Annotated in this window: 418 protein-coding genes and 14 pseudogenes (2 of these 432 cut by a window edge); 190 read left to right on the forward strand and 242 right to left on the reverse strand. The window is 71.0% G+C overall.

The window, feature by feature from the left end:
* From EDD90_RS12500 to EDD90_RS12510, 3 genes are all read right to left on the reverse strand, one after another.
* Positions 1-693 carry the 5' portion of an oxaloacetate decarboxylase gene (locus EDD90_RS12500; RefSeq protein WP_123973079.1) on the reverse strand. Its footprint begins 180 nt before the window's first position, so 693 of the gene's 873 nt are visible here — the first part of the coding sequence; it begins with the start codon at positions 691-693; its stop codon lies beyond the left edge, outside the window.
* A gap of 159 nt (positions 694-852) precedes the next feature.
* Positions 853-1503 (reverse strand): ThuA domain-containing protein, encoded by a 651-nt coding sequence (locus EDD90_RS12505; RefSeq protein ID WP_123973080.1) that lies wholly within the window; start codon positions 1501-1503, stop codon positions 853-855.
* Positions 1504-1534: 31 nt separating this feature from the next.
* Entirely contained in the window at positions 1535-2068 is a 534-nt protein-coding gene (locus EDD90_RS12510; protein WP_123973081.1) for a membrane lipoprotein, read from the reverse strand.
* A 156-nt stretch (positions 2069-2224) separates the two neighbouring features.
* Between EDD90_RS12510 and EDD90_RS12515 the strand changes: the two genes are divergently transcribed.
* Positions 2225-2620 (forward strand): VOC family protein, encoded by a 396-nt coding sequence (locus tag EDD90_RS12515; protein ID WP_123973082.1) that lies wholly within the window; start codon positions 2225-2227, stop codon positions 2618-2620.
* Here EDD90_RS12515 and EDD90_RS12520 read toward each other — a convergent pair.
* The gene (locus tag EDD90_RS12520; protein ID WP_123973083.1) at positions 2609-3274 is read right to left on the reverse strand and encodes a helix-turn-helix transcriptional regulator; all 666 of its coding nucleotides are present in this window, start codon (positions 3272-3274) and stop codon (positions 2609-2611) included. The genes EDD90_RS12515 and EDD90_RS12520 overlap by 12 nt on opposite strands.
* 32 nt (positions 3275-3306) lie before the next feature.
* Positions 3307-4236 (reverse strand): AraC family transcriptional regulator, encoded by a 930-nt coding sequence (locus EDD90_RS12525; RefSeq protein ID WP_123973084.1) that lies wholly within the window; start codon positions 4234-4236, stop codon positions 3307-3309.
* Between the two features lie 82 nt (positions 4237-4318).
* On the opposite strand from EDD90_RS12525, the gene EDD90_RS12530 reads away from it, so the two are divergent.
* Positions 4319-5188 (forward strand): NmrA family NAD(P)-binding protein, encoded by an 870-nt coding sequence (locus EDD90_RS12530; protein WP_123973085.1) that lies wholly within the window; start codon positions 4319-4321, stop codon positions 5186-5188.
* Between the two features lie 5 nt (positions 5189-5193).
* Here the strand turns inward: EDD90_RS12530 and EDD90_RS12535 are convergent, their stop codons facing one another.
* Entirely contained in the window at positions 5194-6336 is a 1143-nt protein-coding gene (locus tag EDD90_RS12535) for a YihY/virulence factor BrkB family protein (RefSeq protein WP_123973086.1), read from the reverse strand.
* A gap of 151 nt (positions 6337-6487) precedes the next feature.
* Between EDD90_RS12535 and EDD90_RS12540 the strand changes: the two genes are divergently transcribed.
* The 16 genes from EDD90_RS12540 to EDD90_RS12615 all read left to right on the forward strand — a co-directional run bounded on the left by EDD90_RS12540 (position 6488) and on the right by EDD90_RS12615 (position 22612).
* On the forward strand, positions 6488-8122 hold the full coding sequence (locus EDD90_RS12540) for an acyl-CoA dehydrogenase family protein (protein ID WP_123973087.1): 1635 nt from the start codon (positions 6488-6490) through the stop codon (positions 8120-8122).
* A gap of 346 nt (positions 8123-8468) precedes the next feature.
* Positions 8469-9746 carry a GAF domain-containing protein gene (locus EDD90_RS12545; protein ID WP_185149058.1) on the forward strand — a complete coding sequence of 426 codons (1278 nt, stop codon included), beginning with the start codon at positions 8469-8471 and terminating at the stop codon, positions 9744-9746.
* 209 nt (positions 9747-9955) lie between these two features.
* Positions 9956-11290 (forward strand): hypothetical protein, encoded by a 1335-nt coding sequence (locus EDD90_RS12550; protein WP_123973089.1) that lies wholly within the window; start codon positions 9956-9958, stop codon positions 11288-11290.
* 103 nt (positions 11291-11393) lie between these two features.
* Entirely contained in the window at positions 11394-11978 is a 585-nt protein-coding gene (locus EDD90_RS12555) for a GNAT family N-acetyltransferase (RefSeq protein ID WP_123973090.1), read from the forward strand.
* A 109-nt stretch (positions 11979-12087) separates the two neighbouring features.
* Positions 12088-12171 carry a putative leader peptide gene (locus tag EDD90_RS58555; RefSeq protein WP_309500612.1) on the forward strand — a complete coding sequence of 28 codons (84 nt, stop codon included), beginning with the start codon at positions 12088-12090 and terminating at the stop codon, positions 12169-12171.
* Positions 12172-12297: 126 nt separating this feature from the next.
* A complete protein-coding gene (locus tag EDD90_RS12560; RefSeq protein ID WP_123973091.1) occupies positions 12298-13995 on the forward strand; it encodes a nitrite/sulfite reductase in 1698 nt (565 codons plus the stop codon).
* Complete coding sequence (locus EDD90_RS12565) at positions 13992-14180, forward strand: hypothetical protein (protein ID WP_123973092.1); 189 nt, start codon at positions 13992-13994, stop codon at positions 14178-14180. Before EDD90_RS12560 ends, EDD90_RS12565 begins: the two co-directional genes overlap by 4 nt.
* A complete protein-coding gene (locus tag EDD90_RS12570; RefSeq protein ID WP_123973093.1) occupies positions 14177-14887 on the forward strand; it encodes a phosphoadenylyl-sulfate reductase in 711 nt (236 codons plus the stop codon). Before EDD90_RS12565 ends, EDD90_RS12570 begins: the two co-directional genes overlap by 4 nt.
* A 35-nt stretch (positions 14888-14922) precedes the next feature.
* Positions 14923-15459 carry an adenylyl-sulfate kinase gene (gene cysC / locus EDD90_RS12575; protein WP_123973094.1) on the forward strand — a complete coding sequence of 179 codons (537 nt, stop codon included), beginning with the start codon at positions 14923-14925 and terminating at the stop codon, positions 15457-15459.
* On the forward strand, positions 15456-16394 hold the full coding sequence (gene cysD / locus EDD90_RS12580; RefSeq protein ID WP_123973095.1) for a sulfate adenylyltransferase subunit CysD: 939 nt from the start codon (positions 15456-15458) through the stop codon (positions 16392-16394). The genes cysC (EDD90_RS12575) and cysD (EDD90_RS12580) overlap by 4 nt, the downstream gene beginning before the upstream one ends.
* Before the next feature lie 2 nt (positions 16395-16396).
* Positions 16397-17734, forward strand: a complete 1338-nt coding sequence (locus EDD90_RS12585; protein WP_123973096.1) for a sulfate adenylyltransferase subunit 1 — start codon at positions 16397-16399, stop codon at positions 17732-17734.
* Between the two features lie 231 nt (positions 17735-17965).
* Positions 17966-19078 (forward strand): aliphatic sulfonate ABC transporter substrate-binding protein, encoded by a 1113-nt coding sequence (locus EDD90_RS12595; RefSeq protein ID WP_123973098.1) that lies wholly within the window; start codon positions 17966-17968, stop codon positions 19076-19078.
* Between the two features lie 33 nt (positions 19079-19111).
* Positions 19112-19891, forward strand: coding sequence for an ABC transporter ATP-binding protein (locus EDD90_RS12600; protein ID WP_123973099.1), 780 nt, complete (start codon positions 19112-19114; stop codon positions 19889-19891).
* Positions 19878-20756 (forward strand): ABC transporter permease, encoded by an 879-nt coding sequence (locus tag EDD90_RS12605; RefSeq protein WP_123973100.1) that lies wholly within the window; start codon positions 19878-19880, stop codon positions 20754-20756. The genes EDD90_RS12600 and EDD90_RS12605 overlap by 14 nt, the downstream gene beginning before the upstream one ends.
* Before the next feature lie 5 nt (positions 20757-20761).
* Complete coding sequence (locus tag EDD90_RS12610; protein ID WP_123973101.1) at positions 20762-21511, forward strand: sirohydrochlorin chelatase; 750 nt, start codon at positions 20762-20764, stop codon at positions 21509-21511.
* A gap of 246 nt (positions 21512-21757) precedes the next feature.
* A complete protein-coding gene (locus EDD90_RS12615) occupies positions 21758-22612 on the forward strand; it encodes a transglutaminase-like domain-containing protein (protein WP_123973102.1) in 855 nt (284 codons plus the stop codon).
* On the opposite strand, the gene EDD90_RS12620 is transcribed toward EDD90_RS12615, so the two are convergent.
* Positions 22593-23144, reverse strand: coding sequence for a DUF1697 domain-containing protein (locus EDD90_RS12620; RefSeq protein WP_123973103.1), 552 nt, complete (start codon positions 23142-23144; stop codon positions 22593-22595). The genes EDD90_RS12615 and EDD90_RS12620 overlap by 20 nt on opposite strands.
* 382 nt (positions 23145-23526) lie before the next feature.
* On the opposite strand from EDD90_RS12620, the gene EDD90_RS12630 reads away from it, so the two are divergent.
* Positions 23527-25773, forward strand: a complete 2247-nt coding sequence (locus tag EDD90_RS12630; protein ID WP_123973104.1) for an MMPL family transporter — start codon at positions 23527-23529, stop codon at positions 25771-25773.
* 72 nt (positions 25774-25845) lie between these two features.
* Here the strand turns inward: EDD90_RS12630 and EDD90_RS12635 are convergent.
* Both EDD90_RS12635 and EDD90_RS12640 read right to left on the reverse strand, forming a co-directional pair.
* Positions 25846-26031: pseudogene (locus EDD90_RS12635) on the reverse strand (sugar ABC transporter substrate-binding protein); the annotation flags it as partial.
* A gap of 55 nt (positions 26032-26086) precedes the next feature.
* Positions 26087-27252, reverse strand: a pseudogene (locus EDD90_RS12640) (RNA-guided endonuclease InsQ/TnpB family protein).
* A 62-nt stretch (positions 27253-27314) separates the two neighbouring features.
* On the opposite strand from EDD90_RS12640, the gene tnpA reads away from it, so the two are divergent.
* Together tnpA and EDD90_RS12650 are read left to right on the forward strand one after the other, a co-directional pair.
* Positions 27315-27716, forward strand: a complete 402-nt coding sequence (gene tnpA / locus EDD90_RS12645; protein ID WP_123973105.1) for an IS200/IS605 family transposase — start codon at positions 27315-27317, stop codon at positions 27714-27716.
* Positions 27717-28008: 292 nt separating this feature from the next.
* On the forward strand, positions 28009-28872 hold the full coding sequence (locus EDD90_RS12650) for an aminoglycoside phosphotransferase family protein (protein WP_123973106.1): 864 nt from the start codon (positions 28009-28011) through the stop codon (positions 28870-28872).
* Between the two features lie 124 nt (positions 28873-28996).
* On the opposite strand, the gene EDD90_RS12655 is transcribed toward EDD90_RS12650, so the two are convergent.
* From EDD90_RS12655 to EDD90_RS12670, 4 genes are all read right to left on the reverse strand, one after another.
* Positions 28997-29716, reverse strand: a complete 720-nt coding sequence (locus tag EDD90_RS12655; RefSeq protein ID WP_123973107.1) for a 3'-5' exonuclease — start codon at positions 29714-29716, stop codon at positions 28997-28999.
* 102 nt (positions 29717-29818) lie between these two features.
* Positions 29819-31060, reverse strand: coding sequence for an SAV2148 family HEPN domain-containing protein (locus tag EDD90_RS12660; RefSeq protein WP_123973108.1), 1242 nt, complete (start codon positions 31058-31060; stop codon positions 29819-29821).
* 102 nt (positions 31061-31162) lie between these two features.
* Positions 31163-32503 carry a copper amine oxidase gene (locus tag EDD90_RS12665; RefSeq protein ID WP_123973109.1) on the reverse strand — a complete coding sequence of 447 codons (1341 nt, stop codon included), beginning with the start codon at positions 32501-32503 and terminating at the stop codon, positions 31163-31165.
* Positions 32504-32563: 60 nt separating this feature from the next.
* On the reverse strand, positions 32564-33379 hold the full coding sequence (locus EDD90_RS12670) for a Tat pathway signal sequence domain protein (protein WP_123973110.1): 816 nt from the start codon (positions 33377-33379) through the stop codon (positions 32564-32566).
* A 196-nt stretch (positions 33380-33575) separates the two neighbouring features.
* Here EDD90_RS12670 and glgX point away from each other — a divergent pair, with 196 nt between their 5' ends.
* The 3 genes from glgX (at position 33576) to EDD90_RS12685 (ending at position 39644) form a co-directional block, all read left to right on the forward strand.
* A complete protein-coding gene (gene glgX, locus EDD90_RS12675; RefSeq protein WP_123973111.1) occupies positions 33576-35684 on the forward strand; it encodes a glycogen debranching protein GlgX in 2109 nt (702 codons plus the stop codon).
* Between the two features lie 94 nt (positions 35685-35778).
* The gene (gene treY / locus EDD90_RS12680) at positions 35779-38157 is read left to right on the forward strand and encodes a malto-oligosyltrehalose synthase (RefSeq protein WP_123973112.1); all 2379 of its coding nucleotides are present in this window, start codon (positions 35779-35781) and stop codon (positions 38155-38157) included.
* Positions 38158-38393: 236 nt separating this feature from the next.
* Positions 38394-39644, forward strand: a complete 1251-nt coding sequence (locus tag EDD90_RS12685) for a M14 family zinc carboxypeptidase (RefSeq protein WP_123981197.1) — start codon at positions 38394-38396, stop codon at positions 39642-39644.
* Positions 39645-39696: 52 nt separating this feature from the next.
* On the opposite strand, the gene EDD90_RS12690 is transcribed toward EDD90_RS12685, so the two are convergent.
* The 3 genes from EDD90_RS12690 to EDD90_RS12700 form a co-directional block, all read right to left on the reverse strand.
* Positions 39697-40116 (reverse strand): SSI family serine proteinase inhibitor, encoded by a 420-nt coding sequence (locus tag EDD90_RS12690; protein ID WP_123973113.1) that lies wholly within the window; start codon positions 40114-40116, stop codon positions 39697-39699.
* Positions 40113-41480 (reverse strand): M14 family zinc carboxypeptidase, encoded by a 1368-nt coding sequence (locus EDD90_RS12695; RefSeq protein ID WP_123973114.1) that lies wholly within the window; start codon positions 41478-41480, stop codon positions 40113-40115. Before EDD90_RS12695 ends, EDD90_RS12690 begins: the two co-directional genes overlap by 4 nt.
* Positions 41481-41928: 448 nt before the next feature.
* Positions 41929-42480 (reverse strand): DUF1707 and FHA domain-containing protein, encoded by a 552-nt coding sequence (locus tag EDD90_RS12700; protein WP_123973115.1) that lies wholly within the window; start codon positions 42478-42480, stop codon positions 41929-41931.
* Positions 42481-42655: 175 nt separating this feature from the next.
* Between EDD90_RS12700 and treZ the strand changes: the two genes are divergently transcribed.
* On the forward strand, positions 42656-44401 hold the full coding sequence (gene treZ / locus EDD90_RS12705) for a malto-oligosyltrehalose trehalohydrolase (RefSeq protein ID WP_123973116.1): 1746 nt from the start codon (positions 42656-42658) through the stop codon (positions 44399-44401).
* 25 nt (positions 44402-44426) lie between these two features.
* Here the strand turns inward: treZ and EDD90_RS12710 are convergent, their stop codons facing one another.
* The 4 genes from EDD90_RS12710 to EDD90_RS12725 form a co-directional block, all read right to left on the reverse strand.
* Entirely contained in the window at positions 44427-45374 is a 948-nt protein-coding gene (locus EDD90_RS12710; RefSeq protein WP_123973117.1) for a phosphotransferase family protein, read from the reverse strand.
* A 63-nt stretch (positions 45375-45437) separates the two neighbouring features.
* Complete coding sequence (locus EDD90_RS12715) at positions 45438-46565, reverse strand: aminopeptidase P family protein (protein WP_123973118.1); 1128 nt, start codon at positions 46563-46565, stop codon at positions 45438-45440.
* 214 nt (positions 46566-46779) lie between these two features.
* Positions 46780-47352, reverse strand: a complete 573-nt coding sequence (locus EDD90_RS12720; RefSeq protein ID WP_123973119.1) for a PDZ domain-containing protein — start codon at positions 47350-47352, stop codon at positions 46780-46782.
* Positions 47353-47443: 91 nt separating this feature from the next.
* Positions 47444-48328 (reverse strand): LysR family transcriptional regulator, encoded by an 885-nt coding sequence (locus tag EDD90_RS12725; protein ID WP_123973120.1) that lies wholly within the window; start codon positions 48326-48328, stop codon positions 47444-47446.
* A gap of 87 nt (positions 48329-48415) precedes the next feature.
* On the opposite strand from EDD90_RS12725, the gene EDD90_RS12730 reads away from it, so the two are divergent.
* Positions 48416-49150, forward strand: a complete 735-nt coding sequence (locus tag EDD90_RS12730; protein WP_123973121.1) for a glutamine amidotransferase-related protein — start codon at positions 48416-48418, stop codon at positions 49148-49150.
* A gap of 41 nt (positions 49151-49191) precedes the next feature.
* On the opposite strand, the gene EDD90_RS57200 is transcribed toward EDD90_RS12730, so the two are convergent.
* Positions 49192-49320, reverse strand: a complete 129-nt coding sequence (locus tag EDD90_RS57200; RefSeq protein ID WP_260327830.1) for a hypothetical protein — start codon at positions 49318-49320, stop codon at positions 49192-49194.
* On the opposite strand from EDD90_RS57200, the gene EDD90_RS55340 reads away from it, so the two are divergent.
* The gene (locus tag EDD90_RS55340; protein WP_185149059.1) at positions 49319-49462 is read left to right on the forward strand and encodes a hypothetical protein; all 144 of its coding nucleotides are present in this window, start codon (positions 49319-49321) and stop codon (positions 49460-49462) included. The two genes, EDD90_RS57200 and EDD90_RS55340, sit on opposite strands and share 2 nt — an antisense overlap.
* A gap of 24 nt (positions 49463-49486) precedes the next feature.
* Here EDD90_RS55340 and cyc2 read toward each other — a convergent pair whose 3' ends face one another.
* Positions 49487-51649 (reverse strand): germacradienol/geosmin synthase Cyc2, encoded by a 2163-nt coding sequence (gene cyc2, locus EDD90_RS12740; protein ID WP_123973123.1) that lies wholly within the window; start codon positions 51647-51649, stop codon positions 49487-49489.
* Positions 51650-51867: 218 nt separating this feature from the next.
* Here cyc2 and EDD90_RS12745 point away from each other — a divergent pair, with 218 nt between their 5' ends.
* Entirely contained in the window at positions 51868-53133 is a 1266-nt protein-coding gene (locus EDD90_RS12745; protein ID WP_123973124.1) for a cytochrome P450, read from the forward strand.
* Here EDD90_RS12745 and EDD90_RS12750 read toward each other — a convergent pair.
* Together EDD90_RS12750 and EDD90_RS12755 are read right to left on the reverse strand one after the other, a co-directional pair.
* Positions 53105-54259 (reverse strand): damage-control phosphatase ARMT1 family protein, encoded by a 1155-nt coding sequence (locus tag EDD90_RS12750; RefSeq protein WP_123973125.1) that lies wholly within the window; start codon positions 54257-54259, stop codon positions 53105-53107. The genes EDD90_RS12745 and EDD90_RS12750 overlap by 29 nt on opposite strands.
* A gap of 52 nt (positions 54260-54311) precedes the next feature.
* Positions 54312-54959, reverse strand: coding sequence for a ScbR family autoregulator-binding transcription factor (locus EDD90_RS12755; RefSeq protein ID WP_123973126.1), 648 nt, complete (start codon positions 54957-54959; stop codon positions 54312-54314).
* A 441-nt stretch (positions 54960-55400) separates the two neighbouring features.
* On the opposite strand from EDD90_RS12755, the gene EDD90_RS12760 reads away from it, so the two are divergent.
* Entirely contained in the window at positions 55401-56336 is a 936-nt protein-coding gene (locus EDD90_RS12760) for a lytic polysaccharide monooxygenase (RefSeq protein WP_123973127.1), read from the forward strand.
* Positions 56337-56353: 17 nt separating this feature from the next.
* On the opposite strand, the gene EDD90_RS12765 is transcribed toward EDD90_RS12760, so the two are convergent.
* Positions 56354-56998, reverse strand: a complete 645-nt coding sequence (locus tag EDD90_RS12765) for a Tat pathway signal sequence domain protein (protein ID WP_123973128.1) — start codon at positions 56996-56998, stop codon at positions 56354-56356.
* A 607-nt stretch (positions 56999-57605) separates the two neighbouring features.
* Between EDD90_RS12765 and EDD90_RS12770 the strand changes: the two genes are divergently transcribed.
* The 3 genes from EDD90_RS12770 to EDD90_RS12780 all read left to right on the forward strand — a co-directional run bounded on the left by EDD90_RS12770 (position 57606) and on the right by EDD90_RS12780 (position 59918).
* Positions 57606-58304 carry a DUF6230 family protein gene (locus tag EDD90_RS12770; RefSeq protein WP_123973129.1) on the forward strand — a complete coding sequence of 233 codons (699 nt, stop codon included), beginning with the start codon at positions 57606-57608 and terminating at the stop codon, positions 58302-58304.
* Positions 58304-58756, forward strand: a complete 453-nt coding sequence (locus tag EDD90_RS12775; RefSeq protein ID WP_185149060.1) for a DUF6114 domain-containing protein — start codon at positions 58304-58306, stop codon at positions 58754-58756. The genes EDD90_RS12770 and EDD90_RS12775 overlap by 1 nt, the downstream gene beginning before the upstream one ends.
* 196 nt (positions 58757-58952) lie before the next feature.
* Positions 58953-59918: a sporulation protein gene (locus tag EDD90_RS12780; RefSeq protein ID WP_123973131.1), complete on the forward strand. Its 966-nt coding sequence runs from the start codon at positions 58953-58955 to the stop codon at positions 59916-59918.
* Positions 59919-59938: 20 nt separating this feature from the next.
* Here the strand turns inward: EDD90_RS12780 and tatA are convergent, their stop codons facing one another.
* The 3 genes from tatA to EDD90_RS12795 all read right to left on the reverse strand — a co-directional run bounded on the left by tatA (position 59939) and on the right by EDD90_RS12795 (position 63324).
* Positions 59939-60208, reverse strand: a complete 270-nt coding sequence (gene tatA / locus EDD90_RS12785; protein ID WP_123973132.1) for a Sec-independent protein translocase subunit TatA — start codon at positions 60206-60208, stop codon at positions 59939-59941.
* Positions 60209-60299: 91 nt separating this feature from the next.
* Positions 60300-62972 (reverse strand): HAD-IC family P-type ATPase, encoded by a 2673-nt coding sequence (locus EDD90_RS12790; RefSeq protein WP_123973133.1) that lies wholly within the window; start codon positions 62970-62972, stop codon positions 60300-60302.
* On the reverse strand, positions 62962-63324 hold the full coding sequence (locus EDD90_RS12795; protein WP_123973134.1) for a metalloregulator ArsR/SmtB family transcription factor: 363 nt from the start codon (positions 63322-63324) through the stop codon (positions 62962-62964). The genes EDD90_RS12790 and EDD90_RS12795 overlap by 11 nt, the downstream gene beginning before the upstream one ends.
* 150 nt (positions 63325-63474) lie before the next feature.
* Between EDD90_RS12795 and EDD90_RS12800 the strand changes: the two genes are divergently transcribed.
* Complete coding sequence (locus tag EDD90_RS12800; protein WP_123973135.1) at positions 63475-63930, forward strand: tellurite resistance TerB family protein; 456 nt, start codon at positions 63475-63477, stop codon at positions 63928-63930.
* A gap of 25 nt (positions 63931-63955) precedes the next feature.
* On the opposite strand, the gene EDD90_RS12805 is transcribed toward EDD90_RS12800, so the two are convergent.
* The 3 genes from EDD90_RS12805 to EDD90_RS12815 form a co-directional block, all read right to left on the reverse strand.
* Complete coding sequence (locus EDD90_RS12805; RefSeq protein WP_185149061.1) at positions 63956-64183, reverse strand: hypothetical protein; 228 nt, start codon at positions 64181-64183, stop codon at positions 63956-63958.
* Between the two features lie 97 nt (positions 64184-64280).
* Complete coding sequence (locus tag EDD90_RS12810; RefSeq protein WP_123973136.1) at positions 64281-65765, reverse strand: aromatic amino acid lyase; 1485 nt, start codon at positions 65763-65765, stop codon at positions 64281-64283.
* Positions 65766-65789: 24 nt separating this feature from the next.
* Positions 65790-66755, reverse strand: a complete 966-nt coding sequence (locus EDD90_RS12815) for an ABC transporter substrate-binding protein (protein WP_123973137.1) — start codon at positions 66753-66755, stop codon at positions 65790-65792.
* Positions 66756-67074: 319 nt separating this feature from the next.
* On the opposite strand from EDD90_RS12815, the gene EDD90_RS12820 reads away from it, so the two are divergent.
* From EDD90_RS12820 to EDD90_RS12835, 4 genes are read left to right on the forward strand one after another with little or no spacing between them, the layout of a single operon-like run.
* Positions 67075-69570 carry a sensor histidine kinase gene (locus EDD90_RS12820; protein ID WP_123973138.1) on the forward strand — a complete coding sequence of 832 codons (2496 nt, stop codon included), beginning with the start codon at positions 67075-67077 and terminating at the stop codon, positions 69568-69570.
* Entirely contained in the window at positions 69567-70043 is a 477-nt protein-coding gene (locus EDD90_RS12825) for a roadblock/LC7 domain-containing protein (RefSeq protein ID WP_123973139.1), read from the forward strand. The genes EDD90_RS12820 and EDD90_RS12825 overlap by 4 nt, the downstream gene beginning before the upstream one ends.
* 34 nt (positions 70044-70077) lie before the next feature.
* Positions 70078-70494, forward strand: coding sequence for a DUF742 domain-containing protein (locus EDD90_RS12830; RefSeq protein ID WP_123973140.1), 417 nt, complete (start codon positions 70078-70080; stop codon positions 70492-70494).
* On the forward strand, positions 70481-71077 hold the full coding sequence (locus tag EDD90_RS12835) for an ATP/GTP-binding protein (protein WP_123973141.1): 597 nt from the start codon (positions 70481-70483) through the stop codon (positions 71075-71077). The genes EDD90_RS12830 and EDD90_RS12835 overlap by 14 nt, the downstream gene beginning before the upstream one ends.
* A gap of 93 nt (positions 71078-71170) precedes the next feature.
* Here the strand turns inward: EDD90_RS12835 and EDD90_RS12840 are convergent, their stop codons facing one another.
* The 4 genes from EDD90_RS12840 to EDD90_RS12855 all read right to left on the reverse strand — a co-directional run bounded on the left by EDD90_RS12840 (position 71171) and on the right by EDD90_RS12855 (position 76412).
* A complete protein-coding gene (locus EDD90_RS12840; RefSeq protein ID WP_123973142.1) occupies positions 71171-71836 on the reverse strand; it encodes an ABC transporter permease in 666 nt (221 codons plus the stop codon).
* Positions 71833-72483: an ABC transporter permease gene (locus tag EDD90_RS12845; RefSeq protein ID WP_123973143.1), complete on the reverse strand. Its 651-nt coding sequence runs from the start codon at positions 72481-72483 to the stop codon at positions 71833-71835. Before EDD90_RS12845 ends, EDD90_RS12840 begins: the two co-directional genes overlap by 4 nt.
* Positions 72480-73610, reverse strand: coding sequence for an ABC transporter ATP-binding protein (locus EDD90_RS12850; RefSeq protein ID WP_185149062.1), 1131 nt, complete (start codon positions 73608-73610; stop codon positions 72480-72482). Before EDD90_RS12850 ends, EDD90_RS12845 begins: the two co-directional genes overlap by 4 nt.
* 153 nt (positions 73611-73763) lie before the next feature.
* Positions 73764-76412: an ATP/GTP-binding protein gene (locus EDD90_RS12855; protein ID WP_123973144.1), complete on the reverse strand. Its 2649-nt coding sequence runs from the start codon at positions 76410-76412 to the stop codon at positions 73764-73766.
* A 402-nt stretch (positions 76413-76814) separates the two neighbouring features.
* Here EDD90_RS12855 and EDD90_RS12860 point away from each other — a divergent pair, with 402 nt between their 5' ends.
* The gene (locus EDD90_RS12860; RefSeq protein ID WP_123973145.1) at positions 76815-77090 is read left to right on the forward strand and encodes a hypothetical protein; all 276 of its coding nucleotides are present in this window, start codon (positions 76815-76817) and stop codon (positions 77088-77090) included.
* Here EDD90_RS12860 and EDD90_RS12865 read toward each other — a convergent pair.
* Positions 77083-77841: a zeta toxin family protein gene (locus EDD90_RS12865; protein WP_123973146.1), complete on the reverse strand. Its 759-nt coding sequence runs from the start codon at positions 77839-77841 to the stop codon at positions 77083-77085. The two genes, EDD90_RS12860 and EDD90_RS12865, sit on opposite strands and share 8 nt — an antisense overlap.
* A 467-nt stretch (positions 77842-78308) precedes the next feature.
* Here EDD90_RS12865 and EDD90_RS58560 point away from each other — a divergent pair.
* The 3 genes and pseudogenes from EDD90_RS58560 to EDD90_RS12875 form a co-directional block, all read left to right on the forward strand.
* A pseudogene (locus EDD90_RS58560) lies at positions 78309-78704 on the forward strand (glycosyltransferase); the annotation flags it as partial.
* Between the two features lie 160 nt (positions 78705-78864).
* Positions 78865-79191: a hypothetical protein gene (locus tag EDD90_RS58565; protein ID WP_311737285.1), complete on the forward strand. Its 327-nt coding sequence runs from the start codon at positions 78865-78867 to the stop codon at positions 79189-79191.
* Positions 79188-81392: a glycosyltransferase family 39 protein gene (locus EDD90_RS12875; RefSeq protein WP_123973147.1), complete on the forward strand. Its 2205-nt coding sequence runs from the start codon at positions 79188-79190 to the stop codon at positions 81390-81392. The genes EDD90_RS58565 and EDD90_RS12875 overlap by 4 nt, the downstream gene beginning before the upstream one ends.
* Before the next feature lie 63 nt (positions 81393-81455).
* Here the strand turns inward: EDD90_RS12875 and EDD90_RS12880 are convergent, their stop codons facing one another.
* Genes EDD90_RS12880 through EDD90_RS12890 form a run of 3 tightly spaced genes read right to left on the reverse strand, consistent with a single transcriptional unit; the run spans position 81456 to position 84254 of the window.
* Positions 81456-82178, reverse strand: a complete 723-nt coding sequence (locus tag EDD90_RS12880; protein WP_123973148.1) for an FAD:protein FMN transferase — start codon at positions 82176-82178, stop codon at positions 81456-81458.
* Positions 82179-82180: 2 nt separating this feature from the next.
* Positions 82181-82906, reverse strand: coding sequence for an FMN-binding protein (locus tag EDD90_RS12885; RefSeq protein WP_123973149.1), 726 nt, complete (start codon positions 82904-82906; stop codon positions 82181-82183).
* Between the two features lie 10 nt (positions 82907-82916).
* A complete protein-coding gene (locus EDD90_RS12890; RefSeq protein WP_123973150.1) occupies positions 82917-84254 on the reverse strand; it encodes a ferric reductase-like transmembrane domain-containing protein in 1338 nt (445 codons plus the stop codon).
* Between the two features lie 151 nt (positions 84255-84405).
* Between EDD90_RS12890 and EDD90_RS12895 the strand changes: the two genes are divergently transcribed.
* Both EDD90_RS12895 and EDD90_RS12900 read left to right on the forward strand, forming a co-directional pair.
* Positions 84406-85101: a response regulator transcription factor gene (locus tag EDD90_RS12895; RefSeq protein WP_123973151.1), complete on the forward strand. Its 696-nt coding sequence runs from the start codon at positions 84406-84408 to the stop codon at positions 85099-85101.
* A complete protein-coding gene (locus tag EDD90_RS12900; RefSeq protein WP_123973152.1) occupies positions 85098-86543 on the forward strand; it encodes a cell wall metabolism sensor histidine kinase WalK in 1446 nt (481 codons plus the stop codon). The genes EDD90_RS12895 and EDD90_RS12900 overlap by 4 nt, the downstream gene beginning before the upstream one ends.
* A gap of 407 nt (positions 86544-86950) precedes the next feature.
* Here EDD90_RS12900 and EDD90_RS12905 read toward each other — a convergent pair whose 3' ends face one another.
* A complete protein-coding gene (locus EDD90_RS12905) occupies positions 86951-88261 on the reverse strand; it encodes a PP2C family protein-serine/threonine phosphatase (protein WP_123973153.1) in 1311 nt (436 codons plus the stop codon).
* 54 nt (positions 88262-88315) lie between these two features.
* Between EDD90_RS12905 and EDD90_RS12910 the strand changes: the two are divergent.
* Positions 88316-88714 (forward strand): annotated as a pseudogene (locus EDD90_RS12910) (MFS transporter); the annotation flags it as partial.
* A 116-nt stretch (positions 88715-88830) separates the two neighbouring features.
* Here EDD90_RS12910 and msrB read toward each other — a convergent pair.
* The 4 genes from msrB to EDD90_RS12930 all read right to left on the reverse strand — a co-directional run bounded on the left by msrB (position 88831) and on the right by EDD90_RS12930 (position 92395).
* Positions 88831-89238, reverse strand: coding sequence for a peptide-methionine (R)-S-oxide reductase MsrB (gene msrB, locus EDD90_RS12915; protein ID WP_123973154.1), 408 nt, complete (start codon positions 89236-89238; stop codon positions 88831-88833).
* A gap of 13 nt (positions 89239-89251) precedes the next feature.
* Positions 89252-90640, reverse strand: coding sequence for a UDP-N-acetylmuramate--L-alanine ligase (murC, locus tag EDD90_RS12920; protein ID WP_123973155.1), 1389 nt, complete (start codon positions 90638-90640; stop codon positions 89252-89254).
* Between the two features lie 209 nt (positions 90641-90849).
* Complete coding sequence (locus tag EDD90_RS12925; RefSeq protein ID WP_123973156.1) at positions 90850-91323, reverse strand: indole-3-glycerol phosphate synthase; 474 nt, start codon at positions 91321-91323, stop codon at positions 90850-90852.
* 154 nt (positions 91324-91477) lie between these two features.
* Positions 91478-92395, reverse strand: a complete 918-nt coding sequence (locus EDD90_RS12930; protein WP_260327832.1) for a pyrimidine reductase family protein — start codon at positions 92393-92395, stop codon at positions 91478-91480.
* A gap of 37 nt (positions 92396-92432) precedes the next feature.
* Between EDD90_RS12930 and zapE the strand changes: the two genes are divergently transcribed.
* The 7 genes from zapE to EDD90_RS12965 all read left to right on the forward strand — a co-directional run bounded on the left by zapE (position 92433) and on the right by EDD90_RS12965 (position 98411).
* Positions 92433-93539: a cell division protein ZapE gene (gene zapE, locus EDD90_RS12935; RefSeq protein WP_123973157.1), complete on the forward strand. Its 1107-nt coding sequence runs from the start codon at positions 92433-92435 to the stop codon at positions 93537-93539.
* Positions 93540-93733: 194 nt separating this feature from the next.
* The gene (locus EDD90_RS12940; RefSeq protein WP_123973158.1) at positions 93734-94129 is read left to right on the forward strand and encodes a hypothetical protein; all 396 of its coding nucleotides are present in this window, start codon (positions 93734-93736) and stop codon (positions 94127-94129) included.
* A 91-nt stretch (positions 94130-94220) separates the two neighbouring features.
* Positions 94221-94799 carry a carbonic anhydrase gene (locus tag EDD90_RS12945; protein WP_123973159.1) on the forward strand — a complete coding sequence of 193 codons (579 nt, stop codon included), beginning with the start codon at positions 94221-94223 and terminating at the stop codon, positions 94797-94799.
* Between the two features lie 8 nt (positions 94800-94807).
* The gene (locus EDD90_RS12950; RefSeq protein WP_123973160.1) at positions 94808-96307 is read left to right on the forward strand and encodes a SulP family inorganic anion transporter; all 1500 of its coding nucleotides are present in this window, start codon (positions 94808-94810) and stop codon (positions 96305-96307) included.
* 174 nt (positions 96308-96481) lie between these two features.
* Positions 96482-97312: a slipin family protein gene (locus EDD90_RS12955; RefSeq protein WP_123973161.1), complete on the forward strand. Its 831-nt coding sequence runs from the start codon at positions 96482-96484 to the stop codon at positions 97310-97312.
* 52 nt (positions 97313-97364) lie between these two features.
* Entirely contained in the window at positions 97365-98210 is an 846-nt protein-coding gene (locus EDD90_RS12960; protein WP_123973162.1) for a polysaccharide deacetylase family protein, read from the forward strand.
* A gap of 18 nt (positions 98211-98228) precedes the next feature.
* A complete protein-coding gene (locus EDD90_RS12965; protein ID WP_123973163.1) occupies positions 98229-98411 on the forward strand; it encodes a hypothetical protein in 183 nt (60 codons plus the stop codon).
* Here EDD90_RS12965 and EDD90_RS57205 read toward each other — a convergent pair.
* Both EDD90_RS57205 and EDD90_RS57210 read right to left on the reverse strand, forming a co-directional pair.
* Positions 98403-99074 (reverse strand): ABC transporter, encoded by a 672-nt coding sequence (locus tag EDD90_RS57205; protein ID WP_123973164.1) that lies wholly within the window; start codon positions 99072-99074, stop codon positions 98403-98405. The genes EDD90_RS12965 and EDD90_RS57205 overlap by 9 nt on opposite strands.
* Positions 99071-99943 carry an ATP-binding cassette domain-containing protein gene (locus EDD90_RS57210; RefSeq protein ID WP_123973165.1) on the reverse strand — a complete coding sequence of 291 codons (873 nt, stop codon included), beginning with the start codon at positions 99941-99943 and terminating at the stop codon, positions 99071-99073. Before EDD90_RS57210 ends, EDD90_RS57205 begins: the two co-directional genes overlap by 4 nt.
* A gap of 134 nt (positions 99944-100077) precedes the next feature.
* On the opposite strand from EDD90_RS57210, the gene EDD90_RS12980 reads away from it, so the two are divergent.
* From EDD90_RS12980 to EDD90_RS13005, 6 genes are all read left to right on the forward strand, one after another.
* Positions 100078-100770 (forward strand): peptidyl-tRNA hydrolase, encoded by a 693-nt coding sequence (locus EDD90_RS12980; RefSeq protein WP_123973166.1) that lies wholly within the window; start codon positions 100078-100080, stop codon positions 100768-100770.
* A gap of 105 nt (positions 100771-100875) precedes the next feature.
* Positions 100876-101667 (forward strand): DUF4142 domain-containing protein, encoded by a 792-nt coding sequence (locus tag EDD90_RS12985; protein WP_185149063.1) that lies wholly within the window; start codon positions 100876-100878, stop codon positions 101665-101667.
* A 136-nt stretch (positions 101668-101803) separates the two neighbouring features.
* On the forward strand, positions 101804-103081 hold the full coding sequence (locus tag EDD90_RS12990) for a DUF692 domain-containing protein (protein WP_123981205.1): 1278 nt from the start codon (positions 101804-101806) through the stop codon (positions 103079-103081).
* A gap of 395 nt (positions 103082-103476) precedes the next feature.
* Positions 103477-104280, forward strand: a complete 804-nt coding sequence (locus EDD90_RS12995; protein ID WP_123973167.1) for a DUF4142 domain-containing protein — start codon at positions 103477-103479, stop codon at positions 104278-104280.
* 96 nt (positions 104281-104376) lie between these two features.
* On the forward strand, positions 104377-105156 hold the full coding sequence (locus tag EDD90_RS13000; RefSeq protein ID WP_123973168.1) for a TIGR04222 domain-containing membrane protein: 780 nt from the start codon (positions 104377-104379) through the stop codon (positions 105154-105156).
* Between the two features lie 152 nt (positions 105157-105308).
* A complete protein-coding gene (locus EDD90_RS13005) occupies positions 105309-106952 on the forward strand; it encodes an alpha/beta hydrolase (protein ID WP_123973169.1) in 1644 nt (547 codons plus the stop codon).
* Between the two features lie 13 nt (positions 106953-106965).
* Here EDD90_RS13005 and hemQ read toward each other — a convergent pair whose 3' ends face one another.
* A complete protein-coding gene (gene hemQ / locus EDD90_RS13010; protein ID WP_123973170.1) occupies positions 106966-107697 on the reverse strand; it encodes a hydrogen peroxide-dependent heme synthase in 732 nt (243 codons plus the stop codon).
* Positions 107698-107702: 5 nt separating this feature from the next.
* Positions 107703-109154: a protoporphyrinogen oxidase gene (hemG, locus tag EDD90_RS13015; RefSeq protein WP_123973171.1), complete on the reverse strand. Its 1452-nt coding sequence runs from the start codon at positions 109152-109154 to the stop codon at positions 107703-107705.
* Positions 109155-109308: 154 nt separating this feature from the next.
* Between hemG and EDD90_RS13020 the strand changes: the two genes are divergently transcribed.
* Both EDD90_RS13020 and EDD90_RS13025 read left to right on the forward strand, forming a co-directional pair.
* A complete protein-coding gene (locus tag EDD90_RS13020; protein ID WP_123973172.1) occupies positions 109309-110205 on the forward strand; it encodes a DUF4349 domain-containing protein in 897 nt (298 codons plus the stop codon).
* A gap of 37 nt (positions 110206-110242) precedes the next feature.
* The gene (locus tag EDD90_RS13025) at positions 110243-111634 is read left to right on the forward strand and encodes an FAD-dependent oxidoreductase (RefSeq protein WP_123973173.1); all 1392 of its coding nucleotides are present in this window, start codon (positions 110243-110245) and stop codon (positions 111632-111634) included.
* An 84-nt stretch (positions 111635-111718) separates the two neighbouring features.
* Here EDD90_RS13025 and EDD90_RS13030 read toward each other — a convergent pair whose 3' ends face one another.
* Positions 111719-112021, reverse strand: coding sequence for a hypothetical protein (locus EDD90_RS13030; RefSeq protein WP_185149064.1), 303 nt, complete (start codon positions 112019-112021; stop codon positions 111719-111721).
* A 121-nt stretch (positions 112022-112142) separates the two neighbouring features.
* On the opposite strand from EDD90_RS13030, the gene EDD90_RS13035 reads away from it, so the two are divergent.
* Positions 112143-112967 (forward strand): rhomboid family intramembrane serine protease, encoded by an 825-nt coding sequence (locus EDD90_RS13035; RefSeq protein ID WP_123973175.1) that lies wholly within the window; start codon positions 112143-112145, stop codon positions 112965-112967.
* Between the two features lie 6 nt (positions 112968-112973).
* On the opposite strand, the gene hemE is transcribed toward EDD90_RS13035, so the two are convergent.
* Positions 112974-114041, reverse strand: coding sequence for a uroporphyrinogen decarboxylase (hemE, locus tag EDD90_RS13040; RefSeq protein WP_123973176.1), 1068 nt, complete (start codon positions 114039-114041; stop codon positions 112974-112976).
* Positions 114042-114161: 120 nt separating this feature from the next.
* Here hemE and EDD90_RS13045 point away from each other — a divergent pair, with 120 nt between their 5' ends.
* From EDD90_RS13045 to EDD90_RS13055, 3 genes are all read left to right on the forward strand, one after another.
* On the forward strand, positions 114162-114848 hold the full coding sequence (locus tag EDD90_RS13045) for a DUF3000 domain-containing protein (protein ID WP_123973177.1): 687 nt from the start codon (positions 114162-114164) through the stop codon (positions 114846-114848).
* Positions 114849-115157: 309 nt separating this feature from the next.
* Positions 115158-115820, forward strand: a complete 663-nt coding sequence (locus EDD90_RS13050; protein WP_123973178.1) for a response regulator transcription factor — start codon at positions 115158-115160, stop codon at positions 115818-115820.
* Between the two features lie 179 nt (positions 115821-115999).
* A complete protein-coding gene (locus EDD90_RS13055; protein ID WP_123973179.1) occupies positions 116000-117280 on the forward strand; it encodes a ribonuclease D in 1281 nt (426 codons plus the stop codon).
* 41 nt (positions 117281-117321) lie between these two features.
* Here the strand turns inward: EDD90_RS13055 and EDD90_RS13060 are convergent, their stop codons facing one another.
* Complete coding sequence (locus EDD90_RS13060; RefSeq protein ID WP_123973180.1) at positions 117322-118035, reverse strand: TetR/AcrR family transcriptional regulator; 714 nt, start codon at positions 118033-118035, stop codon at positions 117322-117324.
* 355 nt (positions 118036-118390) lie between these two features.
* Between EDD90_RS13060 and EDD90_RS13065 the strand changes: the two genes are divergently transcribed.
* Entirely contained in the window at positions 118391-119338 is a 948-nt protein-coding gene (locus EDD90_RS13065; protein WP_123973181.1) for a hypothetical protein, read from the forward strand.
* On the opposite strand, the pseudogene EDD90_RS13070 reads toward EDD90_RS13065, so the two are convergent.
* Positions 119305-119670, reverse strand: a pseudogene (locus tag EDD90_RS13070) (carbohydrate ABC transporter permease); the annotation flags it as partial. The gene EDD90_RS13065 and the pseudogene EDD90_RS13070 overlap by 34 nt on opposite strands.
* Here EDD90_RS13070 and EDD90_RS13075 point away from each other — a divergent pair.
* The 4 genes and pseudogenes from EDD90_RS13075 to EDD90_RS13090 all read left to right on the forward strand — a co-directional run.
* Positions 119669-121354, forward strand: a pseudogene (locus EDD90_RS13075) (glycoside hydrolase family 2 protein); the annotation flags it as partial. The pseudogenes EDD90_RS13070 and EDD90_RS13075 sit on opposite strands and share 2 nt — an antisense overlap.
* Positions 121351-122361: a LacI family DNA-binding transcriptional regulator gene (locus tag EDD90_RS13080; protein WP_123973182.1), complete on the forward strand. Its 1011-nt coding sequence runs from the start codon at positions 121351-121353 to the stop codon at positions 122359-122361. The pseudogene EDD90_RS13075 and the gene EDD90_RS13080, both read left to right, overlap by 4 nt.
* A 235-nt stretch (positions 122362-122596) precedes the next feature.
* Positions 122597-123814, forward strand: coding sequence for an acetyl-CoA C-acyltransferase (locus EDD90_RS13085; protein ID WP_123973183.1), 1218 nt, complete (start codon positions 122597-122599; stop codon positions 123812-123814).
* A complete protein-coding gene (locus EDD90_RS13090; RefSeq protein ID WP_123973184.1) occupies positions 123811-125940 on the forward strand; it encodes a 3-hydroxyacyl-CoA dehydrogenase NAD-binding domain-containing protein in 2130 nt (709 codons plus the stop codon). The genes EDD90_RS13085 and EDD90_RS13090 overlap by 4 nt, the downstream gene beginning before the upstream one ends.
* Before the next feature lie 189 nt (positions 125941-126129).
* Here EDD90_RS13090 and EDD90_RS13095 read toward each other — a convergent pair whose 3' ends face one another.
* The 5 genes from EDD90_RS13095 to EDD90_RS13115 all read right to left on the reverse strand — a co-directional run bounded on the left by EDD90_RS13095 (position 126130) and on the right by EDD90_RS13115 (position 135061).
* The gene (locus EDD90_RS13095) at positions 126130-128091 is read right to left on the reverse strand and encodes a PIG-L family deacetylase (RefSeq protein WP_185149065.1); all 1962 of its coding nucleotides are present in this window, start codon (positions 128089-128091) and stop codon (positions 126130-126132) included.
* 23 nt (positions 128092-128114) lie between these two features.
* A complete protein-coding gene (locus EDD90_RS13100; protein WP_123973186.1) occupies positions 128115-130985 on the reverse strand; it encodes a stealth conserved region 3 domain-containing protein in 2871 nt (956 codons plus the stop codon).
* A gap of 8 nt (positions 130986-130993) precedes the next feature.
* Positions 130994-131947 carry a hypothetical protein gene (locus EDD90_RS13105; protein WP_123973187.1) on the reverse strand — a complete coding sequence of 318 codons (954 nt, stop codon included), beginning with the start codon at positions 131945-131947 and terminating at the stop codon, positions 130994-130996.
* Positions 131944-133797, reverse strand: coding sequence for a stealth family protein (locus tag EDD90_RS13110; protein ID WP_123981207.1), 1854 nt, complete (start codon positions 133795-133797; stop codon positions 131944-131946). Before EDD90_RS13110 ends, EDD90_RS13105 begins: the two co-directional genes overlap by 4 nt.
* 151 nt (positions 133798-133948) lie before the next feature.
* A complete protein-coding gene (locus EDD90_RS13115) occupies positions 133949-135061 on the reverse strand; it encodes a hypothetical protein (RefSeq protein WP_185149066.1) in 1113 nt (370 codons plus the stop codon).
* Positions 135062-135341: 280 nt separating this feature from the next.
* On the opposite strand from EDD90_RS13115, the gene EDD90_RS13120 reads away from it, so the two are divergent.
* Positions 135342-136421: an LCP family protein gene (locus EDD90_RS13120; RefSeq protein WP_123973188.1), complete on the forward strand. Its 1080-nt coding sequence runs from the start codon at positions 135342-135344 to the stop codon at positions 136419-136421.
* A gap of 349 nt (positions 136422-136770) precedes the next feature.
* Here EDD90_RS13120 and EDD90_RS13125 read toward each other — a convergent pair whose 3' ends face one another.
* Positions 136771-137787, reverse strand: a complete 1017-nt coding sequence (locus tag EDD90_RS13125) for a hypothetical protein (RefSeq protein ID WP_123973189.1) — start codon at positions 137785-137787, stop codon at positions 136771-136773.
* 64 nt (positions 137788-137851) lie between these two features.
* Between EDD90_RS13125 and EDD90_RS13130 the strand changes: the two genes are divergently transcribed.
* The gene (locus tag EDD90_RS13130) at positions 137852-138223 is read left to right on the forward strand and encodes an NTP pyrophosphohydrolase (RefSeq protein WP_123973190.1); all 372 of its coding nucleotides are present in this window, start codon (positions 137852-137854) and stop codon (positions 138221-138223) included.
* Between the two features lies 1 nt (position 138224).
* On the opposite strand, the gene EDD90_RS13135 is transcribed toward EDD90_RS13130, so the two are convergent.
* The 10 genes from EDD90_RS13135 to ngcE form a co-directional block, all read right to left on the reverse strand.
* Entirely contained in the window at positions 138225-139673 is a 1449-nt protein-coding gene (locus EDD90_RS13135; protein ID WP_123973191.1) for a glycosyltransferase family 39 protein, read from the reverse strand.
* A gap of 72 nt (positions 139674-139745) precedes the next feature.
* A complete protein-coding gene (locus EDD90_RS13140) occupies positions 139746-141242 on the reverse strand; it encodes an amino acid permease (protein WP_123973192.1) in 1497 nt (498 codons plus the stop codon).
* A gap of 250 nt (positions 141243-141492) precedes the next feature.
* Positions 141493-143406, reverse strand: a complete 1914-nt coding sequence (gene dxs / locus EDD90_RS13145) for a 1-deoxy-D-xylulose-5-phosphate synthase (RefSeq protein WP_123973193.1) — start codon at positions 143404-143406, stop codon at positions 141493-141495.
* Between the two features lie 256 nt (positions 143407-143662).
* Positions 143663-145021, reverse strand: a complete 1359-nt coding sequence (locus EDD90_RS13150; protein ID WP_123973194.1) for a sugar ABC transporter permease — start codon at positions 145019-145021, stop codon at positions 143663-143665.
* Complete coding sequence (locus EDD90_RS13155; RefSeq protein WP_123981211.1) at positions 145018-145809, reverse strand: ATP-binding cassette domain-containing protein; 792 nt, start codon at positions 145807-145809, stop codon at positions 145018-145020. Before EDD90_RS13155 ends, EDD90_RS13150 begins: the two co-directional genes overlap by 4 nt.
* A gap of 327 nt (positions 145810-146136) precedes the next feature.
* Positions 146137-147231, reverse strand: a complete 1095-nt coding sequence (locus EDD90_RS13160; RefSeq protein WP_123973195.1) for a sugar ABC transporter substrate-binding protein — start codon at positions 147229-147231, stop codon at positions 146137-146139.
* Between the two features lie 134 nt (positions 147232-147365).
* The gene (locus EDD90_RS13165; RefSeq protein ID WP_123973196.1) at positions 147366-148565 is read right to left on the reverse strand and encodes an ROK family transcriptional regulator; all 1200 of its coding nucleotides are present in this window, start codon (positions 148563-148565) and stop codon (positions 147366-147368) included.
* A gap of 305 nt (positions 148566-148870) precedes the next feature.
* A complete protein-coding gene (locus tag EDD90_RS13170; RefSeq protein WP_123973197.1) occupies positions 148871-149770 on the reverse strand; it encodes a carbohydrate ABC transporter permease in 900 nt (299 codons plus the stop codon).
* Positions 149771-149774: 4 nt separating this feature from the next.
* A complete protein-coding gene (locus EDD90_RS13175) occupies positions 149775-150701 on the reverse strand; it encodes a carbohydrate ABC transporter permease (protein ID WP_123973198.1) in 927 nt (308 codons plus the stop codon).
* A 38-nt stretch (positions 150702-150739) separates the two neighbouring features.
* Positions 150740-152191, reverse strand: a complete 1452-nt coding sequence (gene ngcE, locus EDD90_RS13180; RefSeq protein WP_123973199.1) for an N-acetylglucosamine/diacetylchitobiose ABC transporter substrate-binding protein — start codon at positions 152189-152191, stop codon at positions 150740-150742.
* A gap of 423 nt (positions 152192-152614) precedes the next feature.
* Between ngcE and EDD90_RS13185 the strand changes: the two genes are divergently transcribed.
* A complete protein-coding gene (locus EDD90_RS13185; protein WP_123973200.1) occupies positions 152615-156358 on the forward strand; it encodes a GH92 family glycosyl hydrolase in 3744 nt (1247 codons plus the stop codon).
* Positions 156359-156436: 78 nt separating this feature from the next.
* On the opposite strand, the gene EDD90_RS13190 is transcribed toward EDD90_RS13185, so the two are convergent.
* Positions 156437-157534 carry a lytic polysaccharide monooxygenase gene (locus EDD90_RS13190; protein WP_123981221.1) on the reverse strand — a complete coding sequence of 366 codons (1098 nt, stop codon included), beginning with the start codon at positions 157532-157534 and terminating at the stop codon, positions 156437-156439.
* 283 nt (positions 157535-157817) lie between these two features.
* Here EDD90_RS13190 and EDD90_RS13195 point away from each other — a divergent pair, with 283 nt between their 5' ends.
* Positions 157818-158432 carry a Uma2 family endonuclease gene (locus tag EDD90_RS13195; protein ID WP_123973201.1) on the forward strand — a complete coding sequence of 205 codons (615 nt, stop codon included), beginning with the start codon at positions 157818-157820 and terminating at the stop codon, positions 158430-158432.
* Positions 158433-158516: 84 nt separating this feature from the next.
* Here the strand turns inward: EDD90_RS13195 and EDD90_RS13200 are convergent, their stop codons facing one another.
* Both EDD90_RS13200 and EDD90_RS13205 read right to left on the reverse strand, forming a co-directional pair.
* Positions 158517-160037, reverse strand: coding sequence for a HAMP domain-containing sensor histidine kinase (locus tag EDD90_RS13200; protein ID WP_123973202.1), 1521 nt, complete (start codon positions 160035-160037; stop codon positions 158517-158519).
* A complete protein-coding gene (locus tag EDD90_RS13205) occupies positions 160034-160759 on the reverse strand; it encodes a response regulator transcription factor (RefSeq protein ID WP_123973203.1) in 726 nt (241 codons plus the stop codon). The genes EDD90_RS13200 and EDD90_RS13205 overlap by 4 nt, the downstream gene beginning before the upstream one ends.
* 279 nt (positions 160760-161038) lie before the next feature.
* Between EDD90_RS13205 and EDD90_RS13210 the strand changes: the two genes are divergently transcribed.
* Positions 161039-164722 (forward strand): S8 family serine peptidase, encoded by a 3684-nt coding sequence (locus EDD90_RS13210; protein ID WP_123973204.1) that lies wholly within the window; start codon positions 161039-161041, stop codon positions 164720-164722.
* Positions 164723-164779: 57 nt separating this feature from the next.
* Positions 164780-165781: a response regulator transcription factor gene (locus EDD90_RS13215; protein WP_123973205.1), complete on the forward strand. Its 1002-nt coding sequence runs from the start codon at positions 164780-164782 to the stop codon at positions 165779-165781.
* 64 nt (positions 165782-165845) lie between these two features.
* Here EDD90_RS13215 and acnA read toward each other — a convergent pair whose 3' ends face one another.
* Positions 165846-168560, reverse strand: a complete 2715-nt coding sequence (acnA, locus tag EDD90_RS13220) for an aconitate hydratase AcnA (protein ID WP_123973206.1) — start codon at positions 168558-168560, stop codon at positions 165846-165848.
* A gap of 347 nt (positions 168561-168907) precedes the next feature.
* On the opposite strand from acnA, the gene EDD90_RS13225 reads away from it, so the two are divergent.
* Entirely contained in the window at positions 168908-170437 is a 1530-nt protein-coding gene (locus EDD90_RS13225) for a UDP-N-acetylglucosamine 1-carboxyvinyltransferase (protein WP_123973207.1), read from the forward strand.
* Between the two features lie 386 nt (positions 170438-170823).
* Here EDD90_RS13225 and EDD90_RS13230 read toward each other — a convergent pair whose 3' ends face one another.
* Entirely contained in the window at positions 170824-171288 is a 465-nt protein-coding gene (locus EDD90_RS13230; RefSeq protein WP_123973208.1) for a MarR family winged helix-turn-helix transcriptional regulator, read from the reverse strand.
* A gap of 217 nt (positions 171289-171505) precedes the next feature.
* On the opposite strand from EDD90_RS13230, the gene EDD90_RS13235 reads away from it, so the two are divergent.
* A complete protein-coding gene (locus tag EDD90_RS13235; RefSeq protein ID WP_123973209.1) occupies positions 171506-172132 on the forward strand; it encodes an isochorismatase family protein in 627 nt (208 codons plus the stop codon).
* A gap of 34 nt (positions 172133-172166) precedes the next feature.
* Here EDD90_RS13235 and EDD90_RS13240 read toward each other — a convergent pair whose 3' ends face one another.
* A complete protein-coding gene (locus EDD90_RS13240; RefSeq protein WP_123973210.1) occupies positions 172167-172961 on the reverse strand; it encodes a hypothetical protein in 795 nt (264 codons plus the stop codon).
* 354 nt (positions 172962-173315) lie between these two features.
* On the opposite strand from EDD90_RS13240, the gene EDD90_RS13245 reads away from it, so the two are divergent.
* The 3 genes from EDD90_RS13245 to EDD90_RS13255 all read left to right on the forward strand — a co-directional run bounded on the left by EDD90_RS13245 (position 173316) and on the right by EDD90_RS13255 (position 176134).
* Positions 173316-173984, forward strand: coding sequence for a DedA family protein (locus EDD90_RS13245; RefSeq protein WP_123973211.1), 669 nt, complete (start codon positions 173316-173318; stop codon positions 173982-173984).
* Between the two features lie 108 nt (positions 173985-174092).
* On the forward strand, positions 174093-174755 hold the full coding sequence (locus EDD90_RS13250; RefSeq protein WP_123973212.1) for a response regulator transcription factor: 663 nt from the start codon (positions 174093-174095) through the stop codon (positions 174753-174755).
* Positions 174752-176134 (forward strand): HAMP domain-containing sensor histidine kinase, encoded by a 1383-nt coding sequence (locus EDD90_RS13255; RefSeq protein WP_123973213.1) that lies wholly within the window; start codon positions 174752-174754, stop codon positions 176132-176134. Before EDD90_RS13250 ends, EDD90_RS13255 begins: the two co-directional genes overlap by 4 nt.
* A gap of 3 nt (positions 176135-176137) precedes the next feature.
* Here EDD90_RS13255 and EDD90_RS13260 read toward each other — a convergent pair whose 3' ends face one another.
* On the reverse strand, positions 176138-176998 hold the full coding sequence (locus EDD90_RS13260) for a hypothetical protein (protein WP_221305101.1): 861 nt from the start codon (positions 176996-176998) through the stop codon (positions 176138-176140).
* 255 nt (positions 176999-177253) lie between these two features.
* Between EDD90_RS13260 and EDD90_RS13265 the strand changes: the two genes are divergently transcribed.
* From EDD90_RS13265 to EDD90_RS13300, 8 genes are all read left to right on the forward strand, one after another.
* A complete protein-coding gene (locus tag EDD90_RS13265; protein WP_123973214.1) occupies positions 177254-177901 on the forward strand; it encodes an isochorismatase family cysteine hydrolase in 648 nt (215 codons plus the stop codon).
* A 465-nt stretch (positions 177902-178366) separates the two neighbouring features.
* A complete protein-coding gene (locus EDD90_RS13270) occupies positions 178367-182419 on the forward strand; it encodes a non-ribosomal peptide synthetase (RefSeq protein ID WP_221305102.1) in 4053 nt (1350 codons plus the stop codon).
* Positions 182416-191904, forward strand: coding sequence for a non-ribosomal peptide synthetase (locus tag EDD90_RS13275; protein ID WP_123973215.1), 9489 nt, complete (start codon positions 182416-182418; stop codon positions 191902-191904). The genes EDD90_RS13270 and EDD90_RS13275 overlap by 4 nt, the downstream gene beginning before the upstream one ends.
* A gap of 11 nt (positions 191905-191915) precedes the next feature.
* Positions 191916-193058, forward strand: coding sequence for a GSCFA domain-containing protein (locus EDD90_RS13280; protein ID WP_123973216.1), 1143 nt, complete (start codon positions 191916-191918; stop codon positions 193056-193058).
* Complete coding sequence (locus EDD90_RS13285) at positions 192997-193704, forward strand: hypothetical protein (RefSeq protein WP_185149067.1); 708 nt, start codon at positions 192997-192999, stop codon at positions 193702-193704. The genes EDD90_RS13280 and EDD90_RS13285 overlap by 62 nt, the downstream gene beginning before the upstream one ends.
* A 49-nt stretch (positions 193705-193753) precedes the next feature.
* The gene (locus tag EDD90_RS13290) at positions 193754-194632 is read left to right on the forward strand and encodes a TauD/TfdA family dioxygenase (RefSeq protein ID WP_123973217.1); all 879 of its coding nucleotides are present in this window, start codon (positions 193754-193756) and stop codon (positions 194630-194632) included.
* A 22-nt stretch (positions 194633-194654) separates the two neighbouring features.
* Positions 194655-195386 (forward strand): hypothetical protein, encoded by a 732-nt coding sequence (locus EDD90_RS13295; protein WP_260327835.1) that lies wholly within the window; start codon positions 194655-194657, stop codon positions 195384-195386.
* Positions 195387-195399: 13 nt separating this feature from the next.
* On the forward strand, positions 195400-196113 hold the full coding sequence (locus tag EDD90_RS13300; protein ID WP_260327836.1) for a hypothetical protein: 714 nt from the start codon (positions 195400-195402) through the stop codon (positions 196111-196113).
* A 4-nt stretch (positions 196114-196117) separates the two neighbouring features.
* On the opposite strand, the gene EDD90_RS13305 is transcribed toward EDD90_RS13300, so the two are convergent.
* From EDD90_RS13305 to EDD90_RS13315, 3 genes and pseudogenes are all read right to left on the reverse strand, one after another.
* Positions 196118-196327, reverse strand: a complete 210-nt coding sequence (locus tag EDD90_RS13305; protein ID WP_123973218.1) for a DUF397 domain-containing protein — start codon at positions 196325-196327, stop codon at positions 196118-196120.
* Positions 196309-197151 carry a helix-turn-helix transcriptional regulator gene (locus EDD90_RS13310; protein ID WP_123981230.1) on the reverse strand — a complete coding sequence of 281 codons (843 nt, stop codon included), beginning with the start codon at positions 197149-197151 and terminating at the stop codon, positions 196309-196311. The genes EDD90_RS13305 and EDD90_RS13310 overlap by 19 nt, the downstream gene beginning before the upstream one ends.
* A 42-nt stretch (positions 197152-197193) precedes the next feature.
* Positions 197194-198282 (reverse strand): annotated as a pseudogene (locus EDD90_RS13315) (CapA family protein); the annotation flags it as partial.
* 377 nt (positions 198283-198659) lie between these two features.
* Here EDD90_RS13315 and EDD90_RS13320 point away from each other — a divergent pair.
* Positions 198660-199664: a substrate-binding domain-containing protein gene (locus EDD90_RS13320; protein ID WP_123973219.1), complete on the forward strand. Its 1005-nt coding sequence runs from the start codon at positions 198660-198662 to the stop codon at positions 199662-199664.
* Between the two features lie 14 nt (positions 199665-199678).
* Here the strand turns inward: EDD90_RS13320 and EDD90_RS13325 are convergent, their stop codons facing one another.
* Positions 199679-200692 (reverse strand): LacI family DNA-binding transcriptional regulator, encoded by a 1014-nt coding sequence (locus EDD90_RS13325; protein ID WP_123973220.1) that lies wholly within the window; start codon positions 200690-200692, stop codon positions 199679-199681.
* A 219-nt stretch (positions 200693-200911) separates the two neighbouring features.
* Between EDD90_RS13325 and EDD90_RS57215 the strand changes: the two genes are divergently transcribed.
* Genes EDD90_RS57215 through EDD90_RS13340 form a run of 3 tightly spaced genes read left to right on the forward strand, consistent with a single transcriptional unit; the run spans position 200912 to position 203149 of the window.
* Positions 200912-201247 (forward strand): MFS transporter, encoded by a 336-nt coding sequence (locus EDD90_RS57215; RefSeq protein WP_123973221.1) that lies wholly within the window; start codon positions 200912-200914, stop codon positions 201245-201247.
* Positions 201248-201269: 22 nt separating this feature from the next.
* On the forward strand, positions 201270-202286 hold the full coding sequence (locus EDD90_RS13335) for a Gfo/Idh/MocA family oxidoreductase (protein ID WP_123973222.1): 1017 nt from the start codon (positions 201270-201272) through the stop codon (positions 202284-202286).
* On the forward strand, positions 202283-203149 hold the full coding sequence (locus EDD90_RS13340) for a sugar phosphate isomerase/epimerase (RefSeq protein ID WP_123973223.1): 867 nt from the start codon (positions 202283-202285) through the stop codon (positions 203147-203149). Before EDD90_RS13335 ends, EDD90_RS13340 begins: the two co-directional genes overlap by 4 nt.
* Here EDD90_RS13340 and EDD90_RS59015 read toward each other — a convergent pair.
* Positions 203127-205559 carry a BTAD domain-containing putative transcriptional regulator gene (locus tag EDD90_RS59015; protein ID WP_398924451.1) on the reverse strand — a complete coding sequence of 811 codons (2433 nt, stop codon included), beginning with the start codon at positions 205557-205559 and terminating at the stop codon, positions 203127-203129. The genes EDD90_RS13340 and EDD90_RS59015 overlap by 23 nt on opposite strands.
* 57 nt (positions 205560-205616) lie before the next feature.
* Here EDD90_RS59015 and EDD90_RS13350 point away from each other — a divergent pair, with 57 nt between their 5' ends.
* Positions 205617-206498 (forward strand): alpha/beta fold hydrolase, encoded by an 882-nt coding sequence (locus EDD90_RS13350; RefSeq protein ID WP_123973224.1) that lies wholly within the window; start codon positions 205617-205619, stop codon positions 206496-206498.
* Between the two features lie 52 nt (positions 206499-206550).
* On the opposite strand, the gene EDD90_RS13355 is transcribed toward EDD90_RS13350, so the two are convergent.
* Complete coding sequence (locus tag EDD90_RS13355) at positions 206551-208845, reverse strand: Dyp-type peroxidase (protein ID WP_123973225.1); 2295 nt, start codon at positions 208843-208845, stop codon at positions 206551-206553.
* A gap of 44 nt (positions 208846-208889) precedes the next feature.
* Positions 208890-210806, reverse strand: coding sequence for a galactose oxidase early set domain-containing protein (locus EDD90_RS13360; protein ID WP_123973226.1), 1917 nt, complete (start codon positions 210804-210806; stop codon positions 208890-208892).
* Between the two features lie 202 nt (positions 210807-211008).
* Here EDD90_RS13360 and EDD90_RS13365 point away from each other — a divergent pair, with 202 nt between their 5' ends.
* A complete protein-coding gene (locus EDD90_RS13365) occupies positions 211009-211455 on the forward strand; it encodes a hypothetical protein (protein ID WP_123973227.1) in 447 nt (148 codons plus the stop codon).
* Between the two features lie 64 nt (positions 211456-211519).
* Here the strand turns inward: EDD90_RS13365 and EDD90_RS13370 are convergent, their stop codons facing one another.
* Entirely contained in the window at positions 211520-211945 is a 426-nt protein-coding gene (locus EDD90_RS13370; RefSeq protein ID WP_123973228.1) for a DUF6299 family protein, read from the reverse strand.
* Between the two features lie 270 nt (positions 211946-212215).
* Between EDD90_RS13370 and EDD90_RS13375 the strand changes: the two genes are divergently transcribed.
* The 6 genes from EDD90_RS13375 (at position 212216) to EDD90_RS13405 (ending at position 217143) form a co-directional block, all read left to right on the forward strand.
* Complete coding sequence (locus tag EDD90_RS13375) at positions 212216-212410, forward strand: DUF5999 family protein (RefSeq protein ID WP_123973229.1); 195 nt, start codon at positions 212216-212218, stop codon at positions 212408-212410.
* A 356-nt stretch (positions 212411-212766) separates the two neighbouring features.
* On the forward strand, positions 212767-213579 hold the full coding sequence (locus EDD90_RS13385; protein ID WP_123973230.1) for a PaaX family transcriptional regulator C-terminal domain-containing protein: 813 nt from the start codon (positions 212767-212769) through the stop codon (positions 213577-213579).
* Between the two features lie 182 nt (positions 213580-213761).
* Positions 213762-214313, forward strand: a complete 552-nt coding sequence (gene cysC, locus EDD90_RS13390) for an adenylyl-sulfate kinase (protein WP_123973231.1) — start codon at positions 213762-213764, stop codon at positions 214311-214313.
* Positions 214310-215212 (forward strand): sulfate adenylyltransferase subunit CysD, encoded by a 903-nt coding sequence (gene cysD / locus EDD90_RS13395; protein ID WP_123973232.1) that lies wholly within the window; start codon positions 214310-214312, stop codon positions 215210-215212. The genes cysC (EDD90_RS13390) and cysD (EDD90_RS13395) overlap by 4 nt, the downstream gene beginning before the upstream one ends.
* A 2-nt stretch (positions 215213-215214) precedes the next feature.
* A complete protein-coding gene (locus EDD90_RS13400) occupies positions 215215-216423 on the forward strand; it encodes a sulfate adenylyltransferase subunit 1 (RefSeq protein ID WP_123973233.1) in 1209 nt (402 codons plus the stop codon).
* A gap of 267 nt (positions 216424-216690) precedes the next feature.
* Positions 216691-217143, forward strand: coding sequence for an ATP-binding protein (locus EDD90_RS13405; protein ID WP_123973234.1), 453 nt, complete (start codon positions 216691-216693; stop codon positions 217141-217143).
* Here EDD90_RS13405 and EDD90_RS13410 read toward each other — a convergent pair.
* The 6 genes and pseudogenes from EDD90_RS13410 to EDD90_RS13435 form a co-directional block, all read right to left on the reverse strand.
* Positions 217103-217261 (reverse strand): annotated as a pseudogene (locus tag EDD90_RS13410) (amino acid permease C-terminal domain-containing protein); the annotation flags it as partial. The gene EDD90_RS13405 and the pseudogene EDD90_RS13410 overlap by 41 nt on opposite strands.
* Before the next feature lie 349 nt (positions 217262-217610).
* Positions 217611-219575 carry an ATP-dependent zinc metalloprotease FtsH gene (gene ftsH / locus EDD90_RS13415; protein WP_123973236.1) on the reverse strand — a complete coding sequence of 655 codons (1965 nt, stop codon included), beginning with the start codon at positions 219573-219575 and terminating at the stop codon, positions 217611-217613.
* Between the two features lie 181 nt (positions 219576-219756).
* Positions 219757-219918 (reverse strand): hypothetical protein, encoded by a 162-nt coding sequence (locus EDD90_RS13420; RefSeq protein WP_185149068.1) that lies wholly within the window; start codon positions 219916-219918, stop codon positions 219757-219759.
* A 175-nt stretch (positions 219919-220093) separates the two neighbouring features.
* Positions 220094-220297, reverse strand: a pseudogene (locus tag EDD90_RS13425) (hypothetical protein); the annotation flags it as partial.
* Positions 220298-220414: 117 nt separating this feature from the next.
* Positions 220415-220861 (reverse strand): SPW repeat protein, encoded by a 447-nt coding sequence (locus EDD90_RS13430; protein WP_260327837.1) that lies wholly within the window; start codon positions 220859-220861, stop codon positions 220415-220417.
* Positions 220862-221115: 254 nt separating this feature from the next.
* Entirely contained in the window at positions 221116-221718 is a 603-nt protein-coding gene (locus EDD90_RS13435) for a hypothetical protein (protein ID WP_123973238.1), read from the reverse strand.
* 66 nt (positions 221719-221784) lie between these two features.
* On the opposite strand from EDD90_RS13435, the gene EDD90_RS13440 reads away from it, so the two are divergent.
* The gene (locus EDD90_RS13440) at positions 221785-222918 is read left to right on the forward strand and encodes a serine hydrolase (RefSeq protein WP_123973239.1); all 1134 of its coding nucleotides are present in this window, start codon (positions 221785-221787) and stop codon (positions 222916-222918) included.
* A gap of 305 nt (positions 222919-223223) precedes the next feature.
* Here EDD90_RS13440 and EDD90_RS57220 read toward each other — a convergent pair whose 3' ends face one another.
* The 3 genes from EDD90_RS57220 to EDD90_RS13450 are packed head-to-tail and all read right to left on the reverse strand — an operon-like array spanning position 223224 to position 225228.
* The gene (locus EDD90_RS57220; RefSeq protein WP_260327838.1) at positions 223224-223334 is read right to left on the reverse strand and encodes a universal stress protein; all 111 of its coding nucleotides are present in this window, start codon (positions 223332-223334) and stop codon (positions 223224-223226) included.
* Positions 223301-224128, reverse strand: a complete 828-nt coding sequence (locus EDD90_RS57225; protein ID WP_260327839.1) for a universal stress protein — start codon at positions 224126-224128, stop codon at positions 223301-223303. Before EDD90_RS57225 ends, EDD90_RS57220 begins: the two co-directional genes overlap by 34 nt.
* Complete coding sequence (locus EDD90_RS13450; RefSeq protein ID WP_123973241.1) at positions 224128-225228, reverse strand: hypothetical protein; 1101 nt, start codon at positions 225226-225228, stop codon at positions 224128-224130. The genes EDD90_RS57225 and EDD90_RS13450 overlap by 1 nt, the downstream gene beginning before the upstream one ends.
* A 300-nt stretch (positions 225229-225528) precedes the next feature.
* Between EDD90_RS13450 and EDD90_RS13455 the strand changes: the two are divergent.
* Positions 225529-225823, forward strand: a pseudogene (locus EDD90_RS13455) (histidine kinase); the annotation flags it as partial.
* A 322-nt stretch (positions 225824-226145) separates the two neighbouring features.
* Here EDD90_RS13455 and EDD90_RS13460 read toward each other — a convergent pair.
* Entirely contained in the window at positions 226146-226610 is a 465-nt protein-coding gene (locus EDD90_RS13460; protein ID WP_123973242.1) for a universal stress protein, read from the reverse strand.
* Between the two features lie 46 nt (positions 226611-226656).
* On the opposite strand from EDD90_RS13460, the gene EDD90_RS13465 reads away from it, so the two are divergent.
* On the forward strand, positions 226657-226935 hold the full coding sequence (locus EDD90_RS13465) for an Hsp20/alpha crystallin family protein (RefSeq protein ID WP_260327840.1): 279 nt from the start codon (positions 226657-226659) through the stop codon (positions 226933-226935).
* A gap of 148 nt (positions 226936-227083) precedes the next feature.
* On the opposite strand, the gene EDD90_RS13470 is transcribed toward EDD90_RS13465, so the two are convergent.
* Entirely contained in the window at positions 227084-227977 is an 894-nt protein-coding gene (locus EDD90_RS13470) for an N-acetyltransferase (RefSeq protein ID WP_260327841.1), read from the reverse strand.
* 787 nt (positions 227978-228764) lie between these two features.
* Between EDD90_RS13470 and EDD90_RS13475 the strand changes: the two genes are divergently transcribed.
* From EDD90_RS13475 to EDD90_RS13485, 4 genes are all read left to right on the forward strand, one after another.
* Positions 228765-229013 (forward strand): hypothetical protein, encoded by a 249-nt coding sequence (locus EDD90_RS13475; RefSeq protein ID WP_123973244.1) that lies wholly within the window; start codon positions 228765-228767, stop codon positions 229011-229013.
* Between the two features lie 25 nt (positions 229014-229038).
* The gene (locus tag EDD90_RS57230; protein ID WP_260327842.1) at positions 229039-229611 is read left to right on the forward strand and encodes a hypothetical protein; all 573 of its coding nucleotides are present in this window, start codon (positions 229039-229041) and stop codon (positions 229609-229611) included.
* Positions 229608-230255 carry a hypothetical protein gene (locus EDD90_RS57235; RefSeq protein WP_260327843.1) on the forward strand — a complete coding sequence of 216 codons (648 nt, stop codon included), beginning with the start codon at positions 229608-229610 and terminating at the stop codon, positions 230253-230255. Before EDD90_RS57230 ends, EDD90_RS57235 begins: the two co-directional genes overlap by 4 nt.
* Positions 230256-230355: 100 nt before the next feature.
* Positions 230356-230538 (forward strand): hypothetical protein, encoded by a 183-nt coding sequence (locus EDD90_RS13485; RefSeq protein ID WP_123973245.1) that lies wholly within the window; start codon positions 230356-230358, stop codon positions 230536-230538.
* A gap of 984 nt (positions 230539-231522) precedes the next feature.
* Here EDD90_RS13485 and EDD90_RS13495 read toward each other — a convergent pair.
* From EDD90_RS13495 to EDD90_RS13515, 5 genes and pseudogenes are all read right to left on the reverse strand, one after another.
* Positions 231523-231765 (reverse strand): hypothetical protein, encoded by a 243-nt coding sequence (locus EDD90_RS13495; protein ID WP_123973247.1) that lies wholly within the window; start codon positions 231763-231765, stop codon positions 231523-231525.
* A gap of 152 nt (positions 231766-231917) precedes the next feature.
* A pseudogene (locus EDD90_RS57240) lies at positions 231918-232283 on the reverse strand (hypothetical protein); the annotation flags it as partial.
* A 1002-nt stretch (positions 232284-233285) separates the two neighbouring features.
* Entirely contained in the window at positions 233286-234725 is a 1440-nt protein-coding gene (locus tag EDD90_RS13505; RefSeq protein WP_123973248.1) for an amino acid permease, read from the reverse strand.
* Positions 234726-234847: 122 nt separating this feature from the next.
* Positions 234848-235855 (reverse strand): ornithine carbamoyltransferase, encoded by a 1008-nt coding sequence (argF, locus tag EDD90_RS13510; protein ID WP_123973249.1) that lies wholly within the window; start codon positions 235853-235855, stop codon positions 234848-234850.
* 92 nt (positions 235856-235947) lie between these two features.
* Positions 235948-237171: an arginine deiminase gene (locus EDD90_RS13515; RefSeq protein WP_123973250.1), complete on the reverse strand. Its 1224-nt coding sequence runs from the start codon at positions 237169-237171 to the stop codon at positions 235948-235950.
* A 129-nt stretch (positions 237172-237300) separates the two neighbouring features.
* Here EDD90_RS13515 and EDD90_RS13520 point away from each other — a divergent pair, with 129 nt between their 5' ends.
* Positions 237301-238470: an SPFH domain-containing protein gene (locus EDD90_RS13520; protein ID WP_123973251.1), complete on the forward strand. Its 1170-nt coding sequence runs from the start codon at positions 237301-237303 to the stop codon at positions 238468-238470.
* Between the two features lie 97 nt (positions 238471-238567).
* Positions 238568-239461 carry an NAD(+)/NADH kinase gene (locus EDD90_RS13525; RefSeq protein ID WP_123973252.1) on the forward strand — a complete coding sequence of 298 codons (894 nt, stop codon included), beginning with the start codon at positions 238568-238570 and terminating at the stop codon, positions 239459-239461.
* A 2-nt stretch (positions 239462-239463) separates the two neighbouring features.
* Here EDD90_RS13525 and EDD90_RS13530 read toward each other — a convergent pair whose 3' ends face one another.
* From EDD90_RS13530 to EDD90_RS13545, 4 genes are all read right to left on the reverse strand, one after another.
* Positions 239464-242010: a polynucleotide kinase-phosphatase gene (locus tag EDD90_RS13530; protein WP_123973253.1), complete on the reverse strand. Its 2547-nt coding sequence runs from the start codon at positions 242008-242010 to the stop codon at positions 239464-239466.
* Positions 242007-243482, reverse strand: a complete 1476-nt coding sequence (locus tag EDD90_RS13535; RefSeq protein ID WP_123973254.1) for a 3' terminal RNA ribose 2'-O-methyltransferase Hen1 — start codon at positions 243480-243482, stop codon at positions 242007-242009. Before EDD90_RS13535 ends, EDD90_RS13530 begins: the two co-directional genes overlap by 4 nt.
* Positions 243483-243726: 244 nt before the next feature.
* Positions 243727-244656, reverse strand: coding sequence for a DUF4232 domain-containing protein (locus tag EDD90_RS13540; RefSeq protein ID WP_123973255.1), 930 nt, complete (start codon positions 244654-244656; stop codon positions 243727-243729).
* Positions 244657-244757: 101 nt separating this feature from the next.
* The gene (locus EDD90_RS13545; RefSeq protein WP_123973256.1) at positions 244758-245681 is read right to left on the reverse strand and encodes an LLM class F420-dependent oxidoreductase; all 924 of its coding nucleotides are present in this window, start codon (positions 245679-245681) and stop codon (positions 244758-244760) included.
* 242 nt (positions 245682-245923) lie between these two features.
* Here EDD90_RS13545 and EDD90_RS55365 point away from each other — a divergent pair, with 242 nt between their 5' ends.
* The gene (locus tag EDD90_RS55365) at positions 245924-246079 is read left to right on the forward strand and encodes a hypothetical protein (protein WP_185149070.1); all 156 of its coding nucleotides are present in this window, start codon (positions 245924-245926) and stop codon (positions 246077-246079) included.
* Here EDD90_RS55365 and EDD90_RS13550 read toward each other — a convergent pair.
* From EDD90_RS13550 to EDD90_RS13670, 25 genes are all read right to left on the reverse strand, one after another.
* On the reverse strand, positions 246076-246534 hold the full coding sequence (locus tag EDD90_RS13550) for a DUF6099 family protein (RefSeq protein ID WP_185149071.1): 459 nt from the start codon (positions 246532-246534) through the stop codon (positions 246076-246078). The two genes, EDD90_RS55365 and EDD90_RS13550, sit on opposite strands and share 4 nt — an antisense overlap.
* A 416-nt stretch (positions 246535-246950) precedes the next feature.
* The gene (locus tag EDD90_RS13555; RefSeq protein WP_123973257.1) at positions 246951-248321 is read right to left on the reverse strand and encodes a tyrosine-type recombinase/integrase; all 1371 of its coding nucleotides are present in this window, start codon (positions 248319-248321) and stop codon (positions 246951-246953) included.
* On the reverse strand, positions 248321-248494 hold the full coding sequence (locus EDD90_RS13560; protein ID WP_123981236.1) for an AlpA family transcriptional regulator: 174 nt from the start codon (positions 248492-248494) through the stop codon (positions 248321-248323). The genes EDD90_RS13555 and EDD90_RS13560 overlap by 1 nt, the downstream gene beginning before the upstream one ends.
* A gap of 149 nt (positions 248495-248643) precedes the next feature.
* Entirely contained in the window at positions 248644-249657 is a 1014-nt protein-coding gene (locus tag EDD90_RS13565; RefSeq protein WP_123973258.1) for an AAA family ATPase, read from the reverse strand.
* Entirely contained in the window at positions 249654-250532 is an 879-nt protein-coding gene (locus tag EDD90_RS13570) for a bifunctional DNA primase/polymerase (protein WP_123973259.1), read from the reverse strand. The genes EDD90_RS13565 and EDD90_RS13570 overlap by 4 nt, the downstream gene beginning before the upstream one ends.
* Positions 250533-250718: 186 nt before the next feature.
* Positions 250719-251192 (reverse strand): endonuclease domain-containing protein, encoded by a 474-nt coding sequence (locus tag EDD90_RS56345; RefSeq protein ID WP_123973260.1) that lies wholly within the window; start codon positions 251190-251192, stop codon positions 250719-250721.
* Entirely contained in the window at positions 251185-251442 is a 258-nt protein-coding gene (locus EDD90_RS13580; RefSeq protein WP_221305103.1) for an endonuclease domain-containing protein, read from the reverse strand. The genes EDD90_RS56345 and EDD90_RS13580 overlap by 8 nt, the downstream gene beginning before the upstream one ends.
* Positions 251443-251736: 294 nt before the next feature.
* Entirely contained in the window at positions 251737-252249 is a 513-nt protein-coding gene (locus tag EDD90_RS13585; protein WP_123973261.1) for a hypothetical protein, read from the reverse strand.
* 16 nt (positions 252250-252265) lie between these two features.
* A complete protein-coding gene (locus EDD90_RS13590) occupies positions 252266-252997 on the reverse strand; it encodes a hypothetical protein (RefSeq protein WP_123973262.1) in 732 nt (243 codons plus the stop codon).
* A complete protein-coding gene (locus EDD90_RS13595) occupies positions 252994-253335 on the reverse strand; it encodes a hypothetical protein (protein WP_123973263.1) in 342 nt (113 codons plus the stop codon). Before EDD90_RS13595 ends, EDD90_RS13590 begins: the two co-directional genes overlap by 4 nt.
* A 13-nt stretch (positions 253336-253348) precedes the next feature.
* Complete coding sequence (locus EDD90_RS13600) at positions 253349-253750, reverse strand: helix-turn-helix domain-containing protein (RefSeq protein WP_123973264.1); 402 nt, start codon at positions 253748-253750, stop codon at positions 253349-253351.
* An 18-nt stretch (positions 253751-253768) separates the two neighbouring features.
* Complete coding sequence (locus EDD90_RS13605; protein WP_123973265.1) at positions 253769-253972, reverse strand: hypothetical protein; 204 nt, start codon at positions 253970-253972, stop codon at positions 253769-253771.
* Positions 253969-254304, reverse strand: a complete 336-nt coding sequence (locus tag EDD90_RS13610; protein WP_123973266.1) for a hypothetical protein — start codon at positions 254302-254304, stop codon at positions 253969-253971. The genes EDD90_RS13605 and EDD90_RS13610 overlap by 4 nt, the downstream gene beginning before the upstream one ends.
* Complete coding sequence (locus tag EDD90_RS13615) at positions 254301-254570, reverse strand: WhiB family transcriptional regulator (RefSeq protein WP_260327844.1); 270 nt, start codon at positions 254568-254570, stop codon at positions 254301-254303. The genes EDD90_RS13610 and EDD90_RS13615 overlap by 4 nt, the downstream gene beginning before the upstream one ends.
* An 81-nt stretch (positions 254571-254651) precedes the next feature.
* Positions 254652-255668, reverse strand: a complete 1017-nt coding sequence (locus tag EDD90_RS13620; protein ID WP_123973267.1) for an AAA family ATPase — start codon at positions 255666-255668, stop codon at positions 254652-254654.
* Between the two features lie 79 nt (positions 255669-255747).
* Entirely contained in the window at positions 255748-256170 is a 423-nt protein-coding gene (locus EDD90_RS13625; protein WP_123973268.1) for a hypothetical protein, read from the reverse strand.
* A gap of 571 nt (positions 256171-256741) precedes the next feature.
* A complete protein-coding gene (locus EDD90_RS13630; protein ID WP_123973269.1) occupies positions 256742-257059 on the reverse strand; it encodes a DUF6087 family protein in 318 nt (105 codons plus the stop codon).
* 26 nt (positions 257060-257085) lie between these two features.
* Complete coding sequence (gene tgmC, locus EDD90_RS13635; RefSeq protein WP_123973270.1) at positions 257086-258210, reverse strand: ATP-grasp peptide maturase system methyltransferase; 1125 nt, start codon at positions 258208-258210, stop codon at positions 257086-257088.
* Positions 258207-259175, reverse strand: a complete 969-nt coding sequence (gene tgmB / locus EDD90_RS13640; RefSeq protein WP_123973271.1) for an ATP-grasp ribosomal peptide maturase — start codon at positions 259173-259175, stop codon at positions 258207-258209. Before tgmB ends, tgmC begins: the two co-directional genes overlap by 4 nt.
* A complete protein-coding gene (gene tgmA / locus EDD90_RS13645; protein ID WP_123973272.1) occupies positions 259175-259435 on the reverse strand; it encodes a putative ATP-grasp-modified RiPP in 261 nt (86 codons plus the stop codon). Before tgmA ends, tgmB begins: the two co-directional genes overlap by 1 nt.
* A gap of 251 nt (positions 259436-259686) precedes the next feature.
* Entirely contained in the window at positions 259687-260313 is a 627-nt protein-coding gene (locus tag EDD90_RS13650; RefSeq protein WP_185149072.1) for a JmjC domain-containing protein, read from the reverse strand.
* A gap of 29 nt (positions 260314-260342) precedes the next feature.
* Positions 260343-260684 (reverse strand): hypothetical protein, encoded by a 342-nt coding sequence (locus EDD90_RS13655; RefSeq protein WP_123973274.1) that lies wholly within the window; start codon positions 260682-260684, stop codon positions 260343-260345.
* A gap of 30 nt (positions 260685-260714) precedes the next feature.
* Positions 260715-261056: a hypothetical protein gene (locus EDD90_RS13660; protein WP_123973275.1), complete on the reverse strand. Its 342-nt coding sequence runs from the start codon at positions 261054-261056 to the stop codon at positions 260715-260717.
* Positions 261057-261175: 119 nt separating this feature from the next.
* Positions 261176-261601, reverse strand: coding sequence for a DUF6415 family natural product biosynthesis protein (locus tag EDD90_RS13665; RefSeq protein WP_123973276.1), 426 nt, complete (start codon positions 261599-261601; stop codon positions 261176-261178).
* Between the two features lie 49 nt (positions 261602-261650).
* Positions 261651-262145 carry a hypothetical protein gene (locus EDD90_RS13670; protein ID WP_123973277.1) on the reverse strand — a complete coding sequence of 165 codons (495 nt, stop codon included), beginning with the start codon at positions 262143-262145 and terminating at the stop codon, positions 261651-261653.
* Positions 262146-262670: 525 nt separating this feature from the next.
* Between EDD90_RS13670 and EDD90_RS13675 the strand changes: the two genes are divergently transcribed.
* Positions 262671-263942, forward strand: a complete 1272-nt coding sequence (locus tag EDD90_RS13675; protein WP_260327845.1) for a DNA-binding protein — start codon at positions 262671-262673, stop codon at positions 263940-263942.
* 1 nt (position 263943) lies between these two features.
* Here the strand turns inward: EDD90_RS13675 and EDD90_RS13680 are convergent, their stop codons facing one another.
* On the reverse strand, positions 263944-264960 hold the full coding sequence (locus EDD90_RS13680) for an NAD-dependent epimerase/dehydratase family protein (protein ID WP_123973278.1): 1017 nt from the start codon (positions 264958-264960) through the stop codon (positions 263944-263946).
* 96 nt (positions 264961-265056) lie between these two features.
* Between EDD90_RS13680 and EDD90_RS57245 the strand changes: the two genes are divergently transcribed.
* Complete coding sequence (locus EDD90_RS57245; protein ID WP_260327846.1) at positions 265057-265188, forward strand: hypothetical protein; 132 nt, start codon at positions 265057-265059, stop codon at positions 265186-265188.
* A gap of 66 nt (positions 265189-265254) precedes the next feature.
* Here EDD90_RS57245 and EDD90_RS13685 read toward each other — a convergent pair whose 3' ends face one another.
* Positions 265255-266403: a hypothetical protein gene (locus tag EDD90_RS13685; RefSeq protein WP_123973279.1), complete on the reverse strand. Its 1149-nt coding sequence runs from the start codon at positions 266401-266403 to the stop codon at positions 265255-265257.
* Positions 266404-266569: 166 nt separating this feature from the next.
* Between EDD90_RS13685 and EDD90_RS13690 the strand changes: the two genes are divergently transcribed.
* The 3 genes from EDD90_RS13690 to EDD90_RS13700 all read left to right on the forward strand — a co-directional run bounded on the left by EDD90_RS13690 (position 266570) and on the right by EDD90_RS13700 (position 269253).
* Positions 266570-266914, forward strand: coding sequence for a hypothetical protein (locus tag EDD90_RS13690; RefSeq protein WP_123973280.1), 345 nt, complete (start codon positions 266570-266572; stop codon positions 266912-266914).
* Between the two features lie 4 nt (positions 266915-266918).
* Entirely contained in the window at positions 266919-268097 is a 1179-nt protein-coding gene (locus tag EDD90_RS13695) for an integrase (RefSeq protein WP_123973281.1), read from the forward strand.
* Positions 268098-268350: 253 nt separating this feature from the next.
* Positions 268351-269253 (forward strand): ETEC_3214 domain-containing protein, encoded by a 903-nt coding sequence (locus tag EDD90_RS13700; RefSeq protein ID WP_123973282.1) that lies wholly within the window; start codon positions 268351-268353, stop codon positions 269251-269253.
* Positions 269254-269626: 373 nt separating this feature from the next.
* Here EDD90_RS13700 and EDD90_RS13705 read toward each other — a convergent pair whose 3' ends face one another.
* Positions 269627-270382, reverse strand: coding sequence for a hypothetical protein (locus EDD90_RS13705; protein WP_123973283.1), 756 nt, complete (start codon positions 270380-270382; stop codon positions 269627-269629).
* A gap of 341 nt (positions 270383-270723) precedes the next feature.
* On the opposite strand from EDD90_RS13705, the gene EDD90_RS13710 reads away from it, so the two are divergent.
* The 4 genes from EDD90_RS13710 to EDD90_RS13720 all read left to right on the forward strand — a co-directional run bounded on the left by EDD90_RS13710 (position 270724) and on the right by EDD90_RS13720 (position 273425).
* Positions 270724-270924: a hypothetical protein gene (locus tag EDD90_RS13710; RefSeq protein WP_123973284.1), complete on the forward strand. Its 201-nt coding sequence runs from the start codon at positions 270724-270726 to the stop codon at positions 270922-270924.
* A gap of 68 nt (positions 270925-270992) precedes the next feature.
* Complete coding sequence (locus EDD90_RS55375; protein WP_185149073.1) at positions 270993-271514, forward strand: hypothetical protein; 522 nt, start codon at positions 270993-270995, stop codon at positions 271512-271514.
* 16 nt (positions 271515-271530) lie between these two features.
* A complete protein-coding gene (locus tag EDD90_RS13715) occupies positions 271531-272097 on the forward strand; it encodes a GIY-YIG nuclease family protein (RefSeq protein ID WP_185149074.1) in 567 nt (188 codons plus the stop codon).
* 338 nt (positions 272098-272435) lie between these two features.
* On the forward strand, positions 272436-273425 hold the full coding sequence (locus EDD90_RS13720; RefSeq protein ID WP_123973286.1) for a hypothetical protein: 990 nt from the start codon (positions 272436-272438) through the stop codon (positions 273423-273425).
* A 450-nt stretch (positions 273426-273875) separates the two neighbouring features.
* Here the strand turns inward: EDD90_RS13720 and phoU are convergent, their stop codons facing one another.
* Positions 273876-274550, reverse strand: coding sequence for a phosphate signaling complex protein PhoU (phoU, locus tag EDD90_RS13725; protein WP_123973287.1), 675 nt, complete (start codon positions 274548-274550; stop codon positions 273876-273878).
* 352 nt (positions 274551-274902) lie between these two features.
* On the opposite strand from phoU, the gene EDD90_RS55380 reads away from it, so the two are divergent.
* A complete protein-coding gene (locus EDD90_RS55380) occupies positions 274903-275040 on the forward strand; it encodes a hypothetical protein (protein ID WP_185149075.1) in 138 nt (45 codons plus the stop codon).
* 151 nt (positions 275041-275191) lie between these two features.
* Here EDD90_RS55380 and EDD90_RS13730 read toward each other — a convergent pair whose 3' ends face one another.
* Positions 275192-276298, reverse strand: coding sequence for a PP2C family protein-serine/threonine phosphatase (locus EDD90_RS13730; RefSeq protein WP_260328724.1), 1107 nt, complete (start codon positions 276296-276298; stop codon positions 275192-275194).
* Positions 276299-276936: 638 nt separating this feature from the next.
* On the opposite strand from EDD90_RS13730, the gene EDD90_RS13740 reads away from it, so the two are divergent.
* A complete protein-coding gene (locus EDD90_RS13740; RefSeq protein WP_123973288.1) occupies positions 276937-277140 on the forward strand; it encodes a hypothetical protein in 204 nt (67 codons plus the stop codon).
* Between the two features lie 130 nt (positions 277141-277270).
* Here EDD90_RS13740 and EDD90_RS13745 read toward each other — a convergent pair whose 3' ends face one another.
* Entirely contained in the window at positions 277271-278152 is an 882-nt protein-coding gene (locus EDD90_RS13745; protein WP_123973289.1) for a glycoside hydrolase family 25 protein, read from the reverse strand.
* The gene (locus tag EDD90_RS13750) at positions 278149-278571 is read right to left on the reverse strand and encodes a hypothetical protein (RefSeq protein ID WP_221305104.1); all 423 of its coding nucleotides are present in this window, start codon (positions 278569-278571) and stop codon (positions 278149-278151) included. Before EDD90_RS13750 ends, EDD90_RS13745 begins: the two co-directional genes overlap by 4 nt.
* Positions 278572-278714: 143 nt before the next feature.
* On the opposite strand from EDD90_RS13750, the gene EDD90_RS13755 reads away from it, so the two are divergent.
* Positions 278715-279542 (forward strand): DUF559 domain-containing protein, encoded by an 828-nt coding sequence (locus tag EDD90_RS13755; protein ID WP_185149076.1) that lies wholly within the window; start codon positions 278715-278717, stop codon positions 279540-279542.
* Here the strand turns inward: EDD90_RS13755 and EDD90_RS13760 are convergent.
* From EDD90_RS13760 to EDD90_RS13960, 42 genes are all read right to left on the reverse strand, one after another.
* Positions 279526-280005: a hypothetical protein gene (locus EDD90_RS13760; protein ID WP_123973292.1), complete on the reverse strand. Its 480-nt coding sequence runs from the start codon at positions 280003-280005 to the stop codon at positions 279526-279528. The genes EDD90_RS13755 and EDD90_RS13760 overlap by 17 nt on opposite strands.
* A gap of 104 nt (positions 280006-280109) precedes the next feature.
* On the reverse strand, positions 280110-280385 hold the full coding sequence (locus EDD90_RS13765) for a hypothetical protein (RefSeq protein WP_123973293.1): 276 nt from the start codon (positions 280383-280385) through the stop codon (positions 280110-280112).
* A complete protein-coding gene (locus tag EDD90_RS13770; protein ID WP_123973294.1) occupies positions 280385-281206 on the reverse strand; it encodes a hypothetical protein in 822 nt (273 codons plus the stop codon). Before EDD90_RS13770 ends, EDD90_RS13765 begins: the two co-directional genes overlap by 1 nt.
* A 76-nt stretch (positions 281207-281282) precedes the next feature.
* Positions 281283-281609 carry a hypothetical protein gene (locus tag EDD90_RS13775; protein ID WP_123973295.1) on the reverse strand — a complete coding sequence of 109 codons (327 nt, stop codon included), beginning with the start codon at positions 281607-281609 and terminating at the stop codon, positions 281283-281285.
* Positions 281610-281618: 9 nt separating this feature from the next.
* Positions 281619-284141, reverse strand: coding sequence for a glycosyl hydrolase family 28-related protein (locus EDD90_RS13780; protein WP_123973296.1), 2523 nt, complete (start codon positions 284139-284141; stop codon positions 281619-281621).
* Complete coding sequence (locus EDD90_RS13785; protein WP_123973297.1) at positions 284138-284443, reverse strand: hypothetical protein; 306 nt, start codon at positions 284441-284443, stop codon at positions 284138-284140. The genes EDD90_RS13780 and EDD90_RS13785 overlap by 4 nt, the downstream gene beginning before the upstream one ends.
* 17 nt (positions 284444-284460) lie before the next feature.
* Complete coding sequence (locus tag EDD90_RS13790) at positions 284461-285669, reverse strand: hypothetical protein (protein WP_123973298.1); 1209 nt, start codon at positions 285667-285669, stop codon at positions 284461-284463.
* Positions 285666-286748, reverse strand: a complete 1083-nt coding sequence (locus tag EDD90_RS13795) for a hypothetical protein (RefSeq protein ID WP_123973299.1) — start codon at positions 286746-286748, stop codon at positions 285666-285668. Before EDD90_RS13795 ends, EDD90_RS13790 begins: the two co-directional genes overlap by 4 nt.
* Positions 286749-286757: 9 nt before the next feature.
* On the reverse strand, positions 286758-288032 hold the full coding sequence (locus tag EDD90_RS13800) for a phage distal tail protein (protein WP_123973300.1): 1275 nt from the start codon (positions 288030-288032) through the stop codon (positions 286758-286760).
* 75 nt (positions 288033-288107) lie between these two features.
* Positions 288108-292394, reverse strand: a complete 4287-nt coding sequence (locus EDD90_RS57250) for a transglycosylase SLT domain-containing protein (RefSeq protein ID WP_123973301.1) — start codon at positions 292392-292394, stop codon at positions 288108-288110.
* 33 nt (positions 292395-292427) lie between these two features.
* A complete protein-coding gene (locus EDD90_RS13810) occupies positions 292428-292691 on the reverse strand; it encodes a hypothetical protein (protein ID WP_123973302.1) in 264 nt (87 codons plus the stop codon).
* 59 nt (positions 292692-292750) lie between these two features.
* Entirely contained in the window at positions 292751-293152 is a 402-nt protein-coding gene (locus tag EDD90_RS13815) for a hypothetical protein (protein WP_123973303.1), read from the reverse strand.
* Positions 293153-293232: 80 nt separating this feature from the next.
* A complete protein-coding gene (locus tag EDD90_RS13820) occupies positions 293233-293823 on the reverse strand; it encodes a hypothetical protein (protein ID WP_123973304.1) in 591 nt (196 codons plus the stop codon).
* Between the two features lie 89 nt (positions 293824-293912).
* On the reverse strand, positions 293913-294281 hold the full coding sequence (locus tag EDD90_RS13825; protein WP_123973305.1) for a hypothetical protein: 369 nt from the start codon (positions 294279-294281) through the stop codon (positions 293913-293915).
* Positions 294281-294448: a hypothetical protein gene (locus EDD90_RS55385; protein WP_185149077.1), complete on the reverse strand. Its 168-nt coding sequence runs from the start codon at positions 294446-294448 to the stop codon at positions 294281-294283. The genes EDD90_RS13825 and EDD90_RS55385 overlap by 1 nt, the downstream gene beginning before the upstream one ends.
* Positions 294449-294467: 19 nt before the next feature.
* Complete coding sequence (locus EDD90_RS13830; RefSeq protein ID WP_123973306.1) at positions 294468-294959, reverse strand: hypothetical protein; 492 nt, start codon at positions 294957-294959, stop codon at positions 294468-294470.
* A complete protein-coding gene (locus EDD90_RS13835) occupies positions 294956-295351 on the reverse strand; it encodes an HK97 gp10 family phage protein (protein WP_123973307.1) in 396 nt (131 codons plus the stop codon). The genes EDD90_RS13830 and EDD90_RS13835 overlap by 4 nt, the downstream gene beginning before the upstream one ends.
* Positions 295352-295367: 16 nt before the next feature.
* Complete coding sequence (locus EDD90_RS13840) at positions 295368-295775, reverse strand: hypothetical protein (protein WP_123973308.1); 408 nt, start codon at positions 295773-295775, stop codon at positions 295368-295370.
* On the reverse strand, positions 295775-296695 hold the full coding sequence (locus EDD90_RS13845; protein ID WP_123973309.1) for a hypothetical protein: 921 nt from the start codon (positions 296693-296695) through the stop codon (positions 295775-295777). The genes EDD90_RS13840 and EDD90_RS13845 overlap by 1 nt, the downstream gene beginning before the upstream one ends.
* Positions 296696-296715: 20 nt before the next feature.
* Positions 296716-297078, reverse strand: coding sequence for a hypothetical protein (locus tag EDD90_RS13850; protein ID WP_123973310.1), 363 nt, complete (start codon positions 297076-297078; stop codon positions 296716-296718).
* Positions 297079-297159: 81 nt separating this feature from the next.
* Positions 297160-298656 carry a hypothetical protein gene (locus EDD90_RS55390; protein WP_185149078.1) on the reverse strand — a complete coding sequence of 499 codons (1497 nt, stop codon included), beginning with the start codon at positions 298654-298656 and terminating at the stop codon, positions 297160-297162.
* 86 nt (positions 298657-298742) lie between these two features.
* Positions 298743-300317 carry a hypothetical protein gene (locus EDD90_RS13860; protein WP_123973311.1) on the reverse strand — a complete coding sequence of 525 codons (1575 nt, stop codon included), beginning with the start codon at positions 300315-300317 and terminating at the stop codon, positions 298743-298745.
* Positions 300317-300688 carry an XkdF-like putative serine protease domain-containing protein gene (locus EDD90_RS55395; protein ID WP_185149079.1) on the reverse strand — a complete coding sequence of 124 codons (372 nt, stop codon included), beginning with the start codon at positions 300686-300688 and terminating at the stop codon, positions 300317-300319. Before EDD90_RS55395 ends, EDD90_RS13860 begins: the two co-directional genes overlap by 1 nt.
* 11 nt (positions 300689-300699) lie before the next feature.
* Positions 300700-303681 carry a phage portal protein gene (locus EDD90_RS55400; RefSeq protein WP_185149080.1) on the reverse strand — a complete coding sequence of 994 codons (2982 nt, stop codon included), beginning with the start codon at positions 303679-303681 and terminating at the stop codon, positions 300700-300702.
* Positions 303682-303696: 15 nt separating this feature from the next.
* The gene (terL, locus tag EDD90_RS13875) at positions 303697-305145 is read right to left on the reverse strand and encodes a phage terminase large subunit (protein ID WP_311737273.1); all 1449 of its coding nucleotides are present in this window, start codon (positions 305143-305145) and stop codon (positions 303697-303699) included.
* 199 nt (positions 305146-305344) lie between these two features.
* Positions 305345-305812: a hypothetical protein gene (locus EDD90_RS13880; RefSeq protein WP_123973313.1), complete on the reverse strand. Its 468-nt coding sequence runs from the start codon at positions 305810-305812 to the stop codon at positions 305345-305347.
* Positions 305813-305835: 23 nt separating this feature from the next.
* Positions 305836-306426 carry a hypothetical protein gene (locus EDD90_RS13885; RefSeq protein ID WP_260327848.1) on the reverse strand — a complete coding sequence of 197 codons (591 nt, stop codon included), beginning with the start codon at positions 306424-306426 and terminating at the stop codon, positions 305836-305838.
* Positions 306423-306752 (reverse strand): hypothetical protein, encoded by a 330-nt coding sequence (locus EDD90_RS13890; RefSeq protein ID WP_123973314.1) that lies wholly within the window; start codon positions 306750-306752, stop codon positions 306423-306425. Before EDD90_RS13890 ends, EDD90_RS13885 begins: the two co-directional genes overlap by 4 nt.
* A gap of 12 nt (positions 306753-306764) precedes the next feature.
* Positions 306765-307361, reverse strand: a complete 597-nt coding sequence (gene folE / locus EDD90_RS13895) for a GTP cyclohydrolase I (RefSeq protein ID WP_123973315.1) — start codon at positions 307359-307361, stop codon at positions 306765-306767.
* Positions 307358-308068 carry a 7-carboxy-7-deazaguanine synthase QueE gene (locus EDD90_RS13900; protein ID WP_123973316.1) on the reverse strand — a complete coding sequence of 237 codons (711 nt, stop codon included), beginning with the start codon at positions 308066-308068 and terminating at the stop codon, positions 307358-307360. Before EDD90_RS13900 ends, folE begins: the two co-directional genes overlap by 4 nt.
* Complete coding sequence (locus EDD90_RS13905; RefSeq protein ID WP_123973317.1) at positions 308065-308493, reverse strand: 6-carboxytetrahydropterin synthase; 429 nt, start codon at positions 308491-308493, stop codon at positions 308065-308067. The genes EDD90_RS13900 and EDD90_RS13905 overlap by 4 nt, the downstream gene beginning before the upstream one ends.
* Positions 308494-308524: 31 nt before the next feature.
* Positions 308525-309196 carry a 7-cyano-7-deazaguanine synthase QueC gene (queC, locus tag EDD90_RS13910; protein WP_123973318.1) on the reverse strand — a complete coding sequence of 224 codons (672 nt, stop codon included), beginning with the start codon at positions 309194-309196 and terminating at the stop codon, positions 308525-308527.
* Complete coding sequence (locus tag EDD90_RS13915; RefSeq protein ID WP_123973319.1) at positions 309193-310233, reverse strand: hypothetical protein; 1041 nt, start codon at positions 310231-310233, stop codon at positions 309193-309195. Before EDD90_RS13915 ends, queC begins: the two co-directional genes overlap by 4 nt.
* Entirely contained in the window at positions 310230-311132 is a 903-nt protein-coding gene (locus tag EDD90_RS13920) for a hypothetical protein (RefSeq protein WP_123973320.1), read from the reverse strand. Before EDD90_RS13920 ends, EDD90_RS13915 begins: the two co-directional genes overlap by 4 nt.
* Positions 311129-311722 (reverse strand): ParB N-terminal domain-containing protein, encoded by a 594-nt coding sequence (locus EDD90_RS13925; RefSeq protein ID WP_123973321.1) that lies wholly within the window; start codon positions 311720-311722, stop codon positions 311129-311131. Before EDD90_RS13925 ends, EDD90_RS13920 begins: the two co-directional genes overlap by 4 nt.
* An 83-nt stretch (positions 311723-311805) precedes the next feature.
* Positions 311806-312531, reverse strand: coding sequence for an endonuclease VII domain-containing protein (locus EDD90_RS57255; protein ID WP_123973322.1), 726 nt, complete (start codon positions 312529-312531; stop codon positions 311806-311808).
* 116 nt (positions 312532-312647) lie between these two features.
* Entirely contained in the window at positions 312648-313016 is a 369-nt protein-coding gene (locus tag EDD90_RS13935) for a hypothetical protein (RefSeq protein ID WP_123973323.1), read from the reverse strand.
* Positions 313017-313050: 34 nt separating this feature from the next.
* A complete protein-coding gene (locus EDD90_RS13940; protein ID WP_123973324.1) occupies positions 313051-313230 on the reverse strand; it encodes a hypothetical protein in 180 nt (59 codons plus the stop codon).
* 10 nt (positions 313231-313240) lie between these two features.
* Positions 313241-313435: a hypothetical protein gene (locus EDD90_RS13945; protein ID WP_123973325.1), complete on the reverse strand. Its 195-nt coding sequence runs from the start codon at positions 313433-313435 to the stop codon at positions 313241-313243.
* A gap of 124 nt (positions 313436-313559) precedes the next feature.
* Positions 313560-313757, reverse strand: coding sequence for a DNA-binding protein (locus tag EDD90_RS13950; protein ID WP_123973326.1), 198 nt, complete (start codon positions 313755-313757; stop codon positions 313560-313562).
* A gap of 88 nt (positions 313758-313845) precedes the next feature.
* A complete protein-coding gene (locus EDD90_RS13955; RefSeq protein WP_123973327.1) occupies positions 313846-314523 on the reverse strand; it encodes a hypothetical protein in 678 nt (225 codons plus the stop codon).
* A gap of 48 nt (positions 314524-314571) precedes the next feature.
* Positions 314572-315078: a 3-oxoacyl-[acyl-carrier-protein] synthase III C-terminal domain-containing protein gene (locus EDD90_RS13960; RefSeq protein WP_311737208.1), complete on the reverse strand. Its 507-nt coding sequence runs from the start codon at positions 315076-315078 to the stop codon at positions 314572-314574.
* Between the two features lie 115 nt (positions 315079-315193).
* Here EDD90_RS13960 and EDD90_RS13965 point away from each other — a divergent pair, with 115 nt between their 5' ends.
* Complete coding sequence (locus EDD90_RS13965) at positions 315194-316471, forward strand: IS701 family transposase (protein WP_123973329.1); 1278 nt, start codon at positions 315194-315196, stop codon at positions 316469-316471.
* Between the two features lie 85 nt (positions 316472-316556).
* Here the strand turns inward: EDD90_RS13965 and EDD90_RS13970 are convergent, their stop codons facing one another.
* From EDD90_RS13970 to EDD90_RS14000, 7 genes are all read right to left on the reverse strand, one after another.
* A complete protein-coding gene (locus tag EDD90_RS13970; RefSeq protein ID WP_185149081.1) occupies positions 316557-317054 on the reverse strand; it encodes a hypothetical protein in 498 nt (165 codons plus the stop codon).
* 122 nt (positions 317055-317176) lie between these two features.
* The gene (locus EDD90_RS13975; RefSeq protein ID WP_185149082.1) at positions 317177-317992 is read right to left on the reverse strand and encodes a helix-turn-helix domain-containing protein; all 816 of its coding nucleotides are present in this window, start codon (positions 317990-317992) and stop codon (positions 317177-317179) included.
* Between the two features lie 440 nt (positions 317993-318432).
* Positions 318433-318879: a hypothetical protein gene (locus EDD90_RS13980; protein ID WP_123973332.1), complete on the reverse strand. Its 447-nt coding sequence runs from the start codon at positions 318877-318879 to the stop codon at positions 318433-318435.
* Complete coding sequence (locus EDD90_RS13985) at positions 318876-320819, reverse strand: FtsK/SpoIIIE domain-containing protein (protein WP_123973333.1); 1944 nt, start codon at positions 320817-320819, stop codon at positions 318876-318878. Before EDD90_RS13985 ends, EDD90_RS13980 begins: the two co-directional genes overlap by 4 nt.
* Positions 320820-320821: 2 nt before the next feature.
* A complete protein-coding gene (locus tag EDD90_RS13990; protein WP_123973334.1) occupies positions 320822-321166 on the reverse strand; it encodes a hypothetical protein in 345 nt (114 codons plus the stop codon).
* 32 nt (positions 321167-321198) lie between these two features.
* The gene (locus tag EDD90_RS13995; RefSeq protein ID WP_123973335.1) at positions 321199-322296 is read right to left on the reverse strand and encodes a DUF2637 domain-containing protein; all 1098 of its coding nucleotides are present in this window, start codon (positions 322294-322296) and stop codon (positions 321199-321201) included.
* 163 nt (positions 322297-322459) lie between these two features.
* Positions 322460-322720: a MarR family transcriptional regulator gene (locus EDD90_RS14000; protein ID WP_123973336.1), complete on the reverse strand. Its 261-nt coding sequence runs from the start codon at positions 322718-322720 to the stop codon at positions 322460-322462.
* Positions 322721-323003: 283 nt separating this feature from the next.
* On the opposite strand from EDD90_RS14000, the gene EDD90_RS14005 reads away from it, so the two are divergent.
* Together EDD90_RS14005 and EDD90_RS14010 are read left to right on the forward strand one after the other, a co-directional pair.
* A complete protein-coding gene (locus EDD90_RS14005) occupies positions 323004-323696 on the forward strand; it encodes an endonuclease domain-containing protein (RefSeq protein ID WP_123973337.1) in 693 nt (230 codons plus the stop codon).
* Complete coding sequence (locus EDD90_RS14010) at positions 323693-324895, forward strand: hypothetical protein (RefSeq protein ID WP_123973338.1); 1203 nt, start codon at positions 323693-323695, stop codon at positions 324893-324895. Before EDD90_RS14005 ends, EDD90_RS14010 begins: the two co-directional genes overlap by 4 nt.
* 17 nt (positions 324896-324912) lie before the next feature.
* Here the strand turns inward: EDD90_RS14010 and EDD90_RS14015 are convergent, their stop codons facing one another.
* On the reverse strand, positions 324913-325524 hold the full coding sequence (locus EDD90_RS14015; RefSeq protein ID WP_260327850.1) for a restriction endonuclease: 612 nt from the start codon (positions 325522-325524) through the stop codon (positions 324913-324915).
* 177 nt (positions 325525-325701) lie between these two features.
* A complete protein-coding gene (locus EDD90_RS14020) occupies positions 325702-326349 on the reverse strand; it encodes a hypothetical protein (RefSeq protein ID WP_123973340.1) in 648 nt (215 codons plus the stop codon).
* Positions 326350-326489: 140 nt separating this feature from the next.
* On the opposite strand from EDD90_RS14020, the gene EDD90_RS14025 reads away from it, so the two are divergent.
* From EDD90_RS14025 to EDD90_RS14055, 7 genes are all read left to right on the forward strand, one after another.
* Complete coding sequence (locus tag EDD90_RS14025; RefSeq protein ID WP_123973341.1) at positions 326490-327182, forward strand: hypothetical protein; 693 nt, start codon at positions 326490-326492, stop codon at positions 327180-327182.
* A gap of 80 nt (positions 327183-327262) precedes the next feature.
* A complete protein-coding gene (locus tag EDD90_RS14030; protein WP_123973342.1) occupies positions 327263-327871 on the forward strand; it encodes a hypothetical protein in 609 nt (202 codons plus the stop codon).
* Between the two features lie 151 nt (positions 327872-328022).
* Positions 328023-328721 carry a hypothetical protein gene (locus EDD90_RS14035; RefSeq protein ID WP_123973343.1) on the forward strand — a complete coding sequence of 233 codons (699 nt, stop codon included), beginning with the start codon at positions 328023-328025 and terminating at the stop codon, positions 328719-328721.
* A 91-nt stretch (positions 328722-328812) separates the two neighbouring features.
* On the forward strand, positions 328813-329421 hold the full coding sequence (locus tag EDD90_RS14040) for a hypothetical protein (protein ID WP_123973344.1): 609 nt from the start codon (positions 328813-328815) through the stop codon (positions 329419-329421).
* A gap of 170 nt (positions 329422-329591) precedes the next feature.
* Positions 329592-329849, forward strand: coding sequence for a hypothetical protein (locus EDD90_RS14045; RefSeq protein ID WP_123973345.1), 258 nt, complete (start codon positions 329592-329594; stop codon positions 329847-329849).
* 188 nt (positions 329850-330037) lie between these two features.
* Positions 330038-330232 (forward strand): hypothetical protein, encoded by a 195-nt coding sequence (locus EDD90_RS14050; RefSeq protein WP_123973346.1) that lies wholly within the window; start codon positions 330038-330040, stop codon positions 330230-330232.
* 72 nt (positions 330233-330304) lie between these two features.
* Positions 330305-330751: a hypothetical protein gene (locus EDD90_RS14055; protein ID WP_123973347.1), complete on the forward strand. Its 447-nt coding sequence runs from the start codon at positions 330305-330307 to the stop codon at positions 330749-330751.
* A gap of 147 nt (positions 330752-330898) precedes the next feature.
* Here the strand turns inward: EDD90_RS14055 and EDD90_RS14060 are convergent, their stop codons facing one another.
* Positions 330899-332104 (reverse strand): IS110 family transposase, encoded by a 1206-nt coding sequence (locus EDD90_RS14060; protein ID WP_123971457.1) that lies wholly within the window; start codon positions 332102-332104, stop codon positions 330899-330901.
* A 269-nt stretch (positions 332105-332373) separates the two neighbouring features.
* Between EDD90_RS14060 and EDD90_RS14070 the strand changes: the two genes are divergently transcribed.
* The 7 genes from EDD90_RS14070 (at position 332374) to EDD90_RS57260 (ending at position 335186) form a co-directional block, all read left to right on the forward strand.
* Complete coding sequence (locus EDD90_RS14070; protein WP_123973349.1) at positions 332374-332721, forward strand: hypothetical protein; 348 nt, start codon at positions 332374-332376, stop codon at positions 332719-332721.
* Between the two features lie 91 nt (positions 332722-332812).
* Positions 332813-333022: a hypothetical protein gene (locus EDD90_RS14075; protein ID WP_123973350.1), complete on the forward strand. Its 210-nt coding sequence runs from the start codon at positions 332813-332815 to the stop codon at positions 333020-333022.
* Positions 333023-333106: 84 nt separating this feature from the next.
* Positions 333107-333379, forward strand: a complete 273-nt coding sequence (locus EDD90_RS14080; RefSeq protein WP_123973351.1) for a hypothetical protein — start codon at positions 333107-333109, stop codon at positions 333377-333379.
* Between the two features lie 104 nt (positions 333380-333483).
* Entirely contained in the window at positions 333484-333864 is a 381-nt protein-coding gene (locus EDD90_RS14085) for a hypothetical protein (protein WP_123973352.1), read from the forward strand.
* 86 nt (positions 333865-333950) lie between these two features.
* Positions 333951-334385, forward strand: coding sequence for a hypothetical protein (locus EDD90_RS14090; protein WP_123973353.1), 435 nt, complete (start codon positions 333951-333953; stop codon positions 334383-334385).
* A 95-nt stretch (positions 334386-334480) separates the two neighbouring features.
* Positions 334481-334978: a hypothetical protein gene (locus tag EDD90_RS14095; protein ID WP_123973354.1), complete on the forward strand. Its 498-nt coding sequence runs from the start codon at positions 334481-334483 to the stop codon at positions 334976-334978.
* A 73-nt stretch (positions 334979-335051) separates the two neighbouring features.
* The gene (locus EDD90_RS57260) at positions 335052-335186 is read left to right on the forward strand and encodes a hypothetical protein (RefSeq protein WP_260327851.1); all 135 of its coding nucleotides are present in this window, start codon (positions 335052-335054) and stop codon (positions 335184-335186) included.
* 54 nt (positions 335187-335240) lie between these two features.
* On the opposite strand, the gene EDD90_RS14100 is transcribed toward EDD90_RS57260, so the two are convergent.
* Positions 335241-336227, reverse strand: coding sequence for a PIN domain-containing protein (locus tag EDD90_RS14100; RefSeq protein ID WP_123973355.1), 987 nt, complete (start codon positions 336225-336227; stop codon positions 335241-335243).
* 224 nt (positions 336228-336451) lie between these two features.
* On the opposite strand from EDD90_RS14100, the gene EDD90_RS14105 reads away from it, so the two are divergent.
* The 5 genes from EDD90_RS14105 to EDD90_RS14125 all read left to right on the forward strand — a co-directional run bounded on the left by EDD90_RS14105 (position 336452) and on the right by EDD90_RS14125 (position 340318).
* Entirely contained in the window at positions 336452-337264 is an 813-nt protein-coding gene (locus EDD90_RS14105) for a hypothetical protein (protein ID WP_123973356.1), read from the forward strand.
* A gap of 101 nt (positions 337265-337365) precedes the next feature.
* Positions 337366-337731 carry a hypothetical protein gene (locus tag EDD90_RS14110; protein ID WP_123973357.1) on the forward strand — a complete coding sequence of 122 codons (366 nt, stop codon included), beginning with the start codon at positions 337366-337368 and terminating at the stop codon, positions 337729-337731.
* Positions 337732-337914: 183 nt separating this feature from the next.
* On the forward strand, positions 337915-338253 hold the full coding sequence (locus tag EDD90_RS14115; RefSeq protein WP_123973358.1) for a PadR family transcriptional regulator: 339 nt from the start codon (positions 337915-337917) through the stop codon (positions 338251-338253).
* A 5-nt stretch (positions 338254-338258) separates the two neighbouring features.
* Positions 338259-338924: a hypothetical protein gene (locus EDD90_RS14120; RefSeq protein WP_123973359.1), complete on the forward strand. Its 666-nt coding sequence runs from the start codon at positions 338259-338261 to the stop codon at positions 338922-338924.
* A gap of 206 nt (positions 338925-339130) precedes the next feature.
* Positions 339131-340318: a pentapeptide repeat-containing protein gene (locus tag EDD90_RS14125; RefSeq protein WP_123973360.1), complete on the forward strand. Its 1188-nt coding sequence runs from the start codon at positions 339131-339133 to the stop codon at positions 340316-340318.
* 6 nt (positions 340319-340324) lie between these two features.
* On the opposite strand, the gene EDD90_RS14130 is transcribed toward EDD90_RS14125, so the two are convergent.
* The 21 genes and pseudogenes from EDD90_RS14130 to EDD90_RS14225 form a co-directional block, all read right to left on the reverse strand.
* Entirely contained in the window at positions 340325-340822 is a 498-nt protein-coding gene (locus tag EDD90_RS14130; RefSeq protein WP_185149083.1) for a hypothetical protein, read from the reverse strand.
* Between the two features lie 228 nt (positions 340823-341050).
* On the reverse strand, positions 341051-341239 hold the full coding sequence (locus tag EDD90_RS14135; protein ID WP_123973361.1) for a hypothetical protein: 189 nt from the start codon (positions 341237-341239) through the stop codon (positions 341051-341053).
* On the reverse strand, positions 341236-341400 hold the full coding sequence (locus tag EDD90_RS55405; protein ID WP_185149084.1) for a hypothetical protein: 165 nt from the start codon (positions 341398-341400) through the stop codon (positions 341236-341238). The genes EDD90_RS14135 and EDD90_RS55405 overlap by 4 nt, the downstream gene beginning before the upstream one ends.
* Positions 341400-341948 (reverse strand): single-stranded DNA-binding protein, encoded by a 549-nt coding sequence (locus EDD90_RS14140; RefSeq protein ID WP_123973362.1) that lies wholly within the window; start codon positions 341946-341948, stop codon positions 341400-341402. Before EDD90_RS14140 ends, EDD90_RS55405 begins: the two co-directional genes overlap by 1 nt.
* A 21-nt stretch (positions 341949-341969) precedes the next feature.
* The gene (locus EDD90_RS14145) at positions 341970-342206 is read right to left on the reverse strand and encodes a hypothetical protein (protein ID WP_123973363.1); all 237 of its coding nucleotides are present in this window, start codon (positions 342204-342206) and stop codon (positions 341970-341972) included.
* Complete coding sequence (locus tag EDD90_RS14150) at positions 342203-343057, reverse strand: hypothetical protein (RefSeq protein WP_123973364.1); 855 nt, start codon at positions 343055-343057, stop codon at positions 342203-342205. The genes EDD90_RS14145 and EDD90_RS14150 overlap by 4 nt, the downstream gene beginning before the upstream one ends.
* The gene (locus EDD90_RS14155; protein ID WP_123973365.1) at positions 343054-343533 is read right to left on the reverse strand and encodes a hypothetical protein; all 480 of its coding nucleotides are present in this window, start codon (positions 343531-343533) and stop codon (positions 343054-343056) included. The genes EDD90_RS14150 and EDD90_RS14155 overlap by 4 nt, the downstream gene beginning before the upstream one ends.
* Positions 343530-344354, reverse strand: a complete 825-nt coding sequence (locus EDD90_RS14160) for a RusA family crossover junction endodeoxyribonuclease (protein ID WP_123973366.1) — start codon at positions 344352-344354, stop codon at positions 343530-343532. The genes EDD90_RS14155 and EDD90_RS14160 overlap by 4 nt, the downstream gene beginning before the upstream one ends.
* 19 nt (positions 344355-344373) lie before the next feature.
* Complete coding sequence (locus tag EDD90_RS14165; protein WP_123973367.1) at positions 344374-344793, reverse strand: hypothetical protein; 420 nt, start codon at positions 344791-344793, stop codon at positions 344374-344376.
* The gene (locus tag EDD90_RS14170) at positions 344790-345320 is read right to left on the reverse strand and encodes a hypothetical protein (RefSeq protein ID WP_123973368.1); all 531 of its coding nucleotides are present in this window, start codon (positions 345318-345320) and stop codon (positions 344790-344792) included. Before EDD90_RS14170 ends, EDD90_RS14165 begins: the two co-directional genes overlap by 4 nt.
* Positions 345321-345390: 70 nt before the next feature.
* Positions 345391-346284: a hypothetical protein gene (locus EDD90_RS14175; protein WP_123973369.1), complete on the reverse strand. Its 894-nt coding sequence runs from the start codon at positions 346282-346284 to the stop codon at positions 345391-345393.
* A 25-nt stretch (positions 346285-346309) separates the two neighbouring features.
* Entirely contained in the window at positions 346310-346738 is a 429-nt protein-coding gene (locus tag EDD90_RS14180) for a hypothetical protein (protein ID WP_123973370.1), read from the reverse strand.
* A gap of 111 nt (positions 346739-346849) precedes the next feature.
* On the reverse strand, positions 346850-347236 hold the full coding sequence (locus tag EDD90_RS14185; RefSeq protein ID WP_123973371.1) for a hypothetical protein: 387 nt from the start codon (positions 347234-347236) through the stop codon (positions 346850-346852).
* Positions 347237-347447: 211 nt separating this feature from the next.
* Positions 347448-347726, reverse strand: a complete 279-nt coding sequence (locus EDD90_RS14190; RefSeq protein WP_123973372.1) for a hypothetical protein — start codon at positions 347724-347726, stop codon at positions 347448-347450.
* A gap of 38 nt (positions 347727-347764) precedes the next feature.
* Entirely contained in the window at positions 347765-348325 is a 561-nt protein-coding gene (locus EDD90_RS14195; RefSeq protein ID WP_123973373.1) for a hypothetical protein, read from the reverse strand.
* Positions 348326-348623: 298 nt separating this feature from the next.
* A complete protein-coding gene (locus EDD90_RS14200; protein WP_123973374.1) occupies positions 348624-349004 on the reverse strand; it encodes a hypothetical protein in 381 nt (126 codons plus the stop codon).
* 1058 nt (positions 349005-350062) lie between these two features.
* The gene (locus EDD90_RS14205) at positions 350063-350368 is read right to left on the reverse strand and encodes a hypothetical protein (RefSeq protein WP_123973375.1); all 306 of its coding nucleotides are present in this window, start codon (positions 350366-350368) and stop codon (positions 350063-350065) included.
* Positions 350369-350669: 301 nt separating this feature from the next.
* Positions 350670-350879 (reverse strand): annotated as a pseudogene (locus EDD90_RS14210) (DUF6099 family protein); the annotation flags it as partial.
* 177 nt (positions 350880-351056) lie between these two features.
* Positions 351057-351386, reverse strand: a complete 330-nt coding sequence (locus EDD90_RS14215) for a nucleotide pyrophosphohydrolase (protein WP_123973376.1) — start codon at positions 351384-351386, stop codon at positions 351057-351059.
* A complete protein-coding gene (locus EDD90_RS14220; RefSeq protein WP_398924500.1) occupies positions 351383-352417 on the reverse strand; it encodes an ATP-binding protein in 1035 nt (344 codons plus the stop codon). Before EDD90_RS14220 ends, EDD90_RS14215 begins: the two co-directional genes overlap by 4 nt.
* Before the next feature lie 1203 nt (positions 352418-353620).
* On the reverse strand, positions 353621-354010 hold the full coding sequence (locus EDD90_RS14225; protein WP_123973377.1) for a cell division protein SepF: 390 nt from the start codon (positions 354008-354010) through the stop codon (positions 353621-353623).
* A 241-nt stretch (positions 354011-354251) separates the two neighbouring features.
* Here EDD90_RS14225 and EDD90_RS14230 point away from each other — a divergent pair, with 241 nt between their 5' ends.
* The gene (locus EDD90_RS14230; protein WP_398924502.1) at positions 354252-356003 is read left to right on the forward strand and encodes a hypothetical protein; all 1752 of its coding nucleotides are present in this window, start codon (positions 354252-354254) and stop codon (positions 356001-356003) included.
* A 44-nt stretch (positions 356004-356047) separates the two neighbouring features.
* On the opposite strand, the gene EDD90_RS14235 is transcribed toward EDD90_RS14230, so the two are convergent.
* The gene (locus EDD90_RS14235; RefSeq protein ID WP_123973378.1) at positions 356048-356563 is read right to left on the reverse strand and encodes a YceI family protein; all 516 of its coding nucleotides are present in this window, start codon (positions 356561-356563) and stop codon (positions 356048-356050) included.
* An 89-nt stretch (positions 356564-356652) separates the two neighbouring features.
* On the opposite strand from EDD90_RS14235, the gene EDD90_RS14240 reads away from it, so the two are divergent.
* From EDD90_RS14240 to meaB, 4 genes are all read left to right on the forward strand, one after another.
* A complete protein-coding gene (locus tag EDD90_RS14240) occupies positions 356653-357150 on the forward strand; it encodes a MarR family winged helix-turn-helix transcriptional regulator (protein ID WP_123973379.1) in 498 nt (165 codons plus the stop codon).
* Between the two features lie 113 nt (positions 357151-357263).
* Positions 357264-359069, forward strand: a complete 1806-nt coding sequence (locus EDD90_RS14245) for a methylmalonyl-CoA mutase family protein (RefSeq protein ID WP_123973380.1) — start codon at positions 357264-357266, stop codon at positions 359067-359069.
* Complete coding sequence (gene scpA / locus EDD90_RS14250) at positions 359069-361228, forward strand: methylmalonyl-CoA mutase (protein ID WP_123973381.1); 2160 nt, start codon at positions 359069-359071, stop codon at positions 361226-361228. Before EDD90_RS14245 ends, scpA begins: the two co-directional genes overlap by 1 nt.
* A complete protein-coding gene (gene meaB / locus EDD90_RS14255) occupies positions 361225-362223 on the forward strand; it encodes a methylmalonyl Co-A mutase-associated GTPase MeaB (protein ID WP_123973382.1) in 999 nt (332 codons plus the stop codon). Before scpA ends, meaB begins: the two co-directional genes overlap by 4 nt.
* Here meaB and EDD90_RS14260 read toward each other — a convergent pair.
* The 7 genes from EDD90_RS14260 to EDD90_RS14285 form a co-directional block, all read right to left on the reverse strand.
* A complete protein-coding gene (locus EDD90_RS14260; RefSeq protein ID WP_123973383.1) occupies positions 362211-362786 on the reverse strand; it encodes a sigma-70 family RNA polymerase sigma factor in 576 nt (191 codons plus the stop codon). The two genes, meaB and EDD90_RS14260, sit on opposite strands and share 13 nt — an antisense overlap.
* Positions 362783-362905: a hypothetical protein gene (locus tag EDD90_RS57265; protein WP_260327852.1), complete on the reverse strand. Its 123-nt coding sequence runs from the start codon at positions 362903-362905 to the stop codon at positions 362783-362785. Before EDD90_RS57265 ends, EDD90_RS14260 begins: the two co-directional genes overlap by 4 nt.
* 9 nt (positions 362906-362914) lie before the next feature.
* Positions 362915-363562, reverse strand: coding sequence for a hypothetical protein (locus EDD90_RS14265; protein ID WP_123973384.1), 648 nt, complete (start codon positions 363560-363562; stop codon positions 362915-362917).
* A 185-nt stretch (positions 363563-363747) separates the two neighbouring features.
* On the reverse strand, positions 363748-364503 hold the full coding sequence (locus EDD90_RS14270) for a hypothetical protein (RefSeq protein WP_123973385.1): 756 nt from the start codon (positions 364501-364503) through the stop codon (positions 363748-363750).
* 115 nt (positions 364504-364618) lie between these two features.
* On the reverse strand, positions 364619-365350 hold the full coding sequence (locus EDD90_RS14275) for an alpha/beta fold hydrolase (protein WP_123973386.1): 732 nt from the start codon (positions 365348-365350) through the stop codon (positions 364619-364621).
* Between the two features lie 42 nt (positions 365351-365392).
* Complete coding sequence (locus EDD90_RS14280) at positions 365393-365623, reverse strand: hypothetical protein (RefSeq protein ID WP_123973387.1); 231 nt, start codon at positions 365621-365623, stop codon at positions 365393-365395.
* Positions 365624-365636: 13 nt separating this feature from the next.
* Complete coding sequence (locus tag EDD90_RS14285; protein WP_123973388.1) at positions 365637-366608, reverse strand: alpha/beta hydrolase; 972 nt, start codon at positions 366606-366608, stop codon at positions 365637-365639.
* A 589-nt stretch (positions 366609-367197) separates the two neighbouring features.
* On the opposite strand from EDD90_RS14285, the gene EDD90_RS14290 reads away from it, so the two are divergent.
* From EDD90_RS14290 to EDD90_RS14310, 5 genes are all read left to right on the forward strand, one after another.
* Positions 367198-369069, forward strand: coding sequence for an amidohydrolase (locus EDD90_RS14290; RefSeq protein WP_260328726.1), 1872 nt, complete (start codon positions 367198-367200; stop codon positions 369067-369069).
* A 98-nt stretch (positions 369070-369167) separates the two neighbouring features.
* Positions 369168-369830, forward strand: coding sequence for a hydrolase (locus tag EDD90_RS14295; RefSeq protein WP_123973390.1), 663 nt, complete (start codon positions 369168-369170; stop codon positions 369828-369830).
* A gap of 57 nt (positions 369831-369887) precedes the next feature.
* Positions 369888-370412, forward strand: a complete 525-nt coding sequence (locus EDD90_RS14300; RefSeq protein WP_123973391.1) for a DoxX family protein — start codon at positions 369888-369890, stop codon at positions 370410-370412.
* Complete coding sequence (locus EDD90_RS14305; protein ID WP_123973392.1) at positions 370393-371133, forward strand: YoaK family protein; 741 nt, start codon at positions 370393-370395, stop codon at positions 371131-371133. Before EDD90_RS14300 ends, EDD90_RS14305 begins: the two co-directional genes overlap by 20 nt.
* A complete protein-coding gene (locus tag EDD90_RS14310) occupies positions 371130-372737 on the forward strand; it encodes an MFS transporter (RefSeq protein ID WP_123973393.1) in 1608 nt (535 codons plus the stop codon). Before EDD90_RS14305 ends, EDD90_RS14310 begins: the two co-directional genes overlap by 4 nt.
* Before the next feature lie 4 nt (positions 372738-372741).
* Here the strand turns inward: EDD90_RS14310 and EDD90_RS14315 are convergent, their stop codons facing one another.
* On the reverse strand, positions 372742-374484 hold the full coding sequence (locus EDD90_RS14315; RefSeq protein WP_123973394.1) for a pyruvate dehydrogenase: 1743 nt from the start codon (positions 374482-374484) through the stop codon (positions 372742-372744).
* A 121-nt stretch (positions 374485-374605) separates the two neighbouring features.
* Positions 374606-374944 (reverse strand): GNAT family N-acetyltransferase, encoded by a 339-nt coding sequence (locus EDD90_RS14320; protein WP_123973395.1) that lies wholly within the window; start codon positions 374942-374944, stop codon positions 374606-374608.
* A gap of 213 nt (positions 374945-375157) precedes the next feature.
* Here EDD90_RS14320 and EDD90_RS14325 point away from each other — a divergent pair, with 213 nt between their 5' ends.
* Entirely contained in the window at positions 375158-376390 is a 1233-nt protein-coding gene (locus tag EDD90_RS14325; RefSeq protein ID WP_260327853.1) for an MFS transporter, read from the forward strand.
* On the opposite strand, the gene EDD90_RS14330 is transcribed toward EDD90_RS14325, so the two are convergent.
* Positions 376382-377743, reverse strand: coding sequence for an NAD(P)/FAD-dependent oxidoreductase (locus EDD90_RS14330; protein WP_123973396.1), 1362 nt, complete (start codon positions 377741-377743; stop codon positions 376382-376384). The two genes, EDD90_RS14325 and EDD90_RS14330, sit on opposite strands and share 9 nt — an antisense overlap.
* Before the next feature lie 211 nt (positions 377744-377954).
* Here EDD90_RS14330 and EDD90_RS14335 point away from each other — a divergent pair, with 211 nt between their 5' ends.
* Together EDD90_RS14335 and EDD90_RS14340 are read left to right on the forward strand one after the other, a co-directional pair.
* Positions 377955-378542, forward strand: coding sequence for a Dps family protein (locus tag EDD90_RS14335; RefSeq protein ID WP_123973397.1), 588 nt, complete (start codon positions 377955-377957; stop codon positions 378540-378542).
* Between the two features lie 33 nt (positions 378543-378575).
* A complete protein-coding gene (locus tag EDD90_RS14340; RefSeq protein ID WP_260327854.1) occupies positions 378576-379490 on the forward strand; it encodes a LysR family transcriptional regulator in 915 nt (304 codons plus the stop codon).
* A 9-nt stretch (positions 379491-379499) separates the two neighbouring features.
* Here EDD90_RS14340 and EDD90_RS14345 read toward each other — a convergent pair whose 3' ends face one another.
* The 8 genes from EDD90_RS14345 to EDD90_RS14375 form a co-directional block, all read right to left on the reverse strand.
* Positions 379500-380147, reverse strand: a complete 648-nt coding sequence (locus EDD90_RS14345) for an FMN reductase (RefSeq protein ID WP_123973398.1) — start codon at positions 380145-380147, stop codon at positions 379500-379502.
* Entirely contained in the window at positions 380144-381232 is a 1089-nt protein-coding gene (locus EDD90_RS14350; RefSeq protein ID WP_123973399.1) for an LLM class flavin-dependent oxidoreductase, read from the reverse strand. Before EDD90_RS14350 ends, EDD90_RS14345 begins: the two co-directional genes overlap by 4 nt.
* Positions 381233-381570: 338 nt before the next feature.
* Positions 381571-382035 carry a DUF5709 domain-containing protein gene (locus EDD90_RS14355; protein WP_123973400.1) on the reverse strand — a complete coding sequence of 155 codons (465 nt, stop codon included), beginning with the start codon at positions 382033-382035 and terminating at the stop codon, positions 381571-381573.
* Positions 382032-382208 carry a hypothetical protein gene (locus EDD90_RS55410; protein WP_185149085.1) on the reverse strand — a complete coding sequence of 59 codons (177 nt, stop codon included), beginning with the start codon at positions 382206-382208 and terminating at the stop codon, positions 382032-382034. The genes EDD90_RS14355 and EDD90_RS55410 overlap by 4 nt, the downstream gene beginning before the upstream one ends.
* Positions 382209-382318: 110 nt before the next feature.
* On the reverse strand, positions 382319-383287 hold the full coding sequence (locus tag EDD90_RS14360) for a helix-turn-helix domain-containing protein (RefSeq protein WP_123973401.1): 969 nt from the start codon (positions 383285-383287) through the stop codon (positions 382319-382321).
* Positions 383281-384309 (reverse strand): helix-turn-helix domain-containing protein, encoded by a 1029-nt coding sequence (locus EDD90_RS14365; protein WP_123973402.1) that lies wholly within the window; start codon positions 384307-384309, stop codon positions 383281-383283. Before EDD90_RS14365 ends, EDD90_RS14360 begins: the two co-directional genes overlap by 7 nt.
* Positions 384310-384382: 73 nt before the next feature.
* A complete protein-coding gene (locus EDD90_RS14370) occupies positions 384383-385348 on the reverse strand; it encodes an alpha/beta hydrolase (protein WP_123973403.1) in 966 nt (321 codons plus the stop codon).
* A 31-nt stretch (positions 385349-385379) separates the two neighbouring features.
* Entirely contained in the window at positions 385380-388163 is a 2784-nt protein-coding gene (locus EDD90_RS14375) for a helix-turn-helix transcriptional regulator (protein ID WP_260327855.1), read from the reverse strand.
* Between the two features lie 163 nt (positions 388164-388326).
* Here EDD90_RS14375 and EDD90_RS14380 point away from each other — a divergent pair, with 163 nt between their 5' ends.
* Entirely contained in the window at positions 388327-391101 is a 2775-nt protein-coding gene (locus EDD90_RS14380; protein WP_123973404.1) for a helix-turn-helix transcriptional regulator, read from the forward strand.
* Here the strand turns inward: EDD90_RS14380 and EDD90_RS57270 are convergent.
* Positions 391076-391261 (reverse strand): annotated as a pseudogene (locus EDD90_RS57270) (AraC family transcriptional regulator); the annotation flags it as partial. The gene EDD90_RS14380 and the pseudogene EDD90_RS57270 overlap by 26 nt on opposite strands.
* Before the next feature lie 10 nt (positions 391262-391271).
* Between EDD90_RS57270 and EDD90_RS14390 the strand changes: the two are divergent.
* The 3 genes from EDD90_RS14390 to EDD90_RS14400 all read left to right on the forward strand — a co-directional run bounded on the left by EDD90_RS14390 (position 391272) and on the right by EDD90_RS14400 (position 392461).
* Entirely contained in the window at positions 391272-391631 is a 360-nt protein-coding gene (locus EDD90_RS14390) for an amidase family protein (protein ID WP_123973405.1), read from the forward strand.
* Positions 391632-391718: 87 nt separating this feature from the next.
* Entirely contained in the window at positions 391719-392123 is a 405-nt protein-coding gene (locus tag EDD90_RS14395; protein WP_260327856.1) for an amidohydrolase family protein, read from the forward strand.
* A complete protein-coding gene (locus tag EDD90_RS14400; protein ID WP_185149086.1) occupies positions 392045-392461 on the forward strand; it encodes a PhzF family phenazine biosynthesis protein in 417 nt (138 codons plus the stop codon). The genes EDD90_RS14395 and EDD90_RS14400 overlap by 79 nt, the downstream gene beginning before the upstream one ends.
* On the opposite strand, the gene EDD90_RS57275 is transcribed toward EDD90_RS14400, so the two are convergent.
* The 6 genes and pseudogenes from EDD90_RS57275 to EDD90_RS14420 form a co-directional block, all read right to left on the reverse strand.
* Positions 392451-392912: a hypothetical protein gene (locus tag EDD90_RS57275; protein WP_260327857.1), complete on the reverse strand. Its 462-nt coding sequence runs from the start codon at positions 392910-392912 to the stop codon at positions 392451-392453. The two genes, EDD90_RS14400 and EDD90_RS57275, sit on opposite strands and share 11 nt — an antisense overlap.
* Entirely contained in the window at positions 392870-393652 is a 783-nt protein-coding gene (locus EDD90_RS14405) for a hypothetical protein (protein ID WP_260327858.1), read from the reverse strand. Before EDD90_RS14405 ends, EDD90_RS57275 begins: the two co-directional genes overlap by 43 nt.
* 85 nt (positions 393653-393737) lie before the next feature.
* Positions 393738-393974, reverse strand: coding sequence for a hypothetical protein (locus EDD90_RS56360; RefSeq protein ID WP_221305105.1), 237 nt, complete (start codon positions 393972-393974; stop codon positions 393738-393740).
* Between the two features lie 118 nt (positions 393975-394092).
* Positions 394093-395979 (reverse strand): FtsX-like permease family protein, encoded by a 1887-nt coding sequence (locus tag EDD90_RS14410; RefSeq protein ID WP_221305106.1) that lies wholly within the window; start codon positions 395977-395979, stop codon positions 394093-394095.
* A pseudogene (locus EDD90_RS14415) lies at positions 395976-396664 on the reverse strand (ABC transporter ATP-binding protein). The gene EDD90_RS14410 and the pseudogene EDD90_RS14415 overlap by 4 nt, the downstream one beginning before the upstream one ends.
* Positions 396661-397185 (reverse strand): PadR family transcriptional regulator, encoded by a 525-nt coding sequence (locus EDD90_RS14420; protein ID WP_123973406.1) that lies wholly within the window; start codon positions 397183-397185, stop codon positions 396661-396663. The pseudogene EDD90_RS14415 and the gene EDD90_RS14420 overlap by 4 nt, the downstream one beginning before the upstream one ends.
* A 529-nt stretch (positions 397186-397714) precedes the next feature.
* On the opposite strand from EDD90_RS14420, the gene EDD90_RS14425 reads away from it, so the two are divergent.
* From EDD90_RS14425 to EDD90_RS14440, 4 genes are all read left to right on the forward strand, one after another.
* A complete protein-coding gene (locus EDD90_RS14425; RefSeq protein WP_185149087.1) occupies positions 397715-398992 on the forward strand; it encodes an extracellular solute-binding protein in 1278 nt (425 codons plus the stop codon).
* 95 nt (positions 398993-399087) lie between these two features.
* A complete protein-coding gene (locus EDD90_RS14430; protein ID WP_123981255.1) occupies positions 399088-399939 on the forward strand; it encodes a carbohydrate ABC transporter permease in 852 nt (283 codons plus the stop codon).
* Positions 399936-400766 carry a carbohydrate ABC transporter permease gene (locus EDD90_RS14435; RefSeq protein WP_123973408.1) on the forward strand — a complete coding sequence of 277 codons (831 nt, stop codon included), beginning with the start codon at positions 399936-399938 and terminating at the stop codon, positions 400764-400766. The genes EDD90_RS14430 and EDD90_RS14435 overlap by 4 nt, the downstream gene beginning before the upstream one ends.
* Before the next feature lie 85 nt (positions 400767-400851).
* Positions 400852-403200: a glycoside hydrolase family 3 N-terminal domain-containing protein gene (locus EDD90_RS14440; protein ID WP_123973409.1), complete on the forward strand. Its 2349-nt coding sequence runs from the start codon at positions 400852-400854 to the stop codon at positions 403198-403200.
* On the opposite strand, the gene EDD90_RS14445 is transcribed toward EDD90_RS14440, so the two are convergent.
* The 3 genes from EDD90_RS14445 to EDD90_RS14455 all read right to left on the reverse strand — a co-directional run bounded on the left by EDD90_RS14445 (position 403157) and on the right by EDD90_RS14455 (position 407299).
* Positions 403157-404206: a LacI family DNA-binding transcriptional regulator gene (locus EDD90_RS14445; RefSeq protein WP_123973410.1), complete on the reverse strand. Its 1050-nt coding sequence runs from the start codon at positions 404204-404206 to the stop codon at positions 403157-403159. The two genes, EDD90_RS14440 and EDD90_RS14445, sit on opposite strands and share 44 nt — an antisense overlap.
* An 89-nt stretch (positions 404207-404295) precedes the next feature.
* Entirely contained in the window at positions 404296-406485 is a 2190-nt protein-coding gene (locus tag EDD90_RS14450; RefSeq protein WP_123973411.1) for an RICIN domain-containing protein, read from the reverse strand.
* A 367-nt stretch (positions 406486-406852) separates the two neighbouring features.
* Positions 406853-407299 (reverse strand): MarR family winged helix-turn-helix transcriptional regulator, encoded by a 447-nt coding sequence (locus EDD90_RS14455; protein WP_123973412.1) that lies wholly within the window; start codon positions 407297-407299, stop codon positions 406853-406855.
* Positions 407300-407409: 110 nt separating this feature from the next.
* Here EDD90_RS14455 and EDD90_RS14460 point away from each other — a divergent pair, with 110 nt between their 5' ends.
* The 3 genes from EDD90_RS14460 (at position 407410) to EDD90_RS14470 (ending at position 412071) form a co-directional block, all read left to right on the forward strand.
* Entirely contained in the window at positions 407410-408456 is a 1047-nt protein-coding gene (locus EDD90_RS14460; RefSeq protein WP_123973413.1) for an aldo/keto reductase, read from the forward strand.
* Positions 408457-408461: 5 nt separating this feature from the next.
* Complete coding sequence (locus tag EDD90_RS14465; protein WP_123973414.1) at positions 408462-409586, forward strand: Gfo/Idh/MocA family protein; 1125 nt, start codon at positions 408462-408464, stop codon at positions 409584-409586.
* Between the two features lie 100 nt (positions 409587-409686).
* Complete coding sequence (locus tag EDD90_RS14470; RefSeq protein ID WP_123973415.1) at positions 409687-412071, forward strand: SpoIIE family protein phosphatase; 2385 nt, start codon at positions 409687-409689, stop codon at positions 412069-412071.
* On the opposite strand, the gene EDD90_RS14475 is transcribed toward EDD90_RS14470, so the two are convergent.
* Complete coding sequence (locus EDD90_RS14475) at positions 412068-413306, reverse strand: serine hydrolase (RefSeq protein ID WP_123973416.1); 1239 nt, start codon at positions 413304-413306, stop codon at positions 412068-412070. The two genes, EDD90_RS14470 and EDD90_RS14475, sit on opposite strands and share 4 nt — an antisense overlap.
* A gap of 319 nt (positions 413307-413625) precedes the next feature.
* A complete protein-coding gene (locus EDD90_RS14480; RefSeq protein ID WP_260327859.1) occupies positions 413626-414696 on the reverse strand; it encodes a LacI family DNA-binding transcriptional regulator in 1071 nt (356 codons plus the stop codon).
* A gap of 140 nt (positions 414697-414836) precedes the next feature.
* Between EDD90_RS14480 and EDD90_RS14485 the strand changes: the two genes are divergently transcribed.
* From EDD90_RS14485 to EDD90_RS14515, 7 genes are all read left to right on the forward strand, one after another.
* A complete protein-coding gene (locus EDD90_RS14485; RefSeq protein WP_185149088.1) occupies positions 414837-415112 on the forward strand; it encodes a Gfo/Idh/MocA family oxidoreductase in 276 nt (91 codons plus the stop codon).
* Positions 415109-415963, forward strand: a complete 855-nt coding sequence (locus EDD90_RS14490) for a TIM barrel protein (RefSeq protein WP_123973417.1) — start codon at positions 415109-415111, stop codon at positions 415961-415963. The genes EDD90_RS14485 and EDD90_RS14490 overlap by 4 nt, the downstream gene beginning before the upstream one ends.
* A 324-nt stretch (positions 415964-416287) precedes the next feature.
* The gene (iolC, locus tag EDD90_RS14495; RefSeq protein ID WP_123973418.1) at positions 416288-417241 is read left to right on the forward strand and encodes a 5-dehydro-2-deoxygluconokinase; all 954 of its coding nucleotides are present in this window, start codon (positions 416288-416290) and stop codon (positions 417239-417241) included.
* Entirely contained in the window at positions 417231-418103 is an 873-nt protein-coding gene (locus EDD90_RS14500; RefSeq protein WP_123973419.1) for an aldolase, read from the forward strand. The genes iolC and EDD90_RS14500 overlap by 11 nt, the downstream gene beginning before the upstream one ends.
* Entirely contained in the window at positions 418100-418987 is an 888-nt protein-coding gene (gene iolB, locus EDD90_RS14505) for a 5-deoxy-glucuronate isomerase (protein WP_123973420.1), read from the forward strand. Before EDD90_RS14500 ends, iolB begins: the two co-directional genes overlap by 4 nt.
* Entirely contained in the window at positions 418984-420867 is a 1884-nt protein-coding gene (gene iolD, locus EDD90_RS14510; RefSeq protein ID WP_123973421.1) for a 3D-(3,5/4)-trihydroxycyclohexane-1,2-dione acylhydrolase (decyclizing), read from the forward strand. Before iolB ends, iolD begins: the two co-directional genes overlap by 4 nt.
* A 13-nt stretch (positions 420868-420880) precedes the next feature.
* A complete protein-coding gene (locus tag EDD90_RS14515; protein ID WP_123973422.1) occupies positions 420881-422371 on the forward strand; it encodes a CoA-acylating methylmalonate-semialdehyde dehydrogenase in 1491 nt (496 codons plus the stop codon).
* 79 nt (positions 422372-422450) lie between these two features.
* Here EDD90_RS14515 and EDD90_RS14520 read toward each other — a convergent pair whose 3' ends face one another.
* On the reverse strand, positions 422451-423917 hold the full coding sequence (locus tag EDD90_RS14520; protein WP_123973423.1) for a WGR domain-containing protein: 1467 nt from the start codon (positions 423915-423917) through the stop codon (positions 422451-422453).
* A 90-nt stretch (positions 423918-424007) separates the two neighbouring features.
* On the opposite strand from EDD90_RS14520, the gene EDD90_RS57280 reads away from it, so the two are divergent.
* The 3 genes from EDD90_RS57280 (at position 424008) to EDD90_RS14535 (ending at position 426610) form a co-directional block, all read left to right on the forward strand.
* Positions 424008-424271 carry a DUF2255 family protein gene (locus tag EDD90_RS57280; protein WP_260328828.1) on the forward strand — a complete coding sequence of 88 codons (264 nt, stop codon included), beginning with the start codon at positions 424008-424010 and terminating at the stop codon, positions 424269-424271.
* A gap of 209 nt (positions 424272-424480) precedes the next feature.
* Positions 424481-425269, forward strand: a complete 789-nt coding sequence (locus EDD90_RS14530) for an SAM-dependent methyltransferase (RefSeq protein ID WP_123973424.1) — start codon at positions 424481-424483, stop codon at positions 425267-425269.
* A gap of 120 nt (positions 425270-425389) precedes the next feature.
* A complete protein-coding gene (locus EDD90_RS14535; RefSeq protein ID WP_123973425.1) occupies positions 425390-426610 on the forward strand; it encodes a metallophosphoesterase in 1221 nt (406 codons plus the stop codon).
* A gap of 71 nt (positions 426611-426681) precedes the next feature.
* Here the strand turns inward: EDD90_RS14535 and EDD90_RS14540 are convergent, their stop codons facing one another.
* Positions 426682-427260: a TetR/AcrR family transcriptional regulator gene (locus EDD90_RS14540; protein ID WP_123973426.1), complete on the reverse strand. Its 579-nt coding sequence runs from the start codon at positions 427258-427260 to the stop codon at positions 426682-426684.
* 91 nt (positions 427261-427351) lie between these two features.
* Here EDD90_RS14540 and EDD90_RS14545 point away from each other — a divergent pair, with 91 nt between their 5' ends.
* From EDD90_RS14545 to EDD90_RS14605, 13 genes are all read left to right on the forward strand, one after another.
* The gene (locus EDD90_RS14545; RefSeq protein WP_123973427.1) at positions 427352-427798 is read left to right on the forward strand and encodes a DUF1772 domain-containing protein; all 447 of its coding nucleotides are present in this window, start codon (positions 427352-427354) and stop codon (positions 427796-427798) included.
* A gap of 304 nt (positions 427799-428102) precedes the next feature.
* Positions 428103-432092: a type VII secretion protein EccCa gene (eccCa, locus tag EDD90_RS14550; protein ID WP_123973428.1), complete on the forward strand. Its 3990-nt coding sequence runs from the start codon at positions 428103-428105 to the stop codon at positions 432090-432092.
* A gap of 94 nt (positions 432093-432186) precedes the next feature.
* Positions 432187-433581 (forward strand): type VII secretion integral membrane protein EccD, encoded by a 1395-nt coding sequence (gene eccD, locus EDD90_RS14555; protein WP_123973429.1) that lies wholly within the window; start codon positions 432187-432189, stop codon positions 433579-433581.
* A 12-nt stretch (positions 433582-433593) separates the two neighbouring features.
* Positions 433594-435135, forward strand: coding sequence for a type VII secretion protein EccB (gene eccB / locus EDD90_RS14560; protein WP_123973430.1), 1542 nt, complete (start codon positions 433594-433596; stop codon positions 435133-435135).
* Between the two features lie 4 nt (positions 435136-435139).
* On the forward strand, positions 435140-438628 hold the full coding sequence (locus EDD90_RS14565; RefSeq protein ID WP_123973431.1) for a hypothetical protein: 3489 nt from the start codon (positions 435140-435142) through the stop codon (positions 438626-438628).
* Complete coding sequence (locus EDD90_RS14570; RefSeq protein WP_123973432.1) at positions 438625-442104, forward strand: right-handed parallel beta-helix repeat-containing protein; 3480 nt, start codon at positions 438625-438627, stop codon at positions 442102-442104. Before EDD90_RS14565 ends, EDD90_RS14570 begins: the two co-directional genes overlap by 4 nt.
* Before the next feature lie 157 nt (positions 442105-442261).
* Positions 442262-442603 (forward strand): WXG100 family type VII secretion target, encoded by a 342-nt coding sequence (locus EDD90_RS14575; RefSeq protein WP_185149089.1) that lies wholly within the window; start codon positions 442262-442264, stop codon positions 442601-442603.
* A gap of 54 nt (positions 442604-442657) precedes the next feature.
* Positions 442658-442945 carry a WXG100 family type VII secretion target gene (locus EDD90_RS14580; protein ID WP_123973434.1) on the forward strand — a complete coding sequence of 96 codons (288 nt, stop codon included), beginning with the start codon at positions 442658-442660 and terminating at the stop codon, positions 442943-442945.
* Between the two features lie 6 nt (positions 442946-442951).
* Positions 442952-443512, forward strand: a complete 561-nt coding sequence (locus EDD90_RS14585; protein ID WP_123973435.1) for a hypothetical protein — start codon at positions 442952-442954, stop codon at positions 443510-443512.
* An 89-nt stretch (positions 443513-443601) separates the two neighbouring features.
* Positions 443602-446769 (forward strand): WXG100 family type VII secretion target, encoded by a 3168-nt coding sequence (locus EDD90_RS14590; protein ID WP_123973436.1) that lies wholly within the window; start codon positions 443602-443604, stop codon positions 446767-446769.
* 61 nt (positions 446770-446830) lie between these two features.
* Positions 446831-447271, forward strand: a complete 441-nt coding sequence (locus tag EDD90_RS14595; protein WP_123973437.1) for a YbaB/EbfC family nucleoid-associated protein — start codon at positions 446831-446833, stop codon at positions 447269-447271.
* Positions 447272-447319: 48 nt separating this feature from the next.
* On the forward strand, positions 447320-447685 hold the full coding sequence (locus tag EDD90_RS14600; protein ID WP_123973438.1) for a WXG100 family type VII secretion target: 366 nt from the start codon (positions 447320-447322) through the stop codon (positions 447683-447685).
* A protein-coding gene (locus tag EDD90_RS14605) for a hypothetical protein (RefSeq protein WP_123973439.1) crosses the window boundary here: on the forward strand, positions 447682-461373 show its 5' portion. The gene runs 4755 nt beyond the window's last position; 13692 of the gene's 18447 nt are visible here — the first part of the coding sequence; it begins with the start codon at positions 447682-447684; the stop codon falls past the right edge of the window. Before EDD90_RS14600 ends, EDD90_RS14605 begins: the two co-directional genes overlap by 4 nt.

Genomic DNA, 461373 nt, shown 5'->3' on the forward strand with positions numbered 1-461373 from the left:
ACAGGGCGTGGAGTAGATCGCGACGTCGACGCCGAGATCGTCCAGTTCCGTGAGGGAGAGCCTGGGCGACTTGCCGCCGGCGATCTGGTTGAACAGCAGCGGCTTGTCGCCGACGACCTTGCGGATGCGGCGGATCCACTCCTCGCTGCGCACCCCGTCGACGAGGACAACGTCGGCGTCGGTGGCGGCGAGCCGCTCCGCGCGGTGCAGGATGTCGTGCTCGTCGGTGGCGTCCGTACGGGCCACGACGACCAGGTCCGTGCGGGTCTCCAGGACCTTCTCCAGCTTCTCCAGGTACTCGTCCAGCGGCAGCACCTGCTTGCCGTCGGCGTGCCCGCAGCGTCGGGGCCGCTTCTGGTCCTCCAGAATCACCCCGGAGGCGCCGATCCGTTCCAGCCCCTCCACGACATGGCAGGCGACCTCGGGGTCGACGTACCCGTCGTCGATGTCGACCAGCAGATGGTGGTGCGGGAACGCGCCCCGCAGCCGCTGGACGAAGGCCACCATGTCGGGCCAGGCGATGAATCCGATGTCCGGCAGGCCGTAGTACGACGCGGCGAAGCCGAAGCCGGAGACGAACATCCCGTCGTAGTGCTTGGCCGCGATCGATGCCGAGTACATGTCGTACACGCCGATCAGCGGGGTGGTCCCCGGCCCGGCGATCTGTTCGCGCAGCTTCTTCCCGTAAGTCAAGGTCCGGCTCCTCCGGTGGGTGGGTGGCGCGAGGTCCTGGTGGATCTCCGCGTCTCGACGCCCTTTGCCAAGACAAGAGCATCTCTAGATACGCACGTGACCATCTCCGTGCGCGACCTTTACTCACTCCAATGGCGGATGCGGTTCACCGGAGAAACGTCACTGGTCGAGCCGGGCGGCCCAGCCGATACCGCCGTACAGGTGGGCCAGGAAGCGGGGATCCCGGTAGGCCTCGCGGGCGTGCCCCAGGGCCGTGTAGAACACCCGTCCGGCCCCTTGCTCACGGCACCAGGCCAGCGGATGGTCGTCGCCCATCCCGCCCCCGTCGTACGACGTCTCGTCGGCGCGCAGCAGTACCCGCGCCCGGCCCCGCGGGTTGTCGCGGAAGTCGTACCACTCGTCGGTGAAGTCCCAGACGGCGGGCAGCTGCCGGGTCGCCGGATGGCCGTGGTCCTCGACGAGCGCCCTGCCGGGCTGGTACCGGGGGTGGCGGTCGAAGCGGGCGCCGAGGAGTTCGCCGTAGTACGGCCATGCGTACTCGGTGTCGGCCGCCGCGTGGACACCGGCGAAGCCGCCGCCCGCCTCGACGTAGGCGGCCAGCCCGGCACGCCCTGCCTGGGTCAGGATCTCGCCGCTGGTGGAGAGGAAGACGACGGCCGCGTACCCGTCCAGCGTCTGTTCGAGCGCGGCCGGGTCCTCGGTGGCGTCCACCTCGAACCCGGTGAACTCCCGTACGGCGGCGATGCCGTCGGGTATCGAGTCGTGGCGGTAGCCGGTGGTGCGGGTGAGCAGGAGCAGTCGAAGGGGCATGCCCGCATGGTCGCCCACCGGCCGGGAGGGCTCAAAGGCCCGGTGTCGGCACGCTGTTGTCGGGTGCGCCGTCCCCGTTGGACGGCAGGTCGCCGCGCTGTACGGGTTCGGAGTCGGTGAAGGCCGGGTCGGGCGTGGGCAGCAGGGTGTCGAGCTCGGCGGCCGAGGGACGGTGGACCCCGCGCAGCGCCTTGCCCAGCGCGGCGTCGGAGGCCCCGCCCTCACCCTCCAGCCACACCACACAGTCCTTCTTCGCCACCTGGTACTTGTGGTGTCCCGCGTTGCGCGGGTGGTCGGTGTAGAGGTGGATGACGGCGCCCGTGCTGTCCGTGTAGGCGGCGGAGAAACCGTCGTCGCCCTGTACGCCGACGGACTGCTGGGCGAGGGTGAACCCCGGTGCCTCGGTGACGTAGACCAGCTCGGGCGCCATGCCCAACGCCTTGACCCGGGCGTCGAGTTCGGCCTGGCTCGCGGGCGAACCGGAGCCCGCCTTCTCGGTGCCGCATCCGGTGAGCAGGACGGAGGCGAACAGCAAGGGCGGCAGCACGCGCAGGGCACGGATCATGCGCCCATCGTGCCGCACAGGCGTTCCACAGGCACGGGGGTTTCCCGGCGGCCGCGGTTGCCGGCCCGGGGCTACGACGCCGGCACCCCGCATCCCCTTCGGCTGGAGGTCCGATTCGTTCAAGACCGACGACCGGCCCCCGCCTACGGTGACGCCATGACTCCACGATTCGCCGTGATCGGTCTCGTCGCCTCCGACCTGACCGCGTCCCTCGCCTTCTACCGTCGCCTCGGCCTGGACTTCCCGCCCGGCGCCGAGGAACAGCCGCATGTCGAGGCCGAGTTGCCCGGCGGCCTCACCCTCGCCCTGGACACGGAGGAGACGATCCGCTCCTTCCACCCGGCCTGGCACCCGCCGGCCGGCGGCGGCCGGGTGTCACTCGCCTTCCGCTGCGCGTCGCCCGCCGAGGTGGACACGGTGTACGAGGACCTGGTCGTCGCCGGCCACCACGGCGAGCTGAAGCCCTGGGACGCCTTCTGGGGCCAGCGTTACGCCACGGTCCACGACCCCGACGGCAACGGCGTCGACCTGTTCGCCCCGCTACCGCAGTAGTCCGGTCAGCGGCACGCCCGCCAACTCCCTGACGTCACGGGAGAGGTGTGACTGATCCGCATACCCGGCCCGAACGGCCGTCTCCGCGAGCGGCACCCCGGCCCGGGCGAGCGAGAGCGCCCGCTGCATCCGGAGCACCCGGGCGAGGGTCTTGGGTCCGTAGCCGAAGGACGCCAGCGACCGCCGATGCAACTGACGTGCACCGAGGCCGAGTTCACCGGCGATGGCCGCCACCGGGCACCCCGCGCCCAGCGCTTCGACGAGTCGCGACGGCAACGGGTCCGCAGGCAGGGCCCGTTCGAGCACGATCTCTTCGAGCGCGGCGGCCGGATCGCCGGCGCGGACGACGCGGGCGCACAGCCGCCGTACGACGGAGGCCGGCCACAGGTCACTCAACTCGACGCGCTGATCGAGGAGTTCGTGAGCCGGTACGCCGAGGAAGGCGGGCGCGGTCCCGGGGTAGAAGCGCAGGCCGGCCCATACACCCGGGAAGCCTTCGGTGACGTACGCACGCGTGTCGGGCCCGGCGACCAGCAGCCGCCCCTCGTGCCAGAGCAGATCCATACACCCGTCGGGCAGCACACGCCCCGCCCCGGCCACGGTGTTCTCCCACACGACCGCGCCGGCGAGCCGAGACGCCCTTTCCCTGTACACATGGCCCAGCGTAGACGCGCCCCCTCAGGGGCCTAAGCCACCCGATGTTCCTGCGGGCTCACTCCGTACACCCTCTTGAACGCACTCGACAGCGCGAACGCGCTCCCGTACCCCACCCGCCGAGCGATCGCCTCCAGCGTGTCGTCCGTGTCCCGCAGCGCGTCCGCCGCCAGGGCCAGCCGCCATCCGGTCAGATACGTCATCGGCGGCTCCCCCACCAGTTCGGCGAACCGCCGTGCCAGCGCCGCCCGGGACACCCCCGCCTTCGCCGCCAGCGAGGCGACCGTCCACGGATGGGCGGGGTCGTCCTGAACCAGCCGCAGCACCCGCCCGACCACCGGGTCCGCCAGCGCCCGGTACCAGCCGGCCGCCTCCCCCTCCGGCCGGGAGAACCACGCCCGGAGCGCGGCGATGACCAGCAGGTCGAGCAGCCGGTCGAGGACGACCTCCTGCCCGGGTTCGTCGCGGACGATCTCCGCCATCAGCAGCGGGGTGAGCGGACACTCCCACACGTCGGCGCCGAGCGTCAGCAACGGCGGCAGCACGTCCAGCAGCCGCCCGCCCATCTCGCCCCGCATCAGATACGTGCCGATGAACAGCACCGTGCCACTGGCCGGGCTGTCGCCCCAGGTGCGGACGCCCAGGTCCATGGAGCCGTTGAGCGGCCGCCCGTCGGGGTAGGCGCACTCGGCGCCGGGCAGGATCAGCGCCTGCGGGGCCGTACCGGGATCGTCGGCGCAGGTGTACGCGTCGGGGCCGCGGGCGATGGCGAGGTCGCCGGCCCGCAGCCGTACCGGATCTCCCGCGTCCGGCAGGACCCAGGCGTCGCCGCGGACCATGAGCATCACGGTGAGCGGGGCGCGGTCCTCGACCCGCACGCTCCACGGCGGGTCGAAACACGCGCGGATCATGAAGGCGCCACGCGCGCGAGGGCCCTCCAGCAGGCCTGCGAGAGCGTCCATGGGGCCAGCGTAGACGCGCGCTTATGGGAATGAGCCGTTCCGTGATGGGCGCCCGCGGCGGCCCGGCGGTTCACTGGCTGACATGACCTCGAATGCACAGGACAAGGCGCAGGACACAGCGCGGAACACGCGGGGCATGACGGTGGTGGTGACCGGTGCGACCGGTCGTACGGGGAGCCGGGTCGCCGAGGCGGCGCGGGCCGCGGGTCTGACCGTGCGGCCGGCCTCGCGGGCGCAGGGCTTCGACTGGCGGGACCGGTCGACATGGGCTGGCACCCTGCGCGGCGCCGACGCGGCGTACCTGGTGTATCCGACGGACGTCGGCTCGCCGGAGGCGACGCACGCGGTGGGGCTGCTGGCGCATGAGGCGGTCTCGCTCGGTGTGCGCCGGCTCGTGCTGCTCTCCTCGCGGGGCGAGGTGCAGGCGCGGCCGACGGAGGAGGCGCTGCGGGAGTCGGGGGCGCAGTGGACGGTCGTCCGGGCGTCGTGGTTCGCGCATAACTTCAGCGAGGGCCCGCTGGTCGCGGGGTTGCGGGAGAGCGGGGAGCTGGTGTTCCCGGGCGGTGCGGTGCGGGAGCCGTTCGTCGACCTCCGGGACGTCGCGGAGGTGGTGGTGGCGGTCCTGACGGGCGGCGACCGGTACGCCGGTCGGGCCCTGGCCGTCTCCGGGCCGCGGCTGCTCACCTTCGGCGAGGCGGTCGCGGAGATCTCGGCGGCGACGGGCCGGGAGCTGGCCTACCGGGCGGTGACGGCCCGGGAGTACGGCTCGGACCTGGCCGCCTTCGGGGTGCCGGCGGAGGAGGCCGAGTTCCTGGTGGAGCTGTTCGAGTCCCTGCTGGACGGCCGGAACTCCTACCTCTCGGACGGGGTACAGGAGGTACTGGGCCGGGCGCCCCGGGACTTCGCGGACTTCGCCCGGGAGACAGCGGCGACCGGCGTCTGGCAACCCTGACGGCCTCAAGTGCCCTTGCTCTCCGGCTTGTGTGGCGGATGGCTGCTCTTCACGTGGGTGCGCAGGCGGGCCGTGACGTCCTCGGGGGGCAGGAAGCGGGACCAGCGCTCCGGGAACTCGGAGGGCATGTCGGGGTCGTCGGGGTCGGCCTCGCGGGCCGCGGCGGCGCGGGCGACGTACTCGACGACCTGGGCCTCGCGCAGCCGTTCGTTGGCGGCGCGGGCCGCGGCCGTGGCCGCGGCCGGCCAGACGCGGTCGATCGCGGCGTTCACGGCGGCGCCGACCAGCACGGCGAAGGCCGACACGCCGATCCACAGGAGCACGGCGACGGACGCGGCGAGCGAGCCGTAGATCGTGGCGCCCTCGATGGTGTGGGTGAGGTAGATGCGCAGCAGGAAGCTGCCGAGGACCCACATGGCGAGGGCGACCAGGGCCCCGGGCACGTCCTCGATCCACGGGGAGCGGACGGGCACGGACACGTGGTACAGCGTGGTCAGGAAGACGATGGACAGGACGATCACGACCGGCCAGTACAGGACCTGTACGAGCGTCTCCGACCAGGGCACGACCCGGACCACCGCGTCCGGCCCGGCGACCATCAGCGGCAGCGCGATCGAGCCGATCAGCAGCGCGGCGATGAAGAGCAGGAAGGAGACGATCCGGGTCTTCACGATGCCCCGGACGCCGTCGAGGCCGTACATCACGGTGATCGTGTCGATGAAGACGTTCACCGCGCGGGAGCCCGACCACAGGGCGAACAGGAAGCCGATGGAGATGACGTCGGGGCGGCCGCCGCGGACCACGTCGTGCAGGATCGGCTGCGCGATCTCCTTCACGCCCTTGTCGGACAGGACCGTACGGGAGGCGTCCAGGAGGTTGGCCTGGAGACTGGCGATGGTGTGGGCGCCGGTCCAGTCGTCGACGTAGGCGAGCAGTCCGATGAGGCTGAGCAGCAGCGGCGGCACGGACAGCAGGGTGAAGAAGGCGGCTTCGGCGGCGAGGCCGAGGATGCGGTACTCCATGCAGGAATTGACGGTGTCCTTGAGCAGCAGCCAGGCCGTCCTGCGCTTGGAGACGTTCCGGTAGAGGGCTCTGGCCCGGTGGAGCCGGCCGGAGGGCCGCTCGGGGGTATCGCTTGCTGGCTGCACGCCCTAACGGTATCCGCCGTCCGGGGCCGTGCTCATCTCCCGGGGTCCCGTCCGTGATCTTCCGGAACCGCGCGGGATCTTGCCGCGCGACCGGCGGGGCCGCTGTGTCAGGCTGGGGACCACCGCCGTCGCCCCGGGTAGGTTCGCAGACATGGCAGGCAACTCCACCCATACCGTGACCAACCAGCCGCCCCCGCTGGTCGGATACGACCTCTTCGCCGCCGACCGGGCCCTCGTCGAGGCCGTCGAGCGGCACACCGCCCCGGAGCTGCTCGACGAGGTACGCGCCGAGCTGTCGGGCATCGGCACCTCGGCGGGCTCGACCCAGGTGCAGGAGTGGGGGGTGCAGGCGAACGAGAACCCGCCGAGGCTGCGCACCCACGACCGCTACGGCCACCGCGTCGACGAGGTCGAGTTCCACCCGGCCTGGCACCGGATGCTCGGCAAGGGCGTGGGCGCGGGCCTGACCACCGGGTGGGTACGGCCGTCCGGGCACGTCCGGCGCGCGGCCGCGTTCCTGGTCTGGACCCAGGTCGAGGCCGGCAACTGCTGCCCGCTGTCGATGACGAACGCGGCGGTGCCCGTGCTGCGCACGGACCCGGAGCTGGCCGCCGTCTGGGAGCCGCTGCTGACGTCCACGATCTACGACCGTGAGCTGCGGCCCGCCGCGGCGAAGGCCGGTGCTCTGTTCGGCATGGGCATGACGGAGAAGCAGGGCGGCAGCGACGTACGCGCGAACACCACCGCCGCCGTCCCGCTCGCCGAGTCCGGGACGTACGCGCTCACCGGCCACAAGTGGTTCTGCTCGGCGCCGATGTCGGACGGCTTCCTGGTGCTGGCCCAGGCGCCCGCCGGGCTCACCTGCTTCCTCGTCCCCCGGGTACTGGAGGACGGCACCCGCAACGTCTTCCTCCTCCAGCGTCTCAAGGACAAGCTCGGCAACCGGTCCAACGCGTCGGGCGAGGTCGAGTTCGACGGGACCTGGGCGCGGCGCGTGGGCGAGGAGGGGCGCGGGGTGCGGACCATCATCGAGATGGTCGCCGCGACCCGGCTGGACTGTGTGCTGGGCTCGGCGGGGCTGATGCGGCAGGCGGTGGCACAGGCCGTGCACCACTGCACGCACCGCGAGGCGTTCGACGGGAAGCTGGCCGACAAGCCGCTGATGCGCAACGTGCTGGCGGACCTCGCGATCGAGTCGGAGGCCGCGACGGTGCTCGCACTCCGGCTGGCCGCCGCCTACGACGACGGGAGCGAGGCCGAACAGGCGCTGCTGCGGCTGGCGTTGCCGGCCGCCAAGTACTGGGTGACCAAGCGCTGTACGCCGGTGACGGTGGAGGCGGCCGAATGCCTGGGCGGCAACGGCTACGTGGAGGAGTCGGGCCTGCCCCGGCTGGTCCGCGAGTCCCCCCTCAACTCGGTCTGGGAGGGCGCCGGCAACATCCAGGCCCTGGACGTCCTGCGGGCGCTGCAACGCGAACCGGGCGCCCTGGACGCCTACCTCCAGGAGATCGGCCGGGCCCATGGCGCGGACCACCGCCTGGACCGGGCGGTCAAGGACCTCTTCTCCGAACTGGCCGACCTGGGGGGCATGGAGGGCCGGGCACGACGGCTGGTGGAACGCCTGGCGACGGTCCTGCAGGGCTCACTGCTGGTCCGCTTCGCACCGACGGAGATCGCGGACGCCTTCTGCGCATCGAGGCTCGGCAACGACTGGGGTTCGTCCTTCGGCACCCTGCCGGCGACCCTGGACCTGGCGGCGGTGGTGGAGCGGGCCCGAGCTTGCTGAAGAGGCCCACCTCAACTCCCCAGGGGCGCACGGCCAAGGCGCCGCAGGCAGGGGTGGTGCTGCGCCGACACGGCACCACCCCCGCCTCGTGGCCCGTTCGAGGCCACTGACGGCGCCCTGCGAGGCGACATCGGCTCAATTTTCGGCCACCCCCGGTCCGATCACCAGGGTTGCAAGGGGTTGCAACATATCGGTGACTGTGTGCGGACTGTGTGCCTCCGCCAACGGAAAACGGCAGTATGAGACACGCAGTCGGACCGGAAACCGCCGCCCGAACGGCTTGACAGCAGTCTTTTGATGCCTTTTCCGAGGCCTATCCGGGAGGACCTCAGTGGGGAACCCGCCGATGGACGTGGCGCGACTCGCCGCGAAGGACGCGGCGCAGGCGGCGCGGGTACTGAACGAGGTGCGCGAGGCCAGACTCGCCGGACAGCGTGGGCGGCTCTCGCCCCGGCCGGTGATCGAGCAGTCCTGGGGGCGGATGCTGCGCAGCGGCGTCGACCCCGAGCACGACTTCCGTTCCGGGCTGCTGTCCGCGGACGAAGTCCGGCGCAGACGTGAGGAGTCACCGCTCAGGGACGTACTGCCGGTACTGCGCGAGGGGTTGCTTTCGGTCGCGGACATCACCCGGCACATCATGGTGGTGGCCGACGCCGACGGCCGGGTGCTGTGGCGGGAGGGTTCCTCGCCGGTGCTGCGCAAGGCGGACGGGCTGGGCTTCGAACTCGGCGCCGACTGGCGCGAAGACGTCGTCGGCACCAACGGGATCGGCACCCCGGCGGTGGTGCGCCGGCCCGTGCAGGTCTTCGCGGCCGAGCACTTCGTCCGCTCGCACGCCTCCTGGACCTGCTCCGGCGCCCCGATCACCGACCCCAGGGACGGCAGTCTCCTTGGCGTGGTGGACGTCAGCGGCCCGCTGGAGACCATGCACCCGGCGACCCTGGCCTGGGTGAACTCGGTGGCGAAGCTCGCCGAGGCCCGGCTGCGGGAGGTGCACCTGGACGCGCTGGAACGGCTGCGCGCGGTCGCCGCGCCGGTGTTGGCCCGGCTGACCGGGCAGGCACTGGTGGTGGACGCCGACGGCTGGACGGCCGCGGTCACCGGCATTCCGTATCCGCGGCGGCTCGCGCTGCCCAAGTCCCTTACACCGGGCCGCCGGTGGCTGCCCGCGCTCGGGCTGTGCTCGGTGGAGCCGCTGGCCGGGGGCTGGTTGCTGCGGGCGGTGGACGAACCGGCGCCGGCCGGCGGGGGCCGGCTCGTGCTCGACCTGGCCCGGCCGCGCCGGCCCGCGGTGACGGTGGGCGGCGGCGCGGGCTCCTGGTCCCGTGAACTGAGCCCCCGGCACGCCGAATTGCTGTATCTGCTGGCGATGCGGCGCGCCGGGCGCAGCGCGGCCGGGCTGGCCGAGGACGTGTTCGGGGACGCCTCCCGGACGGTGACCGTACGCGCCGAGATGTCCAGGATCCGGCGGTATCTGGGGGCGCTCCTCGAACACCGGCCGTACCGCTTTTGCGAGGACGCGGAGATCGAGGTGCTGCTCCCCGACGACCCGCGCGACCTGCTGCCGCAGTCGACCGCCCCGGCGGTGACGGCGGGCAGAAGGCCGGACCTCGGGCACGGGTGAGCACCCGGCCCTCCGGCGCCGTCGAACACCCCGTCCCTGGTGCCCATTCAGCACATCCAGGGCATCAGGGGAGATATGTTCCGTGTATTTGCGGGGTCTTCGAGGTACGGCGGCCCCGACTGCCGTAGCATCCCGGTACGGGCCTCCCCACCTGCTCCTCGGTCAACGTACGGACCATCAGGCGCAGTTGGCCCGCCTCGGGAGGACATATGAAGCATCGCGGCAGACACCGACGACGCAGGCGGGGTGCGGCACTGCGCGCGGCACTGGCCGGGACCGCGCTGGCGCTCACCGCGGCCGCCACGATCGTCAGCGCCTCGCAGGCCACGGTCGCCGCGGACCCCGGCGCGCTGAAGCCGCTCACCTCCACCGCCGACACCGCGCGACTGCAGCTCCAGGAGCACCTGATACCGCGCCGCTCGCTGGACCGGCTCGCCTCGGCGATGGGCGGCACGGTCGGTGTGGCCGACGTCCTGACGAGCGCCGACCACAACCTGCGCAAGGCGGCCGAATGCGACTCCGACGACCAGGATTCGCTGCCTGTCACGCCGGCGGCCGACGAGGCGTACTGCTGGGACCCCACCGACACCCTCACCGACGACTGGCGGCCGGCCTCGGTGACCACCTCCTCCGAGGCGGACGACGACGGCCTGTGGGGCGCCAACCGCGTCGTCCTCGCCGGCTGGACGCACAGCACCTCCACCGGCCCCGCCGCCTCCCGGGGTCTGGCCCGGGTCGCCGTCATCAACGGGAACGGCTCCGCCCACCCGTCCTACGCCTGGGTCCTGCTGACCGTGCCCAGCACCGACGGCACCACCTACCGGGGCCTGACCTCGCAGATCTCCGGAATGGTCTGGTACGAGGACAAGCTGCTGGTCACCACCACACTCGGCAGCGCCGACGCGCTCTACGTCTACGACCTGAACCGCATCCAGCGCACCTCGGTGATGACCCAGGCGATCGGCCGGGTGCGGGACGGCTGGTCGGCCGCCGGCTTCCGGTACGTGATGCCGGCCGTGGGCTCGTACCGCTTCACCGCCGGAGCCTGCTCGCGCAGCGGCGCACCCTGTCCGAGCGCGCTCTCCGTGGACCGCGGCACGGCCCCGGACAGCCTGGTCCTCGGCGAGTGGACCCCCGCCGACAGCGATCAGCACGCCCGGCTGTGGCGGTACGTGTTCGACGAGAGCCCGGAGCGTGCCGGGCTGCTCGCCACGGACACCTTCGGCCGGGCGGACGCGGTCGAGGCGTACCGGACCGGGGCGTCCGAGATCCGGGGCGTCCTGTCGTACCGCCCGCCGGGTGCGACGGACTCCGAGTGGTACGTCGGCCACCTGCCCGGCGCCATGGACGGGCACGGCAGCCTGTGGCGCCAGGACCTGAAGGGCGCGCGGGCGGCCGACTGCGGTTCGGACGCCTCGCACCGCTGCTGGGCCGCGGCCACCGGCTCGCTCTCCTACGCGCCGGACACGGGCGAGGTGTGGTCGGTCACGGACAGCATGCTGTTCTCGGTGCCGCTGCGCTCGATCGACGCGTCACTCGGATAGCCGGCCGCACAGCGTCGGCGCCCGGGCAACGGATCGCATACCGTCGGCGCCCGGGGACGGCCACTGTCGACACGTCCGGGGCCGGGATGATTGCCTGGCCCCCATGAGCACCATCGTCGTGACCACCTGGTCCCTGGAACAGACCTCCCCGGCCGACCTCCTCCCGGCCGCCGCGCCGGAGGGCGACGCGGTCAGGGTCGTCCGCTCCGAGGTCCCCTCCCCCGAGTTCAGCCGCTTCCTGTACGCCTCCGTCGGCGGCGACATCCGCTGGACCGACCGGCTGAGCTGGAGCTACGACCGCTGGCAGGGGTACCTGGAGCGGCCGGGTACGGAGACCTGGGTCGCGTACGACCGGGGCACTCCGGCGGGCTATGTCGAGCTCGACCCCCAGGACGACGGAGTGGTGGAGATCGCCTACTTCGGTCTGATCCCATCCTTCCGCGGCCGCCGCATCGGCGGGCACCTGCTCTCCTACGGCGCCGCCCGCGCCTGGGACCTGGCGGAGCGGTGGGACGGGCGGCCGCCGACCAAGCGGGTGTGGCTGCACACCTGCAGCCTGGACGGCGAGCACGCGATGGCGAACTACCAGCGGCGGGGCTTCAGGCTCTTCGACACGAAGGTCGAGGAGGAATCGGATATATCGGCGCCCGGGCCGTGGCCCGGGTCCGCTTCCGACACCCGCCCCTAAACTCGCCCGGGGCGTGACACACAACACTCTGTCTCACCATTCAGAATAGATCCGTCCGAATCGCGGACGATGGTGGACTGGCCAGAGATCCCCATGACACGCTTCCGTCATGTCTGGAACTGGGATTGCCTTGGTGAGTCGGCGGCACGTCGACCTCGGCCGCATGTCCAGCGCCATCTGTCCGGCGGGCTGAGAGCACAGCACCGCCGCGTTCCCCTGTCCGGACCTCCCCTCGCGCAATGTTGCGCAGACATGCCCCCGTGCGCCCGCACGCGCAGGTCAGAGCCGCTTCCCACCTGTCCGAAGGACGTATATAGCCATGGCCGCCACCCCACAGAATCCTGCCGCCTCCGCGCCCCGCCGCAAGGTGAGCCGTCACCGTGGCGAGGGTCAGTGGGCCATGGGCCACCACACCCCGCTCAACGGCAACGAGCAGTTCAAGAAGGACGACGACGGTCTCAATGTGCGGACACGCATTGAGACGATCTACTCCAAGCGCGGCTTCGACTCGATCGACCCCAACGACCTGCGCGGCCGTATGCGCTGGTGGGGCCTGTACACCCAGCGCAAGCCCGGCATCGACGGCGGCAAGACCGCCATCCTGGAGCCGGAGGAGCTGGACGACAAGTACTTCATGCTGCGGGTGCGGATCGACGGCGGCCGCCTCACCACCCAGCAGCTGCGGGTGATCGGCGAGATCTCGCAGGAGTTCGCCCGGGGCAGCGCGGACATCACCGACCGGCAGAACATCCAGCTGCACTGGATCCGCATCGAGGACGTTCCCGAGATCTGGAACCGTCTCGAAGCCGTCGGGCTGTCCACCACCGAGGCGTGTGGTGACTGCCCGCGTGTCGTGATCGGCTCGCCGGTCGCCGGTATCGCCGAGGACGAGATCATCGACGGCAGCTGGGCGATCGACGAGATCGAGCGGCGGTACATCGGCAGCAAGGAGTTCTCCAACCTGCCCCGCAAGTTCAAGTCCGCGATCTCCGGCTCGCCGCTGCTGGACGTGGTGCACGAGATCAACGACATCGCCTTCGTCGGCGTCGAGCACCCCGAGCACGGCCCCGGCTTCGACCTGTGGGTCGGCGGCGGCCTGTCCACCAACCCGAAGATCGGCGTCCGGCTCGGCGCCTGGGTGCCGCTGGACGAGGTCCCGGACGTCTGGGCCGGCGTGATCGGCATCTTCCGGGACTACGGCTACCGGCGGCTGCGCACCCGCGCCCGTCTGAAGTTCCTGGTCGCCGACTGGGGCGCGGAGAAGTTCCGCCAGGTGCTGGAGGACGAGTACCTCAAGCGCGCGCTCGTCGACGGCCCGGCGCCGGCCCAGCCGCTGCAGCGCTGGCGTGACCACGTCGGTGTGCACCGGCAGCAGGACGGCAACTTCTACGTCGGCTTCGCCCCGCGCGTCGGCCGCGTCGACGGCGCCACCCTGGCGAAGATCGCCGACCTCGCCGAGGCGCACGGCTCGGGCCGGGTGCGGACCACCGTCGAGCAGAAGATGATCATCCTCGATGTCACCGAGGAGCAGGTCGAGTCGCTGGTCGAGGCCCTGGAGGCGCTGGACCTGACCGCCAAGCCGTCCCCGTTCCGGCGCGGCACCATGGCCTGCACCGGCATCGAGTACTGCAAGCTCGCCATCGTCGAGACCAAGCAGCGCGGCAGCTCGCTCATCGACGAGCTGGAGCGCCGTCTGCCGGACTTCGACGAGCCGCTGACCATCAACCTCAACGGCTGCCCGAACGCCTGCGCCCGTATCCAGGTCGCGGACATCGGTCTCAAGGGCCAGCTGGTCCTGAACGGCGCGGGCGAGCAGGTCGAGGGCTACCAGGTGCACCTGGGCGGCGCCCTGGGCCTGGAGGCCGGCTTCGGCCGCAAGGTCCGCGGTCTCAAGGTGACCTCGGAGGAGCTGCCGGACTACGTCGAGCGGGTGCTCAAGCGTTTCCAGGCGGAGCGCGAGGACGGCGAGCGGTTCGCCACCTGGGCGGCGCGCGCCAGTGAGGAGGCCCTGTCATGAGCGAGCGGGCCGCCCCCTTCTACTGCCCCTACTGCGGTGACGAGGACCTCCGGCCGAGCGAGGCCGCCGAGGGCCGTCACGGCGCCTGGGAATGCGGGGCCTGCAACCGCGCATTCCAGCTGAAGTTCCTCGGGCTGCTCGCCCGTGGACTGAAGCACTCCGAAGCTGGAGGGGAACAGATATGACCACCGCTCAGCAAGAGCGAACGAGCGAGGAGTTGAAGGCGCTGGCCGCACAGGCCGGCCGCGATCTCGAAGACGCCTCCGCCCTGGAGATCCTCCAGTGGGCGGTCGACACCTTCGGCAAGGGCTTCTGCGTGACCTCCTCCATGGAGGACGCGGTGGTGGCCCATCTGGCGTCGCGCGTCCAGAAGGGCGTGGACGTCGTCTTCCTCGACACCGGCTACCACTTCCCGGAGACCATCGGCACCCGGGACGCGGTCGAGGCCGTGATGGACGTCAACGTCATCACGCTCACCCCGCGCCAGACGGTCGCCGAGCAGGACGCGGAGTACGGCCCGAAGCTGCACGACCGCGACCCCGACCTGTGCTGCAAGCTCCGCAAGGTCCAGCCGCTGGAGCGGGGCCTGACCAAGTACACCGCCTGGGCGACCGGGCTGCGCCGCGACGAGTCCGAGACCCGGGCCAACACCCCGGTGGTCGGCTGGGACGAGAAGCGGCAGAAGGTCAAGATCTCCCCGATCGCGCGCTGGACCCAGGACGACGTCGACGACTACGTCGCCGAGCACGGCGTACTGACCAACCCCCTGCTGATGGACGGCTACACCTCCGTCGGCTGCGCCCCCTGCACCCGCCGGGTCCTGGAGGGCGAGGACGCGCGCGCCGGCCGCTGGGCGGGGCGGGCCAAGACCGAGTGCGGGCTGCACGAATGACGACCACCGGGCCTTCGACGAACCAGGAGAACAACGTGACGACCGGAGCCACCGTCTGGCTCACGGGTCTGCCGAGTGCCGGCAAGACCACCATCGCGTACGAGCTGGCCGGCCGGCTGCGCGCGGAGGGCGAGCGCGTCGAGGTGCTCGACGGCGACGAGATCCGCGAGTTCATCTCGGCGGGCCTCGGCTTCAGCCGCGAGGACCGGCACACCAACGTGCAGCGCATCGGCTTCGTCGCCGAACTCCTGGCCCGTAACGGCGTCAAGGCGCTCGTCCCGGTGATCGCCCCCTACGCGGACAGCCGTGACGCGGTGCGCAAGCGGCACGAGGAGAACGGCACCGCCTACGTCGAGGTGCATGTGGCCACCCCGGTCGACGTGTGCTCCGTACGCGATGTGAAGGGTCTGTACGCCAAGCAGGCCGCCGGTGAACTGACCGGGCTGACGGGCGTCGACGACCCGTACGAGGAGCCCGAGACGCCCGATCTGCGGATCGAGTCGCAGCACCAGACCGTGCAGGAGTCCGCGGCGTCGGTGCACGCCCTGCTGACCGAGAAGGGACTGGCATGACGACGACCGTGGCGACCCACGAAGAGGGCACGGGCACCCCGTACACCCTGTCCCACCTGGACACGCTGGAGTCCGAGGCGGTCCACATCTTCCGTGAGGTGGCGGGCGAGTTCGAGCGGCCGGTGATCCTGTTCTCCGGCGGCAAGGACTCCATCGTCATGCTGCACCTGGCTCTGAAGGCCTTCGCCCCGGCGGCCGTCCCGTTCTCGCTGCTGCACGTGGACACCGGGCACAACTTCCCCGAGGTCCTCGCCTACCGGGACCGCACGGTCGAGCAGCACGGACTGCGGCTGCACGTGGCCTCCGTGCAGGACTACATCGACCGGGGTGTGCTCAAGGAGCGCCCGGACGGCGTCCGCAACCCGCTGCAGACGCTGCCGCTGACGGAGAAGATCCAGAGCGAGAGGTTCGACGCGGTCTTCGGCGGCGGCCGGCGCGACGAGGAGAAGGCCCGCGCCAAGGAGCGGGTGTTCTCGCTGCGCGACGAGTTCTCCCAGTGGGACCCGCGCCGCCAGCGCCCCGAGCTGTGGAACCTCTACAACGGCCGGCACGCCCCCGGCGAGCACGTCCGGGTCTTCCCGCTGTCCAACTGGACCGAACTCGACGTCTGGCAGTACATCGCCCGCGAGGGCATCGAGCTGCCGCAGATCTACTTCGCGCACGAGCGTGAGGTGTTCCAGCGCAACGGGATGTGGCTGACCGCGGGCGAGTGGGGCGGCCCGAAGGGCGGCGAGAGCGTCGAGAAGCGCCAGGTGCGCTACCGGACCGTCGGCGACATGTCCTGCACGGGTGCCGTCGACTCCGACGCCGATTCGCTGGACGCCGTGATCGCCGAGATCGCCGCCTCCCGGCTCACCGAGCGCGGCGCCACGCGTGCCGACGACAAGCTCTCCGAGGCCGCGATGGAAGACCGCAAGCGCGAGGGGTACTTCTAACCATGACCACCAGCTCCACGGAACTCGGCCTCGCCGAGACCACCCTGCTGCGGTTCGCGACCGCCGGTTCGGTCGACGACGGCAAGTCCACCCTCGTCGGACGGCTGCTGCACGACTCCAAGTCGGTCCTCACCGACCAGCTGGAGGCCGTCGAGCGCGCCTCCGCCTCGCGCGGCCAGGACGCACCCGACCTCGCCCTCCTCACCGACGGCCTGCGCGCCGAGCGCGAGCAGGGCATCACGATCGACGTGGCGTACCGTTACTTCGCCACGCCCCAGCGGCGGTTCATCCTCGCCGACACGCCCGGCCATGTGCAGTACACCCGCAACATGGTGACGGGTGCCTCCACCGCCGAGCTGACCGTGATCCTGGTCGACGCCCGCAACGGCGTGGTCGAGCAGACCCGCCGGCACGCCGCGATCGCCGCGCTGCTGCGCGTCCCGCACGTCGTCCTCGCCGTCAACAAGATGGACCTGGTCGGCTACCAGGAGTCGATCTTCGCCGGGATCGCCGAGGAGTTCACGGCGTACGCGACCGAGCTGGGCGTCCCGGAGGTCACCGCGATCCCGATCTCGGCGCTCGTCGGCGACAACGTCGTGGAACCGTCCGCGAACATGGACTGGTACGGCGGCCCGACCGTCCTGGAGCACCTGGAGACCGTCCCGGTCACCCACGACCTGGCGCACTGCCACGCCCGGCTGCCCGTGCAGTACGTGATCCGCCCGCAGACCGCCGACCACCCGGACTACCGGGGCTACGCCGGCCAGATCGCGGCCGGCTCGTTCCACGTGGGCGAGGCCGTCACGGTCCTGCCGTCCGGCCGTACGACGACGATCTCGGGCATCGACCTGCTGGGCAAGCCGGTCGACACGGCCTGGACGACCCAGTCGGTGACCGTGCTGCTCACGGACGACATCGACGTCTCGCGCGGCGACCTGATCGTCCCGACGAAGGACGCCCCGGCGACCACCCAGGACGTCGAGGCGACCGTCTGCCACGTGGCCGACCAGCCGCTGACCGTCGGGCACCGGGTGCTGCTCAAGCACGGCACCCGCACGGTCAAGGCGATCGTCAAGGACATCCCGTCCCGGCTCACGCTCGACGACCTGTCCCTGCACCCGCACCCGGGACAGCTCGTCGCCAACGACATCGGCCGGGTGAAGATCCGTACCGCCGAGCCGCTGCCGGTCGACTCCTACTCCGACTCGCGCCGCACCGGCTCGTTCATCCTGATCGACCCGGCCGACGGCACCACGCTCACCGCGGGCATGGTCGGCGAGTCATTCGCGTCCCCCGAGCCGGTCAAGGACGAGACCGACGACGACGGCTGGGACTTCTGACATGACGATGACCGACGTCTACTCGACGTTCGCGAAGGAGGGCGGCCGCGTCGGCAGCGGTGCCCTCGGCAGCGGGCAGGGCGGGGTGGCGCGATGTGCGCGATGACGTACGCGCACTGCCTGCGCGCCCTGGCCCCCCACCCGACGTCCCGGATGCGACGAAGACCTGCCGACCTCCCGGCCACGGCCTGAAAGACCGTGACCGCCGGGCCAACGAGAGGAAAGCCTCCCGTGCCTGCCAACCGCTCACAGCTCCTTCGCCGCGGCATAGCCGTGGTAGCCGCGCTCCCGCTTCTCACACTCGCCGCCTGCGGCTACGGGTCGAAGTCGACCACCGACAACGCCAAGGAAAAGGTCTCCGCCGGATCCTCGAAGATCGACGGCCTCGACTCGGTCAAGATCGGCTACTTCGGCAACCTGACCCACGGCACCGCGCTCGTCGCCCGTCAGCAGGGCTACTTCCAGAAGCAGCTGGGCGCCACCAAGGCGGCGTACCAGATCTTCAACGCCGGCCCCTCGGAGATCGAGGCGCTGAACTCCGGCTCCATCGACATCGGCTGGATCGGTCCCTCCCCGTCGATCAACGGCTACGTCAAGTCGAACGGCAAGAGCCTGAAGATCATCGGCGGTTCGGCCTCCGGCGGTGTGAAGCTCGTCGTGAACCCGAAGACGATCAAGTCCCTGAAGGACGTCAAGGGCAAGAAGATCGCGACGCCGCAGCTGGGCAACACGCAGGACGTGGCATTCCTCAACTGGATCGCGGACCAGGGCTGGAAGGTCGACGCGAACACCGGCAAGGGCGATGTCTCGGTGGTCCGCACCGACAACAAGATCACCCCGGACGCCTACAAGTCCGGTGCCATCGACGGCGCCTGGGTGCCGGAGCCGACCGCGTCCAAGCTGGTCGCCGAGGGCGGCAAGGTGCTGCTCGACGAGTCGAGCCTGTGGCCGGACAAGAAGTTCGTGATCACGAACATCATCGTGCGGCAGCAGTTCCTCAAGGACCACCCGAAGGCCGTCGAGGCGGTGCTGAAGGCCTCGGTCGAGGCCAACAAGTGGATCAACGCCAACCCCGACCAGGCCAAGGCGGTGGCGAACAAGCAGCTTGAGGCCGACTCCGGCAAGGCGCTCAAGGCGAACGTCCTGGACCCGGCGTGGAAGTCCATCCAGTTCACCGACGACCCGCTGGCCGCCACCCTCAACACCGAGGCGGAGCACGCGGTCAAGGCCGGTCTGCTGGAGAAGCCCGACCTGAAGGGGATCTACGACCTGACGATCCTCAACAAGGTCCTGAAGGCCGAGGGCGAGGCCACCGTCTCCGACGCCGGTCTCGGCAGCAGCTGACGGACCCCGACGAGATCCCAGGAGGTGACGACCATGGCCACGACCCTCGCCAAGGCCGACGAGACCGTCGAGTACGCGGCGCGGCTCGAGCACGTCTCGAAGTCCTTCGCCCAGCCGGGTGGACAGCAGCTCGTCCTGGACGACATCAGCCTCGATGTCGCGCCGGGTGAGTTCGTCACCCTCCTGGGGGCCTCGGGCTGCGGCAAGTCCACGCTGCTGAACCTGGTGGCCGGCCTGGACGCGCCGACCGCCGGTTCCATCGCGACGGACGGCCGCCCGGCCCTGATGTTCCAGGAGCACGCCCTCTTCCCGTGGCTGACCGCGGGCAAGAACATCGAACTCGCTCTCCGGCTCCGGGGAGTCCCGAAGAACGACCGGCGCGACAAGGCCGAGGAACTGCTCGAACTGGTCCGGCTGAAGGGCGCGTACGGCAAGCGCGTGCACGAGCTGTCGGGCGGTATGCGGCAGCGGGTGGCGCTGGCCCGCGCGCTCGGCCAGGAGAGCAACCTGCTGCTGATGGACGAGCCGTTCGCGGCCCTCGACGCCATCACGCGGGACGTGCTGCACGACGAGCTGACGCGGATCTGGGCGGAGACCGGCCTGTCCGTCCTCTTCGTCACACACAACGTGCGCGAGGCGGTCCGGCTCGCCCAGCGTGTCATCCTGCTGTCGTCCCGTCCGGGCCGGATCGCGCGCGAGTGGACGGTCGGCATCCCGCAGCCGCGGCGCATCGAGGACGCGCCCGTGGCCGAACTGTCCCTTGAGATCACCGACGTACTGCGGGGGGAGATCCGCCGTCATGGCCAGCACTGAGACCACGCCGACCCAGGATGCCGGAAGCGTCGAGGCAGGCCTCGACGCGCTGGAGACCTCGGTCGCCGGGCGGACGCCCTTCAGCCAGACCTTCAAGAACAAGATCCTGCCGCCCATCATCGCCGTCGCGGTGGTGCTGGTCGCCTGGACCCTGCTCTACCCGGTCGTGAACGATCCGTCGAAGCTGCCCTCCCCCTCGGACGTCTGGAGCGCGGTCGAGGACCAGTGGCTGAAGGGAACCCTCCTCCAGTACATCTGGGGCAGCGTCTCCCGCGGTCTGCTGGGCTTCCTGCTCGCGCTGGTGATCGGCACACCGCTGGGCCTGCTGGTGGCACGGGTGAAGTTCGTCCGTGCCGCGTTCGGCCCGATCCTCTCCGGGCTCCAGTCGCTGCCCTCGGTCGCCTGGGTGGCGCCGGCGGTCATCTGGCTGGGCCTGAACAACTCGGTGATGTTCACGGTGATCCTGCTCGGCGCCGTGCCGTCGATCGCCAACGGCCTGGTGTCGGGCGTCGACCAGGTGCCCCCGCTGTTCCTTCGGGCGGGCCGCACCCTGGGTGCGACGGGCCTGCGCGGCACCTGGCACATCGTGATGCCGGCGGCGCTGCCCGGCTACGTGGCCGGTCTGAAGCAGGGCTGGGCGTTCTCCTGGCGTTCGCTGATGGCCGCCGAGATCATCGCCCAGTCCCCGGACATGGGCATGGGGCTGGGCCAGCTGCTGGAGGTGGGCCGTACCAACAGCGACATGGCGACGGTCTTCCTGGCCATCCTGCTCATCCTGTTCGTCGGTATCGCGATCGACCTGCTGATCTTCAGCCCGCTGGAGCGGTGGGTGCTGCGCAGCCGCGGTCTGCTGGTGAAGAGCTGAGGTCCATGTACAACAAGCCCGTTCGCCCCGTCCTCGTGGTCATCGCCCACGGCAGCCGTGATCCACGGCACGCGGCGACCGTGCACGCCCTGGTGCGGCGGGTACGGTCGCTGCGGCCCGGGCTGCGCGTGGAGACGGGCTTCCTGGACTTCAACATCCCGTCCGTGCACGGGGTGCTGGAGTCGCTGGCGGCAGAGGGCGTCCGGGACGTCGTCGCCCTCCCCCTCCTGCTCACCCGCGCCTTCCACGCGAAGGCGGACATCCCCGCCGTCCTGCGGGACGCGCCACCGCAGCTCCGTATCCGTCAGGCGGAGGTGCTCGGCCCGTCCCCGCTGCTGCTCTCGGCCCTGGAACGGCGGTTGTACGAGGCGGGGCTGACCCCCGCCGACAAGTCCTCGACCGGGGTCGTGCTGGCCTCGGCGGGGTCCTCCGACCCGGAGGCGATCGCAGTGATCGCAGAAATCGCGCGGGAGTGGCGGCACACCGGCTGGTGCGCCGTGCGGCCTGCGTTCGCCTCCGCATCCCTCCCCCGCACCGAGGACGCGGTACGCGAACTCCGGGACCTCGGCTGCGCCCGGGTGGCGGTGGCACCGTACGTCCTCGCCCCCGGCTTCCTGCCGGACCGGATCGCGCGGGGCGCGGCGGAGGCGGACGTGCTGGCCGAGGTGCTCGGCCCGGCGCCGGAGGTGGCACGGCTGCTGCTGGAGCGGTACGACGCGGCACGCACCCCTGCCCTGACGGCCGTGGGGGCCTGAACACTCTGGCTCTGGTCGGTGTTCGCGGTCCGGCGCTCCCCTGTGGCGTCGGACCGCGAACGGTCGGTCCACGGCAGGGCTCTCGCGAGCCTTCCTGCCGTGACCGGCTCTTACTTCAGCGTCGGCCGCGGTGAAGGTGTCACACCTGGGGCTTTACCGGTTCGGTTTCCCAACGAGTTGTCCCTATTGGGTAGTTGAGTGCGCCCCCCTTGACCCTGCCCCTGGGACAAGGCCGAGGGTCAGGGCATGGACAACCACCTGAAGCAGACGCCGTACAGCGATCCGGGCGACCTCGACACCGGGGGCCTGCCCCGCGATCCGCGCGCGCTCACCCGGATCGCCCGTGGGCTGATCGTCCACCGGATGGAGGGCGAACGGCTCGGGTACGACATCCCCGAGGAGCGTCTGCACCACGACGGCGAGTCCCGCTACGTCCGGGAGATCCTGCGCATCCTGCGTGAGCGCAAGGACGCCCCGCTGACCGAGCACCGCTCCTGCGACCAGCGGTTCGTCGGCACCTGCCGGGACTTCTCCCTGCTGCTGTGCGCGCTGCTGCGGGCGACCGGGACCCCGGCCCGCCTCCGGGCCGGCTACGGCACCTACTTCGTCGAGGGCTTCCACGACGACCACTGGGTGACCGAGTACCGGGCGGCGGACGGCAGTTGGCGGCTGGCGGACGCGCAGGTCTCCGCCGGCCTCTACGACGTGCCCTTCGATCCGCTGGACGTGCCCCGGGACCGGTTCGTGGTGGCGGGGCAGGCCTGGCGGGCCTGCCGGGCGGGCGAGGCCGACCCCGGGACGTTCGGGGTCTGGGCCGAACCCGGACTGCGGGGCCTGTGGCTGGTGCGCCGCAACGTGGTCCTGGACCTCGCCGCCCGGCACGGCACCGAACCACTGCCCTGGGACGGCTGGGGCCTGGCCACCCTGGCGGACGGCCCGCTCACGGGGGACGAACAGGCGCTGATCGACGCCGTGGCGGCCACCGACGACCCGGCCGGACTGGACCGCCTCCACCGGGACCCGCGGCTCGCCGTACCGCGCGAGATCCTGTCACTGTCCCCCTTCCTCGGCCTGCGGAAGGTCACGCTCCCGGGGCGGTGAGCTCCACCAGCTTGACCACCGTGTTCCAGTTCCGGGTCGTGGCGATCAGTCGCTTGTTGACCCGGGGCCGGGACAGCGCCTCCGCCAGTTTGGAGCGGCCGAGGCCGTCCGGGGCGTACAGGTACAGCGCGCGGTCGCCCAGCCGGAACTCCTCCGGGAGGTGGGCCGCTGGGTCGATGTCCGCGAAGCGCTCCGGGGTGACCGGCGCGGAGAAGTAGGTGACGTGCAGCTGCTTGGCCTCCAGCTCGGCGGCCGGGAACGGGCAGGCCTCGGCGATCGCCTTGAGGTAGGCGTGGTCGCGGACGAGCGCGTCGACCGGGAAGCCGAACCGCTCCTCGATCGCCTCGGCCAGCTCCGCGGCCAGGGACTCGGCGTCCCCGTGGCCGGAGGCGAAGACGGCCTGCCCGCTCTGCAGATAGGTCTGGACGGATTCGTACCCGAGCCCGGTCATCAGACCGCGCAGCTCGGCCATCGGAAGCTTCTTCTTGCCGCCCACGTTGATCCCGCGCAGCAGCGCCGCATACGTCGTCACTCGAACACCTTAGAACGGCCGTCGTGCCCCGTGGGGGTGGGCACGAAGGCCGCGCCGGGCAACCCGGACTGCCCGAAACTCTGGCCGATCGGACCGGTCCGGATCAACTCCTACACGCACCTGTGACTTGTTCAACAAGGTTCTGTAATCACAAAGAGGACCCACGTCATCGGAAGGGACAGCCCTGATGATCACCCCCGAGACAGGGCGATAGGTGTAGGGGCCCGACATCCTCCTCGGCGACGAGAGCCGGCCGTCGTACTTCACCGGGCAGCACGACGAGTCCGGCTTGTCCGGCCCATACCTTCGAATCGAACGAAGAAAGTCGTGAAGAAACCGTGGCGGCCGGGGCCGCCACCGCACACGAGGGGGCAATCCCGTCATGGGGAACGGAGACACGCGGGTGCGGGGGCTGGCCGCCCGGGCCGGCGGCTGGAGCGCCCGGCACCGCTGGGCCGCCGTCGGTATATGGGTGCTGTTCGTGGTCCTGGCGATGGGACTCGGCTCGGCGGCCGGCCGGGTCGACGTCGACGAGAACGACCAGCTCAAGGGCGAGACCCACACCGCCGCGAGGATCATCGACGATGCGGGTATCAAGCGGCCGGCGAGTGAGACGGTTCTGGTCCAGGCGAGGGACGGCTCGGTCAGGGCGACGGACGCCGGATTCAAGGCAGCGGTCGCGGACGTCGTGAAGGCCGTCGACGGCACCGGCAAGGTCACGGACGTCACCTCGCCGTACGACACGGGGACGATCTCGAAGGACGGGCGCAGCGCGCTGGTGCAGTTCGACATGCGCGGCGACTCGGAGACGGCCGCCGACCGGGTCGGGCCGGTGCTCGACGCGGTGGCCGGGGTGCAGAAGGCGCACGGCACGCTGCGGATCGAGGAGATCGGCGGCGCCAGCATGAGCAAGCAGTACAAGGACGCCTTCGGCAACGACTTCCAGCAGGCCGAGTACTCCGCGGTCCCGGTGGCCTTCGGCATCCTGCTGATCGCCTTCGGCGCGCTGGTGGCCGCACTGCTGCCGGTCGGGCTCGCCATCACCGCGATCATGGCGACGATGGGCCTGATGGGCGTGGTCAGCCATCTGCAGCCGATGAGCGACACCGCCAACTCCGTGATGCTGCTGGTCGGTATGGCCGTCGGTGTGGACTACTGCCTGTTCTATCTGCGCCGGGAGCGCGAGGAGCGGGAGGCCGGCCGGTCGGCGGGCGCCGCGCTGCGCATCGCAGCCGCCACCAGCGGCCGGGCGATCATCGTCTCCGGTGTCACGGTGTGCGTGGCGATGGCGGGCATGCTGTTCACCGGGCTCCCCGAGTTCGAGGCGATGGGCCTGGCCTCGCTGATGGTGGTCGCGGTCGCCATGGTCGGCTCCGTGACCGTGCTGCCCGCGCTGCTCTCCCTGCTCGGCGAGCGGGTCGAGAAGGGCCGTATCCCCTTCCTGCGCCGTCGCAAGAGCAACCACGGCCCCTCCGAGAGCCGGTTCTGGACGGCCGTCCTGCGCGGTGTGCTCGCCAGGCCGCTGGTCTCCGTGGTCGTCGCGGTCGGTGCGCTGCTCGCGGTCGCCGCCCCCGCCCTCGGTATGAAGACCTCGCAGCTCACTCTGGACCAGGAGTTCGGCGACTCGCTGCCGATCGTGCAGACCTACGACCGGGTCAACCAGGCCTTCCCGGGCGGCTCCGAGCCCGCCGAGGTGGTCGTCAAGGCGAAGGACATCAACGCCCCCGAGGTCAGGCAGGCGTTGACCAACTTCAGGGAGCGGGCGATCAGTTCGGGGGCCTCGCGCGGGCCGGTCGACATCAAGCTGCACGACGCCCAGAACGTCGCCCTGATATCTGTGCCGCTGGTCGGCGGCTCCGACATGGACAAGGCCGGCCGGAGCCTGGAGAAGCTGCGCGACGAGGTGCGGCCGGCCACGCTCGGCAAGGTCGACGGCGTACAGGCCCCGGTGACCGGGAACGTCGCGGGCAACGAAGACTTCAACGACCAGCTGATGGGCTCGGTCGTCCCGGTCTTCGCCTTCGTGGTCGTGTTCGCCTTCCTCCTCATGCTGCTGTCGTTCCGCTCGCTGACGGTCGCGATCACCTCGATCGTCCTCAACCTGCTCTCGGTGGGCGCGGCCTACGGCGTCCTGGTCGCCGTCTTCCAGCACGGCTGGGGCGCCTCGCTGGTGGGTGCCCAGGGTGTCGGCGCGATCGTCACCTGGCTGCCGCTGTTCCTCTTCGTGATCCTGTTCGGCCTGTCGATGGACTACCACGTGTTCGTGGTCTCCCGGATCCGCGAGGCCCGGCTGCGCGGCCGGTCCACGAAGGACGCGATCCAGCACGGGGTGGTCACCACGGCGGGAGTCGTCACCAGCGCCGCCGTCATCATGGTCGCCGTGTTCGCGATCTTCGGCACCCTGTCCATGCAGTCCATGAAGCAGATGGGTGTGGGTCTGGCGGCCGCGGTCCTCATCGACGCGACGGTCATCCGGGGCGTGCTGCTTCCGGCGGTGATGGCCCTGCTCGGCGAGCGCAACTGGTACCTGCCCAGCTGGCTGCGGTGGCTGCCGGACATGACGCACGACGAGTCGCCGGAGCCGGTGGCGCGGGTGACGCGGGACGAGCCGGACCGGCTGCGCGTCTGAGCAACGCCCTCTGACACAGGGCCCGTCGGTCTCCGGGGGAGCCGACGGGCCCTGTTCTGTGCGTACTGCCGCTCAGCGCTGGTAGCGGGCCAGGACCAGGTTGCCGTCCTTCTCCAGCCGGTGGCGGAGTTCGTCGATCCCGATGGCGCCGCTGTAGTACTCCTGGAGGGCCGGGGTGGCCACCTTGTCCTTCCACTCCGGGTAACCGCGGACCGTCTGGGCGGGGGCCGGGCTGAGGTGCCCGGCCAGGGCCGTGCCTGGACGATCTGCTGGCGTTGAAGTGTTCTCCCTCGCGAACGAGGAAGATTCCTGCCTACCTTGCGGTGGCGGGCTTGACGCCACGGGGACGCCTGACGACTGCCCTCCCGGCAGCCGGGGTGAGCGCGTGGCCCATCCGGTACAGGTGCAGGATGTTCCGGGCTGCGTTCCAGTCGGCGTTGCCGGACCATCCGCAGTCGGGGTTTTTGCACACGAACGTGGCCTGCTCTTCCCGACTGCCTGGTGTGGTGAAACCACAGGCTGAGCAGCGCAGGGAGGTGCCGGGGGCAGGGACCTTGTGCAGGGCGCCGCCGTGGCGGGCGGTCCTGTACGTCAGCATCGTCACGGTGCGGCCCCATGCCTCCTGACTGATGGAGCGGTTCAGTTGAGCTGTTCGACCACGACAGTGCCGTACCGCTTGGCAATGTTGGTAGTGGTCTTGTGCTGCCAGTCAACGGCGCGGCGCGTGGCTTTTGCGCGGAGCTGCTTGATCTGGTCGTAGGTGTGCCGCAGGCGGTGGGAGGCCTTCTCCCCACGCCTGCGGTGCTGTTTACGCTGGGCGGCGCGTTGCTCCAGGCCAAGCAGCTTGGCCTTCTCCCGCGGGTTCAGCCACTTGTCCCGGTCGGCTGTCCCGTCGGGGAGGCGGGACAGGCGTCCGTGCTGGTGGTCGCCGTCGGAGAGGGCGAGGGGCAGGTTCACCCCGGCATCGATGGCGACCTCGGCTCCCTGGTGGGGCCTGGGCTCGGCTTCGAGGGTCTGAACGCGGAAGGCGATGTGCCAGCCGAGCGCGTCCTTGACCAGCCGCGCCCCGGTGATCCGGTTCTCCTTGTCGGCGCGCTTGCCCGCGGGAAGGTCCTTGGTCCAGCGGAACCGGACCCGCCCGATCTTGGGGATGTTGGCCATGCCCCAACGGCGGTGCACACGGGTGATGTTCAGGTCCCGCCCCTGCGGGATGTCTACGGACATCACCGTGCGGATGCGAGCCTTGAAGTTCGGCGCGGCGGCGCGGCCGTCCCAGCAGTTCTTCCATGCCTGGAAGTACATCTTCAGTACCGCCTGCGCGGCCTGGGCAGGTAGGAATGCGAGCCAGTCGATCTCGCCTCGGGCCTGGCGGATCGCCGTGTCCGCCGCGGCCAGAGAACGCTTGTCCTTGGGCAGCATCGTCCACCAGTCGTGCAGCACGTTCCACAGAGCGCGGGCCGCGTGCGCCTGGTCGTCCATGAGCCGGATCTGCGCGGGGGTCAGCGCGAGTCGGGCACGATGCCCGAACTGCCTCTTCCTCCATACACGCTCCGTGCTCACACGTCGTCTGTAACCTGCATGTCCATTTGGTTTTTCTCACTAAGTATCGGCGCAAGGCCATGACGGACACCATGCTGACCAGGTGCGAGGAGATCATGCGGGAGGTCTGCCGGGACTTCGAGGCCGAGCTGATGCAGTTCAACGGAGAGGAGGACCACGTGCATCTCCTGGTGCACTATCCGCCCAAGGTCCAGCTCTCCAGACTGGTCAACTCCCTCAAAGGCGTCTCCTCCCGCTACCTGCGCAAGGAGTACGACGCGCACGTACGCCGGTACCTGTGGGGCGGACATTTCTGGTCCGGCTCGGACTTCGCCGGAAGCTGCGGCGGGGCATCGCTCACCGTCGTACACCAATACATCGAAAACCAGCAGCGCCCCGCATGACCTGACCAAGGGCAACAGCGCAGAACCTCACCCAAAAGCCGAGGGCAGAACAATATTGGGATGCCCTTCGCCTTGGCCGTGAACGGGAGAGCACTGCGCAAGGCCAAAGGAAGATGCCGTCGCCGAAGGTCGCCGTCTATCAACTGCGCTGCGATACGCCCGTCAAGGCACCGCGCACCGCGGCCGACCTCCGTGGATGCGAGACTGACCGCCGGACGGCGGGAACAGGACGCCGTGTGCACCCGCACACGGCGGGCGCGTGGGCGCTGGGAATGGAGACCGGAGGCGGACGATGGACGAGGCAAGGGCACGGGACGTACTGGCCGCGGCGGGTGTGCTGCCCGGTGCGGCGGCCGACGCCTCGCTCCTCGCCCTGGGCGAGAACGCGGTGTTCGCCGCCGGGGACCTGGTGGTGAAGGTGGGCCGGGACGCCGAGCTCCTCGACCGGGCCCGGCGCGAGCTGGAGATCGCCGGGTGGCTGGCGGAGGCCGGCGTACCTGCCGTACGGGCCGCCGAGCCGGAGGCGTGGCTCGTCGAGGGGCACCCGGTGACCGTGTGGCACCGGCTGGCCGACCCGGTACGCCCCGCCGAGCCGCGCGATCTGGCCGAACTGCTGCTGATCGTGCACGCACTGCCCTCACCTCCCTTCGGATTGCCGCCCCGCGAGCTGCTGGGCGGTGTGGAGCGCTGGCTGCGGCTCGCCGGCGAGGCGATCGACCCCGGGGACGCGGCGTATCTGCGGGAGCGCCGGGACGGCTTCGCGGCGGCCGCGGCCGCGCTGACGCCGCATCTGGCGCCGGGGCCGATCCACGGGGACGCGCTGCCCCGCAATGTGCACATCGGACCGGAGGGTCCGGTGCTGGTCGACCTGGAGACCTTCTCGTCGGACCTGCGCGAGCACGACCTGGTCGTCATGGCGCTGTCCCGGGACCGGTACGGGATGCCCGCCGAGGCGTACGCCTCGTTCACCGAGGCCTACGGGTGGGATGTGCGCGAGTGGGAGGGGTGCGGAGTGCTGCGCGGGGCCCGGGAGACGGCCAGCTGCGCATGGGTCGCCCAGCACGCACCGAGCAACCCGAAGGCACTGGCGGAGTTCGAACGCCGAGTGGCGTCGCTACGGGAGGGCGACGAGTCGGTGCGGTGGTACCCCTTCTGAGCAGTAGCGCCCCCTAGAGGCGCTGGGGGTACCCCCGGCCGAAGGCTGGGGGAGGAACTGCGCGACCAGCCACGACGAAGCCGCAGACGACCGACGGCGCATCTCCGCACTTGGAGCGGAACGCTCAAACCGCTTCGGCCAGCTCCCGCAGGGGCCACGCCCCGTCCACCACCGCGTCGGCCTCTCCCTTGCGGCGCAGGAAGCTCTGGAAGTCCGCCGCCCACTCCGCGTACCACTCCACCTGGCGGCGGTGCAGCTCCGCCGGGCCCAGCGCCGCGATCTTCGGGTGGCGCTCGGCTATCGCGTGGGCCAGGCGGGCCGCGGCGAGGGCGTCGGCGGAGGCGTTGTGGGCGGAGGTGAGGGTGATGCCGTACTCGGCGCAGACCGCTTCGAGGTTGCGCTTGCCGCGGCGGTAGCGGTCGACCCGGCGGTCGATGGTGTACGGGTCGACGACCGGCGCGGGGTCGAGGCCGCCCAGGCGGTCGGAGAGGGACGGGAGTCCGTGGCGGCGCAGCTCCGCCGTGAGGAGTGTGAGGTCGAAGGCCGCGTTGTAGGCGACGACCGGGACGCCCGTCTTCCAGTAGCCGGTGAGGACCTCCGCGAGGGCGTCGGCGACCTGGTCGGCCGGTCTGCCGTCGGCCGCCGCCCGCTCGTTGCTGATGCCGTGCACCGCCACCGCGTCCGCCGGGATCTCGACGCCCGGATCCGCCAGCCATTCGCGGCGGCCCAGTTCCTGCCCGGCCCTGACCTCGATCACGGCGCCCGTGACGATCCGCGCCTCGCGCGGATCCGTACCCGTCGTCTCCAGGTCGAAGCCGATCAGGAGCTCCTGGTGCCAGCCCATGGGCGGCCCCCCTTCTTGGTGGTGCTTTCCCCCAGTGGTCTCCACCCTCGCATGCGCCACTGACAATCAGAGGACCGCGTTCCGCTTACCGCCGTCCCCGTGTCAGGACACCGGCCGCGAATCCGCCCAAGCCATCTCGAACTCCTCGCGGTACGTCGGGAAGAGTCCTGTTTCCACCACGTCGTCGGACTTGACCACCTTGTTGCCGTTGCGCAGCACCAGCACCGGTGACTCCATGCCCCGCGCCCCGCGGAGATAGGACTGGATGATCGCGACGCCGTCGGCGCCGTCGCCGTCCACCAGGTAGGCGGAGAAGCGCGGGGTGTCGTCGTACACCTGGATCTCGAAGGCGCCCGGGTCGCGCAGCCGGGAGCGGACCCGGCGCATGTGGAGGATGTTCATCTCGACCGAACGGCCGAGTTCGCCCCGTTTCATCCCGAGTTCGCGCTCGCGGCGCTTGACCGCGCTGGAGGCGGGGTTGAGGAAGAGGAGCCGGACCCGGCAGCCGGTCTCGGCGAGGCGGACCAGGCGGCGGCCGGAGAAGTTCTGCACGAGCAGGTTGAGGCCGATGCCGATGGCGTCCAGGCGGCGGGCGCCGCCGAAGAGGTCCTCGGCGGGGAACTGGCGCATGAGCCGGACCCGGTCGGGATGGACGGCGACGACGTCCGCGTAGCGGTCGCCGACGAGGTCCTCGACGGCGTCCACGGGGAGCCGGCGCGCGGAGGGCACGTCGCCGCCCGCGCCGAGCATCTCCAGGAGCCGGGCGGAGGCGCGCTCGGCCTGGTTGAGCACGGCCTCGGAGAGCGCCCGGTTGCGGGAGACGACGTTGCGGGTCACCTCCAGCTCGTCCAGGGCGAGTTCGACGTCGCGGCGCTCGTCGAAGTACGGCTCGAAGCAGGGCCAGTGCTGCACCATCAGCTCGCGCAGCTGGGGCAGGGTGAGGAAGCTGAGCACATTGTCGTCGGCCGGGTCGAGCAGATAGCCCTTGCGGCGGCTGACCTCGCGGACCGCGGCCGCCCGCTGGACCCACTCCTGACCGGCGGGCCCGGCGGCGGCGACCACCCACTCGTCGCCGTGGACGGGTTCGTAGATGGGCCGCAGCACGGCGGCCACGACGGTGCGCAGCCGCTGCTCGACCAGGTTGAGCCAGATGTAGGCCCGGCCGGCCCGCTGGGCGCGCGTACGCACCTCAAGCCAGGCGTCGGCGTCCCACTCCAGCTCCGGCCCGATGGAGCCCGTGGCGTCCATCGGCCGGGCCAAGGACACCGCGCCGGGCGGGACGTCTGTGGAGTTTCCCTCGTGACCCTCGTCACCAGGGGGCAGCTCCAGGCCTCCCGAGCCCACCCGTGCACCGCCTTCCGCTCCCCCGAGCTCTCCCTGTGCCAACGATCAAGGAAGGGTACTCCGGGAGCGGTCGGCGGTGCAGCCGGATGGACAGGTCGTTTCTCAACTACCGTTTCCGGGCTGTCCGTTCTGATCGGCGAGCTCGGCCGGAGTGAGCGGATTCATAGCAGTGACATCACGCGGGGCGATGGAGAAGCCCTGCCAGTGGACCGGCATGGGCTGCTGGTCCTCGTCGCGCGCGATGTGGTGGAAACCGACGTTCACCCAGACCACGGGGTTGGTGAGGGTCTGCCCGTTGACCCACTGGTCGACGGTCTTGGGGTGACCGGTGGCGCAGCCGGGGTTGTTGCTGGCGAACTGCTCGCACTTGTCGTACTGGGTGAAGTAGACGTCGTGCTTGGTGAAACCGTGACCCGGGTACTTGTTGGTGGCGCCCTGGACGATCTCGTACGAACGGGCGTGCCCGTCCTTGTTCTTGCCCGCCGTGCTGACCACACGCCACCAGCGCATGTTCTTGGAGTCGCCGGCGAGTTCCTTGGTGACGTTCGTGCGGGTGGTCTTGTTGCTCGGCGCCTCCTGGCCGCGGGCCGGCGGGCTGACCACCGAGTCGTACTGCTCGATGCGGCTCTTGGAGGAGCCGTCGAGGTCGAAGTCCAGCTTCCAGAACACGTTGTGGCTGTGGCTGGTGGCGTAGGCGTGGGCGCCCTTGCCGATCGGCCAGCCGCGGCCGTCCCCGGCGTCGTAGTCGCCCGGTGAAAGGCTGCCGGTGGCGCCGACGTTCATGTTGATCGTGCCGTCGTCCTGGAACCGCCACTCGGTCATGTACTCGTACCAGCCGACCTTGTTGACGGTGTAGATCAGCAGGTCCTTGCCCTGCTGCTGGAACACCCGGTTGCCGGTGTCGGCCTGCATCCGGTACGCGTGGCCGCGCGAACGGGTGGTGGTGCAGAGGCCGTTGACGTTGGGGTGGGCCGGGTCCCAGGCGTCGGGGACCTTGATGCTCTTGATGGTGCCGCCGGGGCACTCGGCCGCGTCGAGCGGCACCAGGCCCTGCGCGAAGCCGAAGCCGGTCAGGTCGTCGTACTCGACACTGCCGTCGTCGTAGGGGACGTCGATCTGGGCGAGGCGCGCGCTGGAGAGGACCTTGATGGGGGCGGACTCGCCCTTGGGCTGGTAGGAGATGTGCTCCAGCACCAGTCCGGCCTTGCTGTCGTAGCGCCAGCACATCCGCCAGGTGGTGCCGGTGGAGAGCTTCTGCTCGATGCGGTAGGCGGCGGAGCAGTCGGCGGCGGCCGCGGCGGCCCGCTTGGGCTGGGCGGCGGCGGGTCCGGCGGCCGTGGTCGCACCGGCCGCCAGCGCGGCCACGGACAGGCCCACGGCGGCCGTCCTGCGGGCACGGCTGATTCTGTGCACGCGCGTGGTCGCGCGCTCGTTCACGTGCATGACGAAACGACTCCTCGTACGGGAGGTGTGAGATGAGGGAGATGCGCGAACGGAGCCGGCTCAGCGGCCGAGCTTCACGACCTTGCGCGCGCTCAGGTCGACGATGAGCGACCTGGCGTCGATCCACGGCCCGTTCTTGACCTTCGGGAAGAGCCGCACGCAGCGGTGTTCGCCGCACTTGTCGAGCGCGGCCGGCTGGGCGCCCGGGGTGGCGCGGTAGACCGCGCTGTTGAGCAGCAACTGCTGCTCCGGATCGGTCAGTTCCTTGCCCGTGGCGTCCTTGAAGTCCGCCTTGAGGCCGGCGCCAAGCGGATCGCCGATCAGCAGCTTGAGCGCCTGGACGTTCTCGTCGTGGCTGAGCGGCGGCTGGACGCCCTGCCGGCTGGTGGTCTGCTCGACCTTGCCGGTGTCGAGATTGACCGTCCGGGTGACGAGGGTGTCGTTGCGGTAGTCGTAGAACGTGACGTCCGCGCGGCGCGGCGCGTTCGCGTCGTCCAGTTCCTTCGCGTCCGGATCGGCGAGATCGACGCTGAGCCGCTCGGGGCCGCGGCGGCCCTCGGCGTTCTCCCCGGCGTTGAACATCTGCTTGGTCAGAGCGAGTTGTTCGACACGCTTGGTCTCGTCGTCGGTCAGCGGGTCACTGCCCGTGCCCTTCTTCCCCTCGGCCGGGGCCTCTTCCACCACTCCCGGCTTGACGGCGCCCGACCCCTGGCCCGCGCCCTGCGCGGCTGCCGTGCCGTTCCCGTTGGTTCCTCCCGACTCGTCCGCCCCCGCCGTACCCGGCAGGGTTATCCCGACCATCACGGCGGTCCCCGCCACCGCCAGTCCCGCACCGGCCACCACCTTGCCCAGATGGCGGTGCACTATCTTGCGCACATCTTCCCCCTACTCCGCCTTTGTCACAGGGAGTACGTGTCTGCCCCACCGATTCGGCACACTTCGCCACATGGGTCGCTGTGTGCACTGGTCGCGGGGTAAGAGGGGCGTAAGTCACCTGGGGTTCCATTACTTTCGGGCAGACTCATGACCAAGGCGCCCCCGGGCGTAAGGCACACCTGGAAGAGTCGACTTCATGCAGGTCTGGCCTGGAGAGGCATATCCGCTCGGCGCCACGTACGACGGCGCCGGGACCAACTTCGCGGTGTACACGGAGGCCGCGGACCGAGTGGAGCTGTGTCTGCTGCACGACGACGGCTCGGAGACGGCGGTGGAGCTGCGGGAGAGCGACGCCTTCGTCCGGCACGCCTACCTGCCGGGCGTGATGCCCGGGCAGCGCTACGGCTTCAGGGTGCACGGCCCGTACGACCCCGGCCGCGGCCTGCGCTGCAACTCGGCGAAGCTGCTGCTCGACCCGTACGCGAAGGCAGTCAGCGGGTCGGTGCACTGGGGCGAGGAGGTGTACGGCTACCGCTTCGGCGACCCCGACAGCCGCAACGACCTGGACTCGGCGCCGCACACCATGACGTCGGTGGTGATCAACCCGTACTTCGACTGGGGCGACGACCGGCGGCCGCGCACCGAGTACCACCACACGGTGATCTACGAGGCCCATGTGAAGGGCCTGACCATGCGCCACCCGGGCCTGCCCGAGGAGCTCCGCGGCACCTACGCGGGTCTGGCGCACCCGGCGGTCATCGAGCACCTCACCGAGCTGGGCGTCACGGCGCTGGAGCTGATGCCGGTCCACCAGTTCGTGAACGACCACCGGCTGGTCGACATGGGACTGAACAACTACTGGGGCTACAACACCATCGGTTTCTTCGCCCCGCACAACTCGTACGCCTCCTGGGGCGACCGCGGTCAGCAGGTCCTGGAGTTCAAGTCGGCGGTCCGGGCGCTGCACGAGGCCGGGATCGAGGTGATCCTGGACGTGGTCTACAACCACACCGCCGAGGGCAACCACCTGGGCCCGACCCTGTCCTTCCGCGGCCTGGACAACCAGTCCTACTACCGCCTGACGGACGACCCGCGCTACTACATGGACACGACGGGCACGGGCAACTCCCTGCTGATGCGCTCGCCCCACGTCCTCCAGATGATCATGGACTCGCTGCGCTACTGGGTCACCGAGATGCACGTCGACGGCTTCCGCTTCGACCTCGCGGCGACCCTGGCCCGGCAGTTCCACGAGGTGGACCGGCTGTCGTCGTTCTTCGACCTGGTGCAGCAGGACCCGGTGGTCTCCCAGGTGAAGCTGATCGCCGAGCCGTGGGACGTGGGCGAGGGCGGCTACCAGGTGGGCAACTTCCCGCCGCTGTGGACCGAGTGGAACGGCAAGTACCGCGACACCGTGCGCGACCTGTGGCGGGGCGAACCGCGCGCGCTCGCCGAGTTCGCGTCCCGGCTGACGGGCTCCTCCGACCTCTACCAGGACGACGGCCGCCGCCCGCTGGCCTCCATCAACTTCGTGACCTGTCACGACGGCTTCACGCTGCACGACCTGGTGGCGTACAACGACAAGCACAACGAGGCCAACGGCGAGGACAACCGGGACGGCGAGAGCCACAACCGCTCGTGGAACTGCGGGGTCGAGGGACACACCGACGACCCCGCGATCCTCGAACTGCGCGACCGCCAGATGCGGAACTTCGCCGCCACGCTGATGCTGTCCCAGGGCGTGCCGATGATCGGCCACGGCGACGAGTTCGCGCGTACACAGCAGGGCAACAACAACGCGTACTGCCAGGACAACGAGGTGTCCTGGGTGGACTGGCCGTCCCCCGACGACGACAGCGGCCTGCTGTCCTTCACGCGCGCGATGGCAAAGCTGCGCAAGGAGCACCCGGTCTTCCGGCGCCGCCGCTTCTTCCACGGCCGCCCGGTGGAGGGTACCCACGACGAGCTCTCCGACATCGCCTGGTTCACCCCCGGGGGCCGCGAGATGACCCAGCAGGACTGGGACTCGGCACAGGCGTCGGCCCTGACGGTGTTCCTCAACGGCAACGCGATCTCGGAACCGGGCCCGCGCGGAGAACGCATCGCCGACGACTCGTTCCTCCTGATGTTCAACGCGTCACCGGACCCGCTGGACTTCGTGGTGCCGGTCAACCACGGCCGCCAGTGGGAGCCGGTGGTCGACACGGCCCTCACAGAGGGGGTGCCACCGGGATCGAAGGTGGACGCGGGGGCACGGCTGACGCTGGTGGGCAGAAGCCTGACTGTTCTGAAAAGGCCGGCATGAACGCGCCCCTGTAGAGGCGCGGGGAACTGCGCGACCAGCCCCCACCGCCCCGCACTGTGACACAGAACCCAACCAGATGGGTACAAACATCCGTATGACAGCCGAGCAAACCGCCCCCACCGTCCCGACGGCCACCTACCGACTGCAGCTCCAGCCCGGCTTCCCCTTCTCGGCGGCCTCCGCATCCGTGCCGTACCTCGCCTCGCTCGGCGTCTCCCACCTCCACCTCTCCCCCGTCCTGGAGGCAGTCCCCGGCTCCGCCCACGGCTACGACGTGGTGGACCACGCGCGCGTGCGCGAGGAACTCGGCGGCGAGGACGGACTGCGCGCGCTCGCCCACACCGCGCGAGCCCACGGTCTCGGCTTGATCGTCGACATCGTGCCGAACCACATGGCCATGTCCCCCCGCCACAACCACGCCCTGTGGGAGGTCCTCCGGGAGGGCCCGAAGTCGCCGTACGCGCGCTGGTTCGACGTCGACTGGGAGGCGCAGGGCGGGCAGCTGCTGCTGCCGGTGCTCGGCGGACCGGTCGGCGACGTGCTCGGGCAGCTCGTGGTCGACGGGGACGTGCTGCGCTATCACGAGCACGCCTTCCCGCTCCGGGAGGGCACCGCGGAGCTGCCGCTGCCGCAGCTGCTGGACGCCCAGTGGTACCGCCCGGTGTGGTGGCGGCTGGCCCGCACCGAGCTGAACTACCGGCGGTTCTTCAGCATCTCCGAGCTGATCGGGGTGCGGGTGGAGGACCCGGAGGTGTTCGAGGCCACCCATGCCAAGATCCTCCAGCTGCTGCACGAGGGCGTGGTGGACGGGCTGCGCGTCGACCATCCCGACGGGCTCGCCGACCCCGACGGCTATCTCGCCCGGCTGCACGAGGCGACCGGCGGGCGCTGGACGGTCGTGGAGAAGATCCTGGCCGACGGCGAGCACCTGCCGGCCGGCTGGCCGGTCGCCGGCACCACCGGGTACGACGCGCTGCGGCACGTGGACGGCCTGTTCACGGATCCCCCGGGGGCCGGTGAACTGCTCGGCCAGTACCGGCGGTTCGCGGCTCCGCAGACGGACCGGGGCGGTGACTGGGCGGCGACGGTGCGGCGGGCGGCGTACAAGGTGCTCACGCACGAGCTGGCGGCCGAGACGGACCGGCTGACGCGGGTGGCCACGCGCGTGTGCGCGACGTCCCCGGACCCCGCGCTGCGCGACCGGGCGCCCTGGGCGTTGCGCACCGCGCTGCAGGAGCTGCTGGTGCGGATGCGGGTGTACCGGCCGTACGCCTCCGGTGACGTGGCCACCGTCGTCACCGAGCAGGCCGCGGAGGAGGCCCGGCAGGCCTTCCTGGTGCCCGAGGAGGCCGGGGCGGTGGATGTGGTGCGCGGGCTGCTGGTGGGCGGGGACGGACCGGGACCCGCGGAGTTCCGGGTGCGGTTCGCGCAGACCGCCTCGGCGCTGCGTGCCAAATCCGTCGAGGACACGGCGTTCTACCGCTATGTGCCGCTGCTGTCGGCGACCGAGGTGGGCGGTGATCCCGGCAGTCCGGGGGTGTCCCCGGACGCCTTCCACGCGTACTGCGCGCGCGTGCAGCGCGACTGGCCGCTCACCGGGACGGTGGTGACGACGCACGACACCAAGCGCAGCGCCGACGTGCGTGCGGCGCTGGCCGTGCTGACGGAGTGTCCTGAGCGGTGGGCGGACGTGCTGACGGAGGTGACCCGGGACGGGGAGGGCGTGCCGGACGCGCAGCTGGCCTGGGCGGCCTGGCAGACCGTCTTCGGGCTGGGCCCGGCGGCCGCCTGGCGGGTGCAGGGGGCGCTGCTGAAGCATGTGCGGGAGGCGGGCCTGTACACGAGCTGGACGGAGCAGGAGCCGCCGTACGAGGAGGCGGTGGCCTCGTTCGTCGCGGCGGGGCCGTGCGGGGCGCCGGGCGAGCGTGTGACGGCCTTCCGTGCCTCCCTGGGGCCGCATGTCCGGGCGAACGTCCTCGGCACGGCTCTGGTCCATCTGACGATGCCGGGCGTGCCGGACGTCTACCAGGGCACGGAGGGCGAGTACCGGGCGCTGGTGGACCCGGACAACCGGCGGCCGGTCTCCTTCCCGCCCGGACAACCGGGCGAGAAGGACGCGCTGACTGCGGCGGCGTTGCGGCTGCGGGCCCGGCGTCCGGACGTCTTCGGCGACACGGCGACGTACGCGCCGCTGACCGCCGAGGGGCCGGCCGCGGCGCACTGTCTGGCGTTCGCGCGCTCCGGGGAGGTGGTCACGGCGGTGACCCGGCTGTCGCTGCGGCTGACCGCGGCGGGCGGCTGGCGGGACACGGTGCTGCCGCTGCCGCCGGGGCGGTGGGCGGACGTACTGGCGCCGCGGCGGGAGTTCACGGGGCACGCGCGCGTGGCCGAGCTCTTCGAGGGGCCGCCGGTGGTGCTGCTGGAGCGAGTGGGAGACGGGGACCGAGCCCCCCACATTCACCCGTACGAGTGAATGTGGGGCCGGTTCGGGAGGTTGCCGAAACTCGCTGGGCGCGGCCGGCGTCCGTAACGGGGCACGGAACCGTTCCGCGCCCCGTAATGACTTTGCACCCCCATCGGCGCCAACCGCCCTGCCGGCCTGCCGCACATGCCCCTGGGCGCCCCCTGGAGCCTCCCCCAGGAGGTTCTTGACAGTTCACCTATGCCGTGCGGGACTGGGAAATGCGAAGCCGGGCGGACAAGTCGGGGGTGAGTCTCCTGCCGGAGCTGCGCTACCCCAGTGTTCCCGAACTGATCGCGACCGCCCGGGCATTGGCCGCTCACCGGCCCGGCCTGTGCACATTGCGGCAGATCGGCGTCTCTCGCGCGGGCAGACCGCTGCACCTGCTGTCCGTGGGGCACTCCCGGCGGGCGGTACTGGTGGTCGCGGGCGCCCACGCCAACGAACCGACCGGGGGCGGCACGCTCCAGGTCCTGGCCGAGCGGGTGCTGACCGAGCGGGAGTTGCGGGCGGAGACGTCCTGGCACTTCCTGCTGTGCGCGGACCCGGACGGGGCGAGCCTGCACGTCACCCCGGCCCCGCGCAGCCTGCTCGACTACCACCTCGGCTTCTACCGTCCGGCGGGCCCCGAGCAGCCGGAGTGGTCGCCGTCGGTGCTGCCGCCGGACCAGCTGCCGCCGGAGACCGTGGCACTGCTCGGGGTGATCGACGAACTGCGCCCCTACCTCCAGGTGACCCTGCACGGCACCGATCTGGGCGGCAGCTGGGTGCAGCTGACGAAAGACGTGCCGGGGCTCGCCGAGCCGTTCGCCAAGTCGGCCGCGGAGCTGCACATCCCGGTGGAGACGGGCGCCTCGGACGCCGCGGGCTGGCCCGCCTCCGGGCCGGGCGTCCGGGTGATGCCCGGCCCGGACTCGGGGGTGGCCTACCCGAGCATGCCGGACGACGCACGGCACAGCACCTGGTACCACGCACACCGCTACGGCGGCCTGACGGCGGTGGTCGAGGTTCCGATGTGGGCCAGCGACCTGGTCGACGACCCGGCACCGCACCCGGCGCCGGCGGCGGCGATGCGGCGGCTGGCACGCCGGCTGCTGCAGGACTCGCGGGAGGTGGAGCGGGTGCTGACCGAGACACTGCCCCGGCTGGACGGCCTGGACGGGCCGCTGCTGCGGGCCGCCCGCTGGGCGCTGGGGCTGATCCCCGGGCTGGCCGAGGACTGGATCCAGCGGCAGCCGATCGACACCACGATGGCGTACGTCGGCAGCGTGGACGCCTTCGGGCGGCGGCTGCCGTTGCGGGCGGCGTCGATGCTGCTGCGGGTACTGCGGGAGGCGGACGACCGCGCGGCGCCGCGCCTGGAGGAGCTGGTGGCCTCCTGGTGCGACGCCTACGCGGAGCGTTTCCGGGCCCGCTGGGTGCCGGTGGAGCGCCAGGTGGAGCACCAGGCCCGGACGGTGCTGGCGGCCGCGCAGCACGCGCGTGAGCGGGCGGCGTGAGGGCTCGGGGCCGGTACCGGGGACCGGGGTGGACCGCACGCCGCCCCGGGGGTCAGCCGTCGAGGGCGAATACCGGGCCGGTGCGGGCCGCCATCACGCAGGAGTTGGAGAAGGTCTCGCGGTACTCGATCGGCCGGCCGTTCCACTCGCCGCGCGCCTGGGCGGTGACCGGGGCGTAGATCATCGAACAGATCGCGCCCTTGGTCGGGGTGATGCGCGTGATGTCACCGCCCACCGCGGCGAGTTCGGCACAGGCCTCGGCCGCGCGGGAGTGCCCCTGGGGCGGGTCGCACAGCAGCAGCGTGCCGCGCGTGCCGCCGGCCCGGCCGTCCCCCTCCTTGGTGACGGTCAGGTTGAGGTAGTCGCCGTCGCGCGTGTCGCCGGGTGCGGCCTGCGCCGGGGCGGTGACGAGGAGGGCGGCGGCCGCCAGCAGGGCACCGCCGGCCGCTGTCGCTCTGATCAGATGGGTCATTCCCGGTGCATCGGCACGGCGGCCTCGGCGCCCCAGTCCGGCTCACCCGAACGAGCAAGTACGCGCGCGTGGCGATGCGCCAGTTCGAACGTGCTCAGGACCACGCGTGTCTGGTATTCGGCCTGCCGTGCGACCGGGATCCAGCGGGCGGCGAGGTTCTCGTGGTAGTCCGCGCACCAGGTGTCGATCAGCCGGTCCAGGTCGGGCAGGGCGCCGGCGGGGTCGTGGCCGGTGCTGCGCAGGAGCTGGTGCAGCAGCCCTGCGGTGCGCAGGACCAGCCGGCGCCCCGCGATGCGCAGGGCGACCAGGTGGGCGGTGCTGAGCGGGGGCAGCGGGCGGGTGCTGCCGGCATCGGTGTCGGGGTCCCAGGCGTCGGCGAGGCCCGGGCGGACGAGCAGGAAGTCGTCGACCGGCGGGAGCAGGCGGGCCGCGTCCGGTGCCGCGGACAGCTGGGGCCGGACCCGGACGAGGATGTCGTCCAGGAGGCGCGTGTCCTCGCGCAGGGCCCTGCTGGCGGCACGCAGCACCGCGTCGCGGTCCGCGGGCGGTGTGCCGTCCTGGACGGCGGTGACGCCCCACATGGGCGCCTCGACGATGGCGGTGACCGTGCCGTGCCGGTATGGGTGGAACCAGGTGGACTCGACGGCCGCCTCGGTGATGGCGGCGGCCAGATCGCCCCGGCGGGGCGGCGGCACACGGTAGACGGCCGGGCCCAGCGTGGGCCAGTACAGGGTGTCGTTGGCGCCGAGTTCGAGGGGGATGCCCAACCGGTTCGCGGTGTGCGCGAGGCGCTGGGCGAGGCCCGGCAGGTCGCGGGTCAGCTCGACGAAGCCGCCGCCGACGTCGACGCCGTGCAGCGAGCACTGGAGGAAGGGCCGCAGCTCGTCCTGGACGTCGAGGAGCGCACGGGTCTCGGGGAGCGCCACGGCGTCGGCCCCCTCGGGCAGCCACTCGGGCTGCTCCAGGAAGCCGGGCCGGAAGAAGTTCCGGAAGTAGCGGCCCAGGGTGTACGGCCCGGCGAGCCAGCCCTCGTTGCGGCGCGAGCCGTCCGGATCCAGGCACAGCAGCAGGTTCCAGGTGACGTCGGCGTCCTCGGTGAGCCGTGGGTCGGCGAGGACCCGGTCGGCCAGCCGTAGCACGGTGGCGCCGCCGACGGGTTCGTTGGCGTGCGGGCCCGCGACGACGAGGGCGTGCCGGCTGCCGTGGCCGATGGAAAGCAGCCACATCGGCGTGCCCGCGCGGGAGGTCCCGACCCTGCGCAGCCGGGCGTCCCGCGGACGGTCGGCAACCAGCGCCGCCGCCCGGGAGGCGAGCTCGTCAACGGACGGGTAGCGGAGGAGTGGCGGCAGAACACACCTCCACAATGCGGTGCCGTCGGTTCACATGATGTACATGACGTACGCACAGTGAGTCACGACTTGGGAGGTACGTCAACACTCCGACGGACAAACACTTTTCGGCCACCGCGCGGGAGGCGTTCGGACGAGAGCGGGGGAAAAGCCCAGCGGAGCGGTGCGTGTTCAGCCGGCTGTGAGCAGGAAGCCCATCGGCAGGGTGTGCATTCAGCCGACTGAGCGGGGGCCCTCCCACACGGGCCACATCGGCGCGGCTGACGGCGGAAAACCTGCACACGCACAACGCCTCCGGCCACCCACGAGCGAGAAGCCGCACCACACGAGGCACACCCGCGGAGCCACCCCGCGCGGGACGCCTGCCGCCGGTCGCGAGCCGACGGCAAGTCCGGGCCGGACTGTTCAGCCGGTCATGAGCAGGCGGCACGGCCGAGTCGACGGCACGGTCGAGCCGGATCCTTCAGCCGGTTGCGAGGCGGAAGTGCATGCGGCCGAAGCCCACCTGGTCGCCCTCGCGGACGACGGCGGCGCCGGTCACCCGGCGGCCGTTCACCGTCGTGCCGTTGGTGGAGCCAAGGTCCCTGAGGACCCACAGGCCCCCCTGATGCCGGAGTTCGGCGTGCACCCGGGAGACTGTGTCATGGCTGAGCCGCAGTCCGTTGGCGGGGTCGCGGCCGATCCGCAGCGGGTGCCCGGCGCCCGGGTGCGGCAGCAGCAGCTTGGGCAGCCGCTCGGCCTGCCAGGCCCGGCGCAGCCGTACCGTGAACCCGGAGACGGCCTCGACGGTGCCGAAGAACACGCGCGCGAAGCGGTTCTCCTGGGGCAGGTCGGCGGTGAGCGCGGCGAGTTCGTCCACGCGGCGGGCGGCGAGCGCCAGCTCCATGCGGCGTACGAAGGTGTCGTGCGACAGCCGTCCCATGACGACGCCGTCACGCAGCACGCTCAGCGCCTTCTCGCGCTCCGCGTCGGACAGCCGCGCGGGATAGGTGTTGAACTCGAAGGACGACGTCACGGTGCTGATTCTGGGTCAGTGAACCCCGGGTGTCCAGAAAACGGAGAAACGGCCGTCACGCGCGCGTACGTACGGCGACACCCGCCGGGAAAGCCGGGATTCAAAGCGGACTGATCGCCTTTCGCGGCACGATGGACGTACTACCTCACGATGAGCCAGACGAAGGGGACCGTCCGTGCAGTTCGAGGTGTGGGCACCGCAGGCAGACCGTGTGACGCTCCATTGCGACGGCGCCACGCGCGCGTTGGACCGCGACCCGCGGCGCCCGGGCTGGTGGGCCGGGGAGGCGGACGCCGAGGACGGCACTCGGTACGGGTTCGCGCTGGACGACGGACCGGTGCTGCCCGACCCGCGCTCGTGCCGCCAGCCGGACGGCCCGGACGGACTGAGCGCGGTCGTCGACCACACCCGGTACGAGTGGCGGGCCGCATGGCCGGGGCGCGCGTTGCCGGGCGCGGTGCTCTACGAGCTGCACGTGGGCACGTACACCCGGGAAGGCACCCTGGACGCGGCCGCCGCCTGTCTGGACCACCTGGTGGAACTGGGCGTCACCCATGTGGAGTTGATGCCGCTCTGCCCGTTCCCCGGCCGGCACGGCTGGGGGTACGAGGGGGTCTCGCTGTGGGCGGTGCACGAGCCGTACGGCGGACCCGAGGCGCTGAAACGGTTTGTCGACCGGGCGCACGAACTCGGACTCGGCGTCGTCCTGGACGTCGTCCACAACCACCTCGGTCCGTCGGGCAACTACCTCCCCGCGTTCGGACCGTATTTCACGGAGACGCACCACACGCCCTGGGGCGCGGCGGTCAACCTGGACGCGCCCGGTTCCGACGAGGTGCGCGCGTATCTGCTGGGCAGCGCGCTGGCCTGGCTTCGGGACTACCGGATCGACGGGCTGCGTCTGGACGCGGTGCACGCGCTGCGCGACACGCGCGCGTGCCACTTCCTGGAGGAGCTGTCTTCGGCCGTGGCCGCCCTGGCGGGCGAGTCGGGCCGGCCGTTGTTCCTCGTCGGCGAGTCCGACCTGAACGACCCTCGCGTCATCACCGCCCGCGCGGAGCACGGGCTCGGCCTGGACGCGCAGTGGAACGACGACTTCCACCACGCCCTGCACACCGCCCTGACCGGCGAGTCCCAGGGCTACTACGCCGACTTCGCGCGTGACTCCTTCGGTGCCCTCGCCAAGACGCTCACCGGCGGCTACTTCCACGACGGCACGTACTCCAGCTTCCGCGGCCGGCACCACGGCCGCCCGCTGGACCGCGCGCGGGTGGCGGGGCACCGGCTGCTCGGCTACACGCAGACGCACGACCAGGTCGGCAACCGCGCCCAGGGCGACCGGCTTTCGGCCACCCTCTCGCCCGGCCTGCTGGCCTGCGCGGCCACCCTGACCCTGACCGCGCCCTTCACCCCGATGCTGTTCATGGGCGAGGAGTGGGCGGCCGGCACCCCCTGGCAGTTCTTCACCGACCACACGGACCCGGACCTGGCGGAGGCGGTACGGCGGGGCAGGCGGCGGGAGTTCGCGGCGCACGGGTGGGCCGAGGAGGACGTGCCGGACCCGCAGGACCCGGCGACCCGGGAGCGGTCCTGCCTGGACTGGTCGGAGCCGCAACGCGAGCCGCACGCGCGCGTGCTGGCCTGGTACCGCAGGCTGATCGCCCTGCGCCGCGAGCAGCCGGACCTCACCGATCCCGACCTGGCCGACACCAAGGTGGCCTACGACGACGAGGCGCGCTGGCTGGCGTTCCGGCGCGGGGACGTACGGGTGGCGGTGAACCTGGGCAAGGAGCCGGCGGCGATCCCGCTCGGCAGCGGCAAGGTGGAGCTGCTGGCCGCGTGGGACACCCTGGCGGCACCGGACGCCGACGGGGTGCTGCGGGTGCCGGGCGAGTCGTGCGTGGTGCTGACCCAGGCGTGAGCACCGGCCCGGCTGAAGATCCCGGCTAGACCTCTTCGTCGTCCTCGGTGTCCTCGCGCGGCTCCGTCACCCGCTCCAGCAGGATCGTCTCCCAGGCCCGCCCGAGTCGGGTACGCAGCAGCTGCAGGGGGCTGTCGTCGCGGCCTTCCAGGCGGTCGGTGAGACGGATGACGGTGTCGCAGCGGGCGAGCCACAGACCGCGCAGGCAGGGGCGGGCGCCGTAGCCGGCGAGGGTGGCGGCGCGGACGGCCGCGCCGGAGCCGACCGCGAGGGCGAGCCCGGCGATGTCCTCGGCGGGGTCGCCCACGGCCGTGCCGGTCCAGTCGAGGACACCGCGGACCCTGCCGTCGGCGCTGACCACCAGGTGCTCGCCCTTGAGGTCGTGGTGGGCCAGCACGGCGGCACCGGGCTGTGCGGCCAGCTGGGCCGCGCCCGGCGGGGTGAGCTGGTGCAGCCGGGCGGGGTCGAACTCGTCGGCGGCGGCGAGGCGTTCGGCGGCGGCGACGGCCATCCGGCGCAGCGCCTCCAGGGAGCGCGGCGGGGTGCGCGGCACGCCGAGCGTCTCGGCCTGCCGTACCGGCACCTCGCGCAGCCCGGTGAGCAGCCCGGCCAGATCGGCCTCGCCGACGGCGGAGACGTCATGTTCCTCGGCCGTACCCCCGGGGATCGCGATGTCGAGGGTGTACGTCAGCCCCGGCGCCCACTCGCCGTGCGCGACGCTGGTCGGGACGGCGACCGGCAAGTGCGGGCGCACCAGGTCGCGCAGGCGCAGTTCGCGGCGCTGGCGCAGCGAGGCCTCACGGTCGGGGGCGAGGCGCAGCACATGGCGGGTGCCGACCCACCAGGTGGAGTGCTCGCCGCCCTCGGTGACGGGCCGGACATCCGGTCCCGGGGTTCCGTTCGCGCTCTCCTTGAGCAGCGAACGGACCAGTCGGCGGACGGTGTCCGCGGTGGGTGTCGGTGCCTGGGTCATGGATCGCGCCGTTGCCGTTCGGGGTGGGGTAGGGGCGAGCAGGTGTTCCCGGAGCCGGGTCGGTCAGCCCACTATGACCATCTCGCGGGTGGTGTCGTTGAAACGACGCCCGCCCTCCTCGGTCACCGTGACGATGTCCTCGATCCGCACCCCGAAGCGGCCGGGCAGATAGATGCCGGGTTCCACGGAGAAGCACATCCCGGGCACGAGCGGCTGCTCCTCGCCCTCGATCATGTACGGCGGTTCGTGCGTGGTGACACCGATGCCGTGGCCGGTGCGGTGGATGAAGAACTCGCCGTACCCGGCGTCGGTGATGACCGCGCGGGCTGCCCGGTCGACCTCCTGGCAGGCGACGCCGGGGCGTACGGCCCGGAAGCCGGCCTCCTGGGCGGCGCGCACGATGTCGTGCACCTCGCGCTCCTCGGCGGTCGGCGGGCCCACGTGCACGGTGCGGGTGGTGTCGGAGCCGTAGCCGTCCTTGAGGCCGCCGAAGTCGAGGACGACCATGTCGCCGTCCTGGATGACCCGGTCGCCGACCTCGTGGTGCGGGTTGGCGCCGTTGGGGCCGGAGCCGACGATGGTGAAGTCGACCTGTTCGTGGCCGAAGCGGCGCAGCAGGTCGGCGAGGTCATGGCCGACGTCGGACTCGCGGCGGCCGGCGAAGGGAACCTTGCGGATCTCCTCGAACGTTGCATCGGCAGCCGCTCCGGCGGCCGCGAGGAGTTCGAGTTCGGCCGCGTCCTTCACGGCGCGGAGCATGGGCAGCGCGTCGGTGAGGGAGGCGTATGAGGTGTCCGGGAGTGTCTTCTGCAGGCCCAGCAGGTGCATGGCCCAGGTGTTGTCGCTGATACCGAACCGGCCGTCCTTCGCGAGCAGGTCGGCGGTCACGGCGTAGGGGTCCTTGCCGTCGGTCCAGTCCCGCAGGGTCAGGGCGGCCGAGCCGTCGGACTTCGCGGCGTCGGGGGCCTCCAGGGTCGGGACGACCAGGACGGGGTCCCGGTCGGGGGTCAGGACGAGAAGGGTGAGCCGTTCGGTGACCGCGGTGGGGGTGTAGCCGGTGAGCCACACCATGTCGGGGCCGGGGGCGATCAGGAGACCCGCGAGGCCGGCGTCCGCGGCGGTCCGCGCTGCGCGCGTCATACGGGACCTGTAGTCGCCGGCGGTGAAGGGCGCGGGCTTGCTGCCGGTCATCCGGGCCTCCCTGTGCGAGTGAGGGGACTGTAGGGCCCCGGCATGCATCCTGCCCGGAGAGGAGGGGGCGCGCGAGCCGGTTTGCGCGGAAACGCCGTTGTGTGTCTCGGCCGTACGGCGAATGCGGCTGCGTCGCGGCTGGTCGCGCCCGCGCGGCGGAGCCGCATAGCGATACAGCCCCGCGCCCCTGCGGGGCGCGTCCCTGCGGGCGTTCTCAAGTGACGACGCCCGGCACCACGGTCAGCTGCTGGTACCCGCCGCTCTCGTGTCGCACCGTGAGTTTGGCCTCCTTCCCCGGGCGGGCCTCGGCCACCGCGCGGGCCAGGTCGGCGGCGCTGTCGATCCGGTTGTCACCGAGCTGGAGCAGGACGTCGCCTCGCACCAGGCCCGCCGCGTAGCCCGGGCCGGGCACATGGACGCCCACCACCACGGCTCCCACCTTCTCGGCGTCCACCACCTCCACGCCCAGCGTCGCGCCGACCGTCCACGACGGGCTCGGGGTGAGGGACGGGGCAGGGCTGGACATCGATGGCGGGGCCTGGTGTTTCAGTTCGGCCAGTCTGTTCATGCCGATCACCGTGGCGCCCACCGTGCCGATGCCGACCCCGGACAGCACCAGGACCGTGCCCACGAACGATCCGAAGACCAGGGCCCTGATCCGGCCGGCGCGGCGGCGCGCGGCGTGTGGTCGCCGGGCCGGGTCGGCCGGGGGATCGTCCCCTCGTTCCTGTCGTTCCTGTCGTTCCTGACCGGGGATCGGCTTGGGACGCAAAGCGGTCTGTTCCATGGTTCGCCTCCAGCCCGAGCTCTACCCGGCGCACGCGGGCGCGACGAGACACGAACGAGTGAGACTGACCCTGGGTCAGAGGCGGGAAGCCTTAGCCCTCGCCTGTGTCCCGCGCGCCGTCGAGAAGGCTTGCCACCAGGTCCGCCGCCGCTCCCACGGGCGTCCCGCCGTACACCAGTTCCACCCGGTGGACGACCCGGGGTGCGGTGACGGGGACGGCGACCGTGCCGGGGACGCCGGTGGCCGTGCGCCGGGGCAGCAGCGTGAGGCCGTGCCCGGTGGCGGTGAGAGTGGTCAGGGTGCGGACGTCGGAGCCGTCGTAGCGCAGGGAGGAGCGGAAGACGCCGCCGCCGGTCGCGGCGCGCAGCTGGGCGAGGGGCAGGGCCGCGTCGGGTGCGTCCAGCCAGCGGGCGTCGGCGAGGTCGGCGAGGCGCAGGCCCGGGCGGTCGGCGAGGGGGTGTCCGGCGGGGAGCAGGACGGCGACGGGTTCCTCACCGACGCCGCGTGTGGTCAGGGGTGCCACGTCGGGCAGGCGCAGGGGGTCGCTGGGGGCAGCCAGTCCGTCGAGCAGACCCAGGTCGGCGGTGCCGGTGGCGACGGCGGCCGGGATCTCGTCGCGGGGCAGGACACGCAGGGTGACGCCCGCGGCGGGGAGCGCGGCGAGCACGGCGGGGCCGAGCGCGGTCGGGGTGGCGGCGAGCGTCAGGCCGGGCGCGGGTGCGGCGGCCATCCGTACGACGTCCGCGCGGGCCGCCGCCAGGCGCAGCAGCAGCGGGCCCGCGTGCTCCAGGAGCCGTTCGCCGGCTGCCGTGGGGCTCACCGGGCGGCGGGTGAGCAGCGGCGCGCCGAGGTCCTGTTCGAGGGCGGCGATGTGCTGGGAGACCGCGGACTGGGTGTAGCCCAGTTCACGGGCGGCCTCCGAGAAGGAGGCCAGGCGGGCCACGGTGACATAGGTGCGCAGGAGGTGCGGGTCCATGCCGTACAGGATCGCATCAGCAACGCTTATCGAGAGTGCGTGAATCATCGTTGGACGTGAACCACGCTGGGCGCCCACGATGAGGGCATGACGAACTCAGCAGCTCGGACCGCCACGATCGCCCTGGTCGGGGACCGCTCCCCCAACGTCGTGTCGCACACCCGGATCCCGCTCCTTCTCGACGCGCTCGCCGAGCGCGACCGGCTGGTCCTCGACGCGTACTGGATCCCGTCCAAGGACGCCGAGGCCGAGGACGCGGTCCGCGGCTTCGACGCGGTGTGGGTGCTGCCGGGCAGCCCGTACCGCAGCGAGGCGGGTGTGGTGCGGGCGATCCGTACCGCCCGGGAGGAGGGCATCCCCTTCCTGGGCACCTGCGGGGGTTTCCAGCACGCGCTCCTGGAGTACGCCCGCAACGTGTGCGGCCTGACCCGGGTCGCGCACGCGGAGAACGACCCCGACGCCGAGGATCTCCTCATCGCGCCGCTGGCCTGCTCGCTGGTGGGCCACGAGGCGGCGGTGACCGTCGAGCCGGGCTCTCTGGCCGAGTCGGCGATCGGCTCGGGGCGCACGGTCGAGCGGTACTTCTGCGCGTACGGCCCCTCCCGCCACCTCGACACCCTGCGCGCCCACGGGCTGCGGCTGTCGGGCCACGACGAGGACGGCCATGTCCGTGTCGCCGAACTGCCGGGCCATCCCTTCTTCCTGGCCACGCTCTTCCAGCCGGAGCTGTCGGGTGACGGCTCGCGTCCGCATCCGGTGGTGCGGGCGCTGGCGCGGGCGGCCGTCGCGCACGCCTCGGAGCGGGTGCGCGCGTCGGTATGAGCCGGGGGGGCGGCACTCCCGGTCGCGGCCGGAGGCCGTTGTCAGTGGCGGCTGTTACGTTCTGTGACATGACCGATCACTGCCTCCGGCTGCTCCGGCAGCACCGCCGCCTGGCCGAACTGGCGGCGTTCCCCTTCAACTTCGACCTGGGCCGGGCCGCCGACGGCCATGTCGAGCCGGTCCGTCTCGCCTCCGGCGGCCCAGGACCTCGATCTGTCGCCGTTGCTCATACTGACCGAGGAGTTCGACCGGCTGGGCGACTTGCAGCAGGCAGAGCGCGCCCAGCACCTGTACACCGCCCTCCTCCGATGACGACGGAAGTCCTGCGGCGGCCCGTCAGCCGACGCCGAGGCTCGGCGCGAGCGGCGGCCGGTCCGGCAGGAAGCCGTGGGAGCGGCGGGCGAGGTGGTCCGGCTTGTAGCGGTCGACCCGCCGGTGCCAGTTGAGGACACCGGCCATCCAGTTCTGCAGGTCATGGACGTAGGTCCGCATGGCCTCCCGCGCCTCGGCCGACAGCTCGAAGTCGTCGTACACAACCGGAAGTTCGTTGGCCACGACGTGTTCGAACTGCCGCATCCGCTGGGTCATCAGGTCGTGCACGACCCGCAGTGCGGTCGGGTAGTCGACGCCGAAGAAGTTCTGGACGACGAGGATCGCGTTGTGGAGCTCGCCCTCGTACTGGATCTCCTTCTGGTAGGAGAAGACGTCGTTGACGAGCATGCCGTAGTCGATGGCGGCGTTCTCCAGGGAGCGGACCGGGCCGCTGCGGTAGACCTCCGGCGGCACCGCGGGGGCGTGGCCGCGGCGGGCCAGGCTCAGGGTGAGGTCGGAGCCGAAGGTGGCCCTGCGCATCTCCAGGTAGTCGACGGGGTCGGGGACGCGGTGCTGGAGCTGGTTGGACAGCTCCCAGAGCCAGCTCTCGGTCATCGTGTCGACGGACTGCCTGAGGAAGAGCCGGTCGTCGGCGCTCATGCCGGCGGTCGTGCGGGCCCACAGGTCGATCAGGCCGCGTTCCATGCCGGAGACCGGGACGGGGACGGGTTCACCGGCGAGCGGCATGCAGGCGGACAGGCGGGCCGTGGCGTGCCGGGCGCCGGCCAGGTCGCGCCGGGAGCCGAACACGAGGGGGTAGTAGTCGTCGGCGTAGGTGCCCCAGGCCAGCCACTGGGCGCTGAGGTCGAGTTCGCCGGCGGTGCCGTCGGGGTCGAGGCCGGCGGAGCAGAGCGCGAGGTCGTTGGCGGTGAGCTTGTCCTCGTCCCAGACCCCCTCGGAGAGCATGCCGGTGCCGCGCATCCAGGCGGTCAGCCGGAGGCGGGCGGCGTCGAGATGCGGGTTGAGTTCGACCTCGTACGGCATGCGGAAGTCGGGCAGCAGGGACGGGCCGACCTGCTGGAAGGGGACGTGGGAGTAGGCGCGCAGGCGCTCCGAGGCGGCCGAGGCGAGCAGGGCGCCGATGTCGGCTGCCGAGGTGCCGGGGCCGGTGAGGTGGTGCCAGGGGGAGGTGGGGGTCGCGCCCTGGTTCATGTAGCGGCTGGAGCGCAGGTGCCATTCGTGGCCGCCGGACTGCCAGTCCTGCAGACCCTTGGTGTAGGCGGCGATCGCGGCGGCCTCGCCCTGGGTGAGGCCCTTCTCGGCGGCGAGGGCGGGCACTTCGGTGAGCGCGGTGTGCTCGAACTGGTGGAGGCGGGAGGTGAGGATGTCGTTGACCGTGTCGGCGGCCTCCTGGGTGGAGCAGTCGAAGAAGGTCTCCAGGACCAGCACGCCGTTGCTGTTCTCGCCCTCGTCCTCGACCTCCCGCTGGTAGGAGAACAGGTCGTTGCGCAGATGGACGGCGTCGGCGAAGGTCTCCATCAGCACCCTGAGCGGTCGCGAGCCGGCGACGGCCGCGGGCACCTCGGCCGTGGCGTACTCGACGAGCCCCGCCGACCAGGGGGCGCCGCCGACCTTGCGGCGCATCTCGATGTACTCGACGGGGTTGGCGATCCGCCCCTCGTTGATGTTGGACAGCTCCCACATCGACTCGTTCAGCAGGTGCTCGGTGGCGACCGAGAACCGGCGGCGCCAGTCGACCGACATCGACGGCACGGTGCGCGCCCACAGGTCGGCGAGGCCCGCCTCGACCGGGTTCTGCAGCTCCGGCACGGGCGTTGAGAGGTCGAGCGGCATGAACAGCGGGAGCCGGTCGAGATGGGCCTTGCCGGCGGCGCGGTCCTGGGTGCGCTTGTACATGTCGAGGAAGTGGTCGTCGAAGAAGAACACCCACACGTACCAGTCGGTGATCAGCGAGAGGGCGGGGCCGTCGCAGTCGGGGTGGGTGTAACTGCACAGCAGGCCGTAGTCGTGGGCCTCCAGGTCGGCCTGGGTCCAGATCCCGGACCCCTCCAGCATGCCCGTCTCGCGGGCCCACTCGGTGGAATGGGCCCTTGCCTCCTCCAGATGCGGGTTGAGCCGCGCGGGATACGGCATGTAGAAGTGCGGGAGTTCGAACGGCTGCGTCATGGCCGGGGCTCTACCCGGGCGCGTCGACGGCCATCCGCGGCGCGACACATGATCACACCATCGCGTGAACCGGGCCGGAATCCGGGAACTTCGGCCTGCTCCTGTGGCGCTCGACGGCCCCGCTTCCTCCCGCGCCTCCGTGCTCAACCAGCGTCAGTGCCGACCCACTTGCGCAGCTGTTCCTTGCCTTTGCATTTCACCGGGGCCACCGTGGTCCCATGACCGCCTCCGCCGGCAGCGGCGCCGCGCCGCCCGTGCCCGACGTCTTCGATCCGCGCCGGTACGCCGCCACCGTGCCGTACGCCGACTACCGCGTCCTGCGCGACCACCACCCCGTGTCCTGGCAGCGGGAGCCGGAGGTACTGGGCTGGCCGGCCGGTCCGGGGTTCTGGGCGGTGGCACGCCACGCGGATGTGGTGCGGGTGCTCAAGGACCCGGGGACGTACTCCTCGTGCCTGGGCGCGACCCAGATCCGGGATCCGGACCCGGCGGATCTGCCGTTCATCCGGCGCATGATGCTCAATCAGGATCCGCCGGAACACGGACGGTTGCGGCGGACGGTGAGCCGGGCCTTCACGCCGGGGCGGATCGAGCGGTTCGAGGCGGTGGTACGGCAGCGGGCGCGGACACTGTTCGACCGGGCGCTGGAGACGGCCCGGGAGGGTGACGGCACGGTCGACCTGGTCGCCGCCGTCACCGACGAGTACGCCCTGCTCAACCTCGCCGACCTGCTGGGTGTCCCGGACGGCGACCGCGGCCTGCTGCTGCACTGGACACAGCGGGTGATCGGCTACCAGGACCCGGACGAGGCCGGTCCCCGGACGGTCGACGAGCAGGGCCGGCCGGTCGATCCCCGCTCCCCGGCGATGCTGCGGGACATGTTCGGGTACGCCCGGGAACTGGCCGCGTACAAACGCCGGAACCCGGCGGACGACGTCATGACGGCCCTCGCCCGGGACGGGGAACTCGCCGACGGAGAGCTGGAGATGTTCTTCTTCCTGCTCACCGTCGCCGGTAACGACACTGTACGTTCGGCCGCCCCCGGTGGACTGCTGGCGCTGGCCGAACATCCCGGGGCCTACGACCTGTTGCGCGCCGGGAAGGTACGAGCGGACACCGCTGTCGACGAGTTGCTGCGCTGGCATCCCCCGGTGCTGACCTTCCGCCGCACCGCCGCGCGGGACACCGAGCTGGGCGGGCAGCGCATCGGGAAGGGCGACAAGGTGGTCGTCCTGCATGCCTCGGCCAACCGTGACGAGCGGGCCTTCGCCGAACCCGACCGGCTCGACCTCGCCCGCACGCCGAACCCGCACATGTCCTTCGGGGACGGGCCGCATGTCTGTCTGGGCGCCCACTTCGCCAGGCTCCAGCTGCGCACCCTCTACACCGAGGCACCGCCCTCGCTACGACCCGCCGGACCCGCCAGACGGCTCGTCTCGAACTTCATCAACGGGCTCAAGTCGCTACCGACGGCCGTGGGTTGACCTGGATGAGGGCGTGGGTGCCGGCTGTGCGCCAGCGTTGCCCCTCCGCCGCGTCCAGGGCCGCCTCGGTGTCCGCGGACAGGCCGGTGACGACGTCGGACTTGAGGGTGCGCAGGGCGGCCACCGGGCCGGGGAACCATGCGGTGACATCGGCGAAGGGCGTGGTCGGCGACCAGAGGCGATCGCCCACCAGACGGCGGTAGTTGAGGTCGCCCTTGAAGACCGTCAGCGCGGCGGCGGCGAACTCGGCGCGCAGGTCGCCGGGCATCTCGGCGTACGGCAGCGGGGCGCAGGAGAAGGGGTGGGCCCGCACGGTGAGGCGGCCGTCCGCCATCGCGGACCAGAGGGTACGGCCGTGGCGGGCGGCGGCGCCCGGGGCCGCGGTGAGCCGGCGCAGTGCGTCGACGACATCGGCGGTGGTGGCGTCGGAGACGTAGTACGGATACGGCTTGATGTGCAGGACCGCGCGTGCGATGCGCCCCGTGTCCAGGAGGTGGGCGATCAGCAGCAGGTCGGGGACGAGTTCGCGGCCGGCGTTGTCGGCGACGAGGCAGAGCGTGCCGCCGTCGAGCAGGGGCCACAGGGCGGCGCTGTCGTCGGCGACGAGCGCGGCGACGGCCTCGCCCGAATCGGCGGCGGAGAGGCGGAAGCCCAGGTCGGCGCGGTTGCCCCAGAGGGAGCCGTGCAGCAGGGACCGGTCCGGGTCGTCGCCGAGGGCGTCGAGGGCGGCGAGTTCCTCGTCGGTCTCCTTGGCGTCGAGTTCGGCGAGCTTGAACGGGCGGAAGGGGTCGACGCCCTGCCAGGGACCGGGGCCGAAGTAGCCGACGGCGTCGAGGAGTCTGCGGTAGAAGTAGCTCTCGGACCACAGCCACGGCACGTCGAACCAGGACTGTCCGACGTAGGTGTCCAGGCCCCAGTCGTGCCACCGGTCGGGGGCCGGGAGGGGTTCGATCACGCCCTCGGTGCAGTTGTGCAGCAACTCGTCGAGGGCGTGGTGCTGCTCGGGGCCGTAGGGGAAGGCGTCCCGCACCTGGCGGATGATCGCGGGGTGCCGTTCGGCCAGCACGCTGTGCGGGAACGGGCCGGTGGTGCCGAGGATCACGGGTGCGGCGGCGGAGTCGGGCATGGTCGCCACGCTATCGCGCGGGGTGTCCGGCTCCGCCGATCCACGGCGCCGGTCACGCCGTTCTGATCTCGCGCTCCAACTGCGTGGCGAGGGTCATGTACCGGGCGCGCCGGTGCACCGGGACCAGGCCGCGGATCATCAGGTACCACATTTCGGCGACCCTGCGCGGCAGTCGTGCCACCGGTTCCAGGTTGCGGCCGGCGACCCGGGTGCCCACGAAGAAGCAGACCAGGGAGTGGGCGACCGCGCCGATGTCGATGTCCGGGTGCACGTCGGACTCCTTGACCGCGCCCATGAGTTTGCGCGTGGCGAACTCCAGCCATTCCGTGAACGGATGCCTGAGCGGCGCCCGCACGGTGACGTCCGCGGTGGCGAGCCGCAGGCCGGCGCGCGGGATCGGGCCGTCGACGGCGAGCCGGGCGATGGCGAACGTGGTGCGCATCAGGGCCTCCAGCGAGGAGTAGCCCCTGCTCTCCATCTCCCTCACCAACTGGCTGGAGGTGCGGGACTGGAGCTCCATGATGGCGTGCGCGAGATCCTCCTTGGCGGCGAAGTGGAAGTAGAGCGCCCCCTTGGTGACCTTCGCGTGTTCGACGATCTCGCTCAGGCTGGTGGATTCATAGCCGTGCCGGTCGAAAAGGTCCGCGGCGGCCGTGATGATGGTGGCGCGGGTCTGCTCCGCGCGTAACTGCCTCGCCATCGACCCAACGCTCCTTCACGGCTTCACGGCTTTCAAACCGACGGGACATGCGGTTTGTTTTTTACCCCGTGCACACGATAGCTCACCGTGCGGCAGCGGGAGGCGACTGTGCGGACCCGGTGACGGACAGACGCAAGTCGCGCGCACCGCCTCGCGATCGGCGTGCACACTGCACAAACGGACGAGACCAGAACGCGCTCCTCCTTCGTGTTCGTGCCGGTTTCCGGAAGCGGTGCGGGCGACCGGGCGCACATCGGTGATCGCCACGATACGATCCGGACGGTTGGTTCTCAATGGCGCTCGGGAAGTCCGTAAAACGGACGAGTCGGTCGGCGCACCACACATCGCCCGGCGCTGTGATCAACCGCACTGAACAGTGCGCGCCCGATTCCCGTACTCACCTCAGCAGACCTTGTACCCGCGCCTGCCGAGGAGTCCCGGATGACCCGGACGACCGTCCACCTGAGAGTCACGGGAACCGCCGTGGCGGCTCCGCTTCTGCTCCTGTCGTGGGCGGCGGGGTCCGCCCAGGCGCACGGCGCGCCCACGGATCCCGTCAGCCGGGTGTACGCCTGCTCCCCCAGTGGCGGCAGCGCCGGGACGGCGGCCTGCAAGGCGGCGATCGCGGCGAGCGGGCAGAACTTCGTCGAGTGGGACAACCTGCGGGTGGCGGGTGTCGACGGACGTGACCGGCAGGTGATTCCGGACGGCAAGCTGTGCAGCGGCAACCTGCCGGCGTACAAGGGGCTCGACCTGGCGCGCACGGACTGGCCCGCGACCGAACTGACCCCCGGCGCACGGATGACGATGACGTACGCCTCGACGATCGCGCACGCCGGCACGTTCAAGCTGTATCTGACGAAGCCGGGCTACGACCCGTCGAAGCCGCTGAAGTGGTCCGATCTGCCCACGCAGCCGTTCGCCGAGGTCAAGGACCCACCGCTGACGAACGGGGCGTACCACTTCGGCGCGACGCTGCCCGCCGGCCGGACGGGCCGTCAGATGCTGTACACGATCTGGCAGAACAGCAGCACGCCGGACACCTACTACTCGTGTTCCGACGTGGTGTTCACGGCGAAGAAGGACGCGGGGACGAGCTCGAAGGACGCGGGTGAGGCGGGCGCGTCGACGGCGAGCTCCACGCCGCGGACAAGTGCCGCTCCCGGCACCGCGGGGAGCACCGGCTCCCCGGCGCGGCAGACGGCGGCGGCGACCCCGGTCGCCCCAACGACCGGAACCGCCGCCGACAGCACTCCCGTGGCCTCCGACACGAGCTCCGGTTCGGGCCCGTCGGCGCCACTGATGGCGGGCGGCGCCGCCGCGGTGCTGGTACTCACCGGGGGCGCCGCCCTCGCGTTGCGTCTGCGTCGACGCTAACGGCCTTTGTAACAAGGTTAGTTGACGAAGACGGAGGCGCCGCTGTCGGTGACCGGGGCGTACTTCGCGGTGAAGTAGCCCGCGGACGGGCAGAGGATGGAGCCGGAGCTCTTCGTGAACGCCTGGTTGCTGAAGTTGACGCTGTTGTCGCTGTTGTCGGTCGTGCCGGTCAGGCTGGGGGCCTGGTAGACACAGGTGATGCTGCCCAGCAGGGTGGTCAGCTTGACCGTGGTCTGGATGGTCGAGCCGCTCGCCGGGGTGACCGTGAGCGCACCGCCCGAGGCGACCGCGTTGGTGTACGGCAGGTTGTTGACCGTGATGCTGGAGACGCCGGTCACGCCGGTCACGTTGCTGGTGCAGCTGCCGAAGGTCTGCCCGGTGACCGACTCGGTGGCGGTGCCGGATGCGGCCGGGTTGTCGGTGACCGACGCGGTGAACGTCGAGGCCGAGCAGGAGATGCCGCTGGTGCTGGTGGCGCTGGAGTAGAGGGTGGCGGTGGTGCCGCTGGCCAGCGACGCGGTGAGGGTGTCACCGACCGCGACGGCGGTGCCGCCGGCGCTGCCCGTGGTGAGCACGGCACCGTCGGCGGAGGCGGGAACGGCGACCGCGAGCGAGAGGGCGGCGACGGTTCCGGCGATGGTGAGAATGGATCGCGTACGCATGCGGGATTGCCTCTTTCTTTGGGGGACTTGCGTGAGGTGGGGGGCTTCGGGGGGCGCGTATACGACGCCAGCCGTTGCCGGCCCGTGACGCCTTCTCCGTACGTGACGGACCGGCAACGGCAGCCGAGCCGGTCACCGGCCGAAAGCCTGGGGGGGTTAGGCCTCCGGCCGGGCCGGTTGAGGGCGATCGGGCACGGCCCCTGGGGGGAAGCGACCGTGCCGCCGCCGTTGATGCCGAGCGGACATCGAGGAGGCCGGGAAGCGGCCGATGCCGCTCGGCGGATCCGGCGCCACGGATCCGAATGAAACCAGGGAGAGTTGTAGACCTGATCAACCGTCAACGTCAAGGCTGATCAAGGGAGTTGGGAAACCGATCAAGGGAATACAAGGTCGGAACACAACTGACGCATATTCAACACCCTTTTTTCACAACTGTCTTGACCCTGAAAAGTAACCGCCGGTAACTTTCGGCGTGGCTACTGCTGCGTAACGAGAAAGCCCTTGCGTCCGCCGGGAGTTGTGAGGAGGCGTGCGCGGCAGCCGCTGTCCGCGCCAGGACAACGGGCCACTGAAGCCCAACCCGCGTGACTAATGCATGGGAGCAGACATGGCCTCGTCCCCGGACGTTCCGTCCGCCGACAACACGCCAGAGAACCCGGGAAGCGGTTCTCTTTCCGACACATCAGAGACCACCGGAACCACCGGGGGGCAGCAGAGACGAGGACGGGTCCGGGCCCGCCGGGCCGCCGTCATGGCCGTGCCGGCCACGCTGGGCCTCGCCGGCCTCGCGATCCTGACCGCCCAGGGGGCGCTGGGGGTGTCGTTCTCCATCTCCGGCATGCCCTTCACGGTCACCGCCAAGTCGCTCGACGGCACCGGCTTCGAGCAGTTCGGCGCGCTCGACTCCATGGCCGACAACAGCCCGAACGCCGGTGACACCGGCGGTCAGGTGCTGGTCGTCACCTCCGCGATCAAGAACGCGACCCTGGACAGCCTGTGCCAGAGCGTCGACCTCGGCGGCACCAACCTGCTCATCAAGGCGGGCAGCGGCTCGTCGAAGGTGCAGGCGACCGACCTGACCACCGACTCGACCGAGCTGACGGGCGACGCGTCCTTCAACAACATCGAGATCGGCAACGACGCGAGCACCCTCACCAAGGCCGGGGTCAAGGGACCTCTGGGCGTCTTCAGCCAGCAGGCCGACACCGTGCACATCGACAACCTGCGGCAGACCAACTACGCCACCACCGCCGGTGTGTTCAAGCTTCCCGGCCTGAAACTGAGCTTCAGCAGCTCGGGTTGCTGATGTCCGGCACAGACACTCCACATGAGGGGTGGCGGCCCGCCTTCCGCGGTTGGCGGGCCCGTCGGCCGTTCGTGGGCGGGCTGCTGCTGACCCTGGGCGGCACGTGGATCCTGCTCACGGAGAAGGCCTCGCTGAAGGTCGTCATCCATATCGGTATGACGGGTCTGGTGGGCTATCTGCTGCCGGTGGTCATGGTGGTGTGCGGCCTGCTGACCCTCTTCAGCCCTTCGCAGCGCCTCTTCTACTCCATCCTCGGCGTCCTCTGCTCGCTGGGCTCCTGGGTCACCTCCAACCTGGGCGGTTTCTTCATCGGCCTCGCCCTCGGGGCCGTCGGCAGCTGCATGATCTTCGGCTGGCTGCCGGACCAGGAGCCCCGCGTGAGCCGCCGGCAACGCCGCAAGGCCGCGCGGGTAAGCGCGCAGGGCATCGGGGACGGTGCGGAAGCAGTCTGAGGCCACGGATGAGGCGGACCGATGTGATTCGGTCCGCCTCTTCTGTATGTGCGGGGGCCTGCACGGCGCCGGGCGCGGGTACGTCGAACAGGTGACTTGGGAACTTCTTTGCCGTTGTGGTGAGTTCATCGGGCAGTCGGGTGGCGTGGTGCCGTCCGGGTGTGAGTGATGAGTGCGGCGAAGGAGCGGCGGCTTCATGGTGTTCAAACGGCTGCTGGGGGCGATCGGGATCGGTGGGCCCTCGGTGGACACGGTGCTGGACGGCGGTCCGGTGGTGCCCGGCGGGTCGGTGTCGGGGCGGGTGCGGTTGACGGGCGGCTCGGCTGCGGTGGAGGTCGAGCACATCGGCCTGGAACTGCTCGCGCGTGTGGAGGCGGAGCACGAGGAGGGGGAGAGCGAAGGCGCGGTCGTCTTCGAGCGGTTCACCCTGGGCGGCGGGTTCCGGCTCGGGGCGGAGGAAGAGCGGGAGGTCCCGTTCAGTGTGCCGCTGCCGTGGGAGACGCCGGTCACCGAACTTTACGGCCAGCCGCTGGGCATCGTGCTCGGTGTACGCACGGAGGTCGGGGTGGCCGGCGCCCGGGACAAGGGCGACCTGGACCCGCTCACCGTCGCACCGCTGCCGGTCCAGGAGGCGATCCTCGAAGCCCTGGGCCGGCTGGGCTTCGGCTTCCGCTCGGCGGATCTGGAGTACGGCCGGATCGGCGGCACGGGTCAGCAGCTGCCGTTCTACCAGGAGGTCGAGCTGACCCCGGCGCCGCAGTACGCACCCGCGGTCGGCGAGATCGAGCTGACTTTCCTCGCCTCCCCCGCCGGCCTGGAGGTCGTCCTGGAGGCGGACAAGCGCGGCGGCCCGTCCTCCTCCGGGCATGACACGCTGACCCGCTTCACGGTGCGCCACGAGGACGCCCACGCCCTCGACTGGAGCGCCGAGGTCGACGGCTGGATCCACCAGCTGATCGCCCACCGCGAGGCCTACGGCGCCCATGCGACCTACGGTCACGGCCACGGCGGACACCATGACGACCAGCACGACTCCGGTCCGGGCCTGGGCACGGCGGTCGCCGCGGGTGCGGCCGGCCTGGCGCTGGGCGTGGTCGGCGGGATGGTGGCAGCCGAGGTGGTCGACGAGATCGGGGACTTCTTCGAGGGGGACGAGGACTAGGAGCTGTCCGGCGCCCGGTGTCAGCCGGCGGTGGCCGTCGGCTCGGCGGCCGGCCTGGGCTGCGGCTGCACCGGGGTCGCGGTCGGCTCCCCCGCCATCTGTACCGACGTCGGCTCCACCGGCGCCCCGGGCGCCTTGTCGGACTTCATGGCCTTCGCCTCGCTCTTGAGGACGCGCAGCGACCTGCCCAGGGCCCGGGCGGTGTCGGGCAGCTTCCGGGAACCGAAGAGCACGATGAGGACGAGCGCGACGATCAGCAGGTGCCAGGGTTCGAGTCCGTTGCGGAGCATGACCGCCCCCCTCCGTTTCTCACGTTGTCCGGTACTTGCGCGACTGTACAACCCGGGTGGGAAACGGTGCCTGAACACTGGGCCACGGCTGTCAGCGCTGACGGCGGCCGTGTCGTGCCCGCAGCGCCCGCAGCGCCAGGGTGTACAGCCCCAGGACGGCGGCAAGCAGCAGATGACAGGCGGGCGGCAGCCCGGTCATGCCCAGGGCCGCGCCCAGCGGGCTGGGCGGGAGCAGCAGGCCGACGGCGGCAAGTGCGGTGGCGGCCCGGCCGATGGGGCCTGGGCGGGTGCCGCCGCGCAGCAGGAACATCACCAGGGCCTGGGTGAGAAGGTTCTCGGTGAACCAGGCCGAGTGGAAGACGGCCTCGTCGTTCAGGGCGTCCGGGCCGTGCAGCGCCAGGGCGAGGACGCCGAAGGTCGCGAGGTCGGCGATCGCGTTGAGTACGCCGAAGCCGGTGATGAATCGCAGGAAGGCGCGTGGCCGCAGCACGGTCGGGCGGCGCAGTGCCGCCGGGCCGGGGCGGTCGTGGGCGAAGGCGAGTTGGGCGGCGTCGAAGCAGAGGTTCTGGGTGAGCACCTGGGCCGGCAGCATCGGCAGAAAGGGCAGGAGCAGGCCGGCGGAGAGCATCGCGAGGATGTTGCCGAGGTTGGAGGAGAGCGTGACGCGGAGATAGGTGGCGATGTTGGCGCTGCTGCGCCGGCCGGCCGTGACGGCGTGCCCGATCGCGCCGAGGTCCTTCTCGGCGAGCACGACGTCGGCGGTCTCACGGGCGAGGTCCACGGCGGTGCGGGGGGCGATGCCCACGTCGGCCGCGCGCAACGCGGGAATGTCGTTGACCCCGTCACCGAGGAACCCGACGGTGTGCCCGGCGGCACGCAGCCCGGCGACGATCCGGGCCTTGTCCTCGGGAGTGCACCGGGCGACGACGGTGGGCACCTGGACCGGGCCGACGCCCTCCGGCCCGGCGCCCTCCAACCCCGACACGCTTCCGGCCCGCCCGGCACCGCCCAACCCGGCACCGGCCCACCTGGCGTCGGCCCGCCCGGCACCAGCGCCCGCACCGGCACCCGCACCCGCCGCCTCTTCCACCCCCCGCCGCAGCACGTCCGCCGCCGTCTCCACCTCGACGGTCCCCAACCCCAGATCGCGGCAGGCCCGTGCGGCCGTGGCCGGGTGGTCGCCGGTCAGGATCCGGACGGTGATGCCGAGGTCGGTCAGGCCGCGCAGCGCCTCGGCGGCGCCGGGAGCGAGGGCGTCGCGGAAGGTGAGCAGACCTCGGAAGGTGAGGCCGTGCTCGTCGGCGGCGGTGTAGGGGCGGGTGCGGGCGGGGCGTTCGGCGGTGGCGACGGCGAGGACGCGCAGGCCGGCGTCGGCCTCGCGGGCGGCGAGGGCGAGCAGGCGCTCGCGTTCGGCGGGGTCCAGGTCGCAGCGGTCGAGTACGTCCTCGGCTGCGCCCTTGGTGACCAGTGCATGGGTGCCGAGGGCCGTGCCGGTGACGACGGCGGTCGCGGTGCGCCGCTCGGGGTCGAAGGGAACGGCGCCGACGCCGTCGTACTCCTCCCCCACCGGCCCGGCCGCCGCGAGCAGGGCCTCGTCGAGGGCGTCGGGAGCGGGCAGTTCGGCGAGCTGGAGGGTCCACCAGGCGCCGACGGCTGCCCAGCGCAGCACCTCGGGATCGTCCTCGCCGTCGGGTCCGAGCGCGCGTTCGACGACGGGGCGGTCCTGGGTGAGGGTGCCGGTCTTGTCGAGGCAGAGCACATCGGCCGCGCCCAGGTCGTGCAGCGCGGGCAGCCGTCGTACGACGACCCGGTGGGCGCGAGCCAGCAGGGCGGCGCCCCGTGCCAGGCAGGTGGTGACGATCACCGGGAGCATCTCGGGGGTGAGCCCGACGGCGACCGCGACCGCGAACGGCAGCGTCTCCAGGCCGCGGCCGCGCAGGGCGGCGTTGGACATCAGGACCAGCGGCGGGGTGAGCAGCATGAACCGGATGAGCACCCAGGAGATGCCGTGCACGGACCGGTCGAAGGCACTCGCCTCCCGCCGCCCGCCCGACTCGCCCTGTACGGCGGCGAACCGGGTCCGCTCCCCCGTCGCCACCACGACCGCCGTGGCACTGCCCGAGGCCACCCCGCTGCCCTGGAAGCAGAGGTACGGCTCGTCGAAGGGGCCGCGGTCCGCGGGTTCGGGAACTTCGGAAACCTCGGGAACATCGACGGCTGCCTTGGCCACGGGCGCCGACTCACCGGTGAGCACGGCCTGGTGCACGGTCAGCCCACGGGCGCGCAGGAGTCGTACGTCGGCCGGGACCAGGTCGCCGGGGCCCAGCCGTACGACATCGCCCGGGACCAGCTCGCCGACCGGGACCTCACGGGCCTGCGGCTCCGCGTCCTCCTGGCCGCGGCGCAGCACGGTGGCGGTGCCGGCGACCAGTTCGCGCAGGGCCGCCAGCGAGCGGTCGGCGCGGTGTTCACCGGCGGCGCGCAGCCCGCAGCTGACCGCGACCAGGGCGAGGATCACGACAGCCGTGCCCCAGGAGGCGACGAGGGCGGAGACCAGGCCCAGGGCGAGAAGGACGGCGGTGAAGGGGTCGCGCAGGGCGCGGGCACAGCGACGCGGCCAGGAGGCGTTGTGCGGGTGGGGCGCGGTGTTCTCGCCGGCGTCGGCGAGCCGGGCCGCGGCCTCGGACTCGGTCAGCCCGCGCGGTCCCGTGTCCAGCCGGCGCAGCACCTGCAGCGAGGTGGCGGCCCCCCGCTCAGAGGCCACGGAGCCGGCGGGGGGCCGGAAGCTCGGCGCCGGTGGTACGGGCGGCGAGGCGGTCGACGAGAAGTCGTACGACGTCGACGACGTCCGGGTCGTCCACCAGGTACACCTGGCGGCGGCCCTCCCGGCGGGAGCGGACGAGGCCGGCGAGTTTGAGCTTGGTGAGGTGCTGGCTGACGGCGGGCAGCGCGCCGCCGACCCGCTCGGCGAGGCCGGTGACATCGCTCTCGCCCTGAGCCAGGGCCCAGACAATATGCAGCCGGGCGGGCGAGGCGAGCAGTCCGAAGGACGCGGCCGCTTCCGTGAGTACGTCCACGGAGGGGTCCTCGTAGCCGCTGCCGGGCCCTGTCGCCACCGTCGTACTCCTCCTGTCCCCACGTCCGAGGGACCCGTCCCGATCGAAGGCACCAGTCTAGGGCGCGGGAACTTATCGGCCGCCGCATCAGTTTCTACGTTGTTGTAGAAGTTGTTTTCTGGCAAGCACAGATGAGATCGAGGAGTTCGCATGGCCCTGTGGGACCGCATCAAGGATTCCGCGACGCAGATGCAGACCCAGCTCGTGGCAAAGAAGAACGACCTGAAGAGCGGTGCGTTCCGCGACGCGAGCATGGCGATGTGCGCGCTCGTGGCGGCCGCCGACGGCAGCATCGACCCGGCGGAGCGGCAGCGGGTCGCCCAGCTCATCGCCACCAACGAGGTGTTGCAGAACTTCCCGGCGGACGACCTGCGCCGCCGTTTCGAGGAGAACCTGAACAAACTGACCACCGATTTCGCCTTCGGCAAGGTGAGCGTGCTCCAGGAGATCGCCAAGGCGAAGAAGAAGCCGGCCGAGGCGCGTGCCGTCATCCAGATCGGCATCGTGATCGGCGGCGCGGACGGCGACTTCGACAAGACGGAGCAGGCCGTGGTGCGCGAGGCGTGCTACACGCTGGACCTGCCGCCGCACGAGTTCGACCTCTGACCGGCGCCACCGGGACGAGGACGTCTCACATCCGTCGGCCGTCCGGGTAGGTACTGCCCAGGACGGCCACGCCCAGTGTCGCCCCCAGTTGCTGTACGGCGTTCAGCGCTCCCGCCGCCGAGCCGGCCTCCTGGGGGCGCAACGGCTTCAGGACCAGGCCGTACGGCATCATGCGGCGCCGGGCACCGCGCCGGCCCGACAGCCAGGACGACACCGCGAGCCCGATCGACCACGGTGTGTGTGACGGAATCACACGCGTTGAGTGGTGGCTGCGGGTGAGTGGGGGCTGGTCGCGCCCACGCGGCGGAGCCGCATATCGATAGAGCCCCGCGCCCCTTGCGGGGCGCTGTTCACAGGTCGGCCAGGAGTGGCAGCAACTCCACCGCCGTCGCCACGTCCCCCGTCAAGGCCCGGTCCTCCATGTCCGTCGGCAGCGCGGCCGCCGCCGCCTCGAAAGCCGGGATCCTCGGCCGCACCGGTGCCAGTCTCAACGCCCGTACCGCCACCACCAGTTCGCACGCCAGGACCACGCCGTACGCCTCGGTCGCCCGTTCCGTCTGGCTTGCCGCCTGGCCCGCGAAGCTTGCCGCTTCCTCCAGGCCGTGGGAGAGGACGGTGTGGCCGGCCGATGCCGGGGTTGCGCTCGAACGGATCTCGGCCAGAGCCGAGTTGGCCGTGTACTCCAGGATCATCGTGCCCGAGCTGCTCGCTGGGCCCGCGGTCAGGAAGGGCGGGAGGCCCGTGAGGTCGGCGCGGCTCAGGGCCTGGAGGCGGGCCACGGAGAGCTGGGCGGTCTGGAGGACGGCGAGGTCGAGGCCGTCCAGGGCCAGTGCGAGCGGTGCCGCGAAGAAGCCGCCGTGGTGGTAGACGTTGCCGTCGGGGGCCAGCACGGGGTTCTCCGTGGGGCAGTTGATCTCCGTCTCGATGATGTGGCGCAGGGCGTCGGCCGCTTCGAGGGTTGCCCCGTGGACCTGCGGGAAGGCACGGAAGCCGTAGGGGTCCTGGATGCGGCGGCCGGTGGTGAGGGGCCGGTCGGGGATCGCGAGCAGGCGTCGTATCTCCGCCGCCACCCGGGCCGGGCCGGGGTACGGGCGCAGGGCGTGCACCTCGGCTGCGTAGGCCTCGGGGGATCCGGAGACGGCGGCCAGGGAGAGTGCGGCCACCGCGTGCGTCGCCCGCAGGAGGACGTCCAGGTCGTGGCAGGCCAGTGCGGCCCGGCCCAGTACCAGGGCGTTGCTGCTCAGCAACGCCAGCGAGTCGCCGGGGCGGAGGGCAACGGGGGTGGGCAGTTCGGCGTCGGGGGACGCCGTGAGCCAGGGGCGTTCGCCGATCAGGGTCAGTCCGGTCTGGGCCAGGGCCGTCAGATCGCCGGTGCCCACACCGCCGTACGCGTTGACCGCGGGGTGCACACCGAGGCGGAGGGCTTCGGCGAGCGCCGTGACGAAGGACGGATGGATGCCGGAGCCGGCGGCGAGGAGCTGGTTGGCCCGGACCGCCATCAACGCGCGGGCCTGGCGGGGCGGGAGCAGGGGGCCGGCACCGCCGGCGTGGCTGCGCAGCAGGCGCAGAGTGTGGCCGGCCGCGTCGGACGGGTCGACGGTGACGGAGCGGTGGGCGCCGACGCCCGTGCCGCGGCCGTACCAATGCCCCTGTGAGGCGATGTCGTTGGCGGTCTCATGGGCGCGACGGACCCGGTCGAGCGCCTCGGGCGGTACGACCGGGTCGGCAACAGCGTCGGCGAGCCGGACGAGTCCGGTCAGGCCGAGGCCGTTGCCGTCGAGTACGACCGAGGAGTGCGGGGGCACCTGTCTCGGTACGTCGGTGGCGCTGTCCAAGGGAGAAGGGGAGCCAGACGCCGGTCAGCTGCTGAGGCCGACCTTCTTCAGCCAGGCCTGGGCGACGTCCAGCGGGTCCTTGTTGCCCGACTGCACCTGGGTGTCCAGGTCCAGCAGGGCCGCCGTGTCCAGCTTGGCGGAGACGGCGTTGAGGGCGTCGGTGGCCGTCTGGTTCAGGGCGCTCTTGTAGACCAGGGGCTGGACGTTCTCGAAGCCGAAGAGGTTCTCCGGGTCCTGGAGGACGACGAACTTCTCCTTGGTGATGGTCGGGTCCGTGCTGAAGATGTCGGCGGCCTGCACCGCGTTCTTCGTCAGCGCGGCCTCGGTGAGCGCGCCGCCCGCGTCCAGCGCCTTGAAGGACTTGAAGTCCAGGCCGTACACGGACTTGAGGCCGACCAGGCCCTGCTGGCGGGTCTGGAACTCCGGCGAGGCGCCGATGGCCAGGTCCTTGGCGATGCTCTTGAGGTCGGCGATGGAGGACTTCTCGGTGAGCTTGTACTTGGCCGCGGTCGCCGCGTTGACCGTCACCGTGTCCTTGTCCTGCGCGGCCGCCGGGTCGAGCAGCGTCAGCTTGGAGTCGAGCTTGGCCTCGACGGCCTTGGTGGTCTCCTCGACGCTCTTCGGGGTGGCCTTGGGGTCGAGGTAGGCGAGCAGGGCGCCGTTGTACTCCGGCAGGACCGAGATCGTGCCGTTCTTGAGCAGCCCGTAGGTGGTCTCGCGGCTGCCGATGTTCGGCTTGTAAGTGACCTTGATCCCCTTGGCCTTGAGTGCTTCGCCGTAGATGTCGGCGATCAGGTTGCTCTCGGCGAAGTTGTTGGAGCCGACGACGACGGTGTCGCCGCTCGCCTTGCCGCCCGACAGCGGATCGGACTTGCTGTTGTCGGAGGATGAGGAACAGCCCGCCAGCAGGGCCGTCGTCGCGGCGAGCGCGACGGCCGTCACGCCTCGGTATGTCCGGATTGACCTGCTGGGAAGGGTGTTGGAAGTCACGGTTGCCGTTCCGGGAGCTGAGGGAAGGGTGGGGGTGTTGCAAACCAGTCCCGACGATCCAATCCAGCCCGTTCTTGGTCAGTCAAGTGTCGCCGGGTCACCGATTGGCTTCGATCCGTGGCCAGTTGTGGACTCTGCAGGGTCTTTTTGTAACGGATTCTTGATAAACACCGAGCGGAATCGCGCTTCAAGAACGCTGTAGTCTCACCGCAGTTGATATCGGTCACAGCGGTGCACGGGGCCCGCTACTCGGTGTCGTTCCGCAACAGCTAGGGGTGAAGACGCCCCCCAGACCAGACACCCTCATGAAGGAGGCCCGGTGTCCACGAACCAGGTGGACGCGCCCGTCCGGTCCGCCCCCGCACGGGGCGGGATACGGGCATTCGCCGACCGTTGGCCCTTCCGGCGCAAGCTCAACCTGCTGGTCGGTGTGCCGCTCGCCGTCATCGCCGTACTGCTGGCGTATGTCTTCACCGACCTGTTGCAGCAGTCCAGCAGCGCCGAGTCCGCGGCGCAGATGGTCCGGGACAGCACGCAGGTGGCGCGGCTGGTGGACAAGGTGGAGCAGGAGCACCAGCAGGCGATCCTGTTGTCCGCGCGGTACGAGTCCGGGTACTCCAAGCCCTCACAGCAGGCCTACCGCGCGGCGCAGGAAGTGGTGAACTCGCAGGCCCAGGCGGTGCGTGACGCATTCGGCGACCGACTGCCGGACACCGAGGCGGCCGCCCTGCGGCAGATCGAGGGCCTGTCCAGCCTGCGAGAGTCCGTCGAGCAGTCCTATCTGCCGGCCGACAACATCGACCCGGCGTACGCCAACGCTGCCAACGACCTGATCGACGGCCTCGGCCTGGACCGCAACTCCAACCTCGCCTCCACCTTCATCGGCAGCCTGCTGGACTCGCTGCTGCGCGCGGACGCGGCCCACGGCGCCTTCGAGACCAACGTGCTCGCGGCCAGCACCGGGGACACCAACGCGCTGATCGAGTTCACCAACGCGGTCGGCGCCTACGACCTCTACCAGCACCAGGCCGCCCGCTTCGCGCGGTTCGCGACCGAGGCACAGGCGCAGGAGCTGGAAGGGATCGAGCACACCACGGCGCAGGTCGACATCGAGACGTCCTACGCCGAGTTGCAGGTCGACCCCGGCAAGCTGGAGGCCGGCAGCAAGGACGAGATCCGGCAGGCGGTCAAGGACGCGCTGTCCGACTACCCCGACTACCCTCAGCAGGCCGCCGACCGGCTGCAGATCACCACCTCGCTGATCGGCCAGATCTCCGACCAGGCCGACGCCGCCGACCGGGCCGCCGAGTCGCGGGCGATCCTGCTGCTCAGCGGTGCGCTGCTCGGCTTCGTCCTGTGGATCGCCCTCTCGGTGCTGGTGCGCCGCTCCGTGATCCGCCCGGTGCAGGCCATGACCGGGGTCGCGCACGAGGTCGCCGAGGTGGCGGGCCGCGAACTCGCCCGGGTCGCCGACGACGACACCGAGGACGACAGCCCGCCCCGGCTGCGGGAGATGCCGGTCACCGCCCGCGACGAGATCGGCGACCTCGCCGAGGCGTTCAACCAGGTGCAGACCACGGCCGCGGCGCTCCTGGAACGCCAGGTGCTCAGCCGTCGCAACACCGCCGAGATGTTCGGCAACGTCGGCCGCCGCGTCAGCAACCTGACTACCCGTCAGCTCGCCTTCATCGACGCGGTGGAGCGGGCCGAGACCGACCCGGCGCTCCTGGAACGCCTCTACTCCATCGACCACATCGCCGTCCGCCTGCGCCGCAACGCCGACAGCCTGATGCTGCTGGCCGGCATCCGCGAGACCGTGCTGGCCGCCGGCCCGACGCCGGTGTCCAACGTGGTCCGGGCCGCGCTCGGCCAGATCGAGGGCTACCAGCGGGTACGGCTGTACGCCGGCACGGACGCCATGATCGAGCCGGACATCATCGGCGACCTCACCCTGATGGTGGCCGAACTCCTCGAGAACGCGGTGTCGTTCTCGCCGGCGGGCAGCCCCGTCGAGGTGACCGTGCGGTCCAGCGACGCGGGTGCGCACATCGTTGTCACCGACCACGGTCTGGGCATGAGCGCGGAGCGGCTGGCCGAGGAGAACGCCCGGCTGATCCGCCGTGAGCGCCTCGACCTGGTGCCGACCAAGGTGCTCGGTCTGTTCGTGGTGGGTGCGCTGGCCCGGCGGTGGGAGATCGGCGTCGAGCTGACCCGGACCCCGGGCGGCGGCGTGACCGTCGAAGTGACGCTGCCCACCCGGCTGTTGCTGACGATGAGCGCGGTGGCCGACACCGCCGGCACCCCGCTCGCCGTGGAGCCGACGGCAGTGGCGGCGCTGGCAGCGCCCGCCGAGAAGGCCGAGCAGGCCGGGCGGACCGGGCCGACCTGGGCCACCTCGGTGCAGCCCGCCGACGAGCCCGACGGTCCGCTCCCACGCAGGCTGCCGCGCCGCGATCCGGCCGTCGAGACCGAGGATCCGACCGAGGAGACGGCCGCGCTGATCCCGGCCGCCCGCTCCGGCGAACCCCCGGCCGGTCCCCTGGACTCCGACTCCGCCGACGGGACCCGCCCGCTGCGGCGCCGGGTACGCGGCGCGACCCTTCGCACCACCGTCGGCGCCGCCCAGGCCCTTTCCCAGGCGCCTCGCACCCGCGACGCCGAGGCCGAGCGGGACGCGCTGGACGAGTTCGAGGCAGCGGTGGAGCGTGCCAGGCGCGACAGCGACACCGGAAGCCACGAGCGGCCTCGGCCGCGCATCGACTCCCTGCACCCCCCGCAGGACCAGAACCACCTTCCGGAAGGAGCCGAGCAGTGAGCACGTCGACAGGTGACACCCCGACGGGCGGCGTCACGCCGACCGACCTGCAGGCGGCCGCAGCCGACTTCACCTGGCTGCTGAACCGCTTCGCGACCGAGACCGCCGGTGTGGTCGACGCGATCGCCGTGTCCTCCGACGGTCTGTTGATCGCCGTGTCGGAACTGCGTGAGCGCGCCCACTCCGAACGGCTGGCCGCGATCGTCTCCGGCATCACCAGCCTGGCTGCCGGCGCCTCCGGCAACTACGGCCTGGGCGGCCTCAACAAGGTCATCATCGACCTGGAGGGCGGCCATGTGATCGTCTCCGCGATCGGCAACGGCGCCGTGCTCGGCGTGGTCGCCGACAACGAGGCCAAGCTCGGCAACATCGCCTACGAGATGACGCTGTTCGCCAACCGCGCCGGTACGGCTCTCAGCCCGCAGCTCGTGCTGGAACTGAAGAACAGCGTCGGCGTCCCGCAGACGCGCTGACCGGCGGCGCCGGTCGAGAGAGGAAGACACAGCCATGGCGGACGGCTTCCCGCCCCCGGGCCCGGACCCGGTCGGCCCCGCCCCCGCCGTACGGCCGTTCCTGGTCACCGCCGGCCGGGTGGCGGACAGCGCCTCCGGCCCGGCGATGCCCGTCGAGACCCAGGTGGTGGCCACCACCGCCGGGCTCGCCGTGCTGGACCGGCTCTCCTTCGAGCAGCACGACATCGTCGCCGCGTGCCGGATTCCGCAGTCGCTCGCGGAACTGGCCGCCCGGCTGCGGCTGCACCTGAACGTGGTCCGGGTACTGGCCGAAGACCTGCGCGAGGCGGGGCAGTTGACCGTGCACGTGCCCGACTTCGAGGCCACCCACGACTCGTCCGTCCTGCGCAGGGTTATCGATGGCCTGCGGGCCATCCCCGACTCCCGAGGGGTACTCCGTGACACCGACTGACTCGCTGACCCGGGGCACCGGGCGTACGGCCGTACGGCCGCCGCTGCCGGTGAAGATGGTCATCGCGGGCGGTTTCGGCGTGGGCAAGACCACCGCCGTCGGCTCGATCTCGGAGATCGAGCCGCTGACCACCGAGGCCTCGATCACCGAGGTCGCGGCGGGGGTGGACGACCTCTCGCTCACCCCGCGCAAGACGACCACGACCGTGGCGATGGACTTCGGCTGCATCACCATCGACCCGACGCTGAAGCTGTACCTGTTCGGCACACCCGGGCAGGAACGGTTCGGCTTCATGTGGGACGACATCGTCGAAGGGGCGCTCGGCGGTCTGGTGATCGTTGACACGCGTCGCCTGGACGACTGCTACGCCGCGGTCGACTACTTCGAGCACAAGGGGATTCCGTTCGCCGTCGCGATCAATGCGTTCGACGGGAAGGTCGAGCACACACTGGACGAGGTCCGGTGGGCGCTGGACGTTGCCGAGGGGACGCCGCTGGTCGTCTTCGACGCGCGTGAACGGGGTTCTGTGCGGGATGCGCTGCTTGTCGTGCTGGAACTGGCGCTGGCGCGTAATGGGGGGTAGTTCGGCGGGTGGGGAACGGTCCGCCGCGTGAGGCTGGTCGCACCCACGCGGCGGAGCCGCATATCGATACAGCCCCGCGCCCCTGACGGGACGCTATCCCCCGCGTACTCCGGGGGAGACCGTCAGTCTCTGTACCACCCAGAAGATCCCCAGGGTGGCCAGGGCCATGGCCGCCACCAGCGTGGCGCCGCCCACCACCTTCTCGTAGTTCTTCTGGTAGAGGCCGTCGATGATGTAGCGGCCCAGGCCGCCCAGGCTGACGTATGCCGCGATCGTCGCCGTCGACACGATCTGGATGGCCGCCGAGCGCAGGCCGCTGAGGATCAGTGGGAGCGCTACCGGGAGTTCCACCTGGAAGAGGACGCGTGACTCCGGCATGCCCATGCCCCGCGCCGCGTCCACCGGGGACGGGTCGACCGAGCGCATTGCCTCGTACGTCGTGACCAGGATCGGCGGTACGGCGAGGATCACCAGCGGGATCATCACCGGCAGCATGCCGAAGCCGAGCCAGATGAACATCAGGACCAGCAGGCCGAAGCTGGGCAGGGCCCGGCCGGCCGTGGCGATCAGGGCGAGGGTGTTGCCGCCGCGGCCGTAGTGACCGGTGATCAGCCCGATGGGCAGACCGATGAGAGCCGCGTAGGCGAGGGCTTTCAGGGAGTACTGGATGTGCTCCCAGACCCTGGTGGGGATGCCGTCGTAGCCGTGCCAGTGGGAACTGTCGCTGAAGAAGGCGTGGATGAAGTTGAGGACGTTCACCGGGTGCTCTCCTTCGGCATCCAGGGCGTCAGCACACGGCGTACGAGAACGAGGAGGGCGTCGGCCAGGATCGCCAACACGGCTGTGGTCACGACCGAGTTCACGGCCAGCTCTGGGCGGTGGTAGATGTTCGCGTCGTTGAGCAGGTTGCCGAGGGCGCCCTGGTTGCCGATCAGCATGCCGACGCTGACCAGCGAGATGCTGGAGACGGTGGCCACGCGCAGACCCGCGATGATGGCGGGGACGGCGATCGGCAACTGGACCTGGAAGTAACGGCGTACGGGGCTGAGGCCCATCGCGGTCGCGGCGGCGAGGGTCGCCGCCGGGACCGAGCGGACGCCGTCCACGATGGCCGGGACCAGCACCACGAGGCTGTAGACCGCGAGCGGGATCATCACCGTCGTCTCGGTCTGGCCCGTGTAGTCGATGAGGACCACGAAGAAGGCCAGGGACGGGATGGCGTAGAGGATCGTGGTCACGCCGAGCACCGGAGGGTAGAGCCAGCGGAAGCGCACGCAGAGCTGGGCGATGGGGAGCGAGACCAGAAGGCCGGCCAGTACGGGGATGAGGGCCTCGCGGAGGTGGAGGCCGATCAGTCCGAAGTAGGTGTTCTGGAGGTCGCTCGGGATGTCGAAGAAGCCGCTCATCCCCCGACCTTCGCGTCGTCGCGGCCCTCGGCGTGGGCGGTGCGGATCGCGGCGCCGATGACCTGCTGCGATACGACACCGATCGCGCGGCCCTCGCCGTCCACGGCCACCGCCCAGCCGGTCGGCGAGAGCACCGAGCCGTCGAGGGCGGCACGCAGCGAGTCCTTGCCGGGCACGAAGGGGCGCCCGTACGGGAGCAGTTGCGCCGGATCGATCGAACCGGCGGTCAGGGCACGCGGCTCGCCCCAGCCGAGGGGCCTGCCGTCCAGGTCCGTCACGAGGAGATAGGGAGCGTCGGCGGAGGTGCGGGCGCCGAGCTTGGCGGCGTCCGCGTCGACCGGGACGATCGGGGACCGCTGCAACTCCAGTGCGGTGGACGGGAAGAAGGAGAGCCGCCGGATGCCGCGGTCGGCGCCGAGGAAGTCCTCGACGAAGGCGTCGGCGGGGTCGGTGAGCAGTTCGGCGGGCGGGGCGTACTGGGCGAGGTGACCGCCGGTGCGCATCACGGCGACCATCGTGCCGAGCTTGATCGCCTCGTCGATGTCATGGGTGACGAAGACGATCGTCTTGCCCAACTCGCCTTGAATGCGCAGGAGTTCGTCCTGGAGGCCCTTGCGGACCACGGGGTCGACGGCGGAGAACGGCTCGTCCATCAGAAGCACCGGCGGGTCGGCGGCGAGCGCCCGGGCCACGCCGACGCGCTGCTGCTGGCCACCGGAGAGCTGGTAGGGGTAGCGCTTGGCGAGGGACGAGTCGAGCCCCACCCGCTCCATCAGCTCGGCCGCCCTGGAGCGCGCCTTCTGCTTGCTCCAGCCGAGCAGCCTGGGCACGGTGGCGATGTTGTCGATGATCGTGCGGTGCTGGAAGAGACCGGCGTTCTGGATGACGTAACCCATGGACCGGCGCAGCGTGTTGACCGGCTGGGCGTGGATGTCGGCGCCGTCGAGGAGGATGCGGCCCTCGGTGGGCTCGACCATCCGGTTGATCATCCGAAGGGTCGTCGTCTTGCCGCAGCCGGAGGGGCCGACGAAGACGGTGATCGAGCGATCCGGTATCTCCAGGGAGAGCCGGTCGACGGCGACCGTACCGTCCGGGTACCGCTTGGTGACTGAATCTATCCGTATCAAAACGCCGAATACCCTTCGGGTTTGGCATAAAGTGCCCAGTTTTCGACCACGGTCGCCGTGGTACAGGCTGTTGCGGGGAGAGTCTAGACCGGAAGTGTTTCAGCGCTTTGGCGGCTGACTGATCCTCTTCAGTTTGTGATCTACCGGCCGCCGTCAGCCGCGCCGGACCGTGGCCAGGGTGCGCCAGCGGGTCCGGGTGACGTCCTCTCCGTCCACCCACCGCGCCCTGCCGTGGGAAGGGGCGGGCGGTTCGAGGCCCGCCATGAAGCACACCAGGTCCGGATAGTAGGCGTAGTCCGGGCCCGGGCTGAGGTCCCGCAGCCGTGCGACGGCCGCTTGGGCCTGCACCCGCTCGTCCAGGACCGCGTGGTGGAACCCGAGGGCGAGTTCGAGGGTGAGCCGGGCGGCGGTGATGCCTGCGACCCCGGCCTCGGCGCGCAGCACGTCGGCGCGGTCGGCCACCTCGGCGCCCGGGGTACCGGCGACCCGGACGAGGGCGGCGATACGTGCGGTGAGCCGGGTGGCACGCAGATCGAGGCCGGCCAGCAACTGCTGGGCCAGATCCAACTCGTCCGCGGCGGCCGCCGGGTCTGCGAAGGCCAGCACGAAGGCCCGCTGGGTCTGGGCGGTGGCGCGTTCGCCGGCCACGGCGTGCCGCTCGGCCTCGTCCCGCGCCGCCGCGTACGCCGCGGCGGCCCGCGCCATGTCGCCCTGCACCCACCAGACGTCACCGAGCACCCGGTGGTGCCGTCCGGCCCAGCCCAGGGTGGCGGCGGCGCTCAGCGCGGTCGGGAAGTCCCCGGCCAGCCGGGCCAGATGGGCGAGGCCCCGCCGGGCGGCCGGGGCGAGCCGGCCGCCGCCCTCGGCGACGGCCCGCATACCGCTGCGCGAGTCCTGCGAACGGCCCAGGTCGCGCTCGGCCTTGGCCCGGTAGTACACGGCCATGTCCCGTAACTCAGGAGGCAGCAGACCCGATTCGACGACCGCCGTGAGCCTGGCCACGGTGCGCTCCCGGTGCTCGTGCTGACGGCGGGCGAGCGTGCTCAGGGTCTCCACCAGGGCGTCGGCCGCCGTACGCAGCGGGGCCGGCGGGCCCCCGGCCGGAGCGGGCGGGGCGAGCGGCTCCCACACGGAGTCCCCGACGTAGCTCCAGGCCGCGTCGGCCAGCCAGCCGAGCCCGAGGCCGAAGTCGCGGGCGAGGCGCAGTCCCTGGCGCAGACAGTTGACGAGCCGGTCGCGGTCCCCCGCGGGAGCCGCCGCCCAGCGTTCCCCGACGGACTCGAAGGCCCGCTCGGCGGCCCGTCGCCAGTCCCGAGCCGACCAGCGGTCGTCCGCCTGGTCGTCCGCCGTTCGGATGGTGGAACGGATCACCTCGTGCAGATGGTACGGCCAGACGGCGTGCGGATCCGTGTGGACGAACGGCCGCTCGACCAGACGCAGGGCGGCCGCCTCGTAGGTCATCCCGGCGGCGCTGGCGGCCAGGGCGACGTCGAAGTTGTCGAGGAGCGAGACCGAGCGCAGCACATGCCGTTCGTCCGGTGTGAGGTCGCTGAGGGTGCGGCTGATGAGGGCCGGGAAGGCGACGTCGAAGTCAGCGGGGCGGGGGTCGCGCCCGGTACGGCGGATGGCGAGGAACCGCTGGACGGCCAGGTCGAGATGGAGCGGCAGTCCGTGCGACCGGGCGGTCATCACCGCCCTGATCTCCGGTGCGAGGACCGGGCGGCCGTCGCGGGTCAGGCGCCGGGCCAGGTAGCCGTCGCAGTCCTCGGGCGAGAAGTCCCCGATCAGGACCTGCCGGGCGGGCCCGTGACCGGGTCCGCTGGGCTCGGCGAGGCCCGGCCAGGCGGCGGGGCCGGTCCAGTCGAGCTGGCCGTGCAGTGCCTCCTCGGCCCACTGGAGGCGGCTGCGTCCGGTGATGACGAAGAAGGCGTTGGGCATCAGCCAGACGACCCGTTGCAGCAGCCGTTCCAGATCGCGGTGGACGCGGTCGCCGACGTCCTCGAACGTGTCGAGCAGGATCACCGGCAGCACCGCCCGGCCCGGTGGCAGCCGGGCGATCTCCCAGGCCAGCAGGTGCGCGTAGTAGGAGAGGGCGTCCAGGTCCGGCTCGGCCTCCAGCAGGTCGGCGAGCCGGGCACAGCCCGCGAGGGCGCGTACGGCGGCCCGGTGGTCGCGCAGGGCGCGGATCAGGATGCTGGAGACCTGCCCTACCACCGCGCCGACCGTGCCCGGCAGCAGCAGGGCCTGGGCGACGTCGTTGAGCGCGGACTGCATCTGCTCCGGGACCGCCTTGCCGAACCGCCGGCCGAGGCCGCCGCGGCGCAGGAACTCCTCCAGCGGCTCGCCCGGGTGGACCTGCTCCCAGTAGCGGCGCAGCGCCAGGTCGAAGGCGGGCAGCGGGCGGCCCAGTTCGGCGAGGGCGAGACGGATGGTGAGGATCACCCGTTCGAAGTCCGTGCCCGCCGAACGGGCGAGGTCGATACGGACGGGGAGGACCCGGGCGTTCACCCGGACGGGCTCGCCCCACTGGGCGGGCCGGTGCTCGGCGTGTGCGAGGGCGGCCTCGACCGTCCGGGACAGCGTGGACTTCCCGATGCCTCCGATGCCGTGGAAGACGAGGACGTTGTCGCGGGGTGCCTCCAGGTCCTCCACGTCGAAGCCGGGTGCCGCGAGGGCGCGCGCGTGCGCGGCAAGGGCGGCGGTGACGGCCGCCCACTGCTCCTGGCGGTTGGTGAAGTGTTCCTCGACCTGGATTCCCCGATCGTTCGAACCGAACAGCGCACGAAGATCCCGTCCGCCCACGACACCCCCCGGATATACCAGAAGGTTAGGTAAAGGCGCGCAGGGTGACCATTGCGGAATCAGCCATTCCATGAGAATCCCGCGTGTTCCCGAAGGTCTACGAGTGTCCCTCGCGATCCATGCCCCCTAAGCTGGGCAACCACGGAACGGGGGCGCAGCACAGGCCTCTCCATGCCCCGGCTCCCCCACCTTCGGACAGGGAGAGAAACGGTGTGGTCGACCACCAGGCATGCGGGCCGGCAGTTCGGCGGGAGTGACGCCGAGCGAAGTCCCACGCCGTTCCGTCATCTGTGGAACGCCGCATTCGGAACGCTGCGGAAACGCCGGACCGCGGAGGTCGGGAAAGCGGACGTCCATAGAACGGCCCTGTCGTCCGATGCGGAAATCCGGCAGCGCACGGCCGTGAACGATACCTACAACCCCGACGCCCTCGGGCATGCGGCGGCCCTGGAATGCGTACGACTGGTCATCGCCTGGTACAACAGGGCGATCCATCTCGAAAGATACGCCCTGCCGCCCGACCCCATGCGGCTGGGCGAGCTGTTGACGGAACGCCAGAAGTGCCTGGCCGAACGGAAATACCTCGACGAGGCCACCCCTGAGCAGGCCGACCGCATGGCACAGGACTACAGCGCTCTGTTCCGGGAGCTGACCCGCCGGAATCCGGAACTCAGTTGACCGATGTGATCAGCGGTGCGGCCAGTCCGGCGATCTCGCGCCACTCCTCGGCGTACTGGGGCAGCTGCCGGTGCAGCAGTCCCTGGTTCGCGACGAAACGCGCCGCCTCCTCGGTGCTGTAAGGCCGCCGCCACTCGCCCTCCATGGTCGCGACGGCCCCGCCCGCCGGCCGCCCCGCGTCGCCGCGCTCGCTGCGGTGGAGCACCGTACCGTCGCGTCGTACCACCCGGAGTGCGTGCACCGCCGACTCCCGCTCAACCGCCGCCACGACCTCGGGGAGCGCCTCGAAGCACGCATCGTGCCCGGCGGTCTCGGTGAACCGGGCATGCGTCGGATTCTTGCGGAGCACCCGCGCATAGCGCAGCCCGATGCCCTGCCGGCTGTCCGCCTCGCGTACGGCGAGCACCACGAGTTCCACCCGGTAGTGCGCGGCACGGAAAGCGGCGACCTCCCCGAGGAAACACCGGATGGGGAACCTCGGGCTGATCTCGATCACGAGATGGCCCGCCATCTCGCGTATCCCGGCGACCACCCGCGCCTGCCACTCCTGGTAGACGGACCGGACCAGGGTGCCGGCGGTGCGCGGATTGTCCTTCAGGGCCGGCAGATAACGGGGATCGTTGATCTTGAAGTCGTCGCCCGAGATCCGCGTCGCCTTCTCCAGGCCGTCCGACACCAGGTGGCGGTTCTCGGATTTCCCGGCCCCGGGCTGCCCCATGACATAGACCACGACGGGAGCCGCCTGCGACACGACGTGTTCGTAACAGGGCCAGATGAGTTGGGTGAAAATCCACTCTCTGTCGTCCTGCGACAGATCGTCGAGAGTCAAGGGCGTCCCGATCTGTGACTCATGGGCGGAGCGGCGAGGCGCACCATCAGGCTATCCGTCTTTCACCTGATCCCCAGCAGCCTCAGGAACATCTTGCGATGCGCACAGCCAGGACCGCAATGGTTGTCGTGAGTCATTCGCATACGGAACATCGACGCGCACTACCCGAGCGAGTGAACAAGAATCACCATTTCCGCTCGGAAAGCGAATTGAGTGTGTCTCAGATCGCTTCCACCAGCGCGCGACCGCCCGGCTGCGGCTCGGTTCCGGCCCGGTACCTGGGACTCCGTCCGGTGCCCACTGTGCGGAACCTGTGAGTTCCCTGATTCTCATTCTTCGCTCAGTGAAGCCTCACGACCGCCCCAGACAGGGGTCCGATCGTCATGGTCATGAACGAAACGAACGCGGGAGGCGTCCGGCGACGGTCGGTCGAGATCGTGGTGCCGGTCTACAACGAGGCACACGTCCTCGCCGACAGCATCGGCCGTCTCCACTCATACCTCGAAGAGTCCTTCCCGTTCCCGTTCCGCATCACGATCGCGGACAACGCGAGCACGGACGCCACCTGGACGGTGGCGACCGGCCTGACCCTGCGCCTGCCGCACGTGCACGCACGGCGGCTGGAGCGGAAGGGCCGGGGCCGCGCCCTGAAGCACGTGTGGAGCCGCTCCACCGCGGACGTCGTCGCCTATATGGACGTCGACCTCTCGACGGGTCTCGAAGGCTTCCTGCCCCTGGTCGCGCCTCTCCTGTCCGGGCACAGCGACCTCGCCATCGGCAGCCGGCTGCACCGGCAGTCGGCCGTGGTGCGCGGCCCGAAGCGGGAGTTCATCTCACGCTCCTACAACCTGCTCCTCAAGGCAGGGCTCGGGGCCCTCCCCCACTCTCGGCTGCGCTCGAGCGGGGGGGACCCCCACCTCGGACGCGCAGTGCGGCTTCAAGGCCGTGCGCACCGAGGTCTTCCGCGCCCTCGCCCCGCACATCGAGGACACCGCCTGGTTCTTCGACACCGAACTGCTCGTGCTCTCCCAGCGCAACGGGCTGCGCGTCCACGAGGTCCCGGTCGACTGGGTCGACGACCCCGACAGCCGGGTCGACATCGTCCACACGGCCGTCGACGACCTCAAGGGCATCGGCCGCATGTTCCGGGCCACCGTCACCGGCCGCACCCGCATCAACGCCGTACCCCGCCGCACCACCGTCCCCCAGAACGTCACGGCCCTGCCCACCGCGGCAGCCACCGCCGTCGAGCCCATGGAGTACGCGTCATGACGACCCTCGCCCCGCCGCCCGCCCCGGCCCAGGAAGGCCGGCACCGGGCCGGCGCCCCGCCGGTCTCCCGCGCCAGAAGGCTGTTCATGGGCGCCCCCGAGGACCCGCGCTGGGCCCGCCCGGCCCTGTGGGCGATCCTGCTCCTGGCCACCGCCCTGTACGCCTGGAACCTCTCCTCCCTCACCGGCAACACCTTCTACGACGCGGCGGTCTACTCCGGCACCAAGAGCTGGAAGGCGTTCTTCTTCGGCGCCCTGGACTCCGGCAGCTTCATCACCGTGGACAAGCCCCCCTTCGCACTGTGGGTGATGGGCCTGTCCGCCCGCGCCTTCGGCTACGGCACCTGGCAGTTGATGCTGCCGATGGTGGCCGTCGGTACCGGCTCGGTCGCCCTGCTGTACCGCCTCGTCAAGCGGGACTTCGGGGTCGTCGCGGGCACGATCGCCGCGCTGGTGCTGACGCTCACGCCCATCACGGTCGCCATCAACCGGGACACCAACCCCGACCCGATCCTGGTCTTCCTGATGCTGCTCGGCGCGGCCGCGCTGCTGAAGGCCGTGCGCACGGGCAGGTTGCTGCCGCTGGTCTGGTCGGCGGTCGCGATCGGGTTCGCGTTCAACACCAAGATGATGCAGGCGTACGTCGTGCTGCCCGCGTTCTTCCTGGTCTACCTGTGGGCCACGGACCTGTCGCTGGGCAGGCGCATCCGCAACCTCGCCGTCGGCACGGCCGCCCTCGTCGTGAGCAGTGCCTGGTGGATGGTGGTCGTCGACCTGATCCCGGCCTCCTCGCGGCCCTACATCGGCGGCTCCACCGACAACACCGTGTGGGACCTGGTCATCGGCTACAACGGCTTCGGCCGGATCTTCGGTGCGAGTTCCTCGGTGGGCTCGGCCGGCAACGGCGCCAGCTTCGGCGGCAGCGCGGGCCTGTACCGGATGTTCAACGACATCATGGGCGGCCAGATCTCCTGGCTGATCCCGTTCGCCGCGATCGCCCTCGCCGGCGGACTGGTGCTGCGCGGCCGGGCGCCGCGCACCGACGCCAGGCGGGCCGCGCTGATGCTGTGGGGCGGCTGGTTCGTCCTGCACTTCCTGACCTTCTCCCTTGCCGAGGGCACCTTCCACCCGTACTACGTCACCGCCATGGCGCCGGGGATCGCCGCCCTGGCCGGCGCGGGCGGGGTCATGCTGTACAAGGCCTTCCGGGAAGGCTCCGCCGCCATGGGGGTCCCCCCGCGCGAGCGTATTCGAGCGTGCGGGAGGAGCTGGGCGCTCCCGGCGGCCGTCGCGGCCAGCACGGTCTGGGCGGTCGTCCTGCTCCAGCGGGTCTCCGGCTCCGGCACGGTGTACACGGTCGCCGAGGTGGTGACCGGTCTGGCCGGTGCGCTCGCGGTGACCGGGCTGCTGGTCGGGCGGTTCATGAAGCGGCAGAAGCTGATGGGCTTCGCGGCGCTGGCGGCGATCGTCGCCCTGCTGGCCGGCCCGGCCGCCTACTCCGTCTCGGCGGCCACGACCGCGAGCACCAACGGCACCAACCCGACGGCCGGGCCCAGCACCGGCGGCGGCATGGGCGGTATGGGCGGCGGCGGCCAGCGCCCGAGCGGCAGCGCGCCGAACGGGACCAAGAGCGGCAGCGGGAGCGCCCCGAGCGGCGGCTTCCCCGGCGGCTCCAGCTCCAGCTCCAGCGGTCAGTCGATGGGCCAGCCGCCGTCCGGCACCAGTTCCCCCTCGTCCGGCAAGTCCACGAGCGACGCCGGTCAGATGGGCGGAGGCGGCGGCATGGGCGGCGGTTCCCAGGTCACCTCCGAGATGATCACGTACCTCAAGAAGCACCAGGACGGCGCCACCTGGCTGGTTGCCGTGGCCACCGACCAGACGGCCTCCTCGATCATCCTGGAGTCCGGCCGGCCCGTCATCTCCATGGGCGGCTGGTCCGGCAGCGACAACGCGATGACCCTCGCCAAGCTCAAGAGCCTGGTGAAGGCCGGCAAGCTGCACTACATCATCGTCAGCAGCGACGGCGGCCAGGGCACCAACTCGGAGATCGCCGCCTGGGTCAAGAAGCACGGCACGGCGGTCAAGTCCTCGGCATACAGCAGCAGTTCGAGCTCGTCGACCTCGACGTCATCGACCTCGACCTCGGCCTCGGCCTCGACCAGCAGCGGCCTGTACCGCCTGGACGCCTCCGACGTCAGCTGATCCCCGTCCCGAACGAGAAGGCGGGCCGCCAGGAGCGGCCCGCCTTCTCATGCGTTTGCGAGGTCACGCGGCGACCGGCAACCCCGCCGTCCGCAGTACGGCCCGCTCCGCGTCCACCACGAACACCTCGCAGCCCGGGCGGGCCGCCGCCCATGCGGCGCCCTCCGTGCCCATCGCGAAGGCGGCCGTCGCCGCGGAGTCTGCCTCCGTCAGGGTCGGGGCGACGACGGTGACGCTGAGCAGGCCGGTCGCCGGGCGGCCGGTGCGGCCGTCGACGATGTGGTCCCCCCGCTCGTAGCGGCCGGAGGTCGCGACCGCCCCGTCCGTGATCTCCAGCACCAGGCACAGCTGATCGGCCTGTTCGGGGTGGCGTACCCCCACCCGCCAGGGTCCGCCGGCCACGACCACGTCGCCCCCGGCGTTCAGGCAGAACCGCTTCGCCCCGGCCGCCGACAGCAGTTCCGCCGCCCGCTGCACCGACCAGCCCTTGACCACCGCGCACGGATCGAGCCCCCGGCCCGGCAGCCGTACGTCGAACGCGCCACCGGTCGCCAGCCGGTACTCCTCGCACAGCGCGAGCACCTCGGTGAGGTCCGGGCTCAGCTCGGACTCGGAGAGTTCACCCCGGTCCAGCCGGGAGACCTCGCTGTCCGGCCGGAAGGGGCTGAACCGCTCGTCCACCTCACGCAGCCATGCGAAGGCGGTGTCCGCGGCCTCCTCGAAGTCCCCCTCGTCGTCGATACGGAGCGAGACCGGGAAGCCCATGACGTGTTCGACTCGGTGCATGATCAGCCCTTCGCGTCGATCGCGGCCTGGAGGGACTCCTTGTAGCCGTCACTGGTGATCGTCGCGCCGGACACGGTGTCGATGTCCGCGCTCTGTGCCTTCAGTGTCGCAGCGATGAGCACGGGCACGGCGGCCGTGGTCTGCGGGTGGTCCGGCTGCTGGAGCATCTTCACCGCGGTGATCTTGTCACCGGAGAAGGTCACCTGGACCTGGACACGGCCCTTGTCGGTGTTCACCGTCGAACCGGCGACCACCTTCGAGGCGGCGGAAGCCGAGGCAGAAGCCGAGGCAGAAGCCGAGGCAGAAGCAGAAGGTGACGCGGACGCCGACTTCGCGTTGTTGTCCATCGCCGCCTGGAGCGACTTCTTGTACGCATCGCTGGTGATCGTCGCACCCGACACCGTGTCGATGTCCGCGCTCTGCGCCTTCAGCGTCTCCGAGATCAGCACCGGCACGGCGGCCGTCGTCTGCGGGTGGTTCGGCTGCTGGAGCATCTTCACCGCGGTGATCTTGTCACCGGAGAAGGTCACCTGGACCTGGACGGGACCCTTGTCCGTGGTGATGGTCGTGCCCTTGACGACCGTGCCCGAGGCGGCGGTCGTGGAGGCGGAGGGGGTCGTGGCCGGCTCGGCCGTGGAGGACGTCGTACCGCCGATCGACGGCTCGTAGCGCCAGACGGGGATGAGGCCCGCGATGCTCAGGGCGACGACAGGTATGGCTCGCTTCACGGTGTCTCTCTCATCCCGCCAGGCTGAAACGCTCGAAGTGGATCTGCGGCTTGGACACGCCCAGGTCTCCCAGGGTGCGCAGCACCGCGTTCATCATCGGGGGCGGTCCGCAGAGGAAGACGTCCCGGTCGGCGATGTCCGGCACCAGCTGGACCAGTTCGCGGGGGCCCAGCCTGTCGGGGACCGGCGGGCCGGTGACCAGGTGCAGCTCGGCGCCCTTGGCGACGGCGAGGTCGCGGAGTTCGCCGTAGAGGACGGCGTCGCGGTCCGTGCCGACGCGGTAGATGACGACCGTGTGGCCTTCGATGTCCTCCAGGAGCGCGCGGATCGGGGTGACACCGACGCCGCCCGCGATCAGCAGGGACTCGGTCTTCTGCCGGTGCAGGGTGGTGAAGGCGCCGTAGGGGCCCTCGGCGAAGACCCGGGTGCCGACCTTCAGGTGCCGCAGGGCGGCGCTGCCGTCACCGGCCGCCTTGGCGGTCAGGCGCAGGGTGCGGCCGTCGGGGGCGGCGGAGAGGGAGAAGGGGTTGGCCTGCCACCAGCGGTCCTTCGTCAGGAACCGCCAGAGGAAGAACTGACCGGCCTGCGCGCCCAGCTTGTCGAGGTCGCGGCCGGTGACATGGACCGAGACCACGTTGTCCGACTCGGGGACGACGGCGGAGACGCGGAACTGGTGGCGGTAGTTGCGCCACAGCGGGAGCACGGCACGGCCGAGGACCACCGAGCCGAGGGCGACCGCCCACACCGCGTACCAGTAGGCCGTCGCGGACGACGAGGCGGTGAAGGTCGTACCGACCGCGACCTGGTGGCTGAAGGCGAGTACCACGGCCACGTAGGTGTACAGGTGGATGAAGTGCCAGGTCTCGTAGGCGAGACGGCGGCGGGCGTAGCGGGCGGAGACGGCGCCGACCACGATGATGATGCCGAGGGCGACGGTCGCGCGGAGCACGCCCTCCGTCGTCTCGGCGAGGTCGACCAGCTCGCCGACCGGGCCGACGCCCGCGCCGTCGGCATAGCCGAAGCTGATGAAGACGGCGTGCGCGAGCAGCGTCCACAGCAGGGCGAAGCCGGTCCAGCGGTGCCAGGAGGTCAGCCGGTCCATGCCGATCCGGCGGTCGAGCCACGGCAGCCGGGCCACCAGCACCAGCTGGAAGGCCATGACGAGAGCGCCGTAGAGGCCGAAGAAGCGGCCGATGACGATCAGGGCGTTGGAGGCGAAGCCCGCCTGGGCGAAGAAGTAGGCGACCACAGCCGCGTTCACGGCGAGCACGGCGTACAGGCCCGTGCGGGCCACCACCCTGGGGCGTATCGCCGTGGGGGGCGCAGGGGGTGCTTGGACGGTCGTCACGGGTCGGCAGCTCCTTGATCGGGTCCTGGGAGTCGAGCTTCACCCGCGGCTGCTGTCGTTTTCCTGTCGGACTGCTTTCAACTGGTTATCGATGTGTTCTCTGTGTGAGCACGGGTCTGGCGTCCACGACCGGGTGGCGCAATATGAGCGGGTGGAAAAAGTACGACTCCTCGTCGTGGACGACGACCCGCCGATCGCCGACCTGGTCGCGACGGTCGCACGGTACGAGGGCTGGGAGGCGGTCACCGCGTACTCCGGTGAGGACGCCCTGGCCAGGGTCGCCGAGTTCCGGCCGGACATCGTCGTGCTCGACCTGATGCTGCCGGACCTGGACGGTTTCGGCGTCCTGGACCGGCTGCGGCAGTCGGGGGCGATGGTGCCGGTGGTGTTCCTCACGGCGCGCGACGGGGTCGCCGACCGGGTCGCGGGGCTGACCCGGGGCGGGGACGACTACCTGGTCAAACCGTTCGCGGTGGAGGAGCTGATGGCGCGGCTGCGTACGGTGCTGCGGCGCAGCGCCGGACCCGGCTTCCAGCGCTCGGTGCTCCAGGTCGCCGACCTGACGATGGACGAGGACACCCGGGAGGTGCGGCGCGGCACCTGGCTGCTGTCCCTCACCCCCACCGAGTTCGAGGTGCTGCGCTATCTGATGCGCAAGTCACCGACGGTACTCACCAAGGCGCAGATCCTCGACCATGTGTGGGAGTACGGCTTCGGCGGCCGTTCCAACGTCGTCGAGCTGGTCGTCAGCCGGCTGCGCCGCAAGATGGACGAGGCCGGCGGGGAGTCGCTGATCCACACCGTGCGCGGCTTCGGGTACGTGATCCGGCAGCAGGCGGCGGAGTGATAGGCCGGCTGCTGCGCTCGTACCGGAGCACCCGGCTGGGCACCCGGCTCGCGCTGGGGCTGGGGGCGCTGGCCCTGGTGGTCTTCGCGGTCGTCGGCACGGCCCTGACCACCTATATGCGGGACTACCTGTCGGCCCAGCTCGACGACCAGCTCGGGCTCGCCCAGACCGCCCAGTCGAAGAGCATCGAGCAGAACGGCACCCTCCAGGGCAAGAAGTACTACCGCTGGTACTACGCCGTGTACGACGTCTCGGACGGCACCCCGGTGCTGCGCAAGCCCGAGGAGACCGGTGATCTGCCCCAGGACATCGGCGACCTCACTTCGGTGGCGAAGGCGCAGATAGCCGCGGGCACGGAGGTGCTGCGCACCGAGAACCTGACCGGCGAAGGCGAGTACCGGCTGCGCGGCTGCGAGGTGGAGCCGGGGGTGGTGCTGGTCAGCGGGGCGCCGATGGACAGCATCGACGACACGGTACGACGGCTGGTCACGGTCCAGGTGGTGGCCTTCGGGCTGGCCCTGCTGGCGCTGGTGGTGATCGGCCGCCGGCTGCTGCGCAACGGCCTGCGGCCGCTGAGCGACATGGCGCACACCGCGCACGGGATCGCCTCGCACAATCTGACGGAGTCGGCGGCCCGGCTGCCGCTGCGCGCGGACAAGCGGGGCGGCGGCGCGGAGGTGGAGGAGCTGCGCACCGCGTTCAACACGATGCTGGAGCACATCGACCACTCGCTGGCGGTCCGTGCCGAGGCGGAGCAGCGGCTGCGCCGGTTCGTCGCGGACGCCTCGCACGAGCTGCGCACCCCGCTGATGTCGGTCCGCGGCTACGCCGACCTCTTCCAGTACGCGGCCGCCAACCAGCCCGAGGAACGCGACAAGCACCTGGCCCGGCTGCGCGCCGAGGCGGCCCGGATGGGCGTCCTCCTCGACGACCTGCTGCTCCTCGCCCGCCTGGACGCGGCCGAGGTGGAGACGCCGCTGCGCCCCGAGGACACCGACCTGGCGGAGCTGGTCCGGGAGGCCGCCGACGCCTTCCGCGCGGCCCGTCCCGACCATCCCCTGACGGTGTCCGTCGGCCCGGAACCGGTGCCGGTCCGCCTGGACCCGGTCCGGATCCGCCAGGTCCTGGACAACCTCCTCACCAACGCGGCGGTGCACACACCGACGGGTACACCGGTCGCCGTGACGGTCACCGTCGCCTCCGACTCGGCGTCGGTGGCCGTGACCGACCAGGGTCCCGGCATCCCGCCGGCCGACCGCGCCCGGGTCTTCGACCGCTTCTACCGCGTCGACAAGGCCCGCAGCCGCGATCGCGGCGGCAGCGGCCTGGGCCTGTCGGTGGCACGGGCGCTGGTGGAGGCACACGGCGGAACCATCGCGCTCGGCGACGCCTCGACGGACACGACGGCCTTCACCCTGACCCTGCCCCGGCTGAGCGGGTGAGCACGGACCGCTGCGCATCCTCGCCCTCGTACCCCGCAGACGCCCCGTACCCCGCAGACGGCGGACGCCCGCCTCGGCGCGGGCGTATCCGCCGCTGAGCGGGGAGCCGGACAGGGCGGCCCCGCCGGCCGTGGTGACGACCACGCTGCCCGGCGTCGAGGACGAGCGGACCCGGCCGGTACACGCGGACGACGCCCTCCGCCACCGCTTCGTCGGTGGCGTCGGCGGCGACGTGCGTGACACCGTCCTCGGCGAGCAGGCCGGTGGCGACCGCGGCCGGAGAATCCGTCGCCGCTCCCTCGGAAAGTCCCTCGGAAAGCCTCTCGCGAAGTCCATCGAAAAGCCCGTCAGAAAGCCCTTCAGGAAGCCCTTCAGGAAGCCCCTCGGGAAGCCCCTCGGCGGAGAATTCAGGCCACCTCCATGTCCTCGTCGCCCTCCTCCTGCTCGGCCGGGCCCTGCCGGGCGTGCGGGCGGGCCGCCAGGACCGCGACGTCGTCCTCGGCGTTGCGGACGTCGAGGCGGGTGAGGATGGATTCGAGGAGGGCGTCGACGCCGACGGCGGGGCTGAAGTGGAGGTCGGCGAGCCGGCGCAGGGAGCGGTCGATGTCCTCGCCCCGGTGCTCGACGAGGCCGTCCGTGAAGAGGACCAGGGCCTGGCCGGGTTCGAGCTGGTGGGTGGTCGCCTCGTAGCCGCCGAAGCCGGTGCCCAGGGGTGGGCCGACAGGGACCGGCAGGAGGGAGGTCCGGCCGTCCCAGGCGACCAGGGCGGGCGGGAGATGGCCGGCGCTGGCCAGGGTGACCTGGCCTCGGCTGGGGTCGACTCGCACGAGCAGGCACGTGGCGGGTCTTCGGTCCGCCTCGGCGGCGGCGATGTCGTCCATCTGGCGCAGCACCCGGTGCGGAGGCAGTTCGGAGGAGGCGATGTAGCGGAGCAGGGAGCGGTAGGCGTTCATGTCGACCGCGGCTTCGAGACCGTGGCCCATCACATCGCCGACGACGAGCAGCGTGCGTCCGAAATGCAGCCGTACGGTCTCGCACCAGTCGCCGCCGACCAGCACCCGCCGGCCGGCCGGAAGGTAGCGGATCGCCACGTCCAGGTTCGGGTGCGGCCGGCCGGGTTCGGCGAGCAGGGCGCGCTGCAGGTCACCGGCGGTGCGGTTGACCTGCTCGTACTCCCGGGCGTGCCGGATGTGGGACGCGGCCCGTTCGGCGAGGAGGGCCAGCAGCTCGGCCTCCGCACGGGCGAAGGCGATCCCCTCGCGGGCGCACACCAGGACGCCGTACTGCTCGGATCCGCTGGTCAGGGGTACGCACAGGGCCGGGCGGGTACGGTCGGCGACCGGGCGGGACAGCCAGGGGTCCGCCCAGTGGTCGGCCGCCGGGGTTCCCGCGTCCCGGGCCACCGCCGTCGCCCAGCGGGCGTCGGGCAGCAGGTCGGTGTCGCCGGTGATCGCCTCGTAGCCGGAGACTTTCTCACCGACGCGCCGGATCACGGCCGCGCCGCCACCGGCGAGCCGTACCACCGCCCGGGTCAGTTCCGCGCAGGTCGTGGGCTCGTCGAGGGTGGTGCCGACACCGGCCGCCGCCGTCCGCAGCGCCTTGAGTGACGCGGCGGGACGGGCGCCCGCAGCGGCCCCGCCGCGTCCGCCCCGCCCGCCCGGGCCGTCGGCGGACGCGGGTCCCCTACGGGACTGGAACCATCGCGCGACACCCGACACCCTCACAGAATCTCAAACAGCGCCGAGACGGGCACCAGCCGCCCGCACCTGCACCCGCCGCCGCCCCTCACCGTCTTCGTGGTCGAGACGGTGCTGCTCGCCACCGCGGTCCTCGCCGCGCTGCGCATGCCGGTACGCCGCCCGGCCGCCCCCGCCGAGGGGGCCTGGATCCGTGTACCGGGCGTCCCGCACGGCGACGGCCGCCGGCTCGCCCTCGGCATCGCCGTGTTCGGGCCCGGCATCACCGCGAGGTCGTTCGTGCTCTCGCTCGGCCCGTCGCTGTTGTCCGGTCTGCTCGGTACGGCCGACCGGATCGTCGCCGGGTCCATGGCGTTCGTGATGTTCCTGACCGCGACCGGCGTGCAGTTCGCGGTGCGACGGCTGTCGAGGGGCATGATTCTCATCGCCGGAGCGGTCGCCACCGCGCTCGGTATGGTCGCGCTCGCCCTGGCCGCCGTCGGCGGCCTGACCGTCGTCGTCTCCCGGCGCAAGGTGGCCGATCTCGCGTGACCGGCCGACGCCGGGCCGGGCGCTCCCGCCCGGCCCGGCGCTCCTTGCCGCGCCTGCGGTCAGCTCTCGTCCTCGGTCAGCCGCAGCGAGATCGAGTTGATGCAGTACCGCTGGTCGGTCGGGGTCGCATACCCCTCGCCCTCGAAGACATGCCCGAGGTGCGAGCCGCAGCGGGCGCAGCGCGCCTCGGTGCGGACCATCCCGTGGGTGCGGTCCTCGACCAGTTCGACCGCGTCCGTGTCCTTCGGGTCGTAGAAGGACGGCCAGCCGCAGTGGGACTCGAACTTGGTGGTGGAGGTGAACAGTTCGGCACCGCAGGCGCGACAGGAGTAGACGCCCTTGGTCTTGGTGTCGGTGTACTCACCCCTGAAGGCCGGCTCGGTCGCCGCCTGACGCAGCACGGCGTACTCGGCCGGCGTCAGCTCCGCCCGCCACTGCTCGTCCGGCTTCTCGACGTCGTACGACATGACTCTCAGCCCCTCACTTCGCCAGGCGTTCCAGGATCCTCGGGCCCAGGTCGGTCACATCGCCCGCGCCCATGGTGAGAACCAGATCGCCCGGCTTCGACATTCCCGCGATCACGGTGGGGACCTCGTCCTTGTCGTGGACGGCGGTGACGTCGGCGCCGGCGGCCCGTGCCGCCTCGATGATCAGCTCGCTGGTGATCCCGGGGATCGGGTCCTCGCGGGCCGGGTAGATGTCGAGGACGACCGAGGCGTCCGCGAGGGCCAGCGCGTCGCCCATCTCCTTGCCCAGTTCCTGGGTGCGGGAGAAGAGGTGCGGCTGGAAGACGACCAGGATGCGGCTGTCACCGGCGGCGCCGCGCATCGCCTCCAGGTCGGCGGTCATCTCGGTCGGGTGGTGGGCGTAGGAGTCGATCACCTGGACGCCCGCCGCCTCGCCCTTGAGCTGGAGGCGCCGCTTCACGCCGGTGTACGCGGCCAGGGCGGGTGCGAGTTCGGCGGCCGGGACCCCGAGGGCCACGCCCGCGGCCAGCGCGGCGACCGCGTTGTGCGCGTAGTGCCGGCCGGGGACGGAGACCGTGAAGGTCAGCTCGGTGCCGTCCAGCAGGACCGTGACCTGGCTCTTCAGGCCCTGCGGTACGACCGACAGCACGCGTACGTCGGCGTCGGCGGCCTCGCCGTACGTCACCGTGCGCACCTTGCCGGCGACCCGCCGGGTCAGCTCCCGGGCGCCCTCGTGGTCGGCGTTGACCACCAGCGTGCCGCCGGGCACGATCCGGCCCGCGAAGGTCTCGAAGGACTCGTAGATCTCGTCCATCGAGGCGTAGTTGGCGTGGTGGTCGAGCTCCACGTTGAGGACGATGGCGACCTCGGGCGCGTACTTGTGGAAGCTGCGGTCCGATTCGTCCGCCTCGGCGACGAAGATCTCACCCTCGCCGTGCAGGGCGTTGGAGCCGGGGGCGTCCAGGTCGCCGCCGATGGCGTACGACGGCTCACGGCCCAGCCCGGTCAGCGACACGGCCAGCATCGAGGTGGTCGTGGTCTTGCCGTGGGTGCCCGCGACCGCGACCGGCCGCAGACCGTCCATCAGGGCGGCCAGCGCGTCCGACCGGTGCACCACGGGGATGCCCAGCTCGGCCGCGCGCGCCAGCTCGGGGTTGTCCTCGCGGATCGCCGACGACACGACGACGCAGCTGGCGTCGTCCGCGAGGTGCTCCGCCGCGTGCCCGATGTGCACGGTGACACCCAGTGCGCGCAGCGCCTCGGCGGTGGCCGACTCCTTGGCATCACTGCCGGCCACCGCGGCCCCGCGCTGGGCGAGGATCTTGGCGATCCCCGACATCCCGGCGCCGCCGATGCCGATGAAGTGCGGTCGGTCCATGGCGGAAGGAAGGCCGGGTGCCATGTAGTTCTCCCCAGAGACGGTACGTGCGAAAGCGTGCCTAGCCTATGCGCTCGGACCGCGGGAGCTTTGCAAGGGGCGCAGGCATCAGCGCCCCGTCAGGGGCGCTGGGGGTACCCCCGGCCGAAGGCTGGGGGAGGAACTGCGCGACAAGCCACGACGAAGCCGCACCCGCCGACGCACCGCACCCCTACGGCGCCCGGCGCGAACCCCTAGGCCTTGCTGTGCGAGAACAACTTGAGCACCGGCACCCCCACCTTGTGCCGCGCCCGGGACGCCCAGTCCCGGTGGAAGAACTCCTCCACATAGTGCGGATCCGTCAGCACGATCACCTCGTCCGCGCCGACCTCTTCCACCAGCTTCTTCAGCGCGTCCAGCGGATGGTCCTCGACCAGCCGCCCCTCCGCCGCGCTCCCCGCCGTCCGCAGAGCCGTCAGGGACACGTCCAGCGCCTGCTCGGCGGGCTCCTTCGCCGCGTCCCCCTCCGGCGTCTCCCGCTCGCGCGCGGCCTCGTCCAGTTCGCCGAGCGCGATGTCGTCGATGGCCCGCAGCAGACGGTCCGCCTGGTCGCCGCGGGGCTGGAGCAGCACATGGAAGGAGACCTGCTCGTCCCCGTGCAAGGTGGTGACGAACTCCACGTCGGCGGACGTCAGGGCCTTCTCGATCATCAGAACGCTTGTGAACACCAGGCGCCTCTTCTCCTTAGAGGGCCGCTTCGACCCTCTGTCCTCCGTGGGGCCCAGCACCCCTGCGGAAACCATCCTGCCCCGTGATCGCACGGGTAGTGCCGGACTTAGTGTGCCCGTCCGAAGCTAAGCGGAACGACTGATTCCGCTGATTTCAGGACCGGCGGTAGCGACCGAACAGGAATCCGGCCTCTTCCAGCAGGGACACTAGTTCGAAGCGGTGGGGCACGGCCACGCGGGGTCCCCCGGAGATCCGCTGGGCGTCCCCCGCCGTGAGCATCGGGGAGATCGTCAGGCAGAGCTCGTCGAGGACGTCCGCGGCGACGAACTGCCCGAGCAGCCGGGGACCGCCCTCGGTGAGCAGCCGGGTGTGGCCGAGGCCGGCGAGTGCGCGTACCGCGCGGGCGGGGTCGACACCCTTGCCGTCACCGGCGATCACCACCCGGGCCCCGGACTGTTCGGCGGCCGCGACCCGGTCGGGGGCCGCCGCCGCGCCGGTGAGGACCAGCGTGGGCACGAGGGGCGAGGTGAACAGCGGGACCGAGAAGTCGAGGTCCAGGCTCGCGCTCACGACGGCGACCGCGGCGGCCTGACCCTGCCCCGCCGCGGCCCGGGCCGCGGCGAACTCCGCACGCGCGCGTACCGGCCGGTACCCCTCCTGCCGTACCGTTTCCGCGCCCACCAGGACGACATCCGCGAGCGCCCGCAGGGTGCCGAAGATCCGCATGTCGGCCGCGCCGGAGATGGGCTGCGACCGCCCGTCGTGCTGACCGGCCCCGTCGAGCGTGGACACCATGTTGGCCCGCAGCCAGACCTCCCGCCCGGCGGACTCCGGGTAGGAGTAGGCGAGGGCCAGCTCGGCGAGGCTCCACTCCCGGTCGACGAGATCGGCACCGACCGCCGCGGCCGTCACCGCGGATCCGCCGCCGGCGGATCCCGGCCCCTCGGCGCCGGCCCCGGAGCCGCGCCCGGGCCTCTCCCCCGGAGCCGCGGCCCCCTCCGCCACTGCCGAACCGTCAAAGGCCCCGGCCCGGGCTGCTGTCTCTTCGGTCACAGGGAACAGGCGTCGCATGCCGTGCAGTGTGGCACGGCAACTAGCATGGGTAACCGTGTCCTCTTCTCCCGCCACATCCGAGGTCAGCCCCATAGCCGACACGGGCCCGCTGGCCCTGTGCGCCCGCTCGCCGCACGTTCCCGCGGACCGGCTGGTCGCCGAGATGGTGCCGCCACCCCGCTTCGACTCGGTCCGCTTCGCCACCTACCTCCCGGACCCGAAACAGCCGAGCCAGACCGAGGCCGTACGGGTCCTGGAAGGCTTCGCCGGCGGTCTCGGCGGGGCGCACGCGGCGGCCGGCGGCAAGCGCGGCTTCTTCGGCTTCGGCAAGGCCAGGGCCCCGAAGACCCCGGCCGGTCCCCGCGGGGTCTACCTCGACGGCGGGTACGGCGTCGGCAAGACCCATCTGCTCGCCTCCCTCTGGCACGCCACCCCGGCCGAGCCCGCCCTGAAGGCGTTCGGCACCTTCGTGGAGCTGACCAACCTGGTCGGCGCCCTCGGCTTCCAGCAGACCGTGCAGACCCTCTCCGGCCACCGGCTGCTGTGCATCGACGAGTTCGAGCTGGACGACCCCGGCGACACGGTCCTCGTCTCCACCCTGCTCGGCCGGCTCGTCGACGCCGGGGTCGCGCTCGCCGCCACCTCCAACACCCTGCCGGGCAAGCTCGGCGAGGGCCGGTTCGCGGCCGCCGACTTCCTGCGCGAGATCCAGGGCCTGTCCGCCCACTTCCGCGCCCTGCGCATCGACGGCGAGGACTACCGCCACCGCGGCCTGCCCGAGGCGCCGGCGCCCTACTCCGACGAACAGGTGACCAAGGCGGCGTACGCCACGCCGGGCGCCTCGCTCGACGACTTCCCGCACCTCCTGGACCACCTGGCCAAGGTGCACCCCAGCCGGTACGGCGCGCTGACCGACGGGCTGACGGCCGTCTGCCTGACGGACGTCCAGGCCGTGCCCGACCAGTCGACCGCACTGCGGCTCGTGGTCCTCGCGGACCGGCTCTACGACCGCGAGATCCCGGTCCTGGCCTCCGGACTGCCCTTCGACAAGCTGTTCAGCGAGGAGATGCTGAACGGCGGCTACCGGAAGAAGTACTTCCGCGCGATATCCCGGCTCACCGCCCTGGCGAGGGACGCCAAGGGGCTTGTGAGCGCCGGGTAGGCACCTTTTAGTTGATCAAGCCCCCAAGGTCAAGAGCCCGATCAGGCCACATCACCGGCACTTTTCACGCTCTCTTCGGCTCGCAACACCGAGTTAACCCTGCAAACAACTTTGCGGGGTTAACGTGTTTCTTGACCAACCATTGACCTGTGCTTGATGTGCACAAGAGGCGCGAACTGCTGCGAGGGGGGCTCATGTTCCGAGGTACGACGGCCCGGACCGTACTCTCGCTCCTGGCCGCCGCCCTGCTCGCCGTCCAGTTCTTCGCGCCCGCGGCAACCTTCGCGGCCGCGCACACCCTCAGTCATGTCGAGGCCAAGGCCCAGCCCGGATTCAAGCCCCCGGTGAAGGCCGTGCGCGACGGCTCGCACACCCTCCGCGACCACGGCCGGTGCGGGGAGCCTCCCAGCCCGCCGCCGGCCGCCGACCGCCATCGCACCTCCCCCGCCGGCTGGGCCGACGACCGGCCGCTCGCCGCCCGGCACACCACGGCCATACGCGCCTCGCTGCCGCCCGCCGCCAAGCACCGGCACCCGTCAAGACCGTCGAGAGCCCTCTCACCGGCCGCGCTCCAGGTCTTCCGCTGCTGACAGGCGGGTTCCGCCTCGGCTCTTCACCCCCCCACGACCGTCGTGCAAGCCCGACGCGCCGTCGCGGCGCGCCAGGAGGAGTCCACACAGCATGCAGCCCCTCATCGACAACGCCCGTACGTTCGGACAGCGCCCTGAGGAGTTCGCCAAACTCGCCGAAGGCCAGTCCCCGCAGGTGCTGTTCATCACCTGCTCCGACTCCCGGGTCGTCCCGGCCCTGATCACCGGCGCCCGCCCGGGTGAGCTCTTCGAGCTGCGCACCGCGGGCAACATCGTCCCGCCGTACGCCTCGGAACACCCGACCGGCGAGGCGGCCACCATCGAATACGCCGTGGAGGTGCTCGGCGTCCGCGACATCGTCGTCTGCGGGCACTCGCACTGCGGCGCCGTCGGCGCGCTGGTGCGCGGCGACGACCTGACCGCCGTACCCGCCGTACGGGACTGGCTGGCGCGTGCCGAGCCGCGCCCGACCGGGACGGCGGAGGACCCGGCCGTGGCCGAGGGCGTGCAGAGCCATGTGCTCGCCCAGTTGCTGCGGCTGCGCTCCTACCCGTTCATCGACCGGAAGCTGACGGAGGGTCGGCTGACCCTGCGCGGCTGGTACTACGAGGTCCACACCGGTGCCGTGCGCGAACACCGCACGGAGACCGACGCGTTCGAGACCCTGTGAGCGTCGCGATGACCAAGTTCCCCCACATCAGGTTCCCTTACATACGGCAGGACTTCGCTGCCTCTCTCGTCGTCTTCCTGGTCGCGCTCCCGCTGTGCGTGGGCGTGGCCGTCGCCTCCGGTGTCCCGGCCGAACTCGGCCTGGTCACCGGCATCGTGGGCGGCATCGTCACCGGGCTGCTGCGTGGCAGCAGCCTCCAGGTGTCCGGTCCGGCGGCCGGACTGACCGTGCTCGTCTTCGAGGCGGTGCACGAGTTCGGGCTGCCGGTGCTCGGCGTGATCGTGCTGGCCACCGGCGTCCTGCAGATCACCATGGGCGTCCTGAAACTGGGACGCTGGTTCCGGGCCATCTCGATCTCGGTCGTGGAGGGCATGCTGGCCGGAATCGGTCTGGTCCTGATCGCCGGCCAGCTGTATCCGGCGCTCGCCACGAAGGCCCCGGCGTCGGGCCCCGGCAAGATAGCGGGACTGCCCGGGGCGTTCCTGGACGCGCTCGGGGACGGGAAGGCGCTGGCCTCGCTCGCTCTCGGCGCGGGCACCGTCGCCGTCCTGGTGCTGTGGAAGCACGTCCCGGCGAAGGTACGGACGGTCCCCGGACCGCTGGCCGCGGTCGGTCTCGCCACCCTGGCCGCGTTCTTCCTGGACCTCCCGGTCGCCACCGTCGAGGTGCACGGGCTGCTGGGCTCCGTCCAGCCGCCGCCGCTGAGCGCCTTCGGCGAACTGGCGGGCCTCGGGGTGATCGGCACGATCGTCGCGTTCACGCTGATCGCGTCCGCCGAGTCGCTGTTCAGCGCGGCGGCCGTGGACCGGCTGCACAACGGCCCGCGCACCGAGTACGACAAGGAGCTGGTCGCCCAGGGCGCGGGCAACGCGCTCTGCGGGGCCCTCGGCGCGCTGCCGATGACCGCGGTGATCGTGCGCAGCGCGGCCAACGTCCAGGCCGGCGCCCGGACGAAGGCGTCCCGGGTGCTGCACGGCGTCTGGCTGCTGCTGTTCGCGGCTCTGCTGCCGGGAGTCCTGGGCTACATACCGATCCCGGCCCTCGCCGGGATCCTGGTCTACTCGGGCGCCAAGCTGATCCCCGTGCGTGCGCTGACCGCGCTCTGGCGCGAGCACCGGGGCGAGGCGCTGATCCTGGTCGTCACCGCGGTGTCGATCGTCGCGGTCAGCATGTTCGAGGGCGTGCTCATCGGGTTGGCCCTGTCGATCGTCAAGACGGCCTGGGAGGCCTCGCACCTCAAGCTGGAGATCGTCGACAAGGGCGCGGGCCCGATCGACGCCCATCTGTCGGGCAACGCGACCTTCCTGCGGCTGCCCAAGATCCTGGACAGCCTGGAGGCGCTGCCCCAGGACCGCCCGATCCGGGTGGACCTGTCCGGGCTGCACCACCTCGACCACGCCTGCCGGACCGCGCTGGAGAGCTGGGCCGCGCGGCACAGCGCCGCCGGTACCGAGCCGGTGAAGGTCACGACCGCCGAGGCCACGGCCACCCCGGTCACGACCCTCTGAGTCAGGACCCTCTGAGTCACGGCCGCCTGAACCGGCGGCCGCTCCCGGGCCGGGATGCCGACGCCCCTCGGCATCCCGGCCCGGACCTGCTTCCCTGGGCCGTGGCCCCGGGCCTCCCACCGGGCATATCGTTGAAGCATCAGACATATCGGACCTCTCTGTTTGGGGGTCGTGATGGTTCAGGAGCTGCTGGTCGCGGTGGTGGCGGCGCTGTGCTTCGGCGCGCTGTACCTGGCCGCCGGCGCGCGCGTCGTCAAGCAGTACGAGCAGGGTGTGCTGTTCCGGCTCGGTCGCGTCACCGGTGACGTACGGATGCCCGGCTTCAACCTGGTGATCCCGTTCGTGGACCGGCTGTACAAGATCAACCTGCAGATCGTGACTCTGCCGGTCCCCGCCCAGGAGGGCATCACCCGCGACAACGTCACCGTGCGGGTGGACGCGGTCGTCTACTTCCGGGTGGTCGACGCGGTGAGCGCGCTGGTCAAGGTCGAGGACTACAAGTTCGCCGTCTCGCAGATGGCCCAGACCTCGCTGCGGTCGATCATCGGCAAGAGCGATCTGGACGATCTGCTCTCCAACCGCGAGAAGCTCAACCAGGGGCTGGAGCTGATGATCGACAGCCCGGCCGTGGGCTGGGGTGTGCAGGTGGACCGAGTCGAGATCAAGGACGTGTCCCTGCCGGACACGATGAAGCGCTCGATGGCCCGCCAGGCCGAGGCCGACCGTGAGCGCCGGGCCCGGATCATCAACGCCGACGCCGAGCTGCAGGCCTCGAAGAAGCTCGCCGAGGCGGCCCAGCAGATGGCCAGCACCCCCTCGGCCCTGCAACTGCGGCTGCTGCAGACGATCGTGGCGGTGGCGGCCGAGAAGAACTCCACGCTGGTCCTGCCCTTCCCGGTGGAGCTGCTGCGGTTCCTGGAGAGAGCCCAGCAGCCGGCGCCGAACGGCGACGCCCGGCCCGAGGTCACCGAGAGCGCGCTGAAGGGAGGGCCGCCGCCCGGGTGACCCGGCGCCGCGCCCACCGGAAAATACACATATTCCGACCTACGTTCATACGGTGATCCGATCAGCACGCCGTCTTGCCGGTACGACCGCCGCCTGCGTCGCCCTGGGCGCCGCGCTCGCCGCCTGTGGCTCCGCCCAGGCCCCCCAGGCGGGCCGTCCGGCCCCCGCCAGGCCCGCAGCCAAGCCACCCACTCTCCCCGCGGGCCCCGGCGGCGCGGCGCCCGTCTTCTTCCACGGTCCGCGCACCCTGGGCAAGACCGTCGCCCTGACCTTCGACGCCGACATGACCGCCGACCAGGGGCCGCGTGCGGCCGCGGGCGAACACTTCGACAACCCGGCGCTGATCGAGACCCTGCGCCGCCTGAAGGTACCGGCCACGATCTTCATGACCGGCCGCTGGGCCGACCAGTACCCGGAGCAGGCCCGCTCGCTCGGCGGCGACCCGCAGTTCGAGGTCGCCAACCACTCCTACAGCCACTACGCGTTCACCGACGACTGCTACGGCCTGCCGACCGTCTCCGCCGCGAACATGAAGTCGGACGTGCAGCGGGCCTACACCGCGCTGCTCCGCGCGGGGGTGCCGCACCCGATGCCGTACTTCCGCTTCCCCGGCGGCTGTTACGACCAGCAGGCGCTGCGCGCGGTCGGCAAGCTCGGGGTCACCGCGGTGCAGTGGGACGTGGTGAGCGGCGACGCGTTCGCGACGGACGCCGACGCGGTGACCAAGCAGGTGCTGGACGGGGTGAAGCCCGGTTCCGTGGTCGTCATGCACTGCACCCGCAGCGCCGCCCCGACCACCGACGAGGTGGTCCGCACCGTCGTACCGCAGCTGCGCAAGCAGGGCTTCCGGTTCGTGAAGGTGTCCGAGCTGATCGGGCAGACACGGGGTCACCGGTGACCGTCCTACGCTGGAGGCATGAGCGACGAGGGCTACTGCACGATCACCGAGGGCGCGAAGCCGCCACGGGCGGACGGACCGCCGTATGCGGAGTGCGTGCTGTGCCGGGAGCCGACGGAGTATCCGGAGTCGTACAAGGGCATCACGATGTGCCCCAGGTGCGAGTGGCAGGAGGCGCAGCGGACCGCCTGTTCAGGGTGAGCGGCGGCCGTTGAGGGCGCAGGCCACGGCGAAGGCCGCGGTGGCGAGCAGGACCGCCGCGGCCACCGGCAGCGGGGAGACCGGGATCCGGCCGGATTCCGAGCCGGTGACCAGGCCGCTGACCGCCGCTTGCGCCGGGGAGCCGGCCGCCACCGTCGAGAGCAGCGCGGCGAGCAGCATCGCCGGCACCGCCCGGCCCGGCGAACGCAGCAGCGGCCGGTTGGTGAGCGCGCCGACGGCGCTGCCGAGCAGCGCACAGGCGAGGGTCGCGAGGAGACCGGCGGCTCCGGCCCGCAGGGCCGGTACGGGGAGCCGGTGGTCGTTGGTGGCGTGCTGACTGATCACCGTCACCAGCAGGGTGGCCGCCGTACCGAGCACCACGGCGGCGAACAGGGCGGTGAGCAGGGCGGCCAGATGGGCCCTGGCCGGGCCACGCGCCGCCACGACGCAGGCCCGGGCGGCGGGCGGCTCGCCCGTGACACAGATGCGTACCAGCCAGGCGGCCACCGGCAGCAGTCCGGCGGCCGTGTAGCCGAGCGAGTCCAGCACCGGCTGACCGCTCTGCACACCCACGCCCAGGAACACGGCGTACAGGATCACCGGCGGCAGCCAGCGCTGGGAGCGCAGGAGGAGAGCGGTCTGGTAGCGCAGAAGTGCGGTCATGGGCGGTCTTTCTCGTCCGGTGGGACGTCCGGGGCGCTGACGGTGACCACGTGCCAGGGCGGCCGGGCCGTGAGCAGGGCACGCAGGACCACGTCCGAGTGGGACACGGGAACCGTAAGACGGTAGGTGCCGGGGGCCGGTTCCTCGGCCGAGGCCGCCGTACGGGTCGCGTCGGCGGGGAGACGGCCGCCGGCCGGTCCCTGGACGATGACGACGGTGTGCGGGCCGACGGGTGCGGCCACTTGCCCGGTACGGGGTCTGAGGGTGCCGTCGACGACCTGGTGGGTCGCGTCGGGTACGCCCGCGAGGCGCCGTGGATCGTGGTCGACGAACACCACGGCACCCCCGGCGGCTGTGCGCTCCGCGACGGCCCGCTCCAGCTCCGCCCGGGCCTCGGCGTCCAGGCCGGTCCACGCCTCGTCGAGGACGAGGAGTTCGGGGTCGGCGAGAAGGGCCTGGGCGACAGCGACCTTCTGGCTGGTGCCCTTGGAGAGGTGGGCCATGGGGGTGGCCGCGTAGGCCCCGGCGCCGAACCGCTCCAGCCAGTCCGCGGCGCGGGCGGCTGCCGTGCGGCGGGAGAGGCCGTGGACGGTGCCGAGGTGGGTGAGGTAGCCGACGGGGGTGAAGGGGAGGGCCGACGGGAAGCGCTCGGGCACGTACGCGGTGCGCGGGCGGCCGGTGATACGGCCCTCGGTGGGGGTGTCTATCCCGGCGACGAGGCGGAGCAGGGTGGACTTGCCGGTGCCGTTGGCTCCCTCCACGCGGGTGAGGGAGCCGGGGGTGATGGTGAGGTCGACGCCTCGTAACACCCAGGGGCCGCGTATGCCGTAGCGGCGGCCTACGCGGACCAGTTCAAGATCACGGTGCATGAGGACATTGTCGTGCCGGATCGGGGTGGTGAGTTGCGGTTGTGTGCGGGCTGCAGGTGCGTGGGGGCCGTTCGCGCAGTTCCTCCCCCGGCCTTCGGCCGGGGGTACCCCCAGCGCCCCTTAGGGTTGGTCCGGTGAGCGCCCCTTTCCAGGTCTCGGCCAATAGCCGGGACGAAGCACCCCAGTTCGTCCTGCCCCTTGTGGTACGGATAGAGAAGTCGGCTCCTCCGAACCGTACCGATGCTCTCGAGACGGCCGCCCGGGCCGTGCTGACCATGCTCAGCGACGAGCGGGCCCTCGGGGACGGGGAGTGGGCGCAGGCCGTTCGGGACTGGGAGGACGCCCGGATCCGGAAGGTCGTGCGGCGGGCCCGGGGCGCCGAGTGGCGGCGGGCCGAGGGGCTGCCCGGGATCACCCTCACGGGGAAGTCCGCCGAGGTACGGGTGTTTCCGCCCGTTCCCCTGGACGGGTGGCCCAAGGATCTGGCCAAGTTGCAGGTGTCGGGGACGGAGTTGGAGGACCCCGAGCCGCCCGTCGGCGCCGACCGGTCCGAGGCCGTGCTCTGGATGAACCCGGAGTTGGAGATGTCGGCCGGGAAGGCGATGGCGCAGGCCGGACACGGGGCCCAACTGGCCTGGTGGGAACTGTCGGAGGAGGAGCGGGAGGCCTGGCGCGAGGCCGGGTTCCCGCTCGCCGTGCGGACCGCGGACCCTGCCGAATGGCCTCGGCTGACGGGCAGCGGGCTGCCGTTGGTGCGGGACGCCGGGTTCACCGAGATCGCGCCGGGGTCCTGCACGGTGGTCGCGGACCATCCCGCACTGCGCTGACCTCGGCTCTTTTACTTATCGTTGGAAACTTTGCCGTTTGTTTGAACACCGCCGCCGTCACACCCGTACGTCCTGGCACCGAACCAGCGACACAGGGAGGCAGCCTTGCGGCGTTTCACCAGTACGGCCATGATCACGGCGGCCCTCGCCACCACGATCGCCGCGGTCGCCTTCCCCGTCTGGTCCTACTCGGACCGGGCCGGCACCGGGGAGGCGAACCTGGCGGCGGGGACCGTGGCCACCCAGTGGGGCCCGCTGAGCGCCGCCGACCGCGATCTGATCGTGCGGGTCCGGCTGGCCGGGCTGTGGGAGCTGCCGGCCGGGCAGCAGGCCGTCCAGCGGGCGCCGAGCGCGGCGATCCGGGAGGCCGGTGACCATCTGATCGTCGGCCACACCGACCTGGACAAGCGGGTGCGGATCGTCGCCGCGCAGCTGGGCGTCGAGCTGCCCAACGTGCCCAACGAGCAGCAGCAGGGCTGGCTGCAGGAGATGTCGGCGGCGACCGGCGCGGAGTACGAGTACAAGTTCGTCAACCTGCTGCGGGCCGCGCACGGCAAGATCTTCCCGGCGGTCGGGGCGGTGCGGAACAGCACCCGGAACAGCCTGGTGCGGCAGCTGGCCTCGGACACCAACCAGACCGTCCTCGACCACATCACCATCCTGGAGAAGACCGGCAAGGTCGACTTCGACGCCATCGCCAACGAGGTCGCGGGCGCGAGCACGGCCAGCCCGACCGGCCCGGCCGCGCCGGTGCCGGGGCAGGTGGTGCCGTCCGCGCCGGTCGCCCAGGCCAGCGGCGACGTGCGGACGACGTCCAAGCCGTCGCCCGGTGCGCCGGGCACGGTGAACACCTCGCGCCCGGACCCGGCGGACACGCTGGGCGTGCTCGGCCAGTAGCCGACGAACTCACGAGCTCCCCGGAGCGCGGCCCCGAACCTCAAATGTTGCTCTGAAGCGGCAGGCAACGCGGTTCGCGGGCGCGCTCCGGGGCCATACCCCCGTCACTCGGAGCAGGAGGGGGACGGTCATGACCTTGGAGCGGCTGGGGACGGGCATCGGCTGGCGGCCGGAGATCGCGGACGCCGTGGAGCGGATGCCGGGCATCGACTGGGTCGAGGTCGTGGCCGAGAACACCTGCCCGGGCCACCTCCCGGAGTCGCTGCGGCGGCTGCGCGAGCGCGGGGTGACCGTCGTGCCGCACGGGGTGTCGCTGGGGCTCGGCGGCGCGGACCGCCCGGACGAGGGACGGCTCTCGGCACTCGCCGAGCGGGCGGAGGCGCTGGGCTCTCCCCTGGTCACCGAGCACATCGCGTTCGTCCGCGCGGGCGGCCCGCTCACCGCCTCGCCGGTCCTGGAGGCCGGCCATCTCCTCCCCGTGCCGCGCACCCGCGACGCGCTCGACGTCCTCTGCGAGAACGTCCGCATCGCCCAGGCCGCGCTGCCGGTGCCGCTCGCCGTGGAGAACATCGCCGCGCTGATCGCGTGGCCGGGCGAGGAGATGACCGAGGGGCAGTTCCTGTACGACCTCGCCGACCGGACCGGGGTACGGTTGCTGATCGACGTGGCGAACCTGCACACCAACCACGTCAACCGCGGCGAGGACCCGGCGAAGGCGCTCGCCGAACTCCCCGTCGAGGCGATCGCCTACGTCCATGTCGCGGGCGGCTTCGAACGGGATGGCGTCTGGCACGACAGCCACGCCCATCCGGTGCCCCCGGCGGTCCTGGACATCCTGACCGCGCTCGCGTCCCGGGTCGCGCCGCCGGGTGTGCTGCTGGAGCGGGACGAGAACTTCCCGGATCCGGCCGAGCTGGAGCGGGAACTGGCGGGGATCCGGGCGGCAGTGGCGGCGGGGTGTGGGGTTGCTCACGCCGACGACGGGGCCGGCGAGCCGAAGCCGACGGCCGCCGTCGCCGACACCACCCGGCAGCGGGTCGGGCTCGCGCAGGCCGCGGTGCTGTCGTCCCTGGTGGCGGGGACGCCGGTGCCGGAGGGGTTCGACCGGGTGCGGATGGGGGTGCAGGCGCGGGCCCTGGCGGCGAAGCGGGCGGACGTGGTGGCGAAGGTGGCGCCGGAGCTGCCGGAGATTCTGGGGGACGGCTATCGGGCGGCGTTCCTGGCGTACGCGCAGGAGCGTCCGATGACAGGGGGCTATCGCCGGGACGCGCTGGAGTTCGCGGGCGGGTTGCTGCGGGAGGGGTGGGCGGGGGACAAGGGGTCCCATCGGCGATTGCGGAAGTGGTGGCTGGACCGGTCGGGGCCGGAGCCTCGGCGATCGGTCGTACAGAGGGCGTTGCTGCGGAGGGGGTGACTCGCTGAGGGCGGGGGGTCCGCTTACCGGCGCCGGCAGGCTGCCGCTGCGCCCACCCGTGCCGCCCTGGGGCCCCCTCTGGGGGGGAGGCGCGCATGCCCGCAGCTATGTAGCTGACGCGACTGCACCGCCCCGTAAGGGGCGCGGGGAACTGCGCGACCAGCCCCCAGCAACCCGCACCCTTCCACGGCGGCATGCCCGCAGCTACGCGAACTGAAAAGGCACGGTGACTACAGCGCCCCCGTCAGGGGCGCGGGGAACTGCGCGACCAGCCCCCGCCCACCCGCACTCGCCCCCCGGCCCGAACCCACCCTTGGCCAGACCTCCCCCAGCAACCCACCGGTAATATGCCAAATCCGCGCGGCGAAGCCCCACCGTGCGGTGCAGGAGGCATCATGCGTGCGCGTTCCCGACACCCCGTCCAAGGCCGAGGCATATTCAGCGGTACCGGGGTGATCATCGTCGGTCTCACCGCGACCATCGCCGCCCTGGTCTTCCCGATCTGGTCGTACGCCGACCGCTCGGACCCGACCGGTGCGGTGAACGTGCTCAGCGCGCAGACCGTGTCGACCCGGTACGGCCCGCTGTCCGCGCTGGACCGGGACTTCATCGTCAAGGTGCGGCTGGCCGGGCTCTGGGAGCTGCCGGCCGGGGAGATGGCGGAGGAGAAGGGCACCACGGCGGCCGTACGGACAGCCGGGCAGCACCTCGTCGACGGGCACGCCGCCCTCGACGCGCACGTCCGCAGCGTCGCCACCCAGCTCGGCGTGCCGATCCCCGACGGGCCCAACGTCCAGCAGCAGCAGTGGCTCGCCACGCTGACCGCCGCGCAGGGACAGGACTTCGACCGGGAGTTCGCGAACATCGTGCGGCTGGCCCACGGCCGGGTCTTCTCCGTGGTCGCCCAGGTCCGCGCCGGCACCCAGAACACACTGGTCCGCGAACTCGCCGACGACGCCAACACCACCGTCCTGGACCACATCAAGGTCCTGGAGGCCACCGGGTACGTGGACTTCTCGACGCTGGCCCGGCAGTTGGCGGTCACTCCCTCCCCCGTAGCCTCACCGCCCGTCGTCGCCCCGCGCGACGCGAGCCCGCTCCTGCCCTCGCCGACGACGTCACCGACCCCGTCGCCCTCGTCGCCGTACACCCTGCCGCCCGCCACCACCAGCCCGCCACCGGCCTCCGACAGCCCCTGACCTGCACGGGAAACGGAACGTCACATACCCACAACACTCGGTCCGGAATGTGAACAGGGCATGGCGATTCCCAAGCCGCTGGCATAGAAACATGTCATGTTCTGGGTCCTTCTCCTGCTCCTGGCCTGGGCCGTCGCCGGCACCGCCTGCACTCGGCTGTGCCTGGCCGCCGTACGGACGGCGGCCGCCGACGCGGACGCGGGCCGAGGACACGATCTGACGCTGTACGAGGCCGCGTTCCTGTCCGGCGGACCCGCGCGGGTCGCCGATCTGACCTTGGTGTCCATGGCCCGGGAACGGCGGCTGCTGCTCGCCCACACCGGCTGGGCGACCGTCGTGGACCCGCGTGGCCGGGACGAGATGGAGCGGTCGGTGATAGGGGCCATCGGGCCCGAAGGGCAGTCACGGATAGCACCGGTACGGTCGGCGGCGGCCGACACGGACGCCGTACGGAGTCTCGGCGAAGGGCTGGTGCGGGCGGGCCTCGCGGTGCCCGACGCGGCGGCGCGTACGACGGTCGCGTCGGGCGTCCGGCAGGTCCGGGCCGCCGCGCTGGCGGTCTTCGGCCTGGGTGTGGCCGCGCTCACGCTGCCCACCCCGACCGAGATGCCCCGCGACCTGGTCGCCGTCTGGTTCGCGCTGCCCCTCACCCTGACGCTGAGCTGCCTGGGTATCGCCCGGGTGGAGGTGCACCCGTACTCGCGCTGGGCCTCCCCGGCCGGGCAGCGGCTGCTGGGCGTGCTGCACCGGCGGGCGAACCGTGCGGTCGACGACCACTCGCTGCTGACCTCCGTCGCGGTGCGCGGAATCCGTGCGATCGGTGAGCCGGAGCTGCGTGCGGCCTTCGCACACCGGGACCAGCTCCCGCGGGAGTGAGCGGGGCGCATAGGTGGATTGACGCCGACACCGGCCCGATGGTGCTTGCCTTCACCGGTAACCGGTCGAAATATCCCTTTTATTGCTGCCGTGCAGTCGCTGCGGTGCCGTAGCCGCCACGCCACCGCAGCCGTGCACCGAAGGGATACGCCATGAGAGCCCCCGCCCTGTACTCGGCCGCCGGGTCCCTGCTGCTGACCACCCTGGCCGCCGCCCCGGCCGGGAGCGCCACCCGCGTCCCGGCCACGACGGCGGCCGAACTCCACGGCACCGCCGTGGCCGCGGAGCGCGCCCGGGCGCAGGGCATCGACTTCGGCAGGTGCGCCGCCGACCTGGAGGTGCCGGACTCCTTCCGGTGCGGCACCGTGAGCGTCCCGCTGGACTACGCGGACCCGGACGGCAAGCAGATCAAACTGACCGTCAGCCGGGTGCGGGCCACCCAGAAGGACCCGCACAACAGCAAGCGCAAGGTGCCCCGGCAGGGCGCCCTGGTCTTCAACCCGGGCGGGCCCGGCGCCTCCGGCATGGGCTTCCCGATGGTCGGTGTGCTGCCCGAGTGGAAGAACATCGCCGCCGCCTACGACCTGGTCGGCTACGCCCCGCGCGGTGTCGACCGTTCGGCGCCGCTGTCGTGTGTCGACCCCGGACACTTCTTCAAGGCGCCGTCGGGGTCGCTGACGCACCCCTCCGAGTCCTACAAGAAGGCACGGATCAAGGAGGCGAAGGCGTACGCGCAGGGCTGTCTCAAGCGCTCCGGGAGCAGGCTGCGCCACTACACCTCGCTCAACAACGCCCGTGACCTGGACGTACTGCGGGCCGCGCTCGGTGAGGACCGGCTGACGTTCATGGGCGCGTCGTACGGCACCTACTTCGGCGCGCTGTACGCGACCCTGTTCCCCTCGCACGTACGGCGGATGGTGCTGGACTCGGTGGTCGACCCGGACCCGGCGCAGATCTGGTACCGCGACAACCTGGAGCAGTCGGCCGCGTTCGAGAGCCGCTGGGCGGACTTCCGGGAGTGGATCGCCAGGCACGACGACGTGTACGGGCTCGGCGACACGGCCGCGAAGGTGCAGGCGAGTTACGACAGGGCGAGCAGGCGGCTGGCCAAGAAGGCGGCCGGCGGGAAGGTCGGGCCGGGACAGTTGCAGGGCGCGTTCCTGTCGGCCGGGTACTACGACGACTACTGGCCGAGCCGGGCGGAGGCGCTGTCCAGGTTCCTGAAGGGGGACTCCAAGCCGCTGGTCCGGCTGGCGGCGCCGGCGCCGGAGACGGCCGCCGAGGCGGAGAACGGCAACGCGGTGTACACGGCCGTCGAGTGCAACGACGCTCCCTGGCCGGCGGACTGGAAGACCTGGGACCGGGACAACACCCGGCTCGCGCGCGTGGCGCCGTTCGAGACCTGGGACAACGCGTTCATGAACCTGCCGTGCGCCTACTGGCCGGTGCCCCGGCAGCAGGCCCTCGACGTGCGGACGGGTCCCGGTGAGCTGCCGCCGACGCTGATCCTGCAGGCCGAGCGGGACGCGGCCACGCCGTACGCGGGTGCGCTGGAGATGAACCGGCGCCTCGCCGACTCGGTGCTGGTGACCGAGCGGGACGCGGGCACGCACGGCGTCGCCGGCGGCCCCAACAAGTGCGTCAACGGGTACCTGGACGCCTATCTGCTGGAGGGCCGGCTCCCGGATCGGCGCGCGTCCTGCGCGGGGCATCCGGAGCCGAAGCCCGCGCCGGTCGACTCGGCCCGGCACAGGAAGCTCCGGGAGTCCCTGAAGGGCAAGGCCGACCAGCGCTGAGCCCGGAGGAGTCTCAGGCGAGGCCCGCGACCAGCTCCGCGATGTCCTTGCGGCGGCCCGTGTAGAACGGGACCTCCTCGCGGACGTGCATCCGGGCCTCGGAGCCGCGCAGATGGCGCATGAGGTCGACGATGCGGTACAGCTCGTCGGCCTCGAAGGCCAGCAGCCACTCGTAGTCGCCGAGGGAGAAGGAGGCGACCGTGTTGGCGCGCACGTCCGGGAAGCCGCGGGCCATCTTGCCGTGGTCGGCGAGCATCCGGCGGCGGTCCTCGTCCGCCAGCAGGTACCACTCGTACGACCGCACGAACGGGTACACGCTGACGTAGTTGCGCGGGGTCTCGTCGGCGAGGAACGCCGGGATGTGCGAGCGGTTGAACTCGGCGGGGCGGTGCAGCGCCATGTTCGACCACACCGGCGTGAGGGCGCGGCCCAGCCTGGTGCGGCGGAAGAGGTTGTACGCCTCCTGGAGCTGGTCGCTGGTCTCGGCGTGCCACCAGATCATCAGATCGGCGTCGGCGCGCAGACCGGAGACGTCGTAGGTGCCGCGGACGGTCACGTCCTTGGCGGCGAGCTGGTCGAACAGCTCCTGGACCTCGTCGGCGTAGCCCGCGCGGTCCTCGGGCAGCACGTCCTTCAGCTTGAAGACGGACCACAGCGTGTAGCGGATGACCTCGTTGAGGTCCTTGGCCAGCTTGCCCTTGTTCGGGATCCTGCCGGACTCGGTGGTGGGGGCGTCGTCACTCATGGTCCCTATTCTCCCGCTCCGCCGTGCAGACTCTGCACCGGGTTGGCCGTCAGCTCCGCCACCCCGCTGAGGTCCCCTGCCAGCTGGTCCACGGCCGCGTTCGCGCTCGCGATGCAGGCGGGGATGCCGACGCCGTCGTACTGCGCCCCGCAGACCGCGAGACCCGGGAGCTTGGCGACGTGCTCGCGGACGCGGGCCACGCGCGCGTGGTGGCCGACGGGGTACTGGGGCAGGCCGTCGGTCCAGCGGGTGACGCGGGTGGCGACGGGGGCCGCGGCGAGTCCGGTGGCCTCGCGCAGGTCGTGGCGGGAGACGTCGACGAGGTCGCCGTCCTCCCGCTGGAGGACCTCGGTCTCGCCGTACCGTCCGACCGAGGTGCGCAGGACGGCGACGTCGGGGTCCTCTTCGGCGATCCAGCCCCATTTCCGGGAGGCGAAGGTGGAGGCCTTGATGGTGCGGCCGTCGACGGGCGGGACGAGGAAGCCGCTGCCTTCGGGGAGGGCGAGGTCGGCACGGCGGTAGGCGAGCGTGATCAGGGCCATCGAGGCGTACTCGACGCCGGCCAGTTCGGCCGCGGCGGCGGGCGCCTCGGCGCGCAGCAGGGCGGCGGCGGCCGGGGCGGGAACGGCGACGATCACGGCGTCGGCGTGCAGCGCCCGGCCCTCGGTGACGACGCGCCAGCCCTCGGTGTCCCGGCGCAGCTCGGTCACCGGCGCTCCGGTCAGGATCTCGCCGCCCCGCGCCCGTACCGACTCGGCCACCGCGAGCGGCAGGGTGCCCACGCCGCCCTCGATGCCCATGAACACCGGCCCGGTCTGCCGGCCCGCGGCGGCCTTCGCCTGGATCTCGCGGACGGCCTCCGTCAGCGAGTCGTGGGTCTGCGCGGCCTGGTAGAGCTGCGGGACCGCCGAGCGCATCGAGATGCGGTACGCGTCGCCCGCGTAGACGCCGCCGAGCAGGGGCTCGACCAGCCGGTCGACGACCTCCCGGCCCAGCCGCGCGGCCACGTACTCCCCCACCGCCACATCGTCGCCGACCTCGGTGCGGGGCAGGTCGGCGTCGCGCTCGATACGGGCGAGGCCCTCGTCGGAGAGCACCCCGGACAGCGCGGCGGCGGTGCCGGGGACGCCCATGACATGCCCCTTGGGCATGGGGCGCAGGGCACCCCGGGTCCAGATCGACGCGCTGGCGGTGGCCGGCGGCTGCAGCCGCTCGCCGAGGCCCACCTCGCGGGCGAGGGCGACCGCCTCGGGCCGGCGGGCCAGCATCGACTCGGCGCCCAGGTCGACCCGCACGCCCGCGATCTCACCGGGCAGCAGCTTGCCGCCGACCCTGTCCGAGGCCTCCAGCACGGTCACGCGCGCGCCGCGCTCCAGCAGCCGGTGGGCCGCGGCGAGGCCCGCGATCCCGGCTCCGATGACGACGACATGCCCCGTGCCCGTACCCGTTGCGCTCATGGCCCCACTCTCTCAGACCGCATCGACAGGCCCGCCCCGGCCCGGTGACCCGTACGCGTCCGGACCGTGACCGCATCGGGACCGTCGCCCTCAAACGTCCCGCCCCGTCCCGGCGTCGAAGGAGCGTCATTCGTCACCACCTTCGGGGGGAACCATGCGCCATCCCGTACGACCCGCCCTCGCCGGCGTCCTGCTCGCCGCCGCTCTCGTCCTCACCGGATGCGGCAAGGCCGGCAGCTCCAGCGGCGGCTCCGCCAGTGACGCCAAGGCCGATGTGCACGGCACGGCCCAGGAGGCGGCGGGCTCGGCAGGCGCCAAGGACAGCGGCGGCAAGGGGACCGACAAGGCCACGCCGGACCTGACCGTCAGCCGCATCATCCGCACCGCCTCCCTGACCGTGCAGGTCAAGGACGTACCCAAGGCCCTGGACGAGGCCCGCACCACCGCCGAGAACGCCGGGGGCTATGTCGGCGACGAGACCACCACCCGGGACTCCCAGGGCCATGAGCGGACCCGGGTGGTCCTGCGCGTGCCGACCGAGAAGTACGACGAGGTGCTCACCGATCTCCAGGGCGCGGGCAAGCTGCTCGACCGCACTTCGAAGGCGCAGGACGTCACCGACCAGGTGGTGGACGTGGACAGCCGGATCAAGTCGCAGCGGGCCAGCGTGGACCGGGTCCGTGAGCTGATGGACCGGGCGACCAAACTCGGTGACGTGGTCACCCTGGAAGGGGAGTTGAGCAGCAGGGAGGCCGACCTGGAGGCGTTGCTCGCCCAGCAGGCGTCGCTGAAGGACCGCACCAGCCTGGCCACCATCACCCTGTCGCTCACCCAGACGCCGGTGAAGAAGGCGGCCGCGAAGGACGATTCCCCGGGGTTCGTGGACGCCCTGTCCGGCGGCTGGCACGTCTTCGTCACGATGCTGCGCTGGGTCGCCCTGGCCCTGGGCGCGGCCCTGCCGTTCGCGGCGCTGGCGGCCCTGCTGGCGCTGGTGTGGTGGAGGCTCGTACGCCGCCGCCGTACCACCGCCGAGTCCGGCAGTGAGACCTGAGCGAGCCCGAAATTCCCGCTGCCCGTAGCGTGTTCGCATGAGCATGAACAGTGGGCGGGAACGGCTGGTCGTGATCGGCGGGGACGCCGCGGGTATGTCCGCGGCGTCCCAGGCGCGCCGGCTGCGGGGACCGGACGAGCTGGAGATCGTGGCGTTCGAGCGCGGTCACTTCTCCTCCTACTCGGCGTGCGGCATCCCGTACTGGGTCGGCGGGGACGTCGGGGAACGGGACCGGCTGGTCGCCCGCTCGCCCGAGGAGCACCGGGCGCGCGGGATCGACCTGCGGATGCGCACCGAGGTCACGGAGATCGACGTGGCCGGGAAACGGGTACGCGCGCGTGACGTCGATTCCGGCGCCGAGTCCTGGACGTCCTTCGACAAGCTCGTCATCGGCACCGGCGCCCGCCCGATCCGCCCCGACATGCCGGGCGCGGCCGCGCCGGGCGTGCACGGTGTGCAGACCCTCGACGACGGCCAGGCCCTCCTGGACACGCTGGCACGCACGCGTGGCCGTCGGGCCGTGGTGGTCGGCGCCGGTTACATCGGCGTCGAGATGGCCGAGGCGATGATCAACCGGGGTTACGAGGTGACGGTCGTCAACCGCGGCAGCGAGCCCATGTCCACGCTCGACCCGGACATGGGCCGCCTGGTACACAAGGCCATGGAGGGCCTCGGTATCACCATGGTCAACGACACCGAGGTCACCGAGGTGCTCACCGGCCAGGACGGCGGGGTGCGCGCGGTGGCCACGGAGGACGCCGAGTACCCGGCGGACGTGGTGATCCTGGGTATCGGTGTGCGCCCCGAGACCCGCCTCGCCGCGGCGGCGGGCCTGCCCCTCGGCGGGCGCGGCGGTCTGCTGACGGACCTCGCGATGCGGGTGCGCGGCCATGAGGACATCTGGGCGGGCGGCGACTGCGTGGAGGTCCTGAACCTGGTCTCGGGCCAGGAGCAGTACATTCCGCTGGGCACCCACGCCAACAAGCACGGCCAGGTCATCGGCACCAATGTGGGCGGCGGTTACGCCACGTTCCCGGGCGTCGTCGGCACGGCGGTGAGCAAGGTGTGCGACCTGGAGATCGCCCGCACCGGTCTGCGCGAGAAGGACGCCCAGCGGGTGGGCCTGCAGTTCGAGACGGTCACCATCGAGTCCACGAGCCGCGCCGGCTACTACCCCGGCGCGGACCCGATGACGGTCAAGATGCTCGCGGAACGCCGCACCGGCCGCCTCCTGGGCGTCCAGATCGTGGGGCGGGAGGGCGCGGGCAAGCGGGTCGACATCGCGGCGGTGGCCCTGACGGCGGAGATGACGGTGGAACAGATGACGGCCCTGGACCTGGGCTACGCCCCGCCGTTCTCACCGGTATGGGACCCCGTACTGGTGGCGGCGAGAAAAGCGGCATCAAAGGTGCGCGAGGTGACTTACTGACGGGGGATGCTCATCCCTGCCCAGGGGTGCGGGGCACTGCGCGACCAGCCCGCACGCACCCGCACCCGCACCCCGCAACGCGACCTAAGCCGTCCCGCTGATCCTCGGAAGCGAAGTAACCCCCGCCCCTCCCGGCGCAGCCGCGGCAGCGGGCTGCTCCGCCCCGGGACGGGCGTGTGCCGCCGCGGGCCGTGTGGACCGCAGCCGATTGCTCACCGCCTCGTCCAGCGTCACCGGCCGCTGCATCTGCGCGGCCAGCCGCCCCGCCTCCTGACCGAGCCGTGCCACGTCCTCCCAGGGAAGCCGCACCACGAGGGAGAGCTCCGCCTCGCCGTCGGGAAGCGCCTGCATGGGAGGGAATACCTGAGGAGTAACCCGCTCGTTCATCGCCTGTTCCTCACGTCGCCTGGACCGCACGTCGGTTTCACACACATACGCACGCGACCGTGCCGACGTTCACCGAAACGCCCCCTGCTTCGGCCCATCCTTCCCTGGGCACTACTTACCTGTGGTCATACCCGTCCATGACGTGAACCCGGTGCGCCGCACGCCGTATGTGACGTACGCACTCATAGCCGCGAACATCCTGGTGTTCCTGTTCACGCCCGGCATAGCCGGCTCCGTGGCGGGCGGCAGCGATCTGGCGCAGCTGTGTCATCTGCAGGCCTTCATGGACCACTACGCGGCGGTCCCCAGAGAGCTGATCCACCATCAGATGCCCCAGGTGGTCCCGACCGGGCAGGTGGGGCTCGCCCGGAGCGGTCCCGGCTGCGTGGTCGGACCGCCGAGCTACGACAAGTCGCCGGCGCTGTCCGTCTTCACGGCGATGTTCCTGCACGGCAGCTGGCTGCATCTGCTGGGCAACATGCTGTTCCTGCTGATCTTCGGCAACAACGTCGAGGACCGGATGGGCCACGTCCGGTACTTCCTCTTCTATGTCGTCTGCGGCTACGCGGCCGGCTACGGCTTCGCGCTCGTCAACGACACCTCGGGCGACCCGCTGATCGGCGCGTCCGGTGCGATCGCCGGCGTCCTGGGCGCCTATCTGGTCCTCTACCCGCGGGCCAGGGTGTGGGTGCTGGTGCCGTTCCTGATCTTCCTGCCGCTGCGGTTGCCGGCCTGGCTGGTGCTGGGCTTCTGGTTCGTGCTCCAGGCCGTGTACTCGTCCGGCGAGGGCGTCTCGGACGCCGGGACCGTGGCGTACGCGGCACACGTCGTCGGCTTCATCGCGGGCATGCTGCTCGCCTGGCCGCTGAAGCCGGGCACGCCTCCGCCGCCGGAGCCGCGCGGCCTGCTGTTCGGCAGGCGGGCCCGGCCCCGGCCCGGCTGGTAGGCGGGTTCAGCGCACGGTCTGGGAGTGGACGTACTCCACGAGCCGGGTCAGCGCGTCCGGGTCGGTGGACGGCATGACGCCGTGCCCGAGGTTGAAGACATGGCCTTCGAGGCCGGCGGCCGCGTCGAGCACCTCGCGCGCCTTGGTCTCCACCACGTCCTTGCCGGCGAACAGGACCGTCGGGTCGAGGTTGCCCTGGAGCGCCTTGCCGGGGCCGATCCGGCGGGCGGCCTCGTCGAGCGGAACGCGATAGTCGACGCCCACCACGTCCGCACCGGCCTCGCCCATGAGCCGGAGCAGTTCGCCGGTGCCGACGCCGAAGTGGATGCGCGGGACGCCGTACCCGGAGACGGCGTCGAAGATCTTCGCGGAGGCGGGCAGCACCGAGCGCCGGTAGTCGGCGGGGGCGAGCGCGCCGGCCCAGGAGTCGAAGAGCTGGACGGCGGAGGCGCCGGCCTCGATCTGCACCTTGAGGAACGCGGCCGTGATGTCGGCGAGGCGGTCGAGGAGGTCGGCCCAGAGCTCGGGGGCGCCGTACATCATCGCCTTGGCGTTCTCGTACGTGCGCGAGGGGCCGCCCTCGATGAGGTAGCTCGCGAGGGTGAACGGGGCGCCGGCGAAGCCGATCAGCGGGGTCGCACCCAGCTCCCGGGTGAGCAGGCCGATCGCCTCGGTGACGTAGGAGACGTCCTCGGGCGTGAGGTCACGGAGCTGCGCGAGGTCGGCGCGGGTGCGGATCGGGTGCGCGACGACCGGGCCGACGCCGGGCTTGATGTCGAGGTCGACGCCGATGGCCTTGAGCGGGACGACGATGTCGCTGAAGTAGATCGCCGCGTCCACGTTGTGCCGGCGCACGGGCTGGAGTGTGATCTCGGTAACCAGCTCGGGCCGCGTGCAGGACTCCAGCATCGGGACGCCCTCGCGCACCTTGTGGTACTCCGGCAGTGAGCGCCCGGCCTGCCGCATGAACCACACGGGGGTGTGCGGCACGGGTTCACGCCTGCACGCCTTCAGGAAGGCACTGTCGTACGTCGCTGTCGGCTGCTGGCCCGCGGGGCTTCCGTTCGCACTCACGACGGCAAGTCTCGCACGCCCCCGAAGCCGCCGTGGCCGCGCCCTGTACGGCACCTCGGGTGGTGCCTTAGGTGGTGTCTCTCCCTGCGCGAAGGCGTCGTTCCCCTTACTCTTCCCCGCATGGCTGCGGCTCAGGGACGACTGTCGGACGGCGCTGGCGGGACGGGCGAGGGGAAGGACACCGGGGAGGGGCAAGGGAATACGGGCAGTACGGCGCCACCGGTACCGCAGGCCTTCCGGGCCGCGGTCGACGCGTTGCGCGGCGCACGGCTGCGGCCGCAGGTCGAGGTGGAGCCGACGCCCGCGCCGCAGCGGCTCGCCCCGTTCGCGTACGCTCTGGAGGCGGCGGTGGTCGACGGCGACCAGGATCTCGCCGACGGGCGTCTCGTGCTGCTGCACGACCCGGCCGGGCACGACACCTGGCGCGGCACGTTCCGGCTGGTCACGCTGGTGCGCGCGGAACTGGAGCCGGAGATGGCGGCCGACCCGCTGCTGCCGGAGGTCTGCTGGTCGTGGCTGACCGGGGCGCTCCAGGCGCGCGGTCTGTCGTACGGGGAGCCGAGCGGGACCGTGACGCGCGCGAGTTCGCACTACTTCGGCGGGCTGTCCGAGCGTCCCGCCGCCTCGCAGATCGAGATCCGGGCCTCCTGGACGCCCCGGGAGGGCCGCTCCGGCGTCCCGGACACCGCGGGGCACCTCGCCTCCTGGTGCGACCTGCTGGCGCAGGTCGCGGGGCTGCCGCCGGCCGCCCCCGGCGACGCCTCGGTGGTGTCGCTGCCGCAGCGCCGCGACCCGCAGGCCCGCTGAGCCCTTACCACGCCCCTTCACCACCATGGAGCGGGACCCGTCCACCCGGGTCCCGTCGACTCACCCTTCATTGACCATCTCTTTGTCGATACGGCCACTTTCTGTCCCGTACCGCAACAGCCCGAACCGATTCGATCTTCGGATGATCGATCGCGTGTCCGAATTGCACGTATTGTTACTCACCAGATCGTGATCATTCTCTAAAGGCGGACGGGTTTGGTGCCGAAGACGACTGTGACCTTGAAAGCACGGTTCGTCCCGGCTTCATCCCCACAAGCCGGCCCCCCGTCCCCCACCCCAGGAGGCCTGGTGTCCGTTCTCCTAGAGCAGCCCGCAAGCCTGGTCGCCTACCGCCCGAACAAGCCCACCGCGATGGTGGTCGTGGCCGATCCGCGCGTCCGCTCCACCGTCACCCGCCACCTGTGGGCGCTCGGCGTGCGCGATGTGATCGAGGCCTCGTCCATCGCGGAGGCTCGTCCCCGCATCGGCAACCCCCGCGACATCTGTGTCGCCGACGTCCACCTCCCCGACGGCTCCGGCCTGACCCTTCTGTCCGAGACCCGGGCGGCGGGCTGGCCCAACGGCCTGGCCCTGTCCGCCGCCGACGACATCGGCGCCGTGCGCAACGCCCTGGCCGGCGGGGTCAAGGGCTACGTCGTCACCGGCACCCGCACCAACATCGGGCTCCCCACCCGACCGGGCGCCGCCCCCATCGGTTCCGCCGCCGCCCGTATGCACCGCCGCCCCCCGGGTGCCCCGAGCCACCCGGGTGGCTACCGCGAGCTCTCCGGCCGTGAGGTCGAGGTGCTCCGGCTGGTCGCGGAGGGCCAGTCGAACAAGGCGATCGGCGTCTCGATGGGCCTGTCCGCCCTGACCGTCAAGAGCCACCTCGCCCGTATCGCCCGCAAGCTCGGCACGGGCGACCGTGCCGGAATGGTCGCCGTGGCCCTCCGCACCGGCATCATCCACTGACCCGTCGAACGTTCACCGACGTGAACCCGATCGGCCGCCGGTCCCGCTCACGCCGCACTCCGCTGTCCCCCGTTCGTGGACCCGATCTTTCACCGACCTGACTGGTTTACGACCCTCCGGCGCCCGTCGACGGAACGTTCCGTCGACGGGCGCCGTCCACACACAGATACCCTTGACATGTGACCGACGCCCAAGAGACCGCAGCAGACAGTTCACTGCGCACCACCGGGGGCACCCCTCCGGACGACGCCGGATCTTCTGTGACGGGGGCGCCGATCCCTCTGCTGGAGCCGCGTGAGGGCATTCCGCCCGTGGTCGCGGACGAGGCTGCCCTCGCCCGCGTGATCGCCGCGTTCGCCGCCGGCTCCGGTCCGGTCGCCGTCGACGCCGAGCGTGCGTCCGGCTACCGCTACGGGCAGCGCGCCTACCTCGTCCAGCTGCGCCGCGAGGGCGCCGGGACCGCGCTGATCGACCCGGTCGCCTGCCCCGACCTGTCCGGCCTCGGCGAGGCGCTCGCCGGCGTCGAGTGGGTGCTGCACGCGGCCACCCAGGACCTGCCCTGTCTGCGCGAGATAGGCATGGTGCCCAGCAGCCTCTTCGACACCGAGCTGGCGGGCCGTCTCGCCGGGTTCCCCCGGGTCGGGCTCGGCGCGATGGTCGAGAGCGTCCTCGGGTTCGTCCTGGAGAAGGGCCACTCCGCTGTCGACTGGTCGACCCGGCCGCTGCCCGAGCCCTGGCTGCGCTATGCGGCGCTCGACGTCGAGCTGCTCGTCGACCTGCGGGACGCGCTGGAGAAGGAGCTGGACCGGCAGGGGAAGCTGGAGTGGGCGCGGCAGGAGTTCGACGCGATCGCGGCCGCGCCGCCGGCCGAGCCGAGGAAGGATCCCTGGCGCCGGACGTCCGGGATGCACAAGGTGCGGCGGCGCCGGCAGCTGGGCGTGGTGCGGGAGCTGTGGGAGACCCGGGACCGGATCGCGCAGAAGCGGGACGTGTCGCCGGGCAAGGTGCTCGGTGACACGGCGATCGTGGAGGCGGCGCTCGCCCTGCCGGCCAATGTGCACGTCCTCGCCGGGCTGAACGGGTTCGGGCACCGCATGGGGCGGCGCCAGCTGGAGCAGTGGCAGGCCGCGGTGGACCGGGCGAAGGCCTTGCCGGACGCCGCACTGCCGCAGCCGGGGCAGCCGGTCACGGGGCCGCCGCCGCCACGGGCCTGGGCCGACAAGGATCCCGCCGCGGCGGCTCGGCTGTCCGCGGCGCGCGCCGCGGTGTCGGCGCTGGCCGAGGAGCTGAACATGCCGCAGGAGAACCTGATCACGCCGGACACGGTGCGGCGGCTCTGCTGGGAGCCGCCGCAGGTGGTGGACGCCGAGACGGTGGGAGCAGCGCTGGAGGGGTACGGGGCACGGCCCTGGCAGGTGGAGCAGGTGACGCCGGTGCTGGTGACGGCGCTCGCCGTCTAGGCCGTTTTCCCGGGTTCTCAGACGCGCCGGGAGCCCTTCGGTTACTCCGGGGGTTCCTCGGCCGTCTCGCCGTGCGACCGGTCGGGGGCGGGTGCGCCTTCGAGGAACGCGGTGTACAGACACCTGCCCCGGTTCACCGAGAGGTCCAGCTCCGGCAGGACCTCGGGAACCGCGATCGCGGTCACCAGATTGCGGTACATGCGCGAAACGCGTTCTTCCACGTTCCCCAGGTGCCGGTCGAGGGTGTTCGAGATCAGCACCACTCCGGCCCAGCCGCCCGCGATCTGGTGGGCCTGCTGCTCCGGGTCGACGAAAGGCTTCAGCTCACCGCGCCGCCGGGCCTCGGTCAGCTGCCCTGCGTTGAAAACGATCCAGTCCGGCCACGGAGTTCCATAGGTTTCCGGCGCACTGCTGTGGAACGACAGCATCAGAGCGGCCTGCAGGGCGCTCTCGTGGGAGATCCGGTGCGCCAGGATCATGCCGATGTCGACCACTTCCTGGAGCATGATCCTCTGCTCCACGAGCCCGTCCATGGTCAGCGTGTTTTCCATGATGGCCGTCGCCACTTCGAGCTTTCCGCCGGGGAAATGCCGGTAGAAGGCCCCCTTGCTCGTCCGTGCGGCCGTGATGAGGTCGCTGATCGAGGTCCCCTCATAGCTGTCCGCCACGAAGAGCGCGCCGGCGGTGTCGAGGATGCGCTGCCTGGTGTCGATGGCACGCTGCTGCCGACGTCGCGGCCTGCGCGGGTTGCTCATTCGATCTCGCCTTCGAGGCCCGTCGGCCGATGAGGTGCCTGCCGATACTAGCGTGAAGTGGGGCGTAAGGCCCCCTCTGCAGATCAGTCCTGACCTGCCCCATTACGACGCCCCACTACACCCGGTGTTCCCTTGACGTCACAGGGGCGGCGTTCCAGACTTGGCACCGCCAGAAGAGACCGAACGGTCCCTTCTGGCGTGGACCGGCATCCAGGAAACACCGCCATCTCATCCGAGTCAGGGCAATCACCGGTAGGAAAGCGGGCGGAGAAGAAGAGACCTCATGGTCCCAACAAGCCCGGTCGGCCTCGTACCGGCAGGTCGATCAGCGCAGCCTTCATGGGAGAGCACAGCAATGACCATCCCCTCCGGCACCGCAGCGGTGATCGCCCCGTACGACGGCGACGGTCCGTATCCGCGGGCCTTCGCCCGACAGGGCTGGCGGACTGTGGCCGTCGTACCGGAGCACCGTCTGCGGCCACCGGCGTACCGGATCGCCCCGATACCCGCCGGATACGCCGGCACGGTCGTGCACCGGGGAGTCCGGCAGACGGTCAAGGCCCTGCGGGCACTGGGTGTGTCGGCCGTCGTCGCGGGCAGCGCCGAGGGCATCGAAGCGGCCGACCGGATCGCCTGGCAGCTCGGCCTGCCCGGCGCCGATCCGGCGTCGTCCCCGCTGAGGTACGACCGCGGTGCTCAGGCGGCCCGCCTGTCACGGGCGGGAATCCCCGCTCTGCGGGGCATCCGCACGACGAGTCCGGCCGCCGCCGTGGCCTGGGCGCGCACCTGCCCGCTGCCCGGCTACCTGCTCGCCCCGGCCGTCGCCGGAATCCCGGTCGAGCCGGTGGAATGCGCGGACGCGCTCCAGATCAACAGTTCCTGGCCGGTCATGCGGCACGCGGCCGTCCGGTACTCCGGCAGCGCACACCTGGTCCTGACCGAACTGCCCTCCCGCCCGCAGTACACGGTGCAGACCGTCACCCGGCCGGGCCCGGACGGCCGTCCCGAACACGTCGTCACCGGCGTGTGGGAGGACGCCCGCAGCGGGCACGGCCGACCGGACCCTGCCGGCCCGCTCTCCTCGGACAGCCGGCCGGCCCGGACCCTCACGCTCCGCACGACGCGGGTGCTCGACGCGCTCGGCGTGGCCTGCGGCCCGGCGACCACCCGGTTCGCGTACCGGGCCGGCGACGAGCCGCTGCTGGTGTACTCGCTCGCGGCGCCCGTCGTGACACCCGCCGACGAAGCACTGCGCAGGACGACCGCGGTTCACCTGGTCGCTCCCCGCATGAAGCCGTTGTAGATGAAGCGTTGCAGGCAGAGGAAGACGACCAGCGTCGGCAGGATCACCAGGATCGCTCCCGCCGAGATGATCTCCCAGTGCGCTCCGTAGGGTCCCCGGAAGCGGAACAGTGACGTCGAGATCACGCCAAGGTTCTGGGAGGGCATGTAGAGGAACGGAATGTAGAAGTCGTTGTAGACGGCTATGCCCTTGACGATGACGACGGTCGCGATCGCCGGTTTCAGCAGCGGGAGGATGATCCTGAGGTAGATCGTGAACGCGTTCGCGCCGTCCAGGCGGGCCGATTCGTCCAGGGAGATCGGGATCGAGCGGACGAACTGCAGGAAGATGTGGCTGTGGTGGCCGCGCGGGTACGGTGAACAGCCGCTGTACGAGGTCGAGTTGACGCTGCTGCACAAGGACGGGGTGCTCGACTCCTGGCGGCGGCGGGTCGGCTTCCGGACGGTGGAGCTGGACCGGCGGGCGGATGAGCACGGCACCGGGTTCACCTTCGTGGTGAACGGCGAGCGGCTGTTCGCGCGGGGCGTCAACTGGATCCCGGACGACGTGTTCCCGTCCCGGGTGACCCGGGAGCGGTACCGGGAGCGCCTCGGGCGGGCCGCCGACGCGGGCGTGGACCTCGTACGGGTCTGGGGCGGCGGGATCTACGAGAGCGAGGACTTCTACGACACCTGCGACGAGTCGGGGCTGCTGGTGTGGCAGGACTTCCCGTTCGCGTGCGCGGCCTATCCGGAGGAGCAGCCGCTGCGGGGCGAGGTGGAGGCGGAGGCCCGGGAGAACGTCGTACGGCTGATGCCGCATCCGTCGCTGGCGGTGTGGAACGGCAACAACGAGAACCTGTGGGGCTTCCGGGACTGGGGGTGGGAGGAGCGGCTGGCCGGGGCATCCTGGGGCGAGGGGTACTACCTGGGGCTGTTGCCGCGGGTGGTGGCCGAGCTGGATCCGACACGGCCGTACACGGCGGGCAGTCCGTGGTCCGGGTCGTGGGACCGGCATCCGAACGATCCGGCGCACGGCACGCACCACTCCTGGGAGGTGTGGAACCGGGCGGACTACGCGGAGTACCGCGCCCAAGTGCCGCGATTCGTGGCCGAGTTCGGGTGGCAGGCGCCCCCCGCGTACGCCACGCTGCGGCGCGCGCTGCCGGGTGAGGCGCTCGCGGCGGACTCCCCCGGGATGCTGCACCACCAGAAGGCGGACGACGGGAACGGGAAGCTGCGGCGCGGCCTGGAGCGGCATTTCGTCTTCCCCGAGGGGGACTTCGACCGTTGGCACTACCTCACGCAGGTCAACCAGGCGCGCGCCGTGGCCGCCGGGATCGAGCACTGGCGCGCGCACTGGCCGGTGTGCGCGGGCACGGTGGTCTGGCAGCTCAACGACTGCTGGCCGGTGACCTCCTGGGCGGCCCTCGACGGGGACGGACGGGAGAAACCGCTCTGGCACGAACTGCGGCGGCTGTACGCGGACCGATTGCTGACGCTTCAAGTACGGAAGCGAGGGCTGGTGTTGGCCGCCGTCAATCAGGCGCGTGAGGCGTGGGCGGGAGCGGTCGCGCTGCGCCGGATGACCGTCGACGGGGTGGTGGTCGCGGGCGCGAGCGTGGAGTTGGCCGCCGGGGCGCGGGCGGTGGCGGTCGTCGAGGTGCCGGAGGGGCTTCGCCCCGAGGGGCCGGCGGAGTTCCTGGTGGCCGACGCATGGGGGTCCCCCCGCTCGAGCGAAGTCGAGAGCGGGGAAGGACTGCGGGCCCTGTACTTCCCGGCGGCCGACCGCGAAATCCCTTACCCGAAGCCCGAGTTCGAGGTGACGGTCGCGGCGGGGGCGGTGACCGTGACGGCTCTCACCCTCGTACGGGACCTGCTCCTCCAGGCCGACCGGCTGGACCCGGCCGCGCGGGCCGACCGGGGGCTGGTCACGCTCCTTCCCGGGGAACGGGTCACGATCGGGGTGACCGGCTGGAAGACTCCCGACGTGGCCGCCGCCCGGGCCGCCCTGTACTGCGTGGAGCCCTCCCGATGACAGCACCCCGCGTCACCATCAAGGACGTCGCCGCCCGTGCCGGCGTGTCCAAGGGGGCCGTGTCGCTGGCCTTCAACCACAAGCCGGGGCTGGCCGAGGCGACCCGCGACCGGATCTTCGCGGCGGCCCGGGAGCTGGGCTGGGCGCCGGACACCACGGCACGGTCGCTCGCCGGAGCGCGGGTGGACGTGGTGGGGCTCGCGGTCTGCCGGCCGGCCCGGATGCTCGGGCTCGAACCCTGGTACATGGAGTTCATCTCGGGCCTGGAGAGCGTCCTGACCGAGCACTCCTGCTCGCTGCTGCTCCGCCTGGTACGGAACGTGGAGGACGAGGTCGGGCTGCTGGAGTCCTGGTGGAGGGGGCGGCAGATCGGCGGGGCGATCCTTGTCGACTTCCGGGCGGACGACCCCCGGGTGGGGGCGGCGCGACGACTGGGGCTGCCGGTGGTGGCCGTCGGGCACCACTCGCTGACGGGCGGCCTCACGTCCGTGTGGACGGAGGACGGCGATGCCGTCAAGGAGGCCGTGCGGTACCTCGCGGCGCTCGGGCACCGCCGTATAGCGCGCGTCGGCGGGGCCGCCGCGCTCGGCCACACCGCGATGCGGACGGCGGCGTTCGACGAGGCGGCGCGGGTGCTGGAGCTGGCCGGGGCGTGGCAGGTGACGACCGACTACTCCGGGGAGGCGGGGGCTCGGGCCACCCGGTCGCTGCTGAGCGCCGCCGCACCGGACCGGCCGACGGCGATCGTGTACGACAACGACATCATGGCGGTGGCGGGGCTTTCGGTGGCCGCGGAGATGGGGTTGCGGGTGCCGGGTGATGTGTCGTTGCTGGCGTGGGACGACTCGCAGTTGTGCCGGCTCACTCATCCGACGTTGTCGGCGATGAGCCATGATGTGCATGGGTTCGGGGCGGATGTGGCTCGGACGTTGTTCGAGGAGGGCGGGTCGCATGCGGTGGCTACGCCGGTACTGACGCCTCGGGGGTCCACTGCGCCGCCGCGGTGAAGCGCCGTGAGGGGCTGCGGGTCCGCTGTGGCTGATCGCGCCCACGCGGCGGAGCCGCATATCGGTTACGCCCCGCGCCCCTGAAGGGGCGCTCCCCGACCGTCGGCTTCAGTGTGACCTTCGCCGCTCCGGGCGTCGGGACTGGGCAGTCACGTTACTCATAAGTAGCATGGGCCCTGAGCGCGTGCTCAGCACATGCAGCAGTGCCATCCCGCACCCTGGAGGAGAGCCAATCGTGCCTCGTACCGTCAGGGATGTCGTCTTCGTCGACGGCGTCCGTACCCCGTTCGGCAAGGCGGGCCCGAAGGGCATCTACCACGAGACCCGTGCCGACGACCTCGTCGTGAAGGCGATCCGGGAGCTGCTGCGCCGCAACCCCGGTCTGGACACCAAGAAGATCGACGAGGTCGCCATCGCCGCGACCACGCAGATCGGTGACCAGGGTCTGACCATCGGCCGTACCGCGGGCATCCTCGCGGGGCTGCCGCAGTCCGTGCCGGGCTACTCCATCGACCGTATGTGTGCCGGCGCCCTGACCGCCGTCACCACGGTCGCCGGTTCCGTCGCCTTCGGCGCGTACGACGTCGCCATCGCCGGCGGTGTCGAGCACATGGGCCGTCACCCGATGGGCGAGGGCGTGGACCCGAACCCGCGGTTCGTCAGCGAGAAGCTGGTCGACGAGTCGGCGCTGTTCATGGGCATGACCGCCGAGAACCTGCACGACCGCTACCCGCAGATCACCAAGCAGCGCGCGGACGAGTACGCGGTGCGCTCGCAGGAGAAGGCCGCCAAGGCGTACGCCAACGGCAAGATCCAGCAGGACCTGGTGCCGATCTCGGTGCGCCGGACCAACCCGGAGGGCGGCGAGACCGGTTGGGGTCTCGTGACGGCCGACGAGCCGATGCGCCCGGGCACGACGCTGGAGAGCCTCTCCGGTCTCAAGACGCCGTTCCGCGTGCACGGGCGGGTCACCGCCGGTAACGCGGCCGGTCTGAACGACGGTGCGACCGCCTCGCTGATCGCCTCCGAGGACTTCGCCCGCGAGAACAACCTGCCGGTGAAGATGCGTCTCGTGGCGTACTCCTTCGCGGGTGTGGAGCCGGAGGTCATGGGTTACGGCCCGATCCCGGCGACGGAGAAGGCGCTGGCCCAGGCGGGTCTGTCGATCTCCGACATCGGTCTCTTCGAGATCAACGAGGCCTTCGCCGTCCAGGTGCTGGCCTTCCTGGAGCACTACGGCATCGCGGACGACGACGAGCGCGTCAACCAGTACGGCGGCGCGATCGCCTTCGGTCACCCGCTGGCCTCCTCGGGTGTGCGTCTGATGACGCAGCTGGCCCGCCAGTTCGAGGAGCAGCCGAACGTCCGCTACGGCCTGACCACCATGTGCGTCGGCTTCGGCATGGGCGCGACGGTCATCTGGGAGAACCCGCACTTCGAGGGGGACAAGTGAGCACCACCGCCGAGCTTTTGAAGCAGGCCTCGGACCTGTTCCCCGACGAGGTCGTGACGTCGGCGCACGTGCGCCACTTCGACCTGCCGTTCGGGGCCGGCCGCTTCGCGCTGATCACCCTCGACAACGGCCTGGACCACACCAAGCCGACCACCTTCGGCCCGGCCTCGCTGGCGAACCTCAACACCGCCATCGACCAGGTCGAGAAGGAGGCCGCCGACGGCACGATCGTCGGTATCGGCATCACCGGTAAGCCGTTCATCTTCGCGGTCGGCGCCGACCTCAAGGGTGTCGAGCTCCTCAAGGAGCACGAGCACGCGCTCGCCATCGGCAAGGGCGGCCACGAGGTCTTCAAGCGGCTGTCGGGCCTCGCGGTGCCGACCTTCGCGTACTACAACGGTGCCGCCATGGGCGGTGGCGTCGAGGTCGGTCTGCACTGCAAGTACCGGACCGTCTCCAAGGCCATCCCGGCGTTCTCCCTCCCCGAGGTCTTCCTCGGTCTGGTCCCGGGCTGGGGCGGCTGCGCGCTGCTGCCGAACCTGATCGGCGCCGACAAGGCCGTCTCGGTGATCATCGAGAACAGCCTCAACCAGAACAAGCAGCTCAAGGGTCAGCAGGTCTTCGACCTGGGCATCGCCGACGCCCTCTTCGAGGGTGCCGACTTCCTTGAGCAGTCGCTGATCTGGACCGCCCAGGTGCTGAAGGGCGACATCGCGGTCGAGCGCCCGGTGATCGACCGCGGCGAGGCCTGGGACCAGGCCGTCGCGCGCGGCCGGTTCATCGCCGACTCCAAGGTGCACGGCGCCGCCCCGGCCGCCTACCGCGCCCTGGACATCATCGCCGCCGCCAAGAACGGCGACCTGCAGCAGGGCTACGACGCCGAGGACCTGGCGCTCGCCGACCTGATCATGGGCGGCGAACTGCGCGCCGGCATCTACGCGTTCAACCTGGTGCAGAAGCGCGGCAGGCGGCCCGCCGGTGCCCCGGACAAGAACCTGGCGCGCCCGGTCACCAAGGTCGGTGTCGTCGGTGCCGGTCTGATGGCCTCCCAGCTCGCGCTGCTCTTCCTGCGCCGTCTGGAGGTGCCGGTCGTGCTGACCGACATCGACCAGGAGCGCGTCGACAAGGGTGTGGGCTACGTCCACGCCGAGATCGACAAGCTGCTCGGCAAGGGCCGTATCAACCAGGACAAGGCCAACCGCCTCAAGGCCCTGGTCACCGGTGTGCTGGACAAGGCCGAGGGCTTCTCCGACGCGGACTTCATCATCGAGGCCGTGTTCGAGGAGATCGGCGTCAAGCAGACGGTCTTCGCCGAGGTCGAGGCGGTCGCCCCGGCGCACGCGATCCTCGCCACCAACACCTCCTCGCTGTCGGTGACGGAGATGGCGTCGAAGCTCAAGAACCCCGAGCGGGTCGTGGGCTTCCACTTCTTCAACCCGGTCGCGGTCCTCCCGCTCCTGGAGATCGTGCGCGGCGAGCAGACCGACGACGCGTCGCTCGCGACCGCGTTCGCCGTTGCCAAGAAGCTGAAGAAGACGGCGGTTCTGGTGAAGGACGCCCCGGCGTTCGTCGTGAACCGCATCCTCACCCGCTTCATGGGCGAGATCCAGAACGTCATCGACGAGGGCACGCCCGTCGAGGTCGCCGAGAAGGCCGTGGAGCCACTCGGTCTCCCGATGTCCCCGCTGGTGCTCCTGGAGCTGGTCGGTCCCGCGATCGGTCTGCACGTCTCGGAAACCCTCAACCGGGCCTTCCCGGACCGCTTCACGGTCTCCCCGAACCTCGCGGCCGTCGTCAAGGCGGGCAAGCGCGGCTTCTACGTGTACGACAGCGGGAAGCCGGAGCTGGACCCCGAGGTCGCCGCGCTGCTCAAGCAGGGTGACGTGGTCCTCTCCGAGGAGCAGGTCCGGGACCGTGTCCTGGACGCCGTCGCCCAGGAGATCGGGCTCATGCTCGACGAGGGTGTCGTCGCCGAGGCGCAGGACATCGACCTCTGCCTGATCACGGGCGCCGGCTGGCCCTTCCACCTGGGCGGCATCACGCCGTACCTGGACCGCGAGGGTGTCTCGGAGCGCGTGAACGGCAAGAAGTTCCTGGCGCCGGGTGTGGCGTCCGTACCGGCGTAACGGCCTACGGCCGGTTCGCCGAAGGGGGCTCCGCGTGGCGCGGGGCCCCCTTTTGCGTGCCGGGTCGGCTGTGCGCCGGCCATCGCCGTACGGGGTGCGGTGCGTGTGCGAGTGCCGGCTCGTCGTGGCTGGTCGCGCCCACGCGGCGGTAGCCGCATATGAATACAGCCCCGTGCCCCTGACGGGGCGCTATCCCACCGTCAGCCAGGGACCGAACTCTGTTGAGCCTGGCGCCACTTGGCGGGTCACCGCCAGGCGGGCGTCCGCGCCCAGGACCGCGATCGTCGCCCTGCCCAGTGCGTCGAACGCGGCCGCCGGGGCGCCCGCGATCGTGCCGCCCAGTGCGGTCGTGGGCAGTTCCCGCCACCCTTGTTTCCCGGGCAGGAACCGGTAGGCCACCCCACCCAGGTCGGCCCTGCTCACCGCGAGTGTGCCGGTCTCCGGGGACGGTGACGCGGCCAGCGCGATCGCCCCGAACCCGCCCGGGCCGCCGATGGATGCCGCGGGCTGGGCCCAGCGGCCGCCCGGGGCGTCCTCCTGGGCCATCAGCAGGCGACCCGTCTCGGGCTGCCGGTACACCGTCATGACCTGGCCGCCCGGTTGTACGACGGCGGCCACCGGGCCCGCCGGCACGGTGAGCCGGAACCGCGGGGCCCTGGTGAGAGGTTCGTCGAGGGAGTTCTGGGCCCAGTGGAACACGCCCTCACGGCTGGCGCCGAAGACCTCGACATGGCCGTTGGCCGCGGTCACCGCGGTGAGGCCCTCCTGGAGGTCGTGGCCGCGCAGGTCGGTCCACTCGCCCCAGGCGCCGTCGGCTTCCCGGATGCGGGTGTGGAGGCCGAGCCCGGCGTTGCGTACGAAGACGTGGAGGCGGCCCATGCCGTCCCTGGTGGCGACCGGGCCGCCGAGGTGACGGTCGCGGTGCGGGATGCCCGCGGACGGGTTGCCGAGGCTGATCCAGCCGGGAAACACCCCGTCGGGTTCGGCCTGTTCGAGCAGGACGATCTCGCGGACATGGTCTTCGCCGGCGGCCAGGTGGGAGAGGCGTTCGGCGAGGATCTGCCAGCGGCCGTCCGGGGTGAGGCTCACCGCGAGCCCGGGGGCGAGGGGGCCGCCGCCGAGCAGGAAGGGGCCGCGCCACTGGTCGGTGCCGGGCTGTGCCTCCAGCCAGACCGCGGCCTGCCGGTTGACGACCGCGAACGCGGCGAGCCGGCCCCTGCGGTCGGCGAGCAGCCAGGCGGCGCCCGACGGGTGGCGCGGGGCGGTGCTCTGCACCCAGCCGGTGCGGCGCGAGGAGAAGGACAGCGCGTAGTCGCCGCTGCCGGCCGGGTCGCCGCTGTCGTAGCCGTCGGCCGCGCCGTAGACGTTGAGGAAGTAGTCCTTGAGGGAGACGGAGCGCTGGCTGAGGTTGTGGGGCCAGCGTTCGTTGTAGTAGCCGCGGTAGGACTCGACGGCGTAGGCGGTGGGGCCCTGGTAGTGGTCCAGGGCGAACCAGGCGAACAGCGCCGCCGCGGTGTGGTCGGCGTGGTCGGAGAGGTCGCCGTGGTCGTGGCGTTGCGGGAAGGCCTCGTTGTGGACGAGGCGGTCGGGGTCGGGGTCCAGGGTGCGGACCAGGGTGGGGCGGACCAGGTCCATGATCTGGACGAGGGTGTCCACCAGGCCGGTCCGGGTGTACCAGTGGACCTCGGGGACCAGGCCGCCGGTGGGGACGAGGGTAGGTACCTGCTGGACCTCCTCGTGCCAGAGCACGTGCAGGCTGCGGGCGGGGCCCTCGGGGGTGCCGTGCTGGCGGATGTTGAGGAAGATCAGCGTCACCCAGGGAGCGTCGGCGAGGGTGTAGGCCTCCGCGACCGCGCCGCCCGCGGTGGTGAGGGTGGCCGGTTTCCAGGGTGCCGTGCGGTCGCCGAGGACCATTGCGGCGTAGGCGGCCCTGAGGCCGTTCTGCCGGGCTCTGCCGTAGGCCTCGCGGTCCTCGGGTACCGGGCCGGTCTGTCCGGGGCGGGGGTTGCGGCCGTCGGCGTCGCCGCTGGTGAGGCACACCGTGGTGGTGCGGGTGCCGGCCTTGAGGCCCTGGAAGACGGCCGGGTTCATGAAGTACAGGTCGTCGTCGGGGTGCGCCACGATCTGCAGCACGGAGGCGAGACTGGTCATGGTTCTTTTGCTCCCTACGGCCGTCACAGCGGCCATCCCGGCAGATAGCCCGCGTGCGCCCGCTGGTTGCGGGTCGATCCGGTCTCGAACTGGCTCGGCACCGGGAAGTAACTGGGCAGGAACGCGGCCAGGACGGCGTCCTGCTCGTCCTCGGGGACGTCCCCGTCGTGGTAGTCGTTGAGGCAGAACACGTCGTGCGGGCGGACGGTGAGGATCCGGTTGAGCCGGGCCGCGTGGTCGCTGAGGCCGACGTTGACGAACCCGCAGGAGATGCTGCCGGGCACGCTGCGCAGGGTGTGGTAGCCGAAGTAGTGGTGCAGCGAGGAGGCCACGGAGATGTCGCTGTGGCTGCGCAGCCTGCTGGCCGCGGTGGCCCGGACGGCGTCGGGGTAGCGCTGCTCGATGTCGGCCAGGACGCTGCGCCGCAGCGGGTGGGGCGCGTGCAGGAAGCTGTGCACCAGGGTCTGGCCGAAGTCCCGCTCGATCAGGGCCCGGTTGTTCTTGGCGGCGCTGATGTTGAACTCGTCGGCGGTGGTCGCCTCGGCCATCGGCACGGCGGTCGGCGACATGAAGTGCCGGGCCTGGCCGTTGCCGAGGAAGAACATGTCCGGCTGCACGGTCCGGCCGAGGAAAACGTCGTCGTTGAAGTACAGGAAGTGCTCGGCCAGCCCCTCGATGTGGTGCAACTGGCTCTCGATGGCATGGGAGTTGTACGTCGGCAGGGCGCCGCCGGCGCCGAAGATCTCCGTGTGGTCGACGACCCGGACCCGGGGGTGGGAGAGGTCCAGCCAGTCGGGGACCTGCCGGTCGGTGACGAGGTAGATGTTCCGGATCCAGGGGGCGTACATGTCGATGGACCGCAGGGAGTACCGCAGTTCGTCGCGGTCGCGGAAGCGGGCCGCACTGGTCGCCGCGTCCTCCGTCGCCAGGCCCATCGAGGCCAGGACGGCGTTCTTGCGCTCCAGCCAGTCGACGTCGGCGCCGTCGACCCAGGTGTACACGGCGTCGACGGGGAAGTCGACGTCTCCGTGCAGGGTCCGCGTGAAGGGGCCGATCGTCGGGTAGGGCCGACCGGCCAGGGTGAGGGTGCCCCGGTACATGGCGGTGTTCGGGACGCGGTCGCCGACGAGGGTGCGGGCGGGAGCCCGGAGGTGGCTGCCGTCCTCGGGGTCGTGGTCCCAGAAGGAGATGGTGCAGCCGTAGACGGCGCCGAGGCGCAGCAGGCGGGACCGGGAGACCACGCTCTGGTAGACGCGCAGGCCGGAGGAGGGGGTGGCGGCGTAGCCGGTGGCGAAGGAGGCGAGGACGGTCGCCACCGTCTTCTGGCCCTCGTTGAGTACGGCCGTGTAGACGGCATCGTCGGCGTAGCGCTCGGCAACGGCCTTGAAGACGGCCTCCCGGTGCACCGCATGCACGGCGACCGTGTGCCGGACCAGGCTGTCACGGGTCACCAGGTAGGGGATGTCGGCCGCTTCCAGCGCGCCCGCGACCAGGGTGAGATTCTGGTTGACCACGTCCCAGGGGGACTCCCAGTCGAGGAGCCGGCACACCTGGCCGCCGTCGCTGACCAGGTCGCGCCGCTTGAGCAGGCGTTCCTCCAGGGCGCGCTGGTCGGAGCTGCGCACGGTGCTGGAGGGGGCCGGCGCGGCGGCCGGGACGATGCCGTCGGCGCCCGCCCGGTGGCCGTGGATCGCCTGGCGTTCGGCCTTGGCGACGGCCCGGCGGCCGCTGTCGCGTTCGGCGACGAGTTCGTGGAAGATCCGCTCCCAGTGCGCGGTCACCACGGCGGGCGAGAAGCGGTTGACGGAGGCGAGTGCGGCGGTGCCCATGCGCTGGCGCAGTTCGGCGTCCTCGATGAGGTGCAGCAGGCCCGAGGCGAGGGCGTCGGTGTCGCCGGGCGGGACGAGGATGCCGGTGTGCCCGTCGATGACGACTTCGCGGGGGCCGTTGGGAGAGTCGTACGACACCACCGGGACGCCGGCCGCGTGGGCCTCGGCGAGGACCAGGCCGAACGCCTCGTTGCGCGAGGTGAGGGTGGCGATGCTGGCCTTGGCCCACTCCTCCGCGAGGTGCTTGGAGTTGCCGTTGAGCTGGATGCAGTCGTGCAGTCCGAGCATGTCGATCTGCCGGCGAAGGGCGCCGCTGAGCGGGCCGTCGCCGAAGATGCGCAGCTGCCAGTCCGGGCGGTGCCGGGCAACCGTCGCCCAGGCCGTGACGGCGTGGTCGATCTGCTTCTCCGCCACCAGCCGGCCGGCGATCACGACGGTGCGGGTCTGCAGGGTGGAGCGCGGCCGGAAGCCGCTGGGCAGGGCGTTGGGCACCACTTCCAGGCGGGGCGCGGCGTCGCCCAGGGTCTCGGCGAACCAGTCCCGGGTGCGCTCGCTGAGCACGGCCAGCGCGTCCAGCCGGGCGGCGAAGCGGCGCAGTGGTTCACCGCTGGTGCCGCGCAGTTCGGAGACCCGGTGTTCCTGATGGACGGTGATGACGTGGGCCGGTGCGAGCTGCACGGCGAGGGCCATCAGTGCCGGGGTGGTGGTGACCAGGACGTCGGTGTCGGTGTCCTGGAGGGCGAGTTCGAGTTCGAGGTCGGCGAGCCGGTTGAAGGCCGACTCCCAGGACCGGTCGACGATCTGGCTGGGCTGCGCGACGAGCCCGGCCCACACCGAGTCGTCCACCGTGGTGGAGCGCACCGGGCGGGGGGTGCGGGCGGTGGCGTCGACGAGGTAGTCGACGCGGACCCGTTCGTCGGGGGTGAAGAACTGGTCGCGCCTGCTCCGGAAGACGCTGAGGACCCGGACGTCGTGCCGGGTGGCGAGTTCGGACGCCTGGTTGAACACCGCGCGTTCGGTGCCGCCCACGGCGTCCGCCGTGGTCAGCAGGAAGGTGATCTTCATCTGTCGGTTCAGCCTGCCTCGGGCATGCGCGTGCAGGTGACCCGGAGATTTCCTGCGGGGGTGTAGCGCGGTTGGACGATCATGGGCGGGTGGCCCTGGGGGGTGATGGCGAGGCTGCGCATGGCGAAGACGCGCAGCGGGTTGCGTACGTCGTGGAGGCGACGGCCCAGGCGCATGGAGCGGCCGGCGCGGTCGTGGAGTTCGACGTCCCAGTGCTCGGGCCGGGCACCGCGCGGCGGCATCTGCGCCAGCGGGACCTCCACCCGGAAGGTGTCCGCCCCGAGCGCCGTGACCGGCTGCTCGACACGGCGTCCGGAGGCGACGAACTCGGCCCAGGGCTCCTCGATCCGGGTGCCGAGCACCCGGAAGTCGACGGTGACGCCGGCGTGGGTCAGGTGCACCTTGGCCACCTCGGCGGCCGCCCGGGCCCCGCTGCTGACGACCCGGGCGCTGCCCCGCACGGAGCGGCCGAGCCGGTGGCGTTCGCCGGTCACCGGGGACGCCGCCATGGGCTTGGTCGGGCCCTCGTAGGGCACCGGCGGCTGGAGCAGCAGCAGGGACAGCGAGCGTTTGCGGCGCCCGGTGCGCAGCCGAAGCCGCAGTCGCCAGCGCCCGGCGGTGACGGGCACTCCGCCGACCTCCGCGCCCAGCAGGACGGCCGCGTCTACCAGGGCCTGGCCGGCCGGGCCCTCGTAGACGCGGGCCTCGGCGGTGTGGCGGCGCCGGCCGCGGCGCAGCACGATTTCGGCCCGGTCGGGCAGCCGGGTGGACGGCGGGAGTTCGGCGTGCAGGTTCACCGTCTGGCCGTCGAGGATGGCGGCGTAGTGCAGCAGCGCCGTGCGCCGGCGGCGCAGCGGGATGAAGACGCCGAGCATGAGCCGGTTGCGCAGGGCGGCGACGCGGGCGCGCGGGCGGACGGTCCCGCCTGCCTTTGCGGCGGGACTCTTCTGAGGAGCGGTCATGAGCCGACGGGCCCCAGCTGGGCGGTGCGCGCCGGGGTGCGCGGTGCGGTGATGCCGGACGCGGTCTCGAACGGGCTGTGGACCGGGAAATAGGCGTCCAGAAACGTTTCGACCATGCGGTTCTGAGCCTCGGGGTCGGCCGCTGTGACGGTGTCGTTCATGCAGAAGGTGTCGAAGTTGCGGCGCGCGAGCAGGTTGTTGAGCCGGCGCTCGGCGAGGTCGTCGGCGAGGTCGACATAGACGTACCGGATCTCGCCGACCGTGGCCCGCGCGGACTGGTAGGCGTAGTAGTGGTGCAGCGAGGAGGCGATCGGCACGTCGTTCGGCGAGCGGAAGCGGGAGTGCTGGGTGACCCGGTGGGCCTTGGCGTAGACGTGCTCGATCTCGGCCAGCACGCTGCGGCGCAGGGCGTGCGGGGTGTGCTTCATCTTCTGCGAGATGACGGTGCCGAACTGCTGGGCGATCAGCCCGCGGCTGTTCTTGCCCGCCGCGTTGACGGGCAGGTCCTCGGTGCTCGCCCGGCCGGACGGGATGAGCGCCTTGGACTGGAAGAACTTGGTCAGGCCATTGGGATGGAAGAAGTGGCCGGGCTGGACCGGGCGGCCGAAGAACACGTCGTCGTTGAGGTAGAGGAAGTGTTCCGAGAGGTCCGGGATGTGGTGCAACTGACTCTCGATGGCGTGCGAGTTGAAGGTGGGCAGCGCATAGGGGTCGGAGAAGATCTCCCGGTGGTCCACCACCCGGATACCGGGGAACTCGGTGTTCAGCCAGGCGGGCACCTGGCCGGCGGTGACCAGGAAGATGTTGCGCACCCACGGGGCGTACTGGTGGATGGAGCGGAGCGAGTACCGCAGCTCGTCGCGGCTGGTGAACCGGGAGTCGTTGGCGGCCTGCTCGTGCAGCCGGCCGGCGGGGCTGCCGTCGAGCTCGCGCCGGAAGGCGTCCCGGCCCGCGCGCCACACCGGGTCGGAGTCGTCGACCCAGGTGTAGACAACGTCGATCGGGAAGAGGTGGTCGTCGGGGAGCGCGGCCGCGAACTCGGGCAGGGTGCGGGCATGGCCGGTGACATAGACGGCAGGCACCGGGCTGAAGCGCTTCTGCTCGGTCCAGCAGCGGCCGGCGTCCACCGGGACCTCGGTCACCACGCGGTTGGGCCGGGGCGCGACGAACTGTCCGTCCTGCTCCTCCCAGAACTCGATGTCGCAGCCGGACTCCCGGCCGAAGACCAGGTTCCCGGTCGGGTCGCAGACGTGCCAGGCGATACGCAGCACCCGCTGGTCGCGCAGCCCCCGCCAGCTCCCCGGGAGCTCGCCGGGCCGCGACTGGCCGGGCGAGACGGTGCCGATGTAGCCGGCCCGGTCCTCGCAGGCCAGCCGAAGGACGGCCTCCAGCTCAGGGCGCCGGGCGGCCGGTACGGCGATGCTGGGCACGGCGGCCGAGGTGCCGCGGACGCAGAAGTAGTCGATCCCGGCTTCTTCCAGGACCGCGACGAGTAGGTGGAGGTTGCGGGCGCGGGCGGCCCAGGCGGTGGCTCCGGGCACCTCGAAGGCGCGGACGTGCTTGCCGCCGATGCGGACGACCCGCATCCGGCCCTCGGTGGAGTTCCCGGCAGCCTTGCGGCTGCCGCCCAGCGCCCGGACGACCATGGCGGAACGCACCGCGTCGGCGGAGGCCAGAGAGCGCTTCAACGACTTGCGCAGGGGGTTCGGTACCCGCTTGACGATGCTGCGGCGGGCTCCCACCGGCACCAAGGATCGATATGTCGACACGAACGCGCTCGCCTCGGGATTATTGAGGCTCACCTGTTTCCCCCTGTGTGACTGTCGACATACCGGCCAGCGGACCCTCATGTTCACCGAAGTCACATGTTTGACTTACCTGGGTCTTACTGAACCTTCAGAATGTTTACATCCGAACGGCAAACTGTCCAGAAGTAATCGGTTGCCCCGGGCTCTCTGTCGCGAAGGCCACATCCGTACAACCATCCGGCCCGACGGAACGTCAGACGCGGACCCAGTCCGCGAGGACCAGGCCGGGCTCCGGCGCCTGCCGCCCCACCCACAGGGCGCCCTCGGCGCCGAAGGCGGCGAGCACTACACGCCCCCGGGCGTCATGGGCCAGCGCGGGCGTGCCCGTCCCCGGCCTGCCGGTGTCGGTCCACCACAGCCCGGACGCCTCGGCCTCCGTGCCGCACACCCCGACCAGGACGCTCCCGGCCGCACCGCGATGCGCGACGACTGTGCAGTCGTAACCGTCGAGAACGGCCCGCAGTACCGCATGGCCGCCATCCCCCGGTGCACCACCGAGCGGAACCGGCCAGCCGCCGGACCGCCGGCACAGCAGGCCCGAACCGGCCGGATCGGTCCAGACATGGGTGAGCCTGCCGGGCGCGGTCTCCAGCGCGGCGACGGATCCGGGCAGCGCGCCCGGCCGTATGTCGTACGAACGCTGCGGTACGGCTCCGGGTTCCGGCTGCGTCCAGTGCAGCGCCACGTCCCCGGCCGGGGCGAACACCTCGATCCGGCCGTCCGAGACTGCCGTCGCGGTCAGCCCGTCCTGGACGTCGGCGCCCCGGAGGTCGCTCCAGGGCTCCCACTTGCCGGCCCTGCCCTCCCGGCGCATCATCAGGCCGCCGCCCGCGTTCCGTACGAAGACGTACAGATCGCCGTTGGCGTCCACGGCCCCGGCCGGCACGCCGAACCTGCGCGCCTTATCCGGCTCCCGGTGCGGATTGCCCAGCGAACGCCACTCGGTGACGGGCCGTCCGGACTGGTACTGGATGGCGTGTACGACGTCCACGACGGCGGAGCCGTCGGCCCGGCGCCGCTCCCGGCGCCCGAGGAAGTGGACATAGGTGTCGGCGCCCTGGACGACGGCGAGATGGGTCAGGTCCGCGACCGCGACGAACTCCGGCCCCGACCACCCGGGACCGCCCGGGCGGGTCTCGGTCCAGCGCAGCAGTCCGCCGGCGGTGGGCGCGTACGCGGTGAGCCGGCCGTCCTTGCCGCGCACCAGCCACGAACCCGCGGCCGTACCCGTCGCGGTGACCGCCGGGGCGGCAGCACCGGGCGCGGCCGAAAGACGCCGCTGCGCGGAGCGACCCCGCATCACCATCACGGCCCCCCTGGAGACGTATCCGACCGGTCCGACCGCGGCGGACCCGAAATTCGCCACATCATATGCATGGCACCTACACTGCCCGGGCTCGGACTGCGGGCCCGCGGCCGCCGCGGGAACGGACGCGTCACCTGGCTTCACCGCCTTTCGGCGAAGTCTTTCGATGAAGTGAACGTGACGTGGATCACTGACATACAACTCAAGTCGGCTGTCACCGGTCTGTCCGATCGCCCGATCATTTTCGGCCCCGGCCCGAAGCAGACGAGGACAGCACCCGATGACGACCCCCGCCGCCGACAGCCCGAGCACCTCGGACCGCCCCTCGCGGCGCGGCGCACCCCGCCGACGCCGTACCGGCCGGTGGATCCTGCTCTCCCTGGCCGTCCTGGTCCTCGCCGGAGCGGGTACCGCCTACTGGCTGTACAGCGGGATCGACGGCAACATCAAGGGCGTCGACATCGACCGGGCGATCGGCGACGACCGCCCGGAGAAACTGCCCACCTCGGGCCAGAACATCCTGATCCTGGGTTCGGACTCACGCGCCGGCGCCAACGCGAAGCTGGACAACGCCAAGGTCTCCGGCGCCCGTTCGGACACCGCGCTGGTGATGCACATACCCGAGGGCCGCAAGAAGGCCGTCGCGATCAGCATCCCCCGCGACACCCTGGTGACCCGCCCCGAGTGCACCAAGGCGGACGGCTCCCAGGTCGCCTCCGCGAAGCGCGTGATGTTCAACTCCATCTACTCACAGGTCGGTCCGGCCTGTGTCGTCAAGACGGTGGAGCAGATGTCGGGGGTCCGTATGGACCACTACGTCGAGATCGACTTCGCCGGCTTCAAGGACCTGGTGGACGCGATCGGTGGGGTGACCGTCACCGTCGACCAGGACATCCACGACTCCTCCAGCGGCCTGAACATCACCAAGGGCACGCACCGGCTGGACGGCACCCAGTCCCTCCAGTTCGTCCGCACCCGGCACGGCATCGGCGACGGCAGCGACCTCGGCCGGATCGGCCTCCAGCAGCAGTTCATGATCGCGCTGCTCGGGGAGATCCAGAAGCAGGACCTGCTGGGCAGCCCGGTCAAGGCGTACAAGATCGCCGACAAGCTGACCGCCGCGCTCACCACCGACTCCGAACTCGCCTCCCTCACCAAGCTCGCGGAGTTCGGCCGCAGCCTGAACGGCGTCAACCCGTCCACCATGGAGACGATCATGCTCCCGGTGGCGTACGACAAGGTCGACCCGAACCGCGTGGTGGCCGCCGAGCCGCAGGCGAAGACCCTGTGGAAGGCGATCCGCACCGACTCCACGATCCCCGAGTCAGCGAAGAGGTCCCCGGCCACCGGCGGAAACTGACGGTCTGTCGGACCCCGGCACGGCGGCCGGCCCGCGGACCGGTCCACGCTCGACGCGTGAGACCGGCACCTCGCACGGACCGACGCCGCGCTGCTCGCCAAGCGGCTCGACCCGGCCACCACGATCCACACCAGGCATCCCGGGCCGCCCCCGGCTCACCCTCGGGGCGTTGCGCACCGACTCCGATGTCCCCCATCCGGCCAAGAAGTCCCCGGACGCCGACGAGAGTGCCGGACCGCGCGCCGGGCTTCAAGAGCCGGCCCCGGGTCGCCCTTGAGGCGTTCCGCCGGCTCCGCCGTCCCCGATCCGGCGAAGAAATCCCCGGACACCGACAGGAGCCGGCGGTCTGTCAGATCTCGTGCCAGGCCTCCAGGGCCAGGCCCGGTTCGTTCTTGCGGTGGGTGAGGAGGAGTTGGGCGGTGGACGGGGAGAGGCTCGCCGCGGTCACCCGGCCGTTCTCGTCCGTGGTCAGGGCGACCGTCGCGTCCGCGGGGAGCTGCGGGCCGGACTCGGTCCACCAGGCGCCGGCCCGCTCGTCCTCGGTCGGATACGCGGCGAAGGCCACCCGGCCGCTCGCCGAACGCTGCGCGAGCAACGTGCAGTCGACCCCGTCGAGTTCGCAGCGGACCGCGGCGACCGGGCCGGGTCCGGCGGAGGGCAGCAGGGTGTGCGGCTTGCCGCCGGGGCGCCAGGCGCGGAGGTCGCCGGACTCGTCGGTGTAGTAGAGGGTCGTGCTCGCGGGCGAGGTGGCGAGGGCGGTCAGGGTGCCCGGCCGGACCGGGGACTCCAGGGCCTCCCGCAGCACGGGCGGCTCGCCCGCCTCCTCCTGGCGCCAGTACGCGATCCCGCCGGACACGGCCGCGTACACCTCGACCCGCCCGGACTCCCCGGTCACCGCCGCGAGCCCGTCCTCTACCTGCCGCCCCTTCAGGTCACGCCACGGATCCCAGCCGCCCTTCTCCTTCTGGGCGACCATGCTCACCCCGTGCCCCGGGTTGCGGACGAAGACATGGGCGCGGCCCTCCGCATCCACCGCGACGGCCGGGACACCGGTCACCTCGCCCTTCCTGCCGGGGTGGCCGATCGACTGCCAGTCCAGGGCGGCCAGATGCGGGCGGAAGTGCGTGGAGTGGACGAGCCCCGACTCGCCCTTCACGGTCGGCCGCCAGGCGACCAGGTGGGCGTAGCCGTCGACGCCCTGCCCCACCGCGAAACCGGGGTGCAGCCGCTGTTCGCCGCCCGTCCTGCGGGGAGCGCCCCAGGGCCCGCCGGGACCGCGTTCCGCCCGGCACAGCACGGCGTCGCCCGACGGCAGATAGACACTGAGCCGGCCGTCACGGCCGCGGAGGAGCCAGTCGCCGTTCACCGCTTCACTGTAAGCCGGGCCGTTCGGGGCAGTGGCGCGGCCCCGGGCGTGCGAGGCTGGGGGCATGGAAGACGAAGCTCCCCTGCTGGTGATCGTGGACGGCGCCAATGTCGTCGGGTCACGGCCGGACGGCTGGTGGCGGGACCGCAGGGGTGCCGCCGAGCGGTTGCGCGACCGGCTGGCCGAACAGGGACTGCCCGGCCACCCGACCCCGGTGGAGCTGGTGCTCGTCGTCGAGGGCGCGGCCCGCGGGGTGGCGTCGGTGCCCGGGGTACGGGTGGAGTCGGCGCCCGGCAGCGGCGACGACCGGATCGTGGAACTGGCCGCGGAGGACACAGGCCGGCCCCGGCTCGTCGTCACCGCCGACCGCGAACTACGGCGCAGGGTCACGGAACTGGGCGCCGATGTGATCGGCCCGAGCGCCCTGCTGCACTGACCTACTCCGGCGGCACCCTGGCGTACAGCACCGCCCCGTCCACCTCCCCCACCTGCTCGTACTGTGCGGCGAGGAGCCGGCGCAGACCGGGAACGCGGTCGGGGCCGTACGGCTTGCCGCGGGAGTCGTCGACCACGAGCGCCGGGGGCGTGTCGGCCAGTTCCTCGCGGAAGACCGGCCAGGTGCCCTCGACCGCGTACTTCTCGCCGACCTGCGGGCCGTCCCGGCCGCCGCTGAAGTTGGTGAGGAGGCCGGCGGTGAGGTACCGGGTGGCGGGGGTGCGGTCGGCGAGCCAGTACGTCTCCGGGTGTATGCCCCAGACCAGGACCCGGTCGTCGGGTTCGGTGCGGCGGTCGAGGGCGAGCGCGAGCCGCTGGGCGTGGGCGAGTTCGGGACGTGGGGCGAGCAGGCCCCAGGTCAGGAACAGGGCGCAGGCGCAGCAGGAGGTGAGGACGGCGGAGGACGCCCGCTCACGCGGCAGGATCTGCAGCGCGGCCGTGGCCAACAGGGCGACGGGCGGGGTGAGTTGCAGGAAGTAGTGGCCGAAGAAGTGGAAGCCCAGGGTGACGGCGACCGCCGACGCGGCCAGCCACAGCCACAGGTCGACGGCGCCGGTGCGGGCGATGCGCAGGGCACGCACGACGGGCGGGAGCAGTCCGGCGCAGGCCGTGGCCAGGATCGCGGAGTTGGTCAACGCCCGTACCATGACGTGGAGTTCGGAGCCGGTGAAGGACACGTAGGCGCCGGAGCCGGTGACCGTCCAGAAGGCGAAGCCCGCCGGGTCGGTGACCAGGGCCGCGCCCAGCACGGGCAGGGCCGCGCCGGCCGCCAGTCTGAGCAGCCCCGCGCGGGCGCCGCCGTGCCGGTTGAGCAGGTACACCACCGGCAGCAGGACCGCGCCGCCGGTCTGCTTGGTGAGGAAGGCGCAGGCGACGGCGGTCCCGGCGGCGCCCCAGCGGCGGCGGTCGGCACACCACATCGCGGCGGCCGTGCAGGGCAGCATGAAGACCTCGAAGGTGGCCGCCTGCGCGTCCTCGGGATTGAGCCCCACGGAGACCAGCAGATACAGCGCCCCCGCGGTACGGCCCGCCCGGTCGCCCCACCTGCGCCGGGCGAGTGAGGCCAGCAGCACGGCGGTGACCAGCTGCGTGAGCACGGCGAGGACCCGGACCGGGGTGAGCGACCCGGACCCGAAGACCGCGAACACCCCTTCGTACAGCCACGGCACCAGCGGCGGCTTGCGGTCCACGACCGTCTCGTACAGCTGTCCGCCCCGCGCCAGCATCCGCGCCTGTACGGCGAGATAGCCCTCGTCGGGGTTCCAGAGCGGCCGGACGAAGGACGGCACCCGGGTGACACCGGCCAGCACGGCGAGCAGCGGCAGCAGCCGCGTCCAGTACCCCTTCCGTACGACTACGGACCGTGGCGGGGCGAAGGGCGCGGCGAGCATGGAGAGCACGCTATCCGGCCCCGCACTCCCACCCGGACGGGACATACGGGACCGGAGTGGCGAGCCTGGCGATCACGGGGCGTCGCCGGCGGTCCGCTCCCGCTGGGCCAGACGGCTGTGCGAGCGGCCGTAGAGGAAGTAGACGCCGAAGCCGATGACCATCCAGATCGCGAACCGCAGCCAGGTCTCGGCGGGCAGGTTGAGCATCAGCCACAGCGAGGCCAGCACCGATGCGATCGGCAGCACCGGCACCCACGGGGTGCGGAAGGAGCGTTCCAGGTCGGGGCGGGTGTTGCGCAGGATGATCACGCTGATCGCGACCACGATGAAGGCGAAGAGCGTGCCGATGTTCACCAGTTCGGCGAGTTCGCTCAGACTGGTGAAGCCGGCGACGATCGCGATGACGATACCGAGCAGGATGGTCGGCCGGTACGGGGTGCGGAACCGCGGGTGGGTGTGCGAGAAGAACCGGGGCAGCAGCCCGTCCCGGCTCATCGCGAAGAACACCCGGGACTGCCCGAGCAGCAGGATCATGCAGACGGTGGTCAGGCCGATCGCGGCACCGAAGCTGATCAGACCGGCGAACCAGGGGTGCCCGGTGGCCTTGAACGCGTCGGCGAGCGGGGCGTCCACGGACAGCTGGCTGTACTTCTGCATGCCGGTCACCACGACGGCCACGGCCACGTACAGCGCGGTGCAGATGATGAGGGAGCCGATGATGCCGCGCGGGACGTCCCGCTGGGGGTTGCGGGTCTCCTCGGCGGCGGTGGCGACGACGTCGAAACCGATGAAGGCGAAGAAGACGACGGACGCGGCGGTGAAGATGCCCATGATGCCGAAGTTGGACGGCGCCCAGCCGAACATCAGCTGGATCAGCGGCGCCTTGAGGGTGCCGCCCGCCGGCACCGGCTGCTTCGGGGGGATGAACGGCTCGTAGTTGCCGCCGTGCACGTAGAAGGCGCCCGCGATGATGACGACCAGGACGACGGCGACCTTGATGGCGACGACGACCGAGGTGACCCGGGCGGAGAGCTTCATGCCGACGACGAGGATCGCGGTGAGGACGAGGACGAGGGCGGCGGCGAGGATGTCGAAGCCGAAGCCGTGTGCGGCGTCCCTGCCGCTGAGGTACTCGGGCAGGTGCCAGCCGGCGTTGTCGAGCAGTGAGTGGATGTACCCCGACCAGCCGACGGCGACCACCGCCGTGCCGAGCGCCAGCTCCAGGACCAGGTCCCAGCCGATGATCCATGCGGGGAACTCGCCGAGCGAGGCGTACGAGAAGGTGTACGCGGAGCCGGCGACCGGGACGGTGGAGGCGAACTCGGCGTAGCACAGCGCGGCGAGTCCGCAGACGACGCCGGCCACGACGAAGGACAGGGCGACGGCGGGTCCCGCGGTGTTCTTGGCGGCCGTGCCGGTCAGGACGAAGATGCCGGTGCCGATGATGACACCCACGCCGAAGACCGTGAGATCCAGGGCCGACAGGGACTTCCTGAGCGCGTGCTCCGGTTCCTCGGTGTCCCGGATGGACTGTTCGACGTTCTTGGTCCTGAAGAGGGTACTGCTCACGTGCCTACCTCCCACGTTTGTCGTCCTCGACATGATCGAGAGGGCCGGGGGTGCGTATGCCCGGCAAAGGCAGGTTCACGCAGATGGGTCGGTCTCGCCACTTGGAGAAGTGGTGAGACCGACCCATCGGGGTGGTTGAGGATTCGTCGGGGAGTGCGGGCCGGTGGGGCCTGGTCGCGCAGTTCCTCCCCCAGCCTTCGGCCGGGGGTACCCCCAGCGCCCCTGAAGGGGCGCCTCAGCTGGGGCGTCCTTAATCCCTCGCAGGTTCCACCGAGTCGACTTCTGTTGTGCCGTCCAGCTTTGCCACCAGACCGGTGACCTGGCGGGCGATGTCGGGGGCCGTCAGGCCGATCTCGGCCATGACCTCGGCCCTCGACGCGTGGTCGAGGAAGCGGGGCGGGATGCCGAAGTCGCGGAGGGGGACGTCGACGCCCGCGTCGCGCAGGGCCTGGGCGACGGCGGAGCCGACGCCGCCGACGCGGCTGTTGTCCTCGACGGTGACGACCACCCGGTGGCGTTCGGCCAGCGGGGCCATGGCCTCGTCGACCGGCTTGACCCAGCGCGGGTCGACGACGGTCGTGGAGATGCCCTGTTTGTCGAGGAGGCCGGCGATCTCCAGACACATGGGGGCCAGCGCGCCCACGGAGACGAGGAGCACGTCCGGGGTGTCGGTGCCCGGCTCGCGCAGCACGTCCATGCCCCCCACCGTGCCCACGGCGGGTACGGCGGGGCCGACCGCGCCCTTGGAGAAGCGGACGACCGTGGGGGCGTCGTCGACCTGGACGGCCTCACGGAGCTGGGCGCGGACCTGGTCGGCGTCGCGCGGGGCGGCGAGCCTGAGGCCGGGGACGACCTGGAGGATCGACATGTCCCACATGCCGTTGTGGGAGGCGCCGTCGGTGCCGGTGACGCCGGCCCGGTCCAGGACGAAGGTCACCCCGCACTTGTGCAGGGCCACGTCCATCAGGACCTGGTCGAAGGCGCGGTTGAGGAAAGTGGCGTACACGGCGAAGACGGGGTGTACCCCGGCGGTGGCGAGGCCGGCCGCGGAGACGGCGCCGTGCTGCTCGGCGATGCCGACGTCGTAGATCCGGTCGGGGAACGTGTCCGCGAACTTCTTCAGGCCGACCGGCTGGAGCATGGCCGCGGTGATCGCGACGATGTCCTCGCGCTCCTTGCCGAGCTCGACCATCTCGTCGCCGAAGACGGAGGTCCAGTCGGCGCCGGAGGCCTTGACCGGCAAGCCGGTGTCGGGGTGGATGGGCCCGATGCCGTGGAAGCGGTCGGCCTCGTCCTGGAGGGCGGGCTGGTAGCCGCGGCCCTTCTCGGTGAGGCAGTGGACGATCACCGGGCCGCCGAACCGCTTGGCGCGGGCCAGGGCCGACTCCAGGGCCTCGATGTCGTGCCCGTCGATCGGGCCGACGTACTTGAGGCCGAGGTCCTCGAACATGCCCTGCGGGGCGATGAAGTCCTTGAGGCCCTTCTTGGCCCCGTGCAGGGTGTCGAAGAGCGGCTTGCCGACGACCGGGGTGCGCTCCAGCAGGTCCTTGCCACGGGCCAGGAAGCGCTCGTAGCCGTCGGTGGTGCGCAGCGTGGCCAGGTGGTTGGCGAGGCCGCCGATGGTCGGCGCGTACGACCGCTCGTTGTCGTTGACGACGATGACCAGGGGGCGGTCCTTGGCGTCGGCGATGTTGTTCAGCGCCTCCCAGGCCATACCGCCGGTCAGGGCGCCGTCACCGATGACGGCGACGACATGGCTGTCGCGTTCGAGCAGCTGGTTGCCCTTGGCGATGCCGTCGGCCCAGCCGAGCACCGTGGAGGCGTGGCTGTTCTCGATGACGTCGTGCTCGGACTCGGCCTGCGAGGGGTAGCCGGACAGGCCGCCCTTCTGTTTGAGCTTCGAGAAGTCCTGGCGGCCGGTGAGCAGCTTGTGCACATAGGACTGGTGGCCGGTGTCCCACAGCACCTTGTCCTTCGGCGACTCGAAGACGCGGTGCAGGGCGATGGTGAGCTCGACCACGCCCAGGTTGGGACCGAGGTGTCCGCCGGTCTTGGAGACCGCTTCCACGAGGAAGCTCCGGATCTCCTCTGCCAGCTGGACCAGCTCCTCGGTGCTGAGCCGGTCCAGATCGCGCGGTCCCCTGATACGGGTCAGCAGCGGCACCCGTGCCTCCTTGCAGTAGAGCTGATCGAGCTGTTGCCGGGCTCGTCGAGTCTAATGTTCCGCCCGGGCGGGCCGACGCCGGGCTGTACGTCATAGGTCACGCGAACGGCCGTACCCATCGATTGGGTTCCTGAGACACAGCTGTGCCCGGTGCCTTTTCAGACACCGGGCACATGACTTGCCCAGGGGCGCGGGGAACTGCGCGATCAACCACGACGGCGCTCAAGCCGCCGGCGCACCCCACGCCCCAACGGCGCTAGCCGCGTCCCGCCGCCTTCTGGCTCTTGCGGGAGACGGAGTCGATGACGACCGCGCCGAGCAGAACGCCACCGGTGATCATGTACTGGATCGACGTGTTCATGTTCAGCAGGTCGAGGCCGGTCTGGATGGACTGGATGACCAGCATGCCCAGGAGGGCCGACCACACCGTGCCGCGGCCGCCGAACAGCGAGGTACCACCGATGACCGCCGCCGCGATGGCCAGCATCAGCGTGTTGCCGCCACCGGCGTTGAGCGTCGCGCTCGCGGTCTGACCGGCGAAGAACATACCGCCGATCGCCGCGAAACCGCCGGAGATCGCGAACACGGTGATCCGGACCATCGGCACGCTGATACCCGCACGGCGGGCCGCCTCGATGCCGCCGCCGACCGCGAAGACCTTGCGGCCGTACGTCGTACGACGCAGCACGAAGTCGACGATCACCAGGGACGCCAGGAAGATCACCAGCGCGTTGGAGACACCGGCCGCGTTGTTCAGGACGGCCGCCGACACGAAGGACGCGATCGCGAGCAGCCCGACACGCATCAGGATCTCGCTGGTGGGGCGGAACGGCACGCCCGCCGCACGGCGCCGGCGCTGCTCGTTGAACTGGCCCAGGGCCGACAGCACGACGCCGAGGCCCGCCAGCAGGTACGCGCCGACGATGGCCTGGTCCATGAAGAACGAGGACTGGCCGAGCAGGTGCACCGGGCCGCTGTCGGCCGGGATGTTGATCGTGCCGCTGTCGCCCAGCAGCCACAGCATCAGACCGTTCCAGCCGAGGAAGCCGGCCAGGGTGACCACGAACGCGGGTACGCCGATCCTGGCGAAGAACCAGCCGTGCAGGGCGCCGATGCCGATGCCCGTGATGATCGTGAGGATCAGGGCGAGCCACTGGTTCATGCCGTGGTTGACCACGAAGACGGCGAACACCGTGGACGCCAGACCGCTCACCGAACCGACGGAGAGGTCGATCTCACCCAGCAGCAGCACGAACACCAGGCCGATGGCGAGCATGCCGGTGGCCGAGAGGAAGTAGCTGATGTTGGACAGGTTGTCCGCGCTGAGGAACAGGCTGTTCTTCACCTGGAAGATCGTCCAGATGATGATCAGGCCGATGACCACCGGCAGCGAGCCGAGCTCGCCGCCCTTGACCCGGCGCTTGAACTCCGTGAGGTAGCCCTTGAAGCCCTCTTCACGGACCAGCAGCCGCGGGTCGACGACCGTGACCGGCGCGGCCGTGGGGTCGTCGGCGGGGGCCACCGTGGCGGTGGCCTTTGCCGCCTCGGCCTTGGCGGCCTTGGCGGTCTCGGGCGTCTCGTCGCCCTTTACGGTCTTGTTCGACGTCTCGCTCACTTTGCCGCCTCCGTGGTGCGACGCTCCGCACGACGGGTCACGGCGTTGTCCGTGGCGCCCGTGATCGCGGCGATGATCTCTTCGTGGCTGGTGCTCTTCACGGGGAAGAAGCCGTTGTTCTTGCCCAGGCGCAGGACGGCGACGGTGTCCGCGACCGCCTTCACATCGGCCATGTTGTGGCTGATGAGGATGACGCCGAGGTCGCGCTCGCGCAGCCGCTCGACCAGGTCGAGGACCTGTGCGGTCTGCTCGACACCGAGGGCGGCGGTGGGCTCGTCCAGGATGACGACCTTGGGGTCGCCGATCAGGGAGCGGGCGATCGCCACGACCTGGCGCTGACCGCCGGAGAGGCTGGCGATCGGGATGCGCACGCTGGGAATGCGGATGGAGAGCGTGCTCAGCAGCTCGCGCGCCTGCTTCTCCATCGTCACCTCGTCGATGACGCCCCGGTGCAGGAGCTCACGGCCGAGGAAGAGGTTGCCGACCACGTCGAGGTTGTCGCACAGGGCGAGGTCCTGGTAGACCGTCGCGACGCCGAGGCCCTGGGCGTCGTGCGGCTTGTTGATGCTGACCGGGTTGCCTTCCCACTCGATGACGCCCTCATCGATGGGATGCACACCCGCGATCGTCTTGACCAGGGTCGACTTTCCTGCGCCGTTGTCGCCCACCAGGGCGACCACTTCTCCGGCGTGGACCTCCAGATCGACATCGGTGAGGGCCTGGACCGCACCGAATCGCTTGGAGACTCCGCGCAACGCCAGCACGGGCGTAGCGGACACGTGAACCATCTCCTTCGCCGCCTGACCGGCGGGGATGCCGCGCTTGGTGATCAGGCGCGGAGGGACGTGCGGCATCCCGGGGTTTTCCCGGGTCTTCGCACGTGGTTTACAAGATGAACATGCGCGAATCCGCTGCGCTTGGCAACGGGTCCGTCCGACGCCCGCTCCGGCAGCGGGGTATGAAGGCCGGAGCGGGCGTCGGAGGAGTTTCGCGAGGCCGCCGGACGGATGGGGCACCTTGCGGAAGGGCCGGTCGTGTCGGGCAGCCGGGGCCCGGGTGTCGTACTGCGATCACCCGGGCGCTGGCGGCCGGAGCCTTACGGCTCCAGGGCCGGACTACTGCAGGCCGGCAGCCTTGCAGGCCTTGGCGAACTCGCTGGTGCAGATGTCGGAGACGGTGTACAGACCGTCCTTGATCACCGTGTCCTTGATGTTGGCCTTGGTGACCGACACCGGGACCAGCAGCTGCGAGGGCACCTGGTCGCCGGAGCCGCTGGTCTGCGTGGAGGTGGCGAGCGAGGTGATGCTCTTGCCCTGCAGCAGGTCGACCGCGATCGTGGCGGCGGCGTCGGCCTCCGGCTTGAACGCCTTGTAGACGGTGGAGGACTGGGTGCCGGCGACGATGCGCTGGATGCCCGCGAGCTCCGCGTCCTGACCGGTCAGCGGGATACCGCTGATGCCGGCGCCCTTAAGGGTGGTGGCGATACCACCGGCCATGCCGTCGTTGGCGGAGTAGACGCCCGCGATGTTCTTGGCGCCCAGCTGGGTGATGGCCGCCTTCACCTTCTGCGCGGCGACGGTGTCCTTCCACAGGCCGGACTGCTCGTAGGCGATGTTGACCTTGCCGTCGAGGGCTTGGTGCGCGCCCTTCTTGAACTGGCCGGCGTTCGGGTCGGCGTCGTCACCGTTGATCATGACGATCTTGGACTTGGTGGTGGCCTTGGAGCCGAGGGCGCTCAGCAGGGCCTGGCCCTGGAGCTGGCCGACCTTGACGTTGTCGAAGGAGACGTAGGCCGAGACCTTGCCCTGGGCGAGACGGTCGTACGCGACGACCTTGACGCCCTTGGCCACGGCGGCGTCGATGGAGGACTTGATGGCCGCAGAGTCCTGGGCGGAGATCACGATGACCTTGACGCCCTTGGTGACCATGGTGCTGACCTGCTGGGCCTGCTTGGCCGCGTCACCCGCAGCGTTCGCGTAGTCGACCGTGCAGTCGGCACACAGCGACTTGACCTGCGCCTCGAAGTACGGGTGGTCGAACTTCTCGTAGCGCGCGGTCACGCTGTCCGGGAGCAGCAGGCCGATGGTCTTGCTGCCACCGGAGGAGCTGCTGCTGGACGAGTCGCTCTTCTTGTTGTCGCCGGCCTTGCCACAGGCGGCGAGCGACAGCGCCATGGAAACCGCGGCGGTGCCGATGACGACTCTACGCATCGTTGCGTTCATTTGGGGGTGCCTCCCTGACAGGGCCGCAACGCTGCGGCCGAGGTGGCTCGAAGTCAACTCGGCCGCAAGTTCGACGTCAAGAAGTAAATACTTAACGAGATGGCAACGGCGCCATTCGTTTTCTAAGTGAAGGCAGGTGCGACGACAGGCAGCGAGCCGTCCAAAAGGGTCGAATCGCCCATCTCGCTGAGCGCGAGGGCGAGCGCGCCGAGCACCTCGGCGCGGCCGCCAAGTGCCCCCGGGAGCACCGAGAGTTGGCGGGCCGCACTGGGAATCGCATAGCGCCCCACGGACTCTCTTATGGGCGCCAGGACCAGCTCTCCGGCCTCGGCGAGATCGCCGCCGAGGACCACCCGGCTCGGGTTCAGCAGGTTGCAGAGATTGGCCACACCGCTGCCGATGTGACGTCCGACATCTGCGATCACCCGGCGACAGCCGGCGTCGCCGTCCCGGGCCAGCCGTACGACGCCCTCCATGGTCAGGTCGGTGCCGTGACTGGGCTGGAGCAGCGGCAGCACGTAGCGGGCCGCCGCGAAGGTCTCCAGGCAGCCGCGGTTGCCGCACCGGCAGACCGGGCCGGCCTCGTCGAGCGTGATGTGCCCGATCTCGCCGGCTGTGCCGCCGGGACCTCGGTAGATCTTCCCGTTGATCACCAGTCCGGCGCCGACACCGCTGGCGACCTTGATGTAAGCAAGATCACGTACGCCCTTGCCGCTGCCCCAGACCAGCTCGCCGAGGGCGCCGAGGTTCGCGTCGTTGTCCACGTGCACGGGGACTCCGAGGCGCAGCCTCAGCTCCTCCGCGGGTCTCGCGCCGGTCCAGCCGGGCAGGATGGCGCTGGAACCGAGGGTGCCGGACTCGACGTCGATCGGACCGGGGACACCCACGCCCACGCCGGCGATCTTCGAACGGTCCACGCCGGTCGCCGCGATCAGGCGGTTGACCAGCTCTTCGGCCCTGTCGAAGCCCTGACTGGACGACGCGTCCACGTCCAGGGGCTCGGACTCCTCGGCCAGCACCTGGTGGGCGAGGTTGCCGATCGCGACACGCAGGTGGGTATGGCCGAAGTCGATCCCTATGACAATGCCGGCATCACCGCTCAGACTCACGCTGCGGGCCCTGCGGCCGCCCGCCGACGTGGGCGTGACCTCGACCGTTCCGCCGTCCTTGAGCTCGCGCACAATGTTGGAGACCGTCGCAGCCGACAGGCCGGTCGTGCGCGCGATCTCCGCCTGCGTGAGCGATCCGGCCAGTCGTACGGCCCGTACGACACGTTCCAGGTTGGCTCGGTGCAGCGACGACTGCGACCCCGGAGTCTCCATCGACCCATCCACTCCCGCCATCGGAGGCGGCCACGGCGCCGCCAAGGTGACCCAGGTCACATCTGCGGAACCGGGTCACTTACAAGTTATGAACTCCAAGCTCTGCTGAACGGGTTACCGGCGTCAAGTCCTTGACAGAAATCATTGGCGGTTCGGTGGTTTCTCTGTGGACACGCCGTGGACATGTCTAGGCCACTGCAGAGCAGGTGGGAGAGGGGGTGGATGGTGCGGCCGAGTGGGTCTGCGCGGGTGCGTTGTGGCTGGTCGCGCACTTCCCCGCGCCCCTTGAGCCGGCCAACGCTTCGTTACTTCAAAGCTCCCGCTGTAAGCCCGGCCACCACCTGGCGCTGGAAGATGATGTATGCGGCAAGTACCGGGAGCATCGCCATCACCAGGCCCGCGAAAAGACCGGACCAGTCGCCCTTGTAGCCCTGGCTCACCGCCAGCTGGACCAGGCCCTGGGTGAGGACGTGTTTGTCGGGGTCCGTGTTCAGGACCGTCGGGAGCATGTACTGGTTCCACTGACCCAGGAAGTTGAAGATCCCGACGCTGATCAGGCCTGGCTTCGCCATCGGCAGCATGATCTGGAAGAACGTACGGGTGTGCGAGGCGCCGTCGACGAAGGCGGCCTCGGCCACCGAGGTGGGCAGGGTGCGGAAGAACGCCGTGAGGAAGAACACCGTGAACGGCAGCGAGTACGCGATGTAGACCAGGATCAGGCCGTGGATCGTGTTCAGCAGGCCCAAGTTGTTCACGACGTAGAACAGCGGGACCAGCGCGAGCATGATCGGGAAGCTCATGCCGCCGATGAACAGGTAGTAGATGAAGCGGTTGCCCGGGAAGTCGAAGCGGGCCAGGACATAGGCCGCCATCGAGCCGAGGACCAGGGTGCCGATGAGCGAACCGCCCACCACCAGGATGGTGTTCAGGAAGTAGTCGCTCATGTTGGCCTGGGTCCAGGCCCGCGACCAGTTGTCGAAGTGCAGCTTGTCGGGCAGCGCCCAGGGCGAGCTGAAGATCGACCTGTCGTCCTTGAACGATGTCATCACCGCCCAGAGCAGCGGTGTGACCACCATGACCGCCCAGATGACCAGGACGCCGTGGGAGAAGACGTTGAGGACCGTGCCCTCGCGCTTTCGCCGGGGCCGCTCCGGCGCGGGGGGTTCCGCCTCGGTGACACTGACGTCGGTCTCGGTCGTCGTCATCGCTTCAGTACTCCAGCCGCTCGCGACGGCCCAGCCGCATCACGATCGCCGCGAAGGCGAGCGTGACGACCAGCAGGGCGACGCCGATGGTGGTGGCGTAGGCGGCCTGACCGTCCCGGAACGCCTTCTGGTACACGTACAGGACCATGACGGTCGTCGAGTAGTCGGGACCGCCCGGTCCGGTCGTCATGATCTGTACGACTGCGAACGACTCGGCGCCGAGCGCGAGGATGCCCATGTAGACCCAGCCGGACTGCACGGTGTCCCAGAGCAGCGGCAGGGTGATGCGGAAGAAGGTGGCGGCGCGGCCGGCGCCGTCGAGCAGGGCGGCCTCGTAGAGGTCCGCGGGGATCGACGCCATGCCCGCGGAGAAGAGGACCACGAAGAAACCGACCGTGGACCAGACCAGTACGGCCATCACACACCACAGGGCGAGGCTCGGGTCGCCGAGCCAGAGCGGCTGGACATGGTCCAGACCGATTCCGCGCAACAGTGAATTGATCGCGCCGCTGTCCGGGTTGTAGGCGAAGGCGAACAGCAGCGAGACGATCGCGATCGACAGCACCTGCGGGAAGAAATAGACGATCTTGTAGAAGGAGGAGCCCCGGACACCGGTGATCACGGGGCCGCCCTTCCTTCTCCGACCGCCGACATTGATCATGAAGGCGAAGAACAGTGCCAGGCTGATCGTCACCAGCGGCAGCACGACCGCGAACATCAAGCTGTGCTGCAAGGACTTCCAGAAGATGTCGTCGTGCAGCATCCTCTTGTAATTGTCCAGGCCGACCATCTTGAATTCGGGGCTCAGACCGGTCCAGTCCGTGAACGAGTAGTAGATGGACTGGACGAACGGCCAGACCACAAAGAGCGCGTACAGTCCGAGGGGCAACGCCAGAAACCCCACGATGAACCGGTACTTGCCGTGCTGCATCGCCACTCCGGTGCCGAGAGGGAATGTCCTGCCGGTGCTTACTGGTGCTTGTAGTGCTTGATCGAGGTGTCCTTGGCGGCCTCGTCGGCAAAGCCCTGGATCTTCTGGATGGTCTCCGCCGGGGTGAGCCGGCCGGCCATCATCTCGCCGAGGCCGGCGACTCCGATCTTCTCCTTCTGGAGCTGCACGTACCAGTCCTGCATCCGCGGGTTGACCACGTTCGACCCGGCCAGCTTCAGCGCGGCCACACCGGAGGTGAGGCCCGGGGTGAGGGTGATGCCGTCGGTGCCGCCGTTGTACGCGGTCAGCGACTTCACCTTCGACGTGAAGTTCTTGGAGGAGGCCTCGCTGAGCATGATGCGCAGCTGCTCCATGCCGCCCGGGGCGTTCGCGGCCTTGGCCGGGACGATGAACGGCTCGCCGCCGGAGGCCCAGATGGTGCCGAACGGCATCTTGTCGTTCTTGTCGATGCCGGTGGGCGCGGAGACGGCGAGGTTGAAGTCGGACGGGATGACGTTCGCCGACTCGTTCTCCACCCAGGAGCCGTTCGGGATGAACAGGGCCTTGCCCTGCGCCCAGGCGGTCTGCGACTGGATGTGGTCGAGGCCGGGGGTGCCCTGGAGGATGTAGCCCTTCTTGTAGAGCTCGTAGTAGGCCTCGAAACACGCCTTGACGGCCGGGTGTTTCCAGGCGTTCGGCTCCAGGTTGTCGATCGCGTTCAGGACTTCGACGCCACCGACCTTGCCGATCATCGGGTAGAGGGAGAAGGGGATGTAGTACGGGTACTTGCCCGCGTACGTCCAGCCCGCCATCCCCTTCTTCTTGGCCTTCTCGCAGACGGCGATCATCTGGTCCCAGGTCTGCGGGTACTCCGCGTCCAGCGAGTCCAGGGCCTTCTGCGAGTACCAGACGCCGTAGACCGTGTAGGCGTAGTACATGATCCAGATCGGGTTGCCGTCGAACTGGCCCATCTCGACGATGCCGGGCCGCAGTGTGTCGCGGACCTTCTTGTTCGGGTCGTCGTACGACGGCGCGTCGAACAGCGGGGTGAGATCGGCCAGCTGGTTCTTGCCGACCAGCACGCCCATGTCCATCTGCTCGGCACCGGAGTTGTCGATGAGGTCCGGCGGGGTGCCCTGGTTGAAGCGGGGCTGGAGGGTGGACTGGATCTTCTGGGTGGCGGAGAACTTGACCGTGGCCTTCGGGAAGTCCTTCTCGTAGATCTTCACGGCGTCCTGTGCGTACTCCTTGCCGAAACCGCCGTCGAAGAGGACGAATTCCATCTTCGCGGTCTCGTTGACGCCGAGCGGGTTCTTCGCCGTCTTCTTGCCTGTCTTGTCCTTCGACTGGCCACCGCCGCCACTGCTGGCACAGGCGGAGAGGAATCCGACGGCGGGGACCGAAAACAGGCCGAGTGCGGCGGACCGCTTGATCAGATCGCGACGGCCGACGCCCTCGGAACCATGGTTCGCTGCGGAAGTGGATCCCATGCTCAAGTCCTCGCCTTCTCCAGGACTCAGGCGGTGAACCGGATCCTCCCGGCACCGCGGTCGGGTAGTGCTGGGTCGTGCAGGAAGTCACGCAGGAAACGCCGACAGGTATAGTCCACTTCCCGCCAGCGGGGCAAGATCGAATGCAAGGTTGGCCGCTGGTCTTTTCCTAGTTGAGACCTGTCGGAAATATGAGCGACCTGTGTACGCCTTGCCGGAAAAAGAGCCGACATAGCCCCCTGAATGCCGCACCCAACACCCTTGACATCACGGGCCACTTGACCACCTACTGGTTCCTGCGCCACTCGGCTGACAACGTTGTCTCACGTGGCAGGGAGGGTACCCGTTTTGATGCAGCGGAAGACGCAGCGAAGAACAGGACACAGATCCGGTACGGCGGTCGTGATCACGGCCGCCGTAGTCATGGCACTGGGTTCCCAGGGAGCCGCGGTCGCCCTGCCCGCCAAGGCACCGGCCGCCGCCACCCAGTTCGCATCCTCGTTCGAGTCCGGTGATCCGGCGCCGGACTGGACCGACACCGTCGACACGGATCCGGCCGGCGCCCCGCGCGCCTCGGGCGTCGACGGCGGCTACAGCACGGGCATCCCCGGCAATGTCACCGACCATGTGACCGACCTGCGGGCGAGCGGGGAGAACACCGGGGCGGGCGAGGTGAAGGAGAACCTCGTCGACGGCGAGCCGGGCACCAAGTGGCTCACCTTCCAGCCCACCGGCTGGGCGGAGTTCGACTTCGACAAGCCCATCAAGCTGGTGACCTACGCCCTCACCTCGGCGAACGACTACGCCGAACGCGACCCGCAGGACTGGACCCTCCAGGGCTCGACGGACGGCAAGGACTGGAAGACCGTCGACACCCGGACCGGCGAATCCTTCACGGAACGGTTCCAGACCCAGTCGTACGACGTCTCCGCCCCCGCCGAGTACCAGCACTTCCGCCTCGACGTCACGAAGAACAACGGCGCCTCGGACATCCTCCAGATCGCCGACGTCCAGTTCTCCACGGGCGGCAGCGGCGGGCCGGTGCCCCAGGACATGCTCTCGCTGGTCGACCACGGCCCGAGCGGCTCGCCGACCGCGAAGGCGCGGGCCGGGTTCACCGGGACACATGCGCTGCGCTACGCCGGACGGCACACGGCGAGCGGCCGCGCGTACTCGTACAACAAGGTCTTCGACGTGAACGTGGCCGTCGGCCGCGACACGCGGTTGTCGTACCGGATCTTCCCGTCGATGGCCGACGGCGACCTCGACTACGACGCCACCAACGTCTCCGTGGACCTGGCCTTCACCGACGGTACGTATCTGAGCGACCTGGGGGCCACGGACCAGCACGGTTTCGCGCTGTCCCCGCGCGGACAGGGCGCGTCGAAGGCGCTGTACGTCAACCAGTGGAACAACGTCTCCTCGGTGATCGGTTCGGTCGCGGCCGGTAAGACGGTCGACCGGATCCTGGTCGGGTACGACTCCCCCGCGGGCCCGGCCAAGTTCCGCGGCTGGATCGACGACGTGTCGCTGAAGCCGGTGGCCCCCGAGAAGCCCAGGGCGCATCTGGCCGACTACGCGCTGACTACCCGGGGCACCAACTCCAGCGGCAGCTTCTCGCGCGGCAACGACTTCCCGGCGACGGCGCTCCCGCACGGCTTCAACTTCTGGACGCCGGTGACCAACGCGTCCTCGCTCAGCTGGCTGTACGAGTACGCACATGCGAACAACGACGACAACCTGCCGACGATCCAGGCGTTCAGCGCGAGCCATGAGCCCAGCCCCTGGATGGGCGACCGGCAGACCTTCCAGGTGATGCCGTCGGCCGCCACGGGTACCCCGGACACCGGCCGGACGGCGCGGGAACTCGCCTTCCGGCACGAGAACGAGACCGCGCGGCCGTACTACTACGGGGTGCGGTTCGAGAACGGGCTCAAGGCGGAGATAGCGCCGACCGACCACGCGGCCTCGCTGCGCTTCACCTACCCGGGCACGGACGCGAGCGTGATCTTCGACAACGTGACCGAGCAGGCGGGACTGACCCTCGACAAGGAGCACGGGATCGTCACCGGCTTCTCGGACGTCAAGTCCGGGCTGTCGACGGGTGCGACACGGCTGTTCGTGTACGGCGTCTTCGACAGGCCCGTGACGGGCGGCGACTCCAGCGGGGTCAAGGGCTACCTCCGCTTCGACACCGGCTCCGACCACACCGTCACCCTGCACCTGGCCACCTCCCTCATCAGCATCGAACAGGCGAAGGACAACCTGCGCCAGGAGATCCCGGACGGCACCTCCTTCGACACGGTGAAGGCGCAGGCCCGCAAGGTCTGGGACCGGCTGCTGGGCAAGGTGGAGGTGGAGGGCGCCACGGCCGACCAGCTGACCACCCTCTACTCCAGCATGTACCGGCTGTACCTGTACCCCAACTCCGGCTTCGAGAAGATCGGCTCGGTCTACCAGTACGCCTCCCCCTTCTCGCCGATGACCAGCCAGGACACCCCGACGCACACCGGCGCGAAGATCGTGGACGGCAAGGTGTACGTCAACAACGGCTTCTGGGACACGTATCGCACGACCTGGCCGGCGTACAGCCTGCTGACGCCCTCTCAGGCGGGCGAGATGGTCGACGGGTTCGTACAGCAGTACAAGGACGGCGGCTGGACCTCGCGCTGGTCCTCCCCCGGCTACGCCGACCTGATGACCGGCACCTCCTCGGACGTGGCGTTCGCCGACGCGTACGTCAAGGGCGTGGACTTCGACGCGAAGGCGGCGTACGAGGCGGCGCTCAAGAACGCGACGGTCGTACCCCCGTCGTCCGGCGTGGGCCGCAAGGGCATGACGACCTCTCCCTTCCTCGGCTACACCAGCGACGACACCCGCGAGGGCCTGTCGTGGGCGATGGAGGGGTACGTCAACGACTACGGCATCGCCGAGATGGGCAAGGCCCTGTACAAGAAGACGGGCGAGAAGCGCTACAAGGAGGAGTCGGACTACTTCCTCAACCGCGCCCGGGACTATGTGGACCTCTTCGACTCCAAGGCCGGTTTCTTCCAGGGCAAGGACGCCCAGGGCAAGTGGCGGGTGGACTCCTCGGCGTACGACCCGCGCGTCTGGGGCTACGACTACACGGAGACCAACGGCTGGGGCTACGCCTTCACCGCACCGCAGGACAGCCGTGGCCTCGCCAACCTGTACGGCGGCCGGAGCGGCCTCGCCGACAAGCTCGACGAGTTCTTCGCGACACCCGAGACGGCCTCCCCCGACTTCGTCGGCTCGTACGGCGGGGTCATCCACGAGATGACCGAGGCCAGGGACGTCCGGATGGGCATGTACGGCCACTCCAACCAGGTCGCCCACCACGTCATCTACATGTACGACGCGGCCGGCCGGCCCTGGAAGGCACAGGCCTATGTCCGTGAGGCACTCTCCCGGCTCTACCTCGGCAGCGAGATCGGCCAGGGCTACCACGGCGACGAGGACAACGGCGAGCAGTCGGCCTGGTACCTCTTCTCGGCCCTCGGCATCTACCCGCTGGTGATGGGCAGCGGCGACTACACGATCGGCTCCCCGTTGTTCAAGAAGGCGACGGTCCACCTGGAGAACGGCCGTGACCTGGTGATCAGGGCGCCGCACAACAGCGCGGCCAACGTCTACATCCAGGGCGTCCGCGTCAACGGCCGTGTCTGGACGTCGACTTCACTCTCCCACTCGCTCGTCTCCAAGGGCGGTGTCATCGACTTCACGATGGGCCCGAAGCCCTCGACGTGGGGCACGGGCAGGAACGCCGGCCCGACCTCGATCACCCAGGACGACAAGGTCCCGACCCCACGCGCGGACGTCCTGCAGCCGGACGGCTCCCTGTTCGACAACACGTCGGCGACACAGGCGACGGTGTCGTCGGTGGACCTGCCGGTGACCAGGTCGGTCAAGGGGGTCCAGTACACGCTCACCTCACCGTCGGACCACACGAAGGCCCCGACGGGCTGGACCCTCCAGGCCTCGACCGACGGCACCGACTGGAAGACGGTGGACCGCCGTTCGGGCGAGAGCTTCGCCTGGGACCTCCAGACACGGGCGTTCACGATCCGGACGCCCGGGACGTTTGCCCACTACCGCCTGGTCCTCGACGGCGAATCGATGCTGGCGGAGGTGGAGTTGCTGGCCTGAGACAGCGGCAGGGAAAGGCGGGCGGACCCGGTGCCGGTGCGCACCGGCACCGGGTCCGCCCGGAGCGGATCACACACGTCAACCGACCTGACAGGGCAGGTCGGTTGTACTGTCCCCGCCGCCGCCCTGGACGACGTAGCCGAACGTCGTGCTCTGCCCCGGACCGAGCGAGCCGTTCCAGTCGGCGTTGTGGACCATCACGTCCTGTCCGCTGTAGGTCGCGTTGCCGTTCCAGAGGCTGGCCACCGACTGGCCGCTGGGGAGCGTCCAGTCGACCATCCAGCCGAGCATCGCCACATCACCGCTGTTCGTGACGGTGACCTCGGACTGGTAGCCGCCGGGCCAGCTGTTGGTCGTGGTACGGGCGGCGGTGCAGGTGCCGGGCGGGGGCTGGGTGGGGTTGCCCGGGTCGTGGATGCCGGTGACCTCGCCGTTGCCGCCGTCGAAGACGACGTCGGAGCAGGAGTAGAAGGTCTCCGTGCTGTCCGAGCGCTGCCACACCATGTAGATGATGTGCCGACCGGTCTTGTTCGCCGGAAGCTGCCCGGTCCAGGAGTAGTTGGCCTCGACCGTGCCCGGGGTGCCGTTGAGCGGCGGGTGGTCGACGGTCAGGAACGGTGTGTCCTCCATCTCGTCCCAGGTGAGCGGCCGGGTGGGGTCGTAGCCGTCCTTGGTGACATAGACGTAGAACCAACCCGGGTGTGCGGCCCAGGCGTTGTACGAGAAGTCGACGGTCGCACCGGAGGTGAGATGGGTGACCGGCCAGTCGTCGCGGGGCAGGTCGAAGCCGGTGAATTTGGGGTTGCCGCCGCTGCAGAGCTCACCGTCGGGGACGAAGCCGCGGGTGCGGCCGGCGCCGTCCGAGCGGAGCACGGAGAACCAGTTGTAGAACGGCGTGGTCCCGCTGACCTGTTGGGCCGCCTTGCAGGCCGGGTTGACGGGCTTGATCTCACCGGTGTCGGTGAGCGCGTCCTGCCAGCACAGGAAGGTTCGGCTGCCCGGCTTCATGGGGGTGCCGTGCGCCTGGGCCGGGGCGCCGGCCGCCAGGACCAGGGCGAGGGCGGGCACCGTGGTGAGAAGGGCGAGGAGGGTCAGGAAGAGGGCACGGCCTCGGGTGGGAAGGGGTAATCGGGGGAGTCTCGGGCGGCACGAAGGCCCGGCGTTCGCGTTTGTCATAGCCATGACACTTCAACCTTTGTGTGGGGTGAACGGTCGTGCGCGAGTCATGGAGAAGAGCGTGGGGCGGGAACGGACCCGGCGCGCCGGACGGGTTCCGGTCCGCCGGACACAGGATGGGAGCGCTCCCACCCCACTCCCCTGTGAAGCTAGCGCGGACGGGGGCGACTGTAAACGGCGCGGCATGGCTTCACTGCTTCGAGTGGCGATACCTTCGTACAGAGGATCACGACGTGTAACCGCGTCCACACTCTCGCCCATGGGAGCGTCCACACTCTCGCCCATGGGAGCAGTGATGACGACACGCCAGCAGGGACCGGCCACCGAGGACAACTGGATGTTCCCGCCTGCTGACGGCTGGACATTCGACCAGGTCAAAAATCTGCAGCTGCCCTTCGACTGGGAACTCGTGGACGGATGGATCGGGGTTAAAGGGCAGCCCAGGTTCTGGCACAACGACGTACGGGACGGCATCGCCGACGCCCTCAAGGCGGCCCGCTCAAAGCCATATCGCGTCCTCCGCGAGCAGTGCGTGATGGTGGACGAGCAGAACGTCGTCAAGCCTGATGTGATCGTCTTCGACCCTCAAAACCTCGACTACTTCGAGGTGGAGTGCATCCCTGCGTCACACCTCGCCCTCGTCGTCGAGGTCGTTTCCCCCGGCTCCCGCCGAGATGACCGCGTGAGCAAGCCCGCACAGTTCGCCGCCGCCAAGGTCCCGTGCTACTGGCGCGTCGAGCTCGACCGGGACCACAAGCTGACGGTGCACGAGTACTGGCTCAACGCGGACACACACTCCTACTTCCCCGCTCCCTTGCACCCGGTGCACCGCGGCAAGCTCGTCACCGAAGTGCCGTTCCCTGTCCAGATCGACCTCGACGCCCTCGTCGGTTTCTGATCACACCCATACGATCGGCGCCTGGCGCAGCGGCAGAGGCGGCTCGGTGGGGCGCTCACGGATGCCGTGAGCGCCTCGCCGTGTCTAGACCGAGGCCGGTCGTGGCCGTGCCGCAGCGTCGGCCGGGTCGGCCGCGGGAAGCCGGGTGGCCGGGAGGGCGATCGTGAACTCCGTGCGGCCGGGGGCGCTCTGGACGTCGATATGGCCGCCGTGGGCCGTGGTGATGGCCGAGACGATGGCCAGGCCCAGGCCCGAACCGCCTTCCAGGACACCGGCGCGGGTGCGGGAGGTGTCGGCCCTGGTGAAGCGTTCGAAGACCGTGGGGAGCAGGTCGGCGGGGATGCCCGGGCCGTCGTCGCGGACGCGGATCACGCAGGAGGCGGGGGTGGCCTCCACCGTCGCGGTCACCGTGGTGCCCGGGGGCGTGTGGATCCGGGCGTTGGCCAGCAGGTTGGCCACCACCTGGTGCAGCCGGGTCTCGTCGCCCAGCACCAGCACCGGTTCGTCCAGGGCGAGTTCGAGTTGCCACTGGTGTCCGGCGCCGGCGGCCCGGGCGTCCCACACCGCCTCCGCGACCAGCGCGGCCATGTCCACCTCCGAGGGCTGGAGCGGGCGGCCCTCGTCGAGGCGGGCCAGGAGCAGCAGGTCCTCGACGAGGCTGCGCATCCGTGCCGACTCGGCGTTGACCCGCCGCCAGGCCAGGCCCGGTTCGATCCGGTCCGTGCCGCGGTTCATCAGCTCCGCATACCCGGCGATCGAGGCGAGCGGGGTGCGCAGTTCGTGGCTGGCGTCGGCCAGGAAGCGGCGCATGCGCTCCTCGCTGCGGCGCACCTGCTCCTCGCTGCGCTGGCGCTCGGCGAGGGAGGCCTCGACATGGTCGATCATCCGGTTGAGGGCGGCGCCGACCTGGCCGGCCTCGCTGCCGGAGTCGGTGTCCCGCTCGGGCACCCGGGTCAGACCGGTCACCTGGCCGCGGCCGAGGGGCGCGTGGGAGACCTCGACGGCGGTGGCGGCGACCCGGCCGAGGGGGCGCAGCTGCCGTCGTATCACCACCGCGCACACACAGCCCGCGACCGTGAGGCCGACCGCGGCGACCCCGATCTCGACCTCCACCAGGCCGCCGATGGTGTCCAGCACGTCATCCATGGGGAGGCCGGCCAGGACCCGGATACCGCTCGCGTCCAGTGCGGTGACCCGGTAGGTGCCGAGGCCGGGGAGCGTGCGGGTGTGGGTCGAGCCGTCCGGGGTGATGCCCTTGAGGGCGGTGGTCTGTGCGGTGGTCAGCGAGTGCGGGGGCGTGTCCTGGCCGACGACGGCGGCGCTGAGGATGTTGCCCTCGGCGTCGAGGCGGGCGGCGAGCATCCCGGCCGGCTGGCCGGTCTCGTTGAGGAAGGTCAGGTCGCGGGTGAGCTCCGGGTGCAGGGCGGCACCGCCCACGCCGCGCTCGGCGGCGTCGCCGACCCTGTCGTCCAGGTTGCCCAGCAGATAGGCGCGCTGGGCGAAGACGGTGGTCAGGGCCATCGCGGCGCACACGCAGACGAGGACGACGGTGATGAAGACGAGCAGTCGCGTGCGCAGCGACCGGCTCCGCAGCCGGGCAGTCATCTGCCGTCCTCCACGGGTCGCACGACGTATCCCATGCCGCGCACGGTGTGGATCATCGGGGCGCGGCCCCGGTCGATCTTGCGGCGCAGGCTGGAGATGTAGACCTCGACCAGGTTGCCACCGCCGTCGAAGGACGTGCTCCAGACGTGGTCGAGGATCTGGGCCTTGCTGAACACCTGCCGCGGATGGTCCAGGAGCAGGCTGAGCAGGTCGAACTCCTTGACGGTGAGCCTGATCGGGGTGCCGGCCCGCTGTACCTCGCGGGACTCCCCGCTCAGCATCAGGTCGCCGAGGACGCGTACGGAGCCGTTCACCGGGGTCTGTTCGGTGCCGGCCCGGCGCAGCAGTCCGCGCAGCCGCAGCACGACCTCCTCCAGGGAGAAGGGCTTGGTGACGTAGTCGTCGGCCCCGGCCTCCAGACCGTCGATACGGTGTTCGACGGCCTCGCGGGCGGTGAGCATCAGGACGGGCGGCCTGGGCATCTCGTAGCGGAGTCTGCGCAGGACCTGGAGGCCGTCGAGGTCCGGGAGCATGCCGTCGAGCACCACCGCGTGCGGGACGCAGCCGCGGGCCAGCCGCAGGCCGGTCTGCCCGTCGAGGGCCGGGTAGGGGCGCCAGCCCGCGTCCGCGACGGCGGCGGCGAGCAGCTCGGTGAGACCGGGCTCGTCGTCGACGATCAGGACGCGGACTCGGCCGGTTCGGGACCCTGCGGTGGCTGGCATGTATCAAGTCTGTGCCGGTTGGCTGAGGGAACCCTGTGTTCCGACTGAGCCGAAGCCGTGGGACAGGACGGGCGCGGCGGCCGGAATGCGGACGCGAGGACCGGGGCGACCGGCTCCGCCGGACGAGGTCTTTGCGCCAACTCCCTTGACCAAAGAGGGCGTTGGCACGCTCCGGCCACCGTGTTCCCTTGAGCGACTGCCGCCCCGGCGCTCACTCTGATCTCTGGCTTCCGCTTACCGGGCGGAAGCGTTTCCGCGTTCAGGGGAGGACGTCCACCCATGCGAAGACTCCACGCCCTGTGGGCCGTGGCAGGAGCGGCCGGACTGCTCGCGGGGGCGATCACGCCCGCGACAGCCGCGCCATCGTCCTCGGTCACCACACCCGTCACACCCCTCACGGGTCCGAGCACCACCACCCCACCGCAGACCGTCACCCTCATCACCGGTGACACCGTGACTCTCACCGTCGGACCGGACGGCAAGAACGCCGTCGACGTCCGGCGCGGCAAGGGCCGCGAGGCCGCCACCTTCCTGTCGAGCGAGAAGGACGGCGAGATCAGCGTCCTGCCGGCGGACGCCATCCCCCTGATCCGGGCGGGCCGTCTCGACCCGGCTCTGTTCAACGTCTCCCAGCTGGTCGCACAGGGGTACACGGACGCGAGGACCGGCAGCACCCCGGTCATCGCGACGTACGGCAAGGGCGCCGAGACCCCCGAGGGCGCGCGCCGGACGCTGGCGCTGCCCGGGATCGACGGCGCGGCGCTCAGCGCGAAGAAGTCGACCGCGTTCTGGTCGGACATCGCCCCGCCGCTCGGCACCGCGCCCACCGCGAAGGCCGCGAAGCGGCTCGGTGACGGCATCGACAAGATCTGGCTGGACGCCAAGGTGAAGGCGTCCCTCGACGTGAGCGTGCCCCAGATCGGCGCGCCCGAGGTGTGGAAGGCGGGCTACGACGGCACGGGCGTGAAGGTCGCGGTCCTGGACACGGGCGTGGACCTCGGGCACCCGGACCTGGCCGGGAAGATCGCGGACTCGGAGAGCTTCGTACCGGACGAGACCGTGCAGGACGGTTTCGGCCACGGCACCCATGTGGCGTCCACGATCGTCGGCTCGGGCGCGGCCTCGGGCGGCCGGTACAAGGGGGTGGCCCCGGGCGCCCAGCTGCTCGTCGGCAAGGTGCTGGACAACACGGGCAGCGGTCAATCCTCCTGGATCATCGCGGGCATGGAGTGGGCGGCGCACTCAGGCGCGAAGATCGTCTCGATGTCCCTGGGCGGTACGGCGTCCGGCCCCTCCGACGTGCTCAGCGAGACCGTCGACGACCTGTCCGCGGCCACCGGCACGCTGTTCGTGATCGCGGCCGGCAACGCGGGGCCGGGCGAGCAGACCGTGGGCACACCGGGCATCGCCGACTCCGCGCTGACGGTGGGCGCGGTCGACAAGTCGGACCAGCTGGCCTCGTTCTCCAGCCGGGGTCCGCGCATCGGCGACTACGCGGTCAAGCCGGAGATCACCGCGCCGGGCGTGAACATCACTGCGGCCCGCGCCGCGGGAACGAGCATGCCTGGCAGTACGCCGGTCGACGATTACTACACGACGGCGAGCGGTACGTCGATGGCCACCCCGCATGTCGCGGGTACGGCGGCGCTGGTCGCCGAGGCGCATCCGGACTGGACGGGCGAGCAGATCAAGGAGGCCCTCGCCAGCACCGCGAAGACGAACCCCGACGACTCCGTGTTCGAGCAGGGCGACGGCCGGGTCGACGCGGTACGGGCCGTCGAGCAGGACGTCTTCGCCACCCCGACGCTGAGCTTCGGCAAGTTCGAGGACGGCGACACCGGGGCCGTCAGCAAGGACATCACGTACACCAACACCACTGACAGCGCGGTGGAGTTGAAGCTCTCGTCGTCGCTCGCCGACCTCACGGTGGGCGCGGACACCCTGACCGTGCCCGCGCACGGCACCGCCTCGGTTCCGGTCGGTGTCGACCCCGCGGAGGAAGCCCAGGGCCGGTACACGGGCCATGTCACGGCGACCGCCGACGGCATCCAGGTCACCACGGGCGTGGGCTTCGAGAAGGCGCCGAAGACGTACAACCTCAAGGTCTCCCTCGTGGACCGCGAGGGCAACCCGTCCACCGGAGCGTCGATCTACACGCTCCAGGAGCTGAACGGCGCCTACCCCGACGAGTACGGCTTCATCGCCTCCGGCTGGACCTGGCAGGTACCGGCCGGCACCTACTCCGTCGCGACCTGGATCCCGGACCGGGACGCGGGCGGCCTGGCCGTGGGCACGTCGGTCGTCGGCAACCCGGAGATCAAGGTCGACGGGGACACCGCGGTGGTGCTCGACGCCCGCAAGGCGGTGGAGATCAAGCCGAAGACCAAGGAGGACTCCGAGTTCCAGGGCTTCAGTACCAACTGGCACCGCAGCGGGCCGGGCAGTTCCTGGGGGCTCACCTACAGCCAGGGCTTCTGGACCGACCACGTCTACGTGGCGCCGACCCAGCGGGTCACCGAGGGAACCCTGGACTTCTATGCCAAGTTCCGCCTGTACGCGAAGGAGTTGACGGCGAGCGTCACCAGTCCGCAGAAGACGGCGCTGTCCTCGCTCTACTACTGCCAGACGTACGAGGACTTCCCGTTGAAGATCAGCGGTGAGCACACGGTCCAGGCGGTGGACGCGGGCGGCGGTACCGAGGCCGACTTCGCGGGGCTCGACGTCAAGGGCAAGGTGGCGGTGGTCGCGCTCGGCGCCACGGAGCGGGCGCAGACCGCCCTGGACAACGCGACCAAGGCCGGGGCGGGTTACCTGATCGCCTACCGCAAGACCCCCGGCTTCTGGATCGAGGCGGTGGACCGGGCGACCACCGTACCGCTGATGATCGCCACCGGCGAGGAGGGCGCCGCGCTGGGCAGCCTGCTGAAGACCGGCAAGAAGGTCAAGCTGAAGCTGAACGGCACGCCGACCAGTCCCTACGTCTACAACCTGCTCGCCGCGCAGAGCGGCGCCATCACCGCGAACCAGACCTACCGCCTGGACAGGTCCGACACGGTGCAGCGGACGGCGCGTTACTACGGTGCCACGGCCGGGGACATGGGCGCGGACACCCTGTACACCTTCCGGCCCTGGCAGCTCTTCGGCGTCGAGACCAGCGTGCCCACGCAGTTGGGCACGGAGCGCGACGAGTACTACTACGTCGACCCGGACACCCGTACCTGGCACGTCGTCTATCCGAAGTGGGACACGCTCAAGGGCGAGTGGAGCCCGCTGCACACCTTCACCGAGCCGGGAACCGAGCCCACCGAGAACTGGCTGCGCCAGGTCGTCCGGCCGGGCAGCAGCGAGGAGTACGGGCTCTCCGTGCGCGACGGAGACAAACTCACCTTCCGGGTCCCGGAGTTGACCGACTCCACGCCGGGCCACTACGGAACCGTCGACGGCACCGACAACACCGCGAAGGGCAAGCTCTACGCGGACGGGCAACTGGTCGGCGACTCCACGCTCGGCGGGTACGGCACCTTCGATGCGGCGGCGGACAAGACCGCGTACCGCTTCGAACTGGACGTGCAGCGCAGGGCGGGGTGGGCCAGGTACTCGACGAGCACGCACACCGAGTGGACCTTCTCCTCGGCACACACCGGCACAAAGACCGCGCTGCCGCTGCTCACGGTCGGCATCGCCCCGAAGGGCCTCGACCTCCTCAACCAGGCCGACAGCAGGCGTGCGGTGGAGATCGGGCTGCCGGTCGCGAACCAGCTGGGGATCGTGAAGGCGGACAGTCTGAAGGCCTGGGTCTCCTACGACGACGGCACGTCCTGGAAGGAAGTGAAGGTCAAGAACGGCAAGGCGAGGTTCAAGCCGGCAAGGGGCGCTGAGACGGTGTCGCTGCGTGTGCTGGCCACCGACCGCGACGGCAACCGGATCGACCAGACCGTGCTGCAGGCGTTCGGCCTGAAGTGAGCAATGCCCTGAGCCACTGTAAGGATTCTTAACAAAGAACCTCTACCGTGGCGAGCCATGGTGAACACGGCACAAGATCCTGCAAGACAGACCCCTGCTGCGAGCCCCTGGGCCGCGGTGGGGGTCTCCGCCTTCGACGAGACGGTGTACCGGTCGATTCTCCATCAGCCCGACGCCGGCGCGGCCGGCTGGGCCCTGCTGACCAGGGCGACCCCGGCCCAGCTGCGCGAAGCCTGCAACCGGCTGCTCGCCCTCGGACTGCTCCAACCGCCGGACTCCATGGGCGGGTTACGAGCGGTCGACCCGCGGGTGGCGATCCGTGCGCTGATCCGGCGGCGCGAGACGGAGTCCGAACTGCTCGCCGCCACCGCCGAGGAGATGGCCACGGCGTACGAGGCCGGGCTGCTGCGCGAGGAGCCGTCCCGGCTGATCGAGGTCGCCTCCGGCGAGGGCGCCATCGCGGCCCGTCTGGAGGAGATGTACGCCCGTGCCGAGCACGAGGTGTGCCTCTTCGACACTCCGCCGTACCTCGCCCCGCCCGCACCGCAGGTGGACCTCCAGGCCGATCTGCTCAAGCGCGGGATCGTCTCACGCGGCGTCTACGCGGCGAGCGCCCTGGCGGACCCGAACACTCTGTCCCGCGCCTGGAAGATGGTCGAACTCGGCGAGCAGGCCCGGGTGTTGCCGTCGGTACCGCTCAAGCTGCTGGTGGTCGACGGACGCCGGGCGCTGCTCCCGCTGACCTCGTCCGCGGCGGGCGGCTACTGCGCCGTCGTCGTATGGCACTCGGCGGTCACCGAGGCCCTGCAGAAGCTCTTCGAGCTGGCCTGGCAGCAGGCGACTCCGCTCGGCCGGCCCGAAGGCAACGGCGAACTCTCCGAGGACGAGCAGACGTTGACACGGCTGCTGGCGGCCGGGATGAAGGACGAGGCGGTGGCCCGCCATCTGGGGGTGAGTCTGCGAACACTGCGGCGGCGGGTGAGTGATTTGCAGGAACGGCTCGGGGCGGCGAGCCGGTTCCAGCTCGGGCTGCGGGCCGCCCAGCGCGGCTGGCTGTAGCCGAACGGGGCGGGCCGCACCCCCGTCACCGGGGATGCGGCCCGCAACCGCCGTACCGGGTCCGCTACTTGCGGATCAGGCTGCGCAGCACGTACTGCATGATGCCGCCGTTGCGGTAGTAGTCGGCCTCACCGGGGGTGTCGATCCGGACGACCGCGTCGAACTCGACGCCGGTGTCGGTGGTGACCTTGACCGTGCGCGGGGTGGTGCCGTTGTTGAGCTCCTCGACACCGGTGAAGGAGAAGGTCTCCTCGCCGGTCAGACCGAGGGACTCGGCGTTGGCGCCCTCCGGGAACTGCAGCGGCAGGACGCCCATGCCGATGAGGTTCGAGCGGTGGATGCGCTCGTACGACTCGGCGATGACGGCCTTGACGCCGAGCAGCGCGGTGCCCTTGGCGGCCCAGTCGCGGGACGAGCCGGAGCCGTACTCCTTGCCGGCCAGGACGACCAGCGGGATGCCCTGCTCGATGTAGTTGCGGGAGGCGTCGTAGATGAACGCCACCGGCGCGTCGGCCTGCGTGAAGTCGCGGGTGTAGCCGCCCTCGGTGCCCGGCGCGATCTGGTTGCGCAGGCGGATGTTGGCGAACGTGCCGCGGATCATGACCTCGTGGTTGCCTCGGCGGGAGCCGTAGGAGTTGAAGTCACGACGCTCCACACCGTGCTCGGTGAGGTACTTGCCGGCCGGGGTGTCGGCCTTGATGGCACCGGCGGGCGAGATGTGGTCGGTGGTGACCGAGTCGCCGAGCTTGGCGAGGACGCGGGCGCCGGCGATGTCGGTGACGGGCGACGGCTCGTGCTGCATGCCCTCGAAGTACGGGGGCTTGCGGACGTAGGTCGACTGCGGGTCCCAGTCGAAGGTGTTGCCGGTCGGGATCGGCAGCGACTGCCACTGGGCGTCACCGGCGAAGACGTCGGCGTAGGACTTGTTGAACATGTCCTCGCCGATCGCGTTGGCGACGACCTCGTTGACCTCGGCCTCGGTCGGCCAGATGTCGGCCAGGTAGACCGGCTTGCCGTCCTGGTCGGTGCCGAGGGCGTCCTTGGTGATGTCCACCTTCATGGAGCCGGCGAGCGCGTAGGCGACCACCAGCGGCGGGGAGGCCAGGTAGTTCATCTTGACGTCGGGGTTGATACGGCCCTCGAAGTTCCGGTTGCCGGAAAGGACCGAGGTGACCGCGAGGTCGTGGTCGTTGACGGCCTTGGAGACCTCCTCCGGCAGCGGGCCGGAGTTGCCGATGCAGGTGGTGCAGCCGTAGCCGACGAGGTTGAAGCCGACCTTGTCGAGGTACGGGGTCAGGCCCGCCTTCTCGAAGTAGTCGGTGACGACCTTGGAACCCGGGGCGAGGGTGGTCTTGACCCACGGCTTGCGGGTCAGGCCCTTCTCGACCGCCTTCTTGGCCACCAGGGCGGCGGCGACCATGACGTACGGGTTCGAGGTGTTGGTGCAGGAGGTGATGGCCGCGACGGTGACCGCGCCGTGGTCGATCTCGTAGGTCGTGCCGTCGGGGGCGGTCACGGTGACCGGGTTGGACGGAACGCCGTTGATGGACGCCGGGGCGTCGGAGGCCGGGAAGGACTCCTTGCCCGCCTCGTCGGCGGTGTCCACGTAGTTGCGCACGTCGGTCTTGAACTGCTCGGCCGCGTTGGCGAGGACGATACGGTCCTGCGGGCGCTTCGGGCCGGCGATCGAGGGGACGACCGTGGAGAGGTCCAGCTCCAGCTTCTCGGAGAAGTCGGGCTCGGCCTTCGGGTCCAGCCAGAGGCCCTGCTCCTTGGCGTACGCCTCGACGAGCGCGACCTGCTGGTCGGAGCGGCCGGTCAGGCGCAGGTAGTTCAGGGTCTCGTCGTCGATCGGGAAGATCGCGGCGGTGGAGCCGAACTCCGGCGACATGTTGCCGATGGTGGCGCGGTTGGCGAGGCTCGTGGCCGCCACACCCTCGCCGTAGAACTCGACGAACTTGCCGACGACGCCGTGCTTGCGGAGCATCTCGGTGATGGTGAGGACGAGGTCCGTGGCGGTGGTGCCCGGCTTCAGCTCACCGGTCAGCTTGAAGCCGACGACGCGCGGGATGAGCATGGAGACCGGCTGGCCGAGCATGGCGGCCTCGGCCTCGATGCCGCCGACGCCCCAGCCGAGCACGCCGAGGCCGTTGACCATGGTGGTGTGCGAGTCGGTGCCGACCAGGGTGTCCGGGTAGGCCTGGCCGCCTCGGACCATCACCGTGCGGGCCAGGTGCTCGATGTTCACCTGGTGGACGATGCCGGTGCCCGGGGGGACGACCTTGAACTCGTCGAACGCGGTCTGGCCCCAGCGCAGGAACTGGTAGCGCTCCTTGTTGCGGCCGTACTCCAGCTCGACGTTCTGCTTGAAGGCGTCGTTGGTGCCGAACTTGTCGGCGATGACGGAGTGGTCGATGACCAGCTCGGCCGGGGCCAGCGGGTTGATCTTCGCCGGGTCGCCGCCGAGCTCCTTCACGGCCTCACGCATGGTGGCGAGGTCGACGACACAGGGGACGCCGGTGAAGTCCTGCATGATCACGCGGGCCGGCGTGAACTGGATCTCCTGGCTGGGCTGGGCCTGCGAGTCCCAGCCGCCGAGGGCGCGGATGTGGTCGGCGGTGATGTTCGCGCCGTCCTCCGTGCGGAGCAGGTTCTCCAGCAGCACCTTCAGGCTGTACGGAAGGCGAGCCGAGCCTTCCACCTTGTCCAGCCGGAAGATCTCGTACGACTCGTCGCCCACCTGCAGCGTGCTGCGGGCGTCGAAGCTGTTCGCCGACACGACAGTCTCCTTCATTGATGTGCGCGTACCACCACGATCCTGCCGCCACGCCGACTCGGCCCATCCACTAAGGTAAGGCTAAGTTAGGTAACCCTTACTGACGAGGCGGGCACGGTGCGCCTGGCAGATATCTCGATGTCGAGATAACTCTAGTACACGGGGGCCGGATGGTCATGCCCGGACCGCACCCTGTCGCGGCCTTCCCTGCCGGCCGGGCGGTTCACCTCACACTCTCGCGCGAACCGGAGGGAGTACGGATGGACCGAACGGGTACTCTCGCTGACGCGGCGTCACTCCAACAGACCCCCCAACGGGTGGCATCTCATATCTGAGATAACCTCGACCTCATGTCAGACGACTACCTCGTACGCATCGGCAAGCTCATCCGTGACGCCCGGCAACACCGCGGCTGGACACAGGCACAGCTCGCGGAGGCACTCGGCACCAGCCAGAGTGCTGTCAACCGCATCGAGCGGGGCAACCAAAACATCAGCCTTGAGATGATCGCTCGAATCGGTGAGGCCCTGGACAGTGAGATCGTCTCACTGGGCTACGCGGGTCCGATGCATCTGCGGGTGGTCGGCGGCCGCCGGCTCTCCGGCGCGATCGACGTGAAGACCAGCAAGAACGCGTGCGTGGCCCTGCTGTGCGCCTCGCTGCTCAACAAGGGACGCACGGTGCTGCGCCGGGTGGCCCGGATCGAGGAGGTGTACCGCCTGCTGGAGGTGCTCAACTCGATCGGTGTGCGCACCCGCTGGATCAACGAGGGCGTCGACCTGGAACTGGTGCCGCCGGCCGACCTCGACATGGCGTCGATCGACGCGGAGGCCGCCGTACGCACCCGCTCGATCATCATGTTCTTCGGCCCGCTGCTGCACCGTATGGACCACTTCAAGCTGCCGTACGCGGGCGGCTGCGACCTCGGCACCCGGACCATCGAGCCGCACATGATCGCGCTGCGCCGGTTCGGGCTGGACATCGCGGCGACCGAGGGGCAGTACCACGCGCAGGTCGACCGTGCGATCCGGCCCGACCGCCCGATCGTCCTGACCGAGCGCGGCGACACGGTGACCGAGAACGCGCTGCTGGCCGCCGCCCGCCACGACGGTGTCACCGTCATCCGCAACGCCTCCTCCAACTACATGGTCCAGGACCTCTGCTTCTTCCTGGAGGCGCTCGGCGTCAAGGTCGAGGGCATCGGCACGACCACGCTGACCGTGCACGGCGTCCCGAACATCGACGTGGACGTGGACTACTCCCCCTCCGAGGACCCGGTCGAGGCGATGAGCCTGCTGGCCGCGGCGGTGGTGACGGAGTCGGAGCTGACGGTGCGCCGGGTGCCGATCGAGTTCCTGGAGATCGAGCTGGCGGTCCTGGAGGAGATGGGCCTCGACCACGACCGCAGCCCCGAGTACTTCGCGGACAACGGCCGTACCCGCCTGATCGACCTCACGGTCCGCCCCTCCAAGCTGGAGGCGCCGATCGACAAGATCCACCCCATGCCGTTCCCCGGCCTGAACATCGACAACGTCCCGTTCTTCGCGGCCATCGCGGCGGTCGCACAGGGCAAGACCCTGATCCACGACTGGGTCTACGACAACCGGGCGATCTATCTGACCGACCTGAACCGCCTCGGCGGCCGTCTGCAGCTCCTGGACCCGCACCGGGTGCTGGTGGAGGGCCCGACCCGCTGGCGCGCGGCCGAGATGATGTGCCCGCCGGCGCTGCGTCCCGCCGTGGTCGTCCTCCTCGCCATGATGGCCGCCGAGGGCACGTCCGTCCTCCGCAACGTGTACGTCATCAACCGCGGTTACGAGGACCTCGCGGAACGCCTGAACTCGATCGGGGCACAGATCGAGATCTTCCGGGACATCTGACCCACGAACGCCGGGCCGGCATCCACCGGCCCGGCAAGCCCACGGGGCCGTCCATACCGCTTCTCGGGACGCCCGTCCGGTGTCATGGCGAGGTCTTGGAAGGCCACCGTGGCCGTTGACCTGAACCGGGGCGTAGGCGTCGACAATCTCCTTGTAGTCCGCCGGGAGGCCGTACCGAGCTCACTCTCCAGCGTGCGCCATGCCTCGGCATCCCGGTACCGCCATGACGGCTCACCGAGCATCTCCAGGACGCGCTCGACATGGTTCTCCGTCAACTCCGCCACCTCTTCGGGCAGTCCGCACTGCTGCGGGTGCTTCCGCCCGTGGACGACCGGGGGATCACACAGTGATTCATCTTGCCGTCTTCCACGGTGTCGTAGTTGCACTCAGCCGGCCTGGTCCCGCCCCGGTGTCTCGCTCTGGAGTTCGGCCACTTGGCGCAGGGCCGCCTTGAAGGCGGCGTACTCCGGTCCGCCCAGCGCCCTCGCGTGGCGTTCCTCGATCGTGCGCATGATGGCGGCGGCTGCCTCCATCTGCAGCAGGCCGCGTTCGGTGGGGCGGACCAGTTTGGCCCGGCGGTCCGCGGGGTCGGGTCCGCGCTCGACATAACCCAGGCGTTCGAGGTCGTCGACGAGGGAGCCGATGACCTGCTTGTGCTGTCCGGAGACGCGGGCGAGTTCGCTGGCACGGATGCCGTCGGCGCGCAGGTGGGCGAGGACGGCTCCGGCGCGGGGCGCGATGTCGTCGAAGCCCTGCTCGGCGAGCGCGCCGAACAACTCGCGCTGAACGGAGAAGAGGACCCGCGCGGCGAGCACGCCCAGGTCCGGTTCCTTGGCCTGGTCCCCGGTCAACGTCTCTCCCGTCCCGGCGGCCGTCCGCCGCGGTCCCGCCTGAGCGGCCACTTTAGTTGCCCTCCGCGGGGCCCGGAATCGCCTCTCGCCGCGCCGTGGCCTGCGCTTGCGCCGCGGAAGACGCGAGGTATAGCTTCGAAGTAGTCACCGATATTGACTATCAAGATTAGTGACCAATATAGCTGTGAACATGGCTCCACCCCCGAAGGAGCGGAAGATGAGTGAGCACAGCAAGTTCCTGGAACCGATCACCCGGGAGAACGCCGCCGTAGTCCTGGTCGACCACCAGGTGGGCCTGCTGTCCGGCGTCCGGGACATTCCGCTCGAAGCGCTGAAGCACAACACGGTGGCGCTGGCGCGGGCGGCCGGTGTGCTGGGCATTCCGTTGGTCGTCACCACCACCGCGGCCGACAGCATGTGGGGGCCGACCACCCCCGAACTGGTCGAGGCGCTGCCGGCCGGGCAGAAGATCATCGATCGCAGCACGGTCAACGCCTGGCACGACGACCGGGTCCGTAAGGCCGTCGAGGCCACCGGGCGGCGGAAACTGATCTTCGCCGGGGTGTCGCTGGAGGTGTGCGCGGCGCTGCCCGCGATCGCGGCGACGGCGGCCGGGTACGACGCGTACGTCGCCGTGGACGCCTCCGGCACCTTCAGCCGGACCAAGCGGGAGACCGGGCTGCTGCGCATGCAGCAGGCGGGGGTCGTCGTCAGCGACTACGCCACCCTCATGGTCGAAGCCCTGGCCGACAACGCCCTCCCCGAGTCCGGCGCGCTCTACACGGCTCTCGACATGCCGTTCGCCGTCCTGGTCGGCCAGATCTCCGCGGCCCACCGGGGCTGACGGCCGGCCCTCAGGCCTGCCCTGAGGCCTGCCCTCAGGCCGTCGCGTCGGTGCGGGAGGTGTCCCGGCGGGAGACGGCCAGGTAGCCGACGAAACCGACGATGGCGACCGTCCAGGCGAGGGTGACCGGTCCGAGGCCGAACCCGAGGCCGCCGCGGGCGTGCCCGAGTGCCATCCAGTCGGCGAGGGAGGCGCCGAGGGGGCGGGTGATGACGTAGGCCGTCCAGAACGCGGTCACGGCGTTCAGGGCGCCGCCCCGGTGGGCGAGTGCGGGAACGCAGATCGCGACGGCATAGAGGACGCCCGAGCCGAGGTAGCCAAGGCCCATGGTGGCGCTCAGGTCGCCGGCGGCGGTGCCCAGCGCGAAGGTGGCGAGGACGGCCGCCCAGTAGAAGGTCTCGCGGCGGCGGGTGCGGATGCTGTGGATGGACAGGGTCCGCTCGACGGCGTACCAGAGGGCGAAGACCGCAGCCAGCGCGATGAGGAAGAACGGCGTGGACAGCGTGTAGGGCACACCGAGGCCGACGTGCAGGACGTCGGCGGCCATCGTGCCGAACACGCTGACCATGACGACGGCGGTCCAGTACACCCAGGCGATGTACCGGCGGACGGTGAACTGCACGGCCAGGGAGGCCACGAGGGCGAGACCGCCAAGACCGACCGCCGGGATCGGGCCGAGGGTCTTGGCCAGCAGGTCCGACGCGGTCTCGCCCATCCCGGTGGTGAGCACCTTGATGATCCAGAAGTAGGCGGTCACCTCCGGCACCTTGTTCGCCATGGTGCGGAGGTTGACATGGGGACGGTCGTCGAGGAGGTGCTCCGTGGTCATGGTGGGCACGATGACACGATGGAGCGCCGGTGCCACAGATGCCTTTGCCATTGTTTTGAAGGCTCTGGTGCATGAATTTCACCAGCACGCGACCAACCTGAACACGACCTGAGCGTGTCGGCATATCCCCTGTTCAGGCGGGCCGGGGTGCTGATACGCAGGGAGTTTCGGGTCCCGTGGCCCGGGCGCCGCGCGGCTTTCGGATGCATGGCTCACGCACAGCGCCATCGACTACAGTCTTCGATGACGTCTACATGTCTGTAGTCATCCAACTGCGGTCATTCTTCTGTAGTCATGCGTCTGTAGTCATTCGGCGACTGCGTCCCGGTCTTCCCCAGGAGAGGTCCTCTGTCCATGACGACACCGATCCCCGCTGCCTCGCAGCTGGCCGTGAACGTACTCGACGCCCACTCGCTGCTGGCGGCCTTCGGTGTGCTGGGCGTCGGCGTGGTGATGTTCGTCGAGACCGGGCTGCTGGTCGGGTTCTTCCTCCCGGGCGACTCCCTGCTGTTCACCGCCGGCCTGCTGTGCACGGGCACGGCCGAGAGCAATGTGCATCTGTCCCTGGGGCCCCTGCTCGCGGCGGCCGCGGTGGGGGCGCTGGCCGGGGCGCAGTGCGGTTACCTGCTCGGCCGGAAGGCGGGCACCACGTTGCTGGCCCGCTCCCGCTCGCAGCGCCTGCACGAGGGGATGAAGCGCGCCGAGGAGCTGCTGCAGCGGTACGGGCACGCGAAGGCCATCGTGCTGGCCCGTTTCGTACCGGTGGTGCGGACCGTGCTCAATCCGATGGCGGGCGCGCTGGAGGTGCCGGTGCGGACCTTCACGCTCTGGCAGGCCGTCGGCGGACTCGTGTGGAGCATGGGCCTCACCCTCGCGGGGTACGCGCTGGGCTCGTCGATCCCCAATGTCGACCGTTACCTGCTGCCGCTGGTGGCACTGATCGTCGTCGTGTCGCTGCTCCCGCTGCTCGCCGAGGTGCTCCGCAGCCGCCGGGCCGCCCGGCCCGAGCGCAACGACGGCTGAGCCCGGCCCTCGGACGGGTGATCCCGGCCCTCGACCGCGCGCCGACCGGCTCAGGCACGGCCCGCTCGGCCCGTACGGCCCGTGCGGCCCCAGACCCGACGGAGAACCATGCGCCACAAGATCCTCGTCGTCGAGGACGATCACGCCCTGCGTGACGTGCTGCGCCGCGGCCTGGCCGACGAGGGCTTCGAGCCGGTGCCCGCCGCCGACGGCGCCACCGCCCTGCGGCTGACCACCGACGACATCGCCGCGGTCGTCCTGGACGTCGGACTGCCGGACGCGGACGGCCGGGACGTGTGCCAGGCGATGCGCGCCAACGGGTTCACGGCCCCGATCATCTTCCTGACCGCCCGCCACCACCTCACCGACCGGCTGTCCGGGTTCTCCGCCGGGGCCGACGACTACCTGCCCAAGCCGTTCCACCTCGCCGAACTCGTCGCCCGGCTGCGGGCCACGCTGAAACGCGCGGCCCCGCCGGCCGTGGCGACGGCAGGAGACCTGGTCCTGGACGCGACCCGGCACCGGGCGAGTGTCGGCGCCGTCCACGTCGACCTGTCCCCGACGGAGTTCCGGCTGCTCGCCACGCTCGTGGCCGCGGGCGGCGGCATCGTGAGCCGCCGAGACCTGGTCCGGGCCGCCTGGCCGGACGGTGCCCAGGTCAGCGACAACACGCTGGACCAGTATCTGAGCCGGCTGCGCCGCAAGCTGCGCAAGGCGGGCAGCGACCTGAGCCTGGGGACGGCGCGCGGGATCGGCCACCGGCTGTCATGAGCGGCCTTCTGCTCCACCTGGCTCCCCGTACGCTGCGCGGCCGGCTCTCGCTCGTGGCGCTGACCACCGCGGCGCTCCTGATCACCGTGCTGACCGTGGCGTTCAACACCGTGATGTCCCGGCACCTGCAGCACCAGGCGGACTACGAACTGCGCAACCGTGCGGCCGCCGTCGCCACGACCGTCGACACCAGCGGTCCCCGGGTACGGGTCCTGGAGACCGTCAACGACAGCCTCCTGGACGCGAACGTGTGGATCTACTCGGGGACCGGGACACGCCTGCTGGAGAAGCCGCCGGGGGCAGCCGGCACCGGCACGCTCCCCCGGGCCGTCGACCGGCTCGCCGCGCGGGGACACGGCGTCTGTACGACCGTCGCGGCCGGAAACCCTCGCTTCGTCCGGCTGTGCTCCCGCCCGGTGACCGGCCGCCGTAGCACCGCGACCATCGTCACGGCCCTGGACCTCGCCCCGTACCGCAACTCGGCGAAGACCCTGCTTCTCGGTTCCCTGGTCCTGGACGCCGTCATGCTCGCCTGCACCTACGCGCTGACCCGGCTGGCCGTGGGGCGGGCGCTGCGCCCGGTGCGCACCATGACCGACCAGGCCACCGAATGGAGCGCCGTGGGCTCCGACGCACGCTTCGGCGGCGAGCACCAGCCGGCCGAACTCGCCCGGCTGGGCGGCTCGTTGGACGCACTGCTGGACCGTATCCGGACCGTGCTGCGGCATGAGCGGCAACTGACCGGGGAGCTGTCGCACGAGCTGCGCACCCCGCTCACCCGGATCATCGTCGAACTCGACTGGTGGCGGGCCCGGCCGCGCTCCGCCGCCGAGACCCGCGCCACCCACGAGGTGATAGCCGAGGCCGCCCAGTCCATGCGCACCATCTGCGACACCCTGCTCGACGACGCCCGCGACGGCGCGCTGAGCACCGGCACGGCCCCCGGCGCCGTCCATGTCGCCCCCGTACTGCGCCGACTGGCCGAGGACCTCGGCCGGCCGGACCGGGTGACGGCCGTCGTGGACGTCCCGGATCCGGCGCTGGAGGCGGGCGTCACGCCCGCGCTCCTCGAACGCATCGTCAGCCCGCTGCTGGCCAACGCGGCGCGGTACGCCCGCTCCACGGTGACCGTGTCCGCGCGGCGGCTGCCCGGCGGAGTGCGGATCGCCGTCACCGACGACGGTCCCGGCGTACCGGAGGAGTTCCTGGGCGAGCTCTTCCAGCCCGGCCGCCGCGCCGACCACGGCGACGGGCACGACGGCGCGGGCCTCGGACTTCCGCTCGCGCGGCGTCTGGCCCGCGCGGCCGGCGGCGAGGTGTCCCACGATCCCGCGTACACCTCCGGGGCCCGCTTCCTGGCCGACCTGCCGGCCGGGTGACCGCTACACCCGCTCCGTGGTGCCGGCCCTGCGCTCCTGGACCTGGGCGTAGGCCATGAGGCCGAGCAGAACCACCAGCAGGACGGCCGAGGAGCCGATGGTGCCGAGGTCCAGTCCGCCCTTGGCGGTCGGCTTGGTCAGGAAGTCGCCCGCGGTGGCGCCGAGCGGACGGGTGAGGACGAACGCGATCCAGAACAGCAGGACGTTCGGCACCACGGGCACCTTCATCAGCGCGACCAGCACGGCGAGCGCCCCGCTCACCACCAGTGCGCCGCCCGCGTAGCCGAGTCCGGAGCTGTCCGACAGGAAGTCGCCCATGGAGGTACCGAGGGTGTTGGAGACGAGGATCGCCGACCAGAACAGGGCCTCACCGCGGAAGGTGACGATGTCGCGGATCTGGAAGGTCATGCCGCTCAGCCGCCAGACCGCGAAGATGACCAGCAGGAGGGAGATGAGGATCGCCGCGCCGGCCGGGTAGCCGAGGCCGAGGCCCTGCGGTCCCCAGCCGAGCGAAGTGGTGCCTTTCGAGAGGTACTTGGCGCTGGCGTCGCGGTTCATGAAGTCGGACATGGTGGTGCCGGCCATGCTGGTCGACAGGATGACCGTCCAGTAGAAGAACGGGTTGTAGTGACTGGAGCGGAGCTGGACGACGAGTGTCACCACGAAGACCAGGAAGAGGACGACCGTGGTGAGGAAGTAGCCGAGCTTCAGGGTCTGGGAGAAGAGGTCTCCCGCGGTCTCGCCCAGTGTCGTCGCGGCGATCTTCATGATCCAGAACGCGAGGGTGACTTCGGGGAGTTTCTTCATCACTGATTTCGTCGTGCTGGCGACGTCGAGGTCGGTGATGACTTCCGGCTGCTGCAAGGTGGGGGGCTCCTTGTGTGGTCGTGCGGCAGGGTGATCGACACGAAACGATCACAAACCAAGACCTTGACAGCGTCGACCTGAACGGATCCTGAACGCCGACCGCGTGCCTGTTCAGACGGCGTGCCGAGCGGTCCGCCGCGGCCGCATTGTCACCGAGTGCCGGACGGCGCCTGCCGGACGGGCGCGAAGCGGGGGCCGGTGGCAAGGTGGGACGGAGGAGGGCCGCGAGTCCGATGGAAGCCGAGGACTGCGATGACTGACAGCTACGGCCTCGCAGGTGACACCTACGACCCCGCGCGTACGGCGATCCTGCTGGTCGACCCGTACAACGACTTCCTCTCCGAGGGCGGCAAGGTCTGGCCCGCGGTCAGCCGCGTCGCCCTCGACGTCGGACTGCTGGACAATCTGCGTGCCGTCGTCGGCACCGCACGGGCGAGCGGGATCGGTGTCTTCTTCGTCCCGCACCGCCGCTGGCGGGAGGGCGACTACGAGGGCTGGGACCATCCCAACCCCACCCAGCAGCGCATCCGGCAGAGCCACACCTTCGCGTACGGCACCTGGGGCGGCGAGTTCCATCCCGACTTCCAGCCCGCCGGCTCCGACGTGGTCGTCAAGGAGCACTGGGCGCAGAGCGGCTTCGCCAACACCGACCTGGACTTCCGGCTGAAGCAGCGCGGCGTCACCCATGTCGTCGCCGTCGGCCTGCTGGCCAACACCTGCATCGAATCCACCGGCCGTTTCGCCATGGAACTCGGCTATCACGTCACCCTCGTCCGTGATGCCACGGCCGCCTTCGGGCCCGAGATGATGCACGCGGCCCATGAACTCAACGGGCCTGCCTTCGCCCACAGCATCACCACGACCGGAGAACTCGTGCGGGCACTGAAAAACGGCGCATAGGCGGTTTTCCACACGCGGGCGTTTCAAACAACGAATTAGAGGCGACGGCGAGAAATGACCCCCTCTTTACCCGCGACCCGGTGGCTGGACAGGACATCCGACGGGCTCAGAGTTACGTGAACTCCCCCAGGAAAGTCAAGAGTTGACATGTCCCCAATGCGTGACTGAGGATCACAACCAGATCACGGAGCCTCCTGAGAAACTCCGCACAGCTGACGCATCTGCGCTCCCGGCTGCACCACGCGCATTCCCCGGTCGATTTCCCCCCACCCACCGATCGACGATTCCCCTCCCCCCTCTTCCCTCAGGGCCTTTTAGGCCCTCTCACGCCCTCTCACGCCCTCTCACGGCCTCTCACGGCCTCTCACGGCCTCTCACGGCCTCTCACGGCACTTCGCGCGCTGCCGTCATCGCCGTGCCTCTGTTCCGTCCCCGGTCCCGTCCCCCCGACAGGAAGGCCAGGCCTTGCCGGTGCAGAACACCCCCGACCCCGCCCCCGCGGATCCGGCCCGCCACGTCCGGCCGGCGTCCTTCGCCCAGCAGCGGCTGTGGTTCCTGGCCCAGCTCCCGGGCGGGAACACCGCCTACAACGAGACGCTCGCCTTCCTCCTCGGCGGACCGCTCGACCGCGGCACCCTGGCCGCCGCCTTCGATGCCCTGACCGACCGGCACGAGACCCTGCGCACCAGGCTGGTGGCCGAGGCGGGCGGGGTGCACCAGCACATCGACCCGCCGGGCTCGGGCCGCCCCCTGGCCTTCGAGGACCTCACCACCGCCACCGACTCCGACGCACAGGTGGCCGCCCGGCAACTGGCCGAGGCGGAAGGGGAGTTCGACCTGGCGGCGGGCCCACTCTGGCGCGGTCGGCTGCTCGCCCTCGGCCCCTCTCGCCACGTACTGCTGCTGACGTTCCATCACAGCATCTACGACGGCGCGTCGATGAACGTGATGATGACTGAAGTCGGCACCCTCTACGAGGCGTTGGCGACCGGCGTACCGGACGGACTGCCGGAGCTGCGGCTCCAGTACGCCGACTATGCGGAGGCGCAGCGGGAGTCCGTGCTCGGCGGTGCCCTCGCCGCTCAAGAGGCCTACTGGAAGGGCGTGTTGACCGACGCGCCGGCCATGCTCGAACTGCCCGTGCCGGGGCCGCGGCCGGCGGAGCAGGGTTACGACGGCGGACGCGTCGGGTTCGAGCTGGACGCGGACGTCACGGCGGCCCTGCGCGGCCTGGCCCGGGAACACGGCGCCACCTTGTTCGTCGCCGTGCTGACGGGCTGGGCGATCCTGCTGTCCCGGCTGTCGGGGCAGCAGGACATCGTTGTCGGCAGCCCGGTGGCCGGCCGGCGCGGGCCGGGAGCCGCAGGGCTGATCGGTTTCCTCGTCAACTCGCTCCCGCTGCGCGTCGACCTGTCCGGTTCCCCGACCGCGGCGGAGGCGCTGGCCCGCACCCGGGCGGTGGTCCGCGAGGCACTGGCCCACCAGGACCTGCCGTTCGAGCGGATCGTCGAGGTGGTGAACCCGCCGCGCAGCGCGGCCCACACCCCGCTGTTCCAGACCATGCTGGCCTGGGTCCCGGACCGGCACGACCTGCTGAAGCTGCCCGGTGTCGAGGCCGCGCCGCTGCCGATCGCCCACGCCCCGGCCAAGTTCGACCTCGCCCTGTCGGCGACCGAGTCGGAGGGCCGGGTGACCGGGCACCTCGATCACGCGGCCGCGCTGGTGGACGCCGCCACGGCCGAACGCTGGGCCGGACATCTGCGGCGACTGCTCACCGACATGGCCCGGCACCCGCACCGCACCGTCGACACCCTGGAGCTGATGGACCCGCGCGAGCGCCTGGAGCTGATCGGCGCGGGCGACGCCGCACAGGGGCGGGGCGCGGGCGTGGGTGACCCCTCCGACGCGACGGCGACGGCCCTGCGTACGGCCTCCGGTCTCACGGAGCTCTTCGAGGCACGGGCCCGTGCGCACCCCGCCGCCACCGCCGTGGTCGACCGCGACCGCGCGCTCGACTACGCGACGCTCGACCGGCGTGCCAACCGGCTCGCGCACGCCCTCGTCGCCCGTCGCGTCCGCCCGGATGACGTCGTAGGACTGCATGCCCGCCGCACCTGCGACCTGGCCGTCGGCATCCTCGGGATCCTCAAGGCGGGTGCCGCCTATCTGCCGCTCGACCCGGGACAGCCCTGGGAACGCCTCACCGCCATGGTCGAGGACGCCGCGTGCCCCGTGGTGCTGAGCGACCACACCGGCGAGGACCGGCCGCGGGACTGGCTCGGCATCGGCACGGTCGAGGCAGAGGCAGGGGTGGGGGCAGGGGCAGGGGCAGCGATAGACGCCGGGGCAGAGGCAGCCGGGGACCTGCCGCCGGCCGGGATCACCCGTGGCCCGGACCAGCTGGCCTACGTGATCTTCACCTCCGGGTCCACCGGGCGGCCCAAGGGCGTCGCCGTCGAGCACCGCAGCGTCCTCAACCTCTTCGCGGTCTGGCACGACCGGATGGGCACCGCACCCGGCGAGGCGGGTTCGGCCTGGTCCAGCATCGGCTTCGACGCCTCGGTCCACGAACTGCTGCTGCCCCTGACCACGGGCGGTGTGCTGCACATCGTCCCCGAGGAACTGCGCGGCGACCCGGAGGCGTTGTTCGGGTGGCTGCGTGAGCGGGAGATCGACCAGGCGTTCCTGCCGCCCGCCTACGTCAAGTGGGTCGACGAGAACCCGGCGGAGCGGTTGCGCGGACTGGCGTTGCGCAGGCTGCTGACCGGCGTCGAGTCGCTGACCGAGGCCGCGTTGCACCGGATGACGGAGCAACTGCCCGGCCTGCGCGTCTGCTTCGGCTACGGCCCCACCGAGGCGACCCTCTACAGCACCGCCCACTACGATCCCCGCCCGCTGGACCGCCCGTGCCCCATCGGCCGCCCGCTGCCCGGCACCCGCTGCTACGTCCTCGACGCCCGGCTGCAGCCCGTCCCGCCCGGTGTCGTCGGGGAGGTCCACCTCGGCGGGGCGGCCCTCGCCCGCGGCTATCTGGGCCGCCCCGACCTCACCGAGGAGCGCTTCCTGCCGGACCCGTTCGTGCCCGGTGCCCGCGTCTACCGCACCGGCGACCTCGCCCGCTGGGGCGACGACGGCCTGCTCCACTACGCGGGCCGCGCCGACGACCAGGTGAAGCTGCGCGGCTTCCGGATCGAACCCGGCGAGATAGAGGCGGCGTTGACACGGCTGCCGGGTGTCCGTGAGGCCGTCGTCCTCGCCGATCACGACCCTGCGGGCCGGTCCCGGCTGGTGGCCGCCGTCGGCCGGGGCGCCGCCGCGGCCCGTACCAGCGCCGACTGGCGCACGGCACTCGCCCGCAGCCTGCCGGACTACATGGTCCCCGCCGTCGTCCTCGACCTGGAGACCCTGCCGCTGGGCCGCAACGGCAAACTCGACCGCGCCGCACTGCTGCGACTGGTCCACGAGCAGACGTCCGGCCAGGTCAACACCGCCAGCCCGCGCGACCACGTCGAGCACGCCCTGTACCGGATCTGGCAGCGCATCCTGCTCCATCCGTCGATCGGCGTCGGCGACAACTTCTTCGACATCGGCGGCACTTCGCTGTCCGCCATCAAGATGGCCCACGAGGTCACGGAGACCTTCGGGCGCCAGCTGCCGGTCGCGGAGGTCATGGTGCGGCCGACGATCGAGGCGCTGGCCGCGCTGCTGCGCGAAGACAGCGAGGACGGCACCGACCGCGCCCCGGGCAGTCTCGTCGAGTTCCGCCGGGGTACCGGCCCCCGGGTCGTCTGCGTCCACCCGGCCGGCGGCACCGCCTTCTGCTATCTGCCGCTCGCCACCCATCTCCCCGAACACACCGGCCTGTACGGCATCCAGTCCCCCGGGGTGAATCCGGGAGAGGACGTGCTGCCCAGCGTGGAGGCCATGGCCGAGGCGTATCTGCGCCTCCTCGAACCGCTCGGCGACGGCCCGCTCGTGCTGACCGGTCTCTCCTACGGCGGGCTGGTCGCCCACGAGATGGGACGCCTCCTCGGCCGTGCCGGACGCGGCGATGTGAGTGTGGTCCTCCTCGACACCCAGGCGACCGACGACGCCGAGGCCCGCGCGGCGATCACCGTCGTCGACGCGGACGAGTTCCGCGACAAACTCGTGAGGTTCAACGGGATGTACCCCGGCATCGAAGACGCCCAGGTGGACCGCTACTTCAGGATCTACAACCACAACCGGCTCACCGCGCGCGAGCATGTCCCGGCCGCCTCCCCGGCCCGGTTGGTCCTCGCCCAGGCCGTGCCGGACGGCACCGACACCCCCTTCCACGCCGAGGTCCGCGCGTTCTGGCGGCGGCGCGCTGAGGGCGAGTTCCGGGTCGAGACGATGGAATGCGACCACTGGGAGATCCTGGAGGGCGCCGAGACCTCCCGGGTCGCCGCGCTGCTGGCCGCCGAACTCGCCCATCATGAGAGTGAGTTGACGAGCCGGGTGCGCTCCGTCGCCGTACCGGCGGGAGACGCGCGATGACCGACCGCACCGCACCATCCGAAGCCTCCGCCGCGTCCGACACCTCCGATGCCTCCCACGCCTCCCACGCCTCCGCACTGGCCGAGGCCGTACTCGCCCAGGCCCGCCGTACGCCTTCCGCCGTCGCCGTCGAGGACGGCGGCCGGCTGCTCGACTACGCCGAACTCGACCTGCTCAGCGGCCGGGTGGCCGCGCAGTTGCGTGAACGGGGCGTGGGCGCCGGGCAGTCCGTCGCCGTCTGTCTGCCCCGCTCCTGGCGGCTGGTGTGCGTCATGCTGGGCATCCGGCGCGCTGGAGCCACCGTCGTCCCCCTCGACCGGCTCAGTCCGCCCGACCGTCAGCGCCACATCCTCGACGACTCCGGAGCGGTCGCCGTCGTCCACGACGGTACGACCGAGTACGTCCACGGAATCGACGCCGACGCGCTCCTCGCCCCGGCCGCGGAACCCGTTGCCGTGCAGTCGTCCACCGGCGGGGGCGACCCCACCGGCTTCCTCTTCTACACCTCCGGCAGCACCGGCCGGCCCAAGGGCGTCGAGGTCACCGACGCGGGTGTGCTGCGGCTGGCCCGCCCCGGCTGGCTCGGCCCGCACCCCGGCGCCCGCTTCGCCTGCCTGTCCAACCCGGCCTTCGACGCGCTGAGTTTCGAGGTGTGGGCGCCGCTGCTCACCGGTGGCGTCTGCGTCGTACTGGACGACTCCGAGGTGCACAGCCCGCAACGGTTCGCGGCCGCGGTGCGCGAACGCCGTGTCGACACCCTGTTCATCACGGTGGCGCTCTTCAACACGGTGGTCGACAAGGTCCCCGGCTGCTTCGCCGGCGCCGCCCGGGTCCTCGTCGGCGGCGAACGGCTCGACCCGCGCGCGATACGCGCCTGGTACGACGCCAACCCGGACTCCGCCACCGTCCTGCACAACGTGTACGGGCCGACGGAGGCGACGACGTTCGCCCTGTGCCACCCGATCCCCCGGGACTTCGACGGCGACTCGATCCCGATCGGCACCCCGCTGCCGGGGACCGGAGTACTGCTGCGCACTCCGGACGGGCGTACCGCGGAGGACGGCGAGGTGGCCGAACTCCTGCTCTCGGGAACGGCGTTGGCGCGCGGCTACCGCAATCTGCCGGAGCTGACCGAGCGTTCCTTCGTCCGGCTGGACGACGCGAGCGGTGGGAGCGGCACCCCGCGCCGCTGGTACCGGACGGGTGACCTGGTGCGCCGGGACGACGACGGGCGCGTGGTCTACGTCGGACGCGCCGACCGACAGGTCAAGGTGCGCGGTTTCCGTATCGAACCCGGCGAGGTGGAGCAGGGGATCCTGGCCCTGCCCGCGGTACGCCATGCCCATGTCTGCACCCGGCGCGACGCGGCGGACCGCAACGAACTGCTGGCCTTCCTCGTCCTCGGCGACGACGGTCTCTCCTACGCCGACTACGAACGTCACCTCGCCACCGCCCTGCCGCCGTACATGCGCCCGCACCACACCCACCTCGTCGCCGAACTCCCGCTGACCGCCAACGGCAAGGTCGACCAGGCCGCACTGCTGCGTGACACGGACACGGACACGGGCACGGGCACGCCGTGGCGCGGCGGGCGCGAGGACGCCGTGCCCGTCACCGCCGGGCAGCGGCCGGTGCTGGAACTCGCGGAGGAGATCCTCGGCGTCGGCGGCCTGCGGCCCGACGACCGCTGGATCCCGAGCGGCGGGGACTCCCTGAAGGCATTGCGGTTCCGCTTCGAGATCCTGGAGCGGTACGGCGTCGACCTCCCCCAGGACCTTGTGCTGCGGGCCGACCTCGCCGCTCTCGCGGACGCCGTCCGCAGCGCTCCGGCCGACTGCCGTCCGCCCGTGCCGCCCGCCCCGGACGCCACCGACGCCACGACCGCGCCGGCCACCAGCGAGCAGGAACGCCTCTGGCTGCTGCACCGGCGCGACCCCGACGACCGTTCCTACGACGTACCGCTCGTCTTCCGTGTCCAGGGCGCCGTCGACCCGTCGGCGCTGCGCCGGGCGCTGCGCTCGCTGGTGGAGCGGCACCCCGCCCTGCGCACCCGGATGGTTCCCGCCCCGGACGGCCTGCTCCAGCGGACCGAGGCTCCGTACGACCCCTGGCAGCCGCTGGACGTCCGCGAGGGCGAGCCCTGGCAGGAGACCGCCGACCGCTTCTTCGCCCACCGCTTCGACCTCACCGAGCCTCAGATGCTGCGGGCCGGCTGGGCGGAGCGGACCGACGGCGGTCTGCTGCTTCTGCAACTGCACCACGCGGCCGTGGACGGCTGGTCGCTCAACCTCCTCTTCCGCGACCTCACGGACGCCTACGCGAACGCGGGCCACGCGAACACGGGTGACTCCGGGCGTCCGGCCCCGGCCGTCGGCCCGCTCGACCTCGCCCGCTGGCAGCGGGACTGGCGCGCTACCCCCGCCTACGAACACCAGCGCGTCCGGCTGCGCGACCACTACGCCGACGGGGTGGATCCGTCCCCCGCCCTGCCCGAACCCGAGCCCGCGCCCACGTCCTCGGCCCGGCCGCGGGCGAGGCTTTTGCGCACCTCCCTCGACCTGGTCCGTCGTACCGCGCTGGACCGGCGTGCCGCGGAACTCGGTCTGACCCGGTTCCAGGTGCTGGTGTCGGCGTTCGGCGCGAGTCTGTACGGCGTGACCGGGCAGGCCCGGCCCCTGGTCGCCGCCCCCGTGGCGAACCGGCCGCGCCCCGAGTTCGCCGAGAGCGTCGGCATGTTCGCGAACACCGTGCTCCTCGGCCTCGCGCTACGGCCCGACGACTCGCTGCGCACCCAGCTGACGACGCACGCCGACACCGTGCGCCGGGTGCTGGAGGGACAGGAGGTCCTTCTCGCCGATGTACTCGCCGATGTGTTCGCCGGACCGGCGTTCCGCGATCGCACGCCCCTCTTCGACTACCTGTTCGTCCTGGAGAACACGGAGTTCTCCGCGCTGCGCCTGGCGGACTGCGCCATCGAGCCCCTGTGGCCCGAGCCCACGGGCGCCAAGTGCGCGCTGACGCTGTCGGTGGTGGAGCACGAGTCCGGGTTCGACTGCCTCTGGGAGTACCGCGACGACTTCGGCGCCGAACGCGCCGAGGCGGCGGCCAGGTTGTTCCGGCGGGCTCTGGACCGGCTGACCGGTGACGGAGACGGTGACATCTCCCTGCGTGAACTCGTCATCGCCCACCGCGAGTCGGCGCCCGCACACGGCCGCGCTCTGGAACCGGACTTCACCACGGTCGCCGAGGGCTTCGCCCGCCAGGTGGCCCGCACTCCGGACGCACCCGCCGTCACCCTCGGCGGGACCACTCTCACCTACGCCGAACTGGACGCCCAGGCAAACGAGTTGGCGTCCCTCCTGAGACCGCCCGCGGATCCCGCCGCCCCGGCATCGGTGGCCCTCTACCTCCAGCCGTCCGTCGAACACGTCGTGGCCCTGCTCGCGGCGGCCCGCCTCAATCTGACCGTCGTCCCCCTCGACCCCGCCTACCCGCCGGCCCTGCTGCGCCATGTGCTGGACCATGCGGCGCCGCTGTGCGTGCTGACCGGCGCCGACGGCCTCGACGTCCTGGCCACGATCGCGCCGCCGTCCCTGCCCCGGCATGTCGTCACCCTCGCCGCCGCGCCCACCGCCCGGCCGGTGCCGTACCGGCATCGCGGACTCCGGCCGCTCTACACCCTGTTCACGTCCGGCTCCACCGGCACCCCCAAGGGCGTCCAGGTCCCCGACCGGACCCTGTGCAACCTGCTCACCTGGCAGCGGGCCGAAGGCGGCCTCGAACGGCCCGCCGTCACCCAGCAGTTCGCCATGCTCTCCTTCGACGTCTCCTTCCAGGAGATCCTGACCACCCTGTGCTCCGGCGGCGAGCTGCGCCTGGTGAGACCTGCCTGGCGGCAGGACATGCCCACGCTGCTACGGCAGTTGGAGAGCGGTGGCGCGGAGCGGATCTTCCTGCCGTACGTGGCGCTGCAACTGCTCGCCGAACACGGGGTGCGTGCAGGGGTGTTCCCGTCCCGGCTGCGTGATGTCGTCACGGCCGGCGAGCAGTTGGTGTGCACGGACGCGATCCGGCGCTGGATCGCGGGGCTGCCGGGCGGCGCCCGGCTGTTCAACCACTACGGTCCGACCGAGACCCATGTCGTCAGCGGCCTGTGCCTCGAAGGCGACCCGGCCGGCTGGCCGACCCGCCCGGCCATCGGGCGTCCGGTGGCGGGGGCCGTCCTACGGGTGGTGGACGAGGGCGGTCTGCCCGTCCCGCCGGGGGTGACGGGCGACCTGCTCATCGGCGGCCGTATGGCGGGCCGGTGCTACCTCGGCGACCCCGCCGAGCACCGGGACCGGTTCGTCGACGATCCCGAGCTGGGCGTTCTCTACCGCACCGGGGACCGGGCCCGCTTCGACGAGCGGGGGCTGCTGCACTACGCGGGACGCGACGACGGCCAGGTCAAACTCGGCGGGCACCGGCTGGAGCTGGGCCAGGTCGAGGCCGCTCTGCTCGGGTGTCCGGGGGTGGTCAACGCGGTCGCGGGGATGCTGGACGGCCGGCTGGTCGCCGTTCTCCAGTGCCGGGGGGAGGATCCCGACCCGGCGGACCTGACCCGGCACCTGGCGGGGCTGCTGCCCGCCTACGTCCGGGTCGCCCGCTTCCGCCTCGTGCCGGACCTGCCGCGCACCCCCAGCGGCAAACTGGACCGCAGGGCGGCGCTGACCGCGCCGGGACGCGAGCTGGGGGCGGGGGGCCGCGAGGTTGCGGGGCTGTCCGCGCTCGAACGGCGGCTGGCCGAGCTCTTCCGGGCGGCGACCGGGCGGCGCGTCGCCGTGGACGAGCGGTTCTTCGACGCCGGGGCCACCAGCCTGGACCTGATGCGCTTCCAGCTCAGATGCGCGGGTGAGGGCGATCTCCCCTTCTCCGTACCGGACTTGTTCGAGCACGTCACACTGCGCGCGCTGGCCCGGCTGGTGACGGACGACGACGGCAGCGCCCGCGACACACCGGCCGGGCGGTCGACCCGGCCGACCCGGCCGACCCGGCCGGAGGCGGGGCGGGCCGACGAACCCGTCGCCGTCGTCGGCATGGCCGTACGGCTGCCCGGGGCGCCCGACCTGGCCGCGTTCTGGGACCTGGTCGTCTCCGGCCGGCGCGGTATCGAGCACTTCGCCGCCGACGACGGCCGGGTCGGTGCGCGCAGTCAGCTGGCGGGACTGCTCGCCTTCGATCCGGGCCGGTTCACGATCAGCCCGCACGAGGCCCGGCTGATGGACCCCCAGCAGCGCCACCTGCTGATGAACTGCGCCGAAGCCCTCGCCCACGCCGGGATCGGCGACCCGGCGCGGCTGCGGGTCGGTCTGGTCGCCTCCTGCGGCGAGAACACCTACTTCCAGCGCATGCTCCGCGAGGGCGACCCGGACCGGCTGCCCGACGCCTTCCGGCTCGCCCTGCACCACGAGAAGGACTTCCTCGCCACCAAGGCCGCCTACCATCTCGGGCTCACCGGACCGGCGTTCACGCTCCAGTCCGCCTGCTCCAGCTCGCTCGCCGGGGTGCACATCGCCGCCGGGATGCTGCGGCAGGGCGACGCCGAGGTGATGCTCGTCGGCGGGGTCCTCGTCGACACCGAGCTGACCGACGGCTACACCTACCGGCCGCAGCACATCTTCTCCCCCGACGGGCACTGCCGGCCCTTCAGCGCGGACGCCGAGGGCACCGTGGGCGCGAGCGGGACCGGTGTGGTCGTCCTCAAGCCGCTGGCCGCGGCCCGCCGGGACGGCGACACCGTCTACGCGGTCATCACCGGCTCGGGACTCAACAACGACGGTGCCGGCAAGCTCGGTTACAGCGCCCCGTCCCTGCCCGGCCAGCGGGCCGCGATCCGCGCGGCGCTGGACCGGAGCGGTCGCGACGGCACCGCGGTCGGATATGTCGAGGCACACGGCACCGGCACCCGGCTCGGCGACCCGGTCGAGGCGGCGGCGCTGCGGCAGGCGTACGGGCTGGTGGCTGACACGCGGGGAGCGGACAAATCAACAGCGGACACGCGGGCGGCGGACGCGCTGGGTGCGGACGCGCAGGCGGCGGACGCGCTGGGTGCGGACGCACGGGTGGCGCTGTCGTCGGTGAAGAGTCAGATCGGGCATCTGGGTGCGGCGGCGGGCGTGGTCGGGCTGGTGCGGGCGGTGCTCGCCGTGCACCACGGGGTCGTTCCGCCGACGGCCGACTTCGACCGGCTCAACCCGGAGATCGACGACGGCCCGTTCCGGATCCCGGTTGCCGCCGAGCCCTGGCCGGCGGTCCCGACCAGGGTGGCCGGGGTGAGCAGCTTCGGCATCGGCGGCACCAACGCCCACGTGGTGCTGGAGCAAGCGGTACCGGCTCCGGTCCCGGTGCCGGACGATCGGCTCGCTGCGGTGCCGCTGCCGTGCCTGGTGCTGTCCGGGGCCTCCGAGGCCGCCGTCCACGCGGACGGGCGCCGTATCGCCGACTATCTGTCGGCCCGGCCCGAGGCCTATCCGCAGGTGCTGCGGCACCTCCAGGCCGGCCGTCCCGCCCTCTCGCGCCGCGCGGCGGCCGTCTGCCCCGACGCCGCGTCGGCCGTCGCCTGGCTGCGGGCGCTGCCGACCGTCACGGCGCCCCCGGCCCAGGACGCACCGGCGGCGGCCGAGGGCCGTGATCCGCACGCCCTCGCCGAGGCATGGGCGGCCGGCCGCACCGTCGTATGGCCGTCGGCGGGCCCGGCGCCCGCGCCCTGGGACTTCCCGCCGCCCGCCTTCGACACCGCCGAGTACGACTTTCCCCGTGCCCCCGAGGAGCCGTCCGGCATCTCCCGGCTGCCTGCCGCGCAGTGGCTCCACCAGCCCCTGTGGACTCGGTCGCGCCGCGCCCGGACCGGCACTCCGGTGTCCCGCCGTACCGCCGTGGTCGTCACCGGACCCGGGCAGGACGGCGAGAGCTGGCGGTTCCTGGAACGCCACTACGTCCGGGTGGTGACCGTCCGCGCCGGCCAGGGCTTGGCCCGTATCGGCGTCGACCGCTACGAGGCCGATGTCGCCGACCCCGGACGGCTCGCCGCCCTGCTCGACCGGCTGACCGGTGCGGGCGAGCCTGCCGTGGACTGGCTGCATGCGCTCCCGCTCGCCCTCGACGGCGGCCCGACCGTGTCCACGCTGGAGAAGGCCGAGTGGGCCTGCCTCGACACGGTCGCCGCCCTCGCCCTGGCCCTCGCCGACCGTCCGGAGCCGGAACGCCCCCGTGTCTGGCTGCTGTCCCAGCGGGCGCAGCCGGTCACCGGGACCGTCCACACCCCCGAGGCCGGTCTGCTCGCCGGGGCCCTCGAAGTCCCCCGGCGGGAACTGGGGGTCACCCTGCGCTGGGCCGACCTGCCCGGCCCGCACCCGGCCGCCTGGGCCGCCCACCTGCCCGACCTGCTCCTCGACGACACGGCAGCCCACCGGGTGACCGACACGACCGGCAGCACGGCCGGCAGCACGGCCGGCCACACGCCCGCCGACCGGGCGACGGCCCTGCGCGACGGTTTCTGGTGGCACCGCACCACCCTGCCGGTCCCCGCCGGCGAGCCACCGCGCCCCGTCACCCCGCCGGGCACCCATCTGATCCTCGGCGGCACGGGCGGCATCGGCGCCACGCTGGCCGCGAGCCTCCTCCGGCACCCGGGCAACCGGGTCGTCCTGGTCGCCCGCGGCACCGAAGTGCCCGCCGTACTGAGGGAGTTCGGCAGGCGGGTCACCCTGGTCACGGCCGACCTCGCGGCCGAGGAACCCCCGGCGGTCGCGGACCGGCTGGCGCCGCTGCTCGACGGTCTCGCCGGCATCGTGCACGCCGCCGGTACCGCCGCGGGCGGGCTGCTGGCCCGGCGCGTGCCGGCCGTCGGCCGCCGCACCACCGCGGCCAAGCTGCGCGGCGCCCTGCTCGTCGAACTGCTCGTCGCCGAGCACGCCCCCGACTACGTCCTGTACTGCTCCTCCGCGGCGGCGGAATTCGGCGGGGCCGGCCAGTTCGACTACGCGGCCGCCAACGCCTGCCTCGACGCCTACGCCCACCGCGCCGTGCCCGGCGGCGACGCCACGGTACGGATGAGCGTCGGCTGGGACGCGTGGCGGGACGTCGGCATGGCCCAGCGGCACGCGGACCGTGCGGACGCCCGGCACCGGGAACACCTGGCCGTGGCGCTCACCCCCGAGGAGGGCACGGCCGTCTTCGAGCGGGCCCTGCGCCTCCAACTGCCGTACCTGATGGTCGGCACCACGGACCTGACGGCCGCGCGGGCCTTCTACGAACCGATCGCCACGGACGGACCCCCGGCTCGCGCACAGGGCGACGCCGGCACGGAGATCACCGGCCTCCTCCGCTCCCTCCTCGGCGTGGACACCGTCGACCCCGAGGCCCCGCTGTACGACCTGGGCGCGGACTCGCTGACCCTGCTGGAACTCCTCGACGAGATCAAACGCCGGCACGGCGCCGACATCGAACTGTCCCGGCTCAGCCACCGGGTGAGCCTGGCGGAGATCCTCGGCCACGTCGGAGACGGCGCCCGCCCGGGCAGAACGGGGACTGTCTCCCAGGGCACGGTGGACGTCGAGGTGTGGCAACGCGGTGCCGGGCCGTACGTGCTGTGTCTGGTGCATCCGGTCGGCGGGGACATCCAGGCCTACCGGCCGCTGGTGTCCGCCCTGCCCGACGACATCACCGTCTGTCTGATCGCCGATCCCGGCCTGCGCGACCCCGGGCTGCCGGACCGCTCGATCGACGAGCGCGCCGCGCACTATCTGGCCGCCGTCCGGCAGGAGTTCCCGGAACCCGAACGCCGACTGCGGCTCGCCGGCTGGTCGTTCGGGGCGTGGACGGCGCTGTCGATGGCCGCGCTCGCCGAGGCGGAGGGCCGTCCGGTGACCGCCCTCCACCTCCTCGACCCGCCACCGCCCGGAGCCGGCCACCGCCTCGCCGGTTACGACGAGGAGCAGATCCAGGCCGTCTTCACCCGCGAACTGAACGGCAACGGCGACGGCACGAGAGGACTTGCGGAGCCGGACCGGGACATCGCCGCCCTCACGGAGTCCGGTCGTGCCTACGCCGAGCGGCTCGCGCGTTGCTGCCGGGCCAACCTCGCCGCCATGGCCGGGCACCGGCTGCCGCGGCTGCGCCGGACGCCCGCCGCCGTTTGGCTGGCGACGCGCCCCGTGGGTGAGGCCGCGCTCGCGCCCGAGCCGACCGCACCCGGTGCCTGGGACGCCCATCTGCCGTCGCCGTACCGGCTGCACCACGTCGACGCCGACCACTACCAGATCGTCACCGAGCCCCACGTCCAGGCGATCGCCGCCGCTCTCACCGAGCCCTCGCCCGACACCCTCGCCGAAGCCACACCCGCCGCCCCTGCCGAGAACCCGTCCGCCACCGCCGCCGAACCCCCACCCGCAGGCCTCGCCGAACCCCCGCCCGGCACTCGGCCGCAGCCCGTCGGACGGATCTGAGGAGGCCTCCCGTGCAGCATCCGTACACCCGCCTGCCCGCGCGGTCGTTCTGGCGCACCGCGGTCGCCGAACCCGACCCCGCGGACATCGACGGCCTGTGGACGCCGAAGTTCGCGATCGGCCAGGACGATCCCGTCGTCACCGCCGGATCCTGCTTCGCCGCGCACATCGGCCGGGCTCTCCTGGCCGAGGGCATGCACTGGTACGACGCCGAGCTCCCGCCCCCGGGACTGACCCCCGCCGAGCAGGCGGCCCGCGGGTACCGCCGTTTCTCCTTCCGGACCGGCAACATCTACACGGCCGCCGCGCTGCGCCAGTGGGTCGCCTGGGCGCTGGCGGAGGAGGAGCCGCCGACGGAGGTGTGGGAGGAGGACGGGTTCTTCTACGACCCCTACCGGCCGGCCGTGGAACCGGACGGCCACCGTTCGCCCGACGACGTGCTGCGCGCCCGCGCGGTCACCCTGGACGCCGTCCGCACCGCCCTCCGCACCGCCGACGTCCTGGTGTTCACCCTCGGTCTGACCGAGGCCTGGCACGACGTCCGTACCGGCACCGTCCTGCCGATGTGCCCCGGGACCGTGCGCGGCACCTACGACCCCGGCCGGCACGTCCTGCACAACCACACCGTGGACCGGGTGCACCGCGACCTCACGGACGTGCTCGCGATGGCGCGCGGCGTCAACTCCCGCCTGCGCACGGTCCTCACGGTCTCCCCGGTCCCGCTGACGGCGACCGCGACCGGCCGCCACGCCCTGGTCGCCACCACCCACTCCAAGTCGGTGCTGCGCGCGGCGGCCGGTCAGCTCGCCGACGCCTGCGACGACGTGGACTACTTCCCGTCGTACGAGATCGTCACCGGCTTCCCGTACCGGGCCGCGTTCTTCGAGCCGAACCTGCGCACGGTCACCCCCGACGGCGTGGCCTTCGTGATGCGGCACTTCTTCCGGGCCGTCCGGCCCGGGACCGACCCGGCGCCGCACGCACCCGCGCCCCTGTCCGTGCCCACGCCCACGCCCACGCCCGCGCCCGCGCCCGCGCCCGCGCCCGCGCCCGCGCAGACCATCCCCGTCACCGGCGGAGAGGACCACTGGTGTGACGACGCAGTGCTCGACTACTACACCCCCCGTGCCCGCCCGGTTCCTCCTGCTCGGTGACTCCCACGCCGGCTGTGTCGGACGGGCCGCGCGGCAGGCCGGTCTGCCCTTCGTGGGCGGCCCGGTCGGCTCGGGACGCGACTTCCTCGGGCCCTTCCTCGACGTCGACGACGGTGACGGCGACCTGGTCTTCCGGGACGCGGAGACGCGGCGGCTGGTCCGGGAGTTCCTGGACGTGCTGGGCGTGACCGGGTTCGCGGGGCTCGGGGTACCGCTCGTGTGCACCTTCGGGCTGAGCGCCCACACCGTGGCCACCCGGCAGAACTGGGACATCCACCGCGACCGGCACGGCACCGTGCCCGAAGGGTTCCTGCGCAGCAAGCTGTTCGCCGGCCTGGTCCGGGCGGGAGTCCGCGGCGCGCTCGCCTTCTACGAGCACACGGCCGCCCTCGGACTGCGGGTGCTGGCCCCCCTGCCACCGCAGCGCGTCCCCGGCATGTCCGACCCGGCCGTGTTCTTCGCCGCCCAGGACGTCATCGGCGCCGAACTCGCCGCGCGCGGTGTGGAGATCGTCGACCTGCGCGCCCGCGTCACCGACGGCTCGGGGCGGCAGCGGCCGGCCTTCTGCCAGGCCGACGACACCATCCACGGCAACCTCGCCTTCGGCCGCCTTGTGGTCGCCGAGCTCCTCGACCGCGGGCTCTGAGCCCGCTCTCCACGCTCCCCTGTTTCCAAGGATTCCAAGGAGGTCCCTCATGGAGGACTACGCACTGCGGGCCGTCGAACGGCTCACCACCCGCCCCGCCGAGCCCTACGACACCCTCTCCGTCGCCCCGATCACCCCGGTGCTGGGCGCCGAGGTCACCGGCCTCGACCTCTCCCGTGAGCTGACGCCCCAGCAGGAGAAGGAGCTCAAGCACGCGTTCCACACCCACCATGTGCTGGTCTTCCGCGACCAGGACCTGACCCCCGAGGAACACAAGCGGTTCGCGGGCGTCTTCGGTGAACTGCACCCGGTCGCCCTCGCGGCCGAGGGATCCGATCCGCACATCCTGGAGATCAAGGCGGACAAGGACTCCAAGGCGGTCGCCGGCAACGGCTGGCACTCCGACGGCACCGCCGACGCCGAGCCCTCCCTGGGTTCGATGCTGTACATCACGACGATCCCCGAGGGCGGCAGCGGCGGCGACACCCTGTTCGCCAACATGCACCTGGCCTACGAGCTGCTCTCCCCCGCCCTGCGCGGCTTCCTGGACGGTCTGACCGCTGTCCACGACGGCGCGAAGCCCTGGACGGACGCCGGGCTGACCCCGCCGGCCGAGTACGACGTACCGCGCACCGAACAGCCGGTCGTGGTCCGCCATCCGGAGACCGGCCGCAAGCTGCTGTTCGTCAACTCGCCCTACACCTCGCACATCACGCAGTTGTCGCGCGCCGAGAGCGACGCCCTGCTGGCGATGCTGTACGCGCACATCGCCCGGACCCCGCTGCTGCACTGCCGGGTGCGCTGGCAGGAACGCACCCTGGTCTTCTGGGACAACCGCAGCGTCCAGCACCACGCCGTGTGGGACTACTTCCCGCACACCCGTCAGGGCCGCCGCGTGGCGATCGACGGCACGAGTCTGCACGCCTGACCGGGCCGGAGGGAAAGCGGACATGGCGCACACTGCTTCGACGACGGCCGACGCGATGGAGGCCTTCCGCACCGCGCTGCGGGCCCAGACCGCCGAGCCTCCGCCTGCGACCGAGGCACCCACCTGGCTGTGGCGGCTCGCCACCGCCCTCCACGGGGAGCTCCCGCCACCCGACGCGGACGCCTGGGCGACCCGCCTGCGCGACCTGCTCCGCACGGCGGGCGCACCGGCCGGGCTGCGGGCCGTGCACGTCTGGCAGACGGACACCGTCCTGCCGCTGCTCGCGGAGGCGGTGGACATCGACACGGCCGCGTCGGCGGACCTGCACCGCGCGGCGGCACGGGGCGCCACGGCCGACCGCGACACCTGGCGGGCGGCTCTCCACCCGGTGCTGCTGTGCCTGCACGAGGCCGCCTACGACCGCGCGTCCGCCTACGCCGAGGGGCACGCGGGCGCCCGGGACTACGCGCTGGCCAACGGCCACTCGGCGGCCGAGGCCGACGCGTACGGCCATGAGTACGCGCGGCTCAGCAGCGGGGCGAACGCCCGCGCCTTCGCCGAGACCCACGCGGAGGCGCTGGGCCCGGCGCTCGCGGCGGCGTACGCGGCCGACGACTGCCCGGCCTATGCCGACACGTATCCGGGAGCACAGGTGAGGGCGGTCGTACGCGCCTCGACCGCACGGGACGACGGATCGGCCGCACAACACCTGGCCGAGGGACTCCTCACGGCGCTGACGGCGCCGCGGCGATGACCACGGCGACCTCGTGCTGCAACGGGCGGGCCCGGCCGTCTACGAGAAGTGGGCACTGGACTCGGGTCCGACCCAGTGGTGGCGGAGCACTCCGGTGCGCTCCGCCTGGGAGGCGTGGGTCAAGCTGCTCGGGGAGGACCGGACCGCGGCCAGGCATGCCCTGCTCACCGACCATCGTGGCGCCTCGGGCGGCCACGGGCTGCTGTTCGACGGCTGGGGCGGGTGCAAGCTGGAGCACCAGGGCTCCTTCGCCCGCTCCTTCTACGCGTCCGACGCACCGCAGGCGCGCCTGACGGACTCCGCCCCGCTGCTGCCCGGCGGCGGCCGGGTCCGGGCCCACGAGGTCACCGGTGACTTCGCGGCGTTGTTCAGCGGCAGCCCCCAGGCCAGGACGCTGATCGGGAAACTGGCCTCGAAGGAGGGCCAGCAGAAGTGGGCCCATCTGGGCGTCTTCTCGGCGAACCGCCAGGTGACATCGGAGGACGGCGCGATCGAACGCGAGATCTCCGAGCGGCTCCGCACGGGCCCGCGCTGTCTGGACGCCTCGGACGTCATGGCACCGGCCGTACGGGACGCGTTCTACGGGGCCGTCCTGGAGACCATCGCGAGGGTCGCCGAGCGCCAGAACCCCGACATCCCGGGCCTCCTCCAGGACGTGCAGCGGGTGCAGGACGCCCAGGGCCCCCACGGCAGGGCGGCTCCGAGGACGGTGTGCAGTATGCGGTGAGCCGTCAGGCGCTCAACTCCCCGCCTTTCACGGCGGAGACGAAGGCCGACCATCCCTCGGCCGGGAACGCGATCGCGTGACCGTGCGGGTTCTTGCTGTCGCGAACGGGGACGACGGTGGCGAAGTCGTCGGACACCTCGACGCACGCGCCACCGTCCTGGTTGCTGTAAGTGCTCTTGCGCCACGAAGCAGCGTTCAGGTCGACGATTCGCAAGGTACCTCCTCCAACTTGCGCAGAATGTGCTTCCGCGACTCAACTGGGGACAACGCCAGGTCGCGTACTGAATCGTATGCCTTCTGCAAGCGCACAACTGATGTGGACTCCTCGATCAGTTCACCCCTGTAGCCGTTCTCCGTGTAGGCCACCGTCCGGCCGTCCGGCAGCAGCAGGTACCAGAGGTCGAAGCCCATCAGGGCATGCAGGCCTGCGCTGTTCGGCAGCACGTGGACGGTCACGTTCTCACGCTCCGCGATATCCAGGAGGTGTTCCAGCTGGGCACCCCACTCCCCCGCGGCTCGCAGCGGTGTCTGCAGAACGGCCTCCGAGAGGATCGTCCGGAACGACGGCGCTCCCTCCCCCTCCAGCAACTCCCGCCGCCCCATGCGCGCCTCGACCTGCTGCTCCAGTTCCTCGCCCTTGAGGCCACCCACTGCCAGGAGTTCCCGCGCATACCCCGGCGTCTGCAACAGCCCCGGCAGCACACTCACCGCGAAGTGGCACAGGCCGACCGCCATGTCCTCCAGAGCCATGTATTCCCGGTACTGCTCGCGGAACTGCGTCTTGTCCGCCCGCGCCAGCTCCCACAACGCCAGCAACAGCCCGGGCGTCCCGTAATAGTCGTCCAGCGCCTGGACGACTTCCGGACCTCCCAGCGTCTCCCCCTTCTCCATCTTCCCGAACAGGGAACAGTCCCAGCCCAGCCGTTCGCCGAGCTGCCGCAGGCTGACCCCCTTCTGCGCCCGCAACTCCCGCAGCTCCTCCGCGAACCGTTGACGCGGCTCCTGGCTGCGGCCCGTGACGACTCGCCGTTGCGGCATGGCGACCCCCTTCCACCCCTGTAACTCTCCCGCTACGCAGCGTAGTACGCCGTCGGACTCCACGGTGACGCGTACGCCGTGACTGATCCGGTCGAGGGTGTGGCGCAGCCAGCCACGGTCCTCGGCCGATGCGGGCTCCAGCCGCAACCGCCGGACCTGGAACGGCACCATCCGCAGGCCGACGAGCCGGCCCGTGTCCGCGGCCAGCGTGACGAGGTGGGCGAGACGGAGGTCGTCGCGGTACTCCTCGTAGCCGGAGATGCCCTCGTAGTCGTCGATGAAGTCTCCGCAGCCGTACAGGATCGGCCGGTCACGGTACACCTCGACGGCGCGGGGGTGGTGACAGGAGTGCCCGTGGACGACGTCCACACCGCCGTCGACGAGGGCGTGCGCGAAGCGGACCTGGCTCCGGGGGACGAGGTAGCCCCAGTTGGAGCCCCAGTGCACGGACACGACCACCAGGTCACCGGCGCCCCGCGCCCGGCGCACGGCCGCGACCGCCTCCGCCGCCGAGGAGGCCGAGAGCTCGGGAACGTAGGCGACACCGGACCGGTGCTCGGCCGCCGCCCAGTCGGCGGGGATGCCGCTGGATCCCGCCCCGAGGGCGAAGACCAGCAGGCGGCGGCCGTCACGGAGGGGGACCGCGGCGGGCGCGTACGCCTGCGCGGCGTCGCGTCCGGCGCCCGCCGTGCGCAGTCCGGCACGGTCCAGCGAGTCGAGCGTCTCCGTCAGACCGGAGCGGCCGAAGTCGAGTACGTGGTTGTTGGCCAGGACGCAGACGTCGGGCCGGGCCACCGTGAGTGCGGGCAGGTTGTCCGGGTGCATGCGGTAGTGGACCGCCTTCCCCGGGGCGAACGCGTCGCTGCGGGTCACCGATGTCTCCAGGTTCAGGACTCTCGCGTCCGGCGCGGTCTCCTCCAGGAACCGCAGCGCCTCGCCCCATGGCCAGGACGGGGCGACGGGAGCGGGGATCGGGCCGCCCGCGGACTCCGCGAGACGGACGTAGGACCGGGCGTCCCCGCCGTAGTCCTCCCGAAGGGCCGGATCACCGGGGCTCGCGAGGATCTGGTCGACACCGCGCCCGAGCATCACATCGCCGCACAGGAACAGCGTCACCGTGCCGTCGCCCATGCCTCCAGAGTACGGACATACCTTTGTTGGAACGTCATGACAAAGTGATTGACATCCCCTGGGGGCGACCCCATAGTACGAGTCACTAGAGCGCGCTAATAAAGCGCTCTAGCACCTGCACAGCCGTCGACGGTCGCACCCCTTGGCCGTCGGCACGGAGCTCCATCCCCGCCAGTGCGAGGCACCCGGTCGGCCACCGGTGCCCCTGCCCCCCACCGCCGGCGGTCCACCGCTCGCGCCGTGGCGAGGGCGGCTGTAATTCCCTCACCCGTCGACCGTCACACCCGGCGCCGGACCACCTGCTTCTCCTCCCCGTCATTTCCAGCTCGTTCCGCTCCCCAGAGCCGATCCAGACCGCACAGCGAGGTGCAAGGGACATGCACAGAAACCACCGAGCCGCCGCAATGGCCGCCACCGTTCTCGTGGGCGCCCTGCTCGCCACGGGCTGCTCCAGCAGCTCGGGCGGCAAGAAGTCAGAGAACAGCGGCGCGGCCGCGTCCGCCGGCAAGGCGTCCACGCCCCGCATGACGGTGGCCATGATCACCCACGCCCAGCCCGGCGACACCTTCTGGGACCTGATCCGCAAGGGCGCGGCCGCGGCCGCCGCCAAGGACAACATCAAGCTGGTCTACTCGGCCGACCCCAGCGGCCCCAACCAGGCCAACCTGGTGCAGAACGCGATCGACCAGAAGGTCGACGGCATCGCCCTGACCGCCGCCACGCCCGACGCCCTGAAGTCCGTCACGGCCAAGGCCGAGGCCGCCGGCATCCCCGTCGTCGGCTTCAACTCCGGTGTGGACGCCTGGAAGAAGCTCGGCATGCTGGAGTACTTCGGCCAGGACGAGAACATCGCGGGCCAGGCCTTCGGCGAGCGCCTCAACAAGCTCGGCGCCAAGCACGCCCTCTGCGTCGTGCAGGCCCAGGGCCAGGTCGCCCTCGAAGCCCGCTGCGCGGGTCTGGCCAAGGGCTTCAAGGGCAAGACCGACAAGATCTACGTCAACGGCACCGACATGCCCTCGGTCAAGTCCACCATCACCGCCAAGCTGCAGCAGGACTCCTCGATCGACCAGGTCGTCACCCTCGGCGCCCCGATCGCCCTGACCGCCATCCAGTCCGTCAAGGACGCCGGCAGCAAGGCCGAGGTCGCCACCTTCGACCTCAACAAAGACCTGGTGTCCGCCGTCCAGAACGGCTCGGTCGAGTTCGCGGTCGACCAGCAGCCCTACCTCCAGGGCTACCTCGCCGTCGACGCCCTGTGGCTCTACAAGAACAACGGCAACTACAGCGGCGGCGGCGCGGCCCCCATCCTGACCGGCCCGGCGTTCGTCACCAAGGACAACGCCGACACGATCGCCAAGTTCGCCGCCAACGGCACTCGCTGACGATCTGTCAGCACTCAGCGGGCACTCGGGCCGTCCCCTGCGGGGGGCGGCCCGCTTGTGCCTCGTACCACCAGTTTCGGGTCCAGCACCGCCTCGCGCGGCTCCAGTTCGGGGTTCTCCAGCCGCTCCACGGCGAACCGCACCGCGCACTCGGCCATCAGCCCCGCGTCCTGACGCACCGTCGTGAGGCCGATCGGCATGAGGTGGGAGAGATGACTGTCGTCGAAGCCGACCACGGAGAGGTCCCGCGGGACCTCGACGCCACCCCGGGTCATGGCCATCAACACACCCATCGCACAACGGTCGTTGCCGGCCAGCACCGCCGTGGGCAGGGGCAGCCCGCGGTCGCGCTCCGCCAGCAGCAGCCGTCCGGCCTCGATGCCGGACTGCTCGGTGTGCTCACCGGGTATCACCCGGATCTCCGGCTCCAGTCCGTGCCGCCGCATCGCGGCCCGGTAGGAGCGCCGCCGCTCTGCCGACCCGGGGCCCGCGCCGCCGTCGATGTGCACGATCCTGCGGTGCCCCAGCTCGACCAGGTAGTCCGTGGCCTGCCGGACGCCCTTGCCCTCCGCACTGTGCACGAAGTCCACCCTGGCCCGTGGCACCCGCCGGCTGACCGAGACGGTGACGGCCCGCTGGCCGAGCCCGTCGAGGTAGGCGGGTTCCGCGTCCGGACCGAGCAGGATCAGCGCCTCGCAGCGGTGGCCGAGCAGCGCCTCGACCGCCTTCTCCTCACTGCGGCCCTGGGCGGCGGCGGAGAGCAGCACGTCGTAGCCGAGCCGCTCGGCCTCGGGGTAGATGCCCTCGATCAGGTCGGTGTGGAAGGTCTGGTGGACGGTGAACATCACACCGAGGGTGCGGCTGCGGCCGCGGGCCAGCAGCCGGGCCGCGCTGTCGGGGCGGTAGCCGATCTCGTCGGCGACCCGCAGCACCCGCTCGCGCGTCTCCCGGCTCGCGCCCGGCTGGTTGCGGAACACGATCGACACCAGCGCCCGGGAGACCCCCGCCCTGTCGGCGACGTCGGCCATCGTCGGCCGCTGCCTGCCCGCTGCATCCACCTGTGCACCCACCCTTCGACGGAGCCCAGCCTAGGGCCTGCCCCCGGAGCCTCCAGGAAATCCCCTGGCAACAAGGTATTGACATGACATTCGGACAGAGGCCATCGTACTCGCACTAGAGCGCGCTAGTAGAGCGCAGCAGCCAGCTGGCGACAGCACCCCCCTCCCCCTCTCCCCGAAGGACACGCCATGGCAACGGCGCCATCCCCCCTCCGCACCACCGTCGGCAACCTGTGCCTCGGCTCCGCCCCCGACTCCTGGGGCATCTGGTTCCCGGAGGACGAGCACCAGGTCCCGTACACCCGCTTCCTGATGGGCATCGCGGCCGTGGTGCTGTGGCTGACCAACTTCGTGATCGGGCTGGTCTTCCCGTCGCTGGTCTCCGCGATCGGGATCTCCAACACATTCTTCCTGTTCGTCGTGGCGGGGATCTTCTCGCTCGCCTTCGTGAAGCTCTACGTCCCCGAGACCAAGGGCCGCACCCTCGAAACCCTCGAAGCCGAGCTCCGCGCGCGCTTCTCCTGACCTCATCGAAGGAAATACGACCATGACCGTACGTATCGGCGTCATCGGCGCCGGCTGGATCGGCAAAGAGCACATCCAGCGCCTCACCCACACCGTCACCGGCGCCCAGGTGACCGCGGTCACCGACATCGACCCCGCCCGTGCCGCCGGGGCCGCCGAGCCGGTCGGTGCCCGGGTGCTGCCCGACGGCGCGGCCGTGGTCGCCGCGGACGACGTGGACGCCGTCCTCGTCACCTCCTGGGGCCCCACCCACGCCGAGCACGTGCTGAACGCGATCGCCGCCGGGAAGCCGGTCTTCTGCGAGAAGCCCCTCGCCACCACCACCGAGGACTGTCTGAAGATCGTCGAGGCCGAGCAGGCGCACGGCCGCCGTCTGGTCCAGGTCGGCTTCATGCGCCGCTACGACGCCGGCTACCGCCAGCTGAAGCAGGTCATCGACTCCGGGAAGATCGGCGAGCCGCTGATCGTGCACTGCGCCCACCGCAACCCGACCGTCCCGGAGTCCTACACCTCCGAGATGGCCTCGCTGGACACGGCGGTGCACGAGGTCGACGTGCTGCGCTGGCTGCTCGACGACGAGATCGTCTCCACCCAGGTGATCACCCCGCGCGCCACCAGCAAGCGGTTCGAGCACCTCAAGGACCCGCAGATCATCCTCTTCGAGACCGCCAAGGGCATCCGTATCGACCTGGAGGTCTTCGTCAACTGCCAGTACGGCTACGACATCCAGTGCGAGACCGTCGGCGAGGAGGGCCTGGTCCGGCTGCCCGACCCGGCCGCGGTCGGCGTCCGCACCGCAGGTCAGCACAGCACCGAGGTCCTCACCGACTGGGTGGGCCGGTTCCGGGACGCCTTCGACACCGAGTTCCGCGAGTGGATCGCGGGCCTCGCGGCCGGCAACGAGCCGACCGGCCCCTCGGCCTGGGACGGTTACGCCGCGACCGTCATCACCGCGGCGACCGTCGACGCCCTGCAGTCGGGCGGCGTCGTCGCCACCGACATCAAGCCCCGCCCGGCCTTCTACGGAGGCACCGCATGAAAATCGCCCTCGACCCGTACATGTTCCGCGCCCTGCCGATCGACGACATGGTGCGCACGGTGGCCGAACTCGGCTACGAGTACGTCGAGTTGTCGCCGCGCGACGACTTCATGCCGTTCTTCCTGCACCCGCGTGCGGACGACGAGCGGATCGCGGAGCTGAAGAACTCCCTGCGCACGCACGGTGTGAAGCTGTCCTCGGTGCTGCCGCTGTACAAGTGGTCGTCGCCGGACGAGACGGAGCGGCAGGCGGCCGTCCGCTACTGGAAGCGGATGATCGAGATCACGGCGGACCTCGAATGTCCGCTGATGAACAGCGAGTTCAACGGGCGTCCCGAGCGCGCGGCGGAGAGCGAAGCGGCCTTCTGGCGCTCCCTCGAAGAGCTTCTCCCGCTCTTCGAGCGCGAGGGCATCGCTCTCAACCTGGAAGCGCACCCGGACGACTTCTGCGAGGAGAACACCCCCGCGGTGGACCTGGTCCGCGCGATCAACAAGCCGTGGGTGAACTACCTGTACTGCGCCCCGCACTCCTTCCACCTCTCCGGTGCCGACCCGAAGGCCGGCATCGCGGAGATGATGCGGTACGCGGGCGACAAGCTGCAGCACGTGCACATCGCGGACTCCTTCAACCACAAGGGCTCCAGCGGGCTGCGCTACATCCTCAACCCGCCCGGCACCACGGCCCGGATCCACCAGCACCTGGACATCGGCCAGGGCGAGGTCGACTGGGACGCGTTCTTCGGCACCCTGCGCGACCTGGACTTCGACGGCGTCGCGACCGCCTGTGTCTTCGCCTGGGAAGAGCGGGCGCACGAGTCCTCGGCGTTCATGCTGGACCGCATCAAGAAGGAGCTCGCGGCGTAGGCGCTTCGTCGGGAGAGCCGCGATCGGCCGTCGATCGGCCGCGGGCTCGTCGTGGCTGGTCGCGCCCACGCGGCGGTAGCCGCACATCGACTACCGCCTCGCGCCCCTTCGGGGCGCTGCCGAGCGCTTCCTCGATCGCCGCCAGCCAGCCGTCGACGGGCCCGGCCGTCACCAACCCGCTGCCCGCACCGGCGAGTTGGCCGACGGCCGGGCGCAGCCGGTCCAGACACCGGCGCAGCGTCGGGCGGTCGCCGAGCTCCAGGGCGACGGCCGCCACGACACACCACAACGCCTCCTGCACGAGGTCAGCAGGAGGTTCGGGCAGCCCGCGAAGCACGTCGCGGGCTGCCCTTTCGCCGTCCGCGGCAAGGGCAAGCGCCGGGCGGATCCAGGGGAGATACGGCCCCCAGTCGGCGTCCGGCTCGACCGCGTCCCGGATGCGGTACGGCCGCCCGGCCAGGCGAGCGCAGAGCAGTGCGAGGGGAAGCAGACCGCCGCGCACGCCGGGCATACCCGGCCCGTCCAGCAGCCGATCGACCTCGCGGTAGGCGGCGGCCACGGCGCCGAAAGGGGGTGGGGGATTCGCCGCGCAGATCGCGCGGGCCGTGGGAGGGTCGACGCCGGGCGCGGGGGCCACCAGGGGGCCGACCCCGAGGGTGAGCCCGCCAACCCCACGAGCCGTAGGGAACTCGGCTTCGGGAACCGGGCTTCCGCCCAGCCCGGCCGCCTTCTTCTGGCCGGATCCCCGCCCATCCGCCCGGCCCTCGCCGAAGGCACCCCTACCGCCCCGCCCATCCGCCTGGCTCCCGCCGAAGGCACCCCCACCGCCCCGCTCGGCACCCCCGGGAATCGAACCGCCCCACCCACCAGACTCGTCGGTCTGCCCCGTCTCCCCCGTCACCGCCAAGCGCAGCGCCCTGTATCCCTCCGTGAACACCCGGACCAGCGGCAGCTCATGGCGGTCGGCCAACCTGTCGGCCGTCTCGGCGTGTGCGTCGGCCGTCGGGAAGTCGGTCAGGGCGGCGCGTGCCTGGACTCGGATCAGGTGGCCGAGTACCTCGTAGGTGGCCAGGCCGTGCCGGTCGGACAGGGCGATCAGTTCGGTGCCGATGGCGTCGCGGCGGGGGGCGAGGCCGGGCCGGGTGCAGGACTGCATGAAGACGCCGTTGAGGGCGAAGGCGAGCAGCGCCGGGTCGTCGAGGCGGCGGGCGAGGTGCTCCGCAGCGGCGGCCGCTTCCGCGGCACGGGCCGACCTGGTGCCGCGTGATTCCAGGGCGATCGTGGCGAGCAGCCGGCAGCGGGCCGCGTCCTGGGCCGGGGTCGCGGGGAGCCGGGCCAGGGCCCGTTCGGCGGCTTCGACGATCCGGTGGGCGCCCGCCGGATCGTCGGACCGGGTCCAGATCGCGGGGACGTCGTACGCGCCGATCACGCGCGCCGTCAGTTCCGGGTCGCCGAACTCCTCGGCCGCCGTGATCGCCGCGAGCCGGTGGTCACGGGCGGCGGCCAGCCCGCCGGAGCCGGTCACCGCGAGGGTGCGCAGCAGGCCGACGGTCGATTCCAGGCGGGCCCGGGCACCGGCGGCCACCGTACGGTCGTACGCCTCGGTCGCCCGGGACCACACCCGGGCGGCCGCCGTGGCTCCCGCTTCTTCCGCGTCCAGGGCGGGGTCCTGCGCGAGGATGCCCGCCTCCAGCCGGCGCAGGGCCGGGCCGGGGTCGAGGCCCAGCTGGTCGGCAAGGGTCGCGCGGGCCCGGCGCAGCACCGCGAGGGCGTCGCCCTGGCGGCCGGTGCGGTACAGGGCGAGCGCGAGCAGCCGCCACGCCTCCTCGCGCCATGGATGCCCGGTGAGGTGGGCGTCCAGATCGGGCACCGCCTCGGCCGCCCGGCCCCCGGCGAGCAACGCCTCGGCCCGCTGCTCCACCGCCCGCAGCCGCAGCTCGGCGAGCCGGGCCCGCTCGGCACCGGCCCACTCCTCGTCGGCGAACTCGGCGTAGGCGGGCCCGCGCCACAGCTCCAGCGCCGTACGCAATGACAGTGCGGCCTGCGAGGGCTCCACCGTCGCGGCTGTCTCCACTGCCTTCTCGAACTGCCTGGCGTCCACCGCATCCGTGCGCAGGGCGTAGCCGGGGCCGTCGGTGACCAGCAGTCTCGCCGGCGTGCGGGGCGGGCGGTCGGGTTCAAGGGCGCGGCGAAGATCGCCCACGAAGGTGCGGACGGCACCGACGGCGGTGGGCGGCGGCTCGTCCCAGAGGTCGGCGACCAGGCGGGCGACCGGCACGACCCGTCTGCGGGCCACGATCAACCGGGCCAGTACCGCGCGGTGCCGGGGGCCCTTCAGGGCGAGCGGGACTCCGGCGCGCTCGGCCGTGACCGGCCCGAGGACCCCGAAGACGACCTCGTCCTTGCTCACCCGCCCACCGTACGTGCTGCTGATCGGCTGCTGATCCGGGCGCGGGAGTCTCGGCGCATGAAGCACATGAACATCCCCGGTTTCCAGCAGCGCCGCGTCCCGGTCGTGGACGGTGTCTCCCTGCACGCGGCCGTGGGCGGCTCCGGCAGCCCGGTCGTACTCCTCCACGGCTTCCCGCAGACCCACCTGATGTGGCGGCACGTGGCCGCCGGCCTCGCCGCCGACCACACCGTGATCTGCCCCGACCTGCGCGGTTACGGCGCCAGTGACAAGCCGGCCGGCGCGGACGGGTCGTCGTACTCGAAGCGGACGATGGCCGCGGACGTCGTGGCGCTCGCCCGGGCCCTCGGCCATGAGCGCTTCGCGCTGGCCGGGCACGACCGGGGCGCCCTGGTCGCCTTCCGGGCCGGGCTTGACCACCCGGACGCCGTCACGCACCTGGTGCTGCTGGACGTACTGCCCACCGTGGACATGTGGGAGGTGCTGCACGGCACCTCGGCCGCCGTGGCCTTCCATCTGTATCTGATGGCCCAGCCCCCGGGGCTGCCGGAGCAGTTGATCGGTGCGGCCCCGGAGCTGTTCTTCGGGCACTTCCTCGACCTGTGGTCGCGGGACCCGGCGGCGATCCCCGCCGACGTCCGCGCCGTCTATCTCACGGCCTGCCGGGACGCGGTGCCCTCGATCGTGGCCGACTACCGTGCCTCGGCCGGTGTCGACGCCGAGCACGACCTGGCCGACCGGGCCGCCGGGCGGGTCCTGGGCATGCCGGTCACCGTGCTCCAGCAGGACTGGGGCGCCGCCCTCGGCTACGACGCGGCCGCGGTCTGGCGGGCCTGGGCACCGGACCTGGAGCACCGCACGGTGGACTGCGGGCACTTCATCGCCGAGGAGGCGCCGGACGTGGTCACCGACGCGATCGGGAAGACACTCGCCCGCTGACCGGTCGGGGTCCCGGCGCCGGGACCCCGACCGACGCAGGCGTCGGTCAATATCAACTACGCCTGAACCATGGGGAGTTCGGGCGGGAGTCGCGGACCTTGTCGTCCTGGTGGCCGAAGCCGTCGGCGATCGAGATGAGCCGGTACCGGCCGCCGTCGTGCTGGACCCAGCACAGGGTCGTGCCGCCGCTGCGGAACTTGCCGGGGACGAACTGGAAGGCGTCCACCTTGGTGACGCCTTCCAGCGACCGCCACCGGCCGAGATCGCGGTCGTCCCGGTCGAGGATGTCCGTGTGGTTGGTGTCCTCGGTGACCGACACAAGACGGTAGCGCTGGCCCTGCGGGGTGGTGTGGTAGAGCCAGTACTGGGACTTGCCGTCCATGTGCTGCATGTCGGGCACCGGCAGGACCGCGTCGACGTGGGTGACACGGACACTTCCGCCGAAGGACTTCCAGTTGGTCAGCGGCCGGTCGTCGCCGACCTTGCGGCTGGTGTGGCGGGCGTTGTGGGCGATGTTGATCCGCCGGTAGACCTGGGTGCCGTTCACGGTGTGGAAGAGCCAGTAGCTGCTCTCGCCGTTGAGGTCCTGTTCGTCGGGGACGGGCCAGATGGCGTCGACCCGTTCCACTCCGGCCAGCGCCGGCCAGGTGCCGAGGTCGGCGCCGGTGCCGATGGCGAGGGCGGTGGCGGCGTCCGAACCGGTGGTCAGCCGGCCGGCCTCGTCCGCGCCGACGCCGACGACCCGGACCGTACGGCCGGAGAAGACCCAGTACCGGTCCGCGACGTCCGGCCAGGGCAGGATCTCGTCGATGGGGCCGGGCTGGACCGGGGGCTGCTGGTCTCCGGAGGGCTGGGGGGCCGTGGTCTGGCCGCCGGTCACCGGAGTGCCGTCCAGGCGGCCCTCGCCGAGGTTGCGCAGGGTGGTGAGCGAGGGGGTGAAGGCGTAGAGGGAGCCCTCGGTGTTCACGAAGGGCTTGAAGTGCAGTGTGGTGGTCTCGGCCTTGCCGTTGGTCTTCGTCGCGAAGGCGACGTCGCCGCTGCCGATCTCGGTCAGGGCTCCGGCGATCATCGGGTCCGGGCCGGGCATCGGTTCCCGGTCGGGCGGGAAGTTCGGGGTGTTGACCCAGTTGCGCTGCATGAACTCGAACTGCCGGACCAGGTCGGCCTGGTAGCAGATGAACAGCAGGCCGCGCAGTTCGTCGGGGCCGCCCTTCGAGGAGGCGGGGTCGAACGGGGCGCCGTAGGGGATGCCGCGGCGGATGATGCGGCGCGGGTCGAGGACCTCCTCCGCGATCAGTTCCTGGTCGATCAGCCCGTCGCGCGGGTTGGTCTTGCGCAGATGGGAGAAGAGCGGGGTGATGACACCGTCGGGGTCGTCCTTGTAGCTGATGACGTTGTCCGGATCGGTGTCGGGGTCCTGGGCGAGGTCCGGGTGGTTGTGGACCGAGGCACCGCACCGCCAGCGGCCCACCAGCCGGGCGGCGAGCCACTCGCTCGTCGTCCTGGGCCCCACCACTCCGGCGTCCTTGAGCCGTTGCAGCTCGGTGGCGACCTGTGCCCACCAGCCGGGCACGTCCTGGCCGAGCCGCCGCACCACCTGGAAGGAGCCGTTGCGCATCCACTCGGGCACGCCCTTGGGCAGGGCCGAGCCGGTGGCGCCGAGGACGAAGAGGTCGGCGGAGATGAGCCGGGCGCCGGGCTCGGGCGTCTCCTCGATGCCTTCCACGTTCGGTTCGCTGACGCCGTCCTTGAAGCCGAAGTGCTCCCGGCCCTTGCGTGTTCCGGGCAGGACGTTGCCGGGCTGGACGTGGGCGATGCTGATCCCGGCCCGGGAGACGGCGTCCTGCTGGCGGCCCAGCTCCTCGCCGAGACCGCTCTCGGTGTCGGAGGCGACGGTGAGCACGGCGTGCGTGACCTGGTTCTGCTCCGCGCCGAACAGCCAGCGGGCGGGTTCGTTGCGGTCGACGTCGCCCAGGACGTCCGCACGGAAGGCGGCGCCCTGCACGAAGGCGCCGATCGTGCCGCGGCCCTGGTTCTCGGGCAGCAGGTCCGTCTTGCCGGTGAGGTGCGCCAGCCCCGGGTAGGTGAGGCTGAGGCCCACCCAGGTGGCCTTCAGGTTGGCCGGGTCGGCTCCCATCGAGTTGTGGCGGGCCTCGCTGAACTTGGTGTTGAACGCGGCGACCTGCTGGGTCGTGGCCAGCCGCGGCACCAGGTCCTTCAGCCAGCTCCGGGCGGCGGCGGCATCGCCGAACCGGAGGAAGAGCAGCGTGACGTTGTCCTTCTTGAACCCGGCGAGGACGTCGCCCTGGATCTCGGTGCTGTCGCGCAGCGATACGGGGGTTGCCATGGATCTCCCTCGGTGAGGTGGGGACGGGGACGGCGGGAGCGCGGTCAGGTGTTGGGGGTGAGCCGCACCCACTGGGCCTTGCTGGGCACGCCCCGGTCGTCGAGGAGGAAGAGCAGGTAGTAGCCGGGAGGGGCGTCCTTGGCGGTCTGCGGGGCCCGCAGCCGCAGCGTGTTGCCGGCCCGCCTGGTGATGTCGAGCTGGATGCGGCGCTGGCTGGTGTCCACCGAGTGGGTGGAGGTGATGGGCGCCATCAGCACGGCCTTGTCGATGTCGTCCGGCGTGAACGAGTCGACGTCGAAGGTGGCGCCGTAGCCCACCGGGCCGCGCGGCACATGGGCCAGGTCGGGCCGGGTACCGCCCTGGTGCAGGTACGGCGGCTCGTAGATCTCGATGCTGCCGTTCATCCCGGACTTGATGTCGGGGTTGTTGGCGATCTCCTGGAGCTCGTCGCCGGTGATCATGATGCGGCCGTCGGGCAGCAGGACGGCGTTGGAGTGGTAGCCGCGCGGCAGCCGCTGCTGGGGGCCGGGCCGCCAGGCGCCGTCGGCACCGCGGATCTCGGTGTTGCGCCACTTGTCGTCGGCGTTGGGGTTGTACTGGCCGTTGCCGTAGTCGCGGATGTCGAAGCCGCCGTTGACGGTGAGGAGCCGGCCGTCGGGGAGGATCAGCGTGTCGTCCTGGGTACGGCCGAAGGCGCGCGAGGTGTCCTCGCTCCAGGTGCCGTTCGAGAACTTGTAGGTCTTCGGGTTGTTGCGGTCGCCGCCGAGGATCAGCACCGAGTCGGGGCCGGCGCCGGGGGCGGGGTTGGGCAGGGCCACCGCGGAGCCGTAGTTGCGCATGCCGCCGTCCGGGCGGCTGCGCAGCGGCTGCTCGGTCTTGGCGTCCGTGTCGAAGACGTACTGCTCGTCGAAGTTCCGTCCGAAGCCGTAGATCTTCCCGTCCCGCAGGGAGAACAGGTGCGGGTAGTCGGTCGAGTAGTCGGCCTTGGTCGACTGCCACTTCTCCAGCGACTGCCCCTGGGGCGTGGTCGCGGGGTCGTACGCCACGTCCTTGCCGCTGGCCGGGAACTGCTCGATCGACTTGGAGAGCTTGCCCCAGCCGATGTCGCCGTGGCCGGAGGTGATGAACTGCCGGCCGTCGGAGCCGGTGACGACCGAGGGGTACCAGCGGCCCTCGGCCATGTCCTGCTCGCGGTACCAGGTCTCCTTCCAGGGGTCGAAGACCAGGGCGAGGTGGGCCCCGGTGCCGTGGTTGCCGCCGAGGTTGCCGCCGAAGACACCGACCATGCCGTTGGGCAGATAGGCGTGCCCGGCGCAGAAGACGGGCGCGGGGCGGTCCTCGTTCAGGCCGTCGTCGATGGCGACCACGGGCGGCGTCACCTTGGTGAAGGCGTCCTTGCCGTAGCCCTTGGCCGGGTCCCAGAGGTAGGCGCGGCCCGCGTTGGCGCTGCCGATGACCTCGGTGGGCGCGGTCTCCTTGTTGGGGCTGGTCTCGACGGCCTCGAAGGAGAACAGCAGCACCTTGCCGGTGGGCAGCAGGGCCACGTGGTCGCCGTAGTCGGGGCTGGAGAAGTACTGGTTGAACGCGCCCGACTGGCTCGGCGTGAAGGCCTTGTTCGCCTCGGCCTGCGAGGTGGCGTGCTCGTTCAGCATGCGCGTCCGCAACGGCTGCGGATACCCGGCGTCGACCGCGCGCAGCCCGATCCGGTCCCGGGCCAGTGCCTCCGCGCGGGCCTGGCCGAGGGCCTTGACCTCCTCGGGGCGGACCTCCTTGGCGAGCTGCTCACGGGTGATGTGCACGCCGCCCGGGTGGTGGGGATCGGCGGTGTGTGCCGCCGCCGGGGTGAGGGCGAACACGGCGGGGGCAGCGACGGACAGGACGACCGCGGCGCAGCCTGCCGCGAACGTCCATCGCCCACGGGGCAGCCGGGATCTACGGGACAGGGGGGTCACGGGGGACATGGAACTCCTCACGGAGAGTGACGGAACGCGAGCAGTAAATCACACAGTGTTGCGATCGAGGTTCGCCCTGTTGTTCGTCGGCTCGAAAGATTGACCGCTTTGCCCCGATGGGGTGTAACGCTGCGTGTCCGTCGTTTCGTCACTGCCCGTGACGGCTGCAATGGTCGGAAACCCGTCCCCCGCCCCTCCTGGGAGCCACCGCATGCCTGGAACGACCCCCGGAAAGACCTCCGTGACCTGTGCCGCCCTGGTCGCGTCCCTGGTCGCCGCCCTGTTCGGCGCCGCCGCCACCGCCCCGGCCGTCGCCGTGAGCGACCCGCCGCAGCCGCCCCAGCACATCGCCGGTGAACTCATCCGTGGCGGCGCCGACGGCAGGCCGCACCAGGTGTTCTGCCCGGCGATGCAGCACGTCTACGGCGGCGGCTTCGAGATCACCGCCCCGCGCGGCACCCGGCTCGGCCCGGAGCCGACCGACGTCCTGGCGGACCGCCCCAACGACAACGCCACCGGCTGGATCGTCGCCGTGCACAAGGACCTGGCCCGGCGGAAGGGCTCGCGGGACGGCGGGCCCGGGATGCACGAGCCCGGACCCGCCGACCTGACCATCCATCTGGTGTGCTCGGACGACACGATGTCGCACGGCGCCTGAGCCCCCGGCAGCATGCCCGAGCGGCCCGGCACCCCTGGGGTACCGGGCCGCTCGGGCATGCGCGTCAGCCCTTGACGAGGGTGATGTCCTGCTGTGCGGTGGCGTGGAAGAACGGCAGCGGCAGGCCGCCTTCGGGGCGCAGCTCCATGATCGTGGCCTCGACATGGGCCGCGCCGCGCTTGAGCTTCTCCGAGGTGACCCTGCCGGTGTTCTCCCAGTGGTGCTCGGAGCCGTCGCACACGGCCCGGGTGCCGCCGATGCCGTGCCGGTAGCTCGACGACTCCTGGCTGACCGAGGAGCTGATGAACACCGGGCCCATGGCACCGGTGCAGGTGTAGGTGCCGGAGAGGGTGACCGTACCGTCGGAGGAGAGACGGCCGGTCGGGTCGACGGTGACGGACTCGGAGGAGGAGGCGGTCGCGGGGGCGACGGCGGCGCACAGCAGCGCGACGGAACCGAGGGCCGCGGCGAGGGCGGGGCGTACGGGCATGACTTCCTTCCCTGATCGGGGGGTGGGGCAAGCCCTGGATACCGGGCGGCCGAGGTACGACGCGTGACCGTCACCCCTTCGGTGGCGCGTCCCGGCGCGCCGAAACCGGCGGCGGTGCCCCGGAGGCGCGGCCACCGTCGTGGGAGCGTCCGGGAGTTGTCCGCGTGTTGTCACAGGTCACGGTGAGCGGTTCCCATGCGTTCACGGCGGGAGCATGGTCTGTGCATGGCTCCCGGCGAACACGCCGCAGGCAACCCGTGGAGGTGCGCCATGTGTTCACACCAGCTCCAGAGCGCGACGGCCGACCTCGGCCTTCCGCACATCGTCGCCGCCCACCCGGAGCAGGGCTGGACCCTGCTGTGCGACGGGGCGATCGTCTTCGACGACACGGGCGAGCTGCACGCCGACGGCAGCGTGGTCCCACCGCACCGCGCCCCGACCGCCCGACTCACCGTCGCCGCCTGAACCACCCGGACCACCCGATCCACCCGACCGGGTGCCGGGCGAGTCCCGCCACACCGCGACCCGGCCGGCCGACTCACCGCCGCCTGAACCACCCGGACCGCCCGACCCGGTTCCGGGCGAGTCGCGGGGACCCGGTTCGGGCCGCCGGTACAAAGGCGGGATGCCCCCACCGGCATCGGACCGCGCGTCCACCGCGCCCCGGTCACCGCCGTCGACGCGGGGCTCGTCTGCTTCGCGGACCCCGCTTTCACGGACCTCGCACCGGCGCTGGTCGCCGCATGGGGGCGGGCCTCACGGTCCTGACTCGCATTCAGCCGGGTACCGAAGGTGACCAGCAGCGATGCCGGGGACCTAAAATGATCAACGTGTCCGAGCAACACGCCCCGAGGTCCCTCATCGTCACGCTCTACGGTGCGTACGGCCGCTTCCTGCCCGGCCCGGTGCCCGTCGCCGAGCTGATCCGGCTGCTGGCCGCCGTCGGCGTGGACGCCCCCTCCGTACGGTCGTCGGTGTCCCGGCTCAAACGCCGCGGGCTGCTGGCGCCGGCCCGCACCGCACAGGGCGCGGCCGGGTACGAGCTCTCCGCGGAGGCACGGCAGTTGCTCGACGACGGCGACCGCCGGGTGTACGCGGCGGCGCCGCCGGAGGACGAGGGCTGGGTGCTCGCGGTGTTCTCGGTGCCCGAGTCGGAGCGGCAGAAGCGGCATGTGCTGCGCTCGCGGCTGGCCGGACTCGGCTTCGGCACGGCCGCGCCGGGGGTGTGGATCGCCCCGGCCCGGCTGTTCGAGGAGACCCGGCACACCCTGCGCCGGCTCGGCCTCGATCCGTACGTGGACTTCTTCCGCGGTGACCACCTCGGCTTCGCGCCCACCGTCGAGGCGGTCGCCCGTTGGTGGGACCTGACGGCCATCGCCAAGGCGCACGAGCAGTTCCTCGACGCCCACGAGCCGGTGCTGCGCGGCTGGGAGCACCGGCCGGACACCCCGCCGGAGGACGCCTACCGCGACTATCTCCTGGCGCTCGACTCCTGGCGCCATCTGCCGTACACCGACCCCGGACTGCCGACGAGCCTGCTGCCAGCCGACTGGCCGGGCACCCGCTCGGCCGCCGTCTTCCTGGCACTGCACGAGCGGCTGCGGGACGCGGGCGGCGCCTTCGTCGGCCTGTGAACCCGGCTGTGAACGGGCGGCCTTTTGTGAAATGTTCATTACACGACCGAGTGAACCCTTGCCCACCAGGAGTCACTCAGTCAAACCTCAGCTTCCTTAACCACTCCTCTCAGACTTCTTACCTACCCTTCGACGGGTCGTACGCGAGTTGGACGAGCAGGTAAGGAAGAGGTCCGTTGCGCATGACCACCACGCCAAGGGCCCAGGGCGCCACGGTCTGGCTGACGGGGCTGCCGAGCGCGGGCAAGACGACGATCGCCCGCCTCCTCGGCGACCGGCTGAAGGCCCGGGGACATCGCGTGGAGGTCCTCGACGGCGACGAGATACGCCGTTTCCTCTCGGCCGGCCTCGGTTTCTCACGGGAGGACCGGAACACCAACGTCCAGCGCATCGGGCTGGTCTCCGAGGTGCTCGCGCGCAACGGAGTGCTCTCCGTGGTCCCGGTCATCGCCCCCTACGCGGACAGCCGCGAGGCGGTGCGCACCCGGCACGAGAAGAGCGGGACGCCGTACCTGGAGGTGCATGTGGCGACCCCGGTCGAGGTGTGCAGCGAGCGGGATGTGAAGGGCCTGTACGCCAGGCAGGCCGCGGGGCAGCTGACCGGGCTGACCGGTGTCGACGACCCGTACGAGCCGCCCGCCGACCCGGCGCTGGTGCTGCACACCGAGCACCAGACCCCCCAGGAGTCGGCGGACGCGGTGCACGCGCTGCTGGTGGAGCGGGGGCTGGCATGAGCACCTTCACGCTGTCCCATCTGGACTCGCTGGAGTCCGAGGCGGTCCACATCTTCCGTGAGGTGGCGGGCGAGTTCGAGCGGCCGGTGATCCTGTTCTCCGGCGGCAAGGACTCCATCGTCATGCTGCACCTGGCACTCAAGGCCTTCGCCCCCGCGCCGGTCCCCTTCTCCCTGCTCAACGTCGACACCGGGCACAACTTCCCCGAGGTCCTCGCCTACCGGGACCGCACGGTCGAGCAGCACGGACTGCGGCTGCACGTGGCCTCCGTGCAGGACTACATCGACCGGGGTGTGCTGCGCGAGCGTCCCGACGGGACCCGCAACCCGCTGCAGACGCTGCCCCTGACGGAGAAGATCCAGAGCGAGAAGTTCGACGCGGTCTTCGGCGGCGGCCGGCGCGACGAGGAGAAGGCCCGCGCCAAGGAGCGGGTGTTCTCGCTGCGCGACGAGTTCTCCCAGTGGGACCCGCGCCGCCAGCGCCCCGAGCTGTGGAACCTCTACAACGGCCGGCACGCCCCCGGCGAACACGTCCGCGTGTTCCCGCTCTCCAACTGGACCGAACTCGACGTCTGGCAGTACGTCGCCCGCGAGGAGATCGAGCTGCCGGAGATCTACTACGCCCACCACCGCGAGGTGTTCCTGCGCGGCGGGATGTGGCTGACCGCCGGCGAGTGGGGCGGGCCCCGCGAGAACGAGACCGTCGAGAAGCGCCAGGTGCGCTACCGGACCGTCGGCGACATGTCCTGCACGGGTGCCGTCGACTCCGACGCCGACAGCATCGAGAAGGTGATCGCCGAGATCGCCGCCTCCCGGCTCACCGAGCGCGGCGCCACGCGTGCCGACGACAAGCTCTCCGAGGCCGCGATGGAAGACCGCAAGCGCGAGGGGTACTTCTAAGCATGAGCACGACCATCGACACCCTGCGGTTCGCGACCGCCGGTTCGGTCGACGACGGCAAGTCCACCCTCGTCGGACGGCTGCTGCACGACTCCAAGTCGGTCCTCGCCGACCAGCTGGAGGCGGTCGAGCAGGCCTCCCTCAGCCGTGGCAAGGACGCACCCGACCTGGCCCTCCTCACCGACGGGCTGCGCGCCGAGCGCGAGCAGGGCATCACCATCGACGTGGCCTACCGCTACTTCGCGACCCCGAAGCGCCGGTTCATCCTCGCCGACACACCCGGCCATGTGCAGTACACCCGCAACATGGTGACCGGCGCCTCCACCGCCGAACTGGCGATCGTCCTGATCGACGCCCGCAACGGGGTCGTCGAGCAGACCCGCCGGCACGCGGCCGTGGCCGCCCTGCTCCGGGTCCCGCAGGTCGTCCTCGCCGTCAACAAGATGGACCTGGTCGGCTACGAGCGGGCGGAGTTCGAGCGGATCGTCGCCGACTTCACCGCCCAGACCGCCGAGCTGGGGCTCCCCGAGGTCACCGCGATCCCGGTCTCCGCGCTGGTCGGGGACAACGTCGTCGACCGTTCCACGAACATGGACTGGTACGACGGCCCGGCGCTCCTGGAGTTCCTGGAGAACGTCCCGGTCGCGGCGGACGCGGCCGACGCCCCGGCCCGTTTCCCGGTCCAGTACGTCATCCGGCACGGTGACATCCGCCACTACGCGGGCCAGCTGGTCTCGGGCTCGCTGCGGGTCGGCGACCGGGTCACCGTCCACCCGTCCGGGGCGAGCTCCGAGATCACGGCGATCGACGTGCTCGGCACCGAGGCCGCCGCGGCCCACGCCCCGCAGTCCATCGGGATCCGCCTGGCCGACCAGCGGGACGTCTCGCGCGGCGACATGATCACCGCCGGGCCGGAGGTGCCCGCCCTCACCCAGGACGTCACGGCGGCCGTGTGCCATCTGGCCGACCGGCCGCTCAGGGTCGGCGACCGGGTGCTGCTCAAGCACACCACCCGGACCGTCAAGGCGATCGTCCGGGACCTGGCGGGCGCGACCGAGCTGACCGCCAACGACCTGGGCCGGATCACCCTGCGCAGCGCCGAGCCGCTGCCTCTGGACGCCTACGCGGTCTCCCGTCGTACCGGCGCGTTCATCCTGATCGACCCGGCGGACGGCGCGACGCTGACCGCGGGGCTGGTCGACCTGGCCTGACCTGCGAAAACACCGAGGAGCCCCTGGCGAGGACGCCGGGGGCTCCGTCGTGTTCGCCGCAGTCCCGGCGCCGGGGGGCCGTCACAAGGTCACGGCGTGTCAATAACGCGGTAACAGTGGAGCCGGATGTGCGAGACGGCCCGGCGGGCGGGGTAGCCACTCGTTACCGGGCCGAAGGTCCCGCACCGGGGCCCGCCGACAGCTCCCGGAACGGGACCCGTACCATTCCTACAGTTGAAAGCAGGACAAGCAGTGATCGCCTGCTCCATGAACGGACCAGCCGTGTACGAACCACCTTCCTCCTCCGCCTCCTGGCGCATCGCGCTGCCGCACACCGTCGCGGCCGTGCCGGTCGCCCGTGCCCTGGTGCGTTCGGCGATGGAGGAGGCGGACCACGCGGCGGACGCCGAAACCGCGGAGCTGCTCACGGCGGAGCTGGTGGCCAACGCCGTGGAGCACACCGCCGGCCGGGGGCCGATAGAGCTGGTCGTCGAGCTGATGCCGGGCGGCTGCAAGGTCGAGGTGCACGACCCCGACCCGGCCCCGCCGGCCCCTCTGACCCGGCCCACGATCGAGCCGCCGGACCCCTGGCAGGAGGGCGGGCGCGGACTGCTGCTGATCCGCGCCCTGAGTTCGTCCTGCGGCCACCGCCCCACCGAGTCCGGCAAGGCGGTGTGGTTCAGGCTTCCTGCAGTACCGCGTCAGTGGCGTCCGGCGTAGTCACTGCGGCGGTGGCCAGCGTGGAGTTCCGGCGTCCGTAGCCGAGGTAGACCAGCAGGCCCACGACCAGGAAGACGGCGAACTGGATCCAGGTCGTCCACCCGGTCTCGTACATCAGGGAGAATCACCGCGGCGCTACCACCTGGGTAAACATGCGGGACGACCGGCTCGCTGGCTACTTTGGCGGCTGCTTACTTTCCTACCCGGCCCCATGCCTGGCATGACGGAACCGTCTCAGAGACAGTATCCACCGATGGCACACGTTGGCCCGTCGCCTTCCAGGAAACCGGAGCAAGCAGCTCTCATGCCGATGCACCCCCCTCGGGTGCGTCCACCATGTGGAGGTCCGCCCGCCGGTTCTCTGCTGCGGCGCCCTCAGCGACCGGCGCTTGACCTTCAGCGCGCCAGCAGCCCCTTGCCAGCGGCGAAGATGATGGCAAGGCCGCCGACCACCGTGCTGCTGACGATCAGCGAGGCGGGGCGCGAACTCCGGCATGGTCCTTGCCTCCCCCGTCCGCCTGGCTGCGTTCCTGGCGCAGGACGTCGAGGACGACGGAGCCGTCGACGGTCTCGTGGGTGACGAGCCGTTCGGCCAGGCGTTCCAGGGCGGGCCGGTGGCCGCGCAGCAGAGCGACCGCGCGCTGTTGGGCCTGGCGCAGCAGACGCGCGACCTCCTCGTCGACGATGCGCTGAGTCTGCTCCGAGTACGGTGGCCGGCCGGGCTCGTCGGTGGTCTCGCCGAGGTAGTGCGGGTGGGAGGAGGCGTAGCCGATCGGGCCGAGTTCGGGAGAGAGGCCGAACTCGCGGACCATACGGGTGGCGATCTGGGTGGCTCCGGCCAGGTCGTTGGCGGCTCCTGTCGATCCCTCGCCGAAGACCACGAGTTCGGCCGCGCGCCCGCCCAGGCGCACCGCCAGAAGGTCGATCATGTAACTCTCGCTGTACAAGTGGCGCTCCGCCTCGGGGAGTTGCTCGGTGACGCCGAGGGTGACGCCGGCCGGCAGGATAGTGACCTTCGCCACCGGGTCGGCGTGTTCGCACAACGCCGCGACCAGGGCGTGGCCCGATTCGTGGACGGCCACCGAGCGGCGCTCCTCGGGCAGCAGCGCGTTGGAGGACTCCCGGCGTCCCAGCAGCACACGATCGCGGGCGGCGTCCAGGTCATGCGGCTCGATCCGGGTGCGGTCGTTCCGTACGGCGTTGATGGCGCCTTCGTTGACCAGGTTGGCGAGATCCGCGCCGGAGAACCCGGGCGTGGCGCGCGCCACGGCGTCCATGTCGACATTCGGAGCCAGGAACTTGTCACGGGCGTGGACGGCGAGGATCGCGGCCCGCTCGGCCTGGTTGGGCAGGGGCACGGTGACCTGGCGGTCGAAGCGCCCGGGGCGCAGCAGGGCCGGGTCGAGGGCCTCGGGCCGGTTGGTGGCGGCGAGGACGACGATGCCACTGGACTGGTCGAAGCCGTCCATCTCGGACAGCAACTGGTTCAGGGTCTGCTCGCGCTCGTCGTTGCCGCCCAGCCGGGCCCCGCCGCCGCGACGCGATCCGAGCGCGTCGATCTCGTCGATGAAGACGATCGACGGAGCCCGTTTGCGGGCGTCGCCGAACAGGTCGCGCACCCGGGAGGCGCCGACCCCGACGAACATCTCCACGAACGCGGAGCCGGTCACCGACAGGAACGGCACCTCCGCCTCGCCGGCGACCGCCCGCGCGAAGAGCGTCTTGCCGGTCCCAGGCGGCCCCACCATGATCACGCCACGGGGTCCCTTGGCACCCGCGGCCGTGTACCGGCCGGGGTTGCGCAGAAAGTCGACGACCTCGCTGATCTCCTGCTTGACCCCGTCATAGCCGGCGATGTCGTCGAACCTGGTGGTGGGCCGCTCCGCCTCGATGATCTTCGCCCGCGAGCGTCCGATCGCGCTCAGCCCGCCGGTCACCGACCCTGCAGCCCGGCGTCCCATCCACACGAAGAAGCCGATCAGCAGCAGGAACGGCAGAAACGAGAAGAGCACGGACGACCATGCCGAGCCGCCGCTGCTGCTCTGGCTGGCGGTGATCTTCACGTGGTGGGAGGTCAGCTGCTGCTGGAGCTGGGCCCCGGTGCCCAGCGCGGTGGGGATCTGGGCGGTGAACTTCGTGCCGTCCTTCAGAGTGCCGCTGACCGCGCCCTTGTCGTTGATGTCTACCAGCTGCACCTGACTGGCGCCCACCTTGCCGACGAAGTCGCTGTAGGACAGTGAAGTCGCATGTGGCCCGGACCGGGCGCGCGAGAGCAGCAGGACGATGAGGACCGTCATCAGGATCCACCAGAACATCCACCGTCCGCCGAGCGGCTGCGGTTGCCCGGACGAGGGCCTGCGCGGTTCGCGCGGCGGCCCGGGCTTGGCGGGCGGCGTCAGATGCCGGTGCGGCATCCGCACTCGTGTGATCACCGATCCCACGCCCTTCGATCAGCACCGAACCCCGTCTACCAGCCTCAACGCGGCCGCTCCCGAGTGGCAGGGGCCGAATGGCCCTGATGAGGTCTATCCGGTCATGGCCGGCCCTGGCTCGCGGCCGGCTACAAGTCGGCGGGCGGGAGCCGACGGACGGGCGCGCTTCGTCGCCGTCGCATCAACGAGGCGCGCCCTCGTGTGCGCTGGTCGGGAAGATCAGGAACTTGATCAGCAGTGCGGCCAGCGACGTTCCGCTGGCCTCGGGGGCGGTCAACCCGAGCAGGACCAGTGCCGAGACGATGACGACTCCGCCACCGATGCCGACGAGCCCCGACAGCACCCGGCGGCCGTCCCGACCGCCAGTCCGATCAGCACCGCCGTCATGCTGCCCCTTTCCGTCCCGGCTCCTGAGCGACGAGGGATTACTCAAACCATGCACGCTATCGGGACATTGCAGAGGAGTACGGAGCGCCGCGCAGTGGCCTACGACCCACGGTCGTCCGGCACCCCACGCCCAGCTCGGCGAGGTCGTCGTAGCCCTCGAACTGACTGATGACGCCGTGGTGGTGCGGCACCCGCAACCGCCTGGAGACCTCTTCCCACTTCGGGAGTTCCTCGTCGTCCGACTGCACGCGCTGGAAGAGTTCCTCGCGACGCCATGCGGGAAGGCGCCGCAGAAGGTCCAGTGCACGGCTGAGGACCCAGGCGGCGGTGACGTTCCCGCGGCACCGGGGCGCCCCTTGACCTGCTGAATCCTGGCAGCCCATGAACTCGGCGTCACGCGTGTGGTGGGGCCGAGCGGACTCGCCTGGCCCCACCGGGGTACGGGAGGATCGTCACGACCGGCGCTTGACCCTCAGTGCCAGCAGCCCTGTGCCCGCGGCGAAGACGACGGCGAGGCTGCCGACCACTGCGTTGCTGACGATCACCGCGGCGGGGTGCGAACTCCTGGTGCCGGACACGACAAACGGGGCGATGACGGTCCACACGCCGATTCCGGCCGCCGCCCAGCACATCGCGTGCGTGCGCTCGTAGGCGGAGCCGAAGCCACCGCCCATGAAGAACGCGTATGCCAAGCCGGCGATCAGATTGGTGACGGCGAGTGTCGGCAGGGTCGTGTGGAAACCCACGATCCACGCCGATGCCGCCAGATACAGACCGGCCAGCAGGGCCAGTCCCTCCATGATCTGCGCTGCCGCCGTCGTCGTCGCCCGCTCGGAGCTGGCACGCAGCGCAAGGATGTCCGGGTGTTGTTCGATACCCGGGAATGTGCGTTCGGCCACGTCAGACACCTCCCAACTCATTCCGAACCCACTGCGCTCCCATGGCATTGGGCAGAAAGGGAAATCAACCCTTTGCCTTTCCCTACATCGTGTACTGCGTCCTCTCCCATGTCGTGGGCCGAACGGCCCCCGCACGGGGTACGGTGCGGCCCGACCCATCCAAGGTCCCCCCTCCGCATCCGCGGGCGCACCGCGGTGACATGGCCAGGCCTTCCGACCCACCAGATACCGCTCGCTTCGCGGCTGCTGCTGGGCTACCGCCCCCGGTACAGCCGATCGAGGTCGACGAGCACCACATGTCCGTTGGCTTCGGCCGCGCGGAGCGCGGAGGTGAAGCCGACACCGCTGTAGCAGGCGGGTCGAGTGTGGGTGATCGCCTCGCCGCCGGAGGCGAGCAGGTCGAGGAGGTGCCGCAGGTGTTCCAGGCGGTGCAGGTCCATGACCTCGTCCCAGCGGGCCATTCCCACCGACAGCAGAGCGCCGGGACGGGCACCGGCCTGGCCGCGTACGACGACCTCCGCTTGCGCGTCGGGGCCGCCACGGTGCGCCGGGTCGGGGAGTGAGCCGTGGGCTGCCGTCGCGGGGTGTGCGCCGAAGACCGCCGGGTCTGCGAAGTCCATGACCCAGTCCCGGCAGATCTGGGCGAAATGGGGGCCGGCCACCGTGGAGTCGAAGACGGGACGCGCACGCCGCCAGACCTCGCCGGTGTCCTGCTGCTCCAGCGCCGAGCGGCAGGGCCAGACAGCCGCGTGCTCGAAGGCGAGCAGCGGCTCGGTGATGCGCAGCCGGATCAGGTGCGGGCGGAAGGCGTCGACGTTCCGGGAAACCCCCTCGTTCCGCGGGTGGATCCGTCGCACTGACCTGGACCGGCACCATCGTCACGCCAGGACGACGGGGACCACAGGGAACGAGGCGGGAGAACGATGAGGGGCTCACGATTCGGGGCGTTGGCGCTGCTGACGGTGTGCGCGCTGGTTTCCGGGGCAGGCGGTGCGGTCGCCGCGCCGCCCGCCGCGGTGCCGGATGGAATTGGGTTGCAGGCGGCGCTGGATCGGGTGAGGGCAGCTGGAGCGATCGGCGCGGTCGCCGAGGTCCGCCAGGGTGACGCCGTATGGCGCGGCAGCAGCGGCACGTCCAGGCTCAACGGCCGCCGACCCGCCCCCGTCGACGGCCGCTTCCGCGCCGGAAGCCTCACCAAGACGTTCACCGCCACCGTGGTGCTCCAGCTGGTGGGCGAGGGGCGGCTGCGTCTGTCCGACACCGCCGAGCGGTGGCTCCCCGGCCTCGTCCCCGCCCCCGGAGGCGACCGCATCACGGTCCGGGAACTGCTCCAGCACGCCAGCGGCCTGCCCGAATACACCGACGGACTGCTCGATGGCGACGCCCCCCGTGACCGCTTCCGCACCTGGACACCCGCCGAGCTGGTCGGACGTGCCGTCAAGGACGGCCACGGCAACCGCTCTCTGCTGTTCCCGCCGGGCACCGATCACCATTACTCCAACACGGATTACATCGTGCTCGGGATGATCGTCGAAAGAGTCACCGGCCGCTCCTACCGCGCCGAAATCGACCAGCGCATCATCGAGCCACTCGGGCTCCGGGACACCCGCCTGCCAGGCTCCTCCCCCTTCATCACCGGGCCCCATTCCCATGGCTATGAACCGCTGGAGAAAGCGGACGGGACACTCGTCCCGGTCGACTACACCACCGTCAACATGTCCATCGCCGGTGCTGCTGGCGAGATCATCTCCACCACCGCCGACCTCGACCACTTCTTCCGTACCCTGCTCAGCGGCGGCCTCCTGCGCCCGGCAGAGCTGCGCGAGATGACCACCGACACCAGCGGCGACGGCTGGGGTCTCGGCCTGGAGATGGCCACCCTTCCCTGCGGCACCATCGTGGGCCACGGCGGCGGCGCCCCCGGCTACCGCACCATTTCCTTCCACACACTCGACGGCACCCGCCAAGTCACGCTGGACTGGACCGACTGGGGCACCGACACTGACGCCAGCCCTGCCGCCCTCGCCCTGATGACCACCGCCCTCTGCCCCTCCTAGCGCCGCCTTCGACGAAACCGCCGGACCGAGACGGTTCCAGCCCCCCCCTCCCGGCAGCCGACTGATATCCCAAACCGCCTGCCGTTCGGTTCAGCGCCCACGGGCGCTGAACCGAACGGCAAACCCGATCACTCTCCATCTTCAGAACCACCTGAGCTGTTGAAAGAAGATGTGACACAGGCACTGAAGCTCCCCACTCCGTTGAACGGCGGACCGAGTGAGGCGAGGAGCGGCCCTGGTCGTTTGTTCTCAGAGATCCCCATCAAGACCGAGGGTGCCAGGGCCGGGGGACCGGTTCGCACAAGTCACCCCCGCGGGACGACAGCCACCGGGCAGTGCGCGTACTGCAGAACGGCGTGCGTGACCGGGCCCAGGGAACGGCCTATGCGGTGCGCGGGCCTGCGTGCGCCCAACACGACGAGATCCGCGACGGGACCCTCACCACCTCTTCGGTCACCTCGAGGTCCGGGAACTCGGCCTGGACGGAGCCGAGCACGCGCGTGCTCGCCGCCGCCTTCGCCTCCACGGCACCCCGCACCGCGTCGGCCATGGGCGCCATGCTCCCGACGTAGCAGATGTAGGTCCACGCACTCAGCAGACGCAAGGACGCCTTCCGCCGCCTGGCCGTCTCCCCGGCGAAGCACACCGCTCCGAGGTCTCCCTCATCCCGTACGCCCACCACGACCACCCCGCTCGACGGCCGCTCCCTACCACGCACGACGACTACCGGGCACCTCGCCTGCCCGGCCTGCGTCAGCGCGACCGAGCCCAGCAGCATCGCGGAGAAACCACCCATCCCCCGTGAACCGACGACGATCGTCACCGCGGCGTCCCTGGCATGCGGCACTGCCGATGCGGCCCGTAGCAGGCTGTCCACCACGGGTTCCCGGCCGACCTCCGTGGTGACCACCAGGTCGGGTGCCCTGTCGGCGGCCGCGGCCGCCGCCTCGGCCAGCAGGGAGCGGGCGGCCTCGCGGACCCGCCGGGCGGTTCCGTCGGACAGGCGCTCCGCCAGGTCGAGGTCGACGGCGCACACGATGTGCAGGGGCTGATGCCGAAGAGCGGCCTCCTGCGCCGCCCACAGCGCGGCACGTGCAGCTCCGGCCGAGCCGTCAGTCCCCACCACCACCGGTCCCTCGGACATACCCGGCCGGCTCTTCCCAGCACCGAGCAGCACACGCAGCAGCCCCGGCCGAGCGAGAGGGGGCATCACAGCGGCACCCCCGGGTCGGTGTACCGCAGGAGCACCCCCACCCCGTCCTCCAGAGGCAACTCCTCCCGTGGCACGACCACCAGCTCCGCGCCGGTGCGGACCAGCGCGCGGATCAAGGCCGCGCCGGGGGGCTCCTCCTGGAAGCCGAGAACGCCGAAGGACTCCAGGCCGGCGGACGACAGGGCGATCTGCGTCGGCTCCGAGCCGGCCCACAGCCGCAAGGGCAGATCGACGGGCGTGTTCAGCAGCAGTGCGCCTGCCTGAGAGCGCTGCAACGCGGCCACGACCGCTGCCATGCCCTCGGCCGCGTCGGCATGCTGGGGCCGCCGCGCCCGGAACGACTCCACCCGAGCCCGGTCCCGCTCGCTCATCCGGCCCCGGAAGACATCGCTCAGCTCCTGCTCCAGCAGGGCCCGGCCCTCACCGGCCGTGTGCCCGTCCCCCGCGACGGTGACCACCCGCTCACGCAAAGGGTCGGGCAGGCGGCTCTCCAGGACGTTGCGCGCCCGTGCCTCCCCGCCCAGCACGATCACCTCGGCGCGACTGAGGTGGACCAGTTCCGCCAGCTCACGGGCGATCTCGGCGGCGCCGTGCGGCCACCGGGCCGAAGGACCACTGCGGTGGTGCCGCGGTCCCGGTGCGACTGTACTGCTCGGCCACCTCCCCGACTGGAAGTCCACCTCCAGTTCCTCCGGCGCGCCGGTCTCCGGGTGTACGACGCGGTGCACGGCGGCGGCTGTATACGGGATGTCCGGGGCGTGCTGGACCGCGAGCGGCATCACATCGGGCAACGCGCTGAACCGGGCCGCGTCGTGCGCCGGCGGGGCGGGCAGTTCCTCCACCAGGGCCAGATGGCCGTGGCTCGCGAAGATGGCCTGCCCGTGTCGCCCGGAAACCTCCCGGTCGGTGCCCGCCACATCGGCGACAACGGCCACGGTGGCATGGTCGGCCCCCTGCTGTGCCAGATCCTCACGCAGATGCCGGCGCCGCAGCCTGATCGCCGCCTCCGGGTCGCGGACATCACGCGAGGTGTCCAGGTAGGCGCAGGCATAAGGGCCCGGTCGTGCGTACACGGGGTCGAGAAAGGTCAGTTCCACGGTCGCTCCTCATCACGGTGGCCGGCCGAGCCACCCTGAACCGCTCCCGCTGCCCCGGCCATCGCTTGAGTGACACCCCCAAGCCCGCCTCCGCTACTTCCAGTAGACCTCCCGGCCACCGACTTTGCGCGCCGGACGGTGCACCGCAGACTCACCGGGGGCACAGAGCATGCGGATCGCGGATCGAATCCGCAGTGAAGGTTCCCCGGGGCCACTTCGCGCCGCCCGTCCTGGTCAAACGATCTTCAAGTGGGGCGTTGCTGGAGGCGGTCCTGGCCGACGTCTTCGGCGCGGTCGAGAACCCGACCGCTGGCCGGCTTCGCGGGGCACGCGGCGGTGGCGATGGAGCTGGCAACCCGGCGGCAGGAAGCCGGACAGGGGCCCTGCTGCGCGAACGGGAGCGGATCCTCGCGACCTGCATGACATCGTCATCCAGCGGCTGTTCGCATCGGGTCTGGGCCTGCAGGGTGTCCAGCCGTTCGTGGAGCGCCCTGAGGCCGCAGAGCGGCTGGCCCGGACCCTGGACGATCTCGACACCACCATCAAGATCATCCGTTCCGTGGTCTTCGGGCTGCGTACGTCGGGAGAGAGCCCGAAAGGCCGGGAGCGTGGTGCCGGGTGACCGCGGCCCGGCGCTGAGCGACGTCGCCCCGGACACCTCAGTAAGCCGCACCGACGATGTCCGTATTCACCCTTCTCGCGTCGGGCGGTGCGGGCAGCCGGGGTCCTTCGGCCTCCGTCGCCTGGTTGGCACATAACAAGCTGTCAGCCCGCCTGGTTACCAACCCGCGTCTCCAACCGCCCTCTGATGGCAGCGGACTTCGCGGAGTCGCGCGGTAGCGACCGGATGCGGTCAAGCCTCACGCCGGGACAGGCGTCTCCCGTCGGCCGATCAGTGGGAGTTATGCGCCTACTGCTCAGGCTCCTTGACCGGAGCCGCGGATCACGACGACCGGACACGGGGCGTGATGCACGCAGTGCTGACCGACCGAGCCCAGTAGCGCCTCGCGGAATCCGCCGTGCCCTCGGCTGCCTACGACCAGCAACTGCGCTCCTGCGGCGGCATCGATCAGGACAGCGGCCGGGTGTCCGTGAACCGAGATGGGACGGAGGTCGACCTGCCGTCCCGGGCCCGGACCGAGAGCCTCGTCGATTGCCCGGTCCAGGATCTTGCGTACCTGCTCCTGGAAGTCAGCCTGATCCTTGTCCGAGGGCGGCGCCAGGCCGTACCAGGCCGTCGGGGAGTCCCAGGCAATGATCGCGTCGACCACGCCACCGATCAGCTTCGCCTGGCCGACCGCCCACCTCAGGGCTGCCTTCGACGGTTCGGAGCCGTCGACACCCACCACGATCCGCGGAGGGGACGTCGCTTCGTTACTCATCACACACCTGCCTGGTCGCGCCTAGTTCTCCCACTCCACCATCCCCGTGGCGGCAGCGGGCCGCCACCTCAGTACGGATGAACGGTTCCTGGCGGCCGCCGGCGTCACCGTCGCGGCCGACGCCTGGTCACCTCTGGCCGGCCTGCAGGAAACGAACGACGCCTACGCGGTCAAGGCCGAGGTGCCCGGCATCAAGCGCGAAGACATCGACGTCGAGATCAGCGAGCGGGAACTGTCCATCATCAGGAGCCCGCTTGAGCGCGGTGACAGTGCTCGTCGCTTGGCGTGTCCCTCACTGAACGCCGCTCCGCCGCTCAACGGGTGACGTGCGGATTCTGCCCTGCAGTTCACCCGGCTGACCCACGTCGGCCGGGCCGATCAGGTACCGGGACCGTGCATGGGCAGCCCTTCGGGTCGCGCCGCTGGGCCGGCAGGGCCGCGGAAGGGAGGCAGATCGACTGGGCACGCAGGGCTCAGGGACGGCGGATGAAGGACACCAGCCGGTCGATCTCGCTGAAGCCTGCCGACTCGAACAAGCAGATCGCCGCGGCGGGGTCGCGCTCGGCGGCGCCGGACGCGTCGTCGCCGGCGGGGACGCAGGCGATGACCTCGCGCGCGCCCGCCTCGGCCAGGACGATCAAGCACTGGGTGAGCAGGCTGTGGCCGAGCCCGCGGCCGCGGTGGGCGGGGTCGGTGCTGATCCACCGCAGCACGCCGGCCCCGTTCACCGGGCGGCCGATGGTGGCCTGGGCGACCGCGGTGCCGTCCGGCTCGCGCACGCACAGCTGCCAGCCGGGCGAGTCGGCGCACTCGCTCATCTCCGCGACCGGATAGCTGAGCACCCCCAAAGGGGCCGTGGGAAGGAGCCGTTGGAAGTATCGCCACCGGTCGCGAGCGGTGAACCCACTCCTCTCCAAGGCCCGGCGGGTGCCCGGACGGCTGCGCGCCGGGAGGCCCCCCACCTCGGGCGCCAGTGCCGAAGCGAACTCGAACGCGTACACCGGGCGCGAGCCGAGCCGGTCGAGGGCACGGACGATCAGGGCCTGCGCCAGGGCAGGCTCCTCCTCAAGACAGTGCAGCCACAGGGCAAGGCCGGCCCCGTCCGAAGGGCGGACGGCATAGGAGATGACGCCCAGCACCCGGACACCGTCATGGATCACCTCGGTGACCAGCCCATGGAGGTCGGCCCACCGGCTGCCGTCCACCGGTGAGCGGCCCGCCAGCGCCTCGGCAACCATGGCCGCGGACATGGAAGACTGCCCGGGCAGCCGGTCGGCATCGATCAGATCCAGCACGGCCTGTTCGTCCCCCGCCTCGTAGCACCGCACCGACAACTGCGACACCGAACCGGAACTCGTGCTCGCCACGGACTTCTTCCGCCCCTTCCTGAACCGTTCTTTCCCCAGCCTGCCCCTGCCGGTCCGCACCTGCCACCACCACGGACGTCGTGTCGGCCGACCTGACTCTCCCGCCCGTCACGACGGCAGAGCGAGGTGTTGCATGGCCGAGTCGACTGGGGATTCGGGGGCGGCGATGGACGCGAAACGGAGCCCGACCGGAGCAGGAGGCCGCTGGGGGGGCCGCTGCAGGCCACGCTTGGTGCTCTTCGGTTCCACGGGGAGCGTAGACGTGGCGAAACCTTCGCACCGAGGTCAGGCTGCGGTGCGAAGGCTCCGAGGGCAAAACAGTCCCCGGTAGTGCTGCACGTGTCCTGGGGCTTCAGTCGTCACTGCCGCCTCGGTATCGCGCCGGCTTGCCGGGGGCCTGAACCACATCCTGTCAGAGTTCGCTCCGCCGACTAGACGTCCTCGTCGACTTTGTGACTCTTTCGGTGTTGTGGGCTATTAACCATTGATACGCGGGATATGTTCCTAGTCAATAGGTTTTAGGTAAATGTACGCGAGCAGGTCGCCCAGTTGACCTGGCGGGGGCCGGGTGACAGTTCCAGCCCCTGCCCGACCCCCAGTACTGCGGCCCGGGCGGTCGCGCACGGCCACCACACGGTCGGCGACGGGCAGGGGCACGGCGTCGTCCAGGACGGCCAGCGGGACGTCACCTGTTCCCGCCGTGTCACCGGTATCTCAGAAGGCCCCGTGTTCCACGGCGCCGGCCTGACCCCAGTCCATCGCCACCCTCATCGCCGTCTACGGGGTTTTGACGACCCCTCTCGGCTGGTCGGTCGCGCGTGGGCACCAGCTGCAGATCCCCGACAACACCGCCACCCACCAACACCTCTACGGCGGCCGCGAAAACACGGAAGCCGGCTTCTCCCGGCTCGACCGCTCCCTGTGGAACCGCCGCATGATCGCCTTCGGCGCCGAAGCCCAGAGCCTGGTCGTCCTCGGCTTCCTCCTCGCCCAGAACGCCACCAGCGCAGCCCGCTACCAAGTGGAAAATCCCTGATCAGTGGGGCAACGACGTCATCGTCGTGTACGGATTCACCGCGCCGGAGAACGACGAAGCGGCCTTGCAGGGCATCCACGGCACCCCGAAGTTGCTCATCGTGGTCGATGAGGCCGGCGGTATCGCCCGCACGATCGGCAACGGCACCAACAACCTGCTCACCGGTGACGCGCGAATGTTGGCGATCGGCAACCCCGGCATGGACGACCCGAGGAGCTGGTTCAAAGGGGTGTGCGAGGAGGGCGACGCCCCCGAGGAACCGTCCACCGTCACCATCCCCATCGCCACGTTCGCGTCGCCGACCGTCACCGGTGAACGCGTCCCGTACTTCAACGACTGCCCCGACGGCGTCCCCACCCACTCCCTCGCGATCCACCTCCCGGATCAGGAGTGGATCGACCGCACCATCCGCGAGTACGGGCCCGATCACCCGTACGTCATAGCCAAGGTGCACGCGAAGTTCCCGAAGGGCGGAGGCGGCCTCACCATCCCCGTGACCTGGGTCGAAGCGGCACAGCAGATGAACGATCCGGCCGGGCCCGGGGGCGGCGGCTGTGCGACCTCGGCCTCGACGGCGAGACCGGCACCCATACGGTGAAGGACGGCGCCTGGGCCCGCCTCGGCGTCGACGTCGCAGCGGACGGCGGCGACGAGTTCGTCATCTGCCGCATCGTCGGCGACGTCATCGAGACCTGCTACTGCTCGTCGGGCACCATGAACGACGACCAGGTCCTCGTCGCTGAGAAAGTCCTCGAGGAGATCAAGGCCGCGCAGCGCCTCGCCGACGCCCTCGGTTCCCCTCACCCGGTCCGCGTCAAAGTCGACCAGAACGGCATCGGCCACGTTGTGGTCTCCATGCTGAAGCGGTGGGCCGACACCGGTCGCCACCAGGCGCAGATCGTCGGCGTCATGGTGTCGGAGTCCCCCACCCAGGACGACCCGGGCGCCCTGATGCGCCCGTACCGCAAGCGCGACGAGATGTGGCTCGCGACCAGGGGGCTCCTACAGCCGGACCCGTCCACCGGTCTCGGCCGGCTCCGGCTTCGCGTCAACCGGCAGACCGGCATCCAGCCCTCCACCCCGCACCTAGGCTCCAACAGCGCCGGCTACAGCGTTGTCGAGTCAAAGAAGGCGATGAAGCAGCGCGGCATGAAGTCACCCGACCGCGCCGACGCGACCCTGCTCACCGTATACGAGCCCGAGCCGATCAACCCTCCGCGCCGCCGCGGCCTGCTCAACTAGAAGCCGACAACCGGGCCCCCTTCGCCCGCGGTCCCTGACGGCCCCCAGGACGCTGGTACGGTCCACGCATGGACGTCGCGCCCAAGCCCAGGCCTTCGCCGTGCCCCTGAGGGCCGCTGAGCAGGATCAGGTTCAGCTCGCCGCGACCGCCGCGGGCAAGACCGTCGACGCGTTCATGCGGGACGCGGTCCTCCACGCAGCGCACGACCCGTTCCTCGCCGCTCTGGAGCACGCCGCCACCCGCGCGGCCGCGGACCGGATCCAGCACGGCTACGCCGGCTGAACCGCAACCGCGCGTGATCGCGAGCACGAAAACGCATTGTGACCAGCCTCAAGGGCGAGGACGCTGGGGCCGTGGATTCGACCGTAAAAACCCTCTTGGCCGATACAGTGCGCGGCCTGCTCCCCGCCCCGGATCCGGTACGCCGCCGCCGGGCACGTGCAAGCGCCCGAAAGCTCGTTGACTACGGCCCGTGGGCGGAAGACGACGACACAAGGACGGGCCCGGACGTCGCCAAACTTGCACTGCTGCGGCTGCTCCACCTGCAGCAGCAGACACGCAGGGCAGCGATGGCGGGAGTCGACGAGGCGGTGGTCCAACTGGCCAGGTCCTCGGTCGAGGTGTGTGTCCTTAGCGATCAAGGCCGCATGCGGCACGGCATTGATCGGAAGCCGAGTGGACAGGACATCAGCCACCTACGGCCGACCCGGGCTCCGGGACCATCCCCGCGGGCGCGGAGAGCAGCCGCGGACTTCGACCATGCCGTCCACGCGCTTGGGACCATCCCCGCGGGCGCGGGGAGCAGGCAGGTTCCCGTTCCCGCCGCCACGGGCGGACGGGACCATCCCCGCGGGCGCGGGGATGGTCCCGCGTTCTCCGGGCGTACGGCCTGTGGCGGTAACGAGATGCAGAGGTTGATGCAGCTCAGCGCCGGCGGGCTTGAGCGTATCCATCGCAACAGGTGTGGTGCTATCGCTGGATCGGGTGGTTCCAGACTCGGCCCGGAGTAGGTCGACGCCGATAAGGCCCGTCGCGCCGGAGCTGCCGCTGCGAGAGCCTTGCGACGGCGACTCCATCGCTTCCTTGCCGCACGCCAAGGTGCAGGTGACGGACACCGTCACGGGTGCGCACTGGATGGCCTTCGTGCTGCCGGGCTGGGTACCTGCGTGAGTGGCTGGTCCCGGCGTGGCGATCTCACCGCGCGGTATGCCAGGGAAAACGGTGCGGGCCCCGGTGACGTTCACCACCAGGCGCGGTGTCTCGCGCTTACCCGGTGCGGCCCTGGCTCTTGCTTCTCATCGCGCCGATCGTCTGACCGGCCATGAGGAGGCAGGCGATCAGGGCGAAGGGCCAGATCCAGAGGGGGGCGTCGGTGTTGTAGAGGGGGGTGAGGGCCGACAGGAGCGACAAGGCGGCCCAGACGGTGAGTCGTGTGGAGAGAAGTAGCCAGGGGTTGGTCGGGCATGCGAAGAGGATGAGCCCGCGTATCGAGTCCGGGGGGATGGCCATGTGTGTCTCCGTGTCCGTTCATGTCTCGGCGGCCGGAGGTGCCCCCGCGGCCGGAGTGGTGGCCGATTCTCACGAGAACGGGTATTGCCGACCGCCTGTTGGGACCACGTGACCGCCGAATAGGCAGTGCAGGGCCCGTTTCGGTCCTCGTACTTCGGGCGGGCCAGCGTGTTACTGCCCGACGTGACCTTCTCCGAGACCACCTTGGTGGTCGAGTTGTCCGTGGGCAGGTAGGTGCTGGAGACCTGCCAGGTCGTGGCCGCCGGATCCACCTTCGCGAACGTGGTGGTCGTGCCCTCGTCGTCCTTGAGCGTGAACGAGCCGGTCAGCGACCCCGTGAGCGTCAGGTCCTCCGAGCCGGGCTCCGGCTTCCAGCCACCCGCGGAGGTGGCGGTGAACCCGGTCTCATTGCCGTCCACGTCCACCAGGGCGACCGAGGTGGCCGAGGTCTGGCGGACGTCCACCCAGTCCGAGTCGGTGATCTGCGCGGTGGTGCCAGAGGTCCACTGAGGGCCGAAGAATCAATCGGAATGAAATCGACAAGAGTCCTGCTGGATCACCTGACATGCTTTAAAAGGCTGATGGCCGCAAGTTATCTACTGGTTCACCAGGGGTAGGCCCAAGGGCCGCCATGCCTTGCACGCCCAGGGCACGGAGCCTGCCGCGGGAGACGCTGACCGCACGGTGTCCGGCGGACAGTGTCCCCGTGGCCGCGGTAGGACATCGGCACACCGCTGGCAAAGCTGTACCCCTTGGCCGCCAGCAGCGCACGTCGGATGAGGCCGGGGCATCGATGACACCGTGAGTGCGGGCCGCCCTGATGCTGTGTACCGACCCTGGCGGCGTGAGTGAGGTCCCAGCAGATTCCCGAGCGGATCAGCCGGGGCCCGGACGTTCATCCCGTGTTTCTTGTGCTTGATACCGGAATAGTGCGTGGAGGTTGGCGGCGCCCCGGCTCCAGAACGGTATACCCGAGCACACTGTGGCAGCGTGGGTGGGCGACTCTGTCGAGGAGCTGCGGCGCACCTACAGTCATCTCCTGCGCGACCATGCCGATACGCATGGCGCGGTGGCCGCTGGCCTGACGGCGCGGCCACGCCCCTCCGTCACTGACACTGCAGCGTGACGGCACGCGCTATCCGCGCGGCCCGCAGATGACCGCACGAGCACTGGGGGAACTTCGGCAGGGCTGAAGCCGGCAACCGGCTTCAGCCCTGTTTCGCGTTTTCCGATCCACCCATCTCGCCTCCCCAGATCACACCGGGGCCGCCATCCGACTCGACGTCCCCGTGGTCTATCGAGGGGGTACGAGCTAACTAAGCGAGTAAGGCCGCATACGGCGCGGCACTGATCGGAAGCCAAGTGGACAGGACCTCAGCCACCTACGGCCGCCCCGGGCTCCGCAGGAGCCGGGTTTCCCAACCCAAGATCCGTGGCTGCTCTCATGGCTACGTACGTAGCCGTGTGGTCCGGTTTGAACCAGTGTGGAGCGGGGTCCGCGTCAGTCTCCGCTCTGCGGTTCAGACGGCCTGCGGCTCCCGCTCAGGGACGGCGTCCGCTCTCTCGCCCAAGCCTCTGACCAGCGTGGATTTCCGGCGCCCGTAGCCGAGGTAGACCAGCAGGCCCACGACCAGGAAGACGGCGAACTGGATCCAGGTCGTCCACCCGGTCTCGTACATCAGGTACAGGCAGAAGCCGACGCCCAGCAGCGGCATGACCGGGTAGAGCGGCACCCGGAAGGTGCGGGCGAGGCCCGGTTCGCGGCGGCGCAGGGCGATCACCGCGATGTTCACCACGGCCATGATCGCGAGGGTGCCGATGGTGCACAGGTTCATCACCGCGTCCAGCGAGGCGAAGGCCGCCGGGAGCGCGAAGACGACCGCGACGATCAGGGTGCCGGAGACCGGTGTGGCGGTCCGCGGCGAGACCCGCTCGAAGACACGCGGGATCAGACCGTCCCGGGACATCGACATCAGGATGCGGGTCTGGCCGTACATCACGGCGAGCACCACGGAGGCGATGGCGACGACCGCGCCGAAGGCGATCACCCCGCCGCCGATCGTGGACCCGGTGATCTGGTTGACGACGTAGGACAGGGCGGCGGGGCGGCCGGCGACCTGGTCGCCGCCGATGGCGCCGGTCGCGGCGAGGGCGACCGCGCAGTAGAGCAGGGTGACCACGCCCATGCAGACGAGGATCGCGACCGGGATGTCCCGGCGCGGGTTCTTCGCCTCCTCACCGGCGGTGGTGATCGCGTCGAAGCCGATGTACGAGAAGAACGCGGCGGTGGTGCCCGCGCCGATGCCGCCGAAGCCGGCCGGGGAGAACGGCACCAGGTTGCCGTCCTTGAAGGCGCTGAAGCCGATCACGCAGAAGGCGACCAGGATGACCAGCTTCACGGCGGCCATCGCGGCGGTGGCGCGGGCGCTCTCCCGCACCCCGCGCATCAGCAGCACGGCGGCCATCGCGATGACGACCACCGCGGGGAGGTTCACGATCCCGCCGTCGCCGGGGCCCGCGGCCAGGGCGTGCGGGAGCTGGAGGCCGGTGAGGCTGTGCAGCAGTTCGTCGACGTACTGGCTCCAGCCGACCGCGACGGCGGAGATCGAGACGCCGTACTCCAGGAGCAGGCACCAGCCGACCAGGAAGGCGGTGGACTCGCCGAGACCGGCATAGGCGAAGGAGTACGACGATCCGGAGACCGGGATCGCGCCGCCCAGCTCGGCGAAGGAGAGGGCGGTGAAGACGCAGGTGACCGCGGCGAGGGCGAAGGAGACGACGACGGCCGGTCCGGCCTGGGCGACCGAGTCGGACAGACCGACGAAGATGCCGGTGCCGACGATCGCGCCGATGCCGAAGCAGATCAGCTGGAAGAGGCCCATGGTGCGGCGGAGGCCGTGGCCCGCCCGGTCGGCGCCGGATTCGGCGACCAGCAGGTGCGGGGACTTGATGCGGGGCATGCGGGTGGTGCTCGTTTCTGGTGGTGCGAACGTCCCTGATGGGGGCGTGGGTGCGGCCTCGGCAGGGGTGGCGCCGGGCCGCCGAAAGGATAGGGCCTGGTGAGGCCTTTGCGGTACGACGATCAGGCGAGCGTGGCCACCAGGACCGCCTTGATGGTGTGCATCCGGTTCTCGGCCTCGTCGAAGACGACCGAGTGCTCGGACTCGAACACCTCGTCGGTGACCTCCAGCTCGGTCAGCCCGTGCCGCTCGTGGATCTCGCGGCCGACGTCGGTGCCGAGGTCGTGGAAGGCCGGCAGGCAGTGCAGGAACTTGACGTCGGCGTTGCCGGTGGCACGCAGCACGTCCATGGTGACGGCGTAGGGGCCGAGCAGCGCGATGCGCTCGTCCCAGACCTCCTTGGGCTCGCCCATCGACACCCATACGTCGGTGGCGATGAAGTCGGCGGCGCGCACGCCTTCCTTCACGTCCTCAGTGAGCGTGATCCGGGCCCCGGACGCGTCGGCGAGCTGCTGGGCCAGCTCGACGATGGTGTCGTCCGGCCACAGCAGCCGGGGGGCGACGATCCGGACGTCCATGCCGAGCAGGGCGCCGGTGACCAGGTAGGAGTTGCCCATGTTGTAGCGGGCGTCGCCGAGGTAGGCGAAGGCGATGCCGGTGAGCGGCTTGTCGCTGTGCTCGGTCATGGTGAGCACGTCGGCGAGCATCTGGGTGGGGTGCCATTCGTCGGTGAGGCCGTTGTAGACGGGGACCCCGGCGAACGCGGCCAGCTCCTCCACGACACCCTGTCCGTGCCCGCGGTACTCGATCGCGTCGAACATCCGGCCGAGGACCCGGGCGGTGTCCTTCACCGACTCCTTGTGCCCGATCTGCGAGCCGGCCGGGTCGAGGTAGGTGGTGTGGGCGCCCTGGTCGGCGGCGGCGACCTCGAAGGCGCAGCGGGTGCGGGTGGAGGTCTTCTCGAAGACCAGCGCGATGTTCTTGCCGCGCAGGTGCTGCGTCTCGGTCCCGGCCTTCTTGGCCGCCTTCAGCTCGGCGGCCAGCTCGACCAGCCCGCGGAACTCCTCCTGGGTGAAGTCCAGCTCCTTGAGGAAGTGGCGGCCGGCGAGGGCGGTCGGGACTGTCGCCATGGGGGCGCTCCAGAGTACGGGTCGGCTTCAGGGACCATGGAAGTCTATACGATGTTCCACATTTCTATACAGTCGCTCCGCCGGGGGCTGCGTCACACCGCGTCCCGCTCCACCGGGCAGCTCATACAGCGCGGCCCGCCCCTGCCCCGGCCCAGCTCACTGCCCGGGATCTCTATCACCTCGATGCCCTGCTTGCGCAGATGGGTGTTGGTGGTGGAGTTGCGTTCGTAGGCGACGACGACACCGGGTTCGACGGCGAGCACGTTGCAGCCGTCGTCCCACTGCTCGCGCTCGGCCGCGTGCACGTCCTGGGTGGCAGTGAGGACCCGGATCTCGCTGAGGCCGAGTGCGGCGGCGATCGCGCGGTGCATGTGCTCCGGCGGATGGTCGGTGACCTTGAGCTCCTTGTCGGCCCCGCCCGGTTCGATGGTGTACGAGCGGAGCATGCCGAGCCCGGCGTACTGGGTGAAGGTGCCGCCGTCGACCATCGTCATCACGGTGTCGAGATGCATGAAGGCGCGCCCCTTCGGCATGTCGAGGGCCACGATCGTCCGCGCGGAGCCCGCCGCGAACAGCTTGTGCGCGAGCATCTCCACGGCCTGCGGGGTGGTGCGCTCGCTCATACCGATCAGGACCGCGCCGTTGCCGATCACCAGGACGTCACCGCCCTCGATGGTGGAGGGGTAGGCGGCCTGCCCCTCCGACCAGACGTGGAACGTCTCGTCACGGAAGAGGGGGTGGTGCCGGTAGATCGCCTCGAAGTGCACGGTCTCGCGCTGCCGGGCGGGCCAGCGCATGGCGTTGATGGAGACCCCGTCGTAGACCCAGGCGGAGGTGTCGCGGGTGAAGAGGTGGTTGGGGAGCGGTTCGAGGAGGAAGTCGTCGAGGTCCATCACATGGAAGCGGACCGAGGTGGGCTCCTCGTGCGCGTCCAGGAACTCCCGCTTGGTCATGCCGCCGACCAGCGCCTCGGCCAGCTCGCGCGCGGGCAGCGCCTCGAAGGCGGCGCGCAGGTGGTCGGTGGCGAGGGGGCCGTACTCCTTCTCGTCGAAGACCCGGTCCAGGACGAGGCTGCGGGCGGCGGGGAGGTCCAGGGTCTCGGTGAGCAGGTCGCCGAAGAGATGGACGGCGACCCCGCGGTCGCGCAGGACGTCGGCGAAGCCGTCGTGCTCGGCCCGGGCCCGGCGCACCCAGAGGACGTCGTCGAAGAGAAGGGCGTCCTTGTTGCTCGGGGTGAGCCTTTTCAGCTCCAGGTCCGGCCGGTGCAGGATGACCCGGCGCAGCCGCCCGGCCTCGGAGTCGACATGGAATCCCATGTCTCCATCCTGACCATCGCCGACCGTCTTCACCCCCCGCTCGACCGTTTCTTGTTGTCGTCCCCTTGACGACAAACGAGAGCCAGGATTATGGTCAATATGACTCTAAAGGCGAGGGGGGCGGATTCGATGGCCGACATCACCCGCCGTCTGGGCTGGCGCCATCTGCGCGGGGCTCCGACGGCGCACGTCAGACACCACCGGGGCGGAACGCTGCTGCACGACGGTCCGGGGCTCAGCTTCTGGTTCCGGGCGCTCAGCGCGGCGATCTCGGAAGTGCCGGTCGACGACCGCGAACTGGCCATGACCTTCCATGCCCGTACGGCCGACTTCCAGGACGTGGTGGTCCAGGCGACGGTCACCTACCGCGTCGGCGACCCGGCGGTGGCGGCCGCCCGCCTCGACTTCTCGATAGACCCGGACACGGGAGCCTGGCGGGGCACTCCGCTGGAACAACTGGGCACCCTGCTCACGGAGACGGCCCAGCAGCACGCGCTGGACGTCCTGGCCCGGACCCTGCTCTCGGAGGCGCTGGTCGACGGGGTGGCGGCGGTGCGGGAGCAGGTCGCGGCCGGGCTGGCCGCCGAGCCCCGGCTGCCGGCGACCGGGATAGAGGTGGTGGCCGTCCGGGTGATGGCGCTGCGGCCCGAGCCGGAGGTGGAGCGGGCGCTGCGCACCCCGGCCCGCGAGCAGATCCAGCAGGAGGCCGACCGGGCGACCTACGAACGGCGGGCGGTGGCCGTCGAGCGCGAGCGGGCGATCGCCGAGAACGAGCTGGCCAGCCAGATCGAACTGGCCCGCCGCGAGGAGCAGTTGGTCGAGCAGCGGGGCACGAACGCCCGGCGCGAGGCGGAGGAGCACGCGGCGGCGGACGCGGTCCGGGCGGGGGCGGAGGCGACCCGGACGGTGAAGCTGGCGGAGGCGGAGGCGACCAAGTCCGTGAAGTTCGCCGAGGCCGAGGCGGCGCGGTCCGTGAAGCTGGCGGAGGCGGAAGCGGCCAGGTCCGTGAAGCTGGCCGACGCCGAGGCGGCGCGGTCCGTGAAGCTGGGTGAGGCCGAGGCGGCCCGGGCGGTCGCGCTCGCGCGGGCCGAGGCGGCGGGGGCACGGGAGGTCGGCGAGGCCCGGGCCGCGGCACAGGCGGCCTGGCTGCGGGTGCATGGCGAGGTGGACGTGGCCACGCTGCACGCCCTCACGGGCACCCGGCTGGCGGAGAACCTCCCGCGCATCGACAGCCTGACCGTGTCGCCGGACGTGCTGACGGGGCTGCTGGCGAAGCTGGGCTCGGCGGAGGGGGTGTGAACACGGCGACCGGGTCCGCGGTCAGGGGCCGTACGGCGTGGCCGGCGGCCTCGCCGGATCCGTCCGCCCGGTTCCACCGGGTCCCGGAGGCGGCGCCATGAGCCTCGCGCCCCGTGCCGTGCTCGTCCACCGCACCACCGAGTACGAGGAGCTGGTGGCCCACCACGGCACCCATGGCCAGGCCGCCTTCTTCCTCTCCTCCCGGGGCCGGGACATCGAGGAGGTCGCCGAACGGCACCGGCGCACCCGGCGGGCGCTCGCCGAGGTGACCTCGGCGGTGCCGCTGACCTGGCGTCAGGCGCGGGTGGAGCGGGGCGACCTGGACCGCTTCCTGTTCGCGCCGGAGGACGTGGTCGTGGTGGTCGGCCAGGACGGGCTGGTGGCGAACGTGGCCAAGTACCTGGACGGCCAGCCGGTGATCGGGATCGACACCGACCCCGGCCGCAACCCCGGTGTCCTCGTACGACACCGGCCCACGGACGCGGTTGTGCTGCTGGGCTCGGCCGGGGCCACGGGCGTCGATGAGCTGACCATGGTCGAGGCGGTCGCCGACGACACACAGCGGCTCGTGGCGCTCAACGAGATCTATCTGGGTACCGCCGGTCATCAGACCGCCCGATACCGCCTGGGCCTCGAGGACGACGGGGGTGTCGTCGAGGCCCAGGCCTCCTCCGGGGTGCTGGTGGGCACCGGCACCGGGGCCACCGGGTGGCTGCGCTCGCTGTGGCAGGAGCGCGGCGCCCGGCAGACCCTGCCCTCCCCCACCGAGAACCGCCTGCTCTGGTTCGTCCGCGAGGCCTGGCCGTCCCCGGCGACCGGCACTTCCCTGGTCGCCGGGGAACTCACGGCCTCCGCGGCCCTGACCCTCACGGTCGAGTCGGACCGCCTGATCGCCTTCGGCGACGGCATCGAGACGGACGCCCTGGAGCTGGCCTGGGGGCAGACGGTCCGCGTCGGAGCCTGCGCCCGCAGGCTCCGGCTGGTCGGCTGACCTCAGAGCCGGGGGTCGACCGGCTCCGACTCCAGTGCCAGCACCCCGAACACCGCCTCGTGCACCCGCCACAGCGGCTCGCCGTCCGCGAGGCGGTCCAGGGCCTCCAGGCCCAGGGCGTACTCGCGGATCGCCAGGGACCGCTTGTGGTTGAGGAAGCGGTTGCGCAGGCGGGCCAGGTTGTCGGGGCGGGTGTACTCGGGACCGTAGATGATCCGCAGGTACTCGCGGCCCCGGCACTTGATGCCCGGCTGGACCAGCCGGCCGGCCGGGTCGCGCACAACTGCCCCGAGCGGTTTGACGACCATGCCCTCGCCGCCCCGGCCGGTCATCTCCAGCCACCAGTCGACACCGGCCCGCACCGACTCCGGGTCGCCGGTGTCGACGTACAGGCGGCGGGTGGTCTGCAGCAGACCCGTCGGGTCGTTCTCCACCAGCCGGTCCAGCAGGGCGAGTTGCTCGTCGTGCTGGAGCCCGGCGAGGCTGCGGCCCTGGACCGCGAGGAGCTGGAAGGGGGCGAGGCGCACCCCGTCCAGGCCCTCGGTGGTCCAGCAGTAACGGCGGTAGGCGTCGGTGAACGCGGCCGCGTCGGCGGCGCGTGCACGCTGCCGGTCCCGCAGCCCACCGACGTCGACACCGCGCGCCGCCGCGCCCTCCAGGGCGGCCAGCGCACCCGGGAAGACCGCGCCGGAGGCGGCGCCCACGGCCGCGTACTGCGAGCGCAGCAGTCCGGCGGCCTTGAGCGACCACGGCAGCAGCTCGGCGTCCAACAGCAGCCAGTCGGTGGCGAGTTCGTCCCAGAGGCCGGCCGCGTCCACCGCCGCGCGGATCCGGCCGAGGATCTCCTCGGTCACCGATTCGTCGTCGAAGAACGGGCGTCCGGTGCGGGTGTAGAGGGAGCCGGTCGGCCCCGGGGCGACGCCGAAACGCTTGTGCGCCACCTCCGCGTCCCGGCACACCAGCACCACCGCCCGCGAGCCCATGTGCTTCTCCTCGCACACGACCCGGACGACCCCGCTCTCGGCGTACTGGGCGAACGCCTCCGCCGGGTGCTCCAGATAGCCCTCGACATGACTCGTGGCCGTGGGTGCCATGGTCGGCGGGAGGTACGGCAGCAGGCGTGGGTCGATCGCGAAGCGGCTCATGACCTCCAGGGCGGCCGCCGCGTTCTCCTCGCGGACGCCGATCCGCCCCTGGTGCCGGGTCTCGACGACCCGTCGGCCCTGGACGTCCGCCAGGTCCAGCGGCCGCCCGTCCTGACCGCCCGGCGCCTCGGCGCGCAGGGGCCGGGCCGGCTCGTACCAGACCCGCTCGGCCGGTACGTCGACCAGTTCCCGCTCCGGCCAGCGCAGCGCGGTCAGCTTGCCGCCGAAGACGGCGCCGGTGTCCAGGCAGATGGTGTTGTTGAGCCAGCTCGCCTCGGGGACGGGGGTGTGACCGTAGACGACGGCCGCCCGCCCCCGGTAGTCCTCCGCCCACGGGTAGCGCACCGGCAGGCCGAACTCGTCGGTCTCGCCGGTGGTGTCGCCGTAGAGCGCGTGCGAGCGGACCCGGCCGGAGGTGCGGCCGTGGTACTTCTCGGGCAGCCCGGCGTGGCAGACGACCAGCTTCCCGCCGTCGAGGACGTAGTGGCTGACGAGCCCGTCGATGAACTCCCGTACCTGCTGGGTGAACTCCTCGCTCTCGCTGTCCATCTGCTCGATGGTCTCGGCGAGTCCGTGGGTGTGCTGGACCTTGCGGCCCTTGAGATAACGCCCGTACTTGTTCTCGTGGTTGCCGGGCACGCAGAGGGCGTTGCCCGACCGGACCATCGACATCACCCGGCGCAGCACGCCCGGGCTGTCCGGGCCGCGGTCGACGAGGTCGCCGACGAAGACGGCAGTACGGCCCTGCGGGTGCACGCCGTCCTGGTACCCCAATTTCGCGAGCAGGGTCTCCAGTTCGGAGGCGCAGCCGTGGATGTCGCCGACGATGTCGAAGGGGCCGGTGAGGTGGGTCAGGTCGTTGAACCGCTTCTCGGTGACGACCGTCGCGGACTCGATCTCCTCGACACCGCGCAGGATGTGCACCTTGCGGAAGCCCTCGCGCTCCAAGTGCCTTATGGAACGGCGGAGTTCGCGGATGTGGCGCTGGATGACCCGGCGCGGCATGTCGGCCCGGTCGATGCGGGCCGCGTTGCGCTCGGCGCACACCTCCTCGGGCACGTCGAGGACGATGACGATGGGCAGCACGTCGTACTGCCGGGCCAGGTCGATCAGCTGCTTTCTCGACTCCTGCTGGACGCTGGTCGCGTCGACGACCGTGCGGCGGCCGGCGGCCAGTCGCTTGCCCGCGATGTAGTGCAGGACGTCGAAGGCGTCCTTCGTCGCGCTCTGGTCGTTCTCGTCGTCGGAGACCAGCCCCCGGCAGAAGTCGGAGGAGATCACCTCGGTCGGCTTGAAGTGGCGGTGCGCGAAGGTGGACTTGCCGGAGCCGGAGGCGCCGACGAGGACGACCAGGGAGAGGTCGGTGACGGGGAGGACCCGTCCGGTGTGCTGTGCCTCGGTCATGCCGCCTTCGCCTCCTTCGCGGCGATCGTGGTGGTGCCGATCTCGAAAACGGCCATCTGGGTGGGTGGGCCGACCTCGGGGTCGTCCGGGCCCACAGGGGTGAACTCGACCTCGTAACCGTGGAGTTCGGCGACCCGGTGGGCCCAGGCGCGGAACTCCTCGCGGGTCCACTCGAAGCGGTGGTCGCCGTGCCGCACATGTCCGGCGGGAAGGGTCTCCCAGCGGACGTTGTACTCGACGTTCGGCGTGGTCACCAGGACCGTGCGCGGGCGGGCGGCGCCGAACACGGCGTACTCCAGGGCGGGCAGCCGGGGCAGGTCGAGGTGCTCGATCACCTCGCTGAGCACGGCGGCGTCGTACCCCTTGAGCCGCTGGTCGGTGTAGGCCAGCGAGCCCTGGAAGAGCTTGACGCGGGCGGCCTGCCGCTCGCCCATGCGGTCGAGCTTGAGCCGCCGGGAGGCGATGGTGAGCGCGCGCATCGACACGTCGACGCCGACGATCTCGGTGAAGGACGGGTCCTTCAGCAGCGCCTGCACCAACTGGCCCTGGCCGCAGCCGAGGTCGAGGACCCGGGCGGCACCGGAACGCTTCAGCGCGCCGAGGATCGCCTCGCGCCGCTGCACGGCGAGCGGGGTCGGCTTCTCCTCCGCCTCGGTCTCCTCCTCGACCGCGTTGTCGAGCTCCTCGACCTCGCTGTCGTCGGACTCGGCGAGCCGCACCAGCTCCAGCCGCTCCATGGCCTGCCGGGTCAGCGACCAGCGGCGGGAGAGGTAACGGCTGGTGATGAGCTTCTGCTCCGGGTGGCCGGGCAGCCAGCCCTTGCCGGCGCGCAGCAGCTTGTCGACCTCCTCGGAGGAGACCCAGTAGTGCTTGGCGTCGTCGAGGACGGGGAGCAGGACGTAGAGGTGGCGCAGTGCCTCGGAGAGGGTGAGCGTCTCGGACTCCAGGACGAGACCGACGTACCGCGAGTCCCCCCACTCCGGGAACGCGGCGTCCAGGGCGACCGGTGCGGCGGTCACCGTCCAGCCGAGCGGCTCGAAGAGGCGTCGTACCAGCTCCGGGCCGCCGCGGGCGGGCAGCGCGGGCACCTCGACGCGCAGCGGCAGCGCGGCGGCGGCCCGCTCGGGGCGGGCCTTGCACACACCGCGCATCGCGCTGGAGAAGACGTTGCCGATCGCCACGGCGAGCAGTGAGGAGGCCGCGTAGGGGCGGTCGTTGACGTACTGCGAGAGCGCCGCGTCGGGTGCCCCGCCACGGCCCTTGCCCTTGCCACGCCGGACCAGCGCCACCGCGTCGACCTCCAGCAACAGCGCCGCCGTGCAGCGCGCGGTATCCGCCTCGGGGTAGAAGACGTGCGCGATGCCGTAGGAGGTCGAGAAGGTCTGCGCGTTGTCGGGGTGCTTGTGCAGCAGGAACCCGAGGTCGGTCGCGGGACGTTCGTCGGTGCCGGTGGTGGTGATCGTCAGAAACACGGTGGGTCGCCTCGGAAAAGGGTCAGGGAAAGGTGCGAAGGCGCTGGTCGTGCGCTTGCCCGCGGTTCCAACGTACCGAGGAACACGGGGTGGGGGCGCGGAATTTCTTCCGGGCCGCGTACTCCGGTGGAAGTGCCGCGGTGTGCCGTCTGTCGGCTGCGGCGCCGTCGTGGCTGATCGCGCCCACGCGGCGGAGCCGCATAGTGATACAGCCCCGCGCCCCTTCGGGGCGCTGCCGACCCGCTCAGCCGTCGGCTCGTTTCCAGGCGCCGACGCCGAGTCTGCCCGTGGTGCCGAGATCCAGTTCCGGGGTGACGATCACGGGGTCGGCGCCGGGCTTCGCCAGGACACGGACGTAGGGCACGTTCACCGCGGTGCTGCCCGCCAGGGTGGTGTTGCGCCAGATCAGGCCGGACAGGGCGGTCTCACCGGGCTTGAGGGTGAGGGGGGCGGGCGGTTCGTCGTAGCCGGTTCCCATGGCGACGGCGGCGCCTCCGTGCAGGACGCGTATGCCGTCGACGGGCCGGTGGTCCTCGTCGAGGAGGCTCAGCTCCGGATAGCCGTCGAGCGAGTAGTCCCGTTCTCCGCAGTTCTGCAGGTGGAGTCCTACGACACGCAGACCCATCGCGGCGTCGCCGTCGTCGGCCCACAGCCGTACACCGGAGGAGGGGCAGGCGCCGGTCTTGTCCGGCGCCTCGTCGGCGGGGACCTTGGTGACCTGCTCGATCTTCACCCTGGTCACGGGTGAGGCGCCGGGGGTGAGCACGCCCAGGCCGACGGTTCCGTTCTTGCTGCGGCCCGGCGCGACCCCGCGCACGGTCAGCTTCTTGTTGCCCATGACCGCGCCGGTGTCCGTGGTGAAGGCGAAGATCACGGTGTAGGTCATGGCTTCGTCGCCGTCGTTGCTGACCTGGTAGGCGGCGGAGACACCCGAGTCACCGGGCAGCCGGTCCGCGTGGACCGAGCCCGGCGAGGCGGACGGGGTCGGGGAGGCGGAGGGGATGGTGACCGAGGTGATCCGGACGCCGTCCACCGGGGGGTCGGTGACGGTGGCGCGGGGCGCCGGGACCGCCGCGCCGGGGCCGCCGCTCGTGCCCGCGTGCTCCCCGCCGCAGGCCGTGGCCAGGAACAGGGCGACGGCGGGGGCGAGGAGACGGGGGTGGGGTCTGCGCATCCGGTCACCCCATCAGGGCGGGCTCCGGACCACTGTGGTGGAAGCCACTCCTCCGGTCACAGCCGTGTCACAGCCGACCGGATGCGCGGACCCCTTGCCGGTTACGACAGTTGGGACTGGACCTGGGCCGAGATCAGCTCCAGGTGGTCCAGGTCGGAGAGGTCGAGGATCTGGAGGTAGAAACGCTGGGAGCCGATCTCGGCGTAGCGGCCGATCTTCTCGACGACCTCGGCCGGGGTGCCGGCCAGGCCGTTCGTCTTCAGCTCGTCGACCTCGCGGCCGATGGCCGCGGCGCGGCGGGCGACCTCCTGGTCGTCCTTGCCGACACAGACCACGAGGGCGTTGGAGTAGGTCAGGTCGTCGGCCTTGCGGCCGGCCGCCTCGACTGCGGCGCGGACCCGGCCGAACTGGGTCGCGCTGTCCTCGACCGAGGCGAACGGCATGTTGAACTCGTCGGCGTAACGCGCCGTCAGCTTCGGGGTGCGGGTCGCACCGTGACCGCCGATCAGCACCGGGATCCGCGCCTGGGCGGGCTTGGGCAGCGCGGGCGAGTCGGTCAGGTCGTAGTAGGTGCCGTGGAAGTCGAAGGTGTCGCCGAGCTTGGTCTGCCACAGGCCGGTGACGATCGCCAGCTGCTCCTCAAGACGGCCGAACTTCTCCTTCGGGAAGGGGATGCCGTACGCCTTGTGCTCCTCCTCGAACCAGCCGGCGCCCAGGCCGAGTTCGACGCGGCCGCCGGACATCTGGTCGACCTGGGCGACCTGGATGGCGAGCACGCCCGGCAGCCGGAACGTGCCGGCGGTCATCAGGGTGCCGAGGCGGATCCGCTTGGTCTCCCGGGCGAGACCGGCGAGGGTGATCCAGGCGTCGGTGGGGCCGGGCAGGCCGTCCACGTCGCCCATCTTCAGGTAGTGGTCGGAGCGGAAGAAGGCGTCGAAGCCGAGGTCCTCGGTGGCCTTGGCGACGGCGAGGAGGGTGTCGTAGCTCGCGCCCTGCTGGGGCTCGGTGAAGATGCGAAGATCCATGCCCCCATCCTGCCTGGCACGGGCCCCGTCAACAGCATTGGTACCGGCCGTCCCGCGCGTCCCCGCCCCGGGTGAATATCGCCGACGGCGGGGCGCGGGGCGGGGCGGGCCAGTGACCGGCCTCTTCGGTGATCGTTTGGGGGTGGGGAGCCGGGCCGTCCGGCACCCGCGCCGGACGGTCTCCGCCGCCGCGCGTCATATGTGGCCCGCCGACGGCGGGCCGGGGGGCCGGGGAGGCCGTCTTGTCCGAAGAGTCCGTTCCACAGCAGGGTGGACCCACCGGTCAGCCGAAGGGACTGCTCCAGCAGATGGAGGAACTCATGGCGGCGCTGAACGCGGAGCTGTCCGATCTCCACCGTTCCGCCATGGATTCTTCCACGGCGGACGAGAGGCTCTAACCGTCCCGGACCTCCTCCCGGGCCGCCAGTTTGCGGAGCATCTCCAGGACCCGGTCCCGGGACTCGTCTGCCGCATCGATCGCCTCCATGCACTGCCAGTACGTCGTCTCGTCGGCCGCGGCGCTGGCCATGCCGACCAGCGCGATACCGACCTCGGCGAGGAGGCCGCCGAGGGAGAGAAGCGTCTTGCGTGCGTCGTCCAGCTCCGTGAGCTGGGCGGCGCGCAGGGTGCCGGGGTCCAGGTCCGGGGTGGTGAGGACCCCGCAGCCCCGGCCCGCCAGCTCGGTCAGACCGAGGGCCTCGCCGCGCAGCTCGGGCGGGCCGGAGACGGCCAGCCTGCTGCCGATCGCCTGGGCCAGGGCCTGGGCCTGCCACACCTCGGTCATCAGTTCCGGTACACCCGCGCCGTGCGCCAGCGCCCGTCTGCTCGCCACGATGAGCCGCATCGCGTCCATCAGTCGCCCCGTCCCCGTCGGTCCGAACCGCCTTGCTGCACTCAGTAGTTCACTACCCAGAGTGAGGGCGCGCGAGACGTAAAGCCAGAGGAAGACGGAAATCTGTGGACAACAATTCGGATTCGGGCGAGGTTTTGGCTACGGAACGTTAAATCGGAGTGCGGTACTCCTCCCTGACACCCCGCCAGGCGGGCGGGAACCGGAGGAGGACCCCACAGCCGGAGACGGTCGCCGTGCACACGCCGCATGCCGAGTCCGTGAGGTGTCGTGGGACTACACCCCGAGCCCGCCATTGCGAGCCCCCGAAACGCAGTCGGCGCCGCCTCCCTGTGAGGGAGCGCGGCTCCGGCTGCGTCCGGCTGGCACCGGCGTGCTGCGGGTGTCCATGGGCAATACGTGGGCAGGTTTTCGGGCGCTCAGGCGACGCCTCCGAGGCGGTGGGTCGCCTCCAGCCGCTTCTTGTAGTGGTCGAACTGGCCTTGGATGCAGTGCGCGTACGTGCGCAGGAGGACGGGCACGCTGTTGCCCGCCCACTCCGCAACCTGCGCCGGCGGGATGCCGCTGTTCAGCCACGTCGTGAGGCAGGTGTGCCGCAGGTCGTAGACCCGCTTACGGAAGGCCATGTCGTCATCGGTCAGCACTGATTTGCGAGCCTTGTACCACATCTTCTTGATCACCATGGTGTGCAGCTTCCCGCCTTTGAAGGCGCGCAGGATCAGGTCGCCGGGCTCCAATTCGCGCCGCCTGATCTCTTCGCGGAGGATGCGGGTGAGTTCCGGGTGACAGGGAACAGGGCGGCTGTCCCCTTCAGCTCGCCCCTTCAAGTGCCGCTTGTCGTAGGACTCCCCAGAGTCAGTCCACTGGGAGCCGACGTCCGGTGTGGCCTCGTAGAAGACCAACTCTCCCCACTGATCGTCGGCATCCTCGGGGGGCAGGGTCACGTCTCGCACGCGGAGCGCGGTGACCTCCTCCGGGCGCGCCCCGGCGTAATACATGGTCGCGAAGAACGCGTGAAGGATCTCGCCCGTTCTGGGTTGGCCATGTACCCACGCAAGTAGGGCTTGCGCCTGCTCAGGGTTAAGCAGGCGGCGCTTATCCAGCGTGCTCGAGGTCTTGATCCTGTCCCTCATACCCCTTGGTATCGGGTCAGTTTTCAGGACGCCACGCTTGATTGCGTGATCGAATATGCCGCTCAGCACATTGCGGTGGCGCCTTCTTGAACTTGCAGCTACAGCCTTGCCATCGAGCCGGGTTTCCATAGCGGTAAGCACGTCGTCGACCTTCGCCGGGTCTTCCCACGCTGCCATACTGAGCGTGTTGCGTTCGATAAATGCAAGCATGGCCTTCATGTCGGATGGGGCGCTGTCGCGCTTATTCTTGTTGAAGGCGTATTGCTGGAGCGCTCTGCGCACGGCGACGGGTTCGTAGTGGGGCTCTTTTCTCAGTAGGGCGAGGGTCGCCTTCATGAGGGCCTGTGCCATGCTTCTACGGCCGTGCGCAGCAGTCTGGTCCCACACGGCGTCCACGTACTGCACTGCGAAGTCGTACCAGTTGACGGTGGATGCCTTGGACCCGAGGGAGTCGGGCAGGCCCGTGATCGTGCTGAACGCCTCCCCCTTGCGTGTCGCGGTGACGAGGGTGGAGCGGAACGAGTCGGCCAGTGCCTGGGTGCCGAGAGTGTCTTGGAACTCATCTCCATTCACTGTCCAGCGCACGACATATGAGGTTTTCCGTACACCCTTGCGAATTCGAATACTACGAATCTTGACGTCGAATGAGGTATCCATCAGTGATTCGCGTCCTCTCGGTCGTCGAGCCAGTTGTCGAGGTCGGTGCGGCGTATACGAAGGTCGCCGTTCGGCAATTTGATGCAGCGGGGGGCGCGTTGCTTCGCTCGCCAGTCGTAGAAGGTGGAGCGGGAGATCTGGAGTTCTTCGCAGAGCTCCTTGATGGTGAGCATGTTGCGCTGCCGAGTGGCCGTGGTGGTCACTTTTCGGTCCTCTCGCGGGGCAGGGGACACCGGGACAGCGGGGGCGGAAGCTGTCCTTGGCGTTCGTGCAGGTCAGGAAGGGTTTGGGGACAGAGGGACAGGGAGGACACCCGGCGGTGTCACTCCCCTGCCTCGCGAGTCGGCGCGTAGTAGGCGCCGCCCGGACCGCGGCGGAGCTGGTGGTCGTCGGCCATGCGTGCGCAGGTCTTCCGGGCCAGGGAGACGTCGATGCCGGTTGCCTCGGACAGCTGCTTGGGCCGGGCGCCCGGGTTCGCGCGGACGTAGCGCAGGATGACGGCGCGGGTGTCGCCGATGAGGTGGTCCTCGGCGGGTCCGTCCAGGAGGTGCCAGGCGCCGGTGTCCGTCTGGAAGGACAGGGCGTGCTCGGCTTCCTCGACGTCCCGGCCGGTGACGAGGAGCACGCCGTCGGCCTGGCCGCGGCCCCGCTTGAGGACGAGGGTGGCGTCAGCTGCGCCGGCCATTCCATTGGTGCCGGACACCTCGGTCAGCCAGTCGTCGGAGCTCGCCTTGCGCAGGTGGTGGACCAGGACGACGGAGACGCCGTAATGGTCGGCGAGCTGCTTGGCATGCCCGACGGCGGCGTAGTCGGCGTCGTACGCGGACGCGCCGATGGGAGCGGCACCGCGGACTTTGGCGAACACGTCGATGACGACGAGCCGGGCCTGGGTGTTCTGGTCCAGCCACCCGGCGATCATCTCCGCGCCGCCCTGGGGCAGCGGCGGGCACTCGGTGGACAGGGTCAGCCCGGAGGGTGCAGGCCGGCCGCCGAGGAGCTTGCCCATCCGGTTCTGGAGACGGCGGGCGGTGTCCTCCAGCGCGAGGTACAGCACGGGGCCGCCGTCGACCGGGACGGCACCGAACGCCTCGCCGCCGGCCGCGACCGACAAGCCAAGGCCGAGGGCCATCCAGGACTTGCCGACCTTGGGAGGCCCGGCGAGCAGGTTGACGCCCTCGGAGAGGATGCCGGGGACGGCCCACTTCGGTTCGGGGAACTCCGCGGCCATCAGCTCGTCTGCGGTCCAGGCGCTGCGGAACCCTTCGGCGGGGTTCGGTGCCTTGGCCCTGCGGCGGCTGTAGAGGGGCGGGACGGCGGTCAGGAGGGCGCTGCTCATGCCGCCACCGTCCGGGGGCGCTTCGCGCCGGCGCGCAGGCCGGAGACGATGGTGTTGCGTGCTTCGCGCTCGCCCTGGCCCACCTGTACGGCGGCAGCCGACAGCCACGCGGTGACGTCGCCCTCGGCCAAGGCTCCCCCGGCGACGAGTTGCCCGAGCGCCACGGCCGCCCGGTAGAGGGTGGTGTTGCGCTCGCCGGGCTGGGAGCCGGTCACCTTGGCCAACTCGGCGTTGAGGGCGCTGCGGAGGTACGCGGCGCGGCGGCCGCCGACCAGCGGCACCGTGACGGGTGCCGGCGGGGGCGTCGGAGCCGGATAGAGAAGATCGGCAATCCATCGGGGTAGCAGTGCGGGCGGGTTGTCGCGCACCACCTGGTAGGGCTTGCCGCCCACGATGCTGCCTGCGGCGACGACGTAGCCACCGGCCGCGCGGGTGTCGACCTTCCATCCCAACTTGCCTGCGCTGTTGCGCAGTTCGGCGCCCTGGGGGGCGGTGAAGTACAGGTGTGTGCCCCCGCTGGCGGTACGGACGGTGTAGGTGTCGTCCGGGTACGGCTGGCCGTGGCGCTCGCAGAGCGCGGCGAGAACGTCGGTGCCGTCGGTGATGCCAGACTCGTTCCACGGGGCGCGCGGGGTGTCCTCGGCGTTCTTCGGGATGTCTAGGTCGACGACGACGAGGCGGGCCGGGCCGGTGGCGATTGCGATGTTGTACGGGCCGTGTCCCCAGCAGCGGGTGATGCGGGCGCACTCGGTCGTTGCTCGGGCCTCCCAGGCGCGGACGGCGGGCCGCTTGGCGCCGGGGGACAAGGGGAAGACGTGCCAGCCACGTGAGGCGAGGCTCTGCGCGGTGCGCAGCGCTGCGGCGTGATGGGTCATGCTGGTGGTGCTCCTGTGCTTGTTCCGTAGATGGGAGTGCCGGGGACGGCGGCTGCTTTGGTCGGTTGACCGCCGCCCCCCGGCGGAGTGCTTGCTGCGGCCGGCCTGGCGGCTCGCGGCGGGGTGAAACGCAGCTGGCCGTCACCTCCTATCGAGGTGACGGCCAGTGCGATACGTGGAGGAGAGCTAGAACCCTGGTGGCAGCGGGGTGTCGGCATCGGCCAGGTAGGTTCGGGCGTCAGCTACCCAGCTCGCGGACTCAAGGAAGCCGAGCGCGATGTTGCAGCCCTGGCAGACCAGCCCGCGGACCCTGCCAGTCTCGTGATCGTGGTCGACGCTGACGGCCTCGCGCGTGCAGATTGGGATGGCGCACTTACCGTCCTGTTCGAAGTACATGGCCTCGAACATCGCCTTGTCGACGCCGTACCGCTGCACCAGCATGCGGTAGCGGTCGTCGGGAGCGCACACGTCGCAGACGCGCTTCGGGTTCCCGCCCTTGGGGGCTATGGGGATCGGCCCCCAGCACTGCTTGCATGGGTACGCGTCGCCCCGCTCGGCCCTCTTCTTCGCGATGTACCTGCGGCTGGCCTCCACCCTGCACGGCTTGCACTGGCCGTTCGGGTACCGCTCCGTGTGCTTCGTGCAGCAGCTCTCACGCATGGGCCGCTCCCGTGCGGTCTGCGGGAAGGGTGTCGACAAGGTAGGCGCGGGCGCCGGCCACCCAGCCCTGCCACTCCACGAAGCCGATGGCCACGTTGCATCCCTGGCACAGGAGACCGCGCACCTTGCCGGTGGCGTGGTCGTGGTCGATGCACGCGGCCTCGCGTCGGCAGTTCTCTATGGCGCACTTGCCGTCCTGGTCAAAGTACATGGCTTCGAACATCTGCTTGTCGACGCCGTATCTGCGCACGAAACCCCGGAACCTCTCGTCCGGGGCGCAGGTGCTACAGATGGCCTTACGGGGGTTCCCCCGAGGGACCCGAGGTATCGGACCCCAACACTGGATGCACGGCCAGGACTGCGGCTTCTCAGCGTTCTTCTTGGCCTGGTACCGCTCGTACCGAGCGCGGGCACAGGGGATGCAACTCCCCTTCTCATCCCACTCGTTATGGACCTGGCATCGTCTACCGCGCGGCACTGCCCCCTCCTCGTCTTCAGCAACGACCGTGATGGTCAACCACCTGGGAGGACGTTGTAAAGCGCGTTAGGCGGCTTCGTCCGCGAGCAGGTCGTACAGCGCCATCGGCGTGACGTACCCCGGCCAACGCCCGTCCTCGAAGAGGTGAATCCCCGCGTCTAGGTAGGCTCTGTCGACTAGCTGGCTGCAGATTTGATGCCTGCTCGACTCGATAAACGACCGCAGGCCGGGCACCGGTACGTGGAAGCGGTGCGCGGCGAGGGCCGCGTAGTCCGCGAAGGAGTACGGCACGTCGCGGTACTTGAGGGCGCAGTCGCAGATGGCCTTGCGCTGTGCTGGCGTGAGGCCGGCCGGGGATACGTACAGCACGGGCCGGTCGTCGTACTCGGACAGCTGGTTGACCTCGGCGCCGCCCGGCATGGCCTCGATGAGCTGGTTGCCGGGCAGCACCAGGAACGCGTGCTCCCAGGGGGCGAAGCCGTCCCCGTTGAGCCACTGCCCGATCTCGATGCCCTTGCCGACCGGGCCGGGGATGCTGGTCAGCCCGATGTCGCCGGGCTGCGGGGTCGTGCGGATCACGGTGGTGGTCTCTCCTTCATGCGGCGGGCAGGGTGAACGGCAAGGTGATGAGGCCGGCCGCGGCGCCCAGCTGGTCCCACTCGGTGGGCCCGTAGGCGCGGTGGCAGGTGTCGCAGCGGATGACCGTCTTGCGCGGGTCGTACGACAGGCCGCCGCCGCACTTCGGTGCCTCGGAGCCGTCGGTGTGGCCGCGCGCCGGCATCGGACAGCCGGGCTCCAACTCCTCGCGCCGGCGCTGGTCCCCGGAGACGAGGCCGCGCATCTCGCCGAGCAGCCGGCGCAGGGAGCGGTCGAGGTCGTCGACGTCGGGGTAGGCGTGGCAGGCCCAGTGCAGGTTGACCCGCAGCCAGCCGAGAACGCCCTTCAGCGTGGCGTCCTGGCCGCCGCGGCGGGGGGTAAGCGGGCAGTGCCGGGTCTTGCGCAACTCGCGGCGCCAGGCGTCCTCCTCGGCCAGCAGGGGGTCGGTGGCGCCGCCGCCGAGGAGGGAGAGGACGGCGAGGTTGCAGGGGGCGGCCGAGCCGGTCGGGCCGGGCACGCGGGGGGCGTCGGCGTTGTCCTTGCCGGGCGTGCCTGGCTTCAGCAAGGCGGGCAGTCGCTGCCACAGCTCGGCGACCTCGTCGAGTTCGCTTTCCAGGCGTGCCTCGCACGGGCGGCACACCAGGCGGCCGTGCTTGACCTCCAGGGGGAGCAGCCGGCGCGGACAGCACTGGCACACGGGGAAGTCCGCGACGGTGTCGGGGGTGTTCACGCGAGCCGCCTCCCGGCCGGCGCGGCGGAGGCGTAGCGCGCCCGCCAGTTGTTGAGGGACATGACCATCGGGGCGCGCTCCCCGGTCGGCCAGACGATCCACTGGCCGGCCTGCAACACCAGGGCTCTGATGAGGGTCAAGGCCGGGGCGACGTCGGCATGGTCGGCGCGGACGCGGCCCCATCGGACGCGGGGCACGCTCAGCAGCGTCCACACCCCGTACTCGGTGCCCGGCGCCCAGCGGACGCCGTAGGCGGCCTCGGAGATGCCCGACATGGCCTCGAACAAGACGACGGCCGCCCCATCGCACTGGGGCGGCCGGTGGGCTGACTTCACCACGGGGTCTCTCCGTTCAGGCGCTGTCGGCCAGTGGTGGGGTGTCGTCCGCGAGCAGGGCGTAGACGTTCGTACGGGCCAGGGCGGGAGGCGCCTCTACCGGCTGAAGGCGGGCGCGTCGGCGTGCCCTGGCCTCCGTCGCCGCGGTGGTGCACTCGGGGGCGCGACAGCGGTTGTTGACGTAGCAGGACTCGGAGGGCTCGTGTCTGGCCTGCTTGTCTCGGTGGGCCTGTGCGCGGGCGCGCTGCATGGCATCGCCGATCTCCTGGTCGCGTTCGGCGAGGTTGTAGAGGGTGGCCCGGGCGACGCCGAGGTGGGCGGCGGTGGCGGGCATGGACAGCCCGGACCGCAGCAGGGTCAGGAGTTCGGGGTAACGATTCTGCTCGATCTTCGGGCGTCGGCCTCTGCCCTGACTCACTGTTCGGGCTCCTTCGGTTCAGGGACTCTTCTGCCAGGCGGCGTAGACGATCTGTTCGGCGATCTGGACCGCGTGCTCGTCGCCGAGGTGGTCGGCCGGCATGGCGCGGGCGCGGGCCATCCGGGTTCGCTGCTCGTCACGGCGGTCCTGGCGGCCGGCCAGGACCAGGCCCACGGCGGTGCACCAGGCGAGGGTGAGCACCGCGGCGATGGTGGCGGTCATGCCGCTTCGTCGGTGGACGCCGCCCACCTGTACACCGAGACGCCGTGGCCCTTGGTGGCGGCACTGGTGGAGGGCACGCGCCGGCCGGTGTTGGCCAGGAGGCCGCGTTGGTGGGTGAGGCTGTTGAAGGCGGGGCCGATCAGCCAGTGGAGGCGGTCCTCCAGGAGGAGCCGGATGTCGTTGGCGGATACCTCGCCCTGCTCGCGGGCGACGGCGCAGATGACGTCCTTGACCCGGTCGACGTTCCACGGCCACGTCGAGGCGAGCAGGCTTTCCAGGGTGGTGTCGCGGACGGCGGCCGCCTCCTGCTCCGGTTCGGTCAGTCGCCTCACGTCATCCCCTTGAGCTTGTTGGACCGGCGCTTCATCGCGCGGCGCTCGTCCTCGGACAGGCCGCCCCACACCCCGTACCTCTGGTCGGTGTCGAGGGCGAAGGCCAGGCAGGCAAGGCGCTCCGAGCAGCCGGCACAGACGGCCTTGGCCTGCCGGGTCTGCACGAGGGCATCCACACTGGTGCCGACCGGGAAGAACAGCTCCGGGTCCTCCTGCCGGCACGCGGCCTCGTGCCGCCACTCTTCTTCTTCAGGTAGGGCCGTCACAGAAAGCGAAGGGAGCCGAACAGGTTCCTGTTCGGCTCCCCACATCGACGGCCAGCGGGATTCATCCCCTGGCGCAGTCACTTACCCTGCCTTTCTCATCTCCGTCTGGTCGGCCGCCGCCGCGGCCCTGGTCGTCGCCGCACCCTCGGGCGCCGGGTTCCGGGCCACACCCAGGCGGATGACCAAGTTGCCGAGGGTGGTCTGTTCGTTGGTCTCCGGGTCGAACATGGCGGCCCCGAGGAGACCGCGCTGGGACAGCTCGCCCTGGTAGAGATTGCGCAGCTGCTGGTACGTGAAGGCCGGGTCCATGACCCGGTCGACGTACTCGCGGATGGTGGTCAGGCGCGTGCCCTCGCTCAGCCACTTCACGATGTCGGCGCCGTGCTGGGTGTTGGGCAGTTCGATGCGCTGCCCGGGCTCCCACAGACCGGGGAAGCTGCACTTGGACACGGTCATGGAGTGGCCCATGTCCATGTCGCCGACGATGTCGAACTCGTACTCCACGTCGCCGCGCTGGTCGGGCTTCAGGCCGATCTTTGTCGGCTCCTTCTTGCCGTTGTTGTCCACCAGCTCGTACGCGGTCTTCACCCGCAGGGTCATGATGACGTGGCCCGGGTAGGCCATGATCGCTTCCCACATGTCGTGTTCTACGGGCTTGATGCTCTTCCAGCCGGACGTGAACGCGTTCTTCGAGCGGGACGCCTCGGTCTTGTTGTCGACCTGGTCGAGGACGCCGGCCTTCCCGGACCAGTAGGGCGAGCCCGAGTCGATGACCATCACGTCGATACCCTGCGCGGCACCCTGCGCCAGGGCCTTGATGAGGGTCTGCGGGGCGTAGTCGGGCATCCGCAGGTGCTTGAAGGGGAAGAGCCGGGCGTAGTGGGACGCGCGGCCGCGCTCGGTGTCGCAGACGCCGATCTTGGTACCCATGCCGGTGGCCATGGCGAGGGCGGACTGGGTCTTGCCGGAGCTGGCCGGCCCGGTCAGGGCGATGAGGGCGTTGGTCGCGGGGCGGTCCGCGTCCTCGAAGAAGAGGTCGGGCTTCGGGGTGTGCTGAGGGGAGCCACCGGCGTTGCCGGCGGCCTGCTGGCCTGCCATCTGGGGTTGTTCTCCTTGGGACCGTGGTGTGCGGGGGCGTGGTCGGTGTCGGCTCCGGCCGGCGCCCTCGGCTGACGCTCTACTCGGTCGCGGGCGGGGCCGCCTCGAACGCTGCGACGAAGACGTTCACGGGCCGGACCTTCCAGCCCAGCCGTTCGGAGAGTTCGTCGCAGCGGGCGGTCACCCGCGCGAGTAGGTCGTTGTCTACGCGTACGGAGGTGGGCCGCTTCGCGCCGGCCGCGCCGCGCACGGTGCGTACCGGCTCCAGCTCACCGACGAGGAACCGGGCACAGCCGTCGGCGACGACCTTCTCCAACCGGCCCTCGCCGACGCGGGCAAGCAGGTCGATGTCCGCCTTGAAGGGGACGGTCGTGCCGGTGCCGCTCCACTCCTTGTACCGCTGGTCGGCGAGTTCCTGGACGGCGTCGGCGAGGTCGGGCCGGGGGCCGGTGCCATCGCGCAGGGCGCCGATGGCGTCCTCGATCGTCTTCTTGGAAGGCACGCGCGGTCCTCTCGGTGGGCGCGCCACCCCCTTACGACTGGGCGGGCGCGTCGAGTGTCTGGGCACGCCAGTCTTCCTTCCGAGTAGTGCACGCGCAAATACGTACGCGTGGCGCCGGGGCCGTCCCGGGCAGGACCACACCGTACCACTAGGTATTGCCCGCGTGCACTACTCGCACTCTAGCTTCACCGGTACAGCCACCCCTGGCGTCATGGGTGAAGCCAGGGTGGCGTCATGGGTGAAGCCCAATGTCTATAACCCGGTCCACAACCCAGGTCGATAGGTGGTGGACGTCCGTAGGACCAGTGCAGGTAGTGGCCGGCCGACGCGCGTGGCGGCTGCGCCGCGTCCAGGGCAACGGCAACCGGGCATGAAAAAAGGGCCCCACCTCGAAGTGAGGTGATGACCCGCGCGGAGTGAGTATAGGAAAATCTCGCGGCAAACGGAACCCCCGGTTTCGCGGGAGGGGGCCGGAGGCCCCGCCCACGCGCCTCGGGGGGGTAGCGCGCGGGCGGGGCCGCATATGGTCCCGGCCCGGCGGTGGCGCCGGACGGGCCCTGGTGGAACTGGGTCAGGGCTTGCGGTGCCGTCCCCGCCCCGGTCCCAGACCAGGCCAGGATGGCGGGGCGTCGTGGCCGGCCTCGGGCTCGGGGACGTGACCGAGGAATTCCCGTGCGGCGTCGGCGTTCGCTGCGACGCCGCAGGTCGTCCACCCTGTGCCGTTCCACTCCAGGAGCAGGCGGGGAGCGTCCGGCGCGATGTGGGAGGCGCGGGCGCCTTCGGAGAGCGGGACGACCCGGCGCTTGCCGAGCTTCTGGCGCTGTTCGGCTCGGTCCCGCTCGCGACGGGCCGCCCAGTCGGCCAGCGGCTCGTCCTCCGGGTCCGTCATCGTCTCGCCTTCCTGCCTGCTTCAGATCACACTGGCAGGTTCCAGGCGGGTCCGTCGAGTGCCCCGAGCCAGACACGCTGGGTCCCGTCGGCGTCCACGGTCATGCCGAAGTCGGACTGCGGGGGTGCCCCAGCATCCTGCCAGGTGGTGAGGGCGTCCTCCACGGCGTCCCACAGGTGCAGGGGGCCGTGCTGGTGGACCTGCCATCCGTCTCCAGCAGGCTCAGTCCAGGCCTGTGAACCGGTGGCGACGTCGACGAGGATCACACCGTCACTGGTGGTCATCAGCTCGGCCGACGGTGCCGCGAGCTGGGCGACGAACTGGCCGGTCCAGTCTTCCAGGAGGCCAGGGTCCACGCGGGTGGGACGAGTCTGGCCCGGGTGCGGGTAGAAGGTAGGCCGAGGCGGACGCTCGTGGGGACGCGCGAGCATGTAGCCGATGCGGTCCCCGGCGAACCAGCCGGTGGCCGAGCCGTCGGCCTGCACCGTGAGGCGGATGAGGCCCGAGGCAAGCATCCATCCACTGATGGTGGTGGTGATGGTTCCGCCGTCGCGTACCTGGTAGAGCCAGGCCGGCGGAACGTGGCGGACGGCGCAGGTGGCAACGATCGCGTCGTACTCGGCGGCGTCCTTGTACCCGGCGAGGCCGTCCCCGGTGATCAGGGTGGGGTGGTAGCCGGCGGCGTGGATGTGTTCGGCCGCCGCGGCGGCAAGCTCCGGGTCGTACTCGACCGACACCACCTGCTCATCGCCGAGGCGATGACACAGGATGGCGGTGGAGTAGCCGGTGCCGGTGCCGATCTCCAGCACCTTGTCCCCGTCGCGGATGCCCGCGAGATCGAGCATGCGCACGATGAGGGAGGGCAGGGTGCTGGACGAGGTGGGGCGGCCGGCCATCGGCCCGGGTGCCTCCGCGGCGGCCAGGCCGTCGAGCTGCGTGACCCACGTCTGATCCTGGTAGACCATGTGCAACCACTCATCGGCGCCAGCCTGGTCGCGGTGGACGGGTTCCCACTGCGTACCGGCGGGGCGGAACAGAGCGTCGCCGAGGAAGAGTTCGCGGGGGACGGTTTCCAGTGCTCGGCGCCATGCAGGGTCGTCGGTGTGGATGGCGTCGGCGAGCGCGCGGCGCAGTTCCGGGGCGGCGGTCATGAGGTCCCTTCGGGGTGCTGGAGGTGGTCGGCGAGCGCGGCGGCGATCGGGACGGTGATGTGGTCGGGGAACCACGCCCATTGGCCGTTCGGGTTGCACTCATACCAGTGCCACCGGCCGTGATGGTCGAGGCCGAAGTCGAACGCGCCGAAGACCAGGCCGAAGGAATCGAGGTAGGCGCGTACACCCTTGGCGACCTCGTCCGGTACGACGACGGGAGTGTAGGTGAGGGAGTCGTAGTGCCGGCGCCAGTCGATCCCGGGTGAGCCGTCGATGCGCACGGCGGTCAGGTGGTCGCCGACCGCGGTGAGGCGGATGTCGGCGACCTTGCTGACGCGCTGCTGGAAGAGGTGCGCCGTGCAGCGGAGGCGGTCGTCGATCTGGTCGGGGGCGACGTCGTCGATCCACACGGTCAGGGCGCGGCCGGCGTCGTCGGCGTAGTCGGTCTCTCGGAGCGGCTTGTAAATCACCGGCCCGTTCTCGGCGATGAACTCCCGGGCACGGTCGGGGTCGTTGGTGATCAGGGTCGGGGGGACGGTGAAGCCGAATCGGGCTGCTGCGGCGAGCTGGGCCGGCTTGTACTCGGCATCCCGGTTGCGCCATGGGTGGTTGATGTAGTGGGCGCCGGGCAGGGCGGCGAGGACGCCGCCGAGCCCGTAGCGGGCCTCTTCAACCGTCCAGCGGGCGGTCTGTTCGTCCATGGCCAGGTCGGCACTGTAGGGGGTGGGCCGCCGCCAGTACACCGAGCGGATGTTCCCCAGGTCGAGGGTTCGGGTCGCGGTGGCCAGGGTGCCGCCGGGCCCGATGCTGTCGAAGGTGCCGGACAGGGTCACCTCGGAGGGGAAGTCGCCGGGGTCCAGTCGGACCACTGGCACGCGGCGCCGGTTCAGTTCTGTGATCACTTCGTCGGCCGTCGCGTCGTCCAGGCGTGTGACGACGAGGACAGGCGGCCCACCCGCGGCCATCAGTCGCTGTCTCCCTGCTGGTCGCTGCCCTGGTCCGGGTTACCGTCGAGGCTCGTCTTCGTCGTCGTCTCCTTCGACGTCTCCGACTTCTTGTGCTTGTCCATCTTCGGCGTGACCTTGCCGTCCGGGTCGACCCAGTCGGGGACTTGTGTGTCCGGGTTGAGCACGGGGTTGACCGCGGGCAAGACGGCAACTGCGGGGAAGGGCCGCATGCGGGTAACTCCCCACGGAGCCAGCCTGGTTGACGTTGTGGCCGTCATGAGTCTCCTCGTCTCTCGGCGATCTAACAGTGCACTCGCCGTCTGGTCGCTGCCAGACCGCAAGAAGCCGGCCTCCGATGGCGGAGGCCCAGTGCGGGGACCCGGCGCGGGAAGGAACCTGCCGTGGGGGAACGGGAAGTCGTTTCCCACGCCGGGCGTTGAGGCCCCGGCGCGAGCAGAGTGTTCACGTCGGGGGGTAGTGCTCTGCCCGATGACCCGGGCAAGGCGGCCGGCGGGCCACCGGGCAGAAGCTAGGTGGACATCGCGCGCTCCCTGGACTGGGCGTCGAGCGATTCATCCATGACGGCGAAGACCAGGTGGAGCGAGTGGCCCGGGTCGGTAGGCGTGTCGACCTCGTGCTTCATGTGCTTCGGGAGAAGCAGCACGTCGCCAGCCCGCATGACGATCTCGTCGGGCGAACTCTGCGGGGAAGGGGACTGCCAGATCCGCCACCGTTTCGTACCGCGCATCTGCACGATCACGCCAAACCAGTCGTCACGGTGCGCGCCGAGTGTCCTGTCGTTGGCGTACGACTGGTACAGCGTGCAGACCACCTCGCGCCGCAGCAGGCCGGCCAGATGAAGCGTCACCAGGCTGGGCCAGCCGCCGGACCGCACGTGGATGCTCTCGTACACCTGCGTCCTCGGCTGGTCCCGATGCTCACGGACGCGATCGAACTCGCTGACCACGCGATCGAAGGTCGCGCCGTCGGCCAGGGCAACGCTCTGGGTCGACGGCCTCGCGTCCGCCACAGGCAGGGGCAAACCCTCGATCCACGCGGGCTCGAACGCGCCTGGTACGGGAGACAGTTGACCGGGAGCAAGCCTGATCCCAGGCAGCGCGAACGAGGAAAGCTGCGCAAGGAACTCGGCAGCCACCAGGTGCGGCGGCTCTCCGCCAGTAGGACTCACCGGTACAAGTGCAAGTCGGGGCCGATGGTCATCAGGCAACTCCTGCCGCGCGCTTCCAGCGCGTGCGTGTGGAGAGCGGTGTCCCCGGGGTCAACGACCTGGGACTCGTGGACAACGTCCCCGCCGTCGAGCTCGGACAGGCGCTTCGGACGCAGTTCCACGATGCGACGCTCGACGTCGACGTCCTGGACGAGTACCTCGTCCGCAGCCAGGTCCAGACCCTGGGGCGCGTACACGAGCCGGAAGGCGTGCCGAAGCGGGTGCTGGTCCAACACCTGGTTGATCTGACGGACCAGGTCCGTCTGCTGCTTCACCAGCGTGGGAGTCGCAGTGGTCAAGGTGGTCCTCTCCTTCTCGGTGTTCGCTGGTCAGGGGGTGAGTACGGCTCGCACGGTCTTCCCGTCGCCGTACTCGGGGATGTGCCGGGTGACGACGGCGCCCATACGAAAGACATGCCAGAGGCCGCGGCCTCGCTCTCCTCGTACGGCGGCGTCGAAGTCCAGGAAACTGGGGTCGAGGTCGGCGACCTCGATGACGAGGGCGCCCGTGTCCATGAGCGCGATGGACAGCAGGAGCCGCCGCTTGTCCTGGGGGGTTCCGGGCGGCACGCCGTGGCGGTGGCCGTTGTCGACGAGGCGGCTGACGACCTCGACCGCCCGCAGGGTGTCCCCGCCCCAGCACAGGACGGTGACAGTGGTACGGGTCCACACACGGGCACTGAGGACAGCGCTCGGACCTCCAGGAAGTTCAACAGCACGGCGGACGAGCAGCGCCCCTTCCGGGACAGGCTCTTGGGGCCGTGAGGCGGTCAGCGCCGCCGGGCGCCGGTTCACACTGCCTCCCTCAGGCACTTCGTTTCGATGAGACGTTCCAGTAGCTCGTGTGTCGTCCAGCCCATCTGCCGCAGCTGGACCAGGGCCCGCGCCTGGTCGTCCGGCAGCGCCTCGGCGGCCAGCGGACGGGCGCGGCCGACGAGGCCGGCGGTGGCCTCGTCCCGTTCCTCTGCCTCGTTCGCGACGGCGATGGCCACCAGCCGCTCAAGGTGCCTTCGCAGGCGCCGAGCGAGCGCGTCCAGTGCAACCGCGTCTGGTGCAACGTCGTCGAGCGCATCGCCCACGTCGTCGAGCACGACGCCGCTATCGAACGGCTCCCAGTCGCGGAGCCTCTTCAGGAAGTCATCCAGGTCTGCCGGGCCCAGCGGTGGCGAGCACGTCTCGGCTGGGAGGTTCCACCGCGGCGGCGCTGACGTCGTCACCGGGGCCTCCTGGCCGTGCCGTGCATCGGCACGAGTGCAGCGGGCGCACTCATGCGATCACCTGCGACGGGCCCGGCGCCTCGCCCTGCTTCGGCGGCTCGGACGAGCGCTCGTGCAGCACCCGGTACAGGTGCTTCGGGTCAGCGAGCACACGGCCGCCATAGTCGGGCGGCACCGCCCAGAAGAGCCCGGGCGGCGAGATGAGGTCCAGACGCGGTACACCGACATGGTGGACATACGGCAGGGTCCCGCCCAGGCACCCCACGCCAGCCGGGCCGACCTCCTGCGGCCAGTACCGGTCCGTTCCCGGCGGCACCAGGAAGTACAGGACGGGCCGGTATGGGTCGCAGAACACCGCCCCGACCTCCAGGGCCTTGACCTCGCGGCGCAGTTCCTCCGGGTCGGTGTCGCGGTCGAACCTGCGATCGAGGACGGTGTAGGGCGCGCGTACGACGTCCCACACCAGGCCAGCGGTCAGCACGGCCACCCCATAACTCGTCCACTCCGTACCGGCGTGGAGCTTCGACGCAGTGGCTCCAAGCATCCATTGCTCTGCCTGTGCCCGGCGAACACGGGCCTCCCCGCTGAGTGTTGGCGTTAAGGCTCTGCTCGCAGTCACCGCACGCCCCCTTTCACTGCCGATGCTTCCTCAGCCAGGGAGGCAAGTCGGCTGGTCAGCTCCTGCGGGAGCAGGAGCGCGCCGGGGCGCCGCGGCGCGGCAGAGATACGGGGGTACTGCGGGGGCGGTTTCACGGGGGACTCCCAGTCAGATTGTGCTTGAACGTGCACTCTCAGCGAGGGTGTTGATCAGCCTGAACCTGTATGGGGTGCCAGCACCATGTCGGCGGAGTGCCGACTAGGTGGCCCCTTTGAGTGACAGGGGCCATCTGAGGGCCAGCCAAGTGCCGTCTACTTCAGATGTGTTGCACTGGAGGCGAACCGCGGTATCCCCTTCGTGCGAAGGGATCGACGTGCCGCCGGTCCGGTGACTGACCGCCGCTCAACCGATGGGGGCAACGTGAGTGAAGAACCTCCGACCCTGCTGAAGCATCTGTGCAACCAGCTGGACATGGACGTTCCGCAGATGGTTGAGCAGTTCGCGAAGACGGCCGACGAGGTCATCGGTAAGGGCGGCAACAACCCGACCTGTAGCGAACGGACGGCCAAACGCTGGAGGGCCGGCGGCGTTAACCCGGCCTCGCTGTCTCCGGACACCCGTCGTGTTCTGGAGAGCATGTTCGGCCGCCGAGTTCCAGACCTGTTTGCGCCGCCAACGCAACTCGATCCCCAGGCACCCGCGTTCGACCTGGAGCACGAAATCGATATGACCGCACGCGACGCTCAAGATGATGCCAGCGCAGCCGCCGCCGCCTCCATCTCCGACACCAGCCTCGACCAACTCGCCGACGACGTGACGACGCTCGCTCGTGAGTACGCGTCCATCGCACCGATTCAAGCCTTCCAGCGCGGCAAGACGCTCCAGCAACAGCTCCAAGACCAGCGTGACCGTACCCAGGTACCGGCACAGCAGCAGCGTCTGTTGGAACTCCTGGGACAGGTCACCGCCCTGCTGGCCGCGAGCGCCTTCAACCTCGGGGCGTTCGACAGCGCCCGCCGCCTGGCCCGCTCCGCCGACCTCTACGGGGAAACCGCGCGCTTCGAACCCCTGCGGGCCTACTGCGACGGCATCCTCGCCTACATCGCGTACTTCACCGGGATGCCCGCCGAGGCCGTGGCCAAGGCCCGTCGCGCCCAGGCGTACGGAGGCCTCGGCGACGTGGCGCGCCAACGTCTCCTTGCCATCGAGGCCCGCGCACACGGCTACCTCGGAGACGTCGAATCCGCCCTCCGTGCGCTGAGGCTGTCCGAGGACGTCGACAGCGACACCCGCGACAGCCTGCACGACGACATCGGCGGCGAGTTCGGCTTCAGCACGGAACGCCTCGCCATGTCCAGCAGCTCCACCGCCCTGCTGATCCACGATGCAGAGCATGCCGAGCAGGCAGCACGGAAGGCCCTCGCCCTCATCGAGCAACGGCCGGAAGAAGCGCGCTCCGCCCACGTCCTGGGCAGCGCCTCCGCCGACCTGGCCATGGCGCGGCTGCTCGATAACGACGTCGAAGCCGCCCGCGAGGCGCTGACACCTGTGTGGGCCATCCCGGCCGACCAGCGCGTTACCGGCGTACTCGTCCGTGCGGGCCAGATCCAGCACTACCTGACGCGACCGGCGTTCCGCGGCGCAATGCTCCCCCGAGAACTGCGTGATCGCGTCGAGGACTTCACCCGCACCGCGACCACACATCAGCTCACCGGACCCGCGCTGCTGCAGCTGGAAGCCTGACTCACCCCAGAGAAGCGAGGATCTTCTCCTCCTTCTCTGGCCCGATCCCGTGGGCTGCCCACCTCGGGTGATCCACGGGACGACCGTCGGCCGCGAGCCAGGCCCAGGTGTCCCTGATGGTCTCGGCGAGTGGCCGGCACCTCAGCCCTGCCGCCGCTGCCCGGCTGGAGTCGACAGCCCACACGCCGGCGTGTGTGCGCCACAGCGGCAGCTCAGTCCACTGTTTGACCCCGTGCTCGGTCAGGACGGCGGGTTCCACCCACACCGGCTTCCCCGCGCCGCCCGTGACCGACAGGCACTCCCTGAGGAAGTCCGCGAAGGTCATCCCCTGCGGGTGGGTGACGTTGTACCCGCCGCTTGTCTCGCTCGCCGCCTGGTCCAGGGCGAACTCCGCGACGTCGCGGACATCCACGGGCTGGATGCGCTGTTCGGCCGGCGCCGGCGCGAGGATCCTGCCTCCGCGCTCGGCTCGACGCAACCACCAGGGAAGCCGACCGACGTACTCGCCGGGCCCCAGGATGACCCCCGGCCGCAGCAGCACGGCCGTGTCGCCGAAGACGTCCGTCACGGCGCGCTCCCCGCCGGCCTTCTGGAAGCCGTAGTGAGTCGGGCTCCCATCGGGACCGGTGTATCCGACTGTCTCGTCCGCGTCTGCCGGGCATTCCAGCAGGGCCGACTCGTCCGTCAGCCGCTCGTGCGGCCACCCCTGATAGACGGAGACGGTCGAGATGTGGACCCACCTCCGGGCCGCTTCGCGGAGGACGGTGGTCGCCAAGAGGACGTCCCGGGGCGCGAAATCCGAACTGGACGTGTCGATCACCGCGTCCCAGGGCCCCGACCGAGCCAGGCGTTCCAGATCCTCGGGTGCGGTGCGGTCGCCGTGGACGGGCTCGACGCCGTCGACGTCGCGGCCGGAGCGACCCCGGTTGAAGGTAGTTACGGACCAGCCCCGCGCGAGCGCTCCTTCCGCGATGCACTTCCCCAGGAACCATGTGCCGCCGATGACCAGAATTCGCATGCCTTGATCCTGCACCAGTCGGGTCGGACACAACTACGTGCACGAGGTAGATTCCGTCTCCACTTGTGTGTGTCGTGTGGAGAAGGGATCGAGGGCATGAGACTGGGCGTACGGGTGGGTCCGTTCTGGGCGAGCGGTAGCACCAGGGGGCGGCGCAAGAAGTGGGGACCGGTCTCGTGGATCGCGTTCCTGGCCCTGGTCGGCTACCTGATCGCCACGAACCACTGACGGCCGAACTGGTGCGTCCAGGCGTGCAAGTAGCCGCGCCCCCTGTCGGAGGCGCGGCCGCCGGCATCACGGCGTAGCGACCGCTGCCTTCCGGAAAAGCTCCAGCACCTCGTGAAGGATCGCGCTGAGACGGAGCGGCTGCGGGACGTCACCCATACTGATGACGGGCACGTTCGGGCCGATGGGCCGGTGCATCACGTCGTCCCCGATCGGCTTGAAGCTCGCGAGGAACTGGGCGTGCGCCTTGTCGGTCCCCTTCATGTTGGTGAACGTGTACTGGGCTGCCACATGCTTGAAGTCCGAGTACCCGAACACCGGCGGGATGTGATCCAAGATGGCCCGGATCGCCATGTTGCAGATGTACGCGTTGCCAGTCACGTAGGCATCGTTCAGACCTTGGCACAGGGCGATGAGCTTGTGGACCTTCCACGGGGTGTTCGCGGCTGCCGCCTCCAGGTCTGCCAGGAGGCCGGCGTCGATGTACGGGGCCCGCTCGGGCTCGGTGGTGGGCGGGGCGGGTTCGGGTTCGATCTCCTCACCGAGGAGCCCGAACTTTCCGGTGCGGATGTACCGCTGGGCGTGCTTAGTGACCTCCTCTTCCACGATCCGGTTGGTGATCTCGATGTACTCCTCGACGCTGTCGACGTCACGGAAGGCCCTGATGGTGCGCGTGATACCCAGGGACCATGTGCCGTCGGGTTCGAAGTTCCTGCCGGCGGTGGCGATGCCGGGCTCGAAGGAGAGCAGGTCGGGCAGCGCCTTGATGAACCACGGCTTCAGGTGCGGCATAGCTACAGCCAGTTCGTCGGAACGGAGCTGGGCGTAGGTGACCTCGTTAGGGGACGGCCGCTTGCCGGCGTGCAGCTTGACCATATGGCGAACGACACGAACGAAGGGGTCGCCGACCATCATCCGCACCTCGGGGAGGATGAGCGAGGAGGCCACGGTCAGGCGCACCTTGTCCTCCTCGCCGACGGGAAAGCGGACGCCCACGGTGTAGCCGTACCCGTGCCCGAACGGCTGCACGTTCCCGACGCGCGGCAGCGACATAAGCAGTTCGTCGGCGTCCTCGCGGTATCGGTCGAAGTAGTCCTGGACGTGGCTCCACACTGGCCACTCACCCGTCGCGAGCCACGGCCCGGCGATCACGGTGAGGAGGTTTTCGATCTGCGTGCGCCGGTCGGCAGGGAGGACAGCAGGGTCAAGGACGTTCAAGGAAACCTCTTGCTACAGAGAGAGGGTGACGGCAGGCTCGGTCCACTGCCGACGTCCGATGGATCGTCAGGAGACTTATCGTACCGGGCCGCCGTAGGCATCACCCCCGTATAATCTCCAATATACGAGGCTGCTTCCCTCAGTGGCCCGGAGAGGAAAACACCCGATGGCTCTCACCCTGCCCACCCCCGCAGACGTCCAGGCGCTCTACGACTTCATCATCGAGCGCGTCGAGGAGGAGTGGGCGGCCATCAACGGCGACGAGCCCCTGCACGAAGACCACTTCGAGGCCGCCCAGCGCTTCTACCGCATCTCCAACTCCAACAAGCTCGCGCTCGCGGGCACCGCGGCCTACCTCCACACCCTCCTCAAGACCGGCGACACCGAACAGGCCACCCTCGCCTGGAACTACCTGACCCAGGCCGGTGAGCAGTGGCGGGACCACCCCGACCACCTCGCCGACTGGGAGAACCCCCAGATGGCCCAGGTCCGCGCCCTGATCGGGGGCTGACGCCGTGGCCCAGGACGATGAGGCAGAGGTGGCCGTCGCCGAGCTGGTCGAGGAGGACCGCCTGCCGGCCACCCTCACCGACCCGGGCATCGTCCTGGGCGGCGCCCTCGGCCGGCCGGTCATCACGCAGCACACCGTGCTGCGCCCGGGCGAGTTGCCGACCACGGAGCGGCCGGCGTACACCGCCGCCGACTTCTACGTCTCCGCTGAGACCGCCGAGGCCATCGACGAGCGGTCGAAGCCGAAGAACACCGAGCGCAACTACACCTCCCAGCGCGGGATGTTCGAGCGCTGGTGCGCCGATATGGGCCGGGTGGCCAACCCGTGCACGACCGCCACGTACATCGAGTACGTCGCCGCGCTCATCGCCCGGGGCACGTACTCCCCAAACACCATCAAGGCCTACAAGAGCGCGATCCGCTCCATGCAGCCCGAGGACGCCAAGCCTGGCACCACCGTGGTGAACGGCCTCATCAAGGAGTACGCCAAGAGCTGGAACAAACGGAACCGGGTGAAGAAGGCGCCAGCCATCCCTGACGACAAGTTCCGCGCCATGGTCGCCAGTTGCGATCAGCGGCACCCGATCGGCATCCGCGACCGGTGGGCCCTCGTCGTCGGCCGTGGCAATCTCCACCGTCGTATCGAATTGGCCGACCTGCTCATCTCACAGATTGAGGTCGACGACGATGGCGTTGCGCATTGGGTCGCCATGTCGAAGACCGACCAGGACGCGGTCGGCGAGGAGTCGTGGATCCCGGCCGAGCCCCACGACGCCCTGCTGTGTCCTGTCGACGCGACGCGGGCGTGGCTGAACTGCTTGGGTCGGCTGGGAGTTCGCAACGGCGCGGCGTACCGGGCCCTCACGGTCGCCGGCACTCTGCAGAACCGTTCCACCGCCACCGACCGCGGCGAGCACGTCTCCGGTGACGCCGTCAGCGACATGGTGCGCAGCCGCGCATTCGCCGCCAGCCTGCCCAACTGGCAGGACATTACCGCGCACAGCCTGCGCCGCACCGGGGCGCAGCGCATCGCCGACGCCGGCGGCGACCCGACCCGCCAGGGCCGATGGAAGGACGGCTCCACGGTCGTACGGAAGGAGTACCTGGCCCGGGCGCAGTCCCGCGCCGAGAACCCCTGGCTCAAGGTGCAGAAGCAGCGACGGGAGAAGGCCGCCGGTCAGTAACCGCGCACGCCACCGAGCCCGATCATGGCGCCGTCGCGCCAGCTGCGCAACACCCGCGCGTAGTGAACCGCGCCGAGGGATCCTTTCTCGCGTAAAAAAGCCGCCACCAGCAGTGTTCGACAGATGGGTGAATTGACAGCTTCGGTCGGGCGTGTGCCACGCAACGCCATTCAGCTGTAATCAAGAATGACCTCGCGATGCGTACGACAGCAGCCGTCGACGGGTGCGATTCGTTCGAGAGCGGGGAACCAGCATGACTAATCCAAACCAACAGGACCAACAATCGCGACCGCCGACCCTGGGTGAGCGCTTCGATAACTTCTTCAAGAAGAACCCTGTTCCAGTCTTGCTAATTTCCTCGGCGAGCGTTGTAACAGCAATCAGCACCCTTGTCGCGGCCGTTGGCGTAGTTGCCCTATGGTACAAGAATAGAGACTGGAAGGAGGGGGAGTACGCAAGGCTCAGAAATCTCCGGGCTGGCTATACGTATGAAAAGTTCGAGGAGCAACTCGGCCGCCCTTCATACCGTGCAATTCAGGATGTACGGCTGCCTTCCCTTCCAGGGAGTCCAGGGCTACCTACCATTTCCGGGAAGATTATCGAAAGCGTATTCCAGAGGCGCGGCTACTGGGTCGACACGAAGAGCGATTCATCCGGCACTGTTTTCGCTTATGCCGTTACAGCGTGCCAGGAGGATTTCAGGCCGACCTTCCCTGTCGAGAATGGGAGTGGTCCCAAGTCCTCGCGCATCGTCCTGAACCAGTCTGTCATGTCGGAGGCCTACGGAAGCTCCACAGGTACCCTAAAAATCTTCACCCCTGACGGAACTACAATCAACTACGTTTTCGAGACGGAAGACCCCAGCGATGCAAGCGGATTCAGGGGATACGCCTGGGGATTGAATGATGAGTGTCAAAATTGGAGGGACAAGAAAGGAAAGTACCCCAACTGGAATGATTGGTATGCCAGTCACGCGCGCGGAGGAACAACTCCTCAACACAATGGCATCCTCACTCCTGACTTTTCAGCATTGAATAAGAATGGACGCGACCTCGCCTCTCGATCAGTCATTAACACGTACGCAGAGACGGCGAACTACACAAGCTGGGATATTTACCCCGACCAAATCGGCGTAAGTCGACTCGTGGGCCAGTGAAGCAAGTTCAGAGCCGGCCTACTGTAGGCGAGCGTCTCCCTATCCCAGGTGGTGATGCCCCCCGCGGCCTCGTCCAAGTCGTCGTAGACGGACATGATCGGGCACCTCGGGAACCGTTCCCGCCACAGCGCATCGTCCGCCGCGCGGTCCCTGGTGAACGTCGCCGTGGTGCCCATCGTGTGCCTCCGTGGTTGGGGGGTCTGCGTCCTGCTGACACCCCAAATTCACGGAGTCGGCCGACCGCGTCTCCGCCTCGACGAGGAATGCGATGGGAAAAAGAGCAGGTCGGCGGCCTGCGCGGGGAACGCCGCGGGGGGCGCCCGGGCCGCGGTCGAGTCGGCCGGACACCCCCCGGGGGTGGTGAGGTACTTGGTCAGCTGACCGCCACCCGCGCGGCCAGGGCCTCGCCCTCGGTGGCGATGAAGTCGCGGGCCGCCTTCTTCCAAGCCTTCTGCACGTCGTTGGCGGTCGCGCCGTCCACGGCCTTCGCAGCAGCCTTGGCGTCGGCGATGGCCCGGGCCATCAGCTCGCTCTCGGCGGCGGTGCTGCCGACGAAGTCCCGGATGATGACCTCGACACCGGGCCGACCGCCGGTGACGGTGACGATGAAGGCGTCGTTGCCGGTCTTGTGCTTGTTCTTCACCGACGTGTAGGTGGTGGTCGCGCCCAGGGCCTCGGCGATGGCCTCCACCGCGACGCGGCGCTGCTTGCCGTACTGGTCCTTGTTGTTGACCTCCACGTCGAAGGACGGGCCCTCGGCGACCGGGGCCTCCTCGGTGGCCTCCTTCTTGGGGGCGCGCTTCCTCGAGGCCGGCTTGGCCTTGGGCTCCTCCACCGGGGCCTCCTCCTCCACGGCCGGCTCCTCGACGACCACCGGGGCCTCCTCCCCGGCCGGGGCCTCAACCGCCGGCTCCTCCACGGCCAGGGTCTCCACCGCGGCCGGCTTGAGCGAGGTCTTGCAGTAGGTGGCGGTGAAGCCGTTCTCTGCGGCGTACGCCTCGGCGCCGGCCACGGTGTCGATCGCCTTCAGGACCGTGCCGTTGACGCGGGTGCAGGTGCAGTCGACGTGAATGTAGACCTTGGTGGCGGTGGCGGTCTTGCGGGCGGCGGCGCGAACGGTGCTGGTCATTTTCGGTTCCTCCGTGGGGAGTTGAGTGGGTCCGGGGCTTGTGTCCCCCGCTGACATCACCAACTTTCACAGAGCCCACGCGCCCCGTCTCCACCCCCAAGGAAAGCGCGGGGAAAGGCTCCGCAGGTCAGAGCCGACGCGCCAGCGCCGCCGCCCCTGGGCCGCTACTGGTCCGCGCGCGTCCCCGCGTACGCGTCTACGTACGGGCACGCCCGACGGTCAACGCCTCACCGGTGGAACCTACAGCACATCGCCTGACCTGCCGTTTTCTCTAGCTATCCTTGTTTTCGATAAGGCTCCTAGGTAGGGTTGACTTGTCAGCAGAAAGGGAAGGGGATACGGTGAACAAGGACCTGAAGAAGCTCGTCAACGAACTGGAGGCGCAAGGGTTCGAGGTGTCGGTCGGCAAGAAGAACTCCCACCCGATCGTCCGCAAGGACGGCGTGCGAGTCGCGACCCTCGCCAGCACCCCCAGCGACTCCCGCTCGTGGAAGAACGGCATAGCCGCCCTCCGCCGGGCGGGCTTCAACTGGCCCCACTGAACCGGCCACGCCACCCCTGCCACTCGACCGGGCAGGGGCGGCCCACCCATCACACCGAAGGAGCCCCCATGCGCTGGTGGAGCGTGTACGTGGAGTACGACGCCCGCGTGCCCGACGACGCCCACGACACGGCCGCAGACCACCTGACCGGCCATCACGCGGCCATCAGCACCGCCCCGAACGGGAACTTCTCCGTTCGCCTCATGGTCGAGGCCCCCACCGTCGAGCGCGCCACGTCCGACGCCCTCGCCACCACCGACCGCGCCATACTGGCCGCCCACGGCCGCGCAGCTGTCGTCGGCGTCGAGGTCATGACCGAGGAAGAGCTGGACCGCCGGAACAACGAGCCCGTGCCCCTCCCCGAGCTCGCTGGCCGCGCCGAGGTCGCCAAGATCCTGTCCAAGGAGACCGGGCGCACCGTGTCCCCCACCCGCGCCGGCCAGATCATGCGCACACAGCGGTTCCAGGAACACGCGCCCATCGTCGCCGAGCTGGCCGCCGGCCCCGTGGTCCTGGCCTTCCAGGTCCGCCGCTTCGCCGAAGTATGGGACACCCTGCCCGGTCCCAAGCCTGAGCACACGACCGACTGACGAGGAGACACCCCACGTGAAGACGCCCGCTGTCCTTGGCCCCGGGTGCACCGCCGTTTACCGCCTGTACGACCGCACCGGCCGGCTGCTGTATGTCGGCTCCAGTCTCAACCCGAACCAGCGCCTCAAGCAGCACGCCACCGACAAGCCGTGGTGGCCCGAAGTAGACATACGCCGCGCGACCTTCGAATGGTGCAGCGACGAGGCGACCGCGGCGGACGTTGAGCACACCGCCGCGCTCACCGAAGGGCCCGCATACGGAAGCCCCCTGCGGCGCCGCCTCAACAGGTCCGCCCCTAGGCCGCGCCGGATGACCCCGCCGACACCCCCGGAACCCACCGGGCCGGTCGTCTTCCGCATGGGGGACGGCCGCCGCGTCGCCTCCTGGGACCCGGACGACATGCGCCTCCGCAGCGTCAGGAACATCTGGGCGGCGCTGCGCCGCGCGGAGTACCTGCCGCCTGCCGACCCGCGGAGCCGCGAGAACGTGGCCTTCGACAAGTTGCTCACCGTGACTGACGACTCTGGTGTGGTCGTCGCTCCCCTCGTGCTGGCACAGCAGCGCCCCCGCAAGACCGACTGACCCCAGTAAGGATCCCCATGGCGCACAAGCTCACCTTCGACCCGGCCACCACCGACGCCGGCCGGGCCATTACGGAGTTGTTCAACACCAAGCAGGGCATGGAGAATCTGGGACGGCACCCTGAACACGGGCGACCTGGTGGACGCCCTCAACGACTGGTTCGCACGGCTCGGGTTCGACAACGAGGCCGGCCCGGTCCCCGCTGCCTGACCCCCCCGGCCCAATAAGCAGGGACGCCCCAGCAGGCTCGACCGAGGAGGCCGTAGCCTCTCGACCTGCTGGGACGTCCCTGCTGCGTATTCTGCACCACCAGGCCGTGCCGGCTCTACCCTGCTGCCATGCAGCCCGCCGCGCTCCAGGAGCTCCACGCCGCCCTACGCCGCGCCCTCGCCGACCCCGACATCAACACGGGGGACAAGCGAGCCGAACGCCTGCGCACCACCGTCTCCACCCTGGAGCGCGCGGCCGCCGACCTCCCGACCGAGGCCCTGTGGAGCCTGCCGGACCTCTTCCATAACGACGTCCTCGGCCACCCCGACCACCCCGGCACCGTGCTCGCCCGGATCGCGGCCGGCGAGTACCGCACCCGCCCGCCCTACGGCCGGCCGCTCACCTCGGCGACACAGCGGCACATCATGGACGGCATCGTCGACCTCAACCGGGCCGCGCAACGCCGGCCGTTCTGGTGGGAGGTCCCCGGCGGACGGCCCTGGTCCAAGCACACTCGCGTCCCGCTCGACCCCCGACAGCACATAGTGCTGCGCCGGGCCCTGTCCACGCCCGTCCACCAACGGCGCGAGCCGTACCGGCTCCGGCTGTTGGCCGCCCTCGAGCTGTTGTGGGCGACCGGCATCACCCGCGAGGGCCTGGTGGCCGCGGGCGTCCGGGACCTCACCAACGACTACTCCACGATCCGGCTGACCCGGAACCCGCCCGGCCGTACCGAGGCCACCGAGGAGACCACCGGCCTCCCGGCGAGCGCCCGGGCCGCCCTGCGCCTTTGGCTGCCCGTCCGGGACGCGGTGGTCAACAAATACCTGCGGGAGGGAAGCGAGCACGAGGCGAACGACGCCCTGTTCGTGACACTGCGGCACACCGTCGGCGTCTACCCGGACGGCTCGCCGCGGATGGTGCCCCCTGGGGTACGCATCAGCGGCAATGGCCTGGAGACGAACTACTCGGAGTGGGCCCGCCGGATCAACGGAGAGCACGTCGGCCAGCCGGGATTCCCAGTGCCCACCGACCTCTACCAGATCGCCAGGGGCGGTGCGGAGCAGCTGGCCGCCGATGTGACTTCCAGCGATAGCGGGCCAGCCCTCGCGGTGTGAGCGCGGGTCACGGGCCTCCGCTCAACCGCGGGCGGCCCCGCCTCGCAGCGATAGTTGGCCATTCGGGTCCCGGATTCCGGACCTCCGGTGACCGCGCCACAGCTCAGACGATCACTGAGGAGGGAGCGAGCCCCCTCCACCCCTAGCGTGAGCGTGATCAGGCGTTCGAGGGCTTCCAGAAGGGGCGCCTCGGCACCGTTCCAGCGGTGCACGGGATGACTGAGGCGAGCTGTAAGTGGCCGCGTCTGAACCGGGCGGGCCCCGGCGATATCTGCGCCGGCGGTCATCCGGCGGCGCGCCAATCGTCGGGGAGCGGGCGCAACCAGCCGGGGCGCGCGTAGCCTGGAAACGCGGAGGTAGGAACAGTGATGTGGTCCGGGCCTCCGCCGGTGAGCCCGGCCAGCCGTGAGCAGGCCGGGTTTACCTGCATCGCGAGCGCCCCGGGCTCGGTCAGGCGATCGTGGGCGGTTCGGTGAGCAGGTCGTCCGCCTGCTCACCGGTGACGAGGAAGACCACACGTCGGGCTACCGCCACAGCGTGATCGCCGAAGCGTTCGTAATAGCGGCCTATGAGCGTGGCATCCACGGCCGTCTCGACGCCGTGGTGCCACCTGTCGTCCATGAGGTGCTGGAAGATCGCACGGTGCAGTTCGTCCATGCGGTCGTCGTCCCGCTCCATCTGAAGCGCCGCGTCGACGTCGCGGGTCATAAGCACCTCGGCGGTCTGGGCCATCAGACGCTGCGCGAGCTGGCCCATTTCCAGGATCGTGCGCCGCAAGTCACGCGGAATCGCCCGGTCGGGATAGCGCAGCCGCGCCAGCTTGGCCACGTGCTGGGCGAGATCTCCCGACCGCTCGAGATCGGCACTCATACGCAGTGAGGTGACCACGATCCGTAGGTCCGTGGCAACCGGCTGTTGCCGTGCCAACAGCGCGATCGCACGGTCCTCCAAGTCACGCTGCAGATCATCGATCACCGCATCACCCGAGATCACGTTCTCGGCGACCTGTAGATCGGCATCGAGGAGCGCGGTCGTGGCTCGGCCGATGGCCGAGCCGACCAGGTTCGCCATCTCTACGAGGCCATCAGTGATCGAATCCAGTTCATCGTGGTAGTGCTCACGCATCGCGTGCCTCCCGCGTCGTCACCCGTTCCCCAGCCTCTGCCGCCAGTCAGATTTGCACACCTTACGCAGGGGGCCGGCCGACGGTCGGCCACCCACCATCCGGCACTACCAAGGGCAGCGACTCCGAGCGTCACGAGGCGACAGGGCTGCTCAGCCGCACTTGCGCGGCCGGAACGCGCCAGGCCGCCGCGGTCCACCGCGGCCCGGCCATGCGTCCGCACGACAAGACATCACCCGTTCGGCCTACACGGGCCTCGTCCCCATGTGCGGCGTCCCCCGTTCGGCCGCACGGTGAACGTGGCCGGCTTGCCGCCAAGTAACAGCCGTGATCGCTAGTTCGCGGGGAGGCGCCGTGATCGTGATAGCTCTGCTCGGCCCAGCGGTGCCGCTTCTCATGCTGTTCGGGCTACCCGCCCTGGAAGACCACCTGTTCCCGCCATCACCGCCTCTGCCGGAACAGGCGAACCCGGAACAGGTCGAACGGGACTGACGCTCCCGCCAGGAACAGACACAACTACGATCCAGACCCGCCCGCATGGGAAGCGGGAAACGCCTGCGGCCCGCTGCCGGGTGCAGTGGGCCGTTCGCGAGCGCCGTACGAACGGCCGTCCAGATGTCCCGTCCCACGTCGTACGTCCAGTTCAGGAGCTTGTGCCGAAGGTGCTCGCGTGGATGGCGCGCCCGTGATGGTGGCGTCGGTGGGTGTCGGGCTCGCGGCGGAGCGCGACGAGGGCCACGTCGTCGCCGAGGCGTCCGCGGGCGTGAGCGAGCAGGTCGCGCCGGATGTGGTGCAGCAGTGATTCCGGGCCGGCCTCGCTCCACTGGGCGGCCCGTGTCTCGAAGGGGTAGAAGGCGCCATCGGCGTCGCGGGCTTCGATGACGCCGTCGGTGTAGAGCAGGAGCGTGTCGCCGGGCTCGAAGGAGAGCACATCGATCTTGTATTCCTCCGGTCCCAGCTCGCCGATCCCCAGCGGTGGCGCGGGGTGCAGGCTGGGGACGGTGAGGGACTTGCCGGGGCTGAGCACCAGGGGCGGGGGGTGTCCGCAGCTGACGATTCGAGCGATGGGGTCGTCGTCGGGGAGTTCCAGCAGCAAGGTCGTGGCGAAGCGCTCGCCGGTTTCCTCGGCCGGCTCGAAGTCGGCGAGGTAGCGGGTGACGCTCTGTTCCAGGGAAGCGACCAGATCAGGCAGGGAGGTGTGCTGGTGGGCGGCTTCGCGGAAGGCTCCGAGCAGGAGGGCGGCCTCGCCGATGGCGGAAAGCCCCTTGCCCCGCACATCGCCGATCATGATGCGCACACCGCCGATGATGCGGGTGGCCGCGTAGAGATCACCACCGATCTGCGCCTCGTCCTCGGCGGCCAGGTACAGGCAGGCGATCCGCAGCGCGCCGATCCGCTCCGGCAGCGGCCACAGCAGGACGTGCTGCGCGGCCTCTGCGACCGACCGCACCTGGGCCAGCTGGCGCCGATACCTTTCCCGCACCACGCAGAAGAACACGATCATGGCTGACAGCACTGCCAGGGCAAGGATCTGCACCATCACGTTACGCGAGGCCAGGATGCCAAGCTGCCAGCCGATGTACGCCTGCGCCGCCACGGCCAGAAACCCGATCAGGCCAGTCAGCCGCGGGCCGGCGAACGAGGCGGTGATCGCAGGAGCAATGACCAGCAGCGGGCCGAGATGGATGTCGGCCGGGACCAATTGATCCACCGCTGTGATCACCACGATGAGGACGACCGGGATCACCAGCAGCACATGACTCGACTGCCACACCTGCCGCACACCAGCCAAGCCATGCCCGGCCTCCACATCCTCCAGACTGCCACCGCCCAAGCAGCTCTGCGCGAGGATCGCGGACCGGCCCGCCCCCAACGCAGCGCGTGAATCTCCGAGGTAGACAGAGCCATACACAGCAGCATGTGTGCGAAGACCGCGTCCACCGATGCCTCCGGCAGGGGCAACGGCACGAACGTCGTGCACGAGGGTCGTCACCCGCTCGGAGCTGCTTTCGGCCCGAGCGGCGGCGCGCAACCGGTCAAGGCCGGTGGTGCTGAAGTCGACTGCCAGTGCACGCGCTGGGCTTCGCCCAGGTCTTTCTCATCCGCCACGGATTCTGTTCTCCCAGGTCAGCTCATTGCCGCGCGCTGAGCCAAAGCTCAGGAGTTGTCACCAGCCGGTCCGGCTGACCTGGTGAATGGGAACGGTCGAAGCAGTCTAGTTGTCACCGCCAAGGCATTCGACTTGTCACATGTGCTCACTCGGCAGTCTTTCTGTCACGAGAGACGGAGGTAATGATCACGGGGTTCTATGCGGCGATTTCATGACGTCGTGGCCGCTACATGTGCTGGGGCGGGAGGGGTAGCGGCAACGTCGGCCTTACCCAGGTCATGGCGAAGCAGGTGTGGGGCGACGGGACGGTGTACTACCAGGTGTCCGTGGACCTGCGCGGGGACACGCTTGTCTCTGCCCGCATGTACCGGTGGGGTCAGCCTGGCCTCAAGGTGGCCCACCGCAGCCGCTTCCAGCCGACTCGGGGTGTCGACGAGGGTCGCCAGGGTGAGATGCCGGGGCGCGCCACCGCCCCCGAGTGACGGCGCCAGCCCAGACCCAGCCCTCTGGGCGTCTCGACCCTCCTATTACTTGGACAAGTCATCGGACACGAAGGCAGGGCGGTGCCCCCCACCCGACCCCATAGGGTCGAGCAGGGGGCGTCCGCGCACGTCAGGCGACGACCTTGAAGCCGTGCTTCTTGCCCAGCGCGGTCAGGGACTTGATGCCGGGGATGCCGTCGTACGGGCCGCCGACACCGCACTTCTCCTGCCACTTCGCGTACGCCTTGAGGGTGGTCGTCCCGTACGAGCCGTCACCGGCGTACTCCTTGCCGAGCAGGCCTTCGGCGCGCAGCGCGGCCTCGACGAGCTTGACGCCGGCCGCGTAGGTCTGGTGCCCCTGCTTCGCCTTCGGGTCGGTCTTCGCCGCGGCGATGAGCTTGGACAGGTCGACGGTCGGCTCGGTCTTGGTCGGGGTCTTCGAACCGCCGTCCGTCTTGGTGGTGTCGCCGGTGGCCCACGCCTTCATCGCGGCCCTGGACGCGAACTGGGCGACGTCCTGGTCCGTGGTCGGGTGGTCGGCGTACTGGTGGATGAGCCACTTCGCGCTGATGGGCGGGTGGCCGGCCGGGTGGCTGTAGTCGGCGATCCAGAGCCCGTCCTGCACGAAGCTGCTGGAGTCCCGATGGAGCCAGAAACCGGTGTTGCAGTACACGATGACCCGGTGCGTCGGGCGCAGCTTCTTGACGGCCTTGAGCAGCAGGTCCTTGTCGGCGCAGGAGACCGAGGAGTCCTCCCAGTCGATGGCGAGGACATCGCCGTCGGTCGACTCGCACTTGTCGACGAAGTGCTGAGCCTGCGCCTGCATGTCGCCGGGCCGGGCGAAGTGGTAGAAGCCGACGACGACGCCCGCCTTCCGGGCGGCCGCGGTCTGCGTGCTCTGCTTCGGGTTGACGTACGAGCCGCCCTCGGTGGCCTTGATGAAGCAGAAGTCCTGTCCGGTCAGGTCCGGGGTCGCAGCGTTGTAGCCGCTGACGTCTATGCCGTGGATCATGACTGACCTCCGTGGTCGTCGTGGTGGTGGACGGTGCGCGGGGGCAGCGGAGGCAGTTCGATGCCGAGCTTCGCGGCGATGGCCTCGTTGACCTGCTGCTGGTGGTGCTGGTCGCGGTCGTAGGCGTCACGGAACGAGGAGCCGGAGTTCGGGACGAGTTCGGCGGCCAGCGCGCGGACGGTCTCCTGGCCGCCGCGTACGTCGGCGAGCTCCTCGCGGATCGCGGCGACCTGCTCCAGGACGCCAGCGCGGGGCGGGCTGGCGTCTGGGTCGCCGAGGAGCTGGTCGAGCCGGTCCCATCGGTGTACGCGGCGCCGCAGGACGCGCGGGACGGTGCGGATGAACGCCGTGACGGTCACAAGGGCGCCGAGGACGCCTCCGACGTAGGACGTGATCTCAAGGGCGCTGACGGCGCCCATGGAGAGGAGCACTGGGGCCGCCTCCGGGAAATACGAGGCCCCGCGCTGGTGGGCGCGGGGCGTGGGTCGGTGGGGGAAAAGTTACTGGTCAGAAGCCATAAAGCCATGGGGAGTTCCTATGGCTATGAGCTATGTTTTCGACCGTGACTGAGACTGAAGTGGGCCTGCCGGACCGGACCCCGACCAAGGCGGGCAACAGGCCGCGGACCGTCAAGCAGTGCGCGGCGTGCGGGGGTGACTTCCTGATCGCCGCCTCTATGGCGGACCGGTACACGACCTGCTCCAAGTCGTGCGCGTCGGAGCGGAAGCGGGCAGCGAACCACCGGGGCACCGAAGACCGCACGTGCGAGCGGTGCGGCGCCCGGTTCACCGTGCGGGTCTCCCACTTGAAGGGGGGTCGCACGGGCGCCTACTGCTCGAACGCCTGCCGCCTGGCGGCACTCAACGCCGTATCCCGGCAGCCCCCGGCGGCGACGGCGAACTGTCGTATCTGCGGGGAGTCGTTCCGGCGGCCGGCCTGCTTCGGGAAGCCGGACGCGGACGGGAAGACCCGCGGGGTCTACTGCTCCCGCCTCTGTATGTGGACCGACGACGACTACCGGAAGCGGCGGGCCGCCAAGCACTCTCCGACCAGGCTGGAGAAGTGGCTGTTCGAGGTGTTGGACGCGGCCGGTGTCGAGTACGAGAAGTTCGCCACCGTCGGCCGGTACGTGCCCGACGCCCTCCTGCCCCAGTACCGGGTGATCCTGGAGGTGGACGGTGTGGTGTGGCATCGCAAGCGCGTTGCGTACGACAAGCAGCGCGACGTCGACCTCACGGCCGCCGGGTACACCGTCATACACTTCACCGACGTGGAGCTGATCAGCCGCCCGCGCGCCCACGCGCTGCTCTCGGCGGCGGTCGCGGGTATACAGGCCGGGCAGGCCGCCTACCGGCCGGCGAAGCTGTGGAAGGTTACGGACGGCGCGTAGTGCGCTGCTCGGCTTCCTCTGCGGTCACGAAGTGGGCGGGCGCCTCGTGGCCGCTCTTGTGGTAGCGGACGGCCTGCCACAGCGGCTCGGGCAACACGTGAATGCCGTACCGGGTGCGGTGGTGGTTCGAGCAGAGGACTTCCAGGTTCCCAGGGCCCTCGACCCAACGCTGGAAGTCCTCGTCGTCGTTGAAGTGCAGCCCGAGGTGCTTGGCGACCTTGTCGGGGTCCGTCGACCCGACCTCCGAGAACTCGACGTACGAGTGGTGCAGTTCAGGGCGCCCGCCGCACAGTTCGTCGTCTATGACGCACTTCCACAGCCCCTGAGCCTTGAGTCGGCGCTTCGCCTGGTCAAACAGGTGATAGTGCGGGTCGCTCTCGCGCGGCTCGTGGGCCTCGACGTGCTGCGAGATGTGCAGCGTCATCATCTGATCGTGCGCGGCGACCATCGGCTTGTCTGCCATGAGTGTGTCCTCGGGGTGCAGGGGGGGTTAGTGGGCGCGGCCGGCCAGGGTGAGCACGCACGCGGCGGCGGACAGGCCGGTGATGAGCAGCAGCGCGAGCCGGGTCACGGGGAGCCGTCCGGGTCGGCCGCGGCCTGGTGGGCGCGCGCGATGTGGTGCCGGGTGAGGTGGTCGTCGGGGTGGTGGCGTCGACAGACCCGGTGGCCGGCGGTGGTGGTGTGGCGGCCGATGCGCCAGCAGCCGTAGACCTCGCAGTTGTGGCGGCGCCACATCACGAGCGGGGCGCCGAACAGGCCGAGGTCGGCGCCGAAGCCGGACCACCACAGGTACCAGCGGCCGGACGGGTCATCGAGGCCCAGCACGTGTGCCAGGCCGTGCATCAGGCGGCCTTACGCAGCTGGATGGCGTCGATGTACCGGCGCAGCAGCACGTACGTGGACAGGCGCAGCCGGAACTCGCCCGCCAGGCCCCAGCTGGTGTTCCAGGAGTTCCGCAGCCGGATGACGGTCTGTTCGGGTATGACGTGGCCGGCCGCGTCCTGGGCGACCTCGTCCAGGCCGATGGCCAGCACCTCGTGTCCGCCGGCGAACCCGGAGCCCGCCCAGTCACCGGCGTCCACGAACCCGTCGCTGTCGGGGGTGAACCAGGCCTGGAACCAGGGCACGCCGAGCAGCACGGGGCCGGTCTGCAGAAGGGAGGCGAGGGCGTCGGCGTTGGTGGCGTGGACGTAGGAGTCGATCAGGCCGCGGTCCTTGAGGGCGCGGGCGATACCGAGGCCGGAGGAGCCCTGGTCGTCCGGGGGCCACTCCCCCGGCAGCTCGTCGGCGACGGTCTCCTCGTGGTACAGGCAGATCGCGAACCGCTCGCACGCGACGGGGTCGGTGGCGGACAGGCCCACCTTGGCGAGGCCGGCCGCGCCGAGGATGAAGGCCAGGGCGGCGGTGCCGGCGTTGGCGGTGCACGATCCGAGGGCCTTCACGCGCAGGGCGCCGGGCACCAGGAGGCTGGTGTCGATGCCCTGCACGTCGAGGTCTTGCTGGTCCAGGATCGGGATGGGGATCTCGTGTCGGACCGGCTGCAGCACGGTCTTCTTGTCGTGGTGGTGCAGGTAGTTCAGAGAGCGGGCGTCGAGGCGGTGGTGCCGGCCGAGGCGTACGTCGGTCGGCTGGTAGCGGTGGAGCAGGGTGCCGTGCGTCAGCACTGGAGCGACCTCCGGGCATGAAAAAACCCGGGCGGCGGCGCGGGGGCGGCAGGAAAAGAAAGGGGTGGGACGGGGGTCAGGACGGGTCGAAGATCACCCAGGCGACGGTGGAGGTGTCCGATGTGCCGGTCGACTTGATCGAGAACGAGGTTCCGGCGGTCCGCCCGGACACGTACGGGGTGCCGAGCGCGGTACCGGACGGCGACTGAGTCGTCAGCATGATCCGGCTGGTCGCGGTGACGGCGGTGGTGGCGACGGTGACGGCCGTGGTGGAGTTCAGCACGGCCGTGCCCATCTTGGCGTTCGTGCCTTCCTTGATCGTCACCCCGTATCCGGCGGTGTTCGTGCCGATGCTGCCGTTGTCGGCCAGGCAGTTCCCGGTCGTGAGGTTGAGCTGCGACAAGGCGGTTCCTTAGCTGGTGAGGATCGGCAGGATCGCGTTGGCGATAGCCGCGTGACCGGCGTCGGACATGTGGATCGTGTCGGTACCGGCGACACCACCCGTCGCCCCCGAGTTGCCCCAGTAGCCGAGCGAGTTCCAGTAGTTCCAGGAGTTGCGGCCCATCGGCCACATGTCGACGAACGCAGCACCGTAGGCGTCGGCGATGTCGCGGCCGCGTGCCGTGTAGTCCTGCCACTTGAGGTTTGTGGTGTCGTAGCTACCGATGTGCTGCATCACGACCAGGACGTCCGTCGTGCCGGTCGCGGCGGTGCCGCCTACCGAGGTGCCGTCCCTCACGCCGGCCAGGAACTGGCGCAGGTTCGCGGCCCAGGTGTCGCCGGACATGCCTGCGTTGGCGTCGTTGGCTCCGGCGGCGTAGATCACCAGGTCTGCCGGGTAGTCCGGGCCGCCGCACCAGCGGCCGGCGCCGTAGTTGTTGGTGAAGTCGGTGAAGGTCGAGGAGCTCGCACCGGAGATGCCGTAGTTGTTGACGACGACGCCGGTGGCGTTCTCTCCGGTCACACCGCAGACGCTCAGGTAGTTCCCGGTGGTCCCGTTGTGGGTGATCGTGATGGTGTGCGTGCTGCTGGACAGGCCGCTGATTGCGGTGACCTGGATGGTGCTGCCGGCGGTTCCGGAGTCCGTGACGGACACGGCGCTGCCGCCGTCGACGGAGTACGTCCAGTTCACGCGTCCCGCGCCCGAGAGGGTGTAGACGCGGATCTTGGTTCCCCGGGTCTGGAAGGTGATGCTGTTGCCGTTGGTGGAGGAGAAGAGGTAGTTCGCGCCGGGCCCGTAGATATTGCCGACGGACCAGCTGCCGGTGACGGAGGCGAAGTTCCCGGAGAGCGCAGCCCATGCGTTCGCGGTGGTCGAGGCGCCCATGAACGTGAGGCTGCGGGCCGTGCTGAAGTAGCCGCTGCCGCCGTCGCCGTAGCTGCTCTGGAGGCTCGTCATGATCTTCGACGCGAACGGTGCGGTCAGCAGGTTGGAGCTGTAGAGGCCCTGCGTGGAGCTGGAGCCGACCGCCGCGACGGTCGCCAGGCCGGTACCTGCGGCGTCGCGCTTCGCCCTCCAGAACTGGCCCCAGGCCGGCGGGACGTAGAACCCGACGTCGTTGCGGGCGAACGTGGCCATGTTGATGGTCTGGCCGGCCGACGTGCGCGCCATCGGTACGCCGCCCTGCGCGTACACGACGGTGCCGTTGGAGGGGTTTTGCGTCGGGGTGGTGGTGGCGTTCGCTATGGCCATTGCGCCGCCGGACGCGCCGCCGAACGTCTGGCCCGTCCCGAGCCGCAGGTTCGCGAGCGTGCTCGTGGACGTGCTGGTGAACGCGGTGGCGGTCAGGGCGCCGGTGAGCGTGCCGCCCGCGAGGGGCAGGTACGCCGCCAGTTGTCCGTACGCGGCGGCGTCGTCCACGGCGGTGCCGTTGGCCACGGAGGTGATCTTGTGGCCGTCCATGGCGAGCGTGTTGTTGATCTCCACCTGGCCGCTGAAGTAGGCGTGCCCGGGAACGACGATGCCGTTGCCGCCGTCGTCGAGGATGGTGACCGTGCCGTTGAAGGCGTTCGCGGTGGTGTTGGACTGGCCGACGATCGTGCAGTACGAGCCGGAGTCGACCTTCAGGAAGTTCGTTGCGCCGGTACCGGGGGTGACGTCGGCGACCTGATAGAGGCCGGTCAGGTGGGCGGTGCCGGTGACCCAGATGCCGGTGCCGCGGTTGTTGTAGACGAACTGGGAGAAGACGGTGTTGCCGTACCCGCCGTTGATCTTGGTGCCGGTGGTGTTGCCCTCGGAGCCGCATGCGGTGAGGGCGACGTTCCACCCCTGGTCGATGAGGTATCCGATGGGGTTGTTGTCGGCCGCGCACGCCGCGAGGGCGGTGTACGACAGCTTGTAGAGGCGGAAGCCGCCCGTGGTGTTGCCGTTGGCGTAGCAGGCCCGCAGCGAGCATGAGGTGCCCGGGGATCCGGCGCCGGTGGTGACGCCGTACAGGTTGAAGCCCCAGCCGCCGCAGGACTGGGCCACCACCCGGTCGAAGCTGGACACGATCGGTATCTGCATGTTGATGCCGTCGCTGCCGAAGCCCGTGACGGTGACATTCCGCATCGTCACGTACAGGGTGGCGGTGTTGCTGACGAGGGCGAACTTCACGCCGGTGCCGGTGCCCGAGCCGGGGCCGGTGATCCCGAGGTCGGCGATCGTCACGTTCTGCACGTCGGTGCCGGTGAACACGTTCGCGCTGGTCGAGGTCTGCTTGATGATGCTGACCGTGTCCCCGTCGCCCACGTACGCGACCTTGTTGGAGACCGTGAGTGCGGAGCTGAGGTTGTAGGTGCCGGCGGGGAAGTACACCACGCCACCGGCCGCGGCCGCCGCTGCCTGCGCGGCCTGGACTGCGGTGTCGTCGAGGGTGGACCCGTTGCCCTTCGCCCCGTACGACTTGACGTTGAACCAGTCCAGCGTGGACGTGGTGGCGTACAGGTCCGTCATGTGAGCTTCCCGAGGATGATGTAGGACTGCGAGGAGCCGCCGACCGGGAGGACCACGACGGAGTCGCCGGCGGCCGGGGTGTAGGCGGCCAGGTGCTGGTACGGGCCGGTCAGCGTGGTGGAGCCGTTGACGTAGGCCTTCGGGTCGCCGCTGCTGTAGCCGGAGTCGATGACCGCCGGGAGCGCGGCGAGCGGGAACCCGGAGTCGATGGACGCGGTGCGGGCCTCCAGCCGGGCTACGCGCTGCTGGAGGCTCTGCATGGTCTGGGCGTGCCGCTTCTCCAGCGGCACCGGGTACGGCATGCGCCCCCCTGGTGTGGTTAGCCGGTGACGACGCCGCTGGTCTGGAGCTGGATGTACTCGGACTGCTGCGGGCCGGGCGGGTAGCAGGTCCAGCCGACGACACGGACCTCGGTCTGGAGACCGGGTGAGCCGTCGTCGTTGGGCGGGTGGATCGCCGAGGTCGCCGTGAACGTGGTGGAGTCGCCGAGGATGATGTCCCGCAGGCGCGGGCGGGCCGAGCCGCCGACGTTGATGATCGGCATGGCCATGCCCTGGGTGTAGATGCGGACCTCGCCGTCGGCGAAGGAGTTGATCTGTGCCTGGCTGGTGACCCAGGAGCCTTGCCAGGAGACGGTCGACTCCAAGAGCGGGAACCCGGCGTTCAGGTCGTTGAGGTCGGCGCCGTGCGGGTACACCGACTGCCATTGCAGCTGGGCGCCGTTGGGCGGGGCGGTCGCCCAGATCATGTTCGCGCCCTGGGAGCCGGTCAGCTGGTAGCCGTAGTCGAGTACGTTGCCCGGGTAAGACAGGGCGTAGCCGGACTGGGCGACCGGCCGGCCCATCTTCAGGTACGCCAGCTTCACGAACACGCCGAGGTCACCGACAGCGTCCAGGCCGGGCTGGAACACCCACTCCAGCTGTCCGGAGGAGCACATGTCGGACCAGGCCGAAGTGATCTGCGTGAGGTCGCTGTACGTGTACGAGGAGGTCCAGTTCACGCCGCAGGTCGCCGCGGCCCCGGTGGGCAGGTGCAGCCGGGACACCTTGCCGCTCTTGGCGACCATGGCCAGGTATGCGGCGGTCCTCGTGGCGGCCGGGGACACGCCCTGCATGATGTAGTTGCTCTGCTTGCTGACCCCGTAGGTGACCAGGTCGGTGAACACCTGGAACAGGTCGACCTGCGAGTACGACAGGGTGTCGGTGATGAGCCGCTTGCCCCACAGGGAGTCCAGGGTCTGCGCCTGGATGGGCAGCGTGCCCTGGGCCCGGGACTGGTCGGGCCAGTCCCATACGACGCCCGCCCACACCGGGTAGCCGTCCTGGAGCACCCACAGAACGCACCGCCGGCACGTGAGCGCGTCCAGGAACGGCTTGTTGTTCCGCGGGAGTTGGTCGAGGTTGAGCTGCCCGGTCAGCGAGCCGGACCCGTTGAGCTGCATGCTGAACGAGTTCACGTTCAGCGGCAGGGTGTCGGCGAGGGCATCGCCGCTGATCAGGTCAGTGGAGATGTACGTGTACCGGCTCACTTCTGTACCGGCTCCACCCGGAGCACGATGTTCGAGGCGGTCGATGCGGCCACGTAGTAGCCGGTGTCACCCTGGGTGTCCTGCACCGTGATCTTGACGGTGTGTGTGCCGGCGGACGGGGTGTCGGCGGTGGCGGAGGACGTGTAGTAGCTCCACGACACACCGCACTGCCACGACCCGTCGGCTTCGAGCTTCGCGCCATAGATGGTGTCCACCACGTTGTTGTCGATGTACATCCGCCACTCGTGCCGCTGCTCGATACTTGAGTGCGAGGCGGAGTACACCGCCGGGCACTTGAAGAACACCTCGATGTCCGTGTAGCCGTCCGTGGTGATGGTGGCGGTGATCACCGACGTCTCGTCGAGGTACGGGATCATCACGGACGAGGTCTTCTTGCTGATGACCGGCTGCCACGGCAGCACGTGCAGCTGCGTCGAGCTCGACGTGTTGTTGTTGTGGTAGAAGCTGCCGGAGACCGGGTCGTAGCAGACCATGCCGGTGTAACCGGCGACGGTGCCCTTCGCCGCGCGGATGATGCCGCCGGTCGCGGCGGTGAAAGGCCGCTTGTCGGAGATCATGCCCGAGGTGACCGCGGTGACGTTCGCCGCGACGGTGATCTGCGCGAGCGGGATCGCGTTGGCCGGCAGGGTCGGCACGGTCGGCGACGAGGCCGGCGTACCGGTCGCGATGGCCACCTGCCCGTACGAGGTGCTGTTGCCGTTGTCGACGACCTGCGCGTACACCAGGTCGATACGGGGGTTGGCCGAGTCCGCGGTCTGCACGGTCAGCGTCGCGGTGGCCACGAGTGTGGACGTGTACGCGCCGGACGTGGGGCTGTTGGTGTTCGGGGTGACGAAATGGCCGGGCTGCACGGTGACCGTCAGCGCGGTGCCGGCCGAGACGGCGAGGCCGGCGCCGCCGATGACACCGCCGAGGGTTCCGACGGCAGAGCCGCTGACGATGCCCTGGTCGTAGAAGACGGCGCCGATGTGGCTGTTGCGGAGGTCGTTGCCGCCGCTGCCGTCGTATGTGCAGCCGGCCATCCAGATCGGCAAGGAGGTGGTGACCGACGTTGCCAAGGGGTGCTCCTAGATCCAGGTGTCGCGCCAGTAGAAGACCGTTGTGGAGCCGATGCCGGCGGTGCCGCCGTAGCCCACTTCGTTGTCGCCCGGGGCGAGCTGCCACCAGGAGGAGTTGACGTCGGCGGGCCAGTAGGTGCCGCCGGCCGAGGCCATGCCGGGGGTCGTCGCTGTCGTGACGGGGTTGACGTACGCCTGCCGGGTCAGGAAGTCGACGACGAGCACATCGGCGGTGCCGAGCGTGAGGGAGGACCACGACAGGGTCTGGTTCGTGGTGACGTTGCTGAGGGTGGGCCCGACGACCGGGCCGGTGATGACCGCGACGGGCGGTGTGTCGAAGCTGCCGCCGTTCGTGGCGATGGACTCACCCGGCGGGGAGGCGGGGTTCAGCCCGATCGGCAGGGTGAAGGGCACGGTCAGGCCGCCGCCCGGGTCCGGGGGCTCAAGGCCGATGGTGACGGCCCTCTGCGCTACCGCGTACTTCCGGGGGTCCGGCGCCACCAGGCCCACGGTGAACGTGACGTCGGTCAGGGTCGGGTACGCCTCGGTGACCTTCCCGGAGCGGCGCACCAGGGCGTACTTCGGGACCGGCTCGTCGTACCGCAGCGTGGCCAGGCCCGACACGGGTACGGCCCTCTGCAGCAGGGTCCGGGCGAGGTCGCGGGTGGCCTGGTCGGGGGCGGAGGCGTGCACGGTCCACGTCAGGGTGCGCGGCGCGAAGTACTGCGGCGAGGCCCAACCGCCATGATCGCCGGACCGGGCGATGACGCCGGCGCCCTGGACGTCCGGGCTGTCCCAGCCGTCGATCTTCTTCCACATCCAGGCGATGCCGTGCTCATCGACCTGCCCGAACTCGATGCTCGCGCCGTAGATGCCGTTCGTGTTGGGGTTGGTCAGTCCGCCGGTCCAGAAGCCGACGTCACCGGCCGGCATCGAGAGCGGCAGGGAGCCGCCGACGGTGATGTTCTCGACACCGAGGAAGCTGCCGCCGCCGTACGTGCATGTCCAGTTGGCGACGTAGACGCCCTGCGGGGCCGCGGCGGGGATGGGCCACGCGTACGCGTACTTCCCGCGGGCCTGGCGCCACACCTGCCCCGCTGTGGCGCCGGTGGCGCCCTGGTAGGTGAAGGGGCCGGCGTAGTCGTCGGCGAAGCCGACCTGGCCGCCGTAGGTGATGTCGAGCTGGACCGTGTCCGGGTCGACGAGGAGACCGGTGGTCTCGTCGTAGAAGTTGAGGTACAGGACTGTCGAGGTGCCAGCTGGTGATACGGCCGACTGCGCCACCCGTCACCCCCTCCATGTCCGTGTGCTGGGGTTGTGGTGAGGGGTGGTGTGGGCGGGCCGCGCCCGCGGCGTCGGTCAGACGCCGCTGAGCGCGAGCCCCATTTCCCGCTGGATGGCTGCCAGTTGCTCGGTATTCGGGTACTGGGTGCCGTTGAAGTTGATCACCGCTGTCTTCGTGCCGAGGGCCGTGCCTCCCCCACCCTGCTGGGAGGTGAGGAGGGCAACCATCTGCACGAACGCCTCGGATTGCTCCGGCGTAAGGACGGCCTCGGGCTTGCCGAGCATGTTGACGCCGACGTTGTTGCCCGGCACGTTGCTGGGCATCAGCCAGCCGCCGCTGTCGTAGCCCTTGGGGGGCATGTTCGCGTTGGCCTGCTGGACGTTGGTGATGTTGTGGTACCGCGAGACGATGTAGTTGATGGCCGACGCGACGTTCGCGACCGGGTCGTAGATGTCCCACGACGTGCCGGGCGCGTGGTACGCCTTGAACGTCGACATGATCGTCTGGGCCAGGCCTCGGGACGGGTCGCCGTTCTTGGCGTTGATGTCCGTCAGGTTGATGGCCTTCGGGTTCCACCCGGACTCGCGTGTGATCAACGTGTTGAGGCCGGCTTCCCACTGCGCCTTCGTGCCGGGCGGGGGTGCACCAGCCGCCTTCAGCGCCTGGTCGATGACGCTCTTGTGCTGGCCGGACGGGATCGTGCCGCCGACCGAGCCACCGGAAGACGAGCCGCTGCTGAACGCGTCGGTCACGGACTTGACCGCGTCCTTGATCAGCGCCTTCGGCACGCCGAGGAGGAGCTTGGCGTAGTTACCGACAGCCTTCGTGCTGACGAAGGACTCCAGATCCTTGGTCAGGCCGCTGGTGTCGCCGGTGGAGACGTCCGCGACGAGCTTGGCTATCTTCCCGGCCTTACCGAGGACGGACCCGGCCGCGGACTCGATGTCGCCGATGATGCCGCCGCCCGAGAAGTGGCCGGCGTCGGAGGAACGGCCGCCGCCGTAGGTGGCGTTCAGGGCGTGCACGGTGTCGGGGCCGATGGCCCGTACCGCCTCCGGGACCAGGACGCCCTCGCCCGGCGAGAGCATCGCGGGGACGGTGTCCTTCCCGGGGGCGTAGCCGTCGACAACACCACCGGTCGCGAACTTCAGGACCGGCAGCTTCAGGGACTTCATGCCCAGGGCGCCGACCACGTCGTTCCACAGCGCGGCGATGCCGTCGTCATAGACCGTGTTGACCAGGAACTTCACCGGGTCGGAGAAGATCGCCCGCAGCTCCGACCAGATGTCCTTGAAGCCGGAGACGAACTGCCTCGCCCCGTCCGCGACTGTTGAGAAGAAGGGTTCGAAGATGTGGTGCCAGCACCAGAGGACGATGTTCTCCAGGGAGGTGAACGAGTCACCTAGGGCAGCGAAGAAGGGCTTGAGGCCGTTGCTCCAGAGCCATTCCGCGCCTTGTTCGAGGCCCTGCCAGAACGGGTCGAGCACGTTGTGCCAGAGCCACAACGCGGCGATCTCGATGTCCTTCCAGACCGTCTTCCAGTTGTCGGCCAGGAAGAGAATCGCGGCGACCAGGAGACCAATGCCGGCGACGATGCCGAGGGTGGCCAGGTTCTCCGCGATGAACGCGACGGTGGCGGCGGTGGCTTCCGCGACGTTCTCCGCGATGAATGTCGCCGCGGCGGTGGTCTGCTCGGCGATCCATACGCCGGTTGCCCTCATCGCGGTGACCATCTGTCGGCCGAACCCGGCGACGAACTCGCCGACGGAGGAGGCCGCACTGGCCATGGTCGAGCCGACCCGGGAGCCCCACTGGGCGACCGCGGACGCGCCGTTGGTGGCCCAGGTCTTCAGGGCGGTGCCGCCCCGGGACAGGGCGCTGGGCAGGGTGTCGGTGAAGAAGTCGGCGGATGTGCTCAGGCCCCGGCTGACGAGTTGGCCGGCCCTGGTGGCGCCCTCGGTGAGCTTCGTCCATCCCCTGCCTGCGGCGGTGGGCAGGGTGTCGGTGAAGAACGTGGTCGTCTTGCCCCAGCCGGCGCGGATGCCGTCTGCGGCGTACATGCCGCGAGCGCGGATGCCGTCCCAGACGCCGCCCCGGCCAAAGGGTGCTGCGATCTTCGCCGCTACGTCCTTGACTCCCGCTGGGATGCCCTTGACCGACTCGTAGCCGGACTTGATGGCACCCCAGGGGGCGGAAACGATACTGCGGAGGCCCCGGAAGGAGAGCATCCCGGCGAGGATGTCGCCAAGCACCTTGGCGGTCGTACCGTCCGGGTGCGCGTTCAGGTACTTCGCCAGCGGTTCGAAAACCTGTGCGACGAGGCCGACGATCTGCCCCAGGGGTGGGCCGATCTGGGCAATGATGACGCCTGCCGCAGAGAGGAAGTCGTTGATCTCGGGGGTGTACTTACCGACCTCGGTGGCCATGCCTGCGAGGCTCTTGCCGATGCCGGCGAGGAGGTTGCCGAGCCCGTCGGCGGCGCCCTTCTGCGACCCGATCTTGGCCAGCGCCCCGGCGAAGTCACCGAAGGCAGGGCCGACGATCTTGGCGAACTCCAGGCCGTTGTCGATCAGACCGTCGAGGACGTGGGCGAACTCCGGCTTCGACAGTTCCTTTCCGATGGCGGCGAAGGCGTCCCCGAGGAAGCCACCGATCTTGGTGGTCTCCTTCTTCAGGGTCGGCATCAAGTCGTCGAGCCCGTCGAGGAACTTGAGCTGGCCGGGCGCCATAGCGTCCTGCGCGGCGGTACGGAGTCCCTTGAACTCCCCGCTCATGCTCAAGATCTTTTCGACGACCTGCTGAGCCACCGGGGACATGAGCGACATGTCCTTGCGGAACTGGTTCGCCGCTTCGTTCTCCGTCGACATCATCGCGGCCCAGGCCAGTTGCTGGGACTTGATGGTGTTCGTCAGGGTCTGCTCGGCGAACTGGACCTGCTCCGCGTCGCGCTTGCGCTGGTAGGCGGCCTGTTCCTCCGCCATGGCCAGCTGCATCTGCGCCTCTTTGATCTGCGCAGCGCTGTTGAGCTGGGTAAGGGTTTGCTGCCGCTGGGCGTCGGCGAGGGAGAAGTGGGCGTCCTGGACGCCGTAGGTGGCGGCGGTGACGGCCTGCTTGGCCTGGATGACCGTCTGGGAGTGCTCGACGCCGTTCTTGTGGGCGAGGTTCGCCTGGTAGGCGGCCGCGGTCTCCTGGTCCTGGGCGTCCTTCAGCTGCTGCTGGGCCTTGGTGACGTTGAGGGCGGCCTGCTGGCGGTCCAGGGAAGTGGAGTAGGCATTCTGGTTGACCAGCCGCTGCTGATACTCGGCCTGCTGGATGGCGAGTTCGGCCTGCTGGACGTTCAGCTTGGAGTCGGACAGCTGGTCGTCCAGCTGTCGGATCTGCTCGCGGGCCGCTTCCCACGCCTGGGTCAGGTTGTACTGCGCCTCGGAGAGGTTGTAGTCGGCCTCCTCGACGCCCTGCTGCGCCTGCCTGACCGACTGGAGGGCCTGTATCTGATGCTCGGCCGCTGAACGCTCGGTCTGCGCGAGGTTCATCTGCGCCATCTCGATGGAGTTGGCGCTCTCGACGGCATCCTGCGCGGCCTGCTCGTGGGCCATGGCCACGGTGTGCTGTGCCTGCTGGATCTGGACCGCGTTGTTCTGCTCGGTCGAGGCCAGCTGCTGCTGGGTCAGGCCAGGGTTCAGGGACGCCTGGTGGGCGTCGGACAGAGCCTTGCTCATCTGGCCCATGCCGAGGGCGCCGACACCGGCGAGGCCGGCCAGGCCCGCCGCGGCGCCGCCCAGGCCCGGCATCAGGGCGCCGAGGCCGAGGGCGATCATGCCCCCGAGGCCGCCTTCGCTGCTGCCGCTTTCCCCGCTGGTGCCGCCGGATGCACCGAGGCGGGCGCTGGCGGACCGGCCGTTGAACTCGTCGAGCTTGGCGCGGGCCTCGTCCAGCTTGGCGTCGAACTCCGCGGTGTCCAGGGTCACGCGGGCCTGGGCGCGGCGGCCGTTCAGCTCGTCCAGGCGGGCGCGGGCCTCGTCGTCGCGGGCGTTCAGGTCTGCGGTGGACAGGCCCACCGTGGGGTCGACGCGGCGGGCGCCGAGCTCGTCGAGCTTGGCGCGGGCCTCGTCGACCTTGGCGTCCAGGTCCGCGGTGGACAGACCGACCTTGGGATCGGCGTGGAGCCCGTCGAGCCCTTCGATGCGGGCGCGTACCTCGTCGGCCTTGGCGTCGAGGTCGGCGGTGTCCAGGCCGACGCGGACCTTTGCCTGGACGCCGGCGACGGCCTGGTCCAGGGCCTCTTGCAGCCTCTCCTTGAACCCGGCGGTCTCCGGGTCGACCTCCACGAAGGCACTGGCGATCTTGAAGCCTTCGGACACGCCAGGTCACCCCCCAACCTGGCGCCGCGCGCCCTATCCGAACGAGATGATTGCTTGGAAGGCGGGGTCGGCTTGGAGGGTGGCCTGCGTCCCCGGGTTGACGTCGCGGCCCGGCGAGGGCGCGCTGTAGGAGGTGCTGCCGGCCTGTGGGCCGGGTGACTGCTGGTTCTGCTCGGCGGTCTGCTGCATCACGTGGTGGTGCAGGACGCCTTGGTAGGCGGGCAGCCGCCACGCGAGCTTGAAGAAACTGGGAGCGTCCAGGCGGTGGATGTCGTCGACCCGGTGGAAGACGGACATGTCGGAGGCGATGTCGTCGAGGTGGTCAAGGACCCACCCGACCTGTGACAGCCGCTCCCTTACGCTTTTGGGGCTTCCAGCGCGCCCAGGGTGACCTCGCTTGCGATGGCGGTGATCTTCGCGAAGTGCTCGGGGGTCAGGGCGTCGTACTCGCGCAGCGCCTGGTAGCCGTCGGTGCCGAGCAGCTTCTCCAGGAGGAAGTCCATCGCGGTCGTGTCGCCCTGCTTGCGGGTCATGTGCATGAACTGGAGGGCCACGTTCAGGCGCGGCCGCGCGGGGATGCTGTACTCCTTGCCGTCGATGGAGAACAGCGGGATGCGCACCTCCGCCTTGTCCGGATCGGTGGTCAGGCGTACGACCTCGGGGCCGTCCTCGGCGGGCTCGACGACCGGCGCGGGAGCGGTCTTGCGGGGCGGGCGCTTGGCGGCCGTCTTCTTGGTGCCCTTGGCGGTGGCAGGCATGAGGGTGTCCTTCGGGTGGAGGGGTGGAGGGGCATGCGAAAGCCCGGCACAGCGGGGGCGTGCCGGGCTGGGTGGGCGGGTTACGCCTGCTGGTCGACGATGTGCATGGGCGCGATGGAGCCGCTGACGAAGTAGGCGGACCACGAGCAGTCGAGTGCCTGCTGCGTCTTCTTGTCGAAGGTCATGGTGACCTTCGTCTGGGACAGCACCTTGCGGACGATGAGGCGGCGGCGCGCGGGGGCGCCGGTGCCGAGCATCGGGGCCCACCCGTCGATGAGGAGGGCCGCGTAGGACGGCTGGGTCGCCGAGGTGCCGACGGGGACGTCCATGGACGCGTAGCCGGTGCCCTGGGCGATGCTGGAGATGCTGTTGAGCGCCGAGTTGATGTTGTTCAGCGTCATCTCGGACAGCTTCGCGGAGACCTTGATGGACACGCCGGTCAGGCGGGCTCCGACCTCCATGAGCACCTGGTCGACGTTCAGACCGGTGTAGGTGTTGTCGACCTCGGCGGTGACACCGCCGTCGGTGCCTCCGACGTCGACCCAGGAGCCGCCGGGCGGGGTGGAGACGCCGTTCGGGGTGACGACGGAGTCCAGGGGCTCGGACGTTCCGAAAGGCGCGACGTACAGGGTGGCCGGCCCCAGGACGAGGTTTGCGGCATTGACTGCCAAAGGGATCATCCCCAGATGTGGTGAGGCGCCGGGCGGGCGCGGGCATGAAAAAAGCCCGCGCGGGGCGGGCTGGCGGGGAGGAGCAGGTCTTAGAAGACGCCGCCGTTCTGGACCAGGGCGACGCCGGTGACGTTCGCGGGGGTCGTGAAGTCGACGTAGATCTGGCCGTTGGCCTGGTTCTCGTCGGTGGGGAACGGGCCGATGACGTCGACGGCGCTGGAGTGCAGGTTCAGGGCGATCGGTCCGACCGCCTGGCCCTCGATCGTGGTACCGATCTGCACGCTGGCGATGGTGGCGGTGGCGCCGGACTGGATGTACAGCACTTCGCGGCCGGTGTTCGTGAACGAGACGCCGGTGTTGCCGGAGAGGGCGCCAGCCGTCAGCTGGGCGGTGAGGTTCAGTGGGGCGGTGGTGCCGGTCTTGGGCTGCACCGACGGGGTCAGGGCGAGGCGGGACATCAGGCGTCACCGTCCTTGGTCTTGGCGAGCTTGGCGGCCACCGCCGCGGGTGCGGGGGTGGCCGGCGCGGGCGCCTCGCGGATGAGGCCCTGCACGCGCAGCACCTCCACCTCGTCGTCGGGGACCTCGATGGGGTCCTCGAACATGGTCACGTGGACCTGGGCCATGGGTGGTGTCCTTCGGGGGTTAGGCGAGACGGTCGTTGACGGTCACCCACTCCAGGGCGAGGTCGCCCTGCAAGTGCGCGTAGTCGCTGGCGTCGTCGTACATGCGGCGGAACGCGCTGGTGACGTACGCGTTCTTGACGGCCGCTGGCGGGTAGGTGACGCCGTTCTCGGTGATGGGCAAGGCCCGGGCGATGTTGTTGCGGTCCCAGGTGGCCCGGACGATGGCCGTGGCGATGGCGTGCGCCATCCTCCACGGGGGCTTGTTGCTGCCCGGGTCTGTGGTCCACACGTCGACCTGCACGACCGGCCGCTGTACGGGCAGGGAGTCGTCGGGGTTGCCGCCAACGAGGGTGACCGTCACGAAGCCGGTCCCCACCCACGGGGCGACGGTCCCGTCCGCGCCCACGTCCGGGGGCAGCACCTCGCCCGTCATGTCCCGTGACAGGTCGGGGATGGTGCCGATCCACGCCGCGGCGACCATCTCGTCCGTGGGATAGAGCGGGAGCGTCACTCGGCACCACCCCCGTCACCGCGCGTCTTGTACAAGGCGGGCCGCAGGAACGGCCGGGGCTTCGTGCCGGGGTGGTTGACCATGCCGACCGGGTGCGCGGCGCCCTTCCAGAACAGCGCCTGCTTGTCCTTGGGGTAGATGACGTGCGGCTTCGTCCCGAGCTCCACGTAGGCGGCGTACGTCTTGCCGTCGGCGCCGCCGGTCGCGGAGACGATCAGCTTGAGGCCTTCCAAGTGGTACTCGATGGACTCCTTCAGCGCGCCGGTATCCTCGGGGCAGTAGCGGCTCGCGTCCTCGGCGATGGCCGGCCCGAGGCGTTCGACGAACAACTTCTGCAGGGCGCCGGTGACTTCGCCTTCCCAGTCGTCGGATATCTCCACGCGGGATGCCACGGTGCCCTCCCCGGGGTCAGTCGGAGGTGACGCCGACGCCGGACCGCGCCCGCAGCGTCAGGATCTTTTCCGCCGGGTAGTAGCCGGGGCCGGGCGCGGCCTGGATGGACTCGATCATGTAGAACAGGCCGGTCGCCTCGTCCTTGATGGTGTCCGTGGTGACCACGTCGACCCAGGCGGGGACCTTGCAGGTGATGCCGCGGATGATCTGCTGACGTTGGCTGGCCGAGTCGTACGACGTCTGTGTGGTTTCGGCGAGGGCGGCCTGCACACCGACGTACAGGGGTGCGCCGACGTCGCTTTCGTCGCCGTAGGCGTTGACCCTCGTGCCGCGCATGATGGTGATGCGCCGGTTGCGGAACCGCAGGACCCCGTCGGTGCCGGTGGCGATGCGGCCGCCGATGCGGGGGCGTGGGCGTGCCATCACATCACCCGCCGGTAGTCGTCGAGGATCATCTCGACCTCTGTGGCCAGGGCGCCGGTGCCGCCCGCGAGTTCACCGGACAGGGATTGGGTGGCGATGGCGTCGATCGTCTCCAGTGCCTGGACGGTGGCGGCGAGGACCGCGGCGTGCACCACGTCGGCCGGCAGCGCGGACACCACGGTCCCGGCCGGATGCGGCTGAGTGAGCGGCGCGGCCAGGGTGACGGTGCCCGGCCCGGAGTGCACGGTGCCGGCGCCGTTGGGCAGGACGAGCGGCGTGGTGGCGGTCGCCGTCGGTGCGGTGACCTGCTCCGTGGCTGGGCCGTCGTAGGCCATGCCGGACCAGCCCTGCGCCCAGCCGGTGACGTCGTCCACGCTGATCTGTGTGTCGCCCGCCTTGGCGGCCGCGGTGAGGCTGGTGTGCGGCCAGCCGCTGATGTAGGACAGCTGGACCAGCCAGCCGCCGCGCCCCCACCGGGCATCGATGTGCCCGGGCGCCACGTCCACGGTGTGGCCGCCGACCGGGCCGGTGGACAGGCCGGCCCCGGGGAACACCGGGTGCCGCGGCCGGTACTGGCCGAGCGGGATGACGCTCCACGCCGCCGGGTACGTCCGCGCCGGTGCCAGAGCCAGAGCGACGGTGTCGGTCACGTGCCGGTGCTCGGTGACGAGGATGCCAGCGCCCGTGGCCCGGTCCATGGCGACGCGGGGCATCCCAGGACCGGGGCGGGTGTCGGTCTTCACCGTGGCGCGCAGCGGCTGCCGGCAGTAGGTGTCCAGCACTGACGTCGCCACCCAACACACCTGCTCCAGCTGTGCTTGCTGGGCTGCGGTGTCGGCGTTGAGCGTCGGGACAACCGCCCAGCTGATGCCCGCGGGGCGGGAGGTCAGCATGGCGGGGGTGATGTACGGCGTCGTCATCGCTGCCCTCCCCTACTGCCTTACTCGGCCGTGGTCTTCTTCGCCGTGGTGGTCTTCTTGGCCGGGGCTGGCTTGACCGTCTCCTCGACGACCGGCGCAGGGGCCGGAGCGGGGACCTGGCTGACGGCCTGCGCAGCTTTGACCAGCTGCTCGACGGCGGACAGCAGCGTCGCGGGGTCCTTGCGGCGCTCCAGCTCCTCGCCGATGAGGCGCTGCTGGCGCTCTACATCGGTCTCCCACATCGGCCGGCCACGGAAGTGGAAGCCGACCAGCCTGTCGGAGACGTCGTCGGGGAAGTCGAACGCCCCGGTCTTGTCGGGCTCGAAGCGGCCGTATTCGGCGTCGTCCAGGACGGTCGCGCCCGTCCGCGAGTACAGGCGCATGCCTGCTCCAATCAAGGTGAGGGAAGGGTGAGCCGGGGCGGGGCCTCGCAGGATCGTTACTGCCCCGTCGTCGGGTGTCGGTCAGCCGACGTTGGAGAGCGTCGCCATGGCGACCGGGGCGCGGTTGACGAAGGCGCCGACCGAGCGGATTTCGAACTCGCGGCGCGGGCCGCCACCGGCGACGCCGGCGACTCGGGAGACGCCGTAGTCGAACTGGGCGGTATCGCGCAGGTTGCGGTATTCGAGCACGTTCGTCACGTTCGCCTGGGGGAAAGGGACCCTGTCGGTGCGGGCCACGATGGTGCCCGGGGGCAGCGAGGTGTGGACCTCGATCGGGACCGTGATGCCGCCCGCCGGCGCGTTGACGATCTCGCCGACCCGGCCGCCCGCGGTCACGCTGATGCGGCCACTCTGGTCGGTGTTCAGGAAGGTCGTCGCCGAGGACGAGCCGAGGACGAGGTTGGCGATCTCCTGGGCCTGCTGGGCGTTCATCATCAGCGCGGTGGGGCTGGACTTGATGGCGTTCCACAGCGGGAGGAACACGTAGTTCTCGATCTCCGCGACGGAGCCGCCGGACAGGGTGAGGGCTGCGCCGTCCAGGGACTTGAACGTCGAGGGGTTCGCGGTGCCGGTGCCCGGCTGGACCCACTGGCCGGCCGAGTTGTAGTCACCTGAGAGGGTAGCCATGAAACCGTCGTAGTCGTTCGCGTTGGCCGAGCCGTTGTCGGCAGCGGCGTTGAACGTCGGGACGGTGTTGAGGGTGCCCTGCCAGTTGCTAGTCAGGTCCGGCACGGTCGGGCCGGTCGGCAGCGCCTGGTTCGCGGCGATGACCTTGGTCATCTGGATGGTGTTGACCGTGCTCGTGCTGTAGTAGTACCAGGTCGTGCCGTTCGCTGACTGGAACCAGTCGTAGGCGACCGCGCCGCGGACCGCGCCGACGGTGGCGGTCAGCGAGTTCGCCGTGCCCGACGCGAACGTGGTGGAGGCCGAGTTGCCCTGGCTGTTGCCGGAGCCGTAGTAGTAGCCGGAGCCGGTACGGGCCGCGACACCGACGTACACGGTGACGGCGCCGATGGTGCCGCCGGTGGCGGACTGCACGATGGTCGGCGCGGCCGGCCGGGCGAGCGCGAAGCTCTGGGCGCCCAGGAGCTTGCGGTCGTCGCCGATGATCACCTGGTTCAGCGTCTGGAACGTCGCGACCTGGAAGGGGTCGGCGTAGCCGGTGCCGAGGTCGAAGGCGTCCTGGGTCGCCATGCCGGCGAGGCCGGTGGGCTTGTACTTCGCCTGGAAGTCCTGCTCGGCGAAGATCACTTCGTTGGCCGCGTAGTCGAAGCCCATGGACGGGTCGGGCTGCGCGTTCGTGGTGTTCATGATCGCGCGCCACACGGCGTAGGGGTTACCGTCGGTGGACTTGACGCGGGCGACGATGTCACGGAACGGGGTGTGGACCGGGATGAGGTTGACCAGGCCGGACAGGTCGTACGAGTAGACGCCCGTACCGGTCAGGATGCCCGTGGTCTGCGCCTTCTGGATGGCGTCCAGGGTCTCCTGGGTGACGTTTTCGAGCGGAGCGCTCAAGGGGGTGCCTCCTGGGCATGCAAAAACCCCCGGCGCGTGTCCGCGTCCGGGGGTTCGGGGGTCTGGGTCGAGGAGGGGGCGGCGGGTTACCGCTGCTGCTGGTGGATCGCCTGGAGCGCTGCGATGGCGGCCGCGTTCATGGCGTTCGCGGCCTCGTTCTGCTCGGCGGCGGTGCCGCTGTACAGCTGCTTGCGCAGCTGGTCGGCCGTGGCCTTGGCCAGTTCGGCCGGCGCGGCGCCGCGGTCCTGGCCGCGCAGCAGATGCGCGGGCGGGACGGCGCCCTGGGCGAACACACCGGGCTCGGCGGGCTGCTCCTCCAGCGCCTTGACCTGGCCCTGAAGGCCCTTGACGAGGTCCGCCAGCTCCACGATCGCCTCACCCTGCGTCTTGATGAGGTCGCTCTGGCCGGCGCTGTGCTCGTCGAGGATGCCCTTGACCAGTTCAGCGAGGTCGCTGCTCTTGAGTACGGCGTCCGAGTCGGTGTCGGTGGTGGTCTTGGTGACGTCGTCGGCGGGGGCGGTGTCCGCGCCCTTGTTGACGTCCTTGGCGGGGGTGCCGGCGTCGGCGGCCGGGGCCGGGTCGAGGTCGGCGGCCGAGTCGTCGCCGGCGTCGGGCGCGTCCTCGGCGGTCGGGGTGTCGTCGCCCGCGTCGGCCCCGGAGATCGGGGTGATCTCGGCCGGGTCGACGATGCCGACGAGTCGCCCGGCGGAGTCGTAGACGGCGACCATGGGCGCCTTGCCCTCGTCGCCGTCGGCCTTGCCGACCGGGTCGGTGGCCGCGGCCGGGGTCTCGACGGTCTCGGCGATGGTGCCTTCCGGCATGGGGGTCTCCTTCTTGGCGACCTCCTGGCCGCTCTCCTGAGATTCGGGGGCGGGTGGCAGGCTGGCGAGCACCTTCTCCAGGGAGGCGACCGCGTGCCGGATCGCCTGCTCGTTCGCGGCGGACAGCGTGCGGCCGGCCTTCGCTACGTGGGACAGGGACTCGATGACGTCCAGCTGCGCCGGGTCGAAGGCGCGGAGGGCCTTGCCGATGGCGTCCATCTCGGCGGTGCCGCAGTCGACTTCGGCCTGCTCGTCCACGGCGAACGGCGCGAGGATCGAGATGGCGTAGTCGATGGCGTAGGCCGCGTCTTCGAGGTCGAGGGCAGCGTCGTAGTCGTCCGGGTCGGCCGAGGCGGCCTCCAGCATTTCCCGGTCGGACATGACGCCGAGCGCGCTCTTGGCGCGGGACAGGATGGACGTCCACTTGCGGGCGGTCGCGGCGTCGACGGCCTCCCACGCGGGGCTGCCGGGGGTGTTGGGGTCGCCGGGTGCGTCCCCGTCTGGCTCGGCGAGGACCACGGTCGGGTCTAGGTCGGGGGCGTCTGCCATGTCCGCGTCCTTCTTGAGGCTGCCGGCCTGCTGGATGAGCTGGGCGAGGGCGCCGGGGGTGCCGGTCATCGTCACCGTGTCGCCCGCGGCCGGTGCGGGGTCGGGCTCGGAGGTGGCGGTCTTGCCGATGAGGTCGCGCACGAAGGCGGGGTCCATCAGGCCGGCCTGGCTGCCGTCGGCGGCCTTGGCCATGAGGAAGGGCAGGCCGTTCGCGGCCTTGTCGACCAGGTCGACGCGGCCGATATTCGCGTCGACCAGCTCGGTGAAGTCGTCGTCGGGGATGTGGGGCATCAGCTACTCCGGGGGGTGATGCGGCGCGCTGTGCCCTGCGGGGAGAAACCGTTGACCCGCCCGGACTTGTAGAGCGCCCAGGCGTGCTCGTCGAGGACGGCACCGACGAGCCAGTCACCGGACTTCACGACGACGTCACCGAGGTCCCAGTCCGGGCCCCGGTAGATGTACGACTCGACGACCGTTGCCGCGCCCTCGGTGCCGTCGGCATGGAACAGCCCGACGTCGGGGTTCTGGATGAACCGCCACGCGGCCTTTTCCAGCTCCTCCGGGGAGAAGAAATCGCGGCCGCCGTCGGCGCCTCGCTTGATGGTGGGGTCAGGGCCTGCCTGGTAGGCGACGCCGAGGACGTAACGCTGCTCGGTGGGCAAGGGTGGACCTCCTACGCGGGCACCACGGCACAGCGGCAGTTCGGATGGATGGGTGGGGAGGTATCGCCGCTCGGGTACGGGGCGCCGATGGGGACGCGGCCGGCGGCGGCGTTCGCGGCGCAGGTCGGGCAGGCGTCTTCCTCTGCCAGCCACCGGCCCTCGCGGACGTCGTGGCGCTGGTAGAGGGCCTGCGCGGCAGCACCGGACACGCGGGTGACCTCGGTGGTGGTGGCTGCCGCGAGCCGGGCGGGGTCGGCCTGGGTCATGGCGGCCGCGATGTCGGCCGGGGCCATGCCGGACCTGGTGCCATGGGCGAGGGCCCAGGCGGCACCGCGGAGCCAGCTGGTGGCGAACCGGTCGGCGGCCTGCCCGATGCTGTCGAGGAGGACGGCCAGGCCGGCGGCCGCGCCGAGGGTGTCGAGCACGGCATGGGCCTTGTCGGTGTCGCCGGGCTTCCACCCGCCGAGCCGCATCGGTTCGCCATCGACCAGGGCGGCGGCGGCCGCCGACCCGACGAGGTAGGCGTCCGTGTACAGCCCGGTGAGGGGCTGAACGAGGCCGCTGGCAATGTCGAGGCCCTGCGACAGCAACCAGGCCGGAGCAGCGGCCGTCAGCGCCGTTGACGTGGCGGTGGGGTCGTTGCCCTGCCCGCTGTCCTGGTAGTCGCGGGCCAACTGCTGCGCCCGCTGCGGGGTCAGCGTGGAGGCGGCTGCGGTCGCGATGAGCGGCACCCAGTAGTTGGCGACGCGCTCGTCAGCGGCCCAGCCGGGCCATCCTTTTGGGCCGCCGTCACCGGCCTTCTCCAGCGGGGCGGGCTCGTCGTCGCCGCAGCCGAGTGCGTTGAGCACCGCGTCCAGGGCGTCGAGGAGTTCGGGGCGTACGGCGGGGTTCCCGGCGAGCTGCGCGGGGTCCCACCAGGCGATGGCCTCGACCTGGTCACCGTCGGGGTCGTCGGGGTTGGTGACCTGGTCACGGCCGGTGAGCGGTACGGACGCCTCACTGGCGACGGTCCAGACGATGCCCTCGTAGATGCCGCAGCCCCAGCCGCCTGTCTGCTGGCCCGGCGGGGGTATGCAGCCGGTTTCCTCGGCCCACTCCCGCCATGCCCCAAGCAGGGGTGTCTCGTTGCCTTCCAGGTGGCCACCGGGGAACTCCCACGTCCCCGCGGCGGGGTCGGTGGAGTCCAGCGCCCGCTGGATCATCAGTACGCGGCCGGTGTCTTCGGCCTGGACCGCGAGCCCGGCGACAGCCACCTGGCCGGCGTCCTTGCACACCTGGGCACGGCCGGCCTGGTTCAGGCGGCGGCCGGTGCGTTCGTCGACGTGCCGGAACTCGAAGTCGCGCCAGAGCCGCGAGCGGCGGCGGGCCTTGCGGAAGGTCCGGAAGGCGGTCATCTCCCGCTTGGCCAGCTCGGGGTCGGCTTCCTTGCCGAGCGGTGTCTCCGTCGGCGAGCCGTCGGTGCCGCTGTCGGTGACCTGCTGGGCGCCCGGCGGGATCGCTGCGGGGCCGTACAGCTGCTCGGCGAGCGGTTCGTTGACGATCGGCGGGTTCGGCTGGGTGCCCTCGACGCCGGTGAACACCGTTTGCGGCAGTGCCGCGTTCGGGGCTGGTGCGGCGGTCTCGCGGTCGATGGGCCCGGCGACGCCGTACAGCGCCGACAGCGGGATCGGCCCGGACCGGGTGGAGTAGATGAACCGGGGTACGGGCTGGCCCTCGGGCTCGGACAGGCCGTATCGCATCTCGCGTACGTCGGTCGGGCTGATGGCGCCGAGGTTGACGTAGATCTGGTCGGCCTGAGCCTGCTGGAGCCTGTCGACCTGCTCCTCTCCCAGGTCGAACGCGAACTGGAGCGGGAGCCCGAGGTCGTCCTGAAGAAAGCTCGTCAGGATGCCCTGGACGTGCCGGATCAGGGGCAGGTCGCCGATGCGGTGCCCGACGTCGCCCTGTGACTCACTGCTGGAGAGGTTGACGGTCTCCGTGAATCCCAGGTCGCTCGGGACGACGTGGTACGCGGCGGCCGTCTTGCGCATCAGGAACAGGCTGAAGCTGTCGCTGAAGTCCTTCTCGTTGGACCAGCTGATGCCCGACCCGCCGGGCAGCCACTTGATCTGGTGCTTGGCGGCCTGGTCGCCGTACATGGCGGCGTCCCAGTAGGTCTGGAACTCCTCGATCTGCTCCGGGGACCAGGTTTCGGGGGCGCTCGCGAACGCCTCGGGGATGTTGCCCTCGGTGAACCGCTGCAAGAAATACTGCTGGAACCGGAGATCCGTGTTCGCGTTGAGCAAGATCGACTCAAGCGGCGCCGTGCCATAAGGGCTGTCGGCGATCTTCCGGAACGGCACGTAGATGAGGTCGCGGGTGCGGAGCCAGTTCCACGGCAGGCCCTGCGCGTACTGCACGTACGCGGGGGCCGGGTCCTTCGGGGTGTTGCCCCAGTAGTCGAGGAGCGGGGCAATCGTGGTGCCGTCCACGACGCGCAGGCCGACCGCGTCGCCGCGGCGGTTGCGCATCCGGTACAGGGTGCCGGCGTCGTACGCGAGGATGTCGTACAGCCAGGCGGCGAGCCACGTCGTGAACGGCTGGTCGCGGTCAGGCTTGGCGAGCGCGGCCATGCCGGTCGCGATGGCTTCGGTGACGTCGCCCCGGTGCGTCTCAGACGGGATCAGGCTCCAGTCCAGGGAGCGGATGGAGTCGATCCGGTGCCAGATCGCGATCTGCGCGACGTCGTAGGACTCGATGAGTCCCTTCAGTGTGGAGAACGCCACCCGCTCGTGCGTGCGGGGCCGGGTGGCGATGTTGTAGCCGGTCGCGTAGTCCTGCGAGCGCGGCGTACGGGAGTACCCGTCGTACGGGGCGACGGGCTCGCCCGGACTGAACGGGGAGGCCGGCGTCATCTGCGCCGCGGCCTCACCGGCCTCCAGTTCCTCGGGTGCGCCGGGTACACCCGGTGCGAATGCCTTACGGAGCTGCGCAAGGCGAGAACGGACACCCATGCGGAACGAGCCCCCTCACATGTTTCTTCGGTTCCGGAAGGCTTCGTTGCGTGCTCGGCGGCGGGCCTCGGCCTCGTCGACGGGCGGGGTCTCGGGTGCGGGTTGGTCCGGTTCGGCCGGCGGTTCCGGCTCCGGGTCTGGGGTGGGGCCGGGCAGCGCCGACTCGGTCTTGGCCCGGTAGTGGTTGATCCAGGCGTGGGCGCCGGTACGGTCCAAGAGCAGGTACGCCAGGGCCTGGCTGGTGGCGTCCACTTGGTCGTCGTGGCTGGCGTTGGGGAAGCCCGCGGCCTCGTCGATGAGCTCGTCCGGGTCGAACAACGCGACCTCCGCCTCGGGCAGGAGCACGTTGCCGGCCTCGATGACCGGGGAAACGGCGTTGGCGCGGGCGTACTTGGACTCGGTCGGGGTGACCGCGATGATCCCGGGGACCTTGCTCTTCAAGGTGGAGATGACGGCTGTGCCGTTGGCCTTGTCCTCGACCAATTTCGCGGTGGCCTGCGGCCAGCGCTTCACCATGGCCTGGAAGGCCTTGACGGTGTCCGTGAAGGAGAGCCGCTTGCGGACCTGGTCGAGGAGGTAGACGTTCGCGCCCTTACGGGCCCACACCTGACCGACGACGTAGTCCGAGGAGCGGGTGTCCTTGAACGACATGTCCCAGGACATGACGACCTGGTCGACGTCGTGGACCCAGTAGGCGTCCGCGTTGGTCTCGTGCTGGGACCACAGGGGGGTGCTGTAGCGGCGCCACCAGTTACGTTTCCACACGTCACCGGAGACCGGGGACGGTCGACCCTGATAGAGGGAGTTCCAGGTGCGGGAGCCGACGTCCTGGCGGGTGTCTTCCCAGTCTTTCGGGGTGCGGCCTCGTGCCGACTCCAGGTACTCGCCGGGGGCACGGCCGAGCGGGTCGGTCTCGCCCTTGTTCGGGTCGTGGTCGGCTTGCGCGGGGATGTTGATGTGCCGCCACTCGCCGCGTACGTCCTGGGCGAGGAGACGGCCGGCTAGGTCGTCCTCGTGCCATCGGGTGAGCACCACGATGACCACGGCGTTCGGGGCGAAACGTGTGCGCGCTGTGTCAGTCCAGAAGTCCCACACGCGATCCCGGAAAACCTGGCTCTCGGCCTGGGCTCGGTCCTTGATGGGGTCGTCGATGATGAGGACGTCGACGGGCCTGCCGGTGAGGGCTCCCTGAACGCCGACGGAGTAGACGCCACCGTCGTGGTCCTGGATCTGCCACTCCGACGCGGAGGACGTGTCCCGGCGGACCCGCAGGCCGAACTTCTCCGGGTTGGCCTGAATGTCGTTGCGGATCGCGCGGCCCCACCGGCGGGCGGTGCCCAACTCGTACGAGGCGATGCCGATACGCAGGTCAGGGTTACGGGCCAGCAGCCACGCCGGGAACGTGCGACTGACCCGCTGACTTTTCCCTCCTGGGGAGGCATCGTCCAGATGAGGCGCCGGCAGCGGCCCTCAGCGACGTCGATAAGGCTCTGGTCGAGCAAGTCCAGGGCCGGGGTGAGGACGACCCGGGGGTCCAGGTCTTCCGCCAGGCCGTGGGGGGTGAAGTAGCGGTCCGCGGCGGCGCTGCGGCCCTCCAGGCGGTCGGCGGCCATCGCGAGCGCGTCCTGGTCAGTGGACACCTCGGCGCCTCCTCCCGTGGCTGCTACTGGGCGGTGAGGGCGGTGTGCAAGGTGTCCAGCACGCCGAGGACGTCGGGGATACGCATGAAGTCCATGTGCACCTCCAGGCGGCCTTCGTCGGTGACCTTGATCTCCCACTCGCCGCCGAAGTCCTCGTCGTTCCACCAGTAGGTGCCGGGCCCGGCCGCGGCGATCCCGTCGGGGGCGTTCTCGAACCAGCCCTTGCCCATGAGCTGGTCGATGGCCTCGCCGACGGGTTTGTGTGGCATGCCCTTGAACTCGATGGTTCCGCGGGCCTGGTCGTCGACGCAGACGGTGCCCTCGCCGAGCCCTTCCTTCTCCCACTCCATCCGCAGGTCGCAGCACCCGGTGGGGTAGCCCATCTGGCCCAGGAAGGGGAACGCCGCGATGGCCGCGGTGACGGCCGCTTCCTGCTGGGCCTTGAAGGCGCGTTCCCAGTCGTCGAGGGCGAGTTCTGCTTCGAGCTGCACGTATTGCTCCGGAGGGGTGGGGGTTAGACGGCGCGCAGGTGGCGGGCGGCGGCCTTGCGGGCGGCGTCCGCGGCCTGGCCGGTTACGCCGGCGGCGGCGAGTGCCGCTTCGAGGGCGGACACGAGCGCGTCGGCCTGGCGTTCGGTGACCCGGGCCATGCGGTCCTCGATGCCGAGTTTGGCGATCAGGCCGAGGACATGGCCGGTACGGTCCATCGCCCGTTCGTACAGGGCGATCTCGGCGCGCAGCTGTTCGGAGCCGGCGGCCCCTTCGTAGCGGATGCGGTCGCCGAGGTCGTTGACGATGCTGCTGATGGCCTCCTGCCAGGCGACGACCTGGCCGGCGAGGCGGGACAGGGCGGCGAACGGGTCGCCGACGGGGGTGACGTCGAGGGTGGCCAGGATCTGGCGGGCCTCAAGGTCGGCGAGTTCGGCAGCCGCGGCGATGCGCTGGTTGCGCGTGTTGCCGCCGTGGAACTTGCACCGGCCGATCCCGACGTGGTCGGTACCGAACCCGGCCACGAGGGAGCAGGTGTCGCCGGGCTGACCTTGCCGTTTCTGGGCCCCGCAGCGCGGCTTGCCGTCGCCCGCGTGCTCGGGGCGCAGGCCGCTCAATCCCGGCTCCTCTGGTTAAGGCGGAGCGCGCGAGTACGGCGGTCGTCGATGGACAGCACGGCTTCCACGGCCTTGAGGTCGCCCTTCATCGCCGCGGGCCACACCGCGGCCTGGAGCCGGTCCAGGCGCAGGATCTGTAGGACCCGCAGCGGGTCCACGGAGATGCCGTCGTACTGGGTGTCCGCGACCGCCGTGGCAGCGTCGAGGGCGTCCACGACGTCCGGGTAGTTGAGCCGGTCGGCGATGGTGTGCCAGTCGACGCCGGCCAGGCGCAGCTGGAGGGCTTGAACGGCGCGAGGGTCGTCGGTCGCCAGTTCGTCCGCCATGACGGGCCTCCCCTATGCGCGGGCGTTGAACAGGGTGTGCAGCTCGGCGCGGGCCTGCGGGTCCTCGTAGAAAACGCCGGTGTACGAGGCGGTGACCATCTGCGAGCCGGGCTTACGGGCGCCGCGCAAGGCGAGGCAGCCGTGTTCGGAGCGGATGATGCACGCCGCGCCCAGCAACTGAAGGTGTTCGTCGAGGGCCGCGGTGACCTGCTTGGTGATCTGCTCCTGGGTCTGCAACCGCTTGGCGTAGACGTCCAGCACTCGTGGGAGCTTGGACAGGCCGGCGACGGGGGCGCCGGGCTTGGGCAGATAGGCGATGTCGGCGGTGCCGCTGAAGGGCAGCATGTGGTGTTCACAGAGCGCCGTGAACGGGACACCCGTGACGGCGATGGGCTGCCCGGAGTGCTCCACGGGGAACACTCGCGCGAGGTGCCGGGCCGGGTCGTCCTCGTAGCCGGCGGTGAACTCGTCCAGGGCACGGAGCACGCGGCCCGGGGTACCGGACAGGGCCTCGCTGTCGGGGTCCAGGCCGCGGGCCTCGAACCAGGCGGCCAGGCCGGCGGTGAACTTGCGGGCGGCGGCGGCACGGGGTGAGGGGTTGAGCGTCATCGTGCCCTCTCGTTGCCCCACGCGTGGACGTGGAGACGGGTGGTCAGGTTGAAGCCGGCCGCGATGGCGGGGTCGGCGATGGCGGCCAGATGGTCGGTGATGGCGGCCGTGTTGGTGCCCTCGGGCATCACCCACACGAGGCGGGCCGGGATGTTCAGCCGACCGGTGACCTCGGCGACCTCGGTGACGTCGTCCGGGGTGGCGCACACGAACTTGAACGCGGCCCGGCCGGTCTCCACCAGGGCGCGCAGCGCCCGGGGCTTGATGCGGTCGCGTTCGAGGTCACCGGCGTGCGCGAGCTTCGGGGAGACGTTGAACCGGGTCACCCGCCAGGCGGTGGCCGAGGTGGGGGCGAGGGTGCCGTTGGTCTCCACCTCGATCTCGACACCCGCGTCGATGAGCCAGTCCAGGAGGGCTTCCCAGCCGGGCTGGTGCTGGTGCATCAGCGGTTCCCCGCCGGTGATGACCACGACGGCCGGGTTGCCGTTCAGCGCGCGGGAGACGACGTCGTGCACCGGCGTGCGGGTCAGTTCGGCGCGCAGGTCGAACCGGGAGGCGTCCCACGTGTAGGGGGTGTCGCACCAGGTGCAGTGCAGGTTGCAGCCGCCGAGGCGGATGAACGCTGCACGCCGGCCGGTGGACGGCCCTTCGCCCTGAACGGTCGGGCCGAACACCTCGGCCAAGACGAGGGTGGGGGTGTCGCTCACGAGGCGGTCCAGGTGGCGGCGTTGACGTGTGTCTCCTGGATGTGGACACGGGTGACGCGGGCGCCGGGCGCGCGGACGAGCTCGGTCAGGGCCTTAGAGGCGACGTCACCGATCAGGGCGGCGACGTTCTCGACGGTGGGCCAGTCGGGCGCCTCGTAGACCTTGCAGCTGTGGGAACGCAGCACGGGCAGCAGCGGGTCGAGCGGGCCGAGCATGACGCCGTGGTCGAGGTGGGTGTCGATCCACTCCCGCAGGAGCTTCTTGAACGGCCCGAACTCCACGACCAGGCCGGCGGCCATCTCGTCGGCCTCGACGGTGACCTCCGCCCACCACGAATGCCCGTGGAGGTTCACGCACTTGCCGGGCAGGTGCGGCAGCCGGTGACCGGTCTCGAAGTTGTGGCGGACCGTTACGGCGTGGGTCATGTGAGGGGGTTCCTTCGTGTGTTGCGCTGCGTCAGGCGGCGTAGTCGGTGGGGTCGTAGACACCGGCGTTCTCGAACGCCTCCTTGCGCTCGGTGCAGGTGCCGCACGTGCCGCAGTGCACTTCGCCGCCCTTGTAGCAGGACCAGGACAGGTGAAGCGGGGCGTCCAGGTCGGCCGCGTGCGAGGCGATCCACGTCTTGGAGTGACGGACGAACGGGGCCTCGATGCGGGGCACGGTGAAGCCGTCCAGGGCGCGAGTCGCGCATGTGCGCAGGGCGTCCAGGAACTCCGGCCGGCAGTCCGGGTAGATTGCGTGGTCGCCAGCGTGGATACCGAGGGCGACCAGCTGCGCGCCGCGCGCGGACGCGATACCGATGGCGACGTTGGCCATGATCGCGTTGCGGTTGGGGACGACCGTGACGCGCATGGACTCCTCGGCGTAGTGCCCGTCGGGCACGGCCACCGTGGCGTCGGTGAGCGCCGAGCCGGGCATCAGCGCGCCCACGGTGGTGAGGTCGACGACGTGGTGTTCGGCGTCGAAGTGCCCGGCGACCAGGCGCGCGGAGGTGAGCTCGCGGTTGTGCCGCTGGCCGTAGTTGAACGACAGCAGCAGCAGGTCATAGCCCTGGGCGTCGTAGTGCGCGGCGAGGGTGGTGGAGTCCATGCCGCCGGAGAAGGCGAGTACGGCGAGGGGACGCGTCATGAGGGGGTGCTGTCCTTCCGTGTGGCCACGCCGGTGTCGGTGGCGATGGCCTTCGCGATCTTGTGGAGGTGCTTGGGGTTGGCCTCGGCGAGGTACAGCTGGGTGCCTTCGTCCTCGCGGGCGCCGCCCCTGGCGGTCGTGCTGCGGTTCTCCTCGTCGCGCAGCACCTGTGCGGCCTTGGTGAGCTGCGCGACCGCGCCGTCCGCCAGGTACAGGGCGGTACCGGGGCGTTCCCAGCCGGGCGGGGCGGGCACGCGGTGCCGGCGGATGAGCCACTGGCCGAGCCGGTGGTAGGCGATGGCCGGGGCGCCGCGCATCATGAGGTCTTCCCGCTCGTACTGTTCGCGGGTGCGCTGCTTGGCCACGGCGAACCCGGGCCGGCCGACGAGGGCGGGGTCGGCGCCGTGGGAGCGCAGCAGCGCGGCGTGCTTGCGGGCCTGGTCGGGCCGGGATACCTGGACGGTGACCAGCTTCGCCTTCCGCTCGTCCCACAGCGCGATCTGCCCGTACCGGGAGCCGGAGCCCCAGGCGGAGGAGTCCACCGAGTAGAACGGCAGGGCGGCGATGGTCTGGAACCGGGTCTGTCCGAAGCCGTGGAAGACGGTGCCGTACTCGCGGGCGATCTGGAAGCACTTCACGAGCCAGCGCATGACGGCGTCGGGCTTCTTGGCGTGCGGGACCATGCCGCCGAGGGCGATGTACTGGTACTGCTTGCACAGCTCGTGCAGCCGCTCCCACGGTGAGCCGACGTGGAACACGGGCAGCACCGTGAGGCCCTGGTCTTCGAGGGCGAGGGTGTTCTGGTGGGTGGCGGTCGGGTCGCCGATGACGTCGAGGGTGGCCGCCGTGGTGATGACGCCGCGCCACTGGTGGAGCCAGGCCGCGTAATCGGGGCGCTTGATGGTCGCGCCGAGGGTCGCGGCGGAGAACGCCCCGGAGTCCGCGAACACCTCACACGGTCCGCCGTAGGTGTCGACGATGGCCTGAAGGTCGGTGTCCTTGTGGTAGTGGAACGACACCAGGAACCGGAACGTCACGCTGTCTCCTTCGCCAGGAGCCGCAGCGGGTCCATGTCGGATCGGGTGGGGCCGGCGAGTGCGAGGTAGACCTTCGTGCCGGTGTCGGCGTGCCGTGGGAGCGGTGGGGCGGTCACACGGTGGCGACGGGTCAGGGACTCCTCCATGAACCCGTACGCGCGGGCGGAGGCGCCGGTGAGCGCGGTCCGGTCGTCGTGGTTGCTGGGGGTGCCGGAGCGGTAGAACCCGGGGTCGAGGACGCGGCTGGCGGGGAGGCCGTGCCGGCGGAACATGTCCGCGCGGGGCCGTACTTCGGTGGGGTTACGGAAGAAGACGGAGTGCATCTTCAGGTTCCGGGAGTCCCACAGGTACACCAGGCCGAACCGCTGACCCATGGTGTACGAGCTGGAGTCCACCGAGTAGAACGGCAGCGTGCGGATGAGGTTGGGCGAGGTGAGGCCGAACCCGTGGAAGACGGTGCCGTGTTCGCGGGCGATGAGGAACGCCTTGACCAGCCACTTCATCAGCACTTGCTGCTTGGCGCCGCCGACCGCGTGGAGCGCCAGGCCGCCGAGGGCGATGTAGCGGTGCTGCTCGCACATCCGCTCCAGTACGCGCCAGGGTTCCCCGGTGTGGAAGACCGGCAGCGGGTCGACCCCTGCGTCCTGGAGCCGGGACAGGTTCGCGGCGGTGCCGGCGTGGTCGCCGATGACGTCCAGGTTGGAGCGCACGGTCCACAGCGGCGCCCACTGCTTGAGCCAAGCCGCGTAGTCGGCGACCTTGATGGTGGCGCCGGTGGTGGCCGCGGAGTAGGCGCCGGAGTCGGCGAACAGGTCGACGTCGCCGCCGAGGTCGTCGACCAGCTGCGCGAGGTCGGTGTCCCGGTGGTAGTGGTACGAGACCAGGACCCGCAGGGTCACGTCAGGGCCCGCAGCTTGTTCATGATGAAGATGAACCGGGCCCCGTCGTCGTCGGGGACTTCGCAGCCGGTCGACAGGTCATAGAAGTCGTCCCGGACGTTCGGCGGGACCTTGAACCGCAAAATCGGCCAGAGGTCGTCCTCTTCGGGGTCGCCCAGCTCGTCGGCGAGCGAGTCCAGGTCCGGCGGCGGCGTGATGAGCATTTCGATGTCGTGCTCGTTGTAGCCGGTGCCTTCGTAGTCGCCGTCCAGGTACGACAGCAACTCCACGAGATCGTCGTTGTCGTACGTGCCCATCTCCGCCAATTTGTTATCCGCCAGATTGATCCGGCGGGCCTCGGCGTCGTCGCAGGTGACGATCTCGCAGCGGGCGGTCTCGTAGCCCTCGGCCTTCAGCGCCTGCATGGTGTGGTTGCCGGCGAGGACGATCAGCGGGCCGTTCTCGACCTGGCGGACGATCAGGGACCGGTACTGGCCGTTTCGGCGGATGCTGACCTGGATGCTCGCGACGTCGCCACGCTTGGCGTTCCCGGGAAACGAGGTCAGCTCATCGAGGGGGACTTCGCGTGTTTCGACGTACACGGCTGGCACGAGGGGATCTCCTGAGGGTCAGAGGGCATGCAGAAGCGCCCCGAGCCGTGCAGCTCGAGGCGCTTCGTGGGGCGGGTGTGCGCTTACGCGATGCCGGTGATGGCGGGGTGGTGGTCGGCACGTTCGCGGCTCTCCTCCAGATAGCGGATGGCCGCCATCATGAGCCGCGGGTCGTCCCCGAAGGCCCCGAGCCCAACGTTGCACGTCCGACACAGCAAGCCACGGACGTGGCCGGTGCCGTGGTCGTGGTCGACCGCGAGGCCGTCGTCCGGGACCTCGCCGCAGATCTGGCAGCGGCCGTCGTGCGCCGCTTCCAGGGCCACAAGCTGGTCCTCGGTGATGCCGTAGAGGCGGGCCTTGTACCGCTTACGGGTCCGCTGCTTCCACCGGGCGGTCGCCGCGGCGGCACGCTCGGGGTTGCGCTGGTTCCATGCGAGGGCCACGCCGAGGTGGCACGCCTTGCACTTGGCCATGAGGCGCACTTCGCCAGTGCGGCCGTCGCTATAGGTGTGGAACTCGCTGGGCGGCTTCACGGTGTCGCACTTACTGCACTGGCGCAGCCCGTCGGGGCGGTCGCGTTCGACACCTACGCGCGGCCGGCCGGCCGCCCAGTCGTCAACCGTGGACTCGAACCAGTACGGCGACTGGCCGGCGTAGCCGTCGGGTGCGGGAAGGTCGCCCGGCCGGGATGTGCCGTTCTCGCGGCGGCGCTTCGCGCGGCTGTTCATGACCGTGGCGGCGCGCACACTGGCCCATCCCATGCGTTTGGTCAGGGCCGCATACCCGAGGGCATTGGGAGGTATCGTCACAAAGACATTTTCCCAGGTCACACGGCTTATTGAAAGGCAAGTCCCGGTTCCGCGTAGGTAGTTCAGAAGGTGGGCGGGGCCCCGGCCGAGGAGTCGGCGGCCGGGGCCCCGCCCGGTCAGCCCTGGACGGGAGCCGCGGTAGCGGACGGCTCGACCGACTCCGGGGCCGGGGCAGCCGCGTCTACCGCCGGGGTGGCGGGAGCGGCAGGGACGGCGTTGACGACCGACTTGACCTCGGCGGTGACCTTGCGGACCTCGGCGATCACCTCGGCCACGATCTCGCCCTTCACCTTGTCCAGCTCGGGGACGAGGGTGGCGACCAGGGACTGCACGAAGGTCTCCAGCTCGTCCTTGCCGCCGCCGAGCAGGTGGGAGAAGTCGGCCTTGACGCGGTCGACCAGGTCACGGAACCGGCCGGCGAGGGAGTGGCCCTCATCGTCCAGTTCGTCTACGAGACCGTGGAGTTCGTCGATGGATGCAGACATGCGGGGTTGCCTCCGGAGGCGTAGAGGGTGGGGTTTACGCAAGTGCCTGGGAGACGTTGAGCCACGAGTCGGCAAGGCCCTCGTAGCGCTCCATCAGCGCCAGGTCAGTGACCATCTCGGCGGCGTACAGCAGGCGGACCGCGTTCTGGATGGCCTTGGTGGAGTCGATGGCCTCGACGTGTGGGTCCTGCTCGTCGGGGGTGGGGGTGCTCATGCCGGCTTCCTTACTCCGCGCACCGCTTGCAGGGGAGCTTGCGGTGGTGCCGCTCGCAACTGTCGTTCCGTGCGGGCTCGTACCTCGGCGCGGTCCGCATGACGGTGTGCATGGCCGCGGTCTGCTGGCGTGCGGTACGGCGCGATACCGCGCGGCGCTCGGAGCGCGAGGCGAACGGCTGGTATCCGGCGGGCAGGGACGGCATGGGCAGCTCCCGAACAAGGGGGTGAGGGAGTCGGCCGCCGCGCACCCCTCAATGCGTGGCGGCCGACGAAAAAGGCCCCGCCGGAAACGTGTGTCCGCGCGGGGCCGGTCTGGGGGTGTGGGGGTTAGGCCGCAGCCTGGAGGGTCCTCTTCGGCGGCACCTTGATGCCGCCGGTGGCGACGTCGCGTACTTCGAGGTAGTCGTAGCGGCCGTCGTGGGAGGTGATGCGCCCTTCGCTTGCCCACCGCTTGACGGTGCCGACCGGCTTGCCGATGAGGTGGGCGATGTCGGAAGGGGACAGCAGGACAGGGCGATACGCCATCGGGTGGGCCCTCCCCGAGAAACGCCGAAGGGCCGCCCTGCGCGGGCGGCCCCTGGTGGCATGTGTTCTAGCAGAGCAAATAGTGGGTTCACTCCCTGCCCGGAGTCAAATCCGGGCCCCCGGGGACGGTGGCGGCCAGCCTGCCCGGGGTCACACTCAGCTTTCCAGGGGCGGCACCCGCCAGGGCCACGGTGGTCGCGGTCTTGCTAACCGTCTTACCGACCTTGACGCCGTGGTGCGGGTGGTGGTGCTTGTTCGGGTGCGGCTTGCGGTGACGGCCCGCGGGCTTCTTCTCCGGCCAGGTGTCCGGGTTCCACTCGCCCCAGCCTTCGGCTGCGGCGGACTTGCGATGCCGGCCCGTGGGCGCTGCGGGCAGCACGTTGTACGACACCGCCGTCTTCGGTCTCGTGGTGGGAGCCCAGTACCCTGCGTTGCTGCTCGTGGTGCCGTCGCTGCCCGTCGCGGCAAGGAAGGACCGCAGGGCGTCCTCCTCGGGAGGGTCGGCCTCTTCACGCGGCTGGTCATGGGACAGCACGGCCTCCGCCTTGCCGAACGACATACCGAGGGCCGTCAGGAGAGCGCCAAGGGCCATGAGGGCGCGCACGGTTGCGCTACCGGCCACCATGATCGGGCGGGGCGCGGCACGTCGGGCGCGTTCCTGCTCGTCGTCTTCCGCCAGGGCGGTCGGCTGCTCCTGGTCGATGACGAGGGTCAGGTGGGCTCTGCCGTCGTGACGACGGGACGCTGCGTTCGATGGCGTGGTCATCGGTGATGGTCCTCGAAGGCCGGCCGCGTAGGGACGCGGGAGCGGGTGTTATGCCCAGGTGCCGTAGACGGCGGCGACGGTGAAGCCGGGGCCGAAGGCGACCAGCAGTCCGGGGTCTCCGGGTGCGGGTGGGGCGTCGTGGGTGCGGCGCAGGACGTCCAGGATGGCGGCGCCGCCGAGGTTGCCGTTTTCGGCGAGGGAGGTGTGAGCGTGCCTGCCGTGTTTCTCGGGGTCAAGTCCGACCCCGGTTACCACGTCGTCAATGATGCGGGGTCCGCCGGGGTGGGCGGCGATCCACGCGGGCCGGCGGCCACCGAGCCACTCGGTCAGGTATGGCAGGGCGTCCGCCGCGGCGTCGGCTGCCTTCTTCGTGGACTCGAAGTGCAAGCCCTCGTCGTCGATGGTGCCCCAGTAGCGGTCCAGGGTTTTCGGTATCACCAACTCGACCTGATCGAGCGCGATGAACCCGGCCGACATGCCGCGGGCGGTGTCCTCGGTGACGCCGGTAACGACGCACGCGGCGGCGGAGTCCCCGAACAGCGCCCGGTAGATCATGCTCTGCGGGGTGTCCTCGGACTGGTGGTAGATCGTGGAGAGGGTTTCCGCGACTACAACTAGTAGTGCTCCGTTAGGTCTGTCTCGCGGTGCTGTTTGGGGGCATGGTGAGGGTGTGGACGCACATGAAGTGAACCGTGCTCGGGCGAAGTTGGCGTTATTCGTAGCTGATGTGTTCGCGTCGGTGCCGCGCAAGGATCAGCGGGCGAAGGGCGACTGCTATCTGCGGGGACTGATGCTGGACGGGCGGCGGAAGTCGATCCAGCCGATGGCGGAACGGCTGCCGGACGGCAATGAGCAGAACCTGCAGCAGTTCGTGAACCAGTCGACCTGGGATCCGGTGCCGGTGCGGCGGCGGATCGCGCAGCGGATGGTGCCGCAGATTGGCCCGGCTGCCTGGGCGGTCGATGATGTGTCGTTCCCCAAGGACGGCCGGATGTCGGTGGCGGTCGCGCGCCAGTACTGCGGCGCTTTGGGCAAGCGGGCCAACTGCCAGGTCGCGGTGAGCGTGCACGCGGTCTCCGATGCCGCGTCCTGTCCGCTGCAGTGGCGGTTGTTCGTGCCCGAGGAGTGGGCGGACGATCCGGTACGGCGGCAGAAGGCCGGGATACCGCAGGAGGTGGGGCACCGGGAGAAGTGGCGCCTGGCCCTGGACACCATCGACGAGCTGGCCGGGTGGGGCCTGGTGCCGCCGGTGGTGGTGGCCGACGCCGGCTACGGGCAGAACGCCGACTTCCGCGACGGCCTGAGCGAGCGGGGCATCGGCTATGTCGTGGCCATCCGTTCGGACGTGACCGTCCACCCGCACGACGCGCAGCCCACCGCCCCGGCCTGGTCGGGCAACGGCCGCAAGCCGCAGCCCCGCTACCGGGACAAGCCGTCTGCGGTGGCCGCGCTCGCGGCCGGCCATGGGCGGCAGGCGTTCACCGAGGTGACCTGGCGTGAAGGCTCCCGCGGGCCGATGCGCTCGCATTTCCTGACGCTCCGGGTGCGGCCGGCCGGGGTCAGGGCCCGTCGCCTGGCCCAGGCCGCCGCCACCGCCGAACACGGCCACTGGGACGGTGTCCTGACCGAGGTCACACTGCTGGTCGAATGGCCAGACGGCGCCGAAGCACCCACCGACTACTGGCTGTCCAACCTGCCCGCCAACACCCCGCCGGCTGAACTGGTCCGCCTGGCCAAGATCCGCTGGCGCATCGAGCACGACTACCGGGAACTCAAGCACGGCCTCGGCCTGGACCACTTCGAGGGCCGCTCCTGGAACGGATGGCATCACCACGTCACCCTGGTCACCGCAGCCCACGCGTTCCTCACCGAACAGCGCCTGGCCCCAAAAGCCGATACACCGGACTCACCCTCTACCAGATCCTCGACGCCATCCAGGACCTGCTGAACTGCTGGACCGGCACCTGCACCACCTGCCACCGCCCCCTGCCCAGAACATCCACCACCAGCCCAAACCTGAGAGCCAGAGCAACCTAACGGAGTCCTACTAGGACACGGGAGCCGGGCCGGTACTGCGCGAACATCAGGGCGCGGCCGAGGGCATGGACGCCACCGGAGCAGGCGAGGGTGGACAGCGGCAAGCGGGCCACGGTAGGGCGCAGGCCGAGCCGGTCGACGAGGTGGACGTCCAAGTTGGGCACGGCCCAGCTGGTGGTGTGGCTGGTGACGATGCAGTCGATGTCGCCGGGCTGGAGGCCGGCTTCCTGGAGGGCCCGCTGTGCGGCGTCCTCGGCGTGCTGGAGGGCGTCCCCGAACGCGACCTGGGCGCGGTGGCCGACGCTGGTGGGCCGGGTGGCCTCCGGCAGGGGGCGGCTCCAGTACCGCGTGTGGACCCCGGAGTTGCGGATGATGCGCTGCCATCCGCCCATGCGCGGGTGGTCGCGGGTGGGGTCGTCGGGGTGCCGGTAGGTGGCGCGGATGTGGTCCACCAGCTCATCGGTGGTGACGCGGTGCGAAGCAAGCGTCACCACGGGTCTTCCTATGTGCGCAGGCACAGATGGTCTCCAGCGTTCAGGAAACGGGTGAAGGTGAGCGGTGGGGGGAGGGGGGCCGGCGGGCAGTCGGGGGAGGCTGCCCGCCGGCCGGTCTGCGGCTACTCGCCGAGGTAGCGGGCGCGCAGGGGCGGCAGCGTCTTGGGCCGTTCCTCACCCGGATCGAAGATCATGAGCATGGTCACGAACCTCGGGCTCGACCTCGGTACCGAGGTGTGGAGTGTCATCCATCCGGGCCCCAATTCCGGGTGGTTGAACGGCCGGCAGGCGCCGTCCGGGTGCACGAAGATCGGCCCGAAGTCCTGGTAGATGGGGCCGGCCTCATCGTCGGCGAGGATCCGTCGCTCGAGGTCGGCGATGTATTGGTCATCCCGGTGTGCGGCCCGGGCGGCCCAGACGTGCGGGGCCACCATCGGCGCCCACGAGTTCTTCCAGTCGCCAAGGATGTACCGGGCGTCCGGGTTGAGCAGCATCCACTCCATGGTGTTCGGGGGGACCCTGCCGCCGGGGAAGATGCGCGGGAGATGGACGTTGTAGGCGACGATCTCCCAGCGGTGGTTAGTGAGGTAGGCGGGGTGCGGCTGGCCGTCGAGGACCCGGTGCCAGGAGGCGGGGATCTCCTCGTCGGTGGACTGGCGGAGCGGGAACGGGGGGTCGCGGCGCCAGGTCATGTTCCACAGCCACACCCATTCGTGCGGGTTGAGGCCGAACAGCTCGCCGACACCCTTGAGGACGTGTTCGGGAGCGTGGTTCAGGCGGCCGTTCTCCAGGCGCTCGTACGTGCCGAGGCCGACGCCGAGGATCTTGTCGACCTGGGACTGTGACAATCCCCCACCGGCTGCACGGCGCCCCTGGGGCGCGATGCGCGTGAAGCCGTAGTCGCTCGGATCCAGTTCTGCTCTGCGCCGCTGGAGCAAGATCCGAAGGGCCTCCTTCAAGGCTCCCTGTTCCACGTTGTTCTCCCGAGAAGAAACGATCAGGCCACATCATGGCTGATTTCTTGGCGACATTTGCCTGCGACTTTTGCAGGCAAATCCTGCGCGTGACCGATGTCCGCGCCAGCAAGATCGTGGAGGCGGCCTCCACCACGACGTCGGGAACCGACAATGCTGAGATACGACACCATAACCCGAGGTCAAAGACCTCCGAATGATCATCTTCCAGACATTCTAAGACCCGCGACGAAGATCATCTGCTTACTATTTTTTAACGTTGCAGAAATTTGCCCGCCAGGTAAGTGCCACGTGAAACAAGCGGCACCAAAAAACAAACGCGAACAGGGCTCATGTTCCGTTCGGCATTACCGAACGGTAGCCGGATTTCCGTAGCACTGAACGTCTAAATCGCTTCAAAAGCGTCAGTGATGACCGGCCCGGCTGGACGTCGTGATGGTGGGGCTCTGGGTGACCCGCACGTCCACCCGAACGCTGCCCCCTCCCCCACCGCCGCGCCCCCGCAGGGCCCACACGGCGACCAGGCACACGGCGAGTGTGCCCAGGGCGGACTCGGCGGCCGCGACCGCGGAGAACAGCAGCGACCCGCCGTAACCCACGCCCACGGCCAGGACCCCGGCACCCGCCATTCTCTGCGCGGCCGGGTCGATGCCCCCACGCCGCTCCACTGCAACCGGCTGCGCCTGCACCGCCGGCACGGCCGGGGTGATCGCGTACCCGGTAACGACCTGGCCGTCCGGGAGCAACACCTGCTGCACCGGCGGAACACCGGCGTACGGGACGACCACCCCGCCCGCCGCCGGGTAGACGGCGGCCGGCACGGTGGTGGTCGGCTGCGGCTCGGAGATCACTGCTCCTCCTCGGGTTTCGCGTAGTAGCGGGTGGAGCGGCCGTCACGGCGGCCGACGACGCCGTGCTTCTCCCACTCCTCGATCGCGCGCATGGCGGTGTCCCGGGAGATCTGGCAGACGGCGGCGAGTTCCTTCTTCGTGGCCGACCCGAGGGCCTGGAACTGCTCCCACAGGTCGGGCCACTGCCCCGGCCGCACGAGGTCACCGTTCGGGAACCTGAGCAGCGCGAACTGCTCCACCCACGGCTCGTCCGTGAGCGCGGGCTGCGGCTCGGTGTCCGCCTTGTCGGAGTAGTAGAAGCCGACGTCGGCGGCGATATCGAGGTCGGTGACGTACTCGGCCCGGTACACCTTCGGCTCGGTGAGTTCAGCGGTCTGCAGCAGGAACTTGCCGGGCAGGTCAAGCAGCTCCGGCCGCCAGCCCTTGGCCTGGCAGCCCTGGCCGAACACGAACGGGGCGTGGCCAGCCTCGCCGGCGCGGGTGGACAGGCGGTTGGCGTAGTTGCCGCGGGCGTCGGTACTGCCGCCGAAGACTTTCCGGCTCGGCTGCTGGGTGGCGGAGATGAAGTGGATGGCCAGGAACCGGGCGATGGCGAGCAGCGACTCGTACAGCTCGGCGAGCCCGGGGTCCTGGCGGACGAGCTCGGCGAGCTCGTCGGTGAACACGAAGATGGCCTTGCCGTGCACACCCGGGACCCACTTGCGGACCGGGCCCTTGCCCTCCGCCATGGACTTGCGGGACAGCTCGGCGATGATCGCGCCGCGCCGGTTGCACTCGTCGCGGAGCCACAGCAGCAGCGCCCGGGCCTGCGTCGGCGTCTTGGCCACGGGGGCGGCCATGACCGGCTCCCACGGCCCCAGCTCGGGGGCGCCGGGCTTCATGTCGATGCCGTACAGGTCGGCGTCCAGGCACCGGTTGAGCCGCTTGATAAGCAGGTTGACGATGCCCGACTTCCCCCAGTCGGAGGCGCCGGCGATGAGGGTGTGCCGGTACATCAGCGTCAGGTGGATGGGCTGGCCGTCCTCGTCGGCGCCGAGGAGCACCGGCTCACGGCAGGTGGTCACCCCGGTCTCGGTGAGCGGCAGGGTGCCAGCGAGGGCGTCGACGGTGGACACCTTCACGACCAGTTCGTTGTCGGCCGGCCCCTGGGCGAGGGTCAGCTTGCCCGGCTGCCCAAGGTTCGCGGCCAGCTGGACCCGCCGGCTGATGATGGCCGACGGGGCGGTGCTCCGGCCGGCGGGCATGACCACGAGCGCGGACCAGCCGTGCTCGCCCCGGTGGAACGCCATCACGTCCAGGGGGGCCGCGCCGGTGAGGGCGTGGATGGCTCGGCGGAGCGCGGTCTCCTCGGGGGTGGCGCCGATCAGGCCGGGGTCGGCCGCCTCGAGGCCGAGGGCGTTCGGCAGGGCTCCCTTCGCCTTGACGGTGTCGATGTGCAGCTTCATGCGGGCGTTGCGCTGCGCGGTCAGCCACGGCCCGTAGATCCAGTAGGCCAGGCCGGTCGTCAGGGCCCACGCGGTCGCGGACTCGGGGCCCGGGCCGAACGCGGTGGCGGTGGCTATGTCGCCCAGGGCCACGGTGAAGCCGGCCGCGGCCTGCGTGACGGGGGCGTTCTTGTACTTGAGGCCGAGGACGGCCGCGGCGCCGGCCACACCGGTGAGCAGCCCGTACGACACGGTCGCACCGATGCTCTCCTGCCACCAGCCGAGCAGGGACAGGGTGGAGGTGCCGGCCGCGGGCGCGATCTCGTAGCGGTAGCGGGAGACCCAGCCGCGGGCGCGCACCAGCCAGCCGGTGCAGCGCACCACCAGGGCCTGAGATGACGACGACGATGACGACGACGCAAAATCCCTGGTCAAACGGTATGTCGATGCCTTGTCCGCCGTCGTCGTCATCGGCTCGGGGACGTAGAGGGGCGGCTCGGTGGGGATCTGCGTCACGGTTACGCCCCTTCGAGGGTCGGGGGGTTGAGCATGGTGAGGCCGACGTCGCTGATCTTCGCGAGGACGACCAGGAGGCCGTCGACGGCATGCCCGATGCCCACGAGGACGAGCCGGGCGGTGGCGGCGACGAGGAGGGTGGCGGCGACCAGCGTGCGCGCTGGCGGGAGGTGGACTGCTCGGGCCAGGCCGAGCACGGCGGCGGTGTAGGTGGTGGCCCAGGCGAGGACGGCCGGGGGCGCGACCTCGGCGGGGATGCAGGCGACGGCGTGGGCGGTGAGGAACGCCGCCAGCACGGCGGCCGTGGTGATCGCGGCGAGGGTGAACCGGTCGTCGGTGCTGCGCATGGCGGTGTCTCCTTCTGGTCAGTCGGGGCGGGTCAGGAACCGGTGAGGGCGGTCACGTTGGTGGAGCCGAGGGCGGCCAAGTGCGGCTCCTTCTCCTCCAGTTCGCCGCGCAGCCTGTTCGCGTGCTGGCGGGAGGTGAACTCGTACTTGATCTCCTTGAGGCGGTCGACCATCTCGGACTCCAGGGGGCGCCTGCCGAGTTCGTCGTAGAGCGCCCTGATGGCGCCCTGCGCGTCGGCGCGGGTGACCCTGCCGGGGCGCTTCGAGGGCGTCTTGCGGGGCGCCTTCGAAGCGGCGGCCGGGGCGCCCTGGGGCGCCTTCGGGGTGCTGCTCTGGGGCGACACGGGAGCGGGTGTCGGGGCGCTCTGGGGCGCCTTCACCAGAGACACCGGAGCGGGCTTCGGGGCGCTCTGGGGCGCCACGGGAGCGGCGCTCTGAGGCGCCTTCGGAGCGGCGGCCGGGGCGCCCTGGGACGCCTTGGAGAGCGACACCGGGGCGGGTGCCGGGGCGCTCTCGGGGCGGGTGCCGGAGCGCTCCGTGGGCGCCCCCGCCGCGGCGGTCTCGGCGGCCTGTTGGAGCGGTTCGGGAAGCTCCAGGCCGAGCACGTACGCGCGGAGGATGGCCAGGGTGCCCTTCCGGTCGAACACCCACCGGAGCGGGTGCAGCCGAGGCGCGTTCCGCCCGTTGCGGCGGGCAGCTGCAGCGCGCGCCTCGGACATCAGGCCCTCGAAGAGGATCACCGCCGACGGCGGCATGAACGACGCCACGATCCGGCCGAGGTCGTCGTCGATGTGCTCGTAGTTGATCCACGAGGACAGGCCGGTAAAGCCGATGATGAGGAGCCGCCACGCCAGCGCGGGCCGACCGTGGGTGGCGGCGCGGGCGACGACGATGGACAGGCCGGCCGGTGCGCCGTCGAAGGTGATCGGCACGAGCCACGCCGAGGTGCGGCTGAGGCCCATGTGCTGCATGCCGAACGCGTGCAGACCGATGAAGCTGGCCGCCCAGCCGGAGACGGCGACCACCAGGACGAGGGTGAAGCCGAAGCCGCCGAGACCGGTGTCCCGCAGCCAGAGGGCTGCGGTACGGACCTGCTCGGTCCACCGGGCACGGGGCGGGTTCTCGGACAAGGTGGGGCTCCTTGGAGGCTGGGCGGGTGCGCTCGGGGCTCAGGGCTGCTGGCAGCCGATAGTCAGTAAGTAGTTAGTAGAGGCCGAGAGGGAGAGTTTGACCGGTTGAGTAGGTCAAACTTAGGACTGAAAAAGTTTCAGGTCAAGAGGCTTGTTTTTTGCGCTACTTCTCGGGGCCGCGGCGCCCTCGACCTGGGCGACTAGAGATCCACGCGGTGATCGTGGAACGCCGCCAGGCCGGCATGCGGCCACCGAATAGCTGGTCAGGTAGGGGCATATCCTGCGGTCGGATCGGCAGGTTGTCCTTGATGCGGGCACGGGTGCGCTTGAGGTACAGGTGCACCGTGTCGACCTTCTCGACACCGAGCAACTGCCTGACTTGCTCGCTATCGATCAACGGGTCGTCGTCCCGGTCCGGCTGCACTGCGTTCCCTCCGTAGCTGACTGTGAGAGCCAACGCTAGCGCGCGATACCGCTCCGCGACCGCCGAGGCCAAGGCCACTGGGTTCACCTCCCATCCCACCATCGTTGAGTTTGACCGGTTCACCGGGTCATACTAGGCGTCGCGCGTCTTCAAGTCCACGGGCTCTGAAACGCGCGAGAAAGCGAAACGGCCACCGGGGGTAGGAGCCCGGCGGCCGTTCGAGGTGAGCGCGGCGGGGGCCTGGTCGGAGCCCGCCGTGCACTGTTCTTGTGAAGGAACGGCTATGACTGTACCCATTTCCGGAGCCGGTGCCCAGCACGGCTCGTACACCTGCGGCACCCATCGGCTCTACCGCATGGACTGCACGGAGTTCGAGGCCCTGCGCGCCCGCGCGGCCGGCCGGTGCGAAGCCTGCGGCACTGCGGAGGAAGACGCCGCCATCGGCAAGCTCGTCATCGACCACGCCCACGAGTACGGCATCGGCGCCGTTCGGGGCCTGGTGTGCTCGCAGTGCAACAGCCTCATCGCCTCGGCCGAGTACAACATGACCCCGACGCAGCGCGGTCACACGCCGTGGCTCCGGAGGTACATGGCCAATGCCTGGTTCATGCAGGTCGCCGCCTGGGCACGCATCAATGACGGTCTCTTCGGCCACCCCGATGTCCCCGGACAGGGGCTGCGCGACCTCGCGCTCCGGCACCCGGCTGTCGCCCACGGGCGCCGCCAGTGGGGCGACCACCCCGACGTGACGGTGAAGGGCACCGCCTCCGACGGGTCCATGGTGCAGGTGATCTCGGCGACGTGGTCGCTCAACGGCGGATACACGATCACCATGGAGCTCCAGAACACCGCTGGTAGCGCCTACCGGGTCCGGCGGATTGTCGCCACCGGCCCCAACTTGCCCGAGTTCCAGACCACGTACGCTGCGCGCGCGTACGCCGCAGTCGTCAAGGCCCGTAGGTGCGTGTCGCGGTGAGTCTTGAACCAGAGGTGCGCCGCGGCGGCGGGCTGCCGTTCGGCATGGTGTGCTCGCGGTGGGTGTGCGACCCCCGCTACAGCGCGAACGCCCGCACCCTCTACAGCATCCTCGTGACCTACTCCGACACCCAGAGCCGCGACACCGGCCGGGGCAAGCCGTACCGCAAGGAGCTGGCCTCGCAGCTGGGGACGTCGGTGAGCACCCTGGACCGCGTCCTGCTGGAGATGGAGGTGGCCGGCCTGGTGACGGTGGAGCGTCGCGCGGACCCGGCTAACCCCAAGCTGAACGACTCGAACCTGTACGTGCTGCACGACGCTGCGGCGTGGAACGGCACCTGGGAGGATCCTCTGCCGCCCGGGATGAAGGCCGCCGATGTCGCGAAGGACATCCTTGAGGCTCGTCGGCAGGCAAAGCGCGAGGTCGAGGGTGGCGTCACCGGTGAGGCCACCCCTGGCGTCACCGGTGAGGCCAGGGTGGCTTCACCGGTGACGCCCAATGTCTATAACCCTGTCCACAACCCGGATCGAGATGTGGTGGACGTCCGTAGGACAACTACCGGTAGTGGGGCGGCTGGCGATGCTGGCGGCTGCGCCGCGTCCGGGAAGACGAAACCCCAGAAGCCGACCCTGGACGAGCGCCAGGCCGTGGAGGAGGTGTGGCAGCTGCTGCCCGCCGACCTGGCCGCGGCAGTGCCGCGCAACGCACGGGGTCTCCAGGACGCGATCCTTGACGCGCTGGCGGTCGGCACCCCGCGCGAGCGCACCCCCGACCAGCTGGTGACGCACCGGGTGTCGCCGCGGTGGGCCCGGCACTGGGCCGCCGAGTTCGAGGCCGGACACTTGGACAAGCCGGTGGGCGCGCTGCGGGCGATGTTGGAGCGGGATCCGCTGTGCAACGACGACCGGTGTGACGAGCACGTCAACGTGGACACCGGCCAGTCGTGCCGGGCGTGCGAACGCACCCGCGAGGACCGGCGTCCGGACCAGGGGATACCGCAGCAGCAGAGCGCACCCCGGCTCCCGGACACCAGGCCCGCCGGGGGTGAGACGTTCACCCCGCCCCCGTTCCAGCCGGAGCCGGCCCGCGAGGGTGCGGGCATCGGACCGAGTGCCGAGTACCAGCAGCTGCGCGCCGCCCAGAAGGCCGGGCGGCAGTCCCGCGGCCGGGACCTCACCCCCTACATGCCCACCACCTGATCCCAGCCGATGGGTGGCTACGCGGCCGGCGCGGTGACCTGATGCCAGGGGGCCGGGCCGGTCCGCGAGGCCCAACCGCCGAGGGCACGCTCGTCGTACAGGCGGATTCCCTGCGCGGTGGCGTAGGTGACAGCCTGCCGGGTGAAGGTGCTGGTGGTGACCATGACGGGGATGTGGGCGTAGTGGACGGTGTAGCAGGTGCCGCCGAAGCGCTGCGCGTCCGGGGAGCCGACCTTGTTGGTGGGCCCGTACCGCTTGCACTGGATGACGATGCGATGCCCGGTGGGGGCAGTGGCGATGACGTCGGCCCCGAGATCTCCCGCTCCCCCGACGACCTCGACGTCCGTGCAGCCGTCCCGCTCGCACAGGTAGGCGATGGCATGCTCGAACTCGCCCGGACTCATGGTGTGGTACCGGGCAATCTCCTGCGACTGCGCGGCGCGGATCTGCGCTAGGCGTGCGGCCTCGACACGTCGCTGCTCGGCCTTACGGTTCCGGCGTGCCAGGTAGACGGCGCCGCCGGCGAACGCCGCCAGGAGCAGCGGGACACCGAGGGCCGGGACGTGCTTGACCAGCTCCAGGAGGACGGCGAGTGGAACACAGACGGCCCACAGGACGGTGATGAGCACGGATTGACAGGACCAACCGCGGGTGCGGCGTGGTGACATCGAGTTCCCCCCGAGAACGTGATCGTGGCGGAAGCGTAGTTGTACTGCGGTGGCGCGGTGGGCAATTGGGGCAGGCATGACGAAGGGCCCCGACCGGCGGTCGGGGCCCTAACGGGTGCAGTGCTCGGTGCGGTTGACTCACTCGGCCTCCTGCGGGTCCCCCTCGGCGGCCCGAGCGGCAGCCGCGGCCCACGCGTTGACCGGCGGACGCCTGAGCGGCGCCGGTGCGGCCGGCCGGTGCAGGAACCACTCCTTGAACGCCTTCACGGCATCGTCCGGAGTCATTCCCATGGCCTCGGCCGCGAACTTGAAGTCGTGCTCGTCGGCATCCCTGGCCGGTACGTCACCAGCCCACAGTTCCCGCGTCGGCCGGTCGGGCAGCGACTCGCCTTTGCGGTGGAGGAACCAGGCGATGAACTGCTGGATGACGGCGGAGCGGGTGGTGTCGGCGGCGCGGGCCGCGGCATCGAACTCAGCCCAGGTGCGACCGGTGATGCGGACCTGCCGGGGGATGGTCGTGGGTTCGGTGGTGTCGGCTCGCGCGTCGCCCTGCCATGCCTTGACCGGCGGCCGCTCGGGCAGGGTGGCGCCCGGCTTGTCGATGTACCAGTCGATGCACTGGCGGACGCGGGCGGCCCGGTCGGTCTGCCTCTTGGAGAGGGCCGGTCCGGTCGCGACTTTGGAGGCGTGCTTGAAGTCGCGCCAGTCGTCCCAAGAGACCACCACCTGGCGGGGTTTGGGCTGAGCACTCTGGGTCTCAGCCGTGGGGGCAGGGATCGGTGACATGCCGGCCACCGTACGCGCGCGTAGCTACAAATGCAAGGCAGTGTGTAGCGGGGCCGCCCCTCTTGAGTGCGCTACATATTAATGTGAGTATGTAGCTATAGCAGGGGGGAACGGAAACCCCCGCCACAGAAGGGAAGACCATGAGCCAGACCACCACCGCCCCCGCCGGCCTCCGCATCGAGGTGGACCGCTACGGCTCCAAGACCCTGTTCCTCGGCGAGGACTGCATCGGCAGGACCACCCGCGGCCGCACCACCGGCACCCGCACGGCATTCTCCGTCCGCGACGGCTACCTGAAGAACGACTTCCCCACCGACGAGGCCGCCACCGACGCCCTCCTGACTGCGTTCGCCAAGCCGGCCCCGCACGAGGCCGGCGAAGTGCACCGCGAGACCTACCGCGGCATCGAGTTCGTGATCATCTTCCAGCCCGGCACCGGCGGGATCGACGGCCAGGGCAGGGGGTCCGTCTCGGCCGACCGGTTCTCCATCGTCTACGACGGCCGCGGCGTCACGTGCCCGACGGGAGACGTGAAGACCGTCGCCAAGAAGGCGCGCGGCTGGGTGGATCAGAAGCACACGGACGAGGCACTGCTGCCCAAGCTGGTCGGCCTGGTGGACGCCCGCAAGAGCGCCGAGGGCATGCCCGGCTGGGACAACGGCGCCGCCCCGATGGTCGGCGACACGGCGTACGTGTACGCGATGGGCCGCTACCGCCGCGGCGTGGTCACGAAGGTCACCAAGACCAGCGCGACCGTCTCGTACACCACCGCCTCGTCGCAGGGCCGCGTGTTCCACAAGGCCGACAAGTTCGACGAGCTCGCGGCCGGCTGACCCCACCTCTTCACGGGCCGTCCCGGCACCTCGACCGAGCCTGGGCGGCCCACCCCCTCCATCACCAGGAAGGCACACCCATGACTACCACCACGCCCGAACCGCGCTGCCCCTACTGCCTGATGCCCGTGGAGGCCACGACCGAGGGTGTCGCGGTCGTCCACGACTACCCGTACGCCGTCGCCACCTACGGCCAGTGCGATGGCTCCAACAAGCCGACACTCACCGGCCCGGGCACCCCGCCGGCCGCCTGGAGCAGCGAGGTCGGCAAGACGTACGTGGAACTCGGCGTGCTGCCCTCGCCCATACCGCAGGTGAAGCGCGACGGGTGGACGGTCACCATCACCGGCGTTCGGTTCACCCACATGGACCACTGCCCGAAGTGCCGCCGCGCCCTGCTCGTCGCCACCGACGGCGGCGTCATCCAGCTCGGGTTCGACGACAAGGGCCGGGGCTTCGAGAAGGAGCGGCCGGGCGCCCGGGCGACCTACGACGGGCCGTGCCCGAGCGGCTGCGGCGCCCGGGTCTTCATCGGCATCGGTCCCTTCTCCCGCCCGCTCCGGGGACTCCCCGTGTCCGACGCACGCACCCTGCAGTGGCGCGAGTGGGAGCGGCTGCGCCGCGAACTCGGCGTGCACACCGTCGAGATGACGCCGACCGACCTGGCACGGCTGCGCCGCAAGCGCTGACCCCCGACCCATCCCGCGCCCCGGCACCTCGACCGAGCCGGGGCGCGGTCGTTTTCGCAGACCAGCTCACTTGATCACCGCTACATACCGATGTGAGTATGTAGCTACAGCGGGGCCGGCAAGGGCCCCTGGCACGAAGGGACCACCACCAATGACCAGCGCGACCGCCACCGCCACCCGGACCCGCATAACCAACCCGAAGCGGGAGCCCGACAACCGGGCCATGAAGAAGGTTTGGATCCTGGAGAACCTGATCTTCCACCCGCGCACCGGCGCGGAGGAGCGGGACGCCGCCGAGCGCATGCTGGACCGCGCCCTCGCCAAGGCGAAGGAGACAGGCCAGGTCCGCGACACCGACAACGGCGCTGGCGTCTGGCACGACTACCGCCTCCCCGAGGGCAGCTACGGCGCGAAGTACGAGCAGATCAAGCGCCTGTCCACCACGGAGATCGCCAAGCGGATCCGCGCGGACATCAAGCTCGCCCGCAAGGTGGAGACCAAGCTCGGTGCCGAGACCGGCTCCGAGATCGCCCTGCCCGACCCCCTCGCCGCCCTGGCCACCATGCCCAAGACCATCAAGGTGTCCGTCAGGACCGACTACTACTCCGGCGGCAGCTCCATCGACGTCAGGGTCTACAACCTCCCGGATAAGGGCTGGGGCTTCGTCGAGGAGCTGGACCGGTACGGGCAGTACAAGCACTGGGCGCCTGGCCCGCAGCTCAAGCCGATTCTGGACGCCCTCAAGGAGATCCACTGGTCGTACAACTACGACCGCTCCGACGCGATGGTGGACTACTTCGACCGCAACTACGGCGGGCACGTGGACGTCGACTGGCGCGAGCGCCCCTGACCCCGGCCACCCCACCAGCTGCGCCCGGTCACTCGACCGGACCGGGCGCAGCACCCCCGGCCACCACCCCAACACCCCGGAAGGGACACCCATGTCCACCACCACCCGCATCACCGTGGAGCAGGTCGCCCCGGCCATCGCCGGACAGCTGGGCGAGGGCTGGAGCGCCGGCCCCAGCACCCACCACTTCGACCACCCGTGGCAGGTCTGGTACCTGCGGCACACCGACGGCACCGCCGTGCGCCTGACCCTGTCCGAGAACACCCGCGGCCGGCTCTCCGTCAAGGGCGAACTCCCCGAGGCCCGCGACGACCTGGACGTGAAGACCGGCTCGTTTCGCCGCGGCGTCGCCACCGCCGACCCCGCCCGGCCGGCCGCCGCCATCGCCGGGCAGATCCGCCGCCAGGTGCTGCCGGTCCTGCTGAAGAGCACCCGCCGTATCCAGGAACTCGTCGACGCCGCCCGCGACCTGGAGGCACAGAAGGACGCCGTCCGCCAGCGGCTGCGGACCGTGCCCGGGTTCGAGCTGGGTCTGCACTGGCAGGGCAAGCCGCGCGGCGCCTACGGGTACGCGACGAACCCGGCCGCATCGGTGGAGGTCCGGGGCGACGAGGACGGGGCGTACGTGGGTATCGAGCTGCGCGGCCTGACCGCCGACCAGGCCGAGCGTGTCCTGCGCGCCCTGACCGCCACCGACTGACCCACCACCTGTAGCCACGCCCCCGGCGTCACGACCGAGCCGGGGGCGTACGCGCGTCCTGACCTGGAGAAATACGGCCACCCCATCGCTTGAACGTAGCTACATAATGATGTGAGTATGTACCTACTGCGGGACGGACGAGTCACCCCACCGCCCAGGAGGAGCCCCCGATGACCACCACCACCGACAACACCGCCGCCTTCGACCGCCTGATCGACCTGGAGTTCGACGCCAAGGGCGCACGGGCGTCCGTCGAGCTGTGCCCGGGCAACCTCCCGCTCCACCTCAAGGACGCCCGCTACCGGGCGTACAAGGCAGCGCAGGCGGCCCTGTACGCCGCGCTCGACAGCCTCACCCCGGACCAGATCCGGGAGTTCGGCGAGTACCGCAAGGCCAGCCCCCTCGTGGCCAGCCTCTACCGCCGCTGACCCCCAGCTGCGCCCGGCCACTCGACCGGGCCGGGCGCGGCCCCCCTCTCAACTCCCAGAAGGGACACACCCATGGCTGCCGCCCTGGCCGACCAGATCAAGGCCGCTCTCAAGGCGGAGAACACGGCGGCAAGGTCGCTGCGGCCCGCGAGGAGTTCGACGCCGCCAAGAGCCCCGTCGCCCGGCGGATGAGGGGCACACGCCTGCTCGTCACCGAGATCCATGCGGCCGCGTTCGCCGTGGTGGAAGCCGAGGAGGGCCCCCGCGAGGACACGCTCACGCCCGAACAGGCCGAACTCGTCATGGGGACCGTGCGCGACACCGCCCGCGAGATGCGCGAGGAAGCGACCAACCCCCGCGCCAGGCTCACCACCGCCGCCTGACAGCTCCCCGCCCGGGCGCGCCCCCCGCCGCGCCCGGCCCCCGTACCGCAACGCCGAGAAAGGGCACCCCACATGAAGCGCTCCACCCTGCTGATGTACCACTACGCCGGCCACACCTGGGACATCGACAACCGCACATCGATGGCGGACGCCCGTACCGCGCTGTGCATCGAGTCCGATGTCGCCCTGGAGGACATCGACCCCACCACCGGGCACGGCTGGTCCCGCCGGGGCTACGACAGCGTGCGCGCGTCATGGGTGTCCACGGTGAAGTACCACGGGCTGACGGACGGGTACATACAGCGGGACCTGCGCGAGGCGTTCGCCAAGTGGGCCGAGCGGCGCCCGGACTTCGTCGAGGGCGACGACTGGGAGGCTGCGGCCGTCGCCGCGCACCGGACGTACTGGGGGGACGAGGTCGGCCGGTTGTGCAATGCGAGCGGCTGCGTTGTGTGCCGGCCGCTGCCCCCGGAGGCCCTGGCGTTGATAGCGGAGCTGGAGGCCGAGCGGGCGGCGTGACCGATTGGGAGCCGGGACCTTGGCACCCCGGCCCCTTTCCCTACACTTTCCTTGCCACCACTACAGACTGATATGAGTATGTAGCTACAGAACGGGGGGTGCCCCTATCTCTTTCGTCAAGGGGCGCGTCGGTTGATTGGTGATGTTTCAGGCGGCTTGGGGGGTGGCTTGAGGTTCGAAGAACGTGCCGTCGCGGAGCATTGCGAAGAGCACGTCGACGCGACGGCGTGCGAGACACATCAGGGCCTGCTTGTGCCGCTTGCCCTCGGCCTTCTTCCGCTCGTAGTAGGCCCGGGAGGACGGGTCGGACAGCGAGGCGAACGCGGCGAGGAAGAAGGCCCGTTTCAGGTGCTTGTTGCCTCTGCGGGACGGGCTCTCGCCACGGATCGAGGACCCCGACCGCCTGGTCACCGGAGCGAGCCCGGCATAGGCGGCGAGGTGGCCCGCGGTCGGGAAGGCGGTGCCGTCACCGACATCGATGAGGATCCTGGCTCCGGTCCTGACGCCTATCCCCGGCATCGACGTCAGGAGCTCGGAAAGAGGGTGCGATTTGAGCAACTCCTCGATGTCCGAGGCCAGTTCCTTGCGCTGGTCGAGCAGGCCGGCCAGGTTCTTCGCGAGCTTAGGCACGATCACCGCGGCCGCGTCGGTGCCCGTGACGACGACGGTCTGCTCGTCGAGTGCGGTGAAGATGTCCTCGACCAGCCGCTGGGCCATCCTGGGCGCCTTCGGCCGCAGCAGCGTGATCAGGCGCCGTCCTCCGGCCTTGCGGATCGCCTTGGGCGAGCCGAACTGTTCCAGCAGCGTGAGCACGGCCGGGTGCTGGATGCGTGGCCCCAGGACCCGTTCGAGGTGCGGGTGGATCTGGGTGAGCAGGCCGCGGAGCCGGTTCGCGACCCGGGTGACCTCGCCCGCGAGGTCGTCGTCGAACCCGACGATCATGTGGAGTTCGGCGATGGTTTCGTCCGTGAGCTCGATCGATCGGAGCGTGTGGGGCATGGTGCGGGCGGCGTCCGCGATGATCGCCGCGTCGCGGGCGTCGGTCTTGCCCTCACCGGGATAGAGGTCCGCGATCCGCCGCATCGTCAGGCCCGGCAGATACGCCACCTCGCAGCCCGCGTCGCGGGCGATGGCCAGTGGCAGAGCACCGATCGAGGCGGGCTGGTCCACGACGACCAGGACCCGGCCGTACTTGGCCGTGAGCTTGTCGAGCATGGCCCGTATCTTCGGCTCGCTGTTCGGCAGCGGCTTGTCGACGACGCTCCTACCGTCCGGCATGAGACCCGTGGCGTGGTGTTCGCCCTTGCCGACGTCGAGGCCGAGGAAGACGGCCACGTCGCGGATGTCGATCACTTCACTCCTCCTGGGAGGGTCTTGTCTTCCCGGCCAAGGCACGGCGCCGACATCCGGCAACCACGTTACGAAGAGCGTTGCCGGCGGGCCGGCGCTCCTGCCCCTATTAGCGATCTACCGGCGCCTCCCGACCCGGTGACACCACCCCCCGGGTCATGGTCGACAGGGGGCAAAAGTCATGCCGGGCCAGAAGGCCGGGAGCCCCAAGATCGGGGCCGTCTAGAAGGTAACGGGGCAGGACCCCGCACCACCAGCCCGGGAGGCACCCGATGAACAAGAACACCGCCAAGGCCCGCCGCGCCCTCCGCGAGCGCACCGCCGCGAACCGCCTCGTCTCCTCCCTCCGCCGCGGCCGGGCCCGCTCGATCGCCACCCACGTCATCGCCGCCGGCATCCCGGCCGAGACCGCCAAGGGCGTCGCGGGCGGCCTCCGCTCCGTCGCCAAGCGCCTCGGTGTCAAGCCGGTCCGGGTCGTCCGCGTCCACCGCAACGCCGACCACCAGGGCAAGGTCCGCCACCAGTACACCGCCGCCCAGGTCGCCGTCCTCCGCGCCAACTACAAGCCCCGCAAGGCCGAGTACGTGGCCGCGATGGAGCGCCTGGCGCTCGCCGCCTGACCGGCCACCAGCTGCGGCCCGACTACTCGACCGGGCCGGGCCGCGGCACCCAAGCCCCGCACCCACCACACCGAACAGGAAGGCACCACCCATGAGCCGCATGGCCGCCGTTCACGCCCTGGCCGTCCACGCCCGCAACTCCAGCAACGTAAGGACGCCCGAGCCGTGGCAGGCCAGTGACCTGATCACCGACCTGTTGAAGCTGTTCCCTGGGGACGTGGTCGAGGAGATCCTGCACCGCGTCGAGCGGGACTACGACGCCGAACGCGTCGACGCCGTCCCGTACTTCCCCGGCGGCTGACGCCACCCCACCGGCCGCGCCCGGGTACGCCCCCGGGCGCGGCCGGCCACCTCCACCACCGCCCACCAGGAAGGCACCACACCCGTGAGCAGCAACGCCACCACCGCGAGCACCACCACCCCCGCCTCCGCGCCGCCCGGGGACGCCGTCGGCCGGTTCGTCGAGGTGTGGCAGCACGACGACGTCATCGCCGAGGTCGCCACGGCCCTCGAATGCGACGAGGCCCTGGCCCTGGCCCAGCTGTTCCGTGCGGCCGGCATGGGGGACGTCGGGGAGCAGTGGCTGATCACGCACCACGAGTTCCAGGACGAGTGCCCGCGCCTGGACCGGTACTTCGACACCCGGCTGGCCGCGTAGGTTCCGGCCCGCACAGTGGAGATAAGCGCTACGAATTGATGTGAGTATATAGCTGCTGACAGAGGGCGGGGACAGCCCGCCCCACCACCACCGCAGGGAGCCCGATGACCACCAGCACCAACCAGCCGGGGGAGACGTTCACCTTCCCGACCGGCACCACCATGGAGCTGCCCGCCGGCATGCTCCCCTGCCTCAAGCCCGACACCGTCACCCACGACACCGGCCGCTTCATCCCGGTGGGCACCACCCCGGCCGGCCGGACCGTCTTCTCCCACTACTCGTGCGCGGCCTACACCCGCGCCGCCCACATGCACGACATGCAGCAGGCGAACGCCAAGCTGCGCACCCGCGCCGCGGAGCTGGAGGCCCAGGGCCTGACCATCAAGGCCGGCAACCTCCGCACCCACGCGGCCCGCCGCGAGGACGAGTTCGCCCTGATCTTCGCGGAGTGGGCCGACGACCCGGCCCCCTGCACCTGCAAGTGACCCACCACCAGTCGTGCCCCCGGTCACTCGACCGGACCGGGGGCACGGCCCCACCACCCACCAGCAACACCCCGGAGGAACGCCCCATGTCTGCCGCCCCCACACTCGCCGTCACCGACGTCACCACCGACCACGCCGGTCGCGTGTACGCCGTCATCCCCGACACCGTCGCCCGGCCCCTCGCCCTCGCCGCACTGGAGGGCATCGCCCCGGACGCCCGCGGCGTGTTCTTCGAGTCCGTCGCCCACCCGGCCAACTCCTGGGCCGCCGCCACCGTCCGCACGGTCTTCGAGGCCGTGCTCGCCACCCGCCCCGAGGAGCACGACGTGTGCTCGGGCCTGGGCCTGTACCGCAAGTACGGCGGGGGCACCTTCTACGGGTTCATCGTCGGCGCCTCCGGATGGGACGCGGGCACCAGCTGGTGGCGCGACTACGCCGACACCGGCGACCTCCGCGTCCGGGGCTGCGCGACCATCGCGCACGCGTCCGGGGGCACTCTCGCCGGCACCTGCACTTTCTGACGGCTCCCCAAGACCTGGCCGCGCTCCGGCGCCTCGACCGAGTCGGGGCGCGGCCACCCCACCGCACACCCACAACAACCTCGAAGGAACCCACCATGAACCGTTACTCCGCCGACCGCCTCGCCGCGCTGCGCCTCATCGCCGACGGGGGCGTCAAGGTCTACGAGTTCGCCGCCACCGGCCAGCTGCGCGTCGTCGCCCCCGGGACCGGTGCCACCATCCGCCCGCACACGTTCCGGGCCCTGGACCGCAACGGCCTGGTCCACCGGGACACGAGCACCGCCGCGGACGAGGGGCAGGCCCTGTCCCTGACCGACGCCGGCCGTGACGCCCTTGCCGTCGCCACGCCCGCGCCCGAGCGGCTGCGCATCGAGCTCGTGGTCCACCGCGCCCCCGACGGCGAGACCGCCACGACGTGGTTCGTCAACGGCCGGCCGTTGGCCGAGGCCGACGTCGACGTGACCGAGTACCACGTCGACCCGGGCGCGAACGGCACCGGCCCGGAGTGGGTGGCGGAGCGGGAGAAGGCCGCCGGCCGGGCGTCCGACGCTGCTGCCGCCCGCATACGTGAGCTGGTCGGCTACTACGCCTGACCTGTCCCTGCTACGGCCCTGGCCGGTCCTGTACCGGCCGGGGCCTCCCCATCCCGTCCCAGGGGGTCCCCTCATGCCCAACAGCCCCGCCCACATCCACCAGGCCGCCCTCGTCCTGTCCCGGCAGCACCGGTCGGCCACCCGCAACCCGTCCGGGTCGTGCACCGCCCCCGGGTACGCCACCAGCCCTGATCAGGTCCGGGCATAGTGCGGCGCCGGAGGAAGTCGGGGTCGCGGCACGCCTTCGAGCCGTGGTCGACGCTCACGTGTCGAGGAAGTCCCATTCCTCCCCAAGCACCCAGCGCAGAGCCGAGAGCTTGCCGTGCATGAAGCCCCATTCCCAATCATCGACTGGCGGAAGGCTTTCCAAGCCATACGTGTCCTCGACGCGTTTTCGGGCTGCCATCATACCTTCCTTAATCGACTCCGGCAGTTCGGAATGCTTCTCCGGGTGAAGCTCCTCACGAATTACACTTCGCCCATACCAGACCTTGTCAAAAAATTCGTGCTCAGCGGTAAGGATATCTGCGAGCGATCGAGTCTCGGATGCGTTCTGGATGAATTCCACTTCGTCGGCTTCATCGAGATAATCGCTACCCAGTTTCTCTCCGAGAACCTTAACCAGGCCATCCACGTCATAGACATAGTGGGAGTTCGGGGCTGCAAAGAGGCTCGCAATGTCATCGTGAGGCTGACGTCGGTCACCCTTGGGTACCGAAAAGTCAATGTAGTTGGCCGTTGCAAAGACGTACTGATCTTCGGCCGATCCGGCACCAAGGGCGGTTGCATACTGCTCAACCAAGAGCGCATCAGCCACGCTGTTCTTGTCGAGATGGAGCGGGGCCCGCTTTTCGAGGCCACGCCTGACGACAGCCGCATGCTCCGCATCCCCCGACAGGATTTGCGTCCCTGCGCGTAGCAGATCTGAGATTTCAGAGAAGTTCTGAAGAGAGCGGGCACTTACGTAGGGGATCTGGTGGGCCATTTCGGCAATCCAACGCCGCGCCTCATCATCGCCATAATCTTGAAGATCCTGACGGAGAACCCGGAAGCGCTCTCGAACGCTCGTCGATGTTGCCGCTTCCGCGCGTGGGCGATTTCGGTCGAACTCATCCAGGATCAGAGACGGGACAAGGAGTTCGATCTTCTTCTGAGACAGAAGCACTCGCAGAGGAACGATGATCTGCTGGCCGTCCCGGCGCTTTGCAATATTCAACCAAACAGACGTGTCGATAAGTAGTCGGAGCATGGCGAGATCGTAAGGCACTCCAGGCCCCCGCCACCGCGCCAATGAACCACCCGGACCTCGGCCGGCAACGCGAGGCGGCAAACGCCAACACGCCCCCCGGGGGGCGGCTGCCGTCACTCGACCGAGCGGCGGCCGACCCCAGGGACTCGCTGCCCAACAAGGGAGACAGCCACTACAAAGTCATGTGAGTATATAGCTACAGCAAGCGAGAGGGAGGAACCCCGATGAACACCACCGCCCAGGACCTGACCGGCACCTACTACCCCGCCGCCCCCGGCGCCCGCACCCTCCGCGAGGCCCGCGACCTGTACATCGGCGGCAAGCGCGTCAGCGCCGTGGTCACCGGCCGGACCGCCGCGGTCTTCATCGGCGGCGAGATCGCCTTCGAGGGGCAACTGCCGGCCGACATCACCGCCGGCAGCCAGGTCAACGCCTGGGCCGCCGAAACCGCCCTGAACACCACCGCCAAGGAGGCCGCCACCGTGGACGCCGCCGAGACCATCACCGCCGAGGCCGTCGAGTACCCGGGCAGCGTCGCCGCCCACCTCGCGACCACCGCCACCACCCCCGACGAGCACCGCGCCGCGGCCGCCGCCTACGCCTCCGCCAAGCAGGAGTCCTACGACCGCTGCGACACCGACGGCGCGCTGTCCCAGTGGTCGCACGGCCTCAACGAGGGCAAGCAGCACCTGGCCGCGCAGATCGCCGAGAACGGCGGCATGTGGGAGTTCGACGGTCTGTTCGACCTGGACGGCAACCTCGTCCCCGCCAAGGAGATCGAGACCCGCTTCGGGTACGCGTGGCTGCTCCTGGACGACAACGGGCGCAGCACCGGCCGGTTCTTCAACGAGTCCAAGGCCAAGAGCGAGGAGCGCCGGATCGCCGCGCACGCGAAGAGAGGGTTCTACGTCGGCCGGGTGCGGGTGCCGGCGTACGCGGCCCTCGCCGGCGGCGGCGTCTGCACCGTGATGCCGATCGTCAAGCGCAAGGACGGCGGGTTCTCGGTCGACGCCGAGATCGTCGACAACGGCAAGTAAGCCCCCCAGGGGGCCGGGGCCGGGCCGCTGCCACTCGACCGGGCAGCAGCCCGGCCCACCCCCACACCACCACCCACCAGCACCACCTCGAAGGAACCCCTATGGACCAGCTGCGCCAGCCCACCGACACCCGCCGGCTCACCAACAACTCCATCCGCCACGTCGGCCAGCCCCGGTGGGTCGCCATGTACGAGGGCAGCCCCCACTCGGGTCGCAAGGAGGGCCGCCGCCGCGTCGGCCTCCTCATCCCGCGCCCCACCCTCCACAACCCCAACGGCCGCTCCCACATCGCCTACAGCCACACCGGCAGGCTCATGGAGTTCCGTATCGGTCACCTCCCCGACGGCAGCCACGGCGCCTGGTGGACCGCCCACGCCAGCGAACTCCCCCGCGAGCAGTGGCAGGCCATCCGTGCCGTCTACGACGACATCCAGGCGTTCTACACCAACGGCCAGCGCAGCAACTGACCCATCCCCGGCCGACCGCTGCCACTCCAGGCGGCCGGCCCATACACGAAGAGACCCCCGAGCGACACTTGCTCGGGGGTCTTATGCGTTCCCGACCCGGGCCAACCAACCCCCTATGTCGGGTGTCGAGTTCGCAGCTCATACCTATGTCGGGTGGCGACCGAGAAGGTGTACTCTCAACACATGGACTTCAACCTCACGCCAGCGGTCGTGAGGTTGCTCCAGGCCTTCCTCGAAGACCCGGAAGCGCCCCACTTCGGCGCGGAGCTGATCAAGAAGGCCCACGTATCCAGCGGCTCCCTCTACCCGGCGCTCCGGCGCTTCGAGGGTGCCGGCTGGGTCACGGGCGAAACCGAGGACATCGACCCGAGCGAAGCAGGCCGCCCGGCCCGCCGCTACTACACCCTCACTCCGCTGGGCGCCCGCGAGGCGCACCTCGCGCTGGCAGAACTCAGCCAGCGCGTACGACCGCCGGCGACCTCGCCGGGCTGGAGTGCAGGCCCTGTCGCGGAGGGAATCTAAGCCTGATGCACCACGGCATCGTCGCCGAGCTGGCGAGCAAGACCGCCGAGCACGGATCGACGTTCCTCGGCGAGGACTTCGTAGGCTGGCGCACCGCGCTGATCGTCGCGATCCCCGCCGCCGTCATCTACGAGCTGACCATGGCGCTGACGCGGAAGATGTCGCTGCGTCTCCCCTTCCTGATTCTCAAGCTCGCCAGGTTCGGCACACCCAAGGAGGAGTGGGAGTACCAGAGCCAGGAGTGGAAAGCGGAGCTCTGGAACATCCTCGGAGACCGTGAACGCCACTGGTTCCTGCGGTTCATCGACGGTATGACCTTCGCGATCCCGCTGGCCGTAGGCGGAGCACGCCTTTCGGCAAAGGCCAGCGTGAAGGCTGGACTCAAGCCCCGAGACGCGAAGGGCCCGAAGCATGCTGCGCGCCATGCCGCGCGCCGGCGACCCACAACCACGATCGCGGCACGAGCCGGTGTCGCCAGTGGAGTGCTCGGTATGGTCGCGGCAGGCGCAGCCAGCCAGCAACAGGCCTCCACCGTAACGGCTCCGTCCTTGATGTGGTGGGCCGTGGGCATCCTGGGTGCGCTCATCATCGTTCTTATGATCGTGGGCACGTTCTGGCTCGGTGTGCGTAACTTCAGTCGCTCATGGCGACCCTCTAATCGCGAAAAGTGATTCCGTTTCGGTCCCTGTCGGCGCCCCACCCTCGGGTCGGGCGCCGACCGCGTACCCGCGCGTGAGCCTCCATGACCTAGCCGCGCCGCTCCCAGCGTCATGACCTGGAGCTTGGCTGTCTGCCCAGTGACCGCGGCTGGCGGGCACGGCCCAAACCGCGTCGGGCCACTGCAACCATCGGCGGGGCACCGCAGTCTTGGTGAAGTGTGAGAGCACATCTGACCCAGCGCCGGAGTGATCGGCGCGGCCTGCGCCTGTGGCCGGTCGGCCGCGTCCTCGTCCTCGCCTTCGCTGCCGCGATCCTCACGGCCTCCACAGTGTTCTTCGCCGGGTGGAACCTGCTCGACGCTCGGGGGCTCAAGCCCGAGCACCGCATCGACTCCAACACCCTCTTCGATCTGGTGAAACTGTCCTTCGGTGTAGTCGCCGGAGCTGGCGCCCTGGTCGCCCTTGTCGTGGCCTATCGTCGTCAGCGCGTGGACGAGGACGGCGCCCTGCGGGAGGCCACCCGCCTGCACACCGAACGCTTCACCACCGCCGTGAGCCAACTGGGCCACGACTCAGCCGCCGTGCGTCTCGGCGGTGTGCACGCCCTGGCCGGAATCGCCGACGACGCCCCCACTCGCGAGTTGCGTCAAACCAGCATCGACGTCCTGTGCTCCTACCTCCGCCTGCCCTACACCGGAGAGGCTGACTTGCCAGCAGGCGACTCGGAAGCCAGACACAACTACCTGGCGCTGCGGGAGGTCCGCCACACCGTCATCCGCCTCATCCGCGACCACCTTCGTCTGGAACCCAAGCACCTCCACTCGTGGCAGGGCCACGACTTCGACTTCACCGACGTCACATTTGACGGCGGGGACTTCTCCGAAGCGACGTTCTCTGGCGGCACAGTCAGCTTCGAGAGGGCGACGTTTTCCGGCGGCGAGGTCGCCTTCCACAGGACGACCTTCTCCGGCGGCACAGTCAGCTTCAGGGAGGCGACGTTTTCCGGCGGCGCAGTCGCCTTCTCAGGGGCAACTTTCTCTGGCAGCACCGTCGAGTTCGGCAAAGCGACGTTCTCTGGCAGCACGGTCTACTTCAACAGGCTGACGGTCTGCAACGGGGTACTCGACTTCTACAGAACGACCTTCTCCGGCGGCACGGTCAAGGTCAAGGAAGGGAGGTTCTCCGGCGGCACAGTCAGCTTCGGGGAGGCGACGTTCTCTGGCAGCACGGTCAACTTCCACGGGACCAGGTTCTACGGCAGTACGATTGACTTCAAGGAAGCAGTGTTCTCTAGCGGCACGGTCGACTTCAGGCAAGCCCGCGGTACAGCACCGTCTGGTCTGCTTCTGCCGCGCAGGTCGTCCATGCCGACCGGCCTCCTTCTGCCACGAGCTTGGTCCGGCTGATTTGTGTTAGCCGTTGTGAGGGGTGCCCTTACCGACTGGACTCAACCTGCCCTCAACCTGGTACCCGGCTGGCTCCTGATGTGGGCCATGCTCCTCGTCGGTGTCCCTGTTAGTGATGGCGGCGAGCACAGAGGCGCCGGCCTGGCGTTTGGCGGGGATGTAGGTCCAGCGGTGGGCGAGGGCGGTGACGCGGCGGAGGGCGTCGCGCGCCTCGGTGTCGACGGGGGCCGGGACCGGCGGCGCGTCGGGGCGGGCCGGGTCGACGGCGACTGCGAGGGCCTTGCGCTTCCAGCGCCATGCCGTTTTGCGAAGATTGCTGTACTTCCGGCGGAGGTCGACGAGTTCGATGGGCTCGTCGGGGCCGTCATCCTGGTGGTGGGCGAGGCGGAGGAGGCCGGCGCGGAGCCGGTCGCCTTCGTCGGCGCTGAGTCCACCCTTACGCTCGGCGCGGGCGATGAGGTTGAGCAGCTGGTCGGTGGTGGGGGGCGGGGCTGTCCTGGGCATGGGGGCGGGTCCCGTGGTGCGGGGCCGCCTCGACGGTGCGGGTGTCGGTGCGGCCCGGGGATTACTGGTCGGCGTGCTGCCGGGTGGGTTGCCGGTGCGGGGTGGGGTGGCCGTCGAGGCTGAACGCTCACAGGACACCGGCGAGGCCGAGGCCGACGGCGAGCACCAGGAGCAGGAGGGCGGTGGCGGCGCCGGACACCGTGACCGGGTCCTGGAGGTCTTCGCGGGTTACGAGGCGGGGCATGGGTCGGGTTCCTCGGCGGGGCGGGTGGGGCGCGGGGAGTTGGGGCAGCCGATGGCGTCGGCGAGGGCTTCCCAGTGGGCGTCCTGCTCCTCCTGGGTCCAGGGCCTGTTCCGCACGGCCGGGTCGGGCCGGGTGGGGACGGTTTCGAGGAGCAGCTTTTCGATGGGGCTCATGGTGTGGCCTCCTCGGGCGTCTTGCGGGGTGGGGCGGTGGTGGCGGACTTCGAGGGGCGGTGCTCGTCGCAGCGCCAGCCCGCCGGGTAGAACCGGGCGGGGGCGCCGCAGAGGGGGCGGCCGGTGTCGCAGCCCGCCCCCTCGTCTCTGGCGCCGGGCACTAGAAGGGGGGCTCGTCGCTGTAGGTGCTGGCCTGACCGCCCTGGGCGCTTCCGCCCCACGGGTCGCCGGCGGGGGCCTGGTTGGCCCACGGGTCTTCGGTGGCCGGGGCGTTGCCGCCCTGCTGCTGGTTGCGCCAGCCGGTGTTCGCGGCCGGGGAGCCGTTGCCGTAGCCCTCGCCGTTGCGGCGGACCTTCTCCACCTTCGCGGTCGCGCGCAGCAGGGACGGGCCGACCTCGTCGACGTCCAGCTCGTAGACGGTGCGCTTGACGCCCTCGCGGTCCTCGTACGAGCGCTGCTTGAGGCGGCCCTGGATGATGACGCGCATGCCGCGCTGCAGCGACTCGGCGACGTTCTCGGCGGCCTGGCGCCACACGGAGCAGGTGAGGAAGAGGCTGTCGCCGTCCTTCCACTCGTTGGTCTGCCGGTCGAAGGTGCGGGGGGTGGAGGCGACGCGGAACTTCGCGACGGCGGCGCCGGAGGGGGTGAACCGCAGCTCGGGGTCGTCGACCAGGTTGCCGACGACGGTGATGACGGTCTCGCCTGCCATGGGGTGGTGCTCCTTGACTGTTCAGGCCGCGGTTCTGTGGCCGGTGGTGTACGGGGATCCGGGGCGCCGGTAGGTCTGGAAGCCGGGCGGGTTACCGATGTGGTAGGCCGGGCAGTACCGGCACTCGTAGATTTCGAGGTGCTGGCGGCCGGGCTGCTTGCGGAGCCACTTCCACTGCCGCTTAGCCTCGGAGTGGGTAGCGAACGGGACCTTCGTCCGGCAGGAGATGTCCTCGTCGCTGGTATCGGCCGGGCTCACGCCGCGGCCCTCCCCTTGTCCCAGGCCTTGATGAATGCGGCGTCGGTGAAGCGGGGGGCGTCGACCCAGGTGGTCTTACCGTTCGCGTCGGCCCGCACGCGGTCCTTGATGCGCTCCCAGGAGCGGCGCAGGGACTCCGGGTTCATGCTCAGGCGCTCGGCCATGAGGTCCCAGGGGAGGTCGAGGTAGCGGGCGCCGTAGGCGATGGCGTGGGTGCGGGCCTGCCCGGTGGGGACGGGGACGGGGTCACCGGTGACAGCGCGGACCGCGGCTGCGGTGTCGAGGCACACCACTTCGGTGCGGCCGGCGTTGGGGCGGCCCTTGGGGACGTCGATGATCTCGTCGTCCCAGGCGAGGGGCGAGTAGCAGTTGCTGATGCGGGCCGTCTCGCGGGCGGCCGCGGCCTCGTCGGCGGGCACGCCGTGGTCTTCGGGAGCCCACGCCCACCGCTGGTCGTACAGGGCGCAGACGAGGAGGTAGTCGGCGCGGGTGACGGTGTTGGTGTCGAGGACGGCGCGCTGGACCTTGCCGAGGGGCCAGCCGAGGGCGGCCGCAAGGTGTTCGAGGGGCCAGCCGAGGGCGACGAGGGCGCGGAGCCGGCGGCGGGTGCCGGGGCCGGTCACCGTGCCCTTGAGGACCGCCACGTTCGGGATGGTGACGCGGAGGATGCGGCGTTCCACGTCCCACCCGATCAGGTCGCCGCGGGCGGCGCGGCGCAGCTGGTTGGTGGTGAGGCGGGCGCGGGTTGTGATCTCGCGGTCGTTCAGGCCGGTGTAGCGCAAGGCCCGTATGTGGGCGGCGGCGGGGAGGCTGTGCACCATGCGGACGGGTGAGGCGACGGCGGTGGTCACGCTGCGAGGGCTCCTTCCTGGTCTTCGTGGTGGGTGGTGGGGTTGCGGCGGGCGTTGGCGCAGCCGCGGCACTCGGTCTTGCCTGTGGGGCGGACGTAGCCGTACTCGGCGAGGTCGTGGAGGCCGGCGGTGCAGGGCCCGGCGAGGGTGACGCCGTGGAGCAGGGCGTAGAGGATGCGTTCGCGCTGCCGGGTGACGTCGTCGGTGAGGTGGGGGCCGTGGACGCAGAGGTTGACTCCGCAGCCGGCCTTGACCAGGCCGACGGGCTCGGTGCCGTGGTGGAGGAGCCAGGCGAGCGGGCGGGCCGGGTAGCGGATGTTGTCGTGGTAGTGGACCGGGGTGGTGCCCTTGTCGGCAGTGCCGGTCCACAGGCGGTGTTCGCCGGCGCGTTCGATGCGCTCGCGGAACGTCCAGACCGCTGCGGTGGGGACCGCGCCCGGGGTGACGGGCGCGGTCCGGATGATCCGGCGGTTCACGGAGTGCCACCGTTCGGGGTGGCGCTCCAACACGGGCGGCAGCGTCCGCCGCGGGTGTGGCTCAACTCCTTGCCGCAGTCCGCGCACTTGCTCCGCGGGATGCCGCGGGCACGGTTCCGGCCGCGGAGGCTTTCGGCTCTGCACTCGCGGGAGCACATGATCTGCCCGGTGGTGGTCCGGCGGAACGGCTTCCCGCACTGCTTACAAGGGATCGGCTCGGACAGGTCGCGCCCGACAGACTTGCGGTAGCAGGCTGCATCACAGAACCGCTTGGTGGTCCTGCCGACGATGGGGAACGGTTTTCCGCAGTGCTCGCACTGGCGGACGTTGTCAGTGCCGCGGGTCAGGGTGGAGTGGTGCTGGGCGAAGACGAGGACCGTGCGCGGCTTGTCGATGTCCAGCTCGGCGATGCCGTAGACGGCGGTGACCTGGGAGTCGTCGACCCAGGCGATGCCGTTGGCTGAATCGCAGACGTGCTTGAGCATGTTGTCGACGTCGATGCGCTGCTTGTTGGGGCGGAAGAACACGCAGCCGAGGGCGATGTTGCCAGTCCACGGCTGGGGGAAGACGCGGCGCAGGTTCCACGCGGTGCGCTTCTCCGCGTCGACGTCTTCCTTCGTGCGGTAGGGCTTCCCGTTCCGGGTAAAGCGGGGGCGGCTCTTACTCGGCGGCTCGCCGTCGATGACGAGGATCTTCATCTGGCCCGTGCCAGGTGCGAGCGCTTCGCAGAGACGGAGCGCACGCTCGGTGTCCTCCTCGACGCCGCCGGCCGGCAGGATCGTGTCAGCCTGCTCGCTGGGGTTGGGCAGGGTGTCGGTCACGGGGTTCTCCAGGGCGTGGTCAGGAGGCGGACTTGTGGTGGTCCCGGCCCGGGGTGTCCGCGACGCTGGTGATGAGCCACAGCGGGGTCGGCTTCGGCACGGCCCTCAGCCGGGCGGCCGGCGCGGGGGTCGGGGCCTCGGCGCTGCACTCGGCGGTGTCGTTGCGGGCCTGGTCCAGCTGGTGCGCGTAGGTGACGCCGACCCGGTGCCGGCCGTGCCGGGCGCACGGGATGATCGCGTCGAACGGGTGCACCTCGTCGCCGGTGAAGACCAGCCGGGTGCCTTCCTCGTCCTCGGTGGTGGCGGTGCCGTTGCCCTGCCCGGTCCACTCGCCGATGAGGATGCCGAATCCGTAGGCGATGCCGGCGAGGTAGGCGCTGGCCTGCGCCACCTCCTCGTCGGTGGGCGCCTGCTGCTCGGTGGTGATGTCGGTGGTCACTCGGCACCCCCGGCGACGAGCTCACCGAGGGCGGTGAGGTGGCGCAGCTGGTCGGAGGCCCATGCCGCGGCGACCAGCGCGCGGCCGGCGTCTCCGCCTTCGAACCGAAGGGAGTGGGTGCGGGTGCCTTCCTTCATCGTCACGCCGGGCACGGTGACGATCTCCCCCGACTCCAGGACGACCTCGGCGGCCTGCCGTTCGGTCATCGTCTTGACCAGTGCAGTCAGGTAGGCCGGGCGGACCCGCCGAACGGTGATGGTCTCCTCGACGATCTCGCCAGGGGCGTGCTCGGCGACCCACGCGACCAGCTTGTCTTTGTCGCTGACATCCGGCTTCGCGTCGGGGTTGACGACACTGATGGCGGCGACCTTTGTACCGTCGGGCAGGCGCACGCCCTGGCGCTCGACGTCACTGTCCTCCAGCGCCGCCTGCGTGGCCGCGCGGGCGGCGGTGAGGGCGTCGCCGACCTTCTTCTCCAGGACGTTGAGGACGGCTTCTTCGAGGGCGCGGGTCTTGAGGTTGGTCACGTGCTGCTCCTTGCTGGGGTCGGTGCCGGGCCGCCGCGCGCGGGGGCGGCGGCCCGTGGGCGGGGGGGGGTTACTTCGGCTCGACGACCTGGTGCGCCTTCGCCTTCTCGTCCGTGGGGACCTTGATGACGGCGAGCGTGTCCTTGCCGCCGCGCAGCGCGTTCCAGGCGGTCAGTACCTGCGCCAGGTGGAGGCCGTCGGTGACTTCCTTGCCGTTGTCCTTGTCGGTCATGGCGCGCTTGCGCAGGGTCAGGACCGGGTGGCGAAGGGGGAGTTCGGCGCCGGTGCCCAGGGCCTCGTAGAACCAGGCGGCCTCGCCCTCGTCGAGGCGGGAGCACAGGTGGTGTGCGGCGCCGACGACGGACGGCGGGATGTAGCGGAAGTTGTGGTAGACGCGGACCGCTATGTCGGCGGAGCGGCGCAGGCCCGGGTACTTGTCGACCAGGGCGTACAGCTCGGGAGTGGTCGGGGACTCCTTCGCGGAGAACCGCCTGTCGCCGCTCTCCCACAGCCAGACCTTGCGGGTGACCGAGCCGAGCATCGTGGAGTTCTGCTCGCCGCGGAGGGCGAAGACGTCGCCCGGGTTGCGCTTGGCGCCGCCGTCCATCGTGCTCTGGGTTTCCATGGGCAGGTTGGAGACGACGAGGATCACGACGGTGGCGCCCGACTTGACGATGGCGTGGAGGCGGTGCTGGCCGTCCAGGATCGTGCCGTCGACGGCGACCTTGATGGCCTCGCCGTTGTTGTGCCACAGACCGGCCTTCATGAGGCGAACCCAGCCGTTGACGCGGGCCGCACGGATGGGCCGGTTGTGGGTGTTGCGGCGCAGCATCTCCTGGGCGATGGCCGGGGTGATGGTGAGGAAGTCGGCCTTGACCTCGGTGACGGCCGGCACGGCAACGAGCGTCGGCGGGGTGAACGGGTCAGCGGCCGGGCGGATCGGGCTAATAGCGGCAGTGGTCATGCGGGTTGTGCTCCTTCGGTGGGTGTTACGCGGCGGCCGGCGCGGAAGCGGCGGCGCTCAGGGAGTGCGCGAGGTCGCGCAGGGTCTGGGTGATCAGCTCGGCCGTGACGCCGAGCAGGTTCGGCCAGTTGGCGAGCCGGTCGATCACGTCGTCGGTCCAGTCGAGGTCCGGCCAGGTGGCGGCCATGTGCTCGGCGATGGCGCGCAGGACGTCCATGACCTCGGCGTTCTCCTGGAGGAGGGAGCAGGCCCGGGCGCTGGCTTCGACGGTGGGGAAGGCGAACAGGAACGGCAGGCGGCCGGTCACGGTGCGGTAGGCGGACGCGGGGACGTCCAGGGCCTGGCTGGCGGCGTCGGCGAAGGTGAGGTCATCGGTCCACAGACCGTCGCGGTCGATGCCGTCGGCCATGGTCCGCAGGTGCTTGGCGATGACGTCGTCCGGTGTTCCGGGCATGACTGGGACTCCCTTGGCGGGTGTAGGGCTTGGGGTGGTGGCCGGGCGGGCGGGAGCGGAGGGGGGCTCGACCGCCCGCCCGGCCTGCTACTGGGTGGGGGTGGTGGGGCGTCAGGCCCGGTAGAAGTCGCGCCAGAGGTCGTAGGGGTCGGCCTCGTGCTGCGCGCCGGCGTGGTGGTCGCCGTGGCAGTGGTCGCAGCGGATGACGCCCGCGTCTTCCTCGGTCAGGGCCCCGTCGACCAGGTCCGCGCAGTCGTAGCACTGGGCGAGTTCGCAGCCGGGGGTGAGGGCCAGACCCAGCTGCCAGGCGGCGATGGTGCTGAGGGACAGCCGCTCGGCGCGGTCGGCGTACGGGACGGCCGGGGTGTCCTCGGTGAGGCCGTAGGCGGTGCCCAGGCGGACGAGGACGAAGTCGATGGAGAACCGGACCTGGGCGTCGGTGAGTTCGACGCGGGTGATCCGGCGGCGCCCGGCGGGGGGCGCGATGGTGCTGGTCACTGGGTTCCTCCACGGGTGGAGTGATCAGGACCGGGGCGGTTGCCCTGGTCCCTGTCGGCGTGACCACCATCGCAGAAAGTATTGCCCGCGCGCAATACTCAATTGGGGGCGTTTAAGCAGGCCAGCGGCTTGCGGTGGAGATTGGACAGCCTCCGGGCATGACGAAGGCCCCGCCCCCGGGGGATTCGGGGCGGGGCCTTCGGCTTGTGGGTTATGCGCGCCGGCCGGACGTGGGGAGCCACCCCTTCACGAGGTTGCGGTGGAACTCCAGGATGGCCGAGCGGGAGACGTGTTCGCCGCGCTTGCCGGGGACGGCATACAGCGGACGGTCGGCGGCCTTGTACTTACGTCGCAGGTCGCGGGCACTCATCGGGTGGGGGCTCGTCGCGACGGCGGCCTCCGCCTCGGCCCAGGTGACTAGGTCCGCGGGGGGACGGGCGAAGAAGTCGGCGGTGACGCAGCCAGGGGTGCGGGGCGGCGCGGAGGACACGGCGGCTCTGATCTTGTTGTGTGGACGGTAGGGGTGGGTCAGGCGGCTGCGGCGACGCCGGCCTTTACGTTGTGGCGGGCGACCTGCCAGAGCGTGAATACGTGAGGCTCTCCCGGGGTGATGGCGCAGCGCAGCACACGGCATGCGGCTACCCAGGCCCCTTGCGGGCTGCGGGTGCCGACCAGGGACCAGCACAGGCAGGCGGGACACTCCAGCTTGCCGAGCAGGTCGTCGGCGTCGCCGATGGTCAGCGCGGCGCGCAGGTCGTGGACGAGACGCAGCTGGTCGTAGTCGATGCGGGCGGCGTCGTCGTTCTCGGCAAGGGTCGCGGCATAGTCGGCGAGCGCGGTACGGCCGACCGGGATCTCCACCTCGCGGCCGTAGCGGCGGGCGAAGTCTTCCAGGGCGTGCTCGTGGTCGAGGACGAGGTCGTAGACGCTGAGGTTGTACGGGGTGCCAGCGTTGGCGCGGGTCGCCCGGCGCTCGGGGAGGGCCAGGGCGCCGCCCTGATGGGTGGTGCCAGCTGTGGACCAGTGGGCGTCTGCGGCGATCTGGTACGCGAGAGCGCTACGGCGTGGTGCGCGCTGCGGGTTGGTCATTGGCCCCCCTTGAGTGTTCAGTGACTGGTCGCTGTCTGCGGGCATGCCGCCAGGACCCTGTGAGCGGAGTGACGGGTTCCGGTCATGGCCGGAACTTCATCCTGCCAGGCCGTTCCGGCCGTGTGCAGATGGGATGTCGTACATGTGGGCGAATAGTGAAGGCTTTGCCAGCGCCCTACTTAAGCTTTGCAGCAAAGCCGAAAAAAGCGCCTCCCGCCAGGACAGCCATGTACGGGTTGCCCGTTTCTGACGGGTTGGCGCCTTATATGCGTGCGACGTCGGCGAACGGCCGGCCGCTCTACTCCCGGGCCGCCTCAGCAGCTCGGGCCAGGTCACGCAGCAGGGAAGTGACCTCGACGGCAGAGTTGAAGTCGACCCCCGAATCGGGATCAGCCGGAAGATCCTCGCGCCCCTCCCGGACGCTGACGAGGCCACCCACCAGGCGCTCCAGCTCCCTGGTGATGAGGCTTACGACCGCGCCGGTCTCCTGGCTGCCGAGGTCGACGCCGGCCTTCTCGAACACGCCCCGCCAGTAGCGGTTCGCCTGCTCCTGGAGTTCAGCGTTCCCGGTGTCGTCGGCCGCGGCCAGCACCTCAGCCCTACGGCGGGAGGAGAGGTCCACGACCGACGCCATGTGTGGCGTTTCGGCGTCGCCCGGCTGGGCAGCGGTCGCAGGCATGTGGTCTCTCCACTGTGGGCGGCATCTGTCAATTAGCGGGACACGATACCCACCGGTAATCAGCCATGGGATAGCGGTACCCCCGCGCGCTTCCAGGTTGCCGACATGATCGCGCACGGGGGGGTACAGCAAGTCCCACGGGGGAGGTCAGGGACGCCCCCGACCTGGGGGCATCCTAGAACTTTCTCGCGGCAAACAACAGACCCTGTCCAATGTGCACCGATCAGTCCTGTTAAGCACCTCCCGGGCAGGCGAGAGCTGGGCGCCGGCCTACACAGCAGCCCGAAGCGATGCGACGCCCCTCCGTAGGCCACGCCGGGCCGGATCTTTGGCTTGATCTCGCTGGTGCTCTCTGGCGGGGGTTGACGCCGTCGACTAAGCACAGCTCACGAGCAGGGCTGAAACATAGGGGGTGTCTTCCCTGTCCTGCTGTCCCGGTGGGACGTTGACCTGGGCATATGGGCGGGACAGCCAGAGAGGTGAGTGTCCCGGCCGTCCCGCCCCCATGTTTCAGCCAGCGGCAGCGCCGCTGAACTCTTCCCGCCCAGACGAGGCGAGTGGACACCGAGACAGAAGGACACACGGGACCGCCCCGGCCAGCGGCAACGAGCAATACCTGGGCGTGGGCAATAACCGGGAAAGCGCCGAATACATCACGGTTATTGGGCAGCGGGAAATGGATTCGAGGCCGATTCACCAGCGGCTATGCATACCGCCGCTTCTTCGGGGCCTCTTGAGATCCGGCGCCAACATAGCGCCTTTCCCCCGCAGCAACGCCTTCCTCGTGCTCAACTATCGTGTAGGTGGCGAATGCCCCGCCTCCAGGATAGAAGGGCTCCCGATCGGTGCGGAAATGGACGTGGCGTGGGCAGTGCGCCGGGCCGCAGTTCCTGGATCAGGCCCGCGGCCGCGAGGGAGGCGAGCGTCGTGTCGGCCTATTTGGTTACGCGAGCGGCGCCGGCAACGATGTCCGCGACCTACAGCAACACCCTCCGCCGCCAACTGATCCGCATCGCGCGCTCCACCCGGAAAGCCACCCTCCTTGGGTTTGTCTGATATTACTGCCCAAATTGCTTTCTATTGAAACTGTCTTGCCACCATTTATTATAGGCTTCATTCCCCCTATAGATAGCGCTATTGGGGTCGCCGTAATAGCGTGGGTAGTAACCCGCCGGGGAATCCGGCGCCCGCTCCAGGGCTTCACGCTCTTTTTGAATTAGGGAGGTGTCGCCTGCTTTGTGATTACTCTTCCATTCATTTTGACTTTGAAGTCGATTATATATGGCGGCGCCTACGATGCCTACGACAGGCGCAGCGGCGCAGGCGGCGGCATAAACCTTTGCAATGGATTTCAGCTTTACCATAATCGCGCCTTTCTCGTTAGGCTATATCCATAAGGCGCCTGATTGTATTCATTCTAGAGTGAGACTGCATCAAGCCATGATTGCTCCCTTCTCTCAGCTTAGTACCTAACAGCGTGGACAACCCGGCGGCCGAACCGTTCGTAACCTCCGCCCGCCGGCCGAAGTTCATCGCGGCCCGGGGCTTCGCCCCCACCGATTGAGCATGGGCAATACGCGGGCAAGGAGGTCGGCACCGACGACCGGCAGCTCGGGCTACAGCTGCTTGACCTGCGACTTAGCCTTCCAAGGCCGCTGTACGGTACGGCCCGGTGAGGACCCCGCAGCCCCGGCCCGCCAGCTCGGTCAGACCGAGGGCCTCGCCGCGCAGCTCGGGCGGGCCGGAGACGGCCAGCCTGCTGCCGATCGCCTGGGCCAGGGCCTGGGCCTGCCACACCTCGGTCATCAGTTCCGGTACACCCGCGCCGTGCGCCAGCGCCCGTCTGCTCGCCACGATGAGCCGCATCGCGTCCATCAGTCGCCCCGTCCCCGTCGGTCCGAACCGCCTTGCTGCACTCAGTAGTTCACTACCCAGAGTGAGGGCGTGCGAGACGTAATGCCAGAGGAAGACGGAAATCTGTGGACAACAATTCGGATTCGGGCGAGGTTTTGAATACGGAGCGTTAAATTGGAGTGCGGTACTCCATCCCTGTCAGGCGGGCGGGAACCGCTTCTCGTTGCGGGCGATCTTCGCGTCCAGCGCGGCCAGCGGATCGATGTCGAGGACCTCGCAGAACTGGAGCAGATAGGACAGGACGTCGGCGACCTCGTCCGTGACCTTGTGGGCGGTGTCGGGGTCGTCCATCACCCGGGCCGACTCCTCCGGGGTCAACCACTGGAAGATCTCGACCAGTTCGGAGGCCTCCACGCTGAGGGCGGCCACCAGGTTCTTGGGCGTGTGGTACTGCCGCCAGTCGCGGGCGGCAGCGAACTCGGCCAGCCTGCGCTGGAGGTTCGCCACGTCGAGAGGTTCGTCGGTCACCCGTCCAGGTGTACCACCGTGATCGCTCCCCCTCCGACGGCCCAGGAGGCGTCGCTCAGCGCGCCGACGAAGCGGATGTGGCCGCGTTCGCCCATCAGGACTGCGGTGCGCAGGAGTTCGGTGCGCTGGCGGGGGTCGAGGCAGCGGTCGAAACCGTCGGCGAGGACGGTGAGGCTGCGCATGGCGTCGGGGACCTCGCCGGGGGCGTCGACCTCCAGGACGCCGGGGCCGGTGAAGAGGACCAGTGCGAGGGCGAGATGGCGCAGCTCGCCGTCGCCGAGCCGCGCCAGCTCCGAGCGGTGGCCGTCGCCCCGGTCGAGCAGCGCCCGTACCGTGCCGTCGCCCAGCGGTTCGGCGAGCAGGTCGGCGACGGGGCCGGCGCAGCCGGTGCGCACCGCGTCGACGAGCTGCGCGTGCCGCCGGCCGCATTCGGTGCGGGTGCGCCACAGCACGTCGGCGAGGTTGCCGCACCCGCGCAGCAGGCGGCCGGAGCCGGTGAGGACGGGGGTGCGCATGTCTTCGGGCCGTGGATCGCAGGCGAACACCGACCGGAGGGCGACGACCATCTGTTCGGCGGCGGCGAGAACCTGCCGCTGGCCGTCCGTCTTCCCCGCCACCCTCAGCGGCAGCAACGCCGTACCCAGCCGGTCGTCGGGGAGCGGGGCCCGGGTCACGGGGGAGCTGCCCGCCGTGTGCCAGGCGGCCTGTACGGCGCGCCGGCCCGGGTCGCGCAGGGCGGTCTCCAGGAGCACCAGGCCACCGGCGGTCAGCCGCTCCCCCACGATCCGCAGTTCGGGCTCGGCCTGCACGGCGACGTCGAGCCGCACCGGCCCCTCGGCGCCGTCGGCCGTACACCCGATCCGAAACCCTCGCCGCCGCTGTGCGTCGGGCCGCGCCCGCTCCGGCACGAGCGCGACGGGATCGGGAAACACGTCATCCAGCGCGGCCCCGCCCCCGAGCCGCGCCAGCGCCTCGTAGGCCGCGAGCACAGCGGACTTGCCACTGCCGCTGGGCCCCGCGAAGAGAGTCACCTGCCCCAGCGGAAAACTCGCACCCCGATGCCGGGCATAGGCGGAGAGCCGAAGCTCGGTGACCCGGGGTCGGGGGTCACGGCGGGGGGTGGGGGCGGCGGGGGTGGGGAGGGCCGAGGGCGAGACGAGCCGACGGACGGGCGACGGCGACGATCGGGCAGCGGGATCCGCGGGCCCGGCGGCCGAGCGGGCGGCCGACGCGTCCGCAGAACCGGTGGCCGGGCCATCGACGGGCGGGGCGGCGGACTCTGGGGCGGACGGACCGGGAGATGGCCCAGCGGCCGAGCGGGCGGCCGACGCGTCCGCAGAACCCGTGGCCGGGCCATCGACGGGCGGGGCGGCGGACTCTGGGGCGGACGGACCGGGAGATGGCCCAGCGGCCGAGCGGGCGGCCGACGCGTCCGCAGAACCGGTGGCCGGGCCATCGACGGGCGGGGCGGCGGACTCTGGGGCGGACGGACCGGGAGATGGCCCAGCGGCCGAGCGGGCGGCCGACGCGTCCGCAGAACCCGTGGCCGGGCCATCGACGGGCGGGGCGGCGGACTCTGGGGCGGACGGACCGGGAGACCCGCCGACGGCCGAGGCGACGCCGGGCGAACCGGCGGTACAAGCGGCCGGTGGTGGTTCCTGGCGACCGGAGCGGGCGCGCGGGACGGTCTCCGGAGACCGGGCGGAGGTGCCGGATCGGGACGGAGGAGGCCGTTCGGACGGCGGTGCCTCCGCCCCCGTCGGCATGCTCGCCGACGCCGCGCCTTCCGACGACGCGGACGGGGCCGGCGTATCGCCCGGGGCGGGACGGGCAGGCGGAGAAGAACCGGACGCGGACGAGGTGGGGGACACGGCCATATGCGGACCGTACGGGTCCGGCCGACCGGCGAACCGTTCCGCCGTCCGGACCTTCCTACGATCGGGGGACGGCGACGCTCACTCGCCCCTACGCCCGGGACCGGGCACCGGCCGCTCCTCGGCCCTGCGCCGCGGCGGAGAACCGGACATCCAGCCGGACGTCCAGCCGCCCGACGAGCGACCCGCCCCATGAGTGACCCGCACCGCTGCTGTCCCACGACTGCCGTCCCCGACCACTACGGCACGCCGCAACCGACCGGCCGAGCACTCACCCTCGCCACAACCGACGGACCCGGCATCCGGCAGCCCCGCAACCTGCCGGCGCCCCCGGTCGGCCTCGCGGCCGGTCGGGTCGGCTCAGCCGCCGGAGGCCCCCGCTCCCTCCATCAGGCCGCTGACCTCCGTGCCCGGCGGGGTCAGGAGGAAGACGTTGCGGTCGACCCGGTGCATTCCGCTGCCCAGGCCGAAGACCACGCCCGTGCTGAAGTCGAGGACGCGCTTGGCGACCTCCGTCTCCGCGCTGGTCAGGTCGAGCAGGACCGGTATCCCCGCCATCAGCGTCTCCGCGACCTCGCGGGCGTCCGCGAAGACATTGACCCGCAGGACGACGAAACGGCGGCGCGTCTCGGTCTCCGCGTCCGGAAGCGCACGGTGGCCCACCGCCGAAGGCCACGCGTCGCGGCCCCGCAGCGGCACGACCTGGGCGAGCCCCTCCCACTGTTCATCGGTGACGTCGTAACGGCTCACCGGCTCCCCCCGACCTGACTCGCACTCAATGCCTGCACCAGCCAATTCTTACGCCAAGTCACCCGTTCGGCCCAACAGCGACACGAAGCGCGAGCGAATACGCGGGGCACTTGGCCACAGAAGCGGAGATCTTCCTACTATTCAGCCGATTGCCGCGCATTAGAGGCTTCTTACCGGCCTCTCACCGGACTCTTCTCCTCCGGCCATGCACCGCTCACCACCCGCGATTACCGTCCGGTGCGTGCACTTGGCAGAAACACAACAGGTGACACCCGACCGGCGGACACAGTCGGCGGTGTCCGCCGCTCCGGGCAACTCCGGAGTCCCAGCGCAATGGCACCGCGTTCTGACGGTTCTCGCCGACATCAGTCTGTTCGTCGGTACCCGCTCGATCTGGACGCAGGCAGCCACGCACCACCTGCTCCTGGCGGCCATGATCTCGGTCTGCTACGCCTCGATCCTGGTGTCCGGCGTGCTCACGCTGATCGTCCGCACCACCCGGTCACTGGCCCGCCTCGACCTGGTGATCCTGGTCACGGCGGTGATCCTCGCCCTGTGCGGCTGGGCGCTGAACCACAGCGGCGGCGACGAGGGCGTCCTCACCACCCAGGCCGCCAAGGCGATCGTCGCCGGCCACCCGGTGTACGGACAACCCTGGCCCTGGCTGTTCGGCGGCAAGGGCGTCGCCCTCACGCCGACGATAGGCGGGAGCTACGACTACACGTACGGCTATCCCCCGCTGGCCCCGCTGCTCGCCGCCCCGCTGTTGTGGCTCGGCCACGACGGTGCCCCGGCGACGGCGGTGTGCACGGGTGCGCTGATCGCTGGCACGATCGCGCTGTGGCGGATGCTCCCGGTGCCGTGGCGGTCGGCGGCGACGCTGGCCTGCCTGGGCTTCGGTTTCCTGCCGACGTACGCCCGGGTCGGCTACCCGGCGATCATCGGCCTGGCGCTGCTGATCCCGGTGGTGGTGCGCTGGCCGCGGATCGGCGCGGGCGGCCGGCTGGGCGCGGCCGGGATCGCGCGGGCCGCATGCCTGGGGGCCGCGTGCGCGGCGCAGCAGCTGCCGTGGTTCGTCACGCCGTTCCTGCTGGCCGGGATCTACGCGGTGCGGCGCGGTGAACTCGGTGGCCGGGCGGCCGCTCTGGTGATCCTGCGGATCATGGGCGTGGCGGCCACGGTCTGGCTGCTGATCAACACGTACTTCATCGTGTCCGAGCCCGGCCGCTGGCTGCGCGGGATCGCGCTGCCGCTGATCCAGGGTGCCGTGGTGCACGGCCAGGGTCTGGTGGACATCACGCTGTACTACACGAACGGCAGCGACCGCATCGACTGGTACTCGCACGCCAGCATGCTCTTCGCGGCGGGCCTGCTCGCCCTGTTCGTGCTGTTCGTACGGCGGCTCGGCCCGGCCGCGACCGTGCTGCCCTGGCTGGCCTTCTACCTGGCGACCCGCTCCCAGGACGGCTACTACCTGATGATGACCCCGCTGTGGCTGGCGGCCGCCGTCACCGCTCCGCTGCCGGAGTTCGAGCGGGCCTGGCAGCCGCGCCCGGCCTTCCTGACCGGGCCCCGCCGCCGCACCGCCCTGGTCGCCGCTGTCGTCCTGCTGCTCACCCCGGCGCTCGCGAGCGCGGCCGTCGCGGTGTCCGGCAGGCCGCCGCTGCGGATGGCGATCACCGCCCTGCGCCGGGACAGGCAGTCTCCGGACGTCGTCAGGGAGATGACCCTGAAGGTGGTCAACACGGGGAGCACCCCGCTCACCCCGCACTACACGATCACCACCGGTCAGGGCATGAGCATGTACTGGCAGCAGGTGCGGGGTCCGGCGACGATCCCGGGACACGGCACGGCGAGCGTCGTACTCAAGCCGCCGAAGGGCCGCTTCGGCGTTCCGGGCAAGCCGAGCACCCGGCTGCGGCTGCGCGCCTTCACGGCCGATCCGCAGACTTTGTCCAGCCAGGACGTCAAGATCCGCAGGACGGCGCGTTAGCAGGACCGCGGGTCGGCGGGACGACGGGTCGGCAGGACCACGGCTCAGACCGCCGCGCGCGTGAAGCGGAGGGTCGCGGCCACCGTGGTCGGGCCGCCCATCATGCCCATCTGGTTGAACGTGATGCCGAACTCCTCGCGCACCACCTGGAACTCGGCCTCTAGGGTGAGTCCCTCGGCGTCCGCCGAGACCAGCTTGGCGGTGACCTTCTGGGGCCTGCTGATGCCCCGGACGGTCAGCTGACCGTCGACCTGCACCACGTCACCCGCGCCCCGCTCGGCGCCGCGCACCGCGAAGGTGATCTCCGGGTGGTTGTCGGCGTCGAAGAAGTCGGCCGAGCGCAGATGGTCGTCGCGCTTCTTGTTCTTGGTGTCGAGCGAGGTCGCGTCGATCACCAGGGTGCCGGTGGCGGTGCCGTCGGCGGACACCTCACCCCGGCCGCCGACGCCCGTGAAGGCGCCCTTGACGGTGATCAGACCCCAGAAGGACTTGTGCCGGACGGCAACGGCGGAGGCGGTCGGGTCGAGCTGCCAGAGGCCGGTTTCCACGGTGACGGTCATGGCCGTACTCCGATCAATTGATGGTTCAAATTTGGATGACCTCACGCTAGCCCAATATTCAAATTTGGACAACAGGTAGAATCGGCGGCATGGCCGCGTCCGAGGAACACCCCGCCGAGCTGCCCGAATGCCCGTCCTCCACGGGCGGCGGGCTGCTCCCCGCCGAGCTGCGCGCCTGGATGCTGCTGCTGGCCGCGACGGGCGCGGTGGAACAGCGGCTGCGGTCGGTCGTGAAGGAGACGCTGGACGTCTCGCACGACGAGTTCCTGATCCTGTGTCTGCTGGCCGAGCGGCCTCGCGAGGGTCTGCGCATGACCCGGATCGCCGAGCTCCTGGGCCGCCCCAAGACCCGCCTCACGTACCAGATCGCCTGTCTCCAGCGCGCCGGTCTGGTCACCCGCAAGTCGGCCTGCGGCGACAAGCGGGGCATCGAGGTCACCCTCACCGACAAGGCGCGCCGGCACTTCCAGGACGCCTCCGCCGCCCTCGCCGAGGCGGTCGGGCAGGCGGTCGGCCATGTCATCGGTCCGGAGCAGCGCGAGGCGCTGACCGCGCTGATACCGGAGCTCGCCGACGACACGCCCTGACGGTACGAATCAGGCCACTTCACCCCCGGGAGGCCCAGGTCACAGCCACGGAGAGGGCAAGGTCACAGCCCCGTCACCCGTGCACTTCTGACGGTCTGGCCTAGCATCCGAGCATGACGGTCCTGCCTGACGACGGGCTCCCACTGGCCGCCGAGTTCCCTGACGCGACACACGAGCAGTGGCAACGCCTCGTCGAGGGTGTGCTGCGCAAGTCGGGCAAGGAAGTCTCGGGCGAGGCCGCTGAGGACGCCCTGTCCACGACGCTGGAGGACGGGCTGCGCACCCGTCCCCTCTACACCGCGCGCGACACCGCGCCCGACCCCGGCCTGCCCGGCTTCGCGCCGTTCGTGCGCGGCGGCCGTCCCGAGGGCGGCACCGAGGGCGGCTGGGACATAAGGCAGCGGCACGCGGCGGCTCCGGACGGCGCGGTCCTGACCGACCTGGAGAACGGCGTCTCCTCGCTCTGGCTCGTGCTGGGCGAGGGCGGCTTCCCCGTCGACGGGCTGGGCGGGGCGCTGGAGGGCGTCTACCTCGACCTGGCGCCGGTCGTCCTGGACGCGGGCCGGGAGGCCGAAGCGGCCGCCGGTGAGTTGTTCCGGGTATACGACGAGAAGGGCGTCGACCCCAAGGCCGTACGCGGCAATCTGGGCGCCGACCCGCTCGGGTACGAGGCGCGCACCGGCACCGCCCTCCCCTTCGCTCCCGTCGCCGAGCTGGCGAAGCGGTGCGCCGAGGAGTTCCCGGGGCTGCGGGCGCTGACCGTGGACGCGCTGCCGTACCACGAGGCCGGCGGCTCCGCCGCGCAGGAGCTGGGGGCCTCGCTGGCCACCGGGGTGGCGTATCTGCGGGAGCTGACGGAGGCCGGGCTGGGCATCGAACAGGCCCTGGCCCAGCTGGAGTTCCGGTACGCGGCCACCGCCGACCAGTTCCTGACGATCGCCAAGCTGCGCGCCGCGCGCCGGCTGTGGGCGCGGGTCGCCGAGGTGAGCGGGGCGGCCGACGCGGGCGCCCAGGTGCAGCACGCCGTCACCTCGCCGGTGATGATGAGCCGCCGCGACCCGTGGGTGAACATGCTGCGCACGGCGGTCGCGACGCTGGCCGCCGGGGTGGGCGGTGCCGACTCCGTGACCGTGCTGCCGTTCGACCACGCGCTGGGCCTGCCGGACGCGTTCGCCCGCCGGATCGCCCGCAACACCTCGACGATCCTGGTCGAGGAGTCGCATCTGGCCCGGGTCATCGACCCGGCCGGCGGCTCCTGGTACGTCGAGCAGCTGACCGACGAACTCGCCCACGCGGGCTGGGAGTTCTTCCGGACGATCGAGCGCGACGGCGGCCAGGCGGCCGTACTGCGCTCCGGCCGGCTGCGCACCGACCTCGCGACGACCTGGGCCGAGCGCTCCAAGAAGCTCGCCAAGCGCCGCGAACCCATCACCGGCGTCAGCGAGTTCCCGCTGCTGACCGAGAAGCCGGTGGAGCGCGAGCCCGCGCCCGAGCCGCCTTCGGGAGGCCTGCCCCGGGTCCGCCGGGACGAGGCGTACGAGGAGCTGCGCGCCCGCTCCGACGCCCATCTCGCGGCGACCGGCGCCCGCCCCCGGATCTACCTGGCGACGCTCGGCTCGGCCACCGAGTACACGGGCCGCGCGACCTTCGCCTCGAACCTCTTCCAGGCGGGCGGTATCGAGCCGGTCACCGGGGGAAGCTTCGAGGAGAGCGGTGCCACCGAGGCGGTGCTCTGCTCCAGCGACGCGCAGTACGCCGAACAGGCCGCGCGGACGGCCGAGTCGCTGAAGGCGGCCGGTGCCCGGCACGTGGTGCTCGCCGGCCGGGGCGACCACGCCGGCATCGACTCGTACGTCTTCGCGGGCTGCGACGCCGTGGCCGTGCTGTCCGAGACCCTCGACCGCATGGGAGTGTCCTGATGGGAATCCCCGACTTCTCCGGCATCGAACTGGGGACCCCCGTCACCGAGGGCAGCGCCGAGGAATGGCGGGCGGCCGGCGGTGACCTGCCGCTGTGGGAGACCCCGGAGGGCATCGGGGTCAAGCCGCTCTACACCGGCCGTGATCTGGAGGGCCTGGACTTCCTGGGCACCTACCCGGGCATCGCGCCGTATCTGCGCGGCCCCTACCCGACGATGTACGTCAACCAGCCCTGGACCATCCGCCAGTACGCGGGCTTCTCCACCGCCGAGGAGTCCAACGCGTTCTACCGGCGCAACCTGGCGGCCGGTCAGAAGGGCCTGTCGGTCGCCTTCGACCTGCCCACGCACCGGGGTTACGACAGCGACCACCCGCGGGTGACCGGTGACGTCGGCATGGCGGGCGTGGCCATCGACTCGATCTACGACATGCGGCAGCTGTTCGACGGGATCCCCCTCGACAGGATGACCGTGTCGATGACGATGAACGGCGCGGTGCTGCCCGTGCTGGCGCTGTACATCGTGGCGGCGGAGGAACAGGGCGTCGCGCCCGAGAAGCTGGCCGGGACCATCCAGAACGACATCCTCAAGGAGTTCATGGTCCGCAACACCTACATCTATCCGCCGAAGCCGTCGATGCGGATCATCTCCGACATCTTCGCGTACACCTCGCAGCGGATGCCCCGCTACAACTCGATCTCCATCTCCGGGTACCACATCCAGGAGGCGGGCGCGACGGCCGACCTGGAGCTGGCGTACACGCTCGCGGACGGTGTCGAGTACATCCGGGCGGGACGCGAAGCCGGCCTGGACGTGGACGCGTTCGCGCCCCGGCTCTCCTTCTTCTGGGCGATCGGCATGAACTTCTTCATGGAGATCGCGAAGTTGAGGGCGGCCCGTCTGCTGTGGGCCAGGCTGGTCTCGCAGTTCGAGCCGAAGAACTCCAAGTCCCTCTCCCTGCGCACCCATTCGCAGACCTCGGGCTGGTCGCTGACCGCGCAGGACGTGTTCAACAACGTCACGCGTACGGCCGTGGAGGCGATGGCGGCGACCCAGGGCCACACCCAGTCGCTGCACACCAACGCCCTCGACGAGGCCCTGGCACTGCCCACCGACTTCTCGGCGCGGATCGCCCGCAACACCCAGCTGCTCATCCAGCAGGAGTCGGGGACGACCCGGGTCATCGACCCGTGGGGCGGCAGCGCGTACGTGGAGCGGCTGACGTACGACCTCGCGCGCAAGGCCTGGGCGCACATCCAGGAGGTCGAGGCGGCCGGGGGCATGGCCAAGGCGATCGACGCCGGCATTCCCAAGCTGCGCATCGAGGAGGCGGCGGCCCGCACCCAGGCCAGGATCGACTCCGGACGCCAGCCGGTGATCGGCGTCAACAAGTACCGTGTGGAGAACGACGAGGCGATCGAGGTCCTCAAGGTCGACAACTCCTCCGTACGCGCCCAGCAGATCGAGAAGCTGCGGCGGCTGCGCGCGGAGCGGGACGAGACGGCGTGCCGGGACGCGCTCGACGCGCTGACCCGGGCGGCGGACGGCGACGGCAACCTGCTGGAGCTGGCCGTGCACGCGGCCCGCGCCAAGGCGACCGTCGGTGAGATCTCGGACGCCCTGGAGAAGGTGTACGGCCGGCACGCGAGCCAGATCCGTACGATCTCCGGTGTGTACCGCAACGAAGCAGGCGAGTCCCCGAACGTGGACCGCACCCGGGCCCTGGTCGACGCGTTCGACGAGGCAGAGGGGCGCCGCCCGCGCATCCTGGTCGCCAAGATGGGCCAGGACGGCCACGACCGCGGCCAGAAGGTGATCGCGACCGCCTTCGCCGACCTCGGCTTCGACGTCGACGTCGGCCCGCTGTTCCAGACCCCTCAGGAGGTCGCCCGCCAGGCGGTGGAGGCGGACGTCCACGTGGTCGGCGTGTCCTCGCTGGCGGCCGGCCACCTCACCCTCGTACCGGCGCTGCGCGAGCAGCTCGCCGAGGAGGGACGGGAGGACATCATGATCGTGGTCGGCGGAGTCATCCCGCCGCAGGACGTGCCGACCCTCCTGGAGATGGGCGCCACGGCCGTGTTCCCGCCCGGGACGGTGATCCCGGACGCGGCCTACGACCTGGTCCAGCGGCTGTCGGCGGAACTCGGGCACGACCTGTGATCGATGTCGACGCCTATGTGAAGGGTGTGCTCGACGGGAAGCGCGCGGTCATCGCCCGCGCCATCACCCTCGTCGAGTCCACCCGTCCACAACACCGGTCGCTGGCGCAGGAGTTGCTCACCGAGCTGCTCCCGCACAGCGGCCGGGCGCGGCGGATCGGCGTCAGCGGGGTGCCGGGCGTGGGCAAGTCGACGTTCATCGACGCGTTCGGCACGATGCTGACCGGGCTGGGGTACCGGGTGGCGGTGCTGGCCGTGGACCCCTCGTCCACCCGGACCGGCGGCTCGATCCTGGGCGACAAGACGCGGATGGAGCGGCTGGCCGTCGACCCGAACGCCTTCGTCCGGCCCTCCCCCAGCGCGGGCACCCTCGGCGGCGTAGCGAAGGCGACGCGCGAGTCGATGGTGGTCATGGAGGCCGCCGGGTACGACGTGATCCTGGTCGAGACCGTCGGTGTCGGGCAGTCGGAGACGGCGGTCGCCGACATGGTCGACTCCTTCCTGCTGCTCAGCCTGGCCCGCACCGGCGACCAGCTCCAGGGCATCAAGAAGGGCGTGCTGGAGCTCGCCGACGTGATCGCCGTCAACAAGGCGGACGGCCCGCACGAGCGCGACGCGCGGTCCGCGGCACGGGAGTTGGCGAGCGCGCTGCGGTTGATGCACGGCAAGGACGCGGCCTGGACTCCGCCGGTGCTGAGCTGCAGCGCGCGGGAGTCGACCGGCCTGGAGCTGGTCTGGGAACGCCTGGAGCAGCACCGGGCGTTGCTCGACTCCACCGGGCGGCTCGCGGACAAGCGCCGTGAGCAGCAGGTGGGTTGGACCTGGGCCATGGTGCGGGGCGAGCTGCTCGGGCGGCTGTACGCCCACCCCGCGGTGCGCGCGGCCGCCCCCGACCTCGAACGGCAGGTCAGGGACGGCTCGTTGACGGCGACGCTGGCCGCCGAACACATCCTCAAGGCCTTCGAGGAGTCTCCGGACGGCCCTCAGGCCAACTGATCCTGGAGCGCCTCGCGGGCCCGGGCCACCCGAGAGCGGACCGTGCCGACGGGACAGTCGCTGACCTCGGCGGCCTCGGCATACGGCAGCCCGACGAGCTGGGTGAGGACGAACGCCTCGCGCCGCTCGTCGGGCAGGGCCGCAAGGAGATCCAGCAGCACAACCCCCTCATCGAAGCCGGGCAGCCCGTGCGGCTGGGCCCGTTCGACGGCGAGTTGCCAGTCGGGGACGTCCGCCGGGCGCGGCCGGGCGGCGGCGTACCGATGACTGTCCACGACGGCCCGGCGGGCGATCGACAGCAGCCAGGAGCGGGCCGAACTGCGGCCCTCGAAGCGGTGCAGGCTGCCGAGCGCGCGCAGGAACGTGTCCTGCGCGAGATCGTCGACCGCCTGCGGGTCGGCGCAGAGATGGGCGACGTACCGCAGGACGTCGCGGTGCAGGGCCCGTACGAACGCGTCCACGGCAACCGTGTCGCCGGACCGGGCGGCAAGGGCCCAGGCCGTGATCGACTCGTCGCGTTTCTCGGTCGCGTCAGGGCGTGCGGGCAGGACAGAAGTGATCACTCGGTGTCCTCGGTGATGAAGAGGAAAGGGGAGACGGCCCGGTGGCGCTCGCGGTGCTCGTCGAGCGGGCGTACGGCCGCCGTGTTCGTCCGGGCCGCGCAGGGGCGGTCCCGGAACACCAGCTGTCGTCAGGCGACAGCCGTCCGCACGGGAGGACCCCGAGAAGTGATCGCGTGGACGAGGAGAAGGAGCCGCGGTGCCCGGTCCGAACGTCGGCGGCGCAGCCGGGGGCGCGGCCGCTCGGGGGTGACGGGCAGGGCGAGCAGCAGCCGTAGCGGGGCGACGAGACGGCCTGCGAGGGCCCGCAGGATGCGGAACGCCGCGCGTTCGCCGTGGCCGAGCCAGAGGCCGCACAGCAGCGCGGCGAGGAGGTGGGCGGCGAGCATGCCGGTGGAGGCAGTGCCGCCGGTGCCGAAGCCGAGGTATTCGACGGGGTCTGCATGGGCGGGGCCCATATGCATGGAGGCCATGTCGCCGGCCGCGTCCATGTGCATGGCGCCCATGGGTGTTGTCCTGGTGGTCCACGCCTGGGCCGCGGAGAAGCCGGAGTGCAGAGCCGTCTGGGCGCCGACCGCGGCGGACGCGACGAGCGGCAGCCCGCGTTCGCGTGCCGACAGGGCCCAGCCGAGAGCGGCGGTGACCGCCATGCCCGCGGCCAGTGCCCAGCCGGGCACCGTGCTGCCGGACATCATGACGTGGCCCAGGGCGGCGAGCAGCACACAGACGGCCGCGAACACCGCGGACCGTATTGTGCGCGCGCACCAACCTGCCGTCATGGCGCATCATCCTTGCATCCGGCGGCGACCCGTCCAGGGAGTGGTACGGGGATCCACAGGTGGCGTGCTCAACTCACAGGTGGGGAGGGTTGGTTCACAGTCGGCTGCGGGCCGGTGGGGGCTGGCCGCGCCCACGCGGCGGAGCCGCACATCGATACGGCCCAGCGCCCCTTGCGGAGCGCTCCTCAGCCGCTTCTCTTCAGTCCCGCCCATGGACCATCCGGTACCCCCGGCTGCACGCGCTCCCCCGTCACGTCCACCAGGATCGTGCGGTCGTCGTCCAGGTCGGATCTGACTCGGCGCAGGTGGCCTGCTCTGTCGATCCAGTACGTCAGGGGCGATTCATCGGGCGTGGGGGTCGGCGGGGGTGCGGAGAAGACGTCGTACGTCCGGCCGTCGATGCGGTCCTCACCCAGATGGCGTGGCCCCGACCTGGTGAGCAGCCGTGTGCTGTCCGGGCGGGCGGCGGCCAGGCTCAGCGTCAGCCGGAGTGCGGTGTCCAGCGAAGCGGGGCCGTACTGGCGGCGGATCCAGGCCCCCGGCTTCACCCGCGCCGCGTCCCGTACCGCCTCCGCCAGCGACGCCGGTTTGGCCAGGGGGCCCGCGCTGCCGTCGATCCTGGGGCGGGCGATCGACAACCCGGTGCCGTCCCACGCCAGCAGCCCCCGCTCCGCCGCGTCCCCCGTGTCGAACCAGCCCACCGCCCGGTGCCGGTGTTCGTCGACCACCGCGCGGATCACGGCCGTACCGCCGGGCAGCGGCGCCTGCACCGTCACCTGTTCCGGGCTGTCCCGGTAGGCCTCGAACCGGGTGCGGGCCATCCGCCGCGCCTCGGCCGCCGAGAGGGGGCGGGGATCGCCACCGCCGCCGACGGCGAACGGCAGTGTCCCGCACACTCCGGCCACCACGGCGAGGGCCGCCCAGGTCCAGGGGGATCGCATCCGTGCTCGTACTCGTGCCGCTGTCCGCATGGCAACGTACCTACACGCGGACGGGCCGCGCCCGGTCGACACCGGTGCGCGGCCCTCTCGGCATCACCCTTGCGGGGTGCGCCGTTTACTCCGTAGCGAGGCTCCGGACGGCCTCCCGGATCAGGTCGGCGACCTTCTTCGGGTGCGCGAGCATGACCAGGTGGGACGAGTCGACCTCGACCGTGGTCATACCGGCGCGCTCGTAGCCGTAGCGCTCGACGTCGGGGTTGATGGTGCGGTCGGAGGACGACACCAGGCCCCAGGACGGCTTGGTCTTCCAGGCGGCGACCGGGGCCGCCTCGGCGAAGGCCGCGCCCGCCAGCGGGCGTTGGGAGACGGCGAGCACCCTGGCCAGCTCCGGGTCCACGTCGGCGGCGAAGATCGCGGGGAACCTGTCGGTCTCGACGGTCACATCCGTGCCGGGCTCGTCCGAACCCGCGACCGGGAACGGCGTGTACACCAGCGCCGAGGCGAGCTCGGAGTCGGGGAACCGGCCCTGCAGCTCGCCAAGACTCTCGCCCTCCTCCAGGGCGTAACCGGCCAGGAAGACGAGGGCCTTCACGTTCTCCTCGGCGCCCGCGACGGTGATGACGGCGCCCCCGTAGGAGTGCCCCACCAGGACGACGGGGCCGGGAATCGCACGGACGACCGAGGCGATGTAGTCGGCGTCGCCGGTCAGGCTGCGGTTGGGCACGGCCGGGGCGAGCACCTTCAGGCCGTCGGCCAGCAGTTCCGGGATGACCCGGGCGAAGCTGGACGCGTCGGCGAAGGCGCCGTGCACCAGGACGACGGTGGGTGTGGGAGTGGGGTCGGTCATGGGAGTTCCCTGTCGGTGTCCGAGGGCTGACGGGGGGCCGGCCTAGCGCGGGTCGACGCCGATGTCCGTGTCGACGTCGTAGGCGGCTTCCCCGTGGTCGGGGGCGGGGTGCCCGATGTCCGCCCCCAGGTCGAAGGCCGCCGCCCCGATGGCCTCCGCCAGCTCCGCTTCCTCGCGTTCCGCCTCGGCCCGGCGGTGGTGCTCGGCCAGCTGTTCCCTGAGGTGGCTGAGGTGCGGGTGGCCGTCGTGCGCGGGCGGCTCGCTCGTGGTCATGCCGGTGCCCGGATCAGGCGGTGTGCAGGGCCGTGTGCAGGGTGCGTACGGCCAGGGAGATGGCTGCCTCGGCGGCGTGGGTCTCGCGCAGGGCGTTGAGCATCACGAAGTCGTGGATGATGCCCTGGAAGCGGACGGCGGTGACGGGCACGCCGGCCTCGCGGAGCTTGTTGGCGTAGGCCTCGCCCTCGTCACGCAGCACGTCGGCCTCACCGGTGATGACCAGGGCCGGGGGCAGGCCGGTGAGCTGCTCGGTGGTGGCGCGCAGCGGGGACGCGGTGATCTGGGCGCGCTCGGCCTCGTCGGTCGTGTACTGGTCCCAGAACCAGAACATGCCGTCGCGGCGCAGGAAGTAGCCCTCGGCGAACTGGTGGTAGGAGGCGGTGTCGAAGCTCGCGTCGGTGACCGGGTAGAACAGCACCTGCTGGAGCAGCGGGACGCCGCCGCGCTCCTTGGCCATCAGGGTCAGCGCGATCGTCATGTTGCCGCCGACCGAGTCACCGGCCACCGCGATCCGGCCGGCGTCCAGGTCCTTGGTCGCGCCCTGCTCCACGACCCACTTCGCGACGGTCCAGTTCTGCTCGATGGCGACCGGGTAGCGGACCTCGGGAGAGAGGTCGTACTCGGGGAAGACGACGGCGGCGTTCGCGCCGACGGCGAGTTCGCGGACCAGGCGGTCGTGGGTGTGGGCGTTGCCGAAGACCCAGCCGGCGCCGTGGATGTAGATGATCACCGGGAGGGTGCCGGTGGCGCCGGCGGGCTTGACGATACGGGCCCGGACGGTGCCGGTGGGGCCGCCGGAGACCGTGATCCACTCCTCGTCGACCGCCGGCTTGGCGATCTCGCCGGACTGCACCTCGTCGACGGCCTTGCGGCCGTCCGCCGGGGCGAGGTCGAAGAGGTAGGGCGGGTTGGCGGTGGCCTCCACGAAGGCCTGGGCGGCGGGCTCCAATACCGGCGTGACGGGCGTGAAGGCTTCGGACATGCGAGTCTCCTGGGATTGCGTGGGGCGCACCGGCCGATTCCGGCGCCGCCGCGGCCCACCGTAGGAGCGATGTGTGCCGGACAGTTGCCCCCGAGCGCACTTCCGGCGGCCCGGCAGCGCACGTGCGGACGCGGGGGCGCAGCGCTGCGGGGTGGAGCAGGTACGACGGCGGTGCGCTGTCGGGCGGGCACCACCTTGCCGAGGGGCGGGCGCGGCCGTGCACCCGGGCGGATCCGGCCACGCACCACCAAGCCGGCACCACCGCCCACCCCAGCCGAACACCGCCACGCACCACGGAGCCGACACCACGCACCACGGAGCCGACACCGCGCACCGCGGGCGGGGACGGCCCCGCACCGCACACGGATCCGGCCATGCACCGCCTGGCAGGCGCGACGATGTGCCGCCGAGCGGCGGGCGCGGCCGTGCGCCGCAGGGCGGATGCGCGTGCGCGCACGGGACACACCGCGGCCGGTATCGGACCTAGCGTGACGGCCCGGCGGTCGCGGTTCGCCTCTGATCCGACGGCGAACACGGACCCCGGCACCGCAGTTCCCATCCCGGAGGGGGTCCAGCAAGCGTGTCCTCAATGCCGGTCGGCGGTCTGGTTCCCCAGGCCGTCGACGATCCCGCCGACCTCGTCGTCCGCAACGCGAAGATCCACACCGGAGACCCGAACCGCCCGCACGCGGGGGCTGTCGCCGTCCGGGACGGTGTGGTCACGGTCGTCGGCGACGACAAGGACGTGGCTGCGCACATCGGCCCGGCCACCAAGGTGGTCGACGCGCTCGGGCGGCGGGTGATCCCGGGGCTCAACGACGCCCATCTGCACGTGATCCGCGGCGGGCTCAACTACGTACTGGAGCTGCGCTGGGACGGGGTGCCCACGCTGCGCCAGGGCCTGGCGATGCTGCGCGAGCAGGCCGCCCGCACCCCGAGGGGCCAGTGGGTGCGGGTGGTGGGCGGCTGGTCGGCCGAACAGTTCGCGGAACGGCGGCTGCCGACCGTCGCCGAGCTGAACGCCGCCGCCCCGGACACCCCGGTGTTCGTCCTGCACCTGTACCAGTCGGCCGTCCTCAACCGGGCGGCGCTGAAAGCCGCCGGATTCGACAAGGACACCCCCGATCCGAGGGGTGGCCAGATCGTGCGCGGCCGGGACGGGGAGCCGACGGGCATGCTGCTGGCCGCGCCCAGCGCCCTCGTCCTCTACTCGACACTGGCCAAGGCTCCGGTGCTGGACGAGGAGCACCGGAAGTCCTCGACCCGGCATTTCCTGCGCGAGCTGAACCGGTTCGGGCTGACGTCCGCGATCGACGCGGCCGGCGGCTTCCAGAACTTCCCGGAGAACTACGGCACCGTCGTCGAACTGGCCGAGGCCGGTGAGCTGTCGCTGCGCATCGCCTATCACCTCTTCCCGCAGACCGCGGGCCAGGAGGTGGCCGACCTCACCCGCTGGATCGAGATGGCGGACTACGGGGACGGCGACGAGTGGCTGCGCCTCAACGGCGCGGGCGAGAACCTCACTTGGGCGGCGGCCGACTTCGAGAACTTCAACCAGCCACGTCCCGAACACGAGGACTACGAGCCGGAGTTCGAGAAGGCGGTGCGTCTTCTCATGGAGAACGGCTGGGGGTTCCGGCTGCACGCCACGTACGACGAGACCATCCGCCGGGATCTCGCGGTCTTCGAGAAACTGGCCGCCGAAGGGCTCTTCCCGGCCGGGAACCGGTGGTTGTTCGACCACGCGGAGACCGTGTCGGCGCAGAGCCTCGACCGCGTGGCCGCGCTCGGCGGTGCGATGTCCGTACAGAACCGGCTGTCCTTCCAGGGCGAGGCCTTCCTGCGCCGCTACGGCCCCGGTGCCGCCGCCGACGCCCCGCCGATCCAGGAGATGCTGGACCGCGGACTGACCGTGGCCGCCGGCACCGACGCCACCCGGGTCTCCACCTACAACCCGTGGGTCGCCCTGCACTGGCTGATCAGCGGCCGCAACGTCGGCGACCTCGTGCTCCGCCCCCCGTCCAACCGGGTCGACCGGCAGACCGCCCTGCGCATGTTCACCCGGGCCGGCGCCGAGCTGACGGGTGAGGAGGGGGTCAAGGGCATCCTGCGCCCGGGCTTCTTCGCGGACCTCGCGATCCTCTCCGACGACTACTTCACCGTGCCCGAACCGGAGATCGCCCGCATCGAGTCGCTGCTCACCGTCACCGGCGGCCGGATCGTCTACGCCGCCGGCGAGTACGAGGGCCTCGACGAGGAACTGCCGGCCATCACCCCTGGCTGGAGCCCGGTGGCACACTTCGGCGGCTACCAGGCGGCCCCGCGCGGCCTGGCGGGCGTACGCCAGGCGGAGGCGCTGGGCGAGGCCGTCGCCGAGTCCGAACTGCACCGCGCCTGGCGGGTCCGGCGCGGCCTGATCCCGGACGGCACCGCCATGCCGTCCGACCCGTGCTTCCTCTGAGACTCCCGAACTCCGGACTCCCGGAAGGAGGACGGCACTTGAACCTCCTCCTTCCGGGGCGCCATCCCACCCTTGTTCACTGAGAAAGGTTCTTCGTCATGGTCGACATCGCCCAGGTGACCGCTGCCCCCAGCCCCGGCCTCCTCACCCCCGGCAACTGCGCCGTGCTGTTCGTGGACCACCAGCCGCAGATGTTCTTCGGCACCGGTAGCGGCGACCGCACCGCGATCATCAACTCCACCCTGGGTCTGGCCAAGGCCGCCAAGGCGTTCGGCGTGCCGGTCGTGCTGAGCACGGTCGCCGCCGAGTCCTTCTCCGGCCCGATCATGCCGCAGCTCACGGACGTCTTCCCCGGCCAGAAGATCATCGACCGCACTTCGATGAACGCCTGGGAGGACGAGGCGTTCGTCGAGGCCGTCAAGGCGACCGGACGCGAGAAGCTCGTGATAGCCGGTCTGTGGACCGAGGTGTGCGTGGTCCTGCCGGTGCTCTCCGCCATCGCCCAGGGCTACGAGGTCTACGTGGTCGCCGACGCGTCCGGCGGTGTCACCCCGCAGGCCCACGAGCACGCCGTTCAGCGCATGGTCCAGGGCGGCGCCGTGCCGGTGACCTGGGTCCAGGTGCTTCTGGAGCTCCAGCGCGACTGGGCCCGCACGGAGACGTACGAGGCGGTCACGAACGTGGTCAAGGAGAACGGCGGCGCCTACGGCCTCGGCCTGGTCTACGCCCAGACCATGATCGGCGCCCACGCGGCCGGCTGAGCGGACGTCACGTCCCGAGCCAGGAACAGGCAGGAAGAAAAGGAAGAACAGGAAGACATGGACGCTGGACTGCTGGTCCTCCGGCTGCTGGCGGGACTCCTCATCGCCGGCCACGGAGTGCAGAAGGTGAGCTTCCACCTCGGGGGCAAGGGCCTGGCGGGCGGAACGGAGGAGTTCCGGCACGACGGGTTCCGCGGCGGCCGGCTGACCGCCGTCGTCGCGGGCGGCAGCCAGGTCGGCGCCGGCCTGTTCCTGGCCGCCGGACTGCTCACGCTGCTGGCCGCGATGGCGGCGATGGGTGTGATGACGGTCGCGGGCACCGTCAAGTGGCCCAAGGGGCTGTGGGTGCAGAACGACGGGTACGAGTATCCGCTGGTCCTCGTCGTCATCTCGGTGGCCCTGGCCCTCACCGGGCCCGGCCGGTGGTCCGTCGACCACGCGCTGAGCCTCACCCCGTGGCCGCTGTGGCTCGTCCTCGCGGCGATCGTGATCGGCCCCACGAGCGGGCTGCTCACCCGCGCGGTGCTGCACCGCACCTCCACCGCACCGGAAGGAGCGACCCGTGCGCGGGCTGCTGACTGACGCGTTCCACACGCTGGTACCGCCCAAGGACGACCGCCACGGCCCGCTGCCTCCCCTGATGCTGACGCTGACGGTGGTCACCGGGCTGGTCGACGCGGTGAGTTATCTGTCCCTCGGGCATGTCTTCGTCGCCAACATGACCGGCAACGTGGTGTTCCTCGGCTTCGCACTGGCGGGCTCCCCGAACCTGTCCGCGCTCGCCTCCGTCGTCGCCCTGGCCGCGTTCCTCGCCGGGGCGCTGGCCGGGGGGCGGCTGGGCACCCGGTTCGCCACCCACCGCGGGAGTCTGCTGAAGACGGCGACGGCCGTGCAGACGGTGCTGGTCGCCGTCACTGTGGCGGTCGCCGCGGTCACCGACGGCCGGGTCGGCACCGGGGTCCAGTACACGCTGATCGTGTTCCTCGGGCTCGCCATGGGCCTGCAGAACGCGGTCGCCCGGCGTCTCGGCGTCCCCGACATGACCACGACCGTGCTGACGCTGACCCTGACGGGCCTGGCCGCGGACTCCGGTCCGGCGGGCGGTGCCGCGCCCCGGCCCGGCCGCCGGATCCTGTCCGTCCTGGCCATGCTGCTCGGCGCGTTCGCCGGGACCGAGCTGCTGCTCCACGGCCATCTGGTGTTCACCCTGGGCCTGGCCCTGCTGCTCCTGCTCATCACCTCCCTGGCGACGCACCGCCTGGCCGGCGGCGACCCCGCCTGGACCCGGTCGGGAGCGGCATGAGCGGCGCCGCCACCGACTCCCCGTGGGCGCCGCTCGCGGCACGTGTCTTCCGGGCGCTGTGGATCGCCCAGCTGGTCTCCAACGTCGGCAGCTGGATGCAGACCGTGGGCGCCCAGTGGCTGCTGGTCGGGGACAGTGCCGCGCTGGTGACGCTGGTGCAGACCGCGTCCAGCCTGCCCGTCGTCCTCCTTGCGCTGCCCTCCGGGGTGGTCGCCGACCGGTTCGACCGGCGTGCGGTGCTGGTGACCGCCCAGTTCGCGATGCTCGCGGTGTCCGGGGCGCTGGCCGTGCTGGCGTTCCTGGACGCCCTGTCGCCGACGGCCCTGTTGCTCCTGACCTTCCTGCTGGGCTGCGGGACCGCGCTGATGGGCCCGGCCTGGCAGGCGATCCAGCCGGAGCTGGTGGAACGGGAGCGGCTCGGTCAGGCGGCGGCGCTGGGCGCGGTGAACATGAACCTGGCCCGTGCCGTCGGTCCGGCGCTCGGCGGCGCGGTGGTCGCGGCGGCGGGCGCCGGCTGGGTCTTCGCCTTCAACGCGGTGTCCTACCTGGGCATCGCGGCCGTGCTGCTGCTGTGGCGGCGCCCCGCCGCGGCGGCCGCCCCGCCCGCCGGGAACGAAGGCCTGCTGGCCGCGCTGTACGCCGGCCGCCGCTACGTCTGGAACGCGCCCGGCGTCCGCCGGATCCTGCTGCGCACGCTCCTGTTCATCCCCGGCGGCGCCGCCCTGTGGGCCCTGCTGCCGCTGACCGCGAGCCGCTCCCTCGGCCTCGGCTCGGGCGGCTACGGACTGCTCCTCGGGGCGGTGGGCGTCGGCGCGGTCGGCGGGGCCTTCCTCCTCCCCCGCGCCCGTCGCCTGCTGGGCGCCAACGGCATCCTCGCCGTCGGCGCCCTGGTGTTCGCCGGAGTGCTCGCGGTGCTGGCCACGGTCCACGTCCCGTGGCTGGCCGCGCTCGCCCTGCTGCCCGCGGGCCTCGCGTGGATCGCCGTACTCTCCACGCTCAACGCGGCCGTGCAGACACGGCTCCCCGGCTGGGTCAGGGCCCGCGGACTCGCCGTCTACCTGCTGGTCTTCCAGGGCGGACAGGCGCTGGCCGCGCCCCTGTGGGGTGCGGTGGCCGACTGGCTGGGGCTGAGCGCCTGTCTGCTGGTCGCCGGCGGCGCGATGCTGCTGAGCGCTGCCAGCGTACGGCGCTGGCCACTGCGGGACGCCGAGGGCATCAACCCCGCGCCCTCCGACCACTGGCCGACGCCTCCCCTGGTGTTCGAGCCGGGGGAGGCCGACGGCCCGGTCCTGGTCTCCGTCGTCTACCGCGTCCCGGCGGACCGGCAGGCCGAGTTCACGGACCGTATGCACCGTGTGGCCCGCTCCCGGCGCCGTACCGGAGCCCTTTCCTGGGGCCTCTACCAGGACGGCCACGACCCGGAGCGCTTCGTCGAGAACTACCTGGTCTCCTCCTGGGCGGAGCACCAGGCCCAGCACCACGTGCGGCTCACGGCCACCGACCGCCGGTTCGAGGAGGAGGCCCGCGCGCTGCTCACCCCGGGCACCGCGCCCGAGGTGACGCACGCCTTCGACACCTCGGGCGGATCTGCCGTACCACGCTGAGCCCTCAAGGGCGGGGAATGTTGCGGAGGTTGGCCCGCGCCAGGTGGACCATGCGGCCGACTCCGCCGCTCAGCACCGTCCGGCTCGCGGAGAGCGCGAACCCGCTGATCTGCTCGGCGGTGATCTTCGGCGGGACGGCCAGGGCGGCGGGGTCGGTGACGACGTCGACCAGCGCGGGTCCCTCATGGGCAAAAGCCTCACGCAACGCGCCGCGCACGTCGGCGGGCTTCTCCACCCGGATGCCCCGTGCTCCGGCCGCCGTGGCGATGGCCGCGTAGTCGGTGTGCGGGTAGCTGGTGGCGTGCGGCGGCAGGCCGTCGACCATCATCTCCAGGTCGACCATGCCGAGGGAGGAGTTGTTGAAGACGACGACCTTGACCGGCAGGCCGTACTGCACGAGGGTGAGGAAGTCGCCCATCAGCATGGAGAATCCGCCGTCGCCGGAGAGCGAGACGACCTGCCGGCCGCGGTCCAGGAACTGGGCGCCGATCGCCTGCGGCAGCGCGTTGGCCATCGAGCCGTGCACGAACGAGCCGAGGATGCGGCGGCGGCCGTTCGGTGTCAGATAACGCGCCGCCCACACACAGCACATGCCGGTGTCCACGGTGAACACGGCGTCGTCGGCGGCCTCTTCGTCGAGTACCGCGGCCACGTACTCGGGGTGGATCGGGGTCTGCTTCTCGACGTCGCGTGTGTAGGCGTTCACGGCGCCTTCGAGGGCGTGCGCGTGCCGCTCCAGCATGCGGTCGAGGAACCGGCGCGACGACTTCTCCCGCACGGCAGGGGTCAGGCACCGCAGGGTCTCGCCCACGTCGCCCCACACGGCGAGGTCGAGCTGGGTGCGCCGGCCGAGCCGCTCGGGCTGGACGTCGACCTGGACCGTGCGGACGTGACGGGGCAGGAACTCGGTGTACGGGAAGTCCGTGCCGAGGAGGATCAGCAGGTCGGCCTCGTGCATGGCCTCGTAGGCGGCGCCGTAGCCGAGCAGTCCGCTCATGCCGACGTCATACGGGTTGTCGTACTGGATGTGCTCCTTGCCGCGCAGTGCGTGCCCGACCGGGGCCTTGACCTTCTCGGCGAAGGCCATCACCTCGGCGTGGGCGCCGGCGACACCCCGGCCGCAGAACACCGTCACGCGCTCGGCGGCGTCCACGAGCTCGGTGAGGCGGGCGAGTTCGCGGTCAGCCGGGCGGATGGCGGGCAGGTCCAGGGGCAGGGTGAGTTCGGGAGCCGCGTCCGGGGTGTCCTCGGCGGCGGTGTCGCCGGAGAGGGCCACGACCGAGACCCCGCGGCGGCCGACGGCGTGCTGGATGGCCGTCTGGACGACGCGCGGCATCTGGTGCGGGGAGGAGATCAGCTCCGAGTAGTGGCTGCACTCGGCGAACAGCCGGTCGGGGTGGGTCTCCTGGAAGTAGCCGGTGCCGATCTGGCCGCTGGGTATCTGGGCGGCCAGCGCGAGCACGGGCGCCATCGAGCGGTGGGCGTCGTACAGGCCGTTGATGAGGTGCAGGTTCCCCGGGCCGCAGGAGCCGGCGCAGGCGGCGAGGCGGCCGGTGAGCTGGGCCTCCGCGCCGGCCGCGAACGCCGCGACCTCCTCGTGGCGGACCTGGACCCACTCCACCGCGTCATGCCGTCTGACCGCGTCGACGACCGGGTTCAGGCTGTCCCCGACCACCCCGTAGACACGGCGCACGCCCGCGCGCGCCATGAGGTCGACGTACTGCTCCGCGATGGTCTGCCTGGCCATGCCGCTCCTTCGCCTCCGGCGGCACGGCGGGGGTCGCCGCGCCGCCGGTCACGGTAGTGGCCCGGGGCGAACCGGAGTTGACCATCAGCGCACCGGATCGCTTCCGGCAGCGCATTCCAGGTCAGCGCAGTTCGGTGCGGAGCCACTGCAGGACGTCGGGGGTCACCGGGTCGGCGAGGTCGGCGAACCCCTCGTGCCTCTGCAGGAACTTGGCCACGTACTGGCACACGGGTACGACGCGCTTGCCGGCGGCGCGGGTGTGGGTGAGCGCCTCCCGGACCAGCTGGCCGGCCAGGCCCTGGCCGGCGAAGGCCTCGTCGACCTCGGTGTGGTAGAAGACGCGCTGGTCACCGCGGTCGCGGTAGGCGGTGAGGCCGGCACGTTCGCCGCCGACCAGGATCTCGTAGCGGCTGAGGGCCTCGTTGTGCACGACGACGGGGGTGGTGGTGAGCCGGTTCATCGGATTCCTTTTCGTGGGTGGTGTGGGGTGGGGTGAGAGGGGCGGGGTGAGAGGGGCGGGGTGAGAGGGGCGGGGTGAGAGGGGCGGGGCAGCGATGGTCATCTCTGATCAAGATGACTGACATCCCGGATCATCGCCGTGAAGGGGGAAGCATGGCGGGCGTCGGAGCGCTTGTGCACGGTGAGAGCAACGCCTCCTGTGAGGAAGGTCCCCGTGTCCGAGTCGTCGTCCGAAGTCCGCTCCCCGCGCCGGGAGACAGCAGCCGAGCCCGCACCCGGGGTGCCGGGCTGGCTGATCGCGCTGTTCGCCGTCGCCTCCGGCATGACGGTCGCCAACCTGTACTACGCCCAGCCGCTGCTGTCCGAGCTGCGGGACGTCTTCCACATCAGCACCGCCACCGCCGGCACGCTGATCACACTCACCCAGGTCGGCTATGTGATCGGCATGATCTTCCTGGTCCCGCTCGGCGACCGGCTGGAGAAGCGGAGCCTGATCACCGCACTGCTGACGGTCACCACGCTCGCCCTGGTGGCGGCCGGTCTGGCGACCGGGTTCCCCATGCTGCTGATCGCCTCGCTGGTCAGCGGTGCCACGTCGGTGGTGGCGCAGATACTCGTCCCGTTCGCCGCGAGCCTGGCGCCCGACCACGCCCGGGGCCGGGTCGTGGGCCGGGTGATGAGCGGTCTGCTCACCGGCATTCTGCTGTCCCGCACGCTCAGCAGCCTGGTCTCCAGCGTCGCCGGCTGGCGGGTGGTCTACCTCGGCTCGGCCGTCCTGATGGCCCTGCTGGGTGTGGCCCTGCGGCTGGCCCTGCCCCGGCACGCGCCGACCACCTCCGTGCCGTACCACCACGTGCTGCGCTCGACGGCAGCCCTGGTGCGCACGCACCCCGCGCTGGTGCGCCGGGGCCTCTACCAGGCGGCGATGTTCGGTGCCTTCAGCGCCTTCTGGACCACAGTCTCCTACGTCCTGACCGGGCCGCACTTCCACTACTCCGCCGTCGGGGTCGGGGTGTTCGCGCTGGTCGGCGCGGCCGGTGCGGCCGTGGCGCCGCTGGCCGGGCACTGGGCCGACCACGGGCTGACCCGCCGGATGACCGGTGTCGCGTTCGGTGTCGCCGCGCTGGCCTTCGCCATAGCGGGCTTCGGTCAGCACAGCGTCATCCTGATCGGGCTCGCGGCCGTCGCCCTCGACATGGCCGTGCAGACCAGCCTGATCCTCGGCCAGCACACCGTCTACCAACTCGATCCCCTCGCCCGGGCCCGCCTCAACAGCGCCTTCATCGCGATCTTCTTCATCGGCGGCGCCCTCGGCTCCCAGCTCGGCTCGATCGCCTACCGGTCCGGCGGCTGGAGCGCGGTCAGCCTCTTCGGGGCCGCCCTGCCGGTGCTGGGGCTGCTGTACTGGCTCACCGAGCGCAGGAACAGCGCGAAGCGCTCAGCGTAGGGCCGCCAGCGCCGCCTCCATCGCGCGGTGGAAGGTCGGGTACGTGTAGATCATGTGCCGCAGCCGCTCGACCGGGACCTCGGCGTGGACGGCGACGTTCAGCCCGTACAGCAGCTCACCGCCGGCCGGTCCCGCCGAGGTCGCGCCGACCAGGACACCCCGGTCGGCGTCCTCGACCAGCTTGAGGAAGCCCTCGCCTCCCGGCCCGTGGATCCAGCCGCGGGTCGAGGAGGCGTTCGGCACTACGGCGGTCCGCACCCGCAGCCCCCGGTCGCGGGCCTGCCGCTCGGTCAGCCCGACGGCCGCGATCTCGGGGTCGGTGAAGGTGACCCGGGGCAGCGCCCGGTAGTCGGCGTCGGGGCCGGGACGGCCGAGGATGTCGCGGACGGCGATCTGCGCCTGGTACATGGACACATGGGTGAAGGCGCCCCGGCCGGTGATGTCGCCGACCGCCCACAGGCCGTCCGCCGCCCGCATCTGTCCGTCGGTGGGGACGGCCCGCGCGGTCGGGTCGAGCCCGGCCGCCTCGACGCCCAGCTCGGCGAGTTCGCTGTACCGTCCGGTGGCGACGAGCAGCCGCTCGGCCCGGCGGGGCTCGCTCTCGCCTTCGAGCCACACGGTGAACTCGGTGCCGTCATGGGCGACTTGGCTGACCCGCGCGCCGGTCAGGACGGTCACCCCGTCGGTGCGCAGGGCCTCGGCGGCGAGTTCTCCCACCTCCGGCTCCTCCTGGCCGAGCAGTCGGTCCTGCCCCTCCACGATGGTGACCCGGCAGGTGAACCGGGCGAAGACCTGGGCCACCTCGGCGCCGATGGCACCGCCGCCGAGCACCAGCATCGACGCCGGGAGCTCCTTGGCGGACATGGCGTCGCGGTTGGTCCAGTAGGGCGTGCCCGTGAGGCCGGGCACCGGGGGTATGCGGGGCCGGCTGCCGGTGGCCAGGACGACACCCCGGCGGGCCTCGAACACCCGTCCGTCGACGGTCACCCGGCGCGGGCCGGTGAGACGGCCCCGGCCGCGGACCAGGCGGCCGCCCTTGGCTACCAGCCGGTCGGCCGCCACCCGGTCGTTCCAGTCGTCGGTGGCCTCGTGCCGGATACGATCGGCGACCCGGCCCCAGGCCGGAGCCGCCTCGGCCCGCCCGGCCAGGGCGGGCACGCGCCGGGCCTCGGCGAGGGCGTTCCCGGCCCGGATCATCATCTTGCTGGGCACGCACCCCCAGTACGGGCACTCGCCCCCGACCAGCTCGGCCTCGACGCCGACCACGTCGAGCCCCGCCTCGGCAAGGGTGCCCGCCAGGTACTCTCCGCCCGGCCCCAGGCCGACGACGACCACGTCCACCCGCTCGTTCATGTCCGCCTCGCTCCCTACGACTACCGGCCACCGACGGTAGGGCGGTACGGCGGACGGCCCGTGTCCGTGCGTGCACGGCGGTCGGCCCCAGAGCGAACCGGGTGCGCTCAGGGGTGCCGGCCCGGGCGCTCCCGGACAACGCCTCCCCCGCCGCCGCGCCTAGCGTCACTCGCGTACCCAGCCGCATCGCACATCCGCCAGGAGGCACACCATGACCACCAGCTCCGAGCCCGGGAAAGCCCTGCAGCACAGTCAGCCGTGGCTGCACCAGAAGGGCGAGATCATCCAGGAGTTCGGGACCGTCAAGCAGTTCCCCCTCGGCCTCTCGTACGAGGCGCGCATGTACTCCTGCCAGCGTCTCAACCGGGTCCTGGCGGACACGCAGATCCTGTACGGCCTCTACAAGAAGCACCACTGGCTGCTGCGCGGCGCGACCTTCTACCAGCTGCACCTGCTGCTGGACAAGCACGCCGACGACCAGCTGGCCCTCGTGGACACGATCGCCGAGCGGGTCCAGACCCTGGGCGGGGTCGCGGTGGGCGACCCGCGGCACGTCGCCGAGATCACCTCGGTCCCGCGTCCGCCGGACGGCGTCGAGGAGGTCCCGGCGATGCTGTCGCGGCTGCTGGAGGCCCATGAGACGATCCTGATCGACGCGCACGACGCGGCCGGCCGGGCCGCCGAGATGGGCGACGACGGCACGAACGACCTGCTGGTCTCGCAGGTGATCCGCACCGGGGAGCTGCAGGCCTGGTTCCTGGCCGAGCACCTGGTCGACACTCCCCTGGTCCGCGCCTGAGGGAGGCCGGCGCCTGCCTAGGATGCAGCGGAGATGGCCGCCCTGCCGAGGCGGGCGCTGTGCCACCGGGAGCGGATGATGGACCTACGGCAGATGGAAGTCGTCGTCGCGGTGGCGGACGCGGGCGGGTTCACGGCGGCGGCACGGCGGCGGCACGTGGTCCAGTCCGCCGTCTCCGGCACGGTCCGCGCCCTGGAACGCGAGCTGGGCACCCCGCTGTTCACCCGGACCACGCACCGGGTCGGGCTCACCCCGGCCGGTGAGGCGTTCGTCCCGGCGGCCCGGCAGGCACTGCGCGCCGCCGAGCTGGCCCGCGAGGCGGTCGACGCGGCGAAGGGCGAGCTGCGCGGCCGGGTGACGGTCGGCACCATGCAGGGGGTCTGGGCGAACCTGCATCACGCGCTGGCCGCGCTGCGGGCGGAACATCCGCGGGTGGTGGTGCAGTTGCGGCAGGCGGCGGTCACCGACATCCGGCAGGCGCTGCGCGAGGGCGCGGTGGACCTGGCGGTGGTGGCGCTGGACCGCCAGCAGCAGCGGGGGCTGGTGACCAGGCTGCTGGCCCGCGAGGAGATGGTCCTGGTGGCCTCCCCACGCCGGAAAGTCACCACGAGCGGTGCCGAGGGCACGGTCGCCCTCGCCGACATCGCCGAGCTGCCGCAGGTGGAGTTCACGCCGGGCTGGGCGATCCGCGACGCGGCCGACCGCGCGTTCCGGGCGGCCGGCGTCGAACGCGCCACGACCTTCGAGGTCAACGACATCGTGGCCGCGTCCGAACTGGTCCGGGCAGACCTCGGCGTCTGCATCATGCCGCCGACCATCGCCCACCGTTTCCCGGACCTGACGCTCTACCGGTTCGCCCGGCACGCGCCGAGCTGGAAGGTGATGGTGGTACGGCCGCCGGGCGAGCCTCCGGCGGCCGTCGCGGCACTGCTGCGCCACCTCACCTGAACGCCGTTCTCAGTCGAACCGCAGGTCGGACAGCTGCCGTTCGAGGGCGCTGATCTCGTCCCCGGGCTCCGGGTCCGCCGGCCGGACGGCCATCAGGGCGCCCAGTTCGCTGCCCGCCCGGCGGATGCGCGCGGGCAGCCCCTCGGCGTACGCGTCGCCGCCGGTCCCCCAGTCCTCGGACGCCGCGTACACGCCGGTCGGTACGACGACGGCGCGCAGGTAGGCGAAGAGCGGCCGCAGCGCGTGCTCCAGGACCAGGGAGTGCCGGGCCGTCCCGCCCGTCGCGGCGACCAGAACCGGTCTGCCGGTGAGGGCGCCGGGATCGATCAGGTCGAAGAAGGACTTGAACAACCCGCTGTAGGAAGCGCTGAACACGGGGGTCACAGCGATCAGGCCGTCGGCGCCCGTCACCGCGTCGATGGCGGCGGCGAGCGGGGGCGGCGGGAATCCGGTGACGAGATGGTTGGCGATGGCGACGGCCAGTTCGCGCAGCTCGATGACGCGGCTGTCCACCTCGTGTCCCCGCGGCCCGAGTTCGCCGTGGACCGCCTCGGCGAGCCGGTCCGCGAGCAAACGGGTGCCGGACGGGGTACTCAGCCCCGCCGAGACGGCGACGAGCTTCACCGGGCGGCCTCCGGCCGGGGCGGTGGCACTCATGCGGCAGCCTCCTGTCGTGCGGCGGCGACCAGGGAGGCGTGGGTCGGCGCCTCGGGCACCTCCGCAGGCCGCCCGGCCGCGAACTCCTTGCGCAGGACGGGTACGACCTCCTCGCCCAGGATGTCGAGCTGCTCCAGCACGGTCTTCAGCGGCAGCCCCGCGTGGTCCATCAGGAACAGCTGCCGCTGGTAGTCGCCGACCGACTCGCGGAAGGTCAGCGTCCGCTCGATGACCTGCTGGGGCGAGCCCACGGTCAGCGGGGTCTGCTCGGTGAAGTCCTCCAGGGACGGCCCGTGCCCGTAGACGGGCGCGTTGTCGAAATAGGGGCGGAACTCCCGTACGGCGTCCTGGGAGTTCTTCCGCATGAACACCTGGCCGCCGAGGCCGACGATCGCCTCCTCGGGCCGGCCGTGGCCGTGGAAGGCGTACCGCCGCCGGTACAGCTGGACCATGCGCCGGGTGTGGTCGGCCGGCCAGAAGATGTTGTTGTGGAAGAAGCCGTCGCCGTAGAAGGCCGCCTGCTCGGCTATCTCCGGCGACCGGATGGAGCCGTGCCAGACGAACGGCGCTACGCCGTCCAGCGGCCGCGGGGTGGCGGTGAACCCCTGGAGCGGGGTGCGGAACGTCCCCTCCCAGTCGACCACGTCCTCGCGCCACAGGCGGCGCAGCAGCGCGTAGTTCTCCTTGGCGAGGTCGAGACCCCGCCGGATGTCCTGCCCGAACCACGGGTAGACGGGGCCGGTGTTGCCGCGGCCCAGCATCAGGTCGACCCGGCCGTCGGCCAGGTGCTGGAGCATCGCGTAGTCCTCGGCGATCTTCACCGGGTCGTTGGTGGTGATCAGCGTCGTGGCGGTGGACAGGATCAGCTTCTCGGTGCGGGCGGCGATGTGGCCGAGCATCGTGGTCGGGGAGGAGGGCACGAACGGCGGGTTGTGGTGCTCGCCGGTCGCGAAGACGTCAAGGCCGACCTCCTCCGCCTTGAGCGCGATGGCGACCATCGCCTTGATGCGTTCGTGCTCGGAGGGAGTACGTCCCGTGGTCGGGTCGGTCGTCACATCACCGACCGTGAAGATGCCGAATTGCATGGGTTTCTCTTCTTCCGGCGAGTTGCGTCGCGGCTGCGTGGGATGCGCCGAACGCTAGCCGTCGCCCGTCCGGCCGCCATGACCGTGCGCGCACCGGAACGAACCCACCAGTGCCCTGCCACCGGACCCTGGCGCTCTGTGCCGCGGCCCCGTGCGCCACGAGGCATGTCGCCGGGCCGTGAGTGCCCGCGGTCGGGGCCATGCAGCTTCGCTCGCCGCCCACCTGCGGGGCGAAATCGTCCTGTCCGGGCAGCACACGTACCTGCTGCGCCGACAGACGCTCCTGGAAAGGCACGGGCGCGGGGACGGAACCCGTCCCCGCGCCCGTATGCGTGGTCTCAGAAACCCTCGGAGTCGGGGATCACATGCATCGCGGCCTCCTCCGCCGACGCACCGGCGCCGTCCAGGCCCCGGTCGGAGGCGAACAGGTCGGACTCGGTGACCTCGTGCGCGCCCTCGTCCGGCGCGAGAAGGCGTCCGGCACGGCCGTCGCCGACCTCGTCGTCGAGGAGCTCGCCGTCCGTGTCCCAGGTGTCGCCGAGGTCGTCGCCCTCGGGGACGCCGATGTCCGGCACCTCCTCTGCGAGGCGCTCGTCCAGGGTCTCCCCGCGCAGTCCCTCCGCCGCCGTCACGCCCGTGTGCTCCACGGCCCAGGGCCGCTCCGGCGGCGAGTAGCCCTCGTCCAGGGCCTCCTCGCCGGCCCGGTAGTCCAGGGTGTCCGAGGCGTCCAGAAGGCCCGCGTCGTCCTGCACCTCCGAACCGTCCGGCTGGTAGACCTCGTCACCCATCGCCTCGTCGGTCATACGCGCTCCATCGTCACTCGGGCCGTCAGTTCGATCCGGCCGTCAACCGGAAAGGTTAGGAGGTCGTGGTCGCGTTCGGGCGGTGCGATCACGAAAGCGGTGGCGGGAATCGAGGAGGGGCTCAGCGCCACCAGCGCCGCGGGGAGCGTCCATGTCATCGCCTTGCGCTTCATGCACATCCCTTTCCGTCGACACCCGGTGATCCGGACGGTAGGCGGGAAGGGCGGAGGCGAGCGTTCCGAGAGCGCCCGGGGAGCGGTCCGACAGGGAACAGCCGGCGGTGTCAGTCCGTCCGGACCGTGCCCGCCGTCCTGCGCCACTGCGCCGGGGACATCCCGTACGTCTCGCGGAAGGCCCGGCTGAAGTGGGAGGGGCTGGTGAAGCCCCAGCGGGCGGCCACCGCGGCGATCGACCGGTGGGCGGCGCCGGGCCGGACCAGCTCCTCGTGGGCCGCCTCCAGCCGGCGGGCGCGCACCCAGGCGCCCACGGTGGTGCCCTGGCGCTGGAAGAGCCGGTGCAGGTAGCGCAGCGAGATGGCGTGCTGGTCGGCGATGTCCTGCGGGGCGAGTCCGGGTTCGCCGAGCCGGGTCCGGACGGAGGCGGTGATGCGCTCCCACAGCGCCGACTCGGGCTGTCCGCCGATGCGTTCGAGGGCCACGGTGGCGAGGATGTCCGCGACGGCACGGGCGAGTTGTTCGCGCCGGGGCAGGCCGGGCCGGGAGACCTCCTCGACGAGTCCGTCGAGCAGGGGCAGCAGGAGGCCCGCCGCTCCCCCGTCAGCGCTCTCCACGACGGTGGCCGTGAGCGTGTGCAGCTGGCGTTCCTCCAAGCGCAGCAGGGCGCGGGGCAGCATGAGGATCCGCGCCCGCTGCCGCTCGGGGAGCACGATCCGGAACGGGCGCCGGGCGTCGTGGAAGGCCAGGTCGCCGGGGTGGAGTTCGGCGGCGCGGCCGTCCTGGAGCAGCAGCGCGGTGCCCGTCAGCTGCCGGCGGACCAGGATGTGGGTGCGCGGGTCGGCGGCCACCGAGCGGGCGCTCCGCAGAATCGTTCCGGGGCCGAACTCCTCGGTGGCGATCTGGAGGGCGCCGAGTCGTTCCGCGGTCAGTTCGCCGGTCCATGGGCGGTCGGGCTCCACGGTGACCTCGACGTCCACGAAGGTCCGCGAGAGGGCACGCTGCCAGGCGGCGAGACGGTCGCCGGGTGCCGGCTCCCGGGTGGCGCGGGACGTCTCCGGGGCGTGGCCGGTCAGCATGGCTCCCCTGCCGCCCGCACCCGGTCCAGCCAGTCCGTCGGTGACATCCCGAAGGAGTTGCGGAAGGCCTTGCCGAACCCGGCGGGACTGGCGAACCCCCAGCGCCGGGCGACCTGGCCCAGGCTGACGGAACCCGGCGGCTGCGCGACGAGTTCCCTGCGGCACTCCCGCAGGCGCTGCTCGCGGATCCACTGGCACACGGTGCTGCCCTCGGCCTCGAACAGCCGGTGCAGATAGCGGACCGAGATGCCGTGCGCTCCGGCGATGACGGACGGGGCCAGTCCGGGGTTTGACAGGTGCCAGCGGATGTACGTCTTGACGCGCAGCAGCAGGACTCCGTCGGCGCCCGGCAGTTCGGCGGGCTCCGCCCCCAGCTGGCCCGCCGCCGTCGCCGCCACCAGGCCGATGACGCTCCCGGCCAGTCGCTCGGCCGTCGGCGTCGTGTACGACCCGGAGGTGTCCGCCAGCCGCTCCAGCATCGGCGCCAGCAGGGCGGGGAGCCCCTCGCACGGGCGCACCGCGCGGCCGGTGATCTGCCGTACGTCGGCCTCGGGGAGGTCCAGCAGCCGGCGCGGGACCGCGAAGATCCTCAGCCGGAAGCGTTCCGGAAAGGTGGTGCGGAAGGGGCGGAGGGTCTCGAAGAACCCGACGTCCCCGGCCCGCAACTCGGTGCTGCGGCCGTCCTGTTCGACCCGGGCCCGGCCGGTGCTCTGTACGGCCACGAAGATCTCCTGCCCGTCGCCACGGGCGATGAAGCGCGGCGCCCGGTGGACCTGGCCGGGATCGGCTTCCACCGTGGTGATCCGCAGATCCCCGAGCCGGTCGGTGCGCAGGGTCGCGTCATAGGTGCGGCCGTCGGTGGCGATGTCCATCCCCACCAGGGTGTCGAACACGGCGTCGTGCCAGTACTCCAGGCTCTCGTCCGGCGGAACCGAGCGCGTGGTCAGTACCCTGGTCCGCTCGCTCGCCGAGCCGGTCGGACGCCGGCGTCTCTCCTCGTAGGAGTCGATCGCTGTTGGCATGCCGTCAGCATGTCGCGGCGGCGCCGCTGGGTGCATCAGTCGGCCGACTGGTCCTCGGTCGTGCCGGCGCCCGTCACCGCAGACGGGCCCGCAGAAAGGCGCATCCGGTCGCGATCGCTGCCCGAGTGGGCGCGCTGTCGGCCAGGGCGTGCAGCGCCACGAAGTCGTGGATGGTGCCGAGGAACCGCACGGACAGCGCCTCGACCCCGGCCTCGGACAGCCGCCGCGCGTACTCCTCGCCCTCGTCGCGGGCCACGTCGGCTTCGGCGGTGACGACCAGGGCCGGGGGCAGCCCGGCCACCTCTTCCGGGCACGCCCGCAGCGGTGCCGCGGTGGGTTCGGTCCGCCGGGCCGGGTCGGCGACGTACCGCTCCCAGTAGGTGCGCAGCGCCCGGCGCGTGAGCAGGTAGCCGGTGGCGAACTGCCGCTGCGAGGGGCTGTCGCAGCGGGCGTCGGTGAGCGGGTAGTAGAGCAGTTGCGCGTCGATGCGCGGCCCGTGGCGCTTCTTCGCCAGCATGGTCACGGCGGCCGCGAGCGTGGCCCCGGCGCAGTCCCCCGCCACCGCCAGCCGGTCGGAGTCCAGAGCGAGTTCGTCGGCCTGGGAGACCGCCCAGGTCAACAGGGCGTAGCACTCCTCCAGAGCCACCGGGTAGCGGGCCTCGGGGGCGCGGCTGTACTCGGGAACCACGGCGCACACACCCGCGCCGGTGACGAGCTCGCTGATGAGCCGGGCGTGGGTCTGGGCGTCGCCGAGCGCCCACCGGCCACCGTGCAGGTACAGCAGGGTCGGGAGCGGGCCGGACACCCCGGCCGGGCGGACCGTCCAGAAGCCGAGCAGCCGCGACGGGCCGACCGGTGCCACACGGAAGACCGCGTGGACGTCGAAGTCCTCGAACCGGTCGGCCTGGGTTTCCCGCAGCGCCCGCCGCGCCGCGTCCGGGCCGAGGTCGTCGAGGGCGGGCGGTGCGGCGGAGGCGCTGACCAGGCGCTGCACGACGGGGTCGAGGACCACGGCCGTACTCGGTTGTCCGGGCCTCATGGGCTGTCCTCCGACCGGTCCGTCGCCCCCCTCACCGGCCCTGTACCAGGTCACGGAGCTGATGACGGCTGCTGATGCCGAGCTTGGGATACACGTTGTACAGATGCGAGCCTATGGTGCGCGGCGACAGGAAGAGCCGCTCGCCGATCTCGCGGTTCGACAGACCGCGCGCGGCGAGCTGGACGATCTGCAGCTGTTGTGCGGTCAGTTGCTCCAGCGGACCGTCGTCCGCGGGCGCGGGCGCGGGCGCGGGCGCGGCGCCGCTGGCGCGCAGTTCGCGCTGGGCGGCGGCCGCGAGGGCGCCGGCACCGATGCGTTCGGCGGTCTCCAGGACCGTGGTCAACTGCTGGCGCGCCTCCAGGGTGCGCCGGCAGCGGCGCAGCCAGATGGCGTAGTTGAGGCGGACGTGGCCGCACTCCCACGGCCACCGGTTCGCCCCGTGGTTGACGAGCGCGAGCTGGAAGTGCTCCTCGGCCTCGCCGTCCGGGCCGACCATGGCGCCGGCGTGGTGCAGAAGCAGCGTCATCCTGGTGCTCGGGCGCTCGCCCTGCTCGGCCCGGACCCGCTCCAGGATCGGCAGGGCCTCGGCCGAGCGTCCGGTCCGCTGGGCGGTGACCGCGAGTTCGGCGATGCTCCGCGCCGACAGGAAGGGGTGCAGGGGCGCTCCGTCGGCGGTGAACAGATCGCGCAGCTGCCGCCAGGCGCCTTCCATGTCTCCGTGCGCGAGGGCGGCGAGGCCGCGGCCGCGCAGCAACCGGGCGTGGGTGGCCCGGTTCTCGTCCAGGCAGACCGCACGCCAGACGGCGGGGGTGAGCCGGGGTGCCGCCACCGGAAGGGTTCCGCGCAGCGCCCGCACGGTCAGGGCCTGCGCCTCCAGATCGGCCTGGAGGCGGGGCAGGCGCAGCACCGCGGCCTCGTTCATGGCGTCCTGGATCACGGTCTCGGCCTCCGGGAACCGCCCGATGGCGACGAGGGTGTCCACGAGGGCGAGGACCGACCAGCCGCGCAGACCGAAGGCGCGGGCGGCCCGCAGCCGGTCGTCGGCCGTGCACGACTGCCCCAGGTCCACGTCCGACTCGTCCGCCTGGTGGGCCACCGCGGCGAGGAGCGCCCGGGCGGGCGGCGCGTCCGGGCCGACGGGCTGGGCGCCGTGCGGCCGGCCGAGGCCGGACAGCGAGCTGGTGGCGGGCTGCGGCCGGGCCACCGCGGTGACCAGCGCGTCCAGTGCCCGCCGGGTGTGCGGAGTGTCCAGGCCGACCAGCGGTCCGGCCGCGGCGGAGGGCCACGGTTCGGACCCCTCGGCCTGCCGGGCCCGGTCGAGCAGCGTGGCCAGGGCCGCCGTGTGCTCCGGCAGCCCGGACTGGGAGGCGATGCCCGCCGCCAGGCCCGCGAGTGCGAGCACGAGGGTCCGGTCGACCACGGGGAACAGCTCCGAGACGTCGGCGAGCAGTTCGAAGGCCTCGCGCTGGGCGGACTCCTGGGAGAGCGCGGCGGCCAGGGCGCCGGCCGCGGCACAGACGAGTTCCGGATCGTCGGACTCCCGGACGACCCGGCCGTACAGCTCCCGCACCCAGCCGGGGTCACCCACCAGGTGCGCGGCCTTCAGGGCGCCGGCCAGCCGACGGGCGCGTTCCCGGCGCCCCGGGCTGAGCCGGGCCGCCTGCTCCAGCGCGTGCGCGGCAACCACCGCGTCCTCGCGCCGCCAGGCGGAGGCCTCCAGCGCGGCGGCGACGAACGCGTTGGTGCCGACGGTGGTGCCGGCCAGGTGCCGGGCCCTGGCCTCGGGCAGCACGGCGGCCTTGGCGAGGTCACGGTGTGCCTGCTGGCGCTCACCCGCCGGGCGCCCCAGGTAGGCGGCCGACCGGGCCAGCGGATGCCGGAAGACGAGCCGGTCCTCGACCAGCGTGACGAGTCCGGCCGCCTCCGCCGGCGCCCACACCGCCAGGTCGTCGGTGCCCAGGGCGGCCATGACGGCGGCGACGGGCTCGCCGGGCCCGGCCGCCGCCGCGTACAGCACGGCCTGGCGGGTCGCGGCGGGCAGCGCGTCGAGTCGTACGCCGAAGACGTGTTCGGCAGGCGGGTGCCGCAGCCCCTGCACGCCCCGGCTCAGTTCCACCAGGGCCAGCGGGTTGCCCTCGGCCTCCGCCAGGATCTCCAGTCGGCGCCGGCCTGTGGGCGGCGCCGGCTGCCCGTCGAGGAGCGCGGCGGCCGCAGGGCCGCTCAGCGGCCCCAGCTGCAGGGTCTCGGTGCCGGGCGGCGGGCCGGGCAGGGCCGACTCGTGCCGGGCGGCGAGCAGCATCGTCACCGCGCGTCCGGCCAGCAGCCGGGCCGCGGCGAACAGCGCCTCCAGAAAGACGCGGTCGCACAGGTCGGCGTCGTCCACGCACACCAGCACCGGCCGGGCCGCGGCGAGCCGGTCCAGCAGCGCCGTCACCGCCGCGTGCAGCTCCGCCTCGTCCGGTCCGTCGTCTCCGCGCGGTACGGCCGTCAGCACCCGGTGGTGCGCGGCGGACAGGGCGGCCAGCTCGCCCCGCACCGGCGGCGCCAGCAGTTGTTGCAGACAGCCGTACCCGTGCCCTGCGTCATCGGCCCAGCCCTGCGCGGACAGCACGAGTGCGCCGTCGGCGGAGGCCCGTTCCCGGACGCGGCCGAGCACCGTCGTACGCCCGATCCCCTCCTCGCCGAGGAGCAGCAGGGTCTGCGGAGTGCCCGGCTCGCGCGTCGCGCACCGCAGGATCCGCTCGATCTCGCCGTCCCGGCCCAGGACGGCGGCCCCGTCGCCGGTCGTGGACTGCCGGTGTGGGTGGACCGTCATGCATGTACTCCCCTGGCGGTGGCGTTCTCCCTGGCCAGGGCACATCCTCGCGAAGAGGCGCGCCGGAACGCTTCTGTCACATGACCAGTCGCCCGCCGTTCCGGCCGGGGCAGCCGTCGCTGGCAGGATGGCTCCATCAAGAGCTCGACGACAAGGACCGTTCATGCACGCCGGCACCGACCACCCCTCCGATCCGGGCATCCTGGGCCGCTCTGCGGAGCTGACCCGCCTCGACCGTCTGCTCGGATCGGTGGACGGCAGCGGCCCGCAGGTGCTGGTGCTGACCGGGGAACCCGGAGCGGGCAAGAGCGCCCTCGTCGACTGGACGGCGGAACGGGGCCGGTCCCGGGGCCTGAGGATCCTGCGGGTGCGCGGCAGCGAGGGCGAGGCGGGCCTCGGTCTGTCGGGCGTGCACCAGCTGCTGCACCCGCTGCTGCCCGGGGAAGGTCTGCCCGCGGGACACCAAGAGGCCCTGGACCGTGCCTTCGGACCGGAGGCTGCGCAGTACGAGCTGCACCTCGATCAGCTGTCGCTGTGCGTCAGCGTGCTGGGGCTGATCACCGAGGCCGCCGCACACGGGCCTCTGCTCCTGCTGGTGGACGACGCCCAGTGGCTGGACCTCGGCTCGGTGGACGTACTGGCCTTCCTCGCCCGGCGTCTTGAGGGCAGGCCGGTGGTGCTGCTGCTCGCCGCCCGCGAGGACAGCGTACCGGCCCGCTTCGACCGGGCCTTCCCGCAGGTCACCGTGGGCTCGCTGAGCCGTACCGCGGCCGGGCAGCTCCTGGACGCCCAGCCGGATCCGCCCCGCGGCAAGGCCCGGGCCGAGATCCTCCAGCAGGCGGCCGGCAATCCGCTGGCCCTGATCGAGCTGCCCCGCGCCCTGGCCCGGGGCCGGACCGGGGACATGGGGGCCGGCGGGGCCGGGGGCGCCACGCTGCCGCTCACCGCACGCCTGGAGAACCTGTTCGCCGCCGACCTGCCCGGCCTGCCGGCGACCACCCGGGCGGCCCTGCTCCTGGTGGCCGCGGCCGGCCCGACCCGGCTGACGGACCTCATGCGGGCCGCCCCCGAGCTGGACGTCATATCGGCGCTGGACCCCGCCGAGCGCGCCGGCCTGGTGCGGGTGGCGGACGGCGGGGTGCTGCTGCGTCACCCGCTGGTGCGCTCGGCCATCTACCACGCGGCCTCCTTCCACGAGCGCCGGCAGGCCCATCTCGCCCTGGCCGCCGCGCTGGCCGAGGAGCCGGACCGCCGGGCCTGGCACCTTGCCGCCGCGGCGACCGGCCAGGACGCGGAGGTCGCCGACGCCCTGGCGGAGAGCGCCGAACGGGCCCGGGGCCGGGGCGGCTACGCGGCGGCCGCTACCGCGCTGGAGCGCGCCGCCCAGCTGACCCCGGCGCCGGACCTGCGGGCCCGGCGCCTGCTGACGGCCGCGCAGGCGGCGATGTTCGCCGGTCATCCGCAGTGGGTCGGCGAGCTGAGCGGCCGCGTCGGGGGGATGACCGAGGATCCCCGGCTGCGTGCCGAGGCCTCACTGCTGGGCGGCTGGGCCCTCGGGGTGACCCTCCGTCACGAGGAGGCGCTGGCACTCCTGTTGGGCGTCGCCGAAGCCACCGCAACCTCGGCTCCGGAACTTGCCCTCGGCGCCCTGAGCACCGCCGCCACGTCCGTCTACAACTCCGGCGCGCCGTACTACCGCGCCGAACTCCACCGCATCGGCGGCCTGATCGGCGGGGACGACGACCCCGCCGGCCACGCCTGGGCCCAGGTGGTCATCGACCCCGTTCACGAACGGCCGCGTCTGACCCGGTATCTGACGGAGGGACTGGCCGCGTTGGCGCAGGAGGAGTCGCTCGGCAACCTCACGGCGCTGGGCGGCACGGCCTGGATCCTGGACGAGACCGAGCAGGCCGTACGCATCCTCGGCCGGACCATGGACGTCCTCCGGCGGGCCGGCAGCGCGGGCACGAACGCGACCGTGGCCCAGGCGCTCGCCCTCGCCCTGTTCGAGAACGGTTCGTGGACGGCGGCCGAGGACGCGGCGCACGAGGCGTTCTGGATGGCGACGGAGGCGGGGGCGGACAACGTGACCGTGGGCGCCGGCATCCTGCGGGCCACGCTGCGCGCGCTCCAGGGCGACCCCGCGGCCGCCCGGACCGAGGCGATGCAGGCCGTACGGGGCGTGGACCTGCGCAAGTCGCTGAGCCTTCAGGTCCGCCACCGGCACGCCATGGGCATGGCCGCGTTCGTCGCCGGTGACCACGCCGACGCCTACGAGCAGTTGCGCGCGACCTTCACCCGGGACTTCCGCCCGGCACCCGTCCACTACCACGCCTCGCTCTACTACCTGGGCGACCTGGCGGCCGCGGCGGTCCGCGCCGGACGGTCGGACGACGCGCGCACGGTGGTAGACGCCGTCGAGCAGGACCTGAAGCCCGACCCCTCCCCCCGTCTGGCCGCCGTACTCCACCGGGCCACCGCCCTGCTGACCGACACCGACGACGCCGAGTACCACTTCCGCGCCGCCCTCGACGACCCCGCCACCGACCGCTGGCCGTTCGAAAAGGCCCTCACCCACCTGGACTTCGGCGAGTGGCTGCGCCGGCGCCGCCGCAGCGCCGAGGCCCGCCCGCACCTGAGCGCGGCCCTGGAGTGCTTCCAGCGACTCGACGCCCGCCCCTGGACCGAGCGTACGGCGGCGGAGCTACGGGCGGCGGGCGCGGTGACGGCCACCGCTCCGGCCGGCGAACTCACCCCTCAGGAACGCCAGATCGCCGAGCTGGCCGCCCAGGGCCTGACCAACCGCGACATCGCGGCCCGCCTCTTCCTCTCCCCCCGTACGGTCGGCTACCACCTGCACAAGGTCTTCCCCAAGCTCGGCATCACGGCCAGGGCCCAGCTCCGGGACGCCCTCACCCAGGAAGGGCAGGCGGGCTGACCGGGCGCCGGGGCCGTACCCCGGTCCCTGACAGGTATGCGGGGGCGACCCACGCCACGTCGTCGACCGCGAGCCACGGCGCGGCCGAGACCGCCGTGGGAGTCACCCCGGCGAAGGCCCTGACGTCCCGGTGGAGATGGGACTGGTCGGCGTAGCCGGTCGCGCAGAGCGTGCTGAAGACCCAGCGGCTGTCGCGCCGTATCGTCGAAGGCTTCCTCGCCGGCTTCGACCTCCTGGTCACACCGACGATGGCATGCCTGCCGCCCCGTGTCGGCGCCTGGCGGGCCGGCACGGACGGCGGTCCTCTGGCGCCGCTGCTGAACAGCTATCCGATGGGGGTGTTCACGTCGGTGTTCAACGTGACCGGTCAGCCGGCGGTCTCGCTCCCCGTCCGCCACGACGAGGCCACGGGCCTGCCCGTCGGCGTCCAGATCGTCGCGGCACCGTGGCGCGAGGACCTGCTGCTCCAGGTCTCCCGCACCCTGGAGCTCGCGCACGGGTGGGCCGACCGCCGCCCGCCGGTCGGCTGAGTACGACCGGCGAGGGGGACGTCGTGTCTGCTGCCGGAGGACACGACCTACGTCCACGCCAACGGACTCGCCGACGACGAGCTGCGGATGCTCGCCGACACCGGCAGCTCGGTCGCGATCAGCCCGGACGTCGAGCTGAAGACGGGGTTCGGCTGGCCGATGACCGGCCGGGTCCTGGCCGCGGGACTGCGCCCGACGCTGTCCGTCGACGACGTCCCGTCCGCCGGCGGCGACATGTTCTCCACCCTGCGCACCGCGTTCGCGGTGCAGCGCGGCCTGGACGGCGGTCTGCGCTCCCGCGACCTGCTGGAGTTCGCCACCGTCGCCCCCGCCCGCTCGTGCGGACTCGATGCCCGCACCGGCAGCCTCACGCCCGGCAAGGACGCCGGGGCACACCCCGGCACCGCGACCATGTGGTGCAGGAGTGTGGCGCCGGTCTGGTCACCGTGTGGCCGGCCGGGGACGCGCTGTCCTTCGCCGCCCCGCCGCTGATCCGCGAGGGCCCGCTCGACGAGCCGTATCTGAACCGGATCGTCGCCGCGTTCGGCATCGGGCCCGGCCGGGTCCTGGCCCACCAGTGGGTCGACAACGGTCCCGGCTGGGCCGTGGTCCAGCTGGCCACGGCCGCGGAGGTCCTCGCCCTGGAACCCGATCTGTCCCTTCTCCCGGACGGGATGTTCGGGGCGATCGGGGGCCCATCCGGGTTGCCGGTCATCGTCACGATCTTCTTGACGCCGAGCTGTTCGGCGAGCCTTACCGCCGCCTCCATGATCTCGACGTGCCGGCGTCAGCGTCGTACAGCCGCGCACGGTCGACGCTTCACACGATGAACTTCACCTCCGGAAAGGCCGGGCTCGGGCCGTCGAGCAGGCGCCCCGGGCGGTGCCGCAGGTGCAGGTCGAAGAAGGCGAGCGGGTACGCCTGCTGGATCCGCACCGCCCGGGCGGGATCGAGGGTGCCGATCCAGCCCTGGAGGTCCGCGGCGCTCATCCCGACGGCCTGCGCGAGTTGCGGGATCAGGAACTGGACGTCGCAGTACGACGAGTGCACCGCGCCCTCCGCCTGGACGTTGAGCCGCCATCCCCGCAGGTGCGACCAGAACTCGGCGACGCTCGGCTGGGCGGCCCGGGTGAACTCGGCGGTCATCATCATGAACGGCCGGTCCACGTCGGTGCTGATCATCGGCTGCATCGGCCCGTCGAAGCTCAGCCCGGCCCTCACGCGCCGGTCCTCGCTCATCACGAAGGCCGTCGCCGTCGCGCCCTTCGACCAGCCGTACATACCGATGCGGTGCAGGTCGAGTGCGCCGGGCAGGCCGGCCGGCAGCGGCCGCTGCTCGGCGTCGGGGTTGCGCCGGCCGCGAGGTCCTCGACGCGGTCGAGCACGAACCGGATGTCCGTGGCGAAGTCCGGTGGTGTCAGGGCGGGTCGGTCGAGCGGGACCGTGAGCCGGCCGTCGGGGAACTCGCTGAACGCGTCGTACGTGTGGTCCACCGTCACCACCGCATACCCGTGGCTGGCGAGTTCCTGCACCACGATGGTGGTGTCCGAACGATGGTTGTGCGCGCCGTGCGAGAAGACGACGACGGGCAGTCGTCCGCCGGTTCGCCCCACCGGGGCACCCTCGTGGCCGGCCGTGAGCGGCGCCACCGCGACGTCGGCCGGAAATCCCCCCGCCGTCGCGAGGAGCGCTCGGGTCACGGCCGGCGACGTCCAGGGCGCCAGTGGATACCGTTGCACGCCCCGGGCGGGATACCAGACGGAGGCCATCAACTCGCGGTGATGCCCGGGGCCGGCCACGGGATCCGGACGTGAGGTGTCGACGAGGTGCAGGGGCACCGTGCCCACCGGGTACGGTCCGGTGGGCACCGGCAGGGTGAGCCGCACCGGACCCGGGGCGGCCGGAGCCGCCCACGCGGGACGGGCGAGGCCGGCCGGCACGGCGACCCCGGCCGCCAGCGCGGCCCCGAGTAAGCGACGGCGCGTCATCGGCTCCTGGCTCATGAACGACGTGGTTGTCACGGACCCTCCTTGGGCTTCTTGGGCTTCTGGGCTTGGGCTTCTGGGGCAGGACTTCGGTCGCGCCCCGTGTCGGGCCGTCGGCTCGTCAGCCGTTGCGGGCGCTTTCGGGGCCGGTGATGCGTCTGAGCGGGGGCAGAGTGGAGGCGATGATCGCGAGCGCGGCGGCCAGTCCGCCCGTGACCAGTGCGTAGTACGCCGGGTCGGGTGAGACCAGGTCGTAGTGCATCTGCGAGGTCAGGAACATCGCCGACGCGGCGAAGCCGGTGCCGATCGCGATCGCGGAGACGGCCAGCAGGGGCAGCGCGCTCTCCAGGCCGACCACGCGTTGCAGCAGCCGAGCGGCGCACCGGTGAGCCGCAGGATCGCGAACGGGCGTCTGCGGTCGGACAGCCCCGCGACGACGCTCACCGCCAGGCTGCAGCCGGCGATGGGCAGTGTGGTCAGAGCACCACATTCGCCAGTTGCCGCCAACTGGCCAGTTCCTGCTGGAGGTCGGTGCCGTAGTCGCCGACGGCGCGGGCCTGGTGGTGCGGGTAGGCGGTGGAGAGCAGCGTCCGCACGCGTTCCATCGACGCCGTCGAACCGTCGGTGGCCACGTAGACCAGTTGCACGGGCAGCTTGGCGACGGCTGCGGTGCTGATCGCGGCGGCGGGCCACGGCAGGCTCGGGTGCGACTGCAGGCCGACGAACGCGTAGCGGTCGACGGCCGTGACGCTCGCGCCGGCCGGGCAGCGGCCCACCATGGGAGTCTGCGCCAGGTCGGAGCAGGTCACCAGCGCCGGCGCATCCGGGGGCGGATCGCCCGGGTGGACTCTCCGATGCACCACCTTGCCGATGCCGTCGGGGTTGGCGTGGACAACGGCCGAGCCCCGCACGCCCGGGATCGCGCGCACCTCGGCGAGCAGTCGCGCCGGGACGCCCCCGGCCAGCGGCGCCCTGCCGACGTCACCGGTCTCGATCACCGTCCGGGTCTGCGGGTCGCCGTCGAGCGTGCCGCGGTAGTGGTTGATGGTGCCGATGATGCTGACCGTCGCGGTGGTCACGAACAGGGCCAGGACGAGGCCGCTGACCGCGCGGAAGCCGGCCTTCGGGTCATCGGCGAGCCGGCGCACCGCGATCAGGGCGGCCGGGCGGCGGGTGCGCCGGGCCACCGCCCGGGCGACGGTCATGGTCAGCCACGGCCCGGCGATGACCAGGCCCAGCATCACGATCAGGAAGCCGGGGAGGTAGGCGGCGGCCTGGCCGTTCCCGGTCGCCGGGCGGCGGCCGATGAAGTACGCCAGTTCGGCCAGGCCCGCCAGCAGCGGGATCAGCCGCCAGGCGCGCGGCGGGCGCGGGGTCACCCGGCGGGTCACACCGAGCGGGGAGACGGTGACCCGGCGCAGTGCCAGCCGCGCCGCGATCGCCGCCGCCACCGGCACTCCGAGACCGACGGCGAGGACTTGCGACGCGCCGAGCGTCAGGTCCGAGAGGAAGAACCGTTGCCCGGTGAACGAGACGGTGGCTACCAGCGGGCGCAGTGCCGCGTAGAGCCCGAAACCGGCCACCGTCCCGGCGGCCGCCGCCAGCGTGGACTCGACCGCCGCGATCACCGACACCTGCCGGGGAGTGGCACCGGCCAGTCGCATGGCCGCGTAGCGCTGCTCTCGGGTGGCGGCGGACAGCCGGGTGGCGGTGCCGATGAAGATCAGTACCGGGAAGATCAGCGCACTGGCCACCACGGAGAGGATGAGCGTCCTGGCGTCCCCGTGCATGACCTCGGCATAGCAGGCGTTGTCACAGGTGGGCGGCAGGGCGATGGCGATGGTGGTGACTGCTCGCGCCTGGGGCTCGCTCCTGACCTGGGCCGGGGTACGGCCGATGACGGCGATCAGCGAGCCCGGGGAGGGCAGGGCGGCGTCACCGATCGTGCCGGCGAGCCGGCCGGGGAAGCGGTTGCCCAGTTGGCCGGCCGGGGTGTCGCGGATCAGGCGGGCCAGCGCGGGGGATGCGTAGTACTCGCCGGGCGCCGGGAGGTGCGCGAGGCCGGGCGGGACGGGCGAGTCGGGGCCGGTCGCGGCGACGTCGACCTCGGTGAGTGACGAGCCGTCGTAGTAGTCGCCGTGCGGCCGCCACCAAAGGGGAGCCACCGACGCCCGCTCCGTGCGGCTCGCGGCGCCGGTGTCGAGCCACATTTGCCGCTGGTTCGACCGTTCGACGGCGTTCATGCTGGCGAAGGCCGACAGCAGCAGCGCGACCCCGACGGCCACCGCGGCGGCGATCATGACCAGTCGGGCGACCGCCTCGCGGCCGCCGCTGACCGCCAGGCGGAGGGCGAAGGCGATCACGAGGCCATCCGTCCGGCCGTGAGCAGGCTGGCCCTGCCGTCCCGGACCATGGCCTTCTGGTCGGCGTACGCGGCGACCCGGGGCTCGTGTGTCACCAGGACGACGGCGGTGCCCTCCTCGTGGGCCGCGTCCACCATCAGCTCCATCACCTGCTCGCCGGTCAGCGAGTCCAGCGCCCCGGTCGGCTCGTCGGCGAACAGCACCTTGGGCCGGGCCACCATGCCGCGGGCCAGCGCCACCCGCTGCGCCTGCCCGCCCGACAACTCCCCGGAGCGGCGCCCCTCCAGGCCGTCCAGGCCCAGCCGGGCGAACCAGGGCCGGGCCTCGGCGAGCGCGGCCGCCCGGCGCTTACCGGAGAACAGCAGCGGCAGGGCGACGTTCTCCTCGGCGGTCAGCTCGGGGACGAGCTGACCGAACTGGAAGACGAACCCGAAGACATCGCGGCCCGCAGCGCGCTGCGGGCCGCCTCGTTCATGGTGTCGATACGGCGTCCGTCGAAGTGCACCTCGCCCGAGTCCGGGGTGAGGATGCCGGCCAGGCAGTGCAGCAGGGTGGACTTGCCCGAGCCGCTCGGGCCCATGACGGCGAACACCTCGCCCGCCTCGACAGCCAGGTCGGCGCCGCGCAGGGCAGGGGTCTCGCCGAAGGACAGGGTGAGATCGCGGGCCTCGATGAGGGCGGTCATGCGCGCACCTCCTCGGCGAGCGCGTCCATCCGGGCCGCGGTCAGCTCGATCCAGTGCAGGTCGGCCTCCAGATGGAACAGACCGTGGTCGGCGAGCAGGGCGTCGACGAGCGTGCCGGTGCGGCGCAGCTGGGTCAGTTCGTGCATCCGCTGCAGATGGGCGGCCCGCTGGGTGTCGAGGTACTGCTGCGCGTCCCGGCCGAGCATCAGGGCCAGGACCACCTTGGTGAACAGCACGGTCTGCAGATTGGGTTCGGGGGCCACCGGCTCGGTGAGCCAGGTCTCGAACTCCGTCGCCCCCGACTCGGTGATCACATAGCGCTTGCGCTCGGGGCCGTCCCCGGGCTCCGCCTCGCCGGCCACCACCTTCCCGTCCCGCGCCAACCGGCCGAGGGTCGTATAGACCTGCCCGTACGGCAGCGGCTTGCCCCGGCCGAAGAAGGCGTCGTAGTCGCGCTTGAGGTCGTAGCCGTGGCTCGGCTCACGCTCCAACAGCCCCAACAGGGTGAGAGGAACACTCATGAGGGGACCATACACCGCGGATATACACTGAGTATATATCCGCAGGGGGTACATGCCTTCAGGCCCGCCGGTCCAGAGGAACCGTTCTCAGAGGAGTTGGCCGGCGTTGGCCGACTCGCCGCGAACCGGGCCGGTCGGGGCCCGGTGGCCTCGCGAACGGTCTTCGAGGCCGGGGAACAGCACGAGCTGGTCACTTCGGCGCGGTCGGGTCCTGCCGCCCTTACTGGGCGTGCCCCCTGTCCTGGGTGGGCCCTCGGTCACCGGCCCAGTCCGCGCCGCGATCCACGAAAAAGTTTCGTAACCGACCGTTTTCCGCTCCTTGTCCGGGGTGTGAAGGACGTGTCAGTGTCCCGGTCCAGCAGGCAGACCGTCCGCGATGAAAGTGCCGAAAGCTTTTCGTGCGAGCTGCTCATCTGCCTGGCGCAGGGACAAGGCGTGTGCCGAGAGAAGAGAGAGACAGAGCATGCACGGATACCGGGTACTCGGTCGTGCGGGAGACCGCGCACACCCGAGAACGGGACGCGCGGTCATGGCAGCCGTCACCGCGACGGCGGCGATGAGTCTGCTCGCCGCGTGCGGGACCTCGGGGCCGGCCGGTTCGTCCGGGGGTTCGTCGTCGAAGGGCCTGACGATGTGGGCGCTCAACGACCAGACGATCCTCAAGGACTCGGTGGACGCCTACAACAAGGACCACCCGGACGCGAAGATCACGCTGCGGCTGTTCGCGAACGACGACTACAAGCAGAAGCTGCGGGTGGCCTTCGGCGCGAACCAGGCCCCGGACATCTTCTTCAGCTGGGGCGGCGGCGCGCTGGACGACTACGTCAAGGCGGGCAAGGTCGACACCCTCACCGACGGCCAGGTGGACCTGCTGCGGTTCACCCCGAGCGTCCTGAAGAGCGCCACCTTCGACGGCCAGGTCTACGGCGTGCCCGCCAACGGCCTCGCCCCGGTGGTCCTCTACTACAACAAGAAGGTCTTCAAGAAGGCGGGCATCGAGGCCCCGACGTCGTACGACGACCTCCTCACGGACGTGAAGAAGCTCAAGGGGTCCGGTGTCACCCCGATCTCCCTGGCGGCGAACTCCAAGTGGCCGACGCTGATGTACATGGAGTACCTGCTGGACCGCGAGGGCGGCTCGGACGTGTTCGACCAGATCGCCTCGGGGAACGCGGCCGGCTGGAAGGACGCCTCGGTCACCGCGGCCAACACCCGCCTGCAGGAGCTCGCCAAGGCCGGCGCCTTCGGCGACAACGCCTCCTCCGTCAGCTACGACCAGGGTGCCTCCACGGCCCTGCTCTACACCGGCAAGGCCGGCATGGAGCTGATGGGCACCTGGGAGTACGCCAACATCGTCAAGGCCGCCCCCGACTTCGCGAAGAACGACCTCGGCTATGTGGCCTTCCCGTCCCTGGCCGGCGGCAAGGGCGACGCGAAGGACATCGTCGGCAACCCGTCGAACTTCCTGTCGCTGAACTCGAAGAGCAAGAACAAGTCCGCGGCGCTCACCTACTTCAAGAACTACGTCCTGAACGACTCCCAGATCGACGCCTACCTGGCGGCCGGCAGCGTGCCCCCGGTCAACAAGCTGGACGCGAAACTGGCGGCGGTGAAGTCGGCCGACGACAAGAAGTGGCTGACCTTCGTCTACGACCTGGTGCAGAACTCGCCGAACTTCCAGCTCTCCTGGGACCAGGCGCTGCCCTCCGGCCAGGCCGACCCGCTGCTGACCAACGTGGACAAGTCGTTCCTGCGGCAGATCACGCCGGAGCAGTTCGGCACGGACATGAGCAAGGCGGCGCAGTAGTGACCACCGTGGTTCGTACCCGGAGGCCGGTCGCGTCCCACAGGGCGCGCCCGGCCACGGGCCGCTCCGGGCGCCGCCGCTACAGCGGTCTGCTGATGGCCGCGCCCGCCCTGCTCCTGTTCGGTCTGTTCGGTCTGGTCCCGCTGGTCGGCGTGCTGGTGCTGAGCCTGTCCCGCTGGGACGGTCTCGGCTCGATCGGCTGGTCCGGGTTCGCCAACTGGACCGGCGTCCTGACCGACGGCGCCACCTGGCAGGCGCTGTGGCTCACCGTCAAGGTGATGGTGGTCAGCTGGCTGGTCCAGACGCCGGTGGCGCTGGCGCTCGGTCTCTTCCAGGCCCCCCGGGGCAGGCTGCGTGCGCTCTTCGCCGTGCTGTGGTTCCTGCCGCTGCTGCTGTCCGCGGTGGCGATCGGTCTGACCTGGCAGGCCCTGCTCGACCCGTCGTTCGGCATCGGCGCCGCCCCCGGGCTGCACTGGCTGGCCAAGCCCCTGCTCGGCTCGCCCTCCCTGGCGCTGTACACGGTGATCTTCGTGATCGCCTGGCAGTTCGTGCCGTTCCACGCCCTGCTCTACCAGGCCGGCGTGCGCCAGATCCCGGTGTCGCTGTACGAGGCCGCCGCCATCGACGGCGCAGGCCCCGTCACCCGCCTCCTGCGGATCACCCTGCCGCAGCTCAAGTACACCTTCGTCACGTCGAGCACGCTCATGCTGGTGGGCTCGCTGACCTACTTCGACCTGATCTACGTCCTGTCCGGCGGCACCGGCGGTCCCGGCACCGCGACCCGCGTGCTGCCGCTGGCGATGTACATCACCGGCTTCCAGACCCACGACATGGGCCGGGCCAGCGCGCTGGCCACGATTCTGGTGGTCTTCGGCCTCGCGCTGTCGCTGCTGACCACCCGCCTGTCCGGCTTCACCCGGATGGACAGCCAGCAGGAGGGCATGTGAGCACCGTCGTCGCGACCCTGCGCCGTACCGCGTCCGGCGGCGCCACCCTGGTGTGGACCGCGCTGGTCGTCGTACCCCTGTACTGGGTGGTCGTCACCAGCCTCCGCGGCCGGAGCGACTTCACCATGGGCAACCCCCTGGCGCTGCCCGGCCGTCCGACCCTGGACAACTACCGGACCGTCCTCGACGGCGACTTCACGACCTATCTGCTCAACAGCGTGATCGTCACCGTCGCCACGGTCGCGATCGTCATGGCCGTCGCCCTGATGGCCGCGTTCTCGATCGTCCGCTACACCAACCCCTGGTCCCGGCTGACCTTCCGCCTCTACCTCCTGGGTCTGGCCATCCCCCTCCAGGCGGTCATCATCCCGGTCTACCTGCTGATCATCCGGATGCAGATGTACGACAGCCTGCTCGCGATCGTGCTGCCCTCGGCGGCGTTCGCGCTGCCGGTGACGGTGATGATCCTGGTCAGCTTCCTGCGGGACATCCCGCGCTCGCTGTTCGAGGCGATGGTCGTGGACGGCGCCGGTGACTGGCGGATGCTGCTCTCGCTGGCCGCGCCGATGGCCCGGCCCGCGCTGGTGACGGTCGCCGTGTACGACGGCCTCCAGGTCTGGAACGGCTTCCTTTTCCCCCTGATCCTCACCCAGAGCGGCGACAAGGCCGTACTGCCGCTCGCCCTCACGCTCTACAAGGGCGAGTTCGGCATCGACGTGCCCGCCACCATGGCCGCGGTGGTCCTCTCCACCCTTCCCATGCTGGTGGTCTTCGTCCTCGCCAGACGGCAGTTGGTCGCCGGACTGACCGCCGGATTCTCCAAGTAACGCATACCGCAAGTGAGTCGGCCGGTGCCGTGACACGCCGGCCTCCCTCGGCATGCCCACGGACAACCCCCACGAGGAGTCGTGCATGACGACCACCACGCCGGACCACTCCGCGCTCTCCCCGGCAGGTGACGACCGCCCCTGGACCGACCCCGGCCGGTCCGCGGACGAACGGGTCGAGGCGCTGCTCGCCCGGCTGACCCTGGAGGAGAAGGTCGCCCAGCTCAGCAGCGTCTGGGAGGACGTCGAGCCGGCCGGCCCCGAGGTCGCCCCCGGCACCAACCTGTTCGGCCGGGTGGGCGACCTCGACGAGACCGCCCGGCACGGCCTCGGCCAGCTCACCCGCCCCTACGGCACCGTCCCCCGCCCCGCCCTGGAACACGCCCGCCTCCTCGCCGACCGGCAGCGGCAGATCGTGGCGCGGAGCCGCTTCGGCATCCCGGCGATGGCCCACGACGAGTGCCTGACCGGTTTCACCGCCTACGGCGCCACGATCTACCCCACCTCGCTGGGCATGGCGGCCACCTTCGACCCGGCCCTGATCCGGCGGATCGGCGCGGCCATCGGCGCCGACATGGCCGCCGGCGGGGTCCACCAGGGCCTCGCCCCGGTCGTCGACGTCATCCGCGACTACCGCTGGGGCCGCTGCGAGGAGACGTACGGCGAGGACCCGTACCTCGTCGGGGAGATGGGCGAGGCGTATGTGCTAGGTCTGCAGAGCGCGGGGGTGTACGCCACCCTGAAGCACTTCGCCGGGTACTCCGCCTCGATGGGCGGCCGCAACCACGCCCCGGTGGGCATCGGCCGTCGTGAGCTGTACGACGTGATCCTGCCGCCCTTCGAGCGGATCGTCGCCGCGGGCGTGGGTTCGGTCATGAACTCCTACGCGGAGATCGACGGTGAGGCGCCCGCCGCGAGCCGCCGGCTGCTGACCGGGGTGCTGCGCGAGGAGTGGGGCTTCGAGGGCACGGTCGTCTCCGACTACTGGTCGCTGCCGTTCCTGGTGAACGCCCACCGGGTGGCGGCCGATCTGACGGACGCCGGGGCGCTGGCGCTGCGGGCGGGCATGGACGTCGAACTGCCGGACCAGCGCGGCTTCGGCGCGGCGCTCGTCGAGGCCGTGGGCCGGGGAGCGGTCGACGAGGCCGATGTCGACCGGTCGGTGCGCAGGGTGCTGCGGCAGAAGGTGGCACTGGGGCTTCTCGACGCCGACTGGGATCCGGTACCGCCCGCCCTGCGCGCCGGCGAACTCGACCTGGACAAGCCCGAGAACAGGGAACTGGCCCGCGAGGTCGCCCGGTCGGGCGCGGTCCTGCTGTCGAACGACGGCGGGCTGCCGCTCCCCGCCACCGGCCGGATCGCCCTGATCGGACCGTGCGCCGACGACGTCCGCACGATGTTCGGCTGCTACAGCTTCCCCAACCACGTCCTCTCCGACCGCGACGACCTCGGCAACGGTGTCGAGGCGGTGTCGCTGCGCAGCGCGCTCCCCGTCGAACTCCCAGGCGTGGAGTGGGAGTTCGCACCCGGCTGTCCGATCCGGGACGAAGACCGCTCAGGCATTCCCGGCGCGGTCGCCGCCGCTTCCGGGGCGGATCTCGCCGTGCTGGTGGTCGGCGACAAGGCCGGCATGTTCGGCATCGGCACCTCCGGCGAGGGCTGTGACGTCGAGGACCTGCGACTGCCCGGTGTGCAGGAGGAGTTGGTGGCGGCCGTACTGGCGACGGGGACCCCGGTCGTGCTGGTGGTCAACAGCGGCCGGCCGTACGCCGTGGGCCGGTTCGCGCCGGACACGGCGGCCATGGTGCAGGTCTTCCTGCCGGGTGAGGAGGGGGGCCGTGCGGTCGCCGAACTGCTCGCCGGTGCGGCGAACTTCAGCGGCAAGCTGCCGGTGCAGATCCCCAACTCGCCCGCGGGGCAGCCGTACACGTATCTGCATCCGCCGCTCGGCGACCGGCAGAGCCGGCTGTCCAATCTCGACCCGACCCCCGCGTTCCCCTTCGGGCACGGTCTGTCGTACACGACGTTCGAGATCGACGGACTGGCCGCCGACAACGAACTGGTGCCGACGGACGGGGAGTTCACGGTCTCGGTGCGGGTGCGGAACACCGGGTCGCGGCCCGGTGCCGAGACCGTGCAGCTGTACTTCACCGACCCGGTCGCCCAGGTCACCCGGCCGGTACGGGCGCTGCTCGGCTTCGCCAAGGTGTTGCTGGAGCCGGGCGAGGAGACGACGGTCCGCTTCGGCGTCCACACCGACCAGCTGTCCTTCACCGGTCTGGCGGGGCAGCGGATCGTCGAGCCCGGCGAGATCGTGCTCTACGCGGGCTCGTCCAGCGGCGACACTCCGGCCGAGGTCAGGGTCCGGCTGGCCGGGGAGGAGCGGGACGTCACCGCTCCTCGTCGGCACGGTGTGCCGGTGGCGCGGTCGTAGAGGTCCGCAGCACCAGCTCAGTCGCCAGTTCGATGCGGAGGGACGCCGGTGGGCGTCCCTCCGCCAGTTGCAGGAGCACTCTGGTCGCCTCCCGGCCCAGCTCCTCGAACGGCTGGCGGACGGCGCTCAGCGGGGGGCTGGCCATGGCCGCCACCAGGGTGTCGTCGAACGACATGACCGCGAGGTCGTCCGGCACCCGCAGCCGGTGCTGCCGGGCGGCCTCCAGCACACCCAGCGCCTGGGCGTCGCTGGCGGCGAAGACGGCCGTCGGCGGCCGCTCGACGCGCAGGAGTTTCAGGGTGGCGGCGAGCGACTCGTCGTAGTCGAAGTCGGTGGAGCGCACGATCGCCGGGTCGTAGCCGATACCGGCTTCCTCAAGGGCGGCCCGGTAACCATGGAGGCGAGCCGAACCGGCCAGGGAGTGCGAGCGGCCCGCGACCATGCCGATCCTGGTGTGACCGAGGCCGAGCAGGTGTTGCACCGCCTCCCTGGCCCCGCTCCAGTTGGTCACCCCGATGCTCGGGATGTCCGACGAGGGCGCGCTGAGCGGGTCCACCAGCACCACCGGCAGTTTCTGCTCGACGATCCGGCGCTGGTCGTCCTCGGACAGCATCGAGATCACGATGACCAGCCCGGCGGCGCCGAGCGCCACGCACTCCTCCAGCCACTGGGAGATGGACCGCCTGCTCGTGGTGCCGGTCACGACGTCCACGCCGAGTTCGCCGGCCGCGTCCACGATCCCGCGGACCACCTCCAGGGTGTAGGGGCCGGACAGGTCCCGGAACACCGTGATGATCTGCCGCGGCGCCGCGGCCTCCCGCTCCCAGGCGCGCACGAACCCGTGCCGCGCCAGCAGCTCCTCGACACGCGCACGGGTCGACGCACCGACGTCACGGCGCCGGTGCACCACCTTGGACACCGTGCTGAGCGAGACACCCGCCTCCTGGGCGATGTTCGTCAGCAGCCCGTACTGGGCGTCCAGCTGTCCTTTGTCCTGAACGGTCACTCCACGTCCGCCCCGCTCGATGATTCCGCCGCAAGCCAACAGCACCGGGCGCCGGCAGACAAGATTCCGGCGCCCGGTGCGTGGACTGCCTACACCCTGCTCCAGGTCTGGGTGGGGTTGCCGAGGCCGGTCCACAGCTCGACCTTGGCCCCGTTGGCCGTTCCCCAGTTGGTCACGTCGATCACAAGACCGTTGGAGCGGTCGACGATGGTTCCGTCCACACGGAACGCCCACTGCTGGCTGGTCTTGCCGTTGCACGCCCACAGGATGAGCTCGGTGCCCGCCGTGGTGCCGTCGCCGTCCGCCGCCAGGCACTTGCCCGAGACCCGGAGTTCGCCCGCCGCGGTCTGGGTGATGGTCTGGTTGGCGTTGCCCGAGCAGTCGTGGATCTGTACCTGGACGCCGGTCGCGCCGTTCGGGACATCGAGGCAGCGGCCGGAGTTCGTGCCCTTCAGGGTGAAGGTCGCGGCCGTGGGCAGCGGGTCCTGGACGAGCTGCCAGTCCTGGGAGCCGTCGTCGGTCGAGGCGGCCAGCGTGACGGAGCCGCCGGCGGTCGCGCCGGTCATGTAGAGGCTGGTGTTCTTGACCGAACGCAGCTTGTAGTAGCCGGAGGTCGAGGACGCCACCTCGGTCCACTGCTTGTCGGTCGCGCCGTCGTCGACCCACTGGGTCAGCTTCTGGCCCGCCGTCGCCGTGCCGGTCCAGATGGCCACCGCGCGGCCGCCCGCCTTGTTCAGCAGGGTGACGTTGGAGCCCGTGGTCTGGAGGTGCCAGCGCTGGGTCAGGGAGGTGGAGCCGGCCGCGCCGAGGACGAGGTCCGGGGTGTTCCCGGTCAGGTTCGCGTCCTGGGTCTTGCCGGAGTCGGTGGTCAGGACCTGGCCCGTCAGCCGGTTGACCAGGGAGTAGTAGGCCCCGTCGGAGCGCCCGAGGTCGACCTCGGCGTACTTCACCGGCCCGACGCTCGTACCGCTCCAGGACGCCTGGAGGACCAGCACACGGCCGGTGCCGTCGACGTACTGGAGCTGGCGGCTGTACCCGGCGGCGATCGGGGTCTGGTACTGCTTCCAGGTGCCGGTGGACGAACCGGACTCGTTCACCCAGACGCTGCCGCTGCCGGACGCGTTGTAGACGATCCGGCCGTCTGGCATCGGAAGCAGGACCGGGCTGCCGCCGGTGGCGAGGGCGCTGCCGCCGGTGGGGACGGGGAGCGAGGTGATCGCGCCGTCGGTGCCGGAGAAGAACTTCGTCGGGTCGTCGGCGATGCGGTAGCGGACGTTCGTGCCGCCGCCCCAGTACTCGTACGTCATCAGCCACTTGCCGTCGGTCGTCGGCGCGACCGTGGTCATGCCGGGGCGGCCGCCGCCGATCTCCGTCTTGCCGCTGCCCATGCTCACGGTGGAGCCGGGGACGTCGACGACCGGGCTGCTCCAGGCGGACGCGCTGGTGCCGTCCCAGGTGCGGTGCATCAGGACCTGGCTGCCGGAGTCGGTCGCCGTGGCGTTGTCCGGGTCGATGGTCGGGGCGCCGGTGGTGGTGTCGTAGCCCGTGTAGTCGTTCTCGTCGGAGTAGTAGGCGATCAGCTGCCCGTTGTGGGCGAGCAGGTGCGGCTCCCAGACCGGGTCGACCTGCTTGTACGTGTTCGCGCTGGAGGTACGGCCGAGGCTGCCGGCGCTGCCGCCCTGCCAGGAGCCCGCGGCGATGATGTTCTGGAGGTTCCAGGTCGCGCCGTCATCCGAACTGGAGTAGAGGGCCAGTGCCACGTCCTTGCGGTCGCCGTCGCTGGTCGGCGTCCAGGAGGAGTTCGCGGCCTTCTGCTCCTCGTAGTAGTAGTCGTCGCCGGAGACGACGCTCGCGAGCAGCAGCGTGCCGGCGCTCAGGTTGCCGACGGCCTGCGGCAGCACGTAGAGGTACGGGTTCGTCCAGTTGCTCGTGTACTTGGCGTACGACGCGTCGCTCGACAGGTACGCGGGCGCCTTGACGTCGGTCAGCTTGGACCAGGTGGTGCCGTCGTCGTCGCTCTTGTAGATCGGGAGGGTCTGGCCGACCGGAGTGGTCTCACTGTCCTCGAACGTCGCCACGATCCGCCCGTCGGGCAGCTGCGCCGACTTCGGGTAGAGCACACACGGGCTCTTGTTGCAGGCGGCCGAGTTCGTCGCCGTATAGAGGTTCGACGGGCTCGGCTGATATGCCGACGCGGTCGTCGCGGAGGCTATGGCGAATGCCACGCCGATGCTGGTGGCCGTCGCCGCGGCGAGAGCCTTTCTTGCCCATGTTTTCATGAATGCGGAAACCCTTTCGCGGCCCGCTGCCCAGGGAATACGAAGGCGGCTGAATGAGCCCTGAGCGGCTGGAGTCAGTATTGGGACGCGGTACCGCCGTGTCACCGGCACGTTTCCGAAAGACTTTCGGGTGGAACGTACCGGCGAGCTGATTCACCGTCATGAAACCGCGGCCGCCCAGGCCATACGCCATGGCGACGGGCTCGCGGGCCGGGGCAACCCGGGCCGGGGATTCCGCCGGGCGATCGCCGGGGTCGATGCCCCCGAGCGCCGCGTCCGACCACGACTGACGATCACGCGCGGCCTTTCCGCCCGAATGGACGCCCCTCACGTGGAACAGACGGCCCGCCGAAATGACGGTCCCGCATTACAGCCGACGCAGCAAGGAGTTCAGTGTCTCGATCTCCTGCGCGGAGAGCTTGTCGGTGAAGTGACGGCGTACCGCGGCGTCCAGGCCGGGGCCCACGGCCGTGATGGTCTCGCGGCCGGCGTCGGTGAGGGAGACGGTGACACCGCCGGCCCGTTCGCGGGTGACCAGTCCGCGCCCGCTCATCCGGGTGAGCTGGTGGGAGATGCGGGTGCGGTCCCAGCCGAGCGACGCGGCGAGCTCGCTCTGCCGCAGGGCGCCGCCCGCCTTGCCGAGGTTGACGAGGATCGTCAGGTCCGGCTCGGACAGGCCCGCCGCCTCGGCGGTGTCCGCGATCACCCGGGCCCGGACGACTTCGTGGGCGCGCTTGAAGGCGGACCAGAGGTCGACGGGCCCCGGTACGGCCGCACCCACGGGTTCGTCGGCCCCACCCCTCGGCGTTGACATATCAACAAGCCTCTTCCTAGTGTTGAGATGTCAACGCTAACAGTGCGGCCTCGCCTTCGGGCGCCGCCCCTGTCAGTCGCGCCTGCCTCCCCCGCCCCACGGAAGGATCCATGCGTACCCGACCCCTTGGACCCGACGGCCCGCACGTCGCCCCGCTCGCGCTGGGCTGCGCCGGAATGTCCGACCACACCTCCCCCGCCGACGAGACGGACGCCGTCACCACGATCCGTACGGCCCTCGACGCCGGCGTCGCCCTCCTCGACACCGCGGACTTCTACGGCATGGGCCACAACGAGGACCTCATCCGACGCACCCTGCGCCCCGCGGACCGCGGCAAGGCGGTCCTGAGCGTCAAGTTCGGCGCCCTGCGCGGACCCGACGGGGCGTTCCTCGGCATCGAGGGCCGGCCCGCCCACGTCAAGAACGCGCTCGCCCACTCGCTGCGCCGCCTCGGCACCGACCACGTCGACATCTACCGCCCCGCCCGCCTCGCCCCCGACACCCCCGTGGAGGACACGGTCGGAGCCGTCGCCGAGCTGGTCCAGGCCGGGTACGTGCGCCACATCGGGCTCTCCGAGGTGGGTCCTGAGACCATCCGCCGTGCCCACGCCGTACACCCGATCTGCGATGTGCAGGTCGAGTACTCCCTGTTCAGCCGGGGTCCCGAGACCAACGGCATCCTGGCCGTCTGCCGCGAGCTGGGGATCGGTGTCACCGCCTACGGGGTCCTCGGGCACGGTCTGCTCACCGGCTCCTACCGGCAGCCCGCAGGCGGCGACCCGCGCGCCGGCTGGCTGCCCCGCTTCCTCCCCGGTCACCTCGCCACCAACCTCGCCCTGGTCGACCGGCTGCGGCCGCTCGCCGAGGCGCACGGCGTCACCGTCGCGCAGCTCGCCATCGCCTGGGTCATGGCACAGGGCCGCGAGCACCCCACCGTCGTGACCCTCGTGGGCGCCCGCAGGCCGCACCGCGTCCAGGACGCCCTGGCCGCGGCCGGCCTCGTCCTGACCGACGCGGAACTCCGCGCGATCGACGCCGCCGTCCCGGCCGACGCGGTGGCCGGAACCCGCTATGCCGCGCCCCTCATGGCCCTGCTGGACAGCGAGCGCGGCGCGCGGCCGCCTGCCACGGAACAAGAAAGGCTCTCCGCACCATGATCACCATGAACACATCTGAGTCACCGCTCGCCGAGCGCGCCCGGTCCGGGAAGCCGATCGGCGTGGGGATCATCGGGCTCGGGGCCCACGACAGCTGGGCCGAGCGCGCCCACCTGCCGGCCCTGCGCGCCGTCCCGGGCTACGAGTTGACGGCCCTGAGCACGAGTTCGCGGGAGTCGGCGGAGCGCTCCGGACAGGTGCACGGTGTGTCCCGCACCTTCGGGACGGCGGCCGAGCTGGCCGCCTGCGACGAGGTGGACCTCGTGGTGGTGGCGGTGAAGGTGCCGTACCACCGGGAACTGGTGGCGGCAGCCCTCGGCGCCGGCAAGGGCGTGCTGTGCGAGTGGCCGCTGGGCAACGGGCTCGCGGAGGCCGAGGACATGGCCCGGGAGGCGCACGGCCGCGCCGTGCCGACCGTCGTCGGGCTCCAGGCACGGTCCCACCCGGTCCTCGCCTACGCCCGCCACCTCGTGGCCGACGGCTACGTGGGGAAAGTGCTGTCCACGACGGTCGTGGGCGCCGGCGGAGCCTGGGGCGCCACCGTCGCACCGCGCGCCCGCTACGTTCTCGACGCTGCCAACGGCGCGACCATGCTGACCATCCCCTTCGCGCACACGCTCGACGGGCTCGTGTCCGTCCTGGGAGAGCTCGGGGAACTGCGGATCCGGCAGACGTCACGGCGTACGTCGGCCGTGGACACCGAGAGCGGAGAGACCGTGCCCATGACCGCCGCGGACCAGGTGGTGGCCTCGGGACGGCTGCCGGGCGGCGCGGTGGCCACCTTCCACTACCGCGGAGGCATGTCGCGGGGCACCAACTTCCGCTGGGAGATCAACGGCACCGAGGGCGACCTCGTCCTCACCGCCCCGATCGGCCAGCCCCAGCTCAGCCCACTCGCCCTCGAAGGCGGCCGCGGGGCGTCCACCGGGCTCGCGCCGCTGCCCGTGCCGGACTCGTACGTTCTCGTCCCCGGGCTGGACCCCCAGGCCGACGCACCGGCCTACGCGGTCGCCCACGCCTACCACCGGTTCCTGGAGGACCTCCGCGGGGGCGCCGCACCGGCCGTACCCGACTTCGCACACGGCGCCGCCCTGCACCGCACCATCGAGACGGCGCTCGCTCCATCCTGAGCAGGCGGCCGTCACCCTGTGCGGTTGTTGTCCGCCGTGTGTGCGGTTGTCGTCCGTCGTGCGGCACGGGATGCTGAGGGAGCACGGAGGAAGCGGTGTCATGGATCGTTTTCCGAATGCTGCCAACGTCGACTTCCACAGCCCTCTGGACCTCTCCAAGGCGGCCACCGCGGTACTGGACGCCGAGGGCCGCGTCTGCGGGTGGGGCCCCTCGGCCCGGCGCCTGCTCGGCCATCCGGCCGAGGACGTGCTCGGCCGGCCCGCCGCCCGGCTGCTGGCCGGGTCCACCGAGCAGCGGCTGTCCGCCCTCTGCGCGGCGCACAAGCCCCGCAGCACGGTCCTGGACCTCCACTGCCAGGACGGACGCACCCTGCGCGCGGCCGTGACGTTCAGCTCGCTGGCACACTGGGGCGCCGCCGCGACCGTCGTGGTCGCGGCCGACCTGGCGGAGCTGCGCGGCTGGGAGGCGCAGCTGGCGATGCTGCAGGGGCTGGCGACCGAGTCCTCCGTGGGCCTGACGATCTTCGACACCGACTTTCACGTCGTCTGGGGGAACGTCTCCACCGATCTGGAGCTCGCGGGGGTCGCCCAGTACGTCGGCCTGCACGCCTCGGCCCTCTTCCCCGAGGGCGAATTCATCTCCCGCCACCATCCCCCGGACGAGGACCAGGTGATGGAGCAGGTCCTGAAGACGGGGGAACCCATCCTGGGCATGCACTACCGGGGGCGCGCCCCCGCCGACCCGGGGCGCGAGCACGTCTGGTCCTGCTCCTACTACCGGCTGGTGGACGCCCGGGGCGAACCGCTGGGGCTGTTCGAGGAGTCCCTGGACATCACCGAGCAGTACCGCGCCCAGGAACGGCTGTCGCTGCTCGTCCGGGCCGGGAAACGCATCGGTGCCTCGCTGGACGTGCGCCGTACGGCCGCGGAGCTCGCCGACGTGGCGGTGCCGCAGCTGGCCGACGAGGTGCTGGTGGACCTGCCGCCGGCGGTCATCGAGGGACGGCAGCCGCCGACCGGCTCGGCGCCGGGGCACAGTCTGCTGCGGATGCACGGCCGGACGCCGGAGGAGTTCCGGACCACTCCCGTCTCCTATCCGCCCTCGTCACTGCAGGCCCTGAGCCTGGCCACCAGCCGCCCCGTCGTCGGCGACACCACGTCCGAGGAAGCGGGCGAGGGAGCGGGCGGGCGGGGTACGGCCGCCCGGCCCTGCTGCCTCTTCGTCCCGCTGCTCGCCCGCGACGCGGTCCTCGGCCTCGCCACCTTCCGGCGCGACAGCAACCCCGACCCCTTCGGGCCCGAGGAGCAGACCCTTGCCGTGGAACTGGCCGAGCGGGCCGCCGTCGGTATCGACAACGCCCGCCGTTACACCAGCCAGCACGAGGCGGCCCTGGTACTGCAGCACAGCCTGCTGCCCCGGCACCTGCCCGAGCAGAGCGCGGTCGAGGTGGCGTACCGCTATCTGCCCGCCGACAGCCGCGTGGGCGTAGGCGGCGACTGGTTCGACCTGATCCCGCTGTCCGGTGCCAGAGTCGGCCTGACCGTCGGCGACGTGGTCGGCCACGGGGTGCACGCGGCCGCGACCATGGGCCGGCTGCGCGCCACCGTACGGACCCTCGCCCTGCTCGACCTGGACCCTGCCGAGCTGCTCACCCGGCTGGACGGCCTGGTCGCGCAGGACTCGGAACCCCACGCGGACGACGGGCTCGGCGACGAGGCGCTCGGGGTGACCTGCCTGTACGCGATCTACGACCCGGTCAGCGGGCGCTGTGTCTGGGCGAGCGCGGGCCATCCCCCGCCGATCGTGGCCGACGCGAGCGGCTCGGTGGCCCTGTCCGCGCTGGCGCCGGGACCGCCCCTGGGGCTGGGCAGCCTGCCCTACGAGAACGTCGAGCTGAACCTGTCCGACGGCAGTGTGGTGGCGTTCTTCACCGACGGTGTCGTGGAGGACCGGCGTACCGACATCGACAGTGGGATCGACCGGCTCGCCCATGTGCTGACCTGGCAGCGCTGCCCGCTGGAGGAACTGTGCGACCGGGCCCTGTCGACCCTGCCGCCCGGCCCCCAGGCGGACGACGCGACGCTGCTGCTCATCCGCACCCGGCGGCTCGGCGGCGACCGGGTGGCGGACCTGGAGCTGCCGCCCGACCCGGCCATGGTGGCGCACGCCCGCACGGACACCGAGCGCCAGCTGGAGAGCTGGGGGCTGTCCGAACTGTCGTTCACCGCCGAGCTCGTGGTGAGCGAGCTGGTCACCAACAGCATCCGGTACGCCACCGGGCCCGTCATGCTGAGGCTGATCCGGGACCGTTCCCTCCTGTGCGAGGTCTCCGACAACGCGCACACGGCACCTCACCTACGGCGCGCCCGCCGGGACGACGAGGGCGGCCGCGGTCTCTTCCTCGTCGCCCAGGTGTCCCAGCGGTGGGGCACCCGGTACACCTCGTCCGGGAAGACCATCTGGGCCGAACTCGCCATCCCCTAGCGGCCCTTGGCGGGCCTGTCGCACAGGACGTGGTCGACGAGGGCGCCGGTCGCACGGTTGAGGGCGGCCAGGTCCGGCGGGGCCGTCGTGGTGGTGATGGACACGGTCACGGCGCGCCTGCCGTCCGCGCTCACCGCGGGGCGGGTGTTGACGCCGGCCCCGTCGCCCTCGTGGGTGTAGTAGAAGCCGCCGCAGGAGAGCGGGATCCTGCGCAGCCCGAGGCCGTACGTGCCCTCGGGCATCTCGGCCACGTCCTCCGGGTCGTCGGTCCGTTCGACGGTCCGCCGCATCTCCCGCCACTGCTCGGCGGCGAGCAGCCGGCCGCCGGCCAGGGCGCGGAAGAAGGTGTTCAGGTCGGCGGTGGTGCTCACCACGCCCGAGTCCGCGGTGTGCTGGAGGCTGTGGTCGGTGACGTCGAGACGCCTGCCGTCGGCGTCGGTCAGATACGCGTTCACATGCGGGTCGGGCAGGTGCGGGTCGAGTCCGGGAATCGAGGTGTCCCGCAGTCCCAGCCTCGCGATCACCCGCCGCTCGACCAGTTCCGCCCAGCTCGCACCGCCGGCCTTCTCGGCGATCATCCCGGCCAGCAGGTAGTTGGTGTTGGAGTACGCCCAGCGGGTGCCACCGCCCGGCTCGGGCACGAACACCGGCCGGTGCCTCATCGCCACCGCGACCAGGTCGGCCGCGGGTGTGGTGTCGTAGCGGTTCTCGTCGAAGTGGTTGATCAGCCGGTCCTGGATCTCCGGGTCGTCGATGTAGTCGTACAGTCCGCTGGTCTGGCGGAGCAGGTCGCGGACGGTGATACGGCTGCCGTCGTTGCCGCTGCCCGCGACGACGCCCGGCAGCCAGTGCTCGACGGTGTCGTCGAGCGACAGCCGCTTCTCCGCGACGAGTTGCAGGACCACGGTCGCCGTGAACGTCTTGGTGGTGCTGGCCACCCGGAAGTGCGCGTTCCAGGGGATCGGCTCCGGGGAGTCGATCGTCCGGGTGCCGATGCGCGCCATGAGCGGCGCGCCCCGCGTCCCGTCGACCCTGGCGAGCACGTTCACATCGCCTCCCCCGGCCTGCCGTACGGCCGCCAGGTCCTGCCGGAGTTCGTCCGCGCCGTAGTGGTGCCTCGCGGCCGGGTGCCCGGCGGTCGCGGCGGCGGTCGCGGTCATGGGTGAGGCGACCGCCACGAGCAGCGCTGCGGTGAGTACGGCGGCCCTGGCCTTCTTCGACGACGGCGTCTTCATGTTCGTATCCCCCGTGCTGTGGGTCCTGTCCGGTGACGGTCACCAGCGAACCGGATCCGGAGGAACGAGGACATGGGACAGCCCACCGGATGAGGGGTGTACGTAAGCCCCCTGCCCCGTCCGGGCCCCGCCGCCGCACTCGTGGAGACCCGTTCACCGGAGACGCGTCCGCTTGCCGCATGTGCGGCGGTCTGTGCGCGGCTGATGCCGGAAGGTTGTCCCGGCGCACACCGCCGGTGTGAGCACGAACGTTCGCCCCTGCTCGGCTAGAACGTTATAGAGGATCCGATCGGAGGGTTCGTCCCTGCCCGGAAGGGGGTCAGCGCGGCGCCGGGCCGGTCGTCGCGCGCACGACCAGGCGAGGCGTGAGCACGGTCTCCTGCGGAGTGCCGCCCTTGATGAGATCCAGTGCGGCGGTCACCGCGGCATCCGCCATGCCGGCCGCGTCCTGGGAGACGGTGGTCAGCTGCACGTGCGGCATCTTCGCCAGCCGCGAGTCGTCGTAGCCGACCACGGAGATCTCCCCGGGCACGGCACGGCCCCGCTGGGCGAGAACGTCCAGGACACCGGTGGCCGTCCGGTCGTTGAAGGCGATGACGGCCGTGGGCGGCGGCGCCTGACGGTCCAGCAGGTAGCGCACGCCCTCCGCCCCGGCCTCCTCGGTCAGGCCGCCCGCGAGCACGTCGGCGTAGTCGGCCAGCCCGTGGTCCGCCATCCCCTGCAGGAAGCCGAGCCGGCGGTCTGAACTGCCCGGGGCGCCGGCACCGTCGATGTGCGCGATCCGCCGATGCCCCAGGCCGATGAGGTGGTCGACCGCGAGTTGGATGCCCATCACGTCGTCACCGCGCACCGAACCCACGCCCGGAAGTCCGCTGCGACGGGCGACGAGAAGAGCCGGCAGCCGGCGGGCCAGGCGTTCCAGCTCCTCGTCGGGCAGCCGGCTGCCCAGCAGGATGGCGGCCTCACAGCGCTCGCGGAGCAGGGCGTTCACCGCCGTGGACTCCTCGCGACTGGGGGCCACCGCGCTGATCACCGCCTCGTAGCCGTGCCGGGCCGCAGCAGCGTAGATGTGCTCGACGAGATCGCCGTGGAACGGCTGCTGGAGCTCGAAGACGACGCCGAGCACCCGCGAACTGGACCGCCGGAGCTTCTGGGCGCGCTGGTCGGGGACGTATCCCAGCTCGTCGGCGATCTGCAGCACGCGCCGCCGGGTCTCGTCACTGGCCCCCGGGACGCCGCGGATCACGATCGAGACCAGGGCGGTGGAGATGCCGGCGGCCCGGGCCACGTCGGCCATGGTCGGGCGCCCCTTGCGTGCGGAGCCGGCGGCGACACGCGCGGGGGGCGACGGCTCGGCGTCGTCGCGGGCGTCGTCGTCCAACTCCGTCACTTCGCCACTCCCCAACCTGGTCGAATGCGGTTCGGCCGCCCGGCCGGACGGCCTTCTGCCGAGCATATCGACCCCTTGACCGATTCCCGGTGTGCGTTAACCTTCCCGACTAGAACGTACTAGTTTTCGGGAGCACCGACATGGTCGTCGCCGACAATTCCCCCGGCCGCCTCCGGCCCGTCCCCCACACGCTGCGACTGGCCACGATCGGCGCGGGCCGCATCGGGTCGGACCACGCCGCGATCGTCGCCCGGCAGATCCCCGGCGTCACGCTGGCCGCGGTCAGCGACCCGGTCCCCGGTGCCGCCGAACGCCTCGCCACCGAACTGGGCGCACCGCTGGCCACCATCGCCCTCGAGGCGATCCGCAGCGTGGAGACCGACCGTCCCGTCACGATCGCCGAGGTGACCGCATGAGCCCGACCGCTTCGCCCTTCGTCCTGGCCGCGAGCGCCGAGATGCTCCACCGGGACCTGCCGTTCACCGAGCGCGTGACCCGGATCGCCGAGCGCGGCTTCCAGGTCGAGATCTGGGACTGGTCGGCCAAGGACCTCGACGCCCTGGCCACCACCGGTGCGACCTTCTCCTCCATGACCGGCTACCTCACCGGCAACCTCACCGACCCCGACGGCATCGACGCGCTGCTCTCCTCGGCCCGCACCTCCCTGGAGGCGGCGGCGAGGATCGACTGTCCGCGCCTGAACCTGCACGGCACCGGCCTCGACGACAAGGGCCTGCCCGCGCGTCCCGTCGAGGTCGTCACGCCCGACATGTGGCTCACGGCGGCCGACACCCTGCGGCGCGTCGCGGAACTGGGCGAGGCCGCGGGCCGGGTCTTCACCCTGGAGAACCTCAACCTGGCCGTCGACCACCCGGGCACGCCCTTCGCCCGCGCGGCCGACACCCTGGCCCTCGTCCGCGCCGTGGACAGCCCGTACCTGCGGATGAACCTGGACCTCTACCACGCGCAGATCGGCGAGGGGAATCTCGTCGAACTCTGCGGCCAGGCCCTGCCGTTCATCGGTGAGATCCAGGTCGCCGACGTCCCGGGGCGCTGCGAACCGGGCACCGGCGAGATCCACTACCCCGCCATCGCCCGTGCCCTGCACAGCCTCGGCTACACCGGCGTCATCGGTCTCGAAGGCTGGGCCCGCGACGACTCCGACGCGGCCCTGGACGCCTTCCGCGCCGCCTTCACCCTCGCCGTTCCGGTTCCGGCCGACGACGACACCGCGGCCGGATACACCGCTGCCGCTGCCGGTTCCTGACCAAGGACGGACGCTCCGGCCGTCCGGCTACCCCCACCGCACCTGCGGCGGAGCGCCGCACGACGGCTGCTCCTCGGTCCGGAACCCGCGAACGCGCCACCACACCCGCAACACCCTTGCCGGCGGCACCCGCCGCACCATTCGCCGGGCGGCAGAGCAGCCGCCCGGCGAAGTCATGCCTGCACCCCCACCAGAACAACGGCCGCAGCGGGTATTGACATGCGAATGTCCTGACATACTCTTGCCTGGAGTCGCCCACAGGGTGGCGCCGGAGCCAGTCTTCAACCACTCGCCCCGTCTCCGCGGTGAAGGGAAACCAGCCTGATGTCGTTCGATGTGCTGACCATGGGTCGTGTGGGAGTGGATGTGTATCCGCTCCAGACCGGGGTGGGGCTGGCGGACGTCACCTCGTTCGGCAAGTACCTGGGCGGCAGCCCGACGAACGTCGCGGTGGCGGCGGCGCGGTACGGCCGTTCGGCGGCGGTGATCACGAAGACGGGACGGGACCCGTTCGGGGACTTCGTCCGTCAGGCGCTGGACGGTTACGGCGTGGACTCGCGGTTCGTGGGGACGTCGGACATCGCGCCGACCCCGGTGACGTTCTGCGAGATCTTCCCGCCGGACGACTTCCCGCTCTACTTCTACCGCCTTCCCAAGGCCCCCGACCTGGACATCCAGCCGGACGAGCTGGACCTGGACGCGGTGCGTGAGGCCGCCGTGTTCTGGATGACCGGGACCGGGCTGAGCGAGGAGCCGAGCCGCGCTGCCACACTGGCCGCGCTGGAGCAGCGGGCGAAGTCCGGGGTGACGGTGTTCGACCTGGACTGGCGGCCGATGTTCTGGGCGGATCCCGCCGAGGCGCGTGCCTGCTACCGCGAGGCGCTGCGGCACACGACGGTCGCGGTCGGCAACATCGACGAGTGCGAGGTCGCCACCGGTGAGCGTGAGCCGTACGCGGCGGCGAAGGCGCTGCTGGCGGCGGGCGTCGAGCTGGCCGTGGTGAAGCAGGGCCCCAAGGGTGTCCTGGCCATGGACCAGGACGGGACGACCTCCGAGATCCCGCCCGTGCCCGTGGACGTCGTGAACGGCCTGGGCGCCGGGGACGCGTTCGGCGGCGCCCTGTGCCACGGGCTGCTCTCGGGCTGGGACACCCGGCGCACGGTGTCCTTCGCCAACGCGGCCGGCTCGATCGTGGCCGGCCGACTGGCCTGCTCCGACGCCATGCCGACGGAGACCGAAGTCAACGCCAAGCTGGACGAGGTGTCCCGTGCTGTCTGAGAAGCTGAGCCGGATCGTGGACGCCCGGGTCAACGACCCCGGTGCGATCGCGGCGGCCGCCGCCCGTCGGGTGAAGGCCACCTCGCTGCTGGGCGAGCACGGCAAGGCGATGATCATCGCCGCCGACCACCCGGCCCGCGGCGCCAACGGCGTCGGCGACGACCCCAACGCCATGGCCGACCGCTCCGAACTCCTGGACCGTATGTGCGTCGCGCTGGAGCGGCCGGGTGTCACGGGCGTGCTGGGAACGGCCGACATCCTTGAGGACCTGCTGCTGCTCGGCGTCCTGGACGGGAAGTCGGTCTTCGGCTCGATGAACCGGGCGGGGCTTGCGGGCTCGGTGTTCGAGATCGACGACCGCTTCACCGGCTACGACGCCGAGACCATCGCCGCGATGGGCTTCGACGGCGGCAAGATGCTCACCCGCATCGCTCTGGGCGACCCGGCGACCCCCTCCGCGCTGGTCGACACGGCCCGCGCGGTCAACGAACTCAACGACCGGCAGCTGATCGCGATGGTCGAGCCGTTCCTGTCCGAGTGGCAGGACGGAAAGATCCGCAACGACCTGTCCACGGACGCCGTGATCAAGTCGATCAGCATCGCGTCCGGGCTGGGCCGACGGACCGCCTACACCTGGCTGAAGCTGCCGGTCGTTCCCGGCATGGAGCGGGTGCTGGCCTCCTCGACACTGCCCGCGCTACTGCTGGGCGGCGAGGTCAAGGACGCCGAGGCGGCGTTCGAGTCCTGGGGCAAGGCACTGAAGCAGCCGACCGCGCAGGGCCTGGTCGTGGGCCGCTCTCTGCTCTACCCGGCGGGCGGCGACGTCGCCGGCGCGGTCGACAAGGCGGTGGGCCTGCTGTGAGCGGCAACAAGTACCACCTGCCGAAGGGGACTTCGGCGGACGGCCCCTACGACCTCCTGGTCACGCCCGAATCGGCGGGCTGGGGCTACTCCGGCCTCAGGATCCTCACCCTGGGCCCGGGACAGACGCACGCCCTGTCCACCGGGGACTCCGAGTTCCTGGTGCTGCCGCTGACGGGCTCGTGCACCGTCACCACGGACGGCAGCACCTTCGAACTCACCGGCCGGACGGGCGTGTTCAACTCGGCCACCGACTTCGCCTACCTCCCTCGCGAAGCCGAGGCCGTGATCAGCAGCGCCGACGGTGGACGGTTCGCGCTGCCCTCCGCCCGTACCGAGCGGGGCCGGTTCCCCGCCCGGTACGGGCGCCGCGAGGACGTCCCCGTCGAGCTGCGCGGCGCCGGGGCCTGCTCCCGGCAGGTCAACAACTACTGCTTGCCCGGCACCTTCGAGGCCGAGCAGCTGCTGGTGTGCGAGGTCCTCACCCCGGGTGGCAACTGGTCCTCCTACCCGCCGCACAAGCACGACGAGGCCCGCACCGACACCGACGGCAACCCGATCGAGTCGGAGCTGGAGGAGATCTACTACTTCGAGGTCTCCGGCGGCGAGAACGCCTTCGCCTACCAGCGCGTCTACGGCACCCCCGACCGCCCGATCGACGTGCTCGCCGAGGTCCGCTCCGGCGACACCGTGCTGATCCCGCACGGCTGGCACGGCCCGTCGATCGCCGCTCCGGGTTACGACCTCTATTACCTCAACGTCATGGCCGGTCCGGGACAGGACCGCGCCTGGCTGATCTGCGACGACCCGGCCCACGGCTGGGTCCGTGGCACCTGGGACTCCCAGGACGTGGACGACCGGCTGCCCTTCGGAGAGAACCGATGAACACCGTACGACTGACCACCGCCCAGGCCCTGGTCCGGTTCCTGGCCGCCCAGTACAGCGAGCGTGACGGCCAGGAGCAGCGCCTGATCCCGGGTGTGTGGGGCATCTTCGGCCACGGCAACGTGGCCGGCATCGGCCAGGCACTGCTGCAGGCCGCCACGACGGGTGAGGCGGACCTGCCCTACTACCTGGCCCGCAACGAGCAGGGCATGGTCCACGCGTCGGTGGCCTACGCCAAGATGCGCGATCGGCTGGCGACCTTCGCCTGTACGGCCTCGACCGGGCCCGGCTCGACGAACATGATCACGGGTGCGGCGCTGGCCACCACGAACCGGCTGCCGGTCCTGCTGCTGCCCTCTGACATGTTCGCGACCCGCGCCGCCGACCCGGTGCTGCAGCAGCTGGAGGACACCCGCGGCGGAGACGTCACCGTCAACGACGCCTTCCGCGCGGTGTCGAAGTACTTCGACCGCATCCAGCGCCCCGAGCAGCTGATCCCGGCCGCGCTCGCGGCGATGCGGGTGCTGACCGACCCGGTCGAGACCGGCGCCGTCACCCTCGCCCTCCCGCAGGACGTGCAGGCCGAGGCCTACGACTGGCCCGTCGACTTCTTCCGGCGCCGGGTCTGGCACGTGGGCCGCCCGGTGCCGGAGCCCGCCGCGATCGAACGGGCCGTGGCCCTGCTGAAGAACGCGAAGAAGCCGCTGATCGTCGCGGGCGGCGGTGCCGTGTACTCCGGTGCCGAGACCGCGCTGCGGGCGTTCGCCGAGGCCACCGGCATCCCGGTCGCGGACACCCATGCCGGCAAGGGCGCGGTGCCGTGGGACCACCCCTACGCCGTGGGCGGCATCGGCTCCACCGGCTCCTACGCGGCCGACGAACTGGCCCGCGAGGCCGATGTGGTGCTCGGTATCGGCACCCGCTACTCGGACTTCACCACCGCGAGCCACACGGTGTTCGGCAACCCGGACGTCACCTTCGTCAACCTCAACGTGGCCCGCCTGGACGCCGTCAAGCACTCCGCGGAGCCGCTGGTCGCCGACGCCCGCCTGGGGATCCAGGCCCTCGCCGGGGCCCTGGACGGCTGGGAGGTCTCCCCCGAGTACCGGCGCCGCACCCGTGAACTCATCGCCCGCACGCGGGAGATCGAGGAGGAGTGCTTCGCCCCGGACCGCAATACCGGTGACCTGCCCGCGCAGACGCAGATCCTCGGCGCCCTCAACGACGTCCTGGACGACCGCGCGGTGGTCATCAACGCGGCCGGCTCCATGCCCGGCGACCTGCAGCAACTGTGGCGGGCCCGCGACCCCAAGGCCTACCACGTCGAGTACGCCTACTCTTGCATGGGCTACGAGGTCGCCGCGGGTGTCGGAGCGAAGATGGCCGACCCGTCCCGCGAGGTCGTCGTACTCGTCGGTGACGGCTCCTACCTGATGATGGCGCAGGAGATCGTGACCATGGTCTCCGAGGGCCTGAAGGTCATCATCGTCCTGGTCCAGAACCACGGCTTCGCCTCCATCGGCGCCCTCTCCGAGTCCCTGGGCTCGCAGCGGTTCGGCACCAAGTACCGCTACCGCAACGGCGATTCGGGCCAGCTCGACGGCGAAGTCCTCCCCGTCGACCTCGCCGCCAACGCCGCCAGCCTGGGCGCGGACGTCCTGCACGCCACCAGCGTGGAGGAGTTCCGTTCCGCGATGGACAAGGCCAAGGCCGCCACCCGCACCACCGTCGTGCACGTCGAGACCGACCTCTACGGTCCCAACCCGCCCGGCCACGCATGGTGGGACGTCCCCGTCAGCGAGGTCTCCGCCCTGGACACCACCCGCGCGGCCCACGACACCTACGCCGCCCACAAGCAGACCCAGCGCCACTACCTGTAAGGACACCCCCGCTGTGAACACCATCCCGCACTGGATCAACGGCGCCGAGGTCACCTCCGAGACCACCGCCCCCGTCTTCAACCCCGCCACCGGAGCCGAGCAGGCCCAGGTCGTCCTCGGCGGCAGTACCGAGATCGACGCCGCCGTCCGGGCCGCCGCCGCCGCGTTCGAGACCTGGCAGGACTCCTCCCTCTCCCAGCGCGTCCAGGTCATGTTCAACTTCCGCCAGCTCCTCGTCGACCACGAGGAAGAACTCGGCCGGATCATCTCCGCCGAACACGGCAAGACCATCGACGACGCCCGTGGCGAGATCACCCGCGGCCGCGAGGTCGTCGAGTACGTCTGCGGCCTCGGCGATGTGCTGAAGGGCTCGTTCTCCGACCAGGTCTCCCGCGGCGTCGACGTCCACAACTTCCGCCAGCCCCTCGGCGTCGTCGCCGGCATCACGCCGTTCAACTTCCCCGCCATGGTGCCGCTGTGGATGCATCCGGTCGCCATCGCCACCGGCAACACGTTCATCCTCAAGCCGTCCGAGCGCGATCCCTCCGCCGCGAACTTCGTCGCCGAGCTCTACAAGAAGGCCGGTCTGCCGGACGGTGTCTTCAATGTCGTGCACGGTGGCAAGGACGCGGTCGACGCGATCCTCACCCACCCGGGCATCGAAGCCGTCTCCTTCGTCGGGTCCACGCCGATCGCGAAGTACGTCCACGAGCAGGCCACCGCCCACGGCAAGCGCGTCCAGGCCCTCGGCGGCGCCAAGAACCACGCCGTCGTCCTGCCCGACGCGGACCTGGAGTTCGCCGCCAACCACATCACCGCCGGCGCCTACGGCTCCGCCGGTGAGCGCTGCATGGCCGTCTCCGTCGCCGTCGCCGTCGGTGACGCCGCCGACTCCCTGGTCGAGATCCTCACCCGCAAGGCAGGCGAGGTGAAGGTCGGCCCCGGCGACGTCCCCGGCATCGAGATGGGACCCCTGGTCACCAAGGCCGCCCAGGAACGCGTCGAGAACGCCGTCACCACCGCCCATGCGCAGGGCGCCACCGTGGTCGTCGACGGGCGCGGACTGAAGATCGAGGGTCATGAGGACGGCTTCTTCACCGGCCCGTCCCTCCTCGACCACGTCACCACCGAGATGGACGCCTACAAGGAGGAGCTGTTCGGCCCGGTCCTCGCGATCGTGCGCGCCGACTCCCTCGACCAGGCCATCGAGCTGATCAACGCCAACCCCTACGGCAACGGCACCGCACTGTTCACCGGCTCCGGCGAGGCCGCCCGCCGCTTCCAGCGCCGCATCAAGGTCGGCATGATCGGCATCAACGTCCCCGTCCCCGTCCCGATGTCCTACTACTCCTTCGGTGGTTGGAAGGACTCCCTCATCGGCGACTCCCCGATCCACGGCCCCGAGGGTGTCCGTTTCTACACCCGGCCCAAGGTCGTCACCACCCGCTGGCCCGAGCCCAAGCAGCAGGTCACCGCCGGCTTCAACTTCCCCACCTCCAGCTGACCGGACTCCGGGGCATCCCCGATGCGACGGGCCGGGCAGCGCCATGCTGGCCGGCCCGTCGTGCATGCCGGGCCGCCTGTCACACCAGGCGCCTGATCTCTCCGCGCACTCGGTAGAAGCCGCCCGACGAGGAGTGCAGCGCGTCCACCACATAGCGCGCGCCGGGCTGGCGTATCGCACGCGGGAACTGGACGTTCCAACCCTGCTCGTAGCCGGCGGAGAGCACCCGCACGCGTACTCGGCCCCCTTGCTCGAAGCACTCCACGACGACACCGCTGCCCTCCGTGGGAACGGCGCTGACCGTGGCGACGGAGGCGGCGGTGGTCAGCGGCGCGTACGTCGGCAGGGCAGCCGCCAGCTTGATGTCCGCGGCGACCGGGACGGTGCCCGACTGAGCGGCGTTGATCGCGGCCTCGCTCGCGTCGATACAGGCGAGCGAGCCGTCGGTGGAGACGATGTAGAGGCGTTCGTCGTGGTACTGCATGGAGAGCGCCGAGCCACCGCCCGTGCCGAGCTTCCACAGCCGGGTGCCGTCGGCGGTGAAGCAGTAGACGGAGGAGGCCGAGTCTCCCGCGAAGACGTACCGGCCGCCGGGGGACGTGGCGCACGAGTAGACCGCCGCGTCGCACTGGTAGGACGCCTCGACGGACCCGGAGGACTTGGCGAGCCGCTGGACGACCCGCCGCCCCGTCCCTGCGTAGACCGCGTCCTCCTCCTGCCATCCGAAGAGCACGTTGCCGCTGGTCGCGGTGTGCCAGAGCTGCCTGGTGCCGTCGGCCGCGTAAGCCGTCACACCGCCACTGTGCCCGTGGTACACGGTGTCCTCGTCGGCACGCACCATCCACCCGTGCTCCCCCGACGAGTTGCGCGACCACTGGAGCTCGTCCTCATGGTCGATGACCGTCAGACCGCCGTTGCGATCGGAGACGTTCAGCACGCCCGCGTGGATGTCCAGCCAGAAGATGTCCACCTCGGCCGCGATCTCGTAGGCGGCGAACGGCACCTTCGCCGAGAGGTCGTACACCCGGCCGTCGTCACAGCCCGCGTAGATCCAGAAGTCGTCCGCCACCAGGCATTTCACACCGTCGGGCAGCGAGTAGTGGGCCAGCACCTCGCCGTCATGGCTCAAGTTGTAGACACTGCCCTGCTGGTTGCCGACCCAGCAGCGGTCCTCGTCCACATGGATGCCGAATGCCGAGGCGCCGGTGCGGAACCGCCACAGCACCGGGGCGGCGGCCCGCGCCGTGGAGGGGGCCGACGTCACCTGACGGCGGGTCACGGGCCGGGCCGCGCGCTGCCCCTGGACGGCGGGTGCGTACCCCTTCCGCACCTTCTCGGCTATCTTCTTCGCCGCCGCCGTCTGCGCCTTGTCGACCGTCGCGAAAGAGGAGACCTGGCGCTGCCCGTCCGCGCCGATCCGTCCGTACCGCACGGAGACGGTGGTCCCCTCGACGGTCACCTCGTAGAACTTGTGGGCACCGCCGCTTTCCTGGGACAGCTCCAGATACGTCGTGTTCCCCGACTGTCGTGCCTGCGCAGCGGACACCGCACACCCCTCCCCAAGGTCTGGCCGGCCGGTGCGGCCGATCTCCAGTGACGCCAAGCTAATGGTCACCACTGACATCGGGGCCGGATCGTGGTCAGCGTCGCCGCTGGTCGGCTCGGCATCGGCTGCATGGTCGACTCCTGCCGCTGGGGCGAGAACTGCCGGGCCGGGCAGGAGCAGTACTGCCTCAAGGGGCACACCCTGATCTTCGGCAGCCCCGACCCGGCCGATCCCGGCGAGTACGGGGCCGTGGACGCCGCCTACCGGAAGAAGTACGGCCGGTACACGAGCATCGTCGAGCACGTCCTGACCGACCGCGCCCGCGCATCCACCCTCCGCCTCGAACCGCATTGACCCTTGAGCCGGGCGTCGGCCGGCCTGTCGGCACCGCACGCGCGAACCTGCCGACGTGCCGGGGCAGTTGGGCGTGCGATCATCGAGTGACAACTCTGCGCGAGGGTTTGGCCAACGGCACAATCGCAGCACCTCTCCCCGCCTCGCCCTCGGCACGTGAAGCGACCCCGATGAGTCGGTCGGCGATCTAGTACACGCTGGAGTCATGCATGACGGCAGGCCCCTCCTCCGAAGGTCGTATCGACACGAGCAGGCCCCACCCTGCACGTGTCTACGACTGGCTGCTGGGCGGCAAGGACAACTACCCGGTCGATGAGGAGGTGGCCGCGAAGCTGCCACCGGAGGCACGCCTCAACGCCATGCGCAACCGGGCGTTCATGCACCGCGCGGCGGCCTGGCTGGCCGGCCACGGCATCGACCAGTTCCTCGACATCGGTACGGGCATCCCGACCCAGCCGAACCTGCATCAGATCGTGCAGGGCATAGTGCCGTCCGCACGGATCGCCTACGCCGACAACGACCCCATCGTGCTGCGGCACGCGGAGGCCCTGCTCGTCAGCAGTCCCGAGGGGGGCACCGACTACATCGAGGCCGACGTACGGGAGCCGGGAGCCATCCTCGACCACGCCCGTTCGTTCCTGGACTTCGACCGGCCCGTCGCGCTGTCGATGATCGCGCTGATGCACTTCATCACCGACGACGAGAACCCCTACGGCCTGACACGGACGCTGCTCGACGCGCTGCCCTCGGGCAGTTACCTCATGTTCTCCCACGGCACCGCCGATGAGCACCCGCACCTCGCCAAGGCGGTGACCACGACGTACCGCAAGGGCGAGATCCCCCTGCGCATGCGTACGCGGGCCGAGGTCGAGCCGTTCTTCGAGGGCCTGGAACTGGTGGCTCCGGGGCTGGTCACGGCGACCAGGTGGTACAAGGACTCACCGGCGCCCGCCCAGGAACCGAGCGGCTTCTACGTGGGCGTCGCCCGCGTACCGTAGGGATCCCCACGCGCCCGAGGGCAGCGGGCGGCCACGGGCGGACCGTCCGCCCGTGGCCGCCCGGCCCCGGAACGACCGGATACAGTGCGCGCGATGGCAGCCCGGTCAAGGAGGGGAAGCGTGACCGACACCAGCAACACCCGACCCGTCGACAGTGAGGCGCAGGGGGCACGACAGAGCCCACTGCAGCGCCTGATGCGCTTCATCCCTCTGATCGCCCCGGTCCTGCTGTGGGCCGTGCCCTGCTGGGTGCTGCTGTACGCCGGCCAGCACTGGCCGCTGCCCGTCACTCTGGCCGGCACCGCCCTGTTCGCCCTGGGCCTGGCCGGTATGCCGCTCGCGATGGTGCGCGGCCACGGCCGGCGCCAGCAGGACCGGGCGGCGATCGTCGGTGACACCCTGCTGGGCAGCAGCTGGGTGCTGTTCACCTGGTCCGCTCTGCTCGGTGTCCTGCTGCGGCTCGCTCTGACCGTGGCCGGCGTCGGCGAGAGCCAGGACCGGGCCCGCATCGTCACCTGGGCCGTCCTCGGCGTGGCCGCCGTACTCCTCGCCTGGGGGTACGCCGAGGCCCGCCGCGTGCCGCGCGTGCGCCGGCTCGATGTGCAACTCCCCCGACTGGGTGCCGCTTTGGACGGCACCCGCGTCGTCCTCATCACCGACACCCACTACGGCCCCCTCGACCGCGCCCGCTGGTCGGCACGGGTGTGCGAGACGGTGAACACCCTGGAGGCCGACCTGGTCTGCCACACCGGCGACATCGCGGACGGCACGGCCGAACGCCGCCGCGCCCAGGCCGCCCCGCTCGGCACCGTGCGGGCCACCCGGGCCCGTGTCTACGTCACCGGCAACCACGAGTACTACAGCGAGGCCCAGGGCTGGGTCGACCTGATGGACGAGCTGGGCTGGGAGCCGCTGCGCAACCGCCATCTGCTCCTCGAACGCGGAGGCGACACCCTCGTGGTCGCCGGTGTGGATGACGTCACCGCCGAGTCCTCCGGCCTGGCAGGCCACCGCGCCCATCTCGCCGGAGCCCTGAGCGGCGCCGACCCCGACCTGCCCGTCCTGCTCCTGGCACACCAGCCCAAGTTCGTCGACCGGGCGGCAGCGGACGGGGTCGACCTGCAGCTCTCCGGCCACACCCACGGCGGCCAGATCTGGCCCTTCCACTACCTGGTCCGCATCGACCAGCCCGTCGTGGCCGGCCTCAGCCGCCACGGCGCCCGCACCCTCCTCTACACCAGCCGCGGCACCGGCTTCTGGGGCCCGCCGTTCCGCGTCTTCGCCCCCAGCGAGATCACCCTGCTCGTGCTCCGTTCCCCGCAACGGCCCGCCTCGGCGTAGCCGGCGTCCGGGGCGGGTACCGGGTCGTGAGCGCCCGGGCGGGTACCGGGTCGGAGCGCCGGGCCGTCGCGTCAGATCACGGCGAGCCGGTCCACCAGCAGCTCCACCCTCGGCTCGGCGTACTCGGGCAGCAGGCGGCCCGCACGGGTCAGGGTCGCCAGGCCGTGCAGGGACGCCCAGAACACCTCGGTGAACAGCCCCGGGTCGACACCGTCCCCGGCGACCTCGCCGAGGCTCTCCAGAAGGGCGGCGAAGGCGTCCTTCAAGGGCTGCGGGGTGTCCTCCTGTGCGTAGGCCAGGCCGCCGTCGAGCTGGAACAACGCGTCGTAGACCGCCGGGTTGCGTGCGGCGAAGTCGAGGTAGGCGCGGGCCAGGGCGGCGACCCGGGCGCGCGGGCCGTCCGCGGCACGGGTCGCGGCCCGTAGCAACGCGGCCATTTCGGTGGCGCCCTCCAGGGCGACGGCGCCGATGATCTCCCGCTTGCCGCGGAAGTGGCTGTAGAGGACGGGCTGGCTGTACTCGATGCGCTCGGCGAGCCGGCGGGTGGTGACCGCGTCCCAGCCCTGCTGCTCGGCGAGTTCGCGGGCCGTCGCCACGATGAGGCGTTCGCGGGCCGCCCGTTCGCGTTCCTTGCGTTCCTGTACCGACATGATTCGATCCTAGCACTGCTAGACACCCGAGCGGCAGCAGTACTAGTGTTGCCTCATCCGCTAGCAGTGCTAGCTCAACGGAGGGATCGTCATGCTCAACGCACTCGAGGTCGTCACCACCGTCGTCGTCGGCCTGATGGTGGGGGTGGAGTTTTCCGTCGCCTTCATCATGAACCGGATCCTGGACGCACTTCCCGAGGACAGCGGCCAGCTCGGCCATGCCCACGGCGGCCGGATGCTCGGCGCCCTGATGCCGTTCTGGTACATCGGCTCGCTGGTCCTCAGCGCGATCTGGGCCATCGCCGGATGGCACCGTCACGGCGCCGGACTCGTCGTCACCGCCGCCGGACTGCTGATCGTCAGTGTGGTCATGTCGATACTGCTGCTCGTCCCGATCAACAACCGGAACAAGACCTGGACCCCCGAGAACCGGCCCGCCGACTGGAAGGAGCAGCTGGACCGTTGGGGCCGCTACCACTACGTCCGCGTCGCCGTCCTGATCGCCGCCTTCACCCTGCTCGCCGCCGCCCTCGTCTGAGCCATGCCCCGTTGACGGAGTGAGGAACTTCAACGACCCCCGGGGGGAGTTGGGCGGATTTCACCTGCCGCATTTCGGCCAAGTCCCCCAACTCCCCATAGCTACAAGGAGTTAAAAAACGAAGCAAAGTTTTCCCGGGAGGCATACATAACATCAAGGTAAGTTCATCTGACAAAGATTTCGTAGGCTTAGGATCAGACCAACGGGGGCCGCCAACTCCACTTGTTGAACCGATCAACACCTGTCGAAACACCTCGCGTTGCCCGGGGATCGACGGGCATGCACGCGCTAGAGAGGTCACATATTGAGCACCGTGGTGGCCAAGCGATCCTCGCGCGCGGAGGGTCCGCAGTTGCCCGAGGGTCAGGTCGAACTGGCCGAGCCACCTGTTCTGGGGGAGCCGGCCAGCGCCGACTTCGGGTCGGCGCTGATGTACCTGCCGATGGGACTGGGCACCGGTGCCATGGTCCTGATGTTCTCCATGCGCAGTGCCGGGCCGACGACGTACTTGATGTCCGGAATGATGGGCGTCGCCATGATCAGCATGACGCTGACCCAGATCGGCCGGTCCAGTTCCGAGCGCCGCCGCAGGATGCGCGCGGAACGCCGTGACTATCTGCGTTATCTGGCGCAGAAGCGTCGTCAGGCCCGTCAGGCCGCCGCCCAGCAGCGGTCCGCCCTGCTGTGGGACAACCCCGATCCGGGACAGCTGTGGGCACTGGCGATGGGCGCCCGGTTGTGGGAACGCCGCCCCGCTCATGGGGACTTCGCCCGTGTCCGTATCGGACAGGGCATCCGGCGGGCGGCGTTGGAGTTCCTGCCCCCGCAGACCAAACCGGTGGAGGATCTGGAGCCGCTGACGGCCATCTCGCTGCGGCGGTTCACCAAGGCGCATCAGACGGTGCCGCGGCTGCCGATCCCGGTCGCACTGCGCCGCTTCACCAGCGTGGAGCTCGCGGGCGAACCGGAGCCCGCGCTCGCCCTGCTACGCGCGATGATCGGTCAGCTCGCGGTGTTCCACTCCCCCGACGAGTTGCGGATCGCCGTACTGGGTGGTGAGTCGGCGCGGGACGAGTGGGACTGGCTCAAGTGGCTGCCGCACAACGCCCATCCGAGCGAAGCCGACGACGCGGGTCCGGTCCGGCTGGCGGCCGAGGACCACGACACGCTGCTGGAGCTGCTGGGCACGGACGTCCGCGACCGTCCCGACCACGACCCGGACGCCTCCCCCAGCGTGGCCGAGCCGTTCGTGGTGATCGTGGCGCAGGGGATACGGCTGCCGGAGACCTCACGGCTGCTGCACGGCGGGCTGCGCAACGTCGTTCTGCTGGACGCGACCGGCGCGATGACCGGTGGCCCGAAGGTGCTGCGGCTCACGGCACACGGCACGAGTGTCGCCTTCCCCTCCGGTGACGACACGGTCACCGCCGAGGCCGACGCGCTCAGCCGCACCCAGGCCGACACCCTGGCCCGCACCCTGGCGCCGATGCGCACCAGCGGCAGCGTCGACCTGACGGACCAGGCGCTGGACTCGGACTTCGACCTGACCGCCCTGCTGGGCATCCGCGACCCGCGCACCTTCGACGTGGCCGCCAAGTGGCGCCCGCGGCAGGCCCAGTCGGCCCGCCTGCTGGTGCCGCTGGGTGTCACGGAGGACGGCGAGGTCGTCGAGCTGGACATCAAGGAGTCGGCGCAGGGGGGCATGGGCCCGCACGGCCTGCTCATCGGTGCGACCGGTTCCGGCAAGAGCGAACTGCTGCGCACGCTGGTGCTGGGTCTGGTCGCCACCCACTCCTCCGAGGTCCTCAACCTGGTGCTGGTCGACTTCAAGGGCGGCGCGACGTTCCTGGGGATGGACCGGCTGCCGCACACCTCGGCGGTCATCACCAACCTCGCCGACGAGATCCATCTCGTGGACCGGATGCGCGACTCCATCAACGGCGAGATGATCCGCCGTCAGGAGCTGCTGCGCGACTCCGGGTACTCCTCGCTGTTCGACTACGAGAAGGCGCGGGGCGCCGGGGTGAACCTCACCCCGCTGCCGTCGCTGCTGATCATCGTCGACGAGTTCTCCGAACTGCTCGCCAGCAAGCCGGAGTTCGTGGACCTCTTCGTCTCCATCGGCCGCCTCGGACGCAGCCTCGGTGTGCATCTGCTCCTCGCCTCCCAGCGCCTGGACGAAAGCCGCATCCACAAGGTGGAGGGCCATCTGTCCTACCGGATCGCCCTGCGCACGTTCTCCTCGATGGAATCGCGCAGCGTCATCGGTGTCTCCAGCGCCTATGAACTGCCGTCGGCACCGGGCAACGGCTATCTGAAGGTGGACACGACCAACCTGGTGCGTTTCAAGGCCGCGTACGTGTCCGGCCCCGCGCCGGAGCCGGTGAGCGAGGCGGAGCAGAGCGCCGAACAGGCCAGGGCCGCCCAGGAGATCACCGTGTTCGGTCTGGCGCAGCAGGGCACGCTGCTGTCGGAACGCACCGAGGAACACCCCGCCGAGCTCCGGCCGCTGCGGTCCGCCGAGCGCGAGGAGCCCGCCGGGCCGGCCGCGGGCGCCGAGCAGAGCGAGGAGAGTCTGCTGGAGGTGCTGATCGGCCGGCTGGAGGAGAGCGGCCCGCCGGCCCGCCAGGTGTGGCTGCCTCCGCTGACCGAGTCCCCGAGCCTCGACCAGCTGCTGCCCGGTATCGTCCCCGACCCGGTGCGCGGTATGAGCGCTGCGGACTATCCGGCGCTGGGCTCGCTGCGGGTGCCGCTGGCCATCGTCGACCGGCCCTTCGAGCAGTTGCGTGAGCTGCTGGTCGCCGACCTGTCCGGCGCCGACGGTCACATCGGTCTTGTCGGCGCCCCGCAGACCGGCAAGTCGACCATGCTGCGCACGCTGATGATGTCCCTCGCGCTGACCCACACCCCGGAGGAAGTGCAGTTCTACTGCCTCGACTTCGGCGGCGGCGGCCTGGTCTCCACGGCCGGTCTGCCCCATGTCGGCTCGGTCGCCACCCGTCTGGAGCGCGACCGCGTCCTGCGTACGGTGGCGGAGCTGACGCAGTTGCTGGAGAAGCGCGAGGAGGAGTTCACCTCACGCGGCCTGGAGTCGATGACGGCCTACCGCGCGCTCAGGGCCACGGGCGAGATCGACGATCCCTACGGTGACGTGTTCCTGGTGGTCGACGGCTGGGGCACCCTGCGCCAGGACTACGAGGACCTGGAGCCGCGTGTCATCGACATGGCCGCGCGCGGACTGTCGTTCGGTCTGCATGTGATCGGCTCCGCCGTGCGCTGGTCGGAGATCCGTCCTCGCCTGCGGGACCTGCTGGGCACCAAGTTCGAACTGCGCCTCGGTGACTCCATGGAGTCCGAGGTCGGTTCCCGCACCGCCGCGACCGTCCCGCACCAGCCGGGCCGCGGTCTGACCGCGGGCGGTCACCACTTCCTGTCCGCCCTGCCCCGGCTGGACAGCTCCGGCGAGACCGCCGACCTCACGGCCGCCACCAAGGCGGCAGTGGCGGAGATCGACACCTTCTGGACCGGCCGTTCCGCCCCCGGCGTGCGCCTGCTGCCGACCCGCCTTCCGGTGAGCCAGCTTCCGGAGGCGGAGGGCGATCTGCGGGTCTGCCTGGGCTGGGACGAACAGCGGCTGGAGCCGGTCTGGCACGACTTCTCGGCCACCCCGCATCTGATGGTGTTCGGCGACGGGGAGACCGGCAAGACCAACGCGCTGCGTCTGATGATCCGTTCCATCACCTCCCGCTACACCCCCGACCAGGCCCGCATCATGGTCGCGGACCCCGGCCGGGGACTGCTCACCTCGGTGCCCGAGGAGTACCGGGTCGGTTACGTCGTCGACGGCGACGCCCTCGCCCAACTCGCCACCAGCGCCTCGGTCTCGGTCGGCAAGCGGGTGCCGGGGCCGGACATCAGCCCCGAGCAGCTGGCCCGCCGCGACTGGTGGGAGGGGCCACGGCTGTTCGTCCTCCTCGACGACTACGACCTCTTCTCCGGCACCCCGGGCGCGCCCTCGCCCATGGCACCGTTGGTGCCCCTGCTCGCACAGGGCCTCCACATTGGCATGCACCTGGTGGTCGCGCGCAGCACCTCCGGCGCCGTCCGCGCCATGATGGACCCGGTGCTGCGCCGGCTGTGGGAACTGGGCAACCCCGCGCTGCTGTTCTCGTATCCCAAGGAGGAGGGCAAGTTCCTCGGCGAGGCCAAGCCGCGCACCCTCCCCTCGGGCCGGGCCCAGCTCGTCACCCGCCGGTCGGTCAAGCTCGTACAGACCGGACTGGTGACCCCGTGACCCGACACCCGGAACCGCGCCGGTCCCCGGCCGCCCCACACGGCCTCTCGCCGCTTCCGCCCGCCCCCCACCACCGCACCACAGGAGCAGCACGATGACCTCACCGCATGCGGTCACCGCACCGGCCTCGGAGGTCTGCCGGGTGACGGTGGTGGGTCCCACCGGCCGGTCCGACCTGGCGATCCCGCTCACCACACCGGTCTCCGCGCTGCTGCCGGTGCTGGTGCGCCACGTCACCGAGGACACCGCCGACCGGGGTACGCCCTGGGTGCTGCAACGGCTCGGCGAGGAGCCTCTCGACGCCGACGGCACCCCGGCCACGCTGGCCCTGCGCCACGGCGACGTCCTCCATCTGCGGCCCGCCGAGGAGCCGTTGCCCGCGCTGCACTTCGACGACGTCGCCGACGGTGTGGCGCAGGCCGTGGACGCGCTGCCGGGCCGCTGGCGCCCGGAGCTGACCCGGGGGCTCGCGCTGGCCATGGCGGTGCTGGCCCTGCCCGCGCTGGCCGCCGCCCTGCTGGGGCTGGGCCCGGGGGTGCCGACCGCGGCCGGCGCCGGGGTGATCGCCGTACTGCTGGCCGCCGGCTGCGTGGTCGCCGCCCGGCTCGGCGCCGACCGGGGCACCGTGCTGGTGGCCGGCCTCGGCTCGCTGGCGTTCGGCGCACTCGCCGGACTGGCGGTCCGTCAGGGCCCGCACGGTGGCTACGCACCGGGGATGCCGGGGGTGCTGGCCGCGGCGGCCTGTGTGGTGGTGCTCTCCGTCAGTCTGCTGGCGCTGCGTCCGCTGCCGCTGGTGGTCCCCGGCACCGTACTGCTGACCGCGCTCGCCGCCGCCGTGGGCATCGGGCTGATGCGGGCGGCCGGCTGGCACGGCGCCCAGGCGGTGTCCGTGGTGGCGGTCGCGATGTTCGTACTGGGCCACTTCGGGCCCCGGCTGACCCTGCGCATGGCCCGGCTGCGCGTCCCCCGACTGCCGCACAACGCAGAGGAGTTGCAGGAGGACATCGACCCGGAGCCACAGGAGCGGGTGGAGAGCCGGGTCAAGCTGGCCAGCGCCTACCTCGACACCCTCAGCCTGTCCTCCGCGCTGGTCTACGCCGGAGCCTTCTGGTACATGACACGTGGCACCGGCTGGATCGGCTGGCTGCTGCCGCTGGTGTTCGCCGGTGCGGTGCTGCTGCGGTCGCGCGGCCTGAACCGGACCGCGCAGCGGGTGCCGATGGTGGTGGCCGGAGCGATCGGACTGATCACGGTGCTGCTGACCCGGTTCGCCCTGGCGGGTACCGGAGCCCGGGTGGCCGTGGTGGCCGTGCTGCTCGCGGCGGTCGCCGCCCTGCTGACGGCGGCCTGGCGGCTGCCGCGCGGACGGCTGCTCCCGGTGTGGGGCCACAGCGGCGACCTGCTGGAGACGATCACCGCCATCGCGTTGCTGCCGCTGCTGCTCCAAGCCCTGCACGCGTACTCCTACTTCCGCTCGCTGGCGAGCTGAGGGGGCCGGAGCGTGCAGACACGACGCGATCACATGCAGGCGTACCAGTTCGCCATGGGCCGCCTCGCCACCGCCCTCGTCAGCGGCGACCCCGGCCGCGGCGACAGCCCCACCAAACGTGCCGCGCTCGGCACCTTCTTCGGCGCCGGCATCGTGGTGCTGCTGTGCGCGGGATTCCTCGTCTACGGGAAGCTGTCGCCGGTGACCACTCAGGCGTGGCGGGAGCCGGGCTCCATCATCGTGGAGAAGGAGACCGGAAACCGCTACCTCTACCTGGACGGACAGCTGCGCCCGGTACGCAACTACGCGTCCGCCCTGCTGCTGACCGGCCACGGCACCGTACGCACCGTGCAGGCCAAGGCGCTGGCCGACGTGGCGCACGGCGCCCCGGTCGGGATCAGCGGCGCCCCCGACTCCCTGCCCACCCCGGCGGCCCTGCTGCCGTCGACCTGGACCGACTGCCTGCGGCCGGATCTGCCGTCCGGCCGGGTCGTCGACTTCGCGCCGGGCGACCGGGCCGCCGCCTTCCCCGCCGCCCGTCAGCTGCTGCTGAAGGCGCCGGACGGCAAGCGGTACCTGCTGTGGCGGGGCACCAAGTACCCGGTGCCGTCGGACGCCACGCTCATCGCGCTCGGACTCGACGGCGACCGGTCCATCGCCGCGCCCGCCGCCTGGCTGGCGGCCGTGCCGACCGGGGCCGTCCTCGCCCCGGCGAAGCTCGACGGGGCCGGCAAGGCCGGCGGGCAGGTCGCCGGGCAGCCGGCCGCCGTGGGCCAGTTGTTCACCACGTCCGCGGCGGGCGCCAAGCGCTCGTACGTGATGACGGCCGACGGCGTGGCCCCGGTGAGCGCCACGGAGGCCGCGCTGCTCGCGGCGCAGCACGGCGCGCCCGCACCGCGTGAGGTGTCGGCGACCGACATCGCAGCCGCCCATGTCTCCGCCGACCAGTCCCTCACCGACGCTCTGCCGGACGTCCTCAACGCCCCGGCCGCCGACACCTCCGCGCAGGCGGTGTGCCTGCGCGAGACCGCCCAGGGCACCCGGCTGAAGGCCACCGTGGCGGTCGAGGGCGGTGCCGCGGCGACCGGCAGCCGGCAGGTGCTGGTCCCGCCGTCGCACGGGGTGTACGCGGTCGACCAGCAGCAGGTTGCGGCACGGGCGACGCATCCGCTGACCTACCTCGTCACCGACCGGGGCATCGCCTATCCGCTGGGCGACTCCGCCGCCGCGCAGGACCTCGGCATCGGCGGCGCCAGTGCGGTGCCCCTGCCGGAGACCCTGCTGGCCGTGCTGCCGCGCGGGCCGGAGCTGGGCCGCACGGTGGCGGCGCTGACCGTGAACGCGGCGGCACAGGACGGAAGTTCGGCGGACTCGCCGTCGTCCACGAGCGGTCTCGGCGGGGCGCAGGGAACGTCGACGCAGGGAACGTCGGCGAAGGGATCGTCGGCGAAGGGATCGTCGGCGAAGGGCGTCGCACCCGCTGCGGGCTCCGCTCCTGTTCCCTCGGTGAGCACGGACCCGTCACCCACCGGCCACTCGGCGCGGGTGGGGTGAGCGGATGCGTATCCGAGTGGGCGCCGTGCGGGCGGCAGGGACAGGTCTGCAGTGCCGCGCCGTGGGGCACGCGCTGCTGATCCATCCCAAGGGCGAACCCGACCCGCAGGCCGCCGCGTTCGCCGCGGGGCTGGCGCCGGATCCCCAGCACACCGTGGCCGTGGTGGACCTGCCGTTCGGCACGCTGGAGGACTCGGCGGACGCGGTGGCACGCCTGCTGGCCCACCGTGGTCACAGCCTGCGCCTGGTCTTCGGTCGCGCCACGCCGCAGGAGTCGCGGCGCACCGCCCAGCGGATCGCGGACCGGCTGGACCGGCTGGTGCTGGCCCCGGACGGCGAGGTGCTGCCGACCGACGGCGGCGGCCTGTTCATCCCCAGTGAGCACGGTGCGGGGTGGCTGAGCTTCCGTCCGGGCCGCCCGGCGAAACGCGACTCCCGGCGCTTTCCCAAGCCCCGCTGGGAGTTCTCGACCTTCGACCGCCCCTGGGCGACCAGCGGCCATGGCCTGGTCGAACCCGTCCCCAGCGGCGTGTGGGTGCGCAGCCCCTACCTCCCCGACTCCCCGGAGAGCGGCCAGCGGCTGGTCGACCGTCTGCCGAGTCACCCCGAGATCCTCACCGTGGTCCTCGGCAGCCCCGGCGGGCCTCCCGTCACGCTGTCGGACGTGGCCCGGCTGTGGGACACCGTCCTGCCGTCCGCGCGTTCCTGGGTGCGTTTTCTGCACCTCGGGCCGGTCGCGCTGCCCGAGGGCGCCGAAGCGCTGGGCCAGGAACTCGCCGACGCCCTCGGCCAGCAGGTGGTGCTGTACACCGGCGTACCCGTCTCGGCGCGCGTCGGTCTCGACTCTCCCGAGGTGGCCTCGCTGCGGCCGGACGGCACGCTCGGCCACCGGCCGTTCGTCAGCGAGTTGATGTACTTCCCGCGGACGGGCGACACCCCTGCCCCGCCTGCCCTCTTCGGCCTGCGCCGGCCGCTCGTCGAGGTGCCGGAGATCTCCGCCGGCGTCTACGAGTACGCCCACGACGCGGTGCTTGAGGTCGTGCAGAGCGGACTGTGGATGCGCCCGTCCGTCGAACCCGTGGGCAGTGACGCGGTACGGCGGATACCGGCGGCGCCCGGCTATGCGGCCATCCTCTACGACCGCAGCACCCCCGGCGCGGAAGACCGTATGCGCGCGCTCGCCGAGGACATGCTGTGGAAGCTCGACCCGGACCGTCGCGTGGGCTTCACCGTCGTACCCGCCGACGCGCCGGGCGTGGCGGCCGGTGTACCGGACGACGCCTATCTGTGGTCGCCGCAGGACCCCGCGGTCTACGGCCCGCAGCAGGTCGCACCGCCCCTCACCAGGCAGCGCCGCCCGGTCGATGTCGCGCCCTGGGCCCCGGCGTCCACGGGCCGGTCGCAGGAGGGCCGGGAGCGCGCCGCCGTCCCGGCCGGCGCCCCCGGCCGGGCGTCCGCGCTGAACCAGCTCGACGAGTCACCGGCCGTTCGCGTCGCGGGCAGGAACGACACTGCCTCGGCGGTCGCACCTGCCCCGGCGCCCCAGGCCGCCCGTACCGAATCCGACGTACCGTCGGCCGCCCTGCCCCGCACGGAGTCCGACGCCGGCCGGTCCGCGGCGGACGGGGACGAGACGAGCGGTGCGGCCGCTCGCGTGGCGACGGTGGCCACGGAGGCCGGGAGCATCGCACCCCGCCCGCGCCCGCACGCCCCGCACGAGCCGCCGCCCACCGGCAAGCCGCTCCCGATGCCCCCACCGGCGCCGGACGCCACGCGGGGTCCGGTACCGCCCGCGCCTGACCCGAACGGTCCGGTCACGCCGTCCCGCCCCAAGCTGCCCAAGCTGACCGCCCTGACCACCGTGTCCGAGCCGGCACCCGCAGCTGAGCCGCTCCCGGTACCCCCACCCGCGCGGGGTCCGGTACCGCCCGCGCCTGCGCCCGCACCGAACGGTCCCGTCACGCCGGCCGGCCCCGAGCCGCCCACCGTGCCCGAGCCGGCGCCCACAGGTGAGCCGGAGGCTCCGGTCGGGCCGCCGCGGACCGCCCCGCGCCCCGCCGCGCCCGACCGTGCCGACACCGGCGGCTCCGGCGGCTCCGGCGAGCAGCCGACGCCTGCCCTCCGGCCGGAGCCGCCTGTTCCCGCCCCGGAGTCCGGCCGGGAGTCCGGCCCGACTTCCGTACCCGCGAACACCCAGGAGACGGCACCGGACGCCCCGGACGCCGAGCCGGGTGTCCCTCAGGCACCGGACGCACCCGCCACGCAGGCCCGGCGGACCCAGCAGACTCCGTCGTCGGCGCCGGACGGGCCGGCAGCCGCCGTGCCGCAGGACCCGGAAGCGCTGCGGACGCCGCCCTCGGACCCTCAGGATCCTCAGGCTTCCCAAGCGCCCGTGCCCGCCGTACCCAAGCCGGCGGCCAGGGCCGTCCCGGCCCCGGCGCGGATGATCCGGCTGGAGTCCGACGCGCCGGCCGCCGCTCCCGCACAGCCTGCCGGTCCCGGTCCCGCGCCGGTGCCCGACGGCTCCGGCGGTCCGGTCACGCCTTCCCTCGCACCGGCCGCGTCCGACGGACCCGGGAGCGCCGTGCCGCCCGCCGCCCCGGCGGCCGGAGCGGGGGTAAGGGTCCAGCCGGTGCCCAAGGGCTCGGCCTGCGCCGTGCTGCCGGAACGCGGCACCAGCAAGGAACGTGACTGGGTGCGGCGCACCTTCAGCACGCAGTACAACGCGGTCGCGGGCACGGTCTCACGGGTGATGTCGGAGTCCCCGGGGCTGCGCGGCGGCAGTCGGAGCGAGGCGGCCGACGCCCTCACCGATCTGGTGGCCGTACGGCTCTACCTGTCCGGCGACAGCCGGCAGGTGGACGACGCGGTGCGGTCCGCGCAGGTCGGCCCGCACGTCCCCCTGGCGCGCTGTGTGGCGGCGGGGCTGCGCAGGCTGCCGTCCTACCGTGGCGCGGCGCTGTTGCGGGCCCCCGCCACCGCCATGGAGCGCGGGTGGTACCGGGAGGGCCGGCTGACGACCGAGTGGGCGTTCTGCACCGCGTACAGCGCGCCGCACCCCGGTCCCGAGAACGGCACCGACTTCCTCATCTGGTCGATGACGGCCCGCCGTACCAGCCTGATCGACCCGTCCGAGCCGTACCGGGTGGTGTTCCTGCCCGGCACCACGTTCAAGGTGCTGCGCCCCTCGGACGGTGAAGGGCCGGTCCTCATGCGGGAGTTGTCGCCGTCGGAGATCGCCTCCGACGGCAAGGTGGACGTCCAGCGCGTCCCGCTGGACGAGATCGCCCTCGACGGTCTCGAGCGTGCGGCGGGCGCGTTGAGCGCCAACGACGCGGGCGCCTCCGCGGCGGCCACAGACGGCGAGCAGGGCGGCACCCTGCCGGAGGAACGCTTCGGCACGCCCCCGGGCCTGATCGGTGCGGCGCAGCCGCGGCGTCCGCGCGGCGACGGCGGCGACATGAGTGCGTCTGACAAGGGAGCGAAGCTGTGACCCGGCCCGTGCTACTGGTGTCCCCGGACCGTCCCGGCGCCTACCGCGCCATCGGCGAAGCCCTGGCGGACGCCACCGACGGCGCGCTGATCACCGTCTCCCCCGGGCGGTACGACGAGACGCTCTACATCACCCGCGCGGTGACACTGGCCGCCGAGGGCACGGGCGGCACGGTGGAGATCTCCTCGGCCTCGGGCAGCACCGTGGTGCTGGAGGCGGAGGCCGTGCAGCTCACCGGTCTGAAGCTGTCCGGCACCGACCGGGAGGCACCGGTCCTCGACGTACGGCGCGGGCAGGCCGCGCTCGACGGGTGCCAGATCGCCGGCGAGGCGTGGGCCGCCATGCTGGCCTGGCAGGACGGCGTGGTCGCCCTGCGCGACTGCCACATCACCAACGCCCAGGGCGCCGGCATCGTGATCACCTCCGGCGGCGGCAACGTCGTGGAGCGCTCGCGTATCCAGGAGGTCGGTTCGTCGGCGGTCGTGGTGGCCGAGCACGGCCGACTGACGCTGCGTGAATGCCAGTTGGACCGGGCCCGCGGCAACGGCGTCTGCGTGAACGGACAGGCCACGGCGGTGGTGGAGGCCACCCGGATCTCCGGCTGCGGCAAGCCCGCGCTGGCCGTGGAGCAGAACGCCCGCGCCGACCTGACCGAGGTGGAGGTCACCGGGAGCGCGGCGCTGGACGCGTATCTGACGAGCACGGCCGAAGTGGTGCTCACCCGCTGCTCGTTCTCCGGTTCGGGGGGACAGTCGGTGCACGTCGGCGGCGGCAGCGCACCGGTGCTGCGCGACTGTGTGATCTCCGGTGCCGGGCGCGAAGGCGTCCATGTGGCACCCGGCGGGCGTCCCCGGCTGGAGGGCTGCCGTATCAGCGGTACGCCGACCGGTCTGCTGGTGGAGGCCGACGGACGCGCCGAAGGCGCCGATCTGACCGTGCAGGGCGCCGGGACGGTCGCCGTGCACGCGCAGGGCGGTGAGGTGGTGCTGGAGCGGCTCAAGACCGAGGGCGGCAATGGCGCCGCGCTGCGTGCGGCGGGGCCCAAGGCTCGGCTGACCGTGCGCTCCGCCGAGCTGGCCGTCGGCGGACCGGTCGCCGTCGAGCTGGAGGACAGCGCTTCTGCGACGCTGTCGGCGGTACGGGTGCGCTCCGGCGGCGGCACGGGGCTCGCCCTCGCCTCGGGCGCGCGTGCCGAGTTGGACGGCTCGGCCTTCTCCGGCTGCACCACGGTCGTCGGCGCCGAGGCCGAACTCACCGTGCGCGAGAGCGAGTTCACCGGCTCGGACAGCGACGGCCTGCGGGTCACCGGGGGCGGCGCGGTCACCGCGGTGGGCTGCCGGGTCAACGGCGCACGTGGCCATGGCGTCCATGTACAGGCCTCCTCACGGGCCGAGTTGACCAACTGTGCCGTCTTCGACAACGGCGGCGACGGGGTGCGCTGCAACACCGACGAGCCGGTACGGGTGCACGACTGCGAGGTGCGTGACAACGGCGGTGTGCCGGTGCACCAGCTCAAGTCCGGCCAGGTGTCGGTGGAGCGGGTGGACACCGGCGGTGCCCCGTCCGGCCGTACGGTCACCAGCGCGGACGCGCTCGGCGGTGCGAGCGGCCAGGAGAGCGGTCCGCAGTCGCAGGGGGCCCGTCACACCGGTACCGGCCCGCTGGCGGAACTGGAGGCGCTGGTCGGTCTGGAGAGCGTCAAGCGCGAGGTCACCGGCCTGATCAACCTCAACAAGATGACGCAGCGCCGCCAGGAGATGGGCCTGCCGATGCCGCCCATGAGCCGGCATCTGGTCTTCGCGGGGCCGCCCGGCACCGGCAAGACGACCGTGGCCCGTCTCTACGGTGCGGTCCTCGCGGAACTGGGCATCCTCAGCCAGGGCCACATCGTGGAGGTGGCCCGCGCCGACCTGGTGGCGCAGATCATCGGCGGTACCGCCATCAAGACGACCGAGGTCTTCAACAAGGCGCTCGGCGGCGTGCTGTTCATCGACGAGGCGTACACGCTGACCAACCAGTCCCGTGGCACCGGCCCGGACTTCGGTCAGGAGGCCGTCGAGACCCTGATGAAGCTGATGGAGGACCACCGCGACGAGGTCGTCGTGATCGTCGCCGGGTACTCCGCCCAGATGGACCAGTTCCTCGCCTCGAACCCCGGTATGGCCTCCCGGTTCGCGCGCACCGTGGAGTTCCCCAACTACAGCCCCGAGGAACTGGTCACCATCGTCCGGGGGTTGTGCGCCAAGCACTACTACGAGCTGTCGGAATCGGCGCTGGACGCGCTCGACCGCTACTTCGAGGACGTGCCGAAGAGCGACACCTTCGGCAACGGGCGGGTCGCCCGGCAGGTCTTCGAGGAGATGATCAGCAAGCAGGCGTCCCGTCTCGCTGCCGAACCGCCCCACGACGACAACGAGTTGTCCCGGCTGACCGGCGCCGACGTGATCACGGTGCCCGCCGACCAGGCCGGTGCGAAGGGCGACGCGGGAGCCCCGTCCCCGCGTACCGGGGAGGCCGCCGCCCCGACGCGGCAGCCGGGCCCCGCCACCGGGGCGGCAGGCCCGTCCGCGGGGCTGCGGAAGCTGGCGGCGATGACCGGTCTGGACACGGCCCGGGCAGCGCTGCGCAACCGGCTGGAGGCGCTCGTGGAGGCACAGGCGCAGCCGGGCAGGCCGATCTCGGCACAGGCCAATGTGGTGCTGGAGGGCCCGCTGGGCAGCGGCCGACGGGCGCTGGCCCGGGTGTACGGGCGGTGCCTCACGGAGGCCGGGCTGCTGACCACGGGCACCGTCCACGAGGTGCGGCTGTCGGCCCTCCCGGCGCGCTGGCCGGAGCAGCCCGCCTACCGGCTGGCCACGGCCCTGGAGGAGGCGGAGGGCGGACTGCTGGTGCTTCACCTCGACGACGCCTTCGGCCGCCGCCCCCAGGCCGAGCGTACGGCGGTGCTCGACGGGCTGGCCCGATTGGCCGCCACCCCGGGTGGCACGGTGCTGGCGCTGTGCGGATCGCCTGCCGGGCTGCGGGAGCTGACCCGCGAACGCGGCGAGATAGTGCACGAGTTCGCCGAGTACCTCCGGCTCGATCCCTACACCGCCGACCAGGCCATCGCGTTGATGAGGCGTCAACTCCACGGTTTCGGGTTCAAGTTGTCCGACGAGGCGGCCAAGGTGCTGGCCGCCTCCTTCGAGGCCTCGCCGCCACGCGGGGGCGCCTGGGAGGCACTCCGCCTGGCGGAGCGGCTCGCGGCGTCCGCCCGTACCCGTACCGTCTCAGCCTCGGATCTCCCCCAGCCTCCGGCAACGCCCGGCACGGCACCCGACGCGGCTCCCGACAGGGCACCCGGCCAGGAGTCCGCCGCCCCGGCGCCGCCCGCCTCCGCCACCGAACCGCCCACCTCCGCCGCGGAAGTGGCGAAGCCGACACCGGGCCAAACGGAACCACCGCATCAGCAAACGGAGTCTCTGGTGCGGACATGAGAAACGTCCGCCACTGCCGGGTCGCGCGATCCTTCGACGCGATGCGGCGGCCGGCGGGTGAACCCCCCACCATCCGGCGCGGATGTGCTCCCGACCCGGGAGCGACATCGCTGTCATCGGCTCCGGCCGACGCCGTAGGACAAGAGAGGACCACACCATGGCACTGACGTCAGTCGAACTACAGGGAATGACCGCCGCCCAGGGCAGCTTCCAGACCGCCCTGGACGAAACCACCGGCTCCTACGCGCAGATGGACGGCCAGATCGAGGGTCTGCGGGCGAGCTGGAGCGGCGACGCCGCGAACGTCTACCACAACGCCATGCAGGAGTGGCTGAACGACTTCGACAAGGTGAACCAGGCGCTGCGCACCATGCTGGAGAAGCTGGCGCAGAACACCAACGTCTACGCCAACACCCACGAGAACACCCATCAGCAGGCGCAGCAGGTCGCGCAGCAGATGGCCTCCGGCAACATCGGCCTGCCGGGCTTCCCCTCCTGACACAGCGTCACCGACCGACATACCAGCCGCCCCCACGAAGGAGCCGGACAGAAGATGGCCACGTACACCGTCCAGATGGAGCAGGTCGACTACATCGTCGGCGAGATGAACTCCATCACCCAGCGCATCAACCAGACCCTCGCCGACCTCGACAACCAGGCGAAGGTGCACCTGAGCGAGTGGACCAGCGACGCCCAGCAGACCTACGCGCAGGTGAAGGCGCAGTGGGACGCGGCCGCCGCGGACATGACCCAGAAGGCCGCCGCCGCCACCCAGATGCTCGGCACCATCAACGAGTACTACTCGAGCGGTGAGCGCCAGGGCGTTCAGCTCTGGGGGTGATCTGAGATGGCAGACCGCCCAGCGTACGACCCCAGTGAGCACCATCATCAGCAGTCGCCCGCTCCGACACCCCAGCACTACGACGGCGGCACGACGATCGCGGCCGGGCACGGCAGCGTGCCCCCGGCCTCGACCTTCAACCCGCCGAACGTGCCCGGTGGTTCGGGCAACCCCGGTAGTGGTACCAGCGTGGACACGCCGTCGATGCTGTTGTTCGCCGACAACATCGACAAGCTGATCCAGCCGACGCGGGACGCCGCCAGCGTCCTGCAGAAGGTGCAGGTCGAACCCGGCGCGTTCTACCACGCGAACCAGATCCGGACCAAGGTCAACGGTCCGAACGCCGACGCCGGGCTGAAGGAGCAGTACATCAAGGTCTTCCAGGACCTCGCCCAGGGCCTGGGCGATCTGCGCGACGGCGTGAAGGCGCTGGCGCAGCAGTACACCACCCTGGAAGACGCCGGGCATATGAAGGCCACGGATCTGCAGAACGCCATGCAGACCACGACCAGTGACTTCACCAGCCTGGTGACCGACGCCGGCGGGTCCGGCGGCGGAGCAAGTTGACCGGCGGTCCTCCCGTCCCCCGGTGCCGTCGGGCACCGGGGGACGGCGGGGGCCCCTGACCGAGGCGTGAGCAGGAGACTGGGGAACACATGGGCAGCCCGGACTACAACACCGGCGGGTTCAATGACAGCGGCGACGGTGTCTTCGGCGATCCCGGAACCGATCCGGGCTCGATCAACGACTACAACTCGTGGGACTGGAAGCAGATCATGGCGGCCATCAACGGCATGTCCGCCGGAACCGGTTCCGCCTCGAACCAGGAGCGCGCGAAGGGCATCTCCGACCCCCAGTCCCTGATGGACGCGGCGGGCCACTTCCTGAACGCGCAGGTGGTGCTCTCCGGTATCGCCAAGGCCATCGCCGACCAGGCGAAGGCGCTGGCCGGGGAGAACGGCCCCTGGAAGGGCGACGCCGCGGACGCCTTCCTCGACATGATCAACACCTTCTCCCGCCAGGTGAAGGCGACGTCCGACGTGCTGTCCGGCGGTGAGGCGGGCAACTCCGTCCCCCAGCAGCTCGCGGACAACTCGGTCAACCTGTACAACGCCCAGGTCAAGATCGCCGACATCGACACCTGGTACGCCAACCAGGCCGTGCGCATGGGCGTCAAGCCGATGAGCAACGGTCTGATCCCGATCCACGAGAAGCCCGAGCTGGTCGAGATGATGACCAGCGACATGCGCGCGGTCCTCAAGAGCCTGGCGGGCGAGTACCAGGTCACCATCGACTCGGTGCACACCCCGCCGCCGGTCACCAGCCCCACGAACAACCCCGATGTGCCGAACAACGTCCCGGACGTCAACACCCCCGATCTGACCGACTCCGGCAATCTGCCCAACGTCAATCCGCAGGACCCGCAGCAGTTCTCAGCCCCCGACACCTCGGGCACCGGGGCACCCGACCTGTCGGGACTGGATCCGACGGAGGCGCTCGCCACCCCCGCCCCGTTCACCGGCGGCACCGGAGTCGACGGCAACGCGCCCGGGCTGGACGGTCTCGGAGACGGCCTGGGCAACGACACCCTCCATCCCAGCGCGCTGGACCAGGCGCTCAACCCGACGGCGTTCCCCGGCGGCAGCAACCTCGACGGCGCTCCCAGCCTTGCGAACCTCGCGGCCACCCCCTTCCCGGGCGGCCTGAACACCGGCACGGGGAGAGAACTGCCGCTGGGCAGCAACCTCTCCGAGGACCCTTCCAGCTGGGCCGACGGCACCTCTCCCGAGGGGTTCCCCGGAGACACGGGCGTCGGCGGCACCGGCGGCCTGGGCGCGGGGGACGGCCTCGGCGCGGTCTCCCCCGAGGCGTTCCCCGGCGGCCTCGGTACGGAGTCGGGCCTGCCGGACGGGCTCAACGCGCCGTCGCTGAGCGACGCGTTGGAGTCGCCGAATCTCGCCGGATCCTCGGAGGGCCTCTCCGCCGGCGGCGCGGGCGGCATGCCGATGATGCCCGGCATGGGCGCCGGCGGCATGCCCCAGGGCAACGGCACCGTCGATCCCAGCGACGCCAGCGGCCTCCTCGACGCCGACGCCAAGCCCTGGTCCGGCGACCCCAGTGTGGCCGACGAGATCGGCGGCAAGGGCGCCGAAGCCGGCGGCGACGGACTCGGACTGCCCCTCGACGAACAGGCCGAGGCGTTCCCCGGCGGCCTCGGCACCGACGAGGGCGTCGGAACGGGACTGGGCACCGGCGGCATGCCGATGATGCCCGGCATGGGCGCCGGCGGCACGCCCCAGGGCAACGGCACCGTCGACCCCAGCGACGCCAGCGGCCTCCTCGACGCCGAGGCCGAACCCTGGACCGGTGACCCCGAGACCTCCGAGGAGATCGGCGGGCGCGGGGCACTGGCAGGCGGCGAGGGACTGGGACTGCCTCTCGACGAGGAGGCCGAGGCACTCCCCGGCGCGCTGGGCGCCGCGGAGGGCGAGACCCTCGGCGCGGGCGGTATGCCGATGATGCCGGGCATGGCCGGGGGCAGCCCCGCCGCCGGCCCGGGGACCGCCGACCCGAGCGACGCCTCCGGGCTGCTCGAACCCGACACCGAGCCGTGGACCGGCGAGCCCGGCGTCCCCGACGAGATCGACGGCGGTACCGAGGCGGGCGGCGAGGGCCTCGTGCTGCCGGGCGTGGTCGCGGCGCAGGCGATCCCCGAGGGCGTGATGATCGGCTCGGACGGGCTGCCCATCGCACCGCAGCCGGCGGCAGACCCGGTGGCGCCCGCCGCTGCGGCCGAGGAGCCGGCCGCCCCCGCGGTGGGCGAACCCGCCGTGCCCGGCATGATGCCGGCCACGGCCGCCGCCTCCCCCGGTCCGCAGGAGGAGCGGCCCGACGCCTCGGGCCTGCTCGCGCCCGACACGCTGCCCTGGTCGCCGGAGGCGGACCCCGACGGCGACCGTCCGGTCGTCGGCGCCCACGACGGTCTGGGCGAGAGCGCGTTGCCCGCCGCGCTGCTGGGCTCGGCGGCGGTGGCGGCGGCCGGCACCACCGCCGTCGCGGGCTCGGCGGACTCCGGAGCAGCGCCCGCCGAGCGACGGCACCGGCACCGGGACGACGACGCGGCCGTGATCCTGCTGCCGGTGGGCGGCGGCCGGGGCCGGACGTCGTCCGCGTCCGCGGACTCCGGTCCCGGGGACCCGGCGGACGGGGACGGCGACGGGGAGACGACGGAGCCCGTGCCGCCGCGGCCGACGGGCGAGGACGGGAACACGGAGAGGGGTCCGGTACCGCCGCAGCGGTTGGTCTCCGAGGACCCCAGCCGGCCGGAGCACCAGCAGGAGTACCAGCAGGAACTGCCGGACGGCCAGGTGGCGCCGGCACCGTCCGGCGACCCGGAGTCGGAGGACACCGAGGCGTGGGACAGCTCGGGGTCGTCGTTCGTACCGCTGCTGTGGTCCGTGCCGACCGAGGAGGAGAAGGAGGTCCAGGCACCCGGCTACACCTCGGAGGACGAGCAGACCTGGACCGGCCGGGCGGCCGCCCCGCTGGAGGAGGAGGCGGACGGCCCCCGGCTGTCCACCTGGCGGCCCAACCGGTCGGCGGCCACCGCCCCCGCGGAGACCGTCATCCCCGCCGTGCCGCTGCGCTCGTTCTCCGGTGACCCCTCGGAACTCACCGCGGAACTGCCCGCGCACGAGCCGGTGGAGGACGAGACGGAGGCCGCGGAGGAGGAGCAGCCGAGCCGCGGCATCGCGGACCTGCTGGTCCAGGAGGGCGACACCTGGGGTTCGGCGGCCTCGGACGGGGCCGGAGCGGTCCTGTGACGCCGCCCGCCCCGTGGCGCCCGTACGCCTGCGCACCATCGCCGCACCCAAGGAGACTCATATGACCAGCCCCTACGACGAGGAGATCGAGGACCTGCTGGCGCTGTACCGCAAACAGCGCACGGAGGCCGTCGAGGCCCGGCGCCGGATCAACGAGGTGACCGGCACGGCGACCGCCCCCCGGCAGACCGTCAAGGCGACCGTGAACGCGCAGGGCGAGGTCACCGCGATCGAGTTCCCCACCGGCGCGTACCACCGCATGACGCCGAAGGAACTGTCCGAGGCGTTGCTGACGACCATCCGGCAGGCCCGCGCCAACGCCCTGGAGGCGGTCGCGGAGGTCAGCTCGCTCGGGCTGCCGGCCGGGGTGAAGATCACCGATCTGGTGGAGGGCAGGGTCGACCCCACGGCGCTGCTGGAGGACGAGCCGGGTATGCCCGAGTCGGTGCGCGAGTACATCGCGGGCGGGCGCCCGGACGCACGGCACGACGGCGCCCGGTGACCCTGGGCTCCGCACCCCGACACGACCACACGACCTCGGGAGGAACACATGGCTGACGGCGAGTTCTACGTCGACACCGACGGGCTGCGCAACCAGCTGCCGTATGTGCAGCAACTGGCCGCGCGGTTCCGTGACATCGGCAAGAGCCTGGAGGGCCGGCTCGGCGAACTGGGCGACTGCTGGGGCGACGACGCCTCCGGGCGGCAGTTCTACGAGCAGTACGCCACGCCCAGGAAGCAGATCATCGAGAGCACCGGGCAGATGGGCCAGCTGGTCGACAGCATGCACGACGGCATCCGGACGATGGCCGTCAACCTCGAACGCATGGAGGACCAGAACATCGAGGCGACCAAACGCCTGGGAGCCACCGAGGTCCACCCTGCCGAGTCCCGGGTGAAGAACACCAAGTCATGAGCATCAACCTGCCCCCGGAACTCGGCTGGGTCGCCAAGCTGGCCGTCGGCCAGGACTGGCCCAAGGGCGACGAGGACAAGCTGCGCAGCCTCGGTGAGGCATGGGAGGACGCTGCCCGGCAGCTGACCGCCATCAGTCGCGAGATCGATCCCGCGACCAGTGGTGTGCTGCACAGCATCGGCGGCGAGGTCGCCGACGAGTTCTCCAACTTCACGCAGCAGCTGAAGTCCAATCTCCCCGACATGGCCGACGCGGCCGGTCAGCTGGGCAAGCTGGGCAAGAACACCGGGCTGCAGGTTGAGTATGCGAAGTACATGATCCTGGCGCAGCTGATCTGGCTGGCGGTCGAGATCGCCGAACTCGCCTTCTGGGCGCCCGAGGTGATCCCGGCGCTGGTCACCGGCGTGCGGATGATCGTGAAGATGCTGCTGAAGCGGCTGCTGATCTCGATCGCCACCGGTGTCGGGTTCATGGTCGGCATGGACGCGGTGATCCAGGGGATCCAGTTCCTCAAGGGCGACCGCACCCAGTGGGACACCGCGGCCACGCTGCAGGCCGTGGAGGGCGGCGCGATCGGCGGTGCGATCGGCGGCATCTTCTCCGGTGCCGGCTCGGCGTTCGCGCCGAAGTTCGCGGCCTCGCTGATCGGCAAGGGCGTCATCGGCGGCGTCTCCAGCGTCGTCACCACCGAGGTCATGGAGCAGATCTTCGGCGGCGAGAACGACATGGGCGCCGCCGTGACCTCGGGCATCATCGGCGCGATGGGCGGCGGCGGAGGCCGTCGCAGGTTCGGCGGCGACGAGCACACCGAGATCCACACCCCGGACGTCCATCTGCCGTCCACGGCCGACATCCACCTCCCGAAGGTCCCCTCCGAGGGCGGGTCCGGCTTCCCCGGGGCCGAGAACTTCGACACCGGCGGCCTGGGCAAGGGCGAGGGTCTCGGCAAGAGCAACGGTCTCGGCACGACCGGCCTCGACAAGAACCTGAGCACGGACGTGCCCCACACTTCGGGCACGGGCGGTACGCGGGGAACCGGTACCGGCGGCACGGGCGTGGTCGACACGGGTACGGGCGGTACGCATACGGGAGGGACCCGAGGAGACACCGGGGCCGGTTCGGGCCGCGGCACCTCCGGGAGCAACGGCACATCGCGCGGGACCACCGGCACGAACTCCACCAGCGGCGGCAACCGCGGCGGGACGTCCGGACTGGGGACCAGCCGTCCGACGACCGAGTCGAGGGGCCCGAGCACGGCCGAGGGCGCCACGCGCGGCACGGGCGACACCGCCCCGCACATCCCCACCGAGTCCGCGCCCGCGCCGCACACGTCCTCCGGTGTCCCGGAGCAGACAGGGCGCTCCGGCGGGCTGCCCGGCTTCGAGACCACGTCCAACGGCCACGGCGGGACCGACCACACCGTGACGTCCGTGCCGCACGAGAACACGCCGGCGCCCGACACGGTGGCCCAAGGACACCAGGGCTCAGGCTCCGTGACGGATCATCAGTACGTATCGAGCAGTAGCGGCAGTGCGGTGACGGGCCGTCAGCAACCGCCCGCCTCCGTGGTCGACCGGTCGCAGACCCCGAGCACCGTGTCCGACCGTCCGCAGACCCCCGGCAACGCGACGGACACCCAGCGGGCTCCCGGCCCCGTGTCCGCGCGGCCGGAGACGCCGACCACCGGAACCGACCGGTCGCAGACGCCGACCACCGGCACCACCCAGCCGCAGGCCCCGTCGACCGGGACGAACCGTCCGTCCACCGAGTCCGGGGGCACCCCGCGTCCCACCGTGAGCGTGGAGTCGTCGTCCGCCCCGCGCCAGGAATCCACCGCGGCCCCACAGCCGCGTCCGTCCACCGCCACCAGCAACGGCACCAGCACCAGCACCAGCACCAGCCACTCCCCCGCCACGAACAACGGCACGCGCGGGGACGAAGTCGCGCCCCGGGCGCCCCGCCCGCGCGCGGACACCGGGAGCGGGACGAACACCCCGCAGCACGAGCCGTCGACGCCTCCGGTGCGGCAGTCCACCGGCGACGGACACACGCCCGTCCTGCCGGACGTCCCGCAGCACGAGCCCGGTGCGACACCGCACCCGCAGGACCACCAGGACGGCACCCCCGAGGACCGCTCACCGGGCAGCACGGACGAGCAGCTCCGGCAGCTCGACACCCTCGTCGTGCCCACGCACGACCCGGACCCGCCGACCCCGTTGCACCAGGCCCCGTCCCCGCCGACGACCCGGCCCGTCTCACCCGACGCCGGGATCAGGCAGCGCACCGCCGATCTGGACCGCACCGCGCGTACCGCCGGGATGTCCAAGGACGACCGTGACACGTACACCCGCGCCATCCAGGAGGCCACCGCGTCCGGCGACTGGGACCGCGCCGGACAGCACCTCGCCGACTTCCGGGCCCATGTGGAGACGCGCACCACCAGCCGGCGCTACGAGGCGTTCCACACGCACGCGCAGGGCGGCTTCGAGCGGCTGACCAACCTCACCGGCTCCAAGGAGGAGTGGCAGAGCAAGGTCGACTCGGTCGAGGAGGCGCGCCGCTCCGGAGACCCGGACCTGCTCGACAGCAGGCTCAACGAGTACTCCGCGTACGTCGAGAGCCACGTCCCCTCCGGGACGCTGACCGGTCAGGACGCGCCGCGCCCGTTCCACCAGGACGTCGAGGACGTACGGCAGCGCCTCGCCATGACCACCGACGGGCCCACCGCCGACCGGCTCCGCTCTCAGCTGGACGACCTTCGCAGAGACGCCGAACTGCACGACCGGCTGGCCCGGTTGCGTTCCTCCGCCGAGTCCGATCCCGAGACCGCGGCGCTGCACGAGCGGCTCGACAACGCCAGGACGCCGGACGAGGCCGACCGCGCGCTGCGGGACTTGCAGGAACACCGGGAACTGCAGGAGTTGCAGCAGCGCCTCGACCATCTCAAGTCGGACGAGCCGACGCCGGAGCGCGCCCCGGAGCGGGGCAGCGAGGAGGACCTGCGCCGCCGTCTCGACGCCCTCAACGACGGTGCGGACGACCGCGAGCGCGAACTGCGCGAGCAGGTCGACCGGGCCGCCACCGCCGACGAGGCCGACCGCGCGCTGCGCGAGCTCCACGACCACCGCGAGGAGCAGCAGTTCCAGCAGCGGCTCGACCGGCTCAAGTCGGACACCTCCGAGGACCACCACCCCACCGAGCAGGAGCTGCGCGAGCGCCTCGACGCGCTCCACGACGGGGAGGGGGACCCCCGCGCCGCCGAGCTGCGCCGGCAGGCTCAGGAGGCGACCGGCGAGCGGGAGGCCAAGGACGCCCTCGACAAGCTGGACCGGCACCTGGGCCGGCGCGAGCAGGACCGCCAGGACCAGGTGCGCGAACTGACGGACCGGCTGGAGCAGTTGCGGGATCAGCGCACCGAACAGCTCCTCGGGGGCGACTCCCGCGCTGCCGAGGACACCGGGCGCCGGATCGACGAGGTGCGCGAGGAGCTGTCCGCGCACCAGACGTACGACGAACGCACCAGCACGCTACGGCAGGAGCTGGCGCAGCAGACCGGGAACCCCGAGGCCCAGGGCCACCTCGACCGCATCACCACCGGAACCGACCAGCACGGCGGCACCGACGAGCACACGCCCACCGGCGAACACACACCGGCCGAGGAGCACGCACCGGCCGACGAACACACCACGCCCGCGCACGGCGGGACCTCCGCGGAGGGGAACGCGGTCAAGGTCCCCGCGGACCACTCCCCCACCCGCGACCAGCACTCCTCTGAAGAGCAGGGGACGAAACCGGACACCGGCTCGCGGCCGCCGCACGAGGAACAGCCGCCCCGCCAGGACCAGGGGAACGAGCAACTCGTCGCCCATCGCCCCTCCGAGGACGGCTCGGAGTCCGGCTCGGAGTCCGGCCGGTCGGACGAGGACTCGACCGATCCCCGCCACCATCCGGTGCCCAGCACCAAGGGACTGGACGACCTGCGCAGTCCCGGCCCGCCGCCCCGGATGCGGCTGGACCGCACCCCGCGCTATGTGGTGCGCTCCGGCTTCGACCAGCGGCGGTTCACCGTCGGCGACACCCCGTACACCGATCTGACCGTGCGCGTGGCGCTGCGCGACGACGGCTCGGGCCTGCACAACGCCGACGACACCTGGAAGCGGGCGCAGCAGGGCGTCAAGCAGTACTTCAACGACCCGAAGTACACGCTGCCCAACGGCGACCGGCTGCATGTCACCATCGAGCGCGTCGGCCCCGGCGACAAGCCGCACCTGACCGTCGACCTGGTGGGCGGCGACCACGGCATGGACCAGCGCAGCTGGACGCCGGGGGCCAAGCCCGTCGAGTACGCGCACGAGATCTCCCACCAGCTGGGGCTGCGCGACGAGTACGCGGACGAGACCGCACCGCAGCGCCCGCACATCCCGGGCAGCCTGCTGGGCGACCTCCACCAGCGCCCCGAGCACCAGGAACTCACCCACGGCGGCCTGCGCGACCGTCATCTCCAGCTCCTCGGCGCCCTCACCGCGGGCCACGACGATCTGCTCTCCCACCAGGGCCACACCGGCGACCACCAAACGGACCACCCGCAGGACCACACCGGCGAGTCGGTCGCGCCGAGGGGGCCGCAGCCGGGCACCCTGCACGACTACCTGCCCGAGAACGAGTGGTGGAAGTTCTACATCGACCCCAAGAACCACGCCGAGGCACAGACCGCCTACCCGCACGACCCCGGCTCGTACTACGACCACGACCGCTCTCCCGGCTTCCAGAAGGGCATGGTCGCGGCCTACACGAAGTTCCTCGGTGACTCCGAGACGGTCAAAACGCCGATGGACGCGTCGTCGTACCGGACGATGCACGGTCTGGCGACGAGTCACCTCGGCCGCGATCTCGACTGGTCCGGCGGCCGTCCCACGCATTTCCCGTTGCGCGGCGAGACACTGGCCCCCGACATCTTCGACGAGAAGGTCGGGGACCGGGCCCTCGTCTACGACATGACGACGCACGACTGGTCCAAGGGTCTGCCCAAGCCGCAGCCGGCCACCATCCTCACGCGCTTCCTGCACAACAACCCGGCGCTGTCGACCAACTACCGCAAGGGCGAGGCGCCCGGTCTCGTCGACACGGTGTTCCACCAGCACTACGAGCGGGTCGCCGAGCCCGGCGTCGACGACAGGACGAAGCTCGCCTCGATCGCCCGTACGGTCCGGTCACTGCATGTGATCCACCCCTTCGAGGACGGCAACCTCCGTTCCAACGTCCAGATCCTGCTGCCCAAGCTGCTGCTGGAGCAGGGCTACCGGCCGATCGTGCCGGACGACATGTACAGCCTGTTCCAGGGCGGCCGCTCGGTGAACGAGATGGTCGACTCCCTGGTGCGCAACGGCGCCCTGGACACCGCCCGGCCGCACCTGTCCGGCGACCAGGGCTCCTCGGACCAGGTGGCGCCGAAACTCCCCGGCCCCTCCACCGACGACACCGGCGCGCACGACGGCACCCAGCACCTGCCTCCGTCGGTGTCCGACGACCAGAGCCACGGACAGCACCAGCAGCACGACGATCCGACGGACGACCCCGCCTGGCAGCACGCGCGTGACCAGGCACCCGCGGTCCCACGCCGGCACACCTGGGTGGACCCGGTCTCCGACCCCACACGGCAGCACGAACCGGCGACCACGTCGCACGAGGACCGGTCCACGCCGCACCAGGAACACACGACGACGCACGAGGAACAGGCGACGTCCACTTCGCCGAAGCCGGGCGAGGTCGACGCGCACTCGGCGCGTCAGACCTACGGCATGCCGGAGAAGAACTTCAAGGGCTTCCGCGATATCGCCCGGGACAAGGGCCTGGTCATCGACGTCCGCCCGACCAACCCCACCGCACCCAAATGGCTCGACGCCGGAGCCATGGCCAAGCCACAGGCCATCAAGGCCAAGACCATCAACGAGGCCGACGTCCACCTCGGCGCCGACCCCAAGAACATCGGACTCGTCGGCTACTTCAAGCCCAGGACGCCCGACCGGAGCACCGTCCCCCCGGGCGACTGGGACAAGGTCCTCTCCCGCCACAACCAGCGCTCGACCGAATACCGCGAACTCGCCGCGAAGATGGCGGCGTACGAGACGGACAACAAGTTCACCGTCAAGGACGGCGTGGTCTACGGCATCGACGAGGGCGGCGCCCAGCGGCCCATCACCGGCGACCACGACCTGTTCGACATCTCCACCCCGGGCGGCACGCGGATCCCGCATCCCGAACACGACGCGCTGATCAAGGAGATGCAGGCCAAGGACATCGCCGTCATGCACGGCGCCCACATGTTCTGGAACCCGCCTTCCCCCTTCAGCAAGACCGTCTTCGACAAGATCGTCGGCTCCCACCAGGGCCCCGACGGCGAACCGCTGCTGCGCTTCCGCCCCGAGAACGACCACGCCGAACTCACCTGGACCGAACCGCTCAAGACCGGTGAGGTCAACTCGTACACGGCGCGCCAGACCTATGGCATCCCGGAGAAGAACTTCAAGGGCTTCCGCGATATCGCGCGGAACAAGGGCCTGGTCATCGACGTCCGCCCGACCAACCCCACCGCACCCAAATGGCTCGACGCCGGAGCCATGGCCAAACCGCAGGACATCAAGGCCAAGACCATCAACGAGGCCGACGTCCACCTCGGCGCCGACCCCAAGAACATCGGACTCGTCGGCTACTTCAAGCCCAAGACTCCCGACCAGGCCAGCGTTCCTCCCGGCGACTGGGACAAGGTCCTCTCCCGCCACAACCAGCGCTCCACCGAATACCGCGAACTCGCCGCGAAGATGGCGCTGCTGGACAAAAAGAACAAGTTCACCGTCGTGGACGGCGTGGTCCACGGCATCGGTGAGGACGGCATCCAGCGGCCCATCACCGGCGACCACGACCTGTTCGACATCTCCACCCCGGGCGGCACCCGCATCCCGCTGGAGGAGCACGACGCGCTGATCAAGGAGATGCAGACCAAGGACATCGCCGTCATGCACGGCGCCCATATGTTCTGGAACCCGCCCTCCCCCTTCAGCAAGTCCATCTTCGACAAGATCGTCGGCTCCCACCACGGTCCCGACGGCGAACCGCTGCTGCGCTTCCGCCCCGAGAACGACCACGCCGAACTCACCTGGACCCGGCCTCCGGAGGAGTCGCGCAAGGACGACACCCCGTCGGACGACGGCACGGACAAGGACACCCGCGGCGGCCGGGACCAGCAGGACCCCAAGGACCACGAGGAACCCAAAGACCACCAGGAGCCCAAGGATCACGAGGAGCCCAAGGACTCCAAGGACCACGGCGACCACCAGGACCAGGGGGACCAGCACAAGGACGAGGGGAATCAGCACAAGGACGAGGAGCAGGGACAGACCCTCACCAAGGAAGAGCCCCGCGAGAAGCCGCAGCAGGAGCCCCTCGACCAGGAGGCGCCCAAGACGCACACCCTGGACAAGACCGAGGACGCCCCCAAGACCGAGGACGCCCCCAAGGACGAGCCGGAGAAGGACCACACCCCGGCCAAGGACCACACTCCCGCCAAGGACGACAGCACCTCCGGCGACGAGGAGAAGGAGAAGCTGCCCGCGCCCCCGCAGAAGGACCCCGAGCCGGTCCTCGACGGACGGCACACGGAGTCCCTCGCCGGCAAGAAGATCACCGAGGACCCGGGTCCGGAGGGCGTGCGTACGCGGGTCGAGACGCTGCTCGGCGGCCACGGCAAGGACACGTCCGTCGTACAGCGCCTGGACGCCGCCCTCGATCCCGCCAACTTCCGCAAGCAACACGGCGCGATGGTCAACGGCGGCTGGCGCTTCACCGTCCACGTGGACGGCAGGCCCTACGAGGTCGAGGTGAAGGCCACCGCCTCCCCCTGGCGCCTCGACACCACGACCGATGCCGCCAAGGACAACGACGGCGAGGGCTTCGGCGTACCGTCCGAGTCGACGCGCGACTCCGACCCGCGCAAGATTGAGATGACCTCCTCCGAGGCGGGCCTGGAGTTCGGGCCGACCGTCATCCGTCCCGTCAACAGCGAACTGTCGGTCCTCGTCACCCCCTCCGGGAAGCTGGGCGGCGTCACGCACGGCCGTGAGACCACGGTCAAGTCGTCGTCCCAGACGGCGAACCAGATCGCCTTCACCGGCAAGACCGACAGCTACACGTCCGACTTCACCTACCAGGTGAAGGTCACGGACCATCAGGGCATCCAGCTCGGCGCCAAGGGGACGCATGACGCCGTCACCGGCAAGGTTCGCGCCGACGTGCCCCGGCCGGAGGACCTGGCCGACGGCCGGCCGCGCACCTGGCAGGGCTGGGACCCCGCACGCACGGACCAGCCGGACACCTCCGCCGCACCGGCCTCCCGGACCCCCGGGCCCGCCTCCGGCCACCCGGTGTCGATCACCGGGCTCGACACGGCACGGAACGCGGTCTACGAGGCGCTGCCGCGCGAGGCGCGCCCCGACGGCACCGCGCACCGGGACATCGAGGACTTCTTCCAGCCGTCCAATGTCATCAACGAGTTCGAGCACGCCTCGGGCTGGGGTCTGCTGTCGAAGCCGCTGACGCTCAGCGACGGCAGCAGGGCCCAGCTGCAACTGACGGTGGAGCCCGACGACTCCCGGGCCCTGCACACCGTGGACGACAAGGCCACCCTGGGGTCGAAGTCGACGGGCGAGCACGGCCAGAACCGTACGGAGAACAGTTCCTGGTCACTGGGGCTCAGCGGCGGCGCCACCGGCCAGGTGTGGAAGGCCAAGGACGGCTCCGAGTCCACGTGGCTGACCGGTACCGCCGGCTACACGGGTTCCAGCAACCTCACCCACGGCACCAAGGGCAAGAACGCCATCGGCACCGAGTCCAGCCATGAGCACTCCGGCAAGGCCGACCTGGTCGCGACCAACGTACGGCTGCGGGTCCAGCTGATCCGGCACCGGTTGCAGCCGGGGCTCGACGGGCTGCACGGCACCAGCACCACGAAGATCGGGGACCACACCCCGCCGCCCTCCGAGCAGCGTCCGACGGACGCCGCCGACCACATCGCCATCACCATCAACCCGCAGAACGGCGAGGTGCTGCGCGCCGTCCCGCACGAGGGATCCACGCCCGCCACCACCGGCGACCACCCGCCGCTCGACGCGGGCCGGCTCACCGGCCCGGTCACGGCCCAGCGCACCACGTTCCTGGACTTCCCCGGTTCCTCGGAGCTGGAGGACCACATCGTGCGCGAGATGTGGAAGAGCTCGCCCGGTGTGCTGCCGCCGCCGGAGGCGATCCACCCCCAGCGCCAGTCGTTGCCCGCGCCCTCCTGGGCGGCCAGGCCGTCGCCCTTGGAGGAGGTCGATGGCTACTTCCTTGTACGGACCCCGAGAACCGGAGACGCCCCCGGCACCACCACGGCGCACGACGGTGCGAGCACCGCGAACCGTCCCCGGATCACCCCCGAGGCATGGGAGAACCTGCGTTCGCTGCGCCAGCAGCTCGCCCCCTCACGGCTGCGCGACTCCGGTCCGATGCTGCTCGACGGCTCCTACCGGATCACGCTGAAGGGCTCGCATCTGCCACTGCGCGAGGGCAGGACCCACGAGATCCTGATCAAGGCCGAGCCGTCCAAGGGCGACTACGTGCGCTCGGGCAAGTCGACGACGAAGGCCGTGACCACCCGGACGACCGGGGCCGACAAGACCGTCACGCGCAGTTCGAAGCACGTCGTCAACCTGGCGGGCAACGTGCGCAGTTCGCTGGACCACCCGGATGTGACGCGCGGCTTCGCCATCGGCAGCCTCGACATCACCGCGCACAACCCCTCGCACGGTCTGACCACGGGTGCCGAGACCGAGGTCAAGCGGCAGTTCTCCCTGGAGGCGGACACCGACGTCTACGCCCACCCGGTGACGTACCACGTCATGGTCGGCGTCGAGAACCCGGAGCAGCCCACCACACATCTGTCCACCGACGCGCCCTCGCCCCATATGCAGCACACCAGGCAGGTGAAGCCGGACGGCCGCCTCACGGTCGAGGTCGCGCGGAAACCGGAGACCACCGGCACCGATACCGCGCCGCCGCGGACCATCCCCGAGCTTGATGTGCTGCCGCAGCGCCACGCGATCCGCCATGTCACCGGCTCCGACGACTTCCGGGACACCGCGAAGCGGTCGCTGACCAGCGCCTTCGAGAGGAAGAACGAGGCGTCGACGCCCGACCTGAAGGATGCCCTGGACGGCATCACCGACGAGGACCACCTGCGGTCCATGGTCTCCGCCTCGCACGGCGGGTGGGCCAACAGCGGTGACGAGCAGGTCGGTTCGGGCCGCAACCGCGACACCATCGGACTGTCGACCCGGACGCGTCTGAGCAACTTCAGGTTCCACGAGACGCTGCCCGGCGAGGGCAAGCTGGAGATCGAGACCAAGTCCAGCGGGTCCACCGCGGTGGCGGACAAGACCTCCCGGGCCTTCAAGGCGGGACTCGGCTTCGACGCCGGGCGTTTCCCGTCCAAGGACAGCCCCGACGCGTCCCTTCAGGTGCGCGGCGGTGTCAAGGGCAAGGGCGGCGCCGGCCACAACATCAGCGAGAACGTCAAGCAGAAGATGACCACGTCGCGGAAGGCGGCGTACAAGGGCACCTGGCACGTCTACGAGGCGGACGCGGACGTCACCGTCCAGGGCCGCGTCACGGACTGGAAGGGCAACGTCACCCTCGGAGACCCGCAGACCAGCAAACACCGCGTCATCGTGCTGCTCTCCGACGACGACGTACGCAAGCTCGGCAGCGACCGGACCGGCGACACCAGCACTCCGGCCCCCTCCGGCACACGTCAGGCGCCGCTGCTGACCTCCGGACTGCTCGGCGGGGCCACCGCCGACATCCCGAAGTCCGACGAGATCCTCGGCGAGATCGACCGGCAGATCCGCCGGCTGGACACGCCCGCCGACGTACCGGAGACGGCCCTGCCGTTCGCGGGGACGTTCTCGCCGGAGAACCTCTCGGCCAACTACGAGGACCTGGTGGGCCGGGGCATCCTCGACCACCATGTCCACGAGTCCCGCACCCAGCGCGTGATCACCGAGGTGCTGGTGCGCGGCATCCCGCAGGACAAATGGACCGACGAGGGCGACCACTCCACCGGCGACACCACCCGCAAGGTCACCATCGCGCAGACGGTCAAGGGCGGCACGGGCCACAACTGGTCGCTGGGCGCCGACGGCAACTTTCGGGTGTCCTACGCGCCCGTGGTCAAGCCCAGGCCCGGCCAGGACGCGGCCGAGGTCAAGGCCGAGGAGAAGAAGTCCGGTCTGGGCAGCGTCGCGTGGGCCCCGTCCGGCGGCGGCGAGGGCAGCCGGACCAAGAGCGCGGACAGCGGTGTCACCACCAAGGTCGAGCACAAGACGTCGAAGTTCGGCGACACGGTGAAGTTCTCCAACCGTATGCGCTTCGAGGTCACCGTGACCCAGCGCACCGAGTACGGACGCTTCGTCAACCTCGCCAAGCCCCGGCCCGTCGACCCGTCGTGGCCGGTCCATGCCTACGTCCCCAAGTCACTCACCGAGACCGCCGAACAGGCCGCCGCACGCCGGCCGGAGCCGAGCCCGCAGTCGCCACGGCCGCCGCAGGTCCACGACGGCGGCAACACCATGGAGATGCAGCCGGTCACCGCCTCGCAGGCCGACCGGGACCGCTGGCAGGCGTCGCTGGACTCCGCCCACGACCTCGTGGGGTTCGACAACCCCGACGCACTGCTCGACCACGCGCAGACGGTGCTCACCACGCCCCGTCCCTGGTCCGACAGTGCACTCGGCAAGGCCGGCTCTGCCATTTCCTGGGGGCTGGGCTCGGCCGCCTCGACGGTCGGCCGCTGGGCCGGGACCATGACCCCCGACGCCGCGCACAAGCTGGTCAGCTCCTTCATCTCCGACCCCCGGCTGGACGGCACCGGCAACCCCTTGGTCAGGGAGCAGCGCCTGCCGCTGGAGCAGCAGGTGTCGCTGCGCCAGGCATTGTCCTCGTCCACCCTGCCCACGGTCTTCCACCAGCTCAAGGACACCGCGAACGGCTATCGCACGGTCCCGTTCGGCGCCGACGGCAGGACCGGCCTGGAAGTCCATCTGCAGCCCACCGGGGAGGCACAGGAGATCTCCACACGGGACACGGGCAGCGACGAGATCACCGTCTCCACGGAGCACGAGGCGTCCACGACCGCGAGCAACGGTCTCAACGCGAGCCTGACGCCCCTGAACGTCCCCGTGATCACCAAGAACCCGGCCGTCGTCGTTCCCCTCCCGACGAACGCCCTGAAGATCGACCGCGACCAGACGTTCGAGAGCAGCTCGCCGGTGACCCGCGCGCCCGGCGTCCCGACCCACACCCTCGCACCCCCGGACCTCCCGCACGGCAAGGAGGCCGCCGAACCCGGCAAGGCCACGCTCAAGGGCGCGCATGTGCTGATGCGGCAGCCGGTACGGCTGACCACCCAGAAGTACGACGAGAACGGCACGTACGGGAACACCTCGCAGACCGACGGCCACGTCTACTACTGGACGGCCAAGAAGACCGACGACACCACGCAGCAGGTGAAGGACGCGGAGGGCACCAAGCAGCAGGCCAAGACTTCGGGAGACGTCGAGTCACCGGCCAAGACCCCTCAGGACGTCAAGGAACCCGAGAAGACGCACGAGGCGGTCAAGCCCGCCGAGGACACGCCGGACGTGGTCAAGCCTCCGGTGAAGGCACCGGAGGTGAAGGCACCAGAGGTGAAGGCACCAGAGGTGGCCCCGGAAACCCCTGCACCGATCGCCACGCACGATGCGACCACGATCACGATCACGACCAAGACCACAACCGCAACCGCAACCGCAAGCACAGGCACAGGCACAGGCACAGGCACAGGCACAGGCACAGGCACCACCAGCCAGACCACGCCCACCACCACGCACCACGTCACCGCCGACGTCCAGCAGACGAAACCGGATACGTCGGAGTCCACGGTCGTCCAGCAGCCGACGCCCCGCGTCCAGGTGCCCGGCGACGGCCGGTGTCTGCTGTACTCCGTGGTGGCGAGCACCCCGCCCGAGCACTGGCCCGCCGCACTGCGCCAGGGCTCCTCCGGGAACGCGCACACCCAGCACGAAGCGGTGCTGCGCCAGATACACACCCAGCGAGGCCCCGTCAGGTCCGACAGCCCCCTGGGCCGCGCCGCGGAAGCCCTCCGCCAGGACGTGCTGCGCTACGTACAGACGACGCGGGCGGAGCATCTCCCGTTCGACGTGACCGAGTTGTACCGCCGCAGCCAGGAGAACCAGCTCCGGCAGCAACTGCAGACCCAGAACCTCGACGCCCTCCAGGCGCGGTTGAAGGCCAACGGGGTCGACCACGTCCTGTCCCCGGACTGGCTCCGTCCGGAAGCTCTGCGCAATCTCTACGTGGACGCGCGGACCGAGGAGCTGATGGGCGCACCGCACCATCTCCCCGCGCAGGAAGCGGCCGAGCGGGCGGCCAACGAGGTGCCGGAGACGACGGACCACCAGGGCAACTGGACCCTGGGAGACACCGCCCTGGCACCGCGCGCCCAGTTCGACTACGTCACCGGGCGTTCCGGCCTCCCCCTGCCCCTGGACTACATCGACAGCCATGACCGTATGGTCGGCGCTGTCGTCGACTCGGCGCTG

The organism is Streptomyces sp. Ag109_O5-1 (assembly GCF_003814875.1).
Lineage (GTDB): Bacteria > Actinomycetota > Actinomycetes > Streptomycetales > Streptomycetaceae > Streptomyces > Streptomyces sasae.

Excerpts from the sequence above, each read along its gene's own strand:
- EDD90_RS12505 (WP_123973080.1), bottom strand. The coding sequence starts at position 1,503 with ATGCCCCTTCGACTGCTCCTGCTCACCCGCACCACCGGCTACCGCCAC.
- EDD90_RS12510 (WP_123973081.1), bottom strand. The coding sequence starts at position 2,068 with ATGATCCGTGCCCTGCGCGTGCTGCCGCCCTTGCTGTTCGCCTCCGTC.
- EDD90_RS12515 (WP_123973082.1), top strand. The coding sequence starts at position 2,225 with ATGACTCCACGATTCGCCGTGATCGGTCTCGTCGCCTCCGACCTGACC.
- EDD90_RS12525 (WP_123973084.1), bottom strand. The coding sequence starts at position 4,236 with ATGGACGCTCTCGCAGGCCTGCTGGAGGGCCCTCGCGCGCGTGGCGCC.
- EDD90_RS12530 (WP_123973085.1), top strand. The coding sequence starts at position 4,319 with ATGACCTCGAATGCACAGGACAAGGCGCAGGACACAGCGCGGAACACG.
- EDD90_RS12540 (WP_123973087.1), top strand. The coding sequence starts at position 6,488 with ATGGCAGGCAACTCCACCCATACCGTGACCAACCAGCCGCCCCCGCTG.
- EDD90_RS12545 (WP_185149058.1), top strand. The coding sequence starts at position 8,469 with ATGGACGTGGCGCGACTCGCCGCGAAGGACGCGGCGCAGGCGGCGCGG.
- EDD90_RS12550 (WP_123973089.1), top strand. The coding sequence starts at position 9,956 with ATGAAGCATCGCGGCAGACACCGACGACGCAGGCGGGGTGCGGCACTG.
- EDD90_RS12555 (WP_123973090.1), top strand. The coding sequence starts at position 11,394 with ATGAGCACCATCGTCGTGACCACCTGGTCCCTGGAACAGACCTCCCCG.
- EDD90_RS58555 (WP_309500612.1), top strand. The coding sequence starts at position 12,088 with ATGTCTGGAACTGGGATTGCCTTGGTGAGTCGGCGGCACGTCGACCTC.
- EDD90_RS12560 (WP_123973091.1), top strand. The coding sequence starts at position 12,298 with ATGGCCGCCACCCCACAGAATCCTGCCGCCTCCGCGCCCCGCCGCAAG.
- EDD90_RS12565 (WP_123973092.1), top strand. The coding sequence starts at position 13,992 with ATGAGCGAGCGGGCCGCCCCCTTCTACTGCCCCTACTGCGGTGACGAG.
- EDD90_RS12570 (WP_123973093.1), top strand. The coding sequence starts at position 14,177 with ATGACCACCGCTCAGCAAGAGCGAACGAGCGAGGAGTTGAAGGCGCTG.
- cysD (WP_123973095.1), top strand. The coding sequence starts at position 15,456 with ATGACGACGACCGTGGCGACCCACGAAGAGGGCACGGGCACCCCGTAC.
- EDD90_RS12585 (WP_123973096.1), top strand. The coding sequence starts at position 16,397 with ATGACCACCAGCTCCACGGAACTCGGCCTCGCCGAGACCACCCTGCTG.
- EDD90_RS12600 (WP_123973099.1), top strand. The coding sequence starts at position 19,112 with ATGGCCACGACCCTCGCCAAGGCCGACGAGACCGTCGAGTACGCGGCG.
- EDD90_RS12605 (WP_123973100.1), top strand. The coding sequence starts at position 19,878 with ATGGCCAGCACTGAGACCACGCCGACCCAGGATGCCGGAAGCGTCGAG.
- EDD90_RS12610 (WP_123973101.1), top strand. The coding sequence starts at position 20,762 with ATGTACAACAAGCCCGTTCGCCCCGTCCTCGTGGTCATCGCCCACGGC.
- EDD90_RS12615 (WP_123973102.1), top strand. The coding sequence starts at position 21,758 with ATGGACAACCACCTGAAGCAGACGCCGTACAGCGATCCGGGCGACCTC.
- EDD90_RS12630 (WP_123973104.1), top strand. The coding sequence starts at position 23,527 with ATGGGGAACGGAGACACGCGGGTGCGGGGGCTGGCCGCCCGGGCCGGC.
- EDD90_RS12650 (WP_123973106.1), top strand. The coding sequence starts at position 28,009 with ATGGACGAGGCAAGGGCACGGGACGTACTGGCCGCGGCGGGTGTGCTG.
- EDD90_RS12655 (WP_123973107.1), bottom strand. The coding sequence starts at position 29,716 with ATGGGCTGGCACCAGGAGCTCCTGATCGGCTTCGACCTGGAGACGACG.
- EDD90_RS12665 (WP_123973109.1), bottom strand. The coding sequence starts at position 32,503 with ATGCACGTGAACGAGCGCGCGACCACGCGCGTGCACAGAATCAGCCGT.
- glgX (WP_123973111.1), top strand. The coding sequence starts at position 33,576 with ATGCAGGTCTGGCCTGGAGAGGCATATCCGCTCGGCGCCACGTACGAC.
- treY (WP_123973112.1), top strand. The coding sequence starts at position 35,779 with ATGACAGCCGAGCAAACCGCCCCCACCGTCCCGACGGCCACCTACCGA.
- EDD90_RS12690 (WP_123973113.1), bottom strand. The coding sequence starts at position 40,116 with ATGACCCATCTGATCAGAGCGACAGCGGCCGGCGGTGCCCTGCTGGCG.
- EDD90_RS12710 (WP_123973117.1), bottom strand. The coding sequence starts at position 45,374 with ATGACCCAGGCACCGACACCCACCGCGGACACCGTCCGCCGACTGGTC.
- EDD90_RS12715 (WP_123973118.1), bottom strand. The coding sequence starts at position 46,565 with ATGACCGGCAGCAAGCCCGCGCCCTTCACCGCCGGCGACTACAGGTCC.
- EDD90_RS12720 (WP_123973119.1), bottom strand. The coding sequence starts at position 47,352 with ATGGAACAGACCGCTTTGCGTCCCAAGCCGATCCCCGGTCAGGAACGA.
- EDD90_RS12725 (WP_123973120.1), bottom strand. The coding sequence starts at position 48,328 with ATGGACCCGCACCTCCTGCGCACCTATGTCACCGTGGCCCGCCTGGCC.
- EDD90_RS12730 (WP_123973121.1), top strand. The coding sequence starts at position 48,416 with ATGACGAACTCAGCAGCTCGGACCGCCACGATCGCCCTGGTCGGGGAC.
- EDD90_RS55340 (WP_185149059.1), top strand. The coding sequence starts at position 49,319 with ATGTCGAGCCGGTCCGTCTCGCCTCCGGCGGCCCAGGACCTCGATCTG.
- EDD90_RS57200 (WP_260327830.1), bottom strand. The coding sequence starts at position 49,320 with ATGGCCGTCGGCGGCCCGGCCCAGGTCGAAGTTGAAGGGGAACGCCGC.
- cyc2 (WP_123973123.1), bottom strand. The coding sequence starts at position 51,649 with ATGACGCAGCCGTTCGAACTCCCGCACTTCTACATGCCGTATCCCGCG.
- EDD90_RS12745 (WP_123973124.1), top strand. The coding sequence starts at position 51,868 with ATGACCGCCTCCGCCGGCAGCGGCGCCGCGCCGCCCGTGCCCGACGTC.
- EDD90_RS12750 (WP_123973125.1), bottom strand. The coding sequence starts at position 54,259 with ATGCCCGACTCCGCCGCCGCACCCGTGATCCTCGGCACCACCGGCCCG.
- EDD90_RS12755 (WP_123973126.1), bottom strand. The coding sequence starts at position 54,959 with ATGGCGAGGCAGTTACGCGCGGAGCAGACCCGCGCCACCATCATCACG.
- EDD90_RS12760 (WP_123973127.1), top strand. The coding sequence starts at position 55,401 with ATGACCCGGACGACCGTCCACCTGAGAGTCACGGGAACCGCCGTGGCG.
- EDD90_RS12765 (WP_123973128.1), bottom strand. The coding sequence starts at position 56,998 with ATGCGTACGCGATCCATTCTCACCATCGCCGGAACCGTCGCCGCCCTC.
- EDD90_RS12770 (WP_123973129.1), top strand. The coding sequence starts at position 57,606 with ATGGCCTCGTCCCCGGACGTTCCGTCCGCCGACAACACGCCAGAGAAC.
- EDD90_RS12775 (WP_185149060.1), top strand. The coding sequence starts at position 58,304 with ATGTCCGGCACAGACACTCCACATGAGGGGTGGCGGCCCGCCTTCCGC.
- EDD90_RS12780 (WP_123973131.1), top strand. The coding sequence starts at position 58,953 with ATGGTGTTCAAACGGCTGCTGGGGGCGATCGGGATCGGTGGGCCCTCG.
- tatA (WP_123973132.1), bottom strand. The coding sequence starts at position 60,208 with ATGCTCCGCAACGGACTCGAACCCTGGCACCTGCTGATCGTCGCGCTC.
- EDD90_RS12800 (WP_123973135.1), top strand. The coding sequence starts at position 63,475 with ATGGCCCTGTGGGACCGCATCAAGGATTCCGCGACGCAGATGCAGACC.
- EDD90_RS12830 (WP_123973140.1), top strand. The coding sequence starts at position 70,078 with ATGGCGGACGGCTTCCCGCCCCCGGGCCCGGACCCGGTCGGCCCCGCC.
- EDD90_RS12845 (WP_123973143.1), bottom strand. The coding sequence starts at position 72,483 with ATGAGCGGCTTCTTCGACATCCCGAGCGACCTCCAGAACACCTACTTC.
- EDD90_RS12875 (WP_123973147.1), top strand. The coding sequence starts at position 79,188 with ATGACGACCCTCGCCCCGCCGCCCGCCCCGGCCCAGGAAGGCCGGCAC.
- EDD90_RS12880 (WP_123973148.1), bottom strand. The coding sequence starts at position 82,178 with ATGCACCGAGTCGAACACGTCATGGGCTTCCCGGTCTCGCTCCGTATC.
- msrB (WP_123973154.1), bottom strand. The coding sequence starts at position 89,238 with ATGTCGTACGACGTCGAGAAGCCGGACGAGCAGTGGCGGGCGGAGCTG.
- murC (WP_123973155.1), bottom strand. The coding sequence starts at position 90,640 with ATGGCACCCGGCCTTCCTTCCGCCATGGACCGACCGCACTTCATCGGC.
- EDD90_RS12930 (WP_260327832.1), bottom strand. The coding sequence starts at position 92,395 with ATGCGACGCCTGTTCCCTGTGACCGAAGAGACAGCAGCCCGGGCCGGG.
- EDD90_RS12940 (WP_123973158.1), top strand. The coding sequence starts at position 93,734 with ATGTTCCGAGGTACGACGGCCCGGACCGTACTCTCGCTCCTGGCCGCC.
- EDD90_RS12945 (WP_123973159.1), top strand. The coding sequence starts at position 94,221 with ATGCAGCCCCTCATCGACAACGCCCGTACGTTCGGACAGCGCCCTGAG.
- EDD90_RS12950 (WP_123973160.1), top strand. The coding sequence starts at position 94,808 with ATGACCAAGTTCCCCCACATCAGGTTCCCTTACATACGGCAGGACTTC.
- EDD90_RS12955 (WP_123973161.1), top strand. The coding sequence starts at position 96,482 with ATGGTTCAGGAGCTGCTGGTCGCGGTGGTGGCGGCGCTGTGCTTCGGC.
- EDD90_RS12965 (WP_123973163.1), top strand. The coding sequence starts at position 98,229 with ATGAGCGACGAGGGCTACTGCACGATCACCGAGGGCGCGAAGCCGCCA.
- EDD90_RS57205 (WP_123973164.1), bottom strand. The coding sequence starts at position 99,074 with ATGACCGCACTTCTGCGCTACCAGACCGCTCTCCTCCTGCGCTCCCAG.
- EDD90_RS57210 (WP_123973165.1), bottom strand. The coding sequence starts at position 99,943 with ATGCACCGTGATCTTGAACTGGTCCGCGTAGGCCGCCGCTACGGCATA.
- EDD90_RS12995 (WP_123973167.1), top strand. The coding sequence starts at position 103,477 with ATGCGTGCGCGTTCCCGACACCCCGTCCAAGGCCGAGGCATATTCAGC.
- EDD90_RS13000 (WP_123973168.1), top strand. The coding sequence starts at position 104,377 with ATGTTCTGGGTCCTTCTCCTGCTCCTGGCCTGGGCCGTCGCCGGCACC.
- EDD90_RS13005 (WP_123973169.1), top strand. The coding sequence starts at position 105,309 with ATGAGAGCCCCCGCCCTGTACTCGGCCGCCGGGTCCCTGCTGCTGACC.
- hemQ (WP_123973170.1), bottom strand. The coding sequence starts at position 107,697 with ATGAGTGACGACGCCCCCACCACCGAGTCCGGCAGGATCCCGAACAAG.
- hemG (WP_123973171.1), bottom strand. The coding sequence starts at position 109,154 with ATGAGCGCAACGGGTACGGGCACGGGGCATGTCGTCGTCATCGGAGCC.
- EDD90_RS13020 (WP_123973172.1), top strand. The coding sequence starts at position 109,309 with ATGCGCCATCCCGTACGACCCGCCCTCGCCGGCGTCCTGCTCGCCGCC.
- EDD90_RS13025 (WP_123973173.1), top strand. The coding sequence starts at position 110,243 with ATGAGCATGAACAGTGGGCGGGAACGGCTGGTCGTGATCGGCGGGGAC.
- EDD90_RS13030 (WP_185149064.1), bottom strand. The coding sequence starts at position 112,021 with ATGAACGAGCGGGTTACTCCTCAGGTATTCCCTCCCATGCAGGCGCTT.
- EDD90_RS13045 (WP_123973177.1), top strand. The coding sequence starts at position 114,162 with ATGGCTGCGGCTCAGGGACGACTGTCGGACGGCGCTGGCGGGACGGGC.
- EDD90_RS13060 (WP_123973180.1), bottom strand. The coding sequence starts at position 118,035 with ATGAGCAACCCGCGCAGGCCGCGACGTCGGCAGCAGCGTGCCATCGAC.
- EDD90_RS13065 (WP_123973181.1), top strand. The coding sequence starts at position 118,391 with ATGACCATCCCCTCCGGCACCGCAGCGGTGATCGCCCCGTACGACGGC.
- EDD90_RS13080 (WP_123973182.1), top strand. The coding sequence starts at position 121,351 with ATGACAGCACCCCGCGTCACCATCAAGGACGTCGCCGCCCGTGCCGGC.
- EDD90_RS13095 (WP_185149065.1), bottom strand. The coding sequence starts at position 128,091 with ATGACCAGTCTCGCCTCCGTGCTGCAGATCGTGGCGCACCCCGACGAC.
- EDD90_RS13100 (WP_123973186.1), bottom strand. The coding sequence starts at position 130,985 with ATGAAGATCACCTTCCTGCTGACCACGGCGGACGCCGTGGGCGGCACC.
- EDD90_RS13105 (WP_123973187.1), bottom strand. The coding sequence starts at position 131,947 with ATGACCGCTCCTCAGAAGAGTCCCGCCGCAAAGGCAGGCGGGACCGTC.
- EDD90_RS13110 (WP_123981207.1), bottom strand. The coding sequence starts at position 133,797 with ATGAGGGTCCGCTGGCCGGTATGTCGACAGTCACACAGGGGGAAACAG.
- EDD90_RS13115 (WP_185149066.1), bottom strand. The coding sequence starts at position 135,061 with ATGGTGATGCGGGGTCGCTCCGCGCAGCGGCGTCTTTCGGCCGCGCCC.
- EDD90_RS13120 (WP_123973188.1), top strand. The coding sequence starts at position 135,342 with ATGACGACCCCCGCCGCCGACAGCCCGAGCACCTCGGACCGCCCCTCG.
- EDD90_RS13130 (WP_123973190.1), top strand. The coding sequence starts at position 137,852 with ATGGAAGACGAAGCTCCCCTGCTGGTGATCGTGGACGGCGCCAATGTC.
- EDD90_RS13135 (WP_123973191.1), bottom strand. The coding sequence starts at position 139,673 with ATGCTCGCCGCGCCCTTCGCCCCGCCACGGTCCGTAGTCGTACGGAAG.
- EDD90_RS13155 (WP_123981211.1), bottom strand. The coding sequence starts at position 145,809 with ATGGTTCACGTGTCCGCTACGCCCGTGCTGGCGTTGCGCGGAGTCTCC.
- EDD90_RS13160 (WP_123973195.1), bottom strand. The coding sequence starts at position 147,231 with ATGCGTAGAGTCGTCATCGGCACCGCCGCGGTTTCCATGGCGCTGTCG.
- EDD90_RS13165 (WP_123973196.1), bottom strand. The coding sequence starts at position 148,565 with ATGGAGACTCCGGGGTCGCAGTCGTCGCTGCACCGAGCCAACCTGGAA.
- EDD90_RS13170 (WP_123973197.1), bottom strand. The coding sequence starts at position 149,770 with ATGACGACGACCGAGACCGACGTCAGTGTCACCGAGGCGGAACCCCCC.
- EDD90_RS13175 (WP_123973198.1), bottom strand. The coding sequence starts at position 150,701 with ATGCAGCACGGCAAGTACCGGTTCATCGTGGGGTTTCTGGCGTTGCCC.
- ngcE (WP_123973199.1), bottom strand. The coding sequence starts at position 152,191 with ATGGGATCCACTTCCGCAGCGAACCATGGTTCCGAGGGCGTCGGCCGT.
- EDD90_RS13185 (WP_123973200.1), top strand. The coding sequence starts at position 152,615 with ATGGCACTGGGTTCCCAGGGAGCCGCGGTCGCCCTGCCCGCCAAGGCA.
- EDD90_RS13190 (WP_123981221.1), bottom strand. The coding sequence starts at position 157,534 with ATGACAAACGCGAACGCCGGGCCTTCGTGCCGCCCGAGACTCCCCCGA.
- EDD90_RS13195 (WP_123973201.1), top strand. The coding sequence starts at position 157,818 with ATGGGAGCAGTGATGACGACACGCCAGCAGGGACCGGCCACCGAGGAC.
- EDD90_RS13200 (WP_123973202.1), bottom strand. The coding sequence starts at position 160,037 with ATGACTGCCCGGCTGCGGAGCCGGTCGCTGCGCACGCGACTGCTCGTC.
- EDD90_RS13205 (WP_123973203.1), bottom strand. The coding sequence starts at position 160,759 with ATGCCAGCCACCGCAGGGTCCCGAACCGGCCGAGTCCGCGTCCTGATC.
- EDD90_RS13210 (WP_123973204.1), top strand. The coding sequence starts at position 161,039 with ATGCGAAGACTCCACGCCCTGTGGGCCGTGGCAGGAGCGGCCGGACTG.
- EDD90_RS13215 (WP_123973205.1), top strand. The coding sequence starts at position 164,780 with ATGGTGAACACGGCACAAGATCCTGCAAGACAGACCCCTGCTGCGAGC.
- EDD90_RS13225 (WP_123973207.1), top strand. The coding sequence starts at position 168,908 with ATGTCAGACGACTACCTCGTACGCATCGGCAAGCTCATCCGTGACGCC.
- EDD90_RS13235 (WP_123973209.1), top strand. The coding sequence starts at position 171,506 with ATGAGTGAGCACAGCAAGTTCCTGGAACCGATCACCCGGGAGAACGCC.
- EDD90_RS13240 (WP_123973210.1), bottom strand. The coding sequence starts at position 172,961 with ATGACCACGGAGCACCTCCTCGACGACCGTCCCCATGTCAACCTCCGC.
- EDD90_RS13245 (WP_123973211.1), top strand. The coding sequence starts at position 173,316 with ATGACGACACCGATCCCCGCTGCCTCGCAGCTGGCCGTGAACGTACTC.
- EDD90_RS13250 (WP_123973212.1), top strand. The coding sequence starts at position 174,093 with ATGCGCCACAAGATCCTCGTCGTCGAGGACGATCACGCCCTGCGTGAC.
- EDD90_RS13255 (WP_123973213.1), top strand. The coding sequence starts at position 174,752 with ATGAGCGGCCTTCTGCTCCACCTGGCTCCCCGTACGCTGCGCGGCCGG.
- EDD90_RS13265 (WP_123973214.1), top strand. The coding sequence starts at position 177,254 with ATGACTGACAGCTACGGCCTCGCAGGTGACACCTACGACCCCGCGCGT.
- EDD90_RS13275 (WP_123973215.1), top strand. The coding sequence starts at position 182,416 with ATGACCGACCGCACCGCACCATCCGAAGCCTCCGCCGCGTCCGACACC.
- EDD90_RS13290 (WP_123973217.1), top strand. The coding sequence starts at position 193,754 with ATGGAGGACTACGCACTGCGGGCCGTCGAACGGCTCACCACCCGCCCC.
- EDD90_RS13295 (WP_260327835.1), top strand. The coding sequence starts at position 194,655 with ATGGCGCACACTGCTTCGACGACGGCCGACGCGATGGAGGCCTTCCGC.
- EDD90_RS13310 (WP_123981230.1), bottom strand. The coding sequence starts at position 197,151 with ATGCCGCAACGGCGAGTCGTCACGGGCCGCAGCCAGGAGCCGCGTCAA.
- EDD90_RS13320 (WP_123973219.1), top strand. The coding sequence starts at position 198,660 with ATGCACAGAAACCACCGAGCCGCCGCAATGGCCGCCACCGTTCTCGTG.
- EDD90_RS13325 (WP_123973220.1), bottom strand. The coding sequence starts at position 200,692 with ATGGCCGACGTCGCCGACAGGGCGGGGGTCTCCCGGGCGCTGGTGTCG.
- EDD90_RS57215 (WP_123973221.1), top strand. The coding sequence starts at position 200,912 with ATGGCAACGGCGCCATCCCCCCTCCGCACCACCGTCGGCAACCTGTGC.
- EDD90_RS13335 (WP_123973222.1), top strand. The coding sequence starts at position 201,270 with ATGACCGTACGTATCGGCGTCATCGGCGCCGGCTGGATCGGCAAAGAG.
- EDD90_RS13340 (WP_123973223.1), top strand. The coding sequence starts at position 202,283 with ATGAAAATCGCCCTCGACCCGTACATGTTCCGCGCCCTGCCGATCGAC.
- EDD90_RS13350 (WP_123973224.1), top strand. The coding sequence starts at position 205,617 with ATGAAGCACATGAACATCCCCGGTTTCCAGCAGCGCCGCGTCCCGGTC.
- EDD90_RS13355 (WP_123973225.1), bottom strand. The coding sequence starts at position 208,845 with ATGGCAACCCCCGTATCGCTGCGCGACAGCACCGAGATCCAGGGCGAC.
- EDD90_RS13360 (WP_123973226.1), bottom strand. The coding sequence starts at position 210,806 with ATGTCCCCCGTGACCCCCCTGTCCCGTAGATCCCGGCTGCCCCGTGGG.
- EDD90_RS13365 (WP_123973227.1), top strand. The coding sequence starts at position 211,009 with ATGCCTGGAACGACCCCCGGAAAGACCTCCGTGACCTGTGCCGCCCTG.
- EDD90_RS13370 (WP_123973228.1), bottom strand. The coding sequence starts at position 211,945 with ATGCCCGTACGCCCCGCCCTCGCCGCGGCCCTCGGTTCCGTCGCGCTG.
- EDD90_RS13375 (WP_123973229.1), top strand. The coding sequence starts at position 212,216 with ATGTGTTCACACCAGCTCCAGAGCGCGACGGCCGACCTCGGCCTTCCG.
- EDD90_RS13385 (WP_123973230.1), top strand. The coding sequence starts at position 212,767 with ATGATCAACGTGTCCGAGCAACACGCCCCGAGGTCCCTCATCGTCACG.
- cysC (WP_123973231.1), top strand. The coding sequence starts at position 213,762 with ATGACCACCACGCCAAGGGCCCAGGGCGCCACGGTCTGGCTGACGGGG.
- cysD (WP_123973232.1), top strand. The coding sequence starts at position 214,310 with ATGAGCACCTTCACGCTGTCCCATCTGGACTCGCTGGAGTCCGAGGCG.
- EDD90_RS13400 (WP_123973233.1), top strand. The coding sequence starts at position 215,215 with ATGAGCACGACCATCGACACCCTGCGGTTCGCGACCGCCGGTTCGGTC.
- EDD90_RS13405 (WP_123973234.1), top strand. The coding sequence starts at position 216,691 with ATGAACGGACCAGCCGTGTACGAACCACCTTCCTCCTCCGCCTCCTGG.
- EDD90_RS13440 (WP_123973239.1), top strand. The coding sequence starts at position 221,785 with ATGAGGGGCTCACGATTCGGGGCGTTGGCGCTGCTGACGGTGTGCGCG.
- EDD90_RS57225 (WP_260327839.1), bottom strand. The coding sequence starts at position 224,128 with ATGCCCCCTCTCGCTCGGCCGGGGCTGCTGCGTGTGCTGCTCGGTGCT.
- EDD90_RS13460 (WP_123973242.1), bottom strand. The coding sequence starts at position 226,610 with ATGAGTAACGAAGCGACGTCCCCTCCGCGGATCGTGGTGGGTGTCGAC.
- EDD90_RS13495 (WP_123973247.1), bottom strand. The coding sequence starts at position 231,765 with ATGGCCATCCCCCCGGACTCGATACGCGGGCTCATCCTCTTCGCATGC.
- EDD90_RS13505 (WP_123973248.1), bottom strand. The coding sequence starts at position 234,725 with ATGCCCCGCATCAAGTCCCCGCACCTGCTGGTCGCCGAATCCGGCGCC.
- argF (WP_123973249.1), bottom strand. The coding sequence starts at position 235,855 with ATGGCGACAGTCCCGACCGCCCTCGCCGGCCGCCACTTCCTCAAGGAG.
- EDD90_RS13515 (WP_123973250.1), bottom strand. The coding sequence starts at position 237,171 with ATGGGATTCCATGTCGACTCCGAGGCCGGGCGGCTGCGCCGGGTCATC.
- EDD90_RS13520 (WP_123973251.1), top strand. The coding sequence starts at position 237,301 with ATGGCCGACATCACCCGCCGTCTGGGCTGGCGCCATCTGCGCGGGGCT.
- EDD90_RS13525 (WP_123973252.1), top strand. The coding sequence starts at position 238,568 with ATGAGCCTCGCGCCCCGTGCCGTGCTCGTCCACCGCACCACCGAGTAC.
- EDD90_RS13530 (WP_123973253.1), bottom strand. The coding sequence starts at position 242,010 with ATGACCGAGGCACAGCACACCGGACGGGTCCTCCCCGTCACCGACCTC.
- EDD90_RS13540 (WP_123973255.1), bottom strand. The coding sequence starts at position 244,656 with ATGCGCAGACCCCACCCCCGTCTCCTCGCCCCCGCCGTCGCCCTGTTC.
- EDD90_RS13545 (WP_123973256.1), bottom strand. The coding sequence starts at position 245,681 with ATGGATCTTCGCATCTTCACCGAGCCCCAGCAGGGCGCGAGCTACGAC.
- EDD90_RS13550 (WP_185149071.1), bottom strand. The coding sequence starts at position 246,534 with ATGGACGCGATGCGGCTCATCGTGGCGAGCAGACGGGCGCTGGCGCAC.
- EDD90_RS13555 (WP_123973257.1), bottom strand. The coding sequence starts at position 248,321 with ATGGATACCTCATTCGACGTCAAGATTCGTAGTATTCGAATTCGCAAG.
- EDD90_RS13560 (WP_123981236.1), bottom strand. The coding sequence starts at position 248,494 with ATGCTCACCATCAAGGAGCTCTGCGAAGAACTCCAGATCTCCCGCTCC.
- EDD90_RS13565 (WP_123973258.1), bottom strand. The coding sequence starts at position 249,657 with ATGAGCAGCGCCCTCCTGACCGCCGTCCCGCCCCTCTACAGCCGCCGC.
- EDD90_RS13570 (WP_123973259.1), bottom strand. The coding sequence starts at position 250,532 with ATGACCCATCACGCCGCAGCGCTGCGCACCGCGCAGAGCCTCGCCTCA.
- EDD90_RS56345 (WP_123973260.1), bottom strand. The coding sequence starts at position 251,192 with ATGCGTGAGAGCTGCTGCACGAAGCACACGGAGCGGTACCCGAACGGC.
- EDD90_RS13605 (WP_123973265.1), bottom strand. The coding sequence starts at position 253,972 with ATGACCGCCACCATCGCCGCGGTGCTCACCCTCGCCTGGTGCACCGCC.
- EDD90_RS13620 (WP_123973267.1), bottom strand. The coding sequence starts at position 255,668 with ATGGCAGGCCAGCAGGCCGCCGGCAACGCCGGTGGCTCCCCTCAGCAC.
- EDD90_RS13630 (WP_123973269.1), bottom strand. The coding sequence starts at position 257,059 with ATGACGGACCCGGAGGACGAGCCGCTGGCCGACTGGGCGGCCCGTCGC.
- tgmC (WP_123973270.1), bottom strand. The coding sequence starts at position 258,210 with ATGACCGCCGCCCCGGAACTGCGCCGCGCGCTCGCCGACGCCATCCAC.
- tgmB (WP_123973271.1), bottom strand. The coding sequence starts at position 259,175 with ATGGCCGCGGGTGGGCCGCCTGTCCTCGTCGTCACACGCCTGGACGAC.
- tgmA (WP_123973272.1), bottom strand. The coding sequence starts at position 259,435 with ATGACGGCCACAACGTCAACCAGGCTGGCTCCGTGGGGAGTTACCCGC.
- EDD90_RS13670 (WP_123973277.1), bottom strand. The coding sequence starts at position 262,145 with ATGCTTGGAGCCACTGCGTCGAAGCTCCACGCCGGTACGGAGTGGACG.
- EDD90_RS13675 (WP_260327845.1), top strand. The coding sequence starts at position 262,671 with ATGGACGTTCCGCAGATGGTTGAGCAGTTCGCGAAGACGGCCGACGAG.
- EDD90_RS13680 (WP_123973278.1), bottom strand. The coding sequence starts at position 264,960 with ATGCGAATTCTGGTCATCGGCGGCACATGGTTCCTGGGGAAGTGCATC.
- EDD90_RS57245 (WP_260327846.1), top strand. The coding sequence starts at position 265,057 with ATGAGACTGGGCGTACGGGTGGGTCCGTTCTGGGCGAGCGGTAGCACC.
- EDD90_RS13690 (WP_123973280.1), top strand. The coding sequence starts at position 266,570 with ATGGCTCTCACCCTGCCCACCCCCGCAGACGTCCAGGCGCTCTACGAC.
- EDD90_RS13700 (WP_123973282.1), top strand. The coding sequence starts at position 268,351 with ATGACTAATCCAAACCAACAGGACCAACAATCGCGACCGCCGACCCTG.
- EDD90_RS13705 (WP_123973283.1), bottom strand. The coding sequence starts at position 270,382 with ATGACCAGCACCGTTCGCGCCGCCGCCCGCAAGACCGCCACCGCCACC.
- EDD90_RS55375 (WP_185149073.1), top strand. The coding sequence starts at position 270,993 with ATGCGCTGGTGGAGCGTGTACGTGGAGTACGACGCCCGCGTGCCCGAC.
- EDD90_RS13720 (WP_123973286.1), top strand. The coding sequence starts at position 272,436 with ATGCAGCCCGCCGCGCTCCAGGAGCTCCACGCCGCCCTACGCCGCGCC.
- phoU (WP_123973287.1), bottom strand. The coding sequence starts at position 274,550 with ATGCGTGAGCACTACCACGATGAACTGGATTCGATCACTGATGGCCTC.
- EDD90_RS13740 (WP_123973288.1), top strand. The coding sequence starts at position 276,937 with ATGGCGAAGCAGGTGTGGGGCGACGGGACGGTGTACTACCAGGTGTCC.
- EDD90_RS13745 (WP_123973289.1), bottom strand. The coding sequence starts at position 278,152 with ATGATCCACGGCATAGACGTCAGCGGCTACAACGCTGCGACCCCGGAC.
- EDD90_RS13750 (WP_221305104.1), bottom strand. The coding sequence starts at position 278,571 with ATGGGCGCCGTCAGCGCCCTTGAGATCACGTCCTACGTCGGAGGCGTC.
- EDD90_RS13760 (WP_123973292.1), bottom strand. The coding sequence starts at position 280,005 with ATGGCAGACAAGCCGATGGTCGCCGCGCACGATCAGATGATGACGCTG.
- EDD90_RS13765 (WP_123973293.1), bottom strand. The coding sequence starts at position 280,385 with ATGCACGGCCTGGCACACGTGCTGGGCCTCGATGACCCGTCCGGCCGC.
- EDD90_RS13780 (WP_123973296.1), bottom strand. The coding sequence starts at position 284,141 with ATGACGGACCTGTACGCCACCACGTCCACGCTGGACTGGTTCAACGTC.
- EDD90_RS13785 (WP_123973297.1), bottom strand. The coding sequence starts at position 284,443 with ATGCCGTACCCGGTGCCGCTGGAGAAGCGGCACGCCCAGACCATGCAG.
- EDD90_RS13810 (WP_123973302.1), bottom strand. The coding sequence starts at position 292,691 with ATGTCCGTCTTCCACCGGGTCGACGACATCCACCGCCTGGACGCTCCC.
- EDD90_RS13815 (WP_123973303.1), bottom strand. The coding sequence starts at position 293,152 with ATGCCTGCCACCGCCAAGGGCACCAAGAAGACGGCCGCCAAGCGCCCG.
- EDD90_RS13825 (WP_123973305.1), bottom strand. The coding sequence starts at position 294,281 with ATGTCCCGCCTCGCCCTGACCCCGTCGGTGCAGCCCAAGACCGGCACC.
- EDD90_RS55385 (WP_185149077.1), bottom strand. The coding sequence starts at position 294,448 with ATGGCCCAGGTCCACGTGACCATGTTCGAGGACCCCATCGAGGTCCCC.
- EDD90_RS13840 (WP_123973308.1), bottom strand. The coding sequence starts at position 295,775 with ATGGCACGCCCACGCCCCCGCATCGGCGGCCGCATCGCCACCGGCACC.
- EDD90_RS13845 (WP_123973309.1), bottom strand. The coding sequence starts at position 296,695 with ATGACGACGCCGTACATCACCCCCGCCATGCTGACCTCCCGCCCCGCG.
- EDD90_RS13850 (WP_123973310.1), bottom strand. The coding sequence starts at position 297,078 with ATGCGCCTGTACTCGCGGACGGGCGCGACCGTCCTGGACGACGCCGAA.
- EDD90_RS13860 (WP_123973311.1), bottom strand. The coding sequence starts at position 300,317 with ATGCCCCACATCCCCGACGACGACTTCACCGAGCTGGTCGACGCGAAT.
- EDD90_RS55400 (WP_185149080.1), bottom strand. The coding sequence starts at position 303,681 with ATGGGTGTCCGTTCTCGCCTTGCGCAGCTCCGTAAGGCATTCGCACCG.
- EDD90_RS13890 (WP_123973314.1), bottom strand. The coding sequence starts at position 306,752 with ATGGCGGACGAACTGGCGACCGACGACCCTCGCGCCGTTCAAGCCCTC.
- folE (WP_123973315.1), bottom strand. The coding sequence starts at position 307,361 with ATGACGCTCAACCCCTCACCCCGTGCCGCCGCCGCCCGCAAGTTCACC.
- EDD90_RS13905 (WP_123973317.1), bottom strand. The coding sequence starts at position 308,493 with ATGACCCACGCCGTAACGGTCCGCCACAACTTCGAGACCGGTCACCGG.
- queC (WP_123973318.1), bottom strand. The coding sequence starts at position 309,196 with ATGACGCGTCCCCTCGCCGTACTCGCCTTCTCCGGCGGCATGGACTCC.
- EDD90_RS13935 (WP_123973323.1), bottom strand. The coding sequence starts at position 313,016 with ATGTCTGCATCCATCGACGAACTCCACGGTCTCGTAGACGAACTGGAC.
- EDD90_RS13940 (WP_123973324.1), bottom strand. The coding sequence starts at position 313,230 with ATGAGCACCCCCACCCCCGACGAGCAGGACCCACACGTCGAGGCCATC.
- EDD90_RS13945 (WP_123973325.1), bottom strand. The coding sequence starts at position 313,435 with ATGCCGTCCCTGCCCGCCGGATACCAGCCGTTCGCCTCGCGCTCCGAG.
- EDD90_RS13950 (WP_123973326.1), bottom strand. The coding sequence starts at position 313,757 with ATGGCGTATCGCCCTGTCCTGCTGTCCCCTTCCGACATCGCCCACCTC.
- EDD90_RS13955 (WP_123973327.1), bottom strand. The coding sequence starts at position 314,523 with ATGACCACGCCATCGAACGCAGCGTCCCGTCGTCACGACGGCAGAGCC.
- EDD90_RS13960 (WP_311737208.1), bottom strand. The coding sequence starts at position 315,078 with ATGATCTACCGGGCGCTGTTCGGGGACTCCGCCGCCGCGTGCGTCGTT.
- EDD90_RS13990 (WP_123973334.1), bottom strand. The coding sequence starts at position 321,166 with ATGCGCAGCACCGACGACCGGTTCACCCTCGCCGCGATCACCACGGCC.
- EDD90_RS14005 (WP_123973337.1), top strand. The coding sequence starts at position 323,004 with ATGACTGTACCCATTTCCGGAGCCGGTGCCCAGCACGGCTCGTACACC.
- EDD90_RS14020 (WP_123973340.1), bottom strand. The coding sequence starts at position 326,349 with ATGTCACCGATCCCTGCCCCCACGGCTGAGACCCAGAGTGCTCAGCCC.
- EDD90_RS14025 (WP_123973341.1), top strand. The coding sequence starts at position 326,490 with ATGAGCCAGACCACCACCGCCCCCGCCGGCCTCCGCATCGAGGTGGAC.
- EDD90_RS14030 (WP_123973342.1), top strand. The coding sequence starts at position 327,263 with ATGACTACCACCACGCCCGAACCGCGCTGCCCCTACTGCCTGATGCCC.
- EDD90_RS14035 (WP_123973343.1), top strand. The coding sequence starts at position 328,023 with ATGACCAGCGCGACCGCCACCGCCACCCGGACCCGCATAACCAACCCG.
- EDD90_RS14040 (WP_123973344.1), top strand. The coding sequence starts at position 328,813 with ATGTCCACCACCACCCGCATCACCGTGGAGCAGGTCGCCCCGGCCATC.
- EDD90_RS14045 (WP_123973345.1), top strand. The coding sequence starts at position 329,592 with ATGACCACCACCACCGACAACACCGCCGCCTTCGACCGCCTGATCGAC.
- EDD90_RS14050 (WP_123973346.1), top strand. The coding sequence starts at position 330,038 with ATGAGGGGCACACGCCTGCTCGTCACCGAGATCCATGCGGCCGCGTTC.
- EDD90_RS14055 (WP_123973347.1), top strand. The coding sequence starts at position 330,305 with ATGAAGCGCTCCACCCTGCTGATGTACCACTACGCCGGCCACACCTGG.
- EDD90_RS14070 (WP_123973349.1), top strand. The coding sequence starts at position 332,374 with ATGAACAAGAACACCGCCAAGGCCCGCCGCGCCCTCCGCGAGCGCACC.
- EDD90_RS14075 (WP_123973350.1), top strand. The coding sequence starts at position 332,813 with ATGAGCCGCATGGCCGCCGTTCACGCCCTGGCCGTCCACGCCCGCAAC.
- EDD90_RS14085 (WP_123973352.1), top strand. The coding sequence starts at position 333,484 with ATGACCACCAGCACCAACCAGCCGGGGGAGACGTTCACCTTCCCGACC.
- EDD90_RS14090 (WP_123973353.1), top strand. The coding sequence starts at position 333,951 with ATGTCTGCCGCCCCCACACTCGCCGTCACCGACGTCACCACCGACCAC.
- EDD90_RS14095 (WP_123973354.1), top strand. The coding sequence starts at position 334,481 with ATGAACCGTTACTCCGCCGACCGCCTCGCCGCGCTGCGCCTCATCGCC.
- EDD90_RS57260 (WP_260327851.1), top strand. The coding sequence starts at position 335,052 with ATGCCCAACAGCCCCGCCCACATCCACCAGGCCGCCCTCGTCCTGTCC.
- EDD90_RS14100 (WP_123973355.1), bottom strand. The coding sequence starts at position 336,227 with ATGCTCCGACTACTTATCGACACGTCTGTTTGGTTGAATATTGCAAAG.
- EDD90_RS14105 (WP_123973356.1), top strand. The coding sequence starts at position 336,452 with ATGAACACCACCGCCCAGGACCTGACCGGCACCTACTACCCCGCCGCC.
- EDD90_RS14110 (WP_123973357.1), top strand. The coding sequence starts at position 337,366 with ATGGACCAGCTGCGCCAGCCCACCGACACCCGCCGGCTCACCAACAAC.
- EDD90_RS14115 (WP_123973358.1), top strand. The coding sequence starts at position 337,915 with ATGGACTTCAACCTCACGCCAGCGGTCGTGAGGTTGCTCCAGGCCTTC.
- EDD90_RS14120 (WP_123973359.1), top strand. The coding sequence starts at position 338,259 with ATGCACCACGGCATCGTCGCCGAGCTGGCGAGCAAGACCGCCGAGCAC.
- EDD90_RS14130 (WP_185149083.1), bottom strand. The coding sequence starts at position 340,822 with ATGCCCAGGACAGCCCCGCCCCCCACCACCGACCAGCTGCTCAACCTC.
- EDD90_RS14135 (WP_123973361.1), bottom strand. The coding sequence starts at position 341,239 with ATGAGCCCCATCGAAAAGCTGCTCCTCGAAACCGTCCCCACCCGGCCC.
- EDD90_RS14140 (WP_123973362.1), bottom strand. The coding sequence starts at position 341,948 with ATGGCAGGCGAGACCGTCATCACCGTCGTCGGCAACCTGGTCGACGAC.
- EDD90_RS14175 (WP_123973369.1), bottom strand. The coding sequence starts at position 346,284 with ATGACCACTGCCGCTATTAGCCCGATCCGCCCGGCCGCTGACCCGTTC.
- EDD90_RS14180 (WP_123973370.1), bottom strand. The coding sequence starts at position 346,738 with ATGCCCGGAACACCGGACGACGTCATCGCCAAGCACCTGCGGACCATG.
- EDD90_RS14195 (WP_123973373.1), bottom strand. The coding sequence starts at position 348,325 with ATGACCAACCCGCAGCGCGCACCACGCCGTAGCGCTCTCGCGTACCAG.
- EDD90_RS14200 (WP_123973374.1), bottom strand. The coding sequence starts at position 349,004 with ATGCCTGCGACCGCTGCCCAGCCGGGCGACGCCGAAACGCCACACATG.
- EDD90_RS14205 (WP_123973375.1), bottom strand. The coding sequence starts at position 350,368 with ATGGTAAAGCTGAAATCCATTGCAAAGGTTTATGCCGCCGCCTGCGCC.
- EDD90_RS14235 (WP_123973378.1), bottom strand. The coding sequence starts at position 356,563 with ATGACCGTCACCGTGGAAACCGGCCTCTGGCAGCTCGACCCGACCGCC.
- EDD90_RS14240 (WP_123973379.1), top strand. The coding sequence starts at position 356,653 with ATGGCCGCGTCCGAGGAACACCCCGCCGAGCTGCCCGAATGCCCGTCC.
- EDD90_RS14245 (WP_123973380.1), top strand. The coding sequence starts at position 357,264 with ATGACGGTCCTGCCTGACGACGGGCTCCCACTGGCCGCCGAGTTCCCT.
- scpA (WP_123973381.1), top strand. The coding sequence starts at position 359,069 with ATGGGAATCCCCGACTTCTCCGGCATCGAACTGGGGACCCCCGTCACC.
- EDD90_RS14265 (WP_123973384.1), bottom strand. The coding sequence starts at position 363,562 with ATGACGGCAGGTTGGTGCGCGCGCACAATACGGTCCGCGGTGTTCGCG.
- EDD90_RS14270 (WP_123973385.1), bottom strand. The coding sequence starts at position 364,503 with ATGCGATCCCCCTGGACCTGGGCGGCCCTCGCCGTGGTGGCCGGAGTG.
- EDD90_RS14275 (WP_123973386.1), bottom strand. The coding sequence starts at position 365,350 with ATGACCGACCCCACTCCCACACCCACCGTCGTCCTGGTGCACGGCGCC.
- EDD90_RS14280 (WP_123973387.1), bottom strand. The coding sequence starts at position 365,623 with ATGACCACGAGCGAGCCGCCCGCGCACGACGGCCACCCGCACCTCAGC.
- EDD90_RS14285 (WP_123973388.1), bottom strand. The coding sequence starts at position 366,608 with ATGTCCGAAGCCTTCACGCCCGTCACGCCGGTATTGGAGCCCGCCGCC.
- EDD90_RS14290 (WP_260328726.1), top strand. The coding sequence starts at position 367,198 with ATGCCGGTCGGCGGTCTGGTTCCCCAGGCCGTCGACGATCCCGCCGAC.
- EDD90_RS14295 (WP_123973390.1), top strand. The coding sequence starts at position 369,168 with ATGGTCGACATCGCCCAGGTGACCGCTGCCCCCAGCCCCGGCCTCCTC.
- EDD90_RS14300 (WP_123973391.1), top strand. The coding sequence starts at position 369,888 with ATGGACGCTGGACTGCTGGTCCTCCGGCTGCTGGCGGGACTCCTCATC.
- EDD90_RS14310 (WP_123973393.1), top strand. The coding sequence starts at position 371,130 with ATGAGCGGCGCCGCCACCGACTCCCCGTGGGCGCCGCTCGCGGCACGT.
- EDD90_RS14315 (WP_123973394.1), bottom strand. The coding sequence starts at position 374,484 with ATGGCCAGGCAGACCATCGCGGAGCAGTACGTCGACCTCATGGCGCGC.
- EDD90_RS14320 (WP_123973395.1), bottom strand. The coding sequence starts at position 374,944 with ATGAACCGGCTCACCACCACCCCCGTCGTCGTGCACAACGAGGCCCTC.
- EDD90_RS14330 (WP_123973396.1), bottom strand. The coding sequence starts at position 377,743 with ATGAACGAGCGGGTGGACGTGGTCGTCGTCGGCCTGGGGCCGGGCGGA.
- EDD90_RS14335 (WP_123973397.1), top strand. The coding sequence starts at position 377,955 with ATGACCACCAGCTCCGAGCCCGGGAAAGCCCTGCAGCACAGTCAGCCG.
- EDD90_RS14340 (WP_260327854.1), top strand. The coding sequence starts at position 378,576 with ATGGCCGCCCTGCCGAGGCGGGCGCTGTGCCACCGGGAGCGGATGATG.
- EDD90_RS14345 (WP_123973398.1), bottom strand. The coding sequence starts at position 380,147 with ATGAGTGCCACCGCCCCGGCCGGAGGCCGCCCGGTGAAGCTCGTCGCC.
- EDD90_RS14350 (WP_123973399.1), bottom strand. The coding sequence starts at position 381,232 with ATGCAATTCGGCATCTTCACGGTCGGTGATGTGACGACCGACCCGACC.
- EDD90_RS14355 (WP_123973400.1), bottom strand. The coding sequence starts at position 382,035 with ATGACCGACGAGGCGATGGGTGACGAGGTCTACCAGCCGGACGGTTCG.
- EDD90_RS55410 (WP_185149085.1), bottom strand. The coding sequence starts at position 382,208 with ATGAAGCGCAAGGCGATGACATGGACGCTCCCCGCGGCGCTGGTGGCG.
- EDD90_RS14360 (WP_123973401.1), bottom strand. The coding sequence starts at position 383,287 with ATGCTGACCGGCCACGCCCCGGAGACGTCCCGCGCCACCCGGGAGCCG.
- EDD90_RS14365 (WP_123973402.1), bottom strand. The coding sequence starts at position 384,309 with ATGCCAACAGCGATCGACTCCTACGAGGAGAGACGCCGGCGTCCGACC.
- EDD90_RS14370 (WP_123973403.1), bottom strand. The coding sequence starts at position 385,348 with ATGAGGCCCGGACAACCGAGTACGGCCGTGGTCCTCGACCCCGTCGTG.
- EDD90_RS14375 (WP_260327855.1), bottom strand. The coding sequence starts at position 388,163 with ATGACGGTCCACCCACACCGGCAGTCCACGACCGGCGACGGGGCCGCC.
- EDD90_RS14380 (WP_123973404.1), top strand. The coding sequence starts at position 388,327 with ATGCACGCCGGCACCGACCACCCCTCCGATCCGGGCATCCTGGGCCGC.
- EDD90_RS14395 (WP_260327856.1), top strand. The coding sequence starts at position 391,719 with ATGCTCGCCGACACCGGCAGCTCGGTCGCGATCAGCCCGGACGTCGAG.
- EDD90_RS57275 (WP_260327857.1), bottom strand. The coding sequence starts at position 392,912 with ATGTACGGCTGGTCGAAGGGCGCGACGGCGACGGCCTTCGTGATGAGC.
- EDD90_RS14420 (WP_123973406.1), bottom strand. The coding sequence starts at position 397,185 with ATGAGTGTTCCTCTCACCCTGTTGGGGCTGTTGGAGCGTGAGCCGAGC.
- EDD90_RS14425 (WP_185149087.1), top strand. The coding sequence starts at position 397,715 with ATGGCAGCCGTCACCGCGACGGCGGCGATGAGTCTGCTCGCCGCGTGC.
- EDD90_RS14430 (WP_123981255.1), top strand. The coding sequence starts at position 399,088 with ATGGCCGCGCCCGCCCTGCTCCTGTTCGGTCTGTTCGGTCTGGTCCCG.
- EDD90_RS14440 (WP_123973409.1), top strand. The coding sequence starts at position 400,852 with ATGACGACCACCACGCCGGACCACTCCGCGCTCTCCCCGGCAGGTGAC.
- EDD90_RS14450 (WP_123973411.1), bottom strand. The coding sequence starts at position 406,485 with ATGAAAACATGGGCAAGAAAGGCTCTCGCCGCGGCGACGGCCACCAGC.
- EDD90_RS14455 (WP_123973412.1), bottom strand. The coding sequence starts at position 407,299 with ATGTCAACGCCGAGGGGTGGGGCCGACGAACCCGTGGGTGCGGCCGTA.
- EDD90_RS14460 (WP_123973413.1), top strand. The coding sequence starts at position 407,410 with ATGCGTACCCGACCCCTTGGACCCGACGGCCCGCACGTCGCCCCGCTC.
- EDD90_RS14465 (WP_123973414.1), top strand. The coding sequence starts at position 408,462 with ATGAACACATCTGAGTCACCGCTCGCCGAGCGCGCCCGGTCCGGGAAG.
- EDD90_RS14470 (WP_123973415.1), top strand. The coding sequence starts at position 409,687 with ATGGATCGTTTTCCGAATGCTGCCAACGTCGACTTCCACAGCCCTCTG.
- EDD90_RS14475 (WP_123973416.1), bottom strand. The coding sequence starts at position 413,306 with ATGAAGACGCCGTCGTCGAAGAAGGCCAGGGCCGCCGTACTCACCGCA.
- EDD90_RS14485 (WP_185149088.1), top strand. The coding sequence starts at position 414,837 with ATGGTCGTCGCCGACAATTCCCCCGGCCGCCTCCGGCCCGTCCCCCAC.
- EDD90_RS14490 (WP_123973417.1), top strand. The coding sequence starts at position 415,109 with ATGAGCCCGACCGCTTCGCCCTTCGTCCTGGCCGCGAGCGCCGAGATG.
- iolC (WP_123973418.1), top strand. The coding sequence starts at position 416,288 with ATGTCGTTCGATGTGCTGACCATGGGTCGTGTGGGAGTGGATGTGTAT.
- iolD (WP_123973421.1), top strand. The coding sequence starts at position 418,984 with ATGAACACCGTACGACTGACCACCGCCCAGGCCCTGGTCCGGTTCCTG.
- EDD90_RS14530 (WP_123973424.1), top strand. The coding sequence starts at position 424,481 with ATGACGGCAGGCCCCTCCTCCGAAGGTCGTATCGACACGAGCAGGCCC.
- EDD90_RS14540 (WP_123973426.1), bottom strand. The coding sequence starts at position 427,260 with ATGTCGGTACAGGAACGCAAGGAACGCGAACGGGCGGCCCGCGAACGC.
- EDD90_RS14545 (WP_123973427.1), top strand. The coding sequence starts at position 427,352 with ATGCTCAACGCACTCGAGGTCGTCACCACCGTCGTCGTCGGCCTGATG.
- eccD (WP_123973429.1), top strand. The coding sequence starts at position 432,187 with ATGACCTCACCGCATGCGGTCACCGCACCGGCCTCGGAGGTCTGCCGG.
- EDD90_RS14565 (WP_123973431.1), top strand. The coding sequence starts at position 435,140 with ATGCGTATCCGAGTGGGCGCCGTGCGGGCGGCAGGGACAGGTCTGCAG.
- EDD90_RS14575 (WP_185149089.1), top strand. The coding sequence starts at position 442,262 with ATGGCACTGACGTCAGTCGAACTACAGGGAATGACCGCCGCCCAGGGC.
- EDD90_RS14580 (WP_123973434.1), top strand. The coding sequence starts at position 442,658 with ATGGCCACGTACACCGTCCAGATGGAGCAGGTCGACTACATCGTCGGC.
- EDD90_RS14585 (WP_123973435.1), top strand. The coding sequence starts at position 442,952 with ATGGCAGACCGCCCAGCGTACGACCCCAGTGAGCACCATCATCAGCAG.
- EDD90_RS14590 (WP_123973436.1), top strand. The coding sequence starts at position 443,602 with ATGGGCAGCCCGGACTACAACACCGGCGGGTTCAATGACAGCGGCGAC.
- EDD90_RS14595 (WP_123973437.1), top strand. The coding sequence starts at position 446,831 with ATGACCAGCCCCTACGACGAGGAGATCGAGGACCTGCTGGCGCTGTAC.
- EDD90_RS14600 (WP_123973438.1), top strand. The coding sequence starts at position 447,320 with ATGGCTGACGGCGAGTTCTACGTCGACACCGACGGGCTGCGCAACCAG.